Source organism: Sphingomonas sp. RS2018 (genome assembly GCF_054489605.1).
Genome location: NZ_JBTMWL010000003.1, coordinates 55698 through 500176 on the forward strand (window position 1 = coordinate 55698; position 444479 = coordinate 500176).

The 444479-nt window shown below is 67.8% G+C and carries 462 protein-coding genes, 7 tRNA genes and 3 pseudogenes (2 of these 472 cut by a window edge); 218 read left to right on the top strand and 254 right to left on the bottom strand.

The annotated features are described in order from the left end of the window. The 3 genes from ACX40P_RS09515 to ACX40P_RS09525 form a co-directional block, all read left to right on the top strand. Nucleotides 1-193: the 3' portion of a nucleoside deaminase gene (locus ACX40P_RS09515; protein ID WP_459126643.1), read on the top strand. 236 nt of this gene lie to the left of the window's left edge; only the last 193 of its 429 coding nucleotides appear in the window; its start codon lies off the left edge, out of view; its stop codon occupies nt 191-193. Nucleotides 194-302: 109 nt separating this feature from the next. Further along, nucleotides 303-749 carry a hypothetical protein gene (locus ACX40P_RS09520; RefSeq protein ID WP_459126104.1) on the top strand — a complete coding sequence of 149 codons (447 nt, stop codon included), beginning with the start codon at nt 303-305 and terminating at the stop codon, nt 747-749. After that, entirely contained in the window at nt 749-1480 is a 732-nt protein-coding gene (locus tag ACX40P_RS09525) for a TorF family putative porin (RefSeq protein WP_459126105.1), read from the top strand. Before ACX40P_RS09520 ends, ACX40P_RS09525 begins: the two co-directional genes overlap by 1 nt. Nucleotides 1481-1662: 182 nt before the next feature. Here ACX40P_RS09525 and ACX40P_RS09530 read toward each other — a convergent pair whose 3' ends face one another. Beyond that, the gene (locus ACX40P_RS09530) at nt 1663-2328 is read right to left on the bottom strand and encodes an OmpA family protein (RefSeq protein ID WP_459126106.1); all 666 of its coding nucleotides are present in this window, start codon (nt 2326-2328) and stop codon (nt 1663-1665) included. Nucleotides 2329-2467: 139 nt separating this feature from the next. Between ACX40P_RS09530 and ACX40P_RS09535 the strand changes: the two genes are divergently transcribed. Further along, nucleotides 2468-3769, top strand: coding sequence for a hemolysin family protein (locus ACX40P_RS09535; protein WP_459126107.1), 1302 nt, complete (start codon nt 2468-2470; stop codon nt 3767-3769). Between the two features lie 169 nt (nt 3770-3938). On the opposite strand, the gene ACX40P_RS09540 is transcribed toward ACX40P_RS09535, so the two are convergent. The 3 genes from ACX40P_RS09540 to ACX40P_RS09550 all read right to left on the bottom strand — a co-directional run bounded on the left by ACX40P_RS09540 (nt 3939) and on the right by ACX40P_RS09550 (nt 6999). Continuing rightward, on the bottom strand, nt 3939-4538 hold the full coding sequence (locus ACX40P_RS09540) for a hypothetical protein (RefSeq protein WP_459126108.1): 600 nt from the start codon (nt 4536-4538) through the stop codon (nt 3939-3941). Between the two features lie 90 nt (nt 4539-4628). Further along, a complete protein-coding gene (locus ACX40P_RS09545) occupies nt 4629-5366 on the bottom strand; it encodes a Crp/Fnr family transcriptional regulator (RefSeq protein ID WP_459126109.1) in 738 nt (245 codons plus the stop codon). A 97-nt stretch (nt 5367-5463) separates the two neighbouring features. Continuing rightward, nucleotides 5464-6999, bottom strand: coding sequence for a glycerol-3-phosphate dehydrogenase (locus tag ACX40P_RS09550; protein WP_459126110.1), 1536 nt, complete (start codon nt 6997-6999; stop codon nt 5464-5466). Nucleotides 7000-7037: 38 nt separating this feature from the next. Between ACX40P_RS09550 and glpK the strand changes: the two genes are divergently transcribed. Continuing rightward, nucleotides 7038-8522, top strand: coding sequence for a glycerol kinase GlpK (gene glpK, locus ACX40P_RS09555; RefSeq protein WP_459126111.1), 1485 nt, complete (start codon nt 7038-7040; stop codon nt 8520-8522). 85 nt (nt 8523-8607) lie between these two features. Here glpK and ACX40P_RS09560 read toward each other — a convergent pair whose 3' ends face one another. From ACX40P_RS09560 to ACX40P_RS09580, 5 genes are all read right to left on the bottom strand, one after another. After that, nucleotides 8608-8970, bottom strand: coding sequence for a Rieske (2Fe-2S) protein (locus ACX40P_RS09560; protein WP_459126112.1), 363 nt, complete (start codon nt 8968-8970; stop codon nt 8608-8610). Then, nucleotides 8967-9611, bottom strand: a complete 645-nt coding sequence (gene maiA, locus ACX40P_RS09565) for a maleylacetoacetate isomerase (RefSeq protein WP_459126113.1) — start codon at nt 9609-9611, stop codon at nt 8967-8969. Before maiA ends, ACX40P_RS09560 begins: the two co-directional genes overlap by 4 nt. After that, entirely contained in the window at nt 9608-10900 is a 1293-nt protein-coding gene (hmgA, locus tag ACX40P_RS09570; RefSeq protein ID WP_459126114.1) for a homogentisate 1,2-dioxygenase, read from the bottom strand. The genes maiA and hmgA overlap by 4 nt, the downstream gene beginning before the upstream one ends. Before the next feature lie 355 nt (nt 10901-11255). Further along, the gene (gene hppD, locus ACX40P_RS09575; RefSeq protein WP_459126115.1) at nt 11256-12341 is read right to left on the bottom strand and encodes a 4-hydroxyphenylpyruvate dioxygenase; all 1086 of its coding nucleotides are present in this window, start codon (nt 12339-12341) and stop codon (nt 11256-11258) included. Nucleotides 12342-12417: 76 nt separating this feature from the next. Next, a complete protein-coding gene (locus tag ACX40P_RS09580; RefSeq protein WP_459126116.1) occupies nt 12418-13269 on the bottom strand; it encodes a ferredoxin--NADP reductase in 852 nt (283 codons plus the stop codon). 363 nt (nt 13270-13632) lie between these two features. Between ACX40P_RS09580 and ACX40P_RS09585 the strand changes: the two genes are divergently transcribed. From ACX40P_RS09585 to ACX40P_RS09595, 3 genes are all read left to right on the top strand, one after another. Beyond that, nucleotides 13633-14343, top strand: coding sequence for a response regulator transcription factor (locus ACX40P_RS09585; RefSeq protein ID WP_459126117.1), 711 nt, complete (start codon nt 13633-13635; stop codon nt 14341-14343). Continuing rightward, nucleotides 14340-15653: an ATP-binding protein gene (locus ACX40P_RS09590; RefSeq protein ID WP_459126118.1), complete on the top strand. Its 1314-nt coding sequence runs from the start codon at nt 14340-14342 to the stop codon at nt 15651-15653. The genes ACX40P_RS09585 and ACX40P_RS09590 overlap by 4 nt, the downstream gene beginning before the upstream one ends. Nucleotides 15654-15798: 145 nt before the next feature. Further along, the gene (locus ACX40P_RS09595) at nt 15799-16620 is read left to right on the top strand and encodes a TorF family putative porin (RefSeq protein ID WP_459126644.1); all 822 of its coding nucleotides are present in this window, start codon (nt 15799-15801) and stop codon (nt 16618-16620) included. A gap of 352 nt (nt 16621-16972) precedes the next feature. Here ACX40P_RS09595 and ACX40P_RS09600 read toward each other — a convergent pair whose 3' ends face one another. Further along, nucleotides 16973-17680, bottom strand: coding sequence for a hypothetical protein (locus ACX40P_RS09600; protein WP_459126119.1), 708 nt, complete (start codon nt 17678-17680; stop codon nt 16973-16975). Nucleotides 17681-17684: 4 nt separating this feature from the next. After that, the gene (locus ACX40P_RS09605) at nt 17685-18902 is read right to left on the bottom strand and encodes a toxic anion resistance protein (RefSeq protein ID WP_459126120.1); all 1218 of its coding nucleotides are present in this window, start codon (nt 18900-18902) and stop codon (nt 17685-17687) included. 160 nt (nt 18903-19062) lie between these two features. On the opposite strand from ACX40P_RS09605, the gene ACX40P_RS09610 reads away from it, so the two are divergent. The 3 genes from ACX40P_RS09610 (at nt 19063) to typA (ending at nt 21540) form a co-directional block, all read left to right on the top strand. Next, nucleotides 19063-19335: a hypothetical protein gene (locus ACX40P_RS09610; RefSeq protein WP_459126121.1), complete on the top strand. Its 273-nt coding sequence runs from the start codon at nt 19063-19065 to the stop codon at nt 19333-19335. Next, nucleotides 19335-19631, top strand: a complete 297-nt coding sequence (locus ACX40P_RS09615) for a type II toxin-antitoxin system RelE/ParE family toxin (RefSeq protein WP_459126122.1) — start codon at nt 19335-19337, stop codon at nt 19629-19631. Before ACX40P_RS09610 ends, ACX40P_RS09615 begins: the two co-directional genes overlap by 1 nt. Before the next feature lie 85 nt (nt 19632-19716). Beyond that, a complete protein-coding gene (gene typA / locus ACX40P_RS09620; RefSeq protein ID WP_459126123.1) occupies nt 19717-21540 on the top strand; it encodes a translational GTPase TypA in 1824 nt (607 codons plus the stop codon). Between the two features lie 44 nt (nt 21541-21584). Here typA and ACX40P_RS09625 read toward each other — a convergent pair whose 3' ends face one another. From ACX40P_RS09625 to ACX40P_RS09635, 3 genes are all read right to left on the bottom strand, one after another. Continuing rightward, nucleotides 21585-21971, bottom strand: a complete 387-nt coding sequence (locus ACX40P_RS09625) for a VOC family protein (RefSeq protein WP_459126124.1) — start codon at nt 21969-21971, stop codon at nt 21585-21587. 213 nt (nt 21972-22184) lie between these two features. After that, nucleotides 22185-22889: a murein L,D-transpeptidase catalytic domain family protein gene (locus tag ACX40P_RS09630; RefSeq protein ID WP_459126125.1), complete on the bottom strand. Its 705-nt coding sequence runs from the start codon at nt 22887-22889 to the stop codon at nt 22185-22187. 202 nt (nt 22890-23091) lie between these two features. After that, a tRNA-Arg gene (locus tag ACX40P_RS09635) sits at nt 23092-23168 on the bottom strand. A 59-nt stretch (nt 23169-23227) separates the two neighbouring features. Between ACX40P_RS09635 and ACX40P_RS09640 the strand changes: the two genes are divergently transcribed. Beyond that, nucleotides 23228-23971, top strand: coding sequence for a queuosine precursor transporter (locus tag ACX40P_RS09640; protein ID WP_459126126.1), 744 nt, complete (start codon nt 23228-23230; stop codon nt 23969-23971). 7 nt (nt 23972-23978) lie between these two features. Here the strand turns inward: ACX40P_RS09640 and purQ are convergent, their stop codons facing one another. The 7 genes from purQ to ACX40P_RS09675 form a co-directional block, all read right to left on the bottom strand. After that, nucleotides 23979-24653, bottom strand: coding sequence for a phosphoribosylformylglycinamidine synthase subunit PurQ (gene purQ / locus ACX40P_RS09645; RefSeq protein ID WP_459126127.1), 675 nt, complete (start codon nt 24651-24653; stop codon nt 23979-23981). Beyond that, nucleotides 24650-24883, bottom strand: coding sequence for a phosphoribosylformylglycinamidine synthase subunit PurS (purS, locus tag ACX40P_RS09650; RefSeq protein WP_459126128.1), 234 nt, complete (start codon nt 24881-24883; stop codon nt 24650-24652). The genes purQ and purS overlap by 4 nt, the downstream gene beginning before the upstream one ends. 221 nt (nt 24884-25104) lie before the next feature. Then, nucleotides 25105-26475, bottom strand: a complete 1371-nt coding sequence (locus ACX40P_RS09655) for a surface lipoprotein assembly modifier (protein ID WP_459126129.1) — start codon at nt 26473-26475, stop codon at nt 25105-25107. Nucleotides 26476-26503: 28 nt separating this feature from the next. Beyond that, nucleotides 26504-27757, bottom strand: a complete 1254-nt coding sequence (locus ACX40P_RS09660) for a HupA family protein (RefSeq protein WP_459126130.1) — start codon at nt 27755-27757, stop codon at nt 26504-26506. Nucleotides 27758-27856: 99 nt separating this feature from the next. Beyond that, a complete protein-coding gene (purC, locus tag ACX40P_RS09665) occupies nt 27857-28636 on the bottom strand; it encodes a phosphoribosylaminoimidazolesuccinocarboxamide synthase (protein WP_459126131.1) in 780 nt (259 codons plus the stop codon). Nucleotides 28637-28731: 95 nt separating this feature from the next. Next, nucleotides 28732-29565: a hypothetical protein gene (locus tag ACX40P_RS09670; protein ID WP_459126132.1), complete on the bottom strand. Its 834-nt coding sequence runs from the start codon at nt 29563-29565 to the stop codon at nt 28732-28734. A 64-nt stretch (nt 29566-29629) separates the two neighbouring features. Next, nucleotides 29630-30514, bottom strand: coding sequence for an alpha/beta hydrolase family protein (locus ACX40P_RS09675; RefSeq protein WP_459126133.1), 885 nt, complete (start codon nt 30512-30514; stop codon nt 29630-29632). A gap of 92 nt (nt 30515-30606) precedes the next feature. Here ACX40P_RS09675 and ACX40P_RS09680 point away from each other — a divergent pair, with 92 nt between their 5' ends. Genes ACX40P_RS09680 through ACX40P_RS09690 form a run of 3 tightly spaced genes read left to right on the top strand, consistent with a single transcriptional unit; the run spans nt 30607 to nt 33239 of the window. After that, nucleotides 30607-31056 carry an iron-sulfur cluster assembly scaffold protein gene (locus tag ACX40P_RS09680; RefSeq protein ID WP_459126645.1) on the top strand — a complete coding sequence of 150 codons (450 nt, stop codon included), beginning with the start codon at nt 30607-30609 and terminating at the stop codon, nt 31054-31056. Then, nucleotides 31053-32888 (top strand): cation:proton antiporter domain-containing protein, encoded by a 1836-nt coding sequence (locus ACX40P_RS09685; protein ID WP_459126134.1) that lies wholly within the window; start codon nt 31053-31055, stop codon nt 32886-32888. The genes ACX40P_RS09680 and ACX40P_RS09685 overlap by 4 nt, the downstream gene beginning before the upstream one ends. Before the next feature lie 21 nt (nt 32889-32909). Next, on the top strand, nt 32910-33239 hold the full coding sequence (locus ACX40P_RS09690) for a DUF423 domain-containing protein (protein ID WP_459126135.1): 330 nt from the start codon (nt 32910-32912) through the stop codon (nt 33237-33239). Nucleotides 33240-33672: 433 nt separating this feature from the next. Here ACX40P_RS09690 and ACX40P_RS09695 read toward each other — a convergent pair whose 3' ends face one another. The 3 genes from ACX40P_RS09695 to ACX40P_RS09705 are packed head-to-tail and all read right to left on the bottom strand — an operon-like array spanning nt 33673 to nt 35466. Then, nucleotides 33673-33813, bottom strand: a complete 141-nt coding sequence (locus ACX40P_RS09695) for a DUF2256 domain-containing protein (protein ID WP_459126136.1) — start codon at nt 33811-33813, stop codon at nt 33673-33675. Further along, nucleotides 33794-34897 (bottom strand): 3-dehydroquinate synthase, encoded by a 1104-nt coding sequence (gene aroB, locus ACX40P_RS09700; protein ID WP_459126137.1) that lies wholly within the window; start codon nt 34895-34897, stop codon nt 33794-33796. Before aroB ends, ACX40P_RS09695 begins: the two co-directional genes overlap by 20 nt. Beyond that, on the bottom strand, nt 34894-35466 hold the full coding sequence (locus ACX40P_RS09705; RefSeq protein ID WP_459126138.1) for a shikimate kinase: 573 nt from the start codon (nt 35464-35466) through the stop codon (nt 34894-34896). Before ACX40P_RS09705 ends, aroB begins: the two co-directional genes overlap by 4 nt. 84 nt (nt 35467-35550) lie before the next feature. Between ACX40P_RS09705 and ACX40P_RS09710 the strand changes: the two genes are divergently transcribed. Together ACX40P_RS09710 and ACX40P_RS09715 are read left to right on the top strand one after the other, a co-directional pair. After that, the gene (locus tag ACX40P_RS09710; RefSeq protein ID WP_459126139.1) at nt 35551-35685 is read left to right on the top strand and encodes a hypothetical protein; all 135 of its coding nucleotides are present in this window, start codon (nt 35551-35553) and stop codon (nt 35683-35685) included. Next, nucleotides 35669-37447: a hypothetical protein gene (locus ACX40P_RS09715; RefSeq protein WP_459126140.1), complete on the top strand. Its 1779-nt coding sequence runs from the start codon at nt 35669-35671 to the stop codon at nt 37445-37447. Before ACX40P_RS09710 ends, ACX40P_RS09715 begins: the two co-directional genes overlap by 17 nt. 112 nt (nt 37448-37559) lie before the next feature. Here ACX40P_RS09715 and ACX40P_RS09720 read toward each other — a convergent pair whose 3' ends face one another. Then, nucleotides 37560-38126, bottom strand: coding sequence for a PEPxxWA-CTERM sorting domain-containing protein (locus tag ACX40P_RS09720; protein WP_459126141.1), 567 nt, complete (start codon nt 38124-38126; stop codon nt 37560-37562). Nucleotides 38127-38305: 179 nt separating this feature from the next. On the opposite strand from ACX40P_RS09720, the gene ACX40P_RS09725 reads away from it, so the two are divergent. The 3 genes from ACX40P_RS09725 to ACX40P_RS09735 all read left to right on the top strand — a co-directional run bounded on the left by ACX40P_RS09725 (nt 38306) and on the right by ACX40P_RS09735 (nt 41328). Further along, on the top strand, nt 38306-39235 hold the full coding sequence (locus ACX40P_RS09725) for a winged helix-turn-helix domain-containing protein (protein WP_459126142.1): 930 nt from the start codon (nt 38306-38308) through the stop codon (nt 39233-39235). A gap of 189 nt (nt 39236-39424) precedes the next feature. Then, entirely contained in the window at nt 39425-40369 is a 945-nt protein-coding gene (locus tag ACX40P_RS09730; protein ID WP_459126143.1) for a tyrosine recombinase, read from the top strand. A gap of 11 nt (nt 40370-40380) precedes the next feature. Next, nucleotides 40381-41328, top strand: coding sequence for an acetyl-CoA carboxylase carboxyltransferase subunit alpha (locus ACX40P_RS09735; protein WP_459126144.1), 948 nt, complete (start codon nt 40381-40383; stop codon nt 41326-41328). 73 nt (nt 41329-41401) lie between these two features. Here the strand turns inward: ACX40P_RS09735 and ACX40P_RS09740 are convergent, their stop codons facing one another. Together ACX40P_RS09740 and ACX40P_RS09745 are read right to left on the bottom strand one after the other, a co-directional pair. After that, on the bottom strand, nt 41402-41569 hold the full coding sequence (locus ACX40P_RS09740) for a Flp family type IVb pilin (RefSeq protein WP_459126145.1): 168 nt from the start codon (nt 41567-41569) through the stop codon (nt 41402-41404). A gap of 139 nt (nt 41570-41708) precedes the next feature. Further along, entirely contained in the window at nt 41709-41912 is a 204-nt protein-coding gene (locus tag ACX40P_RS09745; protein WP_459126146.1) for a Flp family type IVb pilin, read from the bottom strand. Nucleotides 41913-41947: 35 nt separating this feature from the next. Between ACX40P_RS09745 and ACX40P_RS09750 the strand changes: the two genes are divergently transcribed. Continuing rightward, nucleotides 41948-42370, top strand: coding sequence for a (deoxy)nucleoside triphosphate pyrophosphohydrolase (locus ACX40P_RS09750; protein ID WP_459126147.1), 423 nt, complete (start codon nt 41948-41950; stop codon nt 42368-42370). 10 nt (nt 42371-42380) lie between these two features. Here the strand turns inward: ACX40P_RS09750 and ACX40P_RS09755 are convergent, their stop codons facing one another. After that, nucleotides 42381-44141, bottom strand: coding sequence for a fatty acyl-AMP ligase (locus tag ACX40P_RS09755; protein WP_459126148.1), 1761 nt, complete (start codon nt 44139-44141; stop codon nt 42381-42383). A 125-nt stretch (nt 44142-44266) separates the two neighbouring features. On the opposite strand from ACX40P_RS09755, the gene ACX40P_RS09760 reads away from it, so the two are divergent. From ACX40P_RS09760 to ACX40P_RS09785, 6 genes and pseudogenes are all read left to right on the top strand, one after another. Next, complete coding sequence (locus tag ACX40P_RS09760; protein ID WP_459126149.1) at nt 44267-44806, top strand: regulatory protein RecX; 540 nt, start codon at nt 44267-44269, stop codon at nt 44804-44806. Nucleotides 44807-44887: 81 nt separating this feature from the next. Beyond that, complete coding sequence (locus ACX40P_RS09765) at nt 44888-45475, top strand: cold shock domain-containing protein (protein ID WP_459126150.1); 588 nt, start codon at nt 44888-44890, stop codon at nt 45473-45475. Beyond that, nucleotides 45472-45957 carry a DUF192 domain-containing protein gene (locus ACX40P_RS09770; protein ID WP_459126151.1) on the top strand — a complete coding sequence of 162 codons (486 nt, stop codon included), beginning with the start codon at nt 45472-45474 and terminating at the stop codon, nt 45955-45957. The genes ACX40P_RS09765 and ACX40P_RS09770 overlap by 4 nt, the downstream gene beginning before the upstream one ends. A 97-nt stretch (nt 45958-46054) precedes the next feature. After that, nucleotides 46055-46558 carry a nucleotidyltransferase family protein gene (locus tag ACX40P_RS09775; RefSeq protein ID WP_459126152.1) on the top strand — a complete coding sequence of 168 codons (504 nt, stop codon included), beginning with the start codon at nt 46055-46057 and terminating at the stop codon, nt 46556-46558. 10 nt (nt 46559-46568) lie between these two features. Continuing rightward, a complete protein-coding gene (locus ACX40P_RS09780; protein WP_459126153.1) occupies nt 46569-46961 on the top strand; it encodes an NADH:ubiquinone oxidoreductase subunit NDUFA12 in 393 nt (130 codons plus the stop codon). A gap of 221 nt (nt 46962-47182) precedes the next feature. Next, a pseudogene (locus ACX40P_RS09785) lies at nt 47183-47416 on the top strand (DUF2155 domain-containing protein); the annotation flags it as partial. Between the two features lie 35 nt (nt 47417-47451). Here ACX40P_RS09785 and aat read toward each other — a convergent pair. From aat to ACX40P_RS09800, 3 genes are all read right to left on the bottom strand, one after another. Continuing rightward, nucleotides 47452-48204 carry a leucyl/phenylalanyl-tRNA--protein transferase gene (gene aat / locus ACX40P_RS09790; RefSeq protein ID WP_459126154.1) on the bottom strand — a complete coding sequence of 251 codons (753 nt, stop codon included), beginning with the start codon at nt 48202-48204 and terminating at the stop codon, nt 47452-47454. Between the two features lie 69 nt (nt 48205-48273). Then, nucleotides 48274-48657, bottom strand: a complete 384-nt coding sequence (locus ACX40P_RS09795; RefSeq protein ID WP_459126155.1) for a hypothetical protein — start codon at nt 48655-48657, stop codon at nt 48274-48276. A gap of 52 nt (nt 48658-48709) precedes the next feature. Then, nucleotides 48710-49243: a DNA-deoxyinosine glycosylase gene (locus ACX40P_RS09800; protein ID WP_459126156.1), complete on the bottom strand. Its 534-nt coding sequence runs from the start codon at nt 49241-49243 to the stop codon at nt 48710-48712. A 15-nt stretch (nt 49244-49258) separates the two neighbouring features. Here ACX40P_RS09800 and ACX40P_RS09805 point away from each other — a divergent pair, with 15 nt between their 5' ends. Beyond that, nucleotides 49259-50251, top strand: coding sequence for a cysteine synthase A (locus tag ACX40P_RS09805; RefSeq protein WP_459126157.1), 993 nt, complete (start codon nt 49259-49261; stop codon nt 50249-50251). 58 nt (nt 50252-50309) lie between these two features. Then, nucleotides 50310-50579 carry a hypothetical protein gene (locus ACX40P_RS09810; RefSeq protein ID WP_459126158.1) on the top strand — a complete coding sequence of 90 codons (270 nt, stop codon included), beginning with the start codon at nt 50310-50312 and terminating at the stop codon, nt 50577-50579. Between the two features lie 149 nt (nt 50580-50728). Here the strand turns inward: ACX40P_RS09810 and ACX40P_RS09815 are convergent, their stop codons facing one another. Next, the gene (locus ACX40P_RS09815) at nt 50729-51841 is read right to left on the bottom strand and encodes an S-(hydroxymethyl)glutathione dehydrogenase/class III alcohol dehydrogenase (RefSeq protein WP_459126159.1); all 1113 of its coding nucleotides are present in this window, start codon (nt 51839-51841) and stop codon (nt 50729-50731) included. Nucleotides 51842-51929: 88 nt separating this feature from the next. On the opposite strand from ACX40P_RS09815, the gene ACX40P_RS09820 reads away from it, so the two are divergent. After that, the gene (locus tag ACX40P_RS09820) at nt 51930-52709 is read left to right on the top strand and encodes a tryptophan 2,3-dioxygenase (RefSeq protein WP_459126160.1); all 780 of its coding nucleotides are present in this window, start codon (nt 51930-51932) and stop codon (nt 52707-52709) included. After that, complete coding sequence (gene kynU, locus ACX40P_RS09825) at nt 52706-53929, top strand: kynureninase (RefSeq protein WP_459126161.1); 1224 nt, start codon at nt 52706-52708, stop codon at nt 53927-53929. The genes ACX40P_RS09820 and kynU overlap by 4 nt, the downstream gene beginning before the upstream one ends. Nucleotides 53930-54043: 114 nt before the next feature. Here the strand turns inward: kynU and ACX40P_RS09830 are convergent, their stop codons facing one another. The 3 genes from ACX40P_RS09830 to ACX40P_RS09840 all read right to left on the bottom strand — a co-directional run bounded on the left by ACX40P_RS09830 (nt 54044) and on the right by ACX40P_RS09840 (nt 57488). Next, nucleotides 54044-55372: an Nramp family divalent metal transporter gene (locus ACX40P_RS09830; protein ID WP_459126162.1), complete on the bottom strand. Its 1329-nt coding sequence runs from the start codon at nt 55370-55372 to the stop codon at nt 54044-54046. Between the two features lie 100 nt (nt 55373-55472). Further along, the gene (locus tag ACX40P_RS09835) at nt 55473-56483 is read right to left on the bottom strand and encodes a ferritin-like domain-containing protein (protein WP_459126163.1); all 1011 of its coding nucleotides are present in this window, start codon (nt 56481-56483) and stop codon (nt 55473-55475) included. Between the two features lie 18 nt (nt 56484-56501). Beyond that, the gene (locus ACX40P_RS09840; RefSeq protein ID WP_459126646.1) at nt 56502-57488 is read right to left on the bottom strand and encodes a ferritin-like domain-containing protein; all 987 of its coding nucleotides are present in this window, start codon (nt 57486-57488) and stop codon (nt 56502-56504) included. Between the two features lie 256 nt (nt 57489-57744). Here ACX40P_RS09840 and ACX40P_RS09845 point away from each other — a divergent pair, with 256 nt between their 5' ends. Beyond that, nucleotides 57745-58395 carry a Crp/Fnr family transcriptional regulator gene (locus ACX40P_RS09845; protein WP_459126164.1) on the top strand — a complete coding sequence of 217 codons (651 nt, stop codon included), beginning with the start codon at nt 57745-57747 and terminating at the stop codon, nt 58393-58395. Between the two features lie 61 nt (nt 58396-58456). Here the strand turns inward: ACX40P_RS09845 and ACX40P_RS09850 are convergent, their stop codons facing one another. Genes ACX40P_RS09850 through ACX40P_RS09860 form a run of 3 tightly spaced genes read right to left on the bottom strand, consistent with a single transcriptional unit; the run spans nt 58457 to nt 63102 of the window. Beyond that, on the bottom strand, nt 58457-59155 hold the full coding sequence (locus tag ACX40P_RS09850) for an anti-sigma factor (protein WP_459126165.1): 699 nt from the start codon (nt 59153-59155) through the stop codon (nt 58457-58459). Continuing rightward, a complete protein-coding gene (locus tag ACX40P_RS09855; protein ID WP_459126166.1) occupies nt 59145-59702 on the bottom strand; it encodes a sigma-70 family RNA polymerase sigma factor in 558 nt (185 codons plus the stop codon). Before ACX40P_RS09855 ends, ACX40P_RS09850 begins: the two co-directional genes overlap by 11 nt. Continuing rightward, on the bottom strand, nt 59686-63102 hold the full coding sequence (locus ACX40P_RS09860) for an amidohydrolase family protein (protein ID WP_459126167.1): 3417 nt from the start codon (nt 63100-63102) through the stop codon (nt 59686-59688). Before ACX40P_RS09860 ends, ACX40P_RS09855 begins: the two co-directional genes overlap by 17 nt. Nucleotides 63103-63365: 263 nt before the next feature. Here ACX40P_RS09860 and ACX40P_RS09865 point away from each other — a divergent pair, with 263 nt between their 5' ends. Continuing rightward, nucleotides 63366-63698 carry a MarR family transcriptional regulator gene (locus ACX40P_RS09865; protein WP_459126168.1) on the top strand — a complete coding sequence of 111 codons (333 nt, stop codon included), beginning with the start codon at nt 63366-63368 and terminating at the stop codon, nt 63696-63698. Between the two features lie 91 nt (nt 63699-63789). Here the strand turns inward: ACX40P_RS09865 and ACX40P_RS09870 are convergent, their stop codons facing one another. Further along, entirely contained in the window at nt 63790-64509 is a 720-nt protein-coding gene (locus ACX40P_RS09870) for a GcrA family cell cycle regulator (protein ID WP_459126169.1), read from the bottom strand. Between the two features lie 59 nt (nt 64510-64568). On the opposite strand from ACX40P_RS09870, the gene ACX40P_RS09875 reads away from it, so the two are divergent. The 6 genes from ACX40P_RS09875 to queE all read left to right on the top strand — a co-directional run bounded on the left by ACX40P_RS09875 (nt 64569) and on the right by queE (nt 70316). After that, nucleotides 64569-65420 (top strand): ABC transporter permease, encoded by an 852-nt coding sequence (locus ACX40P_RS09875; protein WP_459126170.1) that lies wholly within the window; start codon nt 64569-64571, stop codon nt 65418-65420. Nucleotides 65421-65498: 78 nt separating this feature from the next. Next, on the top strand, nt 65499-66695 hold the full coding sequence (locus tag ACX40P_RS09880; protein ID WP_459126171.1) for an acetylornithine transaminase: 1197 nt from the start codon (nt 65499-65501) through the stop codon (nt 66693-66695). Nucleotides 66696-66835: 140 nt separating this feature from the next. Further along, complete coding sequence (gene argF, locus ACX40P_RS09885; protein ID WP_459126172.1) at nt 66836-67777, top strand: ornithine carbamoyltransferase; 942 nt, start codon at nt 66836-66838, stop codon at nt 67775-67777. A gap of 158 nt (nt 67778-67935) precedes the next feature. Beyond that, nucleotides 67936-68868, top strand: coding sequence for an Hsp33 family molecular chaperone HslO (gene hslO, locus ACX40P_RS09890; RefSeq protein WP_459126173.1), 933 nt, complete (start codon nt 67936-67938; stop codon nt 68866-68868). Between the two features lie 132 nt (nt 68869-69000). Next, on the top strand, nt 69001-69687 hold the full coding sequence (queC, locus tag ACX40P_RS09895) for a 7-cyano-7-deazaguanine synthase QueC (protein ID WP_459126174.1): 687 nt from the start codon (nt 69001-69003) through the stop codon (nt 69685-69687). After that, a complete protein-coding gene (queE, locus tag ACX40P_RS09900; RefSeq protein ID WP_459126175.1) occupies nt 69684-70316 on the top strand; it encodes a 7-carboxy-7-deazaguanine synthase in 633 nt (210 codons plus the stop codon). Before queC ends, queE begins: the two co-directional genes overlap by 4 nt. Nucleotides 70317-70478: 162 nt before the next feature. Here queE and ACX40P_RS09905 read toward each other — a convergent pair whose 3' ends face one another. Beyond that, nucleotides 70479-71483, bottom strand: a complete 1005-nt coding sequence (locus ACX40P_RS09905) for a copper resistance protein B (RefSeq protein WP_459126176.1) — start codon at nt 71481-71483, stop codon at nt 70479-70481. Then, nucleotides 71480-73198 carry a copper resistance system multicopper oxidase gene (locus tag ACX40P_RS09910; RefSeq protein ID WP_459126177.1) on the bottom strand — a complete coding sequence of 573 codons (1719 nt, stop codon included), beginning with the start codon at nt 73196-73198 and terminating at the stop codon, nt 71480-71482. Before ACX40P_RS09910 ends, ACX40P_RS09905 begins: the two co-directional genes overlap by 4 nt. A gap of 114 nt (nt 73199-73312) precedes the next feature. Here ACX40P_RS09910 and acs point away from each other — a divergent pair, with 114 nt between their 5' ends. Next, nucleotides 73313-75217 (top strand): acetate--CoA ligase, encoded by a 1905-nt coding sequence (acs, locus tag ACX40P_RS09915; protein ID WP_459126178.1) that lies wholly within the window; start codon nt 73313-73315, stop codon nt 75215-75217. A 54-nt stretch (nt 75218-75271) separates the two neighbouring features. Here acs and ACX40P_RS09920 read toward each other — a convergent pair whose 3' ends face one another. Next, complete coding sequence (locus tag ACX40P_RS09920) at nt 75272-75733, bottom strand: GNAT family N-acetyltransferase (protein ID WP_459126179.1); 462 nt, start codon at nt 75731-75733, stop codon at nt 75272-75274. Nucleotides 75734-75864: 131 nt separating this feature from the next. After that, nucleotides 75865-78144, bottom strand: a complete 2280-nt coding sequence (locus ACX40P_RS09925; RefSeq protein WP_459126180.1) for an FdhF/YdeP family oxidoreductase — start codon at nt 78142-78144, stop codon at nt 75865-75867. A gap of 133 nt (nt 78145-78277) precedes the next feature. Here ACX40P_RS09925 and ACX40P_RS09930 point away from each other — a divergent pair, with 133 nt between their 5' ends. Beyond that, complete coding sequence (locus tag ACX40P_RS09930; protein WP_459126181.1) at nt 78278-79768, top strand: UxaA family hydrolase; 1491 nt, start codon at nt 78278-78280, stop codon at nt 79766-79768. Between the two features lie 151 nt (nt 79769-79919). Here ACX40P_RS09930 and ACX40P_RS09935 read toward each other — a convergent pair whose 3' ends face one another. Continuing rightward, on the bottom strand, nt 79920-80564 hold the full coding sequence (locus ACX40P_RS09935; protein ID WP_459126182.1) for an arylesterase: 645 nt from the start codon (nt 80562-80564) through the stop codon (nt 79920-79922). 72 nt (nt 80565-80636) lie between these two features. Here ACX40P_RS09935 and ACX40P_RS09940 point away from each other — a divergent pair, with 72 nt between their 5' ends. Both ACX40P_RS09940 and ACX40P_RS09945 read left to right on the top strand, forming a co-directional pair. Further along, a complete protein-coding gene (locus tag ACX40P_RS09940; protein ID WP_459126183.1) occupies nt 80637-81209 on the top strand; it encodes a nitroreductase family protein in 573 nt (190 codons plus the stop codon). A 40-nt stretch (nt 81210-81249) separates the two neighbouring features. Continuing rightward, nucleotides 81250-81606 (top strand): GntR family transcriptional regulator, encoded by a 357-nt coding sequence (locus ACX40P_RS09945; RefSeq protein ID WP_459126184.1) that lies wholly within the window; start codon nt 81250-81252, stop codon nt 81604-81606. A gap of 8 nt (nt 81607-81614) precedes the next feature. Here ACX40P_RS09945 and ACX40P_RS09950 read toward each other — a convergent pair whose 3' ends face one another. The 5 genes from ACX40P_RS09950 to ACX40P_RS09970 all read right to left on the bottom strand — a co-directional run bounded on the left by ACX40P_RS09950 (nt 81615) and on the right by ACX40P_RS09970 (nt 86724). Beyond that, nucleotides 81615-82082: a DUF2059 domain-containing protein gene (locus tag ACX40P_RS09950; RefSeq protein ID WP_459126185.1), complete on the bottom strand. Its 468-nt coding sequence runs from the start codon at nt 82080-82082 to the stop codon at nt 81615-81617. Beyond that, nucleotides 82079-84133 carry a S9 family peptidase gene (locus tag ACX40P_RS09955; RefSeq protein WP_459126186.1) on the bottom strand — a complete coding sequence of 685 codons (2055 nt, stop codon included), beginning with the start codon at nt 84131-84133 and terminating at the stop codon, nt 82079-82081. The genes ACX40P_RS09950 and ACX40P_RS09955 overlap by 4 nt, the downstream gene beginning before the upstream one ends. 51 nt (nt 84134-84184) lie before the next feature. Next, a complete protein-coding gene (locus tag ACX40P_RS09960; RefSeq protein ID WP_459126187.1) occupies nt 84185-84706 on the bottom strand; it encodes a CAP domain-containing protein in 522 nt (173 codons plus the stop codon). Between the two features lie 417 nt (nt 84707-85123). Then, nucleotides 85124-85741, bottom strand: a complete 618-nt coding sequence (locus ACX40P_RS09965; RefSeq protein ID WP_459126188.1) for a L,D-transpeptidase family protein — start codon at nt 85739-85741, stop codon at nt 85124-85126. 77 nt (nt 85742-85818) lie between these two features. Next, nucleotides 85819-86724, bottom strand: coding sequence for a PEP-CTERM sorting domain-containing protein (locus ACX40P_RS09970; RefSeq protein WP_459126189.1), 906 nt, complete (start codon nt 86722-86724; stop codon nt 85819-85821). 358 nt (nt 86725-87082) lie between these two features. Between ACX40P_RS09970 and ACX40P_RS09975 the strand changes: the two genes are divergently transcribed. After that, nucleotides 87083-88876 (top strand): aminopeptidase P family protein, encoded by a 1794-nt coding sequence (locus ACX40P_RS09975; RefSeq protein WP_459126190.1) that lies wholly within the window; start codon nt 87083-87085, stop codon nt 88874-88876. After that, the gene (locus tag ACX40P_RS09980; RefSeq protein WP_459126191.1) at nt 88843-88989 is read left to right on the top strand and encodes a hypothetical protein; all 147 of its coding nucleotides are present in this window, start codon (nt 88843-88845) and stop codon (nt 88987-88989) included. The genes ACX40P_RS09975 and ACX40P_RS09980 overlap by 34 nt, the downstream gene beginning before the upstream one ends. Here the strand turns inward: ACX40P_RS09980 and ACX40P_RS09985 are convergent. Continuing rightward, nucleotides 88974-89138, bottom strand: a complete 165-nt coding sequence (locus ACX40P_RS09985) for a hypothetical protein (RefSeq protein WP_459126668.1) — start codon at nt 89136-89138, stop codon at nt 88974-88976. The genes ACX40P_RS09980 and ACX40P_RS09985 overlap by 16 nt on opposite strands. A gap of 83 nt (nt 89139-89221) precedes the next feature. Here ACX40P_RS09985 and ACX40P_RS09990 point away from each other — a divergent pair. Then, nucleotides 89222-89296 (top strand) — tRNA-Thr (locus ACX40P_RS09990). Between the two features lie 51 nt (nt 89297-89347). On the opposite strand, the gene ACX40P_RS09995 is transcribed toward ACX40P_RS09990, so the two are convergent. Then, on the bottom strand, nt 89348-90556 hold the full coding sequence (locus ACX40P_RS09995) for an LL-diaminopimelate aminotransferase (protein WP_459126192.1): 1209 nt from the start codon (nt 90554-90556) through the stop codon (nt 89348-89350). A gap of 101 nt (nt 90557-90657) precedes the next feature. Here ACX40P_RS09995 and ACX40P_RS10000 point away from each other — a divergent pair, with 101 nt between their 5' ends. The 3 genes from ACX40P_RS10000 (at nt 90658) to clpS (ending at nt 93898) form a co-directional block, all read left to right on the top strand. Continuing rightward, entirely contained in the window at nt 90658-92433 is a 1776-nt protein-coding gene (locus tag ACX40P_RS10000) for a PHA/PHB synthase family protein (RefSeq protein ID WP_459126193.1), read from the top strand. A 101-nt stretch (nt 92434-92534) separates the two neighbouring features. Beyond that, on the top strand, nt 92535-93353 hold the full coding sequence (locus tag ACX40P_RS10005; RefSeq protein WP_459126194.1) for a phasin family protein: 819 nt from the start codon (nt 92535-92537) through the stop codon (nt 93351-93353). A 200-nt stretch (nt 93354-93553) separates the two neighbouring features. Next, nucleotides 93554-93898: an ATP-dependent Clp protease adapter ClpS gene (gene clpS / locus ACX40P_RS10010; RefSeq protein WP_459126195.1), complete on the top strand. Its 345-nt coding sequence runs from the start codon at nt 93554-93556 to the stop codon at nt 93896-93898. A gap of 118 nt (nt 93899-94016) precedes the next feature. Here the strand turns inward: clpS and ACX40P_RS10015 are convergent, their stop codons facing one another. Continuing rightward, on the bottom strand, nt 94017-94940 hold the full coding sequence (locus ACX40P_RS10015; protein WP_459126196.1) for a PEPxxWA-CTERM sorting domain-containing protein: 924 nt from the start codon (nt 94938-94940) through the stop codon (nt 94017-94019). Between the two features lie 282 nt (nt 94941-95222). Between ACX40P_RS10015 and ACX40P_RS10020 the strand changes: the two genes are divergently transcribed. Genes ACX40P_RS10020 through alr form a run of 3 tightly spaced genes read left to right on the top strand, consistent with a single transcriptional unit; the run spans nt 95223 to nt 98631 of the window. Continuing rightward, on the top strand, nt 95223-95924 hold the full coding sequence (locus tag ACX40P_RS10020) for an ArsR/SmtB family transcription factor (protein WP_459126197.1): 702 nt from the start codon (nt 95223-95225) through the stop codon (nt 95922-95924). Between the two features lie 39 nt (nt 95925-95963). Then, entirely contained in the window at nt 95964-97568 is a 1605-nt protein-coding gene (locus tag ACX40P_RS10025; RefSeq protein WP_459126198.1) for an MFS transporter, read from the top strand. Nucleotides 97569-97599: 31 nt separating this feature from the next. Next, the gene (gene alr / locus ACX40P_RS10030) at nt 97600-98631 is read left to right on the top strand and encodes an alanine racemase (protein WP_459126199.1); all 1032 of its coding nucleotides are present in this window, start codon (nt 97600-97602) and stop codon (nt 98629-98631) included. Here alr and ACX40P_RS10035 read toward each other — a convergent pair. The 4 genes from ACX40P_RS10035 to ACX40P_RS10050 form a co-directional block, all read right to left on the bottom strand. Next, entirely contained in the window at nt 98628-99557 is a 930-nt protein-coding gene (locus ACX40P_RS10035) for a 2OG-Fe(II) oxygenase (protein ID WP_459126200.1), read from the bottom strand. The genes alr and ACX40P_RS10035 overlap by 4 nt on opposite strands. A 107-nt stretch (nt 99558-99664) precedes the next feature. Next, a complete protein-coding gene (locus ACX40P_RS10040; RefSeq protein ID WP_459126201.1) occupies nt 99665-102907 on the bottom strand; it encodes a TonB-dependent receptor domain-containing protein in 3243 nt (1080 codons plus the stop codon). A gap of 166 nt (nt 102908-103073) precedes the next feature. After that, the gene (locus ACX40P_RS10045; protein WP_459126202.1) at nt 103074-104249 is read right to left on the bottom strand and encodes an acetyl-CoA C-acetyltransferase; all 1176 of its coding nucleotides are present in this window, start codon (nt 104247-104249) and stop codon (nt 103074-103076) included. A 36-nt stretch (nt 104250-104285) separates the two neighbouring features. Continuing rightward, nucleotides 104286-105281: an alpha/beta fold hydrolase gene (locus ACX40P_RS10050; protein ID WP_459126203.1), complete on the bottom strand. Its 996-nt coding sequence runs from the start codon at nt 105279-105281 to the stop codon at nt 104286-104288. 95 nt (nt 105282-105376) lie between these two features. Between ACX40P_RS10050 and phaR the strand changes: the two genes are divergently transcribed. Then, nucleotides 105377-105976 carry a polyhydroxyalkanoate synthesis repressor PhaR gene (phaR, locus tag ACX40P_RS10055; RefSeq protein ID WP_459126204.1) on the top strand — a complete coding sequence of 200 codons (600 nt, stop codon included), beginning with the start codon at nt 105377-105379 and terminating at the stop codon, nt 105974-105976. A gap of 151 nt (nt 105977-106127) precedes the next feature. Here phaR and ACX40P_RS10060 read toward each other — a convergent pair whose 3' ends face one another. Beyond that, nucleotides 106128-106934 (bottom strand): class I SAM-dependent methyltransferase, encoded by an 807-nt coding sequence (locus ACX40P_RS10060; protein ID WP_459126205.1) that lies wholly within the window; start codon nt 106932-106934, stop codon nt 106128-106130. A gap of 53 nt (nt 106935-106987) precedes the next feature. Between ACX40P_RS10060 and ACX40P_RS10065 the strand changes: the two genes are divergently transcribed. Next, a complete protein-coding gene (locus ACX40P_RS10065; protein ID WP_459126206.1) occupies nt 106988-107173 on the top strand; it encodes a hypothetical protein in 186 nt (61 codons plus the stop codon). On the opposite strand, the gene ACX40P_RS10070 is transcribed toward ACX40P_RS10065, so the two are convergent. The 3 genes from ACX40P_RS10070 to ACX40P_RS10080 form a co-directional block, all read right to left on the bottom strand. Continuing rightward, nucleotides 107163-108635 (bottom strand): hypothetical protein, encoded by a 1473-nt coding sequence (locus tag ACX40P_RS10070; RefSeq protein ID WP_459126207.1) that lies wholly within the window; start codon nt 108633-108635, stop codon nt 107163-107165. The genes ACX40P_RS10065 and ACX40P_RS10070 overlap by 11 nt on opposite strands. Before the next feature lies 1 nt (nt 108636). Continuing rightward, on the bottom strand, nt 108637-109809 hold the full coding sequence (locus ACX40P_RS10075) for an aspartyl protease family protein (protein ID WP_459126208.1): 1173 nt from the start codon (nt 109807-109809) through the stop codon (nt 108637-108639). A gap of 202 nt (nt 109810-110011) precedes the next feature. Next, nucleotides 110012-111541 carry a CpaF family protein gene (locus tag ACX40P_RS10080; protein WP_459126209.1) on the bottom strand — a complete coding sequence of 510 codons (1530 nt, stop codon included), beginning with the start codon at nt 111539-111541 and terminating at the stop codon, nt 110012-110014. A gap of 145 nt (nt 111542-111686) precedes the next feature. On the opposite strand from ACX40P_RS10080, the gene ACX40P_RS10085 reads away from it, so the two are divergent. Next, nucleotides 111687-112139 carry a DUF6265 family protein gene (locus ACX40P_RS10085; protein ID WP_459126210.1) on the top strand — a complete coding sequence of 151 codons (453 nt, stop codon included), beginning with the start codon at nt 111687-111689 and terminating at the stop codon, nt 112137-112139. Between the two features lie 10 nt (nt 112140-112149). Here ACX40P_RS10085 and ACX40P_RS10090 read toward each other — a convergent pair whose 3' ends face one another. The 5 genes from ACX40P_RS10090 to ACX40P_RS10110 form a co-directional block, all read right to left on the bottom strand. Continuing rightward, entirely contained in the window at nt 112150-112404 is a 255-nt protein-coding gene (locus tag ACX40P_RS10090) for an ATP synthase F1 subunit epsilon (RefSeq protein ID WP_459126211.1), read from the bottom strand. Between the two features lie 176 nt (nt 112405-112580). Beyond that, complete coding sequence (gene atpD, locus ACX40P_RS10095) at nt 112581-114056, bottom strand: F0F1 ATP synthase subunit beta (RefSeq protein ID WP_459126212.1); 1476 nt, start codon at nt 114054-114056, stop codon at nt 112581-112583. A 25-nt stretch (nt 114057-114081) separates the two neighbouring features. Beyond that, complete coding sequence (locus ACX40P_RS10100) at nt 114082-114969, bottom strand: F0F1 ATP synthase subunit gamma (protein ID WP_459126213.1); 888 nt, start codon at nt 114967-114969, stop codon at nt 114082-114084. A 102-nt stretch (nt 114970-115071) separates the two neighbouring features. Continuing rightward, nucleotides 115072-116601, bottom strand: a complete 1530-nt coding sequence (gene atpA, locus ACX40P_RS10105) for a F0F1 ATP synthase subunit alpha (protein ID WP_459126214.1) — start codon at nt 116599-116601, stop codon at nt 115072-115074. Nucleotides 116602-116610: 9 nt separating this feature from the next. Beyond that, nucleotides 116611-117165, bottom strand: a complete 555-nt coding sequence (locus tag ACX40P_RS10110) for a F0F1 ATP synthase subunit delta (RefSeq protein ID WP_459126215.1) — start codon at nt 117163-117165, stop codon at nt 116611-116613. A 171-nt stretch (nt 117166-117336) separates the two neighbouring features. Here ACX40P_RS10110 and ACX40P_RS10115 point away from each other — a divergent pair, with 171 nt between their 5' ends. Both ACX40P_RS10115 and ACX40P_RS10120 read left to right on the top strand, forming a co-directional pair. Then, the gene (locus tag ACX40P_RS10115; protein WP_459126216.1) at nt 117337-117717 is read left to right on the top strand and encodes a MarR family winged helix-turn-helix transcriptional regulator; all 381 of its coding nucleotides are present in this window, start codon (nt 117337-117339) and stop codon (nt 117715-117717) included. Nucleotides 117718-117795: 78 nt separating this feature from the next. Continuing rightward, the gene (locus ACX40P_RS10120; RefSeq protein ID WP_459126217.1) at nt 117796-118173 is read left to right on the top strand and encodes a hypothetical protein; all 378 of its coding nucleotides are present in this window, start codon (nt 117796-117798) and stop codon (nt 118171-118173) included. A 65-nt stretch (nt 118174-118238) separates the two neighbouring features. On the opposite strand, the gene ACX40P_RS10125 is transcribed toward ACX40P_RS10120, so the two are convergent. Continuing rightward, complete coding sequence (locus ACX40P_RS10125; protein ID WP_459126218.1) at nt 118239-119633, bottom strand: DEAD/DEAH box helicase; 1395 nt, start codon at nt 119631-119633, stop codon at nt 118239-118241. Between the two features lie 491 nt (nt 119634-120124). Here ACX40P_RS10125 and ada point away from each other — a divergent pair, with 491 nt between their 5' ends. Continuing rightward, nucleotides 120125-121153 carry a bifunctional DNA-binding transcriptional regulator/O6-methylguanine-DNA methyltransferase Ada gene (gene ada / locus ACX40P_RS10130; RefSeq protein ID WP_459126219.1) on the top strand — a complete coding sequence of 343 codons (1029 nt, stop codon included), beginning with the start codon at nt 120125-120127 and terminating at the stop codon, nt 121151-121153. Here ada and ACX40P_RS10135 read toward each other — a convergent pair. The 6 genes from ACX40P_RS10135 to ACX40P_RS10160 form a co-directional block, all read right to left on the bottom strand. After that, complete coding sequence (locus tag ACX40P_RS10135) at nt 121150-121926, bottom strand: transglutaminase-like domain-containing protein (RefSeq protein ID WP_459126220.1); 777 nt, start codon at nt 121924-121926, stop codon at nt 121150-121152. The two genes, ada and ACX40P_RS10135, sit on opposite strands and share 4 nt — an antisense overlap. A 49-nt stretch (nt 121927-121975) precedes the next feature. Then, the gene (locus ACX40P_RS10140) at nt 121976-123475 is read right to left on the bottom strand and encodes a S1C family serine protease (RefSeq protein WP_459126221.1); all 1500 of its coding nucleotides are present in this window, start codon (nt 123473-123475) and stop codon (nt 121976-121978) included. A gap of 117 nt (nt 123476-123592) precedes the next feature. After that, complete coding sequence (locus tag ACX40P_RS10145) at nt 123593-124891, bottom strand: PepSY-associated TM helix domain-containing protein (RefSeq protein WP_459126222.1); 1299 nt, start codon at nt 124889-124891, stop codon at nt 123593-123595. Next, nucleotides 124891-126888 carry a TonB-dependent receptor family protein gene (locus ACX40P_RS10150; RefSeq protein ID WP_459126223.1) on the bottom strand — a complete coding sequence of 666 codons (1998 nt, stop codon included), beginning with the start codon at nt 126886-126888 and terminating at the stop codon, nt 124891-124893. The genes ACX40P_RS10145 and ACX40P_RS10150 overlap by 1 nt, the downstream gene beginning before the upstream one ends. Before the next feature lie 78 nt (nt 126889-126966). After that, nucleotides 126967-127389: a DUF2946 family protein gene (locus ACX40P_RS10155; RefSeq protein ID WP_459126224.1), complete on the bottom strand. Its 423-nt coding sequence runs from the start codon at nt 127387-127389 to the stop codon at nt 126967-126969. Nucleotides 127390-127598: 209 nt separating this feature from the next. Next, nucleotides 127599-129767, bottom strand: coding sequence for a primosomal protein N' (locus ACX40P_RS10160; protein ID WP_459126225.1), 2169 nt, complete (start codon nt 129765-129767; stop codon nt 127599-127601). 59 nt (nt 129768-129826) lie between these two features. Between ACX40P_RS10160 and ACX40P_RS10165 the strand changes: the two genes are divergently transcribed. From ACX40P_RS10165 to ACX40P_RS10205, 9 genes are all read left to right on the top strand, one after another. After that, nucleotides 129827-130345 (top strand): GNAT family N-acetyltransferase, encoded by a 519-nt coding sequence (locus ACX40P_RS10165; protein ID WP_459126226.1) that lies wholly within the window; start codon nt 129827-129829, stop codon nt 130343-130345. A gap of 8 nt (nt 130346-130353) precedes the next feature. Beyond that, nucleotides 130354-130797: a hypothetical protein gene (locus tag ACX40P_RS10170; RefSeq protein ID WP_459126227.1), complete on the top strand. Its 444-nt coding sequence runs from the start codon at nt 130354-130356 to the stop codon at nt 130795-130797. Between the two features lie 102 nt (nt 130798-130899). Continuing rightward, complete coding sequence (locus tag ACX40P_RS10175) at nt 130900-131322, top strand: glycine zipper 2TM domain-containing protein (protein WP_459126228.1); 423 nt, start codon at nt 130900-130902, stop codon at nt 131320-131322. Nucleotides 131323-131418: 96 nt separating this feature from the next. Then, entirely contained in the window at nt 131419-132021 is a 603-nt protein-coding gene (locus tag ACX40P_RS10180; protein ID WP_459126229.1) for a glycoside hydrolase family 108 protein, read from the top strand. After that, complete coding sequence (locus ACX40P_RS10185; RefSeq protein ID WP_459126230.1) at nt 132018-132428, top strand: holin family protein; 411 nt, start codon at nt 132018-132020, stop codon at nt 132426-132428. The genes ACX40P_RS10180 and ACX40P_RS10185 overlap by 4 nt, the downstream gene beginning before the upstream one ends. Before the next feature lie 142 nt (nt 132429-132570). Next, nucleotides 132571-133122, top strand: coding sequence for an ATP-dependent protease subunit HslV (gene hslV / locus ACX40P_RS10190; protein ID WP_459126231.1), 552 nt, complete (start codon nt 132571-132573; stop codon nt 133120-133122). 139 nt (nt 133123-133261) lie between these two features. Beyond that, nucleotides 133262-134554: an ATP-dependent protease ATPase subunit HslU gene (gene hslU, locus ACX40P_RS10195; RefSeq protein ID WP_459126232.1), complete on the top strand. Its 1293-nt coding sequence runs from the start codon at nt 133262-133264 to the stop codon at nt 134552-134554. Between the two features lie 86 nt (nt 134555-134640). Then, complete coding sequence (locus tag ACX40P_RS10200) at nt 134641-135036, top strand: GFA family protein (RefSeq protein ID WP_459126233.1); 396 nt, start codon at nt 134641-134643, stop codon at nt 135034-135036. Nucleotides 135037-135125: 89 nt separating this feature from the next. Further along, entirely contained in the window at nt 135126-136535 is a 1410-nt protein-coding gene (locus tag ACX40P_RS10205; RefSeq protein WP_459126234.1) for a sugar porter family MFS transporter, read from the top strand. A 3-nt stretch (nt 136536-136538) separates the two neighbouring features. Here ACX40P_RS10205 and ACX40P_RS10210 read toward each other — a convergent pair whose 3' ends face one another. The 4 genes from ACX40P_RS10210 to ACX40P_RS10225 form a co-directional block, all read right to left on the bottom strand. Continuing rightward, on the bottom strand, nt 136539-137012 hold the full coding sequence (locus ACX40P_RS10210; protein WP_459126235.1) for a GreA/GreB family elongation factor: 474 nt from the start codon (nt 137010-137012) through the stop codon (nt 136539-136541). Nucleotides 137013-137088: 76 nt separating this feature from the next. After that, nucleotides 137089-137565, bottom strand: a complete 477-nt coding sequence (locus ACX40P_RS10215; protein ID WP_459126236.1) for a pyridoxamine 5'-phosphate oxidase family protein — start codon at nt 137563-137565, stop codon at nt 137089-137091. Nucleotides 137566-137666: 101 nt separating this feature from the next. Beyond that, the gene (locus ACX40P_RS10220; RefSeq protein WP_459126237.1) at nt 137667-138842 is read right to left on the bottom strand and encodes an acetyl-CoA C-acyltransferase; all 1176 of its coding nucleotides are present in this window, start codon (nt 138840-138842) and stop codon (nt 137667-137669) included. 123 nt (nt 138843-138965) lie between these two features. Further along, entirely contained in the window at nt 138966-139421 is a 456-nt protein-coding gene (locus ACX40P_RS10225) for a MaoC family dehydratase (RefSeq protein WP_459126238.1), read from the bottom strand. 98 nt (nt 139422-139519) lie between these two features. Between ACX40P_RS10225 and ACX40P_RS10230 the strand changes: the two genes are divergently transcribed. Further along, entirely contained in the window at nt 139520-142480 is a 2961-nt protein-coding gene (locus tag ACX40P_RS10230; RefSeq protein ID WP_459126239.1) for an L-glutamate gamma-semialdehyde dehydrogenase, read from the top strand. Nucleotides 142481-142630: 150 nt separating this feature from the next. Here ACX40P_RS10230 and ACX40P_RS10235 read toward each other — a convergent pair whose 3' ends face one another. Together ACX40P_RS10235 and ACX40P_RS10240 are read right to left on the bottom strand one after the other, a co-directional pair. Further along, the gene (locus tag ACX40P_RS10235) at nt 142631-143869 is read right to left on the bottom strand and encodes a mechanosensitive ion channel family protein (RefSeq protein ID WP_459126240.1); all 1239 of its coding nucleotides are present in this window, start codon (nt 143867-143869) and stop codon (nt 142631-142633) included. Nucleotides 143870-143873: 4 nt separating this feature from the next. After that, on the bottom strand, nt 143874-144830 hold the full coding sequence (locus tag ACX40P_RS10240) for a DNA topoisomerase IB (RefSeq protein WP_459126647.1): 957 nt from the start codon (nt 144828-144830) through the stop codon (nt 143874-143876). 212 nt (nt 144831-145042) lie between these two features. On the opposite strand from ACX40P_RS10240, the gene ACX40P_RS10245 reads away from it, so the two are divergent. Then, nucleotides 145043-145543 carry a hypothetical protein gene (locus tag ACX40P_RS10245; RefSeq protein ID WP_459126241.1) on the top strand — a complete coding sequence of 167 codons (501 nt, stop codon included), beginning with the start codon at nt 145043-145045 and terminating at the stop codon, nt 145541-145543. Nucleotides 145544-145546: 3 nt separating this feature from the next. On the opposite strand, the gene ACX40P_RS10250 is transcribed toward ACX40P_RS10245, so the two are convergent. Further along, the gene (locus ACX40P_RS10250) at nt 145547-145948 is read right to left on the bottom strand and encodes a JAB domain-containing protein (protein ID WP_459126242.1); all 402 of its coding nucleotides are present in this window, start codon (nt 145946-145948) and stop codon (nt 145547-145549) included. A gap of 117 nt (nt 145949-146065) precedes the next feature. Here ACX40P_RS10250 and thyA point away from each other — a divergent pair, with 117 nt between their 5' ends. Then, nucleotides 146066-146998, top strand: coding sequence for a thymidylate synthase (thyA, locus tag ACX40P_RS10255; protein ID WP_459126243.1), 933 nt, complete (start codon nt 146066-146068; stop codon nt 146996-146998). An 18-nt stretch (nt 146999-147016) separates the two neighbouring features. Here the strand turns inward: thyA and ACX40P_RS10260 are convergent, their stop codons facing one another. Continuing rightward, complete coding sequence (locus ACX40P_RS10260) at nt 147017-148471, bottom strand: mannitol dehydrogenase family protein (protein WP_459126244.1); 1455 nt, start codon at nt 148469-148471, stop codon at nt 147017-147019. Between the two features lie 93 nt (nt 148472-148564). Here ACX40P_RS10260 and ACX40P_RS10265 point away from each other — a divergent pair, with 93 nt between their 5' ends. From ACX40P_RS10265 to pdeM, 7 genes are all read left to right on the top strand, one after another. Continuing rightward, nucleotides 148565-149023, top strand: coding sequence for a dihydrofolate reductase (locus ACX40P_RS10265; RefSeq protein ID WP_459126245.1), 459 nt, complete (start codon nt 148565-148567; stop codon nt 149021-149023). Between the two features lie 168 nt (nt 149024-149191). Next, the gene (locus ACX40P_RS10270) at nt 149192-150412 is read left to right on the top strand and encodes a dipeptidase (protein ID WP_459126246.1); all 1221 of its coding nucleotides are present in this window, start codon (nt 149192-149194) and stop codon (nt 150410-150412) included. Nucleotides 150413-150421: 9 nt separating this feature from the next. Beyond that, the gene (locus ACX40P_RS10275; protein ID WP_459126247.1) at nt 150422-151351 is read left to right on the top strand and encodes a bifunctional riboflavin kinase/FAD synthetase; all 930 of its coding nucleotides are present in this window, start codon (nt 150422-150424) and stop codon (nt 151349-151351) included. A gap of 100 nt (nt 151352-151451) precedes the next feature. Further along, complete coding sequence (ileS, locus tag ACX40P_RS10280; RefSeq protein WP_459126248.1) at nt 151452-154283, top strand: isoleucine--tRNA ligase; 2832 nt, start codon at nt 151452-151454, stop codon at nt 154281-154283. Between the two features lie 6 nt (nt 154284-154289). Then, nucleotides 154290-154793, top strand: coding sequence for a signal peptidase II (lspA, locus tag ACX40P_RS10285; RefSeq protein WP_459126249.1), 504 nt, complete (start codon nt 154290-154292; stop codon nt 154791-154793). Nucleotides 154794-154795: 2 nt separating this feature from the next. Next, the gene (locus ACX40P_RS10290) at nt 154796-155257 is read left to right on the top strand and encodes a DUF3035 domain-containing protein (protein ID WP_459126250.1); all 462 of its coding nucleotides are present in this window, start codon (nt 154796-154798) and stop codon (nt 155255-155257) included. A 241-nt stretch (nt 155258-155498) separates the two neighbouring features. Further along, nucleotides 155499-156167, top strand: coding sequence for a ligase-associated DNA damage response endonuclease PdeM (pdeM, locus tag ACX40P_RS10295; protein ID WP_459126251.1), 669 nt, complete (start codon nt 155499-155501; stop codon nt 156165-156167). A gap of 97 nt (nt 156168-156264) precedes the next feature. Here pdeM and ACX40P_RS10300 read toward each other — a convergent pair whose 3' ends face one another. Beyond that, a complete protein-coding gene (locus ACX40P_RS10300) occupies nt 156265-157269 on the bottom strand; it encodes a fumarylacetoacetate hydrolase family protein (RefSeq protein ID WP_459126252.1) in 1005 nt (334 codons plus the stop codon). A gap of 109 nt (nt 157270-157378) precedes the next feature. Here ACX40P_RS10300 and ACX40P_RS10305 point away from each other — a divergent pair, with 109 nt between their 5' ends. Next, nucleotides 157379-160720, top strand: a complete 3342-nt coding sequence (locus tag ACX40P_RS10305; protein WP_459126253.1) for a PAS domain-containing protein — start codon at nt 157379-157381, stop codon at nt 160718-160720. Between the two features lie 50 nt (nt 160721-160770). Further along, nucleotides 160771-162060, top strand: a complete 1290-nt coding sequence (locus tag ACX40P_RS10310; RefSeq protein ID WP_459126254.1) for an adenylosuccinate synthase — start codon at nt 160771-160773, stop codon at nt 162058-162060. Between the two features lie 65 nt (nt 162061-162125). Here ACX40P_RS10310 and ACX40P_RS10315 read toward each other — a convergent pair whose 3' ends face one another. From ACX40P_RS10315 to ACX40P_RS10370, 12 genes are all read right to left on the bottom strand, one after another. Then, entirely contained in the window at nt 162126-162449 is a 324-nt protein-coding gene (locus tag ACX40P_RS10315; protein ID WP_459126255.1) for a hypothetical protein, read from the bottom strand. Between the two features lie 119 nt (nt 162450-162568). Then, nucleotides 162569-163636, bottom strand: coding sequence for a chorismate synthase (gene aroC, locus ACX40P_RS10320; RefSeq protein WP_459126256.1), 1068 nt, complete (start codon nt 163634-163636; stop codon nt 162569-162571). Between the two features lies 1 nt (nt 163637). Further along, complete coding sequence (locus tag ACX40P_RS10325) at nt 163638-164159, bottom strand: GNAT family N-acetyltransferase (RefSeq protein ID WP_459126257.1); 522 nt, start codon at nt 164157-164159, stop codon at nt 163638-163640. 46 nt (nt 164160-164205) lie between these two features. Continuing rightward, entirely contained in the window at nt 164206-164997 is a 792-nt protein-coding gene (gene fabI / locus ACX40P_RS10330) for an enoyl-ACP reductase FabI (RefSeq protein ID WP_459126648.1), read from the bottom strand. A gap of 8 nt (nt 164998-165005) precedes the next feature. Beyond that, the gene (locus ACX40P_RS10335; RefSeq protein WP_459126258.1) at nt 165006-165977 is read right to left on the bottom strand and encodes a YihY/virulence factor BrkB family protein; all 972 of its coding nucleotides are present in this window, start codon (nt 165975-165977) and stop codon (nt 165006-165008) included. Between the two features lie 6 nt (nt 165978-165983). After that, nucleotides 165984-166925 carry a DnaJ C-terminal domain-containing protein gene (locus tag ACX40P_RS10340; protein WP_459126259.1) on the bottom strand — a complete coding sequence of 314 codons (942 nt, stop codon included), beginning with the start codon at nt 166923-166925 and terminating at the stop codon, nt 165984-165986. A 108-nt stretch (nt 166926-167033) separates the two neighbouring features. Beyond that, entirely contained in the window at nt 167034-168596 is a 1563-nt protein-coding gene (locus tag ACX40P_RS10345; protein WP_459126649.1) for a peptide MFS transporter, read from the bottom strand. Between the two features lie 410 nt (nt 168597-169006). After that, nucleotides 169007-170371 (bottom strand): DUF1501 domain-containing protein, encoded by a 1365-nt coding sequence (locus tag ACX40P_RS10350; protein ID WP_459126260.1) that lies wholly within the window; start codon nt 170369-170371, stop codon nt 169007-169009. Between the two features lie 10 nt (nt 170372-170381). After that, a complete protein-coding gene (locus tag ACX40P_RS10355) occupies nt 170382-172061 on the bottom strand; it encodes a DUF1800 domain-containing protein (protein ID WP_459126261.1) in 1680 nt (559 codons plus the stop codon). 276 nt (nt 172062-172337) lie between these two features. Beyond that, complete coding sequence (gene rpsI, locus ACX40P_RS10360; RefSeq protein WP_459126262.1) at nt 172338-172892, bottom strand: 30S ribosomal protein S9; 555 nt, start codon at nt 172890-172892, stop codon at nt 172338-172340. Continuing rightward, nucleotides 172892-173371: a 50S ribosomal protein L13 gene (rplM, locus tag ACX40P_RS10365; RefSeq protein ID WP_459126263.1), complete on the bottom strand. Its 480-nt coding sequence runs from the start codon at nt 173369-173371 to the stop codon at nt 172892-172894. The genes rpsI and rplM overlap by 1 nt, the downstream gene beginning before the upstream one ends. A 126-nt stretch (nt 173372-173497) precedes the next feature. Further along, on the bottom strand, nt 173498-174529 hold the full coding sequence (locus ACX40P_RS10370) for a COX15/CtaA family protein (protein ID WP_459126264.1): 1032 nt from the start codon (nt 174527-174529) through the stop codon (nt 173498-173500). Nucleotides 174530-174848: 319 nt separating this feature from the next. Between ACX40P_RS10370 and ACX40P_RS10375 the strand changes: the two genes are divergently transcribed. From ACX40P_RS10375 to ACX40P_RS10385, 3 genes are all read left to right on the top strand, one after another. Next, nucleotides 174849-175223 carry a MerC domain-containing protein gene (locus ACX40P_RS10375; protein ID WP_459126265.1) on the top strand — a complete coding sequence of 125 codons (375 nt, stop codon included), beginning with the start codon at nt 174849-174851 and terminating at the stop codon, nt 175221-175223. A 44-nt stretch (nt 175224-175267) separates the two neighbouring features. Then, nucleotides 175268-175738: a Fur family transcriptional regulator gene (locus ACX40P_RS10380; RefSeq protein ID WP_459126266.1), complete on the top strand. Its 471-nt coding sequence runs from the start codon at nt 175268-175270 to the stop codon at nt 175736-175738. A 151-nt stretch (nt 175739-175889) separates the two neighbouring features. Next, nucleotides 175890-176219: a hypothetical protein gene (locus ACX40P_RS10385; protein ID WP_459126267.1), complete on the top strand. Its 330-nt coding sequence runs from the start codon at nt 175890-175892 to the stop codon at nt 176217-176219. A gap of 49 nt (nt 176220-176268) precedes the next feature. On the opposite strand, the gene ACX40P_RS10390 is transcribed toward ACX40P_RS10385, so the two are convergent. Together ACX40P_RS10390 and tgt are read right to left on the bottom strand one after the other, a co-directional pair. After that, complete coding sequence (locus ACX40P_RS10390; protein WP_459126268.1) at nt 176269-176463, bottom strand: hypothetical protein; 195 nt, start codon at nt 176461-176463, stop codon at nt 176269-176271. Between the two features lie 2 nt (nt 176464-176465). Next, nucleotides 176466-177608, bottom strand: coding sequence for a tRNA guanosine(34) transglycosylase Tgt (gene tgt / locus ACX40P_RS10395; RefSeq protein ID WP_459126269.1), 1143 nt, complete (start codon nt 177606-177608; stop codon nt 176466-176468). A 59-nt stretch (nt 177609-177667) separates the two neighbouring features. Between tgt and ACX40P_RS10400 the strand changes: the two genes are divergently transcribed. Next, the gene (locus ACX40P_RS10400) at nt 177668-178297 is read left to right on the top strand and encodes a cupin domain-containing protein (RefSeq protein WP_459126270.1); all 630 of its coding nucleotides are present in this window, start codon (nt 177668-177670) and stop codon (nt 178295-178297) included. A 152-nt stretch (nt 178298-178449) separates the two neighbouring features. Here the strand turns inward: ACX40P_RS10400 and ACX40P_RS10405 are convergent, their stop codons facing one another. Together ACX40P_RS10405 and ACX40P_RS10410 are read right to left on the bottom strand one after the other, a co-directional pair. Continuing rightward, complete coding sequence (locus ACX40P_RS10405) at nt 178450-179364, bottom strand: cation diffusion facilitator family transporter (RefSeq protein ID WP_459126271.1); 915 nt, start codon at nt 179362-179364, stop codon at nt 178450-178452. Nucleotides 179365-179415: 51 nt separating this feature from the next. Beyond that, complete coding sequence (locus ACX40P_RS10410) at nt 179416-179916, bottom strand: EF-hand domain-containing protein (protein WP_459126272.1); 501 nt, start codon at nt 179914-179916, stop codon at nt 179416-179418. A gap of 134 nt (nt 179917-180050) precedes the next feature. Between ACX40P_RS10410 and ACX40P_RS10415 the strand changes: the two genes are divergently transcribed. Then, nucleotides 180051-182402, top strand: coding sequence for an EAL domain-containing protein (locus tag ACX40P_RS10415; protein WP_459126273.1), 2352 nt, complete (start codon nt 180051-180053; stop codon nt 182400-182402). 369 nt (nt 182403-182771) lie between these two features. Continuing rightward, nucleotides 182772-183326: a superoxide dismutase family protein gene (locus ACX40P_RS10420; RefSeq protein ID WP_459126274.1), complete on the top strand. Its 555-nt coding sequence runs from the start codon at nt 182772-182774 to the stop codon at nt 183324-183326. 3 nt (nt 183327-183329) lie between these two features. On the opposite strand, the gene thpR is transcribed toward ACX40P_RS10420, so the two are convergent. Further along, nucleotides 183330-183866, bottom strand: a complete 537-nt coding sequence (gene thpR / locus ACX40P_RS10425; protein ID WP_459126275.1) for an RNA 2',3'-cyclic phosphodiesterase — start codon at nt 183864-183866, stop codon at nt 183330-183332. A 121-nt stretch (nt 183867-183987) separates the two neighbouring features. On the opposite strand from thpR, the gene ACX40P_RS10430 reads away from it, so the two are divergent. From ACX40P_RS10430 to ACX40P_RS10440, 3 genes are all read left to right on the top strand, one after another. Further along, nucleotides 183988-184719: a Bax inhibitor-1/YccA family protein gene (locus ACX40P_RS10430; protein WP_459126276.1), complete on the top strand. Its 732-nt coding sequence runs from the start codon at nt 183988-183990 to the stop codon at nt 184717-184719. Nucleotides 184720-184860: 141 nt separating this feature from the next. Next, nucleotides 184861-185130 carry a hypothetical protein gene (locus tag ACX40P_RS10435; RefSeq protein ID WP_459126277.1) on the top strand — a complete coding sequence of 90 codons (270 nt, stop codon included), beginning with the start codon at nt 184861-184863 and terminating at the stop codon, nt 185128-185130. Between the two features lie 120 nt (nt 185131-185250). After that, nucleotides 185251-185901 carry a hypothetical protein gene (locus tag ACX40P_RS10440; protein ID WP_459126278.1) on the top strand — a complete coding sequence of 217 codons (651 nt, stop codon included), beginning with the start codon at nt 185251-185253 and terminating at the stop codon, nt 185899-185901. A gap of 4 nt (nt 185902-185905) precedes the next feature. Here the strand turns inward: ACX40P_RS10440 and ACX40P_RS10445 are convergent, their stop codons facing one another. The 3 genes from ACX40P_RS10445 to ACX40P_RS10455 form a co-directional block, all read right to left on the bottom strand. Beyond that, nucleotides 185906-186538: a DUF4893 domain-containing protein gene (locus ACX40P_RS10445; RefSeq protein WP_459126279.1), complete on the bottom strand. Its 633-nt coding sequence runs from the start codon at nt 186536-186538 to the stop codon at nt 185906-185908. Beyond that, nucleotides 186535-187320, bottom strand: coding sequence for a 3-hydroxybutyrate dehydrogenase (locus tag ACX40P_RS10450; protein ID WP_459126280.1), 786 nt, complete (start codon nt 187318-187320; stop codon nt 186535-186537). The genes ACX40P_RS10445 and ACX40P_RS10450 overlap by 4 nt, the downstream gene beginning before the upstream one ends. Nucleotides 187321-187471: 151 nt before the next feature. Then, nucleotides 187472-188623 carry a patatin-like phospholipase family protein gene (locus ACX40P_RS10455; RefSeq protein ID WP_459126281.1) on the bottom strand — a complete coding sequence of 384 codons (1152 nt, stop codon included), beginning with the start codon at nt 188621-188623 and terminating at the stop codon, nt 187472-187474. 94 nt (nt 188624-188717) lie between these two features. On the opposite strand from ACX40P_RS10455, the gene ypfJ reads away from it, so the two are divergent. Further along, a complete protein-coding gene (gene ypfJ, locus ACX40P_RS10460; RefSeq protein ID WP_459126282.1) occupies nt 188718-189617 on the top strand; it encodes a KPN_02809 family neutral zinc metallopeptidase in 900 nt (299 codons plus the stop codon). A gap of 112 nt (nt 189618-189729) precedes the next feature. On the opposite strand, the gene ACX40P_RS10465 is transcribed toward ypfJ, so the two are convergent. Continuing rightward, complete coding sequence (locus ACX40P_RS10465; RefSeq protein ID WP_459126283.1) at nt 189730-190716, bottom strand: DUF2171 domain-containing protein; 987 nt, start codon at nt 190714-190716, stop codon at nt 189730-189732. Between the two features lie 234 nt (nt 190717-190950). Here ACX40P_RS10465 and ACX40P_RS10470 point away from each other — a divergent pair. Further along, nucleotides 190951-191026 (top strand) — tRNA-Ala (locus ACX40P_RS10470). Between the two features lie 79 nt (nt 191027-191105). Here ACX40P_RS10470 and ACX40P_RS10475 read toward each other — a convergent pair. Further along, a complete protein-coding gene (locus ACX40P_RS10475) occupies nt 191106-191837 on the bottom strand; it encodes a PEPxxWA-CTERM sorting domain-containing protein (protein WP_459126284.1) in 732 nt (243 codons plus the stop codon). 222 nt (nt 191838-192059) lie between these two features. On the opposite strand from ACX40P_RS10475, the gene ACX40P_RS10480 reads away from it, so the two are divergent. The 4 genes from ACX40P_RS10480 (at nt 192060) to ACX40P_RS10495 (ending at nt 195895) form a co-directional block, all read left to right on the top strand. Beyond that, the gene (locus ACX40P_RS10480; protein WP_459126285.1) at nt 192060-193793 is read left to right on the top strand and encodes a DEAD/DEAH box helicase; all 1734 of its coding nucleotides are present in this window, start codon (nt 192060-192062) and stop codon (nt 193791-193793) included. A gap of 182 nt (nt 193794-193975) precedes the next feature. After that, nucleotides 193976-194437, top strand: a complete 462-nt coding sequence (locus tag ACX40P_RS10485) for a YaiI/YqxD family protein (protein ID WP_459126286.1) — start codon at nt 193976-193978, stop codon at nt 194435-194437. Continuing rightward, complete coding sequence (locus ACX40P_RS10490) at nt 194430-195158, top strand: NUDIX hydrolase (protein WP_459126287.1); 729 nt, start codon at nt 194430-194432, stop codon at nt 195156-195158. Before ACX40P_RS10485 ends, ACX40P_RS10490 begins: the two co-directional genes overlap by 8 nt. After that, complete coding sequence (locus ACX40P_RS10495) at nt 195155-195895, top strand: extensin-like domain-containing protein (RefSeq protein ID WP_459126288.1); 741 nt, start codon at nt 195155-195157, stop codon at nt 195893-195895. Before ACX40P_RS10490 ends, ACX40P_RS10495 begins: the two co-directional genes overlap by 4 nt. Before the next feature lie 24 nt (nt 195896-195919). On the opposite strand, the gene ACX40P_RS10500 is transcribed toward ACX40P_RS10495, so the two are convergent. Next, nucleotides 195920-196462 (bottom strand): hypothetical protein, encoded by a 543-nt coding sequence (locus ACX40P_RS10500; protein WP_459126289.1) that lies wholly within the window; start codon nt 196460-196462, stop codon nt 195920-195922. 350 nt (nt 196463-196812) lie between these two features. Here ACX40P_RS10500 and ACX40P_RS10505 point away from each other — a divergent pair, with 350 nt between their 5' ends. Continuing rightward, the gene (locus tag ACX40P_RS10505; RefSeq protein WP_459126290.1) at nt 196813-197364 is read left to right on the top strand and encodes a CHAP domain-containing protein; all 552 of its coding nucleotides are present in this window, start codon (nt 196813-196815) and stop codon (nt 197362-197364) included. Between the two features lie 3 nt (nt 197365-197367). On the opposite strand, the gene msrB is transcribed toward ACX40P_RS10505, so the two are convergent. Genes msrB through ACX40P_RS10525 form a run of 4 tightly spaced genes read right to left on the bottom strand, consistent with a single transcriptional unit; the run spans nt 197368 to nt 201320 of the window. After that, nucleotides 197368-197841: a peptide-methionine (R)-S-oxide reductase MsrB gene (gene msrB, locus ACX40P_RS10510; protein ID WP_459126291.1), complete on the bottom strand. Its 474-nt coding sequence runs from the start codon at nt 197839-197841 to the stop codon at nt 197368-197370. A gap of 40 nt (nt 197842-197881) precedes the next feature. Further along, on the bottom strand, nt 197882-199105 hold the full coding sequence (locus tag ACX40P_RS10515; protein ID WP_459126292.1) for a cytochrome P450: 1224 nt from the start codon (nt 199103-199105) through the stop codon (nt 197882-197884). A gap of 53 nt (nt 199106-199158) precedes the next feature. Continuing rightward, nucleotides 199159-200406, bottom strand: coding sequence for an ABC transporter permease (locus tag ACX40P_RS10520; RefSeq protein WP_459126293.1), 1248 nt, complete (start codon nt 200404-200406; stop codon nt 199159-199161). Beyond that, the gene (locus ACX40P_RS10525; protein ID WP_459126294.1) at nt 200403-201320 is read right to left on the bottom strand and encodes an ABC transporter ATP-binding protein; all 918 of its coding nucleotides are present in this window, start codon (nt 201318-201320) and stop codon (nt 200403-200405) included. Before ACX40P_RS10525 ends, ACX40P_RS10520 begins: the two co-directional genes overlap by 4 nt. A gap of 75 nt (nt 201321-201395) precedes the next feature. Here ACX40P_RS10525 and queG point away from each other — a divergent pair, with 75 nt between their 5' ends. Beyond that, on the top strand, nt 201396-202469 hold the full coding sequence (gene queG / locus ACX40P_RS10530; RefSeq protein WP_459126295.1) for a tRNA epoxyqueuosine(34) reductase QueG: 1074 nt from the start codon (nt 201396-201398) through the stop codon (nt 202467-202469). Between the two features lie 114 nt (nt 202470-202583). Here queG and ACX40P_RS10535 read toward each other — a convergent pair whose 3' ends face one another. Next, the gene (locus ACX40P_RS10535; protein ID WP_459126296.1) at nt 202584-202958 is read right to left on the bottom strand and encodes a hypothetical protein; all 375 of its coding nucleotides are present in this window, start codon (nt 202956-202958) and stop codon (nt 202584-202586) included. Further along, complete coding sequence (locus ACX40P_RS10540) at nt 202955-203635, bottom strand: EI24 domain-containing protein (protein ID WP_459126297.1); 681 nt, start codon at nt 203633-203635, stop codon at nt 202955-202957. Before ACX40P_RS10540 ends, ACX40P_RS10535 begins: the two co-directional genes overlap by 4 nt. Before the next feature lie 94 nt (nt 203636-203729). Here ACX40P_RS10540 and ACX40P_RS10545 point away from each other — a divergent pair, with 94 nt between their 5' ends. Next, a complete protein-coding gene (locus ACX40P_RS10545) occupies nt 203730-204734 on the top strand; it encodes an adenosine kinase (RefSeq protein WP_459126650.1) in 1005 nt (334 codons plus the stop codon). Between the two features lie 79 nt (nt 204735-204813). Here ACX40P_RS10545 and ACX40P_RS10550 read toward each other — a convergent pair whose 3' ends face one another. The 8 genes from ACX40P_RS10550 to hisB form a co-directional block, all read right to left on the bottom strand. Next, nucleotides 204814-206382 carry an amino acid permease gene (locus ACX40P_RS10550; protein WP_459126298.1) on the bottom strand — a complete coding sequence of 523 codons (1569 nt, stop codon included), beginning with the start codon at nt 206380-206382 and terminating at the stop codon, nt 204814-204816. A gap of 114 nt (nt 206383-206496) precedes the next feature. Then, complete coding sequence (locus ACX40P_RS10555; RefSeq protein ID WP_459126299.1) at nt 206497-206874, bottom strand: HIT domain-containing protein; 378 nt, start codon at nt 206872-206874, stop codon at nt 206497-206499. A 3-nt stretch (nt 206875-206877) separates the two neighbouring features. Next, a complete protein-coding gene (locus ACX40P_RS10560; RefSeq protein WP_459126300.1) occupies nt 206878-207192 on the bottom strand; it encodes a phosphoribosyl-ATP diphosphatase in 315 nt (104 codons plus the stop codon). A 175-nt stretch (nt 207193-207367) separates the two neighbouring features. After that, nucleotides 207368-208126 carry an imidazole glycerol phosphate synthase subunit HisF gene (gene hisF, locus ACX40P_RS10565; RefSeq protein ID WP_459126301.1) on the bottom strand — a complete coding sequence of 253 codons (759 nt, stop codon included), beginning with the start codon at nt 208124-208126 and terminating at the stop codon, nt 207368-207370. Then, on the bottom strand, nt 208123-208884 hold the full coding sequence (gene hisA, locus ACX40P_RS10570) for a 1-(5-phosphoribosyl)-5-[(5-phosphoribosylamino)methylideneamino]imidazole-4-carboxamide isomerase (protein ID WP_459126302.1): 762 nt from the start codon (nt 208882-208884) through the stop codon (nt 208123-208125). The genes hisF and hisA overlap by 4 nt, the downstream gene beginning before the upstream one ends. Continuing rightward, the gene (hisH, locus tag ACX40P_RS10575) at nt 208872-209474 is read right to left on the bottom strand and encodes an imidazole glycerol phosphate synthase subunit HisH (RefSeq protein WP_459126303.1); all 603 of its coding nucleotides are present in this window, start codon (nt 209472-209474) and stop codon (nt 208872-208874) included. The genes hisA and hisH overlap by 13 nt, the downstream gene beginning before the upstream one ends. Beyond that, a complete protein-coding gene (locus ACX40P_RS10580; protein ID WP_459126304.1) occupies nt 209471-209779 on the bottom strand; it encodes a YciI family protein in 309 nt (102 codons plus the stop codon). The genes hisH and ACX40P_RS10580 overlap by 4 nt, the downstream gene beginning before the upstream one ends. A 1-nt stretch (nt 209780) precedes the next feature. Then, nucleotides 209781-210368 (bottom strand): imidazoleglycerol-phosphate dehydratase HisB, encoded by a 588-nt coding sequence (gene hisB / locus ACX40P_RS10585; RefSeq protein ID WP_459126305.1) that lies wholly within the window; start codon nt 210366-210368, stop codon nt 209781-209783. Nucleotides 210369-210427: 59 nt separating this feature from the next. Here hisB and ACX40P_RS10590 point away from each other — a divergent pair, with 59 nt between their 5' ends. From ACX40P_RS10590 to ACX40P_RS10610, 5 genes are read left to right on the top strand one after another with little or no spacing between them, the layout of a single operon-like run. After that, nucleotides 210428-210907: an SspB family protein gene (locus ACX40P_RS10590; RefSeq protein ID WP_459126306.1), complete on the top strand. Its 480-nt coding sequence runs from the start codon at nt 210428-210430 to the stop codon at nt 210905-210907. Continuing rightward, nucleotides 210904-211320 carry a GNAT family N-acetyltransferase gene (locus ACX40P_RS10595; protein WP_459126307.1) on the top strand — a complete coding sequence of 139 codons (417 nt, stop codon included), beginning with the start codon at nt 210904-210906 and terminating at the stop codon, nt 211318-211320. The genes ACX40P_RS10590 and ACX40P_RS10595 overlap by 4 nt, the downstream gene beginning before the upstream one ends. 22 nt (nt 211321-211342) lie before the next feature. Then, on the top strand, nt 211343-212722 hold the full coding sequence (fumC, locus tag ACX40P_RS10600) for a class II fumarate hydratase (RefSeq protein ID WP_459126308.1): 1380 nt from the start codon (nt 211343-211345) through the stop codon (nt 212720-212722). A 56-nt stretch (nt 212723-212778) separates the two neighbouring features. Further along, a complete protein-coding gene (locus ACX40P_RS10605) occupies nt 212779-212991 on the top strand; it encodes a hypothetical protein (protein WP_459126309.1) in 213 nt (70 codons plus the stop codon). Further along, nucleotides 212988-213197 carry a hypothetical protein gene (locus ACX40P_RS10610; RefSeq protein WP_459126310.1) on the top strand — a complete coding sequence of 70 codons (210 nt, stop codon included), beginning with the start codon at nt 212988-212990 and terminating at the stop codon, nt 213195-213197. The genes ACX40P_RS10605 and ACX40P_RS10610 overlap by 4 nt, the downstream gene beginning before the upstream one ends. Here ACX40P_RS10610 and ACX40P_RS10615 read toward each other — a convergent pair. Next, on the bottom strand, nt 213172-213747 hold the full coding sequence (locus tag ACX40P_RS10615) for a DUF2585 domain-containing protein (protein ID WP_459126311.1): 576 nt from the start codon (nt 213745-213747) through the stop codon (nt 213172-213174). The two genes, ACX40P_RS10610 and ACX40P_RS10615, sit on opposite strands and share 26 nt — an antisense overlap. Before the next feature lie 83 nt (nt 213748-213830). On the opposite strand from ACX40P_RS10615, the gene gmk reads away from it, so the two are divergent. Then, nucleotides 213831-214478 (top strand): guanylate kinase, encoded by a 648-nt coding sequence (gmk, locus tag ACX40P_RS10620; protein WP_459126312.1) that lies wholly within the window; start codon nt 213831-213833, stop codon nt 214476-214478. 33 nt (nt 214479-214511) lie between these two features. Here the strand turns inward: gmk and ACX40P_RS10625 are convergent, their stop codons facing one another. The 7 genes from ACX40P_RS10625 to crcB form a co-directional block, all read right to left on the bottom strand. Continuing rightward, the gene (locus tag ACX40P_RS10625) at nt 214512-215207 is read right to left on the bottom strand and encodes an ATP12 family chaperone protein (RefSeq protein ID WP_459126313.1); all 696 of its coding nucleotides are present in this window, start codon (nt 215205-215207) and stop codon (nt 214512-214514) included. Further along, nucleotides 215204-215413 (bottom strand): hypothetical protein, encoded by a 210-nt coding sequence (locus ACX40P_RS10630; RefSeq protein ID WP_459126314.1) that lies wholly within the window; start codon nt 215411-215413, stop codon nt 215204-215206. The genes ACX40P_RS10625 and ACX40P_RS10630 overlap by 4 nt, the downstream gene beginning before the upstream one ends. Further along, nucleotides 215410-216096, bottom strand: a complete 687-nt coding sequence (locus ACX40P_RS10635) for an HAD-IA family hydrolase (RefSeq protein ID WP_459126315.1) — start codon at nt 216094-216096, stop codon at nt 215410-215412. The genes ACX40P_RS10630 and ACX40P_RS10635 overlap by 4 nt, the downstream gene beginning before the upstream one ends. 321 nt (nt 216097-216417) lie before the next feature. Further along, entirely contained in the window at nt 216418-216660 is a 243-nt protein-coding gene (locus tag ACX40P_RS10640; protein ID WP_459126316.1) for a hypothetical protein, read from the bottom strand. A gap of 128 nt (nt 216661-216788) precedes the next feature. After that, nucleotides 216789-217409: an FMN-binding negative transcriptional regulator gene (locus ACX40P_RS10645; protein WP_459126317.1), complete on the bottom strand. Its 621-nt coding sequence runs from the start codon at nt 217407-217409 to the stop codon at nt 216789-216791. 252 nt (nt 217410-217661) lie between these two features. Then, on the bottom strand, nt 217662-218975 hold the full coding sequence (locus ACX40P_RS10650; RefSeq protein WP_459126318.1) for an RluA family pseudouridine synthase: 1314 nt from the start codon (nt 218973-218975) through the stop codon (nt 217662-217664). Next, nucleotides 218972-219346, bottom strand: coding sequence for a fluoride efflux transporter CrcB (gene crcB / locus ACX40P_RS10655; RefSeq protein ID WP_459126651.1), 375 nt, complete (start codon nt 219344-219346; stop codon nt 218972-218974). The genes ACX40P_RS10650 and crcB overlap by 4 nt, the downstream gene beginning before the upstream one ends. 93 nt (nt 219347-219439) lie before the next feature. Here crcB and ACX40P_RS10660 point away from each other — a divergent pair, with 93 nt between their 5' ends. After that, on the top strand, nt 219440-219661 hold the full coding sequence (locus ACX40P_RS10660) for a hypothetical protein (RefSeq protein ID WP_459126319.1): 222 nt from the start codon (nt 219440-219442) through the stop codon (nt 219659-219661). A 191-nt stretch (nt 219662-219852) separates the two neighbouring features. Here the strand turns inward: ACX40P_RS10660 and ACX40P_RS10665 are convergent, their stop codons facing one another. Further along, entirely contained in the window at nt 219853-220398 is a 546-nt protein-coding gene (locus ACX40P_RS10665) for a glycine zipper 2TM domain-containing protein (RefSeq protein ID WP_459126320.1), read from the bottom strand. Between the two features lie 77 nt (nt 220399-220475). Next, the gene (locus ACX40P_RS10670) at nt 220476-221315 is read right to left on the bottom strand and encodes a class I mannose-6-phosphate isomerase (protein ID WP_459126321.1); all 840 of its coding nucleotides are present in this window, start codon (nt 221313-221315) and stop codon (nt 220476-220478) included. Nucleotides 221316-221470: 155 nt separating this feature from the next. Here ACX40P_RS10670 and ACX40P_RS10675 point away from each other — a divergent pair, with 155 nt between their 5' ends. The 7 genes from ACX40P_RS10675 to ACX40P_RS10705 all read left to right on the top strand — a co-directional run bounded on the left by ACX40P_RS10675 (nt 221471) and on the right by ACX40P_RS10705 (nt 226431). Beyond that, complete coding sequence (locus tag ACX40P_RS10675; RefSeq protein WP_459126322.1) at nt 221471-222451, top strand: outer membrane protein assembly factor BamD; 981 nt, start codon at nt 221471-221473, stop codon at nt 222449-222451. Nucleotides 222452-222470: 19 nt separating this feature from the next. Further along, nucleotides 222471-223211, top strand: coding sequence for a TlyA family RNA methyltransferase (locus tag ACX40P_RS10680; protein WP_459126323.1), 741 nt, complete (start codon nt 222471-222473; stop codon nt 223209-223211). A gap of 168 nt (nt 223212-223379) precedes the next feature. Then, nucleotides 223380-223964, top strand: coding sequence for a PEPxxWA-CTERM sorting domain-containing protein (locus ACX40P_RS10685; protein WP_459126324.1), 585 nt, complete (start codon nt 223380-223382; stop codon nt 223962-223964). A 185-nt stretch (nt 223965-224149) separates the two neighbouring features. Next, nucleotides 224150-224704 (top strand): TspO/MBR family protein, encoded by a 555-nt coding sequence (locus ACX40P_RS10690; protein ID WP_459126325.1) that lies wholly within the window; start codon nt 224150-224152, stop codon nt 224702-224704. Between the two features lie 9 nt (nt 224705-224713). Beyond that, nucleotides 224714-225022, top strand: a complete 309-nt coding sequence (locus ACX40P_RS10695) for an accessory factor UbiK family protein (RefSeq protein ID WP_459126326.1) — start codon at nt 224714-224716, stop codon at nt 225020-225022. A 117-nt stretch (nt 225023-225139) separates the two neighbouring features. Further along, nucleotides 225140-225646 (top strand): type III secretion system chaperone family protein, encoded by a 507-nt coding sequence (locus ACX40P_RS10700; protein ID WP_459126327.1) that lies wholly within the window; start codon nt 225140-225142, stop codon nt 225644-225646. Then, nucleotides 225643-226431: a pyrroline-5-carboxylate reductase family protein gene (locus ACX40P_RS10705; RefSeq protein ID WP_459126328.1), complete on the top strand. Its 789-nt coding sequence runs from the start codon at nt 225643-225645 to the stop codon at nt 226429-226431. The genes ACX40P_RS10700 and ACX40P_RS10705 overlap by 4 nt, the downstream gene beginning before the upstream one ends. Before the next feature lie 145 nt (nt 226432-226576). Here the strand turns inward: ACX40P_RS10705 and ACX40P_RS10710 are convergent, their stop codons facing one another. Continuing rightward, the gene (locus ACX40P_RS10710) at nt 226577-227086 is read right to left on the bottom strand and encodes a MarR family winged helix-turn-helix transcriptional regulator (protein ID WP_459126329.1); all 510 of its coding nucleotides are present in this window, start codon (nt 227084-227086) and stop codon (nt 226577-226579) included. 66 nt (nt 227087-227152) lie between these two features. On the opposite strand from ACX40P_RS10710, the gene ACX40P_RS10715 reads away from it, so the two are divergent. The 3 genes from ACX40P_RS10715 to ACX40P_RS10725 all read left to right on the top strand — a co-directional run bounded on the left by ACX40P_RS10715 (nt 227153) and on the right by ACX40P_RS10725 (nt 229922). Further along, nucleotides 227153-228235, top strand: coding sequence for a branched-chain amino acid aminotransferase (locus ACX40P_RS10715; RefSeq protein WP_459126330.1), 1083 nt, complete (start codon nt 227153-227155; stop codon nt 228233-228235). A 53-nt stretch (nt 228236-228288) separates the two neighbouring features. Beyond that, nucleotides 228289-228363, top strand: a tRNA-Gln gene (locus ACX40P_RS10720). A 212-nt stretch (nt 228364-228575) separates the two neighbouring features. Continuing rightward, nucleotides 228576-229922, top strand: coding sequence for an ABC1 kinase family protein (locus ACX40P_RS10725; RefSeq protein ID WP_459126331.1), 1347 nt, complete (start codon nt 228576-228578; stop codon nt 229920-229922). A gap of 116 nt (nt 229923-230038) precedes the next feature. On the opposite strand, the gene ACX40P_RS10730 is transcribed toward ACX40P_RS10725, so the two are convergent. From ACX40P_RS10730 to lipB, 5 genes are all read right to left on the bottom strand, one after another. Further along, complete coding sequence (locus ACX40P_RS10730) at nt 230039-231658, bottom strand: cation acetate symporter (protein ID WP_459126332.1); 1620 nt, start codon at nt 231656-231658, stop codon at nt 230039-230041. Further along, the gene (locus ACX40P_RS10735; protein WP_459126333.1) at nt 231655-231963 is read right to left on the bottom strand and encodes a DUF485 domain-containing protein; all 309 of its coding nucleotides are present in this window, start codon (nt 231961-231963) and stop codon (nt 231655-231657) included. The genes ACX40P_RS10730 and ACX40P_RS10735 overlap by 4 nt, the downstream gene beginning before the upstream one ends. Before the next feature lie 112 nt (nt 231964-232075). Further along, nucleotides 232076-232807 carry a hypothetical protein gene (locus ACX40P_RS10740; protein ID WP_459126334.1) on the bottom strand — a complete coding sequence of 244 codons (732 nt, stop codon included), beginning with the start codon at nt 232805-232807 and terminating at the stop codon, nt 232076-232078. A gap of 164 nt (nt 232808-232971) precedes the next feature. Beyond that, entirely contained in the window at nt 232972-233235 is a 264-nt protein-coding gene (locus ACX40P_RS10745) for a hypothetical protein (RefSeq protein WP_459126335.1), read from the bottom strand. A 93-nt stretch (nt 233236-233328) separates the two neighbouring features. Next, the gene (gene lipB, locus ACX40P_RS10750; protein WP_459126336.1) at nt 233329-234012 is read right to left on the bottom strand and encodes a lipoyl(octanoyl) transferase LipB; all 684 of its coding nucleotides are present in this window, start codon (nt 234010-234012) and stop codon (nt 233329-233331) included. Nucleotides 234013-234097: 85 nt separating this feature from the next. Between lipB and ACX40P_RS10755 the strand changes: the two genes are divergently transcribed. Further along, the gene (locus tag ACX40P_RS10755) at nt 234098-234952 is read left to right on the top strand and encodes a hypothetical protein (protein ID WP_459126337.1); all 855 of its coding nucleotides are present in this window, start codon (nt 234098-234100) and stop codon (nt 234950-234952) included. Beyond that, a complete protein-coding gene (locus ACX40P_RS10760; RefSeq protein WP_459126338.1) occupies nt 234949-235749 on the top strand; it encodes a hypothetical protein in 801 nt (266 codons plus the stop codon). Before ACX40P_RS10755 ends, ACX40P_RS10760 begins: the two co-directional genes overlap by 4 nt. Here ACX40P_RS10760 and ACX40P_RS10765 read toward each other — a convergent pair. Together ACX40P_RS10765 and hemF are read right to left on the bottom strand one after the other, a co-directional pair. Then, nucleotides 235704-236312 carry a GNAT family N-acetyltransferase gene (locus tag ACX40P_RS10765; RefSeq protein WP_459126339.1) on the bottom strand — a complete coding sequence of 203 codons (609 nt, stop codon included), beginning with the start codon at nt 236310-236312 and terminating at the stop codon, nt 235704-235706. The two genes, ACX40P_RS10760 and ACX40P_RS10765, sit on opposite strands and share 46 nt — an antisense overlap. Nucleotides 236313-236330: 18 nt before the next feature. Beyond that, nucleotides 236331-237173, bottom strand: coding sequence for an oxygen-dependent coproporphyrinogen oxidase (gene hemF / locus ACX40P_RS10770; protein ID WP_459126340.1), 843 nt, complete (start codon nt 237171-237173; stop codon nt 236331-236333). Nucleotides 237174-237285: 112 nt separating this feature from the next. Between hemF and ACX40P_RS10775 the strand changes: the two genes are divergently transcribed. Then, nucleotides 237286-237474 (top strand): hypothetical protein, encoded by a 189-nt coding sequence (locus ACX40P_RS10775; protein WP_459126341.1) that lies wholly within the window; start codon nt 237286-237288, stop codon nt 237472-237474. On the opposite strand, the gene ACX40P_RS10780 is transcribed toward ACX40P_RS10775, so the two are convergent. The 3 genes from ACX40P_RS10780 to ACX40P_RS10790 form a co-directional block, all read right to left on the bottom strand. After that, nucleotides 237458-237700 carry a hypothetical protein gene (locus ACX40P_RS10780; RefSeq protein WP_459126342.1) on the bottom strand — a complete coding sequence of 81 codons (243 nt, stop codon included), beginning with the start codon at nt 237698-237700 and terminating at the stop codon, nt 237458-237460. The two genes, ACX40P_RS10775 and ACX40P_RS10780, sit on opposite strands and share 17 nt — an antisense overlap. Before the next feature lie 84 nt (nt 237701-237784). After that, nucleotides 237785-238156, bottom strand: a complete 372-nt coding sequence (locus ACX40P_RS10785) for a hypothetical protein (RefSeq protein ID WP_459126343.1) — start codon at nt 238154-238156, stop codon at nt 237785-237787. 48 nt (nt 238157-238204) lie between these two features. Then, a complete protein-coding gene (locus ACX40P_RS10790; RefSeq protein ID WP_459126344.1) occupies nt 238205-238675 on the bottom strand; it encodes a tRNA (cytidine(34)-2'-O)-methyltransferase in 471 nt (156 codons plus the stop codon). 163 nt (nt 238676-238838) lie between these two features. Here ACX40P_RS10790 and petA point away from each other — a divergent pair, with 163 nt between their 5' ends. The 4 genes from petA to ACX40P_RS10810 all read left to right on the top strand — a co-directional run bounded on the left by petA (nt 238839) and on the right by ACX40P_RS10810 (nt 242289). Continuing rightward, nucleotides 238839-239396, top strand: coding sequence for a ubiquinol-cytochrome c reductase iron-sulfur subunit (petA, locus tag ACX40P_RS10795; protein ID WP_459126345.1), 558 nt, complete (start codon nt 238839-238841; stop codon nt 239394-239396). Nucleotides 239397-239412: 16 nt separating this feature from the next. Then, nucleotides 239413-240720 carry a cytochrome b gene (locus ACX40P_RS10800; protein ID WP_459126346.1) on the top strand — a complete coding sequence of 436 codons (1308 nt, stop codon included), beginning with the start codon at nt 239413-239415 and terminating at the stop codon, nt 240718-240720. A gap of 9 nt (nt 240721-240729) precedes the next feature. Continuing rightward, nucleotides 240730-241587, top strand: coding sequence for a cytochrome c1 (locus ACX40P_RS10805; protein ID WP_459126347.1), 858 nt, complete (start codon nt 240730-240732; stop codon nt 241585-241587). A gap of 123 nt (nt 241588-241710) precedes the next feature. Next, the gene (locus tag ACX40P_RS10810) at nt 241711-242289 is read left to right on the top strand and encodes a peptidase (RefSeq protein WP_459126348.1); all 579 of its coding nucleotides are present in this window, start codon (nt 241711-241713) and stop codon (nt 242287-242289) included. A gap of 203 nt (nt 242290-242492) precedes the next feature. Here the strand turns inward: ACX40P_RS10810 and ACX40P_RS10815 are convergent, their stop codons facing one another. Together ACX40P_RS10815 and ychF are read right to left on the bottom strand one after the other, a co-directional pair. Continuing rightward, the gene (locus tag ACX40P_RS10815) at nt 242493-242837 is read right to left on the bottom strand and encodes a hypothetical protein (protein WP_459126349.1); all 345 of its coding nucleotides are present in this window, start codon (nt 242835-242837) and stop codon (nt 242493-242495) included. A gap of 91 nt (nt 242838-242928) precedes the next feature. Further along, nucleotides 242929-244029, bottom strand: a complete 1101-nt coding sequence (gene ychF / locus ACX40P_RS10820) for a redox-regulated ATPase YchF (protein ID WP_459126350.1) — start codon at nt 244027-244029, stop codon at nt 242929-242931. A gap of 116 nt (nt 244030-244145) precedes the next feature. Between ychF and ACX40P_RS10825 the strand changes: the two genes are divergently transcribed. The 3 genes from ACX40P_RS10825 to ACX40P_RS10835 all read left to right on the top strand — a co-directional run bounded on the left by ACX40P_RS10825 (nt 244146) and on the right by ACX40P_RS10835 (nt 247435). Continuing rightward, entirely contained in the window at nt 244146-245264 is a 1119-nt protein-coding gene (locus ACX40P_RS10825; RefSeq protein ID WP_459126351.1) for a serine hydrolase domain-containing protein, read from the top strand. Between the two features lie 380 nt (nt 245265-245644). Continuing rightward, nucleotides 245645-246418, top strand: coding sequence for a PEPxxWA-CTERM sorting domain-containing protein (locus ACX40P_RS10830; protein ID WP_459126352.1), 774 nt, complete (start codon nt 245645-245647; stop codon nt 246416-246418). A 57-nt stretch (nt 246419-246475) separates the two neighbouring features. Continuing rightward, nucleotides 246476-247435: a sterol desaturase family protein gene (locus ACX40P_RS10835; protein ID WP_459126353.1), complete on the top strand. Its 960-nt coding sequence runs from the start codon at nt 246476-246478 to the stop codon at nt 247433-247435. A gap of 90 nt (nt 247436-247525) precedes the next feature. On the opposite strand, the gene ACX40P_RS10840 is transcribed toward ACX40P_RS10835, so the two are convergent. Next, nucleotides 247526-248815 carry an amidohydrolase family protein gene (locus ACX40P_RS10840; protein ID WP_459126354.1) on the bottom strand — a complete coding sequence of 430 codons (1290 nt, stop codon included), beginning with the start codon at nt 248813-248815 and terminating at the stop codon, nt 247526-247528. Then, nucleotides 248812-250230, bottom strand: coding sequence for an amidohydrolase (locus ACX40P_RS10845; RefSeq protein WP_459126355.1), 1419 nt, complete (start codon nt 250228-250230; stop codon nt 248812-248814). Before ACX40P_RS10845 ends, ACX40P_RS10840 begins: the two co-directional genes overlap by 4 nt. A 196-nt stretch (nt 250231-250426) precedes the next feature. On the opposite strand from ACX40P_RS10845, the gene ACX40P_RS10850 reads away from it, so the two are divergent. Together ACX40P_RS10850 and ACX40P_RS10855 are read left to right on the top strand one after the other, a co-directional pair. Continuing rightward, the gene (locus tag ACX40P_RS10850; RefSeq protein WP_459126356.1) at nt 250427-251557 is read left to right on the top strand and encodes a zinc-binding dehydrogenase; all 1131 of its coding nucleotides are present in this window, start codon (nt 250427-250429) and stop codon (nt 251555-251557) included. Between the two features lie 12 nt (nt 251558-251569). Next, nucleotides 251570-252085 carry a GNAT family N-acetyltransferase gene (locus tag ACX40P_RS10855; protein ID WP_459126357.1) on the top strand — a complete coding sequence of 172 codons (516 nt, stop codon included), beginning with the start codon at nt 251570-251572 and terminating at the stop codon, nt 252083-252085. 63 nt (nt 252086-252148) lie between these two features. Here ACX40P_RS10855 and ACX40P_RS10860 read toward each other — a convergent pair whose 3' ends face one another. Beyond that, the gene (locus ACX40P_RS10860; RefSeq protein WP_459126358.1) at nt 252149-252565 is read right to left on the bottom strand and encodes a hypothetical protein; all 417 of its coding nucleotides are present in this window, start codon (nt 252563-252565) and stop codon (nt 252149-252151) included. A gap of 113 nt (nt 252566-252678) precedes the next feature. Here ACX40P_RS10860 and murI point away from each other — a divergent pair, with 113 nt between their 5' ends. Then, nucleotides 252679-253482, top strand: a complete 804-nt coding sequence (murI, locus tag ACX40P_RS10865) for a glutamate racemase (protein ID WP_459126652.1) — start codon at nt 252679-252681, stop codon at nt 253480-253482. On the opposite strand, the gene ACX40P_RS10870 is transcribed toward murI, so the two are convergent. Continuing rightward, a complete protein-coding gene (locus ACX40P_RS10870; protein ID WP_459126359.1) occupies nt 253452-253640 on the bottom strand; it encodes a hypothetical protein in 189 nt (62 codons plus the stop codon). The genes murI and ACX40P_RS10870 overlap by 31 nt on opposite strands. Nucleotides 253641-253812: 172 nt before the next feature. Here ACX40P_RS10870 and hemA point away from each other — a divergent pair, with 172 nt between their 5' ends. Beyond that, nucleotides 253813-255054: a 5-aminolevulinate synthase gene (hemA, locus tag ACX40P_RS10875; RefSeq protein ID WP_459126360.1), complete on the top strand. Its 1242-nt coding sequence runs from the start codon at nt 253813-253815 to the stop codon at nt 255052-255054. Between the two features lie 81 nt (nt 255055-255135). Here the strand turns inward: hemA and bla are convergent, their stop codons facing one another. After that, nucleotides 255136-256008, bottom strand: coding sequence for a class A beta-lactamase (gene bla, locus ACX40P_RS10880; RefSeq protein ID WP_459126361.1), 873 nt, complete (start codon nt 256006-256008; stop codon nt 255136-255138). Between the two features lie 112 nt (nt 256009-256120). Here bla and ACX40P_RS10885 point away from each other — a divergent pair, with 112 nt between their 5' ends. Beyond that, nucleotides 256121-256987 (top strand): LysR substrate-binding domain-containing protein, encoded by an 867-nt coding sequence (locus ACX40P_RS10885; protein ID WP_459126362.1) that lies wholly within the window; start codon nt 256121-256123, stop codon nt 256985-256987. Between the two features lie 4 nt (nt 256988-256991). Here the strand turns inward: ACX40P_RS10885 and ACX40P_RS10890 are convergent, their stop codons facing one another. The 3 genes from ACX40P_RS10890 to ACX40P_RS10900 are packed head-to-tail and all read right to left on the bottom strand — an operon-like array spanning nt 256992 to nt 258715. Next, nucleotides 256992-257555 carry a Uma2 family endonuclease gene (locus ACX40P_RS10890; protein ID WP_459126363.1) on the bottom strand — a complete coding sequence of 188 codons (564 nt, stop codon included), beginning with the start codon at nt 257553-257555 and terminating at the stop codon, nt 256992-256994. 33 nt (nt 257556-257588) lie between these two features. Then, complete coding sequence (locus tag ACX40P_RS10895; protein ID WP_459126364.1) at nt 257589-258107, bottom strand: hypothetical protein; 519 nt, start codon at nt 258105-258107, stop codon at nt 257589-257591. A 56-nt stretch (nt 258108-258163) separates the two neighbouring features. Beyond that, nucleotides 258164-258715, bottom strand: coding sequence for a fasciclin domain-containing protein (locus ACX40P_RS10900; RefSeq protein ID WP_459126365.1), 552 nt, complete (start codon nt 258713-258715; stop codon nt 258164-258166). A 156-nt stretch (nt 258716-258871) separates the two neighbouring features. On the opposite strand from ACX40P_RS10900, the gene rpiB reads away from it, so the two are divergent. The 9 genes from rpiB to ACX40P_RS10945 all read left to right on the top strand — a co-directional run bounded on the left by rpiB (nt 258872) and on the right by ACX40P_RS10945 (nt 265028). Further along, on the top strand, nt 258872-259321 hold the full coding sequence (rpiB, locus tag ACX40P_RS10905) for a ribose 5-phosphate isomerase B (RefSeq protein WP_459126366.1): 450 nt from the start codon (nt 258872-258874) through the stop codon (nt 259319-259321). Further along, nucleotides 259318-260628, top strand: a complete 1311-nt coding sequence (gene glyA / locus ACX40P_RS10910; protein ID WP_459126367.1) for a serine hydroxymethyltransferase — start codon at nt 259318-259320, stop codon at nt 260626-260628. The genes rpiB and glyA overlap by 4 nt, the downstream gene beginning before the upstream one ends. A gap of 5 nt (nt 260629-260633) precedes the next feature. Then, nucleotides 260634-260807, top strand: coding sequence for a hypothetical protein (locus tag ACX40P_RS10915; RefSeq protein ID WP_459126368.1), 174 nt, complete (start codon nt 260634-260636; stop codon nt 260805-260807). A 6-nt stretch (nt 260808-260813) separates the two neighbouring features. Further along, nucleotides 260814-261290, top strand: coding sequence for a transcriptional regulator NrdR (gene nrdR, locus ACX40P_RS10920; RefSeq protein WP_459126369.1), 477 nt, complete (start codon nt 260814-260816; stop codon nt 261288-261290). A gap of 101 nt (nt 261291-261391) precedes the next feature. After that, nucleotides 261392-262462 (top strand): TrmH family RNA methyltransferase, encoded by a 1071-nt coding sequence (locus ACX40P_RS10925; protein WP_459126370.1) that lies wholly within the window; start codon nt 261392-261394, stop codon nt 262460-262462. Between the two features lie 51 nt (nt 262463-262513). Then, entirely contained in the window at nt 262514-262738 is a 225-nt protein-coding gene (locus ACX40P_RS10930) for a hypothetical protein (protein ID WP_459126371.1), read from the top strand. A gap of 155 nt (nt 262739-262893) precedes the next feature. Beyond that, a complete protein-coding gene (rpsD, locus tag ACX40P_RS10935; RefSeq protein ID WP_459126372.1) occupies nt 262894-263508 on the top strand; it encodes a 30S ribosomal protein S4 in 615 nt (204 codons plus the stop codon). Nucleotides 263509-263713: 205 nt separating this feature from the next. After that, nucleotides 263714-264682 carry an agmatine deiminase family protein gene (locus tag ACX40P_RS10940; RefSeq protein WP_459126373.1) on the top strand — a complete coding sequence of 323 codons (969 nt, stop codon included), beginning with the start codon at nt 263714-263716 and terminating at the stop codon, nt 264680-264682. A gap of 1 nt (nt 264683) precedes the next feature. After that, nucleotides 264684-265028 carry a hypothetical protein gene (locus ACX40P_RS10945; protein WP_459126374.1) on the top strand — a complete coding sequence of 115 codons (345 nt, stop codon included), beginning with the start codon at nt 264684-264686 and terminating at the stop codon, nt 265026-265028. On the opposite strand, the gene ACX40P_RS10950 is transcribed toward ACX40P_RS10945, so the two are convergent. Next, nucleotides 265025-265477 (bottom strand): DUF4126 domain-containing protein, encoded by a 453-nt coding sequence (locus tag ACX40P_RS10950; protein WP_459126375.1) that lies wholly within the window; start codon nt 265475-265477, stop codon nt 265025-265027. The genes ACX40P_RS10945 and ACX40P_RS10950 overlap by 4 nt on opposite strands. 92 nt (nt 265478-265569) lie before the next feature. Here ACX40P_RS10950 and aguB point away from each other — a divergent pair, with 92 nt between their 5' ends. Continuing rightward, complete coding sequence (aguB, locus tag ACX40P_RS10955; RefSeq protein ID WP_459126376.1) at nt 265570-266430, top strand: N-carbamoylputrescine amidase; 861 nt, start codon at nt 265570-265572, stop codon at nt 266428-266430. Nucleotides 266431-266674: 244 nt separating this feature from the next. Here aguB and ACX40P_RS10960 read toward each other — a convergent pair whose 3' ends face one another. Continuing rightward, nucleotides 266675-267328: a uracil-DNA glycosylase gene (locus ACX40P_RS10960; protein ID WP_459126377.1), complete on the bottom strand. Its 654-nt coding sequence runs from the start codon at nt 267326-267328 to the stop codon at nt 266675-266677. Between the two features lie 164 nt (nt 267329-267492). On the opposite strand from ACX40P_RS10960, the gene folK reads away from it, so the two are divergent. From folK to ACX40P_RS10975, 3 genes are all read left to right on the top strand, one after another. Then, a complete protein-coding gene (folK, locus tag ACX40P_RS10965; protein ID WP_459126378.1) occupies nt 267493-267978 on the top strand; it encodes a 2-amino-4-hydroxy-6-hydroxymethyldihydropteridine diphosphokinase in 486 nt (161 codons plus the stop codon). Beyond that, nucleotides 267979-268054: transfer RNA gene (locus tag ACX40P_RS10970), tRNA-Lys, on the top strand. Beyond that, nucleotides 268054-268785: a phosphatase PAP2 family protein gene (locus ACX40P_RS10975; protein ID WP_459126379.1), complete on the top strand. Its 732-nt coding sequence runs from the start codon at nt 268054-268056 to the stop codon at nt 268783-268785. Before ACX40P_RS10970 ends, ACX40P_RS10975 begins: the two co-directional genes overlap by 1 nt. On the opposite strand, the gene galE is transcribed toward ACX40P_RS10975, so the two are convergent. Further along, the gene (galE, locus tag ACX40P_RS10980; protein ID WP_459126380.1) at nt 268739-269713 is read right to left on the bottom strand and encodes a UDP-glucose 4-epimerase GalE; all 975 of its coding nucleotides are present in this window, start codon (nt 269711-269713) and stop codon (nt 268739-268741) included. The genes ACX40P_RS10975 and galE overlap by 47 nt on opposite strands. 91 nt (nt 269714-269804) lie before the next feature. Here galE and msrA point away from each other — a divergent pair, with 91 nt between their 5' ends. Beyond that, nucleotides 269805-270338: a peptide-methionine (S)-S-oxide reductase MsrA gene (msrA, locus tag ACX40P_RS10985; protein WP_459126381.1), complete on the top strand. Its 534-nt coding sequence runs from the start codon at nt 269805-269807 to the stop codon at nt 270336-270338. Between the two features lie 67 nt (nt 270339-270405). Here msrA and ACX40P_RS10990 read toward each other — a convergent pair whose 3' ends face one another. Beyond that, on the bottom strand, nt 270406-271362 hold the full coding sequence (locus ACX40P_RS10990) for an L-threonylcarbamoyladenylate synthase (RefSeq protein ID WP_459126653.1): 957 nt from the start codon (nt 271360-271362) through the stop codon (nt 270406-270408). Between the two features lie 60 nt (nt 271363-271422). On the opposite strand from ACX40P_RS10990, the gene ACX40P_RS10995 reads away from it, so the two are divergent. Continuing rightward, a complete protein-coding gene (locus ACX40P_RS10995; protein WP_459126382.1) occupies nt 271423-273120 on the top strand; it encodes an acyl-CoA dehydrogenase in 1698 nt (565 codons plus the stop codon). A gap of 4 nt (nt 273121-273124) precedes the next feature. Here the strand turns inward: ACX40P_RS10995 and ACX40P_RS11000 are convergent, their stop codons facing one another. The 5 genes from ACX40P_RS11000 to ACX40P_RS11020 all read right to left on the bottom strand — a co-directional run bounded on the left by ACX40P_RS11000 (nt 273125) and on the right by ACX40P_RS11020 (nt 277194). Then, the gene (locus tag ACX40P_RS11000) at nt 273125-273958 is read right to left on the bottom strand and encodes a hypothetical protein (protein WP_459126383.1); all 834 of its coding nucleotides are present in this window, start codon (nt 273956-273958) and stop codon (nt 273125-273127) included. A gap of 183 nt (nt 273959-274141) precedes the next feature. After that, nucleotides 274142-274861, bottom strand: a complete 720-nt coding sequence (gene gpmA, locus ACX40P_RS11005; RefSeq protein ID WP_459126384.1) for a 2,3-diphosphoglycerate-dependent phosphoglycerate mutase — start codon at nt 274859-274861, stop codon at nt 274142-274144. Between the two features lie 79 nt (nt 274862-274940). Further along, nucleotides 274941-276062, bottom strand: coding sequence for a M14 family metallopeptidase (locus tag ACX40P_RS11010; protein ID WP_459126385.1), 1122 nt, complete (start codon nt 276060-276062; stop codon nt 274941-274943). Continuing rightward, on the bottom strand, nt 276059-276655 hold the full coding sequence (locus tag ACX40P_RS11015; protein ID WP_459126386.1) for a DUF4136 domain-containing protein: 597 nt from the start codon (nt 276653-276655) through the stop codon (nt 276059-276061). The genes ACX40P_RS11010 and ACX40P_RS11015 overlap by 4 nt, the downstream gene beginning before the upstream one ends. Then, a complete protein-coding gene (locus tag ACX40P_RS11020; RefSeq protein WP_459126387.1) occupies nt 276652-277194 on the bottom strand; it encodes a hypothetical protein in 543 nt (180 codons plus the stop codon). Before ACX40P_RS11020 ends, ACX40P_RS11015 begins: the two co-directional genes overlap by 4 nt. 130 nt (nt 277195-277324) lie before the next feature. Here ACX40P_RS11020 and ykgO point away from each other — a divergent pair, with 130 nt between their 5' ends. Beyond that, entirely contained in the window at nt 277325-277450 is a 126-nt protein-coding gene (gene ykgO / locus ACX40P_RS11025; RefSeq protein ID WP_055755695.1) for a type B 50S ribosomal protein L36, read from the top strand. A 5-nt stretch (nt 277451-277455) separates the two neighbouring features. Further along, entirely contained in the window at nt 277456-278076 is a 621-nt protein-coding gene (locus ACX40P_RS11030; RefSeq protein WP_459126388.1) for an HAD-IA family hydrolase, read from the top strand. On the opposite strand, the gene ACX40P_RS11035 is transcribed toward ACX40P_RS11030, so the two are convergent. Further along, nucleotides 278067-279584, bottom strand: a complete 1518-nt coding sequence (locus tag ACX40P_RS11035) for an ABC1 kinase family protein (RefSeq protein WP_459126389.1) — start codon at nt 279582-279584, stop codon at nt 278067-278069. The two genes, ACX40P_RS11030 and ACX40P_RS11035, sit on opposite strands and share 10 nt — an antisense overlap. 42 nt (nt 279585-279626) lie before the next feature. After that, nucleotides 279627-281090 (bottom strand): pyruvate kinase, encoded by a 1464-nt coding sequence (pyk, locus tag ACX40P_RS11040; RefSeq protein WP_459126390.1) that lies wholly within the window; start codon nt 281088-281090, stop codon nt 279627-279629. Nucleotides 281091-281165: 75 nt separating this feature from the next. Here pyk and ACX40P_RS11045 point away from each other — a divergent pair, with 75 nt between their 5' ends. The 19 genes from ACX40P_RS11045 (at nt 281166) to ACX40P_RS11135 (ending at nt 293841) form a co-directional block, all read left to right on the top strand. Further along, a complete protein-coding gene (locus ACX40P_RS11045; protein ID WP_459126391.1) occupies nt 281166-281537 on the top strand; it encodes a DUF1244 domain-containing protein in 372 nt (123 codons plus the stop codon). Between the two features lie 69 nt (nt 281538-281606). Further along, nucleotides 281607-282944, top strand: coding sequence for a metal-dependent hydrolase family protein (locus ACX40P_RS11050; RefSeq protein WP_459126392.1), 1338 nt, complete (start codon nt 281607-281609; stop codon nt 282942-282944). 358 nt (nt 282945-283302) lie between these two features. After that, nucleotides 283303-283542 (top strand): DUF2312 domain-containing protein, encoded by a 240-nt coding sequence (locus tag ACX40P_RS11055; RefSeq protein ID WP_250749305.1) that lies wholly within the window; start codon nt 283303-283305, stop codon nt 283540-283542. Continuing rightward, nucleotides 283539-284078 (top strand): DUF1003 domain-containing protein, encoded by a 540-nt coding sequence (locus ACX40P_RS11060; RefSeq protein WP_459126393.1) that lies wholly within the window; start codon nt 283539-283541, stop codon nt 284076-284078. Before ACX40P_RS11055 ends, ACX40P_RS11060 begins: the two co-directional genes overlap by 4 nt. Nucleotides 284079-284147: 69 nt before the next feature. After that, a complete protein-coding gene (locus tag ACX40P_RS11065; RefSeq protein ID WP_459126394.1) occupies nt 284148-284891 on the top strand; it encodes a YebC/PmpR family DNA-binding transcriptional regulator in 744 nt (247 codons plus the stop codon). After that, nucleotides 284888-285373, top strand: a complete 486-nt coding sequence (ruvC, locus tag ACX40P_RS11070; RefSeq protein WP_459126654.1) for a crossover junction endodeoxyribonuclease RuvC — start codon at nt 284888-284890, stop codon at nt 285371-285373. Before ACX40P_RS11065 ends, ruvC begins: the two co-directional genes overlap by 4 nt. A 43-nt stretch (nt 285374-285416) precedes the next feature. Next, nucleotides 285417-286013 carry a Holliday junction branch migration protein RuvA gene (gene ruvA, locus ACX40P_RS11075; protein ID WP_459126395.1) on the top strand — a complete coding sequence of 199 codons (597 nt, stop codon included), beginning with the start codon at nt 285417-285419 and terminating at the stop codon, nt 286011-286013. A gap of 38 nt (nt 286014-286051) precedes the next feature. Next, nucleotides 286052-286297, top strand: a complete 246-nt coding sequence (locus tag ACX40P_RS11080) for a ribbon-helix-helix domain-containing protein (RefSeq protein ID WP_459126396.1) — start codon at nt 286052-286054, stop codon at nt 286295-286297. Next, a complete protein-coding gene (locus tag ACX40P_RS11085; RefSeq protein WP_459126397.1) occupies nt 286290-286592 on the top strand; it encodes a type II toxin-antitoxin system RelE/ParE family toxin in 303 nt (100 codons plus the stop codon). Before ACX40P_RS11080 ends, ACX40P_RS11085 begins: the two co-directional genes overlap by 8 nt. Further along, nucleotides 286589-287608, top strand: coding sequence for a Holliday junction branch migration DNA helicase RuvB (ruvB, locus tag ACX40P_RS11090; RefSeq protein ID WP_459126398.1), 1020 nt, complete (start codon nt 286589-286591; stop codon nt 287606-287608). The genes ACX40P_RS11085 and ruvB overlap by 4 nt, the downstream gene beginning before the upstream one ends. 179 nt (nt 287609-287787) lie before the next feature. Next, the gene (ybgC, locus tag ACX40P_RS11095; protein WP_459126399.1) at nt 287788-288276 is read left to right on the top strand and encodes a tol-pal system-associated acyl-CoA thioesterase; all 489 of its coding nucleotides are present in this window, start codon (nt 287788-287790) and stop codon (nt 288274-288276) included. Beyond that, the gene (gene tolQ, locus ACX40P_RS11100; RefSeq protein ID WP_459126400.1) at nt 288267-288959 is read left to right on the top strand and encodes a protein TolQ; all 693 of its coding nucleotides are present in this window, start codon (nt 288267-288269) and stop codon (nt 288957-288959) included. Before ybgC ends, tolQ begins: the two co-directional genes overlap by 10 nt. A gap of 4 nt (nt 288960-288963) precedes the next feature. Beyond that, on the top strand, nt 288964-289398 hold the full coding sequence (gene tolR, locus ACX40P_RS11105; protein WP_459126401.1) for a protein TolR: 435 nt from the start codon (nt 288964-288966) through the stop codon (nt 289396-289398). 3 nt (nt 289399-289401) lie between these two features. Next, complete coding sequence (locus tag ACX40P_RS11110; RefSeq protein WP_459126402.1) at nt 289402-290364, top strand: cell envelope biogenesis protein TolA; 963 nt, start codon at nt 289402-289404, stop codon at nt 290362-290364. Between the two features lie 110 nt (nt 290365-290474). Further along, complete coding sequence (gene tolB, locus ACX40P_RS11115) at nt 290475-291800, top strand: Tol-Pal system beta propeller repeat protein TolB (protein WP_459126403.1); 1326 nt, start codon at nt 290475-290477, stop codon at nt 291798-291800. Nucleotides 291801-291832: 32 nt separating this feature from the next. After that, nucleotides 291833-292354: a peptidoglycan-associated lipoprotein Pal gene (gene pal, locus ACX40P_RS11120; protein ID WP_459126404.1), complete on the top strand. Its 522-nt coding sequence runs from the start codon at nt 291833-291835 to the stop codon at nt 292352-292354. A gap of 92 nt (nt 292355-292446) precedes the next feature. After that, nucleotides 292447-293355, top strand: coding sequence for an SPFH domain-containing protein (locus ACX40P_RS11125; RefSeq protein WP_459126405.1), 909 nt, complete (start codon nt 292447-292449; stop codon nt 293353-293355). Between the two features lie 7 nt (nt 293356-293362). Continuing rightward, a complete protein-coding gene (locus tag ACX40P_RS11130) occupies nt 293363-293581 on the top strand; it encodes a type II toxin-antitoxin system antitoxin (RefSeq protein WP_459126406.1) in 219 nt (72 codons plus the stop codon). Beyond that, complete coding sequence (locus ACX40P_RS11135; protein WP_459126407.1) at nt 293581-293841, top strand: hypothetical protein; 261 nt, start codon at nt 293581-293583, stop codon at nt 293839-293841. The genes ACX40P_RS11130 and ACX40P_RS11135 overlap by 1 nt, the downstream gene beginning before the upstream one ends. Nucleotides 293842-293991: 150 nt before the next feature. Here the strand turns inward: ACX40P_RS11135 and ACX40P_RS11140 are convergent, their stop codons facing one another. The 6 genes from ACX40P_RS11140 to ACX40P_RS11165 form a co-directional block, all read right to left on the bottom strand. After that, a complete protein-coding gene (locus tag ACX40P_RS11140; RefSeq protein ID WP_459126408.1) occupies nt 293992-294861 on the bottom strand; it encodes a S1/P1 nuclease in 870 nt (289 codons plus the stop codon). A 50-nt stretch (nt 294862-294911) separates the two neighbouring features. Further along, nucleotides 294912-295475, bottom strand: a complete 564-nt coding sequence (locus ACX40P_RS11145) for a hypothetical protein (RefSeq protein WP_459126409.1) — start codon at nt 295473-295475, stop codon at nt 294912-294914. A 100-nt stretch (nt 295476-295575) separates the two neighbouring features. Further along, on the bottom strand, nt 295576-295728 hold the full coding sequence (locus ACX40P_RS11150) for a hypothetical protein (protein WP_459126410.1): 153 nt from the start codon (nt 295726-295728) through the stop codon (nt 295576-295578). Nucleotides 295729-295824: 96 nt separating this feature from the next. Beyond that, complete coding sequence (locus tag ACX40P_RS11155) at nt 295825-296079, bottom strand: hypothetical protein (RefSeq protein WP_459126411.1); 255 nt, start codon at nt 296077-296079, stop codon at nt 295825-295827. A 46-nt stretch (nt 296080-296125) separates the two neighbouring features. After that, the gene (locus tag ACX40P_RS11160) at nt 296126-297079 is read right to left on the bottom strand and encodes an isoaspartyl peptidase/L-asparaginase family protein (protein WP_459126655.1); all 954 of its coding nucleotides are present in this window, start codon (nt 297077-297079) and stop codon (nt 296126-296128) included. Between the two features lie 43 nt (nt 297080-297122). Continuing rightward, entirely contained in the window at nt 297123-298283 is a 1161-nt protein-coding gene (locus ACX40P_RS11165; protein WP_459126412.1) for an acyltransferase family protein, read from the bottom strand. A 122-nt stretch (nt 298284-298405) separates the two neighbouring features. On the opposite strand from ACX40P_RS11165, the gene ispG reads away from it, so the two are divergent. Further along, entirely contained in the window at nt 298406-299524 is a 1119-nt protein-coding gene (gene ispG, locus ACX40P_RS11170) for a flavodoxin-dependent (E)-4-hydroxy-3-methylbut-2-enyl-diphosphate synthase (protein WP_459126413.1), read from the top strand. 26 nt (nt 299525-299550) lie between these two features. Here the strand turns inward: ispG and ACX40P_RS11175 are convergent, their stop codons facing one another. Next, a complete protein-coding gene (locus tag ACX40P_RS11175; protein ID WP_459126414.1) occupies nt 299551-299841 on the bottom strand; it encodes a hypothetical protein in 291 nt (96 codons plus the stop codon). A gap of 7 nt (nt 299842-299848) precedes the next feature. Here ACX40P_RS11175 and ACX40P_RS11180 point away from each other — a divergent pair, with 7 nt between their 5' ends. Further along, nucleotides 299849-300235 carry a type II toxin-antitoxin system VapC family toxin gene (locus ACX40P_RS11180; protein WP_459126415.1) on the top strand — a complete coding sequence of 129 codons (387 nt, stop codon included), beginning with the start codon at nt 299849-299851 and terminating at the stop codon, nt 300233-300235. Here the strand turns inward: ACX40P_RS11180 and ACX40P_RS11185 are convergent. Next, nucleotides 300232-300882 carry a DUF1345 domain-containing protein gene (locus ACX40P_RS11185; RefSeq protein ID WP_459126416.1) on the bottom strand — a complete coding sequence of 217 codons (651 nt, stop codon included), beginning with the start codon at nt 300880-300882 and terminating at the stop codon, nt 300232-300234. The two genes, ACX40P_RS11180 and ACX40P_RS11185, sit on opposite strands and share 4 nt — an antisense overlap. A gap of 51 nt (nt 300883-300933) precedes the next feature. Here ACX40P_RS11185 and ACX40P_RS11190 point away from each other — a divergent pair, with 51 nt between their 5' ends. From ACX40P_RS11190 to ACX40P_RS11205, 4 genes are read left to right on the top strand one after another with little or no spacing between them, the layout of a single operon-like run. After that, nucleotides 300934-301836 carry a DMT family transporter gene (locus ACX40P_RS11190; RefSeq protein ID WP_459126417.1) on the top strand — a complete coding sequence of 301 codons (903 nt, stop codon included), beginning with the start codon at nt 300934-300936 and terminating at the stop codon, nt 301834-301836. Further along, nucleotides 301833-302315 (top strand): GNAT family N-acetyltransferase, encoded by a 483-nt coding sequence (locus tag ACX40P_RS11195; RefSeq protein WP_459126418.1) that lies wholly within the window; start codon nt 301833-301835, stop codon nt 302313-302315. The genes ACX40P_RS11190 and ACX40P_RS11195 overlap by 4 nt, the downstream gene beginning before the upstream one ends. Beyond that, complete coding sequence (locus tag ACX40P_RS11200; RefSeq protein ID WP_459126419.1) at nt 302315-302635, top strand: DMT family transporter; 321 nt, start codon at nt 302315-302317, stop codon at nt 302633-302635. Before ACX40P_RS11195 ends, ACX40P_RS11200 begins: the two co-directional genes overlap by 1 nt. A gap of 3 nt (nt 302636-302638) precedes the next feature. Further along, entirely contained in the window at nt 302639-303004 is a 366-nt protein-coding gene (locus tag ACX40P_RS11205; protein WP_459126420.1) for a TfoX/Sxy family protein, read from the top strand. 126 nt (nt 303005-303130) lie between these two features. On the opposite strand, the gene ppa is transcribed toward ACX40P_RS11205, so the two are convergent. The 20 genes from ppa to ACX40P_RS11305 all read right to left on the bottom strand — a co-directional run bounded on the left by ppa (nt 303131) and on the right by ACX40P_RS11305 (nt 322739). Then, nucleotides 303131-303715, bottom strand: a complete 585-nt coding sequence (gene ppa, locus ACX40P_RS11210) for an inorganic diphosphatase (protein WP_459126421.1) — start codon at nt 303713-303715, stop codon at nt 303131-303133. 19 nt (nt 303716-303734) lie between these two features. Continuing rightward, nucleotides 303735-305651, bottom strand: a complete 1917-nt coding sequence (locus ACX40P_RS11215) for a M61 family metallopeptidase (protein ID WP_459126422.1) — start codon at nt 305649-305651, stop codon at nt 303735-303737. Nucleotides 305652-305800: 149 nt separating this feature from the next. Beyond that, nucleotides 305801-306874, bottom strand: coding sequence for a hypothetical protein (locus tag ACX40P_RS11220; protein ID WP_459126423.1), 1074 nt, complete (start codon nt 306872-306874; stop codon nt 305801-305803). A gap of 138 nt (nt 306875-307012) precedes the next feature. Further along, complete coding sequence (locus tag ACX40P_RS11225) at nt 307013-307441, bottom strand: Fe-S oxidoreductase (RefSeq protein WP_459126424.1); 429 nt, start codon at nt 307439-307441, stop codon at nt 307013-307015. A gap of 104 nt (nt 307442-307545) precedes the next feature. Next, complete coding sequence (gene phoB / locus ACX40P_RS11230; protein ID WP_459126425.1) at nt 307546-308241, bottom strand: phosphate regulon transcriptional regulator PhoB; 696 nt, start codon at nt 308239-308241, stop codon at nt 307546-307548. Next, complete coding sequence (gene phoU, locus ACX40P_RS11235) at nt 308238-308930, bottom strand: phosphate signaling complex protein PhoU (protein WP_459126426.1); 693 nt, start codon at nt 308928-308930, stop codon at nt 308238-308240. The genes phoB and phoU overlap by 4 nt, the downstream gene beginning before the upstream one ends. A 9-nt stretch (nt 308931-308939) precedes the next feature. After that, nucleotides 308940-309686 carry a phosphate ABC transporter ATP-binding protein PstB gene (gene pstB / locus ACX40P_RS11240; RefSeq protein WP_459126656.1) on the bottom strand — a complete coding sequence of 249 codons (747 nt, stop codon included), beginning with the start codon at nt 309684-309686 and terminating at the stop codon, nt 308940-308942. A 17-nt stretch (nt 309687-309703) separates the two neighbouring features. Beyond that, on the bottom strand, nt 309704-311005 hold the full coding sequence (pstA, locus tag ACX40P_RS11245) for a phosphate ABC transporter permease PstA (RefSeq protein ID WP_459126427.1): 1302 nt from the start codon (nt 311003-311005) through the stop codon (nt 309704-309706). Continuing rightward, a complete protein-coding gene (gene pstC / locus ACX40P_RS11250) occupies nt 310998-312371 on the bottom strand; it encodes a phosphate ABC transporter permease subunit PstC (RefSeq protein WP_459126428.1) in 1374 nt (457 codons plus the stop codon). The genes pstA and pstC overlap by 8 nt, the downstream gene beginning before the upstream one ends. Further along, nucleotides 312368-313378, bottom strand: coding sequence for a substrate-binding domain-containing protein (locus ACX40P_RS11255; RefSeq protein WP_459126429.1), 1011 nt, complete (start codon nt 313376-313378; stop codon nt 312368-312370). The genes pstC and ACX40P_RS11255 overlap by 4 nt, the downstream gene beginning before the upstream one ends. A gap of 239 nt (nt 313379-313617) precedes the next feature. Further along, nucleotides 313618-314292 carry an orotidine-5'-phosphate decarboxylase gene (gene pyrF, locus ACX40P_RS11260; RefSeq protein ID WP_459126430.1) on the bottom strand — a complete coding sequence of 225 codons (675 nt, stop codon included), beginning with the start codon at nt 314290-314292 and terminating at the stop codon, nt 313618-313620. Beyond that, complete coding sequence (locus tag ACX40P_RS11265; RefSeq protein WP_459126431.1) at nt 314289-314627, bottom strand: hypothetical protein; 339 nt, start codon at nt 314625-314627, stop codon at nt 314289-314291. Before ACX40P_RS11265 ends, pyrF begins: the two co-directional genes overlap by 4 nt. 41 nt (nt 314628-314668) lie before the next feature. Beyond that, a complete protein-coding gene (locus tag ACX40P_RS11270; RefSeq protein WP_459126432.1) occupies nt 314669-316954 on the bottom strand; it encodes a patatin-like protein in 2286 nt (761 codons plus the stop codon). A 24-nt stretch (nt 316955-316978) separates the two neighbouring features. After that, nucleotides 316979-317698 carry an endonuclease/exonuclease/phosphatase family protein gene (locus ACX40P_RS11275; RefSeq protein WP_459126433.1) on the bottom strand — a complete coding sequence of 240 codons (720 nt, stop codon included), beginning with the start codon at nt 317696-317698 and terminating at the stop codon, nt 316979-316981. Continuing rightward, nucleotides 317698-317946: a hypothetical protein gene (locus ACX40P_RS11280; protein ID WP_459126434.1), complete on the bottom strand. Its 249-nt coding sequence runs from the start codon at nt 317944-317946 to the stop codon at nt 317698-317700. Before ACX40P_RS11280 ends, ACX40P_RS11275 begins: the two co-directional genes overlap by 1 nt. Before the next feature lie 2 nt (nt 317947-317948). Further along, on the bottom strand, nt 317949-319292 hold the full coding sequence (locus ACX40P_RS11285) for a sensor histidine kinase (RefSeq protein ID WP_459126435.1): 1344 nt from the start codon (nt 319290-319292) through the stop codon (nt 317949-317951). 29 nt (nt 319293-319321) lie between these two features. After that, nucleotides 319322-320050, bottom strand: a complete 729-nt coding sequence (locus tag ACX40P_RS11290) for a response regulator (protein ID WP_459126436.1) — start codon at nt 320048-320050, stop codon at nt 319322-319324. A gap of 74 nt (nt 320051-320124) precedes the next feature. Further along, nucleotides 320125-320580, bottom strand: coding sequence for an EF-hand domain-containing protein (locus ACX40P_RS11295; protein WP_459126437.1), 456 nt, complete (start codon nt 320578-320580; stop codon nt 320125-320127). A 148-nt stretch (nt 320581-320728) separates the two neighbouring features. Further along, nucleotides 320729-321499 (bottom strand): acyl-CoA thioesterase, encoded by a 771-nt coding sequence (locus ACX40P_RS11300; RefSeq protein ID WP_459126438.1) that lies wholly within the window; start codon nt 321497-321499, stop codon nt 320729-320731. Nucleotide 321500: 1 nt separating this feature from the next. Further along, nucleotides 321501-322739 carry a TetR/AcrR family transcriptional regulator gene (locus ACX40P_RS11305; RefSeq protein ID WP_459126439.1) on the bottom strand — a complete coding sequence of 413 codons (1239 nt, stop codon included), beginning with the start codon at nt 322737-322739 and terminating at the stop codon, nt 321501-321503. A 149-nt stretch (nt 322740-322888) separates the two neighbouring features. Between ACX40P_RS11305 and ACX40P_RS11310 the strand changes: the two genes are divergently transcribed. The 5 genes from ACX40P_RS11310 (at nt 322889) to ACX40P_RS11330 (ending at nt 328322) form a co-directional block, all read left to right on the top strand. After that, a complete protein-coding gene (locus ACX40P_RS11310; RefSeq protein ID WP_459126440.1) occupies nt 322889-324142 on the top strand; it encodes an acyl-CoA dehydrogenase family protein in 1254 nt (417 codons plus the stop codon). 99 nt (nt 324143-324241) lie between these two features. After that, nucleotides 324242-325324 carry a Zn-dependent alcohol dehydrogenase gene (locus ACX40P_RS11315; protein ID WP_459126441.1) on the top strand — a complete coding sequence of 361 codons (1083 nt, stop codon included), beginning with the start codon at nt 324242-324244 and terminating at the stop codon, nt 325322-325324. Continuing rightward, the gene (locus ACX40P_RS11320) at nt 325321-326382 is read left to right on the top strand and encodes a phosphotransferase family protein (RefSeq protein ID WP_459126442.1); all 1062 of its coding nucleotides are present in this window, start codon (nt 325321-325323) and stop codon (nt 326380-326382) included. The genes ACX40P_RS11315 and ACX40P_RS11320 overlap by 4 nt, the downstream gene beginning before the upstream one ends. A 2-nt stretch (nt 326383-326384) precedes the next feature. Next, entirely contained in the window at nt 326385-327176 is a 792-nt protein-coding gene (locus tag ACX40P_RS11325) for an SDR family NAD(P)-dependent oxidoreductase (RefSeq protein WP_459126657.1), read from the top strand. Nucleotides 327177-327230: 54 nt separating this feature from the next. Continuing rightward, nucleotides 327231-328322, top strand: coding sequence for a catalase family protein (locus ACX40P_RS11330; protein WP_459126443.1), 1092 nt, complete (start codon nt 327231-327233; stop codon nt 328320-328322). A 33-nt stretch (nt 328323-328355) separates the two neighbouring features. Here the strand turns inward: ACX40P_RS11330 and ACX40P_RS11335 are convergent, their stop codons facing one another. The 7 genes from ACX40P_RS11335 to ACX40P_RS11365 all read right to left on the bottom strand — a co-directional run bounded on the left by ACX40P_RS11335 (nt 328356) and on the right by ACX40P_RS11365 (nt 333081). Then, nucleotides 328356-329579 (bottom strand): ATP-binding protein, encoded by a 1224-nt coding sequence (locus ACX40P_RS11335; RefSeq protein WP_459126444.1) that lies wholly within the window; start codon nt 329577-329579, stop codon nt 328356-328358. A gap of 13 nt (nt 329580-329592) precedes the next feature. Further along, nucleotides 329593-330267 carry a ribosome biogenesis GTP-binding protein YihA/YsxC gene (gene yihA / locus ACX40P_RS11340; RefSeq protein ID WP_459126445.1) on the bottom strand — a complete coding sequence of 225 codons (675 nt, stop codon included), beginning with the start codon at nt 330265-330267 and terminating at the stop codon, nt 329593-329595. Continuing rightward, on the bottom strand, nt 330264-331958 hold the full coding sequence (gene yidC, locus ACX40P_RS11345; RefSeq protein WP_459126446.1) for a membrane protein insertase YidC: 1695 nt from the start codon (nt 331956-331958) through the stop codon (nt 330264-330266). Before yidC ends, yihA begins: the two co-directional genes overlap by 4 nt. A gap of 21 nt (nt 331959-331979) precedes the next feature. Next, a complete protein-coding gene (yidD, locus tag ACX40P_RS11350; protein ID WP_459126447.1) occupies nt 331980-332192 on the bottom strand; it encodes a membrane protein insertion efficiency factor YidD in 213 nt (70 codons plus the stop codon). After that, a complete protein-coding gene (gene rnpA / locus ACX40P_RS11355; RefSeq protein ID WP_459126658.1) occupies nt 332189-332560 on the bottom strand; it encodes a ribonuclease P protein component in 372 nt (123 codons plus the stop codon). Before rnpA ends, yidD begins: the two co-directional genes overlap by 4 nt. 20 nt (nt 332561-332580) lie before the next feature. Then, the gene (gene rpmH, locus ACX40P_RS11360; protein WP_066813008.1) at nt 332581-332715 is read right to left on the bottom strand and encodes a 50S ribosomal protein L34; all 135 of its coding nucleotides are present in this window, start codon (nt 332713-332715) and stop codon (nt 332581-332583) included. A gap of 87 nt (nt 332716-332802) precedes the next feature. Next, a complete protein-coding gene (locus ACX40P_RS11365) occupies nt 332803-333081 on the bottom strand; it encodes a hypothetical protein (RefSeq protein ID WP_459126448.1) in 279 nt (92 codons plus the stop codon). A 100-nt stretch (nt 333082-333181) separates the two neighbouring features. On the opposite strand from ACX40P_RS11365, the gene ACX40P_RS11370 reads away from it, so the two are divergent. Together ACX40P_RS11370 and ACX40P_RS11375 are read left to right on the top strand one after the other, a co-directional pair. Next, nucleotides 333182-334690: a YifB family Mg chelatase-like AAA ATPase gene (locus ACX40P_RS11370; protein WP_459126449.1), complete on the top strand. Its 1509-nt coding sequence runs from the start codon at nt 333182-333184 to the stop codon at nt 334688-334690. Nucleotides 334691-334729: 39 nt separating this feature from the next. After that, nucleotides 334730-334814, top strand: a tRNA-Leu gene (locus ACX40P_RS11375). A gap of 378 nt (nt 334815-335192) precedes the next feature. Here the strand turns inward: ACX40P_RS11375 and ACX40P_RS11380 are convergent. From ACX40P_RS11380 to ACX40P_RS11400, 5 genes and pseudogenes are all read right to left on the bottom strand, one after another. Then, nucleotides 335193-335339: pseudogene (locus tag ACX40P_RS11380) on the bottom strand (PEPxxWA-CTERM sorting domain-containing protein); the annotation flags it as partial. A 353-nt stretch (nt 335340-335692) separates the two neighbouring features. Next, a complete protein-coding gene (moaC, locus tag ACX40P_RS11385) occupies nt 335693-336160 on the bottom strand; it encodes a cyclic pyranopterin monophosphate synthase MoaC (protein WP_459126450.1) in 468 nt (155 codons plus the stop codon). Beyond that, nucleotides 336157-336939 (bottom strand): indole-3-glycerol phosphate synthase TrpC, encoded by a 783-nt coding sequence (gene trpC / locus ACX40P_RS11390; protein WP_459126451.1) that lies wholly within the window; start codon nt 336937-336939, stop codon nt 336157-336159. The genes moaC and trpC overlap by 4 nt, the downstream gene beginning before the upstream one ends. Next, a complete protein-coding gene (gene trpD / locus ACX40P_RS11395) occupies nt 336936-337931 on the bottom strand; it encodes an anthranilate phosphoribosyltransferase (RefSeq protein ID WP_459126452.1) in 996 nt (331 codons plus the stop codon). Before trpD ends, trpC begins: the two co-directional genes overlap by 4 nt. Next, nucleotides 337928-338521: an anthranilate synthase component II gene (locus ACX40P_RS11400; RefSeq protein ID WP_459126453.1), complete on the bottom strand. Its 594-nt coding sequence runs from the start codon at nt 338519-338521 to the stop codon at nt 337928-337930. The genes trpD and ACX40P_RS11400 overlap by 4 nt, the downstream gene beginning before the upstream one ends. 86 nt (nt 338522-338607) lie before the next feature. Between ACX40P_RS11400 and ACX40P_RS11405 the strand changes: the two genes are divergently transcribed. Further along, nucleotides 338608-339003, top strand: a complete 396-nt coding sequence (locus ACX40P_RS11405; protein ID WP_459126454.1) for a hypothetical protein — start codon at nt 338608-338610, stop codon at nt 339001-339003. A gap of 29 nt (nt 339004-339032) precedes the next feature. On the opposite strand, the gene ACX40P_RS11410 is transcribed toward ACX40P_RS11405, so the two are convergent. Further along, nucleotides 339033-340523, bottom strand: coding sequence for an anthranilate synthase component I family protein (locus ACX40P_RS11410; protein WP_459126455.1), 1491 nt, complete (start codon nt 340521-340523; stop codon nt 339033-339035). Next, nucleotides 340523-342460, bottom strand: a complete 1938-nt coding sequence (locus ACX40P_RS11415; RefSeq protein WP_459126456.1) for a peptidylprolyl isomerase — start codon at nt 342458-342460, stop codon at nt 340523-340525. The genes ACX40P_RS11410 and ACX40P_RS11415 overlap by 1 nt, the downstream gene beginning before the upstream one ends. Before the next feature lie 129 nt (nt 342461-342589). Between ACX40P_RS11415 and tpiA the strand changes: the two genes are divergently transcribed. Both tpiA and ACX40P_RS11425 read left to right on the top strand, forming a co-directional pair. Then, on the top strand, nt 342590-343336 hold the full coding sequence (tpiA, locus tag ACX40P_RS11420) for a triose-phosphate isomerase (protein ID WP_459126457.1): 747 nt from the start codon (nt 342590-342592) through the stop codon (nt 343334-343336). 37 nt (nt 343337-343373) lie between these two features. Beyond that, on the top strand, nt 343374-343604 hold the full coding sequence (locus ACX40P_RS11425) for a hypothetical protein (protein WP_459126458.1): 231 nt from the start codon (nt 343374-343376) through the stop codon (nt 343602-343604). A 1-nt stretch (nt 343605) separates the two neighbouring features. Here ACX40P_RS11425 and ACX40P_RS11430 read toward each other — a convergent pair whose 3' ends face one another. From ACX40P_RS11430 to serS, 8 genes are all read right to left on the bottom strand, one after another. After that, nucleotides 343606-345003, bottom strand: a complete 1398-nt coding sequence (locus tag ACX40P_RS11430; protein ID WP_459126459.1) for a leucyl aminopeptidase family protein — start codon at nt 345001-345003, stop codon at nt 343606-343608. Nucleotides 345004-345041: 38 nt separating this feature from the next. Further along, nucleotides 345042-345947, bottom strand: a complete 906-nt coding sequence (locus ACX40P_RS11435; protein ID WP_459126460.1) for a hypothetical protein — start codon at nt 345945-345947, stop codon at nt 345042-345044. Between the two features lie 106 nt (nt 345948-346053). Then, nucleotides 346054-347391: a 30S ribosomal protein S12 methylthiotransferase RimO gene (gene rimO / locus ACX40P_RS11440; protein WP_459126461.1), complete on the bottom strand. Its 1338-nt coding sequence runs from the start codon at nt 347389-347391 to the stop codon at nt 346054-346056. A gap of 48 nt (nt 347392-347439) precedes the next feature. Beyond that, nucleotides 347440-349047, bottom strand: a complete 1608-nt coding sequence (locus ACX40P_RS11445) for an SEL1-like repeat protein (protein ID WP_459126462.1) — start codon at nt 349045-349047, stop codon at nt 347440-347442. Between the two features lie 111 nt (nt 349048-349158). Beyond that, nucleotides 349159-349494, bottom strand: coding sequence for a DMT family protein (locus tag ACX40P_RS11450; protein WP_459126463.1), 336 nt, complete (start codon nt 349492-349494; stop codon nt 349159-349161). Next, complete coding sequence (locus ACX40P_RS11455) at nt 349491-350510, bottom strand: potassium channel family protein (protein WP_459126464.1); 1020 nt, start codon at nt 350508-350510, stop codon at nt 349491-349493. The genes ACX40P_RS11450 and ACX40P_RS11455 overlap by 4 nt, the downstream gene beginning before the upstream one ends. A gap of 7 nt (nt 350511-350517) precedes the next feature. Next, the gene (surE, locus tag ACX40P_RS11460) at nt 350518-351282 is read right to left on the bottom strand and encodes a 5'/3'-nucleotidase SurE (RefSeq protein WP_459126465.1); all 765 of its coding nucleotides are present in this window, start codon (nt 351280-351282) and stop codon (nt 350518-350520) included. Between the two features lie 33 nt (nt 351283-351315). After that, nucleotides 351316-352587, bottom strand: coding sequence for a serine--tRNA ligase (serS, locus tag ACX40P_RS11465; RefSeq protein WP_459126466.1), 1272 nt, complete (start codon nt 352585-352587; stop codon nt 351316-351318). 106 nt (nt 352588-352693) lie between these two features. Here serS and ACX40P_RS11470 point away from each other — a divergent pair, with 106 nt between their 5' ends. Further along, nucleotides 352694-353152, top strand: coding sequence for a host attachment family protein (locus ACX40P_RS11470; RefSeq protein ID WP_459126467.1), 459 nt, complete (start codon nt 352694-352696; stop codon nt 353150-353152). A 288-nt stretch (nt 353153-353440) separates the two neighbouring features. Here the strand turns inward: ACX40P_RS11470 and ACX40P_RS11475 are convergent, their stop codons facing one another. Genes ACX40P_RS11475 through ACX40P_RS11490 form a run of 4 tightly spaced genes read right to left on the bottom strand, consistent with a single transcriptional unit; the run spans nt 353441 to nt 361396 of the window. Then, entirely contained in the window at nt 353441-356158 is a 2718-nt protein-coding gene (locus tag ACX40P_RS11475) for an exo-rhamnogalacturonan lyase family protein (protein ID WP_459126468.1), read from the bottom strand. After that, a complete protein-coding gene (locus ACX40P_RS11480) occupies nt 356155-356868 on the bottom strand; it encodes a DUF6250 domain-containing protein (protein ID WP_459126469.1) in 714 nt (237 codons plus the stop codon). The genes ACX40P_RS11475 and ACX40P_RS11480 overlap by 4 nt, the downstream gene beginning before the upstream one ends. Further along, nucleotides 356865-359744, bottom strand: coding sequence for a beta-galactosidase GalA (gene galA / locus ACX40P_RS11485; RefSeq protein ID WP_459126470.1), 2880 nt, complete (start codon nt 359742-359744; stop codon nt 356865-356867). Before galA ends, ACX40P_RS11480 begins: the two co-directional genes overlap by 4 nt. 14 nt (nt 359745-359758) lie before the next feature. Then, nucleotides 359759-361396: an MFS transporter gene (locus ACX40P_RS11490; protein WP_459126471.1), complete on the bottom strand. Its 1638-nt coding sequence runs from the start codon at nt 361394-361396 to the stop codon at nt 359759-359761. A gap of 104 nt (nt 361397-361500) precedes the next feature. Between ACX40P_RS11490 and ACX40P_RS11495 the strand changes: the two genes are divergently transcribed. Next, on the top strand, nt 361501-362817 hold the full coding sequence (locus tag ACX40P_RS11495; protein WP_459126472.1) for an oligogalacturonate lyase family protein: 1317 nt from the start codon (nt 361501-361503) through the stop codon (nt 362815-362817). Nucleotides 362818-362826: 9 nt separating this feature from the next. On the opposite strand, the gene ACX40P_RS11500 is transcribed toward ACX40P_RS11495, so the two are convergent. From ACX40P_RS11500 to ACX40P_RS11535, 8 genes are all read right to left on the bottom strand, one after another. Beyond that, a complete protein-coding gene (locus ACX40P_RS11500; protein WP_459126473.1) occupies nt 362827-363477 on the bottom strand; it encodes a TIGR02466 family protein in 651 nt (216 codons plus the stop codon). Nucleotides 363478-363490: 13 nt separating this feature from the next. After that, complete coding sequence (locus ACX40P_RS11505) at nt 363491-365896, bottom strand: glycosyl hydrolase 115 family protein (protein ID WP_459126474.1); 2406 nt, start codon at nt 365894-365896, stop codon at nt 363491-363493. Continuing rightward, entirely contained in the window at nt 365896-367011 is a 1116-nt protein-coding gene (bglB, locus tag ACX40P_RS11510) for a beta-galactosidase BglB (protein ID WP_459126475.1), read from the bottom strand. Before bglB ends, ACX40P_RS11505 begins: the two co-directional genes overlap by 1 nt. Then, on the bottom strand, nt 367012-368202 hold the full coding sequence (locus ACX40P_RS11515; protein WP_459126476.1) for a glycosyl hydrolase 53 family protein: 1191 nt from the start codon (nt 368200-368202) through the stop codon (nt 367012-367014). After that, a complete protein-coding gene (locus ACX40P_RS11520) occupies nt 368199-371300 on the bottom strand; it encodes a glycoside hydrolase family 35 protein (protein WP_459126477.1) in 3102 nt (1033 codons plus the stop codon). The genes ACX40P_RS11515 and ACX40P_RS11520 overlap by 4 nt, the downstream gene beginning before the upstream one ends. Further along, on the bottom strand, nt 371297-371614 hold the full coding sequence (locus ACX40P_RS11525; protein WP_459126478.1) for an L-rhamnose mutarotase: 318 nt from the start codon (nt 371612-371614) through the stop codon (nt 371297-371299). The genes ACX40P_RS11520 and ACX40P_RS11525 overlap by 4 nt, the downstream gene beginning before the upstream one ends. Before the next feature lie 110 nt (nt 371615-371724). Next, nucleotides 371725-373167, bottom strand: a complete 1443-nt coding sequence (locus ACX40P_RS11530) for a rhamnogalacturonidase (protein WP_459126479.1) — start codon at nt 373165-373167, stop codon at nt 371725-371727. Between the two features lie 147 nt (nt 373168-373314). Next, complete coding sequence (locus ACX40P_RS11535; RefSeq protein ID WP_459126480.1) at nt 373315-375201, bottom strand: rhamnogalacturonan lyase; 1887 nt, start codon at nt 375199-375201, stop codon at nt 373315-373317. A 133-nt stretch (nt 375202-375334) separates the two neighbouring features. On the opposite strand from ACX40P_RS11535, the gene ACX40P_RS11540 reads away from it, so the two are divergent. Continuing rightward, entirely contained in the window at nt 375335-377710 is a 2376-nt protein-coding gene (locus ACX40P_RS11540; RefSeq protein ID WP_459126481.1) for a glycoside hydrolase family 2 TIM barrel-domain containing protein, read from the top strand. Between the two features lie 175 nt (nt 377711-377885). Here ACX40P_RS11540 and ACX40P_RS11545 read toward each other — a convergent pair whose 3' ends face one another. From ACX40P_RS11545 to ACX40P_RS11560, 4 genes are all read right to left on the bottom strand, one after another. Further along, complete coding sequence (locus ACX40P_RS11545; RefSeq protein WP_459126482.1) at nt 377886-380882, bottom strand: TonB-dependent receptor; 2997 nt, start codon at nt 380880-380882, stop codon at nt 377886-377888. A 158-nt stretch (nt 380883-381040) separates the two neighbouring features. Beyond that, nucleotides 381041-381886 carry a rhamnogalacturonan acetylesterase gene (locus ACX40P_RS11550; protein WP_459126483.1) on the bottom strand — a complete coding sequence of 282 codons (846 nt, stop codon included), beginning with the start codon at nt 381884-381886 and terminating at the stop codon, nt 381041-381043. After that, nucleotides 381883-382647 carry an SDR family NAD(P)-dependent oxidoreductase gene (locus ACX40P_RS11555; protein WP_459126484.1) on the bottom strand — a complete coding sequence of 255 codons (765 nt, stop codon included), beginning with the start codon at nt 382645-382647 and terminating at the stop codon, nt 381883-381885. The genes ACX40P_RS11550 and ACX40P_RS11555 overlap by 4 nt, the downstream gene beginning before the upstream one ends. A 152-nt stretch (nt 382648-382799) precedes the next feature. Then, entirely contained in the window at nt 382800-383630 is an 831-nt protein-coding gene (locus ACX40P_RS11560) for an IclR family transcriptional regulator (RefSeq protein WP_459126485.1), read from the bottom strand. 193 nt (nt 383631-383823) lie between these two features. On the opposite strand from ACX40P_RS11560, the gene rhmD reads away from it, so the two are divergent. The 6 genes from rhmD (at nt 383824) to ACX40P_RS11590 (ending at nt 391852) form a co-directional block, all read left to right on the top strand. Beyond that, nucleotides 383824-385017: an L-rhamnonate dehydratase gene (rhmD, locus tag ACX40P_RS11565; RefSeq protein ID WP_459126486.1), complete on the top strand. Its 1194-nt coding sequence runs from the start codon at nt 383824-383826 to the stop codon at nt 385015-385017. 12 nt (nt 385018-385029) lie between these two features. Further along, nucleotides 385030-385887 carry a fumarylacetoacetate hydrolase family protein gene (locus ACX40P_RS11570; RefSeq protein ID WP_459126487.1) on the top strand — a complete coding sequence of 286 codons (858 nt, stop codon included), beginning with the start codon at nt 385030-385032 and terminating at the stop codon, nt 385885-385887. Beyond that, a complete protein-coding gene (locus ACX40P_RS11575; protein WP_459126488.1) occupies nt 385884-386642 on the top strand; it encodes an SDR family NAD(P)-dependent oxidoreductase in 759 nt (252 codons plus the stop codon). The genes ACX40P_RS11570 and ACX40P_RS11575 overlap by 4 nt, the downstream gene beginning before the upstream one ends. A 24-nt stretch (nt 386643-386666) precedes the next feature. Continuing rightward, nucleotides 386667-387569 (top strand): amidohydrolase family protein, encoded by a 903-nt coding sequence (locus ACX40P_RS11580; protein WP_459126489.1) that lies wholly within the window; start codon nt 386667-386669, stop codon nt 387567-387569. A gap of 142 nt (nt 387570-387711) precedes the next feature. After that, complete coding sequence (locus ACX40P_RS11585; RefSeq protein WP_459126490.1) at nt 387712-391392, top strand: TonB-dependent receptor; 3681 nt, start codon at nt 387712-387714, stop codon at nt 391390-391392. 73 nt (nt 391393-391465) lie between these two features. Further along, nucleotides 391466-391852 (top strand): DUF6491 family protein, encoded by a 387-nt coding sequence (locus ACX40P_RS11590; RefSeq protein WP_459126491.1) that lies wholly within the window; start codon nt 391466-391468, stop codon nt 391850-391852. A gap of 13 nt (nt 391853-391865) precedes the next feature. Here ACX40P_RS11590 and lldD read toward each other — a convergent pair whose 3' ends face one another. Continuing rightward, nucleotides 391866-393017, bottom strand: a complete 1152-nt coding sequence (lldD, locus tag ACX40P_RS11595) for an FMN-dependent L-lactate dehydrogenase LldD (protein ID WP_459126492.1) — start codon at nt 393015-393017, stop codon at nt 391866-391868. Nucleotides 393018-393168: 151 nt separating this feature from the next. Here lldD and ACX40P_RS11600 point away from each other — a divergent pair, with 151 nt between their 5' ends. The 6 genes from ACX40P_RS11600 (at nt 393169) to ACX40P_RS11625 (ending at nt 398487) form a co-directional block, all read left to right on the top strand. Continuing rightward, on the top strand, nt 393169-394398 hold the full coding sequence (locus ACX40P_RS11600; RefSeq protein ID WP_459126493.1) for a rhamnogalacturonan acetylesterase: 1230 nt from the start codon (nt 393169-393171) through the stop codon (nt 394396-394398). Between the two features lie 25 nt (nt 394399-394423). Continuing rightward, entirely contained in the window at nt 394424-395365 is a 942-nt protein-coding gene (locus ACX40P_RS11605; protein WP_459126494.1) for an alpha/beta hydrolase, read from the top strand. 56 nt (nt 395366-395421) lie between these two features. After that, complete coding sequence (locus ACX40P_RS11610; protein ID WP_459126495.1) at nt 395422-396129, top strand: CoA transferase subunit A; 708 nt, start codon at nt 395422-395424, stop codon at nt 396127-396129. Continuing rightward, nucleotides 396126-396716, top strand: a complete 591-nt coding sequence (locus ACX40P_RS11615; protein WP_459126496.1) for a nuclear transport factor 2 family protein — start codon at nt 396126-396128, stop codon at nt 396714-396716. Before ACX40P_RS11610 ends, ACX40P_RS11615 begins: the two co-directional genes overlap by 4 nt. A gap of 215 nt (nt 396717-396931) precedes the next feature. Then, complete coding sequence (locus ACX40P_RS11620) at nt 396932-397846, top strand: HAD family acid phosphatase (protein WP_459126659.1); 915 nt, start codon at nt 396932-396934, stop codon at nt 397844-397846. Beyond that, entirely contained in the window at nt 397846-398487 is a 642-nt protein-coding gene (locus tag ACX40P_RS11625) for a CoA transferase subunit B (RefSeq protein WP_459126660.1), read from the top strand. The genes ACX40P_RS11620 and ACX40P_RS11625 overlap by 1 nt, the downstream gene beginning before the upstream one ends. Here the strand turns inward: ACX40P_RS11625 and ACX40P_RS11630 are convergent. Then, nucleotides 398469-399755 (bottom strand): MFS transporter, encoded by a 1287-nt coding sequence (locus tag ACX40P_RS11630; protein ID WP_459126497.1) that lies wholly within the window; start codon nt 399753-399755, stop codon nt 398469-398471. The two genes, ACX40P_RS11625 and ACX40P_RS11630, sit on opposite strands and share 19 nt — an antisense overlap. A 166-nt stretch (nt 399756-399921) precedes the next feature. Here ACX40P_RS11630 and leuC point away from each other — a divergent pair, with 166 nt between their 5' ends. Genes leuC through ACX40P_RS11645 form a run of 3 tightly spaced genes read left to right on the top strand, consistent with a single transcriptional unit; the run spans nt 399922 to nt 402947 of the window. Then, complete coding sequence (leuC, locus tag ACX40P_RS11635) at nt 399922-401358, top strand: 3-isopropylmalate dehydratase large subunit (protein ID WP_459126498.1); 1437 nt, start codon at nt 399922-399924, stop codon at nt 401356-401358. A gap of 1 nt (nt 401359) precedes the next feature. Then, nucleotides 401360-401971 carry a 3-isopropylmalate dehydratase small subunit gene (leuD, locus tag ACX40P_RS11640; protein WP_459126499.1) on the top strand — a complete coding sequence of 204 codons (612 nt, stop codon included), beginning with the start codon at nt 401360-401362 and terminating at the stop codon, nt 401969-401971. Then, on the top strand, nt 401952-402947 hold the full coding sequence (locus ACX40P_RS11645) for an NADPH:quinone oxidoreductase family protein (protein WP_459126500.1): 996 nt from the start codon (nt 401952-401954) through the stop codon (nt 402945-402947). Before leuD ends, ACX40P_RS11645 begins: the two co-directional genes overlap by 20 nt. Before the next feature lie 42 nt (nt 402948-402989). On the opposite strand, the gene ACX40P_RS11650 is transcribed toward ACX40P_RS11645, so the two are convergent. Continuing rightward, entirely contained in the window at nt 402990-403373 is a 384-nt protein-coding gene (locus ACX40P_RS11650; protein WP_459126501.1) for a hypothetical protein, read from the bottom strand. A 138-nt stretch (nt 403374-403511) separates the two neighbouring features. Between ACX40P_RS11650 and ACX40P_RS11655 the strand changes: the two genes are divergently transcribed. From ACX40P_RS11655 to nadA, 8 genes are all read left to right on the top strand, one after another. Then, a complete protein-coding gene (locus ACX40P_RS11655) occupies nt 403512-403835 on the top strand; it encodes a DUF1476 domain-containing protein (RefSeq protein WP_459126502.1) in 324 nt (107 codons plus the stop codon). A 5-nt stretch (nt 403836-403840) separates the two neighbouring features. Continuing rightward, nucleotides 403841-404077, top strand: a complete 237-nt coding sequence (locus tag ACX40P_RS11660; protein WP_459126503.1) for a BolA family protein — start codon at nt 403841-403843, stop codon at nt 404075-404077. Between the two features lie 2 nt (nt 404078-404079). Beyond that, nucleotides 404080-404412 (top strand): Grx4 family monothiol glutaredoxin, encoded by a 333-nt coding sequence (grxD, locus tag ACX40P_RS11665; protein ID WP_459126504.1) that lies wholly within the window; start codon nt 404080-404082, stop codon nt 404410-404412. A 430-nt stretch (nt 404413-404842) separates the two neighbouring features. After that, a complete protein-coding gene (locus tag ACX40P_RS11670) occupies nt 404843-405211 on the top strand; it encodes a BlaI/MecI/CopY family transcriptional regulator (protein WP_459126505.1) in 369 nt (122 codons plus the stop codon). Then, entirely contained in the window at nt 405208-406833 is a 1626-nt protein-coding gene (locus tag ACX40P_RS11675) for a M56 family metallopeptidase (protein WP_459126506.1), read from the top strand. The genes ACX40P_RS11670 and ACX40P_RS11675 overlap by 4 nt, the downstream gene beginning before the upstream one ends. Nucleotides 406834-407014: 181 nt before the next feature. Next, on the top strand, nt 407015-407860 hold the full coding sequence (locus ACX40P_RS11680; RefSeq protein WP_459126507.1) for an MBL fold metallo-hydrolase: 846 nt from the start codon (nt 407015-407017) through the stop codon (nt 407858-407860). Beyond that, a complete protein-coding gene (locus ACX40P_RS11685; RefSeq protein ID WP_459126508.1) occupies nt 407842-408558 on the top strand; it encodes a DUF4230 domain-containing protein in 717 nt (238 codons plus the stop codon). Before ACX40P_RS11680 ends, ACX40P_RS11685 begins: the two co-directional genes overlap by 19 nt. A gap of 50 nt (nt 408559-408608) precedes the next feature. Beyond that, nucleotides 408609-409607, top strand: a complete 999-nt coding sequence (nadA, locus tag ACX40P_RS11690) for a quinolinate synthase NadA (RefSeq protein ID WP_459126509.1) — start codon at nt 408609-408611, stop codon at nt 409605-409607. 116 nt (nt 409608-409723) lie between these two features. On the opposite strand, the gene ACX40P_RS11695 is transcribed toward nadA, so the two are convergent. The 5 genes and pseudogenes from ACX40P_RS11695 to ACX40P_RS11715 all read right to left on the bottom strand — a co-directional run bounded on the left by ACX40P_RS11695 (nt 409724) and on the right by ACX40P_RS11715 (nt 415784). Further along, nucleotides 409724-410248 carry a gamma carbonic anhydrase family protein gene (locus ACX40P_RS11695; protein WP_459126510.1) on the bottom strand — a complete coding sequence of 175 codons (525 nt, stop codon included), beginning with the start codon at nt 410246-410248 and terminating at the stop codon, nt 409724-409726. A gap of 1 nt (nt 410249) precedes the next feature. After that, a complete protein-coding gene (locus tag ACX40P_RS11700; protein ID WP_459126511.1) occupies nt 410250-411257 on the bottom strand; it encodes an inorganic phosphate transporter in 1008 nt (335 codons plus the stop codon). Between the two features lie 4 nt (nt 411258-411261). After that, nucleotides 411262-411903 (bottom strand): annotated as a pseudogene (locus ACX40P_RS11705) (DUF47 domain-containing protein); the annotation flags it as partial. A 45-nt stretch (nt 411904-411948) separates the two neighbouring features. Beyond that, the gene (locus ACX40P_RS11710) at nt 411949-412998 is read right to left on the bottom strand and encodes a phytase (protein WP_459126512.1); all 1050 of its coding nucleotides are present in this window, start codon (nt 412996-412998) and stop codon (nt 411949-411951) included. After that, on the bottom strand, nt 412995-415784 hold the full coding sequence (locus ACX40P_RS11715) for a TonB-dependent receptor (protein ID WP_459126513.1): 2790 nt from the start codon (nt 415782-415784) through the stop codon (nt 412995-412997). The genes ACX40P_RS11710 and ACX40P_RS11715 overlap by 4 nt, the downstream gene beginning before the upstream one ends. 200 nt (nt 415785-415984) lie before the next feature. Between ACX40P_RS11715 and ACX40P_RS11720 the strand changes: the two genes are divergently transcribed. After that, nucleotides 415985-417529: a sodium:solute symporter family transporter gene (locus ACX40P_RS11720; RefSeq protein WP_459126514.1), complete on the top strand. Its 1545-nt coding sequence runs from the start codon at nt 415985-415987 to the stop codon at nt 417527-417529. Here the strand turns inward: ACX40P_RS11720 and ACX40P_RS11725 are convergent. From ACX40P_RS11725 to cyoA, 7 genes are read right to left on the bottom strand one after another with little or no spacing between them, the layout of a single operon-like run. Beyond that, complete coding sequence (locus ACX40P_RS11725) at nt 417522-418058, bottom strand: response regulator transcription factor (RefSeq protein ID WP_459126515.1); 537 nt, start codon at nt 418056-418058, stop codon at nt 417522-417524. The two genes, ACX40P_RS11720 and ACX40P_RS11725, sit on opposite strands and share 8 nt — an antisense overlap. Further along, nucleotides 418055-419314, bottom strand: coding sequence for an ATP-binding protein (locus tag ACX40P_RS11730; protein ID WP_459126516.1), 1260 nt, complete (start codon nt 419312-419314; stop codon nt 418055-418057). The genes ACX40P_RS11725 and ACX40P_RS11730 overlap by 4 nt, the downstream gene beginning before the upstream one ends. Next, the gene (locus ACX40P_RS11735) at nt 419311-419985 is read right to left on the bottom strand and encodes an SURF1 family protein (protein ID WP_459126517.1); all 675 of its coding nucleotides are present in this window, start codon (nt 419983-419985) and stop codon (nt 419311-419313) included. Before ACX40P_RS11735 ends, ACX40P_RS11730 begins: the two co-directional genes overlap by 4 nt. Continuing rightward, nucleotides 419982-420404: a cytochrome o ubiquinol oxidase subunit IV gene (gene cyoD, locus ACX40P_RS11740; RefSeq protein ID WP_459126518.1), complete on the bottom strand. Its 423-nt coding sequence runs from the start codon at nt 420402-420404 to the stop codon at nt 419982-419984. The genes ACX40P_RS11735 and cyoD overlap by 4 nt, the downstream gene beginning before the upstream one ends. Further along, a complete protein-coding gene (gene cyoC / locus ACX40P_RS11745; RefSeq protein ID WP_459126519.1) occupies nt 420401-421024 on the bottom strand; it encodes a cytochrome o ubiquinol oxidase subunit III in 624 nt (207 codons plus the stop codon). Before cyoC ends, cyoD begins: the two co-directional genes overlap by 4 nt. Nucleotide 421025: 1 nt before the next feature. Next, complete coding sequence (cyoB, locus tag ACX40P_RS11750) at nt 421026-423017, bottom strand: cytochrome o ubiquinol oxidase subunit I (protein WP_459126520.1); 1992 nt, start codon at nt 423015-423017, stop codon at nt 421026-421028. Continuing rightward, nucleotides 423017-424144, bottom strand: a complete 1128-nt coding sequence (gene cyoA / locus ACX40P_RS11755) for a ubiquinol oxidase subunit II (RefSeq protein WP_459126521.1) — start codon at nt 424142-424144, stop codon at nt 423017-423019. The genes cyoB and cyoA overlap by 1 nt, the downstream gene beginning before the upstream one ends. A gap of 154 nt (nt 424145-424298) precedes the next feature. On the opposite strand from cyoA, the gene ACX40P_RS11760 reads away from it, so the two are divergent. Beyond that, a complete protein-coding gene (locus ACX40P_RS11760) occupies nt 424299-425666 on the top strand; it encodes an MFS transporter (protein ID WP_459126661.1) in 1368 nt (455 codons plus the stop codon). Nucleotides 425667-426415: 749 nt separating this feature from the next. Here the strand turns inward: ACX40P_RS11760 and ACX40P_RS11765 are convergent. The 6 genes from ACX40P_RS11765 to ACX40P_RS11790 all read right to left on the bottom strand — a co-directional run bounded on the left by ACX40P_RS11765 (nt 426416) and on the right by ACX40P_RS11790 (nt 432270). After that, a tRNA-Lys gene (locus tag ACX40P_RS11765) sits at nt 426416-426491 on the bottom strand. A gap of 104 nt (nt 426492-426595) precedes the next feature. Then, nucleotides 426596-427717 (bottom strand): rod shape-determining protein RodA, encoded by a 1122-nt coding sequence (gene rodA / locus ACX40P_RS11770; protein WP_459126662.1) that lies wholly within the window; start codon nt 427715-427717, stop codon nt 426596-426598. After that, a complete protein-coding gene (gene mrdA / locus ACX40P_RS11775) occupies nt 427717-429813 on the bottom strand; it encodes a penicillin-binding protein 2 (RefSeq protein ID WP_459126522.1) in 2097 nt (698 codons plus the stop codon). The genes rodA and mrdA overlap by 1 nt, the downstream gene beginning before the upstream one ends. Further along, nucleotides 429810-430328 carry a rod shape-determining protein MreD gene (locus tag ACX40P_RS11780; protein WP_459126523.1) on the bottom strand — a complete coding sequence of 173 codons (519 nt, stop codon included), beginning with the start codon at nt 430326-430328 and terminating at the stop codon, nt 429810-429812. The genes mrdA and ACX40P_RS11780 overlap by 4 nt, the downstream gene beginning before the upstream one ends. After that, nucleotides 430328-431200 (bottom strand): rod shape-determining protein MreC, encoded by an 873-nt coding sequence (gene mreC / locus ACX40P_RS11785; protein ID WP_459126524.1) that lies wholly within the window; start codon nt 431198-431200, stop codon nt 430328-430330. Before mreC ends, ACX40P_RS11780 begins: the two co-directional genes overlap by 1 nt. Before the next feature lie 29 nt (nt 431201-431229). Then, nucleotides 431230-432270, bottom strand: coding sequence for a rod shape-determining protein (locus tag ACX40P_RS11790; protein WP_459126525.1), 1041 nt, complete (start codon nt 432268-432270; stop codon nt 431230-431232). A gap of 155 nt (nt 432271-432425) precedes the next feature. Here ACX40P_RS11790 and mutL point away from each other — a divergent pair, with 155 nt between their 5' ends. Together mutL and ACX40P_RS11800 are read left to right on the top strand one after the other, a co-directional pair. After that, nucleotides 432426-434207, top strand: coding sequence for a DNA mismatch repair endonuclease MutL (gene mutL / locus ACX40P_RS11795; RefSeq protein ID WP_459126526.1), 1782 nt, complete (start codon nt 432426-432428; stop codon nt 434205-434207). Nucleotides 434208-434255: 48 nt separating this feature from the next. After that, on the top strand, nt 434256-434681 hold the full coding sequence (locus ACX40P_RS11800; RefSeq protein ID WP_459126527.1) for a hypothetical protein: 426 nt from the start codon (nt 434256-434258) through the stop codon (nt 434679-434681). Nucleotides 434682-434806: 125 nt separating this feature from the next. Here the strand turns inward: ACX40P_RS11800 and ACX40P_RS11805 are convergent, their stop codons facing one another. The 5 genes from ACX40P_RS11805 to ACX40P_RS11825 form a co-directional block, all read right to left on the bottom strand. Next, nucleotides 434807-435310: a hypothetical protein gene (locus tag ACX40P_RS11805; RefSeq protein ID WP_459126528.1), complete on the bottom strand. Its 504-nt coding sequence runs from the start codon at nt 435308-435310 to the stop codon at nt 434807-434809. Between the two features lie 408 nt (nt 435311-435718). Continuing rightward, nucleotides 435719-436312, bottom strand: coding sequence for a 50S ribosomal protein L9 (gene rplI, locus ACX40P_RS11810; protein ID WP_459126529.1), 594 nt, complete (start codon nt 436310-436312; stop codon nt 435719-435721). Nucleotides 436313-436324: 12 nt separating this feature from the next. Next, nucleotides 436325-436549 (bottom strand): 30S ribosomal protein S18, encoded by a 225-nt coding sequence (rpsR, locus tag ACX40P_RS11815; protein ID WP_250753687.1) that lies wholly within the window; start codon nt 436547-436549, stop codon nt 436325-436327. Then, complete coding sequence (gene rpsF / locus ACX40P_RS11820; protein ID WP_459126530.1) at nt 436549-436971, bottom strand: 30S ribosomal protein S6; 423 nt, start codon at nt 436969-436971, stop codon at nt 436549-436551. Before rpsF ends, rpsR begins: the two co-directional genes overlap by 1 nt. 128 nt (nt 436972-437099) lie before the next feature. Beyond that, entirely contained in the window at nt 437100-437642 is a 543-nt protein-coding gene (locus ACX40P_RS11825; protein ID WP_459126531.1) for a GNAT family N-acetyltransferase, read from the bottom strand. Between the two features lie 282 nt (nt 437643-437924). Between ACX40P_RS11825 and ACX40P_RS11830 the strand changes: the two genes are divergently transcribed. Continuing rightward, the gene (locus tag ACX40P_RS11830) at nt 437925-438296 is read left to right on the top strand and encodes a dihydroneopterin aldolase (RefSeq protein ID WP_459126532.1); all 372 of its coding nucleotides are present in this window, start codon (nt 437925-437927) and stop codon (nt 438294-438296) included. Nucleotides 438297-438298: 2 nt separating this feature from the next. Next, the gene (locus tag ACX40P_RS11835) at nt 438299-439072 is read left to right on the top strand and encodes an SDR family oxidoreductase (protein ID WP_459126533.1); all 774 of its coding nucleotides are present in this window, start codon (nt 438299-438301) and stop codon (nt 439070-439072) included. Here the strand turns inward: ACX40P_RS11835 and ACX40P_RS11840 are convergent. Continuing rightward, nucleotides 439052-439900: a hypothetical protein gene (locus ACX40P_RS11840; RefSeq protein WP_459126534.1), complete on the bottom strand. Its 849-nt coding sequence runs from the start codon at nt 439898-439900 to the stop codon at nt 439052-439054. The genes ACX40P_RS11835 and ACX40P_RS11840 overlap by 21 nt on opposite strands. Nucleotides 439901-440127: 227 nt before the next feature. On the opposite strand from ACX40P_RS11840, the gene ACX40P_RS11845 reads away from it, so the two are divergent. The 5 genes from ACX40P_RS11845 to ACX40P_RS11865 all read left to right on the top strand — a co-directional run bounded on the left by ACX40P_RS11845 (nt 440128) and on the right by ACX40P_RS11865 (nt 443825). Next, on the top strand, nt 440128-440802 hold the full coding sequence (locus ACX40P_RS11845; protein WP_459126535.1) for an energy transducer TonB: 675 nt from the start codon (nt 440128-440130) through the stop codon (nt 440800-440802). Between the two features lie 71 nt (nt 440803-440873). Then, nucleotides 440874-441677: a MotA/TolQ/ExbB proton channel family protein gene (locus ACX40P_RS11850; protein ID WP_459126536.1), complete on the top strand. Its 804-nt coding sequence runs from the start codon at nt 440874-440876 to the stop codon at nt 441675-441677. 87 nt (nt 441678-441764) lie between these two features. Beyond that, on the top strand, nt 441765-442247 hold the full coding sequence (locus tag ACX40P_RS11855) for an ExbD/TolR family protein (protein ID WP_459126537.1): 483 nt from the start codon (nt 441765-441767) through the stop codon (nt 442245-442247). Nucleotides 442248-442275: 28 nt separating this feature from the next. Then, nucleotides 442276-442701, top strand: a complete 426-nt coding sequence (locus tag ACX40P_RS11860) for an ExbD/TolR family protein (RefSeq protein ID WP_459126538.1) — start codon at nt 442276-442278, stop codon at nt 442699-442701. Between the two features lie 761 nt (nt 442702-443462). Next, nucleotides 443463-443825, top strand: coding sequence for a tetratricopeptide repeat protein (locus ACX40P_RS11865; RefSeq protein ID WP_459126539.1), 363 nt, complete (start codon nt 443463-443465; stop codon nt 443823-443825). Between the two features lie 517 nt (nt 443826-444342). Here ACX40P_RS11865 and dcd read toward each other — a convergent pair. After that, nucleotides 444343-444479, bottom strand: partial view of a dCTP deaminase gene (gene dcd / locus ACX40P_RS11870; RefSeq protein WP_459126540.1) — the end only. It continues 415 nt past the right edge of the window; 137 of the gene's 552 nt are visible here — the last part of the coding sequence; the start codon falls outside the window, past its right edge; its stop codon occupies nt 444343-444345.

Here is a 444479-nt window from a genome sequence, read left to right on the forward strand (position 1 = left end):
TGCCGGGGCGATCAGCCATGCCCGCATCGCGCGGCTGTATTACGGAGCAGACGATCCGAAGGGTGGGGCGGTCGAGCATGGGCCCCGGCTGTTCGGCCAGTCGACATGCCACCATCGGCCGGAGGTTTACGCCGGGATCGGCGCGGGCGAGGCGGCGGCGCTGTTGCGCGATTTCTTCTGGCAGCGGCGTTAGGAATCATGTCTGGCGGGGTTGCGGGTTTTGCAACTCGACGGACGCTGGGTCATTTCCTTCGCATGCTACCGGCCGGCATGGGTCGGGGCATCGCAGAAGGATGACTATCATGGCCTACAGCCTCATCGCCGCCGCGGCGATCGGCGCGGCGGCGTTGCTGACGACCGACGCCATCGAACACAGCGTCCGCATCGATCACCCGCGCGGTGCGGTCGACGCGCGCTATACCGCCACCGTCGTCATCGCCCACCGTCAGATCGGGTCGGTTGCTCCGGGCGGGCGCGCCTCGACGCTGCGGTGCGCGTGGCGTGCCGACCTGAGCGTTGATCGGACGGCGCAGCACGCGCGCGGCACCGCGTCGCGATCGATCGCGCGTGAGACTGCCATCGCGGGATCGCGGCCCGGCTGGTGCAGCACGCAGGCGCGCGCGATCCGCGAAGAGGTCGCCGCGCGGCGCGACGAGATGCGCGCGCATGTGCTGGCGGTGTCGCGGGAGGATCGCGGCGCGCTGATCGCCGATATCGACCGGGCGCATGCCGCAGACGGGGCGGGTTGATGCGGATCGGCATGATCGGCGCGGCGGCGCTGCTGACGCTCGCAGCGCAACCGGCGCTGGCGCAGGACCTGTCGGCGGGTGTCGAGGCGACGACCGACGAACGGCGGCGGGGCATCAGCTGGAGCGACGGCGATCCAGCGCTGTCGGCGGATGCGATCGTCGGCGTGGCGGGGTTCGATCTCTCGGCGCGGGCGGTGACGCTCCGGGGTTCGCCGCGCCACGCGGGTGCAGATGCGGTGGTGGACGTCGAACTGTCGAAGCGGTTCGCGGTCGGCCCGATCGACCTGCGCGCGCGGGGCATTGGCCACCTGTTTGCCGGTGCCGACGCCGGGATGGATTATGTCGAGCTGGGCGGGAGTGGCAGCTATACGCTCGGTCCGGCGCAGCTGACGGTCGGGGCGCTCTATGCGCCGGATCAGGGCGCGATCGGTGGCGACAACGTCTATCTGTCGGCCGATGCCAATGTTGGCGTGCCGGCGACGCCGTTTTCCCTCCGCGCCGGGGTGGGGCGGTCTTCCGGGAGTGTCGATGATCCGCTGCGCGCGACGCGATTGCGGCCGGGCGGGAATTACACCGACTGGCGGGTCGGGGTGGACTATAGCCTGCCGCTGGTCACGTTGAGCCTCGATTATGTCGGGACGGACATCGAGGATCGTGCGGTGATCTCGCCATTCGCGGATGCGCGGAATGTCGGCGAGCGGCTGGTGGCGCGGGCGCGGGTTTCGTTTTGAGGAATTGGCGGTCGCGCTGCCTCAAATCCCGTCATTCCCGCGAAGGCGGGAATATATTCTGGCTGACCGTGGTGGACGCCTCCCGGCTCTGCGTCAATTTATCCCCGCCTCCGCGGGGATGACGGTTGCTTGGGCCGAGGTTGGACGGCCGCCAGCTTCCACCGACGGCCACCCCATTACCATTACCCCTGCGTCACCGGCACGATCTTGATCTCCACGCGGCGGTTCGCGGCGCGGCCGTCTTCGGTGCTGTTCGACGCGACCGGCTGGCTCTCGCCATAACCGCGGGTGGCGAGGCGGACGGGCGCGACACCGCGGCTCGACAGGTAATCGGCGACCGAGCGGGCGCGGCGTTCCGACAGGCCCTGGTTGTAGCTGTCGCTGCCGGTCGAATCGGTATGGCCGTACACGTCGATCGAGGTCTGGTTATAGTCGGACAGCACCTGCGCCACGCGATCGAGCGTCGGCTGATACTGCGGCTGCACCGTCGCGCTGTCGTAGCCGAAGGTGATGCCCGACGGCATGTTGAGGACGAGATCGTCGCCCTGACGGATGACCTGGATGTCCGTGCCGGCGGTGCGGGCGCGCAGGTCGCGCTCCTGCTTGTCCATGTAGGCGCCGACGCCCGCACCCGCGAGCGCGCCGATGCCGGCGCCGAGGATCTTCTCCGTCCGGTCGCGGCGCCCGCCGACGAGGTCGCCGAGCAGATAGCCGCCGACCGCGCCGATGCCCGCACCCAATCCTGCGCGCGATACGCGGCGATCGCCCGTTTCCGGATCGGTCACGCACGCCGTGGTCAGCGTCGTCGCCGACAGGGCGGCCGCCAGCCAAAGTTTGGAACGGATCATCGTGGAATACTCCCTTTTCACTTCACTCGGGCCCAAGAACCCGTGTCGTCGATGGCTTGTTCCACCTGCGAACTGAACCACGGATGACGATGACGGTTGTGCCGCCCCCGGTTTCCCGCATATGGCAGTGCCGCACGCCATGACCGCGCTCCCCCCCTATCCCTGGTTCGACGTCGTCATCATCCTGGCGCTGGTCGCATTGAACGGCGTGTTCGCGATGAGCGAGCTGGCGATCGTCTCCGCGCGCAAGGCGCGGCTGGAGGGGCTGGCGAAGTCGGGCAAGCGCGGGGCGGCGGCGGCGCTGGCGCTGGCGGCGGATCCGGGCAAGTTCCTGTCGACGGTACAGATCGGCATCACCCTGATCGGCATCATCGCCGGTGCCTATTCGGGCGCGAGCCTCGGCACGCCGACGGCGGCGCGGCTGGAGCTGCTGGGCGTGCCGGCGGAGACGGCGGCGACGCTGGGCTTCGCGATCGTCATCGGTCTGACCACCTACGCCTCGCTCATCATCGGCGAGCTGGTGCCCAAGCAGTTCGCGTTGCGCAGCCCGGAGCCGATCGCATCGGCGATGGCGCTGCCGATGACATGGCTGGCGGTCGCGACGAAGCCGATCGTCTGGCTGCTCGATTCGACCAGCAGCCTCATTTTCCGCCTGCTGCGCCTGCGCCGCGAATCGGAGAATCAGGTGACGGCGGAGGAGCTGCACCTGATCGTCGCCGAGGCGTCCAAGTCGGGCGTGATCGAGGAGCATGAGCGCAGCATCATCTCGGGCGTCGTCCGCCTGGCCGACCGGCCGGTGCGCGAGGTGATGACGCCGCGCACCGATGTCGAATGGCTCGACGCCAGCTTGGACGATGCGGTGCTGCGCGAGAAACTGCTGGTGACGCCGCACACGCGGCTGCCGGTGGCGGAAGGGTCGGTCGACGCGATGATCGGCGTGGTCCAGTCGCGCGACATCGTCGAGGCGCTGGTGCGTGGCCAGACGCTGGACCTGCGCGCGCTGATGCGCACCGCGCCGGTGCTGCCGGACCAGCTCGATGCGATGGACGCGCTGGTGGTGCTGCGCCGTGCCGATGTGCCGATGGGTCTGGTCCATGACGAATACGGCCATTTCGAAGGCGTGGTGACCCCCGCCGACCTGCTGGCCGCGATCGCCGGCGAGCAGAGCAGCGATACACACGTCGGCGACAATGCCGCGGTGGTGGTGCGCGAGGACGGGTCGCTGCTGGTGTCGGGCCAGATGGCGGTCGATGCGCTGGCCGACCGGCTCGACCTGACGCTGGACGAGGATCGCGACTATGCGACCGTCGCCGGCCTGTCGCTGGCGGTGCTCAAGCGCCTGCCGGTCGAGGGCGAGAGTTTCATCGAGCAGGGCTGGCGGTTCGAGATCGTCGATATGGACGGGCGCAAGATCGACAAGCTGTTGGTCGAACGCGCCTAGGGCGTATCGCCATTCAGTCCAGACGGGCCTGCAAAGCGCGGTTCTGCTGCGCTTCGGTGCTCACGCACCTGAAGTGCGCTGCGCTCCGATGCTCACAAAACCACCCTTTTCGACTCCACCTGAACTGAATGGCGATACGCCCGCCCGCCGCTCGCCCGACCGCCCGGCGCTATAGCTTCCCGAATGCCGCCTCGAAGCCGGCGCGGTCATCCTTGGCCAGATAGCCTGCCTGCTCGATCCAGCGGTCGCGCGACAGCCGACCGCGGAAGGTGCCGAGCTGTGCGTCGAGTGCGTCGGCATCGGCGGGCGAGAGCGCGGCGATCTGGTCGAAGCGGGTGATGCCCAGATCGCGCAGTTGCGCCGCGAGCTTCGGTCCGACGCCCTTCATGCGGGTCAGATCGTCCTCCGCGGCGGCAGGCGGCGGGGGTGGTGTCGCGAGGTCGGCGGCGATCGTCGCAGGGGCGGGATCGAACGGCGCGGTGGCGACGACCGGTGTCGGGTCGCTCGCCAGCGGCGCTACCGGCACGGTGTCGAGCGTCTCCCGCTCGGTAATCTCTGCGGGGTTCGGCACGACCCGGGTTTCGGTAACCGCATCCTCGCGCAGCTCGACATCGGCGGCCTTGCGCTGCGACTTCAGCCGCGCGCCCCAGACGATCGCGACGATCACCAGCACGGCGAAGATCGCGATGACGGACAGATTGGCGATCGTCAGCCATTCGAAACTCGACACGCCGGCGGGTGTCGGTGCGGCGGGGGTGCCGTTGGCCATCGGATTACTCTCCATTCACGTCGGGGGACGTGGCGGACGATAGCGGCACGACAGCCCTCGTCCAGTCTCGTCGGACGCACGGAGAGTGATCTAAACCTCGACCTCGCGGCGCAGGTGGAGATAGTCGGGGTCGAAATCGGCGACGGCGTTCAGCCGGGCGTCGTCGAGCACCGTCATCGTGCTGCCGTCCAGGCGGATCAGCTCACGGCCGCGCAGGTCGCGCAGCATGCGGTTCACATGAACGCCGGTCAGGCCCAGCGCCTCGCCCATGTGCGTCTGCGTCAGGAACAGCGGGAAGCCGCCGCTTGCCATGCCGAGCAGTTCGTAGCGACACTTCAGCTCGCAGATCAGGTGGGCGACACGCGCGAGTGCGCTGCGCCGGCCGATGTTCAGCAGCCATTCCGACCCGATCTGCGCGTCCGCGACGCAATCGCGCCAGAACGCCCGCGCCAGCGTCGGCGAGGATTCCGCCGCCTGTCGGATGGCATCGTGTGGCACGCCGTAGACCGTCGCCTGCGCGGTCGATTGGAGCGGTGCGCTGACCAATGGCAGCACCGCCGAATGCAGGTCGGCCATATCGCCGGGGACGTAAAGCGCGGTCAGCTGACGATGCCCGTCCGATGTCTGGCCGAACCGCGCGACCATGCCCTCGACCACCAGGCAAGAGCTCTGTGTACGTTCGCCCAGCCGCACGAGATCGCGCGACGATCGGAAGTGACGGATCTGCCCGGGCAGCGCCATGATCGTGGCGCGGTCGCTCTCGACGAGCGGCGACCGCATCTCGAGTCTGCGCAGCCAGAGCGCCAATGCCTGTTGCCCCGCTGTCATGAACAGAGGCGTAGACGGTCGACAAAAGGCGAGAGTTGATGCGTATCAATAGGCCGTAATGCGACGTACGTTTCCGGACTTACTGATAATTGATGCGCTATTTATGCAACAGTCTCCCACGTTCTTGCATGGCAGCTATCATATAGTTCGATAGCGTCGCACGCTGGCCCGGCGTGACATGCAGCCCGATCTTGCTTCGGCGGAAGAGCACATCCTCCGCCGTCACGGCCCATTCGGCAGCGATCATGTGATCGACCTCGCGGGCAGACAGGCCGCCGCCGAAGTCGATGCCCGGATCGACGTTGTAGCGGGCATCGCCAAGGATTGTCGGCAACCGCGTCCCATAGGCGCGGGCCATGCGGTACAATTGCTCGGGCGGCAGTTTGGGGTAGGCGGCGGTCATCGTGGCGAGAAAGCGCGCGAAGTCGGCATCGGGCATGTCACCGCCGGGCAACGGTGCTTCGTCGGTCCAGCGCCCGCCGACGTCCGCGAACCATGGACGAAGCTGGTCGAGCGCATGTTCGGCGAGCTTGCGGTGCGTGGTGATCTTGCCGCCGAAGACGCTCAGCACCGGCGGCTCGCCCTCCGCGCCTTCCACATCGAGGACATAGTCGCGCGTCACCGCCGCCGCCGTCTTCGCATGATCGTCGTAGAGCGGGCGGATGCCGGAATAGCTCCAGACGATGTCGGTCTCCGCCACCGGCCGGTTGAAATAGCGGGCGATGGTTTCAAGCAGATAGCGTGTCTCGGCCGCGTCGATCGTCGCGGGGCCGGGCGGCCGGGTCCAGGGTTCGTCGGTGGTGCCGACCAGCGTGAAGTCGCCTTCGTAGGGGATCGCGAAGACGATGCGGCGGTCGGGGTTCTGCAGCATCAGCGCATGGTCGCCGTCGTACAGGCGCGGCACGACGATGTGGCTGCCCTTCACCAGGCGGACCGAGGCGTCGGCGCGGCCCCCGGCGATGCGGCCGATGACGTCGGCGACCCACGGCCCGGCGGCGTTGACGATGGCACGGGCACGGATGGTGGCGGGGCCGCTGCCGTCAAGCGTTGCCACCCAGACGTCGCCCTCGCGCTGCGCCGCGACGAAACGGGTGCGGGTATGGACCCGCGCGCCGCGCTCGAACGCGTCGCGCGCGGTCAGGACGACGAGGCGGCTGTCGTCGACCCAGCCGTCGGAATAGACGAACGCCTTGCCGGTCCGGTCCGACAGCCCGTCGCCGAGCGGTGAAGTGGCGAGCGCGATCGTCCGCGTCTTCGGCAGCGAACTGCGCCCGCCGATATGATCGTAGAGGAACAGCCCCAGCCGGACCATCCACGCCGGTCGCGGCGAGCGGGTCTGCGGCAGGACGAAGCGTAGGGGATAGATCAGGTGCGGGGCGATGCGCAGCAGGCGCTCGCGCTCCATCAGCGCCTCGCGCACCAGCCGCACCTCGCCATATTCGAGATAGCGCAGGCCGCCGTGGATCAGCTTCGTCGAGGCGGACGAGGTGTGATTGGCGAGATCGTCCTGCTCGACCAGCAGCACCGACAGGCCGCGCCCAACCGCATCGCGCGCGATCGCCGCCCCGTTGATGCCACCGCCGACGGCCAGCAGGTCGACCGCATCGGCAGGATTGTCTTGCTCGCCGCTCATCGACGATGGCGTATAGAACGGTTTATCAGGAGGGGCGAATGGCCGATCACATCCTCGTCGTCGATCAGGGCACGACCTCGACGCGCAGCATCGTGTTCGATTGCTGCGCGCGGCGGGTGGCGATCGCCCAGCGCGAATTCGCACAGCATTATCCGGCACCCGGCTGGGTCGAGCATGATGCCGAGGACATCTGGCGCGACACGCTGGCGACCGCGCGCGAGGCGATCGAACGCAGCGGCGTGGGCGCGGCCGGGATCGCGGCGATCGGCATCACCAACCAGCGCGAGACGGCGGTCGTCTGGGACCGGGCGAGCGGGGAGCCGATCCACCGCGCGATCGTGTGGCAGGACCGGCGTGGCGCGGCGACGTGCCAGCGGCTGCGCGCCGATGGGGCGGAGGACATGGTGCGGGAGCGGACCGGGCTGCTGCTCGACCCTTATTTTTCGGCGACCAAGATCGCGTGGATGCTCGACAGCGTGCCCGGCGCGCGGGCGCGGGCGGAACGGGGGGAACTGGCGTTCGGGACGATCGACAGCTTCCTGTTGTGGCGGCTGACGGGCGGGCGGGTGCATGCGACCGACGTGACGAATGCGTCGCGCACGTCGCTCTACGACATCCGGACGGGGCAGTGGGACGCCGGCCTGTGCGACCTTTTCGGCATACCGATGGTGCTGCTGCCGACCGTTGAGGACAATGCGCACGTCTTCGGGACGACTGACCCGGCGTTGTTCGGCGCGGCCATCCCGATCGCGGGGATGGCGGGCGACCAGCAGTCGGCGCTGATCGGGCAGGCGTGTTTCGAACCCGGCATGGCGAAGGCGACCTATGGCACCGGCTGCTTCCTGCTGCTGAACACCGGCGCGGAGGCGCTGGCGTCACGCAACCGGTTGCTGACGACGCCCGCCTACCGAATCGGCGGGCGGACCGCTTACGCTCTGGAAGGCTCGATCTTCGTCGCGGGCGCGGCGATCAAGTGGCTGCGCGACGGGCTGGGCGTCATCACCCATGCCAGCCAGACCGACGACATGGCGACACGGGTGCCGGACAGCCACGGCGTCTATATGGTGCCGGCCTTCACCGGCATGGGGGCGCCGCACTGGGACCCGGATGCGCGCGGGGCGATCTTCGGGCTGACCTTGGGCGCGACTGGCGCGCATCTGGCGCGGGCGGCGCTGGAGGCGGTGGCGTACCAGACGCTCGACCTGGTCGAGGCGATGGTGGCGGACGGTGCGCCGCAGCCGGCGACGCTGCGGTTGGACGGGGGGATGGCGGCGAACGACTGGTTGTGCCGCTTCCTCGCCGACATGATCGCGACACCGGTGGAGCGGCCGGCCGATCTGGAGGCGACGGCGCGTGGGGCGGCGTTCCTTGCCGGGCTGACGACAGGGGTGTGGTCGGGGCTGGAGGAGATCGGCGCGCTGTGGTCGCGGGAGGCGTGTTTCGAGCCGTGGATGACGGACGCGGTGCGGGCGCCGCTGATGGCGGGGTGGCGGGATGCGGTGCGGCGAACTTTGTCTAAGTAAAAAGAACCGTTCGATCTGAGAAAAGTCGAAGGCCTGCCGTCCGCCAGGTGCTTCGACTTCGCTCAGCACGAACGGCGGAAGGGCGTCAGGCCGTCACGATCACCCCGTCAGCGACGGTCACCGGCCAGGCCGTCAGCCGCTGCCCGGTGCATGGGCCGCCCACGCACAGGCCATCATCGACCTCGAACAACGCCCCGTGCCAGCTGCACGCGATGTAGTCCCCCGACGGCGTGAGATAGTCGTCGAGCACCTGCGTCATCGGCACGCCCATGTGCGGACAGCGATCGACATAGCCGACGACCGTCTCACCACGCCGCACCACGAAGCCGTGGAAGCGGCCGGCGCGCAGTTGCAAGACGAAATTGCGCGCAGCCCCATCGTCGATCTGCGTCAGCGGGCCGAGCGCGACGCCGGGCGGGGTCGCGTGGACGCGCGGCGTTACAGTCATGCCGGGTCGGCGGCGGGCTGTCGCGACGGATGCGCGGCGGCGACGGCGGGGATCGCCTCCATCCGCTCGCCCGCCGCGACGAGGCGGGGGTAGGGCGACAGATCGACGCCGAAGCGGTGTGCGGTGTAGATCTGCGGCACCAGATAGCAGTCGGCGAGCGTCGGCGCGTCGCCGAACGCGAAGCCGCGGCCGTGTTGCGCGACCAGCTTCTCCAGCGCGGCGAAGCCATCGGTGATCCAGCGGGCCGCCCAGGCCGCTTCCTGCTCCGCCGTCATCGCGAAGTCCGCGCGCAGCAGCTTCAGCACGCGCAGGTTGTTGAGCGGATGAATGTCACACGCGATCGCCGCCGCCATGGCGCGGACGATGGCGCGCGCGTCGGCTTGCGCGGGGAGCAGCGGTGGATCGGGATAGGTCTCGTCCAGCCATTCGAGGATCGCCGGGCTCTGCGTCAGCACCGTGTCGCTGGTTTCGAGTGCGGGGACCAGACCCTGCGGATTGAGCGCGCGGAACGCGTCCGATCCCTGCGCGCCGGTGCGCAGGTCGATATCGATCTGCTCATAGGCCAGACCCTTCAGCCCAAGCGCGATGCGCGTGCGATAGCTGGTGCCCGAACGCCAATAGCCGTGCAGCCGGAGCGTCATGGCAGCTGCGCCTTGGCGAAGCCGGTCCAGACGTCGTCGTAATCGAGTTGCATCGTCGGGCTCCCCGCCGCCCAGATGGTCGGGCGGACGACGTGGCGGGTTTCAAACATGAAGGCCATCGTGCCCTCGATCTTCACGGGTTTCAGATCGGTGGCGACCGCCTTCGCATAGCTCGCCTCGTCCGGGCCGTGGCCGTTCATCTGGTTGTGCAGCGACGCGCCGCCGGGGACGAACCCGCCGCCCTCCTTCGCATCATACTCGCCGGCGATCAGACCCATGAACTCGCTCATCACGTTGCGGTGGAACCACGGCGGGCGGAACGTGCCCTCCGCCACCATCCAGCGCGGCGGGAAGATCACGAAATCGCAGTTGGCGGTGCCCGGCGTGTCGCTGGGCGAGGTCAGCACGGTGAAGATGCTGGGATCGGGATGGTCGAAGCTGACCGTGTTGATCGTGTTGAAGCGGCTTAGATCATAGCGGCAGGGCGCCAGATTGCCGTGCCACGCGACGACGTCGAACGGGCTGTGGTCGAGCGTGGTGGTCCACAGGCCGCCCTGAAATTTCTGCACGACTTCGGTCGGCTGGTCCTTGTCCTCGAACCACGCGACCGGCGTCTCGAAATCGCGCGGGTTGGCGAGGCCGTTGGCACCGATCGGCCCCAGATCGGGCAGGCGCAGCAGCGCGCCGTAGTTTTCGAGGACATAGCCGCGTGCGCGACCTTCCGTCAGGCGCACGCGGAACCGGACTCCGCGCGGAATGATGGCGATGTGGAGGGGCGCGATGTCGATACGGCCGAGCTCGGTATCGATCGCGAGTGCACCCTCCTGCGGGACGATCAGCAACTCGCCGTCCGCGGAGAAGAACGCGCGGTCCATGTCGGTGGCGGCGGCATAGAGGTGGATCGCGACGCCGGTCTGTTCGGCGACGTTGCCGGTGCCGCCATAGGTGACGAGCCCGTCGACCCAGTCGGTCGGCGCCTCGGGCCACGGCAGCGGATCCCAGCGCAGCCGGTTGGGGCTGGGGGGCACGGCGTCGAACGGCGCGGTCTTCAGGTGCGGCGCGCCGGCATAGGGCACGAACGCGCCATGCTGCGCGGTGGGACGCAGGCGGTAGAGCCAGCTGCGCCGGTTCTCGGCACGCGGCGCGGTGAAGGCGGTGCCGCTGAGCTGTTCGGCGTAGAGGCCGAATGGTGTCCGCTGCGGCGAATTGCGGCCGATGGGGAGGGCGCCGGAGACGGCCTCGGTGGCGATGTGGTTGCCGAAGCCGGGGATGTATCGCGCGTCGAACATTGTGGTGAAACCTTCGTTCGTCCTGAGCCCGTCAATGCGATTCCGGGGCGGATCGATCCACGGCATCGACGATCGAGCGATCGCCAAAGATTACCGAAACGACCTGCATTCGTCCCCCGTCGTCACTTTTGCGACGGGCGCCGGCAATAGCTGGCGTAGGCGGATCGACGGAGCGGTAGAGCAGATCGCAAGTGTGTAGGACAGCGGATCATGCCAGGCGACGGGTCGGGTGTCGCAGCCGTTGGCCTCGCGCAACCGCCGCGGCGTCGGACCCGGCAAAGCCGTGTCATTTGCCACGGCTTACCGTGCCGTCCGGTCGCGGACCTCACCTTCGCTCGGTATCGCGGTCGATGCCTTACGCATCGACCTGAATCACGCCGCGACGGATCTGATCCAGCTCGATGCTTTCAAACAACGCCTGGAAATTCCCGTTGCCGAAGCCCTCGTTACCCTTGCGCTGGATGATCTCGAAGAAGATCGGGCCGACCATGTTCTCGGTGAAGATCTGGAGCAATATGCCCTCATCCCCGACGTTGCCATCGATCAGGATGCGGTTGCGGCGGAGACGCTCGAGGTCCTCGCCGTGGCCGGGGACGCGCTTGTCGACGAGTTCGTAATAGGTCTCGATCGTGTCCTGCAGGCGGACGCCGCGGGCACGGAGTTTCTCCACCGTATCGAAGATGTTCGGCGTCGTCAGGGCGAGGTGCTGGATGCCCTCGCCCTGATATTCGCGGATGAACTCCTCGATCTGGCTGTTCTCGTCCTGGCTCTCGTTCAGCGGGATGCGGATCGCGCCGTCGGGGGCGATCATCGCCTGGCTGAACAGGCCGGTCGCCTTGCCCTTGATGTCGAAATACTTCTGCTCCTGGAACCCGAACAGGCGCGCGTAGAAGCTGGACCAGGTCCGCATCTCGCCGCGGCGGACGTTGTGGGTCAGGTGGTCGAGGATATCGAGGCCGACGTTGTTCTCCGCCGCCGCATCCTGCCAGCCGGGAACCTCGGTCCAGTCGGCATAGAGATCCGCGCCCGCCCTCACGAGATAGAGATAGCTGCCGCCGATCCCCTCAACCACATAGCTGTCGGCGCCGAGCGTGCCCGCGGCGGCATCGACCGCGCTCGCGCCCTCGGCGATCGCATGGTCGTAGGCGATGGCTGGGTCGGCGACGCGGAAGGCCATACCGCTGGCCGAGGGCCCGTGCGCGGCGCGGAAGTCGGCGGCCTGCCCCGAATGCTCACGGTTCAGCAGCAAGTTGATGCGCCCCTGGACGTAGCGGGTGACGTCCTTGGTCGGGTGGGTGTGCGAGGCGACGAAGCCCAGCGCCTCGAACTGCCGCGCCAGCGCTTGCGGGTCGGGCGAGGTGAATTCGCAGAATTCGAACCCCGCGAGGCCCAGCGGGTTCGCGCCATCGTCCGTGCGGGTTCGTTCGAGGGTATCGGCCATCAGTCTCGCTCCCGAAGATCAGGGGACCAAGATAGGATCGCTGCCAGATAGTGTCAAATGATACCAGTTGACGCAGCTACCCCACGAAGGCGCGTTCGATCACGAACTGGCCCGGATGTGCGTTCGACCCTTCTGTAAAGCCGCGGCCCTCCAGCCGGTCGGCGAATTCGCGGATCATCGCGGTGCTGCCGCACAGCATGATCCGGTCCTGTTCGGGATCGAAGTTCTTGCCGCCGGGCAGGTCGGCGAAGAGGCTGCCGTCGTCGAGCATCGCGCCGATGCGCTGCTGCCGCGCGAAGGGTTCGCGGGTGACGGTGGGGATATAGTGGAACTGCGCCGCCGCCTGCTCGCCGATCAGCGGATCATCGGCAAGGCGGCTCGACAGCTCGTCATGATAGGCGAGATCGCTGACGCGGCGCACCGAATGCACGATCACGACGGTTTCGAAGCGGTCGTAGATGTCGGGATCGCGCGCCAGGCTCATGAAGGGCGCAAGGCCAGTGCCGGTCGACAGCATGAACAGCCGCTTGCCCGGCAGCAGCGCGTCGGCGACCAAGGTACCGGTCGGCTTCTTGCCCAGATACACCTCGTCACCCGCGACGATGCCCTGCAACGGGCCGGTCAGCGGGCCGCCGGGCACCTTGATCGACAGGAACTCCAGCTTGTCGTCGTACGCGGGACTCGCGATCGAATAGGCGCGCATCAGCGGCTTTCCGTCGATCGACAGGCCGACCATCACGAATTCGCCAGAGCGGAAGCGGAAGCTGGCCGAGCGTTCCAGCGCGAAGCTGAACAGATGCTCGTTCCAGTGCTTCACCCACTCGACCCGGCACCGCGGAAAGGCGGCGTGTTCGGGGAGCAGGCGCGGGCCATCCGCGGAAACGGGGGCGGACGAAACGGGGAGGGGCGTCTGGATCTCGGAAGTCATGCGCAGTCCTGTGAACCGAAACCGCGACGCACCGCAAGGGTGGTGCGGCCGGGCTGTAGCTGCGGTCGGGAACGCGTCCGCGCCGCCGGATATCCGCCATCTGGCGTCGGGCGGGCGCGATTGCGAGATAGAAATGCTTGTGGCGGCTTGCCGATGTCGCGCCGCCGCCGGCCCGGTGGAGGGAGGGTGGGCCGGCGGCGTAGCGCGGACGCCATCGACACGCTTGGGGACAGAATCGACGGCGCCGTTCGCAGGAACAGTCGTGGGTCTAGGGCCCCCGGGTTGCTCGACGGTGCGGCGGGCGTGACGAAATATGTCTGGAGCGCTGACCCCGAGCTGTCATATAGCGCAGCACCGATCGATATGACCGCACCGACCATCCTCCTCGTCGAAGACGATCCGCCGCTGCGCACGCTAACTGCGCGTGCGCTGCAGGAAAACGGCTATGCCGTCCGCCCCGCCGGCTCCGCGCCCGAGATGTGGCTGGCGTTCGAACAGGGACCGGTCGACCTCGTCCTGCTCGACATCATGCTGCCGGGCACCAGCGGCATCGACCTGTGCCGCGCGATCCGCCGCGACAGCGACGTGCCGATCATCTTCGTGTCGGCGAAGGGTAGCGAGACGGATCGCGTGATCGGGCTGGAGCTGGGCGCCGACGACTATCTCGCCAAGCCGTTCGGCACGCGCGAGCTGGTCGCCCGCGTCCGCGCGGTGCTGCGCCGCCATGGCAGCGAGGGCGATTCGGCCAAGCGCGAGAAGGGCGAACTGACGTTCGACGGCTGGACCGTCCACCTGCCGCGACGCGAGCTGCATTCGCCGACCGGCGCGACGGTCGAGCTGACGGGCGCGGAGTTCGACCTGCTGGTAGCGCTGTGCGACAATGCGCAGCGCGTGATCGCGCGCGAGCGGCTGATCGAACTGTCGCGCACGCGGCTGGGCGACAGCTCGGACCGCAGCGTCGACGTGCTCATCAGCCGCCTGCGCCGCAAGCTGTCCAGCGCGGGCAAGCCAGCGCCGATCATCACCGTGCGCGGCGTGGGATACATGCTGAACGTGCCCGTGGAGCGGCGTTGAGGCTGCTCAGGCGGCTGACGGTCGGGATCATCGGCCGGATCTTCGCGATCCTGCTGCTCGCGTTGCTCGTCGAGTTCGGCGCTACCGCCTATCTCTACGAACGCGCCAGTCACTTCTCCGTCCGCGACGACGAGGCAAATCGGCTGGCCGAACATCTCGTCATCTCGCGCCGGCTGGTCGCCGAACAGCCGCTGGTGCGACGCGCGACGATGGCGGAGGAACTGACCACCACCCGCTATCTCGTCCGCTGGCAGACCGAGCGGCCCGAGCCGCCGCGCGTCGCGCCGCGGCTGGACGACATGCAGCGGCAGATTTTGGACTGGGAGCCCGATCTGGCCGAGCACGGCCTGTGGCTGCGGCTGACGTCGCCGGGGCGCAACGGCTTCATCGCCGGCGGCGTCGCGCTGAACGACGGGACGTGGCTGTATTTCCGCACGCTGGAGCCGCTGCGCGATCTCGACTTCGCGATCGGGCGGCTGCTGATGTCGGTGACACCGGCGATCGCACTCATATTTCTGGGCGGCGTACTCGTCTCGCACGTGCTGCGTCCGATGCGGCGGCTGGCGCGGGTCGCCGACCGGGTGGGCCACGGCGCGGTCGAGACAGTTCCGGAAAGTGGCCCCGGCGAGGTCCGACGCGTGATCGCGGCGTTCAACGCGATGCAGGATCGCATCCACCGGCTGATCGCCGACCGGACCGAGGCGCTGGCCGCGGTCGGCCACGACTTCCGTACCCCGCTTGCCCGCCTGCGGCTGCGCGCCGATTCTGTCGATGACGACGAGACGCGCGAGGCGATCCAGCGCGACGTGGCGGAGATGGACGACATGGTCGCGTCGCTGCTCGCCTATCTGGGGGGCGACGGCGACAGCGAAACGCCGGTCCGCAGCGACCTGGCCGTGATGTGCGAGACGATCGCTAGCGACGCCGCCGACCAGGGGCGCGACGCGCACTATGACGGGCCGGATCATTGCGAGCGGCTGGTGCGCGTGTCGGGGCTGAAGCGCGCGATCGTCAATCTGGTCGAGAACGCGCTGCACTATGGCGGCAACGCGCGGCTGTATCTCGATCCGACCGGCGACGGCATCGCCATCCGCGTCGAGGACGACGGCCCCGGCATCCCGGATGACGCGGCGCAGAGCGTGCTCCAGCCGTTCGTGCGACTCGATAACGCCCGGACGCGCGACACGTCCGGCTTCGGTCTTGGCCTGCCGATCGTCGTGCGCGCGGTGGAGGCGGAGGGGGGCACGCTGACCCTCGTCAACCGGGGAGGCGGCGGCCTTACGGCAACGATCCACCTCCCGAAGGCGTGAGCGGCGACATATCGTTACGCCGTTGACAGCGGGATGATCGCTCGATACCAAAATGCTGCGACTGCGAACGGAGCTCCACCACAGAGAGGCCGACGCGATCGTCCCAGGAAGAACTTCGCTCCACATCCCGTTCGAGGATACGCAGATGAAGTTCCAGTTGTTCGCTACGGCCGCGCTCGCGGTCGTCCTGTCCAGCACCGGCGCCACCGCGCAGGACACCGCCCCCCCCAAGCCGATCACCGTATCGGGCAGCGTCGCCGTCGTATCGGACTACCGCTTCCGCGGCGTGTCGCAGAGCGACGAGGAGATCGCCGTGCAGGGCGGCTTCACCGTCACGCACGAAAGCGGCGCCTATATCGCCACTTGGGGTTCGAACCTCGGCGGTTGGGGCACCTTTGGCGGGCCGAACCTCGAGCTCGACCTGATCGCCGGCTACAAATTCCCGGTTAGCGAGGGCGGTGCGCTGGACGTCGGCGTGACGTGGTACACCTATCCAGGCGGTGCCGATAACACCGACTTCTTCGAGCCTTACGCCAAGCTCAGCGGCACGGTCGGCCCGGTAAGCGCGCTGGCGGGCGTCGCCTATGCGCCGAAGCAGGAGGCGCTCGGCAACTTCTCCGCTACGCCGCAGAGCCGCGGCCAGTCCGAGGATAATCTGTACCTGTGGGGCGATTTCTCCTCGGCGCTGCCGTCGACGCCGCTGACGCTGAAGGCGCACATCGGCTATTCGGACGGCAACCCCGGTCTGGGGCCGAACGGCACCAGCGTCGCGCCGACAGGCAAGTATTGGGACTGGTCCCTGGGCGCCGACGTGGCCCTCGGCCCGATCGTGCTGGGCGCGGCCTATGTCGACACCGACATCTCGCGGTCGGAAAGTGCATACCTTCTGCCGAACTTCAGCTCGACCAAGGACGGCGGACCGATCGCCGGGCCGCAGGTCGTGTTCTCGATCACGGCACCGTTCTAAGCGGGCGCCCTCGGATTGCGCATGCAATCCGAGGAGACGCCACGGCGGGCGGCGGGTCGGGGGTATCGCGACTCGTCCGACGGCGTGGCGGTGGAGCGGGGCGGGTATTGAGGGATGCCCGCCCCCTACGCTCGCGCGACGCGCGAGCCCGGGGTCACGAGTGTTGCGCGTTTAACCCTGGGCTCCCGCCTCCGCGGGAGCACGGTGCGTTTGATAACGCCGCCCCGTCATTCCCGCGAAGGCGGGAATCGATTGACGATACCGTTGGGGTGACCACGTAAGTCAGCGGCAATATATTCCCGCCTTCGCGAGAATGACGACCCGGGAAGGGTGTTGCCCACCCACACCCAGCCTACCCCTCAACCCCATCCTCACGATACTTGATCTGCAGGAACCGCTCACGCGTCGCGAGCAGGTCGATGTCGCCTTGCGCGAGAGCAGCGGTCATGTCGCCGATCTCGGCCTCGATCACGCGCAGGCCATCGACCAGCTGGTCGTCGGGCGTACGGCCGTTGCGGGGCACGCGGCGCAGCGGCTCGGGGACGCGAGCGTAGCCCTTCACCAGTTCGGGGAGCTGTTCGCCGACCAGCTTGCGCACTTCGATCGCGGTCGGCGCACCATCGTCGAGCGCGGTCAGCTGCGGTGCCAGCGTCTCCAGCCGGACGCCGATCGCGTCGACCAAGCTCTGCGCGGGTGCGGGCAGGGCAGGGCGCTGGCGGTCCAGCCAAGCCTCGGTCTGGAGCGGCAACGCGCGCAACGGCACGCTTGGCAGCGTCTCGGCCTCCACCGCGCGATCGACCGGTGCCGCCGCCAGGATGACAGTGGCGGCGATCAGCAGCGCCATCACGGCAAGCGCGCCGAACATACCAAGCGGAATGAAGAAGCCGACGACGACCGCGACGATCAGGATCGCGACATCGACCACCGCGATCCGCCCCAGCCGGCGCATCACCTCGGCCTCGCGGCGCTTGCGGCTGCGCGTCGAGGCGCCGCGGCCGTTGGCGCGGGTGCGGTCGAGCATTTCCGACGCGCGGATGATCTGGTCGTCGACCTCGGTCACGGGATCAAAGCGCCTCCAGCTTGAACGTATCCGCCGACGACGGACCCGACAGCGACGCTTGCGACTGCCCCTCCGCGCGGGCGATATAGCCCTTTGACTTCTCGATTTCGTTCGACAGTGTCGTGACGGTCGTCTTCATGCTGTCCAGCGCCTTCAGCTTGAAGGTGTCGATGGTGTCCATCGTGTCGTAGATGTTCTGGAACGCGCGTTGCAGCGTCTCGATCGGGATGGTCGATGCGGCGGCCTGTTCGTGGATGGTCGCGGTCTGCGACTTTAGCAGCTTGCCGGTCGAATCGATGATGTTCGCGGTCGTGGTGTTGAGCGCGGTGATCTGTTCGAGCACGAGCCGCTGGTTGGTCAGCGCCTGCGCGACGGTGACGGCGGTGCGCAGCGCGCCGACCGTCGTGGTGCTGGCGCGATCGACGCCCTTCACCAGCTCGACATTGTTCTTCTTGACCAGATCGAGCGCCAGATAGCCCTGCACCGTCACCGCCATCTGGGTCAGCAGGTCCTGCGTGCGCTGGCGGGTGTAAAACAGCGCCGTCTCGCGGATCGCCTTGGCCTTGGCCGGTTCGCTGTGGTCGAGGTCGTTGGCCTTCTCCTCCAGCGCGGTGTCCATCGTCTTCGACAGATGGATCATCTGCTCCAGCCGCCCCATCGAGGCCCAGAGGTTCTGCCGCTCCACGTCGATCGCGGCATTGTCCATCAGCAGCTCGTCCTTGCCCGAGGCGAGGCTCTTCAGGATGGTCGAGATATGGCCCTGCGACGATTTGTAGCCGTCGAAATAGTCGCGCATCTTGTTGCCGAACGGGATGATCCCGAACAGCTTCTTGGACGTCATCAGATTGCCCTGCTTGCCGGGATCGAGATCCTCGATCACGCGGCGCAAGGCGGCGAGGTCGGCGCCGACGCCCGAATCCTTGTCCATCGCCTTGACCGGCCGGTCGAGGAAGCGGTTCGACTGGCCCGCGGCTTCCCGAATCTCGCGCGCGCCCATCGCGGTGATGGCATCGACGCGCTTGCCGAATTCGGGCGAGTTCACGTCCTGCGCGACCAGATCGGTCACGAAGGTGTCGACGCGCTCCTCCAGCTTCGACCGTGTGCCCGGATCGACGGGGACCAGCCCCGCCGCCTTCTCGACCTGTACGCTCGGCACCGGATCGGGCGGGGTTAGCGTCAGGGTCGGTTCGGCGGTCAGCGTGTCGGTCGAGGTCGTCGCCATCGGGGGAAGTCTCCAAATCCGTGCCGCCAGCAATGCCGGGCTTCGCAAGTCGGTTCAAGTGTATCGCTCAGATAATACGCTGCCGGTTGCGATCAAGCCGTGCTGGCGTGGAGCGGGGGCGGGCGATATATTGCCGGAACACGGCGCAGCGAGGCAGGCCATGAACGCGATCGTCAAGATTACCCGGACGGCGGAGGGGCAGTCGCTCGTGCTGCCCGAGGGGCTGGGTTTCGAGGGGAATGCGGTTCGGGTGATCCGCAACGGTGATCATATCGTTCTGGAAGACCCCGATGCGATCGACGACGAAACCGGCCTGCCGATGCAGCGGTTGCGCGAACTGATTCAGGAGGGACTGGACAGCGGGCCGAGCGAGGTGTGGGATGTTGATGAGATAAAGCGTCTGGGTCGGGAGCGTCTGGCGCAGCGACCCTGATGTCGACGATCGTTCGAAGCCCGGAGGCGCGCGACGATGCCGTCGATGTCTGGCTGTACGTCGCAATCCATGACGTCGTGGCGGCCGATCGACTGCTCGAGCGCTTTAACCGTCGCATCGAGTCGCTTGCCGCCCTGCCGCTGACGGGTCAGGCACGAGACAAGCTCGGCGTCGATTTACGTAGCGTCGTTGTTGGCCGTTACGTGATCTTCTACCGGCCATTGCCCGATGGCGTGGCGATCGTCTGCATCCTCCACGCGTCGCGCGATATCGGTCCCGAGGCCTTCCAAAGCTGACCACCCTTCCCGCAACGCAGCAAATGCGCTAGGGGCGCCAACGTTTCGTCGCTGCACCGTCGCGCGCGTTCGTTCAGGAATATACATGCAACTCCGCAATATCGCCATCATCGCGCACGTCGATCACGGCAAGACCACGCTCGTCGACCAGCTGTTCCGCCAGTCGGGCACGTTCCGAGACAACCAGCGCATCGAAGAGCGCGCGATGGATTCGAACGATCTTGAGAAGGAGCGCGGGATCACGATCCTCGCCAAGCCGACCTCGATCGATTGGGAAGGCACGCGGATCAACATCGTCGACACGCCCGGCCACGCCGACTTCGGCGGCGAGGTGGAGCGCATCCTGTCGATGGTCGACGGCGTCGTTCTGCTGGTCGATTCGTCGGAAGGCGCGATGCCGCAGACGAAGTTCGTGACCGGCAAGGCGCTGGCGCTGGGCCTGAAGCCGATCGTCGTCGTGAACAAGGTCGATCGCCCCGACGAGCGCATTCAGGAAGTGCTGGACGAGGTGTTCGACCTGTTCGTCAGCCTGGAAGCGACCGACGAGCAGCTCGACTTCCCCGTGCTCTACGCCTCGGGCCGCAACGGCTATGCCAACGAGGATCCGACCCTGCGCGAGGGCACGCTGCGCCCGCTGTTCGAGAAGATCGTCAGCCACGTGCCGGCGCCCTCGGCCGATCCGGACGGTCCGTTCAAGTTCCTCGTCACCCTGCTCGACCGCGACAACTTCCTAGGCCGCATCCTGACCGGTCTGGTGTTCTCGGGCTCGGTCAAGACCAACATGCCGATCCACGCGCTCGACAACGACGGCAACGTCGTCGAGACGGGCCGCGCGTCGAAGATCATGACGTTCCGCGGGCTGGAGCGCGTGCCGACCGACGAAGCCAATGCGGGCGATATCATCAGCCTCGCCGGTCTGACGGTCGCGACCGTGTCGAACACCATCTGCGATGTCAGCGTCACCGAGCCGCTGCACGCGCAGCCGATCGATCCGCCGACGCTGTCGATGCGCTTCGCGGTCAACGATTCGCCGATGGCGGGCCGCGAGGGCAGCAAGGTGACGAGCCGCATGATCCGCGACCGCCTGTTCCGCGAAGCCGAATCGAACGTCGCGATCAAGGTGACCGAGGCGGCCGACAAGGACAGCTTCGAAGTCGCGGGCCGCGGCGAGCTTCAGCTCGGCGTGCTGATCGAAACGATGCGCCGCGAGGGCTTCGAACTCGGCATCAGCCGCCCGCGCGTGCTGTTCCGTGAGGACGAAAACGGCAAGAAGGAAGAGCCCTACGAAACCGTCGTCATCGACGTGGACGAAGAGCATTCGGGCACGGTCGTCGAGAAGATGAACCTGCGCAAGGGCGAGATGACCGACATGCGCCCCTCGGGTGGCGGCAAGACGCGCATCACCTTCTCCGCACCCTCGCGCGGCCTGATCGGCTATCACGGCGAATTCCTGTCGGACACCCGCGGCACCGGCATCATGAACCGGCTGTTCGAGAAGTACGGCCCCCACAAGGGCAATATCGAGGGCCGCAAGAACGGCGTGCTGATCTCCAACGGCGCGGGCGAGGCGAACAGCTATGCGCTCGGCCCGCTGGAGGATCGTGGCATCCTGTTCGTCGGCCACGGCGAGGCCCTGTACGAGGGCATGGTGATCGGCGAGAACGCCAAGACGGATGACCTCGAGGTCAATCCGATGAAGGCGAAGCAGCTGACCAACTTCCGCGCATCGGGCGGCAAGGACGATGCGATCCGCCTGACGCCACCCAAGAAGATGACGCTGGAGCAGGCCATCGCCTACATCGATGACGACGAGATGGTCGAGGTGACGCCGAAGTCGATCCGCTTGCGCAAGCGCTATCTCGACCCGCACGACCGCAAGCGCGCCAGCCGGGCTAAGGCGGCGGCTTAAGATATCAGCCACCGGGAGCCAGCGAGGTTCCCGGTGGTTTTTCGTCAGGCGGCCGGCATCCGATGCGTCGCGCAGACCTTGTTGCCGGTGGGATCGCGCAGATAGGCGAGGTACAGCGATCCGAACGCGTTCGAGCGCTTGCCGGGCGGATCTTCGATCGCCGTGCCGCCTGCTGCCAGCCCGGCCGCATGCCAGGCGTCCACCATCTCCGGGGACGCTGCCGCGAAGCCGACCGTGCCGCCGTTGGCGTGGCACGCCGGCTGCCCGTCGATCGGGCGCGACAGCATGAAAACGCCGCCGCCGTGCATCCAGGCGACGCGTCCCTTGTCGTCGGCCCGCCCGGCGCGCCCGCCGAGCGCCTGGATGGTCGCATCGTAGAACGCCTTCGACGCATCGATATCGTCGGCGCCCAGCATGACGTGGCTGAACATATCCTCTCCCCTATGGCGGGCATGTGCCCGACCGATGCGCCATAGTGACGCAATCCGGGGATCGGAGCCATCGAAGATGTTGGAAGCGGTTTCGCCCGCGAGGCCTACGCACATCGTGCCCCCAAGGCCGGGGCCCAGTTACGGTCGGCTAACGCGTTGCGGAGATCGGTCGTGTCCAAGCCTCAGCCTTCGCCGGGGTACGAGCAGGTCGGATCACGCCTTGGCGGCGTAGATCATCCGGCCTTCGCCCAGCACGTCGAACACGGTCTGCAACGTGTTCTCGCCCACCGCGAAACAGCCCTGGCTGCGGCCGAGCTTGCCGTGCGTCGCCAGCATGTCCTGGTTCGAATACCAGGCGCCGTGAACGACGATCGCGCGATCGAGCGCCTTGTCGTTGGTCGGATCGAGCCCGATCAGCCGCTGCGACCGGCCGTGCTTGCCGATATAATAGTTGCTGGCGAGGAAGGCGCCTTCGCTCGACGCGTTCGATCCATCGACGTTCGAGAATCGTTGCAGCCAGCCGGTGTGCGCCGGATCGGACCCACTGCCGTGCGCGACGAGCAGCGAGGTCGTCGTGCCGTCGGTCAGGTCGACGAGATGGAAGCGCGGCTCCGACGACGATACCGAAAAATCGGCGATGGCGATCCGGTCAGCCCGCGCGATCGTGCCGCGATGCTGGTCGAGCGATGCAAGCGCGCGATGAAAGATCTCGGGCCGGACACCGAGCGGGGCTGTGGGACGGACGGCGACCTGCGCGGGCACGGGCACCGCGATGGGCGGTGGCGGAGGAGCGGGATGCACGTCGGCGACCTTGGCGATCTGCTGTGCGCAGCCGGGCATCAGCATGACGCTGCCCATCACGATCGTCGATTTGAGAAAGGCCCGTCGCGAATTCGCGCCAGCCGCCGTGTCCAGCATCCAGTCCGTCCGTCGTCGTTGTCGGGAGACCGTCATATAGCATTCCCGTCGAGTGTTTTCAGCCACTTGGTTCCGTTATTTCACCGCGCGTATCGCTCGACTGGCCGCGTGATTGTCTGATCGGCGCGTCGGAAACCACGCGCGGAAGTGTCGCGCGATATGGTTGCGAATCCGCTAACCGCGTGGGTGACGGGATGTGGAATGGCGCGCCCGGAGGGATTCGAACCCCCGACCGAGGAGGTAGAAGCTCCTTGCTCTATCCAGCTGAGCTACGGGCGCGGACACGCATTCGTTAGCGCGGATTGTCGGCGCGTCAAACCGCGATCATAACCGCGCGCATGAACGAAGGGGACCAGCCAGTCGCGACCGATGCCGATGCGATGTCGGCGGGCGCGTTTCGCTATTATGATCTGGTGATGGCGGCGTTCGTCGCCATCCTACTGCTGTCGAACTTGATCGGTGCGGCCAAGCGCGCGGCGATCGACCTGCCGGGGATCGGCGCGTGGTCGTTCGGCGCGGGCATCCTGTTCTTTCCTTTGAGTTACATCATCGGCGACGTGCTGACCGAGGTCTATGGCTTCGCGCGGGCGCGGCGGGTGATCTGGACCGGCTTCGCCGCGCTGCTGTTCATGGCGGTGATGGCGTGGGTCGTCGTCGCGCTGCCACCTGCCGCGGGCTGGGAGGGGCAGGGCGCGTACGAGGCGGTGTTCGGCGCGACGTGGCGGATCGTCTTCGCCTCGATGATCGCGTTCTGGGTCGGGGAGTTCGCCAACAGCGTGGTGCTGGCGCGGATGAAGGTCTGGACCGGCGGGCGCCATCTGTGGTCGCGCACGATCGGCTCGACGATCGTCGGGCAGGCATTCGATAGCGTGATCTTCTACCCGCTCGCGTTCTGGGGTGCGACCGGCTGGACCGGCGAACAGATCGCGCAGGTCGTCGTCAGCCAGTTCGTGCTGAAGACATTGTGGGAGGTGCTGCTGACGCCGTTCACCTATGCTGTGGTCGGCTGGCTCAAGCGGCGCGAGGGGGTGGATGTGTTCGACCGGAGTACGGACTTCACGCCGTTTCGCGCGCGGGTTTGAGCGGCGATCAAGCTGTCGCCAACGCGCCCTGTACAAGGCTCTCGAACAGCCGCCGTCCGTCCGTCCCGCCATGCGCCGCTTCGATGCGGCGCTCCGGGTGCGGCATCATGCCGAGCACGTTGCCGCGGTCGTTCAGGATGCCGGCGATGCCGCGGGCCGAGCCGTTGACGTCCGCGCCGTATCGGAACGCGACGCGCCCCTCACCCTCCAGCCGGTCGAGCGTCGCGTCGTCGGCGAAGTAATTGCCGTCGTGGTGCGCGACCGGGACGGTGATGCGCTGACCCTCGTCATAGCCGCGCGTGAACAGGCTGTCGGCGTTGGCGACGACCAGCGGCACGTCGCGGCACACGAAGTCCAGCCCCGCGTTGCGCATCAGCGCGCCGGGCAGCAGGCCCGATTCGGTCAGCACCTGGAACCCGTTGCACACGCCCAGGACCGGCACGCCGCGCTCCGCCGCCGCGACGACCGCGCGCATGACCGGCGAGCGCGCCGAGATCGCGCCGCAGCGCAGATAGTCGCCGTAGGAGAAGCCGCCGGGCAGCGCGATCAGGTCGAGGCCGTCGGGCAGGTCGCTGTCGCCGTGCCACACCATGGCCGGCGCGGTGCCGCCGACGTCGCGGATCGCCACGGCTAGATCGCGGTCGCAGTTCGATCCCGGAAAGACGACGACCGCGGCCTTCATGCCGCGCGCTCGATGCGGTAGTTTTCGACGACGGTGTTGGCGAGCAGCTTGCGGCACATCTCGTCGACCGCGGCATCCGACGTGTCGTCGGCGACCTCCATTTCGAAGATCTTGCCGGCGCGCACGCTGTCCACCCCGCCGAAACCCAGACCCGACAGCGCCTGCTCGATCGCCTTGCCCTGCGGGTCGAGCACGCCCGGCTTCAACGTGACGACGATACGCAGCTTCATGGGCGGGCCTTTCGGGGGAGGCGGGAATTGCGCGTGCCTATGCCGAATGGGGGGCGGGGCGGCAAGGATTCTCCATCCCGTTCGTGCTGAGCCTGTCGAAGCACTGCCCTTCTTTCCAGGCCTCGCGCCCGGCGGCACGAGGAAGGACAGTGCTTCGACAAGCTCAGTACGAACGGGGTGGGGGCGTCGCAACAGGTCCGGGGTGACGGGTCTATCGCGGCTCAGAAATAGCGTGCCACCGCGAAGCGCAGGCGCAGGCGGTCGGTGGTGAAGAACCGCACGGTCGAACTGTTGCGCGCATAGCTGAGCGTCATCTGCGGCGAGAAGCCGAGCACGCGCAGCTTGCGGTTTCCCACCGTCACGCGCGCGTTGTAGCGCCAGTCGCGACGCGGGTCGGTCGAGAAGAGCGGCATCGCCGCGTCGAAGGTCGCGCGGCTGACGCTGCCGCTCACCCCGAAGTTGATGCCGAACGGCAGCTCGCCACCCAGCCCCAGTGTCGTGCCGAGTTCGGTGTTCGAGTACGCGTCCGACCTGAGCGCGTCGCGCCGGCCGAACACCCCGAGCGAGGCGACCAGATTGCGCCCGATCGCACGTTCCCCGGTCGCGTAGAGACCGCTCTGCCAACCGCTGAAATTCGCGTCGAACGCCGCGTCGGTATGGCGGCTGTCGAGTTGGAGCCCAAGTCGGTTTCGCGTGCCGAACGCGAACTGGCCGCCGATGCGCGCGCCGAACTGGCGGCTGGCGACGTGTCCGCCGAACCAGCGCTGCGCCGCGACGCCCTCCAGCGAGACGCTTTTCGTGGGCGTCAGCGAAAGCTCGACGCCGGCATTGGTCTGGAACAGATAGTCGTCGAAGGCCTTGCCGGCGTAATTCGTGCCGTTGGTGTCGACCCCGGCGAGCAGCGCCGTGTTCTCGCCGAACGGCAAACGCAGCCCGGTCGAGATCGTCGCGGTCTGCCCGTTGCCGGAGCGCGCGCGGGCGTTGCCGTCGAGATCGACGGGCAGGACGGTGTCGCCGAAGTTGAGGTCGATCTGGCTGGCGCCGGTCGCGTTGTTGATGTTGCTGTCGGGCGCGATCCCGACATCGACATCGAACCGCCACGCGCGGCGCGAGCGGATGACCTGACGCACCCCGCGGATCGCGGCGGCGACATCGGGCGGCAACTCGCCGCTCTGCTCCGCCATGCGGAACTGCCGGTCGGCGCTGGCGGTCTGGCCGAGCTGAAGCATGGCGTGCGCGAGCTCGAGGCGGACGCGCGTCTGGCCGGGATCGTCGGCCAGAATCGCCTTGTAGATGCCGGCCGCGCGGGCGTAATCACCCTGCTGCGCGGCGGAATAGCCGGCGAGAAAGCGGCTGGGCAGCAGCATGCCGGTCGCCTGCTCGAGCGCCTGGATGAGCGGCTTCGCCTCTGCGAAGCGACGTTCCGCCACCAGCGACTCGGCGCGCGCCAGCAATTGTTCGGGCGTCAACCGGACCTGGCAGATGCCGTAGCTGCAATCCGCCCCGGCGGGATCGGCGTACGCCGCGGCCGGCAGGCCGCCGGCCAGCATGCCGGCCAGCAGTGGGGCCAGCGTCGATCGAAACGGCGTCACGCGCTATTCCCCCGGTAACGCCGTCGCCCTACTTCTTCGCGCCGGTGAAGGCGCCGAGGATGTCGACGCGCTGGTTCGGCACGCCGCCCACGATGCGGAAGTTGCCGCCGACGTTGACCGCGTTGGGACCATAGAAGGTGCCGTCGATCGAATTCGCGCCGGCGACATTGTTGTTCGGATTGACCTGGTCGTAGATCGGCACCGTCGTCCCGTTGGTGTTCGAGAAGGTCACGCTGCTGAAGCGGCCGGTGAAGCCGCCCGTCGACACGAGGTTGATCGAGCCCGATCCGACCGCGCGGAAGGTCGATCCGCCCGGAACGCCCGTCGCGGTGTCGCCCAGCGTCTGTCCGCCGTAGTTGGCAGGCGAAACGGTGCCGGTGAGCAGCATCGACATGGTCTGCGCGCTGAAATCGAACGTCAGCGAACTGGTGCCGGTGATCCACTGGAAATAATTGGGGGTCCGGCTGCTGATCGAGGTGTTGACGACCATCGACGCCAGCAGGCCGCCTTCGAAGGTGCCGGTGCCGCTGATCGGGATCTGCGAGCGCAGCGTGTCCTGACCGAACACCATCGCGCCGCGTTCGAACGTCGATTCGGTCGCTGCCTTGAAGATCGTCGCGTCGGCGGTGCGATCATAGGCGTTGCGGACATAGCCGGCGAGCGACACGTACTTGGTCTGCGCGCCGGGACGCTGGTAGAAGAATGTGATGCGATCCTCGCGACCCAGATCGACCGTGGTCGCGGTCGTCGAGGGCGCGCGGTACGTCCCGCCCACCACCTGGATATAGTTGAAATCGTTCAGCACGGGCACGCCCCACGCCGGGCTGTCCGCGCGGTGACCGGGGTCTTGGAAATTGAGCGTGCTGGTGTTCAGTCCGGCCTTGGCGTCGACGAAGCTGACCGTGAAGATGCCGTCGCGCGGGCTGTAGGTGACGGTGCCGGACGGCGTGCGCACGGTGCTGGCATTGGCTTGATACAGCACCGGGCCGGTCTGGTTCGCGACGCCGGTTTCGTTGACGGCGAGCGTCTGGAACGCGCCGACCGCGTTGAAGCGCGTTTCGGATGTCACGTCGAGCAGATGCGCCGGTGAGGTCACGGTGGTGCCAGTACCCGTGCCCGTGCCGCCGGTGCCCGTCGTCACGCCGCCGCCGGTGCCTCCGGTCGCGCCGCCGGTCGATCCCGTGCCTGCCGGCGGAGCGACGCTGCCCACGCTCTGCGGGCCGGTTGCTCCGCCGCAGGCGGTTAGGGCCAGCAGCGGCAGTGCTGCGATCAAGCTACGCATGGTCGTTCGTTCCCCGTTCGAAGGTCTTCGGGGAACGACTAGCCGGAGAGGGTTAACAGGCGGCTAAAGCCCGGCCGATTTGCGCGGCCGGGCAGGCGCTTACTTGCCGCGGCGCTTGCGGTGGCTTTCGAGGTCGAGCACCGCCGAATCGGCGCCCTCGGGCAGCAGGCCCAGCCGGCGTGCGACCTCCTGATAGGCTTCCACCTCGCCGCCCAGGTCGCGGCGGAAGCGGTCCTTGTCCAGCTTCTCGTTGGTCGCCATGTCCCACAGGCGGCAGCCATCCGGGCTGATCTCGTCCGCCAGGATGATGCGGCCGAAGTCGTTGTCCCAGATCCGCCCGAACTCCAGCTTGAAGTCGACCAGGCGGATGCCGATGCCCGCGAACAGGCCCGACAGGAAATCGTTGATGCGAATGGCCATGTCGGCCATGTCGTGCAGCTCGTCCTGCTGCGCCCAGCCGAAGCACAGAACGTGTTCCTCCGAGATCATCGGATCGCCGAGCGCGTCGTCCTTGTAGTAATATTCGACGATCGTGCGGGGCAGGGGCGTGCCCTCCTCGATCCCCAGCTTCTTGCTGAGCGAGCCCGCCGCGACGTTGCGCACCACGACCTCGATCGGCACGATCTCGACCTGCCGGATCAACTGCTCGCGCATGTTCAGGCGGCGGATGAAGTGCGTCGGAATGCCGATATGGCCGAGCAGCGTGAAGATATGCTCGGAAATCCGATTGTTCAGCACGCCCTTGCCGCTGATCGTGCCCTTCTTCTGCGCGTTGAAGGCGGTCGCGTCGTCCTTGAAATACTGGATCAGCGTGCCGGGCTCAGGGCCCTCGTACAGGATCTTGGCCTTGCCTTCGTAAATCTGGCGACGACGAACCATGCACCTGGGCCCTTCAAAACGATTCGCCCCGGCGGCGGATCGGCCGGCCGGGGCGGGATGGCCGGCCTATATCGAAGGCGGGCAAGGCGTGCAAACTACTCGGCGGCCCGTTCGCGCAGCCACCATCGCTTCAAAGCGGAACCGAAGCGGCGCCACAGCAGCACCACGACCAGCAGGGCGAGCGCCGGCGGGACGAGCGCGGCGAGCAGCCAGAGCACCACCGCCAGCGTCCACTGCACCGATCCGATCGCGGTATCGGCGGCGCGGGCGAACGGCGATGTCGCGTCGAACCCGCGGATCGCCTGTCCGGAGGCATAGGTGAAGGTCATCGGCGTGCTGGCCAGCGTCTCGCGCTGGCCGGCGACCTCTGCGGTTGCGGCGCGGATGCTCTCGTCGAGCGTGGCGCGCTGGCGCAGCAGTTCGGCACGCGCGGCGCTGCCGATGCCGGGGCGGGCCAGCTCGGTATCGATCCGCCCGCGCTCCTGCGCGATGCGGCTGCGGTCGCTTTCGCCCCGCGCGATCGCCTGCCCGGCGTCGACGCCGGTGATCTCCGCATCGGTCAGCATGCCCTCGGCCTGTTCGATCGCGACGATGCCCTGCCGCCCAAATACGCGTGCGATAGCAGGGGCGAGCTTGAACGACAGCATCGCGTCGATGCCGTAGCCGTCCGACACGGTGTAGCGCATGCCGGTGATCCGGCAGCGCGCGATCCCCAGCCGCTCGCACGCCTGTGCATGCGCCTCCTGCGTGGCGGCGATGCGCGGAGCGGGCAGGCGGAACGCGTAACGATAGTTGAACGCGACGCCGGGTGCTGCGGTGACGGCGATGCCGGGGCCGGCCGAGTCCTCGACATCGGGGGTTTCGCGCTCTTGCTGAGCGCCGCAGCTGGCCAGCGCGGCGGCCATCACGAGTACACCGATCCGTCGCATCGCCCGCTCTCCCCGTCCGATACGATATCCTACCCCCGCGATAGGTGCAGGCGTCAAGCGGGAATCAGCGCCGCGCCAGCGCCGCCAGGATCAGCCGCTTTGTCGCCGCCCACGCGCCGCTTTCGGGCGCGACCAGCTCGACATGCCCGGTGTCGGGCACGGTGGTGAGCGTCGCGCTGTCCCCCGCCTTCGTCGCGGCGGCGACATAGTCGGTCGCCATGCGATAGGGGATGATGCGATCCTCGCGGCCGTTCACCAGATCCTGGCGGACGCCCAGCGGCAGCAGGCGGGGGACGGAGGTGTCGGCGTACGGATCGGCGCGCGCGCCATCCGTTCGCGGGCCGACCAGCTTCGCGACGACTTCGGTGCCGCAACCATTGTCCGGGCTGTTCGCGGTCGCCTCCAGGTCGGGCAGCCCGCCCAGCGACACGACATGGTCGATCCGCAATGGGTGCGCGGTGCGCAACACGCTGTCCTTCGGCAGCTTCGGCCGTCCCGCCAGCCACAGCGCCAGATGTCCGCCGGCGCTATGCCCGACCGCGACGATGCGGCGCGTGTCGAGGTGGTAGGTCTTCGCCAGCGCCGGCAGCCGGTCCGCCGCCGCTGCAGCATCGGCGAAGGTGCCGGGATAGCCGCCGCCGGTGCGATCGACGCCGCGATAGTCGATGTTCCATACTGCGATGCCGTCGCGGCGCAGGTCGTCGGCGATCCAGTTCACCAGGCTGCGGTCGGCGATCTCCGTCTGCCAGCAGCCGCCGTGGACCATCACCACCACCGGGTGCGGCCCCTTGCCGGCGGGCAGCCAAACGTCGACCTTCTGCATCTGGTCGGGGCCGTAGCTGATCGTGGCATCGGCCTTCGGTTTGGGCCGCGACGTCAGGTCGGGCCAGGTCAGCAACTGCGCGGGCATGATCGCGGCGATAGCGGGGAGCAGGGCGAGGGCAAGCATGGGAGCGAGCGTAGCGGGGGTTTGGGAATCCACCATCCCCGTTCGATCCGTTGGGTATAGAGGGGGTGCCAATCGCCCGCCCACCCGCCTACATGTGCGACGTGACCCCGCCGCTCTACAACGCCCGTATCCTCCGCCTCGCGGCGTCCATTCCGAATCACGAGCGATTGCCGCAGCCGATGGCGACGTCCGAGAAGCGATCGCCGGTGTGCGGCAGCCGGGTGACGATCGATGTGACGGTCGACGCGGACGGTCGCGTCGACACGGTCGGCCTGCTGGTCCGCGCCTGCGCGCTGGGACAGGCATCGGCGGCGTTGCTGGGCGCCAACATCGTCGGCAAGTCGGCGGACGAGCTGGCAGCGGCGCGCGATGCGCTGACCGCGTGGCTGGCGGGTGAGCGCGATACGCCGCCCGACTGGCCCGAACTCGAGCTGTTCACCCCCGCTTTGCCGTACAGCGCGCGCCACGCCTCGATCCGGCTCGCGTTCGAGGCGGCGGCAGAAGCCGCGGCGGATGCGGGCGCGACGGTGGTGGCACGATGAACGAGGCCGCTCACGCCGACGCCAGCCTGCTGCACGATGCGGTGCCGCTGCTGGGCTTCGCGCTCGTCTTCGTGCTCATCTTCCGCCGGTTCGGGCTGGGCGCGACGCTCGGCTATCTCGTCGCCGGCGCGCTGGTCGGTCCCCACGTCCTCGGCCTCGTCGGCGGGGCGGAGGGCAAGATGGACATCGCCGAACTCGGCATCGTCCTGCTGCTGTTCCTCGTCGGGCTGGAGCTGAACCCGTCGCGGCTGTGGCGGATGAAGCAGGACATCTTCGCGATCGGGGGCCTTCAGGTCGTCGCCTGCGGCCTCGTCATCGCCGCGATCCTGTTCACGGTCGCGCGCTTCTCCCCCTATGCGGCCCTCGCGCTGGGCCTGCCGCTCGCCTTGTCGTCGACGGCGCAGGTGCTGCCGATGCTGCAGTCGGCGGGGCGGATGGGCACGCCGTTCGGCGAGCGCGCCTTTGCGATCCTGTTGTTTCAGGATCTGTCGATCGTCCCGATGATAACCATCGTCGCGGCGATGAGCCGCAACCCCGCCGACGCGGGTGGGCCGCCGGGCTGGCTGTTGTTCGTCTATACCGTCGTCGCGATCGTCGGGCTGATCGCGGCGGGCCGCTATCTGCTGCGCCCGCTGTTCCGCCTGATCGGCAATCTGGGCGAGCGCGAGATGTTCGTGTTCGCCGGACTGTTCACCGTCATCGCCAGCGCCGCGGTGATGGAGGCGCTGGGGCTGTCGGCGGCGCTGGGCGCGTTCATCGCCGGCATGATGCTGGCCGACTCGCCCTACCGGCACGAGCTGGAGGCGGATGTCGAGCCGTTCCGTTCGATCCTGCTCGGCCTGTTCTTCCTTGCCGTCGGCATGATGCTCGATCTGGGCGCCATCGCCGAACGGCCGGTGTTCGTCGTCACGATGGCGCTGACGCTGGTCGTGGTGAAGGCGGCGATCGTGATGGGCATTGCCCTCCTGTTCCGCACGCCGTGGCGACCGGCGCTGGCGCTCGGCCTGCTGCTGAGCCAGGGCGGCGAATTCGGCTTCGTGCTGTTCGCGCAGGCCAAGGACGCGTGGCTGATCGCGCCCGAGGCGGCCAGCCTGTTCGGCGCGATCGTCACCCTGTCGATGGCGACCACGCCGTTCCTGATGATGGCTACCCGCCGCTTCCGCGCCGAACCGCTGAAGCGCGAGGAGCGCGACGGCCCGCAGGCGGACGGATCGAACGCGCTGATCGTCGGCTATGGCCGCTTCGGCCAGACGGTCGGCCAGATGCTGCTGGGTCAGGGCATACCGGTGACGCTGATCGACACTGATATCGAGATGATCGACATCGCCGGCGAATTCGGCGCGAAGGTCTATTACGGCGACGGCACCCGCATCGACATGCTGCGTCAGGCGGGCGCGGCGGATGCCGAGCTCATCATGTTCTGCATCGACGGCGACCAGATCGGCCCCGACCTGGTCGCGGCGGTGCATGAGGCGTTTCCGAAGGCGGCGATCTTCGTGCGTGCCTTCGACCGTCGTGCCCTGCTGAAGCTGAAGGGGACGGCCGTCACCGGCGTGGTGCGCGAAGTGCTCGATTCGGCGGTGCGCATGGCGCGACAGGCGATGGCCGCGGTCGGCGTCGACGCCGCCGAGATCGACCGCACCGAAGACCTCTACCGCCGCCGCGACCGCGAACGGCTGAAAATCCAGTATGAGGAAGGCGACATGCTGACCGCCCGCGCCCGCGTGCTGGCCGAAACCGGCGGCTGGGTGCAGCGCAATCCGGACGCGGTCGCGAGCGACGCTGCCGATGTCGTGCCGCCGCGCAAGGCGACGGAGACGGGTTGCGGATGATCGAAGCGAGGAGCTGAGGCAATGAACTGGATCGCGATACTGGCGGCATTGTCGGGTGCGCTGTCGATCGCCGCGGGGGCGTTCGGGGCGCATGGCGCGGAGGGCAAGGCGGCCGAGTGGCTGCGCACGGGCGCGCAGTACCAGCTCATCCACGCCGTCGCGGCGCTGGTCGCGCTGCAAATGGGCGCGCGCGGGCCGGCGTGGTGCTTCCTCGCGGGCGGCGCGATCTTTGCCGGCACGCTCTACGCGATGGCGGAGGGTGCGCCGAAATGGCTGGGGGCTGTCACGCCGATCGGTGGAGCGCTGTTGATCGGGGGATGGGCGTGGCTGGCTTGGGTGGCGCGGGGGTAGTTGGCTTTCCCGTTCGTGCCGCAAACACTGCGTTCGACGTCGAAGAACGGGGCTTCGACAATATCAGCACAAACGGGTCGTATCCCCCTCCGTTCGCCCTGAGCTTGTCGAAGGGCTGCCCTTCTTCGTGCCGCAGGGCGCGATGCCTGAAAGAAAGAGCAGGGCTTCGACAAGCTCAGCCCGAACGGGGGGTGTGCGTGCTCCCCTCGCCCGGCGGCGCGTGGCATGGTGTGCTTCGACTTCGCTCAGTACGAACGAAGCGCGTTTTGACGCCGATGCTTCGTCAGCCCCTCCGTCACCCCGGACTTGTTCCGGGGTCCACTGGCCCGCGAGCGCTGTCTGTCACTTTCACGCGCATCGTTGGCCGCCCGGTGGACCCCGGAACAAGTCCGGGGTGACGGTTTGCGGGTGTGGCTTGCACGGTCGCTCCCCCCTACCGTTTCCGTCGGCAAGCATCCGAGCAATAAACCACACTCTCCCAGTCCCGCGCCCATTTCTTGCGCCACGTAAACGGGCGGTCGCAGGCGGGGCAGACCTTCGTGGGCAGGTCGCGCTTATCGACGCTGTTGGGCATCAAGATACGCCTCCACCGCGCCCAGATCGACCGTGCGGTCGAGGTACGTCCGGCCGATCCCGCGCGTGAGCAGGAAGGGGAGGGTGCCGGCATCCATCTTCTTATCGTGCAGCATGTGGCCGACCAGAGTCGCGCCGCTCGCGTCGATGCCCGCACTGGCGAGGTCGTGGGGCAGGCCGATCGCCCGCAGATGCGCCACGACCCGCCCGGCATCCTCCACCGCGCACAGCCCCTGCGCCGCCGAGAAGCCATAGGCCAGCGCCATCCCCGCCGCGACGCCTTCACCGTGGAGCAGCCGGTCGGAGAAGCCCGCCTCCGCCTCCAGCGCATGGCCGAAGGTGTGGCCGAGGTTGAGCAGCGCCCGTCGTCCGCTCGTCTCGCGCTCGTCCTCGCCGACGATGCGCGCCTTGGCCGCGACCGAGGTCGCGATGGCGTGTTCGCGCGCGGCCGGGTCGCCGGCCAGCAGCGCGGCGGCGTTGCCCTCGCACCACGCGAAGAAGGCGGGATCGTCGATCAGGCCGTATTTGACGACCTCGGCATAGCCGGCGCGGACGTCGCGGGGGGGTAGCGTGTCGAGCACCTGCGGGTCGATCAGCACGAGGGCGGGCTGGTGGAAGCTGCCGACCAGATTCTTGCCGGCCCGGCTGTTGATCGCGGTCTTGCCGCCGACCGACGAGTCGACCTGCGCCAGCAGGGTGGTCGGCACCTGCACGAAGCCGCAGCCGCGCTTCACGATGCTGCACGCGAAGCCGACGAGGTCGCCGACCACCCCGCCGCCGAGCGCGACGACATGGTCGCCGCGCTCCACGCCATGGTCGATCAGCGCGTCGCACAGCCGCTCCAGCTGCGCCCAGCTCTTGGTCGCCTCGCCCGACGGCAGGTCGATGACCGCGGTCTCCACCCTCGCATCGTCCAGCACGCCGCGCAGGGTCGCGAGGTGAGGCGCCACCGCCACATCGGCCACGATCGCCATGCGCCGCCCGCGCGCCAGCGGTCGCAGCCATTCGGCCGCCCGTGACAGCAACCCCGTCTCGATCACGACATCGTAAGAGCGATCGGACAGCGGAACGCGAACGATGGTCATATGCCCAGGGCCTTGCAGATGGCGGCGACGGTGACGTCGTGGGGGGTGTGGAAGCTGGAAATGCGGATCGGCGCCATCGCGTAGAACGGATTGCGGACCCGCGCGAGTTCGGTCAGCACGGCATGCGGATCGCGCCCGCGCAGCAGCGGGCGGGTGTCGCGCCGCCGCACGCGCTCGGCCAGCACGGCGGGATCGGCGTCGAGCCAGATCGCGGTCGCCGCCGACAGGATCAGCGTGCGCGTCTCCTCGTTGATGAACGCGCCGCCGCCCGTCGCGATCACCTTGCGCCGCCCGTCGATCAGCCGGGCGATGACGCGGCGTTCGCCGTCGCGGAAATAGGGCTCGCCGAACTTCTCGAAGATCTCGGCCACGGTCATCCCCGCCGCCGTCTCGATCTCGGTATCGGCATCGACGAAATCGAGGTGCAGGCGCTGCGCCAGCCGCCGCCCGACCGTGGACTTGCCCGCCCCCATCAGCCCGACGAGCACGATCGGCCGCTCCACCGCGTCCGCGGACACCCGGTCGGGAGCGCGGGGCCGGTCCGGATCGAGAGGATGCTGCGACGCCATGATCGACGGGGGCTATACATAAGGGACCCCGCTCGGGCAAAAGGCCGGTCGAACAGCTTTTGTACCCGTTTCGATAGGTGAATGATGTCGCGTCCCCTCCTGCTGCTGATCGTCCTCCTCGTCGTGGTGGTCGGGGGCCTGTTCGTCCTCGCCGGTCGGGACACGGCGAAGGAGCCCGTCCGCGTGGAGAAGGCGGTCGCGCTTGAAAACCTCTCGTAAGCGGATCGCCGGCGCGCTCGGCGCCGCGCTGCTGGCGGGGGCAGCGTGGCTGCCCGCGACCGGGCAGGACCGCCCCGAATCGATCCTGCCGCCCGGCTTCGGCGATCCCGCGCCGACGCCCGCGCCCAGCCCGCAGCCGGGCCAGCCCGCACCGATCCTGCCTCCCGCCGGCACCGGCGCCACGCCGGGCGAGGCGGCGCCGGGCGCGCCGACGCCCAGTCCGACGCCGACCGCCAGCGCGACGCCGATCGACCTCAGCGCCTATGAACTGCCCGCCTCCGCGCGCCGGTCGCTCGCGACAACCGGGGTGATCGGCGCGGACGTCGGTGGCCTGCCCGCGAACGCGTTCGGGGCGATCGGCGGCGCGACGACGGCGATGCTGATGCACCGGCTGGACGCGCCGATCCCGTCGCGCTGGCTGTCGATCGCGCTGCGCCGCGCGCTGGTGTCGCGCGTCGATACGCCGGCGGGGATCAACGGCGCAGATTTCGCCGCCGACCGCGCCTGGCTGCTGCTGCGCATGGGCGAGGCGGACGCTGCCCGCGCGGTGGTGCAGAGCGTCGACGTCGATACCTATTCGCCGCGCCTGTTCCAGGTGGCGATGCAGGCGATGCTGGCGACCGGCGACCCCGCCGGGCTGTGTCCGCTGGTCGAGCCGGCGAGCGCGGTGTCGGCCGAGCGCGGCTGGAGCTTCGCCCGCGCGATGTGCGCGGCGCTGTCGGGCAAACCTGAGGTGTCGAAGGCGTTCTTCGCCGGCGTCCGCCGCCGCAGCGGGCGCACGATCGATTCGTCGCTCGCCGAAAAGGTTGCCGGCGCCGCGGCGAGCGGTGCGGTGACGATCGAATGGGACGGCGTCGATCGGCTGACCGCGTGGCGCTACGGCCTCGCCACCGCGACGGGCGTCGCCATTCCCGACACGCTGATGGCCGGCGCCCGCCCGCATGTCGCGGCGTGGCGCGCGACCAGCCCGATGCTCGACGCACCGACCCGCGCGAGCGTTGCCGACTATGCCGCCAGCCAGGGCGTGCTGTCGAACGCGGCGCTGGTCGATCTCTATTCGGAGATCGAATCGGCCGACGACAGCAACAGCGCGGCGGGCGCGATCGGCCGCGACCTGCGCACCATCTATGCCGACGGTACGCCCGCGCAGCGCATGCAGGTGATGCGGCGGCTGTGGACCGAGCCGACGGACCGCCGCGCCCGCTTCGCGCGCAGCGTGCTGACCGCGCGCGCCGCGGCGGTCGTCGCGCCCAGCGCCGACCTGGCCGAGGATGCGCCGCGCCTGATCGCATCGATGCTGACCGCCGGGCTGGACCGGCAGGCGGCGCGCTGGTGGGGCGTGGTGCCGCAGGGTGGCGACGCCTGGGCGCTGCTCGCGCTCGGCGACCCGCGCAGCCGGCGCTTCTCCGCCGACGCGGTGGAGGGCTATGCCGGCGGCGGCGATCAGGCCGCGCTCAAGACGCGGATGCTGCTCGCCGGGCTGGCGGGGCTGGGCCGCCTGTCCCCGGAGGACGCGCGCGCGGCGGCGCAGTCGCTCGACGTGCGCGTGGGGCTCGACAACAGCTGGACCCGCGCGATCGACGCGGCGGCGGAGCGTGGCGAGGCAGGCACCGTGCTGCTGCTATTCGCGGTCGGCATGCAGACCCCCGACTGGCGCGGCGTGCCGCCCGAAGTGCTGTACCGCGGCTGCGATGCGCTGCGCAGGGTCGGCATGGGCGGCGCGGCGCGCATGATCGCGGCGGAGGCGATCGCGCGACTGTGATCGTCCACCGGCGGCGGCATCCCGCCTGCGCGTCTCCGGCATCGCCCCAATGCAGAAGAGCCGCCGATCTGTCGATCGACGGCCCTGCCGCTTGGACCTGACGGGGTGAAAATCAGGCGAAGGCGAGAGTTGCTTTGCGACGACGCATTGCGCCACCGATGAGGCCGAAACCGGCGATCATCATCGCCCATGTCGTGGGCTCCGGGACAGCGCCGGTGGTTGGCGCGGTAACAACTGGGGCAGGCGCTAAAGCAATAACACCACTATGGGCAGTAAACCAACTACCATCTAAGCTATAGAACGAGCTTTCCATACGGATGGGGTTACCCATCAGGTCAGTGGTAAATTGATAAGTATATCTGTCCCTTCCTACCGCCGCGTTCATCTGGAGATATACTATATTTCCCGATACACGAGCGTCGGTAGAGGTCGGGGCCATGCTTAATATTCCGGCAGTATCGCTTTCGTAATTGGTGACCAATGGCTTGATCGCCAGCGAAGGATCGAACGATAACGTGAACTTTTGTACCACGGTGGTGTATGGCGCAGCATCTCTGAAATCAGAGAAATCGTAATTCGTTGTTAATACGTAATTTTTGGTAAATACAGCAGCATTGGCGGCTCCCGTGATGACTGTCGAAATTGCCAGCGCTACTGCCAGCTTGATGCTCGTCTTCATGAAAAAAAGCCTTCCCCTTCGCTCACCCGCCGATGGTCGGCGGGGCCTGTGGGGCAGACCAAGTAGACGAGCTTAATCGGCTGTAAACGACTTGGTGATCGGATTTGGACATCCGGGGTGGCGATCCGATCGCCCCGTCCCTAATCGAGACGCATGACCGTGGTGGCCGAGCAGCGAGGATGAGTGTGGGGCTCCCCGTGCGCAAGCTGTCGCGCCTCGGCAACGAATTGCACCTTACCGCCGCGATCGAGGCGATGCGCCTGTTTCCCGGTCACCACGAATGGGGGGCGGTCTACGCGCTGCTGCTGCGCCGCTGCGCCGGGGACTGGGTGGAGGATGAGCGGTTCCGGGCACCGGTCGCCATTACCCAGTCGATGTCGATCCGCCGGATCTCCGCCTCGCTGCACAAGCCCTACACCACAATCCACGGCTACATCCGCGGCATGCTCGACGTCGGCGCGATCGTGGAGGTGGATGGAGGGATCGCGCTGGCCACGAGCGCCGGGTTCGCCCGCACCGCGATCGGGTTCATGACACAGGCGCACGACAGCTTCGTGCGGCTGGCCGACGATTTGAACGGCGACATGAGCTTCGCCGCGCCGGTCCGCGCGCCGTCGCCCAGTTTACGCCAGATGACGCTGGTGGCCGCGCTCGACGCCTGGCTGATCCCGTTCGAATATGCGGCGGAGCCGGTCACGGACTGGACGAGCCGGCTGATCTGGACCGTGATCGTGGTCGCCAATGTGCGCCATATCACCTTGGATCCGGTGCTGAGCGACACCTATGCCCACGAACCCACGCCGGATGACATCCGTCAGCCGATCCCGATGCGCCAGATCATCGCGATGACGGGGCTGAGCTATGGCACTGCGCATCGGCACTGCAAGGCATTGGAGGCGATGGACGTCGTTCGTCAGGATCGCGGTGGCTGGCTGCTGGTGTCCAGCCAGCTGGCGGATGCCCGCATCGACCAGGGCGTGCGCATGGTCATCGACTATTTCCACAAACGCATCACCGAGCTGGTCGCCTATGGCTTCGACCCGGCCGATGCCGCGCGCTTCTACATCGGGTCGAGGCCCGACTATGTCACGCTCGAGGCGGTCGCGTGAGCAGGCTCGCCGCTGTCCTACATGCCGCCCCGTCGCTATGGCGGAACAGTGCCGACGAAACTCAACCGATCGGTTGAATATCGGCCCGGAAAAGCTCAACCGATCGGTTGAGCTTCGAGGCCGTTTTACGAGAGGAATCGAATGCGTTTTCGTCTCAACATTCATGCTCAACATCTCGGTTGAATATCGATGCCGACGCCGCCTCCTCTTACCAATGACGATCCGCCCGTGAGTGAGGGCGGCGATACGGCGGTGATCGACCGCTTCCTCGAGATGATGGCGGCGGAGGCGGGGGCGGCGCGCAATACTATTGCCGCCTATCGCACCGACCTGACGCTCGCGTCCGACGCGCTCGCGGGGCAGTTGGCGGCGGCCGATGCCGAGGCGCTGGAGCGGGTCGCCGACGGCTGGCGCGCGCATGCCAATGCGACCGTCGCGCGCAAGGCGGCGGCGCTGCGGCGGTTCTTCGGTTTTATGGTCGATGAAGGGTTTCGCGCCGACGATCCCTCGCCCGCGCTGCCCCGGCCCGGCGCCGCGCGGCGTTTGCCCAAGACCTTGTCGATCGCCGATGTCGACGCGCTGTTTGCCGCGATCGCCGAGCGGCAGGCGCGAGTGCCGCCAGATCCCAACGACCTGCGCCTCGCGGCGCTGGTCGAACTGCTCTACGGGTCGGGTCTGCGCGCGACCGAGCTGGTGTCGCTGGCCCGTAGCGCGATCCACCCCGACCGCCCGTTCCTGATCCTGCGCGGCAAGGGCGGGCGCGAGCGGATGGTGCCGATCTCCGACCGCGCGCGTGCCGCGGTAGCGGCGTGGCGCGATACGGTGCCCGTCGACTGCGCGTGGCTGTTTCCCTCGGGCAAGGGGCATCTGTCGCGCGTGCGCCTGCACCAGTTGATGAAGGCACTCGGCGCTCAGGCCGGCATCCCGCCCGAGCGGATCAGCCCGCACGTGCTGCGCCATGCGTTTGCCACCCACCTGCTGGCCGGCGGAGCGGACCTGCGCGCGTTGCAGGCGATGCTGGGCCATGCCGACATCGCGACCACCGAAATCTACACCCATGTCGAGACGAGTCGCCTCGTCGAGCTGGTCAACACGCGCCATCCGCTCGTTGACGTGAAGCGGACACGCGCTTAGCGCGCCGGGCTATGGACAGCTTCCTCGATTTCGAAAAACCGATCGCCGAACTGCAGAGCCGGATCGACGAATTGCGCGAGACGGCCGAGAACGGCGAGGTCGATATCGACGCCGAGGTCGCGCGCTTGCAGGCGAAGTCGGACAGGCTGCTGCGCGAGACCTTCGCGAAGCTGACGCCGTGGCAGAAGACGCAGGTCGCGCGCCATCCGCAGCGCCCGCACCTGAAGGACTATATCGCCGGCCTGATCGACGACTTCATGCCGCTGGGCGGCGACCGCGCCTTTGCCGACGATCAGGCGATCATCGGCGGGCTGGGCAATTTCCGCGGGCGCAAGGTGCTGGTGCTGGGCCATGAGAAGGGCGACGACACCGCAAGCCGGCTGCGCCACAATTTCGGCATGGGCAAGCCCGAGGGCTATCGCAAGGCGATCCGCCTGATGAAGCTGGCCGACCGGTTCGGCCTGCCCGTGCTGACGCTGGTCGATACGTCCGGCGCCTTCCCCGGCGTGCAGGCGGAAGAGCGCGGCCAGGCCGAGGCGATCGCCCGCTCGACCGAGGCGTGTCTGGAGATCGGCGTGCCGCTGATCGCCGCGATCGTGGGCGAGGGCGGTTCGGGCGGCGCGGTGGCGCTGGCGACCGGCAACCGCGTCATCATGTTCGAACACGCCGTCTATTCGGTGATCTCGCCCGAGGGCTGCGCCTCGATCCTGTGGCGCACCGCGGACCGCGCACCCGACGCGGCCGAGGCGATGAAGGTGACCGCGCAGCATCTGAAGGGGCTGGGCGTCATCGACACGATCGTGCCCGAGCCGGTCGGCGGCGCGCACCGCGATGCGGCGACGGCGATCCGGTCGCTGGGCGACGCGCTGGCGGCGGCACTGGCGGAGTTCGACGGCCAGGGCGCGGACGAGGTCCGGCGGGCGCGGCGGCGCAAGTTTCTGGATATCGGGCGGGTCTGAACGGTATTCGCAAACGAAAAGGGGCGGCGGAACCGCAGTTCCACCGCCCCCCGACGTACGAAGTAAAAGGGTCTTACGACGCCTTCATGTTCGACTGGACGTTCGTGAACGTCGTCTTCAGCTGGTTGCCGACGCCGCCGATGGCGGTCAGCGCCGCGACGGCGATCAGAGCGGCGATCAGGCCGTACTCGATGGCGGTCGCGCCCTTGGAATTCTTCAGGAAGGTGCGGAACTTCTGCATTTCGGTCTCCACTGTTCTATGGTCTTCAGTCACCCGGCTGGACCGGGGAGCCCGGATCAGCAGTCTTTGTTTTATCGGTGGTAGGTTGAGAAAGGCTTAAGCGCGGAACGATTCGTTTCACCGTGCGTGGGCTGCGTCGTCAGCCGCCGTTCGCCTTCACCGTGGCGCTGTGGATGTTGCCCCACATCAGCTGGCTCTGGTCGCCCAGCAGGATCATCGCGCCGATGATCGTCACGGCGATCAGCGTGACGACCAGACCATATTCGATCGCGGTCGCCCCCTTGCGGTTCCGGCGAAGGGCGGTGAGGAAGGAGCGGGCGGGCGAGCGGCGCGGCGTGGTCATAGCGTCCGCAGTCTTGCCGGAAAGGGTTTAAGAAAATGTCTCCGCCTGCATCGGGCACCGCCCGAATCCTGCACGTCGTCGCCGCGGCACTGATCGACACGGATGGCCGCGTGCTGGTGCAGCAACGTCCGGAAGGATCGTCGATGGCGGGCCTGTGGGAGTTTCCCGGCGGCAAGATCGAACCCGGCGAAACGCCCGAAGCGGCGTTGATCCGCGAACTGCGCGAGGAACTGGGTATCGCCGTCGAGCAGGCGTGTCTGGCGCCCGCCGCCTTCGCCAGTGAGCCGCTAGGGGACCGGCACCTGCTGCTGTTGCTCTACGTCTGCCGCAAATGGGGCGGGGTGGCGGAGCCGCTCCACGCCGCTGCCCTGCGCTGGGTACGACCCGTGGAGCTGCACCGCCTGCCGATGCCGCCGGCGGATCGCCCGCTGATCGGATTGCTGGAGGCGCTGGTGTAAGGCGCGAGCCTTACGCCGCCAGCGGATACGGCTTGATCTCACCGTTCAGATACAGGTTGCGGGCCTTGGCGCGGCTCAGCTTGCCCGAGCTGGTGCGCGGCAGGGTGCGGGGAGGCACGAGTTCGATCACGCAGTTCATGCCGGTCACCGCGCGGACGCGTTCGCGGATCGCGTCGCGCAGGCGCATGCGCTCGGCGGCGTCGCTGGTGCGGCACTGGACAAGCACAGCGGGGGTTTCCTCGCCGCCGGGGGTGGTGATCGCGAAGGCGGCGATGTCGCCCTGCTTGAAGCCGGGCAGCTGCTCGACCGCCCATTCGATATCCTGCGGCCAGTGGTTGCGGCCGTTGACGATGATCATGTCCTTGGCGCGGCCGACGATGTAGAGATAGCCGTCCGACATATAGCCCATGTCGCCCGTATCGAGCCAGCCGTCTGCCATACAAGCGTCGGTCGCGGCCTCGTCACGGAAATAGCCGACCATGACGCTGGGGCCGGTGCACCACACCTTGCCGACCGCCCGCTCGGGCAGGGGGGTGCCGTCCTCTTCGCGGATCTCGACCGCCATGTCGCGCACCGGCTTGCCGCAATTGACGATCGCGCGGAAGCGTTGCGGCCGGTCCTCGCCCGCGGCGACGCCCGAGAGCTGCGTTTCCTCGACCAGTTCGACGACGATGCCCTCGCCCGGCGGCATGATCGAGACGGCCAGCGTCGCCTCGGCGAGACCATAGCTCGGCAGGAAAGCACCGGCCTTGAACCCCGCATCGCCGAACGCGTCGAGGAAGCTCTGCATCACGTCGGGACGGATCATGTCGGCGCCGTTGCCCGCCACACGCCAGCGCGACAGGTCGAACCGGTCGCTGGCCTTCGTCTGGCTCGACATGCGGCGTGCGCAGATGTCATAGCCGAAGGTCGGCGAATAGGAGAGGGTGGTGCCGGTGTTGCGGCTGACGAGGTCGAGCCACGCCAGCGGGCGGCGCGCGAAATCCTCGGTCTTCAGATAATCGGTCGAAACCTGATTGGCGACCGGCGACAGGAAGCACCCGACCAGCCCCATGTCGTGGTACCACGGCAGCCACGACACACAGCGGTCGGTCGGCTCCAGTTTCATGCCGTGCGAATGCGCCGCGAGGTTGTTGAGCAGCGCACCGTGGGTGATCGCGACGCCGTGGGGGAAACGCGTCGAGCCGCTGGAATATTGCAGGTAAGCGATGTCATCCGACGCGCTGCGCGGCAGCTCCACGTCCGGCGCGTCGCGGGTCGCGAGATCGTTCCAGGCCACGCCGGTGGTGCCGGCCAGCCGCGCGGCCTCGCTCGCCATCTCCGCCAGCTCGACCGGGTAGATCAGCAGGACGGGCTCGCAGCTGTCGAGCTGGACGCGCAGCTGGTCGATATAGGACTGCGCCCCACCGAAGCTGGTCGGCAGCGGCAGCGGCACCGGCCAGGCGCCGGCATAGATGCAACCGAAGAACAACGAGGCAAATTCCGGCCCCGTCTCGGCGATCAGCGCGACGCGGTCCTGCGGCTTGATCCCCGATGCGATCAGCCGCCGGGCCTGCACCAGCGCGTCGGCGCGCAGTTCGCTATAGGGATAAGGTCGCACCAGCGTTCCGCGCGCGTCGTGAAAGTTCAGCCCGCGCACACCGGTGGCGGCGTAATCGAGCGCCTCGCCCACCGTAGCGAAGTCGGCGAAACGGCGCGGCAGGCTATCCTCGGTCGGCGTGCCGATCGGCGCCGCGGGCGCCTTCGTCGTCGTGTCGGTTGCTGCCGTCATACCGTTCACCATCGTTTTCCCTGCCCCCGCTAAGGTCGATCGAGCGGCGGCATGTCCGTAAAGGCACGCGCCTGCATGACCGCAGCGTTCAAATTCCGATCCCAGTGTGGCACAATCATGGCGTAATGTCCCGACCACGCCGCCCCATACCCCCACTGGACGCCGCCGCGCTGGAGCGGCTGGCGCTGCGCTATGTCGAGCGGTTCGCCACGACGCGGGGGAAGCTGACCGATTATCTGCGCCGCAAACTGCGCGAACGCGGCTGGGACGGGACGGCGGAGGCGGATCCGGCCGGCATCGCCGAGCGCATGGCGGGTCTGGGCTACATCGACGATCGCAGCTTCGCCGAGGCGCGGGTGGCGGCGATGGGGCGCCGGGGGCTGGGCGCGCGGCGCATCGCCGGCGCACTCCGCGCGGCGGGCATCGCTGGGGAGGATGCCGAGGCGGTGCGGGACAGTGTCGCGGCGCAGGCACGCGACAGCGCGATCGCCTATGCCCGCCGTCGCCGGATCGGCCCGTTCGCGACCGGCACGTCGAGCCCAGACGGCGACCGGCGCGCGCTCGCCGCGATGCTGCGCGCCGGTCATGCGTATGACCTGTCGCGACGGATTCTGGCGCTTACCGATAGCGAGTTTGCCGCCGAAATGGGTAATGAGGCGTTTTGATACCGGCGTCGTCTTTTCTAACCGCTATTGGCATGCAATAGGCGCGCACGGAGTTTATACGATATGCGCAGCGACGCGCCGGTGAGTAGTACAGGCGATGGATCGCGTGCGGACGCGCCCTTCATCGACGACCGCAGCGCCGTGCCCGGCGAAGCGACGACGCTGGTGGACGGCATCGTCAAATGGTTCGACGTCACGCGCGGTTTCGGGTTCGTGGTCGCCGACGACAGCCCCGTGGGCGATGTTTTGCTCCACTTCTCGATCCTCGAACCGCTCGGCCGGCGCAGCCTGCCCGAGCGCGCGCGCGTCCGCTGCACGGCGGTGCGGCGCGACCGGGGCTGGCAGGCGCTGGAGATCCTGTCGATCGACCTGTCGGAGGCGATCGAGCCCGCCCCCGGCCGCGCGGGTGGCGGCGGCGACCGTGCCGACCGGCTGCGCCTGATCGACGACGCCGGTCCGTTCGAGAGCGTCGCGCTGAAATGGTTCAACCGCCTGAAGGGCTATGGTTTCCTGGTTCGGCACGACGGCAGCGACGTTTTCGTGCATATGGAAACGCTGCGCCGCGGCGGGATCGAGGAGGTCGAACCCGACGAACCGTTGCGGGCGCGCATCGTCGACGGCGACAAAGGCCCGCTGGCGGTGGTGGTCGAACGGTCGGAGGACGCATGAAGGCGACTTGGTTGAACGCGGCGGTGGTGGCAGCGGCACTGGCGCTGTCGGCCTGCAATGGCGGCGGTGCGACGGGCAACACGGCGGCGGAGGCCGCGCGGACGATCCCAGTCACGATCACGAGTGCGGCCGGCGCCCACGTTTTCAACGTCGAGGTCGCGCGCACCGCGGAGGAGCAGGAGCGCGGCCTGATGTACCGTACCGACATCAGAAAGGACGGCGGCATGATCTTCACGCCCTACCCGGCCGGCGGGGGTGGCCCGCGTGAGGCGAGCTTCTGGATGAAGAACACGCCGACTCCGCTCGACATCATCTTCATCCGCCCCGACGGCACCATCGCCGCGATCGCCGAGAACACCGTGCCGTTCAGCGAAACCCCCGTCGCCAGCGGCGAACCGGTCAACGCCGTGCTGGAGGTGCGTGGTGGGCGTGCCGCGGAGCTAGAAATCGGCGAAGGCGATAAGGTGAGCTGGGCGAAATAGGCATGGACGGCACGCGCTACATTCAAGCGCTGCTGTCGAACGATCCTCTTCGCCGGGCGGCTCTGGGCGAGCTTGCCCGATGTGACCTGACCGATGGTTGGATAGGTGCCGGCTTCATCCGGACGCGGTCTGGGACGATCTCCACAGCTATGGCGCGCGCCCGCTCTTTGGCGACGTCGATGTCGTGTTCTACGACAACACCGTTACCTCGGAAGAGCGCGACCGTGTCATCGAGGATCGCTTGCGGGCGAGACTGCCGCACCTGGCGTGGTCGGTGAAAAATCAGGCGCGGATGCATCGTCGGAACGGCGATGCTCCCTGCATCGGTGTTGTCGATGCAATGCGGCACTGGCCCGAAACGGCGACCGCAGTCGCCGCGCGCCTGTCGCCGACGCGGAGGGGGACGGTGGAAATCGCCGCGCCATTCGGCACCACCGACCTGACCGCGCTGCGTCTGCGCCCGACACCTGCCTTTGCAGGAAGCAAATTGCCCATCTTCGATGAGCGCGTGGCCGACAAACGCTGGACCGAACGCTATCCGCTGCTCACCGTGGTTCGGACGACCGTTCGATCGCTTGCCGATCCTTCCGCCGCCCGCTAATCGCGTCCGCATGGGCATCAACCTCAATCCCTTCACTTGGTGGAACGGCGCCACCATCGGCACGTGGTTCGGCCTGCGCGGCAAGACGCAGGTGGGCGAGGATACGCTGGGCAACGTCTATTATCAGGGCGGGTCCGACACGAACGGCAATCCGCGGCGCTGGGTGATCTACAGCGGGTCCAACGATGCTAGCCGTGTGCCGCCGGAGTGGTTCGGGTGGTTGCATCATCAGATCGACGACGTGCCTGATCGCGCGCTGCCCCCGGCGCGGGCGTGGGTTAAGCCGGCCGTGCCGAACCTGACCGGCACGCCGCTCGCCTATCGCCCCGCGGGGGCGCTGGAGAAGGGCGGCAACCGTGCGCCCGCGACCGGCGATTACGAGGCGTGGACGCCGGGCGAATGACGCCGTTGCGCTGGCTTGCCGGCGCGCTGATCGCGGCCGTCGTGGTCGTGGCTGCCTGGGCAGGCGTGCAGATCGCCGCGCCGCAGGCGATGCCGGCATGGGCGCCGCGCCTGCCGATCGGTAGCACCGCCGCGCCCGAACCCTCGGTCCAGATCGCGATCCCGCCCGCGCAGCCCGCGACCCCGTCGATTGGCACCACAGCCGTGGCGGGCGGCACGCCGATGGCGGAGCGCGTCGCCGTCGTTGGCTTCCTCAACAAGCGCAACGGGCAGGCGCGCGATATCGTCATAAAGCCCGGCCAGGCCTACCGGCTGGGCGATGCGATCGTCCGCCTGCGCGCTTGCGAGCGGACCGCGCCGTGGGAAGAAGAGCAGCTGACCGGCGCGTTCGTGCAGCTCGACGTGCGCGGGTTCGACAATCGCTGGCGGCGCCAATTCTCGGGCTGGGTGTTCAAGGAGCGCCCGGCGCTGAACGTCGTGTCGAGCCCGGTCTACGATGTCTGGCCCAAGAGCTGCACGATGTCCTTCCCCGACACCGGCGCGGAGACGGTAGCGCCGTCCGCCCCCGCCGCGACACCGCGCCGCCGGTCGAGCGCGGCCCAGTCGCCGGAGACGACCGGGGTGTTCGAGAGCAGCCCGGCGACCCCGGTGCCGAGCGCCTCGCCCAGCACCACGCCGTAGTCGTCGCGCGAAATCTCGATCGCGCCCAGCGTCGTCAGGTGCGCGGTCTGAAACTGGCAATCGAGCAGGCGGAACCCGCCGACGCGCAGCCGCGCGATCAGCCATGCGATCGCGACCTTCGACGCATCGGTCGCGCGGCTGACCATGCTTTCGCCGAAGAAGGCGCGGCCGAGCGTGAGTCCGTAAAGTCCGCCCGCCAGCGTGTCGCCGTCCCACACCTCCACCGAATGCGCAAAACCGCGGGCGTGGAGCGTGCGGAAGGCGGTTTCGATCGGGTCATTGATCCAGGTGTCGGGCCGGTCCTCGGCGCTCTCGGCGCACAGCGCGATGATGCGGTCGAACGCGGCATCTGCCGTCACGCGGAAGCGGTTACGCGCGATGGTCTTCGCCAGCGATCGGGAGAGGTGGAATCCGTCGAGGGGCAGGACCGCGCGCATCTTGGGCTCGACCCAGTAGATGTCGTCGTCGTCGCGCGCGTCGGCCATCGGGAAGACGCCGGAGGCGTAGGCGCGCAGCAGGATGTCGGGATCGAGCGCGGTGTCCGGGATGATCGGCCGGGTCATCGGATCACGAACGAAGAAGGCCGGCGGATCGCTCCACCGGCCTCTTCAAACGCATGACGGACGAAGGCGTCAGGCCTTGCAGGCCAGCTCGGGCTTGCCCGGCGCGGTGTACTTGATCGACGCCGGCGTGCCGACGACGGTGTAACCACCACCGGTGAAGGGCTGGCCCGACTCCGCCGCGGCCAAGGTGGTCGGCGTGCCGCCACGTTCGCTGCGGACGATCGCCATCTTGTTGCCGTCGAAGAAGTCGACGTAGACGAGGCTGTTGCCCGGCTGGCAGCGGAAGGTGACGCTGGCCTTCACCGCCGGCGGCAGCTCGACTTCCGGCGCGTTCTTCAACTGCTCGGCCAAGGGATCGGGCGCGCGGCTGTCGACGACTTCGGGCTCGCCCTTGCAGGCGGCAACGGAGAGGAGCGCGAGCGCGGCGGCGGCGGGGAGGATGCGATGGATCATAGCGCCCGAGCGCTTCGCTGATGCAGCATCCCGCGTCAAGCGCGCGTTGGTTTCATGACGTTGACGAAAGGATCGTGCGAAGCGCGCGCCATGCCGGCAGCTTCGCGGCTAGACCCACGGTGTGGAGCGGGCTCGACGAGGGCAGGGCGATCATCGAGACACCGCTGCCGGCCAGCATCCGTGTCCCGTGGCGATGCGCGGTGCCGCCGTTGAACGCCACCGCGCGCAAGGCGGGCAGGCGGTCCACCAGCCCGGCGAGGTCGTTACCCTGCACGTCGCGGATCGCGGCATCGCTGCTCCCGGTGCGCGACGCGCTGGCCACCACGTCCCACAGCCCTACGCCGTGCACGAGCAGCGCCGCCAGCCGGTCGTCATAGGCGAGCGCGGGCAGGTCGACGTCGACCACCGCCGCCATCAGCCGCCAGAAATGATTCTGCGGATGCGCATAATATTGCCCCGCCGCCAGCGACCGGTCGCCCGGGAGACTGCCGCACACCAGCAGGCGGGTGTCGGCATCGACGACGGGCGGGAAGGACGACTTCGGCGGCACGAAGCCGCGATAGCATTGCCGCGGGCGTCCGCGCACGCCATCTTCGCTGCCATGCACACGACATCCGATACGCTGGCCCTGATCGGCAACACCCCGCTGGTCCGGCTGAAGGGGCCGAGCGAGGCGGCCGGCGCCGACATCTTCGGCAAATGCGAGTTCGCCAACCCCGGCGCGAGCGTGAAGGACCGCGCCGCGCTGTTCATCGTCGAGGATGCCGAGGCGCGGGGGACCATCGCGCCGGGCGGCACGATCGTGGAGGGGACGGCGGGCAACACCGGCATCGGGCTGGCGCTGGTCGCCAATGCCAAGGGCTATCGCACGATCATCGTGATGCCCGAGACGCAGAGCCGCGAGAAGATGGACACGCTGCGCGCGCTGGGTGCCGAGCTGGTGCTCGTGCCGGCGGCGCCCTATTCGAACCCCGGCCATTTCGTCCACACCAGCCGCCGCATCGCCGAGGAGACGCCGAACGCGATCTGGGCGAACCAGTTCGATAACATCGCCAACCGCCGCGCCCACATCGTTGGCACGGCGGAGGAGATCTGGGCGCAGATGGAGGGGCGCATCGACGGCTTCAGCTGCGCGGCGGGCACTGGCGGGACGATCGCCGGCGTCGGGCTGGGGCTGAAGCAGAAGGACGAGCGCGTCACGATCGCGCTGAGCGACCCGCATGGCGCCGCGCTCTACGACTATTATGCGCACGGCGAGCTGCGGTCGGGAGGATCGTCGGTTGCCGAGGGCATCGGGCAGGGCCGCATCACCGCCAATCTGGAGGGCGCGCCGATCGACACGCAATACCGCATCTCCGACCAGGAGGGGATGGAATGGGTCCGCCGCCTGCTGCGCGAGGAGGGGCTGTGCCTGGGGCTGTCGTCGGGCATCAACGTCGCCGGCGCGGTCCGACTGGCGCGGTCGCTGGGTCCGGGATCGCGCGTCGCGACGATCCTGTGCGACACCGGATTCCGCTATCTCTCGACGCTCTACGATCCCGCCTGGCTGCGCTCGAAGGGGCTGGCGGAGGACGGCGCGGGCGGCAACGGCTGATCGCCGCGGACGCACGGCTCGACAGCGGAGCCCACATGCGTTACATTTATGTCACAAGATGCTGACGCCACCGGATCATGCCCAGACACTTCAGCGGGTCCGCGTCGCGATGACCGGCCTGCTGGCGGTGTTCGTGCTGATAGTCGTCGCGACCGTCATCTATCGCATGACCAACAGCGAACGGCCCGTCGCCGCGATCGGATCCGCCCGGCCGGAGACGGTCGCGAACATGACCGACAGCCCGATGGGCAACGACGTGATGCCCGAGCCGCTGACAGAGCTGGGCGTGCTGCCGTCGACGCCGGATAACGCAGCGGCGACGCGTTAGGTGCGCGTCCCGGTCGTGCTGAGCACGGCCGAGCACGTTGGGCAGAGCTGGCCCTCGACTGCGCTCAGGCCGAACGGTGATTGCACAGGGCGTCGTCGAAGAACGGTCCTTCGACTTCGCTCAGGACGAACGGGGAGGGGGCTCGACCCTCAATACACCACCACGCTGCGGATGCTTTCGCCGGCGTGCATCAGGTCGAAGCCCGTGTTGATCTCGTCCAGCGACAGGACGTGGGTAATCATCGGGTCGATCGCGATCTGGCCGTTCATGTACCAGTCGACGATCTTGGGCACGTCGGTCCGCCCCTTCGCGCCGCCGAACGCGGTACCGCGCCAGTTGCGGCCGGTGACGAGCTGGAACGGCCGGGTCGCGATCTCCTTGCCCGCTTCGGCCACGCCGATGACGATGCTGGTGCCCCAGCCGCGGTGGCAGCATTCGAGCGCGGTGCGCATCACCTCGGTGTTGCCGGTCGCGTCGAAGCTGTAGTCGGCGCCCCCGTCGGTCAGCGCGGCGACCGCGGCGATCGTCTGTTCGCGGCTCAGCCCGCGGGCATCGATGAAGTCGGTCATGCCGAACTGGCGGCCCCACGCCTCGCGCTCCGGGTTTAGATCGATGCCGACGATGCGGCTGGCGCCGACCATCTTGGCGCCCTGGATCACGTTCAGCCCGATGCCGCCCAGCCCAAACACGACGACGCTCTCGCCCGCCTTCACCTGCGCGGTGTTGACGACCGCGCCGACGCCGGTGGTGACGCCGCAACCGATGTAGCAGCTGGTCTTGAACGGTGCGTCCTCGCGGATCTTCGCGACCGCGATTTCCGGCAACACGGTGAAGTTCGAGAAGGTCGAGCAGCCCATGTAGTGGAAGATGGGCTGCCCCTTGTAGCTGAAGCGCGTGGTGCCGTCGGGCATCAGCCCCTTGCCCTGGGTGGCGCGGATCGCGGTGCACAGGTTGGTCTTGCCGCTGAGGCACGACTTACACTGGCGGCATTCGGGGGTGTAGAGCGGGATGACGTGATCGCCGGGCACGACGCTGGTCACGCCAGCACCGACCTCGCGCACGATGCCTGCGCCCTCATGCCCCAGCACGCTCGGGAACAGCCCCTCGCTGTCCAGCCCGTCGAGCGTATAGGCGTCGGTGTGGCAGATGCCGGTCGCCATGATCTCGACCAGCACCTCGCCGGCCTTCGGCCCCTCAAGGTCGAGTTCGACGATTTCGAGCGGCTTCTTCGCTTCGAAGGCGACGGCGGCGCGGGTTTTCATGGTCTTGGCAATCTCCAGTGGTCGAACGAGCGGTAGAAGAAAGGGCAGGGCTTCGACAAGCTACGGGCGAACGGGTTAGGGTGCGAAAATGTCCAAGGTTACCTATCGCAGCTATCTGCGCCTGCCCGAACTGCTGTCGCTCCAGACGCCGATGAGCGACGCGCATGACGAGCTGCTGTTCCTCAGCATCCATCAGGCGTCGGAAATCTGGCTGAAGCTGTGCCTGCACGAACTGCGCGCGGCGCGCGATTACGTGATCGCCGACTCGCTTAGCCCGGCGTTCAAGATGATGAGCCGGGTGGCGCGCATCCAGGCGCAGATGATCCAGTCGTGGGAGGTGCTCGCGACGATGACGCCCGCCGACTATACGCGGATGCGCGGGAAGCTGGGCGCGTCGAGCGGTTTCCAGTCGGACCAGTATCGCATGGTCGAATTCCTGCTGGGCAGCCGTCGTGCCGACATGGTCGATATCTTCGCGGACGAGCCGGAAGTGGCCGACGCCCTGCGCGCCGAACTGCACCGTCCGAGCCTGTACGACGAGGCGCTGCGCCTGCTGGCGCGGCGCGGCTTCGACGTGCCGGTGACGCGCGACTGGTCGCAGCCCTATGTCGCGTCCGACGCCGTGCTGTCCGCATGGGCGGCGGTCTATGCCGATCCCGATCGCTACTGGGACTTGTACGAGCTGGCGGAGAAGCTGGTCGATCTCGAATATCACGTGCAACTCTGGCGCTTCGGGCATCTCAAGACGGTCGAGCGCGTTATCGGGTTCAAGACCGGCACGGGCGGGACGGCGGGCGTCTCCTATCTCGCCAAGGTGCTGGAACAGGTGTTCTTCCCCGAATTGCTGAGCGTGAGGACCGCGTTGTGACCCTGGACGAAGCGCAGGCGCTCGACGCCGCCGATCCGCTCGCACACCTGCGCGAGCGTTTCGCGGTGCCGGAGGGGGTGATCTATCTCGACGGCAATTCGCTCGGCGTGCTGCCGCGCGCGACGCCGGCGAGGCTGGCAGCGGCGGTTGCGGACGAATGGGGCACGGGCCTGATCCGCAGCTGGAACGACGCCGGCTGGATAGAGGCGCCGCAAAGGGTGGGGGCGAAGATCGCATCACTGATCGGGGCGGGGGCGGACGAGGTGATCGCGTGCGATTCGACTTCGGTGAACCTCTACAAGCTGCTGGTCGCGGCGCTGGCGGCGCGGCCGGGGCGGCGTGTGATCCTCACCGAGCCCGGCAACTTCCCGACCGACCTGTATATCGCACAAGGCATCGCCACGACGCTGCGCGACGTCGAGGTCCGCACGGTGCCACGCGAGCGCATCGCGGAGGCGGTCGACGGGGACGTCGCCGTCGTGATGTTGACCCATGTCCACTACCGGACGGCGGCGATGTTCGACATGGCCGCAATGACGCGCGCGGTGCAGGCGTCGGGTGCCCTGATGCTGTGGGATCTGTCGCATAGCGTCGGCGCGGTGCCGGTCGATCTGAACGGGGCGGGGGCGGACCTGGCGGTCGGATGCGGCTATAAATATTTGAACGGCGGTCCGGGCGCGCCGGCGTTCGTCTATGTCGCGCGGCGGCATCAGGCGGCGCTCGGGTCGCCGCTCAGCGGGTGGATGGGGCATGGCGCGCCGTTCGACTTCGGCGACGACTATGCACCTGCACCGGGCATGAAGCGCTGGCTGGCCGGCACGCCGCCGGTGCTGGCGCTGGCCGCGCTGGAGGCGGGGCTGGATGCGTTCGACGGCGTCGATACGCGCGCGCTGTTTGCGAAGGGGCGGGCGCTGGCCCAGGCGTTCGTGGCGGCGGTGGCGGCGCGGCGGCCCGATCTTGTGCTGGCATCGCCGGCCGATCCGGCGGCGCGGGGCAGCCATGTCAGCTTCGTGCACGACGACGGCTATCCGGTGATGGCGGCGCTGATCGAACGGGGCGTGATCGGTGACTTCCGCGGGCCGGATCTTCTGCGCTTTGGGTTCACGCCGCTGTATCTCGGCCATGCCGAGGTTTGGCGCGCGGCGCAGGTGCTTTGCGACCTGCTCGACAGCGGCGACTGGGATGACGAGCGGTATCGCAAGCGCGCGGCGGTGACGTGATACCCCCCCGTTCGTGCTGAGCTTGTCGAAGCACTGCCCTATCTTCGTGAGGCAGGCGCCATTGGCACGAAGAAAGGCAGCCCTTCGACAAGCTCAGGGCGAACGGGGGTGGGGTCAGCTCATGTTGTAGAGCAGGGTCAGGTTCAGCGTGATGACGACCGCGCAGATCAGATAGGCGGCGTATTTCAGCCAGCCGCGGTTGGCGTGGTCGCCCATCAAGGTGCGGCTGGTGGTGAACTGGACCAGCGGCACCATCGCGAAGGGCAGCTGCAGGCTGAGCACGACCTGGCTCAGCACCAGCAGCCGCGCCGTCCCGCTCTCGCCATACATCCCCGCGACGATGGCGGCGGGGATGATCGCCAGCAGGCGGGTCACCATCCGCCGCAACCACATCGGCAGGCGCAGGTTGAGAAAGCCCTCCATCACGATCTGCCCGGCGAGCGTACCGGTGACCGTCGAATTCTGCCCCGACGCCAGCAGCGCAACCGCAAACAACGTGCTGGCGAGGCCGGCGCCCAGCATCGGCGTCAGCAGGCGATAGGCGTCCTGGATCTCTGCAACATCGGTGCGGCCCTGCACGTGGAAGGTCGCGGCGGCGAGGATCAGGATCGCGCCGTTGATAAAGAGCGCGAGGCCCAGCGCGATCGACGAATCGATCGTCGCCATCTTCACGGCGTCACGCTTGCCGATCGCGCCGAGGTCGTAGGCACGCGTCTGCACGATCGAGGAGTGGAGATAGAGATTGTGCGGCATCACCGTCGCGCCGAGGATGCCGATCGCGACATAGAGCATCGCCGGGTTGGTGATGATCTCCGCGCGCGGGATCAGCCCGTCGGCGATGGCGGCGAGGCTGGGCTGGGCATAGGCCAGCTCGATCCCGAAGCAGAGCGCGATCACGATCAGCAGCGCGATCACGAACGCCTCCAGCTTGCGGAAGCCATAGCGTTGCAGGCCGAGGATGATGAGCACGTCGAGCGCGGTGATGGCGATGCCGAGCACCAGCGGCAGGCCGAACAGCAATTGTAGCGCGATCGCCGTGCCGATCACCTCCGCCAGGTCGCATGCGACGATGGCGAGTTCGCACAGCACCCACAATGCGATGCTGACTGGTCGCGAATAGTGCGCGCGACAGGCCTGCGCGAGGTCGAGCCCGCCGATGATGCCGAGCTTCGCCGACAGCGCCTGCAACACCATCGCCATCATGTTGCTGAGCAGGATGACCGACAGCAGCGTGTACCCGAACGCCGAACCGCCGGCGATGTCGGTCGCCCAGTTGCCCGGGTCCATGTATCCGACCGCGACGAGATAGCCCGGCCCCATGAACGCGCCGAGCCGTCGCCAGAAGGACACGTCCATGCCCGGTACGGCGACGCTGCGATGCACCTCCGCCAGACTCGGCGTCTGGACGGTCGCCACGTCGGCGGCGGGCGGCGGTGGCGCCATGATTTCTGTGTCCCCCTTCATCGTCGCCGGACAGCCTTAGGGCGGCTTGCTCGGGGAGCAAACCGCCCTTGGTCTTTATACGTCCGTCGTATCGTTCGGATCAGCTTGCGGCGCTGGTCCGGATCGTGCCGTTGACGCCGGCGGGGAAGAACCCGCCGCTCGTCGTGGCCGTGTTGGTGAGATAGACGATGTTGAGCACCTGACCGGCCGAACGGCTGAACGCGATGCCGCTGCTATCGGTCGGCACGATGTTCGACTTGATCGCTGCCGTGCCGAAGCCGGTGCCCGTCACGCCCTGATCGAGGTCCGACGTACCGTCCAGGCTGTCGCGCGCATTCGAAATCGCTTCCGACGCTGCCCAGATCGGGTTGTTGGCAGCACCGGTGGCCAGCCCGCGTTGGTACAGCAGGGTGCGGATCAGGCCGGCATGATACGCCTCGGCAGCGTGGATGCCGGCGGCCGCCTCGACGAACGTCTTGTTGCTGATGAGCGAGATCGCACCCTTGTAGGCCGTGACCCCCACATCTTCGAAGATATAAGCGCCGAGCAGGAAGTTCTGCTCGTTCTCATACGGGTTGAAGGTGGCTCCCGCACCGATCAGTCCGGCCGCACGTGCGGCGTTCGAGAAGGCCGATGTCGCGGTGACGCCGATGTCGAGCGCCGGCTGTGCCACCGCCGCCGTGCCCAACTGCTGACGCAGGAAGGCGACGTGCGCGATCTCGTCCCGCGCGATTTCCCGCGCATAGGCTGCGACCACGCCGCTGATGTTCGCCCTCTGGCCGCCCGTTACCGCACCGGCCGTGCCGGTACCGGTCGTCAGGTTGGTCGCGAGACCAACACCGAACGCGGCGAAGCTGTAAAACTGCGCCTCGAGATATTCGAGGTTGAGCGCGAAGTTCAACACGTCGGGGTCGGTCAACGCCGTCGTCGGCGACGCGGTGGGCGTCGGGGTCGGGGCGGGGATGACGTCCTTCGTATCGTCACAGGCGGCGAGCAGGCCGGCGCCCGCGAAGGCGACGCTGGCGCCACCCGCTGCGCGCAGGAAGCTGCGGCGTTCGTTCCTGCGTCGATCGCAGGCCGCCAGGATCTCTGATGTCTGTTGCTGGTCCATGATGGTCAGCTCCCTCTCTTAGTTGGCGGCGCTGGTGCGGATGGTGCCGTTGACACCGGCCGGGAAGAACCCGCCCATCGTCACCTGCGAACGGTTCAGATAGACGATGTTCAGCACCTGTCCGGTCGTCCGGCTGTAGGCGAGGCCATTGGCATCCAGCGGAACGATGTTGCTGGCGGGGCTGCCGCTCGCATCGTTGACGTTGCGGACGCCCTGATCAATGTCGCTCGTGCCGTCGAGCGAGTCACGCGCGGTCGAAATCGCCTCGGTCGCGTCGATCAGCGTCGGCGTGACCGTCTGCGCCAGACCCTTGGCATACAGCGTCGTCCGCACGATCGCGGCGTGATACGCCTCGACCGCCAGGATGCCCGCTGCCGCTTCCAGGAACGTCTTGTTGGTGATGAGCGGCGACGCACCCTTATAGGCGGTGACGCCGACGTCTTCAAAGATGAAGGCGCCCAACAGGAAGTTGTTGTCATCGGCATAGGGGTTGAACGTCGCACCCGTGCCGATCAGGCCCGCTGCCCGTGCGGCCGCGGAAAATGCGCTCGTCGGCGTCGCCGAGATGTCGATCTGCGGCTGCGATACCGCCGCCGTTCCGAGCGCCGTGCGCAGGAACTGCACATGGGCCAGCTCGTCGTCGGCAATCTCACGGGCATAGGCCCGCACGGCCGGATCGGTGAACGGCACAGCACCGGCGTTGGTGGCGATGACTGCACCCGGTGTGCCGGTGCCCGTCAGGTTCGACGCCGGGATTCCGGTGCCGTACGACGCATAGTAATAGAATTGCGCCTCGAGATACTCGAGGTTCAGCGCGAAGTTCAGGACATCCGCATCGGTCGGAGCAGTCTGTGCCTGGAGCGCGGTGATACCACCGCCCATGGCGATCGCCGCACCGCCCGCGAACATCGTCGCGCCACCGACGGCGCGGAAGAACTCGCGACGCTCCTCCCGTCGTTTTGCTCGCGCATCGAGCGCTTCGAGCAGTTCTACTTCCTCGGCCATGGACACCTCCCGTGCATTGATATCTTGTCGTTTGGATATCCGATGCCGAACCGGGAAAAGGCGTTCGATGTTCCCGGATAATATTTTTGCGTCCGCTGGCGCACCAAGTGCATCCAAAACGCTGCTTATATCGGATGTTAGATCATTAATGTGCCGATAGTTCCGACGAGGTTCCGTGCCAGCAGCCAAGACCGAAACGATCGACAGGCCGACCAACGCGCTCATCGCGCAACTGGACAGTGATTGTGTGTCCGCCATGCTGCCGCATCTGTCGCGCGCGACCATCCTGCGGGGCGTGTCGCTGACGGTTGGTGCGCACGCGGGCCAGGTGTGGTTTCCCGAGACTCTGCTCGCGATCGTGACGGAGCGGACCGGTACCGGCGCGATCGTCAACGTTGGCATGATCGGGCGGGAGGGCATGATCGGTTGGCCCGCACTGCTGGGCGACGGTCATGACTCGCATGGCGCTTCCGCGCTGCTCGATGGCGGTGACGCGCTCTCGATCGACGCGATGGTACTGCGCGATTTGTGCGACCGGCACCCGTCGCTCCGTGCATTGATGATGACGTTCGTCCAGACGATGACCGTCCAGATGGCGCAGTCGGTCGCGTCCGGCCTGTGCGACGGCGTGGATGCGCGCCTGGCGCGCCTGCTGCTGATGCTGCACGACCGCATCGATGGCGACAGCATGGGGATCACTCATGTCGAGCTGTCGGCGACGTTGAGCGTCCGCCGCGCCAGCGTCACCGACTGCCTGCACGTGATGGAGGGCGACGGCATCGTCCGCTGCGTCCGCGGCCGGCTGGCGATCCGCGACCGCGCCGGCCTGCGCGCGATCGCGGGTGGCAGCTATGGCGTGGCGGAGGATGCCCACGCACGCCTGCTAGGGGCGTTCGCGAAGGATTAAGCCGGGCGAGGGGCGGGCACCGGCCGCCGCGTATCCCCTCGCTCCTAACTCACTCCGTTCGTCAGATCGACGTCAACCGCGCCGTCCCCAGCACCGGCGTGCTGGGCGCGTCGTGCCGACCCTGCGTCTGCGGCTCCAGCGTGATCGCCAGCGTCGCACCGTCGGCCAGCCGCGCGCGGTCCGTCGCCGTCAGCGTATAGACGCCCGCCCGATTCAGCGCGACGAGGCCCAGCGAGCGCGGCGTGGCGTCGCTGCCGATCACCCAGAGTTCGGGCACCAGCGCGCCGGTCGGCAGGTTCGCGGTACGGACGTGCAGCCGCCCGTCGATCGTGTCGTAGCGCGCGGTGACGATCGGTCCCGCTTCGCCCTGCACCTGCGCCAGCAGCAGCGGCGCCTGCACGGGTGTCGGCACGGGCGGCTCGGGCCGCAGCACGATCACCGCCGCCAAGCAGGCGGCGATGGCGCTGGCGACCAGTGCGCCGGCCCGCCAGCGCGCCAGCGCGGCGGAGGATGCGTCGCCGATCCGCGCCGCGATCTGCCGCCACAGGTCGGCGGGCGGATCGACCGCGGGCAGCGTGTCGAGCATCGGGGCCAGCCGATGCTGCCACCGGTCCACCGCCTGCGCGAATTCGGGGTCGGCCAGCGTCCGGCGAAGCGCGGCGGCGCGCTCGTCGCCCTCCAGCACGCCCAGTGCCAGTTCGCCGGCCACGACGTCGCGTTCGTCCGGTGTGCCGGGCACGATGCCGTCGTCATTCGCCATCGAGGCACCTCCTGAGCGCGAGCAGCCCGCGCCGTATCCGGCTCTTCATCGTGGGTAGCGGCACTTCGGCCTGCCGCGCCAGTTCGTCGTAGCTATATCCGCCGTAATACGCCGAACGGATGACCGTGCCCTGTACCGCGTCGAGGCGATCGAGGCAGTCGTTCAGCACCGCTTCGTCCACCGGCAGGCCTTCGCTGTCCGCGGTTTCGTGCGCCAGCACCGCGTCCTGATCGCGCAAGGTGCGCGACGACGCGCGGCGCGTGTCGATGGCGTTGCCGCGCGCGATCAGCGAAATCCAGGTGATCGCGCTCGCCCGCGTCGCATCGAACCGCGCGGCGCGACGCCAGACCTTCACGAAGGTTTCTTGCAGCGCGTCCTCTGCCGCCTCGCGATCGCCGGTCAGCGCCAGGCAGATGCCGAACAGTCGTGCGGCGGTCGCGTCATAGACGCGGCGCAGTGCCGCACGGTCGCCGGCCGCGACCAGCACCATGTCGGCGTTCAGCCGCGCCCGCGCGGCGGCGCCGCCGCCCTCAGTGCCCGTGGCCATCGCCGCTCGCATGCGCTGCCGTGGGGGTGGACGATCCGGCGCGATTGCCGCTCTCCCACCAATAGGGCAGGCGTTTCGCCGTGCCAGTGGCGACCTCGTTCATCGTCGCGGCGTCGTACAGCCGCCCGCCCAGCATCACCCGCGCGATCTTGTCCGAATTGCGGATGTCGACCGTCGGATCGGCGTCGAGCACGACCAGATCGGCGAGCTTGCCGACCTCAAGACTGCCGATGTCTTTCGCCATGCCAAGCGACTGCGCCGGGGCAATCGTGCCCGCGCGCAGCGCCTCCAGCGGGGTCATGCCACCGCGAACGAAGCTCCACAGTTCGAAGTGCGAACCGATACCCGCCTGCTGCCCATGCGCGCCGATCGACACCTTCACGCCGCGCTTGGCGAGCTTGTTCGCCTCCCGCGCATTGTCGTCGTCGACGAAATCTTCCTCCGGCGCCTTGGTCACACGCGTCAGCTTCGCGGTCAGCCGGTCGGGCGGCGTGTGGCGTAGCAGCGGATGTTTCCAAACCTCCATCGCCTGATCCCAATAGGGTTCGCCGGCGAGCCCGCCGTAGCTGACCACCAGGGTCGGCGTGTAGTTGGTCGTCGCCTGGCTCATGAAGCTCAATACATCTTCATAGAAGATGTCGAGCGGAATATTATGCTCCAGCGTCGAATTGCCGTCGGCGACGATCGTCATGTCCATGCCGAACAGCGACCCGCCCTCCGCCACCACCAGCATGTTCTCCGCGCGCGAGGCCTCGACCACCTGCTGGCGCTGTTCGCGGCGCGGCTGGTTGTAGTTCTTCACCGAATGGCCGCCCTGCGCCTTCAGCCGGCGGACGTGGGCCATCGCGTCGTCCAGGCTGTCGATCTGCGCATAGACCCCCGCCGCCTTCGCGCCATAGACGATCTCTCCGGTCGAGAAGATGCGCGGCGCGAGCAGGGTGCCGGCCTGCTGTCGTTCGGACGCCACGAAGATCTCGCTCGCCTGGCTGGACGGATCGTGGATCGTCGTCGTGCCCATCGCGAGGTTCTGGATCGCCGACCAGTTCTGTTGCGGCACGATCTCGTCATCGCCCTGCGGCCCGTGGGCATGGGCATCGACCAGACCGGGAATGATCGTCTTGCCGGCCATATCGATCGTCGTCGCGCCGGCAGGGACGGGCGTGGAGGCGCGCGGGCCGACCGCGACGATGCGGTCTCCGTCGATCAGGATCGTGCCGTCGTCGACGATGCCGCCGGCGTCGTCGCGCATCGTGACGATGCGCGCACCGGTCAGCGCGACTACCCCCTTGTGCTTCACCGCAGCCCGCTGCGTCGACAGCGACACGCCGGTCGCAGGCGGCACGAACTTCGGTGCATCCTCACCTGCGGGGGCGGGGCGGAACAGCGCGGCGCTGTCTGCAGTGTAGAGCGTCGGCCCGAGCGACCAGTGCAGGCGCTTTCCGTCATTCGACCAGTGGATGTACTCCGCCCCGCCCGCGCTGGCGCGAGTGACCGGCAGGGCCTTGCCGTCCATGTCGGCCGGCGCGTCCTGCACGCCGGGCATCAGCGGGGTTACGAACGCGGCATAGTTCTGGCGGAATGCGACGTAATCCTCGTCCGGGGACACGATATAGTCGCTGGTCAGCTCACCGCTGGCGTGGACGCGCTTGTCGTTGCCGGACAGGTCGGTGGAGATCAGCTGGCGCTTGCCGCCCGAGCTGGCGATCATGAAGACGCGGTCGCCGTCCTTGCCGAACTGCGGCGCGGCCATGCCCTTCGCCACGCGCGCCGGCACGCCGCCGCTCGCCGCAACGCGGTAGACGCCGGGGTTCTCCGACCATTCGGGGGAGGTCAGCGCGCCGCCCTCACCCTTTTCGAACACGATCGTGCGGCCATCGGGCGAGAATTTCGGGCGCGCATAATGGCCCGGCTGCGTCGTTACGTCGCGCGCGGTGCCGCCGCTAGCCGCCACCGTGCGGATGCGGCCCAGCCCGGCATCGGTCCAGCCGACGAAGGCGATCGTCCGACCGTCGCGCGACCAGGTCGGGAACAGCTCCAAATCGTCGCCGGTCCCGCTCGTCAGCCGCCGCGCGGCGCCGCCCGCCATCGGCTTGACGTACAGCTTGCCGAGCGTCTCGAAGATCACGCGACCGCCATCCGGCGACACCGCGGCGAAACGCGGCATCTTCGTCTCGAACGTCGCTGGCGCCACCGGGATCGTGGGGTGGGGTGCTGCGATAAAGCCGCGCGTGTCGCTGACGCGGAACGGGATCACCGCCGCGCCGCCGCCGTCCGCATTCACGCGCCGGATCTTGCCGCCGGCCCAGAACACGACCGACGTCGAATCCGGGGTCCACGCCATATTGGGATAGACGCCGGTGACGGCCCAGGTCTCCTGCACGTCCTGATCCAGCGCGTCGTAGATCTTGCGCTCGATGCCCGACGCCAGATCCTTCACGTACAGCTTCGACCGCGTTCGCTCGCGCCGGACGAAGGCGATCGACTTGCCGTCGGGCGATGGCGTCGGCCGCACCGATCCGCCTGCGCCCGACGCGATAGTCGAAACCTCGCCGGTGGCGATGTCGTAGCGTTCGATGTTGAACAGGTCGGTGTTCGAATTCTGCGCATATTCGAAGATCGGGCCCGGCGTGACGTTACGGGTGTAGTAGATGCCCTTGCCGTCGGGCGTGTAGACGGGCTCGCCCAGTTCCTTCTGCAGCTGCTCGCTGGCACGCTTGACCAGCTGGATGCCGGCACCGCCCGACACATGGTACAGCCACACCTCGCCGGTTCCGAGCGAACGGCCGGTGGTGAAATGCTTCTTGGCGGCGATGAAGCGGCCGTCCGGGCTCCACGTCGGCTGGTTGAGCAGGCGGAAGTTTTCTTTCGTCACCTGCCTTTTGTCGCTGCCGTCGACGTTCATCACCCAGATATTGTCGCCACCACCGCGATCGGAGGTGAAGGCGATGCGGCGTCCATCGGGCGAAAAGCGCGGATGCACCTCCCAGGCCAGCCCCTCGGCGATCCGCGTCGGCGTGCCGCCTGCGATCGGCATGGTGTAGATGTCACCCAGCAGCGTGAAGGCGATCGTGCGCCCGTCGCGACTGACGTCGATGTCCATCCAGCTGCCCTGATCGACATCGATCCTCGCCTGGCGGATGGTGGCGCCGGGCGGGGCGTTGACGTCCCACTTCGCGGGTTTGGCGGGGGGCGTGGGCGTGGCGACGGGCTGTGACTGGGCGATCACCGGCGTCGGCTGCGGGCTGGGCAGAGGCTGAGGTTGTGGCAGCGGGTCGCGCGCCTTGTCCTCCGGCGCCCTAGTCTGCTCGACCGGCTTGTCCTGCGGCGTGGGTGCCACCTGTGCCGTTGCCGCGCCGAGCGAGAACAGGCTGGCAAGTACGGTCGCGACGCTGTGGTGCATGATTCCCCCGGCAAATTTCGGCTATCTTAGCAGCAGTTTGCCCGCGCGGTCATCCGGATGTTCGCGGCCGGATCGACTGTCCCGTTTTCGGTACACGATATACCAAAATGGGTAATGTGAGCGTTGCACTAATAAGAATCATAGCACAATAACGCTTCGTGCAGACTGAAGCCGACCGCCCGACCCTTGATTTCGTTCGAGAATGTGTCCTCCTTAGCCGCCGATGGCGCCAGCGAGTCGACGAGCGACTGAAGCCTGAGGGCATGACCCTAGCGCGCGCGACCGTGCTGTATTGGATCGGTGCGCTTGACGGTACAGTGACCCAGCGTGCGCTGGCCGATGTCGTCGGGATCGAGGGGCCGACGTTGGTGCGGCAACTTCATGCCTTGGAAGCGGCTGGGTTGGTCGAGCGGGTCGCGGTCGAGGGTGATCGGCGGGCGAAGGGCCTGCGCCTGACCGACGCGGCCGTCACGATGTTGAAGAGCGTGAACCGCGTCGTCGACGGCATGTGCGTGGAATTTCTGGACGGTCTGGACCGGCGTCGGCTGTCGAGCGCGACGAAGCTGGTCCGGGACGCGCGCGAGGCACTCGAATAGCGCGTCCAGTGCCGCGGAGCGGCAAGCATTCAACCCTTGCCTAGAAATAACCCGTTCCTGCGCGGCAGGAACGGGTTTTTCGTATGCCGGCTTAGCGCACCCGCGGGCCGCCGTAAGGCATCGGCGGCGGCGGGCGCCGGTCGCGGCGCGGCAGCTGCGCCTGATAGGCGTGGCCGCAATGATCGACGCAATATGGGAAGCCCGGATTCACCTTCTCGCCGCAGAAGTGGAAATCGGGTTCGCCGGGATGGCCAAGCGGCCATTTGCAAATGCGATCGTTCAGGTCGAGCAGGCTGGTCTTGCCCGCAATCGCCTCGCTGGGCTTCGCCGGCACGAGCCGACGCGGCGGCGCGGGTGTGGCGGGTGCCGCCTGCTCGCCTGGGTTCTGCCGCACGAACCCGCCCGGTCCGACCGATCGCAGCACCGGCGCATCGGGGCGCGGCTCGGCGGGGGCGGCGGCGGGGATCGCCGTCTCTTCGTCGTCATCGTCCTCGGTCGTGGAGAACGGCGCCTCGTCTTCGGCTTCGGCGTCGTCCTCGACAGGAGCGGGCGTCGGCGCTGCCGCCTTCGGCGCGGGGGGCGGCGGGGGGGCGGCGACCGGTGCCGGCGCGGCGGGAGCAGCGGCTGCCGCTACGGCCGCAGGATCGTTCGCCTTCACCGGGGACGGGCGCGACTGCAGGCCCAGGCGATGCGCCTTGCCGATCACGGCGTTGCGACTGACGCCGCCCAGCGCCTCGGCGATCTGGCTGGCGGTCTGGCCGCCCTCCCACATCGTCTTCAGCGTGTCGATCCGTTCCTCGGTCCAGCTCATGGCGTCGTCTTAGCTCTCGTGCTTGCGGGGGCGGGCGGGGTCGATTACGCGGCAATGCGATGATCGACCAGCCCCACCATTCCGCGGAAACCCTGATGCCCGCCCCCGGTGTCCCGACGATCCGGAACGTCAACTGGGGCGGATTGAAGACCCTCTATGTGAAGGAGGTGCGCCGTTTCTTCAAGGTGCAGCTCCAGACGATCTGGGCGCCGGCCGTCCAGACCCTGTTGTTTCTCGTCGTGTTCACGGTCGCGATGGGGGGCAGGAGCGCGGTGCCGGTCGGTGGCACCACCGTCGCCTTCGCCGATTTCATCGCGCCGGGCCTCATCATGATGGGGATGCTGCAGAACGCTTTCGCCAATGCCAGCTTCTCGCTGCTCGTCGGCAAGATCCAGGGGACGATCGTCGACTATCTGATGCCGCCGCTGTCGACCGCCGAGCTGCTCGCGGCGCTGACCGGTGGCGCCGTCACGCGTGCCTTCTGCGTCGGCGGGGCGGTGTGGCTGGCGATGGCGCTGTGGCCGGGCGTTCACGTGACCCCGGTCGCGCCGCTCGCCATCCTGTGGTTCGCGCTGTTCGGGTCGGCATTCCTCGCGCTGCTGGGCGTGATGACGTCGGTGTGGGCGGAAAAATTCGATCACGCCGCCGCCGTCACCAATTTCGTCGTCGGCCCGCTCGCCCTGCTGTCGGGCACCTTCTATTCGGTCGACCGGCTGGCCCCGGCGTTCCAGGCGATCAGCCACGCCAACCCGTTCTTCTACATTATCTCGGGCTTCCGCTACGGCTTCCTCGGCGTGTCGGACGGCTATCTTTCGATCTGGGCGTCGGGCGCGATCATCCTCGCGATTGACGTGGTCATGGGAATCGCCTGCTATGCGCTGCTGAAGAGCGGGTGGAAGCTCAAGAATTGACGCCCTCGGCACTCCCTTAGTAGAAGCGCGCTCCGGCGGCCCATGTTCGGGCCGCCATTTTCATTTGGAGATCTTACGGTGGCGATCACTCCCCTCATGCCCGTCTATCCCCGCTGCGGGGTGCGGCCGGTGCGAGGCGAGGGCTGCTACCTTTATGGCGAGCAGGGCGAGCAGTATCTCGATTTCGCCGCCGGCATCGCCGTCAACGCGCTCGGCCACGGCCACCCGCACCTGACGAAGGCGATCGCCGATCAGGCCGCGACGCTGATGCACGTCAGCAACCTCTATGGGTCGCCGCAGGGCGAGGCGCTGGCGCAGCGCATCATCGACAATTGCTTCGCCGACACGGTGTTCTTCACCAATTCGGGCGTCGAGGCGATCGAGTGCGCGATTAAGACCGCGCGCCGCTACCACTTCGTCAACGGCAACCCTGAGCGGCACAAGCTCATCACCTTCCGCAACGCCTTTCACGGCCGCTCGCTCGGCGCGATCAGCGCGACCGACCAGTCGAAGATGCGCGACGGGTTCGAACCATTGCTGCCGGGCTTCGCCTATGCCCCGTTCAACGATCTCGACGCCGCGCTGGCGCTGATCGACGAGGAAACCGCGGGCTTCCTGGTCGAGACGGTGCAGGGCGAGGGCGGCATGACCGCCGGCACGCCCGAATTCATCACCGGCCTGCGCAAGGCAAGCGACGAACACGGCCTGCTGCTGGTGCTCGACGAAATCCAGTGCGGTTACGGTCGCACCGGCAAGTTCTTCGCCTACGAGCATTACGGCATCGTGCCGGATATCATGACGGTGGCGAAGGGCATCGGCGGCGGCTTCCCGCTGGGCGCCTGCCTCGCCACCGAGGAAGCGGCCAAGGGCATGGTCGCGGGCACGCATGGCTCCACCTACGGCGGCAATCCGCTCGCGATGGCGGCGGGGCAGGCGGTGCTCGACGTGATGCTGGAGGCGGGCTTCTTTGAGCGGGTCACCGCGATGGGCGACCGCCTGCGCGCCGCGTTCGAACAATTGCTGCCGAACCACGATCACCTGTTCGAGGAGATCCGTGGGCGTGGGCTGATGCTCGGCATCAAGCTGAAGGACACCGCGGTCGCGCGCGATTTCGTGGCGCATCTGCGCGACAATCACGGGTTGCTGACGGTCGCGGCGGGGGAGAATGTCTTCCGCGTGCTGCCCCCGCTGGTGATCGACGAGAGCCATATCGCCGAGTGCATCGAGCGGCTGAGCGCAGGTGCGCGGAGCTATTTGCCGCTGGCCGATGATTGAATCGATCCTCCCCGCTCGCGGGGAGGGGGACCAAGACGCGAAGCGGCTTGGTGGAGGGGGAGTGCCGCGAGCGTAGCGTTAGTGGAGGCCCCCCTCCACCGCTTCGCGGTCCCCCTTCCCGTGCCGGGGAGGAAATTAAGATGATTCGCCATTTCCTGGACCTGTCCGACGCCGGTGCCGACGGCATCGCCGCGATCCTGGCCGATGCGATCGATCGCAAGGCGGCGCGGGCCGGCCTGCCAAAGGGCGCACCGGATGCCGACGCGCCGCTCGCCGGCCGGACGCTGGCGATGGTGTTCGAGAAATCCTCGACCCGCACCCGCGTGTCCTTCGACATGGCGATGCGCCAGCTCGGCGGGTCCGCGCTGATCCTCGACAGCGCAACGACGCAGCTCGGCCGCGGCGAGACGGTGGCGGACACCGCGCGCGTGCTCTCGGGCTTCTGCGACGCGATCATGGTCCGCACCGACGATCATGCGAAGGCGGTGGAGATGGCCGAGTTCGCCAGCGTGCCCGTGCTCAACGGCCTGACCGATGCCTCCCACCCGTGCCAGATCGTCGCCGACCTGCTGACCGTGGTGGAGGAGGGCAAGTCTCTGCCCGGCCTGAAAGTGGCGTGGCTCGGCGACGGCAACAACGTGCTGCATTCAATCCTGGAGGCGGCGGGGCTGTTCCAGTTCTCCGTCGCGGCCGCCTGTCCCGAGGGCTATGACCCCGAGGCGCGCTGGCTGGACGAGGCAAATGCCCGCCTCTCCGACAGCAATGCGCGCGTTAGCGTGGAGCGCGATCCCGTGCGCGCGGTCGACGGCGCCGATGTCGTCGTCACCGATACCTGGATTTCGATGGGTCAGGCGCATGCCGAACAGAAACTGGCGGCGATGATGCCGTATCAGGTCACCGAAGCGCTGATGGCGCGCGCTGATTCCAAGGCGATCTTCCTCCACTGCCTGCCTGCGCACCGCGAGGAGGAGGTGGTGTCGAGCGTCATCGACGGTCCGCAATCGCGCATCTGGCGCGAGGCGGAGAACCGCCTGCACGCGCAGAAGTCGATCCTGCGCTGGTGCTTCGGCCAGATCGGGTAGGTTGCGGGGGCGGCAGGGCCTTCCTATCTCGCCCGCTCACACAAAATACCGTTCGTGCTGAGTTTGTTGAAGCACCGTACTTCGTGCCGCGAGCGTTGCGCCGGCCGATCGAAGAGCGGTTCTTCGACAAGCTCGTGACCAACGGGTGAGAGAGCATCATGACCGACACCCCGACCCTCCCCGATCTCGACCGCGCGCTCGGCTTCACGCTGCCCGATCGCCACGCCCGCGGGCGCGTGGTGCGGCTGGGGCCGCTCGTCGACTCGATCGTCGCCGCCCACGCCTATCCGCCGGCGATCGAGGCGGTGTTGGTCGAGGCGCTGACGCTGACCGCGCTGCTCGGCACGCTGCTGAAGGATGCGCAGGGCCAGCTGACGCTGCAGGCGCAGGCGACCGGCGGGGTCGTATCGCTGCTGGTCGCCGACTACCGCGACGGCGAGCTGCGCGGCTATGTCCAGTATGACGCCGACCGGCTGGTCGAGGCGGGCGAGGCGCCGTCGCTCTACGCGCTGTTCGGCACCGGGCATCTGGCGATCACCTTCGATCAGGTGACGTCGGGCGAACGCTATCAGGGCATCGTGCCGCTGGACGGCGATACGCTCGCCTCGGCGGCGGAGATGTATTTCCTGCAGTCGGAGCAAATCCCGAGCCTGATCCGCGTCGGCGCGACCCGCAGCGACGACGGCCAGCGCGTCGCCGGCGGCATCTTCCTGCAACATCTGCCCGAGGGCGAGGTGGGGCGCGAGCGGCTGCATGTGCGGATGGATCACCCCGAATGGGATCATGTCGTCGCGCTCGGCGAGACGGTGGGGGCGGAGGAATTGACCGACGCCGCGCTGCCGCTGGAGACGCTCGTCTGGCGGCTGTTCAATGAGGAGCGGGAGGTGCGCGTGCTCGCCGCGACGCCGCTGTTGCGTGGCTGTCGCTGCGATCCCGCCTATGTCGCGCAGGTGCTGGCGAAGTTCCCGCCAGAGGATCGCGCCGACATGGCGGACGCGGCGGGCAATATCGTCGTCGACTGCGCCTTCTGCGCGACCAACTTCCCGATCCCGCTCGATTCGATTTCGTCGGCATCGGTAACCGCGGGTTAACCCTGCGGCGCGTAGGAAATGCTGGTGCTTGACGGCACATCCCTAGCTTTGGCTGACACTGGGCTGCCCTCGGGCGGCCCTTTCGTCGTTGGCGGCGTTGCGATGAGCGCGACAGGCGCGTAGCGAAACGATATGCCAGATCCGACCTTTGCTATCGTCCTCCTGTCCGGGGGGCTGGACTCGATGGTGTCCGCCGGCCGCGCGAAGGAGGACGGGCATCGCCTGTTCGCGCTGTCGTTCGACTATAACCAGCGCCACCGTGTCGAACTCGCCGCCGCACGTCGCGTCGCGCATATGCTGGACGTCGAGCGCCACATCGTCCTGCCGCTCGACCTCTCCGCGTTCGGCGGATCTGCGCTGACCGACGACATCGCCGTGCCGAAGGACGGCGTGCAGCCGGGCATTCCCGTCACCTACGTCCCCGCGCGCAACACGGTGTTCCTCAGCCTGGCGCTCGCCTGGGCGGAGGCGGCGGGCGCGCGCGACATCTATATCGGCGTCAACGCGCTCGACTATTCGGGCTATCCCGACTGCCGCCCCGAATTCATCGCGGCGTTCGAGGGGATGGCCGAACTCGCGACCAAGGCGGGGGTCGAGGGTCGCCCGTTCCGCATCCGCGCGCCCTTGCAGCATATGACCAAGGCGCAGATCGCCGCCGAAGCGCTGCGGCTCGGGCTCGACGCCGGGCTCAGCTGGTCGTGCTACGATCCCGCGCCCGGCGGCGTCCATTGCGGCCGGTGCGACAGCTGCCGCCTGCGCGCGAAGGGCTATGTCGAGGCCGGTATCCCCGATCCGACGGTCTACGCCCCCGCGCCATGAGCTACGCCGTCAAGGAACTGTTCCTGACCGTGCAGGGGGAGGGTGTGAACGCCGGTCGCCGCGCGGTGTTCGTGCGCTTCGCCGGGTGCAACCTGTGGTCGGGCCGCGAGCAGGATCGCGCGACCGCGGTATGCCGCTTCTGCGACACCGATTTCGTCGGGGTGGACGGTGACGGCGGCGGGCGCTTCGCCGATGGGGCCGCACTGGCGCAGGCGGTCGCGGACGCCTGGGGGCCGGGCCGCGACCACCGCTTCGTCGTGCTGACCGGGGGCGAGCCGATGCTCCAGATCGACGACGGCGTCGTCGACGCGCTTCACGCGCAGGGTTTCCGCATCGCGATGGAGAGCAACGGCACGCTCCCCGCGCATCCGCGCATCGACTGGGTGTGCATCAGCCCGAAGGCGGGCAGCACCGTCGTCCAGACGCGAGGCGACGAGCTGAAGCTGGTGTGGCCGCAGGTGGGCAGCGACTCGGACGCGATGGAGGCGTGGGACTTCGCTAATTTCCTTGTCCAGCCGATGGACGACGCGCAGGCGCCCGCAAACCTGGCCGCCGCACTCGACTTCGCGATGGCGCGGCCGAAGTGGCGGCTGTCGCTGCAGACGCACAAGCTGCTGGGGGTGCGGTAACGTCACCGCCACCGTTCGCCCTGAGCTTGTAGAAGCCTGTCCTGAGCGCCTGCCTTGGCAGGCAGTCGAAGGGGGCTGCCCTTCTTCATGCCGAAAGCGCCCGGTTCGGAAGAAGGGCAGTGCTTCGACAAGCTCAGCACGAACGGTGAATGGACTGGTGCTTCAGAACCAGGCCCGCACCCCAAGCACCACCCCGGTCGACGTATCGCCTCCACTACCCCACCGCCGCTCGTGCACCACCCCCACATACGGCGCGAATTCCCGAGCGATTTCATAGCGCAGCCGCAATCCAAGCTCCGCCCCCGACATCCCCGCCGCCACACCGAGCGCCGGAATATCCTGCGCCGACAGGTCGACCTCCACCCGCGGTTGCAGGATTAGTCGCTGGGTGATGCGCTGGTCGTAATCCGCCGACACTTCCGCGCGCAGTTCGCCCTTCGTAGACAGGAACGCGTGCGCTTCCACGTCGAACCAATAGGGCGCCAGACCCTCGACCCCCAAGACCACATGCGTGCGTGAGGGTTCGGGCCGCAGGTCGTGGCGCACACCCGCCTGCACGTTGAAATACGGCCCAACCGCGCGGCTGTAGAGCGCGGTCACCTCCGCCTGCTCCAGCCGCGCGCGGCCTTTGCCCTCGGTCTTCACCACCAGCCGGTCGATGTCGCCACCCAACCAGGCGTCCGCATCCCAGCGATAGCCGTCATCGGTGGGATCGATCTCGGCCCGGTCGAGCATGATACGGCTGAACCGCCCCCCGCCGTGCTCGCGCCGCAGCAGGTCGCGCGACGGCGCCATCGCGGCTGCACCCCAGATGCGGTCGGCATAGGTGGCGGGGACGGAAGGTGGCGGCGGGGCGTTGCCGATCGCTGCGGGCGCGGTCGGCGTGCAGTGTCCCATCGCCGCATGTTCCGGCGCGCAGGCGGCTGCGGCCTCGGGCGCGGCGGGCATCGGCATCGACATGGACGCAGCTTCTGTAGGGGTCGCTGCGGGTGGCAGAGCGGCGGCTTGCGGTCGCGCTTTCCGCACTGCCGGCGTCACCCTGCGCGCAGGCTTCGCCTTCACGGCGGGCGCCTTGGGCATCGGCATCGTCATCGCACAATGCCCCATCGCGGCATGCTGAGGCGAACAGGTCTGCGTCATTAGCGCGATCGCGAACGCCAGCGTCATGCCGCATCCCCCGCCGGGCGCACCGTCACCACCTGCATCATGCCCGCATGCATGTGGTAGAGCATGTGGCAATGGAACGCCCAGTCGCCGACCGCATCGGCGGTCAGGTCGAACGCCGCGGTGCCGCCGGGCTGGACGTTGACGGTATGCTTGCGCGGGGCATGGTCGCCGTGGCCGGTCGCCAGTTCGAAGAAATGCCCGTGCAGGTGGATCGGGTGCGCCATCATCGTGTCGTTGACCAGCACGACGCGCACGCGCTCGCCTTGCGTGAACGCTATCGGCTTGGTCACTTCGGACAGCTTCACGCCGTCGAACGCCCACATATAGCGTTCCATGTTGCCGGTCAGGTGGATGCGCAGTTCGCGCCCCGGCGGTCGCGTGTCGGGGTTCGGCGCCGCGGCGATCAGGTCGCGATAGGTCAGCACCCGGTGCCCGACGTCGGACAGGCCGATGCCCGGATCGCCCATCCGGTCGACCGGCATGGGCGAGATCGTCTGCACGGTCGCGGTCTTCGCGACACCCGGCGCGTTCGAGAAGTCGCGCATCGAATGCTGCATGAGTGCGGCACCATGATCCATGCCCGCCATGTCGTGGCCCATGCCCGCCATACCGGCCATGCCCATGTCCGCCATCGTCAGCACCGCACGCTTGCGCAGCGGCGGGGTCACCGCGCGCATGCCCATGCGCGGCGCGAGCGTCGCCAGCGCCATGCCCGACCGGTCGATCGACTCCGCCACCAGCGGATAGGCCCGGTCCTCCGCCGGCTCGACGATCACGTCATAGGTTTCGGCGACCGCGATCTGGAATTCGTCCACCGGCACCGGGCGGACCGGCAGGCCGTCTGCGGCGACCACCGTCAGCTTGAGCCCCGGTATCCGCACGTTGAAGCTCGTCATCGCCGAGCCGTTGACGATGCGCAGCCGCACCCGTTCGCCGGGCCTGAACAGCGCCGTCCAGCCGTCCCGGGGCCCATGCCCGTTGACGAGGAAGCGGTACTCGGCCCCCGTCACGTCGGCGATATCGGTCGGGTCCATCCGCATCCGCGCCCATTCGCGTCGCGTCTCTCCCGACACCGGCTCGCCATCGCCCGCCGTCAGCTTCTGGTAGTTGTAATAGCCGCCCTGCTGCTTCAGCCGGGTGAAGATCGCATGCGGATGACGGAAGCTGTAGTCGGAAAGCAGGATGACATGCTCGCGGTCCGTCGGCACCGGCTCCGCGCCGGCGGGATCGATCACGATCGGGCCATAAAGCCCCATCTGCTCCTGCAATCCCGAATGGCTGTGATACCAGTAGGTGCCCGACTGCACGACCGGGAAGTCGTAGGTGAAGGTCGTGCCGGCTGCGATGCCGGGGAAGCTCACGCCCGGCACGCCGTCCATATGGAACGGCAGGATCAGCCCGTGCCAGTGCAGCGAGGTCGTCTCGTCCAGCGCATTCTCGACGTGCAGCCGGACCCGCTGCCCTTCGCGCAACCGGATCAGCGGCGCGGGCACGCTGCCGTTGATGCCGATCGCATGCCCGCGCCGGCCGTCGATCTCGATCATCTGGTGGGCGATGCGCAGGCGGATGTCCTCGCCCGACAGCACGGGGAGGGCGGGTGCGGCCAGCCCCGCCGTCCCGCTCTGCGCCCAGGCCGGCAACGCGCCCGCCGCGGCCAGCCCCGCGCCGCCGCGCAACAGGGTACGGCGGGTGGTGGTCGGAGGCGCTGTCGTCATACTGCGCAGATAGTCATGATTCGGCCAGCCTCAAACCCGGACATCACCCGCCCTTCACAACCGCAATCCGAACCGCGATAGACCGTGCAAAGCAAGACGCGAGAGAGGATGAGCATGACGGCGAACCGGGTGACGATCGACACCGCCGAGTATGAGCGCCAATACGCCCGCGCCGCCGCCGATCCGGACGGCTATTGGCGGGACGAGGCGGCGCGGATCGACTGGATCGCGCCGTTTTCCACCGTGAAGGACGTGTCGTTCGCCGAAGCCGATTTCCGCATCCGCTGGTTCGCGGACGGCACGCTCAACCTGTCGGCCAACTGCCTCGACCGCCATCTCGCCACGCGCGGCGACGATGTCGCGATCGTGTGGGAGGGCGACGAGCCCGGCGAGACGCGGCGCATCACCTACCGCGACTTGCACCGCGACACCTGCCGCATCGCCAACGTGCTGAAGGCGCACGGCGTCGCGAAGGGTGATCGCGTCACCCTCTATCTGCCGATGGTGCCGGAGGCGGCGGCGGCGATGCTCGCCTGCGCGCGGATCGGCGCGGTGCATTCGATCGTGTTCGGCGGCTTCTCCCCCGACAGCCTGGCGGGCCGGATCGAGGATTGCGGTTCGACGCTGGTCATCACGGCCGACGAAGGCCGCCGCGGCGGCAAGCGCATTCCGCTGAAGGCCAATGTCGATGCCGCGCTGGAGCGCTGCCCCGACGTGAACACCGTCCTGGTCCTGAAGCGCACCGGCGCCGACGTGCCGATGGTCGCGGGCCGCGATGTCTGGCTCGACGAAGCGATGGCCGGCGTGTCCGACGATTGCGCGCCCGAACCGATGAATGCGGAGGACCCGCTGTTCATCCTCTACACATCCGGATCGACCGGCAAGCCGAAGGGCGTGCTGCACACCACCGGCGGCTATCTCGTCTGGGCGGCGAAGACCTTCGCCGACGTGTTCGATTACCGGTCGGGCGAAATCTTCTGGTGCACCGCCGACATCGGCTGGGTTACCGGGCACAGCTATGTCGTCTACGGCCCGCTCGCCAACGGCGCGACGACGGTGATGTTCGACGGCGTGCCGAACTATCCCGATCACGGGCGGCTTTGGGAGACGATCGACCGGCTGGGCGTCAACATCCTCTACACCGCGCCGACCGCGATCCGCGCGCTGATGCGGGAGGGCGATGCGTGGGTCACGGCGTACAGCCGGCAGAGTCTGCGCCTGCTCGGATCGGTCGGCGAGCCGATCAATCCGGAAGCGTGGGAGTGGTATCACCGCGTCGTCGGCGACGGCCGTTGCCCGGTGGTCGACACCTGGTGGCAGACGGAGACGGGCGGCATCCTCATCTCCCCGCTGCCGCACGCGACGCCACTCAAACCCGGCAGCGCGACGAAGCCGCTGCCCGGCGTCTTCCCGCAGATCGTCGATGCGGAGGGGCAGGTGCTGGACGGCGCGGTCGAGGGGAACCTCGTGCTCACCGACAGCTGGCCGGGTCAGATGCGCACCGTGTGGGGCGATCACGACCGGTTCTTCCAGACCTATTTCACCACCTACCCGGGCAAATATTTCACTGGCGACGGCTGCCGTCGTGACGAGGACGGGTACTACTGGATCACCGGCCGCGTTGACGACGTCATCAACGTCAGCGGCCACCGCATGGGCACCGCCGAGGTCGAAAGCGCGCTGGTCGCCCACACCCATGTCGCCGAAGCCGCGGTCGTCGGCATGCCGCACGACGTGAAGGGGCAGGGCATCTACGCCTTCGTGACGCTGAACGCTGATGCCGAGCCGTCTGACGAATTGCGCACCGAACTGCGCCAGTGGGTCAGGAAGGAGATCGGCCCGATCGCCACCCCGGACGCGCTGCAATTCGCGCCGGGCCTGCCCAAGACCCGCAGCGGAAAGATCATGCGCCGCATCCTCCGCAAGATCGCCGAAGGCGAAGTCGGCGCGCTCGGCGACACATCGACGCTGGCCGACCCGTCCGTGGTGGAGTCGTTGGTAAGGGAGCGGGTGGGGTAGGGGGACGGGCTGTCTACAAACAATTGGGAAGCGAGAAAGCGGTGGCTTACGGTGCTACCCGACTGAATATACCTTTTGCACGACGCCTTCCTGCGTGCGGTAGGTTCGGAAGCCCATAGCCTCATAGTATCGGAGGCCAGAGGGATTATCGGCGCCGATATAGGCATCGATTTTCTCGAGTGCCGCTTGTTTTGCCGCCTCTCCGCTAGATCGAAAAAGCGCGCTCCCTACACCTTGCCGGTGTGCGCATGGGCTGATGTGGGTGCCGATGATTCCCCAGCCGGACGGGACGTCGTAACGATTGCCCGCTTCCGCTTTCACCAGCGACTGAAAGCCAACAACATTCCCTTCGTCGTCAACCGCTACCGTGCAACGAATACTGGCCGGGTTGGCGAGATACTGCCGGACCACGAACGCTTCGTCGTTGGGCCGCTCTCGACCTGTATTTTCGATTATCTCGCGTAGCACTCGGCTCATCGCTGCTGCATCATCGATCGACGCTATGCGGGTGTCCATCTATCCTCAACCCTCTGTCATCGGTGCAGACCTTATGCGCGGGTAGGCACAGCCTGCAAATGACCAAAGACTTCCCTTGTCGAATCGGCACACGTGATCGTCGGCATTGAGTGACGGGCAATGCCGCCCCCTCAAACCTCCACCCGTACCGGCACGCTCTTCGACGCCGGTGTCTTCGACTCCTTGTCGTGATACCAGAGCGGCACCAGCGGGTTCGCTTCCGGATAATAGGCTCCGACGCAGCCGTCGGGCAGGTCGAACGGCGTCACCTTTAGCCCCGCCACTGCGCGGCGTACGCCGTCCTCCGCATCGCCGGCCAGCGTCACCATTTGGCCCGCGCGCAATCCCTGCCGTTCGATGTCGGCGGGGTTCATCAGCACGATCATCCGCGATCCCGACAGGCCGCGCAGCCGGTCGTCGTGGCCGTAGATGGTGGTGTTAAACTGGTCGTTGGAGCGCATGGTGACGAGGTGGAAGCGCCCGTCCGCATCGCCGACGCCCGCCGCCGACAGCACGGTCGGCGTCGTGAACTCGGCCTTCTCGCTCTCCGTCTTCCACACGCGTTCGCGCGCGCTGTTGCCGCGGTAGAAGCCGCCCGGCTGCCACATCCGCTTGTTGAAGTCGTGGAACTCTTCGGGATAGGTTTCGGCGATGCAGTCGCGCACCAACGCATAGTCGCCGGTCCAGTCCGCCCAGCGCATCTGCGGGTTCGGCAGCAGCAGTGCCTGCGCCAGGCCAGCGATGATCGCCAGCTCGGACTTCAGAAGCGGCGATGCGGGCGATCGTTTGCCCCACGATCCGTGGATGTGGCTGAAGCTGTCCTCCATCGTCACCGACTGGCGCCCGCCCGCCTGCATGTCCTCCTCTGCGCGGACGAGGCAGGGGAGCAGATAGGCCTGCTTGCCCGGCACCGTATGGCTGCGATTGAGCTTGGTCGCGATCGAGACGGTCAGGTCGAGCTGGGCCCAGTCGGGCTCCAGCGCGGCGCTGTCGGGGGCGGCGCGCAGGAAATTGCCGCCGAGGCTAAGGAACGCCTTCACCGATCCGTCGCGGACGCCCTCGCACGCGGTGACCGTGGTATGCCCCTCGTCGCGCGGCGGATCGAAGGCGAACTGCTCGGCCAGCTTGTCGAGCGGCACCAGCTCGGGCTTCTCCGAAATGCCGACCGTGCGCTGGCCCTGCACGTTGCTGTGGCCGCGAACCGGGCACATGCCGGCACCCTGCCGACCGATATTGCCCTTCATCAGCATCAGGTTGACGACCATCTGGATGCTCTGCGATCCATGGACATGCTGGGTCAGGCCCATGCCGTACACCGCGATCGTGCGCTCCGCCGCGACATAGACGTCGCCCGCCGCTTCCAGATCGGCGCGTTTCAGCCCCGAGTTTCGCTCGATCTGCTCCCACGAGATCGCCAGGGCGTGATTGCGGAATTCCTCCCAACCGGTCGTATGCTGGTCGAGGAAGTCCGGGTCGAGCACGCTGGGCTTCCCCGCCGCCAGCGCTTGCGCGTCGCGCTCCAGCACGCGCTTCACCAGCCCCATCACCGCGGCGATGTCGCCGCCGGGCCGCACCTGCAGATACTGATGCGCCAGCTGCGTCGGCTGTTGCGTCAGCATCTGCAGCGGGTTCTGCGGATCGACGAAGCGAATCAACCCGACTTCCTTCACCGGATTGAACACGATGATCTTGCACCCGCGCTTCACCGCGTCCTGCAAGGGATGCAGGAAGCGTGGGCTATTGGTGCCCGGATTTTGCCCGAAATACAGGATCGCGTCGCAATGCTCGAAATCCTCGAGCACGCAGGTGCCGACCGGCGAGCCGATCACCTTCTTCAGCGCGACCGACGTCGTCTCGTGGCACATGTTCGAACTGTCGGGCAGGTTGTTGTTGCCATACGCCCGCGCCAGCAGTGCCCAGAGGTAGCTGGTCTCCAGCGACGCCTTGCCCGATGCGTAGAAGATCGCCGATTTCGGATTGAGCGGCTTCAGTGCGGCGGCGATGCCCGCGAACGCCTCGTCCCACGAACATTCGACATAGCGGTCGCTTGCCGCATCGTAGCGCAGCGGCGTGGTCAGCCGCCCGACCATTTCCAGATCATGGTCCGACCAGTCGCGCAGCTCCGTCACGCTGGTGTTCGCGAAGAACGCCGGCGTGCAGCGATCGCGCGTCAGATCCCAGATCGTCGCCTTCGCGCCGTTCTCGCAGAATTCGAACGTATGCGGATGGGCCGGCTTCCCCCAGGCGCAGGACGAACACATATAGCCGCCGGTTTTGTTCTGCACCGCCAGCGTGGCGAGCGCGCCCGGCGACGACCGTTCGCGTAGCAGCGTCTTGACCATGCCCTTGACCGAGCCGAAGCCGCCCGACGCACCGTCGTAATGAACCGTTCCGGACTTCGCTTCCGTCATCGCCTGTTCCTCGTTTCCGCGGCATGAACGCCCGAGACCGTAACCGGGCTGCGCAGGTCACGATGCATATTTCGCATGGGTTTGGCGACCGCGCGCGTTCGACAGACGGCGACCGCGGCGGTACAGCGGTGTCATGACCGAAACGTCGACCGCCGTCGCGCCGCGCGCGACCTTTCGCATCGATCCGCGCGACGATGTCGCCACCGCGCTGCGGCCGCTTGCGTCCGGCGAGACGGGGGAGGGCGTCGTGCTGCGTCAGGATATCGCGTTCGGCCACAAGTTCGCGCTGCGCGATCTGGCGGCGGGCGCGCCGGTGCTGAAGTTCGGCTATCCGATCGGCATCGCGACGCGCGCCATCGCGGCGGGCGAGCATGTCCATGTCCACAACGTCCGTACCGCGCTCGCGACCAGCGGCGCCTATCGCTACGCGCCGCTGTCGCCCGAGCCGCCCGCGCCCTCGACGCGCAGCTTCCTCGGCTATCGCCGGGCCGACGGGCGGGTGGCGACGCGCAACGAGATCTGGGTGATCCCGACCGTCGGCTGCGTCGCGCGCACCGCGCAGAAGATCGCGCAGGCCGCCGACGCGCTCCACGCCGGCACGATCGACGGGGTGCAGGCGCTGGTCCATCCCTATGGCTGTTCGCAGCTTGGCGACGACCTCGACGGCACCACCGCGATTCTCGCCGCGCTGGCGCAGCATCCCAATGCCGCGGGCGTCGTGCTGGTCGGGCTGGGTTGCGAATCGAACCAGCTCGACCGGCTGATGGCGGCGATCGACCCTTCGGCACACCCGCGCATCCGCACCGTGCGCGCGCAGACCTCGACCGACGAAGTGGCGGAGGGGCTGGCGCATGTCGCCGATCTGGTCGCGCAGGTAGGCGGTGCGGCGCGCGAACCGGTGCCGCTGTCAGACCTGGTGCTGGGCGTGAAGTGCGGCGGGTCGGACGGCTTCTCGGGCCTCACCGCCAATCCGCTGGTCGGCCGGATGAGCGATGCGGTGACGGGGGCGGGTGGCGCCGCGATCCTGACGGAGATTCCGGAAGTGTTCGGCGCCGAACAGCTGCTGATGGACCGCGCCACCAGCGAAGACGTATTCGACGGCATTGTCGCGCTGGTGAACGGCTTCAAGGGCTATTTCGTCGCGCATGGCGAGCCCGTGTCGGAGAATCCGTCGCCCGGCAACATCGCCGGCGGCATCACCACGCTGGAGGAAAAGTCGCTGGGCGCGGTGCAGAAGGCGGGGCGCGCCACCGTCACCGACGTGCGCCATTACGGCGAGCGCGTGCGCCGCACCGGCCTCACCCTGCTGGAGGCGCCGGGCAACGATGCGGTATCCTGCACCGCGTTGGCGGCGGCGGGCGCGACCGCGATCCTGTTCACCACCGGGCGCGGTACGCCGCTCGGTTTCCCGGTGCCGACGATCAAGATCGCATCGAACACCGCGCTGGCGGAGCGCAAGCCCAACTGGATCGACTTCGACGCGGGGCGCGTGCTCACCGAAGGCGACGGCGCGACCGACGCGCTGCTCGATCTGGTCACCGGCATCGCCTCGGGCAGCGCCACGAAGGCGGAGCGCAACGGCGAGCGCGAGATCGCGATCTGGAAGCGTGGGGTGACGCTGTAGGGCGCCACGTGCTCCGGCGCTGTCGGACGTGTCTACTTCCCGTTCGTGCTGAGCGCAGTCGAAGCACTTTACGGCGAGCTGCCCTTCGACTTCGCTCAGGGCGAACGGGAATTGAGCGAATGGGCCGAAACTTGTTCAACCAGCCGCAAGGCTACTCCAACCGCGCTGCCACCAGCGGCGCCACCCGCGCGGTAATACGCTCGATCCCCGCCGGCGCCGGATGCAGTCCATCCGCCAGCATCAGCCGCCGATTGCCCACCAAGCCCGCTAAAAAGAATGGATCGAGCCCGGCGTCATAGCGCCTCGCCAGATCCCGCCAGATCGGGTCGAACGCCTGCGCATACTCCGCCCCCCGCTGCGGTGCTGCGACCATGCCGGTCAGCACGATCAGGATACCGCGCCGCGTCAGCTCCGCACAGATCGAATCGAGGTTCGCGCGCGTCGTCGCCGGGTCGATGCCCAGCAGCATGTCGTTCCCGCCCAGCCCCACCAGCACCAGATCCGGCGTGCGTCCCAGCCCCCCGAGCGCCGACGCCAGCCGCGCACGGCCCCCCGCCGTCGTCTCCCCGGACACGCCGGCATTGCGCACCTCGACCGACAGGCCGCGCGCCTTCAATGCCTGTTCCAGCCGGTACGGAAACGCCTGCTGCGGCAGCACGCCATAGCCCGCGTACAGGCTGTCGCCGAACGCGACGACCAGTTTGGCCGGTGCCGCGCGCGGCGTCGGCGACGGGCCGGGGGCAGGGGCCTGCGGCGAGCAGGCGCTTAGCAACATCAGGGCCAGGATGATCCTCATGCATCCGATATCGCCGATGCCGCGTGGCGTGTCACCGCTTGCCACCCCGCGCGCCATGCTTATCTCGCGCGCATGTTCAACGACCTGTCCTCGCCCGCATCGCTCCTCGCCACCCGCCGCTCGGGCAAGCCGCGCGACATGATCGCGCCCGGCCCGACCGGTGCCGAGCTTCACGCGATCCTTTCGATCGCCGCACGGGTGCCCGACCACGGCAAACTCGCCCCGTGGCGCTTCGTCGTCGTCGGTCCGGACCGCCGCGATGCGCTGTCCGCGCTGCTGACCGACGCCTATCGCGCCGAAAAGCCCGGGGCGGGGCGGCTGGAGATTGAGGCGATGGACCAGTTCGCGCGACAGGCGCCGACGCTCGTCGTCGTGCTGTCGGCGCCGGTCGCTGGCAGCAAGATCCCGCTGTGGGAGCAGGAGCTGTCGGCGGGTGCGGCCTGCATGCAACTCCTGAACGCGGCGACCGCGCACGGCTACGTCGGCGGCTGGCTGACCGGCTGGCCCGCCTATAGCGAGGCGGTGCGCGATGCGTTCGGCGGGGCGGGGGAGCGGATCGCCGGCTTCGTCTTCATCGGCAGTCCCAGTCGCCCGCTTGACGAACGCCCGCGTCCGGAAGCGTCCGCCGTCGTACGCCAATGGTAGGGCGAATTGACGGCCCGCCGCAACACTGTATTATGTCGGCATGACAGCCCTGGAGCATGACGACAGCCCCGTTTACCTGAAGCTGCGCGCCGGCATCGCCGCCGCCATCCTGCGTGGCGACTACCGCGGCGGGGACCAGCTACCCTCCGTGCGCGCCTATGCCGCCGAACAGGGTGCGAATCCGCTGACCGTGGCGAAGGCGTATCAGAGTTTCCAAGACGACGGCTATGTCGAGGTCCGTCGCGGCGTCGGCATGTTCGTGCTGCCCGGCGCAGTCGAGCGCCTGCGCGTCGCCGAGCGCGAGCGCTTCCTTGCCGGCATGTGGCCGCGCGTGAAGGATCACATCGTGCTGCTGGGCCTGAGCGTCGAGGATTTGCTGGAGCGCGAGGGGGCCTGACGGCGAACCTACTTCGTCGGCGGACACCCCTTGCCGGTCTTCGCGCAGAACGCCTTCATCACGTCGCGTTTGAAATCCAGCGTCCCCATCGTCCGTACAGCGATCGCCATCGCGTTGGGTTCGGCGGCGCGATAGCGTTGTGCGGCACCGGTGCGGTTGAACGCGATGATCGCGCGCATGTCGTCCGCCGACAGCCCCTCGGCATAGGCGACGCCCATCATGCCGATGATCCGGTCGATCGTCGCCTTGCCCGTCGATGCGGCGATCGTGCCGAGTTGGGCCTTCTCCGCCAGCGTCAGCCCGGGCGTGTCGCGCACCATCTCATCCGTCTGCTGCCGCACCATCAGCGGTGCCAGTCGTCCGAACGTGCCGGAGGCCGCGACCTGTCGACCGAGTTCGGCCTGTTCCGCGGTCGGCACCTTCACGACCGGCAGCGGCGTGGTCGCCGCCTGCAATATCAACGCGAGCGCGATCACTTCTCCACCCCCAGCTGCCACAGCACGAACGCCATCTCCTCCGCCGCTTCCTTCAGGCTCTCCCACCGTCCCGACTTGCCGCCATGGCCCGCGCCCATGTTGGTCTTGAGCAGTAGGACGTTATCGTCGGTCTTGGTCGCGCGCAGCTTGGCCGCCCACTTCGCCGGTTCCCAATAGGTCACGCGCGGATCGTTGAGGCCACCGCTGATGAACAGCGGCGGATACGCCTGCGGCTTCACGTTATCATAGGGCGAGTAGCTGCGGATCAGCTCGAACGCCGCCTTGTCCTCGATCGGGTTGCCCCATTCGGGCCATTCGCCCGGCGTCAGCGGCAGCGTCGCGTCCAGCATCGTGTTGAGCACATCGACGAACGGCACGTCCGCCACCACCGCGCCCCACAGCTCCGGATCGGAATTGACGACGGCACCCATCAGCTCGCCGCCCGCCGATCCCCCGGCGATGGCGATGCCGCCGGCATGGGTGAAGCCGCGCTCGATCAGCCCCTTCGCCACATCGACGAAGTCGTTGAACGTGTTGGTCCGCTTCGTCAGCTTGCCGTCGTGATACCATTGCTGGCCCAGGTCATCGCCGCCGCGGATATGCGCGATCGCGAACGCCATCCCGCGGTCGAGATAGGACATGCGCGCCGCCGAGAAGCCCGGCGGGATGGCATGGCCATAGGCGCCATAGGCATAGAGATAGAGCTTGCCCGACCCGTCCTTCGGGAAGTCGCGCGGATAGACGACGGAGCAGGGCACCTCGGTCCCGTCGCGCGCGACGATCTTCAGCCGCTCGGTCGCATATTTCGTCCCGTCATAGCCGCTCGGAATCGTCTGCACCTTGCGTACGGTCAGCGCGTCGCCCGCCACGTCATAGTCGTAGACGGTGCCCGGCGTGACCATCGACTGATAGCTGAGCCGCAGCGTCTCGACCGCCCATTCGGGATTGTCGCCGAGGCCGGTGACATAGCTTGCCTCGGGAAAGGCGATGCGGCGATGTGGGCGGCCGTCGTAATAACGGATCTCGATCTGATCGAGCCCGTCCTCGCGCCCCTCCACCACGAAGAAATCGGCGAAGGTGGCGACGCCGGTCATGTAGAATTTCGGCGAGGCTGCGATCCGCTCGGTCCATTCGCCCGGCCGCGCGATGGGGGCGGTGACCAGGCGCCACATCGGGTCGGTGTCGTTGGTGTGGATGAACAGCGTGCCGTCATGCTCGTCCACGTCATACTCGCGGCCCGACTGGCGCGGCGCGACGAGGATCGGCTCGGCGAAGACGTTGTCGGCGGGCAGCAGCCGCACCTCGCTCGTCACATGGTCGCCGGTCGCGATGACGATCCATTTGCGCGACGACGTCTCGCCGACCGACACGCGGTAGCCCTCGTCATCCTCGTGATACAGTTCGACGTCCTCGGCCGGATCGGTGCCGAGCCGGTGATAGCGCGCATTGTCCGTGCGCCACTGTTCGTTGGCGAGGCCGTAGAGGAAGCCCGCGTCGTCGCCGCTCCAGACGATGTCGCTCAGGATACCGGGGATGACGTCGGGCAGCAGCTCTCCCGTCGTCAGATCCTTCACCCGCACCTCGAACCGCTCCGACCCGTCGGTGTCGGTGGCATAGGCCATCAGCCGGCCGTCGTTGCTGACCGACAGCCCGCCCAGGCGGAAATAGTCCTTGCCCTTGGCGAGCGCCGGCTCGTCGAGGATCAGCTGATCGTCACCGCCGGCAACGGGCTTCCGCCACCACCGCCGATATTCGCCCCCGGTTTCGAAATCCGACCAGTAGATCCAGTCGCCATCCTTCTGGGGGACGGTGGCGTCGTCCTCCTTGATCCGCCCGCGCATCTCGGCGAACAGCGTGTCGGTCAGCGGCTTCAGCGGCGCCATTACGCCGTCGAAGTAAGCGTTCTCCGCCTCCAGATAGTCGAGCACCGCGCGGTCCTCGACCTTGGGGTAGCCCGCATCGCGCAGCCACGCCCAGTCGTCGGACAGGTCGATGCCGTGATGCGTGGTGGTGGAGGGGCGGCGGGCGGCGACGGGCGGGGTCAGGGTCATGCCGCGGCTCTAGCCGCCCGGCGTACGATCAGTCGAGAGCGGCCTGAAGGGTCAGAACGGGATCTGGCCGCGATAATTGCCCGCATTGCTGTACCGGCAGACCAGATAATCGTCCGTGCGCCCCGTCACCGTCGCGCAGCCGACCGCCTGCGTCTCGCGCCACATCAGCTGCGTATAGTGTCCGACGTCGCCGACCCGTCCGGTGGTGCTGTTGTTTGGAAAGATGCCGGACCGGAAATACTTCTTCTCGCGCACCCAGGCGTCGATCTGGCGCTCCAGCCCGTAATAGCCGCGCGTTCCCGCCCACAGATTCTCGCCCTGGGGTTTACGCGATTCGGGCGCATGCTCGAACGCATCGGTCGCGGCCAGGTGGTTCGCCCACGCTTTGGCGGACTCGGCCAGCGCCGGATCCCAGCGCAGCGGCGCGAGATCGGCGGTCGCCCGCTCCTTGTTGTGCGCGGCGAGGATGCGGATCTCGTACATCCCGTCCACGCCATTCGCACCGGTCAGCAGCGGTGCCGACAGCAGCGCACCCAGCGTCACCAGCCATTGCTTTGCGTTTCCGATCGTCACGACATACGCCTCACTCATCGGGGAGTGGGCACTATGGCAGCGGCAGGTTTTTGCCGGGTTCACGGCAAGGGTTAGCCGGGAGGTAACTCTAAATTGCCGGTTTTCAGAACGTTATGACGCCGACGTGCCCCGGCGAAAGCCGGGGCACTGTTCCAACGGGCTGCCTGATTGCGGAAAGCGCCCGCACCTGAAACCGGGCCTTCGCCGGGGAATGGGGCGCATAGTGACACTTGCCGTGCTCCCGCGCGGGGGTAGCCCAGCGTTACGGGCGATCGTATCGGTGACGAAGAGCGTCGACAGGTCCGCTAACCCGCTCGCCCTAATCGAAGTCGAAGGGCATTTCCGCGAAGTGCTTGCTGAAGCGCACGGCTCAACCGGCTTCAATGGTCTTTGAGCGGCGCGGATACTCGCACCGCCTCACGTCGCCGGCAGGATCGCCACCAGATCGCCGCGCTGTACCTGATCGAACAGCTTCTGCGCGAACGCGATCGGCACGCCGATGCAGCCGTGCGTCGCAGATCCGCGGCGCACCGCGCTCGCATGCACGGCGACGCCGTCGCCGGTCAGCCGCAGCATATAGGGCATCTCCGCATCATAGAGCGACGAGCGGTGCTGCGCGGCCTTCTGCAGGATCGGAAAGACGCCGCTCGGCGTCGGCTTGCCGTCCGTGCCGAACAGGATGACGGCCGAACCGATCTCGTGCCCGTCGCGGAACACCGACAGCATCTGCCGCGCCAGATCGACGCGCACCCACACGGGGCCGCGGTCGACGCCGGCTTCATCCCACAGATAGTCGCCGAAGTTCAGCTTGCGCGTGACGTTCAACACGCTGTGGACGGTCCGGGTCTGACCGTCGGGCAGGGTCAGTACCGGCTCGTCGGTCGCCGGATAGACGATGCGCGTGCCGGTGACGGGCGCAGGGATGACGACCGGGGGCGGGGGCGGTACGCGGCGATCCTCGCCGATCCAGCGTGCGCCGAAGAATGCGGCGACACACAGCAACGCGCTCAGAACGACATAACCGGCGACACGCATCGCGCCTCAAACTCCTGCGGATCGCGACCGATCGACCGGCAGATTGCTCCCGCCGGCGATCATGTCAACGACTGCGGTCAGGCCTTGGGCGCAAGGCTCTTGCCGGCACCGGTCAGGCGTCGGCGGATGGTATAGCCGATCGCGAAGAAGCCGATCAGCATCGACAGCCACGTCGCCGGCTCGGGGATCGCGCCGACCGGAGTCGGTGTCACGATCGGGGTCGGGATCGGCGTCGGGAAATCGGTCGGGAACGGCGTCGGCGTCACCACGGGCGTCGGGGTCGGCGTCGGTGTGGGGACCGGCGTCGGCGTGGAGGTCGGCACCGGAGTCGGCGTTGCCGTCGGCACCGGGGTCGGGGCGACGGTCGGCACCGGAGTCGGCGTGGCCGTCGGAACCGGGGTCGGCGTCGCGGTAGGCACCGGCGTCGGGGTCGCCGTGGGCGCCGGCGTCGGCGTCGCGGTCGGCGCAGGCGTTGGGGTTGCGGTCGGCACCGGGGTTGGCGTGGCCGACGCGATCGGGGTCGGGGTTGGCGTCGGCGTGACGTCGCCACCGCCACCACCGCCGCCGCCGATCACGAAACCGGGCGTGAACGGATTGGAAGGGACGATGCCCAGCACCGGGTTGCTCGGCTGCGGTCCGGGGCCGACGTCGGTCGGTCCCGCTACCGCGCCGGGGATGCCGGCGAATTCGGGAGCGGCCGGATAGATGATGTTGCCGTCGATCGGCGATTCCGGCGTGCGGACCGTCGACAGCACGCGCTCGCTCGGTCCACCCTTGCCCGCGGCACGCGGTGCGCGCGGATTGCCCTTGGCGAGCTTCGTCTGGGTCAATGCGCCTGCCGCGCGCTCACCGGGCGAACGCTCGCCCAGGATCGACAGCGGATGACGCAGCGCGGCCGCCACGGCGGCGCCGGCCTGGCTCAACTGGGGCACCGTCAGCATGCCGGCGGCACCCGCACCGGCGACGAGCACGGGCAGGATCATCAGACGGCTCTTGCCCGAAGACAGGAAGGTCCCCTTGGCTGGCCTCTTCGCGGATGACATTTTTTCCCCCATGATCTTGGTAACCGCGTTATTCCTCAAAAGTTGCATGGATATTCGCCGTCAACTGTGTTTCTTTTACGGTCGAACGCCAAAACGTCGTCGGAAATGCGACGAAGCGAGAGCATCGGTGCTCCCCGTTTTGACGCTCGTTTCGAAATCGCACGTCGCTTTAAGCATTACGCGGCTGTGGGGCCGGCGCCTTTATAGCGCCCGACTTCGTTAATATTGCATTGAGCGTTCGCGCGGGAGCCGGCAGTCGCGCTTCCTAAGCCCGTCACCGCCGGTTTATAGGGGGCGGATGACCGATCATTCCGCCCGCCTGGCCTCGCTGCGCGCCGAACTTGCCCGCAGCGGCCTCGACGGCTTCGTCGTCCCGCTGACCGACGAACATATGTCCGAATATGTCGGCAGCTATGCGCGCCGGCTGGAATGGCTGACCGGGTTCCAGGGCTCGGCCGGCAGCGCCGCGGTGCTCGCGGACCGCGCCGGCATCTTTACTGATGGCCGCTACACGCTGCAGGTGCGCCAGCAGGTGTCGGGCGACGACTATGCCTATGTCGATGTGCCGGCCACCACGATCGAAGACTGGCTGTCCGCCAATGCCGCCGCCGGCGCGCGCATCGGCTACGACCCGTGGCTCCATACCCGCGCCTGGGTCGAGGATACGCGGGCGAAACTCGACGCGATCGACGCGACGCTGGTCGCGGTGCCGGCGAACCCGGTCGATGCGGTGTGGCACGACCGGCCGCAGCCCTCGCTCGCCACGCTCGCGGTGCAGCCGGACGAGGTCACCGGCCGCGCGTCGGCCGCGAAGCGTGCCGACATTGCCGACTGGCTGGGCGGGCAGGGCGCGGACGCGACCGTGATCGCCGCGCTCGATTCGATCGCGTGGACCTTCAACGTCCGCGGCACCGACGTCGCGCACACGCCGGTCGGCCTCGCCTTCGCGCTGGTGCATGCCGACGGCACCGCCGACCTGTTCGTCGCGCCCGAGAAGATGTCGGATGCGGTCGCGCAGCATCTCGGCAACGCCGTGCGCGTCCATGACCGGACGGATTTCGCCGACGCGCTGCGGACGCTGTCGGGCAAGCGCGTCGCGGTCGATCCCGAACGCTCGGTCGCCGCGATCTTCGCCGCGCTGGAGGAGGGTGGCGCCGCGATCGTCGCGACGCGCGACCCGACCGTGCTGCCCCGCGCGATCAAGAACGCGGCGGAAATGACCGGCCACCGCGCCGCCCAGCTTCGCGACGGTGCGGTAATGGCGCGCTTCCTGCGCTGGGTGGCCGGGGAGGCGCCGAAGGGCGGCCTGACCGAGATCGCCGCTTCCGATCACCTCGAAAGCCTGCGCCGCGCCGCGGGCGCCGTCGACCTCTCGTTCGACACCATCTCCGCCACCGGCGCGCACGGCGCCAGCCCGCACTACAAGGCCGATGCGGCATCGAACGCGACGATCACGCCGGGTGAGCTCTACCTGATCGATTCGGGCGGCCAGTGGCCCGACGGCACCACCGACATCACCCGCGTCCTGCCCATCGGTCCGCCGACGCCCGAAATGCGCGACCGCTTCACCCGCGTGTTGAAGGGGCATATCGCCATCGCCACTGCGATCTTCCCGGACGGCACGGCCGGCGGCCAGATCGATTCCTTCGCCCGCCGCCCGCTGTGGGAGGCCGGTCTCGACTTCGCGCACGGCGTCGGTCACGGCGTCGGCGCCTATCTGTCGGTGCATGAAGGGCCGCAGCGGATCGCCAAGTTCAACTATGGCGGCTCCGGCCCCGCCGAACCCTTGCGTGCCGGCATGCTGCTTTCGAACGAGCCCGGCTATTACAAGGCGGGCGAATACGGCATCCGCATCGAGAACCTCGTACTGGTCGTCCCGCGCGCGATTCCGGGCGGAACCGAGCCGATGCTGGGTTTCGAGACGCTCACCTTCACCCCGATCGAACGCGACCTGATCGACGCTACCCTATTGACGCCAAACGAAATCGGGTGGCTCAATGCGTACCACGCCGAGGTCGTCGAAAAGATCGGCCCGGCGCTCGATGGAGAGGACCGGACATGGTTGATCGGGAAGTGCGCACCTATCGCTTAGGCGAATCGCTGATGCACTGCGGCGCGGTGATCGCGGCGGTTGTGATCGTGTATCTGATCGGCGGCGTCATCGGCGATGGCGCCGTCGCCGCGACCCGCTACTTCGGCGGCTGATCCGCGCCATCCTCAGTGACGGGCGCACCGGCATCGCCTGCAGCATCGGCGCCCACCGCGTCCGCCCCGGCCCGCGCCTGCGCCTTGCGCCGCCGCAGGTTTGCCCGCAGCGCCTCGGCCAGTCGGGCCTGTTTATCGTCCTTTGCCATGGCGAAGCGCATAAACCCGTCGCTCTCGCCTTGACAATCATCCGACGATCCGCTCTTGAGCCGCCTCCCGCCAACAGGCGAGTGCTGCCGTAGCTCAGTGGTAGAGCGCATCCTTGGTAAGGCTGAGGTCGTGAGTTCAATCCTCACCGGCAGCACCATTTTCTTCCCGGCGTTAGCGGGGGCCGGCCGCAACGCCGGCCCGCCGCCGATCACCCCGCTGCCTTCGCGCCCGCGTTGACCCCCATGCTCGCCAGATACTTCTTCACGTTGCGTGCCGCCTGGCGCAGCCGCTGTTCGTTCTCGACCAGCGCGATGCGGACATAGCCTTCGCCGTCCTCGCCGTAGCCGACGCCCGGTGCCACCGCGACCTTGGCATGGGTCAGCAGCTGCTTGGAAAATTCGAGACTCCCCATGTCCTTCAGCGCCGGGGGCAGGGGGGCCCAGGCGAACATCGACGCCTTGGGCGCCGGTATGTCCCATCCGGCGCGCGCGAAGCTTTCGACCAGCACGTCGCGGCGCTTGTGATAGAGTTCGCGGTTCTTCGCCACAATGTCCTGCGGGCCGTTCAGCGCCGCGCACGCCGCCGCCTGGATCGGCGTGAACGCACCGTAATCGAGATACGACTTCACCCGCGTCAGCGCCGCGATCAGCTTCGGGTTGCCCACCGCGAAGCCGATCCGCCAGCCCGCCATCGAATAGGTCTTGCTGAGCGAGGTGAACTCCACCGCCACGTCCTTCGCGCCCGGCACCTGCAGGATCGAGGGCGTCGGATTGCCGTCGTAATAGAGCTCGGAATAGGCGAGGTCGCTGAGCACCCAGACCTTGTTCTCCTTCGCCCAGGCGACGAGCCGTTCGTAGAAGGCGAGATCGACCGTCTCGGCGGTCGGATTGGACGGATAGCCGACCACCAGCACGCTCGGGCGCGGCACCGTGAAGGCCATTGCGCGGTCCAGCGCTTCCCAATATTTCTCGTCCGGCGTCGTCGGCACGCTGCGCACCGTGGCGCCGGCGATGATGAAGCCGAACATGTGGATCGGATAGGACGGGTTGGGCGCCAGGATGACGTCGCCCGGCGCGGTGATCGCGGTGGCGAGGCTGGCCAGCCCTTCCTTCGATCCCATCGTCACCACGACCTCTGTCTCGGGGTCGAGATCGACGCCGAAACGGCGGCCGTAATAGTTCGCCTGCGCGCGGCGCAGTCCCGGAATCCCTTTCGACTGCGAATAGCCGTGCGCGTCGGGCTTCATCGCGACTTCGCACAATTTGTCGAGCACATGCTGCGGCGGCGGCAGGTCGGGATTGCCCATGCCGAGATCGATGATGTCCTCACCCGCCGCGCGCGCGCCGGCCCGCATCGCGTTCACTTCGGCGATGACATAGGGTGGCAGGCGCTTGATGCGGTAGAAATCGTCGGACATCGGTCTCCCTTTCGGATGCGCCTCCTTAGCCGACGCGGGGTCGCACGGGAATGACGCGCTGCGCTTTTGGCGCTAGAGGGAGCGTAACGGAAGAGGATGCGATGACGGAAACCACCCCGCCGACCCCGAGTCTCGCCGATATGCAGCACTGGACATGGGTGCTGGGCCGCGCGCAGCAGCTGATGATGGAAGCGGGCATGGAGGCGGCGAAACAGGCGCCGCCCGCCGCCGCGCCGTTCGGGTCCGCGTTTCCGGCCCCGTCCTTCACCCCCCCGTCCTTTTCCGGTGTGCCAGACACCGCCGCGCTGATGCAGGCGTCGGCGGATTTCTGGGGCGACACGATGAAGCTGTGGCAGCGTTTCCTCGATCCCGCCCATGCCCAGCCGTTCGACGAGACGCCCGAACAGGCGCGCGATCGCCGGTTCAAGGCGCCCGAGTGGCGCGAGCAGCCGGTGTTCGACTTCATCCGCCAGAGCTATCTGACGATCGCCGACCATCTGCTGAAGGGTGTGGACGCGATCGAGGGCATCGATCCCGCCCAGCGCGAGCGGCTGCGCTTCGCCACGCGCGGTTTCGTCGATGCGATGAGCCCGAGCAACTTCCCCGCCACCAACCCGCAGGTGCTGAACCGCATCGTCGAGACGAAGGGGGAAAGCCTGCTCAAGGGGCTGGAGAACATGGTCGCCGACGTTCGCCGCGGCCAGCTGACCCACACCGACACGCAGGCGTTCGAGATCGGCCGCAACATAGCGACCACGCCGGGCAAGGTCGTCCACCGCACGCGCCTGTACGAACTGATCCACTATGCGCCGACGACGAAGCGCGTGCTGAAGACGCCGCTCGTCATTTTCCCGCCGTGGATCAATCGCTTCTACATCCTCGACCTGACGCGCGAGAAGAGCTTCATCGCCTGGGCGGTGGATCAGGGGCTGAGCGTGTTCGTCGTATCGTGGAAGTCCGCCGACGCCTCGCTCGCCGACGTGCAGTGGGACGATTACGTCGCCGCGCAGCTCGAAGCGATCGACACGATCCGGGACGTGCTCGACGTGCCGTCGGTCCACACCATCGGCTATTGCGTCGCGGGCACCACGCTTGCCGCGACGCTCGCGGTGCTGGCGGCGCGGGGCGAGGCGGAGAAGGCGGCCAGCGCCACCTTCTTCACCGCGCAGGTCGATTTCAGCGCAGCGGGCGAACTGCAGCATTTCGTCGATGACGAACAACTGGGCTTCATCCGCTCGCTGGCGACCGATGGTTATCTCGACGGGCGCTACATGGCGGTCACGTTCAACCTGCTGCGCGGGCGCGACCTGATCTGGAACTACGTCAGCAACAATTATCTGATGGGGCAGGATTATGTGCCCTTCGACCTGCTGCACTGGAACGGCGACGTCACCAACCTGCCGGCCGAATGGCACCAGAGCTATCTGACCGATCTCTACCGCGACAATCGGCTGGCGGTGCCCGGATCGCTTAGCGTGCTGGGCGTGCCGCTCGACCTCACCAAGGTGCAGACGCCGTCCTACGTTCAGGCGGGGCGCGAGGATCATATCGCTCCGGCCGAAAGCGTGTGGAAGATTACCGACCATTTCGCCGGCACGTTGCGCTTCGTGCTGGCCGGATCGGGTCATATCGCCGGCGTCGTCAACCCGCCGGCCGCGGGCAAATACCAGTATTGGACGAACGAATCGCCCGCCGCGACGCTCGCCGATTTCGTCGCCGGCGCGACCGAGACGAAGGGCAGCTGGTGGCCCGACTGGATCGACTGGATCCGTGCCTTGGGCGGCGATGACGTAGCGGCAAAGGGCGCGCGCATACCGGGGAAGGGCGCGCTGAAGGCGCTGGCCGAGGCACCGGGTGACTATGTCCGCACCCGCTAGGCCGTCCGAATTATGAGGGACATATTGCACTGCACAATAATGCTTGCAATCTGAGTTAATCTGCCTATTTGCTGCACCGCAACAATTGGATGGTGCTCAACATGGCAAAGCCCGTAAAGAACGCCGGCGTCCGTCGCCCGGCATCGACGAAATCGGCGCCGCAGGGCTTCGCGAAGGTCGACGCGATCGCCGAGCAGGCGGCGGACGATGCAGCAGCCGAACCGGCTTCGGCCGGTGTCGCTGCCACCGCGTCGATTCCCGCGATCCTCGCCGCGCCTGCCGACAAGGCGGCCAGCACGCCCGTCGCCACCGCCGCAGCGCCGCTGGCGCAGTCGGCAGCGCCCGTCGTCGAGGCGGCGGCCCCCGTCGTCGAAGCGACGGCAACCCAGATTGAGACGGTCGCGGACACAGTGTCCGAAACCGTCCAGCAGACGGCAGACGCCGTCGACACCGCGACCGAGACGGTCGCTTCCACCGCACAGAAGGATGTGACTCTCATGGCAACCGCTTTCGAATCGCCCAAGGCGCTGAACGACTTCAACGACCGCGCCAAGGGCGCGCTGGAAAAGGGCGGCAAGGTCGTCGCCGACATGGGCGAATTCGCCAAGGGCAACGTCGAGGCGCTGGTCGAATCGACCCGTATCGCCGCCAAGGGCTTCGAGACCATGGGTCAGGACGCCGCCGAATACACGCGCACCTCGTTCGAGGGCATGACCGCCAACCTGCGCACGCTGGCGTCGGTCAAGTCGCCGACCGAGTTCTTCAAGCTGCAGAACGACTACATGCGTTCGGCCTTCGACCAGATGGTCCAGCAGACCTCGAAGTCGACCGAAGCGTTCATGAAGCTGGCCGGCGACGCTGCCCAGCCGCTGTCGAGCCGCATGGCCGTCGCCGTCGAGAAGGTGAAGACGGCCGCGTAAGCGACATCATGGTTTGACGGTCGCGGCGCGTGAAGGGGCGCGCGGCGATCGTCACGCAAGGGCAGGGGCGGTCGCGCGAAGTATGCGCGGCCGCCCCTTTCTGGTGTCGATACCTTCATGTCGATAGCGTACGCATTTGCGCGATCCGTCCCGTTCCACTTGCCCCGCCCGGCGGCTGCGCATATTTTGGCGGCGTGACGATGCCATTCCCCCCCCGATCCGGTGACGACCACCGCGACGACGACGACAATCAGTCGCTCGGCGTCGCCACCCGCACCCGCGCGAAGACGAAGCAACCCACGCCCTACCGCGTGCTGATGCTGAACGACGATTACACGCCGATGGAATTCGTCGTCCTGTGCCTCCAGCGCTTCTTCCGCATGACGACCGAGGAAGCGACGCAGGTGATGCTCCACGTTCACCAGAAGGGCGTCGGCGTCTGCGGCACCTTCAGTTACGAGGTTGCGGAAACGAAGGTCGGCCAGGTCATGGACTTCGCCCGCCAGAACCAGCACCCGCTGCAATGCACGCTGGAGAAGGCGTGAGAGGTTAGCCGGGCAAGCCGACGCTGCCACGCGCCACGCACATCCTGTTCAAAAATGCAGAAAGCCGCCGGTCTTATCGACCGGCGGCTTTCCTCGTTTCGCAATGCTGCGTGGTGCTTCAGGCGAAGGTCACCCGCGCGGCCTTGCGGCGCCGCAGCGCGAAGCCCATCGCGCCGAAGCCCATCATCATCATCGCCCACGTCGCCGGCTCCGGCACCGCGGCCGTCTGCGCGACTTCGAAGTTCGATGCGACCGAACGGTTGGCGAAATTGACGTTCACGTTATCGACCGCGCCATAGAAGCTGCCGGTCCACCCCGAACCGATGCCGATCTCGAGGCCAGTGACGCTCAGCGTCGAATTGCCGTTGTCGGCGATCCACTGCGCCAGCGTCTTCTGGCCGCCATTGGCATCCGCGAACGTCGGGCCGAGCGAACCGTTAGTCGCCCAGAAGATGCCGCTGTTCAGATTGGCGGTCAGCGTCGTCCAGGTGTCGACGGCCGCAGTCGTCTGCTGCTGATAGACGTTCTCCAGAACCAGCGAGCCGGCGAACACGCCGTTCTTCTGCATATTCAGACGCAGCACCGGAGCGAAGTTCGGATCGGTGTTCGACGCGCTGCTGCGGAAATAGTCGAACGACATGCTGCTCAGGCTGCTGAGCGCCACGGGCGCCAGCGCGGTGGCCGAACCGAAGTTATAGACCAGGTCGGCCTTGCCGGTGTCGTTCTGCGTCGCGTTGAAATACGCCGAACCGTTGCCGCTGCGGGCATAGTCGGTGGTGATGCCCACGACCGATCCGGCGCCGACATTGGCCTGATACCAGGCGTTGAGGACGGGCGTGCCCTGCGCACGGTTGGCGCCGCTGTTCGGGCCCGGACCGGTGACAGTGGTGCGCGTGCCCGTCGCGTTGGTGGTCGTCGTCGCGGTGCTCGTACCGAACGTGCCGTTCACATTCTGCAGGCTGGTGTTCAGCACGGTCTGTGCCGATGCGGCCGTGCCGGTCATCGCAATGGCAGCGGCGATCGCAATATAGGACGTCTTCATTCCTGGCTCCTCTCGATAGCTGGGAACCATGAACTCAACTGTCCGGCTCCCCCCTAAGTGTTCGTTAACAGGACGTTCATGAGAGTCAAACTGCCTAGCTAGATCACGATTATGTGCGACGAAATCACGTCTCGGATCGGGACGGTTCGGGGGAGGTGAGCGAGGACGGGATGGTGTCGTTCATGATGCCCTTGCCGGGCGCGCGTGCGCAGGATTGTGCCGCGGTGAGTCCACGATTTTGCGCCCCTGTCCTACACCGCGCCGATCTGCCTTGATGCGCGCATGGAAACTCAATCGCACCCGACCCTGATCGACTGGATGCTCGCCCGCCATGCCGCGGGCCTGCCCATCGTCTCGCGAACCCCGCAGAAGCCGCGTGCCGACGCGCACACCGCCGGTCGCGACATCGGCGATGCCGGCCCGCCACCGCAAAGCTCAACCGAAGTGTTGAGTAACGGCAAGCCGCGTTTTACTCTCAACATTCGCGGGGCCGATGACGCCGAAAACGGCGGAAAACCGCCACCAGGAAGCTCAACCGATATGTTGAGCATCTCGAGCGGCGGCGCATTGCGTTCCGGTGTCAACGTTCGCGCCGGTGATACCGCCAAAACCCGCGAAAAACCGCCATCGCGAAGCTCAACCGATCGGTTGAGCTTCGCCGACGGATTCGCACTGGTCGATGAACTGCGCGAGGATCGGCTCGATGCGTGGTTCGCCGCGCTGGCCGATCCCACGCGCCGGGCGAGGCTGGCGATGCTGATGCGCGGCGAATGCAGCGTCGGCACGCTCGCGGCGCCGCATGCGATGTCGCTGACCGCCGCCGCGCGCCATGTCGCGGTACTCGACCGGGCGGGGCTGGTCGAGCGGCGGCGGATCGGGCGGCGCCACCTGTGCCGGCTGCGGGCTGCGATACTGGCGGAGGCGGCAGGCTGGCTCGACCGCTTCGCACGACGCGACGCTTGCCGCCCCGCGCCCGTCCGCTAGGGTCCGAAGCGCAGGCACGGGGCAGGGCAGGGACGACGCATGACCGACATCACCGCAGGCGCGACGACCGATACGGCGGCCGAGCCGTCGGCGAAGGACATTCGCCTGGTCATCACCGCGTCGTCGCTCGGCACGGCGTTCGAATGGTATGACTTCTTCATTTACGGCACGCTGGCCGCGTCGGGGATCATCGGTCGCACCTTCTTCCCCGCCTCGTCCGAACTGTTGCAGACGTTGCTCGCCTGGGCCGGCTTCGCGGTCGGGTTCGGCTTCCGCCCGCTGGGCGCGGTGCTGTTCGGCTATCTCGGCGACAAGCTCGGGCGCAAATACACCTTTCTCGTCACCATCACGCTGATGGGCGTCGCCACTGCCGGCGTCGGTTTCGTGCCGTCCGCCGCGTCGATCGGCTATGCGGCACCGGTGCTCATCATCCTGCTCCGCATCCTCCAGGGGCTGGCGCTCGGCGGCGAATATGGCGGCGCGGCGATTTATGTCGCCGAACATGCGAAGGCCGGGCGTCGCGGCTATTACACCAGCTTCATCCAGGCGAGCGTCGCGGCCGGCTTCATCCTCAGCCTCGTCGTCGTGCTGGTCAGCAAGGCGTCGATGCCGACCGCGACGTGGGAGGCATGGGGCTGGCGCCTGCCGTTCCTCTTCTCGATCGCGCTGCTGGCGGTGTCGCTGTGGATGCGCCTGAAGCTGAGCGAGAGCCCGGTGTTCGCGCGGATGAAGGCGGCGGGCGAAACCGCGCGCAATCCCTTCGTCGAAAGCTTCACCTATCCGGGCAACCCCAAGCGGCTGTTCGTCGCGCTGTTCGGCGTTGCGGCCGGCCTGACGGTCATCTGGTACACCTCGCTGTTCAGCGTGCTGTCGTTCCTGCAGGGACCGATGCGCGTCGCCGAGACGCCGGCGCAGCTGATCGTCGGCGCGGGCGCGGCGCTCGGCCTCGTATTCTTCCTGCTGGCGGGCAAGCTGTCGGACCGGGTCGGGCGCAAGGTGCCGATCGTCACCGGCTATGCGGTCACGCTGGTGCTGCTGTTCCCGCTGTTCTGGCTGATCGGCCATGCCGCCAACCCGGAACTCGCCCGCGCCGCCGATCGCGCGCCGGTCGTGGTGATGGGACCGGCGTGCAGCTACGATCCCTTCGCGCCGAAGCAGACCGATGCCTGCGGCCAGCTGCTCGAATATTTGTCGAAGAAGGGCGTCGCCTACAAGACGCGTCCCGCCGGTTCGGTCGCGGTGTCGATCGGTGGCGATCCCCAGACCGACCTGTCGCCCGCCGCGCTCGACGCGTCGCTGGCGCGGGCTGGCTATCGTCTCGAAAAGGTCGTGCCGGGGCCGCGCGACATTGGCCTGATCCTGCTCGCGATCGTCGGGCTCGCGGCGCTGTCGGGCCTCACTTACGGCCCCGTCGCGGCGCTGTTGTCGGAGATGTTCCCGCCGCGCATCCGCTACAGCTCGATGTCGATCCCCTATCATGTCGGTACCGGCTATTTCGGCGGCTTTCTGCCCTTCATCAGCCAGTACATCGTCGCGCGGACGGGCGATCCCTATGCCGGCCTGTGGTACACCTGGGTCGTCGTGCTGGTCGCGCTGGTGGTGATGGCCTTCGGCCTGCGTGAGGCGGAGCTCATCAAGGATTGAGCGGGCGGGCGCGGGGGCGTACCGGCTCCCGATGCGCTACGATCCTCCGCTCCGCCTCGTCCTCGACCGATCGGCGCTCGTTACCAACTGGCGGGCCTTGTCGCGGATGGCCGGGGTGCCGGCCGGCGCGGCGGTGAAGGCTGACGGCTATGGCCTCGGCGCTCGCGCCGTCGCCGATTCGCTGGTCGGGGCGGGGTGCCGCGATCTGTTCGTCGCCACCTGGGGCGAGGCGCTGGCGCTAGGTGACGTGGGGGCGGGCGTCTCCGTCCTCCACGGCGTCCGTGCCGAGGACATGAGCCTCATCGGCCTGCCCGGTGTCCGCCCGGTGCTGAATACGGCGGCGCAGGTCCAGCGCTGGCGGCAGGCGGGCGGGGGCCTGTGCGACGTGATGGTCGACACCGGCATGAATCGGCTCGGCGTGGCGGTGGAGGATGTGGCGGCGGGCCTGCTCGAAGGGCTGGAGATCGACCTGCTGATGAGCCACCTCGCCTGCGCCGACGAGGACAGCACGTTGAATGGGGCGCAGCAGCAACGCTTCGCCGCTCTGACCGGAATGACGGGGGCGAAACGAATGAGCCTCGCCAACTCGGCCGGCATCGCACTGGGACCGGACTGCGCCTTCGACCTCGTCCGCCCCGGCCTCGCCCTCTACGGCGGCATCCCCCGCCCGGAACTGGAGGGCTTGACCGCCCCGGTGGTGAGCATCGAGGCGCAAGTGCTCCAGCGCCGCACGGTCCGAGCCGGCGAGGTGGTCGGCTACAACGCCACCTGGGAAGCCCCGGCTGACACCGAGGTGGCGATCCTCAACCTCGGCTACGCCGACGGCTACTGGCGCGGCTTCTCAGGCAAGGGCACCGCCCGAGCCAACGACCATGTGCTGCCGGTGCTGGGGAGAGTGTCGATGGACCTGACCGCCGTCGATGTCAGCGCGACCCCCGGACTGGCGGAAGGCGACTGGGTGTCGCTCAACTACCACCTGCCGACCGCCAGTGCCGCGTCGGGCATGTCGCAGTACGAACTGCTGACTGGGCTAGGGAGCCGGTTCGGACGGGAGTGGCGTTAGGCTGTAACAGCCCACGGATCGATCGGCCGGGCTCGTATCCAGCGTGTTGCCAGCCACTTCGTACCATTCGCGACGGGGAGGCCCGCGTGCTTCGTCCTGACGTCAGGCCGCCCATCGGCCAACACGTTGTCGAACAGCAAGGCGTCGCCTCCGTTCGGCTTGACGGTGACCGACACGTCCGGGAACTCCGTCTCGCCGCCGACAAAGCCTCCGTTCAGGTAGAGAAGCATCGTCCGAACGCGCTGATTGTCGCTGCCGGCAATTGCATCGACATGCGGCCGATATTGTCCGCCGGGACGATACCGCAAGATGGTCAGCGGCTCGCCGGCGTCGGTGTTCGTTTCGGATGCGCGTGCGATCCGCCGGTTGATTGCTTGGACCACTAAATCCTCACGCGCCGGCCCGATAGCTGCCTCGTCGCAAATGCGGATCGGATGGGCGATGCGGTGACCGCTTGCGGGATCTAGAACCATCGCCGGCTCCAGCAGAGCGCCGCCGACCGTAGCTAGATGGGCGCACTCGTCCCGCGACAGGAACCCTTTGAAATGCGTGATACGGGGCGCGTGGGACAGGAGCATGCCGCGTGGCGGCGTGATGGGGTAGCCCTCGTCGTCCAGAGACATCGCTGCCAAGAGTTTAGCCTGCCGCTCCGCAACGAAGTCCTGCTCAGCGGCGGCGTGTAGCCGATCGCTAGCTAGCCTCCAGTTCTTTGGCGAACCCGTACCGTTCGCCGTCAAGGCGGTTTCCATAAGCGCTGCGTCGACGTGTCCGATCTCGACAGCCCGGCGAAGATACTCCCGTGCTTTGCCAAAATCCTGTGGCACCCCGATCCCGGCTAGCGACCAGACGGCCAGTTGCATGGCGGCAGACGCGTCGCCGTTCGCATAGGCATCCAGCAACTGATCCAGGTCCTCGGCGTCCAACATATCCCCCCCTGCTTCAGTACTGTGGCGGCGCCATGCGTTGCACGCCCTGGCCACAAAAAAAGGGGCCGGGCAATGCCCGACCCCCGTTTAGTCTTTTCAGGTCTGGATCAGAATTTGGCGACGACACCAACGTAACCGTAGCGGCCACGGACGTCGTAGATGCCCGATCCCGCACCAACGCCCGTCGCGCCGAATGGCGGCTGCTTATTGAAGGCGTTGTCGATGCCCAAATAGATATTGAACTTATCCGACACGTCCGCTGCCAGGCGGAAATCATGATAGAAGACATCCGGATAGTACGTCACCGGGGCATAGTCGGCGTTCTGCGGCGGCAGGCCATTGACGCCGTTGTAGTCCTCATAGGTATTGAGGAACATCCGGTCGATCCAGCGCATCTCATAACCAACAGTCACGTTGCCGATCTTCAGCGAGGTGCTGAAGTTGACCTGGTTCTTCGGATCGCCCAGCTCGCCGAGCAAGACGTCTTCGAACGACGGGGTCGCCGGGTTGGTGAAGTTCGACCGCTGCAGAACGCGGGTCCAGATCGCATTCGCCTGCAGCACGCCCCAGCCGAAGTTACGACGATACGAGATGTTCGTATCGATACCGCTTGCCTTCAGCTTGGCGAAGTTCGCCGACGAAACGAGCAACGAGCCCTCAAGAACGCGGAACTGCTGCTCGCCACGCGGACCGCCGCTCGCGCTAGCGCGCTGGAAGAGGCCGCAGAACGGATTGTTGAGCGTGGGCGAGTCGTAGCAGAGGTTCAGGATCTGCTGCGCCGTGCCGGTAGCCGCGATCACGTTGTTGACCGTGATGTTGTAATAATCCGACGAGATCGACAGGCCGGGGATGAACGATGGCTCAAGAATGAAGCCAGCCGTGTATGAGTCCGAGGTCTCTTCACGCAGGTTGGGATTGCCGCCGCTGATGATTTCCAGCGACGAGTTGTAGACGTAATCGTAGTCGGCCGGACGACCTGCCGCGGTGCAGTTGGCCGAACGGGTGGCCGAACCGGTCGCGAGATTGCGAGCCGAGCAAGGATCCGCCGGTGCCGGGGTGAAATTCTGGCTCTGCGATGAGAACAGTTCCGACAGGTTCGGCGCGCGGACCGAACGGTTGTAAGCACCACGGAAGCGCAGGCCGCGCACCGGAGTCCACTCCACGTTGCCGCCATAGGCGTACACCGTGCCAGTCGAGCCCTTATAGTCCGAGACACGGCCAGCGCCCGAAATCGTCAGTTCCTGGATGAAGGGAATGTCCTTCAGCAGCGGAACCCGGATTTCGCCATATGCTTCCTTCACTTCGAACGCGGGCGAGGTGAACGCGGGAATCGCGTTGTAGAACGCGTATCCAGCCTGGGTGTAGTCATCGAGATCGTAGAAATTCGTCTCACGACGATATTCCGCACCGATCGAGAAGCCGATCGGCCCACCTGGCAGCTCGAACAGCTGCGACAAGTCGCCGGCGACATAGCCCGAACCTACGAACTGCGTGATCTTGCCCTGCGCGCGCGACGTAACGGTCAGATAGTTACGCGCCGCCTCACTGATGTTGCCTTCGCCGAACGGGTTCAACGGAACGCAAGCAGCGATATCGGCTGCGAGCTGCGCCGGATTGCCAGCACGGTCGGCGCCGGCATAAGCCGAATCGACCTGCGAGCGGCAGACGATCTGACCGGCTGCGTTGCGGACGGCGTCGAGTGCCAGCACCGTGCGCTGACGGCTGATGTTCGACTGGATGACGTTCTGCTCTTTGTACTCGCCGTAGTTGGCCGAGATTTCGTAGTTCCAGTCGTCGTTGAAGTCGCCACGAACACCGCCGACGACGCGGAACGTCTCACGACGAATGTTTTCGTCGCGAATGCCCAGGTCAACGTAATTGCGGCGCACCGAGAAACGATAGGTCCCCGCAGCGATCTGGGCGAGCGAAGCATCGCGCTGAGCGGCGGTGATGGCGTTGCCGGTATTCGGATTGACGAGCGAGTTCACGGCAGAGGTGAGCTGCGTAGCAAGGATCGCGCGGGCCTGGCTCGTCAGGAACGGGTTGTCCAAACGGATGCCTTCGCGATTGACGTTCCCCGCAGTCGCGCCGGTGTTGAAGTACGACTGATCGGTGAGACCGGCCACGCGGAAGTTGTCGGCAAGCGTCTGACCCTGCGAGAAGAACGGGCCGCTTTGCGAACCGAACGCTTCGGTACGAACGTATTTCGCCTCGACGAACAGCGTCGCTCCCTCGGCCGCGTCGAAGTGGCCGACCATGTTGGCCGAATAGCGCTTCAGGTTCGGCGACAGGGCCAACAGGCGACCCTCGCGGCTGGTGGTGCCGTTGCCGTTGATGAAGCTACCATTCGGACCGAGGCCGACGCGGAGCCCGGTCTGCGGGATGAGCGTGCCGTCGCGCTGGAACAAGTAGGCGCAGGTGAAGGTGTTGCCCACGGCGTCACGACCACAGGTCGCCGGCGACGTCGCGCCGTTCGAGTAGCGAATGCCGACCTGGCCGCCGAGCGAGATCGTCGAAGAGCGGATGTCGCTGTAGAACGCGCGATCGAACACGTCGTCGGCGCCATTGACCGAGTTGGCTGCATCGGTATCGACCGTCACGAAACCATCGCTCTGACGCAGATTCTTACGACCGCTGGCGTAATAGTCGGACTGATTAGCAAATTCGAGGTTCAGCGCGATGTTGCCACGACCCTCGGCGAAATTCTTGCCTGCCAGCAGCGACACGTACTGGTTGCCCGCGTCGCCGTACTCGACGTTAACGCCAGACTGTCCGCGCAACTGCAGACCGTCGAAATCGTTCTTCAGAACGAAGTTAACGACGCCCGCGATCGCGTCCGAACCGTAGATTGCCGAGTTGCCACCGGTCACGACTTCGACGCGCTCGATGAGGTCCGTCGGGATCGTGTTGACGTCCGGCGATACGCCGTTGCTCAAGATATCCGAGGCGACGTGGCGACGGCCGTTCTGCAGAACGAGCGTACGCTGCGTGCCAAGGCCGCGCAGGTCGAGCAGGCTCAGGCCGCGGGTGCCGAGGAATCGGGTCGAGTTCTGCTGGCTGAACGTGTTACGCAGCTGCGGCAGGTCGTTCAACACGTCGCCGATAGCGACCTGACCGGTTTCGAAGAACTGCTCGCCGTTGACCACGGTGATCGGGATCGGCGATTCGAGGTTCTGCTGGCGAATGCGCGAGCCGGTCACGACGATCGTGTTGCTAGGATCTTCCTCAGCGACCGTCGTGTCGGTCGTCTGCGCAGTCGCCGGTGCGGAAGCCTGCGCCAGAGCAATCGACGGGATGGCGGAAACGACGCCGGCAAGTGCGGTAGCCGCAAGAAGGCTATGGATTTTCATGTTATCCCCTGAACGAACAGTATCGTGTTCATCCAACAGACATGAAAAGGTTGGGCAGGCGCAACCCGTTTCAGACGAAACGATACGCATTGCAACGAACCTGTTGCATTCAGGTTACACGCTGCGCCGACTTAGCAACGATCCGTTACAAACCGCTAGCGCGGCCTCAATCCCGCTCCACACACATCGCGATGCCCATCCCACCACCGATGCATAGAGTCGCCAGCCCCTTCTTCGCATCGCGACGGCGCATTTCGTAGATCAGCGTGGTCAGCACGCGCGCGCCGCTGGCGCCGATCGGGTGGCCGATGGCGATGGCGCCGCCGTTGACGTTCAGCTTGTCGTCGGCCCAGCCCATTTCCTTGCCGACGGCCAGCGCTTGTGCCGCGAACGCCTCGTTCGCCTCGATCAGGTCGAGGTCGCCGACCGTCCAGCCGGCCTTTTCCAGCGCCTTCTTCGAAGCCGGCACGGGGCCGATGCCCATGATCGAGGGATCGACGCCGGCCGATGCCCAACTGCGAATATGCGCGAGCGGGGTAAGGCCGCGCTTGCTCGCCTCTTCGGCGGACATCACGACCAGCGCGGCGGCGCCGTCGTTGAGGCCGCTGGCGTTGGCGGCGGTGACGGTGCCGTCCTTCTTGAAGGCGGGGCGCAGGCCGTTGACGCTGTCGATCGTCGCGCCGGCGCGGATATATTCGTCATCGGCGACGATCGTGTCGCCCTTGCGGCCCTTGATCGTGACAGGCGCGATCTCATCCTTGAACCGGCCTTCGCTGCGCGCGGCCTCGGCGTTGTTCTGCGAGCGGACGGCGAACTTGTCCTGCGAGCCGCGATCGATCTGATACTGTTCGGCCAGATTCTCGGCGGTGATGCCCATGTGATAGCCGTTGAAGACGTCGGTCAGGCCGTCCTTCACCATCGTATCGACCAGCGACAGGTCGCCCATCTTGGTACCGGGCCGCAGCGACTGGGCGTGCGCGGACATCGACATCGACTCCTGACCGCCTGCAACGACGATCTTCGCATCGCCGCTGGCGATCGCCTGAAAGGCGAGGGCGACGGTGCGCAGGCCTGATCCGCAGACCTGATTGACGCCCCATGCGGGGACTTCCTTCGGCACGCCGGCGGCCATCGACGCTTGGCGCGCAGGGTTCTGGCCTTGCGCCGCGGTCAGAACCTGGCCCAGGATCACCTCGTCCACATCGGCGCCATCGACCCCGGCCTGCTCCAGTGCCGCGGTGATCGCGACCCGGCCCAGCTCGTGCGCCGGCGTGGCGGCGAAGGCGCCCAGGAAGCTGCCGACAGGGGTGCGCTTGGCGGCGACGATGACGACATCGGTCATGGGACTTCTCTCCTGCGAAGACGGGTGATTTGATCTCTATCTAGGCGGTGCTGCGCGATCGATCCAGTCCATCAGCGGCTGCCACAGCAACGCGGGCGCGCGACCGCCGACGATCATGCCGACATGCCCCGCCGCGACGTCATGGCGCTCGCCCAGACCGATGCTGGTCGCGGCTGGCACGATGCGGTCGCGGTCGGACACGAAGTCGGCGATGGGGCAGGTCAGCTGCGACGGATCGACGGGCTTGCCCCCCACGAGCCATCGGCCGCTGCCGGGCAAGTCGCCGGCGAACAGCCCCTCGAACATCTCACGCCCCGCCGCCAGCGTGATCGGCGCGCCGGCGTTGGCCCAATCCTCCAGCGCGACGAAGGCGGCCAGCTGCGCCGTATCGGCATCCGCCAGCGCCTCGTACTTGGCGATGGTCCGCGCCGGGTCGAGCTGCCAGAACCCGGCCTGCAGCACCTCCATCGGCACGACCCCCAGCGCCTCGCAGGCCGGTCGCGCCGATTCCCATAGATCGGCGATCGTCTGCCGTGCGGTGTCACCGAAGCCGGAGAAGCGCCACGGTGTCGCGATGAGCCCGAGCGCCGCGACCGGACACTTGGCCGCCGCGGCGACGGCGATCGTGCCGCCCAGACAGTAGCCGATCAGGACGGGTGGCTCGGACAGCGTCGCGATCAGCGCGCGCAGGTGCTCGACATGCATGCCCAGATCTTCGTCGCGGTCGCCGGGATGGGGCTGGCCCCAGTCGACCAGCAGCACGCGTCGCCCCTGCGTCGCCAGCCAGCGCAGCAATGACGTGTCGGGGGTCAGGTCCAGCACGAACGGCGGATTGATGAGCGAGGGAACGACGACGACCGGCGCTGCCTTTGCTCCGTCGCCGCCATAGTCGATCAGGCGCACGCGCCCCGACGTCGCGACCGCCGGGGGAAAGGGCGGGCGGGCCACGCGATCGGCGGCCTGATACCGGCGCAACCCCCCCATCGCGCGCTCGCGCCGCTCCGCCGATGCTGCGGTTTCGCTGCGCAGCATGTCCATGAACAGTGGCAGCGGGCGGGGCCCGTGTTGCGGTGCGGTATGGAAGGATGATACAGGTTCGTCAGTCATTGCGTATGGGGGCGCCTGTCATGAAGAAATCCGCTGCCGGCCAGGGTCCGGTCATCATCAAGAAATACGCCAACCGTCGCCTCTACAATACCGAATCCTCCTCCTACATCACACTCGAACATCTTGCCGCGATGACGCGCGAGGGCCGGGACTTCAAGGTGGTCGATGCGAAGACCGAGGACGACATCACTCATAACGTCCTGACGCAGATCATCATGGAGGAGGAAAGCCGCGGCCAGACGATGCTGCCGGTCAGCTTCCTGCGCCAGCTGATCGCGCTGTACGGTGATTCGATGCAGGCGATGGTGCCGGGCTATCTCGAAGCGTCGATGGACAGTTTCAGCCGCAACCAGGCCGAGTTCAAGAGCGCGGTCGAAGGCGCCTTCGCCCAGTCGCCGTTCGCGCAATCCCCCTTCGCGGAGATCGCCAAACGCAACCTCCAGATGTTCGAGGTCGCGGCGCAGGCGTTCAAGCAGGGCGCCCCGGCCGGCGGAGCGGCGGGCGCCGGCCCGGCGACGCCTGCCACCGCCACCCCGGCGGAGGGCGAGAACAAGGACGCGCAGATCGCCGCGTTGAAGGCGGAGCTCGCCAGCCTGCAGGACAAGGTGTCGAAGCTCTAGGACGTACCGCCATTCAGCCCAGACGGGCCTGCAAAGTGCGGTTCTCCTGCGCTTCGGTGCTCACGTACCTGAAGTACGCTGCGCTCCGATGCTCGGAAAACCACACTTTTCGGCTCCGCCTGAACTGAATGTCGATACGTCCTTGGCCGGCCTACTTCCGCGGCTTCGTGAAGCGGATGGTCATCCGGTCGCTTTCACCGATCGCGGCATATTTGGCGCGATCGGTGTCGCCCAGGCGATAGCTGGGGGGCAGGGTCCACACGCCCTGCGGCCAGTCGGCGGTGTCCTTCTTGTTAGCGTTGACCTCCGACATTGCCGACACAACGAAGCCGGCCTGTTTGGCGAAGGCGACGACGCTCGACACCTTCATATAGCCGCTCTTCTCCTCGGCGGCGGCGTCGCGGCTTTCGGGCAGGCGGTGCTCGACGATGCCGAGCGTCCCGCCGGGTTTGAGCATGCGGAACATCTCGGCGAACGCGGCCTGCGTGCGGTCGACGCCGGCAAAACGCAGATTGTGGATGTTGCGGAAGGTCAGCACGACGTCGGCGCTGCCCGCCGGGACCGTTGGTTCGCCCGCCGCGGCGGGGAAGGCGGCGAGCTTCACCTTGCCATAGGTCGTCGGATCGGCCGCCTGCAGCTTCTTCACGCCGTCGAGCCCCTTTGCCCAGCCGCCCGCCGCGTAATAGGTGCCGCGCGCCGCCAGATAGGGCGCGAGGATTTCGCTATACCAGCCGCCGCCGGGGATCAGTTCGACTACCGTATCGGTCGGCTTCACGCCGAAGAACGCCAGAGTCTCGGCCGGATGGCGATAGCGGTCGCGGGCGACGTTCGCCGGGGTGCGGCTGGTCGCGGCCACCGCACGGGCGATGTCACCGCGCAGGTTCGCGGGCTGGCCGGTCGCGACGCTGGTCACGGCGGCGGCCACCGACACTATGGCTAGGGTGGTGATCGTGCGCATGCTGTCGGTTCCTCTGGCTGGACGCGGCGGGTTGTGCGCGGCAGTAGGCGGGGATGCAAGTGCGGTTGTGGATCAGTGTGGCGGCCTGTGTCGCGGCTGCGGTGGCGAGCGGGCTGGCCGACCGGCGACGCGCGCGGCGGGTCGAGATCGACCGGGTGGGGATCATGCCCTGGCCGACGATCCAATTCGCAGCGCTGTTCGGCGGTATCATCCTCGCCGCGCTCGCGCTTACCGGATGAGCGGCAGGTCGCGGCGCAGCCACACGACCGTGCGATAGTCGGCGCGGGGCACGCTGAAGACGATGCGATAGTCGCGCGCCAGCACCGGCCGCAGGATCGCCAGCGTGCGCGGGTTCCAGATCTTCAGCCGCCGCGTCGATCCGACGATCACCGGAGGGCGCGCGGCGAGGATGCGGCGCATCTCCGCCGCCTCGTCGATCCCGCTCGCGCCCGCCTCGGTCGTGTAGGCGAGGAAGTTGGGGAAGGCGCGAGAGCTGGGCAGGCAGGCATGCGACAGGCTGTAGGTCGCGGTGTCGCCGATGAAGACATAGGGGCAGCCGCCACGGCTGTTCCGCTCGACCAGCGCCGCGACGGCGCGGGCACCGGCGACGTCGCGCGGCATGAACATGCGCTCGGCGATCATCAGCAGCAGGCCGAGCACTAGCGTCCCGACCATCACCCGCGGCACGCGACCGAGCGCAAGTCCGGCGACCATCGCCAGCGGGGGGAGCAGGGGCAGGGCGTAGTGATCGAAGAAGGTGCCGATCGCGAAGAAGCCGACGACCGCCGCGGCCAGCCAGCCGAACGCCGTCGCCCGCTCCCCCGTCAGCCGCACACGCCGCCGCCGCCACGCGATCGCCGCGCACAGCATCAGCGGAGAGAGCTGCGCGGCGATGCCGAGCAGCCGCATCGCCAGTTCGCCCGAAGGATAACCCGGCCGCAGGAAGATCGAGGTAACGTTGGCGAACCACCACGCGTCGAACGCCGTCGTGCCGCGCGCCGCATACCAGCCGACAACGGCCAGAGTCGGGGTCAGCCCGATCAACAGCCATGTGACTGCGGTTGCGGCGATCGTCACGGTGCGCGCGCCGGCTCTCCGTAGCCACCACAAGCCGGCCAGCCCGAAGAACGCCGCTTCGAATGCCGCCGTGGGCTTTAACTGAATGGCAAGGCCCGCGAGCAGGCAGGCGATTGCGCCCCGCACGGCGATGGCGGGCGCACGCCGCCGCTCTGCCAGCGCCGGCATGCCGAGCACCAGCCGCGCGGCCAGTGCGATCGGCAGATTGTAGAAGACCGGCGCCTGCCCGCCGCGTCCGCCGAGCAGCGGTAGCCAGACGAGATAGGCCACCCCCGCCGCGACCGCCCCGACCCGGCTGGCGCCGAGCGTGCGCGCGCCGCCGGCTACGACCAAGGCAGTGCCCCAAGCAAACAGCGTGGCGAGCAACTGGTAGCCGACCACGTCGTCGCCCGGCAGCGCCGCCGCGCCGGCATAAAGCAGGAACAGGCCGACCGGCTTGCGATCCCACACGTCGATATAGGGCACCGCGCCGTCAAGCAGGTGTTGGCCGACCAGCAGATAATATTGCTCGTCGACATGGATGATCGGGTTGCCGATGTCGGCGATGCGCAGCAGCAGCGCGACGAGCAGCAGCAGGATCGCCGCGGCCGGGCGCGGCACCGGACGGTCTGACGGCACCGCCATGTCAGTAGAAATCGGCGAGCGTCAGCGTGCGATCGGTGCCGTCACACAGGCCCAGCGTTACCACGCGTCCGGGACGACCGGCGGGCCACAGCGCGATGCTGTTGGTCAGATAGTCGGACGGCAGCGGCTTTCCGTCGATACGGCAGATATGCTCGCCCGCTTTCCAGTTCGCCGCGGAGGCGGGCGATCCGCGCATGACGTGCAGGACGCGCAGTCGGGTCTTCTCCAGCCCGACGAGCAAACCGCTGGTCGATTTCAGCGGCACGGCGTCCACCGTCTTGCCCGGTGTCAGGAACATGCGCCGCGCGCGCGGGTCGAGCAGGACGCGGTAGCGTTGCAGCAGGCCGGAGCCGATCCGCCCCGCCGTGCCGGTGGCGGCTGAGAACCCCTTTTCGCCTTCGACCCGCACCTCGATATTGCGCGCCAGCAGCGTCCCGATCCTGAGCGCCGGCACGACGGCCAGCGTCGTCTCCAGCGGCCCGGCGAGACCGAAGGCATAGGCCGATGTCTCGCGCAGCGCCGGCAGCGTCACGCTCGCCCAGGCCTCCTGCGACACGGTCACCATCGATCCGTCGCCGGTGTCGACGATCATCGGGCGCAAGCGGCGGCCGCCCAGCGTCACTTCGCTGATAAGCACCCCGGAATCGCGCGCGATCGCCAGCGGGACCGCCGTACCTCGGAACGGCAGGCGTCCCGACCGGATCAGCCGGAACCGCCGTTTATCGTAATCGATGTCGAGCGCATGGACTCCGAGCAGGTCTGCACCGACTAGTACTTCCACCGGCGTCGCCGTTCCGGTGACGACCGCGGTCAGGTCCGCCACCGCCAGCCGTCCGCCGATACGGGTCAGCCCGCCGACCCGTACCGATTCAACGGAGGCCAGGCCCAGCGGCACCGAGCCGCCGACCGCCATCGCCTTGCCCGACGCCACGGGCTTCAACCCCAGCGCGTCGGCGAACACGCGCGACACCACGGTATAGCTGACGCCGGTATCGAGGATCGCGGTCGCCGGGCGGCCGTTCACGTGCATCGTGAAGCGGATCTGGTTGCCAGGCGTCAGGTCGAACGACACCCACCGCGCTTCGGTATCGGCGGCGAGCGTCGTCGTCTCCGGCGCGGCGGTGGCCGGTGCGGCGACGAGGATCGACAGAAGGGCGAGCAGGACGAAGCGCATCTGGCGCGCGCCTAGCCGGTTTCGCCCCTTCACGCCATCGTTCGGAAGAGGGATCGGGCATCGCACCCGACGTCAAAAGCCACCGAAACGCGTCCAATTCGTCCCCTGTCGTCGCTTTTGTCACTTTTGACACTTTTGTCGAGCGTGACCCCAGTGATCGGTGGGATAAATCAGATTCCCGCGATGTAGGACAGCAGCGCGTTTAGAGGCACGCCTCCAGCAGCGCCTGATCGAACCCGAACTGGCGCGCCTTGTCGAGCGTATAGGGGCGCAAGCCCATCGAGCGATATTCGCCGACGATCTTCCCTTCAGCCGACTCGTCCAGATATTCGAACTTGAACAGCTCCTGCGTGACGATCACCGGCCCTTCCATCCCGATCACCTCGGTGATGTTGGTCACGCGGCGCGAACCGTCGCGCAGGCGCTTTACCTGCACGATCAGATCGACCGAATCGGCGATCTGGCGGCTTATCGCCTCCTTCGGGATCTTGATGTCGCCCATCATGACCATGTTCTCCATACGCCCCAGGCATTCGCGCGGGGAGTTGGAGTGGAGCGTACACATCGAGCCGTCATGGCCGGTGTTCATCGCCGACAGCAGATCGAAACACTCACTACCACGGATTTCGCCCAGGATGATGCGGTCCGGGCGCATACGCAGCGCGTTCTTGACGAGATCGCGGATCGTGATCTCGCCCTGACCCTCCAGGTTCGGCGGGCGGGTTTCGAGCGGCAGCCAGTGCGGCTGCTGCAGCTTCAGTTCGGCGGCGTCCTCGATCGTCAGCACGCGCTCGCCCGGGTCGATCATCTTCGACAGGGCGTTCAGCATCGTCGTCTTGCCCGAACCCGTACCGCCCGAGATGACGACGTTGAACCGGCACGCGCCCGCGATCTTCAGGCATGTCGCCATCTTCGGCGACATGCTGCCGAACCCGGCCATCATGTCGAGCGTGATCGGCTTGTCGGAGAATTTGCGGATCGAGATCGCCGTGCCCTTCAGCGACAGCGGCGGCACGATGACGTTGACGCGGCTGCCGTCCTTCAGGCGGGCATCGGCCAGCGGCGTGGTCTGGTCGACGCGGCGGCCGACCGAGTTGCAGATGCGCTGCGCGATCTGGAACAGATGCTCCTCGTCGCGGAACTGGATGTTGGCGAGCTCCAGCTTTCCCTTGCGCTCGATGAAGGTCTGATCGGGACCGTTGACCATGATGTCGGAGATGTTGACGTCGTTCAGCAGCTCCTCGAGCGGCCCGAGGCCGAGCAGCTCGTCGACCAGCACCTTCTCCAGCGCGAACTGCTCGCGACGGTTGAGGGTCAGCTTCAGCTCGGCGAGCACTTCGCCGATGATCGGGCGGAATTCCTCGGCCAGCTCGTCCTTGTTGAGCGTCGCCGCCGCTTCGGGATCAACGCGCTCCAGCAGGCGTGGCAGCACCTGTTCCTTGATGCGGTGGATCGAGCTTTCGAAGCCCTCCATGCGGCTGGAGCCGGCATCGCCCGACGCGGCCTGCCGCTCGGCGAGCCGCGCCATCGCGCCGCTGTTGGGACCGGGGACGGCGGCATCGTCATCGAGCGAGCCGGGGAGGGCGAGGCTGGCGAGCGGCGGAAACTGCTCGCCGCCCTCCGGCTCCGCGGGCCGCACCACGCCGCCGCCCTGCATCGGCTTGGCGACGCCGAAGGCGGGGCGGGTGCCGGTTGGTCCGGTGGTTCCGTTACGTCGACCGAAAGCGCTCATCGAACTCCTCGCATGCGTCTCGTCCGCATGTTTCTTCGCGATGAGGGTTAGCGGCGAGAGTTTGACAATTGCCTAACCATGCCGCGCTGCTTTCCGCGTCGGGAGCGATATGACATGGTTGCGGCTCAGGCGCGGAAGGGGCGGGATGATGGGCGGACTAGCGGCAGTGGTCGGAATGGTGCTGGCACAGGCCCAGCCACAAGCGCCGACACCGTTGCCCGGCTGGCTTGCGGGTTGCTGGCAGGCGGGCGAGGCGGACCAGTGGACCGAGGAATGCTGGACGACGGCACGGGCCCGGTCATTGTTCGGCACCAACCGCGCAGGTGTGGCCGACCGGCTGACGATGTGGGAAGCGATGCAGATCCTGCCGGACGCCGATGGCCGCCCCGTGTTCTGGGCATCGCCGCGCGGCGCCGCGCGGTCGGCATTTCCGATGGCATCGTCGGGCCCGCGGGAGATGGTGTTCGTCAATCCCGCGCACGATTATCCGCAGCGCATCCGCTACTGGCGGACCGGCGACGTGCTGAATGCCGAGATTTCGCTTGCCGATGGCAGCAAGCCGATGCGGTGGCGCTTTACCCGGTCGAAGGACCGCTGATCCCGGCTGTTCAGGCCGTGACTTGTTCTGCCAGAACCACCAGCCCTACGCCGTTCACCTCGGCAAACCCGCCTTCGATACGGATCGTCTCGGGCGTCGACCCCTGCGTGCGATAGATCGCCAGTTCGCCGTCGCGGACGGTCGACATCAGCGGGGCATGCCCCTCCAGCACGCCGAAGTCCCCCTCGGTGCCGGGAACGACGACCATGTACACGTCCTCTGACTGGACGAGCTTTTCTGGCGTGACGAGTTCGAAGTGCAGCATGGTCGGTGTCCCAATGCCCTCTCCCGCCTTCGCGGGAGAGGCAACGTAGACTCGGTGCCCGCTCTTGCGGGTGCCTAGTCGAAGTCGGTGAGGGTCTTCTTCCGTTGCGGATGGTCGCACAGGAAGAAGACCCTCACCCAACCCTCTCCCGCGAAGGCGGGAGAGGGCTAAAGAAATCAAGCCTCTTCGGCCAGCTTCTGCGCCTTGGCGATGGCTTCGTCGATGCCACCGACCATGTAGAAGGCGCTTTCGGGCAGGTGGTCGTACTCGCCGTCGACGACGGCCTTGAACGACTTTACCGTATCCTCGATCGCGACGAACTTGCCGCTGATGCCGGTGAAGACCTCGGCGACGTGGAACGGCTGGCTGAGGAAACGCTGGATCTTGCGGGCGCGGGCCACGGTCAGCTTATCTTCTTCGGACAGCTCGTCCATGCCCAGGATCGCGATGATGTCCTGCAGCGACTTGTACTTCTGCAGCGTCTCCTGCACGCGGCGCGCGGTCTGGTAATGCTCCTCGCCGACGATGGCGGGGGTCAGCACGCGGCTGGTCGAATCGAGCGGATCGACCGCGGGATAGATGCCGAGTTCCGAGATCGCGCGGTTGAGCACGGTCGTCGCGTCCAAGTGGGCGAACGACGTGGCCGGCGCCGGATCGGTAAGATCGTCGGCGGGGACATACACGGCCTGCACCGAGGTGATCGACCCCTTGTTGGTCGAAGTGATCCGCTCCTGCAGCGCACCCATGTCGGTCGACAGCGTCGGCTGATAGCCCACGGCCGACGGGATGCGGCCGAGCAGTGCCGACACTTCGGCGCCGGCCTGCGTGAAGCGGAAGATGTTGTCGACGAAGAACAGCACGTCCTGCCCCTCGACGTCGCGGAAATACTCGGCGATCGTCAGGCCCGACAGCGCGACGCGGGCACGGGCGCCCGGCGGCTCGTTCATCTGGCCGAACACCAGCGCGACCTTCGATCCCTCGCTGGTCGGATTGCCGTCGGCATCCTTGGCGATGACGTTGGCGTCGAGGAACTCGTGATAGAGGTCGTTGCCCTCACGCGTCCGTTCGCCCACGCCGGCGAACACCGACGTGCCGCCATGGCCCTTGGCGATGTTGTTGATAAGCTCCTGGATCAGCACGGTCTTGCCGACGCCGGCGCCGCCGAACAGGCCGATCTTGCCGCCCTTCGCATAGGGCGCGAGCAGGTCGATGACCTTGATGCCGGTCACGAGGATCGCGCTCTCGGTCGACTGGTCGACGAATTCCGGTGCCTTCGCATGGATCGGGGCGGTCGTCTCGGCACCGATCGGACCACGCTCGTCGATCGGCTCGCCGATGACGTTCATGATGCGACCGAGCGTCTTCGGGCCGACCGGCACCCGGATCTGCGAGCCGGTGTCGGTCACCGTCTGGCCGCGGGTGAGGCCCTCGGTCGCGTCCATCGCGATCGTGCGGACGGTGTTCTCGCCCAGATGCTGCGCGACTTCCAGCACCAGCTTGTTGCCGTTGTTGTCGGTCTCGAGCGCGTTCAGGATCGACGGCAGCGCGCCGCCGTCGAACGACACGTCGACGACCGCGCCGATGATCTGGCTGATGCGGCCGACGTTGTTCGTTGTGCCCTCGGTGGGGCGATCGATTGCGGCGGTGGCCATGTCTGCTTCCTTGCCTTCGTGTGCCTTAGAGCGCTTCCGCGCCCGAGATGATTTCCACCAGCTCGGTCGTGATCGCGGCCTGGCGGGTGCGGTTGTACTGGATCGTCAGCTTCTGGATCAGGTCGCCGGCGTTGCGGGTGGCGTTGTCCATCGCGGTCATCTTGCTGCCCTGCTCCGACGCGGCGTTCTCGCGCATCGCGCGGTACAGCTGGATGGCGACGTTGCGCGGCAGCAGGTCGGCGAGGATCGATTCTTCGTCGGGCTCGTACTCGACGACGGCCATGCCGCTGTCGGCGCTGGCCTTGCCCTCTCCGCCCGCGACCGAGACGGGGATGATCTGGCGCTCGGTCGGCTCCTGCGTCAGCACCGACTTGAAGGCGGAGAAGAACAGGTGGGCGACGTCGAACTCACCCTTCTCATACCGCGCGATCAGGTCGTCGGCGTAACCGCGCGCATCCGCAAAGGTCAGCTTGCCGAGGTCGCCCGGCTCGATGCCGTGCACCATCGACGCGCGGTACAGGCGGTTCAGCACGTTACGGCCCTTGCGGCCGATCGTGTAGAACTTGACCGTTTTGCCTTGCGCGATCAACTCGTCGGCGCGGCGGCGGGCGAGGCGGGCGATGTTGGTGTTGAACGCCCCGGCGAGGCCGCGGTCGCTGGTCGCGACGACGAACAGGTGGACCTGATCCTTGCCCGTACCCGACAGCAGCAGCGGCGCGGATGCGCTCGCCCCGACCTTCGACGCCAGCGACGCGACGACGCGCTCCAGCGTGGCGGCATAGGGACGACCGGCCTCCGCCGCCTCCTGCGCGCGGCGCAGTTTCGCGGCGGCGACCATCTTCATCGCCTTGGTGATCTTCTGCGTCGACTTCACCGAGCCGATGCGGATCTTGAGGGCCTTCAAACTAGCCATCGTCTTCTTTCTCGTGCTCCCGCGCAGGCGGGAGCCCAGGGTAATCGAGCGAGCCGTTTGTGGCTCTGGGCTCCCGCCTTCGCGGGAGCACACCGCTAGCCGTTACGCGAACGTCTTCGCGAACGCCTCGAGCGCGCTCTTGAGCTTGCCCTTCACGTCGTCGCCCAGATCCTTGGTATCGCGGATCGTCGCCAGCACGCCCGAGTGGTTGGCGCGCATGTCGGCAAGCAGCGCCGCCTCATAACGGGTGACCTGCTCGACCGGGATCGCGTCGATATAGCCCTGCGTGCCCGCGAAGATCGACACGACCTGCTCCTCGAAGGGGAGCGGTGCGAACTGCGGCTGCTTCAGCAGCTCGGTCAGGCGTGCGCCGCGGTTGAGCAGCTTCTGCGTCGAGGCGTCGAGGTCCGAACCGAACTGCGCGAACGCCGCCATCTCGCGATACTGCGCCAGCTCCAACTTGATCGAGCCGGCGACCTTCTTCATCGCCTTGGTCTGCGCGGCGGAGCCGACGCGGCTGACCGACAGGCCGACGTTGATCGCGGGGCGGATGCCCGCAAAGAACAGGTCGGTTTCGAGGAAGATCTGGCCGTCGGTGATCGAGATCACGTTGGTCGGGATGTAGGCCGACACGTCGCCCGCCTGCGTCTCAATGATCGGCAGCGCGGTGAGGCTGCCGCCGCCGTTGGCGTCCGACATCTTGGCGGCGCGCTCCAGCAGGCGGCTGTGCAGGTAGAACACGTCGCCCGGATAGGCCTCGCGGCCCGGCGGGCGGCGCAGCAGCAGCGACATCTGGCGATAGGCGACCGCCTGCTTCGACAAATCGTCGAACACGATCAGCGCGTGCATGCCGTTGTCACGGAAATACTCGCCCATCGCGGTGCCGGTGTAGGGCGCGAGGAACTGCAGCGGGGCGGGCTCCGACGCGGTCGCGGCGACGACGATGGAATATTCCATCGCGCCATTCTCTTCGAGCGTCTTGACGAGCTGCGCCACCGTCGAGCGCTTCTGGCCGACCGCGACATAGACGCAGTACAGCTTCTTCTTCTCGTCGGTGCCAGCGTTGTTGGTCTTCTGGTTGATGAAGGTGTCGATCGCGACGGCCGACTTGCCGGTCTGACGATCGCCGATGATGAGCTCGCGCTGGCCACGGCCGACGGGGACGAGCGCGTCGATCGCCTTCAGGCCCGACTGCATCGGCTCGCTGACCGACTGGCGCGGGATGATGCCCGGGGCCTTCACCTCGACGCGGCTGCGCTTCTCGGACACGATCGGGCCCTTGCCGTCGATCGGGTTGCCGAGGCCGTCGACCACGCGGCCCAGCAGGCCCTTGCCGACGGGGACGTCGACGATCGTGCCGGTCCGCTTGACGACGTCGCCTTCCTTGATCTCCGAATCCGAACCGAAGATCACGACGCCGACATTGTCGGCCTCCAGGTTCAGCGCCATGCCCTGCACGCCGTTGGCGAATTCGACCATCTCGCCCGCCTGGACGTTGTCGAGGCCGTGGATGCGGGCGATGCCGTCACCGACGCTCAGCACCTGACCGGTCTCGCTGACCGTGGCTTCGGTGCCGAAATTGGCGATCTGGTCCTTGATGACCTTCGAGATTTCTGCGGCGCGGATATCCATGTGCGAGCCTTAGCCTTTCATCGCGTGCGCGAGGGTGTTCAAACGGGTCTTGATCGAGCTGTCGATCATCTGGCTGCCGATCTTCACGACCAGCCCGCCGAGAAGCGAGGGATCGACCCGCAGGTCGATGGAAACGTCACGGCCGACGCGGGTGCGCAGCGCCTGGCGCAGGTCGTTGACCTGCGCCTCGTCGAGCGGATGCGCCGAGGCGACCTCCGCCGTCGTCTCGCCGCGGTGCGCGGCGGCGAGCGTGCGGAACGCCCGGATGATCGCGGGCAGATCGCGCAGGCGGCGGTTTTCCGCCAGCACGCCCAGGAATTTGGTGGTCGTGGGATCGAGGCCCAGCGACTGTGCGACCGCGCCGATCGCCTTGCCGGCAGCGGTGCGACCGACCACCGGGCTGGTCGTCAGCGCGCGCAGGTCGTCCGACTGGTCGAGCGCGTCGCGCACCGTCGAGAGGCTGGCCTCCACCGCGTCGATACTGCGCGCATCACGCGCCAGTTCGAACAGCGCGGTCGCATAGCGTCCGCTGAGGCTTGCCTGAATACCGCCGGTGCTTTCCACGAACGCAACGTTCCTTATCGGACTAGATCGGGTGCGACCCATGAGGAAAAGGGGCCGAATCCACGACCGGCCCCCTTGGGTCGCCGCGCGGTTAGCATCGGGTCGTTCCGGTTGCAACCACCGACACATGATTGGTTGACGTGGAAACCGGTTTTGGGCGACGGGTGGCGGATGGAAGCGCTACGAACCGTCGTGCGGGCGATCGACCTGCGAGCCGCGGCGTTGCTCGTGTCGCACGACCTGTCGGTCGCGGAGTGGCGCCTTCTGGCAGCGCTGCATGACGCAGGCGCGGTGCCGCCCAGCCTGCTGGCGGAACGGCTCGGACTGACGCGAGGCGGGGTCACGAAGCTGATCGACCGGTTGAAGGCGCGCCGCCTGCTGGTGCGCGCTCGCGCGGGGGGCGCCGACCGCCGATATCAGACGATCGCGCTGACCGGGGCGGGGGCGGTGCTGGTCGCGGGATTGCAGCCGGCGATGCGTGACGCAGTCGCGCTGTCCGCCAAAGAGCGTGACGCGCTGTCGGTTCTATTGATGCAGAGCAACCCGATTTAGCGTCGTGCTACCGGACATAAGGTGACGACCCCCTCGTTCTCGATCCGTGGGACTTGCCCGCATCAAAGGATTGCCACGATGGTCAAATTTGCCGGAACGATGAACGCGATCAATCGCGGCCTCGACGAAACCAAGCCCGCCAAGGGCGTCGACCTGATCGAGGATTGGGAAAGCGCACTCGCCGATCTCGATGTTCCGGGATCGAAGGGCATCGTCCGCGACCTGGGCGCACTGCGCAAGCAGCTGGAGAAGGACGCGCCCGACGTCGATCGCGTCCATGCCATCCTGCACCGGCTGGGCGTGGCGACGGTGAAGATCGCCGACCGCAGCGATACGTCGCCCGAGAAGATCAAGGCGCTGGGTGAAGCGCTGACCGAGGCGGGCGAGGAGCAGCCCGACGAGGAGGAAGACGCCGCCGCCGCCGCCGCGCCGAAGCGGGCGCGCAAGAAGGCCTGACGCACGAACGGCGGCCGGGGTAATCCCCCCGGCCGCCGTCGTTAGCTAACACCTGCTCGAAAGGCTCAGCGGCCGCGACCGCCGCCGCTGCCGCCGACACTGCGCTGGCCGCCACCCGGACGACCGCCGCCGCCACCGGCGGGACGTGCGCTGAACTTCTTCTTTGCCGGGAAGAACCGACGCTCGCCCTCGGGCGCCGCCGTGCCACCGCCGCGCCCGCCACGGGCACCGCCGCCCTGTTGCGCACGACCGGCGCGACCGTTGCGCTCGTCGCGGTCCATCGGCACAGGCTTGCGCGCCTTCACCAGCTTCGCGGCTTCCTCGAGGAAGTTCTCGGGCAGCGAGCGCACCGGGATTTTCTGGCGCGTCAGCTTCTCGATATCGCGCAGATAGGTCTTCTCGTCATCAGCGCAGAAGCTGATGGCGATGCCATCGGCGCCCGCACGCGCGGTGCGGCCGATGCGATGGACGTACTGCTCCGGCACGTTGGGCAGCTCGAAGTTGAACACGTGGCTGACGCCCGACACGTCGATGCCGCGCGCGGCGATGTCGGTGGCGACCAGGATCGGCACCTCGCCCGAACGGAACAGGCCGAGCGCCCGCTCACGCTGCGGCTGCGACTTGTTGCCGTGGATGGCGTTCGACGCGACGTCGTTCGCCGCCAGCAGCTTCACGACGCGGTCGGCGCCATGCTTGGTGCGGGTGAAGATCAGTGCGCGGTCGATCTTGAGCTGGCCCAGCGCCATCGTCAGCAGCGCCTGCTTCTCGGTCTGGTTGACGAAGATCACCTGCTGCTCGACGCGCTCGGCGGTGGTCGATTCCGGGGCGACCTTCACCTCGACCGGGTCCTTGATGAACTGTTCGGCCAGCTCGCGGATCGCCTTCGGCATGGTGGCCGAGAAGAACAGCGACTGGCGACGATGCGGCAGCAGCTTCACGACGCGCTTCAGCGCGTGGATGAAGCCGAGGTCCATCATCTGGTCGGCCTCGTCCAGCACGAAGATCTCGACCGCGTTCAGGCTCAGGTGACCCTGCTCGATCAGGTCGACCATGCGGCCCGGCGTGGCGACGAGGATATCGACGCCCTTCGACAGGTCGTTCTTGTTCTTATGGAGCGAGGTGCCGCCGAACACGGTGACGACCGACAGGCGGCTGCCCTTCGAATAGAGCTTCGCATTGTCGGCGATCTGCGCGGCGAGCTCACGCGTCGGCGCGAGCACCAGCATGCGGCACTGGCGCGGGTTGGGGCGATTGTTGCTGGCGACCAGCCGATCGATCGACGGCAGCACGAACGCCGCGGTCTTGCCGGTGCCGGTCTGCGCGATGCCGAGCAGGTCGCGACCCTGCAGCAGGGCGGGGATCGACTGCGCCTGGATCGGGGTCGGGTTGACGTAACCCTTTGCGGTCAGGGCGTCGAGAACGGGCTTGGACAGGCCAAGCTGGTCGAAAGTGATGGTCATGGAAATGGTAGACTCTTCGAATGGAGTCGGCGCGCTGACGTCACACGGACGTAGCGAAACGACGGGCCAGTAACTGGCGACCCGCGTGATAGGGGAAGCTTGGGGAAAGCGAAGCCGAGCCGGGGGCGAAACCGCCCGATCACGCAGCCTTCTGACGGGCTTCGCTGAAACGCCATATGCATGTTGCGTTGCGGAAAGTCAACATGAGGGTTGAGCGCGGCCAATCCAATCCCCCGGCGAGGGTCATATCGGCATCGACATTCAACCGGATCGTTGAGCGTGAACGTTGAGAAAAAAACACGTGCGTTTCCCCTCGTGAAACGGGCCTGAAGCTCAACCGATCGGTTGAGCTTTCCGAAGCCTGTTTTCTGGTAGCGGCACCGCGGCCTGTAGGACAGCGTCGGATGGCGGCGCAGGCCTCATTCCGAACTCCCTGCTTTGATCGCAAGCCGCGGGAAGCGTCGTGCGACGCCAGCGCCTATATCCGTTCCATGACACAGATCGACGACACCACCGCCTGGGCCGCCTTCGACGCGCGCGATCGTCGCTATGACGGACGCGTGATCGTCGCGGTGACGACCACGGGCATCTACTGCAAGCCGTCCTGCCCGGCGCGGCGACCGAAGCCCGAGCATGTCGAATTCTATCCGCACGCCGATGCCGCCCGCGCCGCGGGTTTCCGCGCCTGCCTGCGCTGCAAACCCGACGATGTCGCGCGCGACACGCTCGCCATCTCCGAAGCGACAAAGCTGCTCGACGCCGCCGATGGTCCCATTGGGCTCGACGACGTCGCCGCCCGGGTCGGCTACGCCCCGCATCACTTCCACCGCCTGTTCAAGCGTGCGACCGGGGTCACGCCTGCCGCCTATGCCCGAGCACTGAAGGCGCGGCGCGCCGCCGAAGCGCTCGATGGTGATGCCAGTGTGACGGCGGCGATCTATGACGCGGGCTATGCGGCGCCGAGCCGCTTCTATGCCGACGCGCCCGACCGGCTGGGGATGACGCCATCGGCATGGCGCCGGGGCGGTGCGGGCGTGACGATCCGCTATGCCGTCGCCGACACCAGCCTTGGCCCGTTGCTGATCGCGGGGACCGCTCGTGGCCTGTGCCGGGTCGCGTTCGACGAGGATGCCGTGAGCCTGTCGGCGCGGTTTCCGGCGGCCGACATCGTCGTGGGCGACGCGGATTTCGCCGCACTGGTGGCCGACGTGGTCGCCGCGGTGGAGGCGCCGGGCCGCGACATCGACCTGCCGATCGACGTGCGCGGCACCGCGTTTCAGGAGGCGGTGTGGCAGGCGCTGCGCGCGATTCCGCCGGGTGAAACCCGCAGCTATGCTCAGATCGCGGCCGCCACCGGATCTCCCGGCGCGGTTCGTGCGGTGGGCAGCGCGTGCGGCGCCAACACCGTTGCGGTGCTCATTCCCTGCCACCGGGTCACGAAGACCGGCGGGGCACTCGGCAACTATGCCTACGGCCCCGAGCGCAAGGCGGCGCTGCTGGCGCGCGAACAGAAAAGTTAAGCCGGCACCACGCTGACGCTCTGTTCACAGAATTGCGCGAAGCCGTAGCTGGTGAGGAACGCCACGTCGGCGGCGTCGCGGCCGACGCCGATCTTCGCCATGTCGCGCGCCACCGCCATGCCGGTCGGGTCGACCAAGTGCCATGCGCCGTCGAGGAACACCTCCGCCACCGCGTGGAAATCCTGTGGCTCGACGCCCAGTGCATAGACGCTGGCGATGCGCGCCGGGACGCCGCCGGCGCGCGCCAGCGTGATGAGCACATGCGCATAGTCGCGGCACACGCCTTTGCGCTGCACGAACGTCTCCAGCGCGGTCGTGCTCGCGGTGCTCGATCCCGGCGTGTAGGTGAAGTTCGCCTGAATCCAGTCGCGCATCGCCGCAATCTGCGCACCGCCGCCCAGTTCGCCCCATTCGGCGCGGACGAACTCCTCGAACTGGTCGGAGGGGCAGTAGCGTGAGGCCATCAGATACTGGATCGTCTCGCCGGGCAGCTTGTGGAACGGCACTGCGCGCAGGGTCGCGACATCGGGCAGCATCCGCGTTACCCGCACCGTCGCGGTGTAGTGGACGGTCAGCCGCCCGTTGACGCGGAGCCAGATACGCTCGCCGATCCCGTCCTGCGCATCCACCCGCGCGAAATGATCGACCGGGGAAATGTCGATCCACGCGTCCGTGACGTTTTGTTCGGGGATCAGCGCCGCTTCGATCTGAAGCAGCACGTCGCTCGGTTCGGCGAAGTCATAGGCGAGGCGGGCGTCGATACGGATCGTCATGCCGCGCGCAACGCCCGGTGTGCGCTTTGGTCCCGCGGGCGCGATAATTTCATCCGGCGGGCCGGCAGCTGTAGACCAGCTTCTCGTTCGGGACGGGGGGCAGGGCGGCGCGAACCGCGGCCTGCTGGCCGGCGAGGTTGGCGCGGGCGGCGCCGTCGTCGGTGCAGACCTTGACACCGACGCCGCCGCGCAGGCGACGCGCGTCGGCCATGCGCGCGGCGTCGAGGAAGTAGCGGGTGTTGGTATAGGTCTGCGTCGTCGGGCGATAGGCGAGCACGGACACGGTCGATTCGCCATCGGGCACCAGCACGCGCTCGTAGCCGCCGCGGCCGTCCTCGGCATATTGGGTGCGGCCGTTGATGCAGCCGTCGCCGCCCCAACTGATCCGCGTGTCGGTGGGCTGCGACACGGTCACGCGACTGCGCGCGGCATCGAAGCGGCAGAGCAGGGGCCCGGTCGCGGACTTCGTGGCGGTGGCGGCGGTGGCGTTGCCTTCCGGCACCGATGCCGCGTCGAACCCCGGCCGCAGCAGGAAGGTCGCAACCGCCGCGGCCATCAACACGCCGCCGCCCGCCGCCGCCCAGCGCCATCGCGGATCGCCGCGCCCGGTCAGCAGCCCCGCGCCGCCGAGCGCCAGTCCGCCGAGCACAAGCAGCAGCGCGGCACCCGCCATGTAGTTCTCGCGCCGCGTCTCGGCGTCCGCGCGCGCTTCGGCCAGTGCCGCCTCGCGCGCCGCCGTCGCCTTCGCCGCGGCTTCGCGTGCTGCGACGGCAGTGGCGTTCTGCGCGTCCTCGTCCGCTTGGCGGTCCGCCGCGAGGCGCTCGGCCATCGTCATGCACGGTGTGCCGACCGACGCCACCGGCTGCTTCGCCTCGCGCAGGAAGGCGAGCAGTTCGGTGTCGGCGATGGCGAGCGCGAAGCTGGCATCGCCGTCGTCGCCGCGGGTCAGCGCCGAGTTCACGCCCAGCACCCGCCCGCACATATCGAGCAGCGGCCCGCCCGAATTGCCGCGCGCGATGCTGGCGGTGTGGAGCAGCATGTCGGTGCCCGCCAGGCCGCGCCGGCCGGAGAACACCCCTTGCGACCGCACCGGCGATGTCGGCGCGATGAAGTCCGCCGCCGAACGCGCGGTCGCCAGATCGACGTTGCCGGGGTAACCGAGCGCCACCATCGCCTCGCCTTCGCTCACCGGACCGGCATAGATAGCGAGCGGTGACAGGCGCAGGCCGCTGACCTCGATCAGGGCGAGGTCGCGCTCGGTATCGACCGCGATCAGCCGGCCCTGCACCGACTTATCACCATCCGACGGCACCACGCCGATAACGACGTTGCCCGGATAGCGCGCCGCGAGTTCGACGACGTGCGCGTTGGTGACGATGCGCGTCGGCGACACGGCGAAGCCTGATCCGTGACCGAAGCCGACCACCTCGTCCTCGGCGACCGCGATCGTCACGATCCGCACCACCCCGCGCCCGGCGGCGGAGATGTCGTCGGCCCGCGCCGGCGCGGTGAGGGACAGGATCGCGAGCAGGGCGAGGATCAGGCGCATCGCCGAGCCGCCTACACGATCGCGCGGCGTGGGGGGAAGGGCGGTGGAACGACAAAGCGCCTGTCGTGCTCCCGTGCAGGCGGGAGCCCGGGGTTACGATTGAATCCGCTTGTTGCCCTAGGCTCCCGCCTGCGCGGGAACACGGCGCTTGTGGACGGCGGTCCTGCCCACCACTCGCTCCACAACCCACGCCGCGACCATCGTGAGGCCGGTCAGCGGAAAGACAACCCCCGCCACCGCCATGATCGCGACCAGCCCGGCGCCGCTGCGCGCGCGCGGCGCACTGATGCGACCGGCCGGGCGGCGCTTCCACCACATCACCGGGGCGCTGACGCACAGCAGCAGGCTGGCGATGCAGCCGCCCAGCATCACCATCCGGTTGGGCTCGCCATATTGCTGGCCCATGTGCACCGCCGCGGCCCACTCGACCGTGCGCGCACCGCTGCCGAAGTCGCCGAAGCGAGCGTTCTGGAGGACGCGCCCGTTGCCGGCGTCGACATAGACGACATGCGCGTCCTGCGCGCGGGTCAGCGTGGCGCTGACCAGATAGGGAGCGCCAGGCGCGGTCGGCATGGTCAGCGTGAAGGGCGCGGTCAGCCCGGCGCGCGCCGCGGCCGCAACGGCCGCGTCGGGGCCGATCTGCCCGTGGCCCGACATCGGCGGCGCCACCGCCTGCATCGACCAGGGCAGCGTCGCGGCCACGTCATGCCCGCGGTGCTCGCCGCCGGGGACGGGCGCGGCGGGGCGGTTGATGCCGTGTTCGGTCATCCAGCCCTGTACAGACTTCCCCCAGACCACGCTCCACGGCATCCCCGACACCGCGAGGAACAGCACGACCGCGCCCGCGATCAGTCCGGTCGAGGCGTGCAGGTCGCGCCAGAACATGCGTTTGGCTGGCGGTCCGCGGAGTGCGATCGCGCGGCCGCCCCGGCGCGGCCACCACAGGTAGAAGCCGGTCGCGACCAATATGATCGTCCAGCCGCCGACGATCTCGATCGCGGCGTTCCCGATCGGGCCGGTGATGGCGAGGCTGTGCAGGGTGCGGATCGTCGCGACAATCCCGCCGGCGCCGGTCGTGCCCAGCACGGCGCCGTTGTGCGGATCGACGAAGGCGGTGCGCTTCGCCCCGCCCGGCTGCACCAGCGTCATCCGCCAGCTCGCATCGGGCGGGGCGGGTTGCGTCACTTGTGTTACACGACCGCCGGTCGCGCGCTCGACGCGATCCGTCAGCGTCGCGATGGGCAATGTCTCGCCGGCCGGCGCGACGTGCATCCAGCGCGCGTACACCAGCTCCTCGATCTCACCCTTGTAGAGATAGAGCGCGCCGGTCGTCGCCAGCCAAGCGAGGAACGGCAGCACCAGCAGCCCCGCCCAGAAATGCCAGCGCCACACCGCGCGATACGGATCCTGCGCCATCAGTAGCGCGCCCGCACGCCGGCGTAGATCGCGCGTCGTTCGACCGGATAATAGATCGCCGACCCCGCAGTCGCGCGGGTGACCGCCGATATGTCGCCGATGGCGCGACGGCCGGTCAGATTGCGGGCGTCGACGAAGACGCTGACGCTCTCGGATATCTTCGCCCGCGCCCCGCCGCCAAACAGGACATAGCCCGGCGCTCGTACGCTGTTGGCGTAATCCGCCCAGGCACCCTGCGGTACCCACTCGATCGTCGGAGCCACGCTGAAGCCATCGGTGCCCACCCGCACCTCCCCCCGATACAGATGCCGCGCGACGACGGGCAGGCGGTTGTCGCCGAACTGCCGGTCGCCGCGAAACGCGAAGTCGTTCAGCTGATACGCCTGCCGCAGCCGCAGCCACGGCGCGAGGGTCAGGTCCAGCGACGCCTCGATCCCCTGATGCCGCGTGGATCGCGCGTTGAAGGTGGCGGCGGGCACGCCGACGCCTTGGTCAAACTGCAGCAGCTCGCCGCGGATGTCGGCGCGGTACAGCGTGACGTCCCACATTGCAGGCCCAATCGTGCCGCGCGTACCGATCTCCGCGGTCCACGCCCGCTGCGGATCGATCGCGACGAAGCCCGGCGTGACGACGCCGCCGACCGCGAACGGCGTCTGGTTCAGCTCGCTGAAGCCGGGTAGCTCGATCGAGCGACTGTAATTGGCATAGAACTGTAGGTCGGCGCGTGGCGTCAGCAACACGCCGAGTTTCGGCGACAGCGTGTCGAACGACGCCGCACCGCTCCGCGCCGGGGCGAGCCGGTTGGTCACGCGCCGCTCGCCATGCGTGTGCACCGCGCCCGCGATCAGCGACAACGTCGGCAACACCTCGGCGCGCAGTTCGCCATAGCTGTCGATCGTGTGCGCCTGCTGCCACGCCTCAGCCGTACGTGCACCGCGGCGGCCGGCGACGTTGACGAACTGCCTCGCGGCGACATGCCCGAATCGCGCGGTGCTGCCGAGTGCGACCGACACCGGGCCGCGCGACAGCTCGGCGCGGACGAAGGCGCCATAATCGGTCGATGCCTGATCGATAACCTGAAAGATCGGGTGATACAGCTGCTTGTCGTTCAGGAAGATGCCCACCGCGACCGTTCCCGCGCCGACATCGACCGTGGTGCGGTTCTGCAACCGGATCGAAGTGATGTTGCGCTGCTGGTCGCCGCTCACCGCGCTCGCCTGCGCCGCGGCCGGATCGCTCAGCGCCACCGCGCGGGTCAGGGCGCCGGGCAGGCGCTGGTCGAGGTCGGCGATGCTGGCATAGGTGCGGTTCTCGATGCTGTCCGCCAGCCGCAGCCCGACGTTGCCGTTGAACCGCAGCCCGCGTCGCCGCGCGTGCGCACGGTCGCCGTCGGACGTGTCGGCGGTCAGCGCCAGATAGGCGTCGCCGCGCGCCTCCGCGAACCCGGCTGCGACCTTGCCGCGCAGCGTGTCGAAGCTGCCGCCGTCGAGCCGCAAATCATATCCCCGCGCGCTGCGCCCGGTCGGCGTCGTCGCGTTGATCGCGCCGCCCAGCGTCGATCCGCCGAAGCGCAACGCGTTGCCGCCGCGATAGACGGCGATGCTCTCGAACACAGCGGGGTCGAATTCCTGAAAGTCGCCATTGTTGTCGGCGAGGTTGATCGGCACCCCGTCCTGCAACAGCATCAGCCCGCGCATGTGGAAACCGCGGCTGATACCGGAGCCGCGGATCGAAATCCTCACCTCCTGTCCGAAGCGCGGCTGCGTATAGACGCCGGGCGAGAAGGCGAGCGCATCGCGCAGCGAGACGGCCAGCGTGTCGGCGTAGTCGGATGCGGTGACGAGGTCGGCACCGCCGGGCGTCTTGGCGACATCGGTCTTCGGCGCCGCGCCGACAACGACGATCGGCACGCGCTCCTGCGGATCGTCCTCGGCAGAGGCGGGCAGGGAGAGCAGGGATAACGACGCGCCGACGACGGCGCGGGAGATAGGGAACATGGCAATACCTTCGACCGGCCGCGCGCATCGGCGCGGACCTTCGGGTGCAGGCGCCCGTCGTCACCGGCCGGGCGAACGTCAGCGGAGTCGAGGGTGAAGCGGTGGCCCGCGCAACGGTGGTCGCAGCCGGAGCAGCGCGCGCCGGACGCGAGGCCTGACCGGCAGCAGCGCCAGTATCGCCGCGAACGCGAGCGCGAGGACGAGCAGTGCCGGATCGACCCCGCCCAGCATGCCCGCCGACAGGCCGGCGAAGGCGCACGGCATATCGGGCTTCGCATCGCTCTTGCCGTGATCGCCGCCGGTATCATGATGCGCCATGCCCGGCATCGGCATCACCACCGTCTTCGGCGCGCTGCCCGAACAGATCGTCACGACTATCCGGCCATGATCGTTCGACACCATCCAGCCGCCGGGGACGAGCAGCTTCATCGCGAGCACGCACGCCAGCACCAGCGCCGTCAGGCGACCGTCGGTCAGGATCAGGCGACGCAGCGTCTGCACGGCCTCCGCATAGGCGCGGTCTGGTTAACAGTCACCTAGGACGGATTGTCTCAGCGGGGCGCCGGTGGGGCTTGTCCGCGCTTGACGCAATCCTTGTGTTCCCGCGCAGGCGGGAACCCAGGGTCAAGCAGTGCACGCCTGTATCGCTGATCGCCCTGGGCTCCCGCCTGCGCGGGAGCACGTTGCTCCAAGAACAGTCCGCCTGCCGTCTACAGGAAGTTATACGGGTCCACGTCCACCGCGACCCGCACCTTCGCACTCCATTCCAGCGCGCCCAGCCAGTCGCGGATCACGTCCTGCACGTCGAGACTGCGCTTGGCATGGACCAGCAGGCGGAAGCGGTGGCGGCCGCGCAGCATGGCGAGGGGGGCGGGGGCGGGGCCGAAGACGGCCATGCCCTCCACCTCCGGCGCGGCGCGGGCGATCATCCGAGCGGCGCTGTCCGCCGCACCCTTGTCCTCGCTCGACACCACGATCGCGGCGAAGCGGCCGAACGGCGGCGCATCGGCATCGCGGCGGCTCTCGGTTTCGGCGGCGTAGAACGCCTCGGCATCGCCCGAGACCAGCGCCTCCATCACTCGCGCGCCGGGTGCATGTGTCTGGATGAAGACATGGCCGGGCTTGGTGCCGCGCCCGGCGCGCCCGGCGACCTGCATGATCTGCTGGAACGTCCGTTCGGCGGCGCGCAGGTCACCGCCCTCCAGCCCCAGGTCGGCGTCGATCACCCCGACCAGCGTCAGGTTGGGAAAGTGATAGCCCTTTGTCACCAGCTGCGTGCCGACGACGATGTCGATCTCGCCCGCCTCCATCCGCCCGACGAACTCCGCCGCCTTGGCCGGCGACCAGATCGTGTCGCTGGTGACGATCGCGGTCTTCTTCTCCGGCCACAGCGCGGCGACCTCGTCGGCGATGCGCTCGACGCCGGGGCCGCAAGCGACCAGCGATTCCTCCTCCTCGCATTCCGGGCATTTGCGCGGGGTGGGGATCGCGTGGCCGCAGTGGTGGCAAGCGAGGCGGTGGATGAGGCGATGCTCGACCATCCATGCGGTGCAATTCGGGCATTGGAACCGATGGCCGCAGTGGCGGCACAAGGTGAGCGGCGCATAGCCGCGGCGGTTGAGGAACAGCAGCACCTGCTCCTCGCGGCCCAGCGTCTCGTCGATCGCCTTCACCAATTTCGGCGCGATCCAGCGGCCGCGCTCGGGCGGGTCGGCGATCAGGTCGATCGCCTCGATCGCGGGCATCTGCGCGGCGCCATAGCGGCCCGGCAGCTTCAGCTCGCGATACCGCCCCGCCTCGACCTGCGCGCGCGTCTCGATCGCGGGGGTGGCGCTCGCCAGCACCACCGGGCAGCCCTCGAACCGTCCGCGCATCACCGCGACGTCGCGGGCGTGATAGTGGACACCGTCCTCCTGCTTGAACGAAGTCTCATGCGCCTCGTCGACGACGATCAGGCCCAGTTTCGCATAGGGCAGGAACAGCGCGGAGCGGGCGCCGACCGTCACCTTCGCCTGACCGCTGGCGATCGCGCGCCACGCGCGGCGGCGTTGCGACGATCGCAGGCCCGAATGCCATGCGACCGGCTCGACGCCGAACCTCGCATGGAAGCGCTTCAGGAACGGTTCGGTCAGCGCGATCTCGGGCAGCAGGATCAACGCCTGCTCGCCGCGCCGGATCGTCTCGGCGACGCCTTCCAGATACACCTCGGTCTTGCCCGATCCGGTGACGCCGTCGAGCAGGAAGGGCTCGAACGCCCCCGCCGCCACCGCGCCCTGGATGATGCCGGCGGCATAGCCCTGATCGGCGGACAGTTCGGGCGCGCCGAAATCGGGGTCGGGTTCGGGAAAGGGCGCGTCGACATCCACCTCGACGCCCTCGATCGCACCGATCTTGATGAGGCCACGGATCACTGCGTCGCTCACATCGGCGATCGTCGCCAGTTCGCGCACCAGTCCCTGCCGGTCGCCGATGCGCTCCAGCGCCTGCTTGCGCTGCGCCGTCATCCGCTCCGGCACCACGCCGGTCGCGCGATATTCGACGACCAGCTTCTGCCCCTCCAGCGCCGACGACGACGGCATCGTCATGCGCAGCACGGCGGCCAGCGGCGCGAGGTAATAGTCCGCCGTCCACTCGACCAGCCGGCGCAAGGGCGCGGGGATCGGCGGCACGTCGGCCACGCCCATCAGATTGCGCAGCCGGTTGTCGCCCACATGCTCGGTCTTCAGCCGATCCTCTTCCCACACCACGCCGAGCAGCTGGCGCGGGCCCAGCGGTGCGACGACGATCGACCCCGGCTCGGCCGCCATGCCCTGCGGCACGCGATAGTCGAGCGGGCCGAGCGCGGAGTTCATCACGATGACGCGGGCGCGGGAGGACATGGGAGCCATATCGGGATTCGGCGCGACTCGCGAAAGCCCCCGCGATAGGAAGGTGCGCCATGATCATCCTCGAAACCGACCGCCTGATCCTGCGCCATATCGACGTGGCCGATGCGCCGTACGTCCTCGCGCTCCAGACCGATCCGGCGTTTATCGCCAACATCGGCGACCGTGGCATGCGGACGGTAGAGGATGCGGCGACCGCCATTACCGAGCGATATGCGACCGCCTATGCCAGCAACGGCTTCGGGATGCTGGCGGTGATCGAGCGGGCGAGCGGCGCGTGGGTCGGGACCGCCGGGCTGGTGCGGCGCGACGGGCTGGAGCATGTCGATATCGGCTATGCCCTGCTGCCCGCCGGGCGCGGGTGCGGCTATGCGTTTGAAGCCGCCCGCGCGGTGCTCGACTGGGCGGCGGCGCGCAGGATCGCGCCCGTCGTCGCGATCGTCAACGCCGACAACGCCCCGTCGATCTCGGTGCTGACGAAGCTCGGGCTCGTCGCCGACCGCCCAATCCGCCTGCCAGGCGCGCCGCACGACGTGATCCTCTATATTCCCAAGGACATGAAGCGCGGCTAGCGTAGCCCATGTTCATCGCCGCTCTCCTGCTCCAGACCGCCGCCGCGCCCGCCTGTCCCGCCACCCCTGCAGCCCTGCAGCCCGCGCTCGCTGGCTGGCTACAGAAGGGCGACGATCTCGCCACGATGAAGGCGGTCACCGTGCCGTCGATGGACCCGGCGACGGTGCGCCTGGCCGACATCCCCTATCCCGAGGCCAAGGGGCGGATGGCGCTGACCGGCGTCACCATCAAGACCGCCGCGACGTACGGCGTCGCGCTGGACCAGAAGGGGTGGCTCGACGTCTACCGCGCCGGCGATCGCACGCCGCTCGTCTCGGTCGCGCACGGCCATGGCCCCGACTGTTCGGGCATTCGCAAGATCGTCCGCTTCGCGCTGACGCCCGGTAGCTATCGCGTGGTGGCGAGCGGGCTGGACCGGCCGCAGGCGGTGATGATGCTGGTGCGGGAATAGTGTTCGCAGGACCGGGACGCAGTCGCCCTAAGAACACGTGACGCCAGCGCAACCTTCTCGGCCTCCGCGCATTGCATGGGGACAGTAGAGGAGACACTTCCCATGCGTACCCTGGCTCTTGCCGGCGTTGCCGCCGCAACGCTTCTCGCCGGTTGCTCGTCCTATGGCGACTACGGCCCAGATCCCCGTTATTCGGGCTATTCGCGCTACGACTACGATCGCCCCGATCCCAGCGTGAACGGCTATTACGCCGACCAATATTACGTCGACAATCGCCGCTATCGTGAGCGCCAGCTGTCGAACAACGATCGCGTCTATGTCGGCCGCGACGGACGCTATTATTGCCGCCGCAACGACGGCACGACCGGCCTGATCGTCGGCGGTCTGGCTGGTGGTGCGCTGGGTGCGGCGATCGCACCGGGCAATTCCGGCCTGCTGGGCGCTCTGCTCGGCGGTGCCGCGGGTGCGGCGCTGGGCCAATCGGCAGAACGCAGCAACGCCCGCAACAACGTGCGGTGCCGTTGATCTAAGCTGATTGGGACGGAGTGCCCGGCACTCCGTCCCACCTGTCCTACACGAACCGGTATGGTTATATGCGCTGCCCTCTAACAGGAGGGCAGCATGGACATCACCACACTCATCGACGACGTCATCGGCCGCGAGGGCGGCTATAGCGACCACCCCGCCGACCGCGGTGGTCCGACCCGCTGGGGGGTGACCGAACGCGTCGCTCGAGCCCATGGCTATTCGGGCGACATGCGCCAATTCCCGCGCGCGACCGCCGTTTCCATCTATCGCCGAATGTACTGGCTGCGCCCGTCGTACGACCGCATCGCCAATCACGCATCGCTGGTCGCCGCCGAACTGTTCGATACCGGCGTGAACATGGGACCGGCGGTCGCAACAGGCTTTCTGCAACGCGCGCTCAATGCGCTCAACCGCGGTCAGAGCGATTTCGCCGACGTCGCGCAGGACGGAAAGATCGGGCCGGCGACGCTCGCCGCGCTCACCGCCTATCTGAAGCGTCGCGCACCAGGTGGCGAGCCGGTGCTGTTGAAGGCGATCGAGGCGTTGCAGGGCGAACGCTACATCCATCTCGCCGAAACGCGGCCGGCGAACGAGGCTTTCCTGTATGGCTGGATCGCCAACCGGATCGGTTCGCCGAGACCCGCCGCACGTCTCAACTTTCTCGACATTCGCGCCGATGGGGAGGTCGCGGCATGAGCGTGCTCGACGGCATCATCGGCCCGGTCGCAAGCCTGCTCGACCGCATCATCCCGGACCCCAAGGCGCGCGACATGGCGAAGCTCGAACTGCTGAAGCTGGAGGGCGGTCAGGAGATGGAGCGGATCAAGGCGCAGATGGCGGCGGTGCTGGCGGAGGCACAGTCGGCCGACCCGTGGACCAGCCGGGCGCGCCCGTCCTTCCTCTATGTCATGTACGCGCTGCTGCTGTGGTCGATCCCGATGGGCCTGATCGCGGCGGTGCGGCCGGAGATGGCCGCTGGGATTGCGAAAGGCATGAACGCCTATCTCGCCGGCATCCCGGAGCCGCTCTACGCGCTCTTCGTTACCGGCTATCTCGGCTACACCGTGGCGCGGGCGTGGACGAAAGCCAAAGGCGTCGATTGAGGAGCGGGCGGCGAGCGATCTGCGCCAGCAGATCGCCGACTCGCCACGTCGGGCAGCGGAGCCGGCATCGCCGGCTTCGTCTGACGACGTGGCGTTGCCCCCGCCCTTGATAGCGGCGGGCGGCGCTCCCCATATGCGGCGCATGAGCAAAGATATGGTGTGGCACGGCACCACGATCCTCAGCGTGCGCAGGGGCGGCAAGGTCGTCATCATCGGTGACGGACAGGTCTCGCAGGGGCCGACCGTCATGAAACCCAATGCCCGCAAGGTGCGACCGCTGGGCGACGGCAAAGTCATCGCCGGGTTTGCTGGCGCGACTGCCGACGCCTTCACGCTGTTCGAGCGGCTGGAGGCAAAGCTGGAGCGGCATCAGGGCCAGCTGCTGCGCGCTGCGGTCGAGCTTGCCAAGGACTGGCGCACTGACAAGTTCCTGCGCAACCTGGAGGCGATGCTGATCGTCGCCGACAAGGATGTGACGTTGGTCGTCACCGGCAACGGCGACGTGCTGGAGCCCGAGGCCGGCATCGCCGCGATCGGATCGGGCGGTAACTTCGCGCTCGCCGCTGCCCGCGCGCTTACCGATTACGAGCCGGATGCCGAAACGCTGGCGAAGAAGGCGATGGGCATCGCCGCCGACCTGTGCGTCTACACCAACGATCGCACGACGATCGAGGTGCTGGAGAGCAGTTCTTAGCCCTCTCCCGTTTGCGGGAGAGGGTTGGGTGAGGGCCTGTTCTCCAGCGTCAGAGCCCTCACCGACTTCGACTAGGCAGCACGCTGCCAAGTCTCCGTACCTCTCCCGCAAGCGGGAGAGGGCATCAAAGAAGTGAAAGATGAACGACACCCTCACTCCCAAAGCCATCGTCGCCGCGCTCGACGCGCACATCATCGGACAGGCGGACGCGAAGCGCGCGGTCGCCGTGGCGATGCGCAACCGCTGGCGCCGACAGCAGCTGTCGCCGGACCTGCGCGACGAGGTCAGCCCGAAGAACATACTGATGATCGGCCCGACGGGGTGCGGCAAGACCGAGATCAGCCGCCGTCTCGCCAAGCTTGCCGACGCGCCGTTCGTGAAGGTGGAGGCGACCAAGTTCACCGAGGTCGGCTATGTCGGTCGCGACGTCGAGCAGATCGCGCGCGATCTGGTCGAGGAGGCGATCCGGCTGGAAAAGGAACGCCGCCGCGCCGCGGTGAAGGACAAGGCGGAGGCCGCGGCGATGACGCGGCTGCTCGATGCGCTGACCGGCAAGGACAGTTCGCAGGCGACGCGCGAAGCCTTCCGCCAGCGGCTGAACGAAGGCCATCTCGACGACAAGGAGATCGAGATCGAGCTGGAGGCGGCGCCGGCCACCCCGTTCGAGATCCCTGGTGGTGCGCCGCAGATGATAAACCTCGGCGAGATCATGAAGGGCTTCGGCGGGCCGCAATTGAAGCGCCGCAAGATGAACGTTCATTCCGCCTGGGCCAAGCTGGTCGAGGAGGAGGCCGACAAGCGGCTCGACCAGGACGAGGTCAGCCGCGTCGCGCTGGCGGATGCGGAGGCGAACGGCATCGTCTTCCTCGACGAGATCGACAAGATCGCGGTCAGCGACGTGCGCGGCGGATCGGTGAGCCGCGAGGGCGTGCAGCGCGACTTGCTGCCGCTGATCGAGGGCACGACGGTCGCCACCAAATACGGGCCGATGAAGACCGACCACATCCTCTTCATCGCCAGCGGTGCGTTCCATGTCGCCAAGCCGAGCGACCTGCTGCCCGAACTACAGGGGCGCCTGCCGATCCGCGTCGAGCTGAAGGGACTGAGCGAGGATGATTTCGTCGCGATCCTCAGCGATACGAAGGCGTCGCTGCCCGAGCAGTACAAGGCGCTGATCGCGACCGAAGGCGTCAGCGTCGATTTCACCCCCGACGGCATCCGCGCCGTCGCGCGCATCGCGGCGGAGGTGAATGCCGAGATCGAGAACATCGGCGCCCGCCGGTTGCAGACGGTCATGGAGAAGCTGCTGGAGGAGGTGAGCTTCAACGCCGAGGATCGGCCCGGCACGACCGTGACGGTCGATGCGGCCTATGTGGACTCGCAACTGGCCGGCATCGCGCGCAACACCGACTTGAGCCGTTACGTGTTGTAAGGCGGGGTGGGCGACCACCCCAGAGATAGACATGGGCTGAAGGAACATTTAAAGAACAACTCGACTCGTCTGGGGAGGTTGAAGCCATGCTGTCCGGCCAATGTCATTGCGGCGCGATCCGCTACGAAATGCCCGCCGACGTGCGCCATGCGCTATGTCATTGCGCCGACTGCCGCCGCGCGGCGGGGGCGCCGGCGGTGGCCTGGGCTCTGGCGCCGGCGGACGCCGTGACGATCACCGGCGAACCGCGCGTCTACGCCTCGTCCGAACATGGCCGCCGCCACTTCTGCGCCACCTGTGGGTCGGGCCTGTTCTACACCAACGAAGCGATCTTCCCCGGCATGATCGACGTCCAGACCGCGACGCTCGACGATCCCGATGCGATCCCATTGGAGGCGCATATCCAGGTCGCCGAGCGGATCGGCTGGATGGCGACCGCGCACGAGTTGCCGACCTTCGATCGCTATCCCGACTTCGCATGAACGTCGTGGCGGGCGGAGACCGGTTGTAACCCGGTAACGACCCTCTAAGCTGTCCTCCGAAGACCGAAGGGTCTGGGGGAGGGTGACGAATGACGACAACGGCCGGCGAGCGGGTGAATCTCGCCTTTATCGGGGCGATCGTGGCGGTGGCGACGATCGGCGGGTTCATGTTCGGCTATGATTCCGGCGTCATCAACGGGACGCAGGACGGGCTGGAGCGCGCGTTCGACCTGTCGAAGCTCGGCACCGGGCTGAACGTCGGTGCGATCCTGATCGGCTGCGCGATCGGCGCCTTCGTCGCCGGACGGCTGGCCGACCGCATCGGCCGACGCAGCGTGATGATGATCGCCGCGGTCCTTTTCCTGTTCTCCGCGTTCGCGGCCGGCGCGGCGTCCACCTCGATTGTCTTCATCCTCGCCCGTGTGGTCGGTGGCCTGGGCGTCGGCGCGGCGAGCGTGCTGTCGCCGGTCTATATCTCGGAGGTGACGCCGGCCGGCATCCGCGGCCGCCTGTCGAGCATCCAGCAGATCATGATTATCGCCGGCCTGACCGGCGCGTTCGTCGCCAACTACGTGCTGGCGCATTCGGCCGGCGGATCGACCGCGCCGCTGTGGCTCGGCTATCCGGCATGGCGCTGGATGTTCTGGATGCAGGCGATCCCCGCCGCGATCTACTTCATCGCTCTGACCTTCATCCCTGAAAGCCCGCGCTATCTGGTCGCCAAGGGTCGCGATGCGCAGGCGCAAGCGGTGATGACCCGGCTGTTCGGACCCGCCGAGGCCGCGCGCAAGGTTGCCGAGATCCGCGCCTCGCTCGCCGCCGATCATCACCGGCCGCGCCTGTCAGACCTGATCGATCGCGGCACCGGCCGCGTCCGCCCGCTGGTTTGGGCGGGCAACGGGCTGGCGGTCTTTCAGCAGCTCGTCGGCATCAATATCGTCTTCTACTACGGCGCGGTTCTGTGGCAGTCGGTTGGGTTCAGCGAGAACGACGCGCTGCTCATCAACATCCTGTCGGGGTCGCTCTCGATCCTCGCCTGCCTCGCCTGCCTGTTGCTGATCGACCGCGTCGGTCGCAAGCCGCTACTGCTGGTCGGATCGGCTGGCATGGCGGTAACGCTGGCGGTCATGGCCGCGTGCTTCTCCTCCGCCACGCTGGAGGGCGGCGCGCTGCGCATGACCGACAACGTCGGCACGATCGCGCTGGTGGCGGCCAACGCCTATGTCGTGTTCTTCAACCTCAGCTGGGGCCCGGTGATGTGGGTGATGCTGGGCGAGATGTTCCCGAACCAGATCCGCGGTTCCGCACTGGCTGTCGCCGGCTTCGCGCAGTGGATCGCGAACTTTGCGATCAGCGTGTCGTTCCCGGCGCTCGCCGCCGGCGTGGGCCTGCCGATCACCTACGGCTTCTATGCCGCGTCGGCGCTGCTGTCGTTCTTCTTCGTGCGCGCCATGGTCACCGAGACGCGGGGCCGCGAGCTGGAGGCGATGCCGGGTTAGCGCTCAGTCGTCGTCCGGCGCGGTTTCGGTCGCGACGATTTCGATCGCGTCGGGACGGTCGGCGAAGTCGACCGTCTCGCCCGGGCCCGCACCGATCAGTGCGCGAGCCAATGGAGCGGAGAAGGCGATGCGGTCGCTTGCCGCATCTGCCTCGTCTCCGCCGACGATCGTGATGACCCGCTCGCGCCCATCGAGGAGAAAGGTGACGCGCGATCCGATCGCGACTTCGTCGGCCGGCGGCGGCGGCGCGACCCGCGCGGTCGAACGACGCGTACCCCAGTAGCGGTGATCCCGCTTCAACGCGACGAGCGCGGTCGCATCGCTTTCACCTGCGATGGCGGCGTCGAGGTCCGCCAGCTTGCGTTCGATCAGGCGCAGCCCGCGCGGCGTGACGACATTCGGGCCCGGCGCGATCGGAATCTCGAATTTCGGCTCCAGATGCTCGTCATCGCTCTCGCGGCGAAAGGCCACACTCACGTCATGTCTCCAAAATGCAGGCGGGCGGCGGGTCTTGTCGATCCGCCGCCCGCCTTCGGTGTCTATTCGCGTCGTGTCAGAGCGCGACTTCGGCGTGGCTTCCCGATTCGCTCGGCTTGATCGTCTGGCCCGTCAGCATCTTGAACCGGCCGCCGATCGTCATGTCGCTCTCCCAGATTTCGGCACTATCCAGCTCGAAGCGAAGCATCAGCAGATTGGGATCCTGCCGCCCCTGCGGATACCAGGCCTCGACCTGCTTCGACCAGTATTTGTCCTTGATGTCCTCACGCGTCTCGTCGACCAGCGTACCGGCGAGGCAGGCGTAGAGATCATGCCCCTTGGACACGAACTGCGCCATCGCATGGCCGCCGGGTGCGACGCGATTGTCCTTGGTGGTGTAGAACCAGAATTCGCCGTTCGCGTCGGGATCGAGCTGCGCCGTCATCGGAATGCTGTGCTGCCCGCCGCCTTCCAGTCCGATCATCACGAACGGGCTGTCGGCCATCTTCTTCCACATGTCCTGCTTGATCGTCTCGTCGTCGCGCTCGGCCATCGTATCCGCTCCATCGGCAAAGGTGTCGGAAACGAAACGAGGGGGCGGGGGGAAGGTTGCGGCCGGGCTCCACGAACGCGCGGAGCCCGGCGCCGAACAAATTACAGCACCTCGAACAACCCTGCCGCGCCCATGCCGCCGCCGACGCACATCGTCACGACGACATACTTCGCACCGCGGCGTTTGCCCTCGATCAGCGCGTGGCCGGTGCAGCGAGCGCCGGTCATGCCATAGGGGTGGCCGACCGAGATCGAGCCGCCGTTGACGTTCAGCAGTTCCTCGGGAATGCCGAGCTTGTCCGCGCAGTACAGCACCTGCACCGCGAACGCCTCGTTCAGTTCCCACAGGCCGATGTCGTCCATCTTCAGGTTGAAGCGTTCGAGCAGCTTGGGGATCGCATAGACGGGGCCGATGCCCATCTCGTCGGGCTTGGTGCCAGCCACCGCCATGCCGACGTAGCGGCCGAGCGGGGTCAGCCCCTTCCTGGCGGCGACGGCCTCTTCCATCAGCACGCTGGCCGACGCGCCGTCCGACAGCTGCGACGCGTTGCCCGCCGTGATCGTCCCGCCCGGCAGCACGGGCTGGAGCGACTGCAACCCCTCCAGCGTGGTGTCGGCGCGGTTGCCCTCGTCCTTCGACAGGGTCACCTCCTTCGTCGAGACTTCCTTCGTTTCCTTGTTCAAGACATTCATCGTCGCGGTGACGGGGACGATCTCGTCATCGAACTTGCCGGCGGCCTGTGCGGCGGCGGTGCGCTGCTGCGACTGGAGCGCATAGGCGTCGGTGCGGTCGCGGCCGATGCCGTAGCGTTGCGCGACCACTTCGGCGGTCTGGAGCATCGGCATGTACACATCAGGCACCATCGCCAGCAGCTCTGGATCGGGGGCGAAGCGCATCTGCGGCGTCTGTACGAGCGAGATGCTCTCGACCCCACCACCGATCGCGACGTCCATATTGTCGATCACGATCTGCTTGGCGGCGGTGGCGATCGCCATCAGACCGGACGCGCACTGGCGGTCGAGCGACATGCCCGACACCGTCTGCGGCAGGCCGGCGCGCAGTAGCGAGGTGCGGGCGATGTTGCCGGCCTGATGCCCCTGCTGCAGCGCCGAGCCGAGGATCACGTCCTCCACCTCCGCGCCGTCGATCTTCGCCCGTTCGACCGCCGCCTTGATGGCGTGGCTGGCCAGCGTGGGGGAGGGCAGGTTGTTGAACGCGCCGCGATAGGCGCGGCCGATCGGGGTGCGGGCGGTGGAGACGATGACGGCAGAACGCATGCGGTTTCTTCCTTCTGCTCCCCTCCCTGGCAAGGGAGGGGCTGGGGTGTTGGTGGGGCTGGTCGATCGCATCCCGCGGGCCGACCCACCCCCGACCCCTCCCTTGCCAGGGAGGGGATGTTTCTAGACGAAAATCTGGCTGATCCATTCGGCGATGACCGCAGGCTTGTCCTCACCTTCGATCTCGATGGTGACTTCATTGGTCTGCTGCCACTGACCGGGCTTCTTCTCGACCAGTTCGAGCAGCTTGAATCGGCCGCGCACGCGCTTGCCGGAGCGGACCGGGCTCAGGAAGCGCACGCGGTTGGCGCCGTAGTTTACGGTCATGCGCACATCGGCAACGTCCGGCTGATCCGCCGTCGAGGCGAGCAGCGTCATCAGCGACAGCGTTAGGAACCCGTGCGCGATCGTGCCGCCGAACGGAGTCGCGGCGGCGCGGACGGGGTCGATGTGGATGAACTGATGATCCCCGGTCGCATCGGCGAAGCGATCGATCATCGCCTGGCTCACCTCGACCCAGTCGGAAACACTCTCCGACCCGACCTGCCGGCTGCGGTCCTGGATCGTAACGGATGTCACGGCATTCCCCTCGACAAGCCTTTGGCGCTACAGCGCGCCTATCCCCTAACCGGCTTGACGGCCCGCCTGCAAGCCCGCGCCCGACCGAGATTACGAAAATGGCCAACGACCCTACGGAAACCGCCCGCGCCACGATGAAGACGCTGCACCGTGCCGCCGAACCCGATGTTCTAAAGCCGCTGCTGGAGCGCGCGAAGCTGTCGCCCGAATCGCGCGGGCGGGTGGTCGGCCACGCCGCCGGCCTGATCGCCGACCTGCGGGCCGCGCAGACGAAGGGGTGGGTGAATCAGTTTCTGCAGCAGTACCGGCTGAACTCGTCCGAAGGCGTCGCGTTGCTCAGCCTAGCCGAGGCGTTCCTGCGCGTGCCGGATCCGGAGACGGCGGATCTGCTGATCTCGGACAAGATCGGCGACGCCGACTGGCGCGCGCATGCCGGCCAGTCGAGTTCGATGCTGGTCAATTCGGCGACCTGGGGTCTGGTCGTCGGTCGCGCGCTGGTAGGTGAGGGCGGCGGTGCGCTGAAGCGGCTGATGTCCCGCGCGGGCGAGCCGTTCGTTCGCCAGGCGGTGGGTGCCGCCATGAAGATGATGGGCGAGATCTTCGTGATGGGCCGCACCATCGACGAGGCGGCGAAGCGGATGCGCAAGCCCGAGAACCGCGGCTTCACCGCCAGCTTCGACATGCTGGGCGAGGCGGCACGGACGAAGGCGGACGCGCAGCGCTATTTCGACGCCTATGCCGACGCGATCCGAGCGATCGGCCGGGATGCGAAGGCGGGCCATTCGATTTCGGTGAAGCTGAGCGCGCTCCACCCGCGCTACGAGGTCGCGCAGGCCGATACCTGCGTGCCGGAACTCACCGCGATGACGCTCGAACTGGCGCGCGCCGCCGCCGCCGCCGGCATCGCCTTCACGGTCGATGCCGAGGAGAGCGAGCGGCTGGAGATGAGCCTCGACATCATCGGACGCGTCGCCGCCGATCCTTCGCTGAACGGCTGGGACGGTTTCGGCATGGCGGTGCAGGCCTATGGCAAGCGCGCGCGGCCGGTGATCGCCTGGGCCGACGACCGCGGGCGGCTGATGAACGTGCGGCTGGTCAAGGGCGCCTATTGGGACAGCGAGATCAAGCGCACGCAGATCGAGGGGCTGTCCGACTATCCGCTGTTCACGCGCAAGGCTGCGACCGACGTCAGCTATCTGGCGTGCGCGCGCGACATGCTGGACGCGAGGAACATCCGCCCGGCCTTCGCCAGCCACAATGCGCTGACCGTCGCGACCATCCTAGAATGGGCCGGCGATTCGCGTGACTTCGAGTTCCAGCGCCTGCACGGCATGGGCGAGGGGCTGTACGAGCGGCTGGTGCGCGAACAGGGCTATCACACCCGCATCTATGCGCCCGTCGGTGGGCACCGCGACCTGCTGGCCTATCTGGTCCGCCGGTTGCTCGAAAACGGCGCGAATTCGAGCTTCGTCCACCAGCTGGCCGACGAGGAACTGTCGGACGAGGAACTGCTCGCCGATCCGGTCGCAAAGATCGCCGCGGTGGGCGGCACGCGCCATCCGTCGATCGCGCTGCCGGTCGACCTGTTCGGCGGCTGGCGCAACAGCGCGGGCGTCGACCTTCAGGAGGCCGATATCCTCGCCGATACTGTGCACGGCGTGGACGCGGTCTCGTTGCCGCCCGCACCGGTGGCGGTCGATCCGGCCGACGCGGTGACGCGCGCCACGCGTGCCTTTCCCGACTGGTCGGCGACGCCGATCGAAGAGCGTGCGCGGGTGCTGGAGCGGCTCGCCGACCTGCTGGAGGAACATCGCACCGAATTGATGGGGCTGGCGGTGAAGGAGGCGTACAAATCGATCGCCGACGCGGTGGGCGAGGTGCGCGAGGCCGCCGATTTCTGTCGCTATTATGCGATGCGCGCGCGCGACGATCTGGCGACGATCACGCTGCCGGGGCCGACCGGCGAGCGCAACGAGATGCGGCTGGAGGGGCGCGGCGTCTGGGCGACGGTGGCGCCGTGGAACTTCCCGCTGGCGATCTTCCTCGGGCAATGCGCGGCGGCGCTGGTCACCGGCAACACCGTGGTCGCCAAGCCCGCGCCGCAGACGCCGCGCATCGCCGCCCGCGCGGTCGAACTGGCGCACGCGGCGGGTGTGCCGGTCGACGCGCTGATCCTGACGCCGGGCGGGCCGGAGGTCGGCGCGGCGCTGGTCGCCGATCCGCGAGTAGCGGGTGTCGCCTTCACGGGTTCGACTGCGACCGCCAAGCGGATCGCGCGCAGCCTGCTGGACGATGATGCAAGGCCGATCGTCCCGTTGATCGCGGAGACGGGCGGGATCAACGCGATGATCGTCGATTCGACCGCTTTGCCCGAACAGGTGGTCGCCGACGTGCTGACCTCGGCCTTCCGCTCGGCGGGTCAGCGCTGTTCGGCGCTGCGCCTGTTGCTGTTGCAAGAAGAGATCGCCGACGGCGTGATCGAGATGCTGTCGGGCGCGATGGACCTGCTGACCGTGGGTGACACACGCGATCCGCGCACCGATGTCGGCCCGGTGATCGACGGCGCGGCGTACGAGCGGCTTATGACCTACCGCGAGCAGGCACGCGCGCGCTGGGTGAAGACGATCGATACGCCGGCGGAGGGACATTTCGTGCCGCCGACGCTGATCCGCCTCGACGATCTCGACGCGTTGCAGACCGAATATTTCGGCCCCGTCCTCCACGTCGCGACCTGGGCGGCAGGCACGTTGGCCGAGACGGTCGCGCGGGTGAACGCCAAGGGCTACGGCCTGACGATGGGCCTGCACAGCCGTATCGCCCGCTCGGCCGAACTGGTCGAGGGCGCGGCGCGCGTCGGCAACCTCTATGTCAATCGGTCGATGATCGGCGCGGTCGTCGGCAGCCAGCCGTTCGGCGGCGAGGGGCTGTCGGGCACGGGGCCGAAGGCGGGCGGGCCGCATTACCTGCCGCGCTTCTGCGCGGAACGTGCGGTGTCGGTGGATACGACGAGCGCGGGCGGGAATGCGACGTTGCTGTCGCTGGATGAGGGCGGGATTTAGGGCGGAAATCACCTCCCCCCGTTCGTGCTGAGCTTGTCGAAGCACTGCTCTTTTCTTCGTGCCGGATCGAATTAGGCACGAACAAAGGGCAGCCCTTCTACAAGCTCAGCGCGAACGGAGTTGGTGGTGCGGCGGTCCCTCGCTGCTACGTCAGTCCTGATCGACCGCCGAACTCTCATCCCCACTCCCGCGCGTATTCTCCGCGCGGATGGGCTCCGAAATGGTGCCCGCACCGCTCCGCTCGCTGCTCGCCTTACGCGGATAGGGGTAGATCAGCCCCCCGTCGGGTGACGCGGTGAAGTCGGTCTGTGTCGGATAGGCGAGGTCGACACCCTCCTCGCCGAGCCTGCGGATGATGGCGAGACCGACGACGTGGCGCGCGTCGAACGCGTCCTGGAACGCCGGGCCGGGCGAATCGAACTCCACGTCGAAGTCGTAGGAGGAGGCGCCGAAGGTGGTGAAGCCCGAGCGCACGAATTTCATCCCGTGCTTTTCGACCACTTCCTTCATGATGCCGGGCAGCGCCTCCATCACATCGACCGCGGTCCATTGGACCAGGCCGAGCGTGAACTGGATGCGACGGTATTCGCGGCGGGTGTTGTTCAGGATCTCGTTGTCGAGCAGCTTCTTGTTGGCGATCACCTTCAGCTCGCCGGTGGCGCTGCGCACGCGGGTCGACTTCAGACCGATCGATTCGACCGTGCCCGACGAGTTGGAATAGGTGATCGCATCGCCGACCCGGAACGGCCGGTCGAAGATGATCGCGAGCGCGGCGAAGAGGTCGGCGAAGATGCCCTGCGCCGCCAGACCGATCGCGATGCCGCCGACGCCCAGACCGGCGACGAGGCCGGTGACGTTGACGCCCAGATTGTCGAGCACGACGATCAGCGCGATCGAGAACAGCGCGAAGGTGACGAGCACGCGGATCAGCCCGAACGCGCTGCCCAGCGTCGCGTGATCCTGACCGGTCATGCGGTGCTCGATCCCGCCGAGGATCAACTCGCGCGCCCACACCGCCGCCTGGAACACCGCGGCGATGGTGAAGAGGAAGGTGATGGTGGTGGTCAGCGCCGGCGGGGTTTCCGCATAGCCTTCCACCAGCTTCGCCGCGGTCATGACGATGAAGAAATTGCTGGTGCGTGCGATCGTTCGGCCGAAAACGCGACCCCAGCCGCCGACCCAAGTTGGCCGGTCGCACAGCTTGCGTCCCATCCGACGCGCGAACATCAGCGCGAAGGCGATGCCGGCTGCGATGCCGATGGCGATCAGGATCTGCAGCCAGTTGTCCTGCAACCAGACGGTGCCATCGGTCCACAGGCTGCGGACGTGGGCTTCGGCGACATCGCCGTTGATGACCGGCTTCGTGGCGGCCTTTGTCGTATTCGTCATGACATTACGCCGCGAGCTTCAGCTCGCGCTTCTCCTTCGTATCGCTGTCGAGCAGCGCGATCAGGCCGCGCTCGGTGCGGCTGAGGTGACGGGCGGCGCGCGGCAGCGGCCGGGCGCGCAGGGCGGACTGGTCGCCCGACTTGACGATATCGACCAGCATCGGGTGGACATAGGATTTGCGCGCGATCGCGGGCGTGTTGCCCAGCGCCTCGGTGACAGGCTCCAGCATCGTCTTGAGGCCGATGTCCTTGTCCGCGCCGACCAGCGTCTCGAACGCGAGCACGCTGGCGCCCCAGGTGCGAAAGTGTTTCGCGGTGAATTCGTCGGCCATGGCGGCGCGGATATACTCGTTCACGTCGCTCGACGAAACCGGGTGCGGCTCGCCCTCTTCATCCAGCCACTGGAACAGGTGCTGGCCAGGCAGGTCGTGGCAGGTGCGCACGAAGCGGCTGAGCGAGCGGTCGGTGACGGTCAGAACGCGCTCCTTGCCAGATTTGGCGCGGAATTTCAGCTTCAGCTTCGATCCCTCGACCTTGGCGTGGCGACACCGCAGTGTCGTCGCGCCGAAGCTCTTGTTGGCGCGCGCATAGCCCTCATTCCCCACGCGGACATGGCCCAGATCGAGCAGCCGGACGACCGCGGCGACGGCGCGTTCGCGGCTAAGCTTGCGTAAGCCCAGGTCCGCCTCGACCTGCGCCCGCAGCTTGGGCAGCTTGCGGCCGAAGGTCGCGCATCCCTCGTATTTGCTCAGCTCCTGCTTCGCACGGAAATCGAGGTGATAGCGGTACTGCTTGCGCCCCTTGTCGTCCCATCCGATCGCCTGGATGTGGCCGTTCGGCTTCGCGCAGAACCAGGCGTCGCGGTACGCGGGTGGCAGGCCGATAGCGTTCAGCCGGTCAATCTCTTCGCGATCGGTGATACGTTCGCCGTGCTCGTCGAAATAGCCCCAGCCATGCCGCATCTTCTTCCGGGTGATCCCAGGCTGGCTGTCATCGCAATAGACGATCCGGGTCACATACGGCTCCTGATTCCCGGCGGCTCCTCGTTCCGGGGGCGGATCGATCAATGCGCGGCCGGTCGATCCGTTCCGGACGTCGAGCGGGAGCGCGCGCTCGCGACATGCTGAGGACCTTGTTAACCAAAATATCACCGGATCGCGCTAAGCCCGTGAGAATGTTCGCAGGTTCGACTCTCCAGCATGTCCGGCGACTCGCCGCTGCGGTCGTCCGCCGGCGGCGTGGCGGCGCCAGCCTGCTGAGGCGGGACGAGGGGCATTTTGACGCGCCGCCGCGCCCGCCGCTGCATGCCGCGCGCGAGCTGGGCGTGGCATCGTTCGACGCGCTGCGGTCGCCGGTGCCGGTCGAGCGCGAGCTGCCGCGCGATCTCGACATGCCGCTCGCCGCGTTCGATCCCTTCGCCATTCCCGCGACGCCGGCGGTGCCGGTGCCGCTCGCCGAACCGCTGGCGAAGCTGGCGATGAAGAGCCCGCCGGCGGTTCAGGACGATGCGCCGCCGCCGATCGCCACGCCGCGTACCGATGCGACCATTCACGCCCTGCTCGAACGGCTGGAGCGCAGCATCGGTCGCCGCGAAGCCGCCGTGCCGCCGCCTGCGATCGGGCTGGCACGGACGCTCGACGAGCTTCGCAGCAAGGCGATGCGCGGCGCGGCCTGAGCGCTACAGCAGGCCCATCGCGCGAAAGCTGCCCGTGCCCTTGCCCGACAGGATCAGCGCGTCGAGCATGCGCACCCCGACCGCCTCCAGCGCCTGCGCCAGCAGCCGTGTGTGCGCGAGATCGGCCGGACTCGGCGTGATGTCGCCGCTCGGGTGATTGTGCGCCAGGATGACGCCGCGCGCGTCGAGCGACAGCGCATCGCGCACCACGCGGCGCACCGACAGCGCGACATGGTCCGCCCCGCCGGGAACGTGGCGCAGGCACAGCAAACCGTGATGACCGTCGAGATAGGCGATGCCCGCCACTTCGATCCGCTCGCACGACAGATGCGCGAAGAGTGCGCGGGCCGCCGCAGTCCCGTCGATCGTGCGGTGAACGACCTGCGCTGGAGGTGGCGACAGCATCGCGCGAGAGTGGCCGCGCTGTACGATAACCCGCCACCCGAACTCACTCCGGAATGGCAGTCGAACCCTCCGTTGTGGAGCTTGTGTCGCCTCCGCCAGCGGTTAAGACCGTTGGCCATGACTGCCGACCGCCATTACGAGTACCAGTATCTCGACCTGCTTGCCCGCGTCTGGACCGAGGGGGACGAGCGGCACGACCGCACCGGCGTCGGTACGCGGTCGCTGTTCGGGCCGACGATGCGATTCGACCTTTCGGACGGGCAGGTGCCGCTGCTGACGACGAAGCGGGTCGCGTGGAAGACGGCGACGCGCGAGATGCTGTGGTTCCTGTCGGGCAGCACCAGCATCCGCCCGCTGGTCGAACAGGGCGTGCATATCTGGACCGACTGGCCGCTCGCCGCCTATGTCCGCGCGACCGGCGAGACGATCGACCGCGACGCGTTCGAGGCGCGGATCGTAGCCGACGACGATTTCGCCGCGCGCTGGGGTGAGCTTGGGCCCGTCTATGGCAAGCAATGGGTCGACTGGCCGGTGTACGATGCGGTGGGCGACGGGCTGTACCGCCGCCGTGCGGAAGGCATCGACCAGATCGCCGCACTGGTGACGTCGCTGCGCACCAATCCGGCGTCGCGGCGGCATATCTTCACCGGCTGGAACGTGGCGGAGCTCGACCAGATGGCGCTGCCGCCGTGCCACATGACCTACCAGTTCCACGTCGCCGGCGGGCGGCTGTCGGGCATGCTGTGGCAGCGGTCGTGCGACCTTGGCCTGGGCTTCGCCTTTAACGTCTTCTCCGCCTCGCTGCTGATCGCGATGTTGGCGCAGCAGTGCGACTTGGTGCCGGGCGAGCTGGTGTGGAGCTGCGGCGACGCGCATGTTTATCTGAACCACGCGCATCTGGTCGAGGAACAGCGGGCGCGGACGCCGTCCGGACGACCGGTGCTGGAGGTGTTGCGGCGTCCGAAGTCGATCTTCGATTACGCCATCGAGGACTTCGCGGTGCGGGATTACGCTCCGCAGGCGCATATCTCGGCGCCGGTGGCGGTGTAATCAAGCGGGGGAGAGGGCTTAGACCGCCGCCAGCGCGCCGTGCTGGTCAATCTTCGTGAGATGCCTCACCAACATCGCACGGAACCCCTCATCCGCCGCCAATGCCGGCGGCACGATCGCCGCGATCGACAGCAGCGCCGCAACCCGCTCGGCCGGATCGGACAGACCGCGCAGCCGCTCGGCGGTGACGGCGGCCAGCGGATCGTCGACGGTGTAGCGCGCGCCGCTGTCGTCGCGGCCGCCCTGCCACTTCATCCACGCCGCGACGCCCAGCGCCAGCGCGTCGACCGAAAGCCCCTTCGCACGCCGCTCGGCGATAGGCGCGAGCAGGCGCTGCGGCAGCTTCTGCGATCCGTCCATCGCGATCTGGCGCGTGCGATGCTGGAGCGAGGCGTTGGCGAAGCGCGCCATGAGCGCGGTGCGATAGGCTAGCACGTCGAGGCCCGGCGGCGGGTCGAGCGTCGCCGCCGCCTCGTCCCACAGCCGTTCGACGAACGCGCGCACCGGGGCCTGCGCCACCATCTCATGCACGAAATCGACACCGGCCAGCCCGCCCAGATAGGCGATCGCGCTGTGCGCACCGTTCAGCAGGCGCAGCTTCGCATCCTCCCAGGGCGCGACGTCCGCCGTCAGCTGCACGCCCACCGCGGCGAGATCGGGGCGCTCGCCGGCGAAGCGGTTCTCGACCACCCACTGGCTGAACGGCTCGGTCTTCACGAGCGCGCGGTCCTCGACGCCGATGCGCGCGGATAGCGCCGCGATGTCGGCGTCGGTGGTCGCGGGGACGATGCGGTCGACCATCGTCTGCGGGAAAGCGCCGTGCCGCTCGATCCAGTCGGCCAGCGCCGGATCATGCGCGCGCGCCAGCGCGACGACCGCCGCCGCCAGCCGTCGGCCGTTGTGCGGCAGATTGTCGCAGGAGATCGCGGTGAAGGGCACGAGGCCGCGCGCGTGCCGTTCAGCCAACGCGGCGACGATGAAGCCGGGCGCGGTGCGCGGCGCGGACAGGTTCGCCATGTCTGCGGCAAGATCGGCGTCGTCGACATTCAGCGTGCCGCTGGCGGGATCGAGCTTGTAGCCCTTCTCGGTCACCGTCAGGCTGACGATATGGCAGTCTGCGTGCGCCATCGCCGCGACCAGTGCCGCGGGCGATTTGGGCGCGACCAGCACGTCCTTGACCGCGCCGATGATGCGCAGCCGCTCGTCCGCCCCGTCGCGCACCGCGAGCGTATAGAGCCCGTCCTGCGGCACCATCTGATCGCGCACGCCCGCCGATCGCAGCGATGCGCCGACGATCCCCCACCGCAGGTCGCCTGCGCTCAGCACCGCGTCGGCATAGGCCGCCTGATGCGCCCGGTGGAACGCGCCGATGCCCAGATGGACAATGCCGGGGCGGACGGCGGCGCGATCGTAGGCGGGGCGCTCCGCGTCGGCGGGGAGGGTGGCGAGGGTGGAGGCGGAGAGGCGGGTCATGACACAGCGGTCTAGACCGCGATGCTGTAAAGAGAAACCGTTGGATGGCGCTTCCCCTTGGCAAGACGCGCGGCGTGGCCGCATAACGCGCTCATGCCCGCGATCGTCCTCTACCTCGCCCGCGCCCGCAACGGCGTGATCGGCCGCGACGGCCAGCTGCCTTGGCGGCTGCCCGCCGACCTTAAGCGCTTCAAGGCGATGACGATGGGCAAACCAATAGTGATGGGGCGCAAGACGTTCGAGAGCTTCCCCGCCCCGCTGCCCGGCCGCCGTCACATCGTGCTGACGCGCGATCCGCGGTGGCAGGCGGCGGGCGCGGAGGTGGCGGCGTCACCGGACGCCGCCCTAGCGTTGGCAGGCGACGTGCCGGAGGTGGCGGTGATCGGCGGCGCGGAGGTGTTCGCGCTGTTCCTCGATCACGCCCACCGGATCGAGCTGACCGAGGTCGACGCCGAACCCGAGGGCGATACGGTAATGCCGCCGTTCGTCGGCTGGCGGGAGACGGCGCGCGAGGATCACGACGGTTTCGGCTTCGTAACGCTGGAGCCATAGGACGGTGCGCCCTTCGCGCCGCCGCAGGAAACCGATGTCCTACAACACCGCAATGTGCTTGATGCTCCGTCGATGGCCTTTCGGCAAAAGTGACAAAGGAGACGACAGGGGACGAATGAAGGACGTTTCGGTCGCTTTTGGTAGCCGACCGGGCGGGTCACAGTACGCATGAGACGCCGCCGGATCGTCGGCGGCATCGCCGCTGTGCTCGTTACGGCAATTGCCGCCTTTTTCCTGTTCGCTCCAGCGATCGTCGAGCGCAGTATGAACCGGGTGGTGCCCGCGCCTTTGCCGACCATCACGGGCCGAACGCAGTTCGTCCACCACGACATCGCCATCGCCGACATGCATGCCGACACGCTGCTGTGGTCGCGCGACCTGCTCGAGCGGTCGAATCGCGGGCAGGTCGATCTGCCGCGCCTGCGGACCGGCAATGTCGCGCTGCAGATATTCTCGTCGGTGACGAAGACGCCGAAGGGCCAGAACTACGACGCCAACGACGCCGACAGTGACAACATCACGCTGCTGACCATCGCCCAGGCGCAGCCGCCGCGGACGTGGACGTCGCTGCTCGAACGCTCGCTCTGGCATGCGGAGAAGCTGAAGCGGGCGGTGGCGCGGTCCGAGGGGCATCTGCGGCTCATCACTGATGTTGCCAGCCTCGATACGCTGCTGGACGATCGCGAGCGAATGAAGCTGTGGTTGCACCAGCGGCCGGACGGACGCCCGGTGGGTGCGATGCTGTCGGTGGAGGGTTTACAGGGGCTGGGCGGCGACATCCGCAATCTCGATCGGCTGTACGATGCCGGGTTCCGCATGGCGGGCTTCGCGCATTTCTTCGACAACGACGTCGCCGGGTCGATGCACGGACGCGCGAAGGGCGGGCTGACGCCGTTCGGCGCGCGGGTGATGTCGCGGATGGAGGACAGGGGCATGATCGTCGACATCGCCCACGCCAGCCACGCCGCCGTCGCCGACATCCTTGCACGCGCACGCCGCCCGGTCGTCTCCAGCCACGGCGGCGTGCAGGCGACGTGCCGCGAGAATCGCAACCTGACCGATGCGGAAATCCGCGGCGTCGCGCGCACCGGTGGGGTCGTCGGCATCGGCTTCTGGCCGGGCGCGGTGTGCTCGACCGACCCGCGCGCCATCGCCGCCGCCATCGCCCATGTCCGCGATCTCGTCGGCATCGATCGTGTCGGGCTGGGGTCGGACTTCGACGGCGCGGTGACGACCGGCTTCGACGTGTCGCAGCTGGCCGTCGTGTCGCAGGCGCTCGCCAACCGCGGGTTCACGGAAGGGGAGGTGGCGAAGGTGATGGGCGGCAACGTCCTGCGCGTGGTGCGCGCGGGCATCCAGCCCCTTTCCCCAGCGGCGCCCGCCCGCTAGGCGGCGGACATGGTGCGGCTGGATGGTGGAGCGCGGGTTCCGGATGCGTTGCGCGGCGGGATCGTGGCGCTCGGCAATTTCGATGGCTTTCACCTCGGGCACCAGGCGGTGGCCGGGGCGGCGATCGCGCGGGCGCGGGCCGAGGGGCGGCCGGCGATCGTCGCGACCTTCGATCCGCATCCGGTGCGCTTCTTCAAGCCGGATGTGGCGCCCTTTCGCCTGACGACGCTCGACCAGCGCGAGCGGCTGTTCGCGGATGCTGGCGCGGATGCGATGCTGGTCTTCGCCTTCGACGCCGCGCTCGCCGGGCTGGACGCACGCGCCTTCGTCGAGCAGCGGCTGCTGGGCCTGATCGGCGCAGCCGGCGTGGTGACGGGGGAGGACTTCACCTTCGGACGCGGGCGCAGCGGATCGACCGCGGTGCTGCGCGACCTGGGCGCCGAGCTGGGCTTCTCGGTCGAGACGGTCGGCGCGGTGCTGGCGGACTGCGAGCCTGTCTCCTCCAGCCGCATCCGCGACGCCTTGCAGGCCGGACGCCCGCGCGACGCCGCCGCGCTGCTGACGCGGCCATTCGCGATCGCGGGCGTGGTGCAGCCGGGCGACCGGGTAGGCCGCACGATCGGCTATCCGACCGCGAACATCGACCTCGGTAAATATCTGCGTCCCGCCTACGGCATCTATGCGGTGCGCGGGCGACTGGCGGACGGGCGCGTGCTGCACGGCGCCGCGAACCTCGGCATCCGCCCGACATTCGTCCCGCCGAAGGAATTGCTGGAGCCGTATTTCTTCGACTTTTCGGACGACCTGTACGGGCAAGACATCGAGGTCGAGCTGATCGAATATCTGCGGCCCGAGGCGAAGTTCGATACGCTGGACGCGTTGAAGGCGCAGATGGCGCTGGATTGCGCGCGGGCGCGGGCGATCCTCAATGCCCCATAACGGGGCTTTATTCGAAGCGTCCGCTGGATTGCGCGCGGGCGCGGGACATTCTCAATACCCCGTAGCGGGGGTTTGTGAGAAGCGCTAAGCCCGCCGCGATATGACCGAAGCCACCGACTACCGCGACACCGTCTTCCTGCCGAAGACCGACTTCCCGATGAAGGCGGGCCTCGCCGCCAAGGAGCCGGCGATCCTCGAGCGCTGGGCGAAGATGGGCCTCTACGATCGCCTGCGCACCGAGCGCGCGGGCCGCGAGCGCTTCATCCTGCATGACGGTCCGCCCTACGCCAACGGCGACATCCACATGGGCCATGCGATGAACAAGATCCTGAAGGATCTTGTCATCCGCTCGCAGACCCTGCTCGGCAAGGACGCGCCGTATGTGCCCGGCTGGGACTGTCACGGCCTGCCGATCGAGTGGAAGATCGAGGAAGCCTATCGCGCCAAGAAGCGGTCGAAGGATGAGGTGCCCGCGGCCGAATTCCGTGCCGAATGCCGCGCCTATGCCGAGAACTGGGTCGCCGTGCAGCGCGCGCAGTTCGAGCGGCTGGGCGTGCAGGGCGACTGGGACGACCCCTATCTGACGATGAAGTTCGAGGCGGAGGCGACGATCGTCGGCGAACTGCTGAAGTTCGCCGAAAGCGGCCAGCTATACCGCGGCGCCAAGCCCGTCATGTGGTCGCCCGTCGAGAAGACCGCGCTGGCCGAAGCGGAGGTCGAGTATGAGGACGTCGTGTCGACGCAGATCGACGTGGCGTTCGAGATCGTCGATGCGCCGAATGCGCCCGAACTGGTCGGTGCGCATGCGGTGATTTGGACGACCACGCCGTGGACGATCCCGGTGAACCAGGCTTTGGCGTTCGGCACGGCGATCGACTATCTCGTCTTCGCGCATCAGGGGACGCGCTATATCGTCGCGGAGCCGCTGTTGCCGGCGTTCACGGCACGTACCGGCATCGGCATGGAAACATTCGAGATGCTGGCCAAGGGGCCGGTGCTCGAAGGCGCCACCGCCCGCCACCCGATGCACCACCTCGGCGGCTTCTTCGCCAAGCCGCGTCCGTTCCTGCCCGGAGACTTCGTCACCACCGACGCCGGCACCGGCCTCGTTCACATGGCGCCGGATCACGGCGAAGACGACTTCGCGCTGTGCAAGGCGCATGACATCGATCCGGTCTTCGCGGTCGACGGCGCGGGGATGTACCGGGCGGACTGGGCGTGGCTCGGCGGGCAGGGCAGCGTCATCAACAAGAAGTTCGTGGGTGCCGACGGGCCGATCTGCACCGATCTGCGCAACGTGGGTGCGTTGCTGGCGGCGTCGGACGACTTCGCGCACAGCTATCCGCATAGCTGGCGGTCGAAGGCGAAGATCATCTTCCGCGCGACGCCGCAGTGGTTCATCCCGATGGATCAGGTTGCAGCTCCGACGCGGGAACAGGCGATGCTGGCCGCGCAGCCGCTGGCGATGGACCCGCTGGGATCGCCAACCATCGGCATGGGGATCGGCAACGGCCCGACCCTGCGCGAACTCGCACTCGACGCGATCGAGCGGACGAAGTGGGTGCCGGCGCGGTCGCAGAACCGCATCCGCTCGATGGTCGAGGGGCGGCCCGACTGGGTCATCAGCCGCCAGCGGGCCTGGGGTGTGCCGATCGCGATCTACGTTAATCGCGCGACAGGGGAATATCTCCGCGATCCAGCGGTCAATGCGCGGATCGTCCAGGCGTTCGAACAGGGCGGCGCCGACGCGTGGTTCGCGGCTGACCACCAGATATTGCTGGGCGCCGACTACGACCTCGCGGACTATGAGCCGCAGAAGGACATTCTCGACGTCTGGTTCGATTCGGGCAGCACCCACGCCTTCGTGATCGAGGCGCGCTATGGCGCCGGCACCCGCGCGAACCTGTATCTGGAGGGGTCGGACCAGCATCGCGGCTGGTTCCAGTCGTCGCTGCTCGAAAGCTGCGGCACGCGCGGGCGCGCGCCCTATGACGCGGTGCTGACGCACGGCTTCGCGCTGGACGGCAACGGGCGCAAGATGTCGAAGTCGCTCGGCAACGTCGTCGATCCGCTGAAGGTGATCGGCGAGAGCGGAGCCGACATATTGCGCCTGTGGGTCGCGCAGACCGATTATTTCGAGGACGTCCGCATCGGCAAGGAGGTGCTGGCCGGCACGTCCGACACATATCGCAAGTTGCGCAACACCTTCCGCTACCTGCTCGGCGCGCTGGACGGGTTCGCGGAGGACGAGCGGGTCGACGTGACCGACATGCCCGAGCTGGAACGCTATGTGCTGACGCGGTTGGGACAACTCGACGTCGAGCTGCGTACGGCGGCGGAGAGCTATGAGTTCAACCGCTACGCCCGCGCTTTGGCCGATTTTGCCAACGACGACCTGTCTGCGTTCTTCTTCGATATCCGCAAGGATTCGCTCTACTGCGACGCACCGACCGATCCGAAGCGGCGCGCGTATCGGACGGTGCTCGACGTGCTGTTCCACGCACTGGTACGCTACGCCGCGCCGATCCTGGTCTTCACCGCCGAGGAGGTGTGGCAGGCGCGCTTCCCGAGCGAGGACGGCTCCGTTCACCTGCTCGAATGGCCCGAATTGCCGGCACTGCCGGGCGACATGGCGATGTCCACCAACTGGGCCGACGTGCGCGCGCTGCGGTCGCAGGTGACCGAGGCGATCGAGCCGTATCGCCGCGAGAAGACGATCCGGTCCAGCAACGAGGCGGCGGTGACGGTCCCCGAACTGCCGCTGTCGGAGGGGGCGCTGGCCGAGGTGTTCATCGTCGCCGAAGTGGCGGAGGGCGAGGCGCTGACCGTCGCGCGCACCGCGCAGCACAAATGCGGCCGATGCTGGCGTCACTTGCCCGAGGTTGCGCAGGACGGCGCGTTGTGCGACCGCTGCGCGTCCGTCGTTGCCTGAGCCTTCATGACCAATAACCGCCTGTCCGGCTTCTTGCTGGCCCTCTTCGTCTTCATCGTCGACCAGGCCGTGAAGGCGTGGGTCGTCGGCCCGCTCGGCCTGAACCATCTCGGCGCGGTGCAAGAGGTCGTGTCCTTCTTCGACCTGCGCTTCGTGCCGAACATCGGTATTTCGCTCGGGCTGCTGCCCGCCGACAGCCCGGCCACACGCTGGGCGCTGGTCGCGCTGACCGCGGTGATCGCGGTCGGCGTCGGCATCTGGATGTCGCGCGAGACGGTGAAGGGCGACCTGCTGGCGCTCGGCCTCGTGCTCGGCGGCGCGCTCGGGAATATCCTCGACCGGATACGGTTCGGCTATGTCGTCGATTATGCGGACCTGCATTTCGGCGAGTGGCGCCCGTTTTTGGTCTTCAATGTCGCCGACGCCGCGATTACCATCGGCGTCGTCATCCTGCTGCTGCGTTCGCTGTTCGTGCGTGCGCCGTCGCAGCCGGTGCCCCAGGAGAAGTGAGAATGCGTAAGACCGTCCTGATCGTCGGGGGCATCGCCGCCGCGCTGGCGCTGTCGGCCTGCGGGCGTAGTGGCGTGAACCGCGACCGGCCGGACGAATTCGCGGTGGGCCGTCAGGCGCCGCTGGTGATCCCGCCCGACTACGCCCTGCGCCCGCCGCAGCCCGGCGCCGCCCGCCCGCAAGACGCCAGCCCGTCGCAGCAGGCGCTGGAAGCGCTGTTCGGCGGCCCGGCGACGCGCAGCGTGACGGAAGCCGCAGCGCTGACCGCCGCCGGTCGCAACACGGCTGAAACGGGCATTCGCTCGTCCGCTGGCGACCCCGGCACGACCGTCGTCGACAAGGGCTCGACCACCCGCGACATCGTCGCCGCGCCGCAGGGCGACGGTCAGGCGGCGCGGGTTGGTACGGGGGCGGCCGCTCCTGCGCCACAGCCGACGCCGGCTGCTACTCCGACGCCGCAGTAATTCGTTCAGAGAAGGCGAAGGCGCGAAGAAGAATGGGTTCGCGCGGGGGCGCAGAGAATTTCATGGCGCCGCAGGCTCTCCAACCAGTGGTTGTTTGAGTGCTTCGGGTTCGACCTAGTGCAAGCTCTCCGCACCTCCATGTCTCCGCGCGACCCCAATCCTTTTGTCTTCGCGCCTTAGCGCCTTTCCTGAACCACCTTCTCCCTTGCCCCCCGGACTCGGCCACGTCATAGGCAGCCACATGGTTCCCTTTTCGTTCGCCGGCCACGATCTGCGCGCCCTGCGTGAGGGGGCGGTGTATTGGCCGGCGCGGCGGGCGCTGCTGATCGCCGACCTGCATTTCGAGAAGGCGAGCTGGTTCGCGCATTTTGGCCAGCTGCTCCCTCCCTATGATTCGATCGCGACGCTGGAAGCGCTGACCGCGCTGGTGGAGCGATGCGCGCCCGAGGAGATCTGGTGCCTGGGCGACAGCTTCCATGATTCGAAGGGGTGCGAGCGTCTGCCCGAGCGGGCGCAGGCGATGCTGCGCGCGCTGACGTCGGCGACGCGCTGGACGTGGATCACCGGCAATCACGATGCGCAGATGGTCGATCACTGCGGCGGCGAGATCGTCGAGGAGGCGGTCGTCGATGGCATAGTGCTGCGTCACGAGGCCGAACCCGGCGATCCGCGGCCCGAGCTGTCCGGCCATTTCCACCCGAAGCTCCGCGTCCGCGTGCGGGGACGCCAGATCGCGCGCCGCTGCTTCGTCGCGACGCCGCGCAAGCTGATCCTGCCGGCGTTCGGTTCGCTGACCGGCGGGCTCGACGCGCACCATCCGGAGATCGTCCGCGCGGTCGGCGGGCGCGATGTCGCGCGGGCACTGGTCGCGCTGGACGACCGGCTGCTGAGTTTTCCGCTGGCGGCCTGATATTTCGTGTCGTGCTCCCGCGCAGGCGGGAGCCCAGGGCCGCAACCGATAGCGTTCGTAACTCTGGGCTCCCGCCTGCGCGGGAGCACGTTACGTTTTACCCGCCCACGACCTGTTCGATCACGCCGAACACCGGATGGTGGCGATCGTCCTCGACCCAGATGCGCACCGTGTCGCCGCTCTTCAGGAACGGCGTGGTCGCCGTGCCGTCGCGGATCGTCTCGACCGTGCGGACCTCGGCCAGGCAGGAATAGCCGACGCCGCCCTCGGCGATCGGCTTGCCGGGGCCGCCGTCGGCATCGCGATTGCTGACCGTGCCTGAACCGATGATCGTGCCGGCGCCGAGCGCACGGGTCTTCGCCGCATGCGCGATCAGCGTGCCGAAATCGAAGGTCATGTCCTCACCCGCCGCGGCGCGGCCGAACGGCTTGCCGTTCAGGTCGACCATCAGCGTGCGGTGCAGCTTGCCGTCCTGCCACCAGTCGCCCAGCGCATCGGGCGTGACGAAGACGGGCGAGAAGGCGCTGGCGGGCTTGGACTGGAAGAAGCCGAAGCCCTTCGCCAGTTCGCCGGGGATCAGGTTGCGCAGTGACACGTCGTTGGTCAGCCCGACCAGCAGGATCGCATCGAGCGCCTGCTCGCGCGTCGCGCCCTGCGGCACGTCGCCGGTGACGACGACGACCTCCGCCTCCAGATCGCAGCCCCAAGCCTCGTCGGCGAGCGGGATCGCATCGCGGGCCCCCAGGAAACCGTCGCTGCCGCCCTGGTACATCAGTGGATCGTGCCAGAACGTCTCCGGCATCTCCGCCCCGCGCGCCTGTCGGACGAGGGCGACGTGGTTCAAATAGGCCGAACCGTCCGCCCACTGATACGCGCGCGGTAGCGGTGCGGCGGCGTCGTGTTCGTGGAAACGCTCACGCGGAATGACCTCATGGTCGAGATCGGTCTGGAGATTGCGCAGATCGGGCAGCAGCCGGTCCCAGTCGTCGAGGGCCGCCTGAAGCGTCGGTGCGATGTGACTGGCGTCAGCATACCAGGCGAGATCGGACGAGACGACGACCAGGGCGCCGTCCCGGCCCTGCTTGAGGCTTGCCAATTTCATTCGCAACTTCTCCTGTCTTTTCCCGTTCATGCGCCCCGGCATTGACTTGGGCAAGCGAGTGTTCGACCTGACTTCGATGGCGTTACGGTTCCTTGACCATGGTGGAGAGATGGGCAGGTTGATCCGTGCCCGCGACTGGTCGGCGACCCCGCTCGGTCCGATCGCGGACTGGCCGCCGACGCTGCATTCCATGCTCGGGGTTTGCCTCGCTTCCAGCCTGCCGAGCTGCATCTATTGGGGTCCGGACCTCCGGCTGCTCTACAACGACGCCTGGTCACCGATCCCGGGCGAACGCCATCCGGCGTGCCTCGGCGAGCCGGCGCGCGAGGTTTGGCACGATATCTGGGACGTGATCGGCCCGCAGGTCGAACAGGTGTTGGAGAGCGGCGACGGCTTCGCGACTTACGACCAGCTGCTGCACTTCGTCCGCCATGGCGAGGTGACGGAGACGTTCTGGAATTACAGCTTCACGCCGATCCGCGACGAACACGGCGATATCAAGGGCATCTTCAACCAGGGTAACGAGACGACGCGGCTAGTGCTAAGCGAGCGCGGGCGGGCGGGCGAGATCGCGCGGCTGCGCGAGCTGTTCCGGCAGGCGCCGGGCGCGGTCGCGCTGCTGCGCGGGCCGGACATGGTCTATGAGTTCGCCAACGATGCCTATGGCGAGCTGATCGGCCATCGGCCGGCGGTCGGGCGCAAGCTGCTCGACGTGCTGCCCGAACTCGCCGGCACCGGCTATTTCGATCTGCTGCGCGACGTGCGCCGGACGGGGGAGGCGTACCGCGTCGATGCTGCACCGGTGAAGGTGTTCGCCCCCGACGGCGGTCTCGGCGAAACCCGGATGCTCGACGTCGTGTATCAGCCGATCCGCGACGATAGCGGCAAGGTCGCCGACGTGTTCGTCCAGGCCTATGACGTGACCGAGCGGGAGACGGCGCAGCGCGAGCTTCGCCGCAGCGAGGAGCGCCTGCAGATGGCGCTCGGTTCGTCGTTCAGCATCGGCACTTGGGACTGGGACGTGACGAACGACCAGGTCACCGCCGACGAACGCTTTGCGCGGCTTTACGGTGTCGATCCGGCGATGGCGGCGCGGGGGGCGCCGATTGCCGAATTCTTCCGCGGCATTTATCCCGACGATCTGCCGCGGATCGAGGCGGCGATCGCTGCGACGCTGAGCAGCGGGCAGGGCTTTGCCGAGGAGTATCGGCTGGTCCAGCCCGGCCGGCGCACGGTCTGGGTCGCGGCACAGGGGCGCGCGCACTTCGACGCGCAGGGCAATGCCGTGCGTTTGCCCGGCATATCGTTCGATATCACGCAGCGCCGCCATGCGGAGGAAGCCGCCCGCGCCGCCGCCGCCGATCTGCAGATCGCGACCGAGACGCAGGCGTTCGTGTTTCGGTTGGCCGAACGCATGCGCGACCTCGATAGCGCGGATGCCATCCTGCGGCTAAGCGCGGCGACGCTCGGGCGACGGCTGGGGGCCGATCGGGTCGGCTTCTATCGGCTGCTGTCCGACGATGTCGCGCAGTTCCTGTACTGCTGGCATAACGATCGGCTGCCGTCGCTTACGGGGACGATGCCGACCGATGATTTCGGCGTGGCCAACATCGCCCGGTATCGCGCCGGGGAAACGGTGACGATCAGCGACTATGCCGGCGACGAGGACGTGCGCGACACGCGCCTTGGCCGGCTGGCGGGGGCGGGCATCGGCGTGCCGCTGCGTCGCGGGGGCCAGTGGCGCGCGACGCTGTTCGTCAATGCCGCCATCGCGCGACGCTGGACCGCCGACGAGATCGCGCTGGTCGAATCGGTGGCGGAGACGACGTGGGACGTCGTCGAGCGCGCGCAGGCGGTGATCGCGCTGCGCGACAGCGAGGAAAAATTCCGCGCCATCGCCAATTCGATCGACCAGATGGTGTGGTCGACGCTGCCGGACGGCTATCACGACTATTACAACGAGCGCTGGTACGAATTCACCGGCGTGCCGCACGGCACCACCGACGGCGACGAATGGAACGGTGTGTTCCATCCCGACGATCAGGAGCGCGCCTTTGCCTTGTGGCGCTGCTGCCTGGAAAGCGGCGACCCGTACCGCATCGAATATCGCTTGCGGCACCGGTCGGGCGAGTATCGCTGGGTGCTGGGCAGCGCGACGCCGGTGCGCGACACGGCCGGGCGGATCACCCGCTGGTTCGGAACGTGCACCGACATCCAGGAGATCGTCGAGGCGCGCGAGGTGCTGAACCGGTCGCGCATCGAGCTGGAGGACGCGATCGTCGAGCGTACCCGCCAGCTGATGCAGGCCGAGGAGCAGCTGCGCCAGGCGCAGAAGATGGAGGCGCTGGGCCAGCTGACCGGCGGCATCGCGCACGACTTCAACAACATGCTGGCGGTCGTCATCGGCGCGCTCGACCTGCTGGAACGACGCATCGCCAAGGGGCGCACGGACGTCTCGCGCTATGTCGAGGCGGCGCGTGACGGCGCCAATCGCGCTGCGCAGCTGACCCAGCGGCTGCTGTCCTTCTCGCGCCAGACGACGCTGGCGGTCGCGGTTGTAGATGTGGGCGAACTGGTCGGCGGGATGACCGACATGCTGACCCGCACGATCGGCGAGGCGGTGGCGATCCATACCGAACTCGCGTCCGACCTGTGGCTGGTGAGCGCGGATCGCAGCCAGCTCGAGAACGGCATCATCAACCTGGCCGTCAATGCCCGCGATGCGATGCCGCGCGGCGGCGAACTGACCATCACCACCGAAAATGCGACGCTCGACGATGCGGCGGCAACCGCACGTGGGCTGATTGCGGGCGATTTCGTGCGGCTGACGGTGCGGGATACCGGCGTCGGCATGGATCCGGAGATTGCGGCGCGCGCGTTCGACCCGTTCTTCACGACGAAGTCGGTCGGCAAGGGGACCGGGCTGGGCCTCAGCCAAGTGTTCGGATTCGTGCGTCAGTCTGGTGGCCATGTCGGCATCGATACGGCGCCGGGCGAAGGCACGTCGGTCACCATCCTGCTGCCGCGCGAAAGCAACGCTGTCACCCCGGCGCCATCGCCAGCATCGTTGCCCGACGAGCGTGGCGGGATCTCGGCCGAGGTTGTGTTCGTGGTCGAGGACGACGAGCGCGTCCGCAGCTATTCGGTCGAGGCGTTGCGGGAACTGGGCTATACCGTCGTGCAGGCCTGCGATGGCGCGAGCGCGCTGGCGATGATCGATGCAGGGCAGGGCGCCGACCTGCTGTTCACCGACGTCGTCATGCCGGGGATGACCGGGCGCGAGCTGGCGGTCGCGGCGCGCAAGCGACTGCCGGGCCTACGTGTGCTGTTCACCAGCGGCTATACTCGCGACGCCGTCGAGCGCGGCGGCACCGAGGAGGCGACGCTGCTGCGCAAGCCGTTCGACATCGCCACGCTGGCCGACCGCATCCGTTCAATGCTCGACGCCTGAGGCGAAGGCGGGTAGGGGCCTCGCGGGTTTCCCGGCAAAAGGACGGATGAGTGGCAAACGTCGCGGTAATCGGCGCCCAATGGGGCGACGAGGGCAAGGGCAAGATCGTCGACTGGCTGGCGGAGCGCGCCGACATGGTCGTGCGCTTTCAGGGCGGCCACAATGCCGGCCACACGCTGGTGGTGGGCGAGAAGGTGTACAAGCTGTCGCTGCTGCCATCGGGCATCGTCCGTGGGACGCCGAGCGTCATCGGCAACGGCGTGGTGCTCGACCCCTGGGCGCTGCGCGACGAGATCGCCCGGCTGGCGGATCAGGGTGTCACCGTGACGCCCGAGGTGCTGACGCTCGCCGAGACGTGCCCGCTGATCCTGCCGTTCCACCGCGATCTCGACGCGCTGCGCGAGGATGCGAGTGGTGCTGGCAAGATCGGCACGACGCGCCGCGGCATCGGTCCCGCCTATGAGGACAAGGTCGGCCGCCGTGCGATCCGCGTGTGCGACCTTGCGCATCTCGATGCACTTGGGCCGCAGCTCGACCGCCTGACCGCGCACCACGACGCGCTGCGCGCCGGTTTCGGCCAGCCGCCGATCGACCGCGCCGCGCTGATCGCCGAGCTGGAGGAGATCGCCGGCTTCGTGCTGCCGTTCGCCAAGCCGGCGTGGAAATTGCTGGCCGAGGCAAAGGTGCGCGGGCGGCGGATGCTGTTCGAGGGCGCGCAGGGCGTGCTGCTCGACATCGACCATGGCACCTACCCGTTTGTCACCTCGTCGAACACGGTCGCCGGCACCGCAGCGGCCGGATCGGGCATGGGGCCGGGCGCGGTGGGCTTCGTTCTTGGCATCGCCAAGGCCTATACCACGCGCGTCGGATCGGGCCCGTTCCCGACCGAGCGCGACGATGCGGTCGGCGAGCGGCTGGGCACGCGCGGGCATGAATTCGGCACGGTCACGGGGCGCAAGCGCCGCTGCGGCTGGTTCGACGCCGTACTGGTGCGCCAGTCGGTCGCGGTATCGGGCATCACCGGCATCGCGTTGACGAAGCTTGACGTGCTCGACGGGTTCGAGACGATCAGCATCTGCACCGGCTATCGGCTGGGCGACCAGACCCTCGATCACTTCCCGGCGCACGCAGCCGATCAGGCGCGGGTCGAGCCGATCTGGGAGGATATGCCCGGCTGGTCCGAATCGACCGCGGGCGCGCGCAGCTGGGCCGAACTGCCGGCGCAGGCGATCAAGTACATCCGCCGCATCGAGGAACTGATCCAGTGCCCGGTGGCGCTGGTATCGACCAGCCCGGAGCGTGACGACACGATCCTGGTGCGCGACCCGTTCGCGGACTGAGCGGGTACATAAAAACGGACCGGCCGTTACCGGCCGGTCCGTCCATATTCGTCAGCGACTGACGATCAGCGCGGCTTGCGCTTCGATTTCTTCTTGTCGGTCGTCGTCGCCGTATCGGTCGTCGTTGTCGTCTCGACCGTCGCGGTCGTGGGATCCGCACTGGTCGGCGGCGTCGCCGTCACAGTCGAATCGGTCGTCGTCGTGGTGGACGGCGTCGTCAGCGGGTCCGTCGTCGGTGTCTGGTTGATCGGCGGATTGATCTGCGTCGGATCTAGCGGAGTCGTCGTCTGCGGCGTGCCGAGCGGTGCGGTCTGCGGCGACGTGGTCGTCTGCGCCGACAGGGCGGCCGGGGCGCCTGCGATCAGCAGGCCAGCGATAAATGTCTTCATCATAACGGCTTCTCCTTGAAGTCACCGTTACGAACGAGCCGTCTCGCACTTCGGGTGCAGCCCAAAAAGGGCCCTATCCCTCCTGCGCCACGGCCCGTCCCGGCACAGATACTATCAGTTCAGCCGCATTGCGCACGGTGCAGCAGTTTCTGGTCGGCCAGCACCAGCGCGACCATCGCCTCCACCACCGGCACGCCGCGAATGCCCACGCACGGGTCGTGACGCCCCTTGGTACGGATATCGGTCGCTCCGCCGTCGCGGGTGATCGTTTGCACCGGCGTCAGGATCGAGCTGGTCGGCTTGAATGCGACGCGCAGCCGCACCGGCTGACCCGTGGCAATGCCGCCGGCGATGCCACCCGCGTGATTGGCGAGGAAGTCCGGCCCGTCTGCACCGGGCCGCATCGGATCGGCGTTCGCCTCGCCCGACAGCGCCGCCGCTGCGAAACCGTCGCCGATCTCGACACCCTTCACCGCGTTGATCGACATGCAGGCGGCGGCGAGTTCGCTGTCGAGCTTGGCGTAGAGGGGGGCACCCCAGCCGGCGGGCACGCCGGTCGCCTCGCATGCGACGACAGCGCCCAGCGACGATCCCGCCTTGCGCGCGGTGTCGACCAGCCCCTCCCAGCGGGCGGCGGCGACGGGATCGGGGCAGAAGAACGGATTGGCGTCGATCGCGGAGTCGTCGAAATTGGCGGGGTCGATCGCGTCCCCGCCGATCGCCTCGACCCAGGCGCGGATGCGGACCTCCGGGATCGCGGCGCGCGCCACCGCGCCCGCGGCGACGCGCGCGGCGGTCTCCCGCGCCGACGATCGCCCGCCGCCGCGATAGTCGCGAAAGCCATATTTGGCGTCATAGGCATAGTCGGCGTGGCCGGGGCGATAGGCCTGCGCGACCTCGGAATAATCCTTCGATCGCTGATCGGTGTTCTCGATCATCAGGCTGATCGGCGTGCCGGTCGTCCGCCCCTCGAACGTGCCCGACAGGATGCGGACGGCGTCCGCTTCCTGCCGCTGCGTCGTGAAGCGCGAGGTGCCGGGGCGGCGGCGGTCGAGGAACGGCTGGATATCGCCCTCCGCCAGTGTCAGGCCGGGCGGGCACCCGTCGATCACCGCGCCCAGCGCCGGCCCGTGGCTCTCCCCCCAGGTGGTGAAGCGGAACACGCGCCCGAAGCTGTTGACGCTCATCTCAATCCCCAATCTCGGCGAACGCGTCCGCATGCACGGCATCGCCGCGCACCCCGCACGGCATCGCACCGTTCTGCAACGGCAACGCCAGCAGATAGTCGCCGGCATAGGGCGTGTCGAACCCCTGCGCCCAATCGGTCGCGAACCCGTGCCGCCCGTAGAGACCGGGCTCGCCCAGCACGAAGCACAGCACCGCGCCCGCTGCCGCCACGTCGCGCAGGCCGGTTCGGATCAGCGCATCGGCGACCCCACGCCCGCGCGCACCCGTCGCTACCGCGAGCGGTGCCAGCGCGACCGCCGGGACGTCCTTGCCTGCCACATCCACGCGCATCCGGCTGAACGCGATCACGCCCGCCAACCCGCCAGTCGCGTCGTCGTCCGCGACCAGCGTCAGTACCATATCGCCATCGATGCACAGCCGCCGCACCAGATCGGCCTCGTCAGCCTGTGGAAAGGTCGCGCGCAACAACGCGTCGATCGCCGCGACATCGCCGCCGGTCGCGGCGCGGATGATGATGGTCACAAGGTTGTCGCTGTCACCATGCGGGTACTCGGACATCGCACCGGCGTCACGCCAGCGCGATATCCGGGGCGTCCTCCGCCTTCATGCCGATCACGTTGTAGCCGGCGTCGACATGATGGATCTCGCCCGTGACGCCCGACGCAAGGTCGCTGAGCAGGTACAGCCCGGCGCCGCCGACGTCTTCGATCGTCACGGTGCGGCGCATCGGCGAGTTCAGTTCGTTCCATTTGAGGATGTAGTTGAAATCGCCGATCCCGCGCGCCGCCAGCGTCTGGATGGGGCCGGCGGAGATGCCGTTGATGCGGATGTTTTCCGGCCCCAGGTCGACCGCCAGATACTTTACGCTCGTCTCCAGCGCGGCCTTCGCTACGCCCATGACGTTATAGTGCGGGATGACCTTTTCGGCGCCATAATAGGTCAGCGTGACGATCGATCCGCCATTGGGCATCATCTCACGCGCGCGCTTCGCCACCGCGACCAGCGAGTAGGCAGAGATGTTCATCGTCATCAGGAAATTGTCGAGCGTGGTGTCGTAATAGCGGCCGCGCAGCTGCGACTTGTCGGAGAAGCCAATCGCGTGGACGACGAAATCGATCGTCGGCCACTCCGCCTTCAGCGCGTCGAACGTCGCGTCGAGCGCCGCCATGTCGCTGACGTCGCAGTCGAACAGCCGCGCGACGCCCAGTTCCTCGGCGAGCGGGCGGACGCGCTTTTCCATCGCCGCGCCCTGATAGCTGAACGCGAGCTCAGCGCCCGCCTCGCTCAACTTCTTGGCGATCCCCCATGCCAGCGACTTGTCGTTGGCGAGGCCCATGATGAGCCCCCGTTTGCCCTGCATCAATCCGGTCACGCGGCCACGGCCTCCACTGTCTTATCCGTCAGCGGCGCTTCTAGCCCCGGATCGGCCGGTTCCGCCAGCGCCGCGTTCAGATGGGCACCGAAGACGATACCCAGACCGATCAGGAAGAAGAACAGCAATGCCACGACGACGCCCGCGAGACTGCCGTAGGTCAGGTCGTATCCGCCCAGGCTGGAGAGCACGAGGGGCAGGAGGGCGGTCATGCTGACCCACCAGACGGTGGTGAACAGCGCGCCGGGCCATTTCGGGCAGTCGGAATAGCGGTATTTCGACGGGGTGACCGAATAAAACAGCATGTAGAGCGCGCCGAACATGACAATGCCGGGGATGATCCGGCTGATGCCGATCCAGCTGGCGGCATGTTCGGCGAAGGGGACGAGGCGATAGATGAATTGCTCGGCCGCGGTCAGCACGCCCTGCACCAGGAACGACAGCAGCGCGAGCACGACCGATCCGACGATCACGGCGACAGAGCCGAGGCGGTATTGCCAGAAGGGGTTGGCGAAGGTTGTGCCATAGGCACGGCGGAAGATGTCGCGGATGGTCTCGATAAAGCTACCCACCGTCCACAGACCGACGAGACCACCCAGCCATAGCAATGACCCCGTCCTGGCGCCGAGGACATCGCTGATCGGCTTGCGCAATATGTCCGCGACGTCGGGCGGGAGCACGTTCAGGAAGGAGGCGACGGCATGCTGCGTCTCCCCGCTCTGGCCGAGCAGCGAGGCGATGGCAGCGGCGACGATGAAAAAGGGGAACACCGTCATTAGCGCGAGATAGGCGAGGTTGCCGGCGTGAATGAAGCCGTCGGTATAGACGCCGATCAGCACGCGCTTCGCGACCTCCCAGGCGGCGCTGCCCGGCTTCACCTTCGCCAGCTCGCGGCTCATGCGCGCGCGCGCCTTGCCGTGCTTGTGCGCGCGCGCTTCGGGACTTTGCGGGGAGGCGGTCTGATCCATGCGGCGTTAGACGCCCAGTCGACTACGGGGGTTCCCCTGTTCCTTGCCGGCCCAGCCCTCGACGAACGCGGTCAGATCGTCGTCGGCGGCAGGCACCTCGATCATCAGCGTCACCAGTTGGTCGCCGCGCACGCCACCCTTGGCATGAAAACCGCGGCCCTTGAGGCGCAGGACCTTGCCCGAGGACGATCCTGCGGGCACCTTCACGTTCACCGGTCCCTCGACGGTCGGCACCTGCACGGTCGCACCCAGCACCGCCTCCGACAGCGTGATCGGCAGGTCGAGCCGGACATTGTCGCCGTCGCGGGTGAAGAAGCGGTGGGCGGCGACCTCGATCGAGACGATCGCGTCGCCGAAGCCGCCCGGACCTTCCTCACCCTTGCCCGACAGGCGCATCTGCGTGCCCGTTTCGACGCCGGCGGGCAGCTTCAGGTCGATGGTCTTGCCGTCGCGCAGCGTCACGCGCTGTGTCGCCAGCGCAGCCGCATCCTCGAAGCTGACAGGCAGGCGATAGGGGACGTTCGCGCCCTTGGGTGCCGGACGCCGGCCGAACCCGCTCGAAAAGCCGCCGCCGCGCTGCGCGCCCGCGCCGCCGAAGATGCTTTCGAAGATGTCGCCGAAGTCGCTGGCATCGGCGCCGCCGCCACCGAAATCGGTCGAGAAGCCGCCACCGCCCTGCCGCGACGCGGCGCCGGGGCGCTGGCCATAGCCGAACGGCGCAGCGGGGTTGCCGTCGCCGTCGATCTCGCCGCGGTCGAAGCGGGCCCGCTTGTCCTTGTCGGTCAACAGGTCGTACGCCTGCGTCACCTGGCTGAACCGCTCCGACGCCTTGGGATTGTCCTTGTTGCGGTCGGGATGCAGTTCCTTCGCCAGCGTGCGATAGGCTTTCTTGATCTCGCCTTCGCTGGCGCCGCGCGCCACGCCCAGGGTCTTGTACGGATCGGCCACGTGGTCCCCGTTTCTTGCAGATAGGTCAGGGCGCCATGTGGGTCGTTTCACGCCCGGACGCAATCGGGCCGCCCGCGGATACGGACGGCCCGGTCGGGAAATCCCGTATCAGCGGGTTTCGCGGTCGGTGCGCAGTCCGGCCGCCTGCGGCTCGGCCAGTTCGGCCTCGCCCGCCATGGCGTGGTCGGCGTCCGACTTCAGCGTGTCGAGATGCATCAGCTTCTTCACGAGCGGGCTGAGCATCAGGACCACGACGGCGATGCCGATCGTCCACCAACCGATGGTCGAATAGATGGCGAGCGTGCCCTCCTTCGTCATTTCGCCACCCTCGCCGCCGCCGGTCGCCTCGCCGATCTTGCCCGCGACGAAATTGCCGACCGCGGTCATGTAGAACCACGCACCCATGATGAGGCTGGCGAGGAATTTCGGCGCCAGCCGGTTCATCGCGCTGAGTCCGACTGGCGACAGGCAGAGCTCGCCGGTCGTCTGGAACAGGTAGATCAGGAAGACGAACAGGACCGGTGTCAGCGCCGCCGCGCCGACCGACTGCGCACCCCATACGAAGACGAGGAAGGAGAAGCCGACCTGCGCCAGCGCAAGCCCGAATTTGGCGGGCGCGGACGGCTCGAACCCGCGTTTGCCGAGCCACACCCACAAAGCCGCGAAGATCGGCCCCAGCGTGATGATGAAGATAGAATTGATCGACTGGAACAGCGACGCCGGCACGCCCCCGCGATCGACGAAGCGATCGGTGTAGAGGTTGAGCGACCCGCCCGCCTGTTCGAACAGGCCCCAGAATACGGGGTTCAGCGCGATCAGGAACAGGATGGCGAACATGCGGTCGCGCGCATGCGGTTCCAGCTTGAAGGATTCGTAAAGGACATAGCCGAGCAGGCCGATGCCGGAGATGATGAGCAGGGTCTGGATGACGTCTTGATACTGGATCAGCGCCCAGATGACGGCGATCGACGCGACGCCGATGCCGTAGAGCGAAAATTCCTTGCGCCTGGTGAGCGGGTGGGGTGCCTCGCCCGCGCCCAGCAGCAGCGGGCGACCGATCACGAAAACGATCAGGCCGAGGATCATGCCGAGCCCCGCCGCGCCGAAGCCGTAGGACCAGCCATAGGTTTCGCCCAGCCAGCCAGCCAGGATGACGCCCAGCGCCGCGCCCGAATTGATGCCGACGTAGAAGATCGTATAGGCGCCATCGCGCCGTGCGTCGGTCAGCGGATAGAGCTGACCCACCATCACCGAGATATTGGCCTTCAGGAAGCCCGATCCGACGATGATGAACGACAGCGCCAGCCAGAAGATGCTGATCGCCGACGACTGTTGCCCCCCGTCGCCCTCCACCGCCATCAACAGATGACCGAGGCTGAGCAGCACCGCGCCGAACAGTACCGCCTTGCGCTGGCCCAGATAGCGATCGGCGAGATAGCCGCCTAGCACGGGGGTAATGTAAACGAGCGAGGTATAGGCGCCGTAGATCAGGTTCGATTTGCTGTCGTCGAACAGCCAGTGCTTGGTGAGATAGAAGATCAGCAGGGCACGCATGCCGTAGTAGGAGAAACGCTCCCACATCTCGGCGAAGAACAGGACGTAGAGGCCCTTCGGATGGCCGGCGACCTCCGCGCTTTTCGTCGTGAGGGCATAGCCCCCGGCGGCCAGCATCACGGCCAGAAAGCCGAGCGCGATGGTTGGAATGATCGGCAAGTCCGTGTCCCCTGAACGCTGGCCGCGCGTGGTGCGGCCATCAGATTATGGCGCGGAGACTAGGGGGATAATCGGGCGTGTAAAGCGTGGGTGGGAGCGGCATGGTCCCAAAACCCGTTCGTGCTGAGCTTGTCGAAGCACTGCATTTTTCTGGCCTCGGTCGCCTTGGCACGCAGAAGGGCAGCCCTTCGACAAGCTCAGGGCGAACGGGTGGGGGGTGTTCGACAAACCTCCGCCCCGTTCTGCCTGAGCCCTTTAACAGGTTCAGGATAAACTGCGCGCTTCGTGCCGCAGTCGAAGCCCCCTCTCCCACAAGGTGCTTCAACTTCGCTCAACACGAACGGGGAGGGGGCAAACGCGTAGAATACTTAGACGAACAACCCCAGCGGACCGCGGCCGCCGCTCGTCCACGTCGACCAGTTCGGCATGACGTAGGGCATGTCGGTGGCCGGCACGCCGTGCCACTGCGCGATGGCGCCGAGATATTCCTCCTGCGCGATGCCCGGCAGGAAGCGGCCTTCGCTCGCGACGTCGTCGGCGCCGCCGAGCGTGGTGGAGGGGTAGAGGCCGTGGACGGTCTTCGCCTTCAGCCCCGCGCCCATCACCAGATGGTTGCTGCCCCACGCATGATCGGTGCCCATCTGCGCATTGCCGCGATAGGTTCGGCCGAAGTCGCTCATCGTGAAGGCGGTGACGCCGTCCGACAGACCCAGCGATTTGATCGCCTTGTGGAAGGCCGCCATCGCCAGCGCGAGGTCGCCGAGCAGGTTGGCGTGGGTGCCCGTCGACGTATCGGTGTTCACCTGCGCGCTGTGGTTGTCGTAGCCGCCCTGCGTGACGAAGAAGGTCTGGCGATCGTGGCCGAGCGTGCCGCGCGCCTCGATCATCCGGGCGACGCGCAGCAGTTGGCGCGCGACATCGCTGGTCAGCGCGGCACCGGTCGCCGGGTTGACGAAGAAGGCGTCGATCGTGCTCGTGGCGGTGAGGATGGTGTTGGCGGTGGTCGCCTGTGTGAAGGCGGCGCTGACCTGCTTCGCCGTCACGTCGGCGATCGTACCCATGCCGGCGGCGCTGGCGAAGGCATCGATCGCGCCGTTCTTCGCCGACGCGCCGTTCGCATAGCCGTTGCGAGTCAGCGTGCCGGTGGACGGCAGGATCAGCGGCGAGCTGGTCTGGCCGATCACGGCGAGGTTTGATCCGCCGAGCGAGATGAGGGCCGGGGTCGGCGGGACGGTCGACTTGTCGGCGATGCGGCCCATGAAGCCGTCGTAGTTGTCGGTGCGCGCGCGCAGTCCCTGCCAGTGCGCCTGCTCGTCCGAATGGCTGAGCAGGTTCGTCGGGCGCAGGTCGCTGCGGCTCTGGTACGTCGCCTTGGTCAGCGGGGCGAACAGCGTGCCGGCGTTGAGGACAAGGCCCAAAGCGCCTTCATCCCACACCGGGTTCAGTGCCGACGCCATCGCCGGGTGCAGCGCATAGGGCACGCCCGACAACGGAGTGAGACGGGCCTGTGCCAGCGCCACGGTACCGCGCGACGCGGCATAGCCGGCGTAGCGCGTGTCGGTGGGGACAACCATGTTCCAGCCGTCGTTGCCGCCGAACAGGAAGATTCCGACCATCGCACGATAACTGCCGGCGCCGGCAGCTATCGCGGTGGTGCGGGCAAGCTGGCCGAGCGCGGCGGCGGCGCCGGCCCCGGCGATGAAGCGCGTGAAATCGCGGCGGGAGAAATCCACGGCCATGTCCTTACCGATCGACCTGGAACTGTGGGCTGGTGGCGACGATGTAGAGCAGCATCTGCGCGCGCTTCCTGGCCTGTAGCGACGGAGTCGCGTTAGTGATGGCAGCGGCGGCGCTGGTCAGAGCGGTCTTCTGCGCGGCGGTCATCTGGTTCGCCATCATCAACAGGTTGATGCGGTCGATCATGCCGGCGGTGTCGGTGTCGAACGCCTCCCACGCGGTCCAGGTCGTGCTGCTCCCCGTCCAGCCGGGGATGCCCGGATTGGTGGTGAATTCGCTGCGCGTCTGGTCGCCGGTGACGGTCCAGTTGTAGAGCAGGTTGTGGAGGCGGATGACGTTGGCGGTCGTGACCAGCTTCGATGGGCCGCTCTTGATCGTCGGATTGCCGGGCAGCGGATAATCGGGCGGATAGAAGTTGAAGACGGAACCGCTGCGGAACACGCCCTGCAGCACGCCCGCATCCTGCGTGACGAAGGGATAGCCGTCGGTCGACATGCCGACGACGCGCATCGTGGCGAGCAGGGTGAGGATCGGCTCCTTCACCTTGCCGTCGGCCGTACCGTTGCGCACGTCGCCGCGCGCTTCCGCGTCGGTCAGGATGGCGCGGACCACCGCCTTCATGTCGCCGCGCACGCCGGCACCATTGTCGGCGAACTTCGCCGCAACGCGCGACACATAGGCCGCGGAGGGGTTGGAGGTGACGAGTTGCTGGATCAACGCCTTCGACACGAACGGCGCGGTGGACGCATTGTTGAACGCCGCGTCGACCACCGCCTTCACGCTGTCGGTTTGCGTCGCGCCGGCGGCGACCGAGGTGCCCAGGAACGCCTTGGCCGTGGTGTCGTAGCGCGCCGACACTTGCACCATCGGTGCAGCATAGTCGCGGACGTTGGCGTCGGTCAGCGCGCCGCCGTTCAGCCGGGCGTAGGTCCAGCCGGTCAGCGCCTTTGCCACGCCCTTGATATCGTCGGTGGTATAGTTGGGCATTGCGGCGCCGGTGGCGTCGAGGCGGCGGGTGCCGTCCATGTTGAGCTGGTCCGGGCCCATGCTGAACAGCTGCAACAGCTCGCGGGCGTAATTCTCGGACGGGGCGGTGCGGTTGCTGTCCGCCATGTCGAGATAGTCGCCCATTATCCCGCTCATGGTGACGTTCATCAGCAGGTCGCGGTAATTGCCGAACGCACCACCCAGCAGGATCTGCTGATAGGCGGCGATGCCGTTCGTCTCGTTCACCTCGACCTCCGAGGTGACGAGGATCTGCGACAGCGCAAAGGCGACCCGCTGGCGCAGCTGGTCGGGCGAATTCATCGCGTCGGCATAGAAGCGCATCGCGACGGGTTCGCGGCTGAAATATTTGCGGTTGCAGGCGGTGTCGCCAACGCCAGCGCCGGCCGTGCAGTAATTCTGCGCGACGCCGGTGGTGCTGGCGATATCGTCGTACTTGCTGCCGGTCGCGGCAAATTGCTCGTCGATCCAGCCGTTGATGCCGAGCGAGACGATTCGGTTCACGACATCAGTGGTCGGCCCGAACGTCGCCTGGCGCGCGAGGCGCACCGCATCGACCGAGGATACCGGTGTGGGCGTCGGCGACGCGGCCGGCGTCGGTGCGGGCGTGACCGAGACGAGGCCGGAGCCCGATCCCGACGACCCGCCGCCGCAGCCCGACAGCGCGAACATCGCCGCCATCGACACAGCCGAAGTCCAGCCCCTGCGCTTGAATACCGTCACTATCCGCAATCCCCGCTCGGAAACCTCGCGGCATCCTCCCCGACTCCGTTGTATATGGAATCGAGGATCGGAAGAAGTGGTTAACGTGGCTAACGCCCTGTTAACCGGCGGATAATTCGGGCGGTTCGGCGCTGATGGCGCTTGCCTTGAACTACATAGAAAAGCCCGCGCGGTTTCCCGCACGGGCATTCTCTCGTAACCGTGCCGGACGCGACGTCCGGAGGTCTGACCTGCTTAGCGCTTCGAGAACTGGAAGCTGCGCCGGGCCTTCGCCTTGCCGTACTTCTTGCGCTCGACGGTACGGCTGTCGCGGGTCAGGAAGCCGGCGGCCTTCACCGGTGCACGCAGCGCCGGCTCGTAGCGGGTGATCGCCTGGGCGATACCATGCTTGACCGCGCCGGCCTGGCCCGACAGGCCACCGCCCTTGACGGTGCAGACGATGTCGTACTGGCCCTCGCGACCGGCGACCTGGAACACCTGGTTCATCACCAGACGCAGCGTCGGACGTGCGAAATAGACTTCCGAATCGCGGCCGTTGACCGTGATCTTGCCCGAACCCGGCTTCAGCCAGACGCGGGCGACGGCGTCCTTACGACGGCCGGTCGCATAGGCGCGGCCCTGCTTGTCGATCTCTTGCGCGCGCAGCGGCATGGTCGGGGCGGCGGGCTGGACGCTGACGGGCGCTTCGGTCGCACCCTCGGCGCCCGACGTGGCGGGAGCCTCGGTCGGGGCGGGCTGGCCGGCGGCGATCGCGCCCAGATCGGAAAGGGACTGGCGGTTGTCGGACATTATGCGCCCACCTTGTTCTTGCGGCTCAGTGCGGCCACGTCGAGGACTTCGGGGTTCTGCGCGGCATGGTCATGCTCGCTGCCGTTAAAGACGCGCAGGTTGCGCATCTGCTGGCGACCGAGCGGACCGCGCGGGATCATGCGCTCCACGGCCTTTTCCAGGATGCGCTCGGGGAAGCGGCCGTCGAGGATCTTGTCCGCGGTCACTTCCTTCAGGCCACCCGGATAGCCGGTGTGCTTGTAGTAGATCTTGTCGGTGCGCTTCTTGCCGGTGAACTGCACCTTGTCCGCGTTGATGACGATGACGTTGTCACCGCAATCGACGTGGGGCGTGAAGCTCGTCTTGTGCTTGCCACGCAGCAGGTTGGCGATGATAACCGCGACGCGACCGACCACCAGACCCTCGGCATCGATCAGATGCCACTTCTTTTCCACTTCGTGCGGCTTAACCGACTTGGTGGTCTTCAACAGCGCCTTCATGGAGCTACGACCTCTGCAAAATGATTCGCGCCGCCCATGACGGAGCGGCGCGGAGGAGGGGCCATTGCCGTTGGGCTAGTGAAAAGTCAAGCAAAGTGCGGCTTTGCTGACGGGTATCGGGATACCCTACCGCTTTCCCACCGCATGAGCGCCGCCGACCGCGACCACGACCAGCAGCGCGCCGACCAGCTGGTGTAGCGCCGCCAGCCAGATCGGGACGCCCGCCATCACGGTGGCGATGCCGAGCAGGATCTGCGTGCCGACCGTCACATGGATAAGCACAGAGGCGCGCCGGTTCCCGCTCCGCTTCGCACCGCGCGCGAGCAGCATCAGCCCGGCAAAGGCGACGAACGCCCACCAGCGGTGGATGAAGTGGACGACGTAAGGATCGTCGACGATCGCGGTGAAGAAGGCGTGCGACGCGAATTCGTCGGCGGGGAAGACGCGCCCGTTCATCAGCGGCCACTGGTCGGTGACGAGCCCGGCGTTGAGACCGGCCATCAACGCGCCGTAAATCAGCTGGACGAACAACAGCACAAGAGCGATCCCGCCCAGCCGCGTCAGGCGCGCTGGCTGCGCGTCGTGGTTCTTCGCCAGCATACGGAGGTCCGCCGCCGTCCAGACGATGCCGCCCAGGATGACAAGCGCGAGGTTCAGGTGGACGGCGAGGCGGACATGGCTGACGTCGGTGCGCACCGACAGGCCGGACGAGACCATCCACCACCCGACCGCACCCTGCAGCGCGCCGAGCGCCAGCAGCGCGCTCAGCCGCGGCCCGTAGCCGCGCGGAATCGCCCGGCGGAACGCGAACCACGCCAGCGGCAGCGCGAACGCCAGTCCGATCACGCGACCCATCAGCCGGTGGAGGTATTCCCAGAAAAAGATGCCCTTGAACTGGTCGAGCGTCATGCCGCGGTTGAGCTGCTGATATTCGGGGATCCGCTGGTACTTCGCGAACTCCGCCGCCCAGGCGCTTTCGCTGAGCGGCGGCAGCGTCCCCGTCACCGGACGCCACTCGGTGATCGACAGCCCCGATTCGGTCAGCCGCGTAATTCCGCCGATGACGACCATCGCGACGATCAGCGCGGCGACGACATGAAGCCAGCGCACCAGCGCGAGCGGACGGGCGGACGGCGGATCGAGCGGGGGGCGGAGCATATCGTCCGGTTAGCGGATGGGCGTGCCCGCGCCAAGGATCGCCTTGACCGTGCCGCCGGGTCGCCGGCCACCGCAAAGGTCGCGTAAACGTCCTTCATTCGTCCCCTGTCGTCGCTTTTATAAACTTTGAATGTGGGGCGCCGAACGTCGATCGGATGGATCACCCAAGAGGGTGAAGCAGATCGCGGCGATGTAGGACATCGGTTTCTCGACAGCGTTACGGTCAAATTCGCCTGATCGCACACTAGCCAAAATTCGCGCACAGCACATGCCATGTGATATTGTAACCTCGCAACGATCCTTCTATATCGGCCATGCAATGGAACAGTCGAACCGCCTTCGCCGGACATTCGGCCTCGATCGGATCGCGATCGGGCTTTCCGGGCTGTGTCTGGTCCATTGCCTGGCGACGGCGGTGCTGATCGCGGTGGCGTCGGCGGCGGGCGGGTTGCTGCTCGATCCGCACTTCCATGAGATCGGCCTTGCGGTGGCCATTCCCCTGGGTGCGATCGCGCTCGGTCGCGGCATCTGGACGCACGGCTATATGATGCCCTCGGCGATCGGTGCCTTGGGGCTGGGCATGATGGCCGGCGCGCTGACGCTGCAGCATAGCGATGTCGAAGTGCTTTATACGATCGTCGGCGTCGCGACGCTGGCGCTGGGGCATGAGCTGAACCGGCGCGCGACCTACTGAGCGGCTCGCTTGCCGCGGGCGGGGCGGGGGCTTACATTCGCGTCATGGGCGCACATAATCATCACGAGCACAAAGGCCCCGATCTCGCGCGCGAGGCCGAGACAACACTGGTGAAGGCCGGCGAGCAGTGGACGGCGATGCGCGCGCAGGTGTTCGATGCGCTGGCCGGGTTCGAGCGGCCCGCGTCGGCCTATGACATCGCCGATGCGGTGTCGAAGGCGCAGGGGCGCCGCGTCGCCGCCAACAGCGTGTACCGTATCCTCGACCTGTTTGTCGGCGCGAACTTGGCCAGCCGGGTCGAGAGCGCCAACGCCTATGTCGCCAACGCCCATCCCGGCTGCCTGCACGACTGTATCTTCCTCGTCTGCGACCGCTGCGGACAGACGACGCATATCGACGACGACAGCATCACCGGCAGCGTCCGCAAGGCCGCGGTCGGCGCGGGCTTCGCACCGGTGCGCCCGGTGATCGAGGTGCGCGGGCACTGCGCGACGTGCGAGGCGGCGGCAGTTTAAACTGCTGCCTTCCAACCGACCTGAACGAACCCGTCCGGCCGTTACGTTTGCGCGACACTTTCGCGTGGTCGCGGGGACGGGTTTGCGACAGCTGCTCCCGATATTCACTTCATCCCCGGTCATCGGGGCGAGTTTCAAAGGAGTGCGTATCATGAAGAAGCTGATCCTTACGTTCGCCGCCCTCGGCATCGCCGCCGGCGCCGTTCCTTCGGTCGCGGTCGCGCAGCCGGGCTGGCAGCCGATCAACGCCCGTCTGAACAACCTCGACCGGCGGATCGATGTCGGCATCCGCAACGGATCGCTCGACCGGCGCGAGGCGGTGCGGCTGCGCGGCGAATTCCGCCAGCTCGTGAACCTCGAGGCGCGCTATCGCCGCGGCGGGCTGTCGATGGGCGAGCGCCGCGACCTCGACCGCCGCTTCGACGCGCTCTCCTCGCGCATTCGCTGGGAGCGGCAGGACGACCGTCGCGGTCGTCGCTGATAACAGGTCATCCGCGCCTCGCACCCCACCGGGTGCGGGGCGTTCGGATTCAGTCGGTATCGCCGTCTTCGTCTTCGCGATCGCGGTTGGCGTAGATCATCGCGGCGGCGACGGCGGCGGAGCCGATGCCGACGCCGAGACCGATCGCCTTCAGCGGCCATTTCCCGTTCTTCGCCGCGCCCTTCACCCGCGCCTTGGCATCCCGTGCCGCCTTCACGATCTCGTTCGTTTCTTCCTCGGCCACGCTCACTCTCCCTTGTCCTTGCGATATTGCGCGCGGAAGCCGTTGGCAAACGCGGACAGTTCGCCCGCCGAAATCGCGGTGCGCAGGTCCGCCATCAACGCGCCGTAGAAGGCGAGGTTGTGTTCGGTCATCAGCATCGCGCCCAGCATCTCGCCCGCACGGACGAGGTGGTGGAGATAGGCGCGGCTCCATTGCGCGCAGACCGGACAGCCGCAGGTCGGATCGAGCGGGCCGGTGTCCTCGGCGAACTTGGCGTTGCGGATGTTGATCGGGCCGGTGCGGGTGAAGGCCTGACCGGTGCGGCCCGAACGCGTCGGCATCACGCAATCGAACATGTCGATGCCGCGTTCCACCGCGCCGACGATGTCGTCGGGCTTGCCCACCCCCATCAGGTAGCGCGGGCGATCGACCGGCAGCTGCGCGGGCGCATAGTCGAGGCAGGCGAACATCGCCTCCTGTCCTTCGCCCACCGCCAGCCCGCCGACCGCATAGCCGTCGAAGCCGATGTCGGTCAGCGCGTCGGCGGAGGATTTGCGCAACCCCTCGTCCAGCGCACCCTGCTGGATGCCGAAGATCGCATTGCCCTCGGCATGGTCTTCCGCAGCGAAGAAGGCGTCGCGGCTGCGCTTCGCCCAGCGCATCGACCGCTCCATCGCCGCGGCCTGCACCTCGCGCGTCGAGGTGGTGGGCACCAGCTCGTCGAAGGCCATGGTGATGTTCGAGCCCAGCAGCCGCTGGATTTCGATCGAGCGTTCGGGGCTGAGCAGGTGGCGGGTGCCGTCGAGGTGCGACTTGAAGGTCACGCCCTCCTCGCTGCGCTTCGTCAGATCGGCGAGGCTCATCACCTGATAGCCACCCGAATCGGTCAGGATCGGCCGGTCCCAGCCCATGAAGCCGTGCAGCCCGCCCAGCCGCGCGACCCGTTCCGCACCGGGCCGCAGCATCAGGTGATAGGTGTTGCCGAGGATGATGTCGGCGCCGGTCGCGCGGACGTCGGCGGGCTTCATCGCCTTCACCGTCGCGGCGGTGCCGACCGGCATGAACGCGGGCGTACGGATGTCGCCGCGGCGCATGCGGATCGTGCCGGTGCGCGCGCGGCCGTCGGTGGCCGCGATGGTGAAGTCGAAACGGGGAGGCTGGGTCATCGCGTCGGGCTCATCGCCGCCGCCGCAACGCTTGGCAAGGCCGCGGCGTTGGCAGCGGCATGGCGGACGAGAAGCAGACGCTGCGCGCGATGGCGCAGCACCGGGGGCTTACGTTGAAGGCGTCGCGGCGGCGCAAGCCGGGCGGGGACTTCGGGCGATACGGTCTGGTCGATGCGGGCGGCAAGGCCGTGCTGGGGATCGGCGACGACGGGCTGACCGCGACGGCGGGCGAGGTCGAGGCGTATCTGCGCGATGCGGCGATGGCGGACTGGAAGGGATCAACCAAGGGCCTGCCCAAACGCAAGACGCCGCGGCCGGCGCCCGTGCTAAAGCCGAAACCCAAACCGAAATTTCGGCCGAAGGTTGAGAATATCTTTGCTGCACTGCCGGCGGCTACGGGCGACGAGGTCTTCACCGACCTGCTGAGCAAAGGCGGCGTGCGGGTCGAGCGGATCGTGTCGGCGGGACAGGTCACGCCGGAGGACGCGCCGATGTGTGCGACCGACACGGAATGGGTGATCGTACTGGCCGGCGAGGCGCGGATGCGGATCGAGGATTCGGACGAGGTGACGCTGAAGTCCGGCGATCACCTGACCATCGCGGCCGGGCAGCGGCACTGGGTGACGGCGACCAGCAAACGGCCGAAGACGGTGTGGCTGGCGGTGCATGTCGCGGGCAAGCCGGGTTGAAGGCGTCGAAGGTTCCGGGAAAGCGACCCATCTCGGAACCTTCGGTTGTTATTTGGAAGGGGCTGGCGCCGGCGCATTGGCGATCGTCTGGGGGCGCGTCTGTGACATGGCGACAGGATGTGCCGATCCCGAGCGATGTAGGACAGCGCAAATCAGTGGGCGTGCATCCCGCAGTCGCCGGTTTCGATCTGCACCGTGGCATGGCCGATGCCGAAGTCGTGCTCCAGCCGGTGCTGTACGTCGCGCAGGAACGCATCGCCGGGATGACCGGCGGGCATCACCAGATGCGCGGTGAGCGCGGCTTCGGTGGTGCTCATCCCCCAGATGTGGAAGTCATGGATATGCGTCACGCCCGGCAGCGCGGCGAGAGTGGCGCGCACCGCTTGCGGATCGATGGTGGAGGGCACGCCCGCGAGCGCCAGCCCGAGCGATTCGCGCAGCAGGCCCCAGCTGCTCCAGAGGATCACCGCGACGATCACGAGGCTGACGACGGGGTCGATCCACGCCTGTCCCGTCCACAGGATCAGCAGACCCGCCACGACGACGCCCGCCGACACCGCCGCATCCGCCGCCATGTGGAGATAGGCGCCGCGGATGTTGAGATCGCCGTTGCGCCCGCGCGCGAACATCAGCGCGGTCGCGGTGTTGACGGCGATACCGGCGAGCGCGACCCAGACGACGGTCTGCGCCCCCACCGCGGGCGGATCGCCCAGGCGGCGCAGCGTTTCCCACAGGATTGCGCCGGTCGCGACCAGCAGCAGCACCGCATTGGCGAGCGCGGCGAGGATCGACGATCCCTTCAGCCCATAGGTGAAGCGCCCCGACGCCGGTCGCCGCGCCAGCGTCGCGGCGCCCCAGGCAATGAGCAGCCCCAGCACGTCGGACAGATTGTGCCCGGCATCGGCTAGCAGCGCGACCGAATCCGCGGCGATGCCGAACCCCGCCTCGACCACCACGAACCCGAGGTTCAGCGCCGTACCGATCGCGAAGGCGCGGCCGAAGTCGGCAGGCGCGTGGGCGTGGCCGTGGCCGTGATGGCCGTGCGAATGGTCGTGATGGGCGCCCATGACTCTGCGCTTAGCGCGCGCCAGCACGCGAGGGAACCTGTCGCCGTGGCATCACCGCCGCGGTGGGCCGCCGTCCTGCCGATCGCCCTCGCGCCGCCCGCGGCCGTTGCCGTTCATCGGCGACGACCGGACGGTCAGCATTTCGGCGCGCGACAGCGTGCCGTCGCGGTTCGCATCCAGCCGGGTGAAGATCGCCTCGACCCGTGCGGCGAGTTCGGTCGCGGTCACGCGATTGTCGCCGTCGCGGTCGATCTCGAACGGGGTGGGGACGCCGTTGCGGTCGCCCAGCCAGCGTTCCGACCAATCGGCGAAGGCGAGATAGCCGAGCCCCGCCTGCCACTCCGGCCCTGCGGTGATCGCCGCGATTCCCGCGCGCGTCTCCGCCAGCGTGACGCGCGCATCGCCGTCGCGATCGAACCCGGTCAGCAGCAGCGCGACCGGCTCCGCCACGATCGTCGACTGCGGCGGGCGATAGGCGTCCGGCCGGCGCGTGGCCTGCGCATCGGTCGCCGCCGGCTGGACGGCCTGCGCGGCGAGGAAGAGGAGGATCATCGGTCTGGGCTTTCGTGCGTGGGAGGGCGCGTCGCGGTCACGATAGGGGGCCGGGCGCCCGTCGCCTAGGCGTCGCAACACGGGCGTGGAAACGGAAGCAAGTCGTTAACCAAATCCGGCTAGTCCACGCAGTCGTGAACGCCAGACTCTTCCGGACGCCGCAGCCACGCGGTCGGTCGGCGGGCCATCGACCCGCGGAGGACGATCGTCCGACGAGCCTCGGTCGCATCTTCGCCTGGGCGACGATCGCCGCGTTGATCGTCGGGGTGCTGGGGCTGGGCGAGCCGGTCGACGATTACTTGCGCCGCGCGCGTGATTTCTTCCGCGATGTACAGCCGTCCGGCGACACCGTCATCATCGGCATCGACGACCGCAGCGTCGAGCGGCTGGGTAGCTGGCCGTGGTCGCGTGTGCGCCATGCGCAGCTGGTCGACCGGCTGCACAACGCCGGTGCCAAGCGCATCTTCTTCGATATCTTCTTCCACACGCCGGCCTCGACGAAGGCGGAGGAAACGGCCTTTGCCGCGGCGATCGAGCGCGCCGGGAATGTCTGGCTGGCCGCGGGATACACGGTCGATCGGGCGACGGGTCAGATACGACCGAAGCTGCCGCGACCCGAATTGCTGCGCCACGCACACCCTGTCAGCGTCTCGCTCAACTACTCGTCCATGGCGTTCGTCCGACGGCTCAACTATTCCGTGGATTACGGCGGTCGCCAATTCCCGTCGATGGCGTCGCTGCTCAGTGGTGTGCATGGCGGGCCGAACGAAAGCTTCGTGCTCGACTATGGGATCGATCTCAACGCGATCCGGACGATCAGCGCGTCGGACGTGATCGACGGAACTGTCCCCGCTTCATCGCTGCGCGGCAAGGACATCGTGATCGCCGTCGCCAGCCACGATATCGGCGACATTTATTTCGTGCCGGGAACGGGGCTCATCAACGGCGGCTACATCAACGTGCTCGGCGGCGAGACGCTGAAGCAGGGGCGGCCGATCGATATCGGCTGGTTCATCCCGCTGCTGGCGACGCTGCTTCTGTCGGCGATCCACATGTTCGCGCGAAACCGGTGGATACGGCGAAGCGCGATTACGCTGGCGCTGGCAGGTGGCACGGTGGTGCCGTTCATCGCGGAGCCTTCGCACATCTTCTTCCAGACCGTGCCGATGCTGGTGCTCGGCGTCAGCGTTGCCAGCGGTGCGGCGTGGTTCAACTTCCGCCGGTCCTACAAGGTTCTGGGCAACATCAACGCGGTGTCGGGCCTGCCCAACCTCAACGCTTTGCGCGAGGAAAGCTTCGAGGCCAACTCGGTGCTGGTCGTCGGACGCATCCGCAACTTTGCCGAAATCAGCTCATCGCTGCCGATCGAGGGCGAGCGCGCGCTGGTCGAGCAGATCGTGGCGCGTCTGGCGCTCGGCTCGCGCGGCGCACAGCTCTATCATGGCGACGAGGGGCTGTTCGCCTGGGCGACGGCGCCGGACGTCGCCGGTTCCGATCAGCTCGATGCGCTGCATGCGCTGTTCCGCAGCCCGGCGTTGGTCGATGGACGCCCCATCGACCTGTCGATCACGTTCGGTGTCGATTCGATCGGCGACCGCGATTTCACCAACCGCATCGGTTCCGCGCTGGTCGCCGCCGACGAGGCCGCGGTCGAGAATTTGCGGTGGAAGGCCTATGATCCGGCGCGGCTGGCGGACGCGGAGTGGAAGCTTTCGCTGCTCGGCCGGCTGGATGCGGCGATCGATTCGGGTGAGATCTGGGTCGCCTATCAGCCGCAGCTGGAATTGAAGACCGGCCGTATTTGCGGCGCCGAGGCGCTGGTGCGCTGGTCGCATCCGGAGAAGGGCGCGATCAGCCCGATGGAGTTCGTGCTGGCCGCCGAGCAGCATAACCGCATCGACAAGCTGACCGAATTCGTCCTGTCCGACGCAATCCGGATGGCGGCGGGCTTTGCAGCGCGCGGCGAGGCGTTCGATGTCGCCGTGAATATCTCGGCGCGGTTGCTCGAAAAGCCGGGCCTGATGGCGATCGTCCGCCACCAGCTCGCCGAATCGGGACTGGCGCCCGAGCGGCTCACGCTGGAAGTCACCGAATCGGCGGCAATGAGCAGCGGTCGCGCGTCGATTCGCACGCTCGAGGAACTGGGGTCGCTCGGCATCAACGTGTCGATCGACGACTATGGAACGGGCTTTTCGACGCTCGAATATTTCAAGAAGATTCCGGCGACCGAAGTGAAGATCGACCGCAGTTTCGTTGCGTCGCTCGATCGCAATGCGAGCGACCGCCTGCTGGTGCGGTCGGTGATAGAATTGGCGCATTCTCTGGGACGTAGCGTCGTCGCCGAAGGCGTCGAGACGCCTGAAGTGCTTGCCGAGCTATCGAATATGGGCTGCGACAAGGTGCAAGGTTATCTGATCGGCAAGCCGGTCAACCTCGCCACGCTGATCAACACCCTTGAGGACCGCTCGCGCTCGGCCGCCGCCTAGGTGGTTACCAGATTGTAAATTCCGTCCCTCCCTGATACAGATGCGGGTGCGTCGTCCTGCGGCGGCGCAGCCTGGACACAGGGGAGCAATGGTATGATTAAGCAGCAGCAGCCGGTCCGCGGTTTCTGGGACTGGGTTTCGACCGGTCACTGGGAAGGTGGCACGGGTAACGCGGGCACGAACGGCTAAGCCAATCGTACTCGTAATCGATTGAAGCCTCGGCGTGCCAACGCCGGGGCTTTTCTTATGGGCCGTGTCGACCGCGCCGGAACCTGCTTGCGCGCCACGCATTGCCAGACCGAATTCAGTAGACACGGGAGCTTTGCGATGACGAGGGCCATGACCGCTATCCGGACCGGAGCCGCCGCCATGGCGATCGTCGTTTTGTCCGCCTGCACCATGAACGGCGAGAGCAGCAGCGCCACCGATGGCGCCAGCGCGACCGCGACGACGCCGGCCGCGACGATGGACACGCCCGCGCGCAGCGGTGGGGCGGAGGCGATCCTGAAGACGGCGAGTGGCACGACGGTCGGGCGGGCGACCGCGACGTCGACGGGTGGTGGCGTGCGCATCGCGATCGAGGGTACGGGCATGCCGGCGGGCACGCATGGCGTCCACGTCCACGCGGTGGGGCGCTGCGACGGGCCCGACTTCACGACAGCCGGTGCGCACTGGAATCCGGGTATGAAACAGCACGGTGCTCAGAACCCTGCCGGGCCGCATGCCGGCGATATGCCGAACCTGCTTGTCGGGACGGATGGCGCAGGCAAGCTCGACTTCACACTGGCGGGCGGGACGATGGCGGGGCTGCTCGATGCGGACGGTTCGGCCTTCGTCGTTCACGCGGCGCCGGACGATCTGAAGACCGATCCGTCGGGCAACTCGGGCGCGCGGATTGCGTGTGGCGTCTTCATCGCGACCTGAGCGTCATCCGCGCAACGGGTAACGGGCGATCGCTTCGTAGTGCGCACCGCTGCGGCCGAGTTCGCTGCTATATACTTCGAAGGCGTTTGCCGTCCACGTATCGCTCTTGAGCGCGGCGTGGTCGGCGATCCAGTCTTCGACGGGGCCGCTCGACCAGTTCAGTCGGGCCAGCGTGACGTGCGGGTGATACGTCCGCCGCTCGGGTAGCAGCCCGGCACGGATCAGGGCTGCATCGATCCGGGCATGCAGCGCCGCAATTGGTTCACGCGGCGCGACCGCAGCCCAGAGAGCGGTTGCGTGGCCGCGATCCTCGAATTGGCCGACACCGTCGATACGCATCGGCACTGGTGGCGCGTAGACCGACGACAGGGCGGCATCGACATCGGCAGCGACATGCTCGTCGACCTCTCCGATGAACCGCAGGGTCACGTGCAACTGCGAATCGTCCTGCCATCGCGCATCGCGGACACCAGACATCGTGTCCAGCAACAGCGATCGGACGGGCGGGGGCGGGCGGAGGGCGACGAACAGGCGGAGCATGTCTGTATCTAAATGTTGCTGTTATCGAACACGATAGCGGTTTCGCTTGAAAGGGCCCGCGGCCCCTACGATATTCTGCGGATACCGGTCCATCGACCGGCCACAAGGAGCTGTATTCGACATGGCAAACTGGTCTGACCCCCGGGCGGAGAATGCGCCCTTCGCCGCGCGGTACGCCGGTGTGCGTTCGGCGGAGTATGACGCGGGCCTGCGCTCGTACATGCTCTCCGTCTACAACTACATGGCGTCGGGCGTGCTGCTGACCGGCATCGTCGCGCTCGCCTTCGCCTATTCGGGCCTTGCCGCGCAGGTGATGACGACGCCGCTGCGCTGGGTGATCGCGCTGTCGCCGCTGGCGTTCGTGATGGTGATGAGCTTCGGCATGAACCGCTTGTCGACCGCGGCGCTGCAGGGCCTGTTCTGGGCATTCGCCGCCGTGATGGGCCTGTCGATGTCGGCGATCTTCCTCGTCTACACCGGCCCGTCGATCGCGATCACCTTCTTTGCGACCGCCGTCGCCTTCCTGTCGCTCAGCCTCTACGGCTATACGACGAAGAAGGATCTGTCGGGCTTCGGCACGTTCCTCATCATGGGCCTCGTCGGCCTGATCGTCGCGTCGCTGCTGAACCTGTTCTTCCAGTCGCCGGTGATGAACCTGGTCATCAGCGCGGTCGGCGTGCTGCTGTTCGCAGGGCTCACCGCCTATGACACGCAGCGGATCAAGTCGATGTACGAGTATGTCGCCGGCACCGACATGATGGGCAAGGCCGTCATCATGGGCGCGCTCTCGCTGTATCTCGACTTCGTGAACATGTTCCAGTTCCTGCTGTCGTTCATGGGCAACCGCGAATAGTTCGACCCGAATCGGGTGAACCGGGCGAGGGCTCGGCGGGATGACCGCCGGGCTCTTCGTCTTGGGAGGAACCGCGCGGGGCGGCAGATCGTTCTACTTTCGTAACAGGCCTGATGGCCGGAGGAGGAGGATATGACCGCAATGACCGACCAACTCGACGAGTCGATCAGCGTGAACCCAGGCGATCCGAAGGAAGCGTCGCGAACCAAGGACGCCGGTCACGACGAATCGATCGCCGAACGGCTCGAGCGTAATCCCGAGAGCAAGGAAGCACGCCTCGACCGCGCGCTCGATGAATCGATGGACGCCAGCGATCCGCCGTCGGGGACGCAACCGGTCCATAACCATCAGCCCGCGCCGTCGTCGGGTTATGACGAGGAAGCGGAACGGCAGCGTCAACAGAATAGTTGAGCCGCCGCGCCTGGCGCGATGAGATCGAGGACCGCGGCGGTGAAAAACCGCCGCGGTCCTTTTCGTTTTCTGGCTCTTCACCGCCCGGCGTGCGCGGGCTAAGACATTGCAATGAATGTGATGTTGGTTCGCTTACACGGGTTCGTCGCCGCCCTGCTGCTCCTCCTGCCACTGCCGGCTTGGGCAGAGGTGCGGATGACCTTCTGGTCGCACGACACGAGCAACTATTTCCCGCATGCCTTCGTCACGCTGAAGGGCAAGATCGATGCGACGGGCGAGCCGGTCGACACCAGCTATGGCTTTACGCTCAACGGTCTCAGCCCGGCCGCGCTGTTCAAATCGGTGCCGGCGCACATCGATTTCACCGCCAAGAGCTATATCCGCCGCAGCAACGCCCATTTCACGGTCGTGCTGAATGACGCGCACTATATGGCCATCAAGGCGCTGGCGGAGGAGTGGGGGGCGCCGGGATCGAAGTGGAACCTCAACCGCCGCAACTGCGTCCACTTCGTCGCCGAGGCCGCCCGCCGCGCGGGGCTGACGGTGGTCGAGAACCGCAAGCTCATGAAGAAGCCCAAGAGCTTCACGCGATCGCTGATCCCGCTGAACCAAGGCCGCATCGCCGTCGTCGAGATGAACGGCAAGGCCTATTGGGCGGCAAACCCGGATGAAGAACTGTTCGGCGTGCCCGAGAAGGTCGGCGGCTCGGTGCTCGATCGGCGCGTGCGCGGGATCGACAAGGTCGCTGAGAAGCCCGACCCGACGTCGTAGGCGATCAGGACGGGGTCAGTTCGATCACGTCGATCGTCGATTCGAAGGCGGGGTAAGGCAGCACCAGCCGCCAGCGCCGCTCCCCGATACGCTGGACCACGCCAATCATGTCGCGCGCGGCGTCCTGGCCGTAGCGCAGGGGCATCCGCTCGTCGCCGAGCACCAGCGTGCCGAGGAAGACGGCGCGCTGATCGTCGTCGGGCAGGATCAGACCAGTCGGACGCTGCGATCCCGTCGTCTTGGTGAAACGCAGCGCGTCGCCCTCCGGCGCGATCGTGCAGCGGAACGGCGGATAGGTGACGATCTGCGGTGCGCCCTCGATGCGGGCGCCAAGCTTGACGACCCGGCAGGCGTAGGTGCCGATCGGCGGCACCGGCCCGGTCGATGCGACGTCGGACTGGAGCAGCGGGCCGTAGCCCACCAGTTCGCGTTCGCCGCCATTCGCGCGGATCTTCGTCAGCGCGTCCTGCCACGCATCGCGCCAGCGCCGCAGCCGGTCGCGGTCGATCGACGTCGCCTGTTGCCGCCAGTCGCTCGCCGCCGGTTTGCGCTCGGGACAGGGCGCAGAGCCGGCGGGTGTCTCGGCCGGCGCGCCGGTGCAGGCGAGCAGGGCGGCGGCGGCGACGAGGATCGTCACGCCGCGGTCCAGCCGCCGTCGACCGACAGATTGGCGCCGGTGATCTGCGCCGCGGCATCGCCGCACAGGAACAGCGCCAGCGCCGCGACCTGTTCGGCGGTCACGAACTGCTTCGTCGGCTGGCCGGCGAGCAGCACATCGTTGATGACCTGTTCGCGCGACAGGCCACGCGCCTTCATCGTGTCCGGGATCTGCCCCTCGACCAGCGGCGTCCAGACATAGCCGGGCGAAATGCAGTTGGCGGTGACGCCGAAGGTGGCGAGTTCGAGCGCGACCGTCTTGGTGAAACCGGCGAGGCCGTGCTTCGCGGTGACGTAGGCCGACTTGAACGGCGACGCGACGAGGCTGTGCGCGGAGGCGGTCTGGATGATCCGGCCCCATTTCGCGCCCTTCATGTGCGGGATGGCGAGGCGGGTGGTGTGGAATGCCGCGGTCAGATTGAGCGCGAGGATGAGATCCCATTTGTCGACCGGGAAGTCCTCGACCGGCGCGACATGCTGCATGCCGGCATTGTTGATGAGGATGTCGACCCCGCCGAACGCGTCAGCGGCCTCGGCCATCATCGCCTCGATCTGGTCGACCTTCGTCAAATCGTGCCCGCTGTACCGCGCACCGGCGCCGCTCGTCGCTTCGAGTGCGGCGCGCTCGCTCTCGATCGCGGCGGCGTCGCCGAAGCCGTTGATGACGACGTTCGCGCCCTCCGCCGCCAGTGCCTTGGCGTAGGCGAGGCCGATGCCCGAGGTGGAACCGGTGACCAGCGCGGTCTTGCCTTTGAGGAACATGCTTATCTCCTAGTCTCCGTTCGTCCCGAGTGCCGCTGAGCTTGTCGAAGCGGCGTATCGAAGGACGTGGCGCCGGCCAACGATGCTTCGATACGCGCCTTCGGCTTCGCTCAGTCGCTACTCAGCCCGAACGGTGGGGTGATTGGACGTGTCACCTTTTCGTCAGGTCGAACGCCGCGGTTCGGCCGTCGAGAATATTGCTGGCGACCAGTCGCGATTTCGCCATCGTCTCGGCGACCGCGGCAGCGCCGGCCGCCCAATGCTCGCGCATCGTCCGGGCGGAGAATTCGAAGTCGCGCGCGCCGCCCTCCCACGCATTCGCGCGATAGATCAGGTGGACGAGGTTGACCGCCGGCTCGTCCGCGGCGGCGGCGAGCGCGCGCACGTCGGGATCGTCGAGCAGCGCCTGCGGCAGCTTGGCAAGCAGCGCGCGGATCGCCTCGCGCTCCTGACGCAGCTTCAGCCGCTCGGCCGTCACCGCCCTCGTCCGGCTGGAGAAGCGAATCTCCTTTTCGCGTGCCGCCACGTCCATGATCGTGCGCGGCATCGCCGTATCGGCGGCGAACAGGTCGACCTGAAACACCAGCATCTCCGCCATCTGGTGGTCGAGGACGTGGGTCAGCGGCGTGTTCGAGACGAGGCCGCCGTCCCAATACCAGCGTCCGTCGATTTCGACCGGGGGCAGGCCCGGCGGGAGCGCGCCCGATGCCATGATGTGCCGCGCGTCGATGCGGTCGGTGGTCGTGTCGAAATAGCGGAAGTTGCCGCTTTCGACATCGACCGCGCCGACCGACAGGCGGACGGGGCCGTCGTTCAGCAGATCCCAATCGACCAGCCGGTCGAGCGTGGCGGCGAGCGGCGAGGAATCGTAGAAGCTGAGCGCCTCCACCGACCCCGGCACCGCCATCGTCGGGGGCAGGGGCCGCGGTGCGAAGAAGCCGGGGACGCCGGTCGCCATCACCGACCAGGCCGACACCTCGTGCAGGAATTCGCGCAGGCGATCGTCGGGCATGATCGGGAAGCTCGGTAACGCCCAGGTCATCGTCTCCCAGAAGTCGCGAAGCCGCTTGCAGCGAAGCTCGGGCGGGTTGCCGGCGACGATCGCGGCATTCACCGCGCCGATCGAGATACCGGCGACCCAGTCGACCTCGATCCCCGTCTCGCCCAGTGCCTCGATCACGCCTGCCTGATAGCTGCCGAGCGCGCCGCCACCCTGCAACACGATCGCGACGCAATCGGGCAGCGGCAGGCCGGTGTCGCGCGCACGGCGGGTGTGGCGGAGTTCGGGTTCGGCATCGGCCATCGGGCGGGACAATGACCGGCGCACGCGTTGGTTGCAACCTCGGGGCCCGCGACGCATTCATGGCGCTGGTGTAACGAGTGTGAGGGGGGCGGCCATGCGGCTCGACGATCTGGGTCCGAGTAACAATGTCGACGACCTGGGGTCGGGCGGCGGGGGCGGGGGCGGGGGTATTCCGATCCTCGGCCTGCTGCTGCCGTTCCTGTTCCGCGGCAAGATGGGCTGCGGCTCGCTGCTGCTGATCGGTGTCGTCGGCGCGTTCCTGCTGTTTTCGGGCGGGCTCGGCAGCCTGCTGGGCGGCGGTGGCGGCGGCGGTCCGGTGCAGCGGCCGGGGCAGGGCACGACCGCCCAGTCGGGCGCGGCGGTCTGCAACACGGCCGAGCGCCTGTTCGCCTGTCGCGTGCTCGCCTCCACGGAGGAGGTCTGGGGCAAGGTCTTCGCGGCGAACGGACAGCAGTATCAGCCGCCGCGGCTGCGCTTCTACGAACGCGGCGTGACATCCGGTTGCGGTGCGGCGTCTTCGGCGGCGGGGCCGTTCTACTGCCCCGGGGACAACGGCGTGTATCTCGACACCAGTTTCTTCGACGAATTGCAGAACCGCTTCGGCGCGCAGGGCGACTTCGCGCAGGCCTATGTCATCGCGCATGAGGTCGGCCACCATATCCAGAACCTGACCGGCGCGGCGCAGCGCGTATCGCAGATCCAGCGCAGTGGCAGCGAGGCCGAGGGCAATGCCGCATCGGTGAAGCTCGAGCTGCAGGCGGATTGCTATGCCGGCGTGTGGGCGAAGCAGAGCGGGCGGCTGGAAACGGGTGATATCGAGGAGGGCATGACTGCCGCCAATGCGATCGGCGACGATACATTGCAGAAGAGTGGCGGCGGGGCGGTGGTGCCCGACAGCTTCACCCACGGATCGTCGGCGGAGCGGATGCGCTGGCTGAAGCGCGGGCTGGACAGCGGCGATCCGGCGCAGTGCGATACGGGGCTTGGGGTGTAGCAGCCCGACTCTAGCCACCCGTGTTCCCGCCTTCGCGGGAGCACGGCGTGGAATACAGAACGGCCCGGGCATCGCTGCCCGGGCCGTTCCTCGTTCTACCGCTACTGACGCGTCAGTAGGTGCCGGAGAAGCTGCGGTTCAGGTCGGTCTTGCCGCCCTGATCCCGATCGCCGTCCTTGCGGTCGCTTTCGTGGAAGAAGGCGCCCGAGCGTTCCTCGTCGCGCCAATGCTTCTTGGCGTCGGCGGCGGTGCGGTTGATCGTCACCTTGTCGTCGACGCTTTGGAGCCAGCTCGACGGGATCGAGTGATGGCGTCCGCCGGCATCGGCGTCATTCTTGGTGAGGATGATGCGGTCGCCGCGCACCTTGTCGACGGTGCCGACGTGCTCGCCGTCGGAGCCCAGCACCTCCATATGCTCGTTCACGCTCGACAGCGAGGTGCGCTGCGTCTGGCGGTTGGTGCGCCAGCTGCCGAATTCATTGTCGAACTTGCGCGCATTCTCCTGGCGATACTCGTGATAGTCGCGGTCGAGTGCCTCGATCTGCGAGCGGCGCCAGCTCGAATAGTCGCTGTCGTGCGACGGCTGCGGATAGCCGCGGCCCGAGCGACCATCCCCGATACGCTCGTCATAGCGCTGGTCACGCTCACGGCGGCGCTCGGCCCCCTCGTCGCCGAACCAGGAGCGGACTTCGTCACCGGCGCGGGCGATGAAGCCGCGATCTTCATAGTCATAGCCCTGCGGCTGGCGACCATAGTCGTGCTCGTTGCGCCGGCTCACGTCGCGGCCCCAGCTGTTGCCGGCGTCGTTGTGCTCGAAACGCTGGCCGCCGGACGCCCTCGCGCCATAGTCCTGCCGGCCGTGCTGGCCGCCTTGCTGATTTTGCCCATAGCTGCGGTCGCCGCCGTAATAGTCGCGATTGCCACCGTAATTTTCGCGGTTGCGATCGCCATAGCCGGTGCCGCCGCCCCGGAAGTTGCGCTCGTCGCGGTCGCGCTCGGCGCCGTAATATTCGCGCGCGCTCGACAAGTCGCTCTGCCGGCCGCGCCCCGACGGGTCGCTGCGATACCAGTCCTGCGGATAGTCGCGGTCATATGCCATCGTCGTCATCCTCCTGCATCCAAACGCGGCCGGAAGAGGTCGTTGCGACCGTCGGCCACGTACGAGCGATTCAACCGAGATCAACGGATATGGTTGCCTGGACGAGCGGCGGCGGGCGACGAGCCGTTGGCCCCGCGCGGCGGGCAAAAGCGCGCGCGCGGGCGTTGCATCGGCGCGATCATCTGGTATTGGAGCGCCCAAGGCGCAGCCACTGGCGCGCCGGTCCGGGAGTGCGGGGCTGTAGCTCAGATGGGAGAGCGCTGCAATCGCACTGCAGAGGTCAGGGGTTCGATTCCCCTCAGCTCCACCACCACCACTCCCGATGCTTTTCGAAACGAAAAGAGGCCGCCGGCGTATGCCGACGGCCTCCTCTCAGCGATCGATGGAGTTCAGGCGAAGCGGATGCGTGCGGCGACGCGCGGCTTGCGGCGCACCGCATAGCCCATGCCGCCAAAGCCGAGCATCATCATCGCCCAGGTCGCCGGCTCCGGCACGGCCGAGTTCACCGCGGTGCCGGACAGGCGGATGTTGTCGATGCCCCAGGATTCGTCGTTGCCGTACTGGAAGCCCGCGCCGCTCGCGCGGATGCCGAGCGTCAGGGTGCCGTTGATCGCGCTCAGGTTCTGGAGCGCGGTCGCCGTGCTCATATCGACGATGCGATCGTTGAAGGCGCCGTTGTAGAGGTAGCTGCCGAAGGCGGTCTGCGTGCCGCCGCCCAAGCGGGTGGCGTTGCCCGAGGTGTTCGCTGCGGTCAGCTGCAGCACCTGCGCACCATTGACGAAAATGTCGAGATAATCGGGGGCGGGCGAGCCATTGTCGCTGTCCCACGAGTCGATCAGTGCCAGCGCGAAGCCCGCGTTGATGTTGGTATAGCCCGAGAGGCCGTTGAAGGTCAGCGTGGTCAGGCCGGCGGTGTCGTTGCGCAGGTAGTTCTGGCTGAGCCCGCCCGCCGTGACATTGTCGTTGGCGAGGGTGGCGCCGTTGGCGGTGATGCCGGCGGTGACGCCCGCGGCCGCCGTCTGCGCGCCGTCGAGGTTGTTGCTGTAGAGCGTCGTCTGCGCCGCTGCCGGTGCCGCTGCGAGCGTTGCGGCGATGGCCGCGCCGAACATGATCTTGTTCATTTCGAATTCCCTTTTGTTGCCGCCGATTGGTCGTTGAGCCATCCGTTAATCGGACGGTAATCTTGGGCAACACTTCATTTTGGGACGTTTCGAAGCGGGACGAAGCTGTATTCTATTAACCATGACTATTTTAACTATAATGTCTCCAACGAAACTCTTGTTCGCGTCGGTTATGCGATTGCGCTTGCCGAAACCGGCGCAAAGGCCCATTTTAAGGGTCTCATGCCGTTTTCGAACCTCCCCCCACGCCTCGCCGAGGCGCTCTCCGCGCGCGAATATACTGCGCTCACCCCCGTCCAGGCCGCCGTGACACAGGAAGACGCCGCCGGGCGCGACCTGATCGTCTCCGCGCAGACCGGCTCCGGCAAGACCGTGGCGTTCGGCCTCGCCATCGCCGGTGAACTGATGCCCGAGGGCCAGCTGCCGCAGCCGGGCTTGCCGCTCGCGCTCGTCATCGCGCCGACGCGCGAACTGGCGTTGCAGGTCAGCCGCGAGCTGGCGTGGCTCTATGCCGGCGTCGGCGCGCGCATCGCCACCTGCGTCGGTGGCATGGACGCGTCGAAGGAGCGCCGCGCGCTCAGCCACGGCACGCATATCGTCGTCGGCACGCCGGGGCGCCTGCGCGATCACGAGGAGCGCAACGCGCTCGACCTGTCGGCTTGCCGCGCCGTCGTGCTCGACGAGGCCGACGAGATGCTCGACATGGGCTTCCGCGAGGATCTGGAAGCGCTGCTCGACGCGACCCCGAACGGCCGCCGCACCCTGTTGTTCTCGGCGACGATGCCGAAGCCTATCGTGGCGCTAGCCCGCAAGTATCAGCGCGACGCGCTGCGCATCGAGACGGTCAGCGACACGCGCGGCCACGGCGACATCGCGTATCAGGCGATGGCAGTCGCACCGTCCGACATCGAACATGCCGTCATCAACCTGCTGCGCTTCCATGAAGCGGAGACGGCGATCCTGTTCTGCGCCACGCGCGACAACGTCCGCCATCTACACGCCTCGCTGGTCGAGCGCGGCTTCTCCGCCGTCGCCCTGTCCGGCGAGCATTCGCAGAGCGAGCGCAACCATGCGCTGCAGGCGCTGCGCGACCAGCGTGCGCGTGTCTGCGTCGCGACCGACGTCGCGGCACGCGGCATCGATCTGCCCTCGCTCAGCCTCGTCGTCCATGTCGAGCTGCCGCGCGATGCCGAGGCGTTGCAGCATCGTTCCGGCCGCACCGGCCGCGCCGGCAAGAAGGGCACGGCGGTACTGATCGTGCCCTATCCGCGCCGCCGCCGTACCGAGATGATGCTGCGCGGCGCGCGCATCAACGCCGAGTGGATCGAGGTGCCGAGCCCCGAGGACATCCGCGCGCAGGATCACGAGCGGCTGCTGACGACGCTGCTCGCCCCCGTCGAGATCGACGAGGAGGATGTGGCGCTCGCCCAGCGCCTGCTGGAGACCAAGTCGGCGGCGGAGATCGCGGCGATGCTGGTCCACGCGCATCGCGCCAAGCTGCCGCAGCCCGAGGAGATGATGGATCGCGGTGCCGCGCCCGAGCGGGTGCATCGTCCCGGCTTCGACGACACGGTGTGGTTCCGCATCGACATCGGCCGCCGCCAGAACGCCGATCCGCGCTGGGTGCTGCCGCTGATCTGCCGGCGCGGCCACATCACGAAGAACGAGGTCGGCGCGATCCGCATCGGGCCGATGGAGACGTTCTTCCAAATCCCGCGTCCGCTCGCAAGCAAGTTCGCGCAAGCGGTCGAGAAGAGCGCGGGCGAGGACGACGGCGCGACCATCCTGCCGGCACCCGACGGCCCGCCGCAGGGCGCGCATGCCCGCGACGGCGGCGGTGGTGGTGGCGGCGGTCCGCGCGGTGGCGGCCCGAACCGGCCGCAGCGTCCCGGTGGCGGCAATTATCGCGCGCGGCCGGCGGGTGGCGCGCCACGGGGTGGTCCGCGTCGGGGGTGAGATTGGCGGGGCGTTGGCTCGCGTGACGACGTCATCCTTGCGACGGCGGGGATCGATTGACGGCACCTAAGCGTCTTCGCCACGACGGTTGGGTCAATAAAGTCCCGCCTACGCGGAATGACGAGGTGGGACGGATGTCCATCGCTTGACCCGCCACGGCAGAGACGCGACGGAGTGAGGGCATGTCGATCACCCCCCGGATCCTCGTCGATGCCGACGCCTGCCCGGTGAAGGACGAGATCTACCGCGTCGCCTGGCGCACCGAAGTGCCGGTGACGCTGGTCGCCAACAGCCACTTCCGCATTCCCGACCACCCGCTCGTCTCGCGCATCGTCGTGTCGGACGGCTTCGACGCCGCCGACGACTGGATCGCGGACAGCGCGGATGCCGCCAGCATCGTCGTCACTGCCGATATCTTGCTCGCCGATCGCTGCCTGAAAGCGGGGGCGACCGTCCTGTCGCCGACCGGCAAGCCGTTCACCAGCGCGTCGATCGGCGGGGCGGTGGCGACGCGGGCGATCATGGCCGACCTGCGCGCTGGCCTTGGCGAAGGGATCGGCGGGCCGAAGCCGTTCGCGAAGGAGGATCGCTCGCGCTTTCTGTCCGCGCTCGACACCGCGATCGCGCGGTTGAAGCGTGGCTGACGAACCGGTCATCCCCGCCGCCACGGTGGTGGTGATGCGCGACCGGGATGGTGCGCCGCCTGAGCTGTTGATGGTCGAGCGGTCGCGGGCGATGCGCTTCGCCGGCGGGGCACTGGTGTTTCCCGGGGGACGCGTCGATGCCGGCGACGTGGCGATGGCTGGTGGCGACGACGAGTTGGCCGCACGCATCGCCGCGATCCGCGAGTGCATCGAGGAGGCGGGCGTTGCGCCGGGTCTCGACCCCGCCGCCGATCTCGCCGCGATCCGCCGTCGCCTGCATGACAGTGCCCCGATGGTCGAGGCGCTGGCGGGGGCGGCGATCGATGCGCAGGCGCTGGTGCCGTTCGCGCGCTGGCTGCCGCGCGGGGTGACGCACCGTATCTTCGACACGCGCTTCTATCTCGCCCGCCTGCCCGAGGGCGCGCCCGAGCCGGTGGTCGATGCGACCGAGAACACGCGTGTGTTCTGGTCGAGCGCACGCGCGGTGCTGGACGCGGCCGATGCGGGACGGGCGAGCATCATCTATCCCACGCGCCGGAATCTCGATCGCCTCGCGCTGTTCGGCGATGTCGCGGCGGCGATGGCGCACGCTCGCGCCTTTCCGGTGCGCACCGTCACGCCTTGGAGCGAGATGCGCGACGGCGTCGAGTATCTCTGCATCCCCGACGATCTCGGCTATCCGGTCACCGCCGAACCGATGCGATCGGTGCAGCGGGCATGATCGCGCTACGCCGCGCGGTGAAGGCCGCGATGATCTTCGCGATCCTGCTCGCGATCGGCTTCACGCTCTACACGATCGCACGATCGCGGCCGCAGGATCTGCCGTGGACGAAGCTCGACCTTAGCCAGCCGCCGGGGCGCTTCACCGCCGGCAAGATCGCGGCGCTCGGCAGCGACTTCGCGCAATGCCGGACGCTGCTCGATCGCGCGGGCGTGCGCTATACCACGCTGGAGTCGGTGCGCGGCCAAGGCGGGCAATGCGGCTATGCGGACGGGGTGCGCGTGTCGGGCGGGTCGGCGGCGCTGCGCTACAGCCCGGCGGGGCTCGGCGTCGCCTGCCCGGTGGCGGCGGCGATGGCGATGCTCGAATGGAACGTGATCCAGCCCGCCGCCGAGCGTCGCTTCGGATCGCGGGTGCGGACGGTCGAGCATTTCGGCAGCTATAACTGCCGGCGGATGTATGGGCGCAGCGCCGGCGACTGGAGCCAGCATGCGACTGCCGACGCGATCGACATCGCCGGCTTCGTGCTGGCGGATGGGACGCGGATCAGCGTAGTGCGCGACTGGGACGCGGAAGGAAAGGACGCGGGCAAGGCCGCGTTCCTGCGCGACGTGCGCGACGGCGCGTGCGACGTCTTCACCACCGTGTTGTCGCCGGATTACAATGCGGCGCACCGCGATCACTTCCACCTCGACCAGGCGAATCGCGGGACGATGGGGTGGGGGGCCTGTCGATAGCCCCCCGGGGTTTGGCGATGGGGATCAGGCCGCCGCGCTGACCTTCTCGACCCAATAGGGGAAGAACGCCGGGCGGCGATTCGACCAGCCGCTGGCGGTCGCGGCGGCTTCGCTGATCGATTGCAGCAGGCCGCGGCGCAGGTCGGGGTGGAGCGTCGGCAGGGCGGCCGCCGCGCAGAAGGCGGAGGGCAGCCACGGGCGTACTTCGGCGCCCAGCAGGCGTTCGTAGAGGAAGCGGAAGGCCGAGAAGGTCGGCAGCCGCCCCTGGCCGAGATCGAACGCGGCCAGCGTCACCAGCGGCGCCATGAACGGCTCGACTGCGCTCAGCGCGCCATCGTCGGGGATGATCGCGCGCAGGTCGGGCAGGCGATCGTACATGCGCGCCTGCGCCCGGATGCTGGCGGCCTCCACCCCGTCGCGCGACCAGCGTTCCATCGCATCGTCGCGATCGAGCCCGACGTCGAGCGCGCGGCGGATATAGCGTTGCGTCGCCGCGCTGAAGCTCGCGAATTCCTTCATCTCGGCGAGCGTCATCGCGCCCTCTGCCGGTTTCGTACGGGAAGCCATAGTCATTACCCCACCCAGTCGAGAACCGGATCATGCGCCCGAGTGGTTAACCCTTCCCTTAACCACTTGCGGCAGCCGGTGTTCTGCAAATCGATCATGGATGTCGCTGCGCCGCAACATGGCTGCGACGAACCGACGTGCGTTTACGAAATGAGCGATTCGACTGCGGCTTTCCGGCCACAGCGCGACGAATCGAGCCAGCGCCGCGACGAGTGCCACGCACGCCAAGGATCGTTTTCACCTCGTCGCCTTAGTCCTGCATCTCGTCGCCACGCGCTTGGTGGCGGCGGCGGGGCTGCTACCCCGTCGTCATCAGGGTTCGAAATCGAGACCGGGGGGTCTGCCTCTTCATGTTCGTACGTTGCTTTTCGGCGCTGGTGGCGCTCGCTCTGTCGGCCACGCTGGCCGCATCGCCCGCCTCGGCCCGCTTCTGGCAGTGCGCCCCCTTCGCCCGCGAAATCTCCGGCGTGAACATCCACGGCAACGCGCTGACCTGGTGGTCGCAGGCCGCCGGCAAGTACGACCGCGGCACGGCGCCGAAGAAGGGCGCGGTGATGTCGTTCGCCGCCACGTCGAAGATGCGCCTCGGTCACGTCGCGATGGTGTCGCAGGTGCTCAGCGACCGCGAAGTCCTGCTGACCCATGCCAACTGGTCGCGCCGCGGCGGCATCGAGAACGACGTCCGCGCGGTCGACGTGTCGGACGCCGGCGACTGGAGCCGCGTGAAGGTCTGGTACGCCGGGTCGATGGGAACCTCCAGCTACCCGGTCAACGGCTTCATCTACGCCGACGGCGCCGCGCCCGAGGACAGCCGCCCGACCAGCTTCACGATGGCCGCCGTCGCCACCGTGCCGGTCGCACCGATCCAGCGCGCTGCCGCCTTCTCGCTCGACCTGAAGTAACCGTCAGAAACTGCGCGGCGTGAAGGTCATCGCGACGCCGTTCATGCAATAACGCTGGCCGGTCGGCTTTGGCCCGTCGTCGAACACATGGCCGAGATGCCCGCCGCAGCGGCGGCAATGCACCTCCACCCGGGTCATCCCCAGCGACCGGTCGGTGGTCGTCGCGACCGCCGCACGCAGCGGCGCCCAGAAGCTCGGCCAGCCGGTGCCGCTCTCGAACTTCGTCTTCGACGTGAACAGCGGCAGCGCACAGCCACGGCAGGCGAATACGCCCGAGCGATGCTCGGCGTTGAGCGGGCTCGAATAGGGGCGCTCGGTCCCCTCCTTGCGCAGCACGTCATAGGCGGCGGCGGGCAGGCGCTTGCGCCACTCCGCATCGCTCAGCGTGACTTCGAACCGCGCGGCGGCGGGGCGGGGCGCGAACAGCGCGATGCCGCCGAGGGTGGCGGTGGCGAGCAGGGTGCGGCGATCGGTCATGACACTGATATAGGCGCGAAATCGCCTGATGGGAGAGGCGTCAGTAGCGGACGAGCTCGACCGGCAGCGCGCGATAGCCGTGGACGAAGCACGCCGCGATCCGATCCGGCGCGCCGGTGACGTGGACGCGCAGCCGCCGCCGCGCCATCTCCTCCAGCAGGATGCCGACCTGCAGTTCCGCCAGCCGCGCGCCGACGCAGCGGTGGATGCCGTGCCCGAACGACAGGTGCCGCCGCGCGTTCGGGCGATCGACGCGGATGGCGTCGGCATCGTCGAACATCGCTTCGTCGCGGTTGGCGGAGATGTACCACAAAGCCAGCTTGTCGCCCGCGCGGATGCGCTGCCCCGCCAGCTCGGTATCCACCGTCGCGGTACGCCGCATATGCGCGAGCGGCGTCTGCCAGCGGATCATCTCCTGCACGGCATTGCCGATCAGTCCCGGATCGGCCTCCAGCTTCGTGCGCTCGTCCGGGAAGCGGTCGAGGCCATAGGCGCAGGCGGTCATGGTGTTGCGGGTCGTGTCGTTGCCGCCGACGATCAGCAGCAGCAGGTTGCCGAGGAATTCCTGCGCGTCCATCGCCGACATGGCGTCCGAATGGATCATCATGCTGATAAGGTCGGGCGCGGGGGGCTGCTTCGCCTTCTCGTTCCACAGCGCGGTGAAGCGCGCGCCGCAGTCGCACAAATGCCCCAGCCGCTCCTCGCGCCGCGCTGGATCGGTCGCGATCTCGATATCGCCCGCCCAGTCGGACCAGTGCGTCAGCTTGCGCCGCTCCTCCCACGGAAAGTCGAACAGCAGCGCGAGCATCCCCGTCGTCAACTCGATCGACACCGTGTCGACCCAGTCGAACGCCGCGCCCAGCGGCAAGGTGTCGAGGAGTTCGGCGGTGCGCGCGCGGATGCTGGTCGACAGGCGCGTCATTTCGCTGGGGCTAAATGCCGGCGCGACGGTGCGGCGCTGTCCGGTGTGGCGGGGGCGGTCCATCGCGATGAACATCGGCAATTTCATGTCGCCCGCCGCCAGATCGGCGACGGTAATCCCGGCCGCCGAAGAATAGAGCTCGGGCAGCGATTCAACCTCCACGATCGCGGCGTGACTGGCGACAGACCAGTATGGACCGAACGCGGAGCTCTCGGTGCGATGCACGCCGGCCCGCGCGCGGATTTCGCGGAACGGCGCATGCCAGCGATCGTCGCGATACAGTTCTGCCCGGCTGACATCGAGCGGATTGACCGCGCCGGCCGTGTCGGTCATCGTCGCCATCGCGCCACTCCTATCCGCTCGACGACGGCAGGATGGCGTAGCTTACACGAATGTCAATTAGTGGCCGCGAGCGCCTGGGTCTTCCGCCTACGCTTCCAGAACGCCGGGCTGCCCGATTGCAGCACGCCGCGCCGGAACAGCCGCGCGCCGATCCATATCGTCGCCGTCACCCACGCCAGCTGCCAGCCGATCGCCAGCAGGTGCGGCCACAGCTCGGGCTTGTTCGCCGCACGTGCCGCCATCGCGAACGGCGAGCTGAACGGAAAGATCTCGGCGAAGCGGGTCAGCGTCGAATCGGGCTGCGATGCCGCCGCCTGCGACAGGCCGAACATCGCCACCTGGAAGATGGTGATGGGCAGCGACAGCATCTGGATCTCGCGCGGGGTCGACGCCTGCGCGCCGATGCCAAGGAACACCGCGCCCAGCAGCAGATAGGCGGTGGTGAAATAGGCAAGGAACAGCGGCCCGAACCACGGCCCCGTCGCCGGCCCGACTTCGGAGAAGGCGCGCGCAAAATTCGCCGGCAGCATCTGCCCGACGTTCAGCACGATCGTTCCCCAGAAGGCGACGAACAGCAGCGCGACGCCGAACATGCCGATCAGCTTGCCGAGGAACACGCTTTCGAGCGGCACCGCCGCGGCGAGGATCTCGATCACCTTGTTCGACCGTTCCTCCGCCATCGTACCGACGGCCTGGCCCGCCAGCATCAGCGTCAGGATGAACAGGCCGAAGACGGTGAAGAATGCCGCCTGGTTGCTTCCGCGCGCGCTGGTGCCAGTACGATCGACGGTGATCGCCTCGATACGCGCATCGGACAGCTTCGTGCCGGCGCCGATCCGCCGGTCGCGGAGCATGTCTTCGGCGAGCTGCGCCAGATAGCGAGCGTGGCGCGCGCTGACGGGGGCGTGCAACACGGTCGGGCGCTCGGACGGGCCGTAAAACACGGCGGTCGCATCGACGCTGCCACCGCTCAGCAGTGCGCGTGCCTGCGCGGCCGGATCGGCGGCGGGCGTCTCGACCAGCAGTTCGGGTGGCGCCTCGCGGTTGCGATACAGCGCGCGGCGTGCCTTGTCGGCGGCGGTCAGCCCGGCGGCATCGGCGCCGGCAGCGATCGCGACGATCCGCGTCTTGTCGGCCGACCGGTCTGCCATCGACGCCGCGCCCATGCCGCCCACCGCGCCGAAGCTTATCATGATAAGCGGCGCGAGCAGGAACAGCAGGAACGTCGGCGTGAACACCGTCGCGATGAAGTCGCGCCGCGCCACCGTCAGCGTCTGGCGCACGATCTTGTTGCCGATCATGCCGCGGCCTCCAGCGCTTCGCGCCCGACGATGCGGACGAAGGCGTCGTGCAGCCGCGCGGGCTCGATCGACAGGCCCGATATGCCGTATCCCGCGTCGATCAGTCTCACCAGCACCGCCTCGATTCCCTCTTCCGGCAGGGTGAAGACCCAGCCCTTGCCCTCCGGCCGCGCATCGGGCGGCAGCAGCGCTGCGATCCCCTCATGCGGATGATGCGGCACATAGCGTGCGGTGACGGGCAGCGTCGCGCGCGCGTCGTCCACCGTGCCTTCGAACCGCGCCTTGCCCCCGGCGATGATGGTCAGCCGGTCGCACAGCCGCTCGGCATGCGCCATCACATGGGTCGAGAACAGGATCGTCGCCCCGCGATCGCGCTGCGCGACGATCAGCGCCTCCAGCCGCTCCTGATTTACGGGATCTAGGCCGGAAAACGGCTCGTCGAGCACCAGCAACTCGGGTTCGTGCACCACCGACCCCAGCAGCTGGACGAACTGCGCCATGCCCTTCGACAGTTTCTTGATCTTGCTGTCGATGGCGTGGCCGAGGCCCGCCTCCTCCATCATCACCCGCGCGCGCTTGCGCCCGACGCGCCAGTCGAGCCCGCGCAGCGCACCCATGAACGCGATCGCCTCGACCGACTTCATGCCGGGATACAGGCCGCGCTCCTCGGGCAGATAGCCGACGTTGTCGCTCGCCTCGCGCGGGTGCGCCCGGCCGAGCAGGCTGCGCGCGCCCTCGTCCGGTTCGATGATGCCGAGCAGCATGCGCAGCGTCGTCGTCTTGCCGGCGCCGTTCGGGCCGAGCACGCCGTAGATGGCGCCGGTCGGCACCGCGATGTCGACACCGTCGACGACGCGGCGGTCGCCGAAGCGCTTGACGAGGCCGCGGGCCTGTACGGCCAGGTGTTCGGTCAAATCCGCAGGTCTCCAGCGCCGACGCCGATATGGAAGCGGGTCTTAAAATGCGCGGGTTCGTGGTAGCGGGCGGCGGTGCAGGAAGACAAGCCGATCGAGGCCGCATTGCGGGAAAAGGCGCTGGAGCTGGGCTTCGCCGCGATCGGCATCGCCCGCGCCGACGCCGCGCCGCGCTCGGCCGAGCGGTTGCGCGCGTGGCTGGCGGACGGCGCGCACGGGTCGATGATCTGGATGGAGGAGCGCGCGCACCACCGCGAACGCCCCGCCGGGCTGTGGCCGGAAGTGCGCAGCGTGATCTCGCTCGGCATGAGCTACGCCCCCGCGCTCGACCCGCTGGCGCTGGCCGATGTGGGGGATCGCGGGCGGATCTCGGTCTATGCGCAAGGGTCCGACTATCACGACGTGGTGAAACGCGCGCTGAAGGCGCTGGGGCGCTGGCTGGTCGAGCGGACGGCCGAGGATATCAAGGTGTTCGTCGACACCGCCCCGGTGATGGAAAAGCCGCTGGCCGAGGCGGCGGGGCTGGGGTGGCAGGGCAAGCACACCAACCTCGTCAGCCGCGATCATGGCAGCTGGCTGTTCCTGGGGGCGATCTACACCACCGCCGATCTGGCGCCCGATACGCCGGGCCGCGACAGTTGCGGCAGCTGCGACGCCTGCCAGCGCGCGTGCCCGACCGATGCCTTTCCGGCACCCTATCGGCTCGATGCCCGGCGCTGCATCTCCTATCTGACGATCGAGCATCGCGGGCCGATCCCGCATACGCTGCGCGCCGGGATCGGCAACCGCATCTATGGTTGCGACGATTGCCTCGCGGTGTGCCCGTGGAACAAGTTCGCGCAGAGCGCCGCTGCCAACCGCGCCTTCCTGCCGCGCGCGGAGGCGGTGGCGCCGCGGCTCGCCGACCTGCTGGCGCTGGACGATGCCAGCTTTCGGCAGGTGTTCGCGGGCTCGCCGATCAAGCGGATCGGGCGGGATCGCATGGTGCGCAATGCGGCGGTGGCGGCGGGGAACAGCGGGGATGCGGGTTTGCTGGAGCCGTTGAAGGCGTTGCTGGGCGATGCCGATGCGGCGGTGGCGGAGGCGGCGGCTTGGGCGCTGGGGCGACTTGATCCTCCCCGGGACGGGGAGGGGGACCGCGACGCGTAGCGGGGTGGTGGAGGGGGCACGCCGCAAGCACTGCGCTGCCGGCTCGCCCCCTCCGTCATCGCTGGCGCGATGCCACCTCCCCGTGCCGGGGAGGATTTGGCTTACCGTCGCGCCCTACTTCCCCCCCTCGCGCCGCGCGAGCGCCGCCACGCAGCTCGCCCGGTCGATCGCGCTGCCGTCGCGCTGGCGGGTGTCGATGTGGGTGACGACCGGTTCGCCCGACCCGTTCTTCGGATAGAGATAGGCGTCGAGCACGCAGATGCGGCTGCCGAACTGCAGCTTGCGCGCGGACCCTTCGGTCACGTCCGCGTCGGCCGCGCCGAACGCCGCCGTCAGCCCGCGCGCCGTCTGCCCGAGCACGCGCTCCAGCCCGGCGGCGCTGTAGGTCTGGCGCGGGATCGGGATCGGCTGGGCGGGGCGGGTGCTTTCGCCGGGGGCGACGCAGGCACCGGTCAGCAGGGCGAGCGCGAGGGCGGGGAGGATCTTCATGCGTTGAGCTTTCGGTGGAACAGATGGGTCGCCATCGCCGCGGCGACGATCGGTGCGATCAGGTTGAGGGCGGGGACCAGCATCAGCCCGGTGCCCGCGGCGCCCAGCGCGAAGCGGGGCAGGCGGGTCTTGCCGCGCCACGCGGGCAGGGCCGGTGCCGCGACGTGCCTTGCCGCGACCATGTCGCCGAGGTCGCGGCCGAGCAGGAACGCGTTGACGAGAAAGAAGCCGATCGCCGGTCCGACCCCGGTGACGATCAGCACGATATAGACGGGTAGTGCGAGCAGGTTGACCAGGATCGTCCGGGCGCCGCCCTTCGCCCCCATCGCCAGCGACCGGGCGAACGGGACGGGGCGGGCGGTCGCCAGCGCCTGCGGATAATGTTTCGTCTCGACCGCGGCGACGATATCGTCGGCGAACAGCCCGACGACGGCGATGGCGACCGCGCGAAAGATCAGCCAGCCGAGCGCCAGACCCGCCAGCACCGCGACCACGCCCGCCGCGCCCGAGGTCGCCTCGCCCGCGCCTAGCCACCGCGCCAGTGCGCGGACTCCGAACCACAGGCCGACGCCGAACGTCGCGAGCAGCGCGATCGTCACCGCCAGCGATCGGCCGAGGACCGACAGGAATGCGCGGTCGCCGAGCTGCGCGATCGACAGGCGAAGGGCGGTGAGCATGCCGTTCCATAGTCGGACTGCGGCGATCCGCGAAGCGCGATTGCGCGGGACGCCGCCGGACCCTAGGGCGCGGCATCTTAGTTTTCAGGAGACTATCGTGAGCGCAACGCATGACGTCGTCGCGATCGGCAATGCCATCGTCGACATCCTCGCCAAGGCCGACGACGCCTTCATCGCTAGCGAGGGCATGACCAAGGGGGGCATGCAGCTGGTGTTCTCGGCCGAAGCGGCGGACGCGCTCTATGCGAAGATGGGGCCGGGCCGCGAAGTGTCGGGCGGATCGGCGGCGAACACCATCGCCGGCCTCGCCGCGATCGGCCACCCCTGCGGTTTCATCGGTCAGGTCGCCGACGACCAGCTGGGCAAGGTCTTCGCGCACGACATCCAGTCGCTGGGCGTCCACTTCGAGACGCCGGCGGCACCCGCCGGTGGCGATCCGACCGCGCGGTGCCTGATCCTCATCACGCCCGACGGCCAGCGGACGATGAACACTTTCCTCGGCGCGGCGCAGTATCTGCCCGAGGCGGCGGTGGACGAGGCGACGATCGCGGGCGGTGCGATCCTGTATCTGGAGGGCTATCTGTGGAACGCCGACCAGTCGCGTGACGCGATGAAGCGGGCGATCGCCGTGGCGCGGGAGGCCGGTCGTCGCGTGGCGCTGACGCTCAGCGACACGTTCGTCGTCGAGGGTCACCGCGACGCGTTCTTCGAACTGATCGACGCCGGCCAGATCGACCTGCTGTTCGCCAATGACTCCGAAGTGAAGTCGATGATGCAGAGCGATGATATCGCCGCCGCCGTCACCGCCCTGTCGGCGCGCGTGCCGCTGCTGGTCTGCACGCACGGTGCGGCGGGGGCCGAGGCGCACTCGGCGGGCGAGCATGCGCGCGTTCCTGCTGAGCCGGTGGCGGAAGTGGTCGATACGACGGGCGCGGGCGACCTGTTCGCCGCGGGCTTCCTCGCCGGCCAGGCACAGGGCCGCGATCTGGAGACGAGCTTGCGGATGGGCGCGATCTGCGCCGCCGAGTGCATCAGTCACATCGGCCCGCGCCCGCTCGCCGACCTGAAGGCGCTGCTGGCGGAGAAGCTTGCCGCCTGAGCGACGACGCTGCGGCTCCAAAAACAAAGGGCCGGGGGATCGCTCCCCCGGCCCTTTTTTGTGCCTGCTGTTCAGGCGATCACGGCTGCTCGCCGACCGGGGCGACGTATTCGCCCATGTCCGGCGCCTCGTCCTGCGGCTCGCCGCGCTGCAGGTTCGAGTTGTGCATGCCATAGACGAAGTACAGCACCACACCAGCCAGCATATACCACAGGAAGAACTTCAGCACCGGCCACGGCACCGTCGTGATGAGGTACGCGCACGACGCGATGCCGAGGATCGGAACGATCGGATACAGCGGGACCGAGAAGCCACGCGGTAGTTCCGGCGCGGCACGGCGCAGGTAGATCACCGACAGACAGACGATCGCGAACGCCGCCAGCGTGCCGACCGACGTCATGTCGCCCAGCACGTTGATGTCGAAGAACCCGGCTGCCACCGCGGTGATGACGCCGACCAGCATCGTGTTGATGTACGGCGTCTTGAACTTCGGGTGGACCGTCGCGAAGACGCGCGGCAGCAGGCCGTCGCGCGCCATGGTGTAGAAGATGCGGGTCTGGCCGTACATCAGCACCAGTACGACCGAGGTGAGGCCGATGATCGCGCCGACCTTGATGATCTTGGCGAGCCAGCTCCACTGGGGACCGAAGGCGTCGACGACGACGGCGACCGGATCGGGCACGTTCAGCGTGTTGTAGGGGACCAGCAACGTCATGATCGCGGCCACCATCATGTAGATGACGGTACAGACGACGAGCGACCCGATGATGCCGAACGGCATGTCGCGCTTGGGATCCTTCGCCTCCTGGCCCGCGGTCGAAACCGCCTCGAACCCGATATAGGCGAAGAACACGATCGACGCGGCGCGCATGATGCCGTCGACCCCGAACTTGCCGTCACCCTGATTTTCCGGGATGAACGGCGTCCAGTTCTTGGCAACCAGATCCGAGAAGTTGGCCAGCACGATCAGGCCACCGACGACGATGAAGGCGACCAGCACGCTGACCTTGATTGCGACGATCGCGTTGTTGACCTTCGCGGATTCCGACACGCCGCGGATCAGCAGCAGCGCGAGCGCGATGCAGATCAGGAAGGCGGGCAGATTGAAGATGGTGGTGACCTGTTGGCCGTTCACCAGCACCGGCACACCCTCGCGCATCAGCGTGTAGCCGGCGGGACCGGTGAACTGCGGCGGTATGGCCAGGCCGAAGTCCGCGAGCAGACTGACGACATAGCCGCCCCAGCCGACCGCGACGACCGATGCCGCAAGGCCATATTCGAGCAGCAGCAGCGCGCCCATGATCCAGGCGACAAATTCGCCGAGCGTGGTGTAGCCGTAGGTGTAGGCCGATCCCGACACGGGCAGCGTCGACGATAGCTCGGCATAGCAGAGGCCGGCAAAAGCGCAGACGATGCCGGCGACGACGAAGCTGAGCAGCACCGCCGGCCCGGCATGGAGTGCGGCGGCGGAGCCGGTACGGACGAAGATGCCCGCGCCGATGATGCAGCCGACGCCGAGCAGCAGCAGGTTCCATTTGCCGAGCGTGCGCTTCAGTTCGCTCGACGCGGTTTCACGCTGGACCTGCGCGATCGACTTGCGCGCGAACATGCGCTCGAACACGCCCCTTTTTGGTGGCATTGTTGCCATCGAATACTCCCCCTCGCCGTTGATTTCGGCGCAAACTGAAAGGCGGGAGCCTAGTCGTTAATCGTCCTTGCGCAATCCCTCATTCGCAGCGCCGGGCGTGCGCTTCGCCGCGTTTCAGCGTGTCAGCATCGGGCCAAGCGGGCGACCGGCAAAGATGTGGACGTGGAGGTGAGGCACCTCTTGTCCACCATCGCCTCCCACGTTGGCAAGCAGGCGATAGCCCGGCTCGACCAGCCCGGCGGCGCGGGCGACGGTGCCCACCGCACGGACGAAGCCGGCGATCTCCGTATCGGGGGCGTTGGTGCTGAAATCGTCCCACGAGACGTAGCGGCTGCGGGGGATGACCAGAATGTGCTGCGGCGCCTGCGGGTTGATGTCGAGGAAGGCGATGGCGTGCGCATCTTCGTACACGCGCTGCGACGGGATCTCGTCGCGCAGGATGCGGGCGAAGAGATTGTCGTCGTCGTAAGGTTGGGTGGCGTCGATCGGCATCGGCTACTCCGTTCGGGCGGCTTTCTCGGCGAGACCGGACAGCCCCTCGCGCCGCACCAGTTCGGCGCGGACGTCGTCGAGGGTCAGGCCGGCGTGGTGGAGCAGCACGGTGAGGTGAAAGATCAGGTCGGTGGCCTCGCCGACCAGCGCGGCGCGGTCGTCGGCGATGGCCGCGATGACGGTTTCGACCGCCTCTTCGCCCACCTTCTGCGCGATTTTGGCGCGGCCCTTGGCAGCGAGCGTCGCCACATAGGAGGTGCCGGGATCGGCGGTCAGCCGTGCGGCGACGGTGGCTTCCAGGGTGGCGAGGGCGTCCATGTCCGCTGCCGCTTGGCGTGGCGCGGGGGGCGAAGTCAATCCTCGCAAGGCTGGTGGAAGTTGTCGGGCGACACGAGCGCCACCACCGCGTGAACCGCGGGAGTGGCGTTCATGTGGTTGCTGTCCGATGTATCGCCCGACGCTTCGGTCCTAGACGCTCAGCGTGAACCCGCGATTAAGCGCGAACCGGAATGCCGGCGGCGGCAAGCGCGGCATGCGCCTCGGCGATCGAGACGTGGCCAAAGTGGAAGATCGAGGCGGCGAGCACGGCGGAGGCATGGCCGCGGACGATGCCGTCGACCAGATCGGCCACCGATCCGACGCCGCCCGACGCCACGACGGGCACGTCCACCTGGTCGGCGATCGTGCGGATCAGGTCGATGTCGTAGCCGTCCTTCGTCCCGTCGCGGTCCATCGAGGTGACGAGCAACTCGCCTGCGCCGAGCCGAGCGAGATTGAGCGCATGATCCACCGCGTCGATGCCGCTCGCGCGACGGCCGCCGTGGGTGAAGACCTCCCAGCGATCCTCGACCCGCCGCGCATCGACCGAGGCGACGACACACTGGCTGCCCATCCGCTCGGCGATATCAGCGACGAGTTCGGGGCGGGCAACGGCGGCGGAGTTGACCGCGACCTTGTCGGCGCCGGCGAGGAGCAGCGCGCGCGCATCGTCGACCGAGCGGACGCCGCCGCCGACCGTCAGCGGCATGAAACACACCTCCGCCGTGCGCCGCACGACATCGACGATGGTGTCGCGCCCCTCATGGCTGGCGCCGATGTCGAGGAAGCAAAGTTCGTCGGCACCCGCCGCGTCATAGGCGCGCGCCTGCTCCACCGGATCGCCCGCGTCGCGCAGGTCGACGAAGTTCACGCCCTTCACGACACGGCCGTTCGAGACGTCGAGACAGGGGATGACGCGTGCGCGGACGGTCATACTTCTCCCTCTCCCCGATCGGGAGAGGGAGAAGTAGAGGCCACCGCGATAGACTCGGCCAGATCGAGGCGCCCGTCGTATAGCGCGCGGCCAGTGATGACGCCTTCGATGCCGGGCTGACCCTTCAGCGCTTGGATGTCCTCGATTCCCGCGACGCCGCCGCTGGCGATGACGGGGATGGCCACCGCTGCGGCCAGGGCCACCGTCGCGTCGACGTTGCAGCCCTTCAGCAGGCCATCGCGGCCGACGTCGGTGAACAGCACCGCGGCGACGCCGGCATCCTCGAACCGGCGGGCGAGGTCGGTGGCGGTCATGTCGGACACGTCGGCCCAGCCCTCGGTCGCGACGAAGCCATCGCGCGCATCGACCGCGACGACGATGCGGCCCGGGAAGTCGCGCGCGGCGCCGCGGACCAGATCGGGGTTCTTCACCGCGGCGGTGCCAATGACGACCCGGGCGACGCCCAGATCGAACCAGCGCTCGATCCCGGCACGGTCGCGGATGCCGCCGCCCAACTGCAGCGTGCCCGGAAAGGCCGAGACGATGCCGCGCACCGCGTCACCATTGATCGACGCACCCGCGAACGCTCCGTCGAGATCGACGACGTGAAGATGGCTTGCGCCCGCATTCGCGAAAGCGCGCGCCTGTGCCGCCGGATCGTCGCCGTAGACGGTGGCGCGGTCCATATCGCCCTCGGCCAGGCGCACGACCTGACCGGCCTTCAGGTCGATCGCGGGAAAGATAATCAAGGCCGCCACTCCAGAAAGCGGGCGAGGAAGGCCAGACCGTAGCCTTGGCTCTTCTCGGGATGGAATTGCACGCCGATCAGGTTGTCGCGGCCGATCGCGGCGGTGACGGTGCCGCCGTGGTCGGTCGTCGCGAGGACATGATCGCCGGTGAAGGCATAGCTGTGCAGGAAATAGGCCTCGCCCTCCGCCAGCAGCGGGTGCGGGGCGGCGGGGCGGACGTCGTTCCAGCCCATGTGCGGCACGCGGATGCCGGGGGCGGGGGCCAGCGGCGCGACCTCCCCCGCGATCCAGCCCAGACCGTCGTGCGTCCCCATCTCAAGCCCGCGCGTCGCCATCAGTTGCATGCCGACGCAGACGCCGAGGAAGGGTACGCCGCCGTCGAGCGCGCGCTCGGTCAGCGCCTCGACCATGCCGGGGATGGCGCGCAGGCCCGCCGCGCAGGCGCCGAACGCGCCGACGCCGGGCAAGACGATGCGGTCGGCGCAGCGAACCACGTCGGGGTCGGCGGTGACCGCGACGTCGGTGGCGCCGGCAGCGGCCAGCGCGTTGCGGACCGATTGCAGGTTGCCCGCGCCATAGTCGATCAGCGCGATACTCATGCCAGCAATGGGGCGATCGCGTCAGCGGTCAGGCTGATGGCGATCTCCGTCACCGCGGCGGTCGCCACGCCGCCAGTCACGAACGGGTCGGTCGCTGCCACCGCCTCGACCGCATCGCGCGTGCCGCGGCTGACGATCACGCCGCCGACGCGCGGCACCTGTCGTCCGGCGAGGAGGAAGACGCCCTCGTCGAAGCCCTTGCGCAGCCAGTCGACATGCGCGGGCATCAGCGCGTCTACTGCGCTCAATTCAGCGGTGTAGGTCAGCGTGATGATGCAGACCGGGGCGGCGTCGACGCGCTTCATGTCACAGCGTCCCCTTGGTCGAGGGAATCGCATCGGCCTTGCGCGGATCGATCTCGATCGCGGTGCGCAGCGCGCGGGCCAGTCCCTTGAACGCAGCCTCGGCGATATGGTGGTTGTTGTCGCCGTACAGCGTGTCGATGTGGAGCGTCAGGCCCGCGGTCTGCGCGAACGAGTGGAAGAAATGCGCGAACATCTCCGTATCCATCTCGCCCAGTCGCTTCTGGGTGAAGGGCAGGCGGCCGACGAACCACGGCCGCCCCGAGATGTCGAGCGCGACGCGGGTCAGCGTCTCGTCCATCGGTGACAAGGCATCGCCGTAGCGGCGGATGCCGCGCTTGTCCGACAGCGCCTGCGCGATCGCCTGCCCCAGCGCGAGGCCGGTGTCCTCGACCGTGTGATGCTGGTCGATATGCAGGTCGCCGACCGTCGTCACGTCGAGGTCGATCAGCGAATGACGCGACAGCTGTTCGAGCATGTGGTCGAAGAAGCCGACGCCGGTCGACACCCGGTAGGCACCGGTCCCGTCGAGGTTCACGGTCACGTCGATCGAGGTTTCGCTCGTCTTGCGGCTGATGGTGGCGGTTCGCATGATGACATGGCGCCTATGCAATCTTGACCGCATCCGCAATCGGGGCCAGCAAGGCGATCATGACCGCAGCCGTAGCCGACAGCCTGATTCCCTATGACGAGATCGTGCAGGAGGCCCTGCGCGCCGTCGTCGGTCGCGTGCTGGGATCGATCGCAGGGACGCAGTCGCTCCCCGGCGAGCATCATTTCTACATCACCTTCCGCACGCAGGCGGCTGGGGTGGATATCCCCAAGCGGCTGGTCGAGCGGTTTCCGGACGAGATGACGATCGTCATCCAGCACCGGTTCTGGGACCTGAAGGTCGACGATCGCGGCTTTTCGGTCGGGCTGTCGTTCAATCAGGTGCCATCGATCCTGACGATCCCGTTCGCGGCGATTACCGGCTTCCACGACCCGGCCGTGAATTTCGAGCTGCGCTTCTCCGCCAGCGACGACGGCGACGTCGAACCGCACGAGCCCGCCGACAACGACGAGCCGGTCGCCAAGCCGGTCGAGGACGGGTCGAACGTCGTGGCGGTGGATTTCAAGCGGAAGAAGTGACGATCGACGTCGTCGCTGCGCCGGATGAGGCGATCCGCGATGCCATCCTCCGTCCGCTCGTCGCCCATAACGATGCGGCGGTGGGTCCGGCTGCGCGGCGGCAGGTGGCGATCGTGATGCGCGGTGACGACGGGACGATCGTCGGGGGCCTGTGGGGCATGATCGCCTATCGCTGGCTCTTCATCCAGTATCTGGCGCTCCCCGCCGAGATGCGAGGACAGGGAACGGGGCGCGACCTGATGGCCGCTGCGGAGGCCGAGGCGAGGCGTGACGGCTGCGTCGGCGTCTGGCCCGATACCTTCAGCTTCCAGGCGCAGGGTTTCTACGAAAAGCTCGGTTATAAGATCTTCGGTCGGCTCGACGATTATCCGCCCGGCGCGCATCGCATGTTCCTGTCGAAGCGGATCGCCTGACGCCGAAGGATGTTGAAGGCGCATGACCACCCGCACCGAAACCGATTCCATCGGACCCGTCGAGGTTCCTGCCGACGCCTATTGGGGCGCGCAGACGCAGCGTTCGATCGAGAACTTCCCCTTCGCCGCCAGCGAACGCATGCCGATCGGCATCGTCCATGCCCTCGCGCTGGTGAAGCAGGCGGCGGCGCGGGTGAACCGCGACGCGCTGGGGGCGGAGAAGGCCGACGCGATCGTCGCGGCCGCGGCGGAGGTCGTGTCCGGTGCGCTCGACGACCAGTTCCCGCTCGTCATCTGGCAGACGGGCAGCGGCACGCAGTCGAACATGAACGTCAACGAGGTGATCGCGGGACGCACCAACGAGGTGCTGGCCGGTACGCGCGGGGGCAAGGTGCCGGTCCATCCCAACGACGACGTCAATATGGGCCAGTCGTCCAACGACAGTTTCCCGACCGCGCTGCACGTGGCGGCGACGCTGGCCGTGCGCGATCGGCTGTTCCCCGCGCTCGACCGGTTGCAGTCGGCGTTGGCGGCGAAGGCGCAGGGTTGGGCCGGGATCGTCAAGATCGGTCGCACGCACCTGCAGGATGCGACGCCGCTGACGCTGGGGCAGGAGTTTTCCGGATACTCCAACCAGCTGTACCGGTGCCGGCGCCGGATCGAGCCGGCGGTGGAGCACGGTACGCAGCGGCTGGCGCAGGGCGGTACGGCGGTGGGGACCGGGCTGAACGCGCCGGAGGGGTTCGCCGGGAATTTCTGCGCGGCGCTGCGCGACATCACCGGGGTCGGCTTCATCCCGGCGGAGAATGCGTTCGAGGCACTGGCGTCGAACGATCCGCTGGTCCACCTGTCGGGGACGCTGAGCACGCTGGCGGTCGCGCTGACGAAGATCGCCAACGACATCCGCCTGCTCGGCTCCGGACCGCGATCGGGCATCGGCGAGCTGGTGCTGCCGGCCAACGAGCCGGGCAGCTCGATCATGCCGGGCAAGGTCAACCCGACGCAGTGCGAAATGCTGACGATGGTCGCGGCGCAGGTGATCGGCAACCACGCCGCGGTGACGGTGGGGGGTCTGCAAGGGCATCTGGAGCTGAACGTGTTCAAGCCGATGATCGGGGCGGCGGTGCTGCGGTCGATCGACCTGCTGGCGGTGGGCATGGAGAGCTTTGCCGAGCGCTGCGTCGACGGGCTGGAAGCGGACGAGCGGCGGATCGCCGAGCTGGTCGACCGGTCGCTGATGCTCGTCACCGCGCTGGCGCCCGAGATCGGGTACGACAATGCCGCGAAGATCGCCAAGCATGCGCATCAGCAGGGCCTGACGCTGAAGGAGGCGGGGCTTGCGCTGGGGCTGGTCGATGAAGCGACGTTCGACCGCGTGGTGCGCCCGGCCGACATGGTCTGAGGGAACCTCCGCCCCCCTGCCGCGCTATGCGGACGGACACGGCAGGAACGAACCCAATGTTGAGCACGGCAATAGGCGCGGCGATCGGCAGCGCGATCGACGGATCCGATGGCGACGATTCGACCATCGACGGCGCGATTGCCGGCGCGGCGACGGCGTTCGTCGTCCGCGCGCTGATACCAGTGGCGGTCACCTATGTGACCGGCTGGGCGGTGCTGAAGGGGCTCGAGATCGCCAAGGACAATATCTTCGGAAAGGGACGGCAATGATCGGCAGGATTATCGGAGCATTGGTCGGGCGCGAGATCGATCGCCGCGACGGTTCGGGCGGCGCCAAGGGCGCGCTGATCGGCATGGCGGCGGCGGGCGGACTGCGCCGGCTAGGGCCGCTCGGGCTGCTGCTGGGCGGCGGGTATGTCGCCAAGAAGGCGTACGACCGGCGCAAGGCGTCTAGGCGCCCGACTGCCACGCTCTGATCGTGTCGCTGGGTGACACCAGCATCAGAATGTTGAGCGTCAGATTGTCGCGGATCGCCCAGAGTGCCAAGGCCTCGAAGGCGACCGCGACGATCACCGTCACCCACCACGGGGCACGGCGGGCGAAGGCGAAGCCCAGCGCCATCCACGCGACGTCCGCCACCGAATTGACGATCGAATCGCCCGTGTAGCCGAGCGCGATCGTCGCTTCGCGGTAGCGGTCGATAATGATCGGCGAATTCTCCAGCACCTCCCACGCCGCCTCCAGCGCGACGGCGAGGATCAGGCGTTCGCCGGGTGGCCGCGAGCGCAGGATTAGCCAGCCGAGCAGGTAGAATGCGAAGCCGTGGATGATATGGCTGAGCGTATACCAGTCGGCGATGTGCTGGCTGTTCCCCGCATCCAGCGCGCCGTGCCACAGGGCGACATGGCCGCAGGTGCAGATCGGGTTGCGTCCGGCCCACCACAAGGCGGCGGCCTGAACCAGCAGGATGGCACCGACGATCAGCCAGTGGCGCGGGCGGATATCGGCGAGCGAGGGGGCGGGCATCGGCGCGATCCTTGCCGCTCGGGTCGTCGCCGTCAAACTCCGCGCCCGGTTGACCGCGTCGCCCGCCCGCGTCACTAGCGGCCATGCCCAGCCACCCAAACGACCCGCATGGCTTCAAGCGTCGCGGCCTGATGTTCGTCCTGTCCTCGCCATCGGGAGCGGGCAAGTCGACGATCGCCGGCAAGCTGATGGCGAGCGAGCCGGGTCTGGCGGTGTCCGTGTCCTATACCACCCGGCCGATGCGGCCCGGCGAGGTGGACGGGCGCGAATATCATTTCGTCGACCTCGACCGGTTCCGCGCGATGGTCGACGACAATGAATTCCTCGAATGGGCGCATGTCTTCGACCACCGCTATGGCACGCCCAAGAGCGATGTCTTCCACATGCTGGGCGAAGGCACCGACATATTGTTCGACATCGACTGGCAAGGCGCGCAGCAGCTGCACCAGCTGGCCGGTGGCGATGTCGTGCGCGTCTTCATCCTGCCGCCGTCGATGGTCGAGCTGCGTCAGCGGCTGGAGAAGCGCGGCACCGACAGCATGGACGTGATCGACGCCCGCATGTCCCGCGCGTCGAACGAGGTCAGCCACTGGGACGGCTATGACTATGTGCTGGTCAACGATGATGTCGAGCAGTGCTTCGCGCATGTGCGGACGATCCTGGCGGCGGAACGGCTGAAGCGGTCGCGGCAGACCGGGTTGATCGGGTTGATCCGGCGGTTGAACCGGTAGGGGGCTGCCGAGGGAGCGACCATTCCAGCACCGCTATCGCTCCAGCGATTTCAGGAACCGCACGCCCGCGTCGAAGTCCGCGCGGTGCGCGGCGGTGGTTTGGGCGGCGAGGTCGTCGTGGCCCCACATCTCGGCCTGCCAGTCCTCGTCGATGCGCGCCGCGGTCCAGGCGGTGTGCGCGTCGATCGCGCCTTCGGAAAGCGCCAGGCCCAGCAGCAGCGAGCCGGTGATGGTCACGACCGGCGACAGGCCGGCGAGCGCGAAGGCGTCACGGGCGGCGGTCGCCTCGGTCAGGCGTTCGAGCGTCGCGCGCGGCTGGGGCGTCGGCATCACGCCGGTGACGGTTTCGAAATGCACGTCGTAGCGGTGGCGCGCCCAGGCCAGCACCGGATCCCATGCGGCGGCCTGGCGCTCGACCAGCGGCGCGGGCTCCTCGGCGCGGTAATAGAGCAGGTCGCTGTCGGCATAGCGCGACAGGCCGGCGGCGAAGGTGCGCGCGTCGGGCGCCACCCGCTCGATCGCGGCGTTGGCGAGGCCGGTGAGCGGCATCGCGCGCGGATCGATATCGCCGTCGACCGCGCGCCATTCGTCGGCGATGGCCTCGACGAGCGTTGACGTCGGTACGACGAGTAGCGAGCGGCCGGGCGCGCGGACGGGGCGGCCGTCGAGCGCGATGCCGTGGCCGCCGTTCTGTGCGGTGACGGCGACGTCGGTCCAGAAGCGCTTCACCGGCTGCGCCACCGGTGCGCCAGCGCGCGCGGGATGACCGCCATCAGGTAGAGCGCCGACAGCACGATGGCGATGCCGAGCACCTTCGTCGGCCAGTCGTCGGCGCGGCCCAGCAGATAGAGGCCGAGGACCGCACCCGCCGTCGCGGCGAGGCGGGTGGCGACGATCGCGAACCAGCGGTTGCGGGCGGTGTTCTCGCTGCTCATGCCGCCGACATAGGGCGCGGGGGCACGAGGGCAAGCAGCGTCGCGGGCAGCGCTGCGGCATTGTCGATCACGGTCGCGGCACCGGCAACGTTGAGATCGTGCGGTGCGTGATAGCCCCAGTCGACGCCGACGCCCAGCGCCCCCGCCGCGACCGCCATCGCCATGTCGTAGCTGGTATCGCCGATGACGACGGTGCTCTCTGGCGTCGCGCCGGCTTCAGCGATCGCGGCGAGCGCCATCGCCGGATGCGGCTTCGACGGGTGGCGATCGGCGGTCTGGAGCGTGACGAAGCGGTCGGTCAGTCCGTGCGCGGCAAGGATGAGGGCGAGGCCGCGATCGGACTTTCCGGTGGCGACGCCGAGCCGCCAGCCGTCTGCTTGCAACGCGTCGATCGCGTCGGCGATGCCGGGATAGAGTGGCTCATGCGCGAAATCGGGCGTGCCGCGCATCGCGACGAACGCGTCCTTGTACCCTTGCGCCAGCACGGTGTGGAAGGCGGTGTCGGCGGCGGGATGGAGCACGGCCATCGCCTCGGTCAGGCTGAGCCCGACGATACGGTGGATGGCGGCGCGCGGTGGCGGCGGCAACCGGTGCGCGTCGAAGCAACGCTCCATCGCCAGACAGATGTTGGCGGCCGAATCGACGAGCGTGCCGTCGCAGTCGAACAGCGCGAGGCGGGTCATCGACGATCGCGAAGGCGTCGAAGGTTCCGGGAAACCGACCCATGTCGGAACTTTCGCCCGCGCCGGGGCGGTCGGGCTGATGCGATCATGGAGAGGCGCGGGGGCGACATGAGCGGCGCTATGCACGAGAGGCAGGGTGTAGGACAGATGCGTTTCGAAGTCCTGCGGGGGAGGGGGCCCCGGCTTCGCCGGGGAACGGGAGCGGATTTCGCAGAGGTCGGGTCAGCGGCAGGGACCGCCGTTCGACGAGTCGCGGTAGAGGATGGTCACGTCGCGGAAGACCTTGCCGGTGCCGGGCGGGCGCAGGTTGCCGTCGCTCGGTCAGGACAGCGCGAAGACGAGCGTGCGCGGGGCCGTCCAGACGATGGTGGTGGGCGCGGTGGCGCGCGCGTAGAGGATCGTGGCGTTATCGGTGGCGGGCAGGTCGCCGCGCGTCTGGTCCTGCGCGGTGGTGCCGGGGGTGGTCGGGACGGCGCGGCCGGTCGGCTCGATCGTGAGGACGGTGCGGCCGGGCACGTCGGACAGGAGTGGGGGCGCTGCGGCGCTTTCGCGCTTTTTCCGCATTTCCGTGGCGGAATGACGATCGTGACGACACGAAGGGCTGCGATCGGTGCGATCGGCGGTTACGTCTTGCGAAGCGACGTTGACGACGCGGGTTGCGACCGGAACCGGACTTTGCGGTTCGTTGCTCGTCACGGCGTAAGGGGTTTGTCGGCGCACCATTCGCGCATCAGCCGCGCGATCGCCGGCCGCCCGGCGGCTTCGCTGGCGTCTGCGGCGGACAGGCGGGCGGCGGCGGGCTTGTGCTGGGCGAGCTTGCGGGTGCCGCGCCACGCGGTGACGTGCAGGCGGAAGCCGACGATCGCCTTCAGCATCGCGTCGATCTTCGCGGGATCGACCTTGTCGCGGGTCCAGGCGGGCTTGGGCAGGCGGGCCTCGTTCTCGGCGGCGAGCTGGTCGATCTGGGCGAGAAGCTCGTCGCGGTCCATGCGGCGGACGTCGCCCTCAAGCTCGACCGCGACGTAGTTCCAGGTCGGCACCTGATCGCGGTCGAGGTTCATCCATTCCGGGCTGATGTAGCCGTCCGGCCCGAGCACCGCGAACAGCGCGGTGGCGCCATCCAGATGCGCGGCGAGCGCATTGCCGCGCGCGATGTGGAATCCGAGCGTGTCGTCGTCGAGCCAGACCGCCGGCACCTGTGCGACGCGGGGGCCTTCGGGCGTGGCGGCGAACAGCTGGCCGAAGGGGGTGTCGCGCACGAAGGCCCGGATGTCGGCGCGGTCCTGCCAGCGGAAGGCGGGGTTGGGGTGCATGGCTGCGGGTCTAGCGCGATGGGGCTGGGGAGAGAACGGGGTGGCGTCTCTGCGTCGTGCTCTCGCCTGCGCGTGAGCTGGCTTTCGAGGCCATTGTACCCCGGCGGAGGCCGGGGTCCAGATGCGGGCGATCTCCCGCATCTTCCTGGCTCACCGTGACTGGGCCCCGGCCTTCGCCGGGGAACGCGCAAACGCGGCTGGCCTTTGCGCGCGCAACCCTGGGCTCCCGCCTGCGCGGGAGCACGGGGGGTGCTAGGGTCGCCCGCGCCCACCCGGTTTTGGCGTGGTCGGTTTGCGGGTCGCCGGGCCGCGTGGAGCGGCTGGCTTGCGCGTTGCGGGCTTGCCCGAGGCGGCAGGCTTGCCCGGTCCGGCGGGGCCGCGTGCGCCCGCGGGCTTGCCCGGACCTGCCGGCTTGCGTGGCGACGCGGGCTTGCCGGGCGTGGCGGGTTTGCGGGTGCTGGTCGTCGCGCGGAAGGGCTTTTCGGGCTCGCCGCGCGCGCGGCGTTCGCCCTTGCGGTCCTTGCGGATCGTCTTCGCATGCTGCTTGGCGAACTGCTTCTGCTCGGCGCGGGTCGGGGGTGGGCCTTCGTCCTCCAGCGGGCGGTCGCCGAAGGACAGGTCGAAGCCCAGCGTCTTCATGCTGTCGGCGAAATGATCGGGCAGTTCGGCGGTCACGTCGACGCGGCCGCCGTCGGGGTGGTCGATGCGGATGCGGCGCGCGTGGAGGTGCATCTTGCGGCTGACCCCGCCGGTCAGGAACGCGTCGAGCCCGCCATATTTGCCGTCGCCGACGATCGGGTGGCCGATCGCCGCCATGTGGACGCGCAGCTGATGCGTGCGGCCGGTCAGCGGTTGCAGCTCGACCCAGGCGGCGCGGTTGCCGGCGCGTTCGAGCACGCGGTAGCGGCTGCGCGAGGGCTGGCCCTCATGCTCGCTGACATGCATCTTCTCGCCGCCGGTGCCGGGTTGCTTGGCGATCGGCAGGTCGACGAGGCCGTCGGCGATGTCGGGGACGCCCGCGACGATCGCCCAATAGACCTTGCGCGCGGTGCGGCCGGAAAAGCTCTTCGAGAAGAAGGCGGCGGCGCGCGACGTGCGGGCGACGAGCAGCGCGCCGGACGTATCCTTGTCGAGGCGGTGGACCAGCTTCGGGCGGCTGTCGAGATCGTATTCCAGCGCGTCGAGCAGGCCGTCGACATGCTCGACCGTCTTCGTGCCGCCCTGCGTGGCGAGGCCGGGGGGCTTGTTGAGCACGATCGCCTGCGCGTCGCGGTGGATGACCATCCCTTGCGCGAGCGCGACCTGATCCTCCGACAGCGGGACGCGCACGCGCTTGGGCTTCGCGGTCATGACGCGGGCGGGCTCGGGCTGCGGCATGGTCAGCCGCTGGCCGGCGGACAGGCGGTCGCCGGGATCGGCCTTCTTCCCGTCGATGCGCAGCTGGCCGGTGCGGGCCCAGCGCGAGACGATGTTGAAGCTGACGTCGCCCTGATGCCGCTTGAACCAGCGGTCCAGACGGATGCCGTCGTCGTCGGCGGCGACGACGAATTCGCGCGGCGGGGTCATGCGATGCTCCGGGCGGCGGTCATGCCGGCGAAGAGCGCGACGACCGAGCCGACCACCGAGACGAGGACGTAGCCGGCCGCGGTGCCGAGCGCGCCGCGATCGATCAGCGTAACGACGTCGAGCGAGAAGGCCGAGAAGGTGGTGAAACCGCCGAGCACGCCGACGCCCAGCAGCAGGCGGGCCGGCTCCCCCGCCATGTCGCGCGCGAGCAGGCCGACGAGCACGCCCATCAGCAGCCCGCCGATCAGGTTGACGCCGAGCGTCCCCCACGGATAGCCGGGGCCGAAGGTGGCGAGCGCCGTGCGGCCGAACAGGTGGCGCGCGCCGGACCCGATCGCGCCGCCGGCCATGACGATTAAGAGGTTGCCCATCGTGTGCCGGTAGCGGTTCTGTGCGGCGGAGGAAACAGACAAGCGTCGGCGTCTTATCTTGCCAAGACACCGGGTCCGACCCATATTGCCGCGATGCTGAATATCGTATCGATCCTCGTCGGCCTGACCTCGCTGCTGTTCGTGGTCCCGGGCTTCATTCCACTGCTGGGCGCGCTGAACTGGCTGGCGATACCGATCACGGTCGTCGGCGCGGTCATCGGCATGTTGTCGAGCAAGACGACGGGGCGCAACCTGAACCTGCTGCTGCTGCTGGTCGCGATCGTGCGGCTGTCGCTGGGCGGCGGGATCTTCTGAGCCGACTTTTTCTCCGTTCGTGCTGAGCTTGTCGAAGCACTGTATTTCTTCTTCGGGCGCCATCGCCTGCGGCACGAAGAAGGGCAGTGCTTCGACAAGCTCAGCACGAACGGGGGCGGGGGTGGGTTTCCGGATAAGAAAAAAGGCCCGGCGGTCATCCCGCCGGGCCTTTCGTCGTCTAGGCTATCCGCTTAGCGGCAGTTGACCTGACCGCGGTCGACCGAGCGGCCGAGCAGCGCGCCGCCACCGGCGCCGAGCAGCGTGCCGAGCAGGCTGGAATTGCCGTTGGTCAGCACGTTGCCGAGCAGGCCACCGGCGACGCCGCCGACGATCAGGCCGGTCGTCCCGTCGTTGCGACGGCAATAGTAGCGGCCGTCGTTGCCGCGATAGATGCGGTCGTTGCGGGTCAGGCGGCGCTGCTGGTAATTGCCTTCGCGATAATAGCGATCGGCGTAGTAGCGGTTCTGGCCATTCTCGAACCGGTTGTAGTCATAGTTGCGATACTGGCGCCAATCGCGGTTGCGATCACGGCGGGCGTCGCGGACCTCTTCACGATACTCGCGGCGGGCGTCACGGACGTCGCGGCGCGAATCGGCGTTGCGGACATCGCGACGATAGTCACGCTGTGCGTCCCGCACTTCCTCGCGATACTCGCGGTTCGGATTGTTCTGTGCCTGCGCCGGGATGGCCGTCGCGGTGGTGGCGACGAGAGCCGCCAGGATGATCGGGACACGCATGGACTTCCTCCTTGAAAGATGGGGGAAGAACGTGCGTCCCGATCACGAGGTTGCGTGAACCGAAAACTACGTTTCGTTCACGCAACAGACAGCGGTTGTCGTACCTTGCCCGGGTAGGCGAACAGCACGTCGCCGCCGGCTTCGACGGTGATTCGGGTGTCGCCCTGCACTGTCACGCACTGGCCGGCGGTGAAAGCGACGCCGTCCGCGTGGCCGCCGCCGGTGACCGGAATGATCCAGGCGGTGACGCCGTCGGGCAGGGTGGTCGCGACCTCGCCCGCGCTCCAGCGTTCCAGCACGAACTTCGGTCCCTCGACCAGGATCGTGCGGCCCTCGGCCACCTTCCCCGGTGCGGGCGGGGCGACGAAGGGGCGGGCGTCGGACACGGCGACGCCGTCGTCGAGATGCAGTTCGCGCGGGCGGCCATAGTCGTAGAGGCGATAGGTGGTTTCCGAATTCTGCTGCACCTCGATCACGGTGATGCCCGCGCCGATCGCGTGGACGGTGCCGGAGGCGGAGTAGAAGAAGTCGCCCGCCTTCACCGGCTTCCAGTCGACCTTGTCCTCGATCGACCCGTCGAGCGCGGCGGCGCGGAGTTCGTCCGCCGTCATCGGCTGATGCGTGCCGATCGCGATCGTCGAATCGGGTTCGGCGGCGAGGATCAGCCAGCATTCGTCCTTGCCGCGCGGCAGGCCGCGGGCGTGCGCCTGTTCGTCGTCGGGATGGACTTGGATCGAGAGCTTTTCCGAGGTGAAGAGATACTTGACCAGCAGGTCGGGCGCCGCGTCGCCGGGCGTCTGGAACCACACTTCGCCGATGGGGTCGGCGTCCGGCGCCGGATCGGGGAAGCCGGGCCACAGGTCGTGCCGGCCCCAGGGCTTCTCGACGCGGTGGGTGGCGAGCAGGGTCGCGGTCATCGTGGTTCTTTCCCCAAACTGAAGATGTGCAGTCGCACAACGTGTCGGCCCATATCGCGATCCCGTCGCACGCGTGAAGCCGCCCGGCACGGATAAGATCGGTCTGCCGAATAAGGATTGTGGCGTGTCCGGGAGGTGAGGTACAGGGACGCCCGATGCGTATCTCTGCCTTCCGCGGCCTCGCGCTGCCCTTCGCCATGCTTTCCGCCCTGACGATCACCGGTTGCGCCCGTGGGGGCGGGGCCGGGAAGGGCGATACGCCGTACGTCGCGCGCGATGTCGGCACGCTCTATACAGCCGCCAAGGACCGGCTGGACCGCGGCCAGTACAAGGAGGCGGCGGCGCTGTTCGACGAGGTCGAGCGCCAGCATCCCTATTCGATCTGGGCGCGGCGCGCGCAGCTGATGGGTGCGTTCAGCTATTACCTCGACACCAACTACACCCAGGCGATCCAGGGTGCGCAGCGCTTTCTGTCGGTGCATCCGGGTAACCGCGACGCGCCCTACGCCTATTATCTCGTCGCGCTCAGCTATTACGAGCAGATCAGCGATGTGACCCGCGACCAGAAGATCACGCAGCAGGCGCTGGATGCGCTGGGCGAGCTGCAGCGCCGCTATCCGACGACGCGCTATGCCGCCGATGCGCGGCTGAAGGTCGATCTGGTCCGCGACCATCTGGCCGGCAAGGAAATGGAGATCGGCCGCTTCTACGAACGCCGCGGCCAGTGGCTGGCGGCGTCGATGCGTTTCCGTCAGGTGATCGAGGATTACCAGACGACCACGCACACGCCCGAGGCGCTGATGCGGCTGACCGAGACCTATCTTGCGCTGGGCCTGCGCGAGGAAGCGAAGAAGTCGGCCGCGGTGCTGGGCGCCAACTATCCCGGCACCGAATGGTATGAGCGCGCGTACAAGCTGTCGAGCGAGAACCCCGTGCTGGCGGTGCAGGCGCAAGGGCCGCTGAAGGCGCAGACCGTGGCGCCACCGCAGATCAAGGCGGGCAAGACCCCCGAGGCGATCACCAACCCGACGATCGAGCCGGCCCCCGGCACGGTGCAGCCGGGACCGGTGCAGACCCAGCCGCTGCCGAGCCCCGCCGCCGCCGAAGCGCCGCCGCCGCCCACCCCCAGCAACTGATCGGGCGGGGCGCCGCACCGTGGCGGCCAAGCAGCGTGCGGACCAGCTGATCGTCGATCGCGGGCTGGCCGAGAGCCGCACCCGCGCGCAGGCGCTGGTGATGGCGGGCCTGGTTTTCGCGGGTGATCGCAAGATCGACAAGCCGGGGCAGATGATCGCGGCCGACACCGCGATCGACGTGCGCGGGCGCGACCATCCGTGGGTGTCGCGCGGCGGCATCAAGCTGGCGCACGGGCTCGACCATTTCGGCTGGGATGTGGCCGGTGCGGTCGCGATCGACGTGGGATCGTCGACCGGCGGCTTTACCGACGTGCTGCTGAGCAAGGGCGCGGTGCGCGTCTATGCGGTCGATTCGGGCACCAATCAGCTGGCGTGGAAGCTGCGGCAGGACGACCGCGTCGTCGTCCACGAACAGACCAGCGCGCGCATCCTGACCCCGGCGCATATTCCCGAACCCGTCGACCTGATCGTGTGCGACGCGAGCTTCATCGGTCTCGCCAAGGTGCTGGAAGTGCCGACCGGCTTCGCGCGGGCGGGCGCGCGGCTGATGGCGCTGGTGAAGCCGCAGTTCGAGGCGGGGCGCGACGAAGTCGGCAAGGGCGGCGTGGTGCGCGATCCCGCGGTGCATGCGCGGGTGTGCGACGAGGTCGCGGCATGGCTGACGGGCAAGGGCTGGCGGGTGGAGGGCGTCGTGCCGAGCCCGATCACGGGACCGGAAGGGAATGTGGAATTCCTGATCGCGGCGCATCTGGAGGCGTAAGCGGGCGCTCGGTTCGGGCTAGTCGTCCCGATCGGGGACGGCGTTGCAGCCTCTTTCAAGCGCCGATTCAAACTGGATAGCAACTCGTTTACAGAGCGTAACCGGGTCTATCTGGCTGTCCCCATCACGTCGGACATCTTCGACGGAACTTCAAAGGGGGGACCAATCATGAAGAATTCAAACGTTTACATCGCATCGGCGTTGCTACTGGCCAGCGTGGCCGCCCCGGCGAATGCGGTGGTCTTCAACATGTCGCGCAGTGTCGGTAAAGCCAGCGTCACCGGCACCATCACCACAGACGACACGACCGGCGTCCTTCAAACATCGAACATCACGGCGTTCGATCTCACGCTGGTGGATGCGCAAGGCACGCGAACGATTACCAGCACGGGAGACAGTCCGTTTATTTCGATTTTCGGTAGCGCGTTGACTGCAACAACGTCCGGACTGTTTTTCAATCTCAGCGCGACGGGAAACAACGGGTTCCTCCTCGTCAACCAGGGCCCTCAGGCTTTCTACTGCATTCAGACGGGAGCGTGCTTCGATTTTGACGGGGCAGGCGAAGGTGTCTCAACCAACTACTCCAGGGCCAACATAACCGTCGCGCGGCAGACCGGTATCGTCCAGATCGCTTCAGCTGCGACCGGCGCCGTGCCCGAGCCGGCGACATGGGCGATGATGCTGGTCGGCTTCGGCGGCATCGGTTTCGCGATGCGCCGCCAGACGGTGACGACGCGTATCCGCTTCGCCTGATCGGATCACCCCCCGGGTCGGGCTGAAGAAGCCGTCGGTCGAAGGGCCGGCGGCTTTTTCGCGGAGGTTTCCGCCGGCGCGGGTATCGCGGCTGGAGTTGGGACAGTTGCGCCCGCCATCTGCATTGTGCCGCGCAGCACGGCTCGTTAACACCATGCGACATCATCGGCGGAAAGGGCGTTCGTTTGGGTGAGATTGCGTCACGGGGGCAATTGCGGGCGTCGTTCCTGCGCTGGGCGGTCGTCACGGTGCCGCTGGTGCTGTTCCTGGGGTTTCTCTCGGGACGGCTGGTGCCGAGCGGTAGCGACAACGCCTGGTATGTCGCGCTGACCAAGCCCGAGCTGACGCCGCCCGGCTGGGTCTTTCCGGTCTCTTGGACGACGCTCTACATCCTGCTCGGCCTGTCGGTGGCGATGATCGCCGCGGCGCGGCGGGCGCGGGGGCGGCGGACGGCGATCACGTTGTTCGCGATCCAGTTCGCCTGCAACCTCGCCTGGACGCCGTTGTTCTTCGGCGCGCACCGGATCACGGCGGCGTTCGTGCTGATCCTTGTCATGCTCGCGCTGTCGATCCTGACGACCTTCGCGTTCGCCCGCATCCGCAGGACGGCGGCGTGGCTGCTGGTGCCCTATATGGTGTGGATCAGCTTCGCCGGCGTGCTGACCTACAGCATCGGCCAGCTGAACCCCGGCGCCGAAGGTCTTGCAGCAGAGGGTCCGACCACCCAGATTCAGCTCTGAGGAGTTCCCATGCAGACCGAAAACCGCATCTTCGACGATTTCGTCAAATTCGTGAACGGTGCCGCCGGCACGATGGCCGGGGCGACCCGCGAGGCGGGCGACAGCGTGCGCGAGCATGCCCGCAGCTTCATCGGCGGGCTGGACTTCGTCAGCCGCGAGGAGTTCGAGGCGGTGAAGGCGATGGCCGCCGCCGCGCGCGATGAGAACGAGGCGCTGAAGGCGCGGCTCGATGCGATCGAGGCGCGCGCCGGTGCTGCATCGGGCGCGCAGGCCGGGTCGGACGACAAGCCGGCGACCGGGCCGATCCCGACGCTCTGAACACGATTTGCAGTGGCGGCGCGCGCCACGGCAATCTTTTCCACAGCTTTTGCAGGCGGCGCATGGGGACCCCGTGCGTCGCCGCTTTTCATTCCTGCCGCCAGCGGGGATAAGGACATGATGCTCGACGAAACCGGAACCGACCGCGACGAGGCGGCGCCCATCGACATGTTGGAGCGCTATTACGCCGCGCATGGCTGGCACCACGAGCGCGACGACGACGAGATCGTCGCGAAGGTGAAGGGCAGCTGGACCGAATACGAGCTGCGCGCGATCTGGCGCGACGACGACAGCGTGTTGCAATTCCTCGCCTTTCCCGACGTTCGCGTCGCCGACGAACGCCGCGCCGCGATGTATGAAGCGATCGGGCTGGTGAACGAGCAGCTGTGGATCGGGCATTTCGAACTGTGGTCGTCGAGCGGCATCCTGCTGTACCGTCACGCCGCGATGATGGAGGGCGAGGACGGCCCGGCGCTCACGCTGGAGGGTGCGGAGACGATCGTCGAGAGCGCGATCGATGAGTGCGAGCGCTTCTATCCCGTGTTCCAGTTCGTGCTGTGGGGCGGCAAGACGCCGAAGGAAGCGATCGCCGCCGCGCTGATCGAGACGCAGGGCGAGGCATGAGCGACGCGCGGGCCATCTGGCTGGTGGGTGCCGGCAACATGGGCGGGGCGATGCTGTCGCGCTGGATTGCGCACGGCATCGATCCGGCGCGGATCACGGTGATCGATCCGGGAGCGCCAATGGTGCCGGCGGGCGTCGCGGTGGTCGCGTCGGTGCCGGAGGGACCGGCCGACGTCGTCGTGCTGGCGGTGAAGCCGCAGCAGCTGGATCAGGTCGCGCCCGCGCTGGCGGCGGCGCGGCCGCGGGTGCTGCTGTCGATCCTGGCGGGGGCGGAGGCGGCGACGCTGGCGGCGCGCGTGCCGGGGGCGGCGGTGGTGCGGGCGATGCCCAATCTGCCGGTGTCGATCGGGCAGGGCGTCGTCGCGCTGTACGGCGATGTCGATGCGGAGACGCGCGCGGTCGCCGACACGCTGATGGCGCCGCTCGGGCTGGTCGAGTGGATCGACGACGAGGCGCTGTTCCACGCGGTGATCGCGGTGTCAGGATCTGGGCCGGCGTTCGTGTTCCGCTTCATCGACGCGCTGGCGCAGGGTGCGGCGGACATGGGGATGGACCCGATGCAGGCGCGGCGGCTGGCGATCGCGACGCTGGGCGGCGCGGCGGCGTTAGCGGCGGCGTCCGACGTTTCGCCGGCGGTGCTCGCCGATCGGGTGGCGAGCAAGGGCGGGACCACCCGGGCGGGGCTGGACGTACTCGATGCAGGCGACGCGCTGCTGCGGCTGATCGCGGCGACGCAGGACGCGACGGCGAAGCGGAGTGCGGAAATGGCGGAAGAGGCGCGGTAATTTACCACCACCGTTCGTCCTGAGCTTGTCGAAGGACTGTCCGTCTTCGTGCCGCAGGGCGGGAGGTGAGGAAGAAACGGCAGGGCTTCGACAAGCTCAGCCCGAACGGGGGGTGGGGTTTTCCTCCCGAACGGGAGGCGCGCGCCTAACTCCCCAACCGCGCGACCCGCGCGCGTTCGCTGTCGGGGATCAGTCCCTCCAGCACTGCCCAGAAGCCGCCGACCGCGCCCTGTCCGGCGCTCGAGTACGCCGCCGCCAGCCGGGTGCAGAGGGCGGCGTAGAGCTGTCCCTCCAGCGCGCGGCCGGTGGTGGTGAGCGTCAGCAGCTTCTGGCGCCGGTCGCGGTCGCCCGGGCGGGTCTCGACCAGATCGCGCGCCTGCAGGTCGAGCAGCACGCGGCCCAGCGACTGTTTCGTGATCGCGAGCAGGCCGAGCAACTCGCCGACCGGCAGGCCGGGCCGCCGCGCGATGAAATAGAGTGCGCGGTGGTGTGCCCGGCCCAGCCCCTGTTCGGCGAGTCCCGCATCGATCGAGCGCGTCAGGTGGCTGTAGCCGAAGTACAGCAGCTCGATCCCGCGCCGGATCTCCGGCTCGGTCAGGAACAGCGGCGAGGCGGTGGTGGCGCCGCGCGCGGGGTCGGGGTTTGGGCCAGCCATGTTGACCTTTCATGGCACCGCTCCTACCCGCCGATCAACCCTTTCGCCCGCGATGGACCGTGCCCGATGACGCATTTCGCCTTCGAACCCAACCAGCGCCCGATCGATGTCGGCACGCGTGCCGGCCTGCTCGCCGATCCCGGTTTCGGGCGGGTTTTCACCGACCACATGGCGACGATCCGCTATTCGACCGACAAGGGCTGGCACGACGCGAAGATCACCGCCCGCGCGCCCTTGACGGTCGATCCGGCGACGGCGGTGCTGCATTATGCGCAGGAAATTTTCGAGGGGATGAAGGCTTATACGCTCGACGACGGCGGCATCGCGCTGTTCCGGGCGGACGAGAATGCGGCGCGCTTCCGCCGATCGGCGCAGCGCATGGCGATGGCTGAACTGCCCGAGGATCTGTTCGTCGAATCGTGCCGCCGGCTGGTGCTGACCGACCGCGACTGGATCCCGCAGGTCGACGGCGGCGCGCTGTACCTGCGCCCGTTCATGATCGCGAGCGAGGTGTTCCTGGGCGTGAAGCCGGCCAGCGAATATCTCTATTGCGTGCTGGCATCGTCGGTCGGTGCGTACTGGAAGGGCGGGGCGCGCCCGGTGTCGCTGTGGGTCAGCCACGACTATACGCGCGCGGCCCCCGGCGGCACGGGCGCGGCCAAGTGCGGCGGCAACTATGCCACCAGCCTGGTCGCACAGGCGGAGGCGGTGAAGCGCGGCCACGATCAGGTGCTGTTCCTCGACGCGGTCGAGCGGCGCTGGATCGAGGAACTGGGCGGCATGAACGTGATGTTCGTGATGGCCGACGGCAGCGTGGTGACGCCGCCGCTGACCGGCACGATCCTGCCCGGCATCACCCGCGCGTCGATCCTGCAGATGCTGCGCGACGAGGGGCTGACCGTGCGCGAGGAGCTCTATTCGATCGAGCAGCTGCGCGCAGACGCCGCGAGCGGCGATCTGGTCGAGGCCTTCGCCTGCGGCACCGCCGCGGTCGTCACCCCGATCGGTAAGGTCGCCGGCCCGGACTATGGGTTCGAGATCGGCGGCGGCGGCACCGGCCAGACGACCGCGCGCATCCTGCGCCAGCTGAGCGACCTGCAACGCGGCCGCGCGCCCGACCCGCACGGTTGGCTTCAGCGGATCGCTTGAAGGGGCTTCCAACCGGGCGGCGCGAGGGTATAAGCGCCGCTTCGCGTCCGTGCTGGGGCGTCGCCAAGTGGTAAGGCAGCGGCTTTTGATGCCGCCATTCGCAGGTTCGAACCCTGCCGCCCCAGCCAGACGTTTCGCGCATCGTTCCGCTGACCGTCGCCCGTTCGATCCTATTCCTTACGTTCGGGCTGAGTTTGTCGAAGTTCTGCACTTTCTGCGTGTACCAAACGCGGCGGGATGAAGAAGGGCAGTGCCTCGACAGGCTCAGCACGAACGGTGGAGGGGTCTGTTTCGATCAGCTAGGCCGCACCCATCACCGCTCCGGCGGCGTTATCCCTCCATGCAGAATGACGACGAACGACCCCTGAAGCACCGCGCGGTGCCGAGCGGGCGGCTGGCGCGGCTGGGGGGCTTCGGGCGGTTGGCCGGGGGCGTTGCGGGCGGGATGCTGGCGGAGGGGGCGCGGCGGCTGGCGAGTGGCGAGCGGCCGCGGATGAGCGACCTCGTGCTGACGCCGGGCAATGCCGCGCGGGTGACGGATCGCCTCTCGCACATGCGCGGGGCGGCGATGAAGCTGGGGCAGATGATCTCGATGGATGCGGGCGACATGCTGCCGCCCGAGCTGTCGTCGATCCTCGCGCGGTTGCGCGACCAGGCGTATCGGATGCCGCCCGCGCAGCTCGACACGGTGCTGCGGCAGGAATGGGGCGCGGACTGGCGGCGGCGGTTCCGGCATTTCGAGGCGTCGCCGGTGGCGGCCGCGTCGATCGGGCAGGTCCACCGCGCGACGCTGCCCGACGGACGCTTGCTGGCGATCAAGGTACAATATCCCGGCGTCGCGGAGAGCATCGATGCCGACGTCGACAATGTCGCGACGCTGCTGCGCCTGTCGGGCGTGCTGCCGCCGTCGATCGACCTGACGCCGCTGCTGACCGAGGCGAAGCGCCAGCTGGCCGAGGAAGCCGATTACGAGCGCGAGGGCGCGCAGCTGCGGGCGTATGGCGAGCGGCTGGCCGGCGATGCGCGTTATGTCGTGCCGGTGCTGGAAGACGCGCTGACGACGAAGCGCGTGCTGGCGATGAGCTTCGTCGAGGGGCGGCCGGTGGAGACGCTGGCCGACGCGCCGCAGGACGCGCGCGATGCGGCGATGACCGCGCTGATATCGCTGGTGCTGCGCGAGCTGTTCGACTTCGGCACGATGCAGACCGACCCGAATTTCGCGAACTATCGCTGGCAGCCGGGGACGGGCGCGCTGGTGTTGCTCGATTTCGGTGCCACCCGCGCGGTGCCGGAGGGCACGGCGGCGGCGTATCGGCGGCTGATCGCGGCGGGGCTGGCGCGGGATCGCGCGGGCATCCGCGCGGTGGCGGTGGAGACGGGGTTTCTGGGCGCGGCGGCGGCGGCGGCGCACGGGGCGGCGGTCGACCGGATCATCGCGGCGATCGACGATGCGCTCAACCGGGCGGGACCGTTCGACTTCGGCGACCGCGCCTTCGTGCCGGTGGTGCGCGAGGAGGCAAAGGCGATGATCGCCGACCGCGCGACATGGCATGTGCCGCAGGTCGAGACGCTGTTCGTGCAGCGCAAGGTGAGCGGCACCGCGCTGCTGGCGGCGCGGCTGAAGGCGCGGGTGGACGTGCGCGGGCTGGCGGCGGGGGCGGTGGATTGGTCACCCCGTTCGGGCTGAGCCTGTCGAAGCCCTGTCCTTTCTTCCTTGGGCGCGCCTTGTAGCATGAAGAAGGGCAGGGCTTCGACAAGCTCAGCCCGAACGGTGTGGGGGCGCTCAGCCCGGACGAATGGCGGTCAGTGCCGGCTTGCCCCGACCGCCCCGATGCCGGTTTCCGACCGCACGCGCTGTGCGAGATAGCCCGAGCGATCGACCGCGGCGCGGCCGCTGTGGTCGAGAACCGACACCAGCCAAATGGTGAAGAACGCCGCGGGCATCGAGAAGATCGCGGGCGACCCGTAGGGGAAGATCGGCGCGGCGTGGCCGAGCACCGTCACCCAGATCGCCGGCGACAGGATGGTGAGGCCGAGGGCGAGCAGGAGCCCGACCGTGCCGCCGACCAAGACGCCGCGGGTGGTGCAGCCCTTCCACAGCAAGGACAGCAGCAGCACGGGGAAGTTGGCCGAGGCGGCGAGCGCGAAGGCGAGGCTGACCATGAAGGCGACATTCTGCTTCTCGAACAGGATGCCCAGACCGATCGCGACGACGGCCAGCACGATGACGGTGATGCGCGACACCCGCAGTTCCGCCGCCTGATCGACCCGCCCGCGCCGGAAGACGCTGGCGTAGAGATCGTGGCTGACCGCCGATGCGCCCGAGAGGGTGAGGCCGGCGACGACCGCGAGGATGGTCGCGAAGGCGACCGCAGAGACGAAGCCGAGGAACAGGTCCCCGCCCACCGCGTGCGCCAGATGCACCGCCGCCATGTTGCCGCCGCCGCGAAGCGCGCCGGTCGGGTCGAGATAGCCCGGCTCGGTTCCAACGAGCACGATCGCGCCGAAGCCGATGATGAAGGTGAGCAGGTAAAAATACCCGATCCAACCCGTCGCCCACAAAACCGACGTCCGCGCCGCCTTTGCGTTGGGCACGGTGAAGAAGCGCATCAGGATGTGCGGCAGGCCGGCGGTGCCGAACATCAGCGCGAGGCCGAGCGAGATGGCGGAGACGGGGTCCTTGATGAAGCCGCCGGGACTCATGATCGAGCGGCCCGCGTCGGCGGCTGCGGCGGGCGCTGCGCCCTTGGCGATGGCGAGATCGGTCTTCGCCTGTATGGCGCGGGCGAAGAGCGCTTCGGGCGAGAAGCCGAACTTCCACAGCACCGCCGCCGCCATGAAGCTGGCCGCGCCGAGCAGCAGCACCGCCTTCACGATCTGCACCCACGTCGTTGCCAGCATGCCGCCGAACAGGACGTAGAGCGTCATCATCACGCCGACGATGCCGACCGCATAGGGGTAGGGCAGGCCGAACAGCAGGCGGATGAGCTGACCCGCGCCGACCATCTGCGCGATCAGGTAGAAGAGGACGACCATCAGCGTGGATACGGCGGCGAGGCTGCGCACCGGCGTCTGCGCGAAGCGGAACGAGGCGACGTCGGCGAAGGTGTAGCGGCCGAGGTTGCGGAGCCGCTCCGCCATCAGGAACAGCACGATCGGCCAGCCGACGAGGAAGCCGATCGAGTAGATCAGCCCGTCATAGCCGTCCGCGAAGATCTGCGCCGAGATGCCCAGGAAGGAGGCGGCCGACATGAAGTCGCCCGCGATGGCGAGGCCGTTCTGGAAGCCGGTGATGCCGCCCCCCGCCGCGTAGAAATCGTCCGCGGTGCGCGTCCGTCGTGCCGCCCAGCGCGTGATGCCGAGCGTGAAGAGCACGAAGGCGGCGAACATCAGCAGCGATGAGGTCGCGGTGCCGCCGCTCATGCGTGCGGTTCCGACACGATGGCGGCGACGGCGCCGTCGAATTCGCGGTTGGCGCGATAGACGTAGAAGCCGGTCGACAGGATCGCGATGGCGATGACGCCCAGGCCGATCGGGATGCCGAGCGTGGTCGCGCCGCCCGACAGCGAGCGGCCGAGCAGCGTCTTGTCGAAGGCAACGAGCAGGATGAAGCCGAGATAGGCGACCATCACGATCGCGGTCAGCGTGACGCCCAGCCGCCCGCGTCGGCGCACGAGCCGCCGATAGCGCGGGTCATCGCCCAGGCGTTCCAATGCCGCGTCGTCCATACAGCCTCCCCTCAATGGCGGGGATCATAGATGGCGGGCGGCGCTTTGCCAGCCTGTATCTCGACATCCGGAACATTCTACCGGATGTCGGGACTGGCTTGCGTCGGTTATCCTACCCGAACTGCTGCGGTCCGCATTTCTTGGCGACCCATTCGCCGTTCTTCCAGCACATCGCGTCCCAGCGCGGCGCGACCCACTGGCGGACGTAGATGCCCCAGGGGAAGCGCTGCTCGCCCGACAGGACGAGGCTGTTGCGCAGCTGGCGAAGGCGCTCCTGCGCGAAGGTCGTGAAGCTGCCGCGCGGCACGAACACGGCGAGGTTCGAAAGCTCGCCCGCGGTCTGACAGAAGGTCAGCTGTGCGCCGACCGTCGAGAAGCTGGAGTAGACGCGGGTGCCATACTGGTCGAGCGCGGTCTGGCCGGCCTTCTTGTTCTTCGCCGGCGCGACGCGGTTGAAATAGGCGGCGAGGCGGGAATAGGATTCGTCGAGCTCGACGCGGTGGTCGCCCAGGATCTTGTTGTAATTGTAGCGCGCGAGCAGCGGCGGCATGAAATCGCACTGCAGCGCGGCGACGTTCAGGCCGGCGCGCATGTTCCACACCAGCGCGGCCTTCAGCTCCTCAGGCGTGGCGCCGGGCAGCGTCTGGGCGATGATGCCGGGTTCCTCGCCCGTCACGGGCGCGCCGCGCAGGTCGGGCGGCTGGAAGAAGAACTGGGCGGACGCGGGCAGCGCCGCGGTGGCGGCCAGCACGGCCGCGGTGGAAACGGCCAGGATACGCAACGGCTTCATCGACAACCTCTCGAACGGGCCGGGACGCCACGTCTGGTGCCAGCGATTAAGCATGTTCGGCTGCTTTCAAAAGGGTTTTGTTCGTCGTCCGCGGCGCTTGCGACGGGCCGTTCGCCCGTGCTGTCCGAAACGCGCGCCCCGAGAATCGAAAGGGCCGCCCGGTTTCCCGGACGGCCCAAACGTTTTGCGAAGGCCGTGATACACAGCCTCCACGATGATTACATCGCGTTGGTGGTCGCGGTGTTGGTCATCATCATGTTGGCGTCCATCGTGTTGGCCATCATGGCGTCGTTGCCCATGGCGCCGTCGACGGCGGTCATGTTGTCGGTCATCGTGCCGTCCATCGTCGCGTCGGTGACGTTCAGATCGGTGACAACGGTGTTCTCAGGGGTGGTCTCGGTCGAACCGCCGCAGGCGGAAACGAGCAGCGCCGCGCCGGCGATCATCGAGGCCGTCAGGCCCTTGGCAAGAATTGCACGCATGTGGAAGCTCCCTAGATAAGGCGATCCGGGTCGGCTGGATGCCTTTTTTATTCCCCAAATCGAGGGGGACATTAAACAACATCCACGCTGCCCTCAAGCCTCGTTTTTCGCAGTTGCACACGTAAGCGCCGCCAGGAAGGCGGGAAAGGCGGTTTTGAGCGCCGCGTCGAAGCCCTCCAGCGAGGGGGAACGCCCGAGCGCGGCGGCGCTGGTGACGCCGTAATCGGCGATGCCGCACGGCACGATACCGCCGAAATGTGACAGATCGGGGGACAGGTTGACCGAAAAGCCGTGCATCGTGACCCAGCGTTTCACGCGCACGCCGATCGCACCGATCTTCGCCTCGCCACGGATGGAATCGCGCGTCCAGATGCCGATGCGGCCCTCCGCGCGGAACGCCTCGATGCCGATGCCGGCCAGCGCATCGATCACCCAGCCCTCCAGCGCATGGACGAAGCAGCGCACGTCGCGGCCGCGCTTGGCGAGATCGAGTACGAGATAGCCGACGCGCTGGCCCGGCCCGTGATAGGTGTAGCGCCCGCCGCGCCCGGTCGCGTGGACGGGGAAGCGGGCGTCGATCAGCTCGGCGACATCGGCGCTGGTGCCGGCGGTGTAGAGCGGCGGATGTTCGAGCAGCCAGACGAGTTCGGACGCGGCGCCGGCCTGCACTGCGGCATTGCATGCCTCCATCTCCGCCAGCGCGGCGGCATAATCGGTCAGGCCGGGCGTCACGCGCCATTCGATCTCTTGCGTCTGAGGGGTGAGGGTGTCGTCCATCGCCCATGCAGATGCTGACGCCGAACGCGATTGGCAAGGATACGGGCGCTGGGCTATGCGCCGGCCGACCATAGGGGACAGATAGATGGCGAGCATTGGGCAGGTCTGGGACCGTACCACCGAGTTTCTGGGCGACCACCTGCCGCGGCTGATGCCGGTGATCGTGCTGGCGCTGTTCGTGCCGGCGTGCATCTCGGGCAGCGTCGAGCCGTTGCGGCTGACGGCCGGCCTTCCGACGCGGCTGGGCCTGTTCGCCGTCTCGACGATCGTCGCGCTGTTGTCGCTCTGGGGACAGCTGGTCATCGTGTCGCGCGCAATCGATCCGGCGCTGGGGCAGGGCGCGCAGCGGGTCGCGACGTCGCGGTTGCTGCCGGCGATCGGCGTGTTCGTGCTGGTCGTGATCGGTTTTGCCGCGCTGTTCGTGCCGCTGGCGCTGCTGCTGGTGCTGGCCGGGATCGACCCGGCGGCGGCGCGGGGTGGCGGGGCCGCGATGTTCAGTGCGATGACGCCGACGCTGGGCTGGTCGATCGTCGCCTATACGTTCGTCTATCTGATCCTGATCCTGTTCGTTGGCGCGCGCCTGATGCCGTTGATCGGCGTCGTCGCGGCGGAGCGGCGCGGCCTAAGCGCGATCCCGCGCGCGTTTCGTCTGTCGCGCGGCATGACGTGGAAGCTGGTTGGCGTGCTGCTGCTCTACGTCGTCGTGACGTTCGTCGCGGTGATGGCGGTGAACAGCGTCGTCGGGTCGATCGTGAAGCTGGCGCTCGGCGGGACCGGCCCGGTCACCGCCGCGAGCGTGGTGACCGCGATCGTGAGCGCGGTGGTGACGACGGCGCTGACGGCATTGGCGGCAGCGTTCTACGGCAAGCTCTATGTCGCGCTGGCGGGCGAAGCATCGCTGTCGCAAGGGTCGGGCGTCGGCGACGGCGTGGTCGCGTGAGATTGTCCTATGCCGCGGCGTTCGGTGGTGCGTGGCGCCTGTGGCGGCGCGACGCCGGCGCGCTGGTGCCGATCGCCGGGCTGACGATGTTCCTGCCGCAATATGCGGTGCTGCTGCTGGTGCCGCCGATGCCGGCGATGCTGGCGGTCAGCGACCAGCCGGCCACCGAAGCGGAGATCCGGGCGTGGACCGAGGCGCTGTCGGGCTGGTTGACCAGCTATGGCGTCTGGTACGCGCTGGCGGCGCTGCTCGGGCTGTTCGGCGCGCTGGCGGTGATCGCCTTTCAGAGCGATCCGGCGCGACCGACGTTGGGGCACGCGCTGCGCCGCGCGGTGTTGTTGTTGCCGCGCTATCTGCTGTGCTCGACGCTGGTCGCGGTGCCGGCGGTCGGCATCCTGATGCCGGGGGCGGGTGCGCGGGTTCTGCTGATGGCGCTCATCCCGGTCGCCTTCTACCTGCTGGGGCGCACGATGCTCGCCGGGCCGGTGATCGTCGCGCAGGCACCGGTGGGTGCGGTGGCGGCGATCCAGCGCAGCTGGCGCATGACGCGCGGCAACGGCTGGGTCATGGCGGGCAGCTATGGCGCGGTGCTGCTGGCCGCGCAGCTGGCGGGCGCACTGTTCCTGGCGCTGGCGGCGCTCGCGAATGGCGCGGGTGGCACCAATCCGGTCGTCGCCGCGGTGTTCGACGGGGCGGCGTCGCTGACGACGGCGGTGGCGGCCCTGGCGCTCGCGCTGGTCGAGGTCGCGCTCTATCGGCGCCTGTCGAGCGATGGGCTGTCGAGCAGCGGCACCTGAGGGGCGGCGTCGCGCGGCAGCAGGCCGGCGACGCGGGGATCGGCGAAGGTCTCGATCGTGCGCTTGACGGGCACGAAGCCGGCGGCGCGATAGACGCCGAGCGCGCGTGGATGATCGAGCGTGCAGGTGTGGACCCATACCCGCGCCACGTCCTTCGCCCAGGCGCGCTGGATGGCGTGGGCGAGCAGCCAGCGGCCATGCCCCTGACCGACGAGTTCGGGGACCAGCCCGACATAGGAGAGCTCGCACGCGCCGGCGACACGGTAGTCCAGCTCCAGCATGCCGACCTCGATCCCCGTCGGATCGGCGACGGCGAACACGGCGACGCGGGGATCGCCGATGATCGCGGTCAGCCGCGCATCGTCCATCGCGAGGCGCGAAAACCACAGCCACGGCGTGCCGACGCGGGCGAAGAGCGTGCGATAGGCGGCGGGCGCCGGCTGAGCCCACGGCACCAGCCGCAGTCGCGATTCGGGGAGCGGTCGGGGGCGGGGTCGCTCGGGCATCTCCAGCGTGGTGACGATCGTCGCCAACTGGTCGGGCGGCACCGGGGTCAGGCCCATCGGTTCAGGCCCACAACATCAGGCCCACGTCGCGCGCGGCGGCAGGCTCATCAGGATCGCGTCGATGTTGCCGCCGGTCTTCAACCCGAACAGCGTGCCGCGATCGTAGACGAGGTTGAATTCCGCGTAGCGCCCGCGCCACGCCAGCATCGTTGCCTCGTCCTCCGGCGTCCACACATCGTTCATGCGCCGTCGCACGATTCGCGGATAAGCCTCTAGAAACGCACGCCCGACATCCTGGGTTAAGGCGAAGTCGTCTTCGAAGCCGTGTTCGAGATGATCGTAGAAGATGCCGCCGACGCCGCGGTTCACGTGGCGGTGCGGGATGCGGAAATACTCCTCCGCCCAGGCCGAGAAGCGGTCGTAATAATCGTCGCCGTGGCGGTCGCACGCTGCCTTCAGCTCGGCATGAAAATCCTGTGTGTCGTGCGCGTCGGGCAGCGGCGGGTTGAGGTCGGCGCCGCCGCCGAACCAGCGCTTCGTGGTGCAGAGGAAGCGGGTGTTCATGTGGACCGCGGGGACGTGCGGGTTCGCCATGTGCGCGACGAGACTGATGCCGGTGGCGAAGAATTGCGGATGATCGGCCGCGCCGTGGATCGACTTGGCGAACTCGCCCTCGAACTCGCCGCCGACGGTGGAGACGTTGACGCCGACCTTCTCGAACACCTTGCCCTTCATCACCCCGCGCACGCCCCCGCCGCCGGGTTCGCCGGAAGGGTCGGTCCGGTCCCAGGCGACATAGTCGAACGTCGCGTCGGACCCGGCCTCGCGCTCGATCGCCTCGAACTCGGCGCAGATCAGGTCGCGAAGGTGCTCGAACCACTGGCGAGCTTGGGTCTGTTCGGCGTCTAATGGCTGCATGCGCGGGCGTTTAGCGGAGGGGGCAGGGGCAAGTCGATGGGGCGGAATGTCTCAGGGGGGCTTGCGTGTCCCTTTCTGCCGGGCCTAGCAGCAGGCGAGAGTGGGTAGGGCAATGTTGAAACTGAACCAGGCGGCGCTGCTTTTGATGGTGCCGGCGATACTGGGTGAAGCGGTGCAGCATGCCGCTGAAGTCCATTTCGGCATGTATGTCCCGATCGTCATCGCAGATTGCATCGTGGTCGGGTTTCTGGCGTTCGCGATCGGATCGATCCTGTCGACCCGGCTCAGCCGTCGGACCTAATTCTCGTGTCTCCAGCGTCCGCGGATTTCGCGCCGGTTTCTTTCGCTTTCTCGATCCGTTCGATCGAAACTTTTTTGGCAGGATCAAGAAACGCGGAAAACGCCATGCCAAGCGCCAGGGCAACGGCCCCGGTGGCCGCGGGCCGTGCCGTCTTGACCTTTCGAAGGATCGCCGGAAGCGCGAAGATAAATGCGATGAACGCGGCGAGCGACAAGACCAAGGTCATTACAGCGATGTGTCCCTGACGTTTTGCACATTCAAGACGGGTTGCACATTCAAGACGGGCAGCCGCACCACCGCTGTCGCCACATCATCCTGCCGCCACACGATCCGCTTCGGCCAGGGTCGCGGGTGAAGCCGCCATCCAGGGCAGCGTTTCGGCGTCCTTTCGGGCCATCCAGTGCGGCAGGCCCGGATAGATGCGCGACATGTGGACGTAGCCGTCCGGGTCGGCGGCATGGAGGCGGTCGAGCTCGGCAGTCTTCTCGACCGCGATCGCGTTGCGTCGGTACGCCGCGTCCGCGCCGCCCTGAAGATCGTGAAGGGCAGGTCGCGCAAACCGATCAATGACGCGTCGCTCGGCTTGCGCCTTGCCGAGTGGGCGGGCGTCGTCGCTCGGTCGCGGCGCTTGGGGCGTCGTGCCAGCCGGCTGTGCCAGCCGGCCGTGCGACGACGGCAGCAAGCGAGAGGGCGCGAGATAATGGTTTCACGCATGAAAGCCGCTGATGTATCAAGCGTCGGTATCGACCGTGTTTCCCGGCCACGTGCCGGTCTGTCGCAACGCTTCGGCCAGCACGATCGCGACCGATACCGACAGGTTGAGCGAGCGCAGCGGCGGCGCCATAAGCACGACGACGCGCGCATCGGCACGAGCGTGGACAGGGTCTGGAACGCCGGCGCCCTCCTGCCCGAACAACAGCACATCGTCCGCGGCAAAGGCGAAGTCGTGGAGCGGCGTCGCGCCCTTCGTCGTCAGCAGCACCAGCCGCCCGCTCGCCACTTCAGAGAACGTCGCCCAGTCGGCGTGGCGGGTGACCGGTACATGCGCGATATAGTCCATCCCGGCCCGCGCCACGCGCTTGTCGTCCCACGCGAATCCCATCGGCTCGATCAGGTCGACACCGACGCCCAGACACGCGGCGGTGCGCAGGACGGCGCCGACGTTTCCGGCGATCTCGGGCTGGTAAAGGGCGATGCGCATGGCCTCAGCCTTAGCGGCCACAACGGTCCACGCAAATTGCTGTTGGCAAAGCGCTCCTGCGCCGTTTATCAGGCCCGCCAACCACCGGGGGCAACCGGGGGGCGCACCACGGCTATCCGCTGTGATTCCGCGCCACAGGGATTCGAAGTGCAAGGGCTGATGCATGGCAACTGACCACGAGGCGATCGCAGAGGGTCCGAAGGATCCGCGCCGCCGCGACTATCTGCAGATCGGCGCCGTCGCCTTCGCCGGCGTCGGCGTGGGCGTGATCGCGCTGCCGCTCGTCAACCAGATGAACCCGTCGGCCGACGTGCTGGCCCAGTCGACGACCGAGATCGATATCTCGGCGATCCAGGCGGGGCAGGCGATCAAGACGACGTTCCGCAAGCAGCCGCTGTTCGTGCGCAACCTGACGCCCAAGGAAATCGCCGAGGCCGATGCCGTCGCGGTGTCTTCGCTGCGCGATCCGCAGACGCTGGAAGAGCGCACGAAGACGGGCAAGAAGAACTGGCTCATCACGCTGGGCGTCTGCACCCATCTCGGCTGCGTGCCGCTGGGCGCGGGCGAGGGCGAGAACAAGGGGCCGTTCGGCGGCTATTTCTGCCCGTGCCACGGCTCGGCCTACGACACCGCCGGCCGCATCCGGCAGGGACCGGCGCCGACCAACCTGCACGTGCCCGAATATGCATTCACCTCCGACACCGTCGTGACGGTCGGCTGATAGGGATCAGGACATCATGAGCTTTCCCTGGGCCAAGCATTACGCGCCGAAGAACCCGCTGATGAAGTGGGTGGACGAGCGCCTGCCGCTGCCGCGCTTCGTCTACAACGCGGTCGGCGCCGGTTATCCGGTGCCGCGCAACCTCAACTATTTCTGGAACTTCGGCGTGCTCGCCGGCGCCGCGCTCGCGATCCAGATCGTCACCGGCATCGTGCTCGCGATGCACTATGCCGCCAACGGCGACATCGCGTTCAACTCGGTCGAGCACATCATGCGCGACGTGAACGCGGGCTGGTTCCTGCGCTATGCGCACGCCAACGGCGCGTCGATGTTCCTGGCGGTCGTCTACATCCACATCGGTCGCGGCCTCTACTACGGGTCGTACAAGGCGCCGCGCGAGATGGTGTGGCTGCTCGGCGTCGTCATCTTCCTCCTCATGATGGCGACCGCGTTCATGGGCTATGTGCTCCCCTGGGGACAGATGAGCTTCTGGGGCGCGCAGGTCATCACCGGCTTCTTCTCGGCGATCCCGCTGGTGGGCGAGACGATCCGCATCTGGCTGCTGGGCGGCTTCGCGCCGGACAATGCCGCGCTGAACCGCTTCTTCTCGCTCCACTATCTGCTGCCGTTCGTGATCGCGGGCGTCATCATCCTGCACATCTGGGCGCTGCATATTCCGGGGTCGAACAACCCGACCGGCGTCGAGGTGAAGGACGAGCAGGATACGGTGCCGTTCCACCCGTATTATACGGCCAAGGACGGCTTCGGGCTCGGCGTGTTCCTGCTGATCTTCGCCTCGCTGATCTTCTTCTCGCCGAACCTGCTGGGCCACCCGGACAACTACATCCCGGCCAACCCGCTCTCGACGCCCGCGCACATCGTGCCGGAATGGTATTTCCTGCCGTTCTACGCGATCCTGAAGTCGTTCACGATCGACTTCCTGTTCCCGGCGAAGCTGTGGGGCGTGCTGGCGATGTTCGGCTCGATCCTACTACTGTTCTTCCTGCCGTGGCTCGACACCTCGCCGGTGCGGTCGGCCAATTTCCGGCCGGTGTACCGTTGGTTCCTGGTCGCGCTGGTGCTGGACGTGGTGGTGCTGGGTTATGTCGGCGGCGCGGCCCCGACGGCGGGCGTGATCCTGCTCGGACAGCTCGCTTCGGCCTATTACTTCCTCCACTTCCTGGTGATCCTGCCGATCGTGTCGGCGATGGAGAAGCCCCGCCCGCTGCCCAACTCGATCACCGAGGCGGTACTGGCGAAGCATGGCGGCACCAGCCCCGCACAGACAGCGATGAGCGGCGGCATTGTCGCCCCGGCCGAATAAGGACAGACGATGCTCGGTTTTCTAGGAGTTCGCCCGTTCGCCTTTCTGGCCGGGCTCGCATTTGCGGTGATGGCGCTGATCGGCGGCATCTCGACCGTCGTTAGCATGGTGCAGGAGCCCGAAAGGCCCACTGCGGAACATGAGTTCCACAAGCATCCGAAGGAGCTGGAGCTTGCCTCGAACGGCATCACCGGCAAGTTCGACCGCCAGCAGCTGCAGCGCGGTTTCCAGGTGTTCAAGGAAGTCTGTTCGGCGTGCCATTCGCTGAAGCTGGTCGCGTTCCGCGATCTGCAGCAGATCGGCTATTCCGAAGCCGAGGTGAAGGCGATCGCCGGCCAGTGGGCGATCGAGACGCCCGCGCCGAACCCGGAGACGGGCGAGATGGCGACGCGCAAGAACCTCGCCTCCGACCACTTCCCGGCGCCGTTCGCCAACGACATCGCCGCGCGCGCCGCCAATAACAATGCGGTGCCGCCCGACCTGTCGCTGATGACCAAGGCGCGTCACGACGGCCCGGCATACATCTATTCGCTCATCACCGGCTATGCGAACCAGCCGGCCGAGCTGCTCGCCAAGTTCCCGGATGCGAAGACGCCGAAGGGGCTGCACTACAATCCGTATTTCGCGAACCTCAACCTCGCGATGGCACCGCCGCTGACCGCCAACGGGCAGGTCCAATATACCGACGGCACCGCTTCGACGGTCGACCAGATGGCGAAGGACGTCGCGGCGTTCCTGGTGTGGACGGCGGAGCCGAAGCTGGAGGCGCGCCACACGACGGGCTGGGCTGCGGTGATCTTCCTCATCATCTTCTGCGGTCTGGCATACGGCGCCTATCAGAGCGTCTGGCGCGACGTGAAGCATTGATCGACGGCGGGCTTCGCCCCGCGCCACGACGAGCCTGAAGGGGCGGCGCAGCGGAACCGTTGCGTCGCCCCTCTGTTTCGGAATAGCGCTCGCGTATCTGGCGCCTTTTCTGGAACCCAGCCCATGTCCTTCTTACGCACCCTGCTCGTCACCGGCGCCGCCGGCCTCGCACTTGCCGGCTGTACCGACGGCTATGGCTATTCGGGGGTGTCGGTCGGCTATGGCGGCGGCGGATATGGGCGCGGCTATTATGACGACGGCTTCGGCTACGCGAACTACGCGCCGAGCTATTACGGCTGGTACGGCGACTATTATTATCCCGGCACCGGCTCCTACGTCTACGACAGCTATCGCCGGCCGCAGCGCTGGAACGACACGCAGCGTGCGTATTGGGAAGGCCGTCGCCAGAATTGGCGCGGCGACCGAAATGCGATCCGAGACAACTGGGCCGGCTATGCCCGTGATCGGCGGCAGGATGGGCGCGGGTGGCGTGATGGCCGGCGCGACGATCGCCCGACCTATCGCGAGGGACATGCGCCGCGTGGAGACGTGGCGCGAGGGCGGCGGGACGATCGCCAAGTCTATCGGCAAGGACAAGCACCACGGGCCGAGGGCATGCGCGAACGTCGCGAAGAGCGTCGGCCCAATCGGAGCGAGGGGCGGCAGGATCGGCAGGGCGCGCGGCGCGGTCGGCGGGATTAGGTCTCGGTAGGGTTTTCCGCCAGCCTGAGCGGGCTCACCAACAATGTGCTTCGACTTCGCTCAGCACGAACGGTAGCGGGGCTGATACACATGTTGGCGTGCTCCCGCGAGGGCGGGAGCCCAAGGTTACGGGCAAAGGCTTTTGTGACTCTGGACTCCCACCTGCGCGGGAGCACCGGACATGGCGGGCGGTCGCCTTAATCTCAATACCGCGGCAGAGGCGGGCGACGGTCGAGCATGGCGATAGCGGGCGAGATCGCCAGCCGCCGGTCCTCGCCAGCCCAGTCGGGAAGCGCCGGGCGCAGGTGCGACGCCGGGATCATCATCAGGGCGCGGTTGGGCGTCTCGGTCATCGGCTGACGGATCGACGGGTTGGCGCAGGTCGCGCACCGGCTCGGGCGGGTGCGTTCGCCGGCGCGGCGCGGCGGAGACGGCTGATTATTATCGTGCTGCGGAGCCGCGGCTGCGTCGGCGGGCGTCGATGCGTCCGCCCAGGCCGGCGAAGCGGCGAGGGCGAACAGCAGCGACACGGCGGGCCAGATCGTCATGGCGCGATGCTATACCGCCCTGTCGCGCATCGCAATGTCGCATGTGCGCGGGTGCGGCCGGGGCGGATGGCGACATCCGCCCCGGCGCGTGTCACACGTTGAACCGGAAGAGCAACACATCGCCGTCCTTGACGACGTATTCCTTACCCTCGGAGCGCAGCTTTCCGGCGTCGCGCGCACCAGCCTCACCCCTGAATGCGACATAGTCGTCGAAGGCGATGGTTTCGGCGCGGATGAAGCCGCGTTCGAAGTCGGTGTGGATCTCGCCCGCCGCCTGCGGAGCCTTGGCGCCGACATGCGTGGTCCAGGCGCGCGCTTCCTTCGGGCCGACGGTAAAGAAGGTCAGCAGGTGGAGCAGCTCGTAGCCGGCGCGGATGACGCGCGACAGGCCCGATTCGGTGAGGCCCAGTTCACCCAGGAAGTCGGCGCGGTCCTCGGCCGGCATGGTGGCGATATCGGCCTCGATCGCGGCGGAGACGACGACGGCCTCGGCGCCTTCCGCCTTCGCCTTCTCGAACACCTTGGCCGACAGCGCGTTGCCCTCGGCCGCATCCTCTTCGTTCACGTTGCAGACGTAGAGCACGGGCTTGGCGGTGATGAGCTGCGACGCCTTGAACACGCGCTCCTCCTCGGCGTCCTTCGGCACCACGAGGCGCGCGGGCTTTCCGTCACGCAGCAGGTCGAGCGCCTGACCGAGCACGGCGGCGGCGACCTTTGCCTCCTTGTCGCCCTGCGTCGCCTTCTTGGCGAGGTTCGGTACGCGCTTTTCGAGGCTTTCGAGGTCGGAGAGCATCAGCTCGGTTTCGACCGTCTCGGCATCCGCGATCGGATCGACGCGGTTGTCGACATGCTGGATGTCGTCGTTCTCGAAACAGCGCAGGACGTGGACGATCGCGTCCACCTCCCGGATGTTCCCCAGGAACTGGTTGCCGAGCCCCTCGCCCTTCGACGCGCCGCGCACCAGCCCGGCGATGTCGACGAAGCCCAGCTGCGTTTCGATGATCTTGGCCGAGCCGGCGATCTCGGCCAGCTTCTGCAGCCGGTCGTCGGGGACGGCGACGTTGCCGACGTTCGGCTCGATCGTGCAGAACGGGTAGTTGGCCGCCTGCGCCGCCGCCGTCTCGGTCAGCGCGTTGAAGAGCGTCGACTTGCCGACGTTCGGCAGGCCGACGATGCCGCAGCGGAAACCCATGAAATTCGCCCTCGTTCTGATGTTCGTCCGGAAAGCGCGCGCGATAGGGCATCGGCGGCGTCGACGCCAGCGGCGGCGGCCATAGGCTCGATGTGGTCCCTTATGGAGTTATGGCGATGCCCATCGCGATCAGCCTTGCCATGATGGTGTCGGGCGCGGCGGCGACGGTGGCCGATATCGATGCGGCCGCGCGCGCGGCGATGGCGCGGACGGGGGCGAAGGGGCTGGCGGTCGCGGTGGTCGACCGGGGCCGGGTGACGGCGGTGCGAACCTATGGCGCGCGCAACGCCGCGGGCGCGCCGCTGGGGCTGGACACGGTGATGTACGGCGCGTCGCTGACGAAGGCGGTGTTCGGCTATCTCGTCGCGCAGCTGGCGGCGGAGGGGCGCATCGGCCTGGACGTGCCGACCGCGCGTTATCTCGACCGGCCGCTGCCCGATTACGGCAACCTCGACGCCTATGGTCACTGGGGCGATCTGGCCGGGGACGAGCGCTGGCGTCGGCTGACGCCGCGGATGCTGCTCAACCATGCGAGCGGTTTCGCCAACTATGCCTTCGTCGAGCCGGACGGGAAGCTGCGCTTCCACGCCGATCCGGGTACGCGTTATGGTTACTCGGGCGAGGGCATCCTGCTGCTTCAGTTCGTGCTGGAGAAGGGGCTGGGGATCGATGTCGGCAAGGAAGTGCAGCGGCGCATCCTGATGCCCGCGGGCGCGACGCGGACCAGTCTGATGTGGCGCGCGGACTTCGCAACCGACCTGGCGGACGGCTGGGACGACACGGGCAAGCCGCATCCGCACGATGGCCGCAGCCGCGTGCGCGCGTCGGGATCGATGGACACCACCATCGCCGACATGGCGCGCATCACCGCCTTCATCGCGCGCGGGGAAGGGTTGCCGAAGGCGGCACGGGCCGGCTGGGCGCGCGGCACCCTGGCCATCACCACGCGGTCGCAGTTCCCGACGATCCAGCCCGACGCCGCACCGGTCGATCGCCCGGCCGCGCGGGCGGCGCTGGGCGTCGTCGCCTTCGACGGACCGCAAGGGCCGGGCTGGTACAAGGGCGGGCACGACGACATCACCGCCAATACGATGGTGTGCATCGAGCGATCGCGCCGATGCGTGGTGGTGCTGTCGAACGACGTCCGCGCCGAGCGCGCGTTCCCGACGCTGGTCCGCGCCGTGCTGGGCGAGACGGGCGTGCCCTTTCGCTGGGAATATCCCGGCGCGGAATAGGGCGACGGTCCTCGTCGCAAACCGAAGGGCGCGGTTCGACCGTGCCCCCCCCTCGATAGATCCGACCGCTGACCGGCCGTCTTCCAACGGCTGACGACTGGCATGGCTTCTGGAGGATGCGCCGTTAGCGGCAGATATCGCAATGAACAAGTATAGTTAAAATAGCTCCACAGCTACTAATAAGCAGATTAACCCATCGAATTAACCAGTAAACGCAATCATACTGTGTCGCATTTGAAGACACGATACTTATAAACGTTTGAAATGCATACGTTTTATTTTTTCAATTGTCGCACAACCTCCCTTTGAAGCCGATTAACAGTGCATGTATCAGAACATCAGTACAGCGCATCAAACGACACACACAAAGGGAACACACCATGAAGAAGTACATGATCGCCGCCGCCGCCCTGACCGCCGCGGTTTCGGGCAACGCGATGGCCGCCACCACGGTCAACCTGGTCAACAACGGCAGCTTCGAGCAGACCAGCCGCACGGGCAACTTCCAGTTCGGCGACGATCCCGTTGCAGCCGGCACGGTGACGGGCTGGACCTCGACCTCGACGGCGGAAACGCGCGCCGCTGGCGGCTACGGCTACAACCTGCTGGTCAATTCGGCGAACACCACCGCGAACGCAGCGGGCCGTTACAGCTACACGAACCAGGAGTATCTGGTGAGCGCGCCGACCGGCACCAGCGGCCGCGGCAACTTCGTCGTCCTGGACGGCGACACGACCGCACGTGGCGTGCTGAGCCAGACCCTGACGGGCCTGATCGCCGGCAACACCTACACGCTGTCGTTCGACTGGGCCGCTGGCCAGCTCGCCAGCCGCACCGGTGCGACCACCGAATCGCTGACCTACAGCTTCGGTGGCCAGGCGTTCACGACCAACACCGTCAACACGCCGTCGGGCGGTTCGGCTCCTTGGGCGACCGTGACGCGCAGCTTCCAGGCAACCGGTGCCACGCAGACCCTGTCGTTCCTGTCGAACGGCACGCCTAACGGCCTGCCGCCGGTCGCCCTGCTCGACAACGTGTCGGTCACGGCCGCTGTGCCTGAGCCGGCCACCTGGGGCATGATGATCGTCGGCTTCGGTGCGATGGGCGCCCAGCTGCGTCGCCGCCGCACCGCGACGAAGGTCACCTTCGCCTAATCACGGGTCGAAGAGACGAACATGGGGCGGCGGTGACCTTCGGGTCGCCGCCGCTTCGTGCGTTGCGACGCTGGCGGACATGATTTCCTCAACCTTTTTGCCGCAGACAGTCGTCCGGCGGCGAACCGCGCGGAAATGGACGGATTGACGATGGGCGAGATGGTGGTGAACCTGGTGCGGCTCAGCATTTGGCTGGCACTGCTGGCGACGCTGTTCGTGCCGCTGGAATGGCTGTTCACGCTGAAGGAGCGCGAGCGGGCCGGCGCCGGCGCGGGCCGCCGCCGCTGGACCGCGCGCCTGTCGGACCTCGGCTATTACTATCTCAACGGGCTGTTGCCGGGCGTGATCCTCGCGCCGCTGCTGGGCGCGGTAGCGCTGGCGGTCCATGCCGCGACGCCCGATGCCTATGTCGCCTGGGTGGCGAGCCTGCCGTTCCTCGTGAAGCTGTCGGCCGGGTTGCTGGTCGCCGAAGTCGGCGCCTATTGGGGCCATCGCTGGTGCCACGCGGTCCCGTTTCTCTGGCGCTTCCACGCGGTCCATCATTCGATCGAGCATCTCGACTGGCTGGCGAACACCCGCGCGCATCCGCTCGACATCGTGTTCGTGCGGCTGTGTGGGCTGGTGCCGCTCTATGCGCTGGGCCTCGCGTCCGCCAACGCACGCGGGGCGGATGCGATGATCCCGGTCTATATCACACTGGTCGGCACGGTGTGGTCGTTCCTGGTCCACGCCAATGTGCGCTGGCGGTTCGGGGTGCTGGAGCAATTGGCGGCGACGCCCGCGTTCCACCACTGGCACCACACCAACAGCGTCGAGGGGCGCGACCGCAATTTCGCGGCGATGTTCCCGTGGGTCGACCGGCTGTTCGGCACGCTCCACCTGCCGCGCAATGCCTGGCCGCCGGTTTATGGCATCGACGAGCCGGTCACGGGCGGCATGGCGGAGGAGCTGATGCATCCCTTCCACCAGCCGAAGCCGGTGGCGCGGGAGCGGGTGGCCGAGGGTGAGGTGGCCTGAAACCTAACCCCCGTTCGTGTTGAGCGCAGTCGAAGCACCTCGTGGTGAGGTGCCCTTCGACTGCGGTCAGGGCGAACGGGGGTGAATGGGCTACCGCTCGTACGCCTTCGGCAGCGCGCCGTCGGTCGCGTTGATGTAGCGGTTGCGCAGGCGGACCTGGCGCGAGTCCATCGGTTGCGGCTTGCCGTCGATCCACACCGCAGTCGGGGCCGACGACAGTTCGAGCGGGTCGCCGCTCCACAACACGACGTCGGCGCGGCGGCCGGGGCGCAGCGAGCCGATCTCAACGCCCATGCCGATCACCTCGGCGGGCTTGGAGGTGATGGCGGCGAACGCCTCGCCCCAGGTCAGGCCGGTCTGGCCCGGCACCTTCGACAGCGCGACGAGGTTGCCGGCGAACTGCTTCAGAACATGTTCGCCGCCCGAGCCGTCGTAGAGCACGCCGACGGTGACGCCCGCCTTCATCATCCGGCCGACGTTCGCCTCGGTCGCGGCGAGCATCTCGAACGACAGCGGCAGATCGGCGAGCGCGGAGGCCATTACCGGCACGCGCGCGGCGGCGATCTCGTTCGCGACCATCCAGCCCTCTGCCGCGCCGGTAAGGACGAGGCGCAGCTTCGGGTAGCGTTTGGGCAGCGTCAGCACTTGGCGGATGTCGGCGGCGCGCTCGACATGGACAACCAAAGGCATCGCGCCGTCGAGCACCTTAAGCAGCGCATCGGCATCGGCGCGGGTCAGCAGCGCATCCTTGCTGCGCCCGTCGAAACCCGACGGGTTGCGACGATAGTCGGCGGCTTGGCGCAACGCCTCGTGCAGCGCGACATAGGCGGCGGGGCGACTGCCGCCGGCGGCGCGCGCGCCGGTCTCGCCCAACTCGACGAACTGGAAGACGCGGGCGCGGGTGACCGGATCAGGATCGGCGCCGAGATCGATGACGGCGCCCTGGCCGCTCCAGATCGCGCCGCTGCCGCCCGGCGCGACGATGGCGCGGGTGACGCCACCGACGCGTTCGTTGCCGATCATGACCGAGTCCGGGTTGATCGCCACGGAGACGTCGATCGCCGCATTGTAGGGCGAGGTGCGGGCGTTGCCGTCGTTGCTTTCCTGCACCCCGTCCGAATCGGCGAGGCCGAGGTTGCCGATGCCGGCGGTGATGCCCGCCGTCACCCATTTGCCGGTCGCATCGACGACCTGAGCGCCCGCCGGCAGGGCGACGCCGGTTCCGGCGGCGACGATGCGGCCGTCGCGGACGACGACGGTGCCGTTCGGGATCGGCGAGGAGCCGTCGCCGATCGCGACCGTGCCGCCGGTGATAACGATCGTTTGCGCAGCGGCGGGCGTGGCGACAAGCGCGGTGGCCGCGAGCAGGAGAGCCTTCACTTCACGTCTCCCATGCCGGGCTGGCCGAGTTCGAAATCGCTGACCGGACGGCGGCGCGGGTCGCTGGAATCGTAGAGGAGGGCGCCGTCCACCCAGACCTTTTCGGGGCGGGTGTAGACGCTGAACGGATCGCCGTTCCACAGCACGACGTCCGCCATCTTGCCCGGCTTCAGCGATCCGGTGACGCCGTCGATCCCCAGCGCCTTGGCCGGGTTGATCGTCAGCCAGCGCCAAGCGGCGGCGTCACTGACGTCGATGCCGGCGCGGCGGCCGGCGGACAGCGCCTTGGCGACCTCCTGGTTCAGCCGCTGGATGCCGTTGCCGTCGTCGCTGTGGATCATTCCGCACGCGCCCGCCTTTTCCAGCAGCGCGAGGTTTTCGTGGATGCCGTCGTAGCTTTCCATCTTGAAGCCGTACCAGTCGGCCCAGACGGCGGCGCAGGTACCGTTCTGCTTCAGCAGGTCTGCGATCTTGTATGCCTCCACCGCGTGGTGGAAAGCGGTGACCTTGTACCCGAACTCCTTCGCCATATCCATGACGATGGCCATTTCGTCGGCGCGGTAGCAGTGGTTCTGGACGCGGATCTCGCCGTCCAGCACGCCGCGCAGCGTGTCCATCGCGATGTTGCGCGCGGGCGGCTCACCGCCGTCCTTCTCGTACTTGGTCCAGCGGCGGTCGTAGTCCTGCGCCTGTGCCCAGGTCGCGCGATCGACCGCGATGTTGCCCATGCGGGTGGAGGGCTGGCGGCCCTTGCCGCCATAGACGCGCTTCGGGTTTTCGCCGCACGCCATCTTCAGGCCATAGGGTGCGCCGGGGAATTTCATCGCCTGCATCGTGCGGGCGTAGACGTTCTTGAGCACGACCGAGCGGCCGCCGAAGAGGTTGGCCGAACCGGGCAGGATCTGCAGCGTGGTGACGCCGCCGTTCGCCAGCGCGCGGCTGAAGCCCGGATCCTGCGGCCACACGCTGTGCTCGGCCCAGACATCGGCGGTGACGGGCGAAGTCGCCTCGTTGCCGTCCGAATGCGCCTGCACGCCGGGCGACGGATAGTCGCCGAGGTGGCTGTGGATGTCGATGATGCCGGGCGTCAGCACCTTGCCGGCGCCGTCGATGATCGTCGCACCGGCGGGCGCTTCCACGCTCTGGCCGACCGCGACGACCTTGCCGTCCGCCAGCAGGATCTGGCCGTTGTCGATCCGCCCGCCCTCGCCGTCGAAGATGGTGACGTTGCGCACGAGGGTCGGCACGCCGGGATAGGCGCGATAGGTCGAGGGGAAGGGATCGCGGGCATAGGTCGTGCCCGGCTTCTTCGCGGGCGTGGACGCCGCGGACTTCGGTGCCTCCTTCTGCGTACAGGCCGCCAGCGCGCTCGCGGCCAGCAGCGTCGCGGCGAGCCGCGCGTATCGAAGCGTCATTCGTTCAGGCCCCTTTGTCGTTGCCGCGATGGTAGGGGCGGGGGCCTCGCCGTTTCAAGCGGATAGCGGTGCGGTTGGCGACATTGGCTGTGCCTCCCACCGTTCGTGCGAGTGGTGTCGAAGTACCCGCCGGCCAAGTGCTTCGACTTCGCTCGGCACGGACGGTAAGGGGTGGGCGGACAAAAGGAGTTGAGCGATGACCGAGCAGATGACGGGCCTCGAACTGCGATCAACGGTGACGGCGGCGGGCAAGCTGGAGCTGACGCTGGAGCCGGTGACGCTGGACGCGCCGGGCGACGACGAGGTGATCGTCCGGGTGCAGGCGGCGCCGATCAACCCGTCCGACCTGGGGTTGCTAGTCGGTCCCGCCGATGCCGATAGCGCGGTCGCGGGCGGGACGGCGGAGCGGCCGACGCTGACGCTGGACGTGCCGCCCGAGCGAATGGCGGCGGTGCAGGCGCGGCTCGACCAGTCGCTGGCGGTCGGCAACGAGGGCGCGGGCGAGGTGATCGCGGCGGGCGCGAACGTGCAGGGGCTGCTCGGCAAGACCGTCGGGATGCTGGGCGGCGCGATGTACGCGCAGTACCGGCGCCTGCCGGCCAAGGACTGCGTGCCGTTGAAGGACGGGCAGGTCGCCGCCGATGGCGCCGCGATGTTCGTCAACCCGCTGACCGCGCTCGCCTTCGTCGAGACGATGCGGATGGAGGGGCATTCGGCGCTGGTGAATACGGCGGCGGCGTCGAATCTGGGGCAGATGCTGGTGCGCATCTGTCTGGCGGACGGCGTGCCGCTGGTAAACGTGGTGCGCAGCGAGGCGCAGGCCGCGCTGCTACGCGGCCTCGGCGCTACGCATGTGGTGGACAGCAGCGATGCCGATTTCCGGGCCAAGCTGACCGACGCGCTGGCCGAGACGGGCGCAACCATCGCGTTCGACGCGATCGGTGGCGGGAAGCTCGGCGGGCAGATACTCGCGGCGATGGAAGCGGCGGCAGGGCGCAAGGGCGGCGAATACAGTCGCTACGGCTCGGCCACGTTCAAGCAGCTCTACATCTACGGCGGGCTCGACACCGGGCCGACGACGCTCAACCGCGGCGCGCTCGGCTTTTCGTGGAGCGTCTCGGGCTGGCTGCTGACGCCGTTCCTGATGAAGGCCGAGCGCGAGGTGAATGTCCGACTGCGGGCGCGGGTGGTGGACGAGCTGACGACGACCTTCGCGAGCAGCTACACGCGCACCATTTCGCTGGCCGAGACGCTCGATCCTGAGGTGTTCGCGGCGTATAATCGCAAGGCGACGGGGGAGAAGTTCCTGATCGATCCGTCGCGATAGGGGTGTAGGCACGTGAGCATCACTGTCAGGACGTTGTCCGTCGATGCTTACGCAGATCCTAGCCAGCGAAGGAATCCGCCGTTGTTGAGCGTTCGTCACGCGACCATCGCTGATCTCGACACGCTGGTGCCGCTGTTCGAGGCTTATCGCCAATTCTACGAGCAGCCCTCCGATCCGGTGGGTGCTCGATCATTTTTGCGTGATCGCTTCGAACATCAGCAATCCATTGTTCTGCTTGCGTTTGTCGAAAACGAAGCGGTTGGATTTGCGCAGCTATTCCCGTCCTTCTCGTCCGTCAGGCTGGCGCGTACGTTCATTCTCAATGACTTGTTTGTCACGGCCGGTGCGCGTCGCACCGGTGCGGGGCGAGCGTTGCTGGATGCGGCGTGCGACTATGGCCGTGATATCGGGGCGGCGCGGCTTTCCCTTTCGACCGCAGTGACCAACGCCGCGGCTCAGTCCCTCTACGACCGCGCGGGCTGGGTGAGGGACTCCAAGTTTCAAGCCTATGCCATCGCGTTGACCTAGCGAACGCCGCGTCGTTCGATGCGAAGCGTCAAGCCGGGTACGTAGCGTCCGGGGTCGTTCCGGCTAGTGACTCCGTTCGCGGAGTCGGCGCGCGACTTCCGTCGCGATCGTCTGCTCGATGTCCCCCTGCTGTTCGGGCGGCATCGCCTTGATGGCTTCCTCGGTCAGGTCCATCGCGTCGAGGACGTCGCGACGGGCGCGCTGGGCCGGGGTCAGCGAGGTTTCTTTCCGGAACGCGTCGCGCGCCCCGTTCAGCTTGGCGATGCTGTCGGCGAGGTCGGTCGTCGACGATCGCGCGCCGGCCTCCGTTTTCATCGTGCCGACACCGAGCGAGCTTTCCGGCTGCGCGGCGTCGGGTTGGTGCAGGCCGGTCAGCACGGCCGCGACACCGAATGCCGTGGCGGACGCTTCTGCCCGCACAGTGTTCTTCGGAGCGGTACGGAAACAGCCTGCCGCGAATAGCGCGCCGATGGTCGACATCGGAAACCTCCTTCGTGATCCTCGCGGGCAAGCTAGGCGAATATGGTTACCCGTTGCTGAAGCGGGCGCGGCGGCGACTTGCGGGGCGGCCGGCCAATGTCGATACAGCCGCGATGCCATCCGCCCGCGACCGATCCGTCCTGTTCTTCGATTCCGGAGTCGGTGGCCTGTCGGTGCTGGCGCCGGCCCGTGCGCTGCTGCCGGACATGCCGGTCGTTTATGTCGCCGACAGCGCGGGCTATCCCTATGGCACGAAGAGCGAGGCGGAGATCGCCGCGCGGGTGCCGGCGTTGCTGGGGCGGCTGGCCGAGCGCTATGATCCGCGGCTGATCGTCATCGCGTGCAACACCGCCTCGACGATCGCGCTGGCGGCGGTACGGGCGGCGCTCGACATCGGCGTGGTCGGCACGGTGCCGGCGATTAAGCCCGCCGCCGAAGCAAGCGTTACCCGTGTGATCGGCGTGCTGGGGACGCCGGCGACGGTGCGGCAGCCCTATGTCGACGACCTGACCGCGCGCTTCGCCGCCGACTGCACGGTGCTGCGCCACGGCAGCTCGGCGTTGGTCGATCTGGCGGAGGCGCATCTGGCGGGGGCGGCGCCCGATGCGGCGGCGTATCGCGACGTGCTGGCCGGGCTGTTCGATCAGCCGGGGGGCGAGCGGATCGATACGATCGTCAACGCCTGCACGCATTTCCCGCTGGTGGAGTCGGCGCTGGCCGCTGCCGCTCCGCGACCGGTACGCTTCGTCGACGGCGGGGCGGGGATCGCGCGGCGGATCGCGCATCTGACGGCGGGGCAGGACTGGCCCGACGTGCCGCCGCCGGGGCGTGCGGTGTTCACCCGGCTGGACGCGCAGGCCGATGCGCTACGTCCGGCGCTGGCACACTACGGCCTGTCGGTGGTCGAGGGGCTCTGAGGCTCGGGCTCCTGGAGACGGCGGACGATCGATTCGTAGCGGTCGGCGAGTTCCAGGTGGACCCGGCGCGCGATCGAGTCGGGAGCGGTCGCGGCGGCCGTGCGTTCGGCGGCCGCGCGGGTGCTGTAATAGAGCTGATGCGGATGCGGCTGCGTCATGGTCGGACACTCCGGCGGCTCGGCCACCTGCGACGATGGTCGAAGACGTCCATAACATTTATCAAATGACGAGTCTTTGATCGAAAGCATGTGCATTGCGCGTGGCCGAAGCGATCACCAGGATCGCCGCGACGGGCTGGAAATCGGCGGAGCTTCGCGGTAACGGGCGTCCATGAACGGGGACGTCACTCCTGCGCGCGTGGATTACACGCGCGTCTTCACCCAGGCGATCGACCGGCTGCACGCCGAAGGCCGGTATCGCGTCTTCATCGACATCTTGCGGAACAAGGGGCATTTCCCCAACGCGCGCTGCTTCGCTGGGCATAACGGGCCCAAGCCCATCACCGTGTGGTGCTCCAACGACTATCTGGCGATGGGCCAGCATCCCGCCGTCATCGCGGCGATGGAAGAGGCGCTGCACGACGTCGGCGCAGGGTCGGGTGGCACGCGCAACATCGGCGGCAACACGCATTACCACATCGACCTGGAGTGGGAGCTGGCCGACCTGCATGGCAAGGAAGGCGCGCTGCTGTTCACCAGCGGATATGTTTCGAACGAGGCGACGCTGGCGACGCTGGCCAAGGTGCTGCCGGGCTGCATCATCTATTCGGACGAGTTGAACCACGCATCGATGATCGCGGGCATCCGCAATTCGGGGTGCGAGAAGCGCGTGTGGCGGCACAACGACCTCGCCCATCTCAAGGAACTGTTGGCGGCCGACGATCCTTCGGCGCCCAAGCTGATCGCGTTCGAGAGCGTCTATTCGATGGACGGCGACGTCGCGCCGATCGCCGACATCTGCGATCTGGCCGATCGGTACAATGCACTGACCTATCTCGACGAAGTCCATGCGGTCGGCATGTACGGCCCGCGCGGTGGCGGTATTTCGGATCGCGACGACGTGGCGCGGCGGTTGACGATCGTCGAGGGGACGCTGGGCAAGGCGTTCGGCGTGATGGGCGGGTACATCGCGGCCGACCGCACGATCATCGACGTGATCCGCAGCTATGCGCCGGGCTTCATCTTCACCACCAGCCTGTCGCCGGTGCTGGTCGCGGGTGCGCTGGCCAGCGTGCGTCACCTGAAGGCGTCGAGCGTCGAGCGCGATGGTCAGCAGGCGGCGGCGGCGACGCTGAAGGCGCTGTTCGAGGATGCCGGGCTGCCGGTGATGGCGACCACCACGCACATCGTGCCGCTGATGGTGGGCGACCCGGTGAAGGCCAAGAAGATCAGTGATATCCTGCTCGCCGAATATGGCGTGTACGTGCAGCCGATCAATTACCCGACCGTGCCGCGCGGCACCGAGCGGCTGCGCTTCACCCCCGGCCCGGCGCACGACGAGGCGATGATGCGCGACCTGACGCAGGCGCTGGTCGAGATCTGGGGCCGGCTGGAATTGCGGATGGCCGCTTGAGGGGTTCGCACTGAGCGTCGTAGAAGGGCTTGTACGTCCTCCTTCGACTTCGCTCAGCACGAACGGTGTTAGAGCGCCATCTCAAACGGCCTTCGCCACAGCTCGCGCGACTTCGGCATGGATCGCATGCGCCGCCTTCGGCGTACCGGTAGCACCGGTCAGGTAGCAGGTGACGAGGATCGGTCGGCGCGCGGGTGTCGGCCAGATCGCCGAGATGTCGTTGTACGTGCCGTTCTCGCCCGTACCGGTCTTGTCGCCGACGCGCCAGCCGCGCGGGAGGCCAGCACGGAGGCGGGTGGCGCCGGTGGTGTTGGCGACCAGCCAGCCGGTCAGGCGCGCCCTTGATTGAGGGGAGAGGGCGGGGCCGAACAGGGTCGCCTGCATCGTCGCCAGCATCGCGTCGGGCGTGGTCGTATCGCGTGCGTCGCCATGGATTGCGGTGTTGAGCGCGGGCTCCGGTCGGTCGAGGCGGGTGGCGGTGTCGCCGAGCGAGCGGACGAAGGCGTTGAAGCCGTCGATCCCGCCGATCATCGGTAGCAATAGATTGGCGGCGGCGTTGTCGCTCAACGTCGTCGTCGCGGCACAGAGTTCGGCGACGGTCATCGTGCCACCGATCCGCGCGGCGACCCCTGGCGAATTGGCGACGAGCATGTTGCGGTTGATCCGCACCGTCCGATCGAGCCGCAACCGACCGGCGTCCACCGCCGCCAATACCGCCGCAGCCAAAGGAAATTTGAAGGTGCTGCACATCGCGAACCGCTCGCCGCCGCGGTGGGCGTAGCGGCGCCCGGTTGCCGAATCGGCCACCGACACGCCCAGCCGCCCGCCCGAGCGCCGCTCCGCCGCGGTGATCGCGTCGGCTAGCGAATAGCTGAAATCCGCCGTTGCTGCTGCGACCGCGAGGTCGGGCAAGAGCATCGCTGCCGCCACGCCGCCGCCCAGGGTCTTCAACATCGTCCGTCGTTCCATGTCCGCCTCCTTGCTTGCGCGTGCAGGGTGCGGGGTAGCGGGCAGGGGAACAATCGATCATATCTCGCACGAGCCACTAGAAAAATCGGGGTCTTGGATGGATCGTGCGCAACTGCCACTGAACGCCCTGCGCGCTTTCGAAGCGTCGGCGCGGCACCTGAGCTTCACCCGTGCGGGGCTGGAACTGTGCGTCGGACAGGCGGCGGTCAGCCATCAGGTCAACCGGCTGGAGGCGCTGCTAGGCGTCACGCTGTTCCGGCGGTTGCCGCGCGGGCTGGCGCTGACCGACGAGGGGGCGGCGCTGGTGCCGGTGCTGGTTGACGGGTTCGACCGGATGGCGGCGGTGCTCGAACGCTATCAGGGCGGGCGGATGTGCGAGCCGCTCGCGCTGGCGGTCGTCGGTACGTTCGCGACGGGCTGGCTGCTGCCGCGCCTGTCGGACTTCGCCACGGCACATCCGTTCGTCGACGTGCGGCTGCGCACCAACAACAACCGTGTCGATCTGGCGGGGGAAGGGCTGGATTACGCGATCCGCTTCGGCGACGGCACGTGGCACGGGGCGGTAGCGGAACCACTGATGCCTGCACCACTGCTGCCGATGGCGACACCGGCGGTCGCCGCGCGGCTGGCGGCACCAGCCGACCTGATGCGCGAGACACTGCTGCGGTCCTATCGCGCCGACGAATGGCCGCGGTGGTTCGACGGCACCGACGTTCCGACGCCGCCGCTGCGCGGACCGATGTTCGATTCGTCGGTGACGATGGCGGTCGCCGCGATGGCCGGCGCGGGGATCGCGCTGCTGCCGGCAGCGATGTTTAGAGAGGCGCTGTCGTCGGGCGCGCTGGTCGCGCCGTTCGAGCGCGGGATCGATACCGGGCGCTACTGGCTGACCCGGTTGAAGACGCGACAGCCGAGCGCGGCGATGACGGCATTTCGTGACTGGCTGCTCGCTGCCGCCAGCTGAGCGGTCAGTCCAGCCGGATCGTTTCGTCGGTTCCCGGCACCGGCAGCGGCGCGCCGAAGGCCACGACCTCCTCCTGACGATAGTCGCCGTCGACCGGGCCGGTGAAGCGGTGGACGCGCCGCGCGTTCACATCGACGACCCAATATTCCGGCACGCCCGCAGCCGCATAGGTCAGCCGCTTCGGGCCGAGATCCTCGCGCAACCATGTCTTCGATACCTCGGCGGTCAGCAGCAGCACGTCGCGGTCCGGAATGCCGGATATCATGCCGGGGTCACGAAACACCGCAATGTCCGGATCGCGCACCGTCGCTTCGCCGAGTCGGACCGTCAGTTCCTGCCCCACGATGAAGCCGTTGATCCCCTCCCCGAATATCGCGTGCAGCTTGAGAAACAGTTGCCGCTGGATCGAGAAGTGGGAGTAACTGGCGGAAGTCTTTCGGACGATCACTCCGTCGACCAATTCGACCTTACCCGGCAACTGTTCCAGCGCGGGAGCCATCGCCATGAACTCCTCGACGCTGAAGCGCGCCGGGCGTTCGGCTTCGATCAGGTGGGCGGGATCGTTCATGACGGTAGACTATATCATCGAAGGCGTGGCGCGTCAGTTGCGACAATAGCCTTCGCCGGGCTTGACCGTCAGACAGTTCTTCTTGCCGGCCAGCCATTTCAGGCCCGTCGCGTCGCCGTCGGTCAGCACGGCGGTTCGAGCCTCACCACCGCGCATGAAGCGCAGGCCTTCGGCCGTGACGGACCCGTCGAACTTGCCCTTGTTGTCGAGGTCCCACTGCATGTCGAGCGTGACGCCGCCGCCGGGCTTCTTCGCGACGTTCAGGTACATGCCTTCCACCCCGATCCAGCGGCCGAGATAGGCGGCTTCGGTCGGTGCGGCGGGGCCGGTGTCGTCGTCTTCGGTGGCGTTAATCGGTGCGCCGGCCATCGTGCCCTCGTCGGCGGGCACCTCTTCCATCGCATTGCCGGGTTGCGGCTCGACGGCAGCGATCGCCGTGTTGTTCGCGTCGGTGGCCGGCTGGGCGCCACAGGCACCGAGCAGGCCGGCGGCGAGCAGGGGAAGAAGGGCGCGTGTCGTCATGGTCGTGGTCCCGATGCTGATCCGGATCAAAGAACCCGGCGCGGCAGCGGGCGTTCCGCCAGCCGCCGCGCTCGGACACTTTCGGGTTACGGCATCAGCACCGTGTCGATGACGTGAATGACGCCGTTCGACTGCATGACGTTCGCCGTCGTAATCATGGCGTGGCCGCCCTTGGCATCCTTGATGCCCCAGCCCTTGCCCATCTTCATGAAGCTGAGCGTGCCGCCGTTGACGGTGGCGTATGTCGCGGTGCCGCGATTGGCCTTGGCCTTCGCCTCGATATCCTTGGCGGTGATGCGGCCCGGCACGACGTGATAGGTCAGGATCGACGTCAGCATCGCCTTGTTCTCAGGCTTCACCAGCGTGTCGACGGTGCCGGCGGGCAGCTTCGCGAAGGCGGCGTTGGTCGGTGCGAAGACGGTGAAGGGGCCGGGGCCCGACAGCGTCTCGACGAGGCCGGCCGCCTTGACCGCCGCGACCAGTGTCGTGTGATCCTTCGAATTCACGGCATTTTCGACGATATTCTTCGTCGGGTACATGGCGGCGCCGCCAACCATCGGGTTCTTTTGTGCGGCGAACGTCGGTGCGGCGACGAGCGCGGTGCCGATCAGCACGGCGCGAAGGAAGTGCTTGGTCATGTTGAAACTCTCCTGATCCGACCCCCGTCGCTCGATTACATATACGTCCTGCAAAGGCCGATGGATGCACCGCGTGGCTGGCAATCGGCGACCGTCCGCGTTAGAGGGCGCGCGTCCCGCCGGACTCACCGATCACGAAAGGCCGTCGCCGCCACCATGCGCATCGCCATCGCCGCGGATCACGCCGCCTTCGCCCTGAAGCAGCAGCTTGCCCAGTGGCTGCGCGAGGGCGGACACGACGTGCTCGATCTCGGTCCCGACAGCGATGCGCGCGTGGATTATCCCGATTTCGGCTACAAGCTGGCGCGCGCGGTTCGCGACGGCGAGGCCGAGCGCGGCGTGGCGCTGTGCGGATCGGGCATCGGCATCTCGATCGCGGTGAACCGCGAGCCCGCTTGCCGCTGCGCGCTGGTGAGCGAGCCGCTGTCCGCCGCACTCGCCCGCCGGCATAACGACGCGAACGTGCTGGCGCTGGGCGCGCGGCTGACCGGCGTCGACATGGCGCAGGCGTGCGTCACCGCGTTCCTGACCACCGATTTCGAAGGCGACCGACACACCGGGCGCGTCGCCAAACTCAGCACTCCCGACCTTGGAGACACCGCATGAGCACCAATCCGATCGCAGCCAATGACGTCCAGCCGGACGGTTTCTTCACCCGTGGTCTGGCCGATGCCGACCCCGCGGTCTTCACCGGGGTCGAGCATGAGCTGACCCGCGAGCAGACGCAGATCGAGCTGATCGCGTCCGAGAATATCGTGTCGAAGGCGGTGCTGGAGGCGCAGGGCTCGGTCTTCACGAACAAGTACGCCGAAGGCTATCCCGGCAAGCGCTATTATCAGGGCTGCCACCCGTCGGACGAGGTCGAGACGCTGGCGATCGATCGCGCGAAGCAGTTGTTCGACTGCGGCTACGTCAACGTGCAGCCGCATTCGGGCGCGCAGGCGAACGGCGCGGTGATGCTGGCGCTGACGAAGCCGGGCGATACGATCTTGGGCCTCAGCCTCGATGCCGGGGGGCATCTGACCCACGGTGCACGCGCGGCGATGAGCGGCAAGTGGTTCAACGCGGTGCAATATGGCGTGCTGCCCGACACGCATTTGATCGATTACGACCAGGTCGAGGCATTGGCGATCGAGCACAAGCCGACGCTCATCATCACCGGCGGTTCGGCCTATCCGCGTGTCATCGATTTCGAACGCTTCCGCGCGATCGCCGACAAGGTGGGTGCGAAGCTGATGGTCGACATGGCGCATTTCGCCGGCATCGTCGCAGGCGGGCTGCACCCCTCGCCGCTGCCGTTCGCCGATGTCGTGACGACGACCACGCACAAGACGCTGCGCGGGCCGCGCGGCGGCATGGTGCTGACCAACGATGAGGCCATCGCCAAGAAGATCAACTCGGCGGTGTTCCCGGGGCTGCAGGGCGGTCCGCTGATGCACGTCATCGCCGCCAAGGCGGTCGCGTTCGGCGAGGCGCTGCAGCCCGAGTTCAAGGGCTATATCAAGGCGGTGGTCGAGAACGCCAAGGTGCTGGCCGCGACGCTGAAGGAGCGTGGCGCCGATCTGGTGTCGGCCGGCACCGATACGCATCTGGCGCTCGTCGACCTGACCCCGCTGGGCGTCACCGGGCGCGACGCCGACGAGGCGCTGGAGCGCGCCGGCATCACCTGCAACAAGAACGGCATCCCGAACGATCCGCTGCCCCCGGTCAAGACCAGCGGTATCCGCGTCGGGTCGCCCGCCGGCACGACCCGCGGCTTCGGCACGGCGGAGTTCCGCGAGATCGGCAACATGGTCGCCGACGTGCTCGACGGGCTGCGCCAGAAGGGCGAGGGCGGGGATGCTGCGGTGGAGGCTGAGGTCAACACGCGCGTTCGTGCGTTGTGCGCGCGGTTCCCCATCTACCAAGGATAAGAAAGATGTCGAAGCTCGACGAAGTGCAGACCGAAATCAAGACCACGCCGGGTCTGGGCAAGAGCATGGCGAAATGGGGCGCGCTGGGCGCCGTCGTGGCCATTCCGGTGCCGTTCGTCGGCCCGATCATCGGTGCGCTCGCCGGGGCGGGCTATGCCTATGCGAAGCGCAACAAGTAACCGCGGATGCGCTGCCCCTTCTGTGCCCATGAAGACAGCCAGGTAAAGGATAGCCGCCCCACCGAAGACGGGGCGGCCATCCGCCGCCGCCGCCAGTGCGAAGCCTGCGGCGCGCGGTTCACCACGTTCGAACGCATCCAGCTGCGTGAACTCACCGTCCTGAAATCCGAGATCAGCCCGGGCAATTTCCGCCGCGAGCCGTTCGAGCGCGACAAGCTGATCCGCTCCGTTTCCGTCGCGTGCCGCAAGCGGCCGATCGACGGCGGGCGGATCGAACAGCTGGTGTCGGGTATCCAGCGCCAGCTGGAAACGAGCGGTGAGGCTGAGGTTCCCTCTGCCCGGATCGGCGCGCTGGTGATGGATGCGCTGAAGGGGCTGGATTCGGTGGCGTACATCCGGTTTGCTAGCGTTTACAAGGACTTCACCGAGGCGCGAGACTTCGAGGAGTTTGCGGGGAGTGTGGAGGAGGTTGGTCGGGGGTAGCTTGCCGCTGCGCGATGTGCGCGTCAGTCTCTTTCCCAACCGTTCGTCTCGAGTAGCCTTCGAGCTTGTCGAGAAGGCGTATCGAGAGATACTCCGGCCCGATGAGCTTCTGGACCTACATCTTACGTTGTGCCGACGGTAAATATTACACTGGCCACACGGACAATCTCGAACAGCGTGTCGCGCAGCATCAGTCTGGCGAGGTTCCGGGATGGACCTCCATGCGGCGGCCGGTCGAACTGATGTGGTCTGAGGTTTTCGAGCGTCGGGAAGATGCCATCGCCGCCGAGCAACAGCTCGGCAACTGGTCGCGTGCGAAGAAGGAAGCCTTGTTTCGCGGCGATTGGCAGCGCGTGTCGGCGGCGGCACGCAAACCGGTTTCTCGATACGCCGTCTCGACAAGCTCGACGGCTACTCGAAACGAACGGAGTGGAGATGGGGATCTGGCAGAGCGAACCCCACCCCCCGTCATCGTCCTCGTCCGCCCGCAACTCGGCGAGAACATTGGCAAGGCCGCGCGCGCCATGCTCAACTTCGGGCTCGTCGAGATGCGCCTCGTCGCACCGCGCGATGGCTGGCCCAACCCGTCCGCCGGGCCGGCGGCGTCGGGGGCGGATGTCGTGCTGGCGCAGGCGAAACTCTACGACAGCGTCGCCGACGCGGTGGCCGACTGCGCGCATGTCTATGCGACAACGGTGCGCAAGCGGGACGTGACCAAGCCGGTGGTGACGCCGGAGGAAGCCGCGCGCGCCGTTCATGCCGGGCCGGGGCGGTCGGCGATCCTGTTCGGGCCCGAGCGGTCAGGGCTAGAGACCGACGATGTCGCGCTCGCCCGCACGATCCTGACCGTGCCGATCAACCCCGAGTTCGGCTCGCTCAACCTGGCGCAGGCGGTGATCCTGGTCGCGTACGAATGGTCGAAGCACGTCGGCCTCGCCAGCCCGCCCAGCGTCGATATGCCCACGCCCGCGCCGCAGGACGAGTGGGAGGGCATGTTCGGCCAGCTCGACACGATGCTGGAAGCGACCGGCTTCTACTATCCGCCACACCGCGTGCCGGTGACCAAGCGGACGCTGCGCACGCTGCTGACCAAGCCCGGCTGGTCGAGCCAGGAGGTGCGCACCGTGCGCGGCGTGCTGTCGGCGCTGGCGGGGAAGAAACGGCCGCGTTAAAGGCGCGGTTGCGGCTCGAGCCGCGACATCACATCTCAGGACCGCAACCATATGATCGCCGCACTGCTCATGATTGCCACTGCCCAGACTGCCGCACCGGCGACGCCGCCTGCCACGGCACCGGCGGTCGAGGAAAAGCAGATCTGTCGGCGGGTCGGGAGCACCGTGTCGCGCATCGGCGGCAAGCGGATCTGCCGGACGAAGGCCGAGTGGGATTCGCTGGCGCCTTCGTCGGCGGACGATGCGAAGCTGCGCGGCGCTTCGGTTCCACGCTGATCCGGCATGTCGGCTTGACCTGAGCCGACGGCTTCTCTAGACGCGCCGCTTCGCAATGGCCCCGCATCCCGGTGAAGCGGTGGCCCGTTCGCGCGTCCGTCAGGGCGTCGTTCGGCAAGACCGGGGATAACGTCAAACGATTGCAAGGATAATTCATGTCGAAGCGCCATAGCGCCAAGTACAAGATCGATCGCCGTCTCGGCGAAAACATCTGGGGCCGCCCTAAGAGCCCGGTCAACAAGCGTGAGTACGGCCCCGGCCAGCACGGCCAGCGCCGCAAGGGCAAGGTCAGCGACTTCGGTATCCAGCTGCGCGCCAAGCAGAAGCTGAAGGGCTATTACGGCGACGTCACCGAGAAGCAGTTCCGCGCCTGCTACACCGAGGCCGCCCGTATGAAGGGCGACACCGGCCAGAACCTGATCGGTCTGCTGGAGCAGCGTCTGGACATGATCGTCTATCGCGCCAAGTTCGCGCCGACGATCTTCGCCGCGCGCCAGCTGGTCAGCCACGGCCACGTCCGTGTCGACGGCGTGAAGTGCAACGTCGCATCGCGCCGCGTCTTCGCCGGCCAAGAAATCACGCTGGGCAGCAAGGCGCAGGAAATGGCGCTGGTGATGGAAGCGCAGGGCCTGAGCGAGCGCGAGATCCCCGAATATGTCGCTCCCGACGGTAGCGCGAAGGTGACCTTCACCCGCGTGCCGACACTGGACGAGGTGCCCTATCCGGTGAAGATGGAGCCGAATCTGGTCGTGGAATTCTATTCGCGTTAACGCGAATGGAAGGAGCGGAGGTTCGGCTCGGCCGGCCTCGCTCCAGCTAGCAGCGACACAGCCTGTCCTGAGCGACTGCCGCAGGCAGTCCGTCGAAGGGTGGCTTTGCCGCGGCGCCATCCGACCGAAACGAACAAAGGGCGGTCCCTCGCGGGGCTGCCCTTTCTCGTTGTCACCCTGCCTGCGCGAATCTAAACCGTCCCCCATGACGTTGCCTCCCCCTCCCGAATGGGTGCCGCATGATGCGGTTTGGATCGGTTTTCCTTCGCATCCCGAATTGTGGGTCGAGGATCTGGAACATGCGCGGGAGGAAGTTGCCGCCTTCGCCCGTGCGGTACATGCCAATGGCCGAGGCGAGACGGTGATTCTGGTCGCCGCGGATGGCGAGGCGGCGGAGGCCGCGCGGGCGGCGGCGCCGTTTGCCGAGGTGGTAGTGCAGCCGTTCGGCGACATCTGGCTGCGCGATACCGCCGCGATCCTGACCGGCGACGGCAGCGCGCGGGACTTCGGCTTCAACGGGTGGGGCGGGAAATACGACCTGCCGGGGGACGACACGGTCGGCGCGCGGCTGGCGGCGGAACGCGGGATCGCGACGCGGCGGTGCGACTGGGTGCTGGAGGGCGGCGCGATCGATGGCGACGGCACCGGGCTGGTCGTGACGACCGAGCAGTGCCTGCTGAACCACAACCGCAATCCGTCGCTGGGACGCGAGGAGATCACGGACCTGCTGGGGGCCGACCTGGGGCTGGACCGGGTGCTGTGGCTGGGCGACGGGCTGCTCAACGATCATACCGACGGGCATGTCGACAATCTGGCGCGCTTCGTCGGGCCGAACCGGCTGGCGATCCCGCAGGCGACCGAGAACGACCCGAACTGGCGGGTGTATCAGGACGCCGCCGCGCGGGCGGAGGCGTTCGGGGTCGAGGTGGTGCGCATACCGTCGCCCGGTCGCGTGCTGAACGACGACGAGGAGATCGTGCCGGCGAGCTACATGAATTTCTACATCGGCAACGCCGCCGTCGTCGTGCCGGTCTATGGCCAGCCCGAGGACGAGGCGGCGGTCGCGGCGATCGGCGCGCTGTTCCCGGACCGGACGGCCGTGGGCCTGCGCGCCGACGCGATCCTGACCGGCGGCGGCAGCTTCCACTGCATCAGTCAGCAGATCCCGCGCTGACATGGCGAAGGCGGATCGGCTGGAGCGGCTGGACGACCGGCGGGTCGAGTTGGAGACCGAATATCGCGACGCGTTGATCGCGGCGTTGCGGGTGACGGCGGGCGGCAAGTTCGGGCTGTTCGGCCAGACCAAGGATTACGCCGCGCGGGCGGCGCATGCGCCGCTGTTCGTGCAGCTGGAGGAAACCGCGGCGGAGATCGACGTGATCCGCGCGCGCTTCGGGATGGAGGCGTTCGCGCTCCATCCCGAATTCCTCGCCGCGCGGGGGCCGGCGGGGCCGAACGGGTTGGGGGAGCCGAAGCTGGCGTTGCAGTGGCTGCAGAAGCTGGGCGCTGAGCCGGCCTAAGCGCTCGCCGTCCGCACGATCGCCGCCGCGCCGGCGAGGACGGCGGCATCCTCGACGAAGCCGGTCGGCGTCTGGCCGTGGCGCTCCATCGCCGCCATGCGGGTGCGCCAGCCGGGGTAGGAGGCGACGACCGCCGTCACTCCGCCTACCGCCGCGCCGAGCCAACGCTGCCGCCGCGGCACGAGCGCGGCGCCCGCGATCGCCGAGGTGACGAAGCGCGCGGCGAGGCCGATGGGGACGATGCGATCGGGCGCGGTCTTCTGCTTGTCGCCGGCCATTTCACCGACGGCGAGCGCCAGCGCCCCGGCAGCGGCCAGTGGATGCGCGAGCAGGGCGGGGGCGCCATTGTCGTCGGCCAGCTCGCCGCGCGCGGCGGCGATCGACACGGCGGCAAGCGGCGTCATCGCGCGCTGTCCGCCGACCAGGCCGATAAGGAAGGGTGCGAGCATGACGTGTCTCCTGCGATGGTCCGCCACACAACCCGCGAGGCCCAGCGTCGGGTGCATTGGCGTCGCGTGCGGGGATCGCTACATGGCGCGTCATGACCGAAATCACCGTCGCCGCGCTGCAACTCGGCTTCTCCGCCGATATCGATGCGAACATCGCCAACGTCACGCGCCTTGTGCGCGAAGCCGCGGCGCAGGGGGCGCAGGTGATCCTGCCGCCCGAATTGTTCGAGGGCGAGTATTTCTGCCGGGTCGAGGACGAGGGGCTGTTCGCCAACGCGAAGCCCACCGCCGAGCACAAGGCGGTGCGCGCGATGCAGGCGCTGGCCGCGGAATTGCGCGTGCATATTCCGACCAGCTTCTTCGAGGCGGACGGGCCGCATCATTACAACAGTCTGGCGATGATCGGGCCCGACGGCGCGGTGGCCGGCGTCTATCGCAAGAGCCATATCCCCGACGGACCGGGGTACGAGGAGAAATTCTATTTCCGCCCCGGCAACACCGGCTTCAAGGTGTGGGACGGGCCGGAGGAGGCGCGGCGCGCGAAGTTGGGCGTCGGTATCTGCTGGGACCAATGGTATCCCGAAACCGCACGCGCGATGATGCTGATGGGGGCGGAGGTGCTGTTCTATCCGACCGCGATCGGCAGCGAGCCGCACGACACGTCGCTCGACACCGCGCGGCTGTGGCGGCGGGCGATGGTGGGGCATGCGGTGTCGAACGTGGTGCCGATCGTCGCCGCCAACCGCGTCGGCGTCGAGCACGGCCAGACCTTTTACGGCACCAGCTTCATCGCCGACGAGCGCGGGGACATTCTGGCCGAACTGGACCGGGAGCAGGAGGGCGTGATCGTCGCGACGATCGACCTCGACCGCGTCAAGCGCCACCGCGCGGCCTTCGGCTTCTTCCGCGACCGTCGTCCCGAGCTTTACGGGCGGCTGGTCGAGGATATCTGAGCGGATCGGAATCGAACCACTTCCGTTCGCCCTGAGCGAAGTCGAATGGCATTTCTCTGCAAGGTGCTTCGACTTCGCTCAGCACGAACGGGGGGCGACCTAGCCGATCAGATAGGCCCAGGTCTGCAACACGACGGTGGTGATGCCGAGCATGGACGCCAGCAGGATGTCGGACGATTGGGCGAGCGATCTGCGCATTGCCATTCCCCTTGCGAATTGCCGGAGACGACAACGTGATCGACGTTCAAGCGTTCCCGGCGGGCGCCGAACCGAGCTGCAGCGCGCGGACGATCACGGCGTCGAACATGTCCGGCGTCAGCCGTCCGGTGTTCTGGTTGTAGCGCGAGGGGTGATAGCTATCGATCAGGATACGCCCGTCGGGCACGCGATGTTCGGCCAGATGCGCGAAGCGGCATTTGGGCAGCTTGCCGCCGATCGCCTTGACCGCCGACTGGTGCGCGACCTGACCCAGCGCGACGACGACGCGCAGGCCCGGGAGCGAATCGAGCTGGCCATCGAGGAAGCGGCGGCAGGTGCGCGTTTCCTCCGGCGTCGGCTTGTTGGCGGGCGGCAGGCAGCGGACGGCGTTGACGATCAGGACGCCGTGCAGGCGCAGCTCGTCGTCGGGCTCGCCGGTGTAGCCGCCGCTCGCAAGGCCGTGCGCGGCGAGCGTATCGAACAGCAGCGCGCCCGATCCGTCGCCGGTGAAGACCCGGCCCGTGCGATTGGCGCCCATCCGGCCCGGCGCCAGCCCGACGATCGCCAGCCACGGGTCGGGGTCGCCGAACGCGGGCACCGGCGCGTTCCACCAGTCCGGGTGCTCGCTGCGCAACGCATCGCGATGCGCGACCAGGCGGGGGCAGAGCGGGCAGTCGCGGGGCGGTTCGATGGGGAGCATCGGCGCGGCTTAGGGCGGATCGGCGGTGGTGCAAATGTGGTGTGGCATAGACCCGTATCGCAGCAACGTTCGTGCTCCCGCGGAGGCGGGAGCCCAGGGCCGCTAGCGCTGCGCTCCGTAACTCTGGGCTCCCGCCTGCGCGGGAGCACGGTGGAATGTCTTCGATGACAGCAACCTACCTCATCGCCGTCGGTTCGAACCGGCGGGGCCGGCATGGCGCGCCGGCGGCGGAGGTGGCGGCGGCGATCGCGCTGCTGGGCGGGCGGGCGTCGGCGATCGTCGGCAGTGCGCCGCTGGGACCGTCGCTGCGGCGCTATGCCAATGCCGCGGTGCTGATCGAAAGCGACGAGACGCCGCCCGCGCTGCTCGTGCGACTGAAGGCGATCGAGCGTGACTTCGGACGGCGACGCGGGCGGCGATGGGGCAGTCGGGTGATCGACCTCGACATCATCCTGTGGTCGGGCGGGGCGTGGCAATCGCCTGGGCTGACCGTGCCGCATGTCGCGTTTCGCGACCGGGACTTCGTCCTTGGGCCGCTCGTGGAACTTGCGCCCGGCTGGCGCGATCCACTGACCGCACTGACGATTCGGCAGTTGCGTGCCCGGTTGACCGCCCGGCGCACACTGCCTAACCGCGCTGTTCCATGGTGAGGGTCCGTAGCTCAGTTGGTAGAGCAAGCGACTTTTAATCGAGAGGTCCCGGGTTCGAGCCCCGGCGGACCCACCATGCCCGACGAGGAGGCGCATGCCCCCGGCGTCCGGCGACCGCCGGGCCTGTTGTGGGCGGCGGCGCTTGGCGCGGTCGGGATCATCCTGTTGCTGATTATCGGGCCGCTGGTCGATGGACACGGGCCGCTCGGCTTCGACCGGGCGATCATGGCGGAGATGCGTCAGGCGGGCGACCCGGCCAGCCCGACCGGGCCGTCTTGGCTGCGGCCGATGATGGTCGACATCACCGCGCTGGGCGGCGCGACCGTGCTGACGCTCGTCACGATCGCCGCGATCGTCCTGCTGGCGACACGACGGCTGTGGCTGACGGCGGCGTTGGTCGCGGCGGCGACGATCAGCGGATCATGGGCGGTGACGCAGGTGAAGCTGTACGTCGGCCGCCCGCGCCCGGATGCCGCGGGGCGGCTGATCGACGTGTCGGGGCTGAGTTTCCCGAGCGGCCATGCCGCCAACAGCGCTATCGTCTATCTGACCATCGCCGCGCTTGCGACGCAGATCCTGCACGGTCGGGCGACGCGCAATGCGGTGCTGATCGGCGCGGTCCTGCTGGTCGGCGCGATCGGGACGAGCCGGGTGTATCTGGGTGTCCACTGGCCGAGCGACGTGCTGGCCGGGTGGAGCTTCGGCACGCTGTGGGCCGGGGCGTGGTGGCTGGGGGCGGCGCGGGTGCGGCCCGGTTTCGCTACCCGCGTTCCGCCAGCTTTCGTTCCCAGTTCAGCGCGTCGCTGACGATCCCGTCGAGGTCCGCGTGCTGCGGGCGCCACGGCAGCGCGGCGAGGATCGCGTTGTTGTCGGCGATCAGTCGCGCCGGATCGCCCGCGCGACGCCCCTCGATCACCCGATCGATCGTCATGTTCGTGACGCGATCGACCGCATCGAGCACTTCGAGCACCGAAAAGCCCTTGCCATAGCCGGCGTTCAAAATGTGGCTGTCGCCGGGCTTGGCGATCAGCAATTCGAGCGCGTGGACATGCGCGGCGGCGAGATCGCTGACGTGGATGTAATCGCGCACGCCGGTGCCGTCGGGCGTGTCGAAATCGGTGCCGAAGACGCCGACCGAGGCGCGCTTGCTCAGCGCCGCCTCGACCGCGACCTTGATGAGGTGGGTCGCACCCGCGGTCGACTGGCCGCTGCGCCCCTGCGGGTCGGCGCCGGCGACGTTGAAGTAGCGGAGCGCCGCGAAGTTGATCGGATGCGCCGCCGCGACGTCGCGCAGCATCGCCTCGGTCATCAGCTTCGACGTGCCATAGGGGTTGATCGGCACGGTCGGGTCGGTTTCGACCACCGGCACCTTCTCGGGACTGCCATAGGTCGCGGCGGTCGAGGAGAATATGAAGTGGCGCACGCCGCCCGCCACCGCGGTCTCGATCAGGGTGCGCGAGGCGGCGGTGTTGTTGCGATAGTATTTGAGCGGGTCGCTGACCGATTCCGGCACCACGACGGACCCGGCGAAGTGCAGGATCGCGCGGACGTCGTGCGCGGAGATCACGCCGGCGACTTGCGGATCCTCCACCGCCATCGGCACGAAGGCGGCACGGGCGTCGACCGCCCAGTCGAACCCGGTGACGAGGTTGTCGATCACGACGACGCGGTAGCCCGCGTCCAGTAGCGCGAGCACGGCGTGGCTACCGATATAGCCGGCGCCCCCGGTTACCATCACCGATCCGTCCATTATCGCATCCCCCGAGCGTTGTTGCGGCCTGTCCCAAACCCTATCTGGTAAACGTAAGCAAGGAGTTGGCTGACCGATGGCGACGGCAATTTTCGCAGGCGGGTGTTTCTGGTGCACCGAAGCCGTGTTCAAGGACGTGATCGGCGTGACGAGCGTCGAGAGCGGATATATCGGCGGTCACCTGCCGAACCCGACCTACAAGCAGGTCTGCGGCGGCGACACCGGCCATGCTGAGGCGATCCGCATCGGCTTCGACGAGGCGCAGGTCAGCTATGACGACATGCTCGACATCTTTTTCGCGACGCACGATCCGACGCAGCTGAACCGGCAGGGCAACGATGTCGGCACGCAATATCGCTCCGCCATCTTCCCGCTCGACGCCGACCAGCGTGCGGCGGCGGAGGCGGCGATCCTGCGCAACGCCGGCACCTGGCCCGCGCCGATCGTGACTACGATCGAGCCGCTCGACACCTGGTATCCGGCGGAGGACTATCATCAGGAATATTGGGCGGGCGAGGGGCAGCGGAATCCCTATTGCCTCGCGGTGATCCCGCCCAAGTTGCAGAAGCTGCGCAAGAGCTTCGCGGCACGGTCTAAGACGGCGGCTTAGACGGCAAAAAGCAACGTTCGTGCTGAGCGAAGTCGAAGCACCTGGTGCGCGGACCCTTCGACGTCGCTCAGGGCGAACGGGTGCCGTGCGCCGCGCGGCGGAGGCGGTCGTTGATCGCGGCGCCGATACCGGCGTGCGGGATCGGGGCGATGGCGATGCTCGCTGCCGGGCTGGCGTCGGCGCGGTGCAGGGCGGCGAAGAGGTTGGCGGCGGCTTCGGTGAGGTCGCCGGTGGCGGACAGGGTGTCGTCACCGGGGATGGCGCCGAAGCCGATGAGCCATTCGTTGTCGTGTGCTGCGATAGCGTCGAGGCGCAATGGCTTGGTCGGCGAATAGTGTGAGGCGAGTTGGCCGGGGGAGGTGATGTTCGCCGGCGAAGGCCGGGGCACGGTGACGGAGGGGCTCGCTACTGGACCCCGGCCTTCGCCGGGGAACAGGTTGTCTTTCGTGATCGGCCCAAGCCGCAGCACGTCACGCCCCCGCACGATCGTCGACTCCAGCCCCGCGGTCGTCGGCCCGTCGTCGATCACCAGCGCGATGCGCCCGTCGAGCGTCGCCAGCACATGATCGGCGCGGGTGGGGCTGATGCGGTTGCTGGCGTTGGCCGAGGGCGCCGCGAGTGGCCTGCCGCACGCCGCCAGCAGCGCTTGCATCGCGCGGTGCGCCGGCACGCGGATCGCGACCGTGTCCAGCCCCGCCGTCACCAGCGGCGATACCGCGCCCGCCCGCACCGGCAGCACGATCGTCAGCGGCCCCGGCCAGAACCGCGCCGCCAGCGCGCGGGCGGCGTCGTCGAACAGCGCGATGCGCTCTGCCGCCGCGAGATCGGGGACATGCACGATCAGCGGATTGAAGCTCGGCCGGCCCTTCGCCGCATAGATGCCCGCCACCGCCGCCGAATCGGTCGCGTCGGCGGCGAGGCCGTAGACCGTCTCGGTCGGCACCGCGACGCACCCGCCGGCCGCGATCACGCGCGCCGCCGCGTCGATGGCCGCAGTGCCGTAGGGTAAGGTCAGGGTCGCGATTGCGCTCACTTTTGCGCGGCTATAGGCCCGCCCGCAGAGATACAAGCGAGAGGACCATCTATGACCTTCACCGCGCCCGTCGCCGAGCAGCGCTTCGTGCTCGAACACGTCGCCGCCATCGCCGGACTGGGGGTGGAGGACGACATCCTCGACGCGGTGCTGGAGGGGGCCGGCGACTTCGCGGCGGGCGAATGGGCGCCGCTCGACCGGATCGGCGACACCGCCGGGCCGACATGGAGCGAGACGGGCGTGACGATGCCGCAGGGCTTCGTCGCCGCGTACAAGGCTTATGTCGCGGGCGGCTGGGGCACGATCGGCAGCCCGGAGGCGTTCGGCGGACAGGGGCTGCCCTTCGTCCTGTCGGCGGCGGTGCTGGAGACGCTGGGCGCGGCGAACATGGGCTTCGCGCTGGCGCCGACGCTGACGGTCGGCGCGATCGAGGCGCTGCTGCACCACGGATCGCCCGAGCAGCAGGCGCTCTACCTGCCCAAGCTGTCGACGGGCGAATGGACCGGCACGATGAACCTGACCGAATCGCAGGCCGGCAGCGATGTCGGCGCGCTGCGCAGTCGCGCGACGCCGCGTGGGGACGGGACGTTTTCGATCCAGGGTACGAAGATCTTCATCTCGTTCGGCGACCACGACATGGCCGACAACATCGTCCACCTCGTCCTTGCGCGCACGCCCGATGCGCCGGCGGGGACGAAGGGGCTGAGTCTGTTCCTCGTGCCCAAGTACCGGCTGGATGCGGACGGCAATCCGGGCGAGCCGAACGACGTGCGCGTCGTGTCGATCGAGCACAAGATGGGGCTGCATGCCTCGCCGACCTGCGTGCTGTCGTTCGGCGACAATGGCGGCTGCGTGGGCGAGCTGATCGGTCCCGAATTCGGCGGCATTCGCGCGATGTTCACGATGATGAACAATGCGCGGCTGAACGTCGGCCTGCAGGGCGTGCAGGTCGCCGAGGCGGCGACGCAGCGCGCGATCCGCTACGCCCGCGACCGGGTGCAGAGCCCGCGTGCCACCGCGCCCGGTGCCGGGTCGGTCGCGATCGTCGAGCATCCCGATGTCCGCCGCATGCTGCTGCGCATGAAGGCGCAGACGATGGCCGCACGCGCGCTGGTCTATCTCGCCTGCGGGCAGGTCGATCGCGACGGTGCGGGCGACGCGGGGGCGAAGGCGATGCTCGACCTGCTCACCCCGCTCGCCAAGGCGCACGGCACCGATCTCGGCAACGAGGTCGCCTCGCTCGGCATCCAGGTGCACGGCGGCATGGGCTATATCGAGGAGACCGGCGCCGCCCAGCATTTCCGCGATGCGCGCATCACCCCGATCTACGAGGGCACCAACGGCATCCAGGCGGCCGATCTGGTCGGGCGCAAGCTGGGGTTGGAGGGCGGCGCGGTGTTCGCCCGCCTGATCGCCGACATGCGCGCGGAGGCGGAGCATGCCGAGCTCCGCGCATTGATCGACGCCTGCGAGGGGATCGGCGCGACGCTGGCGCAGTCCGCGCCCGACGACCGGCTGGCGGCGAGCTATCCCTTCCTGACGATGCTGTCGGTCGCGGTGTGCGGCTGGCAGATGGAACGCATGGGCCGCATCGCCGCCGCCGGCGACACGCCGTTCCTGAAGCTGAAGGCGACGGCGTGCCGTTTCTACGTCGAGCAGGTCGTGCCCGAGGCGCTGGGCCTGAAGGCGGCGGCGAGCGCGAGTGCGGAGGTGTTGTACGCGGTGGAAGCGGATGTGCTGGCGGCGTGAGGCGTTAGAACGAGTAGGAGGACATTATCATCAGGCCGCTTTGTGATGTCTTCAGGTAGCGGATGTCGGTGTCGGCTGCCGGAAGCTTCGCGTTACGCGCAATCCCCTCGCCCAATACCTGTGCGTTGAGGTCGTACATCACTCCGATGCCGATGTTGAAACTGTCGTTCGACGTCGCCGTAGCCTTCTCCAGACCGGTATGCTTGCGCTTCAGTCCGAGCATCAGGCCGCCGCCAATCGCATCGATGACGTTGTCGGTGCCGGGTTGCAGCGCAATGAATGGGCCAAAGCCCCATTGCTTTTCCGTCTTGCCGTTATTCAGCCCGAAGATCAGGTCGCCCTCGGGCGTGAAGAAATAGTGAGATTCCAGCACGATGCGTGCGCGAAGATTCTCCTGTTCGGTCACTCTGACAACGCGATCGCTGTCGAGGATAGCCTTCTTGATGCGGTCCTTATTGCCAAGATCGTAGGTGAAGGCGAAGCCGATGCCAAAGTCGATGCCGCCGAATTTCTGGGTCGGAGCGTCGAGGTCCGCCAGTGCCTGTTGCGTGCCCGCCTTGGCCCCGGCTTGCGCGGCATCCGCGACATCGGTGGTCGATGCGCCTGCTAGTGGCTTGGCCACGACGGCCGGGGGTGTCGGCGTCGGTGTCGGTGTGCCGGAAGCGGTCTTCTGCTTCAGTACAGCGATTTCGGAATTGAGCGCATCCAGCCTCTTCAGGTCCGCCAGTTCGGCTTCCGCCGCCTTTATCCTGGCCTTTATATCGTCCTCAAAAGCAGCCGCCGGAGCGCTGAGCATAATCGCCAACACAGGCGTAGCCAATAAAGCAAACTTGCGCATGATTCCGTCCCCCGACAGTCACACTTGCCCCCAAGTGTTCGCTGGAAGACTATATCGTTGCGGCATCAGCGCAAGTCGTTCTATCCGTAACGGAGTAGACGTTCAAAAACCTCTAGTTTCGAGCAACCTTGCCGCCCTTCTTGGCAAGTTCCGCCTGTACGGCACCCGACTTGCGCCGTTGCGCTACCCTCGCCCTTCTTCTCCGCCGTGCGCCTCGCTGCGCTCGCTCAAATAATAGCGCTCCAGCGGCTTCAGGTCCGCGTTCAGCTCGTAGACGATCGGCTGGCCGGTCGGGATCTCCAGTCCGGCGATGTCGGCGTCCGATATGCCCGACAGATGCTTTTCCAGCGCGCGTAGCGAGTTGCCATGGGCGGCGACCAGCACGCGCTTGCCGGCGCGCAGCTCGGGGGCGATGCGCTCCTCCCAATAGGGCAGCACGCGCGCGATCGTGTCCTTCAGGCTTTCGGTTTGCGGGATCGGGATGCCCTTGTAGCGTATCTCCTTCGACAGGTCGTAGGCGCTGCCCTCGGCCGGCAGGGGCGGGGGGATGTCGAAGCTGCGGCGCCAGATCTTGACCTGATCGTCGCCGTGCAGCGCCGCCGTCTCCGCCTTGTCGAGTCCGGTCAGCCCGCCATAGTGACGCTCGTTGAGCTTCCACGACTTCTCGGTCGGCAGCCACAGCCGGCCCATCGCCTCCAGCGCGAGGTTCAGCGTCTTGATCGCGCGGGTCTGGAAGCTGGTGAAGGTCAGGTCGAAGTCGAGGCCGGCATCCCGCATCGCCTCGCCCGCCGCCTTCGCCTCGGCCACGCCCTGATCGGTCAGGTCGACGTCCCACCAGCCGGTGAAGCGGTTCTCGAGGTTCCACGACGACTGGCCGTGGCGGATGAGGACGAGGGTGGGCATGGGCGCTCCTGAATGACGTGGGGCGGCTGATAGAGAGGCGGCGTGGGGTTGCGCAACTCACCCGCACCCCGACCGGACGTCAGATTTCGTCGATCATCCCGGCCAGCGTTTCGAGACACGCGACCGCCAGCGCCTTCGACCGCTTGCCGTCCCAGCCGTGGACGGCGTCGGGATTGGGATCGTGATCCTTGAACGGCATCTCCAGCGTCATCGCCACCGCGCCGAAGCGTTCGGCGAGCTGGTTGGTCGACATGCTGAGGTTCGCACGACCCGGCGCGGCCTTCTGATAGCCCTTCTCGACCTGGAAATCGGGGGTATGCGCGGCGAGCCGGCGGCCGAATTCGTAGAATTTCTCGCCGAGCGCGTCGGTCCAGGACGGAATGCCCTCGAACCCCGCGAGGAAGTTCGCGGGGATCGCCTCGTCGCCATGGACGTCCATGGCGACATCGACGCCGGTCGCGTCCATCGCCGCAAGAACGCACAGCACTTCCGGGCTGCGCTCCGCGGTCGGGCTGTGCCACTCGCGGTTGAGGTTCACGCCGGCTGCATTGGTGCGCAGGTGGCCGCGATACGAGCCGTCGGGGTTCAAGTTGGGCACGAGGTGGATCGTCGCCTTATTGCGCAAAGCTCGGGCGGTCGGGTTGGCGGCGTCGGTCAGCAGGTCGATCGCGCCCTCCATCCACCATTCCGCCATCGGCTCGCCGGGATGCTGGCGACCGTAGAGCCAGACCTGCTTCGCGCCGGTGCCGACGCTCAGGCAGTCGATCGCGCGGCCATCCAGCGTACGGCCGAGTTCGCGGTGCGTGACGCCCTCGGCCAGCGCGGCCTTCGCGATCGCGGCGTCGTGGCGGTCGAGCGTGTAGGGCTGGAAATAGGCGAACCACGCCAGGTCGCTGTCGAACCGGTGCGTCCATTCCAGCACGCCGTCCGTGTAGCGCGTGTCGGGCGCCATCACCCAGATCTCACGATCGGTCGATACGCGCGTGCGATACCCCGGCCAGCCGCCCGGGAACGCGGACTGCGCGCAATTGACGATGCGGAACGTCAGCGTGCGTCCGGCCGCACCCGCGACGCGGAAGTGGAACCACTGGTAGAAATCCGAATCCTTGTCGGCCGGGATTTCCAGCGACACGACATCGCCGTCTATGCCGACGAGGCGGATCGCGCCGCTGTCGAAGGCGGCATTGATCGAGATGCTCATTTGACGCTCGCGGTGATGCCCGATTCGCCGGGGAAGTCCTTGAACAGCGCCGCGGCCAGCCGCGTCGCAGGGGCGGAACCCGGCTCCTTCGGATCGGACAGCCCCTCGTTCTGCGCGCGGCCTTCCCAGACCGTCTGGTTGTCGCTGCGGCGACGGATCTGCACCGACAGTTCGTTGCCCAGCACGTCGCGGGTCTTGCTGCCGAACCCGGTGCTCAGGCCGCCGCCAAGGCCGACTCCGCCACCACCGCGACCGCCGGAAAAGCCGCCGCCGCCGATGCCGATCGAGAACTTCGGCGGCGTGCGCACCTGACCGCGCAGCGTGCGTTGATAGGAGAGGGTCGCGACATATTGCGTGCTTGTCCCCGTTGTCGGCGTGTAGCCGATCTTCGCCAGTTCCGCGGCGACCGCGTCGGCATAGACCTGATATTCCAGGCTGGTCGCGGCGCCCGTCATCGGCGCGGGTTCGACCGCGATCGAGCCGGGCTGCACCGCGCCGCCGTGATAGCGGACGACGTCGGTGGGCGCGCGCTGGACGCCGGAGGTACAGGCCGCAAGCGCGGCGACGGGGAGGAGGATCAGGTATCGCATCATGGAATGCTTATCATCAAACCGGAGGGTTGGTTCAAATTTCGTATCAACGCACCGGTCAATTTGCGCGATATCGCGTCCGGTGCATCGGCGGCGGTGCCGGAAACGACGTGGGTCACGGCACGCCCCTCCCATGCCGGCGTGCTCTCGCCGCGCCGGGTGATCGTCAGCGTCAGTTCGGTGGCGACCATCGAGCGTACGCTGGTCGACGAGCCGAGGCCGACCGCGACATGCGCGCCGGTACCGAGCATGGCGGCGCCGCCGACGACGCCCGGCGCCTTGCCGGGGGCCAGCGCTGCCCCCTGTGCCGTGCGCTTGAGGTCGTAGCGGGCGACGTAGCGGGCATGGTCGACATCGGGGATCGCGACGAAACCTGCGTCGATCAGCGCCGATTCGATGCCGTCGGCGTAGATGGCGGTAGGGGCGGGGCGACGGTTCACCGCGGCCGGGCGCTCCACGGCGATCGTGCCGCGAGCGATGGCGGGGGCCGGTTCGCTCTGGCCGGGGGTGAGGAGGGCAGCTAGGACGAGCGCGATGGGCATGGCTTCGGTCTCCAGCGAAGGAGCGCCGCGGCCGCGGGCTGCGACCCCGTTCGTCCTTGACTTGGCACAACCTCGCTTATAGGCGGGCGCCTCTTTTCCGAAACCCAATTCAAAGAAGCGGCACAACGCCATGAAGATCGTCAATTCGCTGAAGTCGCTGAAGGATCGCCACCGGGACAACCGCGTGATCCGTCGCCGTGGCCGCATCTACGTCATCAACAAGACGAACCGCCGCTTCAAGGCGCGCCAGGGCTGAGCCATATGGCCGGCCCTACCGCCGTCATCTTCGACGTCGGCAAGGTTCTCTACGACTGGGACCCGCGGTTCCTCTACCAGCGCCTCATCCCCGACGATGAGGCGCTTTCCGCGTTCCTGCGCGACGTCGTCACCGTCGAATGGCATTTTCAGCACGACGCCGGCCGTCCGTTCGCGGAGACGTCGGAGGAGTTGGTCGCACGGTTTCCGCAGCACGCCGAGCTGATCGGCCACTGGGGCCCGCGCTTCCTCGAATCGATCGGCGATCCGGTGCCGGGGATGCACGATCTGGTCGCGGAGCTGGATGCGGCGGGCGTGCCGCTGTTCGCGATCACCAATTTCTCGGGCGAGTTCTTTCCCGAATTGCGCACCCGCGACGCGAATCTGTTCGACCGCTTCCGCGACATCGTCGTATCGGGCGACGAGAAACTGGTGAAGCCCGATCCCGCGATCTATCGGCTGGCGTTGAAGCGCTTCGGGCTGGAGCCGCACCAGGCGGTGTTCGTCGACGACAACGCCGCCAACGTCGCGGCGGCGGCGGCTCTTGGTATTCACGCCGTCCTGTTCGACGGTGAGCCGGCGTTCCGCGCGGACCTGGTGTCGCTCGGCCTGTTGCCTCAGGGGTGAAGCCAGACGGCGGCGGCGATGACGACCGCGCCGCCGATCACCGCACAGGCCAGCGTCTGCCCGGCGGACCGGATCGCCGCGACGAGATCGCCCGATCGGGCCATCTGTCCGGCACCATCGTCCTCCACCTTCCTGACCAGCGCCCGCACCAGTCGGGGCGCGTCATCGCCGAGCCGGAAAAGCTCGGCGGCGAGTGCGCCGCCCGCCGCCGACCACGCCTCGGGCGCCAGCCGAGCGCGAACCAGTCGCAGCGACGCCCGGCGGATCGCCGCCGACAGGTCGAAATCCGGCTGTATCCCCGTCAGTACGCCGTCGATCGTGACCAGCGCGCGGAAGATGAGCAGCAGATCGGGCGGCATCGCCAGCCCCTCTTCCCGCACGACGGCAAGCGAGTCGGCGATGATCGCGCGCAGCACCATCCGACCGCCGCCGTGCTGCTGCGTCAGCCGCTCGGCCGCCCGCACGACCGCCTCGCGCGGGGCATTGGTTCCGGCCGACCATGCGCCCAGCACATCGGCGAGCGCATCGGCATCGCCGCTCGCCAGCGCCTGCGTGAACGCCAGGAATTCGCGCCTTCGTCGCGGGGAGACATGGCCGATCGTGCCGAGATCGAGCAACGCGATGCGGTTGCCGGGCAGGCAGAGCAGGTTGCCCGGATGCGGATCGGCGTGGAAGCGGCCGTTGACGAAGACCATGTCGAGTACGGTATCCACGCCCAGCGTCGCGATGGCGTGGGGGTCGAGGCCGGCCGCGACCAGTGTCGCTGCATCGCGCGGGGGCGTGCCGGCGATATAGTCCATGACGAGCAGCGCTTCTGATGTGTGTTCCCAGTCGATGTCCGGCACGACGACGCAATCGTCGCCGGCAAAATCCTCACGCATCCGATCGGCGTTGCGCGCCTCTGCGGTGAAGTCGAGTTCCTCCAGCATCGCCGCGGCCAACTGGCGCGCCATCGCCACCGGCTGGAACCGGCGCGCCTCGGCGTTTGCGGCCTCGGCGATTCCGGCAAGGTGGGTGATGATGCGCAGGTCGGCTTCCATGCGCGCACGTATGCCCGGACGCCGAATCTTCAGCACGAGGGCACGCCCGTCGTGCCGCGATGCGCGGTGGACCTGCGCCATCGATGCGGCCGCCAACGGCTCGGGATCGAAACGGGCGAAGGCGGTCTCGGGCGGTTCCCCCAGCGCAGCCTCGACATCCGCGCGCAAAGCTTCGAACGGCAGCGTTGGCGCCTGGCTGTGCAGGCGTTCCAGCTCCGCGATCCAGTCGGCCGACAGCAGGTCACCGCGTGTGGCGAGGATCTGCCCAAGCTTCACGAAGGTCGGCCCCAGCGCCTCCAGCGCCATCCGCGTCCGCCGCGGCAGGCTGTCGCTTCCGGTATCGAGGGGGTCATCCCGAGTCATGCCGATCGCGCCCGCGAGCGACTGCAAACCGAACCGCGACGCGACCGCCGTGATCTCGGCCAGCCGTGCGCGATCCCGCGCGGCGACGATCAACGTCTTCATCATCGCTTCGATGTGGGGCCGATCAAGGCCGGCACAACCGCGACCTTACCCCTCCGTGTCATAGCCCTTCAGCTCGTCACCGACGATGCGGACGACGTGGAGAACGTTCGTGCTGCCCGGCGTCTTGAAGGGCACGCCGGCGCAGATGATGACGCTGTCGCCGGCCGCGGCGATGTTGTGGCGGAGCGCCATGCGCTTGGCCTTCGCCACCATTTCCTCGAACGAATCGACGTCGCGGGTGTTGACCGCGTGGACGCCCCACAACAGTCCGAGCCGTCGGGCGGTGGCCTTTTCGGGGGTCAGCACCAGGATCGGCACCGACGGCCGCTCGCGGGCGATGCGCCGTGCGGTGGAGCCCGACGAGGTGAAGCAGATAATGGCCTTCGCCGAAACCGTCCGGGCGATCGATTTCGCGGCCTCGGCCAGCGCGTCGGCGGTGGTGGGGTCAGGCTTCGTCACGGTGAAGTGGACGCGGTCGCCGTGGCCGGGATCGCGTTCGACCGAGTTCGCGATCGAATCCATCATCGTCACCGATTCGATCGGCCAGGCACCTGCCGCACTCTCGGCCGACAGCATGATCGCGTCCGCGCCGTCGTAGACTGCGGTCGCGACGTCCGACACCTCGGCGCGGGTCGGGGAGGGCGAAGTTATCATCGATTCGAGCATCTGCGTCGCGACCACCACCGGGCGGCCCAGTCGCCGTGCGGTCTCGACGATGCGCTTCTGGAGCGGCGGCACGGCTTCGGGCGGCAGCTCGACGCCGAGATCGCCGCGGGCGACCATGACGCCGTCGCAGCCCTCGATGATTTCCTCCAGCCGCGCGACTGCACTTGGCTTCTCGATCTTGGCCAGCAGCGCGGCGCGGCCCTGGATGAGCTTACGGCCCTCGGCCAGATCCTCGGGGCGCTGGACGAAGCTCATCGCCACCCAGTCGACGCCCTGTTCCAGCGCGAAGGCCATGTCGCTGATGTCCTTGGGGGTCAGCGCGGCGAGCGGCAGGACGACATCGGGGACGTTCAAGCCCTTGGAATTGCTGAGCGCGCCGCCCACCGTGACGCGGGTGACGATGCGGTCGGCGTCATGTTCGATCACGTGCAGCACCAGCTTGCCGTCGTCGAGCAACAGGCGGGCGCCCGGTTCGATCGCGGCGAAGATCTCCTTGTGCGGCAGGCGGACGCGGCGGGCGTCGCCGGGCGTCTCGTCGCGGTCGAGCACGAATTCGCTACCCGTCTCCAGCATCACGCGGCCCTCGGCGAAGGCGCCCACGCGCAGCTTCGGTCCCTGCAGGTCGGCGAGGATCGTCGAGGGCCGCCCCAGCGTCTGTTCGAGCTGGCGGATCGCCTGGATCACCGGCACCTTCGATGCCTGGTCGCCATGGCTCATGTTGACGCGGAAGGCGTCGGCGCCGGCGGCGAACAGCTTCGCGATCATTTCGGGCGTGCTGCTGGCTGGACCCAGCGTCGCGAGCACGCGAACCTTGCGGGTGCGGGGGCGGATCGTGACGGTCATGCTGGTCCTTCTCGAACTTGTCCGACAGCTCCTAGCCGCTAATCAGGGTCGCGTTCAATGAATAGGAATGCATAGATGTCCGACCCCCTCGATACGATCGACGATGCCGCCGCTGCTGCCGCCTTCCGCCGGCTCGTCCGCCACCTGCGCCACCGCAGCGACGCGCAGAACGTCGACCTGATGGGGCTGGCCGGATTCTGCCGAAACTGTCTGTCGGACTGGATCGGCGAAGCGGCAGGCATCGACAAGAATGCGGCGCGCGAGGCGATCTATGGCGAGCCCTATGACGTCTGGAAGGCGAAGCACCAGCTGCCCGCCTCGCCCGAGCAGCTGGCGCGGATGGACGGGAGCGTGAAGCGCAACCATGTCGAGGCCGAGCTGGACGAAGCGCTGGACGAAAGCTTCCCGGCGAGCGATCCGCCGTCGCAGACCATCCCGGCCGGTTGAGCCGCTTGTGGATCGGGCGCGGATGCGCCAGCCTTGCCGGCAATAGAAAAGAGGCAAGGGGGGACGCCGATGTACCGTTCGATCGCACTGGCTCTGGCGCTGGTCGCCGGGGCGCCTGCCGCCGCGCAGACGCCGGCGGCTGCCCCCGCCGCCGCCGCGCCGAAGATCACCTACATCCACGCCGGCCGCCTGTTGGCGGTGCCGGGCGAGGCACCGCGCGGCCCATCGACGATCATCGTACGCGACGGGCGGATCGCCGAAGTGCGCGACGGCTATGCGGTGCCGACGGACGGGGCCGCGGTGGTCGATCTCAAGGACCGGTTCGTGCTGCCGGGGCTGATCGACATGCATGTCCATCTGCTCGGCATCGGCGGCGATCCGATGCGTTCGCGGCTGACCGCGCTCAACACGGAGCCGGCCGACGACGTGCTCTACGGCGTCGGCAATGCGCGCGCGACGCTGATGGCGGGGTTCACCACCGTTCGCGATCTCGGTGCCGATCCGCGCGGTATCCGGCCGTTGCGCGATGCGATCGAGCGGGGTGATGTCGATGGCCCGACCATCGTGAATGCGGGCGCGGGCATTTCGGTGACCGGTGGGCATGGTGACCCGCTGAACGGCCTCGCCGAACCCTTCGCGCACGCCGTCGCCGCGACGGTGGACAACACCTGCGACGGCCCCGCCGACTGCACCCGCGCGGTGCGTCGGCAGGTCGGGCTGGGTGCGCTCGTCATCAAGTTCATGGCGACGGGCGGCGTGTTGTCGAACGTGTCGGGCGGGCTCGGCCGCGCCTTCACCGCCGAGGAGATGAAGGCGATCGTCGATACCGCGCACAATCTCGGCCGCAAGGTCGCGGCGCACAGCCACGCTGCCGATGGAACCAAGGGCGCGCTGGCCGCCGGGGTCGATTCGATCGAGCATGGCAGTTTCCTGGACGACGACGCGATCGCGTTGTTCAAGCGGACCGGCGCCTATCTGGTCCCGACCGAGATCGCGCCCGTCGCGGCGCTCGCCCAGGCCCGCGCCGGGGCGCTGCCGCCCGCGACCATTCCGAAAGCGGAGGCAGCGGCTGCAGCGATGGTCGACAGTCACCGCCGCGCGTTTCGGGCCGGGGTGAAGTTCGCGTTCGGCACCGACACCGGCGTATCCGCGCACGGCCGCAATGCGGAGGAATTCGCGCTGCTCGTCGACAAGATCGGCATGACCCCCGCGCAGGCGATCCGCACCGCCACCGTCGCCGCCGCCGACCTGCTCGGCCAGTCGAACCGCATCGGCACGCTGGAAGTGGGCAAGGCGGCCGACATCATCGCGGTGACCGGCTCGCCTCTGGACGACGTCCGGCGGCTGGAGCGCGTCGATTTCGTGATGCGCGGTGGTCGCGTCATGAAGGGCGCGGGGCGGGACTAGCGCGGGGTCGGCATCGATATTCAACCATCGTGTTGAGCGTGAATGTCGAGACGAAAACACGTGCGTTTCCTCTCGTGAAGCGGGCTTGAAGCTCAACCGATCGGTTGAGCTTCAAATGGCCTGTTGCTCGACAGGTCGGTTGAGCGATGTGGGCATGAATTTCGGGGTAGCGATCGGCTGGCGTGTAGGACAGCGGCGGCGGGTTCGTGATGCAAACCATGCCCGTCACCCCTGACCGAGGACCTGCCCAGCAAAACCGTGCTTCGACCTCGCTCAGCACGAACGGAAGAAAATCGACGCGCTTGAACCTGCGCCCCGGCTTCGCCTACACGCGCCCCCTGTTTCAGAAAGGGTATCCATGACCGACAACGTATCGGCCGAACAGCTGCGTCTCCTGATCGAGCGTATCGAGCGGCTGGAAGAAGAGAAGCGCGGCATCGGCGACGACATCAAGGACGTCTATGCCGAGGCCAAGGGCACCGGTTTCGACCCCAAGATCATGCGCGCCATCATCCGCCTGCGGAAGATGGAGAAGCATCAGCTCGACGAGCAGGACGCGCTGCTCGAAACCTATCGCCAGGCGCTCGGCATGGCATGACCGACACGCCACGGCATTCCCCGGCGGAGGTCGCGGCGCGGCTGCTCGGCAAGCCCGAGGCCGCGCTGGATGACGAGGAACGCCGCGTGCTGGCCGGCATCGCCGCCGGCACGATCGTCGCGCGTGATGCGTCGGACGTGTCGGACGAGCGATCGAGCTTCGGCGACCGGCTGGCCGACCGCGTCGCGGCGGTCGGGGGATCGTGGGGCTTCATCATCGCGTTCGCGGTGGTGCTGTTCGGCTGGATGCTGCTCAACACCGACGTGCTGGCGCATTTCGGGATGGCGTTCGATCCATACCCCTACATCTTCCTCAACCTGATGCTCTCGACGCTCGCCGCGGTGCAGGCGCCGGTCATCATGATGAGCCAGAACCGCCAGTCGGCGAAGGACCGCGTCGCCGCGAGCCTGGACTACGAGACGAACCTGCGTGCCGAGCTCGACATCCTGCGGCTGCACCACAAGCTGGACGGCCATGTGATCGAGCGGCTGGAACGGCTGGAGGCGAAGCTCGACGCATTGGCGAAGCGCGGGTAGAGCGCATATTCACTTGCGGGTCGCACCCCTGTTGGGGTCCCCGTAAAGTACCACTTTACGGGGTTTCCGATGGCAGGCCATTCAAAGTTCAAGAACATCATGCACCGCAAGGGCGCGCAGGATAAGAAGCGCTCGGGCATGTTCAGCAAGCTCAGCCGCGAAATTACCGTCGCGGCCAAGATGGGCCTGCCCGATCCCGACATGAACCCGCGCCTGCGCGCCGCGGTGAACGCCGCCAAGGCGCAGTCGATGCCCAAGGACAACATCCAGCGCGCGATCGACAAGGCGTCGAAGGGCGATACCGAGAATTACGAGGAAATCCGTTACGAGGGCTTCGGTCCGGCGGGCGTCAGCCTCATCATCGAGGCGCTGACCGACAATCGCAACCGCACCGCGACCAACGTGCGCACCGCCGTGTCGAAAAACGGCGGCAACCTGGGCGCCAGCGGCTCCGTCAGCCACGGCTTCGATCGCATGGGGCTCATCAGTTATCCGGCGAGCGCGGGCGATGCCGAGAAGGTGTTCGAGGCGGCGCTGGAGGCCGGTGCCGACGACGTGACGTCGAGCGAGGACGGTCACGAGATCTGGACCGAGCAGGGCGCGCTGCACGAGGTGATGAAGGCGCTGGAGCCCGTGCTGGGCGAGGCCGAGGGTGCGAAGCTCGCTTGGCGCCCGCAGACGATGATCGAGGTGGGCGAGGGCGATGCCGCCACGCTGTTCAAGCTGCTCGACGCGCTGGACGACGACGACGACGTGCAGACCGTGTGGGGCAATTACGAGATGTCCGATGCGGTGATGGAGAAGCTGGGCTGATTATCCTTGGCCTCGACCCCGGGCTGGGCACGACGGGCTGGGGCATCATCTTCGCCGAGGGCAACCGGCTTCGCCATATCGCCAACGGCCAGATCCGAACCGAACCGTCGATGCCGCTGCCGCGGCGGCTGAGCAATCTGTACGAGGCACTGGGGCAGGTCATCCGCGCCGAACGGCCCGACGGCGCGGCGGCGGAGGAGGTGCTGGGCAACAGCAACGCGCAGTCCACGCTGAAGCTCGGGCAGGCGCGTGGCGTGGTCCTGCTGGCGGCGGCGACCGCTGGCCTCGTCATCGGCGAATATCATCCGAGCACGGTCAAGAAGGCGGTGGTGGGTACCGGCGGCGCCGAGAAGCGGCAGATTCAGGGGATGGTGGGCGTGCTGCTGCCGGGCGTAAAGCTGGCCGGGCCGGATGCCGCCGATGCGCTGGCGGTCGCGATCTGCCATGCCCATCATCTGGCGAGTGCGCGGCTGATGCGGTGATGGGGGCTTCCCCTGTAGCGCGCGTTCCGTTTATGTACCGCGCATGATCGCCCACCTCAAAGGCATCCTCACCGCGACCGCCGCCGATCATGCCGTGATCGACGTCGGCGGCGTCGGCTACCTGGTCGGCGCTTCGGCGCGCACGCTCGATGCGCTGGGGCCGGTGGGGGAGGGCGTGACGCTGCACACCGAGATGCTGGTGGCGGAGGATTTCATCCGCCTCGTCGGCTTCGCGACCGCGGCGGAGCGCGACTGGTTCCGCTTGCTGACGGGGGTGCAGGGGGTGGGTGCGCGGGTGGCGCTCGCCATCCAGTCGGCGCTGGCGCCCGACGACCTGTCCCGCGCGATCGCGGCGCAGGACAAGGCGATGGTGGCGCGCGCGAACGGCGTCGGGCCGAAGCTCGCCGAGCGCATCGTGCGGGAACTGAAGGACAAGGTCGGCACGGTCGCGCTTGGCGTCGCGGGCGTGGTGGCGGCGCCGGTCGGCAGTGCCGCGGGCGACGCACTGTCCGCGCTCGGCAACCTCGGCTTCCGCCCCGCCGAGGCGGCGTCCGCGGTCGCGGCGGCAGAGGAGGAACTGGGTCCGGGCGCCACCCTCGACGCGCTGGTGCGGCTGGCGCTCAGGAAGGCGGCAAAGTGATGGTTGGTGTTTTGGCGAACGAGGATTATCTTCAACGGATGACCCAGCTTACCATCTCGATGCCGGATGCATTGCAGGAATGGGTGAACCTGCGCATCGGTCAGGGCCGCTATGCCGATGCGGCGGACTATCTTCGCGACCTCGTCAGGCAGGACCAGCAGTCGGAGGACCGTCGCTGGCTGAAGGCGATGATCGACGAGGGGCTGGCATCGGGTGTGCTCGAACAGGACCCGCGGGACATCATCGCGGAGATAATCGCCGAGGATCCCGATCTGCGTGACTAACCTGCGCACCGCGCCGGCGGCGCGCACGGACCTCAGGGATATCGGAACCTACAGCAAGACCACGTTCGGCAGCCGCGTCGGAAGCGATTATCTGGACGGGCTGATCGGTGCATTTGACAGGCTCGCGGCGCGGCCGATGGCCGGCGTCGCCGAACGCGATCTGGGGGAAGGAATGCGCAGTTTTCTGTACCGATCGCATCGCATCTACTATCGCGTGGAAGGCGACGATTTGCTGATCGTCCGGGTACTGCATCACGCGCGCGATATCACCACCATCTTCGATCGCAGCCAATGACCGACGACCGCATCCTCACCGCCGCGCGCAAGCCCGAGGATATCGACGCCGCGTTGCGGCCGAAGTCGCTCGACGAGTTCGTCGGGCAGCGGGCGGCGCGCGAGAATCTGCGGGTGTTCATCGATGCCGCCCGGTCGCGCGGCGATGCGCTGGACCATGTGCTGTTCTTCGGGCCGCCGGGGCTCGGCAAGACGACGCTGGCGCAGATCGTCGCGCGGGAGATGGGGGTGGGGTTCCGCGCCACATCCGGCCCGGTCATCGCCAAGTCGGGCGATCTCGCCGCGCTGCTCACCAATCTCGAAGACGGCGACGTGCTGTTCATCGACGAGATTCACCGGCTCAATCCTGCGGTCGAGGAAGTGCTGTACCCGGCGATGGAGGACCGCGCGCTCGACCTGATGATCGGGGAGGGGCCGTCGGCGCGCAGCGTGCGGATCGACCTGCCGCGCTTCACGCTGGTCGGGGCGACGACGCGGCAGGGGTTGCTGACGACGCCGCTGCGGGACCGGTTCGGCATCCCGGTGCGGCTGCAATTCTATACCGAGGACGAGTTGCTGCGCGTCGTCACCCGCGCCGCCGGGCTGCTCGGCCTCGTCGTCACCGAGGATGGCGCGCGCGAGGTCGCGCGGCGCAGCCGGGGTACGCCGCGGATCGCCGGACGGCTGCTGCGGCGGGTGCGCGACTTCGCCAATGTCGCGGGCGAGCCGACCGTCGATGCGCGCGCCGCCGATCGGGCGCTCAACCGGCTGGAGGTCGATGGGCTTGGCCTCGACGCGATGGATCGCCGCTATCTGACGATGATCGCCGACATCTATCGCGGCGGGCCGGTCGGCGTGGAGACGCTGGCGGCGGGCCTGTCCGAGCCGCGCGACACGATCGAGGAGGTGATCGAACCCTTCCTGATCCAGCTCGGCCTGGTCGCGCGGACGGCGCGGGGGCGGTGCCTCAACGGGCTGGCATGGAAGCATCTCGGGCTCGATCCGCCGGCGGGGGCGCAGGACGGCTTGTTCGACTAGAAAACAGTGGTTCGGCGGAGGCGCAGGAATGACGCAAAACGATGGCCCAGGAAGCCTCGTTGAATCCTCGCACCGTCGTTGACGTCGGCCGTCTGCCAACGCCTGCAACCGACGACCGGTGCGATTAGGGGGACGAACGGGGTTACGTGCGGCGAGTCGTTGGGTTAACAGCCTGTGGCATGACGGCCACACCCGACAGCCTGCCGCTCGAAGGCCGTTTCGACGGAACCGAGCACCGCTTCGTGCTCCGCGTGTATTTCGAGGACACCGATCTGTCGGGCGTCGTCTATCACGCCAACTATCTGCGCTACATGGAGCGCGCGCGTTCCGCGATGCTGCGTGCCGTGGGCATCGACCAGCGTGCGGCGGTGGAGAGCGGGGAGGGCGTCTACGCCATTCGCGACCTGTCGATCCGCTACGCGGCGCCCGCGCGGCTCGACGATACGTTGACGGTGGTATCGCGGGTGACACGGCTGCGCGCCGCTTCGGTCGTCATTCAGCAGCGGGTCATGCGCGACGCGGTCGTATTGACCGACGGCACGGTGGAGGCGGCGTTCCTGACGCCGTCGGGCCGGCCACGGCGACAGCCGGCGGTGTGGATGGCGGCATTCGACGGACTGGTGGCGGGGGATATCGCCGCCGACGAAATGGGGAAGACATGGAACTGATTGCCAACGCCGACGCCGCCACCCTGTCGCCGGTCGCCCTGTTCCTGCAGGCCGATCTGGTCGTGAAGGCGGTGATGCTGGGCCTGATCGCCGCCAGCGTCTGGACGTGGGCGATCATGGTGATGTTCTGGTCGCGGTTGGGCAAGGTGCGCAAGGGCACCGAGGATTTCGAGGGCGATTATCGCAAGGCCGCTGACATCGACGCCTTCTACAAGGCGCACTCGGAGGACCCGCTGCCGGTCGCGCGCGTCTTCACCGCCGGCGTGTCCGAATGGCGCCGCTCGACCGCCGGCAAGACGGTGGACCGGGACGGCACGCGCGAGCGACTGGCGACGGCGATGGGCGCGGCGGCGGCCAACGAGATCGACCGGCTGTCGGATCGGCTGAATATCCTCGCCACCATCGGTTCGGTCGCGCCGTTCGTCGGCCTGTTCGGCACGGTGTGGGGCATCATGCGCGCCTTCACCAGCATCGCCAGCCAGCAGAATTCGTCGCTGGCCGTCGTCGCGCCGGGCATCGCCGAGGCGCTGTTCGCGACCGCCATCGGCCTGTTCGCCGCCATCCCGGCGGTCATCGCCTACAACCGGTTCAGTCACGGCATCAACCGGATCGAGGCGCGGTTGAACCGCTTCGCCGACGGCTTCCACGCGACGCTCAGCCGCCAGCTGGATTCGGATCGCTGAACCGATGGCGATGAACCTTCCTTCGCAGCGTGGGCGCGGCCGGCGGGCGCCGATGGCGGACATCAACGTCACGCCGCTGGTCGACGTGATGCTGGTGCTGCTCATCATCTTCATGGTGACGGCGCCGCTGCTGACTGCTGGCGTGCCGGTGAACCTGCCCGACAGCCGCGCGAAGGCGCTGGATCAGGAGCAGAAGCCGGTCGACATGGCGATCGACGAGCAGGGCCGCGTGTTCATCGACAAGACCGACGTGACGGCGACGTTGCCCGATACGCTCGCGGGGCTGGCCGCGCGGGCGCCGGCGGACAATCCGCCGCAGGTGCTACTGCGCGCCGACAAGGGCCTCGACTACGGCAAGGTCATGGGGGTGATGGGTGAGCTGAACCGCGCCGGGCTGAACCGCGTGGCGCTGGTCACCAATGCGGAAGGGCCGCAGTAAGGCATGGAGCGCGCGGAGAAATACGGGCTGGGCGTGGCGGCCGCGGGACATGTCCTGCTGTTCGGGCTGCTGTCGGTCGGTTTCCTCGCGACGCCCAACCCGCTGAAATTGAAAAGCAAGCCGATCGATATTTCGCTGGTCGACGAGGTGTCGCTGGAGAGTGCGGCGCCTGCGACCACAGAGGCGCCGGCCACGTCGGAGGCACCCGATACCGGCCCGCCCGAGGATGCCGCGCCGGCGCCTTCACCGGAAACGGCGGTGGCGCAGCCTGCGACGCCGCCGCCCGCCCCGCCGCAGCCGCGACCCGAACCGGCGCGTCCGGCATCGGCGCAGCCGACGGTCGCGAAACCCGCGCCGGCCAAGCCTGCGCCGACCCGCCCGGCGGCTGTCGCGAAGCCGACGCCACCAGCGAAACCTCAACCCGCCAACGCCGCACCTGCCCCGCCGGCCCGCGCCACGCCGGCACAGCCCAGCCGCCAGCGCCCCGGCCTGTCGCGTCCGGACGTCTCGCCCGAGCGCCCCGGCACCAGCGCATCCGCCAAGGCAACGCGCCCGCGCGGCAGCGTGCTGGGCGACGACTTCCGCAAATCGCTCGCCATCTCCAGCGAGCGCGGCACCGGCGAGGCGCCGCGCGCCGCCGCGGTCAGCGCGCAGGCGGTGGCAGGGCTTGGCGACGCCATTAAGCGTCAGGTGCAACCGTGCGCCAACCGCGTGCCCAATCCGGGGCCAGGCGCCAATCAAATCAGCACAAAATTCCGTCTGCGCATGAAGGCGGACGGCTCGCTCGCCGGGCGCCCTAGCGTGACCGGCCAGACCGGCGTAACCGACGAGAACCAGCGCTATGCCCAGCGCGTCGGCGAACTCGCTGCCGCTGCGGTGATCCAGTGCGCGCCCTATAAACTGCCGGCCGAATTGTACGAGAACGGCTGGAAGGACATCATTCTCAACTACAAGCTGCCGGGCTGATGGCGGCCGAGTTCAATCAAGATCCGTTCGTGCTGAGCGAAGTCGAAGCATCGGTCGAGGCGCAGGTGCTTCGACTTCGCTCAGCACGAACGGTTGTTTTGGAGATCAGAATGCTCAAGCCCCTTCGGCTACTCGCGGCGGCGGCCGTCACCTTCATCGCCACGCCCGCCGCCGCGCAGGTCGAGGTGGACGTGGTCGGCGGCATTTCCGAGCCGCTGACGATTGCGATACCCGCGATGCCGACGCCTGCCGTCCAGACGACCGCCGCCGGATCGACCGACGTGCTGGGCCGCCAGCTCGCCGAGATCGTGACCAACGACCTGCGCAATTCGGGGCTTTTCAAGCCGGTGGGCCCGGAGCGGCTGCGCGCCGTGCCGCAGGAGCAGGTGACCGCGCCCGACTTCACCTATTGGGGCGGGGCGGGGGCGTCGGCGCTGATCCAGGGGTTCGTGCGCGCCAACGGTGATGGCACGCTGACGGTCGGCTGCTACCTCTACGACGTGTTTGCGAAGACCGAGCTGACCCGGCAGGGCTTCGTCGTGTCGCCCGCCGACTGGCGCCGCGCCGCGCACAAATGCGCCGACACGGTCTACACCCGCCTGTCGGGCGAGGGGCCGTATTTCGACAGCCGCATCGTCTATGTTTCCGAAACCGGGCCGAAGGGGAAGCGGATCAAGCGCTTGGCCATCATGGATCAGGACGGTGCGAACCACCGCTTCCTGACCAACGGCCAGTCGATCGTGCTGACGCCGCGGTTCGCACCGAACCAGCAGCAGATCGTCTATATGAGCTACGTCGGCGACCGGCCGGCGCTGTACGTCTATAACCTCGGCACCGGGCAGCAGCGGCGGCTGGTCACCGGCGCCAGTCTGACGTTCGCGCCGCGGGTGTCGCCGGACGGGCGCTGGGTTATCTTCTCGATGGCGCAGTCGGGCACGACCAACATCTACCGCGTCGGCATCGATGGCGGTTCGCCGCAGCGGCTGACCAGCAGCGCCGGGATCGACACGGGCGGCAGCTACTCGCCCGACGGATCGAAGATCGTGTTCGAAAGTGACCGTTCCGGCACGCAGCAGTTGTACGTAATGAACGCCGACGGATCGAACCAGCAGCGGATCAGCTTCGGCGGCGGGCGCTATGCGACGCCTGCGTGGAGCCCGCGCGGCGATCTGATAGCCTTCACCCGGCTGGGCGGCGGCGCCTTCCGCGTCGGAGTAATGTCGCCCTCGGGCGGGAGCGAAAAGCTGCTGACCGAGGCCTGGGGCGACGAGGGACCGAGCTGGTCCCCCAACGGCCGTGTCCTCACCTTCTTCCGCGCCGGACGGGGCGCGGCCAAGGCGGACGTGTGGTCCGTCGATCTGACCGGCATCAACGAACGGCGCATCCCGACGCCGCTCGATGGATCCGATCCCAGCTGGGGGCCGTTGCGTCCCTGACCTTGCAGAGCCATCCCAAAAGGAGACCCATCATGGCAAGCACCACCACCAAGCTGATCCTCGCCGCCGCGCTGATCGCCACCGCCGGCTGCGCGAAGAAGCGTACCGTGCTGCCGCCCGCGCCCGCGGGCACGGGGCAGGTGGATCCGAACGCTGGCCAGACCCCCGGCGATGTCACGGGCGCGATCGTGCCGGGCAGCCGCGAGGATTTCCTGCGCTCGGTCAGCAGCGACACCGTGCTGTTCGGCCTCGACCAGTTCGACATCGATTCGCAGGCTCGGACGATCCTCGACACCCAGGCGACGTGGCTGCAACGTTATCCTAACATCCGCATCACGATCGAGGGCCACGCCGACGAGCGCGGCACGCGCGAATACAACCTCGCGCTCGGCGACCGTCGCGCCAATGCCGCGAAGAACTACCTCGTCGCGCGCGGTGTCACGGCGGGCCGTATCTCGACGATCAGCTATGGCAAGGAACGCCCGGCTGCGCTCGGGTCGGACGAGGAGAGCTATGCCCGCAACCGTCGCGCGGTGACCGTGACGCTGGGGTGACCCCTAAAGCCCTCTCCCCCAGGGGAGGGCTTACGCGCTTGACTCCCTAAAATCCCGATATAAATGTGATATCACATTAACGGGAGGCAGGGATGATCGAGTCCACACGCGAGCGCAGTGCGCTCAGCCACAGCAGCGAAGTGCGGGCGAACACCGTTAGCGGGTATGGCATGCTCGCGCTGCTGTTCGCGGCGGTACTCGGCGGGGTCGCTCTGGTGTTCGGGCTCGCCAGCGAGACGCTGCCGCCGGTGTGGGTGATCGGCGTCATCGTCCTCGCCATCGTCGCGGTGTTCATCGCCAGCGGCTTCTACATGCTCCAGCCGAACCAGGCCGCTGCGATCACGCTGTTCGGTGCGTATCGGGGCACCGACCGGACCGAGGGGCTGCGCTGGGTCATCCCGTGGATGATGCGGCAGAAGGTCTCGGTCCGCGCGAACAACATCATTTCCGAGCGCATCAAGGTCAACGACCTGCGCGGCAACCCGATCGAGATGGCGGCGCAGGTCGTGTGGCGCGTCACCGACACCGCGCAGGCGCTGTTCGACGTGGATGACTACAAGGCGTTCGTGAACGTGCAGATCGAGGCGGCGGTCCGCACGATCGGGTCGCGCTATCCTTACGACGATTTCGAGCATCAGGAGGTGACGCTGCGCGGCAATCACGACCAGATCGGCGGCGAACTGCGCGCCGAGCTGATCGCGCGGCTGGTGGTCAGCGGCATCACCGTCGACGAATGCGGCTTCACCCATCTCGCCTATGCGCAGGAAATCGCCGGCGCGATGCTGCGGCGGCAGCAGGCGCAGGCGGTGGTCGCGGCGCGAATGACGCTGGTCGACGGCGCGGTCGGCATGGTCCAGCTGGCGCTGGAGCAATTGTCGGCGAAGGGCGTGGTCGAACTCGACGACGAGCGCCGCGCGACGATGGTGAGCAACCTGATGGTCGTGCTGTGCGGCGACCGCGATGCGCAGCCTGTCGTCAACACCGGCACGCTGTATCAGTAGGCCGGTCGTGGCGCCGCCACCCAAGAAGGCGTTTCCGCTGCGCCTCGATCCTGCGCTGCATGCGGCGATCGAGCGGGCGGCGGCGGCCGATCTGCGCAGCGTGAACGCGCAAGTGGAATGCCTGTTGCGCGAGGCGCTGGCGCGGCGGGGGATCAAGGTCGCGGCGCCAGAGCCTGCCCGGCGCGGGCGTCCGCCGGGCAATTCGAAACCCGAGGGAGATGCGTGATGATGGGGTTGTTCACACCAAAGCCGGTTCGGCCGGGATATTGGTTCGCCCGCAAGCGCTTCGGCTATGGCGCGGTCCCGGCCACCGTCGCCGGATGGGTGGCGACCGCGCTGTACCTGCTGGCGATCGGTGCAGCGGTGAAGGTCATGCCGACCGATGGCGTGCGGATCGGTGTCGGGGTGGCGGTGACGATCGTCTATCTCTGGATCGTCTGGATGAAGACCGATGGCGGCTGGGGTTGGGAGTGGGGCGGGAGGTAAAGGTAGGCGTCGTCCCGCAGAATGCCGTGCTCCCGCGCAGGCGGGAGCCCAGAGCCACAAGCGCTGCGGTTGATAACCCTGGGCTCACGCCTGTGCGGGAGCACGGGCAAGTCGCTAACCCCCGACGCGGCGGAGGGCAGTCGCGCAGCTCTACCGCCCCTTTACCTCAACCGGCGCCGGCCCGAACGCCTCGTCCAGCAATCGCGCGAGCCTGAGGCCGCCCTTCATCACCTGCGCGCGCGCCGGCTCGACCAGCTTCGCGATCGTCGCGGCGTCCAGTTTAGAGCGGGCCGGCGGCGGGCCGCATGGGTCGCCCATGGCGCTCGCATAGACGCTGTCGCGCGCCACCTGCCAGCTGTCGCGGCTCCAGTCCTCGACGGTTCCCGCCTGCACCGGCGTGCGTTCGGCGGGGGTGTAGGTCCGGACGAGGCTCGGCGGCGTGGAGATGGCGCGTTCGGCGAGCGGGCCGTCCCAGATCGAATGAAGGTTGAACCGCTCCGGCGCGTAGATGCCGTAATCGGCCCGCGCGCGATTGCCACCCAGATCGCCGCGGTCGCCGGCATGCAGCGGCTGGTGGAGGTCGCCGACGAAGTGGACCAGGAACGCCAGCGCCTGCACCTTCTCGCGCATCGGCACCTTCGGATCCTGCAACAGCTTCACGTCGCGCGTTACCTGCGCCGACACGCAGTTGCCGTCCTTGCAGGCGGACTTCAGGTCGAACGGTTTGCACACGTCGACGTTCTGGTAGTGCCAGGAATAGGCATAGCTGAACCGCTCGCCGAGTGGCTTGACGCAGTCCGCCCACACGCTCGCCTGCTCGATCGTCCGTGCAGGGCAGCTTGGCGTCTCCAGCAACGCGGACCGGCGCAGCAACGCGTCGATCTTCGCGCGCGTTTCCGGTTTCACGTTGCGATAGGCGATGCTGGCGATCGTCTCGTGACCGTACTCCCAATAGGCGGAGGCGGCGGTGGAACACATCGTCGCGACGAGCGCGATCATGGCGGCAAGCTTGCGGATCATGTCGCCCGTCTACCCCGCGGGCGGGGGAGGGAAAAGCCGCTTGTCGCCAGCTACAACAGATAAACAACGACATACCGTGCGACGAGCGCGATCATGACCACGCGCGACCAGAGCCGTCCTTTCACCAACATCGCGGCCGCCATCAGCAGTGCCAGGACGACGGTGAGCCCCAGCGCCAGCGGCCGGGCCAGATGCGCCGCCAGTTGCGGCAGCGTGGCATACCATCCGATCTGGCAGAGCAGCAGCACCGCCATCACGCCGATCACGATCCGCCGCACGCGAAAGAAATGCGCATCGAAATCGCCCTGCTCGGCCGGATCGCGCGGAAAGACGAGATGCGCCGCGAGGTAATAGGCGCTGGCAAACGCGGTGACCGCCATCAGCGCCTTGCCCGACACCGCGACCATATCCCGCATCGTCCACGCCGCCTGCCAGAACGACAACAGGTCGAGCAGCACGAACGCGCCCAATAGCGGCGTCAGCCATCCGATCCGCACCGTCGACCCGGGCCGCAGCCGCGCCTCCAGCCCACGGGCGAGGCCGCCCAGCACCTCGGCGATCGACAGGCCAAGCAGGAGGCCGAAGAGCGCGAAGATGAATTCGAAGTCGTTCACTGCAGCCCCCCGGCGTTGCGGATGCCGACCGCGATACAAGGCGGGTGTGTCAGAGGGCAATGCGGTCGGGAAACTATGATTCGATTGAGCGCCGCCTGCGTCACGGAACGGCCGGGAACAGGATCCGCGGCGCCGCAAGATGGCTGCCGGGCGCGCGGCAGGCGACGAAATCGAAGAAGGCGCGGGGGGCGCTGTCGCGCTCGTCGCCGGGCGTCCCATACCAGGCGAGATGGCCAAGCTCGGGCAGGAGCACGTGCGTGGGCGCCGGCTTTCCGGCCGTCGGCACCGCCGCATCGATCGCGTAGCGGCGGTCGGTGGTGATGATTTCGAGATCCTCCCGTATCGCCTGTCACTCGATCGGCGACGATGTTTCGCGCACCCTTGCCATGTTCGTCCGGCCGTCGGTGCCCCCTTGCCACGGGATGAACCAGTAGCTGCGACCGGTCTTCCCGAACCGCACCTGCAGCGCGACGCCGCTCGGCCAGTCCTCGCTGCGGGCCACGGCGTGGAAGCGTGCGGTGATCGAAGGGTCCGCGCTCAACCGGTAGTCAGCGCGCTCGGTGGGGCAGGCGGCGGCGAGCAGCAATGCGGCGATGGTGAGCATGAGGCGAGCGTGCGTCCTGCGGTTGGACCGGCGTAATGATCGAACGCTATTCCTCGTCCCCATAGATCGCCACCACCCGCTCGCCCGCCGCCGACACCCGGCCGCGGTACATGCCCGGCGTATTGAAGCTCCACGCGATCTCGCTGCTCGGGCCGGTCAGGATCACGCCGCCGGTGCCGCCCAGCGCCTTCGTTTCGGCCATCACCGTGTCGCCCGCGGCCTTCAGCGTTTCGCCGACGAAGCGAACGCGGGCGCAGATTTCGTGGGCGACGCCTTCGCGGATGAAGAACTCGCCCGATCCCGTCGCGGAGACGGCGCAGGCGCGATCGTCGGCATAGGTGCCGGCGCCGATCAGCGGCGAATCGCCAACCCGGCCCCAGCGCTTGCCGGTGACGCCGCCGGTCGAGGTCGCGGCGGCGACATGGCCCGCCGTATCGCGCGCCACCGCGCCGACGGTGCCGTACTTCATATCGACGTCGAAGCCGGTCGCCGACTGCGCCTTCATCCGGTCCAGCTGGTCGCGGCGTTCGGGTGTGGCGAACCAGTCGGGGCCGACCTGTTCCAGCGCGTGCTCGGCGGAGAAGGCGTCGGCGCCCTTGCCGGCCAGCAGGACGTGCGGGCTGTCGGTCATCACCTTGCGCGCGAGACTGACCGGATGGCGGGTGCGGGTGACGCCCGCGACCGCGCCGGCGCCGCGGGTGCGGCCGTCCATGATCGCGGCGTCGAGTTCGTTGGTGCCCTCATAGGTGAAGACCGCGCCGCGCCCGGCGTTGAAGTGTGGATCGTCCTCCAGCACCTTCACCGCCGCCTCAACCGCGTCGACGGCGCTGCCGCCCTTCGCCAGCACCGCCTGCCCGGCGTCGAGCGCGGCGTTCAGGCCGGCGCGGGCCGCGGCGTCCTTCTCGGGCGTCATGCGCTCGCGCTCGATCACCCCGGCGCCGCCGTGGATGACCAACGTCCAGCCGGGTTGCGAGGTCTGGGCGGCGGCGGGGGCGGACATGACGATGGCTCCGAGGATGAGGGCAGGGTGCACGGGGCGGCTCCTACAGGGTCGGTTCGGTGGTAGCAGGTTGGGCCGGCGTCGCCACCGCCGGACGCAGGCCGATCAGCGGGCGGACGATGTCGATACGCCGCCCGATCAGGTAGAAGGCCCAGCAGGCGAAGACGGTCAGCGCGAAGAGCGCGGCGAACTCCGGCGCGGCCGGCAGCGCGAGCGGCGCCAGCCAGTAGACGCCGAGCACGATCGCGGTCTGGTGGATCAGGTAGAAGGGGAAGATCGCCTCCGTCAGCGTGCGGCGCCACGGATGATCGCGGTTCAGGTGGACCTCCGCCACGCCGACCAGCGCCACCACCGCGCCCCAGCATTGCAGCTGACGCAGCCACACCGTCGCATCGGCTACCCATTGTGGCGGGCTGGCGGTGCCGGGCCAGGCGAGCTCGGTCCAGACGATTGCGCCGTAGCTCGCCAGCGCGAGCACGCCCGCCAGCCGGTGCCACCGGATCATCGCCGCCATCGCACGTTCGGATGCTGCGAGGCCGAAGCCGAACAGGAAGGCGGGCAGATAGGCCATGTGGGCGATGCCGTCGTGGAGCACGTCCTGGGTGTCGCTCCAGCGCTGGAACACCACGACCTGGCTTGCCAGCAGCCAGAGGACCGGCACGACGATCACGCCGATGCCGCCGAACAGCCGGTCGAACCCGCCCTGCAATCGCGAGAGGGGCAGCAGCGCGAACAGCGCCAGCGCCATCGTGTAGATCCACAGATAGGCGACGAACCAGAGGTGGTTCCACGTCGGCAGGAAGAGGCCGCCAACGCTGCGGAATGTCCAATAGTCGTGAAGATAGAAGGTGCTGAAGCCGCGCGCGTAGCCGTGCTGCATCGCCAGCTCGACGAACGGCTGCGGCGGGACGAGCACGATCATTCCGAAGGCGAGCGGCACCAGCAGGCGGGGGGTGCGATGGACCGCGAACCGCCCCGCCGACCCCCAGCGCCGCAGCAGCGCGCGGCTGGCATAGCCGGATACGACGAACAACAGGGTCAGTCGCCACGGGCTGACCGCCAGCATCGGGATCGTCGTCCAGTCGATGATCTGCGCGGCCTTCGCATGGAACGGCCACGGCACGAACACCATGCCGATATGGTAGAGGATCAGACACGCGAAGGCGCCGATCCGCAGCCAGTCCATGCCGTAATGCCGCGCCATTCCGGGGCATTAGCCGAGGCGGTTCGGCGGCGATACCCCGTGTCGCCCGCGCGCCTTCCGGTTCCCTCCACGCGCGCGGGGCGCTATAGGGCGCGCGACCCGTTCCCTAGAGGCCTGCCCCCATGTCCCTTCGTCCCTGGCGCGATATCGTGCGCCGACAGAGCCGCCAGATCATGGTCGGCACCGTGCCCGTGGGCGGCGATGCGCCCGTCACCGTGCAGACGATGACGAACACGCCGACCAGCGATCCGGTCGCGACGATCGACCAGATCCGCCGCTGCGAGGAGGTCGGTGTCGACATCATCCGCGTCAGCTGCCCCGACGTGGAGAGCACCGCGGCGCTCGGCAGCATCGTGCGCGCCGCGCGCGTCCCGATCGTCGCCGACATTCATTTCCACTACAAGCGTGCGCTGGAAGCTGCGGACGCGGGGGCGGCGTGCCTGCGCATCAATCCGGGCAACATCGGATCGTCTGAGCGCGTCGCCGAGGTCGTGCGCGCGGCCAAGGCCAACGGCTGCGCCATCCGCATCGGCGTGAACGGCGGCAGTCTCGAGAAGCACCTGCTCGAGAAGTACGGCGAGCCGTGTCCGGAGGCGCTGGTCGAGAGCGCGCTCGATCATATCAAGCTGTTGCAGGACCACGACTTCCACGAATTCAAGGTCGCGGTGAAAGCGAGCGACCTGTTCCTGGCGGTCGCCGCGTACCAGCAGCTGGCCGAGGTGGTCGATTGCCCGCTGCATCTGGGCATCACCGAAGCGGGCGGCTTCGTCGGTGGCACCGTCAAGTCGGCGATCGGGATGGGCAGCCTGTTGTGGTACGGCATCGGCGACACCATCCGCGTGTCGCTGTCGGCCGAGCCCGAGGAAGAGGTGCGCGTCGGGTTCGAGATCCTGAAGGCGCTGGGCATCCGCAACCGCGGCGTGCGCGTGGTCAGCTGCCCCAGCTGCGCGCGTCAGGGCTTCGACGTGATCCGCACCGTGCAGGCGCTGGAGGAACGGCTGCAGCACATCCGCACGCCGATGTCGCTGTCGGTGCTCGGCTGCGTCGTCAACGGCCCCGGCGAGGCGCGCGAGACCGATATCGGCCTGACCGGCGGCGGGGCGGGCAAGCACATGGTCTATCTGGCCGGCGTCACCGATCATACGGTCGAGGATGCCGATATGCTCAACCACATCGTGCGACTGGTCGAGGCGAAGGCGGCGGAGATCGAGGCGGGGACGTCGACCGCGCGGGCGGCTTAGGCGCTTCCTGCGCGCGATACCGGTCGTTATGATGAGCGGAACAGGCTCGGAGTATCGTGATGACCTATCATGCCAGGGTGAGTTCGACCGGTGAGGTGATCCTCCCTGCGGAAATGGCACGCGCGCTGGGATTGGCGCCCGCCGATCACATCACCCTTGATCACGACGGTCAGGCCATAACGCTGAAAACGCGCGGCGACATTGTGCGTGAAGGCCAGCAATTGTATCGTGCGATGATAACGCGCCCCTTTACGGTCGATGATTTCCTTTCGGATCGTCGGGCCGAGGCATCGCCTCGGATCGTCGGGCCGAGGCATCGCGTGAATGACGGTCGTTCTGGATGCGTCTGCGGTGCTGGCAGTGCTGCTCGACGAAACCGGGGCCGATGAGGTCGTTGCCAATCTTTCCGGCTCCGAGATGTCGATCATCAACGCCTGCGAAGTGCTGACGAAGACGGCGGCGCAGGGCGGCGATCCCGAAGGAACGATGGATATCATTGTTGCCTATGGCATACGCGTCCGGGCGTTTCGCGAAGGACACGCAATCCGCGTGGCACAGCTGCGCCCGCTGACGATGGCATTCGGACTGTCCTTCGGCGATCGCGCGTGTCTGGCGCGAGGAGAGAGTAGCGGCCGGACGATCCTGACCGGCGATCGGCGGATGGCCGATGCGGCCGGCCAACTCGACATCGACATCCGCCTGATCCGCTAACCGCCGCCCAGCACGTTGATCGTGAACGCGACGATGCCCAGGTTGAAGACGAACGCCATCAGGCTGTGCGCCACGACGATGCGCCGCAGTTCGCGCGTCTGTACCTCGACGTCGGAGGTCTGAAACGTCATGCCGAGCGTGAAGGCGAAGTAGACGAATTCCCAATAGCCGGGCTCGTCGCACGTCGGGAAGCCCAACCCGCCCGCGTCGCTGCCATCGTCGTCGCGGACGTAGAAGACATGGGCGTAGTGCAGCGCATAGACCATGTTGGCGAACAGCCACGACAGCGCCAGCGTCGCGACGACCAGCATGATGTTGACGGTCGAGGGGCGGCCGTCGGCGCCGAGTTCGGTCGCCACCGCGACCAGCACCGCGATCGACGTCGCTGCGACGATCGCCAGCATCAGCGCGCGATTGGCGTCGTTGCGCTGCGCGGCGCGGCGCATCGTCTGGGCTTCGGCATCCGACAAGAGCGGCACGACCGAGGCGAGGAAGACGATGGTCGCGACGTCGAACCCGATCATCACCCCCGCGGCCCAGCCGGTCAGCGATACCGCGACCGGCACCGAGACGAGCGCCACCAGCACGAAGGCGAGGAAGCGCGGCGGCGCGAGGCGATTGCCGATCGTCGGGTGGCGAACGTCCATCGCGCTGGTATAGGCGCTACCGATCGCAGCGCCAGCCGGGGAGGGCCCATGATGACCGGATCGACCGATCGCGCCAGACCTGTCGCGCCCGCCACCGCCTTTGCCGTCGCCGCGTTCGGCATCCTCGTCTTCTCCGGCATGGATGCGGTGATGAAGGGGCTGGTGCTGGCGATCGGCGTCTATCCGACGATGCTGTGGCGGTCGCTGGCCGGCGTCGTGCTGTCGGGTGCGATCTATGGCGCGGGTCGCCCGACGTTGCCCGGCCGTACCGCGATGCGGCTGCACATCGTGCGCGGGCTGGTCGGTAAGGTGATGGCGGTCACCTTCTTCTGGGGGCTGGCGCGGGTGCCGATGGCGCAGGCGATCGCGCTCGCCTTCATCGCGCCGATCGTGGCGCTGGTGCTGTCGGCACTGATCCTGAAGGAGCGCGTGCCGCCGCGCTCGATCGTCGCGTGCCTGCTCGCCGTCGTCGGCGTCGGGCTGATCCTGGCGGGACAGGCGCGATCCGAGCCGGGCCCGGATGCGGTCGAGGGCACGATCGCGGTGCTGTTCTCGGCGGTCTGCTATGCCTTCAACATCGTGCTGATGCGCGCGCAGGCGCTGGTCGCCAAGCCGGTCGAGGTCGCGTTCTGGCAGACGATCGTCGTCTCGGGCGGGCTGCTGCTGGCGGCGCCGTGGCTGGCGGTGGTGCCGGCGGCCGAGCACTGGCCGGCGATCCTGCTGGCGGCGGTGCTGGCGACGGCGTCGCTGATGCTTCTGGGCTGGGCCTACGCCCATGCGCCTGCCAGCCATCTGGCGCCGAGCGAATATACCGCGTTCCTGTGGGCGGCGGCGCTCGGCTGGCTGATGTTCGGCGAGACGTTGTCGCCGTGGACGCTGGCGGGCGCGGCGGTGATCGTCGTCGGCTGCATCGTGGCGGCACGCGCGGTTCCCGTGGTACAGGCCGCGCCATGACGACCACGATCCGCCCCGCCGTCCCAACCGATGTCGCCACCATTATGCGCTTCGTCCGCGACCTCGCCGACTATGAGCGCGCCGCCGACAAGGTCGTCGCGACCGAGGCGCTGCTGACGGACGCGCTGTTCGCCGACCAGCCCGCCGCCTATGCCGTGATCGCGGAGATCGACGGTGCGCCGGTCGGCATGGCGCTGTATTTCTTCAACTTCTCGACCTGGACCGGCTGGCGCGGGCTGTATCTTGAGGATCTGTACGTCACGCCGGAAGCACGCGGGGCTGGGGTGGGCAGCGCGCTGCTGACCCATCTGGCCGGTATCGCCGTCGAGCGTGGATGTACGCGCTTCGAATGGGCGGTGCTCGACTGGAACGCGCCGGCCATCGCCTTCTACCTGTCGAAGGGGGCGGAGCCGATGAACGAGTGGCGCACCTACCGCGTGTCGGGCGACGCATTGGCCCGGCTGGCGGGGCGCGGCTGATGGCGTGGGCTTGGCTGGTTCTCGGCGGGCTGTTCGAAGTCGGCTTCACCACCTGCCTGCGTTTCACCGATGGTTTCCGTAACATCCCCTGGACGCTGGCTTTTCTCCTCAGCGTAACGCTGTCGATGGTGCTGCTGGAGGTCGCGTCGCGGTCGATCCCGATGGGGACCGCCTATGCGGTGTGGACCGGCATCGGTGCGCTCGGCACCGTGCTGATCGGCATGGCGTGGTTCGGGGAGCCGGCGACGCCGGTCCGGCTGCTGCTGGTGCTCGGCGCGGTGGCGTGCATCGCCGGGCTGAAGCTGACGGCGGGGCATTAGAGCGTGGCGGTCGATAGCGGCCTGATCGACTGGATTGCGGAAGCGACCGCGGCGCTCGGCACGCTGACGAAACGCGCGATGATGGGCGGCGCGACGCTCTACCTCGACGGACAGGTGTTCGCGATCCTCTCGTCGGACGGCGGACTGTGGTTTAAGGCGGACGCGACCAGCGATGCGTCGTGGGATGCTGAAGGGTGCGAGCGGTTCAGCTACACCTTCGCGGATGGGCGGGTCGGCTCGATGAACTATCGCCGCGCGCCGGAGGATGTCTACGACGATGCCGACGCGATGTTGCGCTGGGCGCGACTGGGGCTGGAGGCGGGTCTGAGGGCGCCGCGGAAGGCGAAGAAGCGGGCGGTTGTGATATAGGCCGTGCTCCCGCGCAGGCGGGAGCCCAGGGTTACCAACCACTGCGCATGTGGCTCTGGGCTCCCGCCTGCGCGGGAGCACGGGATGGGGCGGGAGCGATGTCGCACCTGCCACATCCCGGTTACCTCACCCCTGCGGCGTATCCACGCCCGTCGCGTCGACCGACGCCTTCGCGGCGGCCTTGTCGCTGTCGTAGCGTTCGATCGCTTCCAGCGTAATGCGGCGTGCCTCGCTGGCGTCGCCCCAGGTGCCGATGCGCACCCACTTCTTCTTTTCCAGATCCTTGTAGTGGGTGAAGAAGTGCTCGATCTGTTCGAAGACGATTTCGGGCATGTCCGACCGCTCGGACACGTTCGAGTAGTAGGGGAACGTCTCGTTCACCGGCACGCAGACGAGCTTCTCGTCGCCGCCGGCTTCGTCTTCCAGGTTCAGCACCGCGATCGGGCGTGCGCGCACGACGCAGCCCGGGATGAACGGCGAGCGCGCGACGACCAGCGCGTCGAGCGGATCGCCGTCCGGCGACAGTGTGTGCGGGACGAAGCCGTAGTTCGCCGGATAGCGCATCGGCGTGTGCAGGATGCGATCGACGAACAGCGCGCCGCTGGCCTTGTCAAACTCATACTTCACCGGCTCGCCACCGGTCGGCACCTCGATGATGACGTTCAGGCTGTTGGGCGGATCGTCGCCCACGGGGATCAGGTCGATCCGCATGTGTTACCCTCTTTCTCGATTATTTCGCAGTGAGCAGGCGATCGAGACCGGTCGTTGCCGTCCCCACCTTCTCGAGGCGCGGGTAGCGAAGCCCGCCGTGATAGTCGAGCGCGACTTCGCGATACTTGGTGTCCTGCTTCACCAGCAGGCGGATCGGATCCTTGCTCGACTTCGCCGCGGTCAACGCCGCCTTCAGCCGCTCGGCGCTATAGGCATCGCCATTCACCGCGACGATCGTCGAGGCGACGTCCAGCCCGGCGTCGAACGCGGGCGAATCCCAGATCACCGCGCGCACCGCGCCGTCCGCGTTGCCGATCGTCATGCCGAGCGAGAAGGCGAAGCTGCTCGTCTTCGCGCCCTTCTCGCCCGCCTTGGCGACCGCGTTGGGCGTGTCGGTGTAGACCAGGCGATAGCCGTTGTCGGTAAAGCCCGCGAGCGGGGTCTTCGGCGACACCTGATAGACGCGATCGTTCAGGAACTTCGCCCAGTCATAGGGGACGACGTCGTTCAGCGTCTTGGCGACGTCCTCGACCGTATAGGTCACCTCGCCCCAGTCGCCGTCGTTGATGCCGAAGAAGGCACGAGCGAAATCGTCCATCGACTTCGCGCCCTTGGTGCGGGCGCGAATGATCGAATCCGCCTCCAGCCAGATCAGTGCGCCCTCGACGTAATAATCCTCCGGCCGCTGCCAGCTCGTCCAGCCTTTGGGCTTCCGCGCGGCGGTGATGGGATCATAGGTTGTGTCGACCAGCGCACGCCACGTCCGCCCCTTCGACGCGTCCAGCGTCGCCGCCCAGTTGGCGAAATTGTCGAGCGCCTCGTCCTTGCTCAGCATGCCCGAGCGCGCGCCAAGGACGACGCCCCAGAACTGCGTCTGCCCCTCATAGACCCACAGCAGCGAGTTGCGCATCGGCGTCTTGAAATCGGGCGTCCACAGATCGGCGCCGCGGCGGAACTTGCCGTTCCAGCTGTGCGTGAACTCGTGCGGCAGTAGGTCGCGGTCGCCGACCGCATCCTTCCATTCCTTGAAATAGCCGAGATCGACGCCGTTCTCGGAAGAGCGGTGATGCTCCAGGCCGATACCGCCCATCTCGTCGGTGATCGCCAGCAGAAACTCGTATTTGTCGTAATGCTGCGCGCCGAACAGCTTCACCGACTGGTCGACCAGCCGCTTGTGCAGGTCGATGATCGCGGGCGTCGCGGCGAGCTCGTCGGGCTTGTCGGCAACCACGTTCAGCCCGACGCGCGGCGTCAGCTCCCAGCGCTTGAAATAGCGGCCGGCGAAGACCGGCGAATCGACCAGCGTCTCGTAATCGGTCTGGTTGTAGGTGTAGGTCGAGCCGCTGGCCTTGCTCGGCAGGCCCGATGCCGCCTGCCAGCCGGCCGGATACTTGACGGTCGCCTGGATCGGGATGCGGCGCGTGTAATAGCCGGCGGGGTACAGGCTGACCTGTTCGAACTGCAGGTTCAGCATGTTGGGCGCAACCGAGATGCGACCCTGATTGCCGACGGTCGCCGACAGGAACTGGAATTCCAGCACCAGCGACTTTGCGCCGGCCGGCACGTCGACGTGGAAGGCATAGACGTCGACCGGATCGCGCGCCCAGGCGATCGGGCGACCGCCCGCGGTCACCTTCAGCCCGGCCAGCTTCTCGATCTCGCCACGCGGGCCATGCTTGCCGGGCAGCCATTCGGGCATCAGCAGCGTCATGCGGCCGGCGTCGGCAACGGGGATCGTCTCGCGTACGCGGTAGATGCCCTGGCCGATGTTGGTGGCGTCCACGTCCAGCTGGATGACGCCGGGGAACGCCACGTCGCGCGCTTCCGGCACGCTGGTCGTGAACGGCGCGGTGGCGGTCGGCTGGGTGTTGCGGACCTGCGCAGGCGCGGCGGTGGAGGCGAGCAGCAGGGTGGTGAGCGCGAGCGTGCGGATCATGGGCGGACCTCGTCGGGGTTCGTGGATGCTCCGGGTCTAACGCGCTGGACCCGCCAGTCCAGTGTCGTTCGCGGCATGTGGGAGGCCGCACGCTTCACACGGGCGCCGCCCCGCGTCGTCCCCGGACGCAGGGCGGCGCTTCGACAGTGTCAGGCGTGTGCCAGCCGGCCCTGTACCGGCGGCAGGCGGTTCGCGAGGCCGCCGGTGAACGACACGACCTTCGCCCGCGCGCCCTGCCAGAAGGCGGAGAGCAGCAGCAGGGCCGAGCCGATGACCAGCCCGGTCAGCGCCGCCGACAGCTCGACCGAACCCGCGGTGCGGAACAGCGAGACGAGTGCGTAGAGGACGTAGGCCAGGCTGGAGACGAGCAGCGCGCGGCGATCGACCGCCAGCGCGACGAGCGCGAAGACGACGTACAGCGCGACGACCAGGATCGCGGTGCCGGCGCCGAGCGCTTCGCCCAGACCGCCGAGCATGCCGAAGACCGAATGGGCGATCATCGGTGCGGCGGCAAGATGCAGCCAGAAGGCGACGTCGCTGCGCCGTGTGCGGCGCTCGCGGTCGGTCATGTCCCAGCGCATGGCGAAGGCGAACATGGCGAGACCCGCGACCAGCACGAGCGGCAGCACCGCGTCGCGCGCGGGCGGGATCAAGCCCATGACCAGCGACATCACGACCGCGACCACTGCCACCGCGCCGGCCGCAACCGTGATCGGCACCATGAAACGCCGCCAGTGCAGCCATGCGGCGGCGGCGGTCACCGCGCCGATCGCGGCGGCGATGGTGCCGGCGACCGCCATCTGCACGTCCTGATTGGAGCTGATGCTCTTCAGCCAGGCCTCCATCGCCTCGCCGTTGATGGCGATGACGGTCGACAGCGCCGCGGCGACTCCGCCGACGAAGGCGAGCAGCAGCAGGATGCTGGGCAGCGCCATGCGCCGCTGACGCGTGAAATATTCGGCGAGCCCCCATGCCGCCGCCGCGACCGCGGCCCCGCCCAGCGGTGCCCACAGCGATCCGGCGATCCATGCGACCGCCGCCAGCAGCAACGCGCTGGCGATCGAGACGAAGATGTCGTTGAACCCGGTCAGCAGCCGGAAATGCTCCTCATCCACCGCGGGCGTCGATCGTATCGTCGCCACATGGTTCCGAAATGCCGCTGCCGCCTCCGGCGTAATGGCCCCGGCATCGACCGCCGTGGCGAGATCCTGTTCACTGTACATCGCTTGCCTCCCTGTTCTCGACAGGATGGCACAGGTGTATTGGTGATGCAATACGCTATGGCGTTCTCGTTTTCAGACGAAAACGGGCGCGGTGTCCGAGGTGGAAACCGCGCCCGTCGTCAGCAGATCAGTTTGCGATCAGCCGCCGCGCTGGCGGCAGCTATCGGTGACGGTCTTGCTGCAGAGCGGATAGCTTGCCTTGGGTGCCGGCGGCGGCGGTGCCGTCATCGGTGCCATCGGTGCGTTCATCGCGCCTGGGGGCGGCGGCGGCGCCATCGGGGCGTCCATCGCACCCGGTGCCGGCGGCGCGGGTGGCGTGGCCATCTGGCCCGGCATCGGCGGCGTCGGCGGGGCGGGGGGCGTGCCCGGCGCCGTCATCGGTGCGGCCGGCGCCTCACCGGCGGCAGGCGCCATCGGCGCTTCGGGTGCGGGCGGCGGCGGAGGCGGCATCGTGCCGGGGGTAGGCGGCATCGTCTGTGCGGGCGGCGGCGGGGGGGCCGCCGGCATATCCTGCGCGATGGCGGTGCCACCGAAGGCGAGCGCGCTCGCCAGCAATAGGGCTTTCATCTGGTCGCTCCTAGAATTCGGCGCATCTTGTGTGCGTCGGCGGGGTAACGCCGCAATGTCGGAGTCGTTTCCCCGTCGAACCGAATTCCAGTCAGCCGGTCGCGTCAGACGCCCGAATCGAGCGCGTAGCCCGCTGACCGCACCGTGCGGATGATGTCGGGACGGTCGCCGACGTTGATCGCCTTGCGCAGCCGCCGGATATGCACGTCGACGGTCCGCGCCTCGATATCCGAATCATGCCCCCACACCGCGTCGAGCAGCCGCTCGCGCGAGAAGACCCAGCCGGGATGCTCGAGGAAATGCTTGAGCAGCCGGAATTCGGTGGGGCCGAGCGACACCGTCTCGCCGCCGCGCTTCACCTTGTGGCCGACCGTATCCATTTCGAGATCGCCATAGGCCAGCGATTCGCCCGCCAGCCCCGGCCGCACGCGGCGGAGCACCGCGTTGACGCGCGCGATCAGTTCGCGCGGCGAAAACGGCTTGGTGACGTAATCGTCGGCGCCGGTTTCGAGACCGCGAACGCGGTCCTCCTCCTCGCCGCGCGCGGTCAGCATGATGATCGGCACGTTCTGCGTCGCGGTATGGCGACGCAGGCGGCGGCAGACCTCGAGGCCCGAAATCCCGCCCTCAATCATCCAGTCGAGGAGGACGATGTCGGGCGCGGCCTCCTCCGCCAGCAGCATCGCCTCCTCACCATCGGGGGTGTGGCGCACCTCGAAATCCTCGCGGCGGAAGTTCCACGAAACCAGTTCCGCCAGCGCGGGGTCGTCCTCGACCAGCAGCATCGTCGCTCGGCTCATATCTCGGTTCCTCCATCGCGTTCGGCCAGATAGGCACCGGTCGCCGCGAAATAGACCATTTCCGCCACATTGGTCGCATGGTCGCCGATGCGTTCCAGGTTCTTGGCGACGAACAACAGGTGCGCGACCTCGCTGATGGTCTTCGGATTCTCGACCATGAACGTCAGCAGCACGCGGAAGATGGAGTTGTAGAAATCATCCAGCGCGCGGTCGCGCCGACATACCTCGACCGCGCCGGCGGCATCACGCCTGGCGAAGGCGTCGAGCACGTCGCGCACCATGTCGGCGGCCAGCACCGCCATCGCGGGCAGGAGCGACAGCGCCTCGATCCGGTCGGGACCGGTGTGGATCATGGGGACGCGCTTGGCGATGTTCTTGGCATAATCGCCGATGCGCTCGACGACGGCGGCGATCTTCAGCGCCGCCACCACCTCGCGCAGGTCGTCGGCCATCGGCGCGCGCAGCGCGATAACGCGCACGGCCAGCCGCTCGACCTCCGCCTCGATCGCGTCGATCGCCTTGTCTTTCGCGCGCACCCGCCGCGCCAGTTCGGCGTCGCCGCGTTGGAGCGCCGTCATCGCGTCCGCGATCGCTTCCTCGGCAAGGCCGCCCATCTGGGAGATCAGGCCGCGCAGATGGCCGATGTCCTGGTCGAACGCCTTGACGGTATGTTCCTGTCCCATGGCCATGTCGTTGTCCTAGCCGTAGCGCCCCGTGATGTAATCCTTCGTCCGCGGTTCGCGCGGGGCGGTGAAGATCTCGTCGGTCAGGCCGTATTCGACGAGCTGGCCCAGGTGGAAGAAGGCGGTCCGCTGGCTGACGCGCGCGGCCTGCTGCATGTTGTGGGTGACGATGACGATCGCGTAATTGCCGCGCAGGTCGGCGATCAGCTCCTCGATCCGCGCGGTCGCGATCGGGTCGAGCGCGCTGCAGGGTTCGTCCATCAGGATGACCTCGGGATCGACCGCGATGGCGCGCGCGATGCACAACCGCTGCTGCTGTCCGCCCGACAGCGCGGTGCCGCTTTCGTCCAGCCGATCCTTCACCTCGTCCCAGAGCCCGGCACGCTTCAGCGACCGCTCGACGATCTCGGCCAGCTCGGCCTTGGTCGCGCACAGCCCGTGGATGCGCGGACCATAGGCGACGTTCTCGAAGATCGACTTGGGGAAGGGGTTCGGCTTCTGGAACACCATGCCGACGCGGGCGCGTAGCTGCACCACGTCCATCGCCGGCGCATAGATATCCTCGCCGTCCAGCAGGATCGATCCGGTCACGCGCGCGGCGGGGATGGTGTCGTTCATGCGGTTGAGCGTGCGCAGGAAGGTCGACTTGCCGCAGCCGCTGGGGCCGATGAACGCGGTCACCTCGTCCATCGGCACGTCGATCGACACGTCGGTGACGGCCGGCTTGCCGTTATACGCCACGCCGACGCCGCGCGCCGTCATCTTCGGATGGGTCAGGGTCACCAGCGTCTCTCGAAACGGTTGCGCAGATAGATGGCGGCTGCGTTCATGGTCATCAGCACCGCCAGCAGCACGAGGATCGCCGCCGAGGTCCGGTCGACGAAGCCCTGGCTCACCTCGTCCGACCACAGGAAGATCTGGACGGGCAGGACGGTGGCGGGTTCGGAAAAGCCCGATGGGGGCGTGGCGATGAAGGCGCGCATACCGATCATCAGCAGCGGCGCCGTCTCGCCCAGCGCGCGGGCCATGCCGATGATCGTCCCGGTCAGGATGCCGGGGAGCGCTAGCGGCAGGACGTGGTGGAAGACGACCTGAATACGGCTGGCGCCAATGCCCAGCGCGGCCTCGCGGATCGATGGCGGCACCGCCTTGATCGCGTTGCGCCCGGCGATGACGATGACCGGCATTATCATCAGCGCCAGCGTCAGCCCGCCGACGATCGGCGCCGATCGCGGCAGGCCGAAGGTGCCGAGCAGTACGGCGAGTCCGAGCAGGCCGAAGATGATCGAGGGCACCGCCGCGAGGTTGTTGATCGACACCTCGATCAGGTCGGTCCAGCGGTTCTTCGGCGCATACTCCTCGAGATAGATCGCCGAGAGCACGCCGACCGGGAAGGCGATGGCGAGCGTGACGAGCATCGTCATCAGCGATCCCTTCAGGGCCCCCCAGATCCCAACCGCGCCGGGATCGGTCGCATCGGCGCGGGTGAAGAAGCCGGTGTCGAACCCGATCGACAGCAGGCGCAGGCCTTCGAGACGTGCGACCACAGCCTCCGCCGCCGCGGTGCCGTTGCCGCGCGCCGCCATGTCGATCGTGCTGGAGGCGGGGACGGCGATCACCGCGCGCGTCTTCAGCAACGACGGATCGCGGCGGATCGCGTCGCGTACCGACAGCCAGGCGCTGTCGGCGATCACCGTGTCGCCGTCGGGACCGAAGGCGGACACCGCCGCGACCGACACGGCGTTCTGCAGCCCCGCGCCGGCCAGCGCCAGGTCAGCGCCCGGGCCGTCGAGCTGCGCCTGCGTGACCGGCAGCGCGAGGGCGGTGAAGTCGATCGACAGCTTCACCTCGGTCCGCTGGAAACCGCGCACGCCCGACAGCGCCATCGTGCCGAGCAGGAAGGCGAGAAACGCAGCCGACAGCAGCACCGCGAGCAGTCCGAAGAACCGGAAGCGGCGCTCCGCGGCATAGCGGCGCCGCAGGCGGCGGGTCATGCCGTCCGCGCGCCAGTCGGTCGGTGTCCGCGCGGCGGGCTGCGCGCCGGTCGAAGGCAGGCCCGCGACGATGCTCGCGCTATTCATACGCTTCCCGATACCGCTTCACGACGCCCAGCGCGACGATGTTGAGGAGGAAGGTGACCATGAACAGCGTCAGGCCGAGCGCGAAGGCGGCGAGCGTCTTCGGGCTATCGAAGGCGGCTTCGCCGGTCAGCAGGTCGACGATCTGCTTCGTGACCGTGGTCGCGCTGTCGAACGGGTTGAGCGAGATCGTCGCTGCGCCGGATGCCGCCATCACGACGATCATCGTCTCGCCGATCGCGCGGCTGACCGCCAGCAGGATGCCGGCGACCACGCCGGGAAGCGCGGCGGGGAGGAGGACGCGGCGGATCGTCTCGTTGGTCGTCGCGCCCATCGCCAGGCTGCCGTCGCGCATCGATGTCGGCACCGCGGCAATGGCGTCGTCGGCCATCGAGGACACGAAGGGGATAATCATGATCCCCATCACCAGTCCCGCCGACAGCGCGCTTTCCGAACTGGCGAACGGCATGCCGAGCGCGACGGCAAGCTGGCGGATCGCCGGGCCAACGGTCAGCGCGGCAAAATAGCCGTACACGACGGTCGGAATGCCGGCGAGGATTTCCAGCGCGGGCTTCATCCACTTGCGCATCGTCGGCCGGGCGTACTGCGTCAGATAGACCGCGCTCATCAGGCCGAACGGGATCGCGACCGCCATCGCGATCACCGCGCCGATGAAGAAGGTGCCCCAGAACAGGGGCACCGCACCCAGCGTCGCGCCGGGGTCGCTGGCGGAGATGACCTGCGGGCTCCAGTGCGTACCGAACAGGAAGTCGGTGATGGGCACGGTGCGGAAGAAGCGCGCGCTTTCGAAGAGCAGGCTGAGGAAGATGCCCATCGTCGTCAGGATCGCGATCAGCGAGGCGACGAGCAGGCTGAGCATCACCCAGCGCTCGACGCTGGCGCGCGCGCGAAACGCCGGGACGATGCGGCTGAGCGCATAGCCGCCGCCCGCCAGCGCGAGCAGGATCGCGATGGCGGTGCCGATCCAGCGATAGCGCGCACCGGCTTCGGCAAAGGCGGGCGCGAGCGCTTCGGATTGGGCGTAGAAAGCGCCATAGGCGCGACCGGCGGCGAGGCTGCGCGCCTCATTCAGGATCGCGTCGCGTTCGAAGCCGGGGGCGGGGAGCGACGTCGCCGCCGGCGTCTCCAGTGCGGTCGCGACGACCAAAGTCGGGCTGACCGCTGCCCAGAGCGCGAGGAAGATCGCGGCGGGGACCAGAACCCAAAGCGTGACGAAGGCGGCATGCTGGCTCGGTCGCGAATTGGCGCGGCCGCTGCCCCGCGCGAAGACCAGTGCGCGGGCCCGCCCGAGCAGCCAGCCGATCAGGCCGAGGCCCGCCAGCAGGATCAGGATCGCGGGGCCGCTCATCCGGTCAGCTTCGCGGGATCGAGCGGCTTGGTTTCGGCGACGATGCGTGCGGCCTCGGCACGGATGGCGTCGTGCGCGGGGATCAGCCCGCGCTTCGTCAGCCGACCGCCGGGGTTCCAGCGCTGCGCATAATCGGCCAGGAACTCGCGCAATCCGGGCACCGCCTTCAGATGCGCGACCTTGACGTACAGGTAGAGCGGCCGCGCGCCGGGATAGCTTCCGTCGGCGATGGTGGCATAGCTCGGCGCCACCCCTTCCAACGGCACGCCGTGCAGCCGGCCTTCGTTTTCCTCCAGATAGCTGTAGCCGAAAATGCCGATCGCCTGCGGATTGGCGGTCAGGTTCTGTGCGATCAGATTATCGTTCTCGCCCTTGTCGACATAGGCCCCGTCCTCGCGCAGGCGCGAGCAGCGCGCGTCATAGGCGTCGTGGTCGAACGTCTTTAGTCCCTTGGCGGCGGGATCGAGGGCCTCGCATGCCGGGTGCATGACCAGCTCCACGAACGCGTCGCGGGTGCCGCTGGTGCCGGGCGGGCCATAGACCTGGATGGGGATGGCAGGGAGGGCGGGGTTCACATCGCTCCACCGGCGCGCGGTATTCGGGCGACCCATCGGGCGGGCGGCGAGCGCGAGATAGATGTCGCGCCGGGTGAGCGCCATCTTCGGCCCGGCGTTCGATTCGGCCAGCGCGATGCCATCGGTGCCGATCTGCACCTCCATCACCTGCGCCACGCCGTTCGCTCGGCAGGTGTCGTATTCGGACCGGTGCATGCGGCGGCTGGCGTTGACGATGTCGGGATGTTGCGGGCCGATGCCGGCGCAGAACAGCTTGATGCCGGGGCCGGTGCCGGTCGATTCGATCACCGGCGCCTTCATGTCGGGGCGCGAGTTGACGAAATCCTCGGCGACCGCGGTCGTGAAGGGGTAGACGGTCGACGATCCGACCACCTTGATCTGGTCGCGCGTCGTCGCACCGCCCGTGCAGGCGGCGAGCGCGAGCGCTGCCATCAATCCCCACCGGTGCATCGAAGCGCCCGCCCCATGTCAGACCTGCCGGAATCGCTCCGGTCGTCCCCAGACCCCTGTTGCGTTTTCGTTACGGCTTGATGACAGCCGTTCCGGGGTTCGTCCCGGCGTGATACCAGCTACCGTTCGTGCTGAGCCTGTCGAAGCACCGTTCTTCGTGCCTCAGGCCCGTCGCGCGCTGCTCGAAGAGCGGTCCTTCGACAGGCTCAGGACGAACGATTTCAGAGAGTCGCCTCGATCGCCCGCGCCGCGGCGTCGGGATCCTCGGCCTGGGTGATCGGCCGCCCGACCACCAGGATCGATGCGCCCGCATCCAGCGCGGCGCGCGGGGTGACGACGCGCTTCTGATCGCCGACGGTGCCGCCCGCCGGGCGCACGCCAGGGACGACGAAGAACCCGTCGCGCCATGCCCGCGATGCCGCGCCGACTTCCTCGCCCGAACAGACGATGCCGTCGACGCCCGATGCGCGCGCCAGTTCGGTCAGTCGGACGACCTGTTCGTGCGGATCGGCGTTCAGGCCGATCGCCGACAGGTCCGACGAATCGAGGCTGGTCAGCATCGTCACCGCCACCACCTTCGTCCGCTCGTGCGCGGCCGCCTTCGCGTCCTCCAGCATCGCCTGCCCGCCGCTCGCATGCACGGTCAGGATTGCGGGTTCGAGGGGGGCGAGCGCCTGGATCGCCTTGGCGACCGTATTGGGGATGTCGTGGAATTTCAGATCTAGGAAGATCGGCAGGCCGATGTCGGCCATCTCGCGCACCCCGGCGCGGCCGTTCGCCATGAAGAATTCCAGCCCCAGCTTGATGCCGCCGACATGGGTGCGGACCTTCGTCGCGATCCCGCGCGCCTTGGCGAGGTCGGGCGTGTCGAGCGCGACGTAGAGCTTGCTGCTCACGCCCGCGGCTCGTCGATCAGCGGCGGGGCAGGGGAGGTGGCGACGACGGGTTCGGCTACCGGCGCCGGCGTATGCGTCGCCACGACATTGCGCAGGTCGTTCAGCGCGCGCTCGCTCGTCGTCAGTCGCTGCGCCAGCCGCCAGCGGATCGCGCGCTGCCACAACCAGGTCGGGACCAGCCCGACGAGAACGCAAACCAGCATGAGCAGCGGGAGGTTGATGTCGAGCAGCACACCGCTCCACAGCTTCACGGGCACCACGTCCCAATTGTTGAAGGCGAACGCCACCGCAAGTGCGACGGTGAACACGATGAGCAACGTCTTCAGAAACTGCATGGCCGCACACTAGTCGCTGCGCGCTGGATTCGCAAAATGCGTCAGCCGGTGCCGCCGATTTCCCGGCGCAGCGCCGCGAACAGCGTAGGAATCGTCGTCAGACGCGGCTCCTCGGCATCGAGTATGGCGAGGAATGCCGCACGTTTGATCGCGGCGATCCGCCCCGGTTTCAGCCGCGTGCCCGCCGGGATGGTGGACGCAACGATGTCTACCAGCCGGTCCGCGCCGTGCAGCCGTCCCCAGAGATAATCGTTCTCGCGATACGCCCGGCTGAAGAACGCACCGAAATTGTGGAACTGCGTTCCTTTCAGCGTCGCCGCCGCGCCGCCTTCGCGGATCGCGGTGGCGTCATCAGGGGAGATGCGGTCGACCTTGACCGGATCGAACTCGTCCAGCCCTTCGCCCTGCAGCAGCGGCAGGGTTGCGATATCGAACCACGGGAAGCCGAGATAGGCGAGCAGCAGCGGGCGACGCTGGTCCTTGGGGAGTGCCGACAAAGCCTCCGACAGACGCCGGTCGGTCGCTGCATCGATGCCGGGCAGGTCCATGTGCGCGGCGAGCGCGTCGAGCAGCGGCGCCGCGTCGCTGCGCGTCCGGCGGACCTCGGCGCGCAGGGGTTTGAGCGCATCGGCGCGCTGAACGTCGAGATAGTCGGCAAGCGCGGCGAACACCGCCTCGCGGATCGGGCCCAGCCCCGAATCGTCCAGCCCCTCGTCCATCTCGCCCAGCCGACGGGCGAGCAGGCGGAGGCGACGGATGCGGAAACCGAGATCGTGGCGGCGCAGGAAGTCGATCGCCGGCGCACCGTTCGACAGGTCGCGCGCCTGCGCCTGCTGCACGCCGCGCGCCGCCATCGTCCGCTCGACCGCGCCGCGCAGGCTGCGGACGCGCTCGGCGCTCAGATTGCCGCCGGCCGTCTCGCACAGGCGCAGCGTCATGTCGGTCACGTCGGCCAGCTTCAACCGGGCATAGGCCGAATAGGCAAAGCCCGCCTCCTTCGCCGCCGCCACCTGCGCGCGCCGGCGCCAGGCCGAGATGCGCGCCGGCGTCGGATAATCGAGGAACAGCGTGTAGCCGAACTGGCGCAGCACCTGCGCCTCCACCTCGTCACGCAGGCCAGCGAGGATGCCGCGCATCCGCTCGATCCGCCGGGTGCGCCCTTCGATCGCCTCCAGATTGTCGCGGATCGGCTGCTGGCGCGGCAGTTCGCTGAGCGCGCCGATGATCGTCTGGAAGAAGCCGGGTGCCTCGGCCGCCGATACGCCAAGGTTGAAATGATAGCCTGGAACAGGGTCGACATAGACGAAGCGGCGGTCGATCTGGCGCCGCGCGGGGCGGTCGCGCAGCGCGTCGATCGCCGGGCGGAAGGGGGCGTTGGCGAGCACCGATCCATCGATCAGCACTGCGGCATCCGCGCCGTTGATCGCGGCATGGCGCGGCAGCACGCGATCAACGAAGGCTTTGCGCGTCGGCCAGTGCAGCGAGCGTTCTTCGGCGACCGCGTCGATCTCCGATAGTTTCGCGGGGGGGAAGGCGCCGGGGAAGCTGGAGGTCGCGCGGGCGGCGAAGGCCAGCTCCAGCGCCTCGCCGATATGCCCGTCGCCGTGATCGGTGAAGGTGAATACGAGACGGTGCTCGGTTTCCACCACCTCCTCGGGCGAATTCAGTCTTAGCCGCTCGGGATGGCCGCGGAAGTCGGTGACGGTGACGAACAGGTCGAGCGGCTGCTCCGGCGGCAGCAGGCGCGGGCCCGTCGGCCCGGTCGCCATTGCGTCCAGCGCGTCCATTATCATGTGGGTGAGCCGCTTACCGCCGAAGGGGGGCTCGAACCAGCGCGAGCGGATGAACTGGCGCAGCTTGCGCCCGACCTCTTCGCGCGTTTCCGGATCGATCGTGCCGGGCACGGGATTGCGTTCACCGACCATCCACGCGATCGGCGTCGCCCACAGTTTCGAGAAACGGTCGGGTGCGGCCTCTTCGTCGAGCAGAGCGCCGACATCCGCCTTGTCGAGCCACATGGCCGTCAGCGGATCGAGCGACTGGCCGGTCGCGACCGCCTGTGCCAGAAACAGCCCGTTGATACCGCCTGCGCTTGCCCCGGCAACGATATCGACCAGAACGCGAACGTGGGTGTCGGCGGCCTCGGCGATCTCGGCCAGCAGCATGCGGTAGACCCGCTCGGTGCCGTCGTCGCACGGTTCGCCGTCGTGGAACGCGCGGCTGGCGCGGGTCAGGCGCCATATTTCGCCGGTGATGCCGTGCATGTAGACGGCAAGGCTGACGCCGCCATAACACACCAGCGCCAGCCGCAGTTCCTTCTCGCGCAAACGCTTCCCCTCCCAGTCGTCGCGTCAGCCGACGTCGATGCTCGCCCAGATCGGCAGATGATCGGATGCGGTGCGGGCCGCAAGGCTGGCGTGGACGCCGCAGTCGACGATGCGGATGCCGTTCGACACCATGATGCGATCGAGCCGCGCGACCGGACGCCGCGTGTGGAAGCTTGGGCCGGTCTCCGCACTCTCATAGTCGCGAGCGAAATCGCGCAGGCAGCCGGCGTGGCGGGTCCATTCGTTGAGATCGCCCATCAGGACGCACGGATGCGGCGGTGCGCAGCCATCGACATGCCCCATGATCGCCGCCGCCTGCCGCCGCCGCCACAGCCCCGACAGGTCGAGATGCATGCCGACCGTGCGCAGGGTCACCTCGCCGATCGTCACGTCGGCCATCACCGCGCCGCGCGGTTCGAGCGCGGGCAGGTGGATCGCCGCGCAGGCCGCGATCGTCGAATCCTTCGGCACCAGCAGCGCATTGCCATGCCAGCCCATGCTGCCGGGCCGCATCGCCAGCGATACGGCGCGCCAGCGGGTGTGTTCCTCGAGCAGATGGGGGGAGATCACGCCTGCGCGCTGGCCGAAGCGCCGGTCGCACTCCTGCAGCGCAATGATGTCGGCGTCGATTTCGTTCAGCACCTCGATCGTGCGTTCGGGGCGACGACGGCGATCGGTGCCGATCGCCTTGCGCATGTTGTAGCTGGCGACCTTCAACCGGGTCGCCGGAGCAGCCGCCGTCATCAATCCTCCGCTGTCGGCGACTGTTCGCGCGCCGTGCCGGCCGCTTCGTGCAAGCTTTCCGCTGTTCCGTCCGCGGCGTCGGGGGTCATGGCGACCGCCACCGGGCCGGGTCCGTCGAGCATCACGATACCGCGTTCGGCGCTGGCTCGACCGGATTTCGCTTCCGGGGATCGGGACACGGACATCGGCAAATCCTTGCTCATGATAATGCCGAACGAGCGCGATCCAGCTTGGTTGCCACCCGCCATCGTCAGTCGATACGGCGCGGTAGCTCGATCGTGGCAGAGAGGCCGCCACCCTCCCGATTGGCGATGTCGATCGTGCCCCCGGCCTCCATCACGATGGCGCGGGCGAGCGCGAGGCCCAGCCCGATGCCGCCGGTGTCGCGATTGCGCGACGTCTCGACGCGGACGAAGGCGTCGAAGACCGAGCCGATGCGATCGGGCGGGATGCCGGGGCCGCGATCCAGCACGCTGATGCACGCCCCCGTAGCGGTCGGTGCGACGACGACCTCGACCGCGCCGGCATATTTGATCGCGTTCTCGATCAGGTTGCGTACCGCGCGGCGGATCAGCGCCGGGCGCAGCCGCATGGTCAGGCGCGGGACTTCCTCCGCAACGATATCGGCGCCGAGATCGCGGAAATCTTCGACCACCGCATCGACCAGCGCGGCGAGATCGACGTCGACCGGCGGCTCGCTGGGGCGGCCGAGCCGGGCGAGCGACAGGATGTCCTCCAGCGTCTTCGCCATCTCGTCGATCACATCGGCCATGCGGGCGCGGTCGGTTTCATCCTCCACCGATTCGATACGGACGCGCAGCGCCGCGAGGGGGGTGCGCAGGTCGTGACCGATCGCGCCGAGCATGCGGTCCTTCTCGTCCAGCATCGCGGTGACGCGGTCGCCGAGCGTGTTGTAGGCGGCGATGACGGCGCGGACGTCGTCGGGACCACGCTCGACGACCGGCGTGCCCTTCTCGCCCGGGCGAAAGGCACGGGCCGAGGCACCCAGATCGCGCAGCGGCGCGGCCACGCGGCGCGCGACCCACAGGATCGGCACGAGGATGATGCCGTAGAGGATCAGCGTCTGCGCGAACAGGCGCCAGAACAACCGTATCCCGCCCCCGTCGCCCCATGGCGCGATGATCGAGATCCAGCCGCGTCCCGGTTGTTCGATCGCAATCAGCAGCGCCTCGTCCGGCGAGGCGTCGATCCGCCGCGTGCGCGTGGTGCCGGGCGGCCGTCGTCCGGCGATCGCCTCATCCTTCGCGGTCCACGGCCGCACGCCGGTGTCGATGCGCCCGACCTCCAGCCCCTGTTCGCGCAACTGCACGCGCAGTTCCGACGCGATGTCGGGCATGCGGGGCAGGGTGGCGGGAATGTCGTTGGTGGTGGCGCGGCGAATGCGGCCGCGCTGGCCGGGGACGGCGCGGGGGATGGCGCGACCGCCGCGGGCCTCCCGTTCGATGGCGTCGGCAACCCGCACCGCGACGGGTCGAGTCGCCTGAGCCAGGCGAAAGGCATTGCGGTCGCGCAGCGCGAGCGCGAAGTTGACCGCCTGCGCGACGAACAGCGCCAACGCGATCAGGACCGCCATCTGGCCGGCAAGGCTACGTGGCCAAAGCCTCACAGCCGCGTGACTTCGGCCGCCAGCGTGTAGCCGCCGCCCCACACCGTCTTGATGAGCGTCGGCGTCTTCGCATCCGCCTCCACCTTCTTGCGCAACCGGCTGACCTGATTGTCGATCGCCCGGTCGAACGCGGCGGCCTCGCGGCCCTGCGTCAGATCGAGCAGCTGGTCGCGGGTCAGCACCTGCCGCGGACGGGTGACGAGGGCCAGCAGCAGATTGTACTCGCCCGTCGACAGCGGGACGGCGACGCCCTCCCGGTCCACCAGCGTGCGCTCGCCCGTCTTGAGCACCCAACCGGCGAAGGCGAAGGAACCGCTGTCGGGGGCATGCTGGCGCGTGCCGCCCGCCGCCAGGCGGCGCAGCACCACCTTGATCCGCGCGGCCAGCTCCCGCGGGGAGAAGGGCTTCACGACATAATCGTCGGCACCCATCTCCAGCCCGACGATACGGTCGGTTTCCTCGGTCTTCGCGGTCAGCAGGATCACCGGCGTCTCGCTGGTCGCGCGGATATGGCGGCACAGCGACAGGCCGTCTTCGCCCGGCATCATGATGTCGAGCACGACGAGATCGATCGCATAGGCGTTCAGGCGCGCGCGCGCCGCTTCCGCATCGCCGACCTGGGTGACGCGAAAGCCCTGTTTGGTCAGATACTGGGCGAGCGGCTCGCGGATCGAGCGTTCGTCATCGACCAGCAGCAGATGGGGTAGCTCGGCAGACATGCTCATCGCGCTATCACAGTCGGACGGGAGTGCCATAGGCGCAGGCGACGGGGAGGGACGCCGCCTGCGCTGGTTGCAGGTCAGCCGCCCGACGGGGTGGCCGAAGGGGCTGGCGGCGGAGTCTGGCCGCCGCCGCGGCGCATGCCGCCGCCGATCGCGGCCTGCTCCGCCTTGTCGATGAAGCCGTCGCCATTGGTATCGTACCTTGTGAAGCGGTCTGCCGACTGCTTGTCCGCCTCGGCACGGGTCAGCGTGCCGTCGCCATTGCCGTCACGACGCATCATGCCGCGACCGCCGCCGGGGGCGGCGGCCATCTCGCTCGCCTCGATCGTGCCGTTGCCGTTCGTGTCGAGGCGGGCGAAGCGGTCGGCGGCCTGCTTGGCGAATTCGGCGCGGCTGATCTTGCCGTCGTTGTCGGTGTCGAGCTGCGCCAGCATGCGGCCGGGACCGCGCGCGCCCGGCGGGGGCGGGGCGTCCTGCGCGATGGCCGGGGCCGCGGTGGCGCCGAGCAGGGCGGCGGCGATCAATAGCTTCATGGGCAGGGCGCTCCTTGAATGGGTGTCAACGCATGAGATGCGTCATGATGGCCGCTATCGTTCGGCTGCGTCGCCGGTGTGTGTCGTCGCCGAACCGAAAGTGTCGCGAATTGTCGCGACAGCGTGCCCGGCGCTGGAGAGGGCTGCGTCACGCGAAGACGGCGACGGCCTGCATCGCATCGACGACGGGCACGCCGCCGGCATCGAACAGCGACATGCGCTGGCTGGAATGCCCCGCGGCGGCCCTGTTGGTCGTGCTCGACATCAGCCACCAGCCATCGGTGGTGACGGGGCGCGGGGCCAGGACATTGACGATCCAGCTGAGCGAACTCACCGGCGCCATTCCGCCGGCCAGTTTCATCGCGGCGGGCGGCAGGGCATCGGCGATGGCGAGCAGTTCGACCTCCGGGTCGAGGCCGTCGCGCTCCCGCAGCCGGCCCCAGCGCAGCCATTCGGCGGGGCCGGTGTGATCCTTCAGGTCGAAGAACTCGAAATTGCCGGTGAAGAAGTTGGGCGGACCGACATAGAGCTTCGCGGCCGGCGGTGGCGGGCGGTGCGGGCCGGGGACGCTTGCGTCGTGCGTGATGGTCGAGGGCAGGTCGGCCATGAAGACGAAGGTGGCGCGGTAGCCCAGCCCGGCGTCCGAGGTGATCGACGCCTCGACGAACGCGGCGTTGCGCCCGCGGCGCAGCACGGTGGCGGTGATGTCGACCGTCCCTGCCAGCGGGCCGATGAAGGCGATCAGCGCCGAGCGGAGTGGCGGTAGATCGGGAGCGCTGGCCTTTGCCGCCTGCAGCGCGAGCGCGCTCGACAGGCCGCCATAGGTGGTGCGACCCTGTCGCCAGTCGAGGGGGATCTCGACGCGCCAGCCCGCGCCCTCCGGCGTCATCGCCGCGATCACGTCGGCCAGCGCGGTCACGCTACAGGACGCCGTCGTCGAACAGGCCGTACATCAGCGTCGACGCGTAATAGCGTACCGCCCGGTCGCGCGGCATGGTCGACGCCCATTTGCGCATGTCGAACGCGGCGTTCTGCAGCGCCATCAGCGCCTGCGACGCGACCAGCGGATCGACCGCGCGGATCGACCCTTCCGCCACGCCGTCCGATATCATGCCGGCGAAGCGGCGGGCGATGCGGTTGGACCGGTCGATCATCGTCTGCCGGTCGCGCGGCGGCAGGCCGGAGAGCGCGGTGGTGCGCAACAGCGGAGCGCGATCGGAGAACTGCACGTCGACCAGCGTCGCGACGACGCTCGACAATTGCTGCCACAGCGTGCCGCCGCCGTCGTGCGCCAGCACCTGCGCACTCGCGATCGTGTCGAAGCTGCGTCGGTAGCATTCGGTGACCAGCTCGTCCTTGGCATCGAGATGGTGATAGAAGCTGCCCTTGGTGACGTTCAGCTCGCTCGCGATCTTCTGCACCGATGCGCCGCGATAGCCGAGCGCGTTAATGAGGCCGGTGGCGGCGGTCAGGAACGCGGCGCGGCCGGGTTCGCGTTCGTCATGCGCCAGATCGAGCATCGTGGGCGACCAGCGTGCGGCCGGTACGGCAAGCCCGCCCGCGAACACGTCCATCAGCCGCGCCTCGATCCGCGGAAATTCGTCGAGGTCGTAGCGCGGCAGCCATGCCGCCAGCCAGAAGGTGTTCTCCAGCAGCACGTGCGCGCGGGCGCCGTACAGATCCTTGGTGCCGCGCTCGGTCGGGTCGCCCCACAGCGCGCGGGTATTGCGGAAGACGCGCTGCCACCCCGCCATCAGGCGCCCGCGCATCGGCTCCTCCATCGCGCGCAGGTCGCTGAGCACCGCGAAGGCGGTCTCCTCGCCGCGCTGGATGCGGGCCATGCGCGCGAAGTTGATCGCGACGTAGCGCTCGACTCGCGCGCGGGGCGTGCGTTCGGTCATCGCCTCGTCCAGCATCGCCTGCAACCGGGCGAGCGTTTCTTCGAAACAGGCGGAGGCGAGGTCTTCCTTGCGGCGGAAATAGTAGGTGACGCTGGTGGTATTGAGCCCGACGCGGCTGGCGACGTCGGCGAAGGTCATGCCCTTTGCGCTCTGGTCGTTGATGGCCTCGGCAGCGGCGGCGAGGATCGCGTCGCGCTTGGCGCGGAACCGCTTCGTCCCCCCCGCGCCCGCCGGCGTCTGCGGGTCGGATGCGTTCATGATCGCCACCCTAGCAGCGGTTTTTCGAAGGCATAGTGGCTTTTTGAAACCGCCCGCCGCCGTCGTGACGGAATCACGGGATCGGGGTTTACCGAAAAACCGGTATGGCGTAACCCCATGGCAACGACGAGACCGGGAGAGGATGCACGATGGACTTCACCCTGAGCGAGCGCGAGACCTACTTCCGCGACCGGGTGCGCGCCTTCATCGATAGCGAGATCGCCCCGCGACAGGCGGATTACGACGCCCAGTCGCACAGCGGCGAGCGCTGGAAGGTGCTGCCGGTCATCGAGGAGGTGAAGGCGCTGGCCAAGGCGCAGGGCCTCTGGAATTTCTTCATGCCGCCGCATTCGGGGCAGACCCATGTCGACGACAGCTTCGCGTTCGAGGGCACGCAGCTCAGCAACCTCGAATATGCGCTCTGTGCCGAGGAGATGGGGCGGATCGGCTGGGCCAGCGAATGCTTCAACTGCTCGGCGCCCGACACCGGCAATATGGAAGTGTTCCATCGCTACGGTACGCGCGCGCAGAAGGATCGCTGGCTGAAGCCGCTGATGGAGGGCGACATCCGATCGGCCTTCCTGATGACCGAGCCGGCGGTCGCATCGTCCGACGCGACGAACATCGAGACGCGGATGATCCGCGACGGCGACCATTATGTCATCAACGGGCGCAAATGGTGGTCGTCGGGCGTCGGCGATCCGCGCTGCGCGGTCGCGATCGTGATGGGCAAGACCGATCCGGAGGCCAAGCGCCACGCCCAGCAGAGCATGATCGTCGTGCCGATGGATGCGCCCGGCGTGCGCATCGAACGCATGCTTTCGGTCTATGGGTATGACCACGCGCCGCACGGGCACGGCGAGGTCGTGCTGGAGAACGTGCGCGTGCCGGTCGAGAACATGCTGCTGGGCGAAGGTCGTGGGTTCGAGATCGCGCAGGGGCGGCTGGGGCCGGGGCGCATCCATCATTGCATGCGCACGATCGGGGTGGCGGAAGCGGGTTTGGAGGCGATGACGAAGCGCCTGCTGTCGCGCATCGTCTTCGGCAAGCGCATCGGAGATCACAGCGTGTGGGAGGAGCGCGTCGCGCGGGCGCGCATCGACATCGAGATGACGCGGCTGCTGTGCCTGAAGGCCGCGGACATGATGGACCGGGCCGGCAACAAGTCGGCGCAGAACGAGATCGCGATGATAAAGGTGCAGGCGCCGACGATGGCGCTGCAGATTCTGGACGATGCGATCCAGGCGCATGGCGGCGGCGGCGTGTCGGGCGACTTCCACCTGGCGCACGACTGGGCGAGCGTGCGGACGCTGCGCTTCGCCGACGGGCCGGACGAGGTGCACAATCGCGCGATCGCGCGGGCGGAGTTCGGGAAATATGGGGATTGGCGGGAAGGCCGATAGCATGCCGTGCTCCCGCGCAGGCGGGAGCCCAGAGTTTTAGGCGTCGCCCCGTGTTGCCCTAGGCTCCCGCCTGCGCGGGAGCACCGGTCAGGAAGTGAAATGAAAGCAGCAGTCCTTTTCCAGCCCGGCCAGCCGCTCTCGATTGAGGATGTCGCGCTCGATGCCCCGGCACCGCATGAGGTGCTGATCCGCACCGCCGCGGTGGGCGTGTGCCGGTCCGACCTGCATTTCGTCGATGGTGCCTATCCGCATGCGGTGCCGACCGTGCCGGGGCACGAGGCGGCGGGCGTGGTCGAGGCGGTGGGGAGCGAAGTGCGGTCGGTGAAGGTCGGCGACCATGTCGTCACCTGCCTGTCGGCCTTCTGCGGCCATTGCGAATTCTGCGTGACCGGAAATCTTTATCTTTGTCTGGGCGGCGATACGCGTCGCGGGCGCGGCGCGCCGCCGAGGCTGACGCTGAACGGCGAACCGGTGTCGCAGATGCTGAACCTGTCGGCTTTTGCCGAGACGATGCTGGTGCACGAACACGCCTGTGTCGCGATCGACCGCGACATGCCGCTCGACCGCGCGGCGTTGATCGGGTGCGCGGTGACGACGGGCGCGGGGGCGGTGTTCAACTGTTGCGACGTGACGCCGGGGGAGACGGTGGCGGTGGTCGGCTGCGGCGGGATCGGGCTGGCGGCGGTCAATGCGGCGCGGATCGCGGGCGCCGGGCGCATCGTCGCGATCGATCCGGTGCCGGAGAAGCGCGCGCTGGCGGAGAAGCTGGGCGCCACCGACACGATCGACGCGCTGAGCGATACCGCCGCCGAACAGGTCGTCGCACTGACGAAGGGCGGTGTGCATCACGCGATCGAGGCGGTCGGGCGGCCGCAGTCGGCGGCGACCGCGGTGAAGGTGCTGCGGCGCGGCGGTACGGCGACGATCCTGGGAATGATGCCACTGGCCGAACAGGTCGGGCTGTCGGCACTCGACCTGCTGTCGGGTAAGCGGTTGCAGGGCGGGTTGATGGGGGGAAATCGCTTTCCGGTCGATATCCCGCGGCTGGTCGATTTCTATCTGCGCGGGCTGCTCGATCTCGACAGCATCATTGCCGAGCGGCTGCCGCTGGAGCGGATCAACCACGCCTTCGACGAACTGCGCAAAGGCGATGCCGCGCGCAGCGTGATCGTGTTTCCATGACCGCCGACGAAGCACCTCAGACGATGGCCGTGCCGGAGCGCGACCGGCTGGACAAGGCGGCGCTGGCCGCATGGATGAGCGCCAACGTCGAGGGGTTCGTTGCGCCGCTGACGTACCGGAAATTCTCGGGCGGACAGTCGAACCCGACCTATCTGATCGAAGGCGCGGATGGCGCGCGCTACGTGCTGCGGCGCAAGCCGTTCGGGCCGCTGCTGCCGTCGGCGCATGCGGTCGATCGCGAGTATCGCGCCATCGCCGGGCTGTATCCCACTGGGTTTCCGGTCGCGCGGCCCTATGGGCTGTGCACGGACGAAGGCGTGATCGGGGCGCAATTCTACTTCATGGGGTTCGCGGACGGGCGCAACCTGTGGGACGGGACGCTGCCCGGCTATGCGCCGGCCGAGCGGACGGCGACCTATGCGGCGATGTGCGACACGCTCGCGGCGCTGCACAGCGTCGATCCGGCGGCGGTGGGGCTGGGCGACTATGGTAAGCCCGGCAATTACTTCGATCGCCAGGTCGCGCGTTGGACGAAGCAGTATCGCGCCTCCGAAACCGAGCACATGCCGGATGTCGAGCGGTTGATCGAATGGCTGCCCGCGACATTGCCCGAACAGGGGCGGACGAGCATCGTCCATGGCGACTATCGCATCGACAACATGATCTTCGCGTCCGACGCGCCGCGGGTGATCGCGGTGCTCGATTGGGAGCTGTCGACGCTCGGCGATCCGCTGGCCGACTTCAGCTATTTCCTGATGGGATGGGTGACCGAGCCCGAGGGGCGGTCGGGCGTGAAAGGACGGACGGGTCCGGAGACCGGCATCCCGACGATCGAGGCGATGGTCGAGCGCTATTGTGCGGCGACGGGGCGGGACGGGGTGCCGGACCTCAACTGGTATTTCGCCTACAACCTCTTCCGCCTGACCGGCATTGTGCAGGGCATCAAGCAGCGTATCGTCGCGGGCACGGCGTCGAGCGCGCAGGCGGAGAAATCGGCGGCGCAGGTGTACCGGCTGGCGGCGGCGGCGTGGGATTTCGCGGAGAAGGCGGGGGCGTGACGATGGGGCGATTCGCGGGCAAGTCGATCATCGTCACCGGCGCGGGATCGGGGATCGGCCGTGCTGCCGCATCCCTGTTCGCGGCACAGGGCGGGCGGGTGATCTGCGTCGACCTATCGGAAGGGTGCGAGGAGACCGCCGCGACGATCGGTGCGGCGGCGACGCCCCTGCGCATCGATGCGGGCCGCGAAGAGGACGTGGTTCGCGCGGTCGAACTGGCGGTGGCGACACACGGCGGGCTGGACGTGATGTTCGCCAACGCCGGCATCTCGGGCGGGATGGCGAACATCTTCGACACCGACGTCGCGCTCATCACCGAAGTGCTGCGCGTCAACCTGATCGGGCCGTTCCTCGCTATCAAACACGCCGCGCCGCGCATCGCCGAGCGCGGCGGCGGGGCGATCGTGCTGACCGCTAGCGTCGCGGGGCTGCGGTCGGGCGCGGGGTCGCCTGCCTATTCGGCGTCGAAGGCGGGGGTCATCAACCTCGCACAGGTCGCGGCGCAGCAGCTGTCTGGATCGAACGTGCGCGTGAACGCGGTGTGCCCCGGGCTGACCGAGACAGGCATGACGAAGCCCGTGTTCGACTACGCCCGCGCGTCCGAGAAAATGGACCGGGTCGGGCGGCTGAACCCCTTGCGCCGTGGCGCGCAGGCCGACGAATTGGCGAGCGTCGTCGCCTTCCTCGCCAGCGACGAGGCGAGCTATGTGAACGGGCAGGCGATCGCGGTGGATGGCGGGCTGTCGTCAAGCCACCCGGTCACGCGGCAGGACTATGGTACGACGGCGGTCTGAACGCGGAACCGCTTGTTTCGCGTGTGGTTCTCTGGGGCGAAGGAGTTTGCCCCCATGTCGATCGCACCGCCGCTGAACTATTCCCCCGACGTCGAGCAGATCGCGCCCGACGAGGACGAGACGGTCGCCGAACTGAACCGGTCGTTCGACAAGATCCTGACGACGACGTCCGAGGATTATGGCCATGCCGTGCGGTCGGTCCACGCGAAGGCGCATGCGGTGCTAAAGGGCACGCTGTCGATCGACGACGGTTTGCCGCCGGAACTGGCGCAGGGCCTGTTCGCGACACCGGGCGAGCATGCTGCCTATGTGCGCATGTCGACCAACGCGGGCGACGTGCTCGACGATGCGATCTCGTTGCCGCGCGGCCTTGCGTTGAAGATCCTTGACGTGGCGGGCGAGCGGCTGCCCGATGCCGAGGGGACGACGCAGGACTTCATCTTCGTCAACGGACCGGTCTTTCAGGCAAAGACGCCGGAAGCGTTCGCCAAGAACCTGAAATTGCTCGCCGCGACGACCGACAAGGCGGAGGGCGGCAAGAAGGTGATGTCGGCGGTGCTGCGTGGGCTCAATACCGCGCTGACCAGCGTCGGGATCGAAAGCGCGGCGATCAAGACGCTGGGCGGGGCGCCCAATGTCGAGCCGCTGGGCGAGACCTTCTTCACCGCCACACCGTTTCGCTATGGCGATCATATCGCCAAGCTGAGCCTCGCGCCGGCCACGCCGCAGATGCAGGCACTGACCGGCGAGACGATCGACGCGAGCGAGGATCGCGACGCCATCCGCCATCAGGTCCGCGAAGAGATGCGCGGAATGGACGTCGTGTTCGAACTGCGCGTGCAGCTGTGCCGCGACATCGAGAAGCAGCCGGTCGAGGATCCGACCGTCGAATGGCTGGAGGAAGACACGCCGTTCCAGCGTGTCGGCGAACTGCGCATTCCGGCGCAGGACAGCTGGGCGGATGAGCAGGTCGATGCGATCGACGAGCGGATGCGGTTTTCGATCTGGACGGGGCTCGCCGCGCATCGGCCGCTGGGTGCGATCAATCGCGCACGCAAGGACACGTACAGCAATTCGGCGGGCTTCCGCGCGCGGTTCAACGGGTGTCCGATCCATGAGCCGGTTGGGGCGGTGGAAGCGGCTTAGCGCTCTCCATCGTCATCCCGCGGAAAGCCGGTATCAACTCACCGCGCTGGACGGCAGTTCGCGCAAAACGGCCGGCAACAGGATTGTCACCGTCGTCCCTACACCCACACGGCTGGCGATGTCGAGCCGGCCGCGGTGGCGTTCGACGATGTGCTTGACGATGGCGAGGCCGAGGCCGGTACCGCCGATCGCGCGGCTGCGGCCCGGATCGACGCGGTAGAAGCGTTCGGTGAGGCGCGGCAGGTGTTCGGGCGGGATGCCGTCGCCCTGATCGGTGACGGCGATGCGGGCCATGCCGCCGTCGTCGTTGGCGATGGTGATCGTGACCGGCGTGCCGGGCCGCCCGTACTTCATCGCGTTGCCGACGAGATTGTGAAGCAGCTGCGAAAGCTGCGCCGCGTCGCCGGTCACCGCCACCGGGCCGTCGGCGTCGAGCTGAAGATTGCGCCCGCGCCCGCCGGCGATGTTGGACAGTTCGACGCACACGGTGCGTGCCAGCTCGGTCAGGTCGACCAGCGCGTCGGGCGCGCGAAATTTTTCCGCCTCGATCCGGCTGAGGCTCATCAGATCGCCGACCAGCCGGTCCATGCGCCGCGCCTCGTCGTCCATCACCTGCAGGAAGCGTTCGCGCACCGGTGGCTCGTCGCCGGCCCCGTCGCGCAGCGTCTCGATGAAGCCGAGGATCGAGGCGAGCGGCGTGCGTAGCTCGTGGCTGGCATTGGCAACGAAATCGACACGGATGCGGTCGGCGGCGCGGGTTTCGGTGCGGTCGGACAGGTGAATCAGGCGCTTGCCGTCGCCGGCGGGGGCAAGGCGCATCTGCCAGTGCTGGTCGCGCTTGCCCAGTCCGACGAGATCGACGGGCTTGGCGTCGTCGTCATCGTTGGGGCGCAGCAGACGTTCGGCGGCGGCGGGATGACGAATGGCGAGGCGGACGTCTTCGCCCGGGACATGCTCGCCGAGCAATGCCCGGGCGGCGCGGTTGGCGCGCAGGACCTGCGACCCGGCGACGACCAGCAGGGGCTCGCCGACCGCGTCGAGAACCGAGTCGAGATCGCTGCCGTCGCCTGCGACGATCTGGTCCGGGGCCGAGCGTACCGGCTCCCCGATGTTGGCCGACATCAGCACCGCGGCGGTGCCGAACACGAGGATCATGAGGACGGTGGAGCCGTCATGGACGAACAGCCAGGCGGAGACGGCGGCAACGAGCACCAGCGCCAGCGCCAGGATCAGACGGATCGTGCGGGCGGTCCCCATCGCCCCCGCGCCTTCAGCCGATCGCCTCGACCACCGCGGCGCGCAGCTCGGCCAGTCCCATGCTCTTTTCGCTCGACGTCAGGATCAGGTCGGGGTGGGCGGCGGGGCGCTTGCGGACCTCGTCGGCGGTCTTCTGCGCGACGGCGGTCAGTTCGGTCGCCTTGATCTTGTCGGCCTTGGTCATGACGATGCGGTAGCTGGCCGCCGCGCCGTCGAGCATGTCCATGATCTCGCGATCGACCGGCTTGATGCCGTGGCGGCTGTCGATCAGCACCAGCGTGCGCTTCAGCACGGCGCGACCGCGCAGGAAGTCGTTCACCAGGAACCGCCACTTGCGCACCAGATCCTTCGGCGCCTCGGCAAAACCGTAACCGGGCATGTCGACCAGCCGGAAGCGCAGCGGCGTGCCGACTTCGAAGAAGTTCAGTTCCTGCGTGCGCCCCGGCGTGTTCGACGTGCGGGCGAGACCGTTGCGATTGGTCAGCGCGTTCAGCAGCGACGATTTGCCGACGTTCGACCGGCCGGCGAAGGCCACCTCCGGCACGTCGGCGGCGGGCAGATGCTCCAGCGACGGCGCGGATTTCAGGAAGGTGACGGGTCCGGAGAACAGCTTGCGCGCGCTCTCGACCAGTTCCGGGTCGAAGGGCGCGGCGGCTTGCGGACCGCGCGGCGTGCCGTCGTCCGTCACTTGGGCGCCGCGGTCTTGAGGGCAGGGTGCCGCGAGTACAGCCATTGCTGTTGCGCGATGGTGAGCAGGTTGGACGTGATCCAGTAGACCTGCAACCCGACCGCGAACGGCGCCATCACGAACATCAGCACCCACGGCATCAGCGCGAAGATCTGCTTCTGCGTGTCATCCATCGGCGCGGGGTTCAGCTTGAACTGGAAGTACATGCTGATGCCCAGCAGGATCGGCACGACGCCGATCGCGATGAAGTGCGGCGGCGTGAAGGCGAGCAGGCCGAACAGGTTGAGCGGCGTCAGCGGGTCTGGTGCGGACAGATCCTTGATCCACAGCACGAACGGCTGGTGCCGCATCTCGATCGTCAGCATCAGCACCTTGTAGAGGGCGTAGAAGATCGGGATCTGGATCAGCGTCGGCAGGCAGCCGGCGACGGGATTGACCTTCTCGTCCTTGTAGAGCTTCATCATCTCCTGCTGCAGGCGCGGCTTGTCGTCCTTGTAGCGCTCCTGCAGCGTCTTCAGCTTGGGCTGGATCGCGCGCATCGACGCCATCGACGCGAACTGGCGCTGCGCGATCGGGAACATGATGAGGCGGACGGTGAAGGTCAGCAGGATGATCGCGACACCGAAGTTGCCGATCATGCGGAACAGCCAGTCGAGATATTTGAAGATCGGCTTTTCGATCACCTCGAACCAGCCCCAGTCGATCGCCTTGCCGAAATGGGTGATGCCGAGCGTATCCTCGTAGCGATCGAGCAGGTTCACCTCCTTGGCGCCCGCGAAGAAGCGGGCGGTGGTGGTGATGGCAGCGCCGGGCGCGACCTGCTTCGGTGCGACGGTATAGTCGGCCTGATAGGTCTTGTTGGGACCGCCGCGGAACATGGCGGTGACGTCGGCGCCCTGATCGGGGATGATCGAGGTCAGCCAGTATTTGTCGACGAAGCCGTACCAGCCGCCCTTCGACGTGATCGTCTGGGGTGCCGCGTCCACGTCCTTGAAGTTGATGCCGTAGTCGGCCGCGCCGTTGTGCGCGGACATCGGGCCGGTGTGGATCGTCCAGCTGTCCGGATCCTTCGACACGCCGGTGCGGTTCACGAAGCTGTAGGGCGCGACCGCGACCGGGGCGGCGCCGGCGTTGGCGACCGTCTGCGTCACTGTGAACATGTAATTCTGGTCGATCGCGATGCGAATCGCGAACCGCTGTCCGGTCGCGTTGGCGGCGGTCAGCGTGACGGGGGTCGTCGGCGTCAGCACGCTGCCGTCCGCTTGCCACACCGTATCGACGGCGGGTGCGATGCCGCGCCAGCCGAAGCCGGCGAAATAGGCGTCGGTGGTGCCAGACGGCGACAGCAGGCGGATCGGCGGCGAATTCTTCGCGATCGTCTCGTCGTACTTGGTCAGGATCAGGTCGTCGATGCGCGCGCCGCGCAGGTTGATCGAACCCTTCAGCGTCGGCGTGTCGATGCGCACGCGGGGGCTTTCCGCCAGCACGACATTGCGATCGCGGATCGCGGCGGGGGCGTCGGCGGTCGGATCGGCGGCGGGATTAGGCAACGCCTGCGTCTTGCCGTCCGCGATCTTCGTGACCGGCGGGTTGGCAGCAGGGAAGAAGTGCCGGGTGACATAGGGCCAGCCGAACAGGATCAGCGCCGCGAACACCGCGAAGAGCACGAAATTCTTGCTATCGTTCTTCAAAATTCGTCCCCGAAAGTCCGCTTACGGCACCGGATCATGACCATGACCGCCCCATGGATGGCAGCGTGCGATACGCTTCGCCGCCAGCCAGCCGCCCTTTGCCGCGCCATAGCGGCGAAGCGCCTCGATTGCATAGGCCGAACATGACGGCGCGTAGCGGCACGACGGCGGCAGGATGAGCGATGGCCCGAGCTGCCACCCGCGCGCGACGAGAATGAGAAGGCGGGCGATCATTTGCGCGGCGCCCCGTTTCTTGGCGGCCGCTCACGTGGCGGATGTGTGGGTTCTCGCGCGACCTTGCCGCACGCCTTCACGAAATCGGCCTGGAGCGCCGCCCAGTCGCGCTCGATCCCGCTGGCGCGGCCGATCAGCACGTGGTCGGCGCCGGGCACGCCGTGTTCGCGCAGCAATGCGCGGGCGAGTTCGCGGAAGCGGCGCTTCATCCGCGAGCGGACGACCGATCCGCCGACCTTCTTCGATACGGTGATGCCGATGCGCATCGTCGAATCGTCGTCGCCCCGCGGGCGCGCCAACAGCACGAAGCCGGGCATCGCTGCCCGGCGTCCTGCATTCGCCTTCAGATAATCGGCGCGCTGCGTCAGCCGCGCCGGCCGGGACGTGGTTACGCCGACAGCTTCTTGCGACCGCGATTGCGGCGAGCGCGAATCACGTTGCGGCCACCCACCGTTGCCATGCGCGAGCGGAAGCCGTGACGGCGGGCACGCACCAGGTTGCTCGGCTGAAAGGTCCGCTTCATCGTTCATTCCCGTTTCGTCAAATGTCAAAAGGCCGCCACTGGGGACGGCCACGTCGACGGTCCCCTTAGGCGAGACGGTCGCTTTCGTCAACGCGATGCGTCGCGTTCGCGGCGGCGGCGCGCACTCGGCCGGCGCAGGCCGCGGTCGGCGAGGTTGCCGGCACGCGGATAGCGCCGCTTCGCCTGCGCGAACCGCCGTCGCGCCCAGAGCGAATTCTGCAGCACGAGGCCCAGCCCGCCTGCGAAACTAAACACCCCCGCCGGCCCCGGCAGCAGCGCGACGACGGGCGTGATCGCCATCAGCAGCACGCCGAACGCGAGGAAGACGCTGCGAAGCGCCGGATGACGGGCGGAGTGTCGGGCCACGATGCGCGATGTGGCCCCGGCGTATTGGGGTTGCAAGACACTTCCGCCCACGAAACGATCGGCTATGGGTGTGACACGTTGACGGGCAGGGGAAACGGGTTTGGTCGCGATCGTCTCGACAGTGGCGTATCTCGGACTGGAGGCACGCGGAGTCGAGGTGCAGTGTACCCTCGTCGCCGGGCTGCCGGCCTTCGTCGTCGTCGGCCTGCCCGACAAGGCGGTGGCGGAAAGCCGCGAGCGGGTGCGCGGCGCGATCGCGGCGATGGGACTGTCGCTGCCGCCCAAACGCATCACCATCAACCTGTCGCCCGCCGACCTGCCGAAGGAAGGATCGCACTTCGACCTGCCGATCGCGCTGGCGCTGCTGGCGGCGATGGGGGTGGTCGATGCCGAGGCGTTGAGTGAGTATGTCGTGGTCGGCGAACTCGGTCTCGATGCGCGGGTGCAGCCGTCGGCGGGCGTGCTGCTCGCCGCGATCCATGCCGGGGCCGAGGGGAAGGGGCTCGTCTGCCCCGCTGCGCAAGGTGCGGAGGCGGCCTGGGCGGGATCGGTCGAGGTGCTGGCGGCGCACGACCTGATCGGGCTGCTCAATCACTTCAAGGGCCAGCAACTGCTGAGCCCGCCGGCGCCGGGCAAGGTGGAGGAGGGGACGTTCGGACCCGACCTCTCGCAGGTGAAGGGGCAGGAAACCGCACGCCGCGCGCTGGAGATCGCGGCGGCGGGCGGGCACAATCTGCTGATGGTCGGGCCGCCGGGCGCGGGCAAATCGCTGCTCGCCGCGTGTCTGCCGGGTATCCTCCCGCCGCTCGACGCCGCCGAGGCGCTGGAGGTGTCGATGGTGCAGTCGGTGGCGGGCACGCTGACCGGCGGCCGGCTGACGCGGGTGCGGCCGTTCCGGTCGCCGCATCACTCCGCATCGATGGCGGCGCTGACCGGCGGCGGGCTGCGCGTGAAGCCGGGCGAGGTGAGCCTCGCGCACATGGGCGTGCTGTTCCTCGACGAGCTGCCCGAGTTCCAGCGCGCGGTGCTCGATTCGCTGCGCCAGCCTCTGGAAACGGGCACGGTCAGCGTGGCGCGGGCGAATGCGCACGTCACCTTCCCCGCGAACGTGCAACTGGTCGCGGCGATGAATCCGTGCCGCTGCGGGCATCTCGGCGATCCGGCGCTGGCGTGTTCGCGCGCGCCCAAATGCGCGACGGATTATCAGGCGAAGGTGTCGGGGCCGCTGCTCGACCGCATCGACCTGCACGTCGAGGTCGCGGCGGTGAGCGCCGCCGACCTGATCGCGCCAGGTGCCAGCGAAGACTCGGCGACGGTCGCCGCTCGCGTCGCGGCGGCTCGGGCAGTGCAGGCGGCGCGTTACGACGGCACTGCCGCGCGCACGAACGCCGAGGCCGATGGCCCGGTGCTCGACGCCGCCGCGACCCCCGACGAAGCGGGCCGCGCGCTGCTCGTCCAGGCCGCGAGCGCGATGCGGCTGTCGGCGCGCGGGTACACCCGCGTCCTGCGCGTCGCCCGCACCATCGCCGACCTGGCCGGCGCGACGACGATCGGGCGCATCCACATCGCCGAAGCGCTCAGCTATCGTCGCCAGCCGCCGCGCAATTGACGGATCGCGTCCGAAGCGTCTAACGCCCCTCCCATCGCTGCCCCTGTGGCGAAATTGGTAGACGCATTCGACTCAAAATCGAACGCCGCAAGGCATGCTGGTTCGAGTCCGGCCAGGGGCACCATCGTTTTAGTAAAGGGCGGTTTTGCGCCAGTTTTCTGCGCCTTGGTGTCTAACCAATCGGTGGGTTAGACTTCGACCGGTTCCTTGCAGCAACTTCCGACGGGTCGCCTTCAGGTGATCCTGCTGAATCGGCCGCTCTCCGATGGCTTCGCAGGCACGCGTTTTCTCCCATCGCACCTGACGAGATCGTCCGGGGTAGGCTTCGGCCCATACGTCACGCGCCTGCCGCCCAGACGTGCCACGGGGCCCTCGGCACTACGCGCGCGGCGGCTATCCGGTAGCAAGGATGCACCACCCGCGGCGAAGCAATGCGTGTCTCCGCCAAAAAGCCGCCAGCCTTTCGACTGACGGCTCTTCCACAGGAACAATGGGAAAGAGATCAGGCGAAACGGATACGCGTCGCGACGGTCTCTCGGCGGCGCATTGCAAAGCCAATACCGCCGAAACCGACCATCATCATTGCCCAAGTGACGGGTTCAGGGATGGCGGCGCTGACAGCAGCCGAGCCGATCGTGAGGTTATCGAGAACGAAAAATCCGTTGGTGGTCGACACTCCGTTCGCGAGCCCGATGTCAATCGACAAGATGCGCGCGCTCGAAGTCAGTCCTAAAAAGCCGGTGCTCATGACGTAGTTCGCGGTGTCAGCGGATCCGTTAATAGACCGTTCACCGGAGGCCAGCGTCTTTCCTTAAGAAAAGGCAAGGTTCCCAACTTGGTACGGTCCGCGTCGTAGTGGTAACGAATGCCCGCAAACCGCTCATGCCTTGCGGTGCACCAATTTGGTGCGGTGCACCAATTGGACCGACAAGCTTGCGCACGGCGGCAGACGCGAGCCGACGAAACGAGCCCTGGCATCTGCGCCGACGTCGTGTCAGCAATTCAAGCCCCCCAGTCACCCAACTTGCCGCCGCTCTTCTCGATCAGCCGCACCTGTTCGATCACCATGCCGCGGTCGATCGCCTTGGCCATGTCGTAGACGGTGAGCAGCGCGACGGTGGCGGCAGTGAGCGCCTCCATCTCGACGCCGGTCTTGCCGTCGGTGGTGGCGGTGGCGGTGACGGCGATCCCGGCGGATTCGATCGCGAGGTCGAGCGTGACGCTAGTGAGCGGCAGGGGGTGGCAGAGCGGGATGAGGTCGGCGGTGCGCTTCGCCGCCATGATGCCGGCGATGCGAGCGACGGCGATCACGTCGCCCTTCTTCGTCGCGCCGTCTCGGATGGCGGTGAGGGCTTCCGGCGCCATCGCGATGCGGCCGGCGGCGACGGCACGGCGGGTGGTTACCGCCTTGCCGCCGACATCGACCATGCGGGCGGCGCCGTCGGCGTCGAGGTGCGTGAGGCCGCTCATCCGACGAGCGCGCGGGTGGCGGCTTCGACGTCCGCTTGCCGCATCAGCGATTCGCCGATCAGGAAACAGCGGATGTCGTGCTCCGCCATCGCGTCCAGTTCGGCGCGGCTGGTGAGGCCGCTTTCGGCGACGAAGGTGCAGTCGGCGGGTGCGCTGGCGACAAGTTCGTAGGTCCGCGCAAAATCGACCGTGAAGTCCTTGAGATTGCGGTTGTTGACGCCGATCAGTCGAGAACGCAGGCGAAGCGCGCGCTCCATCTCTTCGGCGTCGTGGACCTCGACCAGCACGTCCATGCCGAGCTGGATCGCGCTGTCCTCGATCTCCGCCATCGCGCCGTCGTCGAGCGCGGCGACGATGATGAGGATGGCGTCGGCCCCGATCGCGCGCGCCTCCAGCACCTGCCACGGATCGACCATGAAATCCTTGCGGATGACGGGCAGCTTGCAGGCGGCGCGGGCGGCGATCAGATACTCCTCATGCCCCTGGAAATAGGGGGCGTCGGTCAGGACCGAGAGGCAGGCGGCGCCGCCAGCGGCATAGGCCCGGGCGTGGTCGGCGGGATGAAAATCGTCGCGGATCAATCCCTTGGATGGTGATGCTTTCTTGATTTCTGCGATCAGGCCGTAGCCGCTTTCGGCTGCCCGATCGAGCGCGAGGCGGAAGCCGCGCGGCGGCGTCTGCGCGAGCGCCATCGCGTGGAGGTCGGCGAGCGGCGTCGCGCGGCGACGCTCGACCACTTCGTCGCGCTTGGTGGCGAGGATGTCGTCGAGCATCGTCATGAATAGGCGATCCAGCGGTCGAGCAGGCGTGCGGCGGCGCCTGCGTCGATGGTTTCGGCGGCGAGCGCGGCACCCTCCTCCAGATTGGGGCGCTCGCCCGCGATGACGAAGGCGGCGGCGGCATTCAGCAGAACGGCGTCGCGATAGGCGGACGCCTCGCCCGCCAGCAGTCGGCGCAGTGCGAGCGCATTATAGGCGGGGTCGCCGCCGTGAAGCGCGGTAAGCGGGCTGCGCGGCAGGCCGGCGTCCTCGGGCGTGATGCGGTCGGGCAGGGCGACGTCGCCGACCGGGACGACCAGCGTCGGGCCGGCGGTGGAGATTTCGTCCAGCCCTTCCTCGCCCGAGACGACCGCGGCGCCGGTCGAACTGAGGCTCTCCAGCGCGGCGGCGTAGACGGGGGCGTAGTCTGGGCGGGCGATGCCGATCAGCTGACGCGTGACGTGGGCGGGATTGGCGAGCGGCCCCATCAGGTTGAAGATCGTACGGCGGCCGAGCCGCTGGCGGATGGGCTGGATGCGGCGCATCGCCGGGTGGTGATTGCCCGCGAACAGGAAGCAGATGCCGATGTCGGCGAGGCTGCGTTCGGCGAGCGCGCCGGCGCGGACCATGTCGAGGCCGAGTGCCTCCAGCGTGTCGGCCGCACCTGCCTTCGACGAGGCGGCGCGGTTGCCGTGCTTGGCGACGGGGACGCCGGCGGCGGCAACGACCAGGCTGACCGCGGTCGAGACGTTGAGCGTGTGGTGGCCATCGCCACCGGTGCCGCAGACGTCGATCGTGCCGGGTGGCGCTTTGATCGGGATCAGCCGTTCGCGCAGCGCGCGCGCGGCCTCGGCGATCTCGATGGCGGTTTCGCCACGTTCGGTGAGGCCGATCAGGAAAGCGGCGATCTCGTCCTCCGACGTCCGCCCGTCGAGCAGGTCGGCGAACGCCTGATGCGCGCTTTCGTGGCTGAGCGGCGTCGATGGATCGGGCAGCAGCGTCAGCGTCGTCATGCGGCGACCTTCAGGAAGTTGGCGATTAGGGTGTGGCCGTGTTCGGTGGCGATGCTTTCGGGGTGGAACTGTACGCCGTGGATTGGCAACATGTGGTGACGGAAGGCCATGACGCTGGCGTCTGGGGCCATTGCATTTACGAGCAGCGTGTCGGGCACGTCCTCCACCACCAGGCTGTGATAGCGGGTGGCGGTGAAGGGGGAGGGGATGCCGGCGAAGACGCCGGTGCCGTCGTGGGTCAGCGCGCTGGTCTTGCCGTGCATCAGGCCGCCACGCACCACGCGCCCGCCGAAATGCTGGCCGATCGACTGATGACCGAGGCACACGCCGAGCAGTGGCCGGCGCGCTTCCGCGCACGCCGCCACGACATCAAGGCTGATGCCGGCCTCGTTGGGGGTGCAGGGGCCTGGCGAGAGCAGGATGCCGTCAGCGCCGGTCGCCAGCGCTTCGGCGGCGGTCAGTTCGTCGTTGCGCACGACGCGGACTTCGGCGCCCAGCTCCATCACGTAATGGACGAGGTTCCAGGTGAAGCTGTCGTAATTATCGATGACGAGGATGAAGGGGGCGGGGGTCATGGCGGGGTTCGCCATAGCGAAGACATGGCCGTGCGCAACATTCGCCGCAATCCGGGCGTTGAACGGGCATGACGGGACGCGTCGAGATCGGGAGTAGTTGAATGTTACGTTTGTTGATGGTCGCCGCCGTCCTGGCCGCTCCCACCGCCGCCGTTGCGCAGGAGAATGGCAACCCGCCGCAGCGCATCCGCAATATCCAATTGCGATCGGGCGAACCCTGTCCGGCGTCGCAGCCGGGTGAGATCGTCGTGTGCGCGCCGGCGGAGGCGGAACCCTATCGCATCCCCAAGCCCCTACGCGAGGTGCCCAAGCAGACCGCGCCGAGCACCGCCTGGTCGGTGAAAGCCGATCGCGCGATCGACGACAGCCGGCGCATCCTGCCGGGCAGCTGTTCGCCGATCGGCACGAACGGGCAGAGCGGCTGCGGAATCAAGGCCGCGGAGCAATGGGCAGCGGAGAAGCGGGCGGCGGCCAACGGCGTAGTCGAGCCGCAGTAACTTCGGGGCTTCGGGCTAGTGGCTGACAGTCACTGCCCGAAGCCGGCCTCTTCGGCGCGCGCGACGGCGTCGCGTGCGGCGGCGAACAGCGCGCCGGACTTGGCCTCGCATTCGCGCTGTTCATAGGCGGGGTCGCTGTCGGCGACGATGCCGGCGCCCGCCTGCACGTGCATGATACCGTCCTTCACGACGGCGGTGCGCAGGACGATGCAACTGTCCATCGACCCGTCGGGCGAAAAATAGCCGACGCCGCCGGCATAGGCGCCACGCGTCTCGGGTTCGAGTTCGGCGATGACCTGACAGGCGCGGACCTTCGGCGCGCCGCTGACGGTGCCGGCGGGGAAGCCGGCGAACAGCGCGTCGATGGCGTCGCGGTCGTCGCGCAACGTACCGACGACGTTCGACACGATGTGCATGACGTGGCTGTAGAATTCGACGCCGTAGCTGTCGGTGACGGTAACCGAGCCGGCGGCGGCGACGCGGCCGACGTCGTTGCGGCCGAGGTCGAGCAGCATCAGGTGTTCGGCGCGTTCCTTCTCGTCGGCGAGCAGGCTGGTGCGGTTCGCCTCGTCCTCCGCCGCGGTGCCGCCGCGCGGGCGGGTGCCGGCGATCGGGCGGATCGTGACCTGTCCGTCGCGGACACGAACGAGGATCTCGGGACTCGATCCGGTCAGCGCGAAGCCGGGCAGGTCGAGATGGTAGAGGAACGGCGAGGGGTTGATGCGGCGCAGCGAGCGGTAGAGCTCGAACGGCGGCAGCGCGAAGGGGGTGGTGAAACGCTGCGCGAGCACGACCTGAAAGATGTCGCCGGCGACGATATACTCCTTCGCCGCGCGCACCATCTCGCCGTAGCGGCCGGACGCCAGCACCGGCTGTGCCGCGACTTCGGCATGATCGGCGCGCAGCGGCGGGGAGACGGGGGTGGTGGCGAGGCGGGCGGCGGTCGCATCGATGCGATCGATCGCGGCGTCGACCGAGGCGCCGGGCCACACCGGCGCGACGAGGAACAAAGTGTCGGCGAGGCGATCGAACACCAGCAGCACGGTCGGCCGCACGAACACCATGTCGGGCAGGTCGAGCGGATTGGGGGCAGGACGGTCGAGCCGCTCGACGAGGCCGATCGTCTCATAGCCGAAATAGCCGACGAGGCACGCGAGCGCGCGCGGCAGTTCGGCGGGCACGTCCATGCGGCAGGTCGCGACCAGATCGCGTAGCGCGGTCAGCGACGGCGCGCCGGCAGGGGCGAATGCGTCGCGATCCGTCAGCCAGTCGCGGTTGATCTCGGCCGTGTCACCCTGCGCGCGGAACAGCAGGTCGGGGGCAAGGCCGATCAGGCTGTGCCGCCCGCGCACCGAGCCGCCCTCGACCGACTCCAGCAGGAAATCGCCGCGACCGGGCTCGATCAGCTTCAGCGCGGCGGCGACCGGCGTCTCGGTGTCGGCGACCTGACGCCGCCAAACGAGCGAGGGACAACCGTCGGCCAGCGCCGCACGCGCCTCGGCAACGCCCTCCGCCGGCATCAGTTGGTGCCGCTTCCGCCCATATCGGCGCGCAGCTTGGCAAGCGCCGCGGCGTCGCGCTTCACGACCATCGCCTTGCGGACGGCGGCGGCAAACTGCTCGACATATTCCTGACCGATGACGCTGCCGAGCCCGGCGCGGGTCGAGTTGACCAGCGCGGTGTTGCCGGCCGCATTCGCGCTCTGGATCGCGTCGAGATAGACGACGAAATAGCCGGCGCGGTCGGGCGCCTCCAGCAGCTTCGCCTTCTTCGGCGCCATCGAGAACATCATCTGGATCGCCGGCGGCACCTGCTGGCCCTGCTGCGCGAGCTGGGCGCGCGTGGCGTTGAGCGGCTCGACCGCGGGCAGCTTCGCGCCGGTCGCGGCGAGCGCCTGTGCCAGCGGCGTACCGGCATTGGCCTTCGCCACGGCCTGGATCGCGAGGCCGCGCGCGGTGCGCAGGTTGCGATCGGCGATGAAGTCACGCGTCACGACATCACGGATGGTGGCGAGCGGACGCGGTGCGGCGGGCACGATCTGACCCACCGCGACGACAGCGAAGCTGCCGTCGGCGTCGGTCTGCACCACCTGCGGCGGATCGCCGTCCACCGCGATGAACGCGGCCTGCGCCAGACGGGCCATGACCGGGTCGGGCTGGCCGGGGGCATCGGGATCAATGCCCGCCGAGGTCAGCGGCTTCGTGGTCTGAGCGGTCAGCTTGGCGTCGGCCATCAGCTCGTCGAACGTCGAATTCTCGGCGGCGGCGGAATCCAGACGGTCACGCAGGTCGGCGACGGCCTGCAGCCCCTTCGTCTTGTCGATCTCGGCGGTCAGCTCGGGCGTCGCCTGTTCGAGCGATTTGCCGGCGATCGCCTGCACGCCGTCGACGCGCAAAACGTGCCAGCCGAGCGGGGAGCGCACCGGGCCGACGACCGCGCCGGTGGTGGCGGCGAAAGCGGCATCGGCAACGGCGGTGGACGACTGGCCGGTGAACGCGGCCTTGTCCACGCTAGTGGCGGTGCTCGCCTCCAGCCCTGCGCTGCGCGCGGCGGCGGCGATGGCGGCGCCACCCTTGACGCTGTTCGCGATCTGGTTGGCCAGCGCCTGCTGCGCGACGACGACCTGGGTGATCGTGCGTTTCTCGGTCGGGGCGAAGCGGGTCTTCGCATTCTGGTACGCGGTGGCGATTTCCGCCGGGGTCGCCTTGGCGGCGGCGGCGAGGTCGCTCGCCTTGACCAGCGCGTAGCGGACCGAGCGGCGCTCGGGCACCATGTAGCGGCTGCGATTGCGGTTGTAGAAGGTCGCCAGCTCCGCATCGGTCGGCGGTGTGCCGGCACCCATCGCGGCGGCGGGGATGAACCCGACGCTGCCCTGACGACGCTCCAGCAGCAGCGAGGCATAGGGCAGTGCAAGCTGCGTCGATACCTGGCTCGCGCCCTGCGTCGGCACGATCAGCTGACGCGACAGCATGTCGCGGGCGATGTCGGCGCGCAGCGTCGCGTCGGTCAGCCCCTGCTGACGCAGCACGGCGTCATAGGAGGCCTGGCTGAATTTGCCGTCCAGCCCGCGGAACGCCTGGATGCTGGCGATCTCGCCGTCGATGGCGCGTTTGCTGGCGACCATGCCGATGCTCTCGGCGAATTCCTGGAACGCGAGGCCGTTGATGGCGCGATCGATCACCGCGGCCAGCCCGCCCTGATTGACGAAGGTCGCCATGTCGAGGCCGGGCTGCTGCTGCTGATAGCCGGCGAAGGCGTTCTGCGCGCGCTGGCGCAGTTCGGATTCGCCGAGCTTGCGCCCGCCGACTTCGGCCACCGCGCCGCCGAGGTTCCCCGAATCGCCGCGGACGTTGGTGATGTCGCCCGCGGCAAAGGCGAGCGCGACGACGACGAGGACGCCGAGCGCGATGACCTTGCCCACGGTCGAATTGATGGCATTGCGGAACGAACCGAGCATCGAAACCTGACGACATGCGAGGGGAGTAGCCCGTTGCTTTACGGGGCAGTGTCGCCAGCATCAAGGTTGTGCGGCGCGCAGGCTTCGCTATCGCATTGCCTCATGACCGAACGTAGCGAAGAGAAGCACATGATACGTCGCAAGCTGGTGGCGGGAAACTGGAAGATGAACGGCGACCGGGCGGCGCTGGCCGAGCTGGACGCGATCGTCGCGGCGGCGGCGGCGCATTCGGCGGTCGAGGTCGCGGTAGCGGTGCCGTTCACGCTGATCGAGCGCGCGGCCGAGCGGGCGCCGACGCTGTCGATCGGGGCGCAGGACGTGCATGAGAACGAGAAGGGCGCCCACACCGGCTGCGTCTCCGCCGCGCAGGTGAAGGAAGCGGGCGCCCGCTTCGCCATCGTCGGCCACAGCGAGCGGCGCGGCGACCAGAACGAGACGAGCCACGACGCCTGGGCCAAGGCGGCGGCGGCGCACCGGCAGGGGCTGTCGGTGATCCTGTGCTGTGGCGAGACCGAGGCCGAGCGCGATGCCGGCCGCGCCGAACGCGTGGTGCAGGCGCAGGTCGAGAAGTCGCTGCCCGACGACGCCGACGGATCGTGGCTGACGCTCGCCTACGAACCGCGCTGGGCGATCGGGACGGGGCGGACGCCGACGCTGGACGAGATCGCGGCGATCCATGCGATCGCGCGTGCGAAGATGCGCCAGATGATCGGCGAGCGCGCCGATGGCGTGCGCATCCTCTACGGCGGGTCTGTCACCGGCGACAATGCGGCGCAGATCCTTGCCGTACCGGACGTCGATGGGGCGCTGGTCGGCGGCGCGAGCCTGACGTCTGCGAAGTTCGTGCCGATCATCGTGGCGGCGGCGGACGTCTGATCGGGAGCGCTCCGCCCCGTCGCACGTTGACGACGCTATGCAGGACGAAGGACATGCGCTGGTCGCCGCCGTGCGGATCGCGGCGGGATATCATGCGGTAAGCTGGGAGGCGCTGGTCCCCGACCGGTTCGTCGTCAATCTGGCGGCGGAGGCGGACGAGGAAGCGGCGTTCGAGGAACTGGCGACGGCGAAGCGCGCGCTGAGGGATCACATCTGCCAGGTTTACGGCGTGTCGATCCGCGAGCTGGCGAATCTGGCGACGGTGTAGGCTATCCTCCGAACCGGTCGCGCAGCATCCGCCACGACGCGCGCAGGGCATAGGCTTCGCCACCCTTCGGACGGGCGGGCTTGCCGACCGGGCGCCATGCGAACACGTCCATGTGCACCCACGGGATACTCTCGGGCACGAAGCGGCGCAGGAACAGCGCGGCGGTAATCGCCCCGGCGAAGCCGCCGTCGGGGGCGTTGACCATGTCGGCGATGTCGGACTTCAGCATGTCGTCATAGCCGTTCCACAGCGGCATCCGCCACAGCGGGTCGTGCTCGGCCTTGGCGGCGGCGAGCAGGTCGGCGACCAGCGCCTCGTCGTCGCCGAATGTCGGCGGCAGGTCCGGCCCCAGCGCGACGCGGGCGGCGCCGGTCAGCGTGGCGAAATCGAGGATCAGCGTGGGGGCGCCTTCGCCCGCCTTCGTCAGCGCATCGCCGAGGATCAGGCGCCCCTCCGCATCGGTATTGGTGTTCTCGACCGTCAGGCCTTTCCGCGATTGCAGCACGTCGCCGGGGCGGAAGGCGTTGCCGGCGATGGCGTTCTCGACCGCCGGGATCAGCAGGTGCAGGCGCACCGGCAGATGCGCCTGCATGACGAGGCGGGCGAGCGCCAAGGCGTGCGCCGCACCGCCCATGTCTTTCTTCATCAGGCGCATGCCCGACGACGGCTTGATATCGAGACCGCCCGAATCGAACACCACGCCCTTGCCGACGATGGCGATGCGCGGGTGGGCGGGATTGCCCCATTCGAGCTCGATCAGGCGCGGCTCGCGGCCCTTTGCGGCGGCTCGGCCGACCGCGTGGATCATGGGAAAGCCGCGTTCGAGCTCGCGGCCGCTCGTCACCGTGATGCTGGCGCCGTGCGCGTCGGCGAGGGTGCGGACGATGTCCTCCAGTTCCTGCGGGCCGAGGTCGGAGGCGGGCGTGTCGACGAGATCGCGGACGGTGGCGACGGCGGTGGCGATGCGGACGATGTCGTCGATGCGGCCGGGTTCGCCGGTCAGCAGCACGCGCGGACCCTGCGTGTCGGTGCTCTTGCGATAGCGGGTGAAGCGGTGCTGGCCGAGCAGCCAGCCGAGCATCGCCGCGCCGGGTTCGCCGCTGGCGAGGCGATAGCTGCCCTCGGGCAGCAGCTCGCCCTGCGACGCGATGCGCCACGGCGAGTCGGGCGCGTCGTCGCAGACCAGCAGCGCCGACCAGTCGTCGGCGGCGTCGCCGGGCAGGATCGCCTTGTTGCCCGGCTTGCCGGTCAGCTTGTGCGCGGCGACGGTGGCGCGGACGCGCGGCGGCTGGGCGGCGAGCCAGTCGCTCCAGCCATCGGGATGGACGACGTGGAGCGTGCGCGCGCTCTGGCCGCGATCGGGGGCGAGCAGGGCGGCGAAATCGGTGGTGGGGAGCATGGCGCGAGCAAAGCAGGGTGCCGCGCCTGGCGCAACCGTCAGCGGAAGGTGAGGCGCGATTGCCGGGGGCGCTGGTCCGCTCGCCCGCACATCGCCAGCGCGCGGTCGATCATCCACACCAGCCGGTCGCGCGCCGCCGCCAGCGGGGCGGGCGCGAGGCCGGTTTCCAGGGTTTCGAAGTTCAGATAGTCGCGGTCGTGGAGCACGGCATAGTTGCTGAGCGAGCCATCGGAATTGATGACGCGCTCCTGCACGACGTTCCAGTCGGCGCGGACCATCTGTGCGTGGCAGAAGGCGGCGGCGGGGGGCTGCGTCGCGCGATAGGTGGCGAAGGCGAGCGTGTCGTCGTCGTCGAACGGCCAAGCGCGCGACCGCGACGGCACCGGGGTGAGGACGGCATTGCAGAAGCGGATCGAGATGATGCCCTCGCCATTCGAGTCGCCCTCCGGCGGGCAGCGCGACAGCCGGCCCTCGTAGCCTGGCGCGTTGGTGTGGAGCGCGATGATCGGCCACGCACCGCGGTTGATCGCGCCCAGCACCGCGCCAGGATAGCGCGGCAGGCCGTCGTGGAAGTTGCGATTGGGATCGATCGAGCGCCCGAACGCGACCGCCTGATTGCGCCGCCCGCCGTCGCCATCGACCGCGATGATCGTACCGCCGTGACGCCGGATCGCGACCAGCGCGGCCTCGAACGCCGCATTCTCGTTATCGTGCGGCACGAACCATAGCGGCCCGCGCGGGCGGCGGGGGTCGCTGATGCGATAGAGGCGCCAGCGGGCGCGCTCCTCGGTGAAGGTGATGCGGTGGACGACGAGCCCGCGCCATGTGGCGGCGGAGCGGTGGCGGGCGAAGTCGTCGTCGGCGATGTTGAGCGGGTTCAGGCGGACGGTGACGACGGGGCCGGGGTCGTAGGCGCTCAGAAGAAAGGGTAGCAGTAGCGCCAAGCCTACCCGCCGTTCGTGCTGGGCCTGTCGAAGCACCGCTCTTCCTTCCTCTGTCAGGCCCGCGGCACGAAGAACGGCCCTTCGACAAGCTCAGGGCGAACGGGGTTCAGGCCTGTCCCACCGGCACCCCATACAGGTCATGCTCGTCGGCATCCTCGATCACGACCTTGGCGATATCGCCGACGTTCAGCATGCCGGCGTCGCGCAGGAAGACCTCGCCATCGATCTCCGGCGCGTCGGCCTGCGAGCGGCCGGTGGCGCCGCCGTCCTCGTCGACCGCATCGATGATGACGTCCAGCGTGCGACCGACCTTGGCGGCGAGCTTCGCGGCGCTGATCGCGGCGGTACGCTCCATGATGCGGGCGTAGCGTTCTTCCTTGACCTCTTCCGGCACCGGATCGGGCAGGACGTTCGCGGTCGCGCCCTCGACGGGTTCGAAGCGGAAGGCGCCGACGCGGTCGAGCTGTGCCTCGTCCAGCCAGTCGAGCAGATACTGGAAATCGGCCTCGGTCTCGCCGGGGAAGCCGACGACGAAGGTCGAGCGGATGGCGATGTCCGGGCAGATCTCTCGCCAGCCCTTGATGCGGGCGAGCACCTTCGCGTCGTTGGCGGGGCGCTTCATCGCGCGCAGCACCGAGGGGCTGGCGTGCTGGAACGGGATATCGAGATAGGGGAGGACGAGCCCGTCGGCCATCAGGGGGATGACCTGATCGACGTGCGGGTAGGGATAGACGTAGTGGAGGCGCACCCATGGTGCGATCTGGCCGAGTTCGCGGGCGAGGTCGGTCATGTGCGGGCGCACCTCGCGCCCCTTCCACATCCGGTCCTGCCCACGAATATCGATGCCGTAGGCGGAGGTATCCTGGCTGATGACCAGCAACTCGCGCGTGCCCGCCGCGACCAGCTTCTCCGCCTCGCGCAGGATCGCGTCGGGACGGCGGCTGACAAGGTCGCCGCGCAAGGACGGGATGATGCAGAAGGCGCAGCGGTGGTTGCAGCCCTCGGAAATCTTCAGATAGCTGTAATGGCGCGGCGTCAGTTTCAGCCCGGCGTCGGGAATCAGGTCGACATAGGGGCTAATCCCGGCGGGTGCGGCCTCGTGCACCGCCTCCACCACCTGCTCATATTCATGCGCACCGGTGATCGCGAGGACGTTCGGGAAGCGGGCGCGGATGACCTCCGCCTCCTTGCCCATGCAGCCCGTCACGATGACGCGGCCGTTTTCCTTGATCGCCTCGCCGATCGCGTCGAGCGATTCCTCCTTGGCGGAATCGAGGAAACCGCAGGTGTTGACCAGCACGACGTCGGCGCCGGCATAATCGGCGGACATCTGGTAACCGTCGGCGCGCAGCTGGGTCAGGATGCGTTCGCTGTCGACCAGATTCTTGGGACAGCCGAGCGACACCATGCCGACGCGCGGCGGGGAGGGGAGGACAGTAGCCATGGGATCGCCGCCACATAGGCGAAGCGGCGCGGTTTTTCTAGGACCGACCTAAGCAGACAGTCCCTTTGCCGCCGCCGCCCGGTCGGCAGGCGTCATCAGCGCCTCGATCCGCTGCACCGCCGCCGGGGCGTCGGTGTGGCCGAGCGCTGCGGCACGCTTCAGCCAGACCCATGCCTGCGGCAGGTCGCGCGGGCCGCCGCGGCCGTTGGCCTGGAGCGCGGCGAGATTGAACATGCCGTCGGGATCGCGGTCCTTCGCCGCCGCCTCGAACCATTTGCGGGCGGTGGCGTCGTCGCGGGGGAGCTGGCGGCCCTCGTGGAAATAGATGCCGAGCGCGACCTTGGCGGCGGGATAGCCGGCGATCGCGGCGGTCTTGTACAGCGAGAGTGCGCGGGTGGGATCGGCGGGCACGCCCTTGCCGTCGTCATAGGCGCGGGCGACCATGTAGAGCGCGCGGCCGTCGTTGTGGCGAGCGGCAGCCTTGTAGAACGCCACCGCCTGTTTGGGATCGGCGGGGACGGCATCTTCACCGGTTGAGAGGATATCGGCGAGTGCGACCTGAGCGGCGGGGACGTCGAGCTCGGCGGCCTTGCGATAATTGGCGACCGCTTTCCTGACGTCGCGCGGCACGCCGTCGCCGCGGAAGTAGACATCGCCCAGCGTCTTGTAGGCGACGACATGCCCGACGTCGGCCGCGCGGTCGTAGTAGCGGCAGGCCTGTTCCATGTCGCGTGGCACGCCGCTGAAACCCCGGCGATAGACGTTGGCGAGGATCACCGCCGCTTCACCGATCGCGGTGTTGCGATCAGGCGCGCGCGGATCGAAAATCGGCATATCGAGCACCGGATCGAACCGCAGCCCCGCCGCCTTCTTCAGCCACTTGATCCCCTCCGCCGGGTCGGACTGCGCGCCGAGGCCTTGCAGGTAGAGCTTGCCGACGAACAATGTCGCCTCATCGCCGCCATCTCGCGGCGGCAGCTTGTCGGCGGCCTTGCGGAACCATGTCAGCGCCTCCGCATAGCGACCCTGATCGAACAGCGCGAAGGCCATCGGCAGCGTGGTGTCGTTCGCGGCGATGGAGGCGCGGGCCTGGGCGAAATTGCGGTTGAGGCGGGTCAGCGGATTCGCCGCGCCGTTGTCGCCTGGTAACGGGACGTTGACGCCGCCGCCGCCCGCATAGAGCGTTCGGCACCCGGATACGGCCGCCTCGAGATCGGTCTGATTGGAACCGCTGGGGTCGCCGCCAAGGGCCGATTCGCCGGTGGCGATGGTGTCGGAGGATTCCACCACCCCGGTGCCCGGCGAATTCTGGAAGACCGGATCGACGACGCCGAAGCGGTTCTTCGGCAGGACGGGCAAGGGCGATCCAACCGGTACCTGCGGCGGGGCGGAATAGTCCGGGTTGCGGGGCGTCCGCGTCTGCATGAACAGGTTGAAGCCGCCGGATGCCAGCAACTGCTGCCGGGCGACGGGGTCACGCATCAGCGCTTCGCACGCGGCGGAGCGCGGCGCTTCGGCGGTCGGTCCACGGCGACCTTCGACGACGATCGTGGTGTTGGGCTGCGTGATCTGCGGCGTGGTCTGGGCGACCCCGGCCGTGGCGTTCGCCACTAACGCGGTCGTCAGGCCGATACGTGCCAGCGTAGTGCCCACCATGATCGTCTCCCCGGAGCCCGACCGGCTGTGCCATGTCGTTTCGGTAGCGATGTTCGATCAACCCACGTCACGGATCAAGCGCAAAGTCGCGGTCGTGCACACACGATCGCGCTATTTAAAGATGAACCAGGCTCCGCTCGCGATCAGCGCAAAGCCGATGCCGTGGTTCACGGTCAGCTTTTCGCCCAGATACAGTACTGAGAAGCCGGCGAAGACGCTGAGCGTGATGACTTCCTGCATCCCCTTCAGCTGCGCCGCCGAATAGACGCTGCTGCCCATGCGATTGGCCGGCACGGCGAGGCAATATTCGAAGAAGGCGATGCCCCAGCTGACCAGCACTGCGGCCCACAGCGGCGCGGACTTGTGCTTCAGATGCCCGTACCACGCGAAGGTCATGAAGACGTTCGACAGCAGCAGCATGGCGACGGGAGCGATGCGATCGGTCATGCGCGGGTGTCCACGATCTCGACGACGATGTCGCCGGCCCGAAGCGCGGCGGCTTGGGGTGCTTCATAGCCATAGGCGGTGCCGTCGCGGTAGAGGCGCAAGCCGAGGCCTGTGGCAATCGACGATAGTGGGCGACCGACTTCGTTCGCGGCGACCGGGCGCTCCGATAGCGCGACGCGCCCGCGGATCGAGGCGAGGTCGGTGAGATAGTCGGTGAGATGCGGCCCGGTGCAGGCGCCGGCGAGCAGGAGGCCGGCGAAGCTGACCGGGTTGATGACCGTCGTCGCGCCGGCAGCGCGGGCGGGCAGTTCGTTATCCTCGTTGCGCACGACGATGCTGATCGGCACGCCGGGCGCGAGGTGACGCGCGGTCAGCGTGATGAGGATCGAGGTGTCGTCGCGGCCTGCCGTGACGATGACCGCCGACGCGCGCTGGACGGCGGCGTCGCCCAGCGTCTGGTCGCGGGTCGCGTCACCCTCGAGCACGATGCAGCCGCACGCCGATGCCTGCGCCAGTGCCTCGGCCCGCGCATCGACGACGACGATGCTGCCCGCGTCGTGGCCGCGCGCGATGAGTTCGTCGACCGCTTCGCTGCCCGTCTCGCCATAGCCGGCGACGACGATATGGCCGGTGAGATTGCGTTGGATGAGAGCCATGCGCCACTTGTCCCAGGTACGCTTGAAGACGAAATCATAGGCGGTGCCGATGAAGATCAGCACCACGAACACGCGGATCGGCGTGACGATCAACGCATCGAACAGCCGCGCGCGGTCGCTGACCGGTGCGATGTCGCCATAGCCGGTGGTGGTGATCGAGATCATCGTGAAATAGACGACGTCGAGGAAGCTGACCGACCCGTCGTAATTGTCGCGCAGCCCGGTGCGGTCGTACCAGTGGACCGCGATCGCCAGACCGACGAGACCGAGGACGGCGACGACGCGCCAGCCGATCGACAGCCAGACCGGCAGCGTCGAGGCGCGCTTCAGCGTCCCGTGGCGGATACGGCTCAGGGCCATATGGCCGTCACGGGTAGGCGGCCGCCATCGCCGCGAGCGATTCACGGTGCGTCATGTCGAGGTGGAGCGGGGTGACGGTGACATAGCCCGCCTCGATCGCCTCCAAATCGGTGTCGGCGACGGGGGAGAAGGGCACGCGGCCCAGACCCATCCAGTAATAGTCGAAGCCACGCGGATCGCTCCGCTTGTCGAGGCGCAGGCGGCCATAGTCGCGCAGCCCTTGCGCCACCACCTTCACGCCGTGCACCGCATCGGCGGCGACGGGCGGGAAGTTGATGTTGACCAGCGTGCGCGGCGCCCAGTCCATGGCGATGAGCGGACGCAGCGCACGTTCGCCCCATCGTTCGGCAGCCTCGAAGCTGACGCGCTCGCCGGGTGCCGACAGGGCGTAGCGCTGGCTGAGCGCGATCGAGCGGATGCCGGCCAGCGCCCCCTCCATCGCGGCGGAGACGGTGCCGGAATAGCTGACGTCCTCGCCCAGATTGGCTCCGCGGTTCACGCCCGACAGGATCAGGTCGGGCTTCGCTTCCTTCATCACCTCGGCCAGCGCGAACATCACCGCATCGGTCGGCGTGCCGGTGACCGCCCAGCGCTTCTGACCGAAGCTGCGCAGGCGGACCGGGCGGGTGAGGGTGAGCGAGCGGCCCATGCCCGACTGCTCCTCGATCGGGGCGACGATGGTGATGTCGTCGCTGATCGTGCGGGCGATGGCTTCGAGCACCTTAAGGCCGTGGGCATGAATGCCGTCGTCGTTGGTGAGGAGGATGCGCATGACGGTCCTAAATCCTCCGCGTGCCGGGGAGGATCATGGACGCGGCTCCAACACATCCGTCCCCAGCCATGGCCGCAGCGCCTCCGGCACGGCGACGGCGCCGCCGGCCTGCTGATAGTTCTCGATCACCGCGACCAGCGTCCGTCCGACCGCGAGGCCGGAGCCGTTGAGCGTGTGGACGAAGCGCGTGCCCTTTTCGCCCGCGGGGCGATAGCGGGCGTTCATGCGGCGGGCCTGGAAATCGGTGCAGGTCGAGACGCTGGAGATCTCGCGGTAGCGCTGCTGGCCGGGTAGCCACACTTCGAGATCGTAGGTGCGCGCGGCGGAGAAGCCCATGTCGCCCGAGCACAGCTTCATGCGGCGGAAGGGCAGGCCGAGCCGGGTCAATATGTCCTCGGCGGCGGCGGTCATGCGTTCGTGCTCGGCCTCCGACGCGTCGGGGGTGACGATCGACACCATCTCCGCCTTTTCGAATTGGTGCTGGCGGATGAAGCCGCGCGTGTCGCGGCCCGCCGCGCCCGCCTCGGACCGGAAACAGGGGGTGAGCGCGGTGAAGCGCAGGGGGAGGGCGTCTTCGTGCAGAATGCTGTCGCGGACGATGTTGGTCAGCGACACCTCCGCCGTCGGGATCAGCCAGCGGCCGTCAGTGGTGCGGAAAAGATCGTCGGCGAACTTCGGCAGCTGGCCGGTGCCGAACATCGCCTCGTCGCGGACCAGCAGCGGCGGCACGACCTGTTCGAAGCCGTGATCGGCGGTCAGTGTCGCCAGCATGAACTGGCCGAGCGCCGAATGCAGCCGTGCCGCGTGGCCGCGCAGCAAGGTGAAGCGTGCGCCGGCAAGCTTCACGCCGGTATCGAAGTCCAGGCCCAGCGCCGGGCCGATGGCGTCATGCTCGGCCGCTTCGAAATCGAACATTGGCGGCGTGCCGCGTTCGTGGACGAGTTCGTTGTCGTCTTCGTCCTTGCCGGCGGGCACGTCGGCGAGCGGCAGGTTGGGGATGGTGGCGAGCACGTCGGACAGCTCGGCGTCGAGGCGCTTCTGCTCGGCCTCGAGCTGCGGCAGCTGTTCCTTCAGCGCGGCGACCTCCGCCATCAGGTCGGTCGGGTCGTCGCGGCGGGCCTTGGCCGCGCCGATCGCCTTCGACGCCTCGTTGCGGCGGGCGAGCGTCGCCTGCGCCTCGGTCACGACCGCGCGGCGGCGCTCGTCCTGCGCCAGCAACTCGGCGGAGCGCGCCGGCAGGCCGCGGCGGGCGAGGCCGGCATCGAACGCGTTCGGGTTTTCACGGATGAAGCGTATGTCATGCATGGCCGCGGCTATGACGCTCGCCCGCCCCCTCCGCAAGCGTGCGGAAACCGCTTCGCAACCCGCGCCGCCCGGCAGCGTTAGGGATGCGTAACAAGAGGAGAGATACATGCGGGTCCCGCACAACGCAGTCGTGATCGTCGCCGATGGTCGCAAGATGCTGTTCCTGAGGAACGAGGGCGACGGGCTGGCTCCCAATCTCAAGGTCGAGCACGCCCGCGAGCAGGATAATCCGAGCGATTCCGACCAGAAGACCGATTCCGCCGGACGCGCGGCGTCGACCCGCGGGGGCGGCGGCTTCGCGGCCGGCGGCGGCACGATGGGCGAGGTCGATTTCCATCAGCAGGAGGAAGATCGCTTCGCCGCCGACACCGCCGCGCTGCTGAAGACGCGCGCGCTGTCCAATGATTACGAAAAGCTGATCGTGATCGCGCCGCCCAAAACACTGGGCGAGTTGCGCAAGCATTACCACAAGGAGGTCACCGACCGGCTGGCGGGCGAACTCGCCAAGGATCTGACCGGACATCCGATCGCGGATATCGAGAAGGCGCTGGTCGCGGCGGATTGACGTCCCTGCGGACTATCGTTGCCAGTCATGAAAACGGCCCGGTATCCTTTGCGGATGCCGGGCCGTTCTCTTGCCCCCCACGGGTAGCTCTGTGTTCGTTGCGAGCAGAAGCGCAGACCGGCGTAGGGGGTGCAATGGCGTTAACCATGAAAACTGCGGTCGATGGCGGTTTTTCCGGAGGGTTGGATGAACGGGATGGGTTAACGTCCCGTTTGGATTGGGACTGTGACATTTCCAGCCACACCCCCGTCATTCCGCCTTCGCGAGAATGACGGTTGGGGTGAGAGCCTACTCCGTTTCCACCCGACCCCGCCGCGGCGGCGGGATCGTCGCCGCGTCCAGCGCTTCCGGAATCAGCGCCAAATTTTGGATCGCCGCCAAGCCCCATTGCGATGCAGCGTTGGTGGAGATGCCGGGCCATTCGACGCCACCGCCGGGCAGCGGGCGTCGCGGGTCGGGGCCGGTGCCGAGGCCCGCCCCGCCTTCGTAGAATTCGCTGGCCGCGCGCGCCGCCAGCGGCGCGTCACCAGTCATTTTCGCCGCATAGGCGGTCAGGCGCGAGTGACCCTCGCGCAGGTTGCGCGGGCCGAAGGGTTCGCCCCAGCGCGCGACGAACGCGTCTTTCGGCGCATTGTACCACCGGCAATAGTCGATCCACGCGGCGCGATAGCGGGGTACGTCGAGCAGGCGGAGCAGTTCGGCGTTGACCTCCACTGCGCCGAACACGGCGTTCAGGTGCGACAGCGAGCGTTTGTCGCCGGGATCGAGGAAGCGACCGCTCGCCAAATGATAGGGCGCGCTGCCGGTCAGCCAGCCGTTCTTCATGCGGCCGATGCTGTCCATGCCGGCGACGATGCGGTCGCGCCATTTGCGCTCGCCCGTTCGCTCCCATTCCGCCAGCCAGGCACCCGCCAGCACCGACCAGGTCGTGCCGAAACTCATCTCGATCGTGCCCTCCGGCGGGCGGGCGCGGGTGGCGTAGCCGGCGGTCTTGCGGCCGATCTCGACCGCGCCGAGCGCGTCCTGCGACGACGACAGCGCGCGCATCAGGTCACCGACGCGTTCGTCGCCGGTCAGGAAATAGAAGATGCGGCGATAGGCGACGTTGCTGACGCGCGGCTGCTTCGAACTGTCGCTGAAATGCTGGACGCCGTGGCGGGTGCCGAGTCCGGCGAAGCGGCCGAGATGGTAGACGTCGACCTCCCCGGTATGGCGGGTCATCGCCTCGGCGAGGCGGAACGCCTGCGGGTTGCGGCTGCGCAGCGCAGCGTACCAGAGCCACAGGTCGGGCGAGAGTTCGCTGTTCGCCCAGGCGAAGCCGCCGATGTCGTAGCGCCACTGGTGCCGGTCCGAGTCATAGCTGTGCATGACATCGCCGTGGTTCCAGAAGCCGTACCAGCCGCGACGATCGACCTCCCCGCTGTAGAAATCGACCAGCTGCGACAGGCGGTCCTCGATCCCCGCGCGGTGCGGCGTCGAGCGATCGGGCAGGCCCCAGTCGCCGAAGACCTGCGCCGCATGAAGCTGCGCCGGGTCCGCCATCAGCTGCGGCGGGGTGGCGGTGGCGCGGACGAGCGACTGGAGGCGCGGCGTTTCGGGCGTGGCATCGAACGCCCACAACATCAGCTCGCTGGTACGCGCGATGCCGCGCGCCTGATCCCAGCCGGGTTCGTAATCCTCATAGGTGATGTCGAGGCCCTGGTTCTGGGCGTCGAAGCTCTCCATCCCCATGGTACCGTGATAGGGGCGCAGGTCCATCGGCGGGGCCTGCGGCGACCAGAGCCAGGCGGTGAGCGATGCGCGATCGCTGTCGGCGCCGCGGATGTCGATCTGGGCGGGATGACGCTGCCAGAAATAGCGCGCGGCGATGGCGGCGCCGCCCTGCGGGCTGCCGACATAGGCGAGACCGGGGGCGCGGGCGCCCTCGGCGGAGTCGATCCAGCCGTGGCCGTCACCGGTGCGCTTCGTAAGGGTGAAGCCGTTCGCCGACAGCTGGGCGAGCGTGAAGTCGCCCCAGGCGGGGATGCGCTCCAGCAACTGGCCGACCGGCGCGCGCATCTGCGCGACCGGCGGCGTCGCGCGGCCGGCGATCTGCGCATCGCGGAAGGCTGCGCCGGGATCGCGGCGCAGGCCGGTCAGCGGGCGCACCGCCTCGACCAGCATCGTCTCCTCACCGGTGGCGATGCGGATGTGGCGGTCGTGCAGCGCGCCGCGCATCGGCACGCCGAGCGTGATGCCGAGGGCGAAGAGGAACAGCTCGCCCGGTTCGATGTCATAGACGAAGCTGTGGACGATGCGCAGGCCGTCCGAACCGGCGTGGGCGTAGAGCCGGACGGTGAAGGGCAGCAGCGCGCGGCCCGCGGCCTGATGTCGTCCCTCGATCTTCACGACCGCGCGAACCGGGCCGGTTTGCTCGATGGTGGCGCGGTCGATGACGCTGTCGAAGGGCAGGCGGTCGCCGTCGGGGCGGCCGACGCGGGCTTCACCGGTGAGCTTCGCGTCCTGCACGATGATCCGGTCGCCGCGTATCGCAGTGCGGATCAGCGCGCTGCCGCTGCGGCCGATCGTCCAGCGCAGCGCGCCGCTGGCGATCTCGATCGTGTCGGCGGTCTCGCGAACCGAGACAGAGGCGGGGTGCGATGCCGGGCGACCGGGGGCGAGCCGGATGGTTGCGGGGGCGGACTGGCCGGCTGGGAGGGCGTGGGCGGTCCATTTGATCGACCGGTCGGGCCAGTAGGCGGTGGTCCAGCTCTGCACGGGAATGCTCGCGCCGTCGGTACCGGTGGCGGCGAAGCGGGGCGTGCCGCGCACGCGACCCTGCGGCCAGGCCATGCCGAAGGTCTGACCCTCATGCGCGCCCGGTGGCGGGGTGCCGTCGATCCAGCCGATGTCGGCGGTGGCGGGCGTGGCAGCCTCGGACAGAGGCGAGCGCAGGAGGGCGGGCGCGGCGACGCCGGTTGCGAGGGCCGCGCGCATCAGGCCGCGGCGTGCGATCATCGTCGTCATGTCAGTGTCCCGTCGAGACGCCAGACGCGGAACCGCTCGATCCGCAAGTGGCTGAAGGTGGTGCGCAAGCCGAAGCGGCCGCGCGTGTAGGGGGCCGGATCGTCGAGCGCGAACATCTGCCGCCCGTCGCGCAATAGCGCGATGCGCGCGCCGTCGGCGATCAGGCGGATGCGGGTACGGCGATTGGGCTGCAACAGGTCGGCGGGCGCCGACAGGTCGTGGCGCGGCAGGAGCGGGCGATTGTCGCGCTGGCCGATGTAGCGGCGGAAGCGCGAGGTGGTGTTCCGGTTGCCGCCGATGCCGGCGTAATAGGTATTGAGCGTGTCGTAGTCGGCGAACGCGCCGCTGCGCGGGCGCGCGAGTACGTCGCCGCCGGGCGTCTGAGGGTCGGTCGCCATCCAGAAGCAGTTCACGTCGCTGACCTGATCGTTCGGTCCTCCGGCGGCGATGGGGGTCACGTCATAGTCGATCGCGATCGGCCCTTCGAGCACCGGGCGGAACCAGATTGTGGCGCCCCCCGGCACATCGATATCGAGCGTGCCGTTCGCCGCCGCGACGCGACCGCCGCGTTCGGTCTCCACCGCCCAGTGCGACAGGCCGGACGCGAAGTCGTCGCTATGCATCAGCCGGTCGCGCCCGCGCGGCAGCGCGCAGCCGGCGAGCAGGCCGATGCCGCCCGCCACGACGCTGCGGCGGGCGAGCGGGATCACTGTTCGCGGACCACGACGGATTTGGAGAAGCCGGACTTGCCACCGGCGGCGGCGCGGACGAGCACGGCTAGATCGCGCTCGCCGTTGCCCGCCGGCACCGCGATGGTGAGCGGGGCGGGGGCGGGATCGCTCTTGTCAGCGACTTTGCGACCGTCGAGCCAGATTTCGGCGGCACCGACGACATCGGTGAAGACGATCCGCCCCCCGCGCTGCTGCACGCGTGTCGGGGGGGCGAAGCGCAGATAATAGGCGTTCCACGCGCCCGCCGCATCCGGGCCGTCGAGGCGACCGGGGCGGCCCACCATCAGATTGTAGCGATCGTCGTTCGCGGGCGGTGCGGTCGGCGAGGGGCGTTCGGCGGTGAAGGGCGTCCGGCGCCACAGCGGCAACAGCATCTCCGGCCTAGCGGGAGCGACGAAGGCGCGCGGCTCTGCGGCGATGCGGTCGATGCTGAGGCTGGCGGGGCGAAGGCCCGGCGCGGTGGCGGTGAGACGCAGGCGGCCACGGCCGGGATCGGCGCGGACGATGACCTGCGCCAGACCGTTGAACAGCTTGCGCGCGGTCCCCTTTTCCGGATCGTGGTCGTTGGGGTTGCCGTTGCCCAGACCGATGATCTCGCCGTCGGTGATCGTGAAGTTCGCCGGCAGGTTGGCGGTGGGAACGTGACGGCCCTTGGCATCGATCGCATCGACCGTCACCGGCTGCGCATCCTCGCCGTCGCCGACCATCGTGCGACGATCGGGGGTGAGGCGCAGCGCGACGGCGGGGCCGGTCGTCTCGATCATGGTGCGCGCCAGCTCGCGCCCGCCGCGGAAGGCGATCGCCTCCAGCTTGCCGGGCGCATAGGGTATCTGGAACTCGGGCTGCTTCAGCCGATCGACCACCGCCTCGCCGACCTTGCGGCCGTTCAGCGTGAGTACGACGCGCTCGGCATTGGTCAGCGCGACGACGCGGATCGGCTGGCCCTCCTTGTCCGCCCAGTTCCAGTGCGGTTGCAGCGCGAGGACGGGGGCGTCGTCCACCCATTGCGCGCGATGCTGGTGGAAGGCGAGCTTGGGGAAGCCGCAGATGTCCATGATGCCGAACAGGCTGGACGTCGTCGGCCATTCGAACGGCGTCGGCTCGCCATGATAGTCGAAGCCGGTCCAGACGAACCCGCCGGCCAGGAACGGGCGCGTCGCGATGGCGCGCCAGCCGTCGGCATGCGTCGCGCCCCACGGCGCGCCGTGATCGTCATAGCTCGACAGGATATTGCGCGACTTGTCATCGGCCCATTCGCCGCGGATCTCGAACGCGCTGGTATCCTCCGAACTCGTCAGCGGCTTGTCCGGGTAGGCGGCGTGATATTTGTCGTATTGCGGGATCTGATAGTTGAAGCCGACGACATCGACCGCCTGGGATACGTTGACGGGTTCGAACATGCCGTTGTTCATCGCCGCAGTGACCGGGCGGCTCTTGTCGAGCGCCTTCACGGCGGCGGCCATGCGGCGCACCATCTGATAGCCCTGCGGGCTGCCCTGCATCGGTTCTTCGTTGAAGACCGACCACATGAAGACGCTGGGCCGGTTGCGGTCGCGGCGCACCAGCCACGTCAGCTGCTCCATGTAGTCGGGGCTGGGGTTGAACTGGCGGTTCTCGTCCATGACCAGCAGGCCGTGGCGATCGCAGGCGTCGAGCAGTTCGACCGGCGGCGCGTTGTGCGACATGCGGATCGCGTTCGACCCCATCGCCTTCAACCGCCGCACGCGCCAGTCCCACAGCGTATCGGGAATGGCGGTGCCGACGCCGGCATGGTCCTGATGGTTGCAGGTGCCCTTGATCTTGTAGGGCTTGCCGTTCAGCTCGAACCCGGTGCGACCGTCGAAGCGGAACCAGCGGAAGCCGATGGGAATGCGACGGGTGTCGTCGCCCAGCTTGACCACCAGCGTGTAGAGGTTCGGCGTTTCCGGCGACCAGAGTTGCGGGTTCGAAACAGGCAGAACGAGCGTCTCGGTCGCGGGGACGAGCGGCGTCGCCTTGCAATGGTTTATCGCCAGCATCGTGAGGCTGCGACCGTCGGGCCCTATCAGCTCCGCGCTCATGTCGACGAGCTTTTCCGTCTCGCCGATATTGTTGAACGTGACCGACACCGGCACGCTCCAGTTGCCATCCGCGGCGCGGACGGGGTCGCAGTGGACGCCATCGGTGACGATGTGGATGGGTTCGCGCACCGCCAGCCAGATGTGGCGATAGATGCCGGCGCCCTCGTACCACCAGCCCTCCATCGGATCGGCATCGACCCTGATTGCGACTGTGTTCAGCTGATCCCCGAAGCGGGCATAGGGGGTCAGATCGACCTGGATGCCGTTATAGCCGCTCCAGTTGCGATCGACGATCGTACCGTTGATCCAGATCGTCGCATGCGTCGCGATGGCGCCGAAATCGATCTCCAGCAGCTTGCCCTGCAGCGCGGGGTCGAGCCGGATCGTGCGGCGATACCAGCCGACGCCGCGCTTGCGATATCCCTGCGCAACGTTGGCGGTGCGATCGACCGGCGCCTCGATCGCCCAGTCGTGGGGCAGATCGACCTCGCGCCAGTCGCTGTCGTCGTAGCTGATCGCGGCGGCACCGTGGGACATGCCCGCCTTGGCGTTCTCGTAGCTCGCCTCATGCCCCGAGATGACCGGCATCGGGATGTCGCCGAGATGGAAGCGCCAGCCGCGGTCGAGCAGCAGGCGGCCGGGCTCCTGCGGGGCGGGGCGGGGGGCCACGCCGTCCAGCGGCGGGGGCATCGGCAGGTCCCAGGCCGCCTTCGGCGCGGCGAAGGCGGCGGGCGCCTCGATCGCGGGGATCAGCGCGGCGACCGATGTGGTGCCGAGGAAGGTGCGACGGTCCATGGGGCTTCGGGTCCTCAAGGCTTGGGGCCGGCGACGGGGTTGTTGCCCCACAGTTGGTCGTACCGCCAGCCCGACAGGTTCTCGACGATCTCGGCGGCTTCGGGGGACGTGGGCGTGGTGCCGCCGGCGCGCAGATGATCGATCTCCGCCATCAGCACGCCATGCGTGCGGGCATTGAGGCGGAAGCGCCACGACGCGAGCAGCCCGGCGAGCATCACCAGCATCGGCCCGAACACGAGCAGCCAAGTGATCGTCGTTATCGCCTGCGGTGTCTGCGACATCGCCTCGATCGGCGCGCCCTTCGGCGGGGAGACGTAGCCGCCCAGATCGATCACCCAGCCGGTGAAGATGATCGCGATCGACTGGGCGAGCTTGCGCACCAGCGTCATCACGCCGGCGAAGATGCCCTCGCGCCGCTGCGACGTCACCGCCTCGTCCACGTCGGGCAAATAGTTGTAGACCGACCAGGGCACGAAGTTGAGCGTGCCGCGGCCGAGCCCGGCAAGCACGATCGGCACGAACAGCCAGAAGATCAGCACCGGGCTGAACGCCGGCGACGCGGGATTGAGCGCCGACAGGATGTTGCCATCGAGCGCGCCCAGATCGGCGACGAAGCCGGCCGGGCGGTAGTAGTAGAAGGCGAGGAACAGCAGGAGTCCTGCGCCGAAGAAGCTGATCGCGATGCGGTAGGCGACGACCGGCCCGGTGCGGATGACGATGTTGATGGCGATCAGCACCGAGATGAGCTGCGCCACGTACATCGTCGTCAGCAACTGCGAGATGATGAGCGTCGCGCCCATCATTACCGTCACGACGAAGATCGGGAAGGCGGTGTTGAAGATGTCCTGCGAGATATAGCCGCCGAGATAGATCGACAGATGCTGGCGGAACGCGCGGATGCGCAGCGTCGAGAACAGGTCGCGGAACATCGTCGCCGGGATCAGCAGCGCCGCCTTCATGTCGAAGGGCTTGGGCTGAATCAGCTTCTCGGCCTCCGTATACGGCCGCTCCCAGGTGAAGATCACCACCAGCAGCACGACCAGGCTGAAGATCGCGCCGAAGATCGCGGCCATGATGAAGAAGGTGTCGGGCGAATCCTTGCCGCCCAGCTGGCTGATGATGAGCGTCGGCAGGTAGGAGGCGAGGATCGCCGAGCTCTGCGCGACGAGCATGCGCGCGCCGGCAAACTTCGCCTTCTCGCGGTAATCGTTGGTCATCTCCGCGGCGAGCGTCTCCCACGGGATCAGGAACATCGTGTAGACGAATTCGAAGAAGATGAAGGTCAGCAGATAATAGGTAAAGCTGTGCCCGGCGATGAAGATCAGCGCGAAGCTGGGCAGCAGCGGAATGGTGACGAGCAGGAAGATCTTGCGCCGTCCGACCTTCCGCCCGATCCAGGTGTGTCGCAGATTGTCGGAGACATAGCCGATCAGCGGGCAGGTGATCGCCTCCAGCAGGCGCGGCAGGCCGAGGATCAGGCCCGCTTCGGCCGCGGACATGCCGCAGAACGTCGTGAAGAAGTAGAGCAGCCAGCCGGTGATGACCGCCTGCGCGCCCGCGCCCAGCATGTCGCCCGAGCCCCAGCCCCAGTAATTGTACCAGCGCGGCTGACGGCGCGCAGGCGCGCCGGCGACTGGGGCAGTGGTAGCCAAGTGATATCCTCCCCGACAAAGACAGGCTCGGCCTGTTCTTTACTCCATATTCTGAACGGCTATCATGATATGTGGAACTAACACAAGTCGCGCAGGAGTGGATCATGGCAAGGATGGCATATGTCGGGGCAGCGGTCGCCGCCCTTTTGACGACCGGTGCGGCCGTCGCGCAGCCCGCGCGCGAATGGGTCGATCCCGCGACCGGCCACCGCGTCGTCCGCGTCAGCCGGGAGGCGGGTTCGGTCAACCTCTACTTCCACCAGAACAGCTATCTGCCGCAGGGCGACAAGATGGTCTTCACCGGCCCCGGCGGCATCATGATCGCCGACCTGAAGACGTGGGACGTGAAGCCGCTGGTGACGACGAAAGGCGCGGTGCTGCTCTTCACGGGCCACAAGACGCGCAACGTCTATTTCGCCAGCCGCGGGCGCGACGATTCGGGCAAGCCGTTCGACGTGATGGCGGCGGACGCCGACACCGGGCGGGTGCGCAAGGTGGCGACGGTGCCGGGCGGGTGGATCGGATCGATCAACGCGGACGAGACGCTGTTGCTGGGGCAGGTCGCGACGGCGGTCGTGCCGCTGCGCCCCGATGGCACGCTGGCGCGCGGCAACGGCGAGGAGAATACGCCGGGCGTGAACGACTATCGCGCCAACTGGCCCGACGGCCGCCCGATGCCCTATGCCGATGCCAAGGAAACGCACATGAACCGCCGGCTGGACGCCGGCGTGCCGATGGAGATCTTCACGATCGACCTCCGCACCGGCGCGCGGCGCGTCGTGACCGCGTCGAAGGACTGGCTGAACCATGTCCAGTTCTCCCCCACCGACCCGCAAGCGATCATGTACTGCCACGAGGGCCCCTGGCACCGCGTCGACCGCATCTGGACGATCCGCGCGGACGGATCGGGCAAGACTTTGGTCCACACGCGCACGATGAACATGGAGATCACCGGCCACGAGTTCTGGTCGCCCGATGGCAAGACGATCTGGTACGATCTGCAGACGCCGCGCGGACAGGTGTTCTGGGTGGCGGGCTATGAGCTGGGGACGGGCAAGCGCACCCAGTACAATCTCGACCGCAACCAGTGGTCGGTCCACTACAACCTGACGCCCGACGGCAAGCGCTTCTCGGGGGACGGGGCGGATGCCGAGATGGTCGCGAAGGGCGCGGACGCGAAATATCTCTACCTGTTCACGCCGCAGGGCGTGCCGGACGTGGCGGGCATCCGCGCCGACAATGCCGACCGCCTGATCGTGCCGGGCACCTTTGCGACCGAGAAACTGGTCGACATGCGCAAGCAGGATTACCGGATGGAGCCGAACATGACCTTCACCCCCGATGGCAAATGGGCGGTGTTCCGCGGCAATTTCGAGGGCGCGGCGCATGTCTATGCGGTGGAGGTGTCAAAGGCGCGATAGCGCCGTTCGTCAAAGGTCGTAGTTGAAGCTGATCGAGATGCGGTCGTTGACGGCACGGTTCGTCGGCACCTCGTGGCGCAGCCAGCTTTCCCACAGCAGCAGGCTGCCGCGCACCGGCGCGATCGCCATATGCGGGCGGCGGTCGAGCCTGGCGTTGGGGCTGCGCATGGGGGCGTGCATCATCTGCACGTGTCGCGGATCCTCGAACTGCAGCGCGCCCGATCCTTCGGGAACGGCGATGTAGATCGTGCCGGAGATGACGCTGTGCGGATGGATGTGTCCGCCATGCGCGCCGCCGGGGCGCAGGACGTTCACCCAGCTGCGAATCATGCGCAGCGGCTTGCCGCGCAGGTCCATCTCCAGCAGCCGCGCATAGATGGCGGCGTGGACATCAAGCAGCGTCTTGAGATCGGCGAAGGCCGGGTCGAGCGAGGTCAGCTCGTCCGCCGTGTCGTAGGAGGTGTAGCCGAGATACCCCTGCCGCTCACTCCACGCCTGTCCCGGCGCATCGTCGCGGGCGAGTGTACGGCAGGCCGTGTCCAGCCGGGCGATCAGCGGGTCGAGCGGGGTGCCGGCGAAGCCGGTCTGATAGACCTCCGTCACGAACAGCGTCGCGAGCGATGCCGGGGACGGGATCAGAGATGGGTCGACGGACTGCATGTGATGACGCCGATCAGGTGGCGGGGACGAAGCGGATCGCCTCGACCAGCACGCCGCCATGCTGCGCCGCCAAGGTGAAGCGATGGTCGCCTGCCGTCAGTGCGGTCGGTAGCGTCAGCGTGATGCGATTGTCGAGGACGGCCTGCGACCATGCCTTGTCGCCGGTCGTGCGGGGGGCGGTGAGCGGGTAGGGCTTGCCGTCGATTGTCAGCGTCAGGGCAAGCGGCTGACCGTCGTCGTCGGCATAGGTGGGCAACAGGTCGAGCAGCAACGTCCAGCGGCCGGCGGGCAGGGTGACGGTGGCGGTGCCGCTGACCGGGCGGCCGACGACCGAGCGGAGGACCAAGCCGTCACGGCCGAGGTCGGGCACGCGGCGCCAGTTGCCCCTGACGGTCGTCAGGTCGAGCTTTGGCGCGGGTGCGGGCGGCGCTTCGCTGCGCACTGGCGGCGGGGTGCCGAGGACGGCGGGGAGGATGACCGGGCTGGTGCGGTAGTTGCGCCACTGGCCGTCCGCCGGTTCGGGCGCGATCATGCCGCGCCACTTGCCGCCCTCCAGCGCGTCGTAGCGCTGGCCGAGCGCGGTGAGGCGGTCGTCGGCGGTGCGGGCGAGCGCAGCGCGGGCCATCGCCTGGCCGAAGTCGGCGTCGCGCAGGCGGTCGTGCGCGTCGGCGGACAGGGTGCGGCGGTTCGCTTCGGCGGCGGCGGCGATCGGGTAGCCGAGCAGTTCGAAGCCCGCGGCGGCGCGCGTCGGCGGCAGCTTCGCGATGATCGCGTTGAGGGCGGCGAGATTGCGGTCGAACGCGGTCAGGCGCGCGTCGGCTTCGGCAAGCGACCACGCGCCGGGCTTGGCGCGCTCGCCGGGCAGCCACCATTGCAGATGCTCGGGCCGGCGGATGAAGTTGAGGCGGTGATGCTCGGCGAGGACGTCGGCGATCGCACCGGCCTGTGCCCCGTCGACATTCTCCGCCGCCCAGCGCTTCGTGAAGCCCGCTGGCCCCAGCGCGCGGGTGCCGGGCATGTCCCAGGCGAGCGACAGGAAATAGTCGGTGGCGAGTTCGCCGGGCTTGATGTCGCCGACGTTGGCGATCCACATCCGCCGCGCGCCCAGGTCGTACGCGCGCGCCATCTCCTCGCCGATCAGCGCGGGCGGCGTCGTCGACAGCCAGAGATAGGAGAGTGGCGCACCGAGATAGGAGAGGTGGTAGTAGATGCCCGCACCACCCGGCCGCGCGCGTTCGGCGGGGGTGGGGAAGCGGCGGATGTAGCCGAAATTGTCGTCGGGCCACATCAACGTCACGTCGCCCGGCACCGTCAGGCCGGCGCGATAGACGTCGAGCACTTCCTTGTACGGCGTGAACACCTGCGGCGCCTGCGGGCGGCCATGCTTGGCTATCATCGCGCGCTGATCGGCGAAGATGCTTTCGAGGAAGCGGCGGCGCGTCGGCATGTCGTCGGCGCCCTGCATGCCGCTGTCGTGGATGCCGCGCATGCCGAGCGTCCAGATGCTCTCGTAAGCGCCATTGGCCTTCGCGCGTGCCTCCCAATAGGCGCGCACGCCGTCGGGGTTGCGGCCATAGTCATAGTCGTGGCTGTCCGCCGTCCATTCGCCGACATTGTTGCGCAGCATCGGTTCGGCGTGGGACGATCCCATCACGATGGCGTGGTCGTCGGCGGCTTTCGCGTTGGCCGGGTCGGCGTTGAACGGTGGCGATATCTTGTGCATCGCCGGCCAGAGCGTATTCGCCTTCAGACGCAGCAGCAGTTCGAAGACCTTCGTGTAGGTCTTGCGTCCCATGCCCTTCGTGCCGTGTTCGAAGCTGGTCGCCGACCAGGGCGTCAGACCCCAGTCCTCATCGTTGATGAAGATGCCGCGATACTGGACCGAGGGCGGGCCGAAGCGTCGGGTGCCGGGGCGTATGGCGATGGCAGGGCGGCGGATCGGCGTGACGTCCGCCCACCAGTGCCACGGGCTGACCCCGATCGCGCGGGAGAGTTCGTAGAGGCCGTAGGCCGTGCCGCGCCGGTCGCTGCCGACGATCACCAGCGCCTGGGCGACGCCCGGTGCGGGATTGCCCACCGTGGCGATGACGAAGCTCTCCCACGCGCCGTTCAACTTGCGCGCGTCGAGCTTTCGCGTGGCGACCAGCTGGTCGATCGCGGGATTGCGGCCGATCGTGCCGGCCCAGATCCGCAGGCCGTCTTCGCGGGCCGGAACGCCAGCGACGGCTTCAAGGTCGCGCCGCAGGTCGGCGGCGGCGATGGCGACGACGGGGAAGTCACCCGGCGCGGTTTCAACACGCGCGCCGGCGAGGGGGAGACCGCGACCGGTGGTATCAATCCAGTCGGCGAGTTGGGCGTGGGCCGAGGCCGACAGGCACAGGGCGGCGAGCCACGCGAGCAACGCCGCCCCGTAGCGCATCAGATATACGTCCGCAGGAATTCGCCCAGCGCGCAGATTGCGAGGCTCTGGCCATAGGGCATCGAGGTGAGGCGGATGTCCTTGTAGAATTGCTGCGTGTCGCCCATCGCGGTGCCGAAGCTGACCTGCTGCAACTCGCCGGTCGCGTCGATGTTGGCGATCACTCCCTTCACCGCCTTGATGCCGACCTCCTCATACTTGCGGGGCAGATAGCCCTTCCGCACGCCCTTCAGGACTCCGTACGCGAAGCCGGCGGTGGCCGACGCTTCGAGATAGCTCGACGGATCGACGATCAGCGTGTGCCACAGGCCGGTTTCGGCGTCCTGCGTTTCGCTGAGCGTCTTCACCTGCGCCTCCAGCGTGTCGATCAGGAAGGTGCGGAACGCATCGCCCTGCGGTAGATCGAGGATTTCGATGATTTCGGGAATCGCGATCGTCACCCAGCAGTTGCCGCGCGCCCACAGAGCCTCGGCGAAATTGTGCCGGCCGTTGAAGTCCCAGCCGTGGAACCACAGGCCGGTCTTGCGATCGAACAGATATTTGATGTGGACGAGGAACTGGCGCTTGGCCTCCTCGGTATAATGCGGCCGGTTCAGCAGCAGGCCGATCTTGGCGAGCGGCAGCACCGACATCATCAGCGTGTCGTCCCACATCTCGCCCGGATTCTCGTCGTTATAGACGATATGCTGGAACCCGCCTTCTTCGGTCTTGGGCAGGCCGTCGGGCGCCATCAGCCATTCGCACCACGTGTCGAGATAGGGGATGTAGCTCGGGTCCGGCTCGTACTCATAGAGATAGGCGAGCGTGATGAAGGGAGCGACGGTGTTGATGTTCTTCGTCGGTGTACCTTCGGCGAAACGATCGGCGAACCAGCCCTTGATGATGTCGAGCGCCTTCTGGTCGCCGGTCTGCTCGAAATAGCGCCAGATGCCGAAAAGGCCGATGCCGTGGGTCCATTCCCAGCCGGCCCAGCCCTTCGTATCGATGATGCGTCCGTCCTCCAGATGGAGCAGGAACTCGCCCGTCTCGTCCTTGATGTTGACGAGGTTGTCCATCAGCAGATCGATCTTCTGCGAGACGTCTGCCCGGGGCACGTCGTGGTTCAGCGCGGCCACTCAAATTCTCCTGGTTCGATAGTCGGTCGCCATGCGGCGATAGAGGGTGAGGAAGGCGGGGTCGGCGTCGAAGCGTCCCCCGGGATTGGTACGGTGCGGTTCGGGCGCGGACGGCGTGCCGCCCGGCGCTTCCGCGGCATTCAGGCCGCCCGACAGCAGGTTCGGCTTCGGCCCGCCGCCGGCATTGCGGCCCTGTTGGTCGAAGATCGCCTCCTGATGCCGGATCGGCTCCCAGATATAGCTGCCCCAGCCGTTGGGCTGGGCGTGGACGAGATCGTTCAGATAGCGCTTTCGCGACGAATATTCGAGCGCGAGCATGCCGATGTCGGGATAGCGCCGCGCGAATTCGCGGAACGTGCGCTGCCAGTCGCCCTCCGCCGCCTGCTGGTAGCAGGAAAAGCCGAGTGCATCGAAGCGGACGCCGCGCGCGATCAGGCTGTCGGTCCAGTGGCGGACGATCGGCCAGTGCCGACCGAGATGGTTGTGCAGCACGATCGGAACGCCCGGCAGGACGTCGCGGGTCGCGGCGATCGCGGCGTTCAGCAGCGCCGCGAAACGGTCGTAGCCGCCGCCGGCCACCGGCTGCATGTGTTCGCGGTCGGTGACGGGATTGCCGGTCGGGATGGTCAGCGGCACGCGACCCTCCGGCCACAGCATGCCGAACGTCGTCTCGTTGCCCAGCACGGCGAGGTCCGGCGCGGCGCCGGACGCCTTCAGCGTCGTCCATGTGTCGGCTGTGTAGCGGTGGACGGCGTCGACCAGCTTCGCGAACGGCAGGTCGGCCCATGCGGCGGGCTTCGATTGTTTCTGCGGATCGGCCCAGGTGTCCGAGTAGTGGAGCGTGGTCGACAGGTGGAAGCCGGCCTTGCGGATGCGCTGGCCGAACGAAACGGTCTGCTCGATCCCGCACCACGGCGGGCCGGGCTTGCCCTTGGCATAGCCCTGCGTCGGATCGACGAAGGTGCGCAGCTTCAGCGCGTTGAAGCCGGCATCCTTCAGGATGGCGAGCGGATCGCGCTGCACGCCGTTCTCGAAATATGTCGCGCCGGCATATTCGTCTTGCGGGATCCACGACACGTCGGCGCCGAGCAGATAGGTCTTGCGACGCGCGGCGGCCAGCGCGGGTCCGGCGAGGCCGGCGGCGCAGAGGGCCGCCGTGCCGCCGGTGAAGCCACGCCGGTCGATCCTCATTTCAGCTCCGCCGGGGTGGTAGGCGCCTTCACCGTCGCGACCGGAATGCCGCCGCGGACGTTGCGCAGGGTGACGAGCTTCACCGGTTCCAGCACGTTGCCGGGTGCGCCTTCCGACGTGACCGCCAGCGCGATGCTGTTGCGGCCGCGGTGGTTCAATATGCCCTCCGGCACCGGAAAGACACGCTGCGGGCCGATGTGGGCGATGAACTGGCCCATGTTCCACCCGTTGACGAAGATGAGCACGCGGTAGCGCGCGACCGAGCGCGGCTTGGTCGTGTCGCCGAACGCGATGCCGATCGTCGCGTCCTGCCCCTTCGGCACGGCGAGGTCGAAACCGGTACGATACCAGGTCGTGCCGGCGGCGGGTGCGGCGGTCGTCGACCAGCTGCGATCGTCGAAGCCCGGCAGGTGCCAGCCGCGCCGTTCTCCGTCGAGCCCGCCCGAATTGGGCACGCCGCGCACCGGATCGGCGATGTCCTCGCCGCCCCGGCGACCCTGGATGCGCCAGGCGACAGGCACCGAGAAGCTGGGGCCGACGCGCGGCTCGACAGAGGCGGAGACGAGGCCACGCGCTTCCTTGTGGAAATCGTCGGCGTCGAGATCCCAGTTATGCCCGTTGTTGCGCAGCATGACGCTCAGCACATGCTCGCCGGGCGCGCGGGCGGCGTCGGGCAGGTCGAAGACCGCGGTGCCGGTGGTGATCGGACGCGGCAGGCCGGAGGGCAGCTCGTGCTGGCCGATCGACTTGCCGTCGAGGAACGCCTGCACCATCCCCGACCCGCCGGCGCCGTAGTAGAGCTGGATGCGCTCGGCCGATGGGGTGCCGGTGAAGCGACCGCGATACCAGACGTCGCCTTCGTGGAAACCGTAAGCGTCCATCAGCATGTTCGGCTGACCATCGGGGCGTGCGGTGATGCTGGCGTAGGCGCGGTTGTCGATCTTCTCCCACGCCGCGTCGTCATAGCCGGGGTCCGCCTCGGGCGAGCCGGGGGCGGTGCGCCATGCGGTGAGTGCGGGCAGGGCGAAGGTCGCGGGCGCGGCCAGCGGGCGGGTGGCGATGGTGGTGCCGTTGGCGCTGCGGGTCGGGACGGCGGCGCCGTTCCACGTCACGCGGCGGATGGCGGACGGCGACCAGATTTCGAGCGGGCTCGCCTCGCGCACGTCGCCGGTCAGCGCCAGCGTGCCGCCGGTCGTCTTCGCCGAACGGACGAGCGCGGGGCCGCGGATCAGCAGGTCGCCCTCTTCCCAGAATTTCGCGCCCTCGGCCTCGTCGCCGACCAGCAATGTCAGGGCGGGGCGACCGCCGCCGCTCACCCGGATGCGCGAGAGCGTACCATGAGTGTAGGCGAGCTTCAGGTCGCCGTTCGCGAAGGTCGAGGTGACCTGTCCGTCCAGCACCGTCACGCGCGGTTCGCTCGCGTAGTGCAGTACCGTCTCGCCGGCCTCGCCCGTGCGGCCATAAAGCAGCATCAGGTCGCCGCCGGCGTGTTTCGTCAGCGCCTGGAGTTCGGAGGTCGAATAGACCAGCCGCTGGCCACCGAGATTGACGCCTGCGACCAGCCACTTCGCGTCGAAGCCGTTCAGCTGCAACGGCAGCGTGTAGCGCCCGTCCGGCAGATCGGCGGTGACGGTGAAGCGGTCGTTCGTCTGACCGTTCGACGGCTTGTGCGTCACCATCAGGAAGCGCGCGTCGGTTTCGGGCGACTTGTTGTGATAGACGGCGATGTTGGGCGAAGAGATCGTCGGTACGCCGGCCGGCACCATGCCGGCGAGGTCGGGCACGTTGCGGATCAGGCCGGCGAGTTGCTTCAGCTCCTCCGCCTTCGGGCGCACCTCGCGCGTTTCGGAGATCGCCGAGCCATAGTCGTAGCTGGTGAACACGACCGGGCCGGGCAACCAGCCCCAGCTGGTGCCGCCGAAGCCCATGTAGAAACTCTGGATACCGATGCCGTTGGCGAGGTTGGTGCCGTAGAACACGCGCTGGAAGCGCTTGCCGCGCTGGAGCGCGTTGCAGTCATAGCCGCCGTTCGAACCCCAATAGTCGAACCAGCCGCCGCCGAATTCGGCGAGGAAGCCCGGCGTGTTCGGGCTGGCCGACGCGCCGCCCTTTGCACCGCCAGTGCCGTAATAGCCCCAGTCGGGTGCGATGCCGCGCGTGACCTTGCCCTGCACGGTGCAGGTGCCGCCGGGATAGCCGTCGAACGCGTACATGTCGTTCGGGCCGTGAACGACCTTCTCGACCTTGCTGTCCTCGGGCACCCAGTATCCGTTGCGGCCCTGATCGTTGTGGAAGATCGGGACGGTGATACCGTCGCCACGCGCCTTGGCGTAGAGGTGATCCATGTAGCGGCGCTGCGACGGGGTGGTCAGCGCCAGCTCGTTCTCGATCTGGTGCAGGATGACGTTGCCGCGATGGCCTTTGCCGTCGCCGTTGATCTGGTGTTTCGCGATGATGGCGTGGACGCGGGTCAGCCATTCGTCGCCGGCGGCCATGTAATCGGGGTCGTCGGTACGCGCGCGGCTGCGCTGGTTGACCAGCCAGCCGGGGAACCCGCCGCGCGTCAGCTCCGCATTCACATACGGCCCCGCGCGGGTCATGACATAGAGGCCTTCCTCCTCCGCCATCGTCAGCAGCCGGTCGATGTCGCGGATGCCGCTGAAGTCGTAGACGCCCTTCTTCGGGCTGTGGAAGCCCCAGTCGAAATAGAAGGCGACGGTGTTGAAGCCGCTGGCCTTCATCTTCTGCAACACGTCGCGCCACAGGTCGGGGGAGAGCAGGCGGAAGGCGTGCATCTCGCTCGACCAGATCACCAGCCGCTTGCCGTCGATCATCAGCGAGCGCGCGTCGTAGGACACGCGGCCGAAGGTCTTCACCGGGGCGTTGAAGTTGGCGGTGGGTTTGGCGTCCTGCGCGAACGCCGGGAGCGCGATCAGGCTGGCGGCGGCGAGGAGGGTGACGCGAATCCACTTCCCACCGTTCGCCCTGAGCTTGTCGAAGGGCTGTCCTTTTCTCTCTTGTGCGCGTCGCGGGGCGCGGAAGAAAGGCAGTGCTTCGACAGGCTCAGCACGAACGGATGCGGGCACGGCGCGGATCATGCGAGGTGGAACAGCGGCACGAGCGGCCACTCCTTGGGCTTGTTGCCGGGTTCGACCTCCATCAGCGGGGCCATGTGATCCCACCATTTCCGCATGACCGGATGGTCGGGCAGCCCGTCGCGGGTGTTGTCGTCGGTCAGCTTCAGCACCGCGAACAGCGACAGTGTCTCTTCATCGAGGAAGATCGAATAGTCGCGGATGCCGCTGTCGTGCAGCAGCGTGGCGAGTTCCGGCCAGATCGCGTCATGGCGCGCCTTATACTCGGCGACGACGCCGGGCTTCAGCTGCATCCGGAATGCGTGCGTGGTCGTCATGCCTCTCCCGCCCATCATGTGGGATGATTATGCAGGATATGGTAACGACGGACAGGCGGGAGGTCAACGATGTTGCTTGGCATGTGCGCCCCCCCTGCAGGCGCACGGTATCAGAAAGTCGCGTCGATGGGACCGCAAACTTCCGCATCGTCCAGCCGCACCGGCGGGCGCGGGTCGGGCGTGTCGCGTGAGAAACGCAGGCCGGTGACGGCGAAGCCACGGACGTGGCGCGCCCAAAGGCCCCAGGCGGGCGTGGGGCCGAACATGCTGGGTTCGGGATAGGCGCTCGCCAGTTCCGGCGGATCGGACGGGACCGCGTCGACTGCGCCGGCGAACGACAGGTCGATCTCGGTCAGGCGCACGTCCTCGATGGCATGACCTTCTATCCCCGCGACGGTGGCGGCGAAGCGCGGGTCGATGCCGGTCGCGTTCAGTCCGCGCACGCTGACGCCGCGCATCGCGCCGGGCGTGGTGACCTCGGGCCCGCGCAGCCGCGCGCCCAAACGCAGGAACAGCGGCGCGGTGGTGACTTCTTCCATCGAGAGATTCTCGGCGACGATATCCTCGATCGTGCCGCCGTCAACGCTTTCGATCGCGAGGCCGCGGCTGCGTTCGAAGCGGCAGTTGGCGACACGGATGCGGCGGAAGTCGCCGTTGCTTTCGGTGCCGAGCTTGATGCGCCCGGTGACGCGGTCGCGGTCTGGCGCGATGTCCTGCGTGCGGCCGAGCGTGCCGGCGAGCAGGGTGCCGACGTCATAGCCGCTGACGACGCAGTCGCGGATGACGATGTCCTCGCAGGCACCGCGACGACCGAGGCCGAGGCTGGTCTTCAGCACGATCGCATCGTCGTTGGGCGAATTGACGCGGCAGTTCTCGACGGTGGCGCGGCGCACGCAGTCGAGGTCGATGCCGTCACGGATCGTGTCGATCGTCAGCCGTTCGACGGCGAGATCGGTGACCTCGCCCGCCAGCAGCGCGATGTGCCCGCCGCGGTCGATCGTCAGATCGGCGACGCGGACGCGGTCGCAATGTGCGAGCGCGATCGCCTTGTTGCCCAGACCCCGCATCGCATCGGGCGTGCGCTCCAGCGCGGCGATATGCGCGTCGGTCATGCCGGCCATCGACAGCGGGCGCTCGCCCGATTGCGGCTGCCACGGAGTACCGGGGCCGTCGCGGGTCAGCGCATGGCCGTCGATCCGCCCGCCGCCGAGGATGGCGATATCCTGCGCATGTTCGGCCCAGATCAGGCTGTTGTGCCAGTGGCTGTGGCCGAAGTCCTGATAGAGTTGGGGGCCACGGTCCTCGGGCAAGTCGTAACGGCCGAGCGGGCCGGGGGTAGCGGCGATGAGCGTCGCGCCGGGTTCGATCGTCAGCGTGACGCGGGATAGCAGGTGTAGCGAGAAGCTGAGGTAGCGACCTGGCGGCAAGACGACGATACCGCCGCCCGCGTCGTGCGCCGCGTCGATCGCGGACTGGATCGCGGGGCCGTCGAGCGTGGTGCCATTACCCGTGGCGCCGTGGGTGCGGACGTCGAAGGTTCGGCCTGTTCTCATGCCCCTCTTCCGTTCGTGCTGAGTTTGTCGAAGCACTGCCCTTCTACTTCGCGCGACACGGCATGCGGCACGAAGAAGGACAGCCCTTCGACAGGCTCAGGGCGAACGGGGAAGAGAGGCAATCTCACCAACGCCTTTTACCGCGTATCACTTCGCCCCGAGGAAATAGCTCAGATGCGGCGGCTGATTGTACGCCGTGTTCTGCCACGCGACGCCTAGGCGATAGACGGGGTCGTGCATCAGCGTGACGATGCGCTCGGTCGTCGGGATCGGCGTGGTGTAGATGCGCAGCGCACTGCTGTCGGTGGTGGGGACGATCAGTTCCTCGCGCCAGTCGCCGAGAATGTCGGCGCTGAGCGAGGGATTCTGCTTCGTGCCGTTGTTCGACACCACGTCGGCGGGATCGAGAATCACGGTTTCGCGCCCGGCGGTCCAGTCCCACTTCGAAATGCGCTTGCCGTCGAGCAGTTCGCGCAGGCGATCACCGTCCCACCAGATGCCGAAATTGGCGGCGCGCGGGTGACCGCCGGGAATGACCTTGCCGCGCGCGTCGTAGAGGTCGGGCGAGTTCGACGCCCAGGCCTCGTCACCCGCGTGGCGCGGGTCGATGTCGATCGCGATGCCGCGGCCGGTGTCCTTGTCGGCGGGGGTCGACCACAGCAACGCGCCGGTCTTCGCATCCAGCATCGCCGCGCCGCGGTTGCCGCTCATGCGCATCGTTTCATGCACGCCGAACTTCTCGAGGCCGGGGCGGGTGGGGTCGAGGTCGCCGACGTGCATCGCATCGCCGTGGCCGAGGCCCGACGACCACAGCCCCTTGCCGTCGTCGTCGATCGTCATCGATCCGTAGATCACTTCGTCCCGGCCATCGCCGTCGACATCGGCGACCGAGAGCTGGTGGTTGCCGTTTCCGCCGTACTTCTCGTTGCCCGGAGTCGCGCTGTCGAACACCCAGCGCTGGCTCAACTTGCCGCCGCGCCAATCCCAGGCGGCGACCACCGACCGGCCATAGTATCCGCGCCCGAAGATCATGCTGGGCAGCTTGCCGTCGAGATAGCCGACGCCGGCCAGATAACGTTCCGAGCGGTTGCCGTAGCTGTCGCCCCAGGTCGCCGCCATCTGCTCGGCGGTCGGATTATCCCCGGTCGGATCGCGTGGCGGGGCATAGGGCGCGGTGGCCAGCGCGCGGCCGGTGCGTCCGTCGAACACGGTCAGATATTCGGGACCGGACAGGATGCGTCCCTTCATCCGGGCGATGCGGCGGCCATCGGCGCTGGTGTCAGATCCGGTACGGTCGGTCGATGGTTGTTCGCCGTCCTTCGCGCGATAGTCGGCGGTGGCGTCGCCCAGCGTCTTGCCGGTGCCGTCGACCGTGCCGTCCGCCGTCTTCATCGCGACTTCGGCGCGGCCGTCGCCGTCGAAATCGAAGACCATGAACTGCGTATAATGCGCGCCCGAGCGGATGTTGCGACCGAGGTCGATCCGCCACAGCCGCTTGCCGTCGAGCGTATAGGCGTCGAGCAACGTCTCCCCCGTGTAGCCGGCGAAGGCATTGTCCTTGGCGATCGAGGGATACCATTTGACGATCACTTCGTAGCGACCGTCACCGTCGAGATCGCCGACCGAGGCGTCGTTGGCGGAATAGGTGTAGCGCTCGCCGTCGGGTGCCGTACGGTCCGCGGGCTTGTCGAGCGGGATCGACAGATAGCCATCCGCCCAAACCGTGGCGGTCGCGGGCGCGCCGCTGCCGCCGCTCGTGAGCGCATAGCGTGAGGTCGCGGTGCCGCCGGCGTCGCGCACGCTGGTGGCCTTGCCTGCCGCGACGCGCGCGATCGGCTTGCCGTCGCGCGACAGGGTGAAGCTGGTGGATTTCGGATCGGTCGCCAGCAAGCGCCACGACACGTGATTGCCGCCGCCCTCAGCCGGTACGGCGACCAGCGCGCGGTCGAGCCGCTCGACGGTGCGGCCGGCGACGACGGGTGCAGCTTGCGGTGCGGCGAGCGCCGCCAGGATCAGAATCGCAGACGTCGGCATAGCACCTCTCCAGAACCGTGATGGCCGGCGACCGTGTCGCTCGGTATTCCCACTTACTGATCTATCGTGCTAGGATTCGGGAAGCAACCGGTTCGTCGTTGATCCGGATAAGCACGGGCAGGGAGAGACGCGAATGGCACGGCCGATCTGGATGATGAGCGGCGTCGCCGCATTCGCACTCGCGCTGCCGGCCGCGGCACAGCCGGCGGGGAGCCGCAGCTTCGACGCCGACTGGCGGTTCGTGAAGGGTGACGTGGCCGGGGCGGAGGCGCCCGCCTTCGCCGACACGGGCTGGACCGCGGTGTCGCTGCCCCACGACTGGGCGATCGCCGGACCGTTCGACCAGAATGCGCCAGCGACCGGGTCGGGTGGGTTCCTGCCGACGGGCGTCGCCTGGTATCGCAAGCATTTCACGCTGCCCGCCGCCGATACCGGCAAGCGCGTCTTCGTCGAATTCGACGGCGTGATGGAGCGGTCGGGGGTGTGGATCAACGGTCATCACGTCGGCCACCGCCCCAACGGCTATTCCAGCTTCCGCTACGAACTGACGCAGCATCTGGCACCCGCCGGTCAGCCCAACGTCATCGCCGTGCGGGCCGACACCGCCGCGCAGCCGGCGTCGCGCTGGTATGCGGGCGGCGGCATCTATCGCCACGTCCGCCTGATCGTGACGGGTGACGTCCATGCCGAACCTTGGGCGACGACGGTGCGGGTCGGCGCGATCACGCCGGGTGCCGCGCCGCTCGCGATCGGCAGCAGCGTGATGAACCGCGGGACCGCGCCGGTGCAGGCGCGCATTGAGGCGACGATCCTCGGCCCCGACGGGCGCGAGATCACGCGCGTGACGGGGACGCCGCAGTCTTTGCCGGCGGGGCGGGCGACCGACCTGTCCATCACGGGCGTGCTGAAGAACCCGCGCCGCTGGGACATCGACGATCCGGCGATGCATGCCGCGATCGTCCGCGTCGTCGGCACGGACGGCACGGTGCTGTACGAGGAGCGCGTCCCCTTCGGCGTGCGCGACGCGCGATTCGAGGCGGCGACGGGCTTCTGGCTCAACGGGCGCAACATCAAGCTGAAGGGCACCGCGATCCACGCCGATGTCGGCCCGTTCGGCATGGCGGTGCCGCTGTCGGTCTACGAGCGCCGGCTGAAGGGTCTGAAGGCGCTGGGCGTCAACGCGATCCGCACCGCGCACCACCCGTTCTCGCCCGAATTCCTCGACCTGTGCGACCGGCTGGGCATCGTCGTGATGAACGAGGCGTTCGACATGTGGACGGTCGCGAAGAACCCGGAGGATTACCATCTGTTCTTCACCGACTGGTCGTCGATCGATGCGCGCGACTTCGTGCGGCGCGACCGGAACCATCCGAGCGTCGTCATCTGGTCGATCGGCAACGAGATTCACGACACGCCCTATCCGCTGGTGGCGCAGTCGATCATCAAGCGGCTGACCGCGGTGTTCCATGAGGAGGATCCGACGCGCCCGGTGACGCAGGCACTGTTCCGGCCGAACACGACGAAGGATTACGTCAACGGCACCGCCGACCTGCTCGACGTCGTCGGCCAGAACTATCGCGAGACCGAACTGGCGAAGGCGCATGCCGATAAGCCGACGCGCAAGATCGTTGGCACGGAGAACAGCAAGAACCGCGGCAGCTGGCTCGTGGTGCGCGATAACCCCGCCTATGCCGGCATGTTCCTGTGGACCGGCGCCGATTATCTGGGCGAGGCGGATCGCGCCGGATGGCCGGCGATCAGCAACCCCTCCGGCCTCGTCGATCGTCTCGACGGGGTGAAGCCGATCGGGTGGGAGCGGGCGAGCTGGTGGTCGACGAAGCCTGTCGTGAAGCTGGCGCGCCGCGTGACCGAGGTGATCGACATCAGCGAAATGCCGACAATGGTCGGGATCGCGCTGCCGCAGCCCAAGGGGCCGGGCGCGCTGACCGACTGGACGCCCGCCAGCGCTGCGCCGCACGACGAGAAGGTCGAGGTCTATACCAACGCCGAGACGGTCGAGCTGACGCTGAACGGCCGGTCGCTGGGCCGCAAGCCCCGCAACGCCGACGACAGCGCAGTGACTTGGACCGTTCCCTATGCACCGGGCGAACTGCGCGCGGTTGCCTACAGCGGCGGGCGCAAGGTGGGTGAAGACGTGTTGCGCAGTGCCGGGGCGCCGACTTCCGTCCGGTTAGTGACGGAGGCGCGGCGGGTCGGATCGGGCTTCGACGATGTCGTCGCGGTCCGGGTCGAGGTGGTCGATGCGAAGGGCGTCGTCGTGCCAGGCGCGAGCGATGCGGTGACGGTGAGCGTCGAGGGGCCGGGGACTTTGATCTCGTACGACAATGCGAGCGTGACGGATCACACGCCGTTCACGTCGCCGGTGCGTCAGGTCGTCGGCGGTAAGGCGGTCGCCTTCGTGCGCGGCACCGGTGGGGCGGGGGCGATCCGCGTGACGGCGCGTGCCGAGGGGCTGAAGGCGGGGCAGGTGACGATCGCTACGCGGTAAGGGAACGGACTGCTCCCTTCGTCACCCCGGACTTGTTCCGGGTCCACTGGGCCGCGAACACCGCGCAAGGCTTTGCAAATACCCGCGTGCCGCTCGGTAGCCCCCGGAACAAATCCGGGGTCCCGGCAGTGCGAATAGGAAAGGGGGCCACGGTCACCCGCGGCCCCCCCATCATTCAGAACTGGACGTTTACGCCCACGTTGACCGTGCGGCCGATGCGCGTCTCGAACAGGGTGTCCTCACGCTTGCTGTCGATATACAGCCGGTTCTGCTCGTCGGTCAGGTTGGTGGCCTCGACGATCAGCTTGATGTTGTCGGTGACATTGTACGAGGCGGAGGCGTCGACATAGAAGGTCGGCGCATTGCCCTGCAGGTCGCTGCCGGGCGAGGCCGGGATGCCGCGGATGAAGCGGTCGCGGTAGTTCGCCGTGCTGCGGATGCTGAACTTGTTGTCTTCGTAATAGATCGTGCCCGACGCTGTGTTCTTCGACAGGCCGACCAAGTCCGCCGTCGTCGTGACGGTCGGCACGCCGTTCACGCTCGCCAGGATGTAGCGGATGCGCGAAGTGACGTGGGTGTAGTTCGCCAGCACGCCGAAGTTGCTGAGGAAACCGCCCATGAAGGTGAACGGGATCTGCGCGTTCAGCTCAACACCCTTCAGAGGACCGCCGGGCGTATTGAACGGCTGGCTGATCGTGAAGATCTCGGTCGGTGCCGTGTTCGTCCCGTCGAGCAGCGCGTTGGGCAGGCCCAGCTGGTTGAATGGGATCTGGCTGTTCACGTTCTGGATGAAGCTCTTGATGTCCTTGTAGAAGAACGCGGCCGAGAGCAGCGAGCCGGGACGGAAGTACCACTCCACGGCGACATCCAGCGTGTTGGCGCGGATGGGATCGAGGAACGGGTTGTTGATCGTGCCGTTGCGCGTCGTCGCGGTGACACCACTGGTCGGGGCCAGCAGGCCGAGTTCGGGACGCGACATGACCTTCGCCGCCGAGAAGCGGTAGAGCAGGTTGCGGATCGGCTCGATCACGAAGTTGGCCGAGGGCAGCCAGTCCTCGTACGACGTCTGCACGTTCGCATAGCGACCGACGAGGTTGGTGGGCGAGGTCGTGCCCGCCGGCGGCGCGACGGCGATGATGCCCGACGAATTCAGGTCGGTCCTCACATAGCGCACGCCGATGTCGCCGCGGATGCCGTAGCCGATCGCATCGTCGAGGTTGAATGTGCCCATCACATAGGCACCCTTCACCGATTCCAGGATGCGGGTGCGTCCGCCACCGCATTCGACGCCGCAGAAGCGGATCTGGTCGAAGCCGAAGGTGTTCGCCCATTTGTCGGGATCGATCGCGGCCCAGCTGTTCGGCGCGCCATTGCCCCACAAGTCGCCGACGCCGTTGATCTGGCGCGTGATGCTCGCGAGGCTGGTGCCCGACGGCAGCGCGCGGACGACCGCGTCCGCCGCATAGGGGCGCAGGAAGGTGCTGAGGAAATCGCTCTCGCGATACTGGCCGCCGGCCTTCAGGGTGAAGGCTTCGCCCACGGTCCAGGCGAGGTTGAGCTCCCCGGTGAAGTTGTCGGTCGTGTTCTTCTGCGGGCGGCCCTGCAGGCTGAACCCGCCGAGCACGGTGCCGTCGGACAGTGCCGGGGCGTAGGAGAAGTTCGCCGGATTGGCGACGTCGAAGCCATAGGTGAGCGTTGGCGTGGTGCCGCCGCCACGGAAATCGATCGCGACGCCGTCTGCGTCGATGTTGTCAATGAACGTCTGCAGACGCTTCTTGCCGTCCCACACCGACCGGTTCTTGCCGACCAGCATGGTGACCTCGAGATTGTCGGTCAGACGACGCTTCAGGTTGAAGTTCGCCTGCTTGAAGTCGGACACGAACTGATCGACGAGCCCTTCCGAGCGCACATCGACGCCGTCGAACAGGCCATAGGTCAGCGAGCCATTGGCGTCGAACGCCACATCGCGCACCGACGTCATCGGCTGGCCGTTGTTCGTGATCGATCGGCCGAACGACACGAGCGCGATGTAATTGTCCTTACGCGTGACTTCGAAACGCGAATACAGCAGGTCAACCGAAACATCGGTGTCGGAATCCGGGCTGTACTGGAACGACAGCGTGCCGCCGATACGCTCCTGCTTCTGCTCCGAATTCACGTAACGCGGGATGCGCGGGAAGAAGGCGCCGCTGCCCGCGACATTGGGCAGGTCGGCGCGGCGCAGCGCCTGGATGGTGTTGTACGCGGCGACCGAGCCGGTGCGCGGATTGCCGGTGCTGCAGTTGGCGGCGTCGGTGCCCTTGGCGGTGCTGACGGCCGGGTTGAGCGGGGTCACGCCGATCGGCGAGCAGAAGCCGCCATTGGTATTCGACGACAGGATATCGACCGCGGCATAGCCGACCTCGCGCAGGTGACGCTGCTGATAGGCGGCGGAGGCGAGCACGCCGAAGCCGCTGTCGCCGAACTTCTTCGAGACGAGCAGCGAGGCACGCGGATCGACCTTTTTCGACAGCTCGTTCCACGTGCCGCGCGCGGTGGCGCTCAGCACGAAGTCGGACTTCTGCGCCATCGGCTTGGGTGCTGCCAGATCGACGGTGGCGCCGAGCGAGCCTTCCTCGACATCGGCCGACGGCGTCTTGCGAACGGCGAGCGACGAGAAGATCTCGGTCGGAAAGACGTTGAAGTCGAAGCTGCGGCCGTTGTTGCCCGCGCCGAAGATGTCCGAGCCGCCGGTCTGCGACGTGCCCTCCAGCCCGTTGATGCGCACGCGGGTGAAGGCAGCGCCGAGGCCGCGAACGGAGATGTTGCGCCCTTCGCCGCCGTCACCGCGTGCCAGCGCGATGCCTGGGATACGCTGCATCGATTCAGCGAGGTTGGAGTCCGGGAACTTGCCCAGATCTTCGGCGACGATGCTGTCGACCGCCGCGGTCTCCAGACGCTTCTGGTTCAGCGCGCTGTTGAGCGAGGCGCGAAAGCCGGTGACGACGATGTCTTCGCCCTGATCGTCGGGCGCGGGAGAGGCAGCGGCGGTGGCCGGCGTCTGCTGGGTCGTCGAATCGCCGCTCGGCGCGGTCGTCTGCGCAACGGCAGCACCGGCCCAGCACAGCGCGATGGCCAGCGCACCGGCCGACAAGCCGTTACGATACAGGCGATTATCCAGATGATTCGACATGATCTCTCCTCCCCAAAGGTCCGCGCGAAGCACGTTCGCGTCTCAATTGTTATTATTGCGTTCCACAATGTACGACGGAATGGCACCGCGCGCAACTGTGCCGTTGCTTGGGGCGGCGGCGTTCATCGCGGCGGAATGGTAGATCGGCGCAGCGCTGTTCAGCGGCAGCGTGCGACGCCCAGCGGTGTCTTGCGGGTCAGGTCGGGCCGGTCGGCGAGCACGCGATCGGACACCGGTAGCTTCGCACCTTTCAGTTCGGCCGCGACGAGATCGGCCAGCCGCCGTGCGCCGAGTTCGCTGAAATGTGTGTCGTCGTCGATGCCGTTCGGAAAGCCGGGCGCTTTGTCGGCCGGCGTCAGGTGCAGGTAGAATTCGCGCGACTTCGTCTCGCCCGTCGTATCGAGCAACGCCAGCGAACGGCCTTCGAGGTCGAGCACCGGCACACCGGTCGACGCGACCAGATCGCGCATCACCGCGCTATAGGCCGCAAAATCCGCTTTCGGATGGCCGTTCTGAAAGGATCGGCGGGCGGGCGGGGTGACCAGCACCGGGGTCAGACCGCGCCCCTTGGCTTCCCAGATCATGCGCAGCAGATTGTCGCGATACAGCGTCGCGGCGGGAGCGAAGCGTTCGGGACGGTTGCTGCTGGCGTCGTTGTGCCCGAACTGGATCAGCACGGTATCGCCCGGCCGGCTTTCGGCCATCAGCCGGTCCCAGCGGCCCTCGGCGATGAAGCTCTTCGTGCTGCGTCCGCCGATCGCACGGTTGATGACGTCGGTTCCGGGCTGAAGGCCGCAGGTGAGCATCTGTCCCCAGCCGAGCTGCGGATAACGCTCCGCGCCATAGGTCATCGCCGTCGAATCGCTCGCGATCAGGATGCGCGTGGCGGGATAGGCCGGCGCCGACACCGGGGCCACGGTCGGCGTCGGCGCGGGGTCTGGCGCGACCTGCGCCAATGCGGTCGGCGCTGCGACCAGCGCCGCGGCGGCGATCAGCGCCCTCATTGCAGGTTCACGAACGCGCCGCCGTCGACCAGCAGCGCGGCGCCGGTGACATAGGACGCCATGTCGGACGCGAGGAAGACGATCGGCCCGGCCAGATCGTCGGCTTCGCCCAGCCGGCCGAGCGGAATGCGATCCTCCATCCGCTTGCGCTTGTCGAGGTCGGCGAGGTCGTCCTTGTTGATCTCGGTCAGGATCGTGCCGGGCAGCACCGAATTGCAACGGATGCCGTGGCGGCCGAGCGCGATCGCGGCCGACTGCATCAGCGAATGCAGGCCTGCCTTCGTCGGCGTGTAATGCGTCTGATACTCGCCGCCGACGAGGGCGGAGATCGACGACACCGCGACGATCGCGCCGCCATGGCCCTGCTCGACCATCTGGCGCGCCGCCGCCTGGCACATGAAATAACCGCCGAGCAGGTTGACGTTCATCGTGCGCTGTACGGTCTCGACCGGCATGTCGAGGAAGCTGTGGAACGGGCAGATGCCGGCGTTGCTGACCATCACATCGACCTTGCCGAACGCCGCGACCGCCTTTGCGACGAAATCGGCGGCGACTGCAGGATCGGCGACATCGCCCTGCACGGCCAGACCGCGACCGCCCGCGGCCTCGATCTCGGCGACGCAGGATTCGGCCTCGGCGGCGCTGCTGCGATAGTTGATCGCGACATCGGCCCCGGCGCGCGCGGCGCCGATCGCGGCGGCGCGCCCGATCCCGGTCGATCCGCCCGTGACCAGCACGGACTTTCCTTGCAGCAGCTTCACCAAGTCACACTCCTGTACTTACCAAATATTCCGTTCGTGCTGAGTAGGGGCTGAGCCAAGTCGAAGACCCGTATCGAAGTAGTGGTGGCAGTCCTTCGATACGCCATTTCGACAGGCTCAATGGCTACTCACGACGAACGGTCGAATATATGTCATCGCCGCGCGCGGCTCGGCGGGCGCACGTCGGGGCTCCAGCCGAGATCGCTGCTGATCGCCTGCGCGGTGGCGCGGACCTGCAGGCTCATCTCGCCCATGCGGTCGTCGTCCATATACTGCGCGGCGCTCGACACGCTGATCGCGGCGACGATGCGGCCAGACACGTCGCGGATCGGCGCGGCGACGCAGCGGATCAGATCCTCGTTCTCTTCGAGGTCATAGGCGTGGCCGGCCTTCGCATAGCCGCGCATCCGTTCGAACCAGGTTTCGCGGTCCGCGCGTGGGGCGCCGTGCGACTGGTCGTCGACGAACAGGCGATCCCATTCCGCCTCCGTCCCGTCGATCAGCAACGCCTTGCCGAGCCCGGTCGAGGTCAGTGGCTGACGATCGCCGATCCGGCTGGAAATTTCGACGCGGCGGCGGCCGGGAATCTTGTCGAGGTACAGCGCCTGATCGTTGTCGAGGCGCCCGAGGTGGACGGTGTCCTCCGTCGTCGCGGCCAGTTCCTCCATGCGCGGACGCGCGATCTGGACGACGTCGCCCTGGCTCTGCGCGAGGAAGCCGAGCTGGATCAGCTTGGGCCCCAGCGTATAGCCGTCGCGCGGCAGGTGCGTCAGGAATCCGCGCGTGATGAGTGCGTTGGCGAGACGGTGGGTGGTCGAGCGCGTCAGCTCCATCCGCTGCGACAGTTCGGCCAGTTTGACGGGGCCGTCGACGACCTTGTCCAGCATGTCGAGGCCGCGCAGCAGCGTCTGGCTGCCCGTCGCCTTGGCCGGCGCCTCACCCTCTTCCCCGCTGGAATTGTCGTTTGACGTGTTGCGTCTCATCTCGTAATACCCTATCCCATAAATTGAGAAAGTAAAGCGGCAAGGAGGGGCGCCGATTACTCGCCGACGGACGTCGGATGTCATTTATCAACATGATCTGGCAACAGCGTATCATATAATGGTACGGCTTTGACTAGTCTTATCATATATCACGGGACGCGTGAGCGGCGTCACCGGCAGGGGAGCGGATCGCGTGAGTGTTGCCAAGCTGAGCAGGATCAAGCACGTCCGTGCCTATACGGTGCGTGGCGGCGGGGCGGATTATCACGATCAGGGCGACGGCCACTGGATCGACGATCACATCGCCACGCCGATGAGCCGCTATCCCGAATATCGCCAGTCGCGCCAGAGCTTCGGTATCAACGTGTTGGGTACGCTGGTCGTCGAGATCGAGGCGGAGGACGGCACGATCGGCTTCGCGGTCACCACCGGCGGCGAGCCCGCCTGCTACATCGTCGAGAAGCATCTCGCCCGCTTCCTCGAAGGGCGCGACCCGACCGAGTATGAGAAGATCTGGGATCAGATGTACTTCTCGACGCAGTATTACGGTCGCAAGGGGCTGGTGGTGAACGCGCTGTCGGGCGTCGATCTCGCGCTGTGGGATCTGCTCGGCAAGCTGCGGCAGGAGCCGGTCTATCACATGCTGGGCGGCGCGGTGCGCGACGAGCTGCAATTCTACGCCACCGGCGCACGGCCTGACGTCGCCAAGGAACTGGGCTTCATCGGCGGCAAGATGCCGCTGCATCACGGCCCAGCGGAGGGCATCGAGGGTCTGAAGAAGAACATCGCCGAACTGGCCGAGATGCGCTCGCGCGTCGGGCCGGACTTCTGGCTGATGTGGGATTGCTGGATGGCGCTCGACGTCGACTATGCGACTCGTCTGGCCATCGCCGCGCACGAACACGGCCTGAAGTGGATCGAGGAGGCGATCAGCCCCGACGATTATTGGGGCTATGCCGAACTGAAGCGCAACGTGCCAAAGGGCATGCTGGTCACCACCGGCGAGCATGAGGCGACCCGCTGGGGCTTCCGCATGTTGCTGGAGATGGACTGCTGCGACATCATCCAGCCCGATGTGGGCTGGTGCGGTGGCGTGACCGAACTGCTGAAGATCAGTGCGCTGGCCGATGCGCGCGGCAAGCTGGTCGTACCGCACGGCTCATCCGTCTACAGCTATCACTTCGTCATCACGCGGCACAATTCGCCGTTCGCGGAATTCCTGATGATGCATCCGGGACCGACCGAAGTCGTGCCGATGTTCCATCCGCAGCTGATCGGCGAGCCCGTGCCGCAGAACGGCCGCCTGCGCGCCTCCGCACTCGACAACCCCGGCTTCGGCGTCGAGCTGAACCGCTCGCTCGACATGCACCGCCCCTACACGCACTGAGGAACCAGTCAGATGAAGCTCTGCCGCTACGGCGCCGCCGGCCAGGAAAAGCCCGGCCTGATCGATGCCGATGGTCGCATCCGCGACATCAGCAACTATGTCGCCGACGTCGATGCCCATGCGCTGTCGCCCGACACGCTCGCCAACCTGTCGGCGATCGATCCGGAGACGTTGCAGCGGGTCGACGGCACGCCGCGCTATGGTCCATGCGTTGCCGGCACGCGCCAGTTCGTTGCGATCGGCCTGAACTACGTCGATCACGCGCATGAATCGAACCTGCCGATCCCCGAAGAGCCGGTCGTGTTCAACAAGTGGGTCAGCTGCATCCAGGGTCCGAACGATCAGGTGCGGATCCCGAAGGATTCGAAGAAGACCGATTGGGAAGTCGAGCTGGGCATCGTCATCGGTACCGCCGCGCACAACATCGACGAGGGCGCCGCCCTCGATCACGTCGCCGGTTATTGCGTCGTCAACGACGTCTCGGAGCGCCACTGGCAGACCGAGCGCGGCATGACGTGGGACAAGGGCAAGGGCTTCCCCACCTTCGGTCCGGTCGGTCCGTGGATGGTCACCAAGGACGAGGTCGGCGACGTTCAGAGCCTCGGCATGTGGCTGTCGGTCAACGGCAAGAAGGTCCAGGACGGCAACACGAAGACGATGATCTTCACCGTCGCGCAGATCGTGTCGTATCTCTCGCAGATCATGACGCTGCTGCCCGGCGACATCATCACCACCGGTACACCTCCGGGCGTCGGTCTCGGCCAGAAGCCCGAGCCCTGGTATCTGAAGGCCGGCGACGTCGTCGAGCTGGGCATCGAGAAGCTCGGGGCACAGCGCCAGGACTTCGTCGCATGGGATGCCGCGAAGTGACCGCCTCGACGACCCCCTATGCGGGCAGGTTCGCCGGGCGGACGGCGATCATCACCGGTGGCGCCTCGGGCCTCGGCCGCGCGGTCGCCGAACGCATCGTGGCCGAGGGTGGCCGGGTGTCGCTCTGGGATCTGAACGGCGCGCTGGAAACCGCGCGCGGCGAACTGGGCGGGGCGCACGGCGTCAACGTCGATGTGTCGGACGCTGCGGCGGTCGAGGCGGCGGCGCGCGACAGCCTCGCGGCGCTGGGGCAGGTCGATATCCTCGTCTGTTCGGCCGGCATCACCGGGCCGACCGTGCCGGTGCATGAATTCCCGATCGACGGCTGGCTGACGACCGTCGCGGTCAACCTGAACGGTCTGTTCTACTGCAACCGCGCGGTTCTGCCCCACATGCTGGAGCGAGGCTACGGCCGCATCGTCAACGTGGCGTCGGTCGCGGGCAAGGAAGGCAATCCCAACGCCTCGGCCTATTCGGCGACGAAGGCGGGCGTGATCGGCTTTACCAAGTCGCTCGGCAAGGAAGTCGCAGGCAAGGGCGTCATCGCCAATGCGCTGACCCCGGCGACGTTCGAGAGCCCGATCCTGGCGCAGCTGCCGCAGAGCCAGGTCGACTATATGCGCTCCAAGATCCCGATGGGCCGGCTGGGCGAGGTGCAGGAAAGCGCCGCGATGGTCTGCTTTATGGCGAGCGAGGAGTGCAGTTTCACCACCGCATCGACCTTCGACACGTCGGGCGGGCGCACGACCTACTGACGCGGGGGGGCGGGGGAGACTCGGATGGCACGCGACCTGCCTTTCATCGATGCGCATGTGCATCTTTGGGATCTTTCGCACATCCGCTATCCCTGGCTGACGCCGCCGTTCGCCGATGACGGGCCGAACGGCAGCGTCGAGCCGATCGCGCGCGATTATGGCCTCGACGACTATCTGGCGGATGCCGCCGGCTGGGACGTGCGCGGGATCGTGCATGTCGATGCCGGTGCGCATCCGGACGATGCCTTGCGGGAAACCGATTGGCTGCAGGGCATGGCCGATGCGCGGCTGCTGCCGAGCGCGATCGTCGCCTTCGCCGACCTCACCGATCCGGACGTCGAGACGCTGCTGGCCGCCCACGCGGCACGACCGAACGTCCGCGGCATCCGCCACATCGTCAACTGGCATGCCGATCCGCGCCGCACTTATTCACCAAGCGACGTGACGCTGGACCCGGCGTGGGCGCGCGGCTTCGCGTTGCTGTCGAAATACGGCCTCAGCTTCGACCTGCAGGCCTATCCCGGGCAGTTTCCGCACCTCGCACAACTGATCGAGCGGCACCCCGACACGCAGGTCATCCTCAATCACACCGGCATGGCCGTGCCGGGGGAGTGGGACGCGTGGCGCACCGGCATGGCGGCGCTGGCGCGGCTGCCCAACGTCGCGACGAAGCTGTCGGGACTGGGCTTCACCCACCGGCCGTGGTCGATCGATCAGGCGCGGGCCTATGTGTTGGAGGCGATCGATCTGTTCGGCACCGACCGCGCGATGTTCGCGAGCGATTTCCCGACCGACAAGCTGTTCGGGAGCTTCACTGAGCATCTCGATTCTTACGCCGCGATCGTGTTCGACCTGACTGCGTCGGACAAGCGTTCGCTGTTTGCTGGTAACGCTAACCGACTATATCGCTTGGATATTCGGTTATAGTACGACAAAAAAATTGTCGCGAAACTATGTCACGCCGTTGACAAGAAATCTCAACGTCTGCAATATTGTTCTACATATTGAAAAGCGAGCGACACGGGGCGGGGGCCTCGAGTTGCCGAGATCACGCACCTGGGAGGATATGATGGGTCAGACCAACTCGCGCCGCCGCGTCGCCGCCACTACGTCGTGGATGACGCTTGGCCTCGCACTCGCGTTCACTGCGACCGCCGCCAACGCACAGACCTCCGGCGCCGCCCCGGATCCGAACAGCGTGATCCAGGATGACGCGCAGGCCAGCCAGGAAATCCTGGTCGTCGGCTCGCGCGCCAGCCAGCAGTCGGCGAACAACCGCAAGAAGAACGCTGCGACCGCAACCGACTCGCTCGTCGCCGACGACATCGGTTCTTTCCCCGACCGCAACGTCAACGAAGCGATCTCGCGCATCCCGGGCGTGGCGCTGGGTCGCAACGAATTCGGCGAAGGCGAAAGCATCGCGGTACGCGGCAACGGTCCTGATCTGACCCGCGTCGAACTCGACGGGATCGGTGTTCAAAGTACTAATGCTCTGGCGATCGCCGGCGCCAGCGGCCGTGGGTCCGACTTGCGCGAGTTGCCAGCGGAACTGATCAAGAGTGTCGACGTCGTTAAGGGTTCGACCGCGGACCAGACCGAAGGCTCGCTGGGCGGTGGTATTCAGATCAAGACCCGCAGCGGTCTGGATTTCAAGAAGCCCTATTTCTCGATCCGGGGGGGCGCTCAGCAGAACTCGTTGGGTAAAGACTGGACGCCGGACTTCAACTTGGTGACTGCGCGCCGTTTTCTGAACGACCGGCTGGGTGTAATCGTTAGCGGAACGTATTCAAAGATCCAGAACAACGGTCACGGTTTCGAGAACACGACAAGCAACAACCGCAATTATTCGCGTCTCTATGATTTCGATAACTCACCGGAGAAGACGTTCGCTTTCAATCCCGCTACGGTTGGCACCGATTTGGCAGACGCCCCGTTCATGAGCGGAACGACCGTCCTGCTCGGCCCGGATGGCACGCCGATGACGCCACGAAAGCTGGTCACGACATCGGCCGGGGCTAAGAGCAAGGCGGAGTGCCTGACGTTGTTCCCCAACAATGCTACCGCGGGGACAGCACAGCGTGCGCAACGCATCCTTGAGCAGCAGACCTGCCTCAACCAGTGGAATGACTACACGCCTTCGCTGATCCGCAATTTCATGAACACACAGACCGACGAGCGCTACTCGGTCGACGCGCGGTTCGATTATCGCGTGACCGATAACCTGACCGTCTACGTGAAAGGAACGCGCGCGGATCGTAAGGTCCACGATCAAAACCGCAGCCGCACCCCGGTCACGCTGTTCAACGTCAACCCGTCTGCATATTCCACGGTATCGACGACAGGATATCCGCGGACACGCATTCTGTCGGCGGATGCCAATGCCAACGGCTACTACCTGTTCGATCCGCAATATGGTCTGAACAACGTCGGCAACAACGCCGTCCTCGGCAACGTGCTGAACATTCGTCCCGGTAGTGTCGTCGTCGACGCAAATCACAATGTTACGCAGCTGACGACCACCAATAATTCGGTGAACATCGATCAGATCGAGAACAAAATCGACACGGAAACCGCATACGCACAGGCCGGAGCCGAGTGGCGCAGCGATCGGCTGGAAATCGACCTGTGGGGCGGCATCACTCGCGCCCAGACTAGCCGTGGCGATATGCGAACCAATCGGTCCTATACCTACGGTGACGCAACACTCTCGTTGCAGAAAAACGGCCTCTGGGACATTCAGGTACCTGCGGGATATGATGAGACCAACCCGTCGAATTACGTTCAATTAAACGCTCCGGCGTGCGTATCCCTCGGCACAAACCCGGCCACGTGCGTCGGCCAGCTTGCGGTGGCCGCGAGCCCGAACGGACCGGCCACGCAACAGTACCTCGTGTCGCAACTGCCGCTGGTGACGCCTAGCTTCTCGGTACAGTATACGCCTGCACTAGGCATCTCGACGGAGAAGATCGCGAAGCTGGATGTGGCTTACAAAACGTTCGACGAACTTCCGTTCTTCACCCGCTTCAAGGTGGGTGCGATGTTCCGCAAGAACGATGTGCGTCGCTGGAACAATGGCGGATACACCGTCAGCGCCGCGCGTGGTACGTTCGGACAGTCGGACTATGTCCCCGCGGTGATCGTGCCAACTGCGATCGTGCGCGGTAATTACCGGGCGTGCCAGCCGACCGCGGGGTCGCAGGCGGTGGGCGGGCTGTCTTGCAACTATGGCTTCGTACCTTTTACCAACCCCGCGAACGTGCGCTCCGGTCTGGACACGCTGACCCCGCAGCAATTGCGTGATCTGTTCTCCAGCACGCTGGAGCCGAGCGACTCGGAATATTTCGGTGACTTGCCGAACCGCGGAAACCTTCCCAACGCATGGCAGGGCATCCGAACCGATGAGCTGTTTTCCCAACTGGGCGCGTCGCAGTTCATGAACTTCGACTGCCTCATCCGCTGCACCGGAAGTGACGGGAAGGTGTATGATCAGCCGGTCACGCGCGCAAACGAGACAATCAAGAATCTGTACGCGATGGCTGATTTCGAACAGGCCATGCCGCTGGGCTTGCTCATAAACGGCAATTTCGGCGTTCGCGCGGTGATCCGTGACGTCAAAGGCTCGGGGCTGCAGACGATCCAGGTGATCCGCAAGACTGGATCGTTCAACGAGTTGGACCCGACCAACCCGAACGGCATCACGACGCAGGCGTTCAGTCAACCGGTGACGTTGGACTCGTCGACAAAAGACATCTTGCCGACGGTCAACTTCAACCTATGGGGATTTAACGAGCGTCTTGTGCTCCGCCTGTACGGTGGCAAGACAATCGCGCCGGTTAGCATGAACCAGCTGATTCCTGGCGGAACCTGCACCGTGGGTGACGAGCGGCTGGGCAATGCGGCGGATGCCGACGACTTCAGCTGCACCGGTCGCGTCGGCAACCCAGGGCTGAAGCCGTTCACGGCATGGAATTACAACGCCAGTCTGGAATGGTATCCGAACGCTGACACTCTCTTTTCCGTCACCTACGGCAAGCTGGATGTGAAGATCGGTGCACCGATCAATGCCACCGCGACGACCCGCCCATTCGAGGGTAGTGCGCAGACCGATCCCATCACGGGGCGTCCGCTCTCGGAACTGGAATTTACCTTCCCGACCTATGGTAACGGGCCAGGGTACAAGCGCGATATTTGGGAGTTTTCGGTCAAGACGGCGTTTACGTCGTTGCCGTGGCTACTACGTCACACGGGCGTCGATGCGAACCTGTCGATCCTATCGTCTTCGACGACCAGCGGACAACAGGATCCGAACAGCGGAGACATCCTTCCGCCGCCGGATGAGTCGAAGTACTATCTGAACACCTCGCTGTGGTATGATGACGGCACGTTCAACTTCCGCGTTGCGTATCAGAAACGAACCTCACGCTTCACCTGTGTCACGCCTTGCGGCGGCAACACGACCGACATCAACTATCCAGGCGAGCAGTGGACCAACGTACGGCTTGTGGCGCCTGGTTATAATCCCGGCGTCGCGCGGTATTTCGACGGCAGCGAGTTTATCGATGCCAAGGCATCGTGGAACGTGACCCGCAGCTTCCAGGTCTACGTCGAAGGCCGCAACGTGGCCCGGGAAGCGCAGACCATTTCGACCGGGAAGTACATCAACTTCGCCGACGGCACTCCACGTGTGATGCGGTTACTGTACGGCGGTCGCCGTATCCTGCTCGGGGCGCGTCTGCAGTTCGGGCGGTAATCGGGCTTGACGATCGATGGGAAGGGGCGCTCCGTTGGGGCGCCCCTTTTCGTTTGGGAGTGGGAGACCATCAATGCGCATGTTCGCCATCCTTGCTGTCAGCGCCGTGACGCTCGTCGGATCATCCGCCGGTGGGCAGGCCAAGCGGGCCGACACCTGCTTCTGGCCGTCGCAGGTCAGCGGGTTCAGCGATGGTGGACGCGACAGGGCACTGGTGCGGATCGGCAGCCAAGCCGTCTGGGAGTTGACGGTCGGGCCGGGGTGCCCGAACATCGATTATGCGCTGCAGATCGGCATTCGCGCGCGGGGCGGGCAGCGGATCTGCGCCGGGCGTCCGGCCGAACTGATCGTGCCGTTTCCCGGCAGCGGATCGCGCAGCTGCCTGGTGCGCAACATCCGGCGCCTCAGTGACGCCGAGGCGGCACCGGTCATCGGACTGAAGAGGAAACCGCGGCCCTAGCTGCTGTGCGGCTTCAGTCGTCCAGCCGGTGGACGATGTGCGTACCGATGTCGGCGATGCGCGTCGTGCCGGTCAGCGCCATCGCGACCGTCATTTCCGCGCGGATCAGTGACAGCATATGGTCGATCGCGGCCTCTCCGCCCGCCGCCAGCGCATAAGCCCAGGCGCGGCCGAGCAAAACGCCCTTCGCCCCCAACGCCAGCATCCTCACCACATCCAGCCCCGACCGGATGCCGCCATCGGCCAGCACGGTCAGGCGATCGCCCACCGCCGCGGCGATCGGCGGGAGGGCGCGGGCGCTCGACAGCGTGCCGTCGAGCTGACGCCCCCCGTGGTTCGACACGACGATGCCGTCCGCTCCGGCGTCGGCCGCCAGCACCGCGTCATCGGCGTCGAGGATGCCCTTGATAACGATCTTGCCGGCCCATTGCGAACGGATCCAGGCGATGTCGTCCCAGTTGACGCGCGGTTCGAAATTGTCGCGCATCCAGGCGAAGAAATCCTCGAGCCCCGTGTTCGGCCCGAGCACCGGCGCGACGTTGCCCAGCGCATGCGGGCGACCGTGGACGCCGACGTCCCACGCCCAGCGCGGGCGCATCACCGCCTGCGCCGTGCGCCGCAGCGATCCGCGCCAGCCCGGCGCCCCGGCCAGCCCCGAACGATAGTCGCGGTAGCGTGATCCCGGCACCGGCATGTCGACGGTGAACATCAACGTCGGGCAACCGATTGCCGATGCCTTCGCCAGCAGATCGCGCATGAAGTCGCGGTCGCGGACCATGTAGAGCTGGAACCAGAAGGGGCGGGCGGCGGCGCGGGCGACCTCGTCGAGATCGCAGGCCGAGACGGTCGAGAGCGTAAAGGGAATGCCGGCCCTATCCGCCGAGCGCACCGCCTGGCACTCGCCACGACGCGCGTTCATGCCGGCGAGGCCGATCGGGGCGAGGGCAACCGGCATCGCCATGTCCTGGCCGAACAGGTTGGTGGTCAGGTCGATCTTCGACACGTCGCGCAGCACGCGCTGACGCAGCGCCACCGCCTCGAGATCCGCGATGTTCCGGCGCAGCGTCACCTCGGCATAGGAGCCGCCGTCGATGTATTCGAACAGGAACTTGGGCAGGCGGGCGCGGGCGCGCTCGCGATAGTCGATGACGGATGCGGCCTTCATGCTCGGTCCCCATGGGCTTTTGCCCGAGCCGTCGCGCTCGCCTGCCGCGCTGTCAAGCTGTTACGCTATACGAGACACGTTCCCATATTTCGATATTGTCACGCGCTGGCGCGCAGGATAGTCGTGCGGGCATAATCGGGAGAGGATGAGGATGCGGTGGATCATGGCCATTCTGGCGATTGCGACGCTGACCGATCCCGCGGCGGCGCAGGTGCGGCGCTTCAATTTCGAGGGCGCGAAGGCCGACGGCGCGACGCCGGTGGCGGCGGGGCGCGCGTATGACGGCGACTTCGGCTTCGAGGCGCGGGCGCCGGGGCTGTTCTCGGTCCGCGCGGCGCCGGGCAATTACCGGGTGACGGTGACGCTCGGTCTGCCGCGCGTCGCCACGGACACGACCGTCAAGGCGGAGGCGCGGCGGCTGATGCTCGATGCGGTCAAGGTGCCGGCGGGGCGCAGCGTCACCCGCAGCTTCATCGTCAACATCCGAGACGCCGCCATCGCGCCGCCCGCCGCCAATGCGCCGGGTGCCTCGCTGGTCGAGCTGAAGCCGCGGGAACGCGACAGCTTTACGTGGGACGACCGGCTGACGCTGGAGTTCGTCGGCCCGCGGCCCGGCGTGACCGCAGTCGCGATCGAGCCGGTCACCGTGCCGACTGTCTTCCTGCTCGGCGACTCCACGGTGACCGACCAGCAAGCCGAGCCGGCCGCAAGCTGGGGCCAGATGCTCACCGCGTTCATGAAGGACGATGTCGCGGTCGCCAACCACGCCGAGTCGGGTGAGACGATGAAGTCCTTCATCGCCGAGAAGCGCTTCGCCAAGGTGTTGGAAAGCGTAAAGCCGGGCGATGTCGCGCTGATCCAGTTCGGGCACAACGACCAGAAGGCCAACTGGCCGCAAACCTATGTCGCCGCGGACAGCACCTATCGCAGCTATCTGCGCGTGTTCATCGACGAATTCCGGCGGCGCGGCGTGACGCCGATCCTGGTGACCTCGCCCGAACGCCGCAACTGGACGGCGGAAGGCCGCATCCGACCGACGCTGGCGGACTATGCCGCCGCCGTCCGCGCCGTGGGCACGGAGACGGGCGTGCCGGTGATCGACCTGAACGCCGCGACGATCCGCATCTACGAAGCGCTGGGCAAGGACCGCGCGCCGCTGGCGTTCAACGACGGCGGCAAGGATGCGACGCATCACAATAACTATGGCGCATGGGTGCTGGCGCGCGCGATCGCGCAGGGTATCGCCGACGCGCGCCTGCCGCTGGCCGCGCATCTGAAGAGCGATCTCGGCCGGTTCGACCCCGCCTCCCCACCCGATCCGGCGCGCTTCATACTCGCGCCGAGCGGGATCAGCAGTGAAAGGCGCCCCGATGGCAATTGATCGCAGGACGATGCTGGCCGCATCAATGAGCGCGGCTCTGGCGGGCAGGGCGGCGGCGCAGGTGGCGACGAGCGCGGCGCCTGCATCGGAGCGGTTTCCGATCTGGCCCGGCCGTCCGCCGGGCGAGCCGGGTAAGGCGATCGCCGACGTGGTGATCCAGCGATCCGCGACACCGGGCGATACGGCGTGGACCAGTGTCGGCACGCCGATGCTGACCATCGCGCGACCGGCGAAATCGAACGGCGCCGCGGTGCTGCTGATCCCCGGTGGAGGCTACAAACGGATCGCGACGCGGCGGGAGCCGGGCGACATATCGCGGCAGATCGCGGCGCGCGGCTTCACGGTGTTCGAATTGTTGTATCGTCTGCCGCACGACGGCTGGGCGGCGGGGCCTGACGCGCCGTTGCAGGATGCGCAGCGCGCGATGCGGATTATTCGGGCCGGTGCGGGTAAGCGCTGGCCGATCGATCCGGCGAAGGTCGCCGCGATCGGTTTTTCGGCGGGCGGGCATCTCGCCGCGCGGCTGGCAACGCGGTCGGCGCTGAAGACCTATGACCCGGTCGACGCCATCGACGGCCAGCCGGCGCGACCGCTCGTTGCCGGGCTGTTCTTCCCGGTCATCACCATGCTGAACGAAAGCGTGCACTCGCCGTCGCGCACGGAGTTGCTGGGCAAGGCGGTTGCCGATCCGGTCGCGCAGCGACGCTGGTCGGCGCAGCTCGACCTGCCGGCCGACACGCCGCCGACGTTCGTCGCGACCAACGCCGATGACGGCAGCGTGCCGCCCGCCAACGCGCTGCTGATCCACGGTGCGCTGATCGCCGCGAAGGTGCCGACCGAGTTGCACATGTTCGAACGTGGCGGCCATGGCCTGCCCGCACCGCGGCGGGACGGGACGCCGGTGCCGTGGCTCGACCTGTTCCTGGGCTTCGCGGGCGACCACGGGATGCCGGACCGCCAAGCTTGACCGGCGCGGCCACGCGGCCCTAATCGCGGCATCCGAACGACGAGAGGACGCGCGCGATGAAGAAGCTCTATCCGGATGCCGCGGCCGCGCTCGACGGGCTGTTGCACGACGGGATGACGATCTGCGCGGGCGGCTTCGGTCTGTGCGGCATCCCCGAACGACTGATCGACGCGATCCGCGATGCCGGTGTCACCGGGCTGACGATCGCCAGCAACAATGCCGGCATCGACAACGAGGGGCTGGGCAAGCTGCTGCGCACGCATCAGGTCAAGAAGATGATCTCCAGCTACGTCGGCGAGAACAAGGAGTTCGAGCGCCAGTATCTGAGCGGAGAGTTGGAGGTCGAATTCTGTCCGCAGGGGACGCTCGCCGAGCGGTGCCGGGCGGGCGGGGCGGGCATCCCCGGCTTCTATACGAAGACCGGCGTCGGCACGAAGGTGGCCGAGGGCAAGGAAGTGAAGAGTTTCGACGGAGAGGACTATATCCTCGAACGCGGCATCCGCGCCGACCTGTCGATCATCAAGGGGTGGAAGGCGGACGAGGCCGGCAACCTGATCTTCCGCAAGACCGCGCGCAACTTCAACCAGCCTATGGCGACGGCGGGTAAGGTCTGCGTCGCCGAGGTGGAGGAGGTGGTGCCGGTCGGCAGCCTGGACCCGGACGCGATCCATCTGCCCGGCATCTATGTGAAGCGGATGATCGTCGGCGCGCCGTACGACAAGAAGATCGAGTTCCTGACGACCCGCCCGCGGGTGGCCGGGTGATCTGGCTGGTCGCGGCGGCGGCGCTGGCTGCGCAGGCGAGCGGCGAGGCCGCCGCGCAACCGCGCTCGACGCTCGTCCACGGCGCGTCCGGCGTCCCGCATCTGCATGCCAATGGGCAGCAGCCTTCGCTACCGCCGCTCAGGACCGAGGCGAGCGACGAAGCCGCAATCGACGCGCTGATCGGCAGGGTCTATGCCGTGATCTCAGGCCCAGCCGGTCCGCGCGACTGGAACGCGCTCAAGGCGCTGTTTGTGCCCGAGGCGCGGCTGGTGCCGGTGGGTGGAAAGGGGGCGCTGGTGCTCGACATCCAGGGCTATATCGACCGCGCCGGGCCGATGATGGCGAAAGAGGGCTTCTACGAAAGCGAGGTCGCGCGCCGGGTCGAGCGCTACGGCAATATCGCGCATGTCTTCTCGACCTATGAGAGCCGCCATGCGCCGGGCGAGAAGCCGTTCGCGCGCGGGATCAATTCGATCCAGCTGGTCTTCACGCCGAACGGCTGGCGCGTGCTGCACATCGTCTGGCAGGGTGAGACGCCGACGCTGCCAATCCCGGGCCGCTATCTGCCCGCACCGGGCAGGAAATGAAGGTCGTACGGGTCTTGCGCGCCGCAACCGTCCTCTCGCTGCCCGTCGTGCTGAGCGGGTGCATCGCCGCGGCGGTCATCCCGATCGCGGCGTCGTCGTCGGCCATCGTCAAGAGCCGGATGGACGCGCAACGCGCGACGCGCAAGGCGAAGCAGGCCGAGGATGCACCCCCACCGCCGCTCCGGACCGAGGCGGGGCGTGAGGCCGCGCGCCGGATGGAGGGTGCGACGATCGTCACCGGGGCGACCGCGCTGCCGCCGCCGTCTGGGGGCGCACCGGCGTCCGCCTCGTCCGTCGCGCCGCTGGCGACCGTGCCGGAGGGGATGCAGTATCTCTACGGCTCGGGCGAGGCGGCGGCGTCGTCGGTCCAGGCGTATCGTGGCCTGTCGCGCTACGTCGCCGATGTGGTGGCCTTCGGAAAGAAGACCGGCCGGCGGCAGGCGGTGCTGAGCGATGGCGCCACGCTCGACGCGCCGCAGTTCGAGCCGTGCGGACCCAAGCCGCTGGCGATCGTGCTCGACGTGGACGAGACCGCGCTGCTAAACCTGGGCTATGAGGGCGATGCCGCACGGCGCGGCAGCGGCTATGACGCCGCGCGCTGGGGCCGATGGGAAGCGACCGGCGCGGACAAGGTCGTCGCGGTGCCGGGCGCGAAGATGGCGCTGGACGCCGCCCGAACGCTCGGCATCACCGTCATCTTCAATTCCAACCGGTCAGCCGATACCGCGACGCAGACCGCCGCCGCGCTCGACCACGCCGGCCTCGGTCCCGCCGTCCATCGCCAGACCTTGTGGCTGAAGGGCGACGACGGCGGCGGATCGGGCAAGGACACGCGCCGCTGGGCGATCGCATCGGGCTATTGCGTGATCGCGATGGTCGGCGACCAGCTCGGCGACTTCTCCGACCTGTTCAACGCGCCGGCGCTGACGCCCTCCACCCGCCGGTCGATCGCCGGATCGCCCGCGGTGGCGGCGCTGTGGGGCGACGGCTGGTTCATGCTGCCCAACCCCGTCTACGGCACCGCGCTGAAGGGCGGGATCGACGATATCTTCCCCTACGACACCCGCTGGACCGATCCCGGCAGCGCCGCGCCCATGCCCGCGCCGACGCCCATTCAGGAGAACAAATGATGCCCTGGGACCGCAATCAGATGGCCGCCCGCGCCGCCAAGGAGCTGCGCGACGGCTTCTACGTCAACCTTGGCATCGGTATCCCGACCCTGGTCGCGAACAACATCCCCGATGGCATGACCGTGACGCTGCAGAGCGAGAACGGCATGCTGGGCATCGGCCCGTTTCCCTATGAGGGGGAGGCGGACGCCGACCTGATCAACGCGGGCAAGCAGACGATCAGCGAGCTGCCCTCCTCGGTCTATTTCAGCAGCGCAGACAGCTTCGCGATGATCCGCGGCGGACATATCGACCTGACCGTATTGGGCGCGATGGAAGTGGCCGAGAACGGCGACATCGCCAACTGGATGATCCCCGGCAAGATGATCAAGGGCATGGGCGGGGCGATGGATCTGGTCGCCGGCGTCAAGAAGATCATCGTCGTGATGGAGCATACCTCCAAGAACGGCGACCCGAAGTTCATCCCCGAATGCACGCTGCCGCTGACCGGCAAGAACGTCGTCGACATGATCGTGACCGATCTCGCCGTGTTCCAGCGCCCCGACCATGCCTCGCCGTTCCGCCTGGTCGAGCTGGCACCGGGCGTCACTGCGGACGAGGTCGCCGCGAAGACGACGGCTAATTATGCGCCGATGGGGTGAGGCGGGGCGGGCGCGCCGTCGCGCTCGCGCGTCTCGGGCATCTTCCAGGCATAGAGCGCAAGGCCGATCGCGGCGATCCCGGCCAGTGTGATGAAGGCGGTGTCGTAGCTGCCCCAGACGATCAGCGCGCCCGCGATCGTCGGGCTGAGTGCACCGCCTGCCCCCTGTATCGTCGCGACCGCGCCCTGCGCGACGTTGAAGCGCCCGGTGCCGCGGGTGATCGATGCGACGATGACGGGGAACAGCGCCCCGAAGATACCCGCGCCGATGCCGTCCAGCGCCTGCACGGTCAGCAGCCAGAACGGCGCATCGGAGACTGTGTAGAGCACGCCGCGCAGCGCCAGCACCGCGAACCCTGCCAGCATGATCGGCCGATGCCCCCAGTCATTGGCCTTGCGCCCGACGACGATCGCGACCGGCACCATGACGAGTTGTGCCGCGACGATGCAGGCCGCCATCAGCGACGTCGCTTGTCCGGCGCCGACCTCTCGCCCCAGCAGCTGACCGACCGACGGCAGCATCGCCGCATTGGCGAGGTGGAAGACGAAGGCGGTGGCGGCGAAGATGCCGAGCGCGGGCGTGTGGGTCAGAACGTTCAGAATCGAGGGCGGCGCTTGGGTGTCTTCCGCCTCCTCGTCCGGGCAACCCCGCGCGACGCCGTGATCGATCGCGCGCGGATCGATGCGCAGGATCGCGGCGATGCTAAGCACCGACAGCGCCGCCATCAGATAGAACACCGCGACCGGGCCGAACCGCCACGCGGTCAGCCCGGCGATCGTCGCGGCGACGGCGTTGCCGGCGTGGTTGAATGCCTCGTTCCGGCCGATCCGGCGCGCGAACGCCTTAGGCCCAACGATGCCGAGCGAAATCGCGGCGAGACCCGGCGCGAAGACGGCGCCGGCTACTGCGGCGGCCGACTGGCCGATCGTCACCAGCGTGAAGCCGCCGACGAACGGCAGCGACAGCGAACCCAGCGTCACCGCGATCGCCGCGACGACAAGCACCGCCCGCTTCGCGTGGATGCGATCGATCAGCGCACCGGCCGGCGTCGTCGCCAGCAGCCCGGCGACCCCGGCGATCGTCAGCACCAATCCGACCGTCGCCTCGTTCCACCCCCGCTCGGGCCCCCGCACCGCGAGCAGATAGATGGCGAGATAGGGGCCCAACCCGTCGCGCACGTCCGCTAGGAACAGGTTGGCGGCGTCGAGCGCGCGTTCGCTGCGATGGCGAACCGGTGCGGCATGGGTATGCGGATCGGTCGGCAGCATCGGCGTCCCCTCGCGACGGCCAAGCGCCGGCCCGCGTGGAAACGGTGTGACGTAAGTTTGTTTCCTCAAGGAAACGATACGCAAGAAAGAATTCGGAAGGGCGCCGACGACAGGAAGTTGCGCCCAGACTTGCGTCTGCACATCTTTCGTCTAACCAGCCGGCATCATGGCCAGTCGACCCCTCACGCTATACGAGAAGATCTGGGCAGATCACGTCGTCGAACGCCGCGACGACGGGACGTGCCTGATCTACATCGATCGTCACCTCGTCCACGAAGTCACCAGCCCGCAGGCCTTCGCCGGGCTGCGCGCCGCCGGTCGAGCCGTGCGGCGCCCCGACCTGACGCTGGCAGTGCCGGACCATAACCTGCCGACGACGCCGCGCGTCGATGCGGCGGGCAACGCGCTGCCCATCGCGGACCCGGAAAGCGCGAACCAGCTGTCGACACTACGCGCCAACGTCGCCGAGTTCGGCGTGCCTTATATCGACGCGCTGTCGGCCGAGCAGGGCATCGTCCACGTCGTCGGACCGGAGCAGGGCTTCACTCTGCCGGGCACGACTCTGGTCTGCGGCGACAGCCATACCTCGGCGCATGGCGCGCTCGGCGCACTCGCGTTCGGGATCGGCACGTCGGAGGTCGAGCATGTGCTGGCGACGCAGACGCTGTTGCTCCAGCAGTCGAAGACGATGGAGATCCGCGTCGATGGCTCGCTCGGCTTCGGTGTCAGCGCCAAGGACGTCGTGCTTGCGATCATCGGCCGCATCGGTGCGGCGGGCGGGACCGGCTATGTCGTCGAGTATACCGGCGAGGTCATCCGTGCGCTGTCGGTCGAGGGGCGCCTGACCGTCAGCAACATGTCGATCGAGGGCGGTGCGCGCGCCGGGCTGATCGCGCCGGACGAGACGACGTTCGCCTATATCAAGGGTCGGCCGATGGCGCCGTCCGGGCAGGACTGGGACCGTGCGGTCGAGACATGGCGGCGGCTGCCGTCCGATGCCGGTGCGCAATATGACGCGGTGGTGCGGATCGACGGCAGCGACATCGCGCCTTCGCTCACCTGGGGCACCAGCCCGGAGGATGTCGTGTCGATCACCGGCAGCGTGCCGGATCCCGACAGCTTCGCCGACCCCGCCAAGCGCGTCGCCGCGCGCAAGTCGCTCGACTACATGGGGCTGGAGCCCGGCACGCGAATGCAGGATGTGGCGGTGCAGAACGTCTTCATCGGCAGTTGCACCAACAGCCGCATCGAGGATCTGCGCGCCGCCGCCGCGGTGGCGGAGGGGCGCCACGTCGCCGATGGCGTCCGCGCGCTCGTCGTTCCCGGGTCCGGGCTGGTGAAGCGGCAGGCGGAGGCCGAAGGGCTCGACCGCGTGTTCACGAGCGCGGGCTTCGAGTGGCGCGAGCCCGGCTGTTCGATGTGCCTGGCGATGAACCCCGACAAGGTGCCGCCGGGCGAGCGTTGCGCCTCGACCAGCAACCGCAACTTCGTCGGCCGGCAGGGTCCAGGCGCGCGCACGCACCTGTTGTCGCCAGCGATGGCGGCGGCGGCGGCGGTGACGGGGCGGCTGGCCGATGTGCGCGACCTGATGGGAGGGCGGTGAGATGGAGGCGGTTACACAGGTATCCGGCACCGCCTATCCGTGGGGCGCCAAGAACATCGACACCGACGTTATCATCCCCGCGCACTGGCTGAAGACCACCACCCGCGAGGGGCTGGGGCGGGGGGCGTTCGAGACGGTGCGTGCGACGGAAGGCAACGTCTTCGACGACCCGCGCTATGCCGGATCACCGGTGCTGATTGCCGGCGACAATTTCGGATGTGGCTCCAGCCGCGAACATGCCGCATGGGCGCTCGCCGACCTGGGCATTCGAGCGGTGATCGCGCCGAGCTTCTCCGACATCTTTTCCGGTAACGCGTTCAAGAACGGCATCGTACCCGTCGTGCTGCCGCAGGCGGCGGTCGATCGGCTGGTGGAGGCGGCGAAGGACGGCGAGGTGACCGTCGATCTCGAGACGATGACGGTTACCACCAGCTATCAGGATCGCTTTCCGTTCGAACTCGATGCGTTCCGCCGCGACTGCCTGATGGGGGGGCTGGACGAGATCGGGCTGACACTGGCACAAGATACCGCGATTTCGAAATTCGAATCCGCGGATCGGGCTTACCGGCCGTGGATCGCCGGGAGAGGCCATCATGCTGGGGTTGTTGTCTGAAGCGCCGGGCGGACCGGAAACACTGAAAATTGCCGACTTGCCCGATCCGGTGGCGGGTGCGGGGCAGGTCGTCGTCGCGGTACGCGCCTGCGCGATCAACTATCCCGACGTGCTCATCATCGAGGATCGCTATCAGTTTCGACCGCAGCGGCCGTTCGCGCCGGGCGGCGAGATCGCCGGCCTGATCGAGAGCGTCGGCGAGGGCGTGACGGGATGGGCGATTGGCGACCGCGTCGTCGCAGTGATCGGCCATGGCGGTCTCGTCGAGAAGGTCGCGGTGCCGGCGGCGGCGTTGTACCGCTTGCCCGAGGGGCGGGACTTCGCAGAGGGTGCGGCGCTGCTGCTCACCTATGCCACCACGATTCATGCGTTGCTCGATCGCGGACGGTTACAGGCTGGGCAGAATCTGCTGGTGCTGGGTGCTGCGGGTGGCGTCGGTCTGGCGGCGATCGAGCTGGGCAAGGCTTACGGCGCGCGCGTCGTCGCGGCGGTGTCGTCGGACGAGAAGGCGGCGGCAGCGCGGGCGGCCGGCGCGGACGACACGATCGTCTATGGCCGCGCACCATTCGACAAGGATGCGTCGAAGGCGCTGGCCGAGCAGTTCAAGGCGGCGGGCGGCAAGGGTGGCTTCGACGTGATCTACGATCCGGTCGGCGGTGATTATGCCGAGCCGGCGCTGCGATCGATCGGGTGGGAGGGGCGCTATCTGGTCGTCGGTTTCCCGGCGGGCATCCCGAAGCTGCCGCTGAACCTGACGCTCCTCAAAAGCTGCGACGTCTGCGGCGTCTTCTGGGGCGCCTTCGCCGCGCGCGATCCGCAGGCGAATGCGGCACATGTCGCGACGCTGTTCGCGCTGTGGCGCGAAGGAAAGATCAGCCCGCGCGTCACCGAACGCTTCGCGCTGGCCGATGGTGGCGCGGCGATCGCGAAGATGGCGGGGCGCGGCGCGATCGGGAAGCTGGTGGTGCAGATCTGAGGTCCCGCGCGGGCGTTCAGGCGCCCGCGCGGGTCGGGACCGTTACTTGGCCGGCGGCGTGGCGGGCGTCGTCGGCGTAGCGGCGGGCGTACGCGACTGGCGGATGCCATTCGCGATGCCGGTGCGCGCCTGGGCGAAGCTGGCATCGACCTGCTGGCGCGCGGTGGCCTGTGACTCAGCGGGGACGGCGGCGAGCTGCACGTCGATCGCCGCGCGCAGCGCAGTCTCGTCGGCCTTGCAGGTCGCCAGCACCTGATCGGCACCAGCCTCCGGCGTCACCGTCGCCGGCACCTTGGCGATGTTGCTGCGGATGCAGGTGGAGAAGGCGGTCGACTTCGCGCCGATGTCCGCACCCGGGTTCGGCGCGGGGGTGGCCGGTGCGGCGGTCTGCATCGCGATCGTCAGGGCCAGCGTAGTCAGGAACATAAGAAACATCCTCTCGACAGATTCGGACGTGCAGATAGCAGAGCCGCGCGCCGGCGCCAGCCGATGTCGCCGTCGGCAGCCGTTGCGCGTCCGGCGCACCCGCCCTATCTCCGTCCCTGAAACGACAGGGGCATCCGAATGACGACCTTCGACGACCGCGAGCGCGCTTTCGAAACCAAGTTCGCGCGCGACGAGGAAATGGCGTTCCGCGTCATCGCCCGCCGCAACCGGCTGGTCGGTCAGTGGGCCGCCGAGAAGATGGGGCTGACGCCCGAAGAGACGGACGCCTATGCCAAGGCGGTCGTGCAGGCGGATTTCGAGGAAGTCGGCGACGACGACGTGCTGCGCAAGCTGCTGGGCGACCTGACCGCCGCGTCGGTCGAGGTCGACGAGGCCACGGTGCGTCGCGCGCTGGAAGAGGCGACGGTAGATGCCCGCCGCCAGCTGATGGACGCGCAGTAACCGCCATGCCGATGGCCGCCGACGACATCGCCGACCTGATCCGCACCGGCATCCCCGATGCTGAAGTCCAGATCACGGATTTGGCTGGCGATGGTGATCATTATGCCGCGCGCGTCGTCAGTGCATCCTTCCGCGGCATGCCGCGCGTGCGCCAGCATCAGGCCGTCTATGCGGCGCTGGGCGGGCGGATGGGGGGCGTGCTTCACGCGCTGCAACTGACGACCGCCGTTCCACAGGAGTAGTTATGACCGACCCCGTACAGGCCCGCATCGGCGAGATCGTCGCGAAATCCGACGTTCTGCTGTTCATGAAGGGCAGCCCGCTGTTCCCGCAGTGCGGTTTCTCCAGCCGCGCGATCGCCATCCTCCAGCATCTCGGCGTCGAGTTCGACTCGGTCGACGTGCTGCAGGACCAGGAAGTCCGCCAAGGCATCAAGGCGTTCAGCGACTGGCCGACCATCCCGCAGCTCTATGTGAAGGGCGAGTTCGTCGGCGGATCGGACATCATGATGGAGATGTACGAGAGCGGCGAACTGAAGGCGCTGCTGGACGAGCAGGGTGTGTCGGCGGCGAGCTGAATAGCTGCTGCCTAACTTCGCGGCTATGCCTCGCCGTGCTCCCGCAAAGGTCGGAGCCTAGAGCCGCAAGTGGCAGCTCTCGTTAACTTTAGGCTCCCGCCTGCGCGGTAGCAGCAGTGTGGCTGGTAAGTACTTGTTACGGCTGATTTCGTAGAGCCGGGTGCGGGCGGGTCGCTTTTACGGAAACCGGGAGCGGCGACCCGCCCTGCTGAAGCGCCATGACGCTCGGCTGCCAAAATCATCGCACATCATGTGCCATCCCGCAGTATCGGCAGTTTTCCGCGGCACTGAGCGGTTAACGTTCCTTGCCTGACGACGCTGCCTGTAAAACTTCCCGACACGTTGGCGACAGGGCCGTTCATCGTCGATTCAGGCTTGCGACTACATCCGTAATCATGTAGACCACAGATGTAGTCGGGAGGGTTGAACGATGACCGAGCGGATCAGCGATGCGGAGCATGCGGTGATGGAGGTGCTGTGGGATGCAGCGCCGCTCACCGCGCAGGACGTCGCCGAGCGCGTGGCGCCGGCACGGGGATGGACCACCAACACCGTCAAGACGTTGCTCGGGCGATTGCTTGCCAAGGAGGTCGTCGGGCATGAGGAGGACGGTCGCCGTTACCTCTATCGCCCGCTGGTCGAGCGGGGGGATTATGTCTCGGGTGAATCGCGCCGCCTGATGGACCGGCTGTTCGGCGGCAAGCTGACGCCGCTGGTCGCGCATATGGCCGAGCGCGACGAGCTGACCGCCGAGGACATCGCCGAGATCGAGGCGCTGTTGCAGGAGCTGCGGTCGTGATCGCCTGGGCCGTCGAGACGGTCATCGCGACGACGCTGCTGATGGTCGTCGTGCTGATCCTGCGTCGCCCGGTGCGGCGCGCGTTTGGACCCGCGGTCGCCTATTCGCTGTGGGCGATCCCCGCCGCGCGGATGATCCTGCCGCCGCTGCCAGCCGCCTGGCAGGGGGCGGCGATGCCCACCCTGCCCGTGCCGGAGGATGTTACCATCTATCTGGGCGTGCCGATCACCACCTTCGCCGCGGAGCCAGCGAGCGGGATCGGCTGGCCGGCGGTGATGCTCGCGCTGTGGCTGGTCGGCACCATCGGGTTCGTCGCCTATCACATCGTGTCGCACGCCCGCTTCTGCGCGCGGTTGCGCCGCGATGCCGACCGGGTGATCCCGTTGGCGTCGGGCAATGTGCGGATGATCGAGTCCGCGGCGGCGACGGGTCCGCTGGCGTTCGGCGTGCTGCGCAAATACGTCGCCTTCCCGCGCGATTTCGCCGAGCGGTACGAACCGCTGGAACGCGACCTGGCGCTGGCACACGAGCTCGGCCACCATGCCCGCGGCGACCTGATTGCCAACTGGGCGGCGCTGGTGATGCTGGGCATCCACTGGTTCAATCCGGTCGCGTGGCGCGCCTATCGCGCCTTCCGCGCCGATCAGGAGATGGCGTGCGACGCGCTGGTCCTGTCCGGCCGCGCCCGCGACCTGCGCATCGCTTACGGCCGCGCCATCGTAAAATCGGCGCACGGCGGGGCCGTATCCGCCGCCTGCCACCTGCACACTATCAACGAGATCAAGGGGAGACTGAAAATGCTCGGAAAGCATGAGAAGACCAGCCGCGCACGCCTGTTCGGCGGAGCGGGTGCCCTGGCCGCACTGGCCGCCGCCGGCTTGGCCGTCACCGCATCGGGGACGCAGGCGTCGGAGCGGGTCCGTTCGTCGGTCGAGACCGCGACCGGCGTCGATTTGGCCAGCGTAGAGCTGCCGGCGCTCCCGGCGCTGATGCAGGCCGCTCGGGTGGCTCCGCCGGCACCGCCCGCACCCGTGGCGGCAGCGCCCGGCACCTCGGTCGATCGCAGCGACACGGTTACCACCGTCGACGGCAAGTCGAAGCGTCACATCCGCGTCATCGTGCGCGACAAGGACGGCAAGGTCACCGAGACGACCAGCGACGACCCCGCTTTCCGCGTCGCGCTGCCCGAAGGCGTTGGCCTGTCGCGCATGCTCGTAATCAGGGACAAGGACGGCAAACCGGCGACGTTCAAGGGCGGCGGCATGCCCCCGGAGGCGCTCGCCGCATTGCGCGACATGCCCGAGATGTCGTCGCGCGACTGCAAGGACAGCGAGGGCAAGCCGAACGAAAACGTCATCAACCGCACCGACGGCAAGAAGAAGCTCATCATCATTTGCACCAACCGCATCCGGCGTACGGCCACGCTGGCGATGGCGGACGCGAAGATGGCTCAGGGCCGGGCCATCTTCATCCAGCGCGATGCCGAAGCCTCCGCGCTCGCCGGCCTGCGCATGGCTCGCCGCAGCATCGAGGCCAATCGCGACATGGACGCCGCCGCTCGCACCAACGCGCTGAACGGCATCGACACCGCGATGCGCGAACTTGAGAGCAAGAAGGACTGACGGACCCGTTCGATCGATCCGGTCCCGCGCATGTTACCCTGCGTGCGCGGACTAGTTCCGGACGGTCCTGCGGGGCGGCGTCGGACGAGTTCCCTCGGGAGGGGGGAGCGTCTGGCGCCGCTTCGCCTTGTGTTGCCTCCCCGCCTTGTGCCGGCGGCGTCGGCGGGCCATCTGACCGGAAATGACGGACACACCCGCCACGCTCGATCCCCGGATCGCCCGCTTGACCGCCAACAATCCGTCGCCGTTCACCGAGCGGGGTACGCAGAGCTATATCGTCGGCACGCGCGACGTGGCGGTGATTGATCCCGGTCCGGCGGGGGACGAGGCGCATTTGGCGGCGCTGCTGGCGGCGATCGACGGGCGTCCGGTCGTCGCGATCGTCTGCACCCACACGCACCGAGACCATAGCCCGCTTTCCCGCGCCCTGAAGGCCGCGACGGGCGCGCCGATCATCGGCTGCGCACCGCTGTCGCCCGATGACGAGGGCGTGCGGGCCGACGCCGCGTTCGACCGCGACTATGCGCCCGACCGCGTGCTGGCGGACGGGGATAGCGTAGGTGGCGAGGGCTGGACGCTGACCGCGCTGGCGACGCCGGGGCACACCTCCAACCATCTGTGCTTCGCGCTGCCGGAGATTGCGGCGCTGTTCAGCGGCGATCATGTCATGGGCTGGTCGACCAGCATCGTGTCGCCGCCCGATGGCGACATGGGCGACTATATGGAGAGCCTGGAAAAGCTACTCGGGCGCGAGGAGAGTGTCTACTATCCCGGCCACGGTGCTCCGGTCGAGAACCCGCAACGGCTGGTGCGCGGCATGCTGGGGCACCGGAAGCAGCGCGAGGGGCAGATCCTGCGCCTGCTGCGCGGCGGGGCGCAGGGGATCGGGGCGATGGTGGCGGCGATGTATCCCGACGCCCGCCTGCACCGCGCGGCGGAACGATCGGTGCTGGCACATCTTCTGGATCTTCGGCGGCGCGGACTGGTCGCAGGACAGGAAGGACAATCATGGTCGATCGCCGCCTGAACCCCGGACAGTTGATCGGCGCCGCGATCGCTATCGCCCTTGTCATCGTCGCGGTGTTCGTCGGGCGCGGGCTCTACGATCGCTTCGCCGACAGTTACGTGGTCGAGAAGCGCGAGGATGGACAGGCGGTAACGCAGGTCGTCCGCGCGACCTTCTCCCGCGCCGCGGCGCTGAAGGTCGGATCGCTGGCCGGCAGTGTGCAGGCGACCGCGAGCGACCGGCGGCTGGGCGGCATGCTGACCGCGGACCGGGTGATAAAGGCGCCGTTCGCGGTCGATTACTTCATCGACGTGTCGAAGCTGGGAGCGGGCGACTATCGCTACGATCCCGGTACGCGGACGTTGGTCATCGACGCGCCCGACGTGACGGTCGGCGCGGCCAATGTGGACGAGGCGCGGCGGACGCTGAGCGAGACGCGCGGCCTGTTCGTGACGCGCGCGGCGTTCGAGGCGATGTCGCAGCGTGTATCGGCAGCGGCGCAACGCGCGGCATCGAGCGAGGCACAGAAACCCGAGCGGCTGGCGCAGGCGCGCGACAATGCCCGGAGGGCGCTGCGCGACCTGCTCGTCCCGCCGCTGGAGGCCGCGGGTGCGCAGGATGTGCGCGTGCTCGTAACCTTCCCTTACGAACGCTCCGGTCCGCGCGAGCGGTGGGACCAGTCCCGCTCGGTCGATCAGGTGCTGACCAACAGCTATTGATCGAAACCGCGGTGCGGGCCACATGCGCGCTCTGACGAGAGGACCTGCCGATGAACGTGACGACCAGCCTGACGGGCATCGACCTGCGCGAAGAGATCAACCGGCTGCGCAAGGAAAAGAACGCGGTCATCCTCGCGCATTATTACCAGAAGCCGGAATTGCAGGACATCGCCGACTTCGTCGGTGACAGCCTGGACCTGTCGAAGAAGGCGGCGGAGACGGATGCCGACGTCATCGCCTTCTGCGGCGTGCGCTTCATGGCGGAGGTCGCCAAGATCCTGTCGCCGAACAAGATCGTCGTGCTGCCCGACATGGACGCCGGGTGCAGCCTGGAGGACAGCTGCCCGCCCGACCAGTTCGCCGCGTTTCGCAGCGCTCATCCCGATCACATCGCGCTGACCTACATCAACTCGTCGATCGAGGTGAAGGCGCTCAGCGACATCATCGTGACCTCCTCGTCGGTCGAGAAGATCCTGAGCCAGATCCCGAAGGACCAGAAGATTATCTTCGGACCGGACAAGCATCTGGGCGGCTATTTCTCGCGAAAGACCGGGCGCGACATGGTGTTGTGGCCGGGTGTGTGCATCGTGCATGAGGCGTTCAGCGAAACCGAGCTGCTGAAGCTGAGGGCGCAGCATCCGACCGCGCCGGTCGCCGCGCATCCCGAATGCCCGCCGCACGTGCTGGACCACGCCGACTATGTCGGTTCGACCAGTGGCATCCTGGCGTTCGCGAAGGATTTTCCGGGCGACACGCTGATCGTCGCGACCGAGCCGCACATCATCCACCAGATGGAAAAGGCCGTCCCGGAGAAGCACTTCATCGGCGCACCGGGCGCGGACGGCAACTGCAACTGCAACATCTGCCCGTACATGGCGCTGAACACGATGGAGAAGCTCTACATCGCGCTGCGCGACCTGCAGCCACGGATCGAGATCGATGACGATCTGCGCCTGCGGGCCAAGAAGAGTCTGGATGCGATGCTGTCGATGGCGTCGGCGACGGTGGGAATGGGCGATCTGGGGCCGGCGAAGGTAACGGGGGACTGAGACCCGTCCGTTTCCGCTGAGCCTGTCGAAGCACTGCCCTTCCTCCCTGTTTATCGCTCTTGGCACGAAGAAGGTCAGCCCTTCGACAGGCCAGGGAGAACGGGGAGGGGGTGGCGTCAATCCACCCGCGTCAGCCCGGCCGCATACTCCCGCGCCTTCGCGACATAGACCTGAGCCGATCCGCGCAGCATCGCCTTCGCCGCGTCGTCCAGCTGGTGGATGGCCCGCGCGGGACTGCCGACGATCAGGCTGCCGGGCGGGAAGCTCTTGCCCTCCGTCACCAGAGCTCCGGCGCCGACGATGCAATCCTCGCCGATGATCGCGCGGTTGAGCACGATCGCACCCATGCCGATCAAGGACCGCGCGCCGACGGTGCAGCCATGCAGGATCGCGTGATGGCCGATCGTCACGTCCTCGTCGATCGTCAGCGGGGCGCCGGGATCGCTGTGCAGCGCCGCGCCCTCCTGCACGTTGCTGCGTGCGCCGATCAGGATCGGGGTGTTGTCGCCGCGGATGACCGCGGCGAACCAGACGCTGGCCTCTGCACCCAATTGTACATCGCCGATGACGTCGGCGCTCGGCGCGACCCAGGCGTGCTCGCCGAGCATCGGCTGTTTGCCCGCGATCGCGTAGAGCGGCACGTCAGGAGAGGCCCGGGATGAGCCCGCCGAGCAGATAGCCCGCTGCAGACATCGCCGCCGCCGCGGGAATGGTGACGAACCACGCAAAGACGATGTTCGATGCCACTGCCCAGCGCACCGCCGTGAGCCGCCGCGCTGCGCCGACGCCGACGATTGCGCCGGTGATGGTGTGGGTGGTCGACACCGGAATGCCCATGTGGGTGGCGGCGAACAAGGTGATCGCGCCGCCGGTTTCGGCCGCGAAGCCCTGCGCCGGGGTCAGCCGGGTGATCTTCGATCCCATCGTATGGACGATCCGCCAGCCGCCCGACATCGTGCCGAGCGCGATGGCGACATAGCAGCTGATCGCCACCCAGAAGGGCACTGCGAACTGGCCGTCGATCAACCCCTGTGAATAAAGCAGCGCGGTGATGATCCCCATCGTCTTCTGCGCATCGTTGCCGCCGTGACCGAGCGAATAGAGCGCGGCGGAAACGAGCTGCAACTTGCGGAAGCGCTTGTCGACGCCGAGCGGGGTCAGCTTCAGGCTGGTCCAGGCGACGACGAGGACGAGCAGCAGCGCGAGCGCGAGACCGATCGCGGGCGAGATGAAGATCGCGGCGACGGTCTTGATGACGCCGGGCCAGACGATCGGGTCGATCCCCGCCTTGGTGATCGTGGCGCCCAGCAGGCCGCCGACCAGCGCGTGGCTGGACGACGATGGAATGCCCTTCACCCAGGTGATGACATTCCACGCGATCGCGCCGCACAGCGCGCCGAAGATGACGCGCGGATCGACGATGTTGGCGTCGACGATGCCCGCGCCGACCGTCTTCGCAACCGCCGTGCCGAACACGAAATACGCGGTGAAGTTGAAGAACGCCGCCCACACCACCGCCACCACTGGCGACAGCACCCGCGTCGCGACCACCGTCGCGATCGAATTCGCCGCATCGTGAAGGCCGTTCAGGAAATCGAACAGCAGCGCGACGCCGATCAGGAAGACCAGCAGGGTGAAGGTGATGGTCATCGGATCACGCGTGATCGATCACGAGGCCCTGGATCTCGTTCGCGACATCCTCGAACCGGTCGCAGACGCGCTCCAGATGGTTGTAGATCTCGCGCCCGACGATGAACGCCATCGGGTCCGATTTGGTGGCGGCATAGAGCGCGCGAAGGCCCGCGTCGTGCATGTCGTCGGCCTTGCCCTCGATGCGGACGAGGCGTTCGGTCAGTTCATGCAACAGTGCCGCGTTGGGGGCGAGCTTGCGCAGCAGGGGGATCGCCTCCGCCGTTACCTTGGCGGCTTCGACGATCGCCTCGCTCATCGCGCGCATCTGCGGTTCGAAGGCGGCGACCTCGTAGTTCGAGATCGTCGTCGCGGTCTGGTTCATCTGATCGATCGCGTCGTCCATCACACCGATCAGGTCGGTGATGGCGCTGCGGTCGAACGGCGTCACGAAGACGCGGCGGACGTCCATCAGCACTTCGCGCGTGACGTCGTCGGCTTCATGCTCGCGACGGACGATCTCGGCGACATGGTCGCTGATCCGCCCTTCGGCGTTCATCAGGCGCGACAGCGCCTCCGCGCCGGCGACGAGGATGGCGGCATGCGCCTCGAATTGATCGAAGAAGCGCCCCTGACTGGGCATCAGCTTCTGGAACCAGCCCAGCATGGGCATTTCTCCTGGGACGAGTGAGTCGGGCGGCGGTTACAATGGTTACGGGGCGGCGACAATCGGCGTGAGGCCGAGCGCGGCGCGGATGTCTGCCCAAGAGACGTATTTGAAGTTCTGCCGGTCGGGCGCGTTGTCGCCGTCCTGTGCCACCATCAGCCCGGCGGGGAAGGCGGGACCGAAGTCGCCGACCGCCAGGTCTATGCCGTCGGTTTCGCTGGTGCCGTCGACGGTCCCGTTCGCAACGATACGAAACCGGCCGACATAGGACACGTCGGGCAGGCGATAGACGACATAGGCGTTGTCCCCCTGGCTGGAGGCGATCAGGTAACCGCCGTCACGCCCCTCGGGCGCGAGTGCAAGCCCCTCGGCATCAGCGACCAGCCGGCGGCCGTCGACCACGCCGATGCCGGTTGCGGTGCCGGGTGCGGCCGGATCGGCGGCGAAGCGCCACAGACCGATGTCCTCCTCCGCAACGTAGAGCTGACCCGTGCGATCGTCGACGACGCAACCTTCGGACTGCGAGCCGAGCTTCATCGAGCGGACGGTGCGGACGGCGGGCGTGATGCCGGTCGTATCGATCGCGACCTGGTCGATGCGGCCGTCCTTCATCACGACGAAGCCGAACAGCGCCTTGTCCGCCGCACGGGTCCACAGGCACATGCCGTACGCTTCGCCGGTACCGACCGGATAGCGACCAAGCAGTACGAGTCGGGCGGCGGCGGCGTCGAGCGCGAACAGCGAGACGTGCGCGTTGGCGACATCGGCGCGGTCGCTGGCCGCCACGATCACACGCCCGCCGACTTCGCGCAGGTCGACGTTGTTGAGGCGTGGGGCCGGGGTGAAGCTCAGCCGCTTGCCCGACAGGTCGTGGACGTGGATGCCCGCCTGCTTGTCGGTGCCGATGACCAGGCTCTTCGCCGGATCGGCGGCGTTACGCCAGATCGCGGGGTCGTCGGCGGCGTCGGCGGCGGTCTCGACCGGATCGGTCTCGGCCGCCGCACGCACGTCGCGGGTCTCCGCAATGCTGACGACGGTCTTCGGCGTCGTGGTGCAGCCCGCGAGGGCGAGTGTCGCGATCAGCGTCAGCCTCACAGCTTCACCCGCACGCCGCCGAACAGCGAGTAGCCGAACTTCTCATATTCGTACACGCGCTGCCGCTCGCCGAAGTAGCGGACACCGGCCGAATTGGTCAGGTTCTTGCCCTCGAAGAAGACGTTGACGCCCTTCAGCACCTGGACGCTCGCCGTGGCGTCGAGCTGGCCGCGGCCTTCCCAGTAGAGGTCGAGCGCGGGGACGTCGGCATTGATCTCGTCGAGATAGTCGCTGCGCTTCGTGTACGACACGCGCAGGTTCACCGGGCCGCGCTCATAGAACAGGGCGGCGTTGTACAGGTGCTTCGACTGGCCCTGCAGCGGGTAGACCGAACGGCCGGCGTACGCCGCGCCGAGCTTCGCATCCGCCTCGGTATAGGTGTAGTTCGCCGCCACCCCGAACCCGCCGAGCAGGCCGGGGAGGAAGGTGAACTGCTGCTGCCAGTTGACTTCGACACCGTAGAGCTTTCCGTCCGGCGCATTCTCCGACCGCGTCAGCAGGGCGGCGGCGCCCAGATAGGTGCCGGCGCGGGTGACGGTGTAGCGATAGTCGTTCAGATCCTTGTAGAAGGCGTTGACCGATAAGACGCCCAGCGGACGCAGATAATATTCGATGCCGGCATCGACATTGTTCGACAGCAGCGGCTTCAGGTCCGGGTTGCCCAGTTCGACGCGGACGACATTGGCTTCGGTCGCATCCAGCACGCGCGGGACGATCGACGGGAAGTTCGGCCGGTTGATGCCGCGCCACAGCGCGAAGCGACCGATCAGCGTCGGCGTGAAGGCCTGACGCAGCGTCAGGTTCGGGAAGAACTCGGTATAGCCCTGCTTCGCCGGCGCGGCGAGCGTCGGGGTGGTCGCGCGGAAGTCGGTCGTCTCCACGCGGACGCCGGCGATGACGGTCGTCCCGCCGAATTCGCCCCGCGCCTGGCCGAACATCCCCATGATCTTTTCGTTCGCGCGGTAGTCTGCCGACAGCGACTGCGGCAGGCGGCGTTCCGATGTCGGCTTGGTCCGGTCGAAATAGGCGTCGGCGAGCGCACCGTCGATCGTCTGGCCGAGGTTGTAGTCGAAGTTGGCCGACGGATCGCCGCTCAGGAGCTGCGTCAGAGTCTGGGTCGGTGCGGCGGCGGCGCGGCGATCGCGGAAGCGCTCCTCGTCGGCGATGATGTTGCGTTCGCGATACTTGCCGCCGACGCTCAATGTGATGTCCTGCACACCGAGCGACAGCGGCGCGTCGAAGCGGGCGTTGGCCGACGTCTCGTCGTTCAGCGTCGAATTGCTGCGATACGTATTCTCGCGGAAGGCGAAGGTATCGGTCCGCAGATGCTCGCCGGTCGTGAACAGCGTGTAGCGCGGCAGGTCGGCGTCGCCCGAGAAGTCGTAGCCCTGCGTCGGCCGCAGCGTCGAGCGGAACAGCAGTTCGTCGCGGCGCGGATAGGTCTGGTCCGACTTGCTGTAGGCGCCGCCGATCGTCAGCTTGCCGCCGCCGACCTCATGCTCCAGCCCGCCCGACACGGTCCAGATCTCATTGACCTGCACCCGGTGGCGCACCTGCTTTTCGATACGGGTGTTGGTGTAGGTGCCGCTGGTGTTGGTGGCGCCGGCCTGCAGCGTGCCCTCCGTCCAGAGGATGCCGAGACGGTCGCGGAACTCATTGTCCTCGAACCGTGCATAGCTGCCGCGCACGAACACGCGGGTCGCGTCGGTCGGGCGCCATTCGAACGCGCCGGAACCGGCGATGCGCTCGCGCTTCGTGTCGTAATCCTTGAACAGCGTCTCCGTCACGCCGAAGACGCGGTTGGCGGCGGGGCCGACCAGCGCCCAGGTGTTCTCGACATTCTCGGGCTGGCGGTGGGTGAAGGAATAGCTGCCCGACAGCAGCACGCCGACGGTACGGTTCGCGAAGACGTTGCTGACCGTGCCCGACGCGCGATAGTCGCTGGTGTCGCCGAACTGGTTGTAGCTGCCGCCGGCCATGGCCGACACGGCGAAGCCGCGGCGATCGAAGGGCGAGCGCGTCGAGATGTTGATCGCGCCCGACACCGAATCGGCGTCCTGATAGGGCAGCAGCGACTTCGACACTTCGAGGTTCGAGACGATGTCGGAGGGCAGGGTATCAAGATCGACCGCGCGGGTGGTCGGATCGACCGACGACACCGATACGCCGTCGACCGTTACTGCGCTGAATTCCGCCGGCGCGCCGCGGACGTTGACGTAGCGGCCTTCGCCCTGGTCGCGTTCGATGCCGACGCCGGGCGCGCGTTGCAACGCCTCGGCGATGTTCGGATCGGGGAAGCGGCCGATCGCGTCGGCGGACAGGACCGTGCTGGTGTTGTCGGCCTGACGCTGTTGGTTGAGCGCGCGTGCGGTCGTGTCGGCCAGCGAGCCGACCACGACGATGTCGGTGCCCGAGCCGGCGGCCAGCGTCACGTCGATCGTCGTCGCGCGGTCGGCGAGGGCGATGGTGCGGCGATCGTTCGGACGACCGAGGTAATCGAACAGCAACGTCACGGCGCCATCGACCGGCACGGCTATGGTGAAGGTACCGTCCAGCGCGGTGGTCGCGGTGGTGCCCGTGCCTTCGACGACGACGCGGACGCCCGGCAGCGCGGCGCCGCTCGCGTCATAGACGTGACCGGTCAGCGTCGGGCCGGCGGCAGGTTCGGCGGTGGCGGTCGGAATCGGATCGGCGGCGCGCGCTGGCTGGGACACCAGCCCGGCGAGGCCGAGCGCGATGAACGATGCGCCCGCGACGAACCGCGTGCGTGCTGAAAGGTTGGTCACCTGTAGTCCCCCGATATGGCTGATCGAAGCGGCGGGATCGTCTGGCGCGATCCGCGTCCGCTCTCGAGGACGCCGATGGCGGGGAATTGTTACGCGCATGTTCCGCAGCGATGACGACGGTGGGTCGCTTCGATGACAGCTATGTTACGGTGCGCGCCCGCGCTAACGTCGCGGCAAGTAAGGGCGGGGAACACAGAGACATGGCAATGCAGTTCGCCGCGCTCGATTGGGCGGTGGTGGCGCTTTACGTGCTGGTGATGGTGGGGGGCGGCTGGGCGTTTTCTCGGGTGAAGACCCGAGACACGCGCGACTATTTTCTGGCGGGCGGCAGCGTGCCGGCGTGGCTGGCAGCGGTGTCGGTGCTGTCGGCGACCCAGTCCGCCGCGACCTATCTGGGCGGGCCGGACTTCGGCTACCGCGCCGACTATGCCTATCTGGGGGCGGTCGTCAGCCCGATCCTCGCGGCGATCTTCGTCGCCTATTTCCTCATCCCGCGCTTCTACGCGATGCGCGCGACGACGGTCTACGAACTGCTCGGCTACCGCTACGGCGTGCGGGCGATGCGCTGGGCGGGCGGCATGTTTCTGGTCGGACGGGTGCTGGCGGGCGGGTCGCGGGTCTATCTGGCGGCGATCGCACTCGCGATGGTGACGACCGGCGGGGTAAGCGCGTCGGGCGTGATCGCGGCGGCGGGCGTGGTGATGGTGGCGGCGTTCCTCTTCACCTTCGTTGGCGGGTTGAAGTCGGTGATATGGAACGACCTGATCCAGTTCGCGATCTACGTCGGTTCGGCGATCGCGGTGCTGGTCTATCTGCGCCTGTCGATTCCGGCGACGACTGCCGAGATCATCGCCGGCATTTCGCCAACGCCGGCGGGGGTCGACAAGCTGGCGTTGTTCGACTTCACCACCGACCTGTCAAAGCCGTTCGGCATCATCGCGGTCTTCACCGGTCTGTTCCTGCTCAACGTCGGCAACAGCGGGCTGGATCAGGATACCACGCAGCGCCTGCTGGCGTGTCCCGATGCGAAGACGGGCGCGCGCGGGCTGATCCTGTCGCAGTTGGCAAGCGTGCCGCTGATCGCGATGTTCCTGACGATCGGCGTGCTGCTGCACGTCTTCTACGATCGCCCCGACCTGATGGGCGGCGCGACCAGCGCGGCGGCGACCACGTTCGCAGGCGAGAAGATCGCGATCTTCGTCCACTATATCCTGACCGAGATCCCGGCGGGACTGCGCGGGCTCGTGACGATCGGGGTAATGGCGGCGGCGGTGGCGACGACCAATTCGGCGCTGAACGCGATGTCGTCGGTGATGGTCGGCGACTTCTACCGTCCGTATCGCGAGGCGCGCGGTGGGGCGAGCGAGCAGCATTTCGTCCGTGCGGGCCGCGCCGGTATGGCGGTCGTCGGGGTGGCGATGTTCGGCATGGCGGCGCTCAGCTATTACTGGCAGCGCTATTCGGACACGCCGCTGCTGGAATTCGCATTGTCGGTAATGGTGTTCGCCTATGCCGGGTTGCTGGGCGTGTATTTCGTCGCGGTGTTCACGACGCGGGGATCGACGAATTCGGTGATCGCGGCGCTGATCGCGGGGTTCGCGACGGTGTTGCTGATGCAGCCGTTCGTCGCGGGGCCGCTCGGTTTGCCGATGCCGGGGGGCGTAGCCTTCCCTTATCAGCTGTGCGTCGGCGCGCTGGTGGCGGCGCTGGTGTGCGCGGTGCCGCGCGGGCCGGGCGTCAGCTGATCGGCCGCTTCTCGAGCTTCCGCGCCAGCGTGCGGCGGTGCATGCCGAGACGCCGCGCGGTCTCCGAAATGTTGAAGCCGGTTTCGGCCAGCGTCTCGTTAATCCGCTCCCACTCCAGCGTCTTGATCGACGTCGTGCGCGTCGCGACCGGCACCGCGACGTCGCCGCCCGCGCGGCTGAACGCGGCCTCGATATCGTCGGTGTTCGACGGCTTGGCGAGATAGTGGCACGCGCCGAGCTTGATCGCCTCGACCGCGGTGGCGATGCTGGCGAAACCGGTCAGCACGACGATCAGCATCGCCGGATCATGCGCGTGCAGCCGCTCGACGCAGGGCAGGCCAGAGGCGTTGCCGAGCTTCAGGTCGACCACCGCATAGCCCGGCCGCGCCTCCGCCAGTACCGTGTCGATCTCCTCCGGCCCGCGCGCTAGCCAGACGCGGTAGCCGCGCCGCTCGAACGATCGCCGCAGCGTGCCGGCGAAGGTCTCGTCGTCCTCGACGATCAGCAGGCGGCGGTCCTCGCCGATCATTGCAGCACCCGCCCGGCGAGCGGCAGGATCAGGCGCACCTGTGCGCCGCCGTTCGCGCTGTTCGCTGCCTCCAGCCGACCGCCAAGCCGTCGCGCCACCGTGGCGGCGAGGAACAGGCCCATGCCGTGGCCGGCGCCCTTGGTCGACTGATAGGGGCGGCCGATGGTGGCGAGCTGCGTCTCGGCGAAGCCCGGCCCCTGATCGGTGACGGTGATGGCCAGCATCTCGCCCTCGCGTGACGCTATCAGCGCAACGCCGGCGGGGGAGGCTTCGGCGGCGTTGTCGAGCAGGTTCCACACCGCCTGACGGAGCGAGGCGGCGGCGACGACGCGGGCGCCGTCCAGGCCCGATCGGGCGTGGTCGAGGGGGAGGTGGGGGTGGGTGGGGCGCCATTCGGCGACGACCTCATCAAAGAACATCTGAGCATCGATGTTCTCCATCGGCTCGCCCCGCGGTTCGCCAGCGGAGTGCAGAATGTCGGTGACGATTACCTTGCAGCGCTCGACCTCGGCGCGCATCACCGCCAGATCGCCCGACAGGTCGGCGTCGCCGGTCAGCCGCGGCATCCGCTGCCAGTCGGCGATGATGACCGACAGCGACGCCAGCGGCGTACCCAGCTCATGCGCCGCCCCGCTGGCGAACAGGCCCATGCGGACGATGCCGTCCTCCTCCGCCGCATGTTCGCGCAGGTCCGCCAGATAGCGGTCGCGCGCGCGCAGGTTGCGGGTGATGCGGGTGATGAACATGCCGAGAAGAACGCCGGTCAGCACGAAGCTGATCCAGGCGCCGAGCGTATAGAGGTCGGCGACCTCCGGGATCAGGCCGGGGGGATAGACCAAGGGCACGTGCCGCAGGCTGAGCCCGGCGTAACAGAGGCTGGCGACGCCGACGAGCACCCAGGCCGACCACATCTCCAGCAGGATCGCACCCAGCACGACCTGCAACAGGTAGAAGGAAATGAACGGATTGCCGGTGCCGCCGCTGAGGTAAAGCTGGGCGGTCAGCGCGATCATGTCGAGCAGCAGGGCGAGAAGGATTTCGACATTGGTGATGCGGTGCCGGGGTAGCAGCACGCCCGCGATCACGTTCGCGACCGCCAGGAGCGCGACGACAACAAGCATCGGTGCGAGCGGCAGGGGTACGCGCAGGCCGAGACTGACCGTCAGGATCGTGACGAGCTGTCCCACCACCGCGACCCAGCGCAACTGGATCAGCTGGCGCATGTTGTCGCGCTCGGGCGCGTCGGTCGGGGTCATCGCACACCGCCGCGACGGAGCAGCAACCACGCGCCGAAACCGGACATGGCGGCGAGCGCAAACCAGGTCAGCGCATAGATCAGGTGCGTGTTGCGGAAGGCGACGACGGTCAGCCCGCCGACCGGATAGCCGCCGGGATTGGGGGTGGCATCGGCATCGATGAAATAGGGCGCGACGCCCGACAGGCCGCGCGATGATGCGATGGCGGCGACGTCGCGCGAATACCAGCGGCCGGCGGCGGGGTCGTTGCCGCGCAGGAAACCGCCGCCGGGCTCGGTCGCGCGGGCGAGGCCGGTCACCGTTACCGTGCCGGTGGCAGGCGGGCGTGCGGAGGGCGCGCGATACTCGGCCGGCACGAAGCCCCGGTTGACGAGGAGGATGCCGCGCCCGGTGTCGAGCGGGGTCATGACCCACCAGCCGGCACCGCGCTCGGTCAATGCCTGCACCAGCGTCTCGCGGTCATGCCGGAACCGCCCGGCGACCCGCACGCGGGTATAGGCCATGTCGTCGCGCCACCGCACGGGCGGCGGCACCGGGGCGGCATGGAGGCGGCGTTCGACCCGCGCGATCAGGTCGAGCTTCCACGCCCGCCGCTCGACCTGCCAGACGCCCAGCGCCGCGAACGCAAGCGTCAGGGCGATGCACAGCGCGGCGAACAGCCGCCGTTTCACGGCGCGTCCGCCATCCCTCCGCCGGGCATCGGCATCATGTTCGTGTTCAGGTGGAACATGATCCACAGCGACCCGCAGATGACGATCGCGACGATGACCAATGTGAACAGCAGCGCGAGCAGCGTCCAGCCACCCTCCGACCGGGCGCTGACGTGGAGGAAGAAGATGGTGTGGACGACGATCTGCGCCACCGCTAGCGCGACGACGGCGATGCCGGTGGCGCGCGGATCGCCCAGCACCCCGCTCATCACCAGCCAGAACGGGATGGCGGTGAGTAGCACCGACAGGCCGAAGCCGATGAGGTAGCTGCGGCGGCTGCCGTGATCCTCGGTCGCCTCATGTCCCTGATGATCGACCGGCCCATGATGATCGGTCGGCTCATGATGATCGGTTGGGGCCTGATGGACAGGTGCGCTCATCGCAGGACTCCCAGCAGGTAGACGAAGGTGAAGACGCCGATCCAGACGACGTCGAGCAGGTGCCAGAACATGCCGAGGCACATCAGCCGGCGGCGGTTGGCGGGGTTCAGGCCGTGCTGCGACAGCTGCACCACCATCACCGCGATCCAGATCAGCCCGCACATCACGTGCAGGCCGTGGGTGCCGACCAATGTGAAGAAGGCGGAGAGGAAACCGCTGGTCTGCGGGGTCGCGCCTTCGCCGATCAGCTTGGAGAATTCATACAGTTCGACGCCGACGAACGACAGGCCGAAAAGCGCGGTGATGCCGAGCCAGACCTGCGTCGCGCGCAGCCGCCCCGCCGCCGCGTCGATCGCCGCCATGCCGAAGGTGATCGACGACAGCAGCAGCAGCGCGGTGTTGAGCGCGACCAGCGGCAGTTCGAATATCTCGCCCGGCGTCGGCCCGCCGGCATAGCTGGTGCCGAGCACGCCATAGGTGGCGAACAGCGTCGCAAAGATGAGCGCGTCGCTCATCAGGTATATCCAGAAACCGAGCGCGGTGGCGTTGCCGCCATGCTCCTCTTCGAGGACGTAGAAGTCCGGTGGCGTATTGGGGTCGGAAACGGTCTGGCTGGTCATGTCAGGCCTCCGCCGTCGCGGGGTTGGCGCGGGCGACACTCGCGACCTCCTCGGCCGGGATGTAATAGTCGCGGTCGTAGTTGAAGCTGTGGCCGATCGCGACGCCGATCATGCCGACGAAGGCGACCGCCGCCAGCCACCAGATGTACCACACCATTGCGAAGCCGAGCGCGAGGGCGAGGCCGGAGATGATGACGCCCGCGCCCGTGTTGCGCGGCATGTGAATCGGTCGCCAGCCGTCCGCCGGCACCTCGTGCCCGCGATCCTTCATATCGTGCCACGCGTCGAGCTGATGCACGCGCGGCGTGAACGCGAAGTTGTAGGCGGGCGGGGGAGACGACGTCGCCCATTCCAGCGTGCGGCCGTCCCACGGATCGCCGGTGGTGTCGCGCAGCGCCTCGCGGTTGCGGATGCTGACCGCGATCTGGATCAGGAACGCGCCGATGCCGACCGCGATGATGGCGACGCCGATCGCGGCGATGATGAAATAGATCTGCAGCGACGGATCCTCGAAGTGGCGGACGCGCCGCGTCGTGCCCATCAGTCCGACGATGTAGATCGGCGTCCACGCGACCCAGTAGCCGATCACCCAGCCCCAGAAGCTGACCTTCCCCCAGAACGGGTCGAGCCGGAAGCCGAACGCCTTGGGGAACCAGTAGGTCATGCCGGCGAACAGCCCGAACACGACACCGCCGATGATGACGTTGTGGAAGTGCGCGACGAGGAACAGCGAGTTGTGCAGCACGAAGTCGGCGGGCGGCACCGCCAGCAGCACGCCGGTCATCCCGCCGACCGTGAAGGTCAGCAGGAACGCGACCACCCACATCATCGGCAGTTCGTAGCGGATCTGTCCCCGGTACATCGTGAACAGCCAGTTGAAGATCTTCGCCCCGGTCGGGATCGAGATGACCATCGTCGCGATGCCGAAGAAGCTGTTGACGCTGGCGCCCGACCCCATTGTGAAGAAGTGGTGCAGCCAGACGAGGTAGCTGAGGATCGTGATGACGACCGTCGCATAGACCATCGACGAATAGCCGAAGAGCCGCTTGCCGGAGAAGGTCGACGTGATTTCGGAGAAGATGCCGAAGACGGGCAGGACGAGGACGTAGACCTCCGGGTGGCCCCAGATCCACACCAGGTTCCAGTACATCATCGGGTTGCCCCCGAGATCGTTGGTGAAGAAGTTGGTGCCGACGTAGCGGTCGAGCATCAGCATCGCGAAGGCGCCGGTCAGGACCGGGAAGATCGCGGTGGCCAGCACGTTGCTGCAGAGCGCCGTCCAGCAGAACACCGGCATCTTCATCATCGTCATGCCCGGCGCGCGCATCTTGATGATCGTCGTCACCATGTTGATCGAGCTGAGCGTCGTGCCGACGCCGGCGATCTGCAGCGCCCAGAGGTAATAGTCCGGCCCGGTATCGGGGCTGTTGGCGAGGTTCGATACCGGCACATAGTTCAGCCAGCCCGCGCGGCTGAATTCGCCGACGAACAGCGATACCATCACCAGCAGCGCGCCCGCCGCCGTCAGCCAGAAGCTGAGGTTGTTGAGATAGGGAAAGGCGACGTCGCGCGCGCCGATCTGCAGCGGCATGACATAGTTGATGAGGCCGACCACCAGCGGGATCGCCACGAAGAAGATCATGATCGTCCCGTGCGCGGTGAAGACCTGATCGTAGTGATGGGCGTTCAGATACCCCTCGTTCCCGCCGAAGGCCATCGCCTGCTGCAATCGCATCATGATCGCGTCGGCGAACCCGCGCAGCAGCATGATGATGCCGAGGATCATGTACATGATCCCGATCTTCTTGTGATCGACCGACGTGAACCATTCGCTCCACAGCCAGCCCCACAGCCGGTACTTGGTGACCGCCCCGACGATGCCGAAGCCGAGCAGCACGACGACCGCGAAGGTGCCGAGCAGGATCGGTTCGTGGATCGGGAAGGATTCGAAGGTCAGCCGACCGAAGATCGTCTTGACGAGGGTGTCGGACATCAGGCGGCTCCGCCGGTATCGGCTGAATGGTGGGGGGCTGGACGGGGCGGGCGGGCGGACATCTCGCGGTTCTTTGCGGCGCCCGGCTTCGCATTGCCCGGCGGCGCCTTGTCGACCGGCGCGGTGCGATGGGGCACGGGATCGATCTCGCGCTCGTCCTTGAACAGTGCGCCGTCCGGTTGCCCGCCGCGCGGCTGCGACTGGCGGCCCGGCGGCATCGCGCCGCCGTCGTGCTGCATCATGTCGCTCATGCAGCGGGTGCCAGGCGCCACGCAGCGTTCGACGACGCGGTCGAAGAGCCCGGCCTGCACCGCGGCGAAGTGGATCGGCTTCACCTTCTCGCTGGGCTTTTCGAGCTTCAGATAATTGGCGGTCGTCAGCGCGAAGCGCGACCCGCGCGCGGCATCGGCCCAGCGCGCGAAGCCCGCCGCATCGGTGCCGACCAGGCGGAACTTCATGTCCGAGAAGCCCGCGCCGCTATAGTTGGCCGACATGCCGGTCGTTGCGCCGGGGCGGTTAAGCACGGCGTGCAGCGTGCTGCGCATGCCCGGCATCGCATAGACCATGCCAGCCATCGTCGGCGCGTAGAAGCTGTTCATCATGTTGCTGGACGTGATGTCGAACCGCACCTGCCGGTCGACGGGCAGGACGAGTTCGTTGACGCTCGCGATGCCGAACTCGGGGTAGATGAACAGCCATTTCCAGTCGAGCGCGACCACCTGCACCAGCATCGGCGGCTGTTTCTTGTCGATCGGCTTCGTCGCCGAGATGCGACCGAGCGGGCGGAACGGGTCGAGCAGATGCGTGCTCGACCACGTCAGCGCGCCCAGCGCGATGATGATGGCGAGCGGCGCGGACCAGATGATGAGTTCGAGCGACGTCGAATGATCGAATTTCGGATCATAGGTCGCGTCCGTGTTGCCGCGGCGATAGCGCCACGCGAACACGACGATCAGCGTCATGACCGGCACGATGATGAGCAGCATCAGCCCGGTCGAGGCGTAGATCAGGTTGCGCTGCTGCAATGCCACGTCGCCGCCCGGATCGAGCACGGTGCCGCTGCATCCGGCGAGCAGGGCAAGCGCCGCGAGGGCTGGGATCGACCGGAGGAGTGGCGGTTCGCGCATGATGATCGCCTAGGCCGAAGGGCTGGTGCCGCGACAGTGGACATTTTGTCCAATGCCCGGACGCCCGCATATTTTGCACAAGGGGCGTTGCTGGTCCAATACACGGTCGGCGCGTTTGCGAATACGGCGATGTGCCGCGGGAGCCTGGGTGAGCATGACGGCAACGACGATCGAGCCAGAAACCGGCGCGCCGGACGCGAGCGCACCCGATTCCACGTCGCTGGAGCGCGATGCCCAGCTCGTCACCGCGGAGGGCAAGCCGATCGCACCCGGCGAAATCGCGATCGGCGTGATCGTGGGGCGGGCGAGCGAGTTCTTCGACTTCTTCGTCTATGCGCTCGCCTCGGTGCTGGTGTTCCCGGCGCTGGTGTTCCCCTACGTCGATGCGCTGACCGGCACGCTCTATTCCTTCGCGCTGTTCTCGCTGGCGTTCATCGCCCGGCCGTTCGGCACGTTGATCTTCATGTGGATCGACCGAAACCACGGGCGCGGCGTGAAGCTGACGATCGCGCTGTTCCTGCTCGGCGGATCGACGATGGCGATCGCGCTGCTGCCGAGTTACGGCCAGGTCGGGACGCTGTCGGCGGTGCTGCTGGGCGCGTTCCGCATCGGGCAGGGCGTGGCGCTGGGGGGCGCGTGGGACGGGCTGCCGTCGCTGCTGTCGCTGAACGCGCCGAAGGACCGCAAGGGCTGGTACGCGATGATCCCGCAGCTGGGCGCGCCGATCGGCCTGTTCGTGGCGGCGGCGCTGTTCGCCTATTTCCTCGCCCTGCTGTCGCGTGAGGATTTCCTCAGTTGGGGCTGGCGCTATCCGTTCTTCGTCGCGCTGGCGATCAACGTCGTCGCGCTGTTCGCGCGGCTGCGCCTCGTCGCGACGCCCGAATTCCTGCACCTGTTCGAAAGCCGCGAGTTGCAGCCGTCCCCCGCGTTCGCGACGCTGTTCCGGCAATGGCGAACGATCGTGCTCGGCGCCTTCGCCCCGCTCGCCAGCTTCGCGCTGTTCCACCTCGTCACCGTCTTTCCGCTGTCGTGGGTGACGCTGTTCGCCGACGAGGACCCGGTCCGCTTCCTCTTGATCGAGGCGGGCGGCACGGTCGTCTTCATCCTCGCCATGCTGGCGTCGGGCTTGATCGCGGACCGGGTCGGACGACGCGCGGTGCTGGGCGTGTCGGCGGCGCTGATCGCCGCCTATAGCGGGTTCGCGCCGCAGCTGCTGAACGTCGGCGGAGTGGGGGAGACGGTGTACATGCTCACCGGCTTCGCACTGCTCGGCCTCGCTTTCGGCCAGTCGTCGGGCGTGGTGAACGACAAGTTCGCGCCCAACGACCGCTATACCGGCGCGGCGATCGTCGCCAATTCGGCCTGGGCGATCGGCGCGGGCTTCGCGCCACTGGTCGCGCTGTTCCTCGCCAGCCGGTTCGGTCTGTGGTCGGTCGGCCTGTACCTGCTGTCCGGCGCGATCTGCACGCTGGCGGCGCTCGCCATTAACAAGGAATGGGCGCGCGAGGCCGACCGCGTCTGAGGCCCAATACTTCGGTGATGCCGACCATGAACATGACCGCAGACGCGCGTTCTATGCGGTTTGAGAGACAGTCGGTTGCTCCACCGGCATGTCTGACCAAGTGATCAAAATACTACAACGCGTCAAAGCAATGATGGTTAACCTCCCGCATAATAACGCGCCTTTCGACTTTAGTCTAACGGATCGGCCGTCGACTTGCGGGGTATTCGTGTAGCTTGCTAGCCGAAGCCCCTCTTTGAAAGGTGGCGATGCTAGAGGGGCTATCGGTGTTTCCTGAGACGGAAGAGTGGGAAGAAACTCGGGATCAACGGCTCGAGTTCGGTTCAGCCGAAGTCTATCCCTGGTGGATGATCGCGTTCACCGCCGTGCAGATCATTCTCGTAGCGGGCCATTACGAAAAAATCTGGTGGGCTGTACCTGGATCAGGAAGTTCCTCCTGTGCCCCGCGTGATGGTGACTGCCATGATGAGGTTCAATGCGAAGAAGATCAGCGGACCGGCCACCGACTGACAAACGTTCGCTTCACGCCCGACTGCAACTGAGTCGGTTCTGAGAAGTCGCCAGCCGAGTTGTGGGGGTATGTTCCGACATCAGTCGTGTGAACAGGTTAGATCGCCGACCAAGCTCTATGGATCTGCCGACAACAAGCGTCGGCGGGACCACGCTAATGGTGTCACAACTGCTGGTCGGGACGCCTCGAATGGGCACACCGATCCCGTCGAAAATTGGCTAATTCTCAACGAGATGGATGGTGGACGCACTTGGGCTCGAACCAAGGACCCGCTGATTAAGAGTCAGCTGCTCTACCAACTGAGCTATGCGTCCGTCCGTCGTCGGGGCAGTGGCTTGCGACCGCCGCCCGCGTTCGGGAGGGCGCTCACTACCATCGGGCGGTGGGTTTGCAAGCCCTTTTCGCGAGAAAAAGCGCGTTACCAGCCGCCGGGGCGGCGGCGGTTGTCGCGGTCGATGGACATTAATATTCCGAGGCACAGCAGGATCGTCATCTGCGCCGATCCGCCGAAGCTGATGAGGGGGAGGGGGATGCCGACCACCGGTGCCAGGCCCATCACCATCATCAAGTTGATGGCAACATAGAAGAAAATCGTGGTGGCGAGGCCGGCAGCGGTGAGGCGTTCGAAGCGGCCCTTGGCGCGGACGCCGACCATCACGCCCCAGCGGATCAGTAACATGTAGGCGCCGATGATGAAGAATCCGCCCATCAGCCCCCACTCTTCCGCCATGGTAGCGAAAGCGAAGTCGGTGTGGCCTTCGGGCAGATAGTCGAGGTGGCTCTGGCTGCCCTGCAGGAAGCCCTTGCCGTCGAGCCCGCCCGATCCGATCGCGATCTTCGACTGGCTGATGTGATAGCCGGTGCCGAGCGGGTCGCTTTCGGGATCCATGAAGATCAGGATGCGGTTCCGCTGATAATCGTGGAGGCCATAGGCGAAGACCAGCGGCCCGGTGACGGCGAGCAGCGCCGCCCCGCCGATGAACAGCCGCAGCGGTACGCCGGCGAGGAACATCACGGTGACGCCGCCGAACGCGATCATCAGCCCGGTGCCGAGATCGGGCTGGGTCATGACGAGCACGAACGGCACGCCGAGCAGGACGCCGGCGGGCACCAGCGAGCGGAACTTGCGCGTCTCGGCGGGGGGCAGCAGCTCGTAGAGCCGTGCCATCGCCAGCACGATCGCGGGCTTCATCAACTCAGAGGGCTGCAAATTCATGAAGCCGATGTTGAGCCAGCGCTGGCTGCCGCCGCGCACCGCACCCAGCAGCTCGACCAGCACCAGCAGGACCAGCAGAACGCCGTAGGTCGGGAGCGACGCGGTGCGCCAGATCGACACGGGCACGCGCGACATGGCGACGGCGAGGCCGAGGAAGGCGGCGAACTTGATCGCCTGTTGCAGCGCCCAGGGCCGGATGCTGCCCCCCGCCGCCGAATAGAGCACGACGAGCCCGAAGCCGCCGATCGCCAGCACGAGGAAGATGATCCGCCACGGCAGCTGTGCGAGCGGGGCGGGCACGAAGCCGGTGACGGGCGCCTTTATCACCGCGACGGCGCCGGCGAGGGTGAGGCTTCGGGGGCCGGTGCCTCGACCGGCAGCTCTTCGGTCCGGCCCTCCGCCACGCCGGTCGTCGGCGTGGCGGCGTTGGCGGCCTCGACCGCGGCGTCGACGACGGTGCTGGCCGCGGCCTCGGCATCCTCGGGTGGTGCGGCGGCGGTGGCGGGGTTCTGACGCGCGGCGTACTCAGCGCTCTGCTGCGCCATGCGCGTGCGGATGTCGCCGCCCCAGGTCGGCTCGACCTCGGCCAAACTCTTCAGCGCACGCTCGCGGTCGAAGAGATAGGTCATGATGTCGCGGCCGGTGAGGGGGGTGTCGAGGTTGCGAACCGTATGGCCGTTATGTTCGAGCACGATCGCGGCGGCATAGCGGGGGTTCTCGGCGGGCGCGAAGCAGATGAAATGGGCGTGATCGCGCAGCTTGAAGGGCAGCTGGCCGTTCGAGAGCACGCCCGAGCGGCGCTCCGCCATCGTGATGCGGCGGACCTGCGCGGTGCCGGTCTTGGCCGCCATCGTGATGCCGGGCACCTGCAGGCGCGACGCACCGCCGGTGCCGCCGCCGTTGACCACCGCGCCCATCGCCTCGCGCACGATCGCGAGGTTCTGCGCGCTGAAGGGCAGGGCGCCGGGGTTGCGATCGACCTTCGCCGACAGCAGGCCGGGCAGCAGCATCCGCCCCGACGCGATCCGCGCCGCCATCACCGCCATCTGCAAAGGATTGGCGAGGACGTAGCCCTGACCGATCGAAGCGTTGAGCGAATCGGCGACGGTCCAGTTCGTCTTGTACTTGCGCTGTTTCCACGCGCTATCGGGGACGGTGCCGTAGCGCTGGCTGGTGAAGGGCAGGTCGAACTTCTGCCCGAGTCCGACCGCGCGGGCGACCGGGGCGATACGGTCGTAGCCGAGCCGCCGGACCATTTCGTAGAAATAGATGTCGCAGCTCTGTGCGATGGCGCCGCGCAGGTCGAGCGGACCATGACCACGCCGCTTGTGGCAATGGAAAACACCGTTACCGACCCGGATCGCGCCCGAGCAGAACACGCGCTCGTTGGGGCTCACGCCGGCTTCGAGCAAGGCGAGGCCGTTCATCGGCTTGACGGTGGAGCCGGGCGGATAGAGGCCCTGCAGCACCTTGTTCATCAGGGGGACGTGATCGTCCTCCGACAACATCTTCCATTCGTTCTGACTAATGCCGTCGGAAAAGCTGTTGGGGTCGTAGGCGGGCATCGACACCATCGCCAGAATCTCGCCGGTCTGGCAGTCGAACACGACCGCGCTGCCCGAGTTGGTGCCCAGACGCCGCGCGGCATATTCCTGAAGGCCCGCGTCGATCGTCAGGCGGACGGTGCGACCGGGCACATCGGGGCGCGTCTCGAGCTCGCGCACCAGCTTGCCGCGCGCGGTGACCTCGATCCGCTTGGCGCCGGGCTTGCCGCGCAGCAGCGGCTCCAGCGTCTTCTCCAGCCCGTCCTTGCCGAATTTGAAGCCCGGCGTGATGAACAACGGGTCGCGCGTCGCCTTATATTGCTCAGCGGTCGCGGCGCCGACATAGCCGGTCACATGCGCGACCGCGGCGCCGGCCGGATAGTTGCGCGAGAAGCCGCGCGTCGGCGACACGCCCGCCAGTTCGGGCAGGCGCACGCTGACCGCGGCGAAGCGGTCCCAGTCCAGATTCTCGGCGACCTGCACGGGTCGGAAGCCGGCGGAGCGATCGAGCTCGGCGTTGACGCGGCCAAGCTCGTCGGGTGGTAGCGCGAGGATCTGGGTCAGCACCGCCATGACGCGACCCTTGTCCTCGATCCGTTCGGGGATCAGATCGACGCGGAAATCGGTGCGGTTGTTGGCGATCGGCGCGCCGTGGCGATCGACGATCCAGCCGCGGCGGGGGGGAACCAGCGTCAGGTTGACGCGGTTGCTCTCGCTCAGCAGCGAATAGCGCTCGTTCTCATAGACGGCGAGCCACGTCATGCGGGTGGCGAGCAGCGCGCCCACGCCGATCTGCAGCCCCGACACCACCATCGCGCGGCGCGTGAAGCTGAACGCCTGGGTCGCCTCGCTGACGATGCGGCCGCCGCCGATCATGCCGCCACGTGCCAGCGCGCGTCGAGACGAGCGACGAGCCGCGCGGCGAGGGGGTAGAGCGCCACCGCGGTCATTACCTGGATCAGGACGAGCAGGTCGACATGCGCGCTCAATCTAACCGTGACGATGCGCGAGAGCAAAAGGCACAATGTCGAAGCAGCCGCCGCGATCGCCCAATCCTGCCGGAAGGTGCGCCAGACGAGCCGCTGGTCGATCAGGTCGACGCCGATCGACGCCGCCGTCCACAGCGCCATGGCGAGCCCGAACGGCTGGCCGCTGACGAGATCGTCGAACAGGCCGAGCGGCAGGGCCGCCCAGATCGGAAACACCTCCCGATCACGCAGGCGCCAGGCGAGCAGCATCAGCAGGCCGCAGGGCGGCAGCCACGGCACGTTGGCGACGATCGGCAGCAGGACGGCGAGCGATCCCGCCACGATCGATCCGGCCGCGACCGTGCGACGGACGCGATTGGATGGCGGGGTGTAGAAGGGGGAGGCCGGCCGCGGCGATAGCATCACTGGACCCGCGGCGCCGGGGGCGGCGGCAGCGCGGGCAGGAACGGCGCGTTGACGGTCGCGAAATCGAGCGAGTCGGGATTGGCGAGCATCCGCGCGGGCGCCGTGTCGCGCGAATTCGTCGTGACCTTCGCCACCGGCACGCCGGGCGCGTAGAGGCCGCCGGTGCCCGAGGTGACGAACAGGTCGCCGACCCGGAACGGCGCATCGGCCGAGCCGGCGGCGCGCACCTCCAGCTGTCCGTCGCCACGGCCCGAGATGATCGCGGCGAGATTGTCGCGCGTGCGGCGTACCGGCACGATGCTTTCCGCATCCGTCAGCAGCAGCACGCGCGCGGTGTTCGGCCCGGTTTCGAGCACGCGGCCGATCAGTCCTTCGGGTCCGCGCACCGGCTGGCCGGGCAGTACGCCCTGGAAGCGGCCGGCGTTGAGCGTGGCGAAGCGGCGCGTGCTGGAACCGGTGGAGTTCACCAACCGCGCGACGACGACCGTGCCCGGCAACGCATCGCGCACGCGCAGCAGCGCGCGCAGACGGAAGTTTTCCTGAACGATCGTGCGGGCACGCAGCACGATCGCCTGCTCACGCTCGCGCTGCGCCCTGAGCGCCCGGATCTTGTCGGCGCCGCCGAAATAGTCGGTGAGGCCGTTGGGCGCTGTGGCGGCGCGGCGCAGCCCGGCGAGGCCCGACGACACCGGCGTCGTCAGCTCGGCGATGCCGGAGCGGAAGGCGGCGAAGGCGGGCGGGTTGAAGGTCGAGAGGAGGACGAGCACCAGCCCGACGATGACGCCGGACGCAGCCGCGACGTACCCGATGAAGACGCCATATTGCGCCCGCCGCGAAAACCCGGTTCGCCGTGCTGCTGGCGGTGCCATGACCCGCCGCCTCCCTTATCGGCTGAAGATCAGACGGCGAGCAGGACGCCGCGGAACTGCGGATCCTCCAGCGCGCGACCGGTGCCGAGCGCGACGCAGGTCAGCGGATCCTCCGCGACCGTGACCGGCAGGCCGGTCTCGTCGCGCAGCACCTCGTCCAGTCCCTGCAGCAGCGCGCCGCCGCCGGTCAGCACGATGCCCTGGTCGACGATGTCGGCCGCAAGCTCGGGCGCAGTGTTCTCCAGCGCGATGCGGACACCCTCGACGATCGCCGACACCGGTTCGGACAGCGCCTCGGCGATCTGGCCCTGGTTGATCTGGATTTCCTTGGGCACGCCGTTGACCAGATCGCGGCCCTTGATGTGCAAAGTCAGGCCGATGCCGTCGGCGGGCGGCTTGGCGATGCCGACGTCCTGCTTGATGCGCTCGGCGGTCGCCTCGCCGATCAGCAGATTGTGGTTGCGGCGGACGTAGCTGACGATCGCCTCGTCCATCTTGTCGCCGCCGATGCGCACGCTGGTCGAATAGGCGAGGCCGCGCAGCGAGAGCACCGCGACCTCGGTCGTGCCGCCGCCGATGTCGACGACCATGCTGCCGATCGGTTCGGTGACCGGCATGTCGGCGCCGATCGCGGCCGCCATCGGCTCCTCGATCAGCCACACCTGCGATGCGCCGGCGTTGGACGCGGCGTCGCGGATCGCGCGGCGTTCGACGCTGGTCGAGCCCGACGGTACGCAGATGACGATCTGCGGGAAGCGCCAGGGACGCGACTTGCCGCCGTGCACCTTGCGGATGAAGTGCTTTATCATCTCCTCGGCGACGTCGATGTCGGCGATGACGCCGTCGCGAAGCGGGCGAATCGCCTCGATCGAACCCGGTGTCTTGCCCATCATCAGCTTCGCATCGTCACCGACGGCGCGCACCTTCTTGACGCCGTTGATCGTCTCGATCGCGACGACCGAGGGTTCGTTCAGGACGACGCCGCGCCCGCGGACGTAGACGACCGTGTTGGCGGTGCCGAGATCGATCGCCATGTCATGGGACATGAATTTGAAAAAGCGGGAAAACATTGCGATTGAGACTTCCGTTCCCTCTGGAACCGCACGGCGTTGCGCCGGCGGCAGTTCGCACGATCTGGACGCCCCCCGCAGCCGGAAATCCAGCTCCGTCGAGGGAGGTCGGATACGGGTCGCGGGATGCCGTCGCTTGGGCTAGAGCCTGCCCCATGTCAATACGACGCCTGCCAGAGCATCTCGTCAACCGGATCGCGGCCGGTGAAGTGGTGGAGCGCCCCGCTTCTGCGGTGAAGGAACTGGTCGAGAACGCGATCGACGCGGGCGCGACCCGTATCGCGGTGCGGCTGGCGGCGGGCGGCATCGACCTGATCGAGGTGATCGACGACGGTTGCGGCATGACGCCCGCCGACATGGCGCTGGCGCTGGAACGGCATGCGACGTCGAAGCTGCCCGACGAGGCGATCGAGGCGGTCACTACCATGGGGTTCCGCGGCGAGGCGTTGCCGTCGATCGCCAGCGTCGCGCGGCTGTCGCTCGAAAGCCGGGTGGCGGGGGCGGACGGCTGGGCGCGGATCGTCGACAATGGCGATGTGGTGGCCGACGGCCCCGCCGCGCTGCCGCCCGGCACGCGGGTGCGGGTCGAGCAACTGTTCGCGCGGGTGCCGGCGCGACGCAAGTTCCTGCGATCGCCACGCGCCGAGTATGCCGCGGCGCTCGACGTGGTGCGGCGCCTGGCGATGGCGCGCGCCGACATCGCGTTCAGCGTCGAGCATGACGGGCGGCGGACGCTCTCCGTTCAGGGCGGGGAGGACCGGCCGGCGCGCGTCGCGGCGCTGACCGACCGCGCGCTCGTCGAGAACAGCGTCGGCATCGATGCCGAGCGCGAGGGGCTGCGGCTGGGCGGGGTGGCCGGACTGCCGACCTTCCACCGCGGCATCGCCGACCACCAGTATCTGTTCGTCAACGGGCGCCCGGTGAAGGACCGGCTGCTGATCGGCGCGATCCGCGGTGCCTATGCCGAGATGATGCCGCGCGACCGGCATGCGGTGGTGGCGCTGTTCCTCGACGTGCCGTCGGACGCCGTCGATGTGAACGTGCATCCGGCGAAGACCGAGGTGCGCTTCCGCGATCCGGCGATGGTGCGCGGGCTGATCGTCGGCGGCCTGCGCCGCGCACTCGACGAGGCGGGGCACCGCGTCGTGCAGCGCCCGAGCGAGGCGGCGCTGGGCGCCTGGCAGAGCGAGCCCGTCGCGCCCGCCTTTCCGGGCGAGACGATCGAGACGCCGTGGGGCGGGGTGGACCTGCTCCAGCGGCCGGTGTCGTCGCTCGGCGAACGACGACCGGGCTTCATTGCCGCCCCGCCGCTGGCGCGCGCCGAAGTCGCCGCCGCGCCGGTGCCCGAGGTGGGCGACCACCCGCTGGGCGTCGCGCGCGGGCAGGTGGCGAAGACCTATATCGTCGCCGAGGCGTCGGACGGGCTGGTGATCGTCGATCAGCATGCCGCGCACGAGCGGCTGGTGCTGGAACGCATGCGGCGCGCGATGGCGGGCGGGCGGGTGGCATCGCAGGCGCTGCTGCTGCCCGAGGTGGTCGAGCTGGAGGAGACGGCGTGCGACCGGCTGGAGGCGCGGGCCGGCGAGCTGGCGGAGTTCGGGCTGGAGCTGGAGCGCTTCGGCCCGCGTGCGATGCTGGTGCGCGCGACCCCGGCGCTGCTGGGCGCGGGCGAGGCGGCGGGGCTCGTCGCCGACCTGGCGGACGAACTCGCTGCCTTCGACGAGGCGCTGTCCTTGCGCGAGCGGCTCGACCATGTCGCGGCGACGATGGCGTGCCACGGATCGGTGCGGGCCGGGCGGGTGCTGTCGGTCGCCGAGATGAACGCGCTGCTCCGCGAAATGGAGGTCACGCCGCATTCGGGCCAGTGCAATCATGGGCGGCCGACGTGGGTGAAGCTGGCGCACGGAGACATCGAGAAGCTTTTTGGCCGTAAGTGAATGGTCTAGGTCCTGCCTGACATGAAACCTCGGTATGCCCTGAATTGCATGGACGTTTTCGGCTTGCTGTCCGTAGGAGTGACTGCGTTTCTGTTTCTGGGAGCGGCGCTGAATGCCGCCGACCTTTATATGAGCGTCAAGCCGATGTCCGCCGGTGACTTGATGATAGGCTCCTTGGGCTGGATCATCGCGACCTTCGGCCCAATTTTCTTGGCCATCGTATTCTGGCGTTTAGCGAAGAGGCTGCAAACGGCTTGGGTGCTTCACCTTCTCATGTTGCCCTCAGCTTTGACGATGCTTGGAGCGGGCCGCGCTCTGATGCTCTCGGTGACAGACACTCCTGACTTCGATGACACGATCGGTGGCCCTGTCATTCAAGCGACTGCCCTGCTGCTATCGGCGGTGATGGGCTACTATCTGGCTGTCGTATACACCGGGCTTAAGCGACGCTCTGCTACGGCCAATGGCAGTTGATCAACGCAATCGGACGGTCGCGGGCTAGATCGACGGTTTTTCCTTACCTCACGTGCCTGCATTCGGGTGAAGCGGATGTTCGGACGGACGCGACGCATGTCGTGACGATAAAGACGAAACTCGGATCAGGGGACCGCTGGGAACTCGATCCGTCGCCGCGCTTCGTCCGGGTCGGGCGCCCTGCAGCCGGTCAGATCGAAGAACGCGCGGGGTAGCGTGTCTCGCGGCTCGTCGGTGGTCGCGTGCCATGCCAGATTGGTGAGGTCCGGCAGCAGCATGTGCGTAGGCGCCGAGCCGCGCGCATTCGGAACCTCGGCCTGCAGGTTGTACGACGGGTCGGTCGTCAGAATTTCGATGTCCCGGCGCGGCCCTATTAGAATGGTCGTGCTGCTTTCCTGCACCCAAGCCAGGTTCGTCCTGTGATCGGTTCCGCCCTGCCACGGGAGGAACCAGTAGGATCGGCCGGACGCGGCGACATGGACCCGGAGCGCTAGCCCGCTCGGCCAATCGGGCGTGGGCGATACTGTGAAGAAGCGGGCGGTGACCTGCGGCGCGCCGCGAAGGGTATAGCGCGCGCTTTCGATCGGGCATGATGCGATCGCGGCGGCAAGGCTGATGGCGAGGAGCATGGCCGAATTTATTCGATCCAGCCGCCCTCGGCCACAGGTGGCGTCCGGCGCGATGGGGGTCATGCTGTCGTGAGGGGCGGTCGATTGGTTCAGCGGGATGGCGGTTGCCTAGTGCGCCGGGCTGTCCCGATATGGGCCGGTGGCCAGCGCGTCGTTCATGTGCCCGCAACTTTTCGGTCGCGCGCGCTTTATCGCATCAAACCAGATGAGTGCGCCGCCATGAAACAGATTTTCCCCGTCATCCTGTCGCTTATACCGCTGGCCGCCGTGATCGGCGCCTGCGTGACCTGTCCATGACGTGGTAAAGCCGCTCTCATCCCGAAAGGGTGACGGCAAGAAGAAAGGGCGCCGACCGCATATGCGATCGGCGCCCTTTTTTTGTTCTGAGGCGACGCCCCGCGACGTGGATCAGCCCTGCTGACCCTCGTCGTCGTTGCCGACTTCGGCGGTCGCGCCCGGCTCGGCGTTGGGATCGTAATCCTCGATGAAGCCGGCCTCGTCCTTCTCGAACATTGCCGTCATCACGTCGACGCCCGATGCCTGCATCTCGGCCTCTTCCGGCGAGCGGGCGACGTTGACCTTGACGGTCACCGACACTTCCGGATGCAGCGCGACGTTGACGTCGTAGACGCCGATCGACTTGATCGGACGGTTCAGCACGATCGCCGACTTGGCGACCTTGTGACCGTCGGCGATCAGCGCCTCGACCAGATCGCGGACCGCGACCGAGCCGTAGAGCTGGCCGGTGTTCGATGCCTGGCGGATCAGCGTGACGGTCGCGTCCTTGAAGGTCGCGGCTTCCTTCTCGGCGTCGCCGCGGCGGTTCGCGTTGTCGCTTTCGATGCGAGCGCGGTTGGCCTCGAAGACCTTCCGGTTCGCTTCGTTGGCGCGCATCGCCTTCTTGTTCGGCAGCAGGAAGTTGCGGGCGAACCCGTCCTTCACCTTTACCACGTCGCCGATGCCGCCGAGTTTCTCGACGCGCTCAAGCAGAATGACATCCATTGCTGCTACTCCTTACTTAACGATGTAGGGCAGCAGGCCCAGATGACGCGCACGCTTGATCGCCTGGGCGAGCTCGCGCTGCTTCTTGGCGCTCACGCTGGTGATGCGCGACGGCACGATCTTGCCACGCTCGGACACGAAGCCCTGCAGCAGGCGGACGTCCTTATAGTCGATCCGCGGCGCATCCTTGGCGCTGAACGGGCACGACTTGCGGCGGCGGAAGAATGCACGAGCCATTATGCGGCCTCCTCTTCGCGGTCACGACGGGGGCCACGGTCACCACGGTCCGGGCGATCGCCACGGCCCTCACGGTCGCCACGACGCTCACGGTCGCGCTCCTGCTTGCGCATCATCACGGTCGGGCCCTGCTCGAGCTCGTCGACCTTCACGGTCATGTACCGGATGACGTCTTCGTTGATCTGGGTCTGGCGCTCCAGCTCGGCGACGACGTCGCCGGGAGCGTCGATCTCGAGCATCACGTAATGCGCCTTGCGGTTCTTGGCGATGCGATACGCCAGGCTGCGCAGGCCCCAGGTCTCGGTCTTGACGACCTTGCCGTTGTGATCCTCGACGATCTTGGTGGCGGCTTCCGCCAGTGCGTCCACCTGCGCCTGTGCCAGATCCTGGCGCGCAAGGAAGACGTGCTCGTATAGAGCCATGCTTTCTTCTCACTGTTGGCCGATCGCTGACATGGCCCCGTGCCATGCCCCTCCGGCTGTCGTTTCAATTCGCCGGCGGTGATGCCGCACAGGCGAGCGCGAGCCCCTGCGTCAGGGGGGCGGAAAACTCAAGCGATTTCTGACGCGACGGTGGCGACATCGCCGGGCAGGCGGGCGCGGATGTCGCCGGAGCCGGTGGGCACGCCGGCGCCGAGCGCGAGCAGGCGGCGCGCCTCGAACGGGCCGGGCAGGCGCCATGCGCCCGTGCGCTCGGCGGTGAAGCCGAAGAAACGGTCGTAATATCCCGGATCGCCCACCAGCATCATCGCATCGGCGCCGGGCACGTCGGCCTGTTGCGCCACCTCCAGCATATGGTTCATCAGCTTCCGTCCGATGCCGCCGCGCTGGATCGCCGGTTCGATCGCAACCGGGCCGACCATCACCAACGGCACGATGCGCCCGTCGTCGCCGGCGAAGGTGACCGGCCAGCACTGGATCGTGCCCGCCAGCGCGCCATCGTGGTCGAGCGCGGCGAAGCTGAGCGTGGGGATCGGCGCGGTGCCGGCGCGGATGCGGTAGGCGGTGCGCGTCTGCCGGTCGGGACCGAAGGCACGATCGAGCAGCGCCTCCAGTGCGGCGACGGGCAGGTTGGCCAGCGGAACGATCGTCATGGTCGCAGGCTCAAGGCGCGGCGTCGGCATCGAAATTCAACCACTTCGTTGAGCATGAATGTTGAGACGAAAACACATGTGTCTTGTCTCGTGAAACGGCCTTGAAGCTCAACCGATCGGTTGAGCGTTGCGGAGCCTGTTTTCGGGGTAGCGAGCGGGCGGCGTGTAGGACAGGGCGCAGAGCGCGGGCGCTTTACGGTGAAATCGCCCGAGCGCAAGGCTTTCGCAGCGGCCGCGATCTGCTATCCGCCGCGCTCGATCGACAGAGTGAAAGCGAGTGGCGTGCGGGACAGTCTGACATTGCAGGTCCACGACCTCGAGACGATGGTGCTGACCGGCATCTATTCGGAAGAGACGCACTTGCCGCAGCCGCTGCGCATCTCGCTGGATGTCGAGCTCGATTGTCCCGAGTCCTTCGCGCCGGATACACCGCTGGCGGCGTCGAAAAGCTATATCGACCTGCGCCACGCCGCGACCGACGCGCTGCCGCAGGGCGTGCACTTCACGCTGATCGAGGCGGTGGCGGACCATATCGCCGAGACGTTGTTCCTGCAGGATGCGCGCGTGTCGCGGGTGGCGGTGAAGATCGTGAAGCTGGCGATCGCGCAGGAGCGCGAGTCGATCGGTATCACCCTCGTCCGGCATCGGCGCTGAGCGTGGGCGCCCTCGCGCTCGTCACCGGCAGCTGCCGTCGGCTGGGCGCGCACATCGCCGCGCGGCTGGCGGGGGAGGGCTATGATATCGCGCTCCATCGCGGTCATCCGGGCGAGCCCGAAGACTGGCTGGTGGAAGCGCTGGCCGGGCGGACGTGGTGCGTGTTCGATGCCGATCTGGCCGATGCGGCGGCGGTCGCGGCGCTGGTGCCGGCGGTGGCGGCGCAGTTAGGGCGGCCGGTGGATCTGCTCGTCAACAGCGCATCGCGATTCGCCGCGGCCGACGAAGGGCGGGCGAGCTATGCCGAGATCGTCGACCATGCCGCGGTGAACGTCGCGGCGCCGATGGCGCTGGCGCAGGCCATGGCGCGCGGGCTGGGCGGGGGAGAGGGGGCGGTGGTCAACATCCTCGACCAGCGCATCGCCAATCCGCCGCGCGACCAGCTCGCCTATACGGTATCGAAACAGGCGCTGGCCGAGGCGACGCGGACGCTGGCCGTCACGCTGGCGCCGCGGGTTAGGGTCAACGCGGTCGCGCCGGGGCTGGTGATCCCGACCGAGGATTACGCGCCTGGGCAGGTCGAGCGGCTGGCGCGACTGATGCCGCTCGACCGGCTGGCGACGCCGGAGGAGATCGCCGATGCCGTCGCGTGGCTGGCGGGTGCGCGGTCGGTGACGGGGCAGACGATCTTCGTCGACGGCGGCGCACACCTGCGATCGTTCGACCGCGACTTCGTCCACCTCGCGCGGGAAGGCTTACCGACAGGGGCCGAGTGAGCGCCGGACGAACTGGTAATCCTCCTGCGCACGCGCGCCGTCTTCGGGCGGCATTGTCGCGATCGCCGCATCCGGCAGGGCGGGCGGCAGTCCGCAAGCAAGGCGATACCACAGCAAGGTATCACGGCGCGGCGCCGCGGCGGCGTCATCGACGATCTCGCTGAGCGCCACCGCCCAGCGCGTCGTCTCTCCGGGCCGACGCAGGATCGACAATGACACCGGGCGCGCATCCGCCGTCGTCAGGAAGATCTGCGTCTCGCTCTCGCCGGGGAGCGTACCGGGAACGTGGAAGGCATTGCCAACGCCGGTGATGGCGGGCGGCGCGTCCGGCGCCACCATGTCGCGCGCGATGGCGCGGACCATGGCGTCGAGCGCGGGCGTCCACGGCAGTTGGCCATCGGGGGCGGTCAGCTGGACGTCGCCCGCCATTCCCGCGACCGGCCGGGCGAACAGCAGCACGCGCGCCTTCTTGAGTCGCGGCGGCTTGCCGCGGGCGTCGAGCGGCACGTCAGCGAGGTAGAAGATGCGCTGCGCCAGACCGTCGGCTCCGCGAATCAGTGCGCTCACATCGGCGGTGACGAGATAGCGCACGCGGCCCGGCGCGACGCCGGGGGCCTCGGCCGGCTTCAGCCGTCGCGCATCGCGGACGACGGCGTCGACGATCGCGGGTGCGCCGAGGCTGCGCGTGGCAATGTCGGCGTAGGAGGGGGTCGCGAACGCCGTCTGCTGCCGCGATTCGGCCATGATTTGCGATGTTTCGGCCGGATATGTGGCACCGGCATTGACGAACAGGGCGATGCCGAGGGCGGCGGTACGGACTGCGAACATGGTAAACGTCAATAGGCGATCGGCCCGATTTGTTACAGAAATAATTGGGATGACTAGCGATTGTTCGTTTGTTGCGCCCGACAAAGCGTTTGCGTCATCGTAGCCACGTGATAGAGACACAGTCGGCCTGCCTATGGGACGTGTAAGATCTAAGGCAGAGGGTGAGCGGCAACCGGTGACAACCGGGTGCTGCACCCCAGTCAGTCATGAGGGAGTTTGGTTGCTGGATGGCCTACGCTGACAGGAGTACGGGTGGTAGCCGAGTGGTGGCGCTTGTCATCGTCGCGTTGTTGAACGCGGTGCTCGGCTATGCATTCGTGACGGGCCTCGCCTATCAATATATCAAGAAGGCGCAGGAAAATCTGAAGACGTTCGAGGTCGAGGAGCCACCGCCCCCGCCCGAGGAAGTGCCGCCGCCGCCGCCGCCGCCGGACCAGCCGTCCGTGCCGCCGCCGCCGGTGCTCGTCACCCCGCCGCCGATCGTGCAGACGCAGGCGCCGCCGGTGACGATGCAGGCAGTGACGACGCCGCCGCCGGCTTATAACACGCCGCCCCCCGCACCGCCGGCACCACCGGCGCCGCCAGCGCCTCCCGGTCCGGCCGTGGTCAGCAAGGCGGCCGGTCCTCGGGGCAACCCGGCGGACTGGATCACGCAGGACGATTATCCGCAAGCGTCGATCCGCGCGGAAGAGGAAGGTACGACCGGTATCTCGTGGACGATCAACACGGCCGGACGCGTGGAGAATTGCCGCGTGACGTCGTCGTCAGGCTCGTCGGCGCTCGATCGCGCTGCATGTCAGGCGATTACGCGCCGCGGGCGCTATTCGCCAGCGCTCGATGCGGGGGGGGCTCCGATCGCCGTCACCCAGTCGCGGCGCGTGGTGTGGACGCTGCCCCAATAAGGGCGTTGGCGACCATTCGACGATTTCAGACTATGTACGAAAATCAGCTAGTTTTAGAGGGATAACCGAGCATGTTGACCACCATCCTCGCCGCGGGCGCCGCGCCGGCCGCCGAGAACCCCTACGGCCTTTGGGAAGCACTCGAGCAGGGCGGTGTCATCGCCTGGTCGGTGTTCATCATCCTGGTCGCCTTCCTGTTCTTCTCGCTCTTCATCCTGTTCGTGAAGCTGTTCGAGCAGCAGAAGATCATCGGCCAGGCCAAGCGCGTGCGCGAGGGCTTCTGGCAGTCGAGCAACCTGCGCGAAGGCGCCGCGAAGCTCGAGAAGAACTCGGCCTATCGCCAGATCGTCGACGACGGCCTGGCCGCGCAGGAGCAGCACAAGCTGCTGACCGACCCGGTCGAGGCGCATGACTGGCTGCACGGTTCGCTGGCGCGTTCGGAAGCGTCGATCAACTCGTCGCTGAACGGTGGTCTGGCCTTCCTCGCGACTGTCGGTTCGACCGCGCCGTTCATCGGCCTGTTCGGTACCGTCATCGGCATCTACCGCGCGCTCATCAAGATCGGCGCTGCCGGTCAGGCATCGATCGACGCCGTCGCCGGCCCGGTCGGCGAGGCGCTCATCATGACCGCGCTCGGCCTGGTCGTCGCCGTTCCGGCGGTGCTCGCCTACAACTGGCTGCAGCGTCGCAACAAGGCGATCGCCGAGGAGCTGTCGGCGTTCTCGAACGACGTGCTGGGCTACCTCGCTTCGAACGGCGCGGTGAAGCCGGTCGTGTCGAAGGCCGCTCCGGTGAAGCCGGGCGTCGCGACGGCACCGGTCACCAAGCCGGCGGCGACGACCGCCCCGGCCGGCGGCATCCCGACGCGCTCGTAAAAGTATCGGCCCGGGGCCGCCGCGGTGGCGGCCCCGGCCTTACCCGCCCGACATGGGGCGGGGACATGTGGATAGGATAGTCTCGCAATGGCGATGAGCGTGGGCGGAGGTTCCGCCGAAGACAAACCGATCACGGACATCAACACGACGCCGCTCGTCGACGTCATGCTGGTGCTCCTGATCATCTTCCTGATCGCGGTGCCGGTCGTGATCCAGTCGATCCCGCTCGAGCTGCCGAAGGTGAAGTACGAGGTCACGACGACCAAGCCGGAAAACGTGCTGCTTTCGATCCGTGGCGAAGGCAACAACTGCGAAGTGACCTGGGGCATGACCCGCGTCAGCCATCAGGAGCTGCTCGACCGTGGCGTCGCAAAGCTGAAGGGCGTGGTCGATCGCCTGGGTTCGAACATCAAGCCCGACGACATCCCCGAGGTGCACATCCGCGGCGACATCAGCACGCCGTACCGCTGCATCGGCGGCGCGGTGTACACGATGCAGCAGGCGGGCTTCATCAAGGTCGGCTTCATTTCCGAGCCGCCGGCCGGACAGTCAGCACCCGTCGATCGTTGATCGGCGCGGTAGCTAGGAGAGTATAGTCATGGCAATGAGTGCTGGCTCCGATGATGGCGAGCCCATGATGGAGATGAACACGACGCCGTTGATCGACGTCATGCTCGTTCTTCTCATCATGTTCATCATCACTATCCCGGTGCAGACGCACGCGGTGAAGGTCGACCTGCCGCAGAACACGCCGCAGGACCGAAACGTCATCGAAGCGGACAAGAACAAGGTCACGATCGACCCGGCGGGCACGCTGTACTGGAACGGCGCGCCGGTGAACGAGGTGCTGCTGCGCCAGTATCTCGACCGCACCGTCGTGATGAACCCGGAACCGGAACTGCACTTCGCGCCGGATCCGCAGGCTCGTTACGAAAAGGTCGACGAGGTGCTCGCGATCATCAAGCGCGCGAACGTGACCAAGCTCGGCTTCGTCGGCAACGAGCAGTATCGCAACGACTTCTGATCGTTCGATCTCGTAAGCGTTCGACGCTGGAAGAGGGGTGGCCGAAAGGCCGCCCCTTTTTGCGTTCGGGCGTGGCCGTATGGATGAGGTCTACAGCACAGCGAGGCATCAAGGACGGATCGACATTGAGCACGGAGAAGCCGGACCGGCACGCAGATGACCGTGATCCTGGACTCGATCCGCCGCGCAGAGTTTAAAACGGCGGCGTTCGTGGCGCTGGATCCCGGCTCACGTCCAAGATGACGGATTAGCAAAACGCGGCTGAGCCCGATTGTCGATCAGCTAGGATACCGGCATTTATAGCGGCTTCCGACCAGCTTGAACCACCGTCATCGCCCACGGGCGACCGCTGGCGCGGCGGGGCGCGTTCGATCCGGGCGGAGTTGCTCGTCGGTCACGATGCTTCGGCACCGCTCCCTTCTCTCGCCTTGCCCCGAACCGAAGTCACCTCCGTGTCGGTGATCCAACCTGATCGAAAGCCGCTCTAGGGAATTCTGGCGTGATGCAAGGCGCGAGGAGGCGGCGATGCTGAGGCATGGCGAGCGGTAGCAGCGCTAGATCAGATCGAAAGATCTGCGCCGTAGCCACGGCGCGAAGGCGCTGATGTTGGTTCGACATGTTTTCAATCAAGCCACGGTGATCGTCCCGCCGTCGAACGACCGAGATCACGCCCGGCGAACGCATGCAGAAATCGCACTTGTCGACATGAAGCAAAAGAGTCACTCTCACGTCATAAAAGCGTAACAAAGCGGAGAGTGATGATGATGTCGAAGTTCGGTGGCGTTGGGATCGCGCTTGCACTCGCAGTGGCTGGCGGATCGGCACAGGCCGCCGATCCGATCGCGTTTTCGCGGTCGGCGATCCTCTCCGGGAACCTCGCCTCGGCGGAGCAGACGCTCGATGCGGAGCGTCGGATCTATCCCGAGCGGCAGGAGGTGCTGCTGAACCTCGCTGCGGTGTACGCCAACTCGGGCCGGCCGCAGGCGGCGGCGGCGCTCTACCAGCATGTGCTCGCGCGGCGAGACGTTATGATGGATGTGGATGGCGAGCGTACCCGCAGCGCCCACGCGATCGCGCGGAGCGGGCTCGCCCGGACGGCATCGTTCCAGACGGCTTCGCGCTGATATCGGCGAGGGGGTCGGGTTGCGGGGCTCCGCTCCCGACCGGCTTGCGGCGATCAGCGAGAATGGAGCGTTGCACCGCGGGGCGGGACTCCGACTTCGTTCGGCACGAATGAGTGCTGGTTTGATCGCGACCCGCCGGGACCGGCAATAATGTGTTGAGAGCCGGCGTGCGCGAATGCCATCCGCGCGTTTGGTGCAGAACTGAAGTCACCACAAGACGGATAGGCGCTAACGTAGCCGCGCCGCGGTGCGCAGCCGACAGCCTGCCGGCTTGTCTTGAGAATGTGGTCGATCGACATTCAACTGAGGCGTTCGTCTCGGATGACGAACTCTGGCGGATGGGCATGCTGCGGGCATGGTCGGGGTCGTCTTGGGGCGAGCCGGCCTGCTCATCGTATCGAACGATTCTCGCCACTAATACCTCTCGACACCCCGTCTCGACAAGTTCGACGGCTGCTCGATGCGAACGGAAGATGTACGTTGCGCCGTCAGATATGATTATCGAGCAGTCACAGCCCTACAGCTTCGGCAATGTCACGCCGCGCTGCCCCATATATTTGCCCGCACGGTCGGCATAGCTCGTCTCGCAGGGGCGGTCGCCCTTCAGGAACAGGAACTGGCAGGCGCCTTCGTTTGCGTAGATCTTGGCCGGCA

Excerpts from the sequence above, each read along its gene's own strand:
- ACX40P_RS10200 (WP_459126233.1), top strand. The coding sequence starts at position 134,641 with ATGCTGTCCGGCCAATGTCATTGCGGCGCGATCCGCTACGAAATGCCC.
- tgt (WP_459126269.1), bottom strand. The coding sequence starts at position 177,608 with ATGACCCAGCCTCCCCGTTTCGACTTCACCATCGCGGCCACCGACGGC.
- ACX40P_RS11645 (WP_459126500.1), top strand. The coding sequence starts at position 401,952 with ATGCTGGGGTTGTTGTCTGAAGCGCCGGGCGGACCGGAAACACTGAAA.
- ACX40P_RS10900 (WP_459126365.1), bottom strand. The coding sequence starts at position 258,715 with ATGACCAAGCACTTCCTTCGCGCCGTGCTGATCGGCACCGCGCTCGTC.
- ACX40P_RS10850 (WP_459126356.1), top strand. The coding sequence starts at position 250,427 with ATGACCGAGCAGATGACGGGCCTCGAACTGCGATCAACGGTGACGGCG.
- pstB (WP_459126656.1), bottom strand. The coding sequence starts at position 309,686 with ATGACGGCGCGCGGCGTCGGCGTGGCGTATAACGGCAAGCCGGCCGTC.
- ACX40P_RS10580 (WP_459126304.1), bottom strand. The coding sequence starts at position 209,779 with ATGAAGCGCGTCGACGCCGCCCCGGTCTGCATCATCACGCTGACCTAC.
- ACX40P_RS10085 (WP_459126210.1), top strand. The coding sequence starts at position 111,687 with ATGATGGGCGGACTAGCGGCAGTGGTCGGAATGGTGCTGGCACAGGCC.
- cyoA (WP_459126521.1), bottom strand. The coding sequence starts at position 424,144 with ATGCGCGAACCGCCACTCCTCCGGTCGATCCCAGCCCTCGCGGCGCTT.
- ACX40P_RS10890 (WP_459126363.1), bottom strand. The coding sequence starts at position 257,555 with ATGAACGATCCCGCCCACCTGATCGAAGCCGAACGCCCGGCGCGCTTC.
- folK (WP_459126378.1), top strand. The coding sequence starts at position 267,493 with ATGACAGCAACCTACCTCATCGCCGTCGGTTCGAACCGGCGGGGCCGG.
- crcB (WP_459126651.1), bottom strand. The coding sequence starts at position 219,346 with ATGGGCAACCTCTTAATCGTCATGGCCGGCGGCGCGATCGGGTCCGGC.
- ACX40P_RS10300 (WP_459126252.1), bottom strand. The coding sequence starts at position 157,269 with ATGAAATTGGCAAGCCTCAAGCAGGGCCGGGACGGCGCCCTGGTCGTC.
- ACX40P_RS09525 (WP_459126105.1), top strand. The coding sequence starts at position 749 with ATGCGGATCGGCATGATCGGCGCGGCGGCGCTGCTGACGCTCGCAGCG.
- ACX40P_RS09540 (WP_459126108.1), bottom strand. The coding sequence starts at position 4,538 with ATGGCCAACGGCACCCCCGCCGCACCGACACCCGCCGGCGTGTCGAGT.
- ACX40P_RS10405 (WP_459126271.1), bottom strand. The coding sequence starts at position 179,364 with ATGGGCGCCCATCACGACCATTCGCACGGCCATCACGGCCACGGCCAC.
- ACX40P_RS09840 (WP_459126646.1), bottom strand. The coding sequence starts at position 57,488 with ATGGCCGAGGAAGTAGAACTGCTCGAAGCGCTCGATGCGCGAGCAAAA.
- ACX40P_RS11155 (WP_459126411.1), bottom strand. The coding sequence starts at position 296,079 with ATGCTCACCATCGCCGCATTGCTGCTCGCCGCCGCCTGCCCCACCGAG.
- ACX40P_RS11415 (WP_459126456.1), bottom strand. The coding sequence starts at position 342,460 with ATGCTCGGTTCGTTCCGCAATGCCATCAATTCGACCGTGGGCAAGGTC.
- ACX40P_RS11540 (WP_459126481.1), top strand. The coding sequence starts at position 375,335 with ATGGCACGGCCGATCTGGATGATGAGCGGCGTCGCCGCATTCGCACTC.
- tpiA (WP_459126457.1), top strand. The coding sequence starts at position 342,590 with ATGATACGTCGCAAGCTGGTGGCGGGAAACTGGAAGATGAACGGCGAC.
- gpmA (WP_459126384.1), bottom strand. The coding sequence starts at position 274,861 with ATGCCCACCCTCGTCCTCATCCGCCACGGCCAGTCGTCGTGGAACCTC.
- ACX40P_RS11425 (WP_459126458.1), top strand. The coding sequence starts at position 343,374 with ATGCAGGACGAAGGACATGCGCTGGTCGCCGCCGTGCGGATCGCGGCG.
- moaC (WP_459126450.1), bottom strand. The coding sequence starts at position 336,160 with ATGAGCGGCCTCACGCACCTCGACGCCGACGGCGCCGCCCGCATGGTC.
- ACX40P_RS10240 (WP_459126647.1), bottom strand. The coding sequence starts at position 144,830 with ATGCGGCATGGCTGGGGCTATTTCGACGAGCACGGCGAACGTATCACC.
- ACX40P_RS10345 (WP_459126649.1), bottom strand. The coding sequence starts at position 168,596 with ATGCTGGCCGCCGGGGGCTATGCCCTCACGACGAAAAGCGCGGAGGTC.
- ACX40P_RS09595 (WP_459126644.1), top strand. The coding sequence starts at position 15,799 with ATGAAGTTCCAGTTGTTCGCTACGGCCGCGCTCGCGGTCGTCCTGTCC.
- aroB (WP_459126137.1), bottom strand. The coding sequence starts at position 34,897 with ATGACCATCGTTCGCGTTCCGCTGTCCGATCGCTCTTACGATGTCGTG.
- ACX40P_RS11605 (WP_459126494.1), top strand. The coding sequence starts at position 394,424 with ATGAGCGCGGCTCTGGCGGGCAGGGCGGCGGCGCAGGTGGCGACGAGC.
- ACX40P_RS10135 (WP_459126220.1), bottom strand. The coding sequence starts at position 121,926 with ATGACGATCCGTATCGACGCCCGCCTCGCCTATGACTTCGCCGAACCG.
- hisF (WP_459126301.1), bottom strand. The coding sequence starts at position 208,126 with ATGACCGTCCGCGCACGCGTCATCCCCTGTCTCGACGTCTCGAACGGC.
- ACX40P_RS10735 (WP_459126333.1), bottom strand. The coding sequence starts at position 231,963 with ATGGACGACGCGGCATTGGAACGCCTGGGCGATGACCCGCGCTATCGG.
- pal (WP_459126404.1), top strand. The coding sequence starts at position 291,833 with ATGGCAAGCACCACCACCAAGCTGATCCTCGCCGCCGCGCTGATCGCC.
- ACX40P_RS10725 (WP_459126331.1), top strand. The coding sequence starts at position 228,576 with ATGCAGAATGACGACGAACGACCCCTGAAGCACCGCGCGGTGCCGAGC.
- aguB (WP_459126376.1), top strand. The coding sequence starts at position 265,570 with ATGACCGAAATCACCGTCGCCGCGCTGCAACTCGGCTTCTCCGCCGAT.
- ACX40P_RS09805 (WP_459126157.1), top strand. The coding sequence starts at position 49,259 with ATGCACACGACATCCGATACGCTGGCCCTGATCGGCAACACCCCGCTG.
- ACX40P_RS09875 (WP_459126170.1), top strand. The coding sequence starts at position 64,569 with ATGATCGACCAGCCCCACCATTCCGCGGAAACCCTGATGCCCGCCCCC.
- ACX40P_RS11655 (WP_459126502.1), top strand. The coding sequence starts at position 403,512 with ATGACGACCTTCGACGACCGCGAGCGCGCTTTCGAAACCAAGTTCGCG.
- ACX40P_RS09535 (WP_459126107.1), top strand. The coding sequence starts at position 2,468 with ATGACCGCGCTCCCCCCCTATCCCTGGTTCGACGTCGTCATCATCCTG.
- ACX40P_RS10050 (WP_459126203.1), bottom strand. The coding sequence starts at position 105,281 with ATGCTGCGCAGCGAAACCGCAGCATCGGCGGAGCGGCGCGAGCGCGCG.
- ruvB (WP_459126398.1), top strand. The coding sequence starts at position 286,589 with ATGACCGACGACCGCATCCTCACCGCCGCGCGCAAGCCCGAGGATATC.
- ACX40P_RS11160 (WP_459126655.1), bottom strand. The coding sequence starts at position 297,079 with ATGTCCGCCCCCGCCGCCGCCCAGACCTCGCAACCCGGCTGGACGTTG.
- aroC (WP_459126256.1), bottom strand. The coding sequence starts at position 163,636 with ATGAGCGTCAACAGCTTCGGGCGCGTGTTCCGCTTCACCACCTGGGGG.
- ACX40P_RS10180 (WP_459126229.1), top strand. The coding sequence starts at position 131,419 with ATGGACATCACCACACTCATCGACGACGTCATCGGCCGCGAGGGCGGC.
- ACX40P_RS11405 (WP_459126454.1), top strand. The coding sequence starts at position 338,608 with ATGTTACGTTTGTTGATGGTCGCCGCCGTCCTGGCCGCTCCCACCGCC.
- ACX40P_RS11185 (WP_459126416.1), bottom strand. The coding sequence starts at position 300,882 with ATGGACGTTCGCCACCCGACGATCGGCAATCGCCTCGCGCCGCCGCGC.
- ACX40P_RS09585 (WP_459126117.1), top strand. The coding sequence starts at position 13,633 with ATGACCGCACCGACCATCCTCCTCGTCGAAGACGATCCGCCGCTGCGC.
- ACX40P_RS10115 (WP_459126216.1), top strand. The coding sequence starts at position 117,337 with ATGGAAGCGCTACGAACCGTCGTGCGGGCGATCGACCTGCGAGCCGCG.
- ACX40P_RS09710 (WP_459126139.1), top strand. The coding sequence starts at position 35,551 with ATGTCGCGTCCCCTCCTGCTGCTGATCGTCCTCCTCGTCGTGGTGGTC.
- cyoC (WP_459126519.1), bottom strand. The coding sequence starts at position 421,024 with ATGACCAGCCAGACCGTTTCCGACCCCAATACGCCACCGGACTTCTAC.
- ACX40P_RS10140 (WP_459126221.1), bottom strand. The coding sequence starts at position 123,475 with ATGCGCCTGATCCTCGCCCTGCTCGCGATCCTGTCCCTCACCGCGCCG.
- ispG (WP_459126413.1), top strand. The coding sequence starts at position 298,406 with ATGTCCCTTCGTCCCTGGCGCGATATCGTGCGCCGACAGAGCCGCCAG.
- ppa (WP_459126421.1), bottom strand. The coding sequence starts at position 303,715 with ATGCGGATCGACCTGATCCCCGTGGGCGACGATCCGCCCAACAGCCTG.
- ACX40P_RS11030 (WP_459126388.1), top strand. The coding sequence starts at position 277,456 with ATGGCCGGCCCTACCGCCGTCATCTTCGACGTCGGCAAGGTTCTCTAC.
- hslU (WP_459126232.1), top strand. The coding sequence starts at position 133,262 with ATGAACGACACCCTCACTCCCAAAGCCATCGTCGCCGCGCTCGACGCG.
- ACX40P_RS10485 (WP_459126286.1), top strand. The coding sequence starts at position 193,976 with ATGTCGATCACCCCCCGGATCCTCGTCGATGCCGACGCCTGCCCGGTG.
- ACX40P_RS09905 (WP_459126176.1), bottom strand. The coding sequence starts at position 71,483 with ATGACGCTGGCGTTCGCGATCGCGCTAATGACGCAGACCTGTTCGCCT.
- ACX40P_RS11805 (WP_459126528.1), bottom strand. The coding sequence starts at position 435,310 with ATGCTCCTCGCCATCAGCCTTGCCGCCGCGATCGCATCATGCCCGATC.
- ACX40P_RS10660 (WP_459126319.1), top strand. The coding sequence starts at position 219,440 with ATGCTGAATATCGTATCGATCCTCGTCGGCCTGACCTCGCTGCTGTTC.
- ACX40P_RS10435 (WP_459126277.1), top strand. The coding sequence starts at position 184,861 with ATGACCGACCAACTCGACGAGTCGATCAGCGTGAACCCAGGCGATCCG.
- pyk (WP_459126390.1), bottom strand. The coding sequence starts at position 281,090 with ATGACCGTCACGATCCGCCCCCGCACCCGCAAGGTTCGCGTGCTCGCG.
- ACX40P_RS10475 (WP_459126284.1), bottom strand. The coding sequence starts at position 191,837 with ATGAACAAGATCATGTTCGGCGCGGCCATCGCCGCAACGCTCGCAGCG.
- ACX40P_RS11520 (WP_459126477.1), bottom strand. The coding sequence starts at position 371,300 with ATGATCCGCGCCGTGCCCGCATCCGTTCGTGCTGAGCCTGTCGAAGCA.
- ACX40P_RS09745 (WP_459126146.1), bottom strand. The coding sequence starts at position 41,912 with ATGACCACGCCGCGCCGCTCGCCCGCCCGCTCCTTCCTCACCGCCCTT.
- ACX40P_RS10495 (WP_459126288.1), top strand. The coding sequence starts at position 195,155 with ATGATCGCGCTACGCCGCGCGGTGAAGGCCGCGATGATCTTCGCGATC.
- hisH (WP_459126303.1), bottom strand. The coding sequence starts at position 209,474 with ATGAGTATCGCGCTGATCGACTATGGCGCGGGCAACCTGCAATCGGTC.
- ACX40P_RS11525 (WP_459126478.1), bottom strand. The coding sequence starts at position 371,614 with ATGACGACCACGCACGCATTCCGGATGCAGCTGAAGCCCGGCGTCGTC.
- cyoD (WP_459126518.1), bottom strand. The coding sequence starts at position 420,404 with ATGAGCGCACCTGTCCATCAGGCCCCAACCGATCATCATGAGCCGACC.
- ACX40P_RS09755 (WP_459126148.1), bottom strand. The coding sequence starts at position 44,141 with ATGACGGCAGCAACCGACACGACGACGAAGGCGCCCGCGGCGCCGATC.
- ACX40P_RS09680 (WP_459126645.1), top strand. The coding sequence starts at position 30,607 with ATGTGCGACGTGACCCCGCCGCTCTACAACGCCCGTATCCTCCGCCTC.
- ACX40P_RS10450 (WP_459126280.1), bottom strand. The coding sequence starts at position 187,320 with ATGTTCCTCAAAGGCAAGACCGCGCTGGTCACCGGTTCCACCTCGGGC.
- cyoB (WP_459126520.1), bottom strand. The coding sequence starts at position 423,017 with ATGTCCGACACCCTCGTCAAGACGATCTTCGGTCGGCTGACCTTCGAA.
- ACX40P_RS10080 (WP_459126209.1), bottom strand. The coding sequence starts at position 111,541 with ATGAGCGCTTTCGGTCGACGTAACGGAACCACCGGACCAACCGGCACC.
- ACX40P_RS09830 (WP_459126162.1), bottom strand. The coding sequence starts at position 55,372 with ATGGCGCCACCGCCGCCCGCCGCCGACGTGGCGACCGTCCAGACGCCG.
- purQ (WP_459126127.1), bottom strand. The coding sequence starts at position 24,653 with ATGAAGGCCGCGGTCGTCGTCTTTCCGGGATCGAACTGCGACCGCGAT.
- ACX40P_RS10645 (WP_459126317.1), bottom strand. The coding sequence starts at position 217,409 with ATGCACCCCAACCCCGCCTTCCGCTGGCAGGACCGCGCCGACATCCGG.
- ACX40P_RS10670 (WP_459126321.1), bottom strand. The coding sequence starts at position 221,315 with ATGACCGCGACCCTGCTCGCCACCCACCGCGTCGAGAAGCCCTGGGGC.
- ACX40P_RS09725 (WP_459126142.1), top strand. The coding sequence starts at position 38,306 with ATGAGTGTGGGGCTCCCCGTGCGCAAGCTGTCGCGCCTCGGCAACGAA.
- ACX40P_RS09580 (WP_459126116.1), bottom strand. The coding sequence starts at position 13,269 with ATGACTTCCGAGATCCAGACGCCCCTCCCCGTTTCGTCCGCCCCCGTT.
- ACX40P_RS10170 (WP_459126227.1), top strand. The coding sequence starts at position 130,354 with ATGTTCATCGCCGCTCTCCTGCTCCAGACCGCCGCCGCGCCCGCCTGT.
- ACX40P_RS11790 (WP_459126525.1), bottom strand. The coding sequence starts at position 432,270 with ATGTTTTCCCGCTTTTTCAAATTCATGTCCCATGACATGGCGATCGAT.
- ACX40P_RS11845 (WP_459126535.1), top strand. The coding sequence starts at position 440,128 with ATGGCCTACGCTGACAGGAGTACGGGTGGTAGCCGAGTGGTGGCGCTT.
- ACX40P_RS10780 (WP_459126342.1), bottom strand. The coding sequence starts at position 237,700 with ATGACCTTGGTCTTGTCGCTCGCCGCGTTCATCGCATTTATCTTCGCG.
- ACX40P_RS09770 (WP_459126151.1), top strand. The coding sequence starts at position 45,472 with ATGAAGGCGACTTGGTTGAACGCGGCGGTGGTGGCAGCGGCACTGGCG.
- mreC (WP_459126524.1), bottom strand. The coding sequence starts at position 431,200 with ATGGCACCGCCAGCAGCACGGCGAACCGGGTTTTCGCGGCGGGCGCAA.
- ACX40P_RS09850 (WP_459126165.1), bottom strand. The coding sequence starts at position 59,155 with ATGGCGAATGACGACGGCATCGTGCCCGGCACACCGGACGAACGCGAC.
- rpmH (WP_066813008.1), bottom strand. The coding sequence starts at position 332,715 with ATGAAGCGGACCTTTCAGCCGAGCAACCTGGTGCGTGCCCGCCGTCAC.
- maiA (WP_459126113.1), bottom strand. The coding sequence starts at position 9,611 with ATGACGCTCCGGCTGCACGGCTATTGGCGTTCGGGCACCAGCTATCGC.
- serS (WP_459126466.1), bottom strand. The coding sequence starts at position 352,587 with ATGCATGACATACGCTTCATCCGTGAAAACCCGAACGCGTTCGATGCC.
- ACX40P_RS10960 (WP_459126377.1), bottom strand. The coding sequence starts at position 267,328 with ATGCTCCCCATCGAACCGCCCCGCGACTGCCCGCTCTGCCCCCGCCTG.
- ACX40P_RS10860 (WP_459126358.1), bottom strand. The coding sequence starts at position 252,565 with ATGTCGACCATCGGCGCGCTATTCGCGGCAGGCTGTTTCCGTACCGCT.
- ACX40P_RS11135 (WP_459126407.1), top strand. The coding sequence starts at position 293,581 with ATGATGGGGTTGTTCACACCAAAGCCGGTTCGGCCGGGATATTGGTTC.
- petA (WP_459126345.1), top strand. The coding sequence starts at position 238,839 with ATGGCAACTGACCACGAGGCGATCGCAGAGGGTCCGAAGGATCCGCGC.
- acs (WP_459126178.1), top strand. The coding sequence starts at position 73,313 with ATGACGGCGAACCGGGTGACGATCGACACCGCCGAGTATGAGCGCCAA.
- ACX40P_RS09920 (WP_459126179.1), bottom strand. The coding sequence starts at position 75,733 with ATGGACACCCGCATAGCGTCGATCGATGATGCAGCAGCGATGAGCCGA.
- ruvA (WP_459126395.1), top strand. The coding sequence starts at position 285,417 with ATGATCGCCCACCTCAAAGGCATCCTCACCGCGACCGCCGCCGATCAT.
- ACX40P_RS10305 (WP_459126253.1), top strand. The coding sequence starts at position 157,379 with ATGGGCAGGTTGATCCGTGCCCGCGACTGGTCGGCGACCCCGCTCGGT.
- typA (WP_459126123.1), top strand. The coding sequence starts at position 19,717 with ATGCAACTCCGCAATATCGCCATCATCGCGCACGTCGATCACGGCAAG.
- ACX40P_RS09845 (WP_459126164.1), top strand. The coding sequence starts at position 57,745 with ATGCTGCCGCATCTGTCGCGCGCGACCATCCTGCGGGGCGTGTCGCTG.
- ACX40P_RS10065 (WP_459126206.1), top strand. The coding sequence starts at position 106,988 with ATGCAAGTGCGGTTGTGGATCAGTGTGGCGGCCTGTGTCGCGGCTGCG.
- ACX40P_RS10610 (WP_459126310.1), top strand. The coding sequence starts at position 212,988 with ATGATCGGCAGGATTATCGGAGCATTGGTCGGGCGCGAGATCGATCGC.
- lspA (WP_459126249.1), top strand. The coding sequence starts at position 154,290 with ATGACCAATAACCGCCTGTCCGGCTTCTTGCTGGCCCTCTTCGTCTTC.
- ACX40P_RS10940 (WP_459126373.1), top strand. The coding sequence starts at position 263,714 with ATGACGTTGCCTCCCCCTCCCGAATGGGTGCCGCATGATGCGGTTTGG.
- ACX40P_RS09930 (WP_459126181.1), top strand. The coding sequence starts at position 78,278 with ATGACCGAAACGTCGACCGCCGTCGCGCCGCGCGCGACCTTTCGCATC.
- ACX40P_RS10005 (WP_459126194.1), top strand. The coding sequence starts at position 92,535 with ATGGCAAAGCCCGTAAAGAACGCCGGCGTCCGTCGCCCGGCATCGACG.
- tolB (WP_459126403.1), top strand. The coding sequence starts at position 290,475 with ATGCTCAAGCCCCTTCGGCTACTCGCGGCGGCGGCCGTCACCTTCATC.
- rimO (WP_459126461.1), bottom strand. The coding sequence starts at position 347,391 with ATGGCTACTGTCCTCCCCTCCCCGCCGCGCGTCGGCATGGTGTCGCTC.
- ACX40P_RS10500 (WP_459126289.1), bottom strand. The coding sequence starts at position 196,462 with ATGGCTTCCCGTACGAAACCGGCAGAGGGCGCGATGACGCTCGCCGAG.
- ACX40P_RS10695 (WP_459126326.1), top strand. The coding sequence starts at position 224,714 with ATGCAGACCGAAAACCGCATCTTCGACGATTTCGTCAAATTCGTGAAC.
- ACX40P_RS11630 (WP_459126497.1), bottom strand. The coding sequence starts at position 399,755 with ATGCTGCCGACCGATCCGCATACCCATGCCGCACCGGTTCGCCATCGC.
- rplI (WP_459126529.1), bottom strand. The coding sequence starts at position 436,312 with ATGGATGTCATTCTGCTTGAGCGCGTCGAGAAACTCGGCGGCATCGGC.
- ACX40P_RS10630 (WP_459126314.1), bottom strand. The coding sequence starts at position 215,413 with ATGAGCAGCGAGAACACCGCCCGCAACCGCTGGTTCGCGATCGTCGCC.
- nadA (WP_459126509.1), top strand. The coding sequence starts at position 408,609 with ATGAACGTGACGACCAGCCTGACGGGCATCGACCTGCGCGAAGAGATC.
- ACX40P_RS11310 (WP_459126440.1), top strand. The coding sequence starts at position 322,889 with ATGGACTTCACCCTGAGCGAGCGCGAGACCTACTTCCGCGACCGGGTG.
- rplM (WP_459126263.1), bottom strand. The coding sequence starts at position 173,371 with ATGAAGGCGCTGTTGAAGACCACCAAGTCGGTTAAGCCGCACGAAGTG.
- ACX40P_RS09855 (WP_459126166.1), bottom strand. The coding sequence starts at position 59,702 with ATGGCCACGGGCACTGAGGGCGGCGGCGCCGCCGCGCGGGCGCGGCTG.
- ACX40P_RS09750 (WP_459126147.1), top strand. The coding sequence starts at position 41,948 with ATGTCTCCGCCTGCATCGGGCACCGCCCGAATCCTGCACGTCGTCGCC.
- ACX40P_RS10265 (WP_459126245.1), top strand. The coding sequence starts at position 148,565 with ATGCCCGCGATCGTCCTCTACCTCGCCCGCGCCCGCAACGGCGTGATC.
- ACX40P_RS10045 (WP_459126202.1), bottom strand. The coding sequence starts at position 104,249 with ATGACCGATGTCGTCATCGTCGCCGCCAAGCGCACCCCTGTCGGCAGC.
- ACX40P_RS10615 (WP_459126311.1), bottom strand. The coding sequence starts at position 213,747 with ATGCCCGCCCCCTCGCTCGCCGATATCCGCCCGCGCCACTGGCTGATC.
- ACX40P_RS10805 (WP_459126347.1), top strand. The coding sequence starts at position 240,730 with ATGCTCGGTTTTCTAGGAGTTCGCCCGTTCGCCTTTCTGGCCGGGCTC.
- ACX40P_RS11255 (WP_459126429.1), bottom strand. The coding sequence starts at position 313,378 with ATGGCAGCGCTCGCGCTCGCCGCCTGCACGGGCGGTGCGACGACGCGC.
- ACX40P_RS10020 (WP_459126197.1), top strand. The coding sequence starts at position 95,223 with ATGGAAACTCAATCGCACCCGACCCTGATCGACTGGATGCTCGCCCGC.
- ACX40P_RS11285 (WP_459126435.1), bottom strand. The coding sequence starts at position 319,292 with ATGGCGGTCCTGATCGCGTTGGCGCTGTTCGTCGCGCAGGCGGTCAAC.
- ACX40P_RS11760 (WP_459126661.1), top strand. The coding sequence starts at position 424,299 with ATGACGGCAACGACGATCGAGCCAGAAACCGGCGCGCCGGACGCGAGC.
- ACX40P_RS10260 (WP_459126244.1), bottom strand. The coding sequence starts at position 148,471 with ATGACCCGCCTCTCCGCCTCCACCCTCGCCACCCTCCCCGCCGACGCG.
- ACX40P_RS11215 (WP_459126422.1), bottom strand. The coding sequence starts at position 305,651 with ATGATCCGCACGCTCGCGCTCACCACCCTGCTGCTCGCCTCCACCGCC.
- hslO (WP_459126173.1), top strand. The coding sequence starts at position 67,936 with ATGACCGACACCCCGACCCTCCCCGATCTCGACCGCGCGCTCGGCTTC.
- ACX40P_RS11535 (WP_459126480.1), bottom strand. The coding sequence starts at position 375,201 with ATGCCGACGTCTGCGATTCTGATCCTGGCGGCGCTCGCCGCACCGCAA.
- rpsF (WP_459126530.1), bottom strand. The coding sequence starts at position 436,971 with ATGGCTCTATACGAGCACGTCTTCCTTGCGCGCCAGGATCTGGCACAG.
- ACX40P_RS09760 (WP_459126149.1), top strand. The coding sequence starts at position 44,267 with ATGTCCCGACCACGCCGCCCCATACCCCCACTGGACGCCGCCGCGCTG.
- ACX40P_RS10995 (WP_459126382.1), top strand. The coding sequence starts at position 271,423 with ATGACCTTCACCGCGCCCGTCGCCGAGCAGCGCTTCGTGCTCGAACAC.
- ACX40P_RS10000 (WP_459126193.1), top strand. The coding sequence starts at position 90,658 with ATGACGGAAACCACCCCGCCGACCCCGAGTCTCGCCGATATGCAGCAC.
- ACX40P_RS11060 (WP_459126393.1), top strand. The coding sequence starts at position 283,539 with ATGACCGACACGCCACGGCATTCCCCGGCGGAGGTCGCGGCGCGGCTG.
- ACX40P_RS10790 (WP_459126344.1), bottom strand. The coding sequence starts at position 238,675 with ATGCGCATCGCCCTTTACCAGCCCGAGATCGCCGGAAACGTCGGCGCC.
- queE (WP_459126175.1), top strand. The coding sequence starts at position 69,684 with ATGAGCTACGCCGTCAAGGAACTGTTCCTGACCGTGCAGGGGGAGGGT.
- ACX40P_RS11015 (WP_459126386.1), bottom strand. The coding sequence starts at position 276,655 with ATGATGCGATACCTGATCCTCCTCCCCGTCGCCGCGCTTGCGGCCTGT.
- ACX40P_RS09955 (WP_459126186.1), bottom strand. The coding sequence starts at position 84,133 with ATGACCCTGACCCCGCCCGTCGCCGCCCGCCGCCCCTCCACCACCACG.
- galA (WP_459126470.1), bottom strand. The coding sequence starts at position 359,744 with ATGGACCGTCGCACCTTCCTCGGCACCACATCGGTCGCCGCGCTGATC.
- phaR (WP_459126204.1), top strand. The coding sequence starts at position 105,377 with ATGAAGAAATCCGCTGCCGGCCAGGGTCCGGTCATCATCAAGAAATAC.
- ACX40P_RS10230 (WP_459126239.1), top strand. The coding sequence starts at position 139,520 with ATGGCCAACGACCCTACGGAAACCGCCCGCGCCACGATGAAGACGCTG.
- ACX40P_RS11455 (WP_459126464.1), bottom strand. The coding sequence starts at position 350,510 with ATGGCCCTGAGCCGTATCCGCCACGGGACGCTGAAGCGCGCCTCGACG.
- ACX40P_RS10560 (WP_459126300.1), bottom strand. The coding sequence starts at position 207,192 with ATGGACGCCCTCGCCACCCTGGAAGCCACCGTCGCCGCACGGCTGACC.
- ACX40P_RS11055 (WP_250749305.1), top strand. The coding sequence starts at position 283,303 with ATGACCGACAACGTATCGGCCGAACAGCTGCGTCTCCTGATCGAGCGT.
- ACX40P_RS11035 (WP_459126389.1), bottom strand. The coding sequence starts at position 279,584 with ATGATGAAGACGTTGATCGTCGCCGCGCGGGATCGCGCACGGCTGGCC.
- ACX40P_RS10640 (WP_459126316.1), bottom strand. The coding sequence starts at position 216,660 with ATGCGGAAAAAGCGCGAAAGCGCCGCAGCGCCCCCACTCCTGTCCGAC.
- ACX40P_RS11670 (WP_459126505.1), top strand. The coding sequence starts at position 404,843 with ATGACCGAGCGGATCAGCGATGCGGAGCATGCGGTGATGGAGGTGCTG.
- pstC (WP_459126428.1), bottom strand. The coding sequence starts at position 312,371 with ATGAGCGGCCCCGCGATCCTGATCCTGCTGGCGGGCCTCGGCCTGATC.
- queC (WP_459126174.1), top strand. The coding sequence starts at position 69,001 with ATGCCAGATCCGACCTTTGCTATCGTCCTCCTGTCCGGGGGGCTGGAC.
- ACX40P_RS11430 (WP_459126459.1), bottom strand. The coding sequence starts at position 345,003 with ATGCTCCCCACCACCGATTTCGCCGCCCTGCTCGCCCCCGATCGCGGC.
- ACX40P_RS10120 (WP_459126217.1), top strand. The coding sequence starts at position 117,796 with ATGGTCAAATTTGCCGGAACGATGAACGCGATCAATCGCGGCCTCGAC.
- ACX40P_RS11190 (WP_459126417.1), top strand. The coding sequence starts at position 300,934 with ATGACCGGATCGACCGATCGCGCCAGACCTGTCGCGCCCGCCACCGCC.
- ileS (WP_459126248.1), top strand. The coding sequence starts at position 151,452 with ATGACCGAAGCCACCGACTACCGCGACACCGTCTTCCTGCCGAAGACC.
- ACX40P_RS09545 (WP_459126109.1), bottom strand. The coding sequence starts at position 5,366 with ATGACAGCGGGGCAACAGGCATTGGCGCTCTGGCTGCGCAGACTCGAG.
- ACX40P_RS11315 (WP_459126441.1), top strand. The coding sequence starts at position 324,242 with ATGAAAGCAGCAGTCCTTTTCCAGCCCGGCCAGCCGCTCTCGATTGAG.
- ACX40P_RS11180 (WP_459126415.1), top strand. The coding sequence starts at position 299,849 with ATGACGGTCGTTCTGGATGCGTCTGCGGTGCTGGCAGTGCTGCTCGAC.
- rpiB (WP_459126366.1), top strand. The coding sequence starts at position 258,872 with ATGCGCATCGCCATCGCCGCGGATCACGCCGCCTTCGCCCTGAAGCAG.
- ACX40P_RS10945 (WP_459126374.1), top strand. The coding sequence starts at position 264,684 with ATGGCGAAGGCGGATCGGCTGGAGCGGCTGGACGACCGGCGGGTCGAG.
- ACX40P_RS11650 (WP_459126501.1), bottom strand. The coding sequence starts at position 403,373 with ATGTTCCTGACTACGCTGGCCCTGACGATCGCGATGCAGACCGCCGCA.
- ybgC (WP_459126399.1), top strand. The coding sequence starts at position 287,788 with ATGACGGCCACACCCGACAGCCTGCCGCTCGAAGGCCGTTTCGACGGA.
- ACX40P_RS11855 (WP_459126537.1), top strand. The coding sequence starts at position 441,765 with ATGGCGATGAGCGTGGGCGGAGGTTCCGCCGAAGACAAACCGATCACG.
- ACX40P_RS11590 (WP_459126491.1), top strand. The coding sequence starts at position 391,466 with ATGCGCATGTTCGCCATCCTTGCTGTCAGCGCCGTGACGCTCGTCGGA.
- ACX40P_RS11685 (WP_459126508.1), top strand. The coding sequence starts at position 407,842 with ATGGTCGATCGCCGCCTGAACCCCGGACAGTTGATCGGCGCCGCGATC.
- ACX40P_RS10930 (WP_459126371.1), top strand. The coding sequence starts at position 262,514 with ATGATCGCCGCACTGCTCATGATTGCCACTGCCCAGACTGCCGCACCG.
- ACX40P_RS10700 (WP_459126327.1), top strand. The coding sequence starts at position 225,140 with ATGATGCTCGACGAAACCGGAACCGACCGCGACGAGGCGGCGCCCATC.
- ACX40P_RS10175 (WP_459126228.1), top strand. The coding sequence starts at position 130,900 with ATGCGTACCCTGGCTCTTGCCGGCGTTGCCGCCGCAACGCTTCTCGCC.
- ACX40P_RS11700 (WP_459126511.1), bottom strand. The coding sequence starts at position 411,257 with ATGACCATCACCTTCACCCTGCTGGTCTTCCTGATCGGCGTCGCGCTG.
- ACX40P_RS11050 (WP_459126392.1), top strand. The coding sequence starts at position 281,607 with ATGTACCGTTCGATCGCACTGGCTCTGGCGCTGGTCGCCGGGGCGCCT.
- glpK (WP_459126111.1), top strand. The coding sequence starts at position 7,038 with ATGGCCGATCACATCCTCGTCGTCGATCAGGGCACGACCTCGACGCGC.
- ACX40P_RS09520 (WP_459126104.1), top strand. The coding sequence starts at position 303 with ATGGCCTACAGCCTCATCGCCGCCGCGGCGATCGGCGCGGCGGCGTTG.
- ACX40P_RS10740 (WP_459126334.1), bottom strand. The coding sequence starts at position 232,807 with ATGCTTAATCGCTGGCACCAGACGTGGCGTCCCGGCCCGTTCGAGAGG.
- ACX40P_RS10635 (WP_459126315.1), bottom strand. The coding sequence starts at position 216,096 with ATGACCCGCCTCGCGCTGTTCGACTGCGACGGCACGCTCGTCGATTCG.
- ACX40P_RS11450 (WP_459126463.1), bottom strand. The coding sequence starts at position 349,494 with ATGACCGATCGCATCGCTCCCGTCGCCATGCTGCTGCTGTCGAACGTC.
- ACX40P_RS10440 (WP_459126278.1), top strand. The coding sequence starts at position 185,251 with ATGTTGGTTCGCTTACACGGGTTCGTCGCCGCCCTGCTGCTCCTCCTG.
- ACX40P_RS09925 (WP_459126180.1), bottom strand. The coding sequence starts at position 78,144 with ATGACGGAAGCGAAGTCCGGAACGGTTCATTACGACGGTGCGTCGGGC.
- ACX40P_RS11470 (WP_459126467.1), top strand. The coding sequence starts at position 352,694 with ATGCGGGTCCCGCACAACGCAGTCGTGATCGTCGCCGATGGTCGCAAG.
- ACX40P_RS11320 (WP_459126442.1), top strand. The coding sequence starts at position 325,321 with ATGACCGCCGACGAAGCACCTCAGACGATGGCCGTGCCGGAGCGCGAC.
- ACX40P_RS09945 (WP_459126184.1), top strand. The coding sequence starts at position 81,250 with ATGACAGCCCTGGAGCATGACGACAGCCCCGTTTACCTGAAGCTGCGC.
- ACX40P_RS10705 (WP_459126328.1), top strand. The coding sequence starts at position 225,643 with ATGAGCGACGCGCGGGCCATCTGGCTGGTGGGTGCCGGCAACATGGGC.
- ACX40P_RS10665 (WP_459126320.1), bottom strand. The coding sequence starts at position 220,398 with ATGCGTGTCCCGATCATCCTGGCGGCTCTCGTCGCCACCACCGCGACG.
- ACX40P_RS10730 (WP_459126332.1), bottom strand. The coding sequence starts at position 231,658 with ATGAGCGGCGGCACCGCGACCTCATCGCTGCTGATGTTCGCCGCCTTC.
- lipB (WP_459126336.1), bottom strand. The coding sequence starts at position 234,012 with ATGGACGACACCCTCACCCCTCAGACGCAAGAGATCGAATGGCGCGTG.
- ACX40P_RS09815 (WP_459126159.1), bottom strand. The coding sequence starts at position 51,841 with ATGAAAACCCGCGCCGCCGTCGCCTTCGAAGCGAAGAAGCCGCTCGAA.
- ACX40P_RS11265 (WP_459126431.1), bottom strand. The coding sequence starts at position 314,627 with ATGCAGTTTCTGAAGACGTTGCTCATCGTGTTCACCGTCGCACTTGCG.
- ACX40P_RS09550 (WP_459126110.1), bottom strand. The coding sequence starts at position 6,999 with ATGAGCGGCGAGCAAGACAATCCTGCCGATGCGGTCGACCTGCTGGCC.
- ACX40P_RS09965 (WP_459126188.1), bottom strand. The coding sequence starts at position 85,741 with ATGCGTGTCGCCGGTTATGTCGTTCTGAGCGCGTTGCTGTGTGTCGCC.
- galE (WP_459126380.1), bottom strand. The coding sequence starts at position 269,713 with ATGGTAACCGGGGGCGCCGGCTATATCGGTAGCCACGCCGTGCTCGCG.
- ACX40P_RS11445 (WP_459126462.1), bottom strand. The coding sequence starts at position 349,047 with ATGGTGGGCACTACGCTGGCACGTATCGGCCTGACGACCGCGTTAGTG.
- ACX40P_RS10465 (WP_459126283.1), bottom strand. The coding sequence starts at position 190,716 with ATGGCATATGACCGCGACTATCCGCAGGACTGGTATCGCAGCGACCCG.
- ACX40P_RS10220 (WP_459126237.1), bottom strand. The coding sequence starts at position 138,842 with ATGCGTTCTGCCGTCATCGTCTCCACCGCCCGCACCCCGATCGGCCGC.
- ACX40P_RS11570 (WP_459126487.1), top strand. The coding sequence starts at position 385,030 with ATGAAGCTCTGCCGCTACGGCGCCGCCGGCCAGGAAAAGCCCGGCCTG.
- rpsD (WP_459126372.1), top strand. The coding sequence starts at position 262,894 with ATGTCGAAGCGCCATAGCGCCAAGTACAAGATCGATCGCCGTCTCGGC.
- ACX40P_RS11505 (WP_459126474.1), bottom strand. The coding sequence starts at position 365,896 with ATGCGCTACGGGGCGGCGTTGCTCGCGTGGCTCGCCGCCCTGTGCCTG.
- ACX40P_RS10250 (WP_459126242.1), bottom strand. The coding sequence starts at position 145,948 with ATGCTGTCGCCACCTCCAGCGCAGGTCGTTCACCGCACGATCGACGGG.
- ACX40P_RS10590 (WP_459126306.1), top strand. The coding sequence starts at position 210,428 with ATGACCGCAGCCGTAGCCGACAGCCTGATTCCCTATGACGAGATCGTG.
- ACX40P_RS10555 (WP_459126299.1), bottom strand. The coding sequence starts at position 206,874 with ATGCCGATCGACGCCACCCAACCTTACGACGACGACAATCTCTTCGCC.
- hisB (WP_459126305.1), bottom strand. The coding sequence starts at position 210,368 with ATGCGAACCGCCACCATCAGCCGCAAGACGAGCGAAACCTCGATCGAC.
- purC (WP_459126131.1), bottom strand. The coding sequence starts at position 28,636 with ATGGTTCGTCGTCGCCAGATTTACGAAGGCAAGGCCAAGATCCTGTAC.
- ACX40P_RS09730 (WP_459126143.1), top strand. The coding sequence starts at position 39,425 with ATGCCGACGCCGCCTCCTCTTACCAATGACGATCCGCCCGTGAGTGAG.
- ACX40P_RS10015 (WP_459126196.1), bottom strand. The coding sequence starts at position 94,940 with ATGAAGACGTCCTATATTGCGATCGCCGCTGCCATTGCGATGACCGGC.
- tolQ (WP_459126400.1), top strand. The coding sequence starts at position 288,267 with ATGGAACTGATTGCCAACGCCGACGCCGCCACCCTGTCGCCGGTCGCC.
- ACX40P_RS11275 (WP_459126433.1), bottom strand. The coding sequence starts at position 317,698 with ATGACGGCGGCTGCTCCGGCGACCCGGTTGAAGGTCGCCAGCTACAAC.
- ACX40P_RS09860 (WP_459126167.1), bottom strand. The coding sequence starts at position 63,102 with ATGCACCACAGCGTCGCGACCGTACTTGCCAGCCTGTTCTCGCTCGGC.
- ACX40P_RS11725 (WP_459126515.1), bottom strand. The coding sequence starts at position 418,058 with ATGATCGGCGAGGACCGCCGCCTGCTGATCGTCGAGGACGACGAGACC.
- ACX40P_RS09980 (WP_459126191.1), top strand. The coding sequence starts at position 88,843 with ATGGTTGATCGGGAAGTGCGCACCTATCGCTTAGGCGAATCGCTGATG.
- ACX40P_RS10070 (WP_459126207.1), bottom strand. The coding sequence starts at position 108,635 with ATGGCGGTGCCGTCAGACCGTCCGGTGCCGCGCCCGGCCGCGGCGATC.
- phoU (WP_459126426.1), bottom strand. The coding sequence starts at position 308,930 with ATGGCCATGGGACAGGAACATACCGTCAAGGCGTTCGACCAGGACATC.
- ACX40P_RS10800 (WP_459126346.1), top strand. The coding sequence starts at position 239,413 with ATGAGCTTTCCCTGGGCCAAGCATTACGCGCCGAAGAACCCGCTGATG.
- ACX40P_RS09820 (WP_459126160.1), top strand. The coding sequence starts at position 51,930 with ATGTCCAAGGTTACCTATCGCAGCTATCTGCGCCTGCCCGAACTGCTG.
- ACX40P_RS09780 (WP_459126153.1), top strand. The coding sequence starts at position 46,569 with ATGGGCATCAACCTCAATCCCTTCACTTGGTGGAACGGCGCCACCATC.
- bla (WP_459126361.1), bottom strand. The coding sequence starts at position 256,008 with ATGTTGAAGACCCTGGGCGGCGGCGTGGCGGCAGCGATGCTCTTGCCC.
- ACX40P_RS09995 (WP_459126192.1), bottom strand. The coding sequence starts at position 90,556 with ATGTCCGACGATTTCTACCGCATCAAGCGCCTGCCACCCTATGTCATC.
- ACX40P_RS11680 (WP_459126507.1), top strand. The coding sequence starts at position 407,015 with ATGACGGACACACCCGCCACGCTCGATCCCCGGATCGCCCGCTTGACC.
- ACX40P_RS10430 (WP_459126276.1), top strand. The coding sequence starts at position 183,988 with ATGGCAAACTGGTCTGACCCCCGGGCGGAGAATGCGCCCTTCGCCGCG.
- ACX40P_RS09675 (WP_459126133.1), bottom strand. The coding sequence starts at position 30,514 with ATGCTTGCCCTCGCCCTGCTCCCCGCTATCGCCGCGATCATGCCCGCG.
- ACX40P_RS10830 (WP_459126352.1), top strand. The coding sequence starts at position 245,645 with ATGAAGAAGTACATGATCGCCGCCGCCGCCCTGACCGCCGCGGTTTCG.
- ACX40P_RS10775 (WP_459126341.1), top strand. The coding sequence starts at position 237,286 with ATGTTGAAACTGAACCAGGCGGCGCTGCTTTTGATGGTGCCGGCGATA.
- ACX40P_RS10755 (WP_459126337.1), top strand. The coding sequence starts at position 234,098 with ATGGCGAGCATTGGGCAGGTCTGGGACCGTACCACCGAGTTTCTGGGC.
- mrdA (WP_459126522.1), bottom strand. The coding sequence starts at position 429,813 with ATGATCGGCGGCGGCCGCATCGTCAGCGAGGCGACCCAGGCGTTCAGC.
- ACX40P_RS11140 (WP_459126408.1), bottom strand. The coding sequence starts at position 294,861 with ATGATCCGCAAGCTTGCCGCCATGATCGCGCTCGTCGCGACGATGTGT.
- ACX40P_RS10650 (WP_459126318.1), bottom strand. The coding sequence starts at position 218,975 with ATGACCCCGCCGCGCGAATTCGTCGTCGCCGCCGACGACGACGGCATC.
- pstA (WP_459126427.1), bottom strand. The coding sequence starts at position 311,005 with ATGAATAGCGCGAGCATCGTCGCGGGCCTGCCTTCGACCGGCGCGCAG.
- trpC (WP_459126451.1), bottom strand. The coding sequence starts at position 336,939 with ATGACGATGCTCGACGACATCCTCGCCACCAAGCGCGACGAAGTGGTC.
- ACX40P_RS10275 (WP_459126247.1), top strand. The coding sequence starts at position 150,422 with ATGGTGCGGCTGGATGGTGGAGCGCGGGTTCCGGATGCGTTGCGCGGC.
- ACX40P_RS09795 (WP_459126155.1), bottom strand. The coding sequence starts at position 48,657 with ATGATCCATCGCATCCTCCCCGCCGCCGCCGCGCTCGCGCTCCTCTCC.
- ACX40P_RS10165 (WP_459126226.1), top strand. The coding sequence starts at position 129,827 with ATGATCATCCTCGAAACCGACCGCCTGATCCTGCGCCATATCGACGTG.
- ACX40P_RS10825 (WP_459126351.1), top strand. The coding sequence starts at position 244,146 with ATGCCCATCGCGATCAGCCTTGCCATGATGGTGTCGGGCGCGGCGGCG.
- ACX40P_RS10205 (WP_459126234.1), top strand. The coding sequence starts at position 135,126 with ATGACGACAACGGCCGGCGAGCGGGTGAATCTCGCCTTTATCGGGGCG.
- ACX40P_RS10215 (WP_459126236.1), bottom strand. The coding sequence starts at position 137,565 with ATGGCCGAGCGCGACGACGAGACGATCAAGCAGGACATGTGGAAGAAG.
- ACX40P_RS10100 (WP_459126213.1), bottom strand. The coding sequence starts at position 114,969 with ATGGCTAGTTTGAAGGCCCTCAAGATCCGCATCGGCTCGGTGAAGTCG.
- pdeM (WP_459126251.1), top strand. The coding sequence starts at position 155,499 with ATGGTTCCCTTTTCGTTCGCCGGCCACGATCTGCGCGCCCTGCGTGAG.
- ACX40P_RS11010 (WP_459126385.1), bottom strand. The coding sequence starts at position 276,062 with ATGAGCATCTCGATCAATGCCGCCTTCGACAGCGGCGCGATCCGCCTC.
- ACX40P_RS09735 (WP_459126144.1), top strand. The coding sequence starts at position 40,381 with ATGGACAGCTTCCTCGATTTCGAAAAACCGATCGCCGAACTGCAGAGC.
- ACX40P_RS11290 (WP_459126436.1), bottom strand. The coding sequence starts at position 320,050 with ATGAGCATGTCTGCCGAGCTACCCCATCTGCTGCTGGTCGATGACGAA.
- ACX40P_RS11330 (WP_459126443.1), top strand. The coding sequence starts at position 327,231 with ATGTCGATCGCACCGCCGCTGAACTATTCCCCCGACGTCGAGCAGATC.
- ychF (WP_459126350.1), bottom strand. The coding sequence starts at position 244,029 with ATGGGTTTCCGCTGCGGCATCGTCGGCCTGCCGAACGTCGGCAAGTCG.
- ACX40P_RS11860 (WP_459126538.1), top strand. The coding sequence starts at position 442,276 with ATGGCAATGAGTGCTGGCTCCGATGATGGCGAGCCCATGATGGAGATG.
- ACX40P_RS11840 (WP_459126534.1), bottom strand. The coding sequence starts at position 439,900 with ATGTTCGCAGTCCGTACCGCCGCCCTCGGCATCGCCCTGTTCGTCAAT.
- ACX40P_RS10035 (WP_459126200.1), bottom strand. The coding sequence starts at position 99,557 with ATGTTGGACGCCGAGGACCTGGATCAGTTGCTGGATGCCTATGCGAAC.
- argF (WP_459126172.1), top strand. The coding sequence starts at position 66,836 with ATGATTCGCCATTTCCTGGACCTGTCCGACGCCGGTGCCGACGGCATC.
- gmk (WP_459126312.1), top strand. The coding sequence starts at position 213,831 with ATGCCCAGCCACCCAAACGACCCGCATGGCTTCAAGCGTCGCGGCCTG.
- ACX40P_RS11825 (WP_459126531.1), bottom strand. The coding sequence starts at position 437,642 with ATGACGATCGTTCCGCTGGCCAACCTGCCCGTCGCCGCACTGGAGGCG.
- mutL (WP_459126526.1), top strand. The coding sequence starts at position 432,426 with ATGTCAATACGACGCCTGCCAGAGCATCTCGTCAACCGGATCGCGGCC.
- ACX40P_RS10375 (WP_459126265.1), top strand. The coding sequence starts at position 174,849 with ATGGAACAGTCGAACCGCCTTCGCCGGACATTCGGCCTCGATCGGATC.
- ACX40P_RS09685 (WP_459126134.1), top strand. The coding sequence starts at position 31,053 with ATGAACGAGGCCGCTCACGCCGACGCCAGCCTGCTGCACGATGCGGTG.
- ACX40P_RS10810 (WP_459126348.1), top strand. The coding sequence starts at position 241,711 with ATGTCCTTCTTACGCACCCTGCTCGTCACCGGCGCCGCCGGCCTCGCA.
- ACX40P_RS10885 (WP_459126362.1), top strand. The coding sequence starts at position 256,121 with ATGGATCGTGCGCAACTGCCACTGAACGCCCTGCGCGCTTTCGAAGCG.
- fumC (WP_459126308.1), top strand. The coding sequence starts at position 211,343 with ATGACCACCCGCACCGAAACCGATTCCATCGGACCCGTCGAGGTTCCT.
- ACX40P_RS11865 (WP_459126539.1), top strand. The coding sequence starts at position 443,463 with ATGATGTCGAAGTTCGGTGGCGTTGGGATCGCGCTTGCACTCGCAGTG.
- ACX40P_RS11530 (WP_459126479.1), bottom strand. The coding sequence starts at position 373,167 with ATGAGAACAGGCCGAACCTTCGACGTCCGCACCCACGGCGCCACGGGT.
- alr (WP_459126199.1), top strand. The coding sequence starts at position 97,600 with ATGCGCTACGATCCTCCGCTCCGCCTCGTCCTCGACCGATCGGCGCTC.
- ACX40P_RS11515 (WP_459126476.1), bottom strand. The coding sequence starts at position 368,202 with ATGAGGATCGACCGGCGTGGCTTCACCGGCGGCACGGCGGCCCTCTGC.
- ACX40P_RS11660 (WP_459126503.1), top strand. The coding sequence starts at position 403,841 with ATGCCGATGGCCGCCGACGACATCGCCGACCTGATCCGCACCGGCATC.
- ACX40P_RS11780 (WP_459126523.1), bottom strand. The coding sequence starts at position 430,328 with ATGCTATCGCCGCGGCCGGCCTCCCCCTTCTACACCCCGCCATCCAAT.
- hemA (WP_459126360.1), top strand. The coding sequence starts at position 253,813 with ATGAACGGGGACGTCACTCCTGCGCGCGTGGATTACACGCGCGTCTTC.
- ACX40P_RS10145 (WP_459126222.1), bottom strand. The coding sequence starts at position 124,891 with ATGGCGCAGGATCCGTATCGCGCGGTGTGGCGCTGGCATTTCTGGGCG.
- ACX40P_RS10505 (WP_459126290.1), top strand. The coding sequence starts at position 196,813 with ATGTTCGTACGTTGCTTTTCGGCGCTGGTGGCGCTCGCTCTGTCGGCC.
- ACX40P_RS11165 (WP_459126412.1), bottom strand. The coding sequence starts at position 298,283 with ATGGCGCGGCATTACGGCATGGACTGGCTGCGGATCGGCGCCTTCGCG.
- ACX40P_RS09690 (WP_459126135.1), top strand. The coding sequence starts at position 32,910 with ATGAACTGGATCGCGATACTGGCGGCATTGTCGGGTGCGCTGTCGATC.
- ACX40P_RS10765 (WP_459126339.1), bottom strand. The coding sequence starts at position 236,312 with ATGGGCCTGACCCCGGTGCCGCCCGACCAGTTGGCGACGATCGTCACC.
- ACX40P_RS10290 (WP_459126250.1), top strand. The coding sequence starts at position 154,796 with ATGCGTAAGACCGTCCTGATCGTCGGGGGCATCGCCGCCGCGCTGGCG.
- purS (WP_459126128.1), bottom strand. The coding sequence starts at position 24,883 with ATGAAGCTGCGTATCGTCGTCACGTTGAAGCCGGGCGTGCTCGACCCG.
- ACX40P_RS10060 (WP_459126205.1), bottom strand. The coding sequence starts at position 106,934 with ATGCGCACGATCACCACCCTAGCCATAGTGTCGGTGGCCGCCGCCGTG.
- ACX40P_RS10710 (WP_459126329.1), bottom strand. The coding sequence starts at position 227,086 with ATGGCTGGCCCAAACCCCGACCCCGCGCGCGGCGCCACCACCGCCTCG.
- msrB (WP_459126291.1), bottom strand. The coding sequence starts at position 197,841 with ATGACCGATCGCCGCACCCTGCTCGCCACCGCCACCCTCGGCGGCATC.
- ACX40P_RS11495 (WP_459126472.1), top strand. The coding sequence starts at position 361,501 with ATGGCAAGGATGGCATATGTCGGGGCAGCGGTCGCCGCCCTTTTGACG.
- ACX40P_RS10125 (WP_459126218.1), bottom strand. The coding sequence starts at position 119,633 with ATGACCATCACTTTCGACCAGCTTGGCCTGTCCAAGCCCGTTCTCGAC.
- ACX40P_RS10685 (WP_459126324.1), top strand. The coding sequence starts at position 223,380 with ATGAAGAATTCAAACGTTTACATCGCATCGGCGTTGCTACTGGCCAGC.
- tolR (WP_459126401.1), top strand. The coding sequence starts at position 288,964 with ATGGCGATGAACCTTCCTTCGCAGCGTGGGCGCGGCCGGCGGGCGCCG.
- ACX40P_RS09935 (WP_459126182.1), bottom strand. The coding sequence starts at position 80,564 with ATGAGGATCATCCTGGCCCTGATGTTGCTAAGCGCCTGCTCGCCGCAG.
- ACX40P_RS09625 (WP_459126124.1), bottom strand. The coding sequence starts at position 21,971 with ATGTTCAGCCACGTCATGCTGGGCGCCGACGATATCGATGCGTCGAAG.
- ypfJ (WP_459126282.1), top strand. The coding sequence starts at position 188,718 with ATGCGGCTCGACGATCTGGGTCCGAGTAACAATGTCGACGACCTGGGG.
- ACX40P_RS10950 (WP_459126375.1), bottom strand. The coding sequence starts at position 265,477 with ATGCTCGCACCCTTCCTTATCGGCCTGGTCGGCGGACAGCGCGCGATG.
- ACX40P_RS11065 (WP_459126394.1), top strand. The coding sequence starts at position 284,148 with ATGGCAGGCCATTCAAAGTTCAAGAACATCATGCACCGCAAGGGCGCG.
- surE (WP_459126465.1), bottom strand. The coding sequence starts at position 351,282 with ATGCGCATCCTCCTCACCAACGACGACGGCATTCATGCCCACGGCCTT.
- ACX40P_RS11400 (WP_459126453.1), bottom strand. The coding sequence starts at position 338,521 with ATGGCGAACCCCGCCATGACCCCCGCCCCCTTCATCCTCGTCATCGAT.
- ACX40P_RS10150 (WP_459126223.1), bottom strand. The coding sequence starts at position 126,888 with ATGTTCCCTATCTCCCGCGCCGTCGTCGGCGCGTCGTTATCCCTGCTC.
- trpD (WP_459126452.1), bottom strand. The coding sequence starts at position 337,931 with ATGACGACGCTGACGCTGCTGCCCGATCCATCGACGCCGCTCAGCCAC.
- ACX40P_RS10270 (WP_459126246.1), top strand. The coding sequence starts at position 149,192 with ATGAGACGCCGCCGGATCGTCGGCGGCATCGCCGCTGTGCTCGTTACG.
- leuC (WP_459126498.1), top strand. The coding sequence starts at position 399,922 with ATGGCCAGTCGACCCCTCACGCTATACGAGAAGATCTGGGCAGATCAC.
- hemF (WP_459126340.1), bottom strand. The coding sequence starts at position 237,173 with ATGCAGCCATTAGACGCCGAACAGACCCAAGCTCGCCAGTGGTTCGAG.
- ACX40P_RS09870 (WP_459126169.1), bottom strand. The coding sequence starts at position 64,509 with ATGAGCTGGACCGAGGAACGGATCGACACGCTGAAGACGATGTGGGAG.
- ACX40P_RS11850 (WP_459126536.1), top strand. The coding sequence starts at position 440,874 with ATGTTGACCACCATCCTCGCCGCGGGCGCCGCGCCGGCCGCCGAGAAC.
- nrdR (WP_459126369.1), top strand. The coding sequence starts at position 260,814 with ATGCGCTGCCCCTTCTGTGCCCATGAAGACAGCCAGGTAAAGGATAGC.
- ACX40P_RS09865 (WP_459126168.1), top strand. The coding sequence starts at position 63,366 with ATGACCCTAGCGCGCGCGACCGTGCTGTATTGGATCGGTGCGCTTGAC.
- ACX40P_RS11410 (WP_459126455.1), bottom strand. The coding sequence starts at position 340,523 with ATGCCGGCGGAGGGCGTTGCCGAGGCGCGTGCGGCGCTGGCCGACGGT.
- ACX40P_RS10040 (WP_459126201.1), bottom strand. The coding sequence starts at position 102,907 with ATGAAAATCCATAGCCTTCTTGCGGCTACCGCACTTGCCGGCGTCGTT.
- ACX40P_RS11335 (WP_459126444.1), bottom strand. The coding sequence starts at position 329,579 with ATGGGGACCGCCCGCACGATCCGTCTGATCCTGGCGCTGGCGCTGGTG.
- ACX40P_RS09610 (WP_459126121.1), top strand. The coding sequence starts at position 19,063 with ATGAACGCGATCGTCAAGATTACCCGGACGGCGGAGGGGCAGTCGCTC.
- ACX40P_RS11305 (WP_459126439.1), bottom strand. The coding sequence starts at position 322,739 with ATGAACGCATCCGACCCGCAGACGCCGGCGGGCGCGGGGGGGACGAAG.
- atpA (WP_459126214.1), bottom strand. The coding sequence starts at position 116,601 with ATGGATATCCGCGCCGCAGAAATCTCGAAGGTCATCAAGGACCAGATC.
- ACX40P_RS11500 (WP_459126473.1), bottom strand. The coding sequence starts at position 363,477 with ATGCAGTCCGTCGACCCATCTCTGATCCCGTCCCCGGCATCGCTCGCG.
- ACX40P_RS11045 (WP_459126391.1), top strand. The coding sequence starts at position 281,166 with ATGTCCGACCCCCTCGATACGATCGACGATGCCGCCGCTGCTGCCGCC.
- ACX40P_RS11110 (WP_459126402.1), top strand. The coding sequence starts at position 289,402 with ATGGAGCGCGCGGAGAAATACGGGCTGGGCGTGGCGGCCGCGGGACAT.
- ACX40P_RS11125 (WP_459126405.1), top strand. The coding sequence starts at position 292,447 with ATGATCGAGTCCACACGCGAGCGCAGTGCGCTCAGCCACAGCAGCGAA.
- ACX40P_RS11325 (WP_459126657.1), top strand. The coding sequence starts at position 326,385 with ATGGGGCGATTCGCGGGCAAGTCGATCATCGTCACCGGCGCGGGATCG.
- ACX40P_RS11175 (WP_459126414.1), bottom strand. The coding sequence starts at position 299,841 with ATGCCTCGGCCCGACGATCCGAGGCGATGCCTCGGCCCGACGATCCGA.
- ACX40P_RS10090 (WP_459126211.1), bottom strand. The coding sequence starts at position 112,404 with ATGCTGCACTTCGAACTCGTCACGCCAGAAAAGCTCGTCCAGTCAGAG.
- ACX40P_RS11550 (WP_459126483.1), bottom strand. The coding sequence starts at position 381,886 with ATGAGGGCGCTGATCGCCGCCGCGGCGCTGGTCGCAGCGCCGACCGCA.
- aat (WP_459126154.1), bottom strand. The coding sequence starts at position 48,204 with ATGACCCGGCCGATCATCCCGGACACCGCGCTCGATCCCGACATCCTG.
- ACX40P_RS09940 (WP_459126183.1), top strand. The coding sequence starts at position 80,637 with ATGTTCAACGACCTGTCCTCGCCCGCATCGCTCCTCGCCACCCGCCGC.
- ACX40P_RS09835 (WP_459126163.1), bottom strand. The coding sequence starts at position 56,483 with ATGGACCAGCAACAGACATCAGAGATCCTGGCGGCCTGCGATCGACGC.
- phoB (WP_459126425.1), bottom strand. The coding sequence starts at position 308,241 with ATGAGCCGAGCGACGATGCTGCTGGTCGAGGACGACCCCGCGCTGGCG.
- msrA (WP_459126381.1), top strand. The coding sequence starts at position 269,805 with ATGGCGACGGCAATTTTCGCAGGCGGGTGTTTCTGGTGCACCGAAGCC.
- ACX40P_RS09670 (WP_459126132.1), bottom strand. The coding sequence starts at position 29,565 with ATGCGACGGATCGGTGTACTCGTGATGGCCGCCGCGCTGGCCAGCTGC.
- ACX40P_RS09695 (WP_459126136.1), bottom strand. The coding sequence starts at position 33,813 with ATGCCCAACAGCGTCGATAAGCGCGACCTGCCCACGAAGGTCTGCCCC.
- ACX40P_RS10605 (WP_459126309.1), top strand. The coding sequence starts at position 212,779 with ATGTTGAGCACGGCAATAGGCGCGGCGATCGGCAGCGCGATCGACGGA.
- ACX40P_RS10075 (WP_459126208.1), bottom strand. The coding sequence starts at position 109,809 with ATGCGCTTCGTCCTGCTCGCCCTTCTGTCGATCCTCGTCGCCGCACCG.
- ACX40P_RS09910 (WP_459126177.1), bottom strand. The coding sequence starts at position 73,198 with ATGACGACAGCGCCTCCGACCACCACCCGCCGTACCCTGTTGCGCGGC.
- ACX40P_RS10540 (WP_459126297.1), bottom strand. The coding sequence starts at position 203,635 with ATGCTCACCGCCCTTCGCCTGTCGATCGCGCAGCTCGGCGACCGCGCA.
- rpsI (WP_459126262.1), bottom strand. The coding sequence starts at position 172,892 with ATGTCCGACAACCGCCAGTCCCTTTCCGATCTGGGCGCGATCGCCGCC.
- ACX40P_RS11620 (WP_459126659.1), top strand. The coding sequence starts at position 396,932 with ATGGAGGGTGCGACGATCGTCACCGGGGCGACCGCGCTGCCGCCGCCG.
- clpS (WP_459126195.1), top strand. The coding sequence starts at position 93,554 with ATGCCATTCCCCCCCCGATCCGGTGACGACCACCGCGACGACGACGAC.
- ACX40P_RS10235 (WP_459126240.1), bottom strand. The coding sequence starts at position 143,869 with ATGACGAATACGACAAAGGCCGCCACGAAGCCGGTCATCAACGGCGAT.
- ACX40P_RS10245 (WP_459126241.1), top strand. The coding sequence starts at position 145,043 with ATGTTCGCAGGTTCGACTCTCCAGCATGTCCGGCGACTCGCCGCTGCG.
- ACX40P_RS09810 (WP_459126158.1), top strand. The coding sequence starts at position 50,310 with ATGCTGACGCCACCGGATCATGCCCAGACACTTCAGCGGGTCCGCGTC.
- ACX40P_RS10715 (WP_459126330.1), top strand. The coding sequence starts at position 227,153 with ATGACGCATTTCGCCTTCGAACCCAACCAGCGCCCGATCGATGTCGGC.
- ACX40P_RS09975 (WP_459126190.1), top strand. The coding sequence starts at position 87,083 with ATGACCGATCATTCCGCCCGCCTGGCCTCGCTGCGCGCCGAACTTGCC.
- ACX40P_RS10745 (WP_459126335.1), bottom strand. The coding sequence starts at position 233,235 with ATGCGTGCAATTCTTGCCAAGGGCCTGACGGCCTCGATGATCGCCGGC.
- ACX40P_RS11280 (WP_459126434.1), bottom strand. The coding sequence starts at position 317,946 with ATGGCGGGTGGCAACCAAGCTGGATCGCGCTCGTTCGGCATTATCATG.
- ACX40P_RS11200 (WP_459126419.1), top strand. The coding sequence starts at position 302,315 with ATGGCGTGGGCTTGGCTGGTTCTCGGCGGGCTGTTCGAAGTCGGCTTC.
- ACX40P_RS09705 (WP_459126138.1), bottom strand. The coding sequence starts at position 35,466 with ATGGCGTCGCAGCATCCTCTCGATCCGGACCGGCCCCGCGCTCCCGAC.
- ACX40P_RS10380 (WP_459126266.1), top strand. The coding sequence starts at position 175,268 with ATGGGCGCACATAATCATCACGAGCACAAAGGCCCCGATCTCGCGCGC.
- ACX40P_RS11585 (WP_459126490.1), top strand. The coding sequence starts at position 387,712 with ATGGGTCAGACCAACTCGCGCCGCCGCGTCGCCGCCACTACGTCGTGG.
- atpD (WP_459126212.1), bottom strand. The coding sequence starts at position 114,056 with ATGGCCACCGCCGCAATCGATCGCCCCACCGAGGGCACAACGAACAAC.
- ACX40P_RS09970 (WP_459126189.1), bottom strand. The coding sequence starts at position 86,724 with ATGATCCTGCCCGTGCTCGTCGCCGGTGCGGGTGCCGCCGGCATGCTG.
- ACX40P_RS09615 (WP_459126122.1), top strand. The coding sequence starts at position 19,335 with ATGTCGACGATCGTTCGAAGCCCGGAGGCGCGCGACGATGCCGTCGAT.
- ACX40P_RS10925 (WP_459126370.1), top strand. The coding sequence starts at position 261,392 with ATGAGCTTCTGGACCTACATCTTACGTTGTGCCGACGGTAAATATTAC.
- ACX40P_RS10845 (WP_459126355.1), bottom strand. The coding sequence starts at position 250,230 with ATGACGCTTCGATACGCGCGGCTCGCCGCGACGCTGCTGGCCGCGAGC.
- ACX40P_RS10675 (WP_459126322.1), top strand. The coding sequence starts at position 221,471 with ATGCGTATCTCTGCCTTCCGCGGCCTCGCGCTGCCCTTCGCCATGCTT.
- ACX40P_RS10185 (WP_459126230.1), top strand. The coding sequence starts at position 132,018 with ATGAGCGTGCTCGACGGCATCATCGGCCCGGTCGCAAGCCTGCTCGAC.
- ACX40P_RS10355 (WP_459126261.1), bottom strand. The coding sequence starts at position 172,061 with ATGGCGGCGATGTTCGCGCTGTCGGGCTGCGGCGGCGGGTCGTCGGGA.
- ACX40P_RS11475 (WP_459126468.1), bottom strand. The coding sequence starts at position 356,158 with ATGACGACGATGATCGCACGCCGCGGCCTGATGCGCGCGGCCCTCGCA.
- grxD (WP_459126504.1), top strand. The coding sequence starts at position 404,080 with ATGACCGACCCCGTACAGGCCCGCATCGGCGAGATCGTCGCGAAATCC.
- ACX40P_RS10515 (WP_459126292.1), bottom strand. The coding sequence starts at position 199,105 with ATGGCGACGATGACCGACACGGCCGGCGCGGTCAATCCGCTCGATGTC.
- ACX40P_RS10400 (WP_459126270.1), top strand. The coding sequence starts at position 177,668 with ATGGCGGACGAGAAGCAGACGCTGCGCGCGATGGCGCAGCACCGGGGG.
- ACX40P_RS11720 (WP_459126514.1), top strand. The coding sequence starts at position 415,985 with ATGGCAATGCAGTTCGCCGCGCTCGATTGGGCGGTGGTGGCGCTTTAC.
- ACX40P_RS09560 (WP_459126112.1), bottom strand. The coding sequence starts at position 8,970 with ATGACTGTAACGCCGCGCGTCCACGCGACCCCGCCCGGCGTCGCGCTC.
- ACX40P_RS11545 (WP_459126482.1), bottom strand. The coding sequence starts at position 380,882 with ATGTCGAATCATCTGGATAATCGCCTGTATCGTAACGGCTTGTCGGCC.
- ACX40P_RS11020 (WP_459126387.1), bottom strand. The coding sequence starts at position 277,194 with ATGCCCATCGCGCTCGTCCTAGCTGCCCTCCTCACCCCCGGCCAGAGC.
- ACX40P_RS11080 (WP_459126396.1), top strand. The coding sequence starts at position 286,052 with ATGACCCAGCTTACCATCTCGATGCCGGATGCATTGCAGGAATGGGTG.
- thyA (WP_459126243.1), top strand. The coding sequence starts at position 146,066 with ATGACTGCCGACCGCCATTACGAGTACCAGTATCTCGACCTGCTTGCC.
- hslV (WP_459126231.1), top strand. The coding sequence starts at position 132,571 with ATGAGCAAAGATATGGTGTGGCACGGCACCACGATCCTCAGCGTGCGC.
- glyA (WP_459126367.1), top strand. The coding sequence starts at position 259,318 with ATGAGCACCAATCCGATCGCAGCCAATGACGTCCAGCCGGACGGTTTC.
- ACX40P_RS10410 (WP_459126272.1), bottom strand. The coding sequence starts at position 179,916 with ATGATCCTCCTCTTCCTCGCCGCGCAGGCCGTCCAGCCGGCGGCGACC.
- ACX40P_RS09720 (WP_459126141.1), bottom strand. The coding sequence starts at position 38,126 with ATGAAGACGAGCATCAAGCTGGCAGTAGCGCTGGCAATTTCGACAGTC.
- ACX40P_RS10160 (WP_459126225.1), bottom strand. The coding sequence starts at position 129,767 with ATGTCCTCCCGCGCCCGCGTCATCGTGATGAACTCCGCGCTCGGCCCG.
- thpR (WP_459126275.1), bottom strand. The coding sequence starts at position 183,866 with ATGCTCCGCCTGTTCGTCGCCCTCCGCCCGCCCCCGCCCGTCCGATCG.
- ACX40P_RS11580 (WP_459126489.1), top strand. The coding sequence starts at position 386,667 with ATGGCACGCGACCTGCCTTTCATCGATGCGCATGTGCATCTTTGGGAT.
- ACX40P_RS10550 (WP_459126298.1), bottom strand. The coding sequence starts at position 206,382 with ATGGCAACAATGCCACCAAAAAGGGGCGTGTTCGAGCGCATGTTCGCG.
- ACX40P_RS09740 (WP_459126145.1), bottom strand. The coding sequence starts at position 41,569 with ATGCAGAAGTTCCGCACCTTCCTGAAGAATTCCAAGGGCGCGACCGCC.
- ACX40P_RS09630 (WP_459126125.1), bottom strand. The coding sequence starts at position 22,889 with ATGCTGGACACGGCGGCTGGCGCGAATTCGCGACGGGCCTTTCTCAAA.
- ACX40P_RS10370 (WP_459126264.1), bottom strand. The coding sequence starts at position 174,529 with ATGCTCCGCCCCCCGCTCGATCCGCCGTCCGCCCGTCCGCTCGCGCTG.
- ACX40P_RS09660 (WP_459126130.1), bottom strand. The coding sequence starts at position 27,757 with ATGCGTAGCTTGATCGCAGCACTGCCGCTGCTGGCCCTAACCGCCTGC.
- ACX40P_RS09640 (WP_459126126.1), top strand. The coding sequence starts at position 23,228 with ATGAACGAAGGGGACCAGCCAGTCGCGACCGATGCCGATGCGATGTCG.
- ACX40P_RS11560 (WP_459126485.1), bottom strand. The coding sequence starts at position 383,630 with ATGAGACGCAACACGTCAAACGACAATTCCAGCGGGGAAGAGGGTGAG.
- ACX40P_RS10480 (WP_459126285.1), top strand. The coding sequence starts at position 192,060 with ATGCCGTTTTCGAACCTCCCCCCACGCCTCGCCGAGGCGCTCTCCGCG.
- ykgO (WP_055755695.1), top strand. The coding sequence starts at position 277,325 with ATGAAGATCGTCAATTCGCTGAAGTCGCTGAAGGATCGCCACCGGGAC.
- ACX40P_RS10335 (WP_459126258.1), bottom strand. The coding sequence starts at position 165,977 with ATGGATCAGACCGCCTCCCCGCAAAGTCCCGAAGCGCGCGCGCACAAG.
- ACX40P_RS10385 (WP_459126267.1), top strand. The coding sequence starts at position 175,890 with ATGAAGAAGCTGATCCTTACGTTCGCCGCCCTCGGCATCGCCGCCGGC.
- murI (WP_459126652.1), top strand. The coding sequence starts at position 252,679 with ATGCCATCCGCCCGCGACCGATCCGTCCTGTTCTTCGATTCCGGAGTC.
- ACX40P_RS10975 (WP_459126379.1), top strand. The coding sequence starts at position 268,054 with ATGCCCGACGAGGAGGCGCATGCCCCCGGCGTCCGGCGACCGCCGGGC.
- ACX40P_RS09985 (WP_459126668.1), bottom strand. The coding sequence starts at position 89,138 with ATGGCAAAGGACGATAAACAGGCCCGACTGGCCGAGGCGCTGCGGGCA.
- ACX40P_RS11730 (WP_459126516.1), bottom strand. The coding sequence starts at position 419,314 with ATGACCCCGACCGACGCGCCCGAGCGCGACAACATGCGCCAGCTGATC.
- ACX40P_RS11295 (WP_459126437.1), bottom strand. The coding sequence starts at position 320,580 with ATGAAGCTATTGATCGCCGCCGCCCTGCTCGGCGCCACCGCGGCCCCG.
- ACX40P_RS10870 (WP_459126359.1), bottom strand. The coding sequence starts at position 253,640 with ATGACGCAGCCGCATCCGCATCAGCTCTATTACAGCACCCGCGCGGCC.
- lldD (WP_459126492.1), bottom strand. The coding sequence starts at position 393,017 with ATGAAGGCCGCATCCGTCATCGACTATCGCGAGCGCGCCCGCGCCCGC.
- ACX40P_RS10915 (WP_459126368.1), top strand. The coding sequence starts at position 260,634 with ATGTCGAAGCTCGACGAAGTGCAGACCGAAATCAAGACCACGCCGGGT.
- ACX40P_RS09530 (WP_459126106.1), bottom strand. The coding sequence starts at position 2,328 with ATGATCCGTTCCAAACTTTGGCTGGCGGCCGCCCTGTCGGCGACGACG.
- ACX40P_RS10025 (WP_459126198.1), top strand. The coding sequence starts at position 95,964 with ATGACCGACATCACCGCAGGCGCGACGACCGATACGGCGGCCGAGCCG.
- ACX40P_RS11195 (WP_459126418.1), top strand. The coding sequence starts at position 301,833 with ATGACGACCACGATCCGCCCCGCCGTCCCAACCGATGTCGCCACCATT.
- ACX40P_RS11610 (WP_459126495.1), top strand. The coding sequence starts at position 395,422 with ATGAAGAAGCTCTATCCGGATGCCGCGGCCGCGCTCGACGGGCTGTTG.
- ACX40P_RS11225 (WP_459126424.1), bottom strand. The coding sequence starts at position 307,441 with ATGAAAGCCCTATTGCTGGCGAGCGCGCTCGCCTTCGGTGGCACCGCC.
- ACX40P_RS10455 (WP_459126281.1), bottom strand. The coding sequence starts at position 188,623 with ATGGCCGATGCCGAACCCGAACTCCGCCACACCCGCCGTGCGCGCGAC.
- leuD (WP_459126499.1), top strand. The coding sequence starts at position 401,360 with ATGGAGGCGGTTACACAGGTATCCGGCACCGCCTATCCGTGGGGCGCC.
- ACX40P_RS10315 (WP_459126255.1), bottom strand. The coding sequence starts at position 162,449 with ATGAAGACATTTATCGCTGGCCTGCTGATCGCAGGCGCCCCGGCCGCC.
- fabI (WP_459126648.1), bottom strand. The coding sequence starts at position 164,997 with ATGCAGGGCAAACGGGGGCTCATCATGGGCCTCGCCAACGACAAGTCG.
- ACX40P_RS10535 (WP_459126296.1), bottom strand. The coding sequence starts at position 202,958 with ATGAAGATCCTCCCCGCCCTCGCGCTCGCCCTGCTGACCGGTGCCTGC.
- ACX40P_RS11625 (WP_459126660.1), top strand. The coding sequence starts at position 397,846 with ATGCCCTGGGACCGCAATCAGATGGCCGCCCGCGCCGCCAAGGAGCTG.
- ACX40P_RS10520 (WP_459126293.1), bottom strand. The coding sequence starts at position 200,406 with ATGATCGGCAACAAGATCGTGCGCCAGACGCTGACGGTGGCGCGGCGC.
- hppD (WP_459126115.1), bottom strand. The coding sequence starts at position 12,341 with ATGGCCGATACCCTCGAACGAACCCGCACGGACGATGGCGCGAACCCG.
- yidD (WP_459126447.1), bottom strand. The coding sequence starts at position 332,192 with ATGATCGCCCGCCTTCTCATTCTCGTCGCGCGCGGGTGGCAGCTCGGG.
- ACX40P_RS11000 (WP_459126383.1), bottom strand. The coding sequence starts at position 273,958 with ATGCGCAAGTTTGCTTTATTGGCTACGCCTGTGTTGGCGATTATGCTC.
- ACX40P_RS10420 (WP_459126274.1), top strand. The coding sequence starts at position 182,772 with ATGGCGATCGTCGTTTTGTCCGCCTGCACCATGAACGGCGAGAGCAGC.
- ada (WP_459126219.1), top strand. The coding sequence starts at position 120,125 with ATGACACAGATCGACGACACCACCGCCTGGGCCGCCTTCGACGCGCGC.
- ACX40P_RS11800 (WP_459126527.1), top strand. The coding sequence starts at position 434,256 with ATGGACGTTTTCGGCTTGCTGTCCGTAGGAGTGACTGCGTTTCTGTTT.
- rpsR (WP_250753687.1), bottom strand. The coding sequence starts at position 436,549 with ATGGCTCGTGCATTCTTCCGCCGCCGCAAGTCGTGCCCGTTCAGCGCC.
- ACX40P_RS11220 (WP_459126423.1), bottom strand. The coding sequence starts at position 306,874 with ATGTACAGTGAACAGGATCTCGCCACGGCGGTCGATGCCGGGGCCATT.
- ACX40P_RS10815 (WP_459126349.1), bottom strand. The coding sequence starts at position 242,837 with ATGACGATCTGGCCCGCCGTGTCGCTGCTGTTCGCCCTCGCCGCTTCG.
- ACX40P_RS11600 (WP_459126493.1), top strand. The coding sequence starts at position 393,169 with ATGCGGTGGATCATGGCCATTCTGGCGATTGCGACGCTGACCGATCCC.
- hmgA (WP_459126114.1), bottom strand. The coding sequence starts at position 10,900 with ATGTTCGACGCGCGATACATCCCCGGCTTCGGCAACCACATCGCCACC.
- ACX40P_RS09605 (WP_459126120.1), bottom strand. The coding sequence starts at position 18,902 with ATGGCGACGACCTCGACCGACACGCTGACCGCCGAACCGACCCTGACG.